At 60.8% G+C, this 461,373-nt stretch carries 414 protein-coding genes, 1 other RNA gene and 6 pseudogenes (2 of these 421 running past the window's edge); 190 read left to right on the top strand and 231 right to left on the bottom strand.

Features of this window, described 5'->3' with window-relative positions:
• The 5 genes from BLU76_RS02385 to BLU76_RS02365 all read left to right on the top strand — a co-directional run.
• Window positions 1–368, top strand: partial view of a type III secretion system chaperone gene (locus BLU76_RS02385; RefSeq protein WP_092149057.1) — the 3' portion only. The gene continues 70 nt to the left of window position 1, outside the view; 368 of the gene's 438 nt are visible here — the last part of the coding sequence; the start codon falls outside the window, past its left edge; its stop codon occupies window positions 366–368.
• A complete protein-coding gene (gene sctC / locus BLU76_RS02380; protein ID WP_092149060.1) occupies window positions 361–2,511 on the top strand; it encodes a type III secretion system outer membrane ring subunit SctC in 2,151 nt (716 codons plus the stop codon). The genes BLU76_RS02385 and sctC overlap by 8 nt, the downstream gene beginning before the upstream one ends.
• A complete protein-coding gene (gene hrpT, locus BLU76_RS02375; RefSeq protein WP_063323923.1) occupies window positions 2,508–2,717 on the top strand; it encodes an HrpT family type III secretion system protein in 210 nt (69 codons plus the stop codon). The genes sctC and hrpT overlap by 4 nt, the downstream gene beginning before the upstream one ends.
• Window positions 2,718–2,723: 6 nt before the next feature.
• Window positions 2,724–3,101, top strand: coding sequence for a hypothetical protein (locus BLU76_RS02370; protein WP_063323922.1), 378 nt, complete (start codon window positions 2,724–2,726; stop codon window positions 3,099–3,101).
• A 206-nt stretch (window positions 3,102–3,307) separates the two neighbouring features.
• Window positions 3,308–3,757 carry a type III secretion system chaperone gene (locus BLU76_RS02365; protein WP_092149063.1) on the top strand — a complete coding sequence of 150 codons (450 nt, stop codon included), beginning with the start codon at window positions 3,308–3,310 and terminating at the stop codon, window positions 3,755–3,757.
• Between the two features lie 124 nt (window positions 3,758–3,881).
• Here the strand turns inward: BLU76_RS02365 and BLU76_RS31425 are convergent, their stop codons facing one another.
• The 12 genes from BLU76_RS31425 to BLU76_RS02305 form a co-directional block, all read right to left on the bottom strand.
• The gene (locus BLU76_RS31425) at window positions 3,882–4,400 is read right to left on the bottom strand and encodes a type III effector (protein WP_170846014.1); all 519 of its coding nucleotides are present in this window, start codon (window positions 4,398–4,400) and stop codon (window positions 3,882–3,884) included.
• A 117-nt stretch (window positions 4,401–4,517) separates the two neighbouring features.
• Entirely contained in the window at window positions 4,518–5,618 is a 1,101-nt protein-coding gene (gene sctU, locus BLU76_RS02355) for a type III secretion system export apparatus subunit SctU (RefSeq protein WP_063323920.1), read from the bottom strand.
• Between the two features lie 15 nt (window positions 5,619–5,633).
• Window positions 5,634–6,431 (bottom strand): type III secretion system export apparatus subunit SctT, encoded by a 798-nt coding sequence (gene sctT / locus BLU76_RS02350; protein ID WP_063323919.1) that lies wholly within the window; start codon window positions 6,429–6,431, stop codon window positions 5,634–5,636.
• The gene (gene sctS, locus BLU76_RS02345; protein ID WP_003206603.1) at window positions 6,431–6,685 is read right to left on the bottom strand and encodes a type III secretion system export apparatus subunit SctS; all 255 of its coding nucleotides are present in this window, start codon (window positions 6,683–6,685) and stop codon (window positions 6,431–6,433) included. The genes sctT and sctS overlap by 1 nt, the downstream gene beginning before the upstream one ends.
• 9 nt (window positions 6,686–6,694) lie before the next feature.
• Window positions 6,695–7,348: a type III secretion system export apparatus subunit SctR gene (gene sctR / locus BLU76_RS02340; protein WP_063323918.1), complete on the bottom strand. Its 654-nt coding sequence runs from the start codon at window positions 7,346–7,348 to the stop codon at window positions 6,695–6,697.
• Window positions 7,345–8,448, bottom strand: a complete 1,104-nt coding sequence (sctQ, locus tag BLU76_RS02335; RefSeq protein WP_092221368.1) for a type III secretion system cytoplasmic ring protein SctQ — start codon at window positions 8,446–8,448, stop codon at window positions 7,345–7,347. Before sctQ ends, sctR begins: the two co-directional genes overlap by 4 nt.
• Window positions 8,445–9,014, bottom strand: a complete 570-nt coding sequence (locus tag BLU76_RS02330) for a type III secretion protein (protein WP_256572625.1) — start codon at window positions 9,012–9,014, stop codon at window positions 8,445–8,447. Before BLU76_RS02330 ends, sctQ begins: the two co-directional genes overlap by 4 nt.
• Window positions 9,007–9,426 carry a YscO family type III secretion system apparatus protein gene (locus tag BLU76_RS02325; protein WP_092221366.1) on the bottom strand — a complete coding sequence of 140 codons (420 nt, stop codon included), beginning with the start codon at window positions 9,424–9,426 and terminating at the stop codon, window positions 9,007–9,009. Before BLU76_RS02325 ends, BLU76_RS02330 begins: the two co-directional genes overlap by 8 nt.
• On the bottom strand, window positions 9,413–10,771 hold the full coding sequence (locus BLU76_RS02320) for a FliI/YscN family ATPase (protein WP_092221364.1): 1,359 nt from the start codon (window positions 10,769–10,771) through the stop codon (window positions 9,413–9,415). The genes BLU76_RS02325 and BLU76_RS02320 overlap by 14 nt, the downstream gene beginning before the upstream one ends.
• A complete protein-coding gene (locus BLU76_RS02315) occupies window positions 10,771–11,664 on the bottom strand; it encodes an FHA domain-containing protein (protein WP_092149078.1) in 894 nt (297 codons plus the stop codon). The genes BLU76_RS02320 and BLU76_RS02315 overlap by 1 nt, the downstream gene beginning before the upstream one ends.
• Window positions 11,665–11,821: 157 nt before the next feature.
• Window positions 11,822–13,909, bottom strand: a complete 2,088-nt coding sequence (gene sctV / locus BLU76_RS02310; protein ID WP_063323913.1) for a type III secretion system export apparatus subunit SctV — start codon at window positions 13,907–13,909, stop codon at window positions 11,822–11,824.
• The gene (locus BLU76_RS02305) at window positions 13,906–15,033 is read right to left on the bottom strand and encodes a TyeA family type III secretion system gatekeeper subunit (protein WP_092149081.1); all 1,128 of its coding nucleotides are present in this window, start codon (window positions 15,031–15,033) and stop codon (window positions 13,906–13,908) included. The genes sctV and BLU76_RS02305 overlap by 4 nt, the downstream gene beginning before the upstream one ends.
• Window positions 15,034–15,343: 310 nt before the next feature.
• On the opposite strand from BLU76_RS02305, the gene BLU76_RS02300 reads away from it, so the two are divergent.
• A complete protein-coding gene (locus BLU76_RS02300; protein ID WP_092221362.1) occupies window positions 15,344–15,895 on the top strand; it encodes an RNA polymerase sigma factor in 552 nt (183 codons plus the stop codon).
• Window positions 15,892–16,488: a GNAT family N-acetyltransferase gene (locus tag BLU76_RS02295; RefSeq protein WP_063323910.1), complete on the top strand. Its 597-nt coding sequence runs from the start codon at window positions 15,892–15,894 to the stop codon at window positions 16,486–16,488. Before BLU76_RS02300 ends, BLU76_RS02295 begins: the two co-directional genes overlap by 4 nt.
• 187 nt (window positions 16,489–16,675) lie before the next feature.
• Here BLU76_RS02295 and BLU76_RS02290 read toward each other — a convergent pair whose 3' ends face one another.
• The gene (locus BLU76_RS02290) at window positions 16,676–17,893 is read right to left on the bottom strand and encodes a cytochrome P450 family protein (protein WP_092221360.1); all 1,218 of its coding nucleotides are present in this window, start codon (window positions 17,891–17,893) and stop codon (window positions 16,676–16,678) included.
• 140 nt (window positions 17,894–18,033) lie between these two features.
• Between BLU76_RS02290 and BLU76_RS02285 the strand changes: the two genes are divergently transcribed.
• Complete coding sequence (locus tag BLU76_RS02285) at window positions 18,034–19,191, top strand: serine hydrolase domain-containing protein (protein ID WP_063323908.1); 1,158 nt, start codon at window positions 18,034–18,036, stop codon at window positions 19,189–19,191.
• Between the two features lie 126 nt (window positions 19,192–19,317).
• Here the strand turns inward: BLU76_RS02285 and BLU76_RS02280 are convergent, their stop codons facing one another.
• Complete coding sequence (locus BLU76_RS02280; protein ID WP_083569205.1) at window positions 19,318–20,442, bottom strand: transglycosylase SLT domain-containing protein; 1,125 nt, start codon at window positions 20,440–20,442, stop codon at window positions 19,318–19,320.
• Between the two features lie 185 nt (window positions 20,443–20,627).
• Here BLU76_RS02280 and BLU76_RS02275 point away from each other — a divergent pair, with 185 nt between their 5' ends.
• Window positions 20,628–21,116, top strand: a complete 489-nt coding sequence (locus BLU76_RS02275; RefSeq protein ID WP_063323906.1) for a type III secretion system chaperone family protein — start codon at window positions 20,628–20,630, stop codon at window positions 21,114–21,116.
• Window positions 21,117–21,127: 11 nt separating this feature from the next.
• Window positions 21,128–23,251, top strand: a complete 2,124-nt coding sequence (locus BLU76_RS02270; protein ID WP_092221358.1) for a type III effector — start codon at window positions 21,128–21,130, stop codon at window positions 23,249–23,251.
• Between the two features lie 238 nt (window positions 23,252–23,489).
• Here BLU76_RS02270 and BLU76_RS02265 read toward each other — a convergent pair whose 3' ends face one another.
• From BLU76_RS02265 to BLU76_RS30360, 3 genes are read right to left on the bottom strand one after another with little or no spacing between them, the layout of a single operon-like run.
• Window positions 23,490–24,524, bottom strand: a complete 1,035-nt coding sequence (locus BLU76_RS02265) for an AEC family transporter (RefSeq protein ID WP_139211579.1) — start codon at window positions 24,522–24,524, stop codon at window positions 23,490–23,492.
• A gap of 12 nt (window positions 24,525–24,536) precedes the next feature.
• Window positions 24,537–25,526 (bottom strand): KpsF/GutQ family sugar-phosphate isomerase, encoded by a 990-nt coding sequence (locus BLU76_RS02260; RefSeq protein WP_092221354.1) that lies wholly within the window; start codon window positions 25,524–25,526, stop codon window positions 24,537–24,539.
• The gene (locus tag BLU76_RS30360; RefSeq protein WP_139211578.1) at window positions 25,519–26,235 is read right to left on the bottom strand and encodes a hypothetical protein; all 717 of its coding nucleotides are present in this window, start codon (window positions 26,233–26,235) and stop codon (window positions 25,519–25,521) included. The genes BLU76_RS02260 and BLU76_RS30360 overlap by 8 nt, the downstream gene beginning before the upstream one ends.
• Before the next feature lie 254 nt (window positions 26,236–26,489).
• Between BLU76_RS30360 and BLU76_RS02255 the strand changes: the two genes are divergently transcribed.
• Window positions 26,490–28,898, top strand: coding sequence for a penicillin acylase family protein (locus BLU76_RS02255; protein WP_092221352.1), 2,409 nt, complete (start codon window positions 26,490–26,492; stop codon window positions 28,896–28,898).
• A 100-nt stretch (window positions 28,899–28,998) separates the two neighbouring features.
• Window positions 28,999–29,340, top strand: coding sequence for a carboxymuconolactone decarboxylase family protein (locus tag BLU76_RS02250; RefSeq protein WP_014340738.1), 342 nt, complete (start codon window positions 28,999–29,001; stop codon window positions 29,338–29,340).
• A gap of 11 nt (window positions 29,341–29,351) precedes the next feature.
• Here BLU76_RS02250 and BLU76_RS02245 read toward each other — a convergent pair whose 3' ends face one another.
• The gene (locus BLU76_RS02245; RefSeq protein WP_092221350.1) at window positions 29,352–30,317 is read right to left on the bottom strand and encodes a GlxA family transcriptional regulator; all 966 of its coding nucleotides are present in this window, start codon (window positions 30,315–30,317) and stop codon (window positions 29,352–29,354) included.
• A 187-nt stretch (window positions 30,318–30,504) separates the two neighbouring features.
• On the opposite strand from BLU76_RS02245, the gene BLU76_RS02240 reads away from it, so the two are divergent.
• Complete coding sequence (locus BLU76_RS02240; RefSeq protein WP_092221348.1) at window positions 30,505–31,143, top strand: HD domain-containing protein; 639 nt, start codon at window positions 30,505–30,507, stop codon at window positions 31,141–31,143.
• A gap of 212 nt (window positions 31,144–31,355) precedes the next feature.
• Here BLU76_RS02240 and BLU76_RS02235 read toward each other — a convergent pair whose 3' ends face one another.
• From BLU76_RS02235 to BLU76_RS02200, 8 genes are all read right to left on the bottom strand, one after another.
• On the bottom strand, window positions 31,356–32,243 hold the full coding sequence (locus BLU76_RS02235; RefSeq protein WP_092221346.1) for an ABC transporter permease subunit: 888 nt from the start codon (window positions 32,241–32,243) through the stop codon (window positions 31,356–31,358).
• Entirely contained in the window at window positions 32,240–33,160 is a 921-nt protein-coding gene (locus tag BLU76_RS02230) for an ABC transporter permease subunit (protein WP_063323902.1), read from the bottom strand. The genes BLU76_RS02235 and BLU76_RS02230 overlap by 4 nt, the downstream gene beginning before the upstream one ends.
• Window positions 33,157–34,299, bottom strand: a complete 1,143-nt coding sequence (locus tag BLU76_RS02225; protein ID WP_063323901.1) for an ABC transporter ATP-binding protein — start codon at window positions 34,297–34,299, stop codon at window positions 33,157–33,159. The genes BLU76_RS02230 and BLU76_RS02225 overlap by 4 nt, the downstream gene beginning before the upstream one ends.
• Window positions 34,300–34,361: 62 nt before the next feature.
• The gene (locus tag BLU76_RS02220; protein ID WP_092221344.1) at window positions 34,362–35,459 is read right to left on the bottom strand and encodes a polyamine ABC transporter substrate-binding protein; all 1,098 of its coding nucleotides are present in this window, start codon (window positions 35,457–35,459) and stop codon (window positions 34,362–34,364) included.
• Window positions 35,460–35,643: 184 nt separating this feature from the next.
• Complete coding sequence (locus BLU76_RS02215; RefSeq protein ID WP_024617271.1) at window positions 35,644–36,741, bottom strand: polyamine ABC transporter substrate-binding protein; 1,098 nt, start codon at window positions 36,739–36,741, stop codon at window positions 35,644–35,646.
• A 196-nt stretch (window positions 36,742–36,937) separates the two neighbouring features.
• The gene (locus tag BLU76_RS02210; protein ID WP_092149105.1) at window positions 36,938–38,302 is read right to left on the bottom strand and encodes an aspartate aminotransferase family protein; all 1,365 of its coding nucleotides are present in this window, start codon (window positions 38,300–38,302) and stop codon (window positions 36,938–36,940) included.
• Window positions 38,303–38,360: 58 nt separating this feature from the next.
• A complete protein-coding gene (locus BLU76_RS02205; protein ID WP_018610575.1) occupies window positions 38,361–39,719 on the bottom strand; it encodes a glutamine synthetase family protein in 1,359 nt (452 codons plus the stop codon).
• 40 nt (window positions 39,720–39,759) lie between these two features.
• The gene (locus tag BLU76_RS02200) at window positions 39,760–40,536 is read right to left on the bottom strand and encodes a gamma-glutamyl-gamma-aminobutyrate hydrolase family protein (RefSeq protein ID WP_092149108.1); all 777 of its coding nucleotides are present in this window, start codon (window positions 40,534–40,536) and stop codon (window positions 39,760–39,762) included.
• A gap of 278 nt (window positions 40,537–40,814) precedes the next feature.
• Between BLU76_RS02200 and BLU76_RS02195 the strand changes: the two genes are divergently transcribed.
• Entirely contained in the window at window positions 40,815–42,191 is a 1,377-nt protein-coding gene (locus BLU76_RS02195; RefSeq protein ID WP_014340747.1) for a glutamine synthetase family protein, read from the top strand.
• A gap of 284 nt (window positions 42,192–42,475) precedes the next feature.
• Window positions 42,476–43,108 (top strand): TetR/AcrR family transcriptional regulator, encoded by a 633-nt coding sequence (locus BLU76_RS02190; protein WP_063323896.1) that lies wholly within the window; start codon window positions 42,476–42,478, stop codon window positions 43,106–43,108.
• A 28-nt stretch (window positions 43,109–43,136) separates the two neighbouring features.
• Here the strand turns inward: BLU76_RS02190 and BLU76_RS30355 are convergent.
• Window positions 43,137–43,220 (bottom strand): annotated as a pseudogene (locus BLU76_RS30355) (transporter); the annotation flags it as partial.
• Window positions 43,221–43,778: 558 nt separating this feature from the next.
• On the opposite strand from BLU76_RS30355, the gene BLU76_RS02180 reads away from it, so the two are divergent.
• The 3 genes from BLU76_RS02180 (at window position 43,779) to BLU76_RS02170 (ending at window position 45,796) form a co-directional block, all read left to right on the top strand.
• The gene (locus BLU76_RS02180; protein ID WP_092149111.1) at window positions 43,779–44,492 is read left to right on the top strand and encodes an MgtC/SapB family protein; all 714 of its coding nucleotides are present in this window, start codon (window positions 43,779–43,781) and stop codon (window positions 44,490–44,492) included.
• Window positions 44,493–44,601: 109 nt separating this feature from the next.
• Complete coding sequence (locus tag BLU76_RS02175; protein ID WP_092149114.1) at window positions 44,602–44,784, top strand: hypothetical protein; 183 nt, start codon at window positions 44,602–44,604, stop codon at window positions 44,782–44,784.
• Between the two features lie 40 nt (window positions 44,785–44,824).
• Window positions 44,825–45,796 (top strand): CorA family divalent cation transporter, encoded by a 972-nt coding sequence (locus BLU76_RS02170; protein ID WP_092221340.1) that lies wholly within the window; start codon window positions 44,825–44,827, stop codon window positions 45,794–45,796.
• Window positions 45,797–45,974: 178 nt separating this feature from the next.
• On the opposite strand, the gene BLU76_RS02165 is transcribed toward BLU76_RS02170, so the two are convergent.
• The 9 genes from BLU76_RS02165 to BLU76_RS02125 form a co-directional block, all read right to left on the bottom strand.
• Entirely contained in the window at window positions 45,975–46,190 is a 216-nt protein-coding gene (locus BLU76_RS02165; protein ID WP_003177394.1) for a TOBE domain-containing protein, read from the bottom strand.
• An 88-nt stretch (window positions 46,191–46,278) separates the two neighbouring features.
• A complete protein-coding gene (ssuB, locus tag BLU76_RS02160) occupies window positions 46,279–47,085 on the bottom strand; it encodes an aliphatic sulfonates ABC transporter ATP-binding protein (protein ID WP_092221338.1) in 807 nt (268 codons plus the stop codon).
• Window positions 47,082–47,864, bottom strand: a complete 783-nt coding sequence (gene ssuC, locus BLU76_RS02155; RefSeq protein WP_092149124.1) for an aliphatic sulfonate ABC transporter permease SsuC — start codon at window positions 47,862–47,864, stop codon at window positions 47,082–47,084. The genes ssuB and ssuC overlap by 4 nt, the downstream gene beginning before the upstream one ends.
• Window positions 47,865–47,871: 7 nt before the next feature.
• Window positions 47,872–49,020 (bottom strand): FMNH2-dependent alkanesulfonate monooxygenase, encoded by a 1,149-nt coding sequence (gene ssuD, locus BLU76_RS02150; protein ID WP_092149127.1) that lies wholly within the window; start codon window positions 49,018–49,020, stop codon window positions 47,872–47,874.
• A 24-nt stretch (window positions 49,021–49,044) separates the two neighbouring features.
• Complete coding sequence (locus tag BLU76_RS02145) at window positions 49,045–50,010, bottom strand: sulfonate ABC transporter substrate-binding protein (RefSeq protein ID WP_063323892.1); 966 nt, start codon at window positions 50,008–50,010, stop codon at window positions 49,045–49,047.
• 90 nt (window positions 50,011–50,100) lie between these two features.
• Window positions 50,101–50,694, bottom strand: a complete 594-nt coding sequence (gene ssuE / locus BLU76_RS02140; protein WP_063323891.1) for an NADPH-dependent FMN reductase — start codon at window positions 50,692–50,694, stop codon at window positions 50,101–50,103.
• A 327-nt stretch (window positions 50,695–51,021) separates the two neighbouring features.
• Window positions 51,022–51,660: a peroxiredoxin gene (locus BLU76_RS02135; RefSeq protein ID WP_024617266.1), complete on the bottom strand. Its 639-nt coding sequence runs from the start codon at window positions 51,658–51,660 to the stop codon at window positions 51,022–51,024.
• Between the two features lie 335 nt (window positions 51,661–51,995).
• Window positions 51,996–53,531, bottom strand: coding sequence for an MFS transporter (locus tag BLU76_RS02130; protein ID WP_092221336.1), 1,536 nt, complete (start codon window positions 53,529–53,531; stop codon window positions 51,996–51,998).
• Window positions 53,531–53,839: an FAD-dependent oxidoreductase gene (locus BLU76_RS02125; protein ID WP_256571625.1), complete on the bottom strand. Its 309-nt coding sequence runs from the start codon at window positions 53,837–53,839 to the stop codon at window positions 53,531–53,533. The genes BLU76_RS02130 and BLU76_RS02125 overlap by 1 nt, the downstream gene beginning before the upstream one ends.
• A gap of 697 nt (window positions 53,840–54,536) precedes the next feature.
• Here BLU76_RS02125 and BLU76_RS02120 point away from each other — a divergent pair.
• Window positions 54,537–54,932 carry a type VII toxin-antitoxin system MntA family adenylyltransferase antitoxin gene (locus BLU76_RS02120; RefSeq protein ID WP_092221333.1) on the top strand — a complete coding sequence of 132 codons (396 nt, stop codon included), beginning with the start codon at window positions 54,537–54,539 and terminating at the stop codon, window positions 54,930–54,932.
• Window positions 54,922–55,350 (top strand): type VII toxin-antitoxin system HepT family RNase toxin, encoded by a 429-nt coding sequence (locus BLU76_RS02115; protein ID WP_092221331.1) that lies wholly within the window; start codon window positions 54,922–54,924, stop codon window positions 55,348–55,350. The genes BLU76_RS02120 and BLU76_RS02115 overlap by 11 nt, the downstream gene beginning before the upstream one ends.
• Window positions 55,351–55,447: 97 nt before the next feature.
• Here BLU76_RS02115 and BLU76_RS02110 read toward each other — a convergent pair whose 3' ends face one another.
• The 3 genes from BLU76_RS02110 to argE all read right to left on the bottom strand — a co-directional run bounded on the left by BLU76_RS02110 (window position 55,448) and on the right by argE (window position 59,838).
• Window positions 55,448–56,776 carry an OprD family outer membrane porin gene (locus tag BLU76_RS02110; RefSeq protein ID WP_092221326.1) on the bottom strand — a complete coding sequence of 443 codons (1,329 nt, stop codon included), beginning with the start codon at window positions 56,774–56,776 and terminating at the stop codon, window positions 55,448–55,450.
• Window positions 56,777–57,249: 473 nt separating this feature from the next.
• Entirely contained in the window at window positions 57,250–58,548 is a 1,299-nt protein-coding gene (gene argA, locus BLU76_RS02105) for an amino-acid N-acetyltransferase (protein ID WP_063323887.1), read from the bottom strand.
• 132 nt (window positions 58,549–58,680) lie between these two features.
• Window positions 58,681–59,838: an acetylornithine deacetylase gene (gene argE, locus BLU76_RS02100; RefSeq protein WP_092221324.1), complete on the bottom strand. Its 1,158-nt coding sequence runs from the start codon at window positions 59,836–59,838 to the stop codon at window positions 58,681–58,683.
• Window positions 59,839–59,996: 158 nt separating this feature from the next.
• Here argE and BLU76_RS02095 point away from each other — a divergent pair, with 158 nt between their 5' ends.
• Window positions 59,997–61,364: a CYTH domain-containing protein gene (locus tag BLU76_RS02095; RefSeq protein WP_063325205.1), complete on the top strand. Its 1,368-nt coding sequence runs from the start codon at window positions 59,997–59,999 to the stop codon at window positions 61,362–61,364.
• A 125-nt stretch (window positions 61,365–61,489) separates the two neighbouring features.
• Here the strand turns inward: BLU76_RS02095 and BLU76_RS02090 are convergent, their stop codons facing one another.
• Window positions 61,490–61,960, bottom strand: coding sequence for an Lrp/AsnC family transcriptional regulator (locus BLU76_RS02090; protein WP_063323885.1), 471 nt, complete (start codon window positions 61,958–61,960; stop codon window positions 61,490–61,492).
• A 126-nt stretch (window positions 61,961–62,086) separates the two neighbouring features.
• On the opposite strand from BLU76_RS02090, the gene BLU76_RS02085 reads away from it, so the two are divergent.
• From BLU76_RS02085 to BLU76_RS02065, 5 genes are all read left to right on the top strand, one after another.
• The gene (locus BLU76_RS02085; protein WP_092149141.1) at window positions 62,087–62,425 is read left to right on the top strand and encodes a hypothetical protein; all 339 of its coding nucleotides are present in this window, start codon (window positions 62,087–62,089) and stop codon (window positions 62,423–62,425) included.
• 144 nt (window positions 62,426–62,569) lie between these two features.
• Window positions 62,570–64,354 carry a type IV pilus assembly ATPase TfpB gene (locus BLU76_RS02080; protein ID WP_092149144.1) on the top strand — a complete coding sequence of 595 codons (1,785 nt, stop codon included), beginning with the start codon at window positions 62,570–62,572 and terminating at the stop codon, window positions 64,352–64,354.
• A 125-nt stretch (window positions 64,355–64,479) separates the two neighbouring features.
• Window positions 64,480–65,400, top strand: a complete 921-nt coding sequence (locus BLU76_RS02075) for an SPFH domain-containing protein (RefSeq protein ID WP_063323882.1) — start codon at window positions 64,480–64,482, stop codon at window positions 65,398–65,400.
• A gap of 9 nt (window positions 65,401–65,409) precedes the next feature.
• Entirely contained in the window at window positions 65,410–65,859 is a 450-nt protein-coding gene (locus BLU76_RS02070) for an NfeD family protein (protein ID WP_063323881.1), read from the top strand.
• Between the two features lie 65 nt (window positions 65,860–65,924).
• Window positions 65,925–66,245 carry a DUF2388 domain-containing protein gene (locus tag BLU76_RS02065; protein WP_170867266.1) on the top strand — a complete coding sequence of 107 codons (321 nt, stop codon included), beginning with the start codon at window positions 65,925–65,927 and terminating at the stop codon, window positions 66,243–66,245.
• 268 nt (window positions 66,246–66,513) lie between these two features.
• Here the strand turns inward: BLU76_RS02065 and gcvH are convergent, their stop codons facing one another.
• The 8 genes from gcvH to BLU76_RS02025 all read right to left on the bottom strand — a co-directional run bounded on the left by gcvH (window position 66,514) and on the right by BLU76_RS02025 (window position 75,645).
• On the bottom strand, window positions 66,514–66,897 hold the full coding sequence (gene gcvH, locus BLU76_RS02060; protein ID WP_092221323.1) for a glycine cleavage system protein GcvH: 384 nt from the start codon (window positions 66,895–66,897) through the stop codon (window positions 66,514–66,516).
• Between the two features lie 53 nt (window positions 66,898–66,950).
• Entirely contained in the window at window positions 66,951–68,033 is a 1,083-nt protein-coding gene (gene gcvT, locus BLU76_RS02055) for a glycine cleavage system aminomethyltransferase GcvT (RefSeq protein WP_092221321.1), read from the bottom strand.
• 155 nt (window positions 68,034–68,188) lie between these two features.
• On the bottom strand, window positions 68,189–69,805 hold the full coding sequence (locus BLU76_RS02050) for an ABC transporter permease (RefSeq protein WP_063323877.1): 1,617 nt from the start codon (window positions 69,803–69,805) through the stop codon (window positions 68,189–68,191).
• Window positions 69,806–70,029: 224 nt separating this feature from the next.
• Window positions 70,030–71,034: an extracellular solute-binding protein gene (locus BLU76_RS02045; RefSeq protein WP_092221319.1), complete on the bottom strand. Its 1,005-nt coding sequence runs from the start codon at window positions 71,032–71,034 to the stop codon at window positions 70,030–70,032.
• 227 nt (window positions 71,035–71,261) lie between these two features.
• The gene (locus BLU76_RS02040; RefSeq protein ID WP_170862060.1) at window positions 71,262–72,479 is read right to left on the bottom strand and encodes a 2-octaprenyl-3-methyl-6-methoxy-1,4-benzoquinol hydroxylase; all 1,218 of its coding nucleotides are present in this window, start codon (window positions 72,477–72,479) and stop codon (window positions 71,262–71,264) included.
• Window positions 72,480–72,546: 67 nt separating this feature from the next.
• Window positions 72,547–73,734 carry a 2-octaprenyl-6-methoxyphenyl hydroxylase gene (gene ubiH / locus BLU76_RS02035; RefSeq protein WP_063323874.1) on the bottom strand — a complete coding sequence of 396 codons (1,188 nt, stop codon included), beginning with the start codon at window positions 73,732–73,734 and terminating at the stop codon, window positions 72,547–72,549.
• Window positions 73,731–75,065, bottom strand: a complete 1,335-nt coding sequence (gene pepP / locus BLU76_RS02030) for a Xaa-Pro aminopeptidase (RefSeq protein ID WP_092221315.1) — start codon at window positions 75,063–75,065, stop codon at window positions 73,731–73,733. Before pepP ends, ubiH begins: the two co-directional genes overlap by 4 nt.
• A 25-nt stretch (window positions 75,066–75,090) precedes the next feature.
• Window positions 75,091–75,645, bottom strand: a complete 555-nt coding sequence (locus BLU76_RS02025; protein WP_072342955.1) for a YecA/YgfB family protein — start codon at window positions 75,643–75,645, stop codon at window positions 75,091–75,093.
• Window positions 75,646–75,774: 129 nt separating this feature from the next.
• On the opposite strand from BLU76_RS02025, the gene BLU76_RS02020 reads away from it, so the two are divergent.
• The 4 genes from BLU76_RS02020 to BLU76_RS02005 all read left to right on the top strand — a co-directional run bounded on the left by BLU76_RS02020 (window position 75,775) and on the right by BLU76_RS02005 (window position 77,228).
• On the top strand, window positions 75,775–75,984 hold the full coding sequence (locus BLU76_RS02020; protein ID WP_003177365.1) for a TIGR02449 family protein: 210 nt from the start codon (window positions 75,775–75,777) through the stop codon (window positions 75,982–75,984).
• The gene (locus tag BLU76_RS02015; protein WP_003177364.1) at window positions 75,981–76,298 is read left to right on the top strand and encodes a cell division protein ZapA; all 318 of its coding nucleotides are present in this window, start codon (window positions 75,981–75,983) and stop codon (window positions 76,296–76,298) included. The genes BLU76_RS02020 and BLU76_RS02015 overlap by 4 nt, the downstream gene beginning before the upstream one ends.
• A 30-nt stretch (window positions 76,299–76,328) precedes the next feature.
• A non-coding RNA gene (gene ssrS, locus BLU76_RS02010) (6S RNA) lies at window positions 76,329–76,508 on the top strand.
• A 114-nt stretch (window positions 76,509–76,622) separates the two neighbouring features.
• Window positions 76,623–77,228, top strand: coding sequence for a 5-formyltetrahydrofolate cyclo-ligase (locus BLU76_RS02005; protein WP_063323871.1), 606 nt, complete (start codon window positions 76,623–76,625; stop codon window positions 77,226–77,228).
• A gap of 35 nt (window positions 77,229–77,263) precedes the next feature.
• On the opposite strand, the gene BLU76_RS31420 is transcribed toward BLU76_RS02005, so the two are convergent.
• Complete coding sequence (locus BLU76_RS31420) at window positions 77,264–77,410, bottom strand: hypothetical protein (protein ID WP_092149156.1); 147 nt, start codon at window positions 77,408–77,410, stop codon at window positions 77,264–77,266.
• A gap of 194 nt (window positions 77,411–77,604) precedes the next feature.
• On the opposite strand from BLU76_RS31420, the gene BLU76_RS01995 reads away from it, so the two are divergent.
• The 4 genes from BLU76_RS01995 (at window position 77,605) to BLU76_RS01980 (ending at window position 82,939) form a co-directional block, all read left to right on the top strand.
• The gene (locus BLU76_RS01995; RefSeq protein ID WP_092221313.1) at window positions 77,605–78,054 is read left to right on the top strand and encodes an EVE domain-containing protein; all 450 of its coding nucleotides are present in this window, start codon (window positions 77,605–77,607) and stop codon (window positions 78,052–78,054) included.
• An 81-nt stretch (window positions 78,055–78,135) separates the two neighbouring features.
• Window positions 78,136–79,101 carry an HlyD family secretion protein gene (locus tag BLU76_RS01990; protein ID WP_092149160.1) on the top strand — a complete coding sequence of 322 codons (966 nt, stop codon included), beginning with the start codon at window positions 78,136–78,138 and terminating at the stop codon, window positions 79,099–79,101.
• Complete coding sequence (rbbA, locus tag BLU76_RS01985; protein ID WP_092221311.1) at window positions 79,098–81,821, top strand: ribosome-associated ATPase/putative transporter RbbA; 2,724 nt, start codon at window positions 79,098–79,100, stop codon at window positions 81,819–81,821. The genes BLU76_RS01990 and rbbA overlap by 4 nt, the downstream gene beginning before the upstream one ends.
• Complete coding sequence (locus BLU76_RS01980; protein WP_063323867.1) at window positions 81,821–82,939, top strand: ABC transporter permease; 1,119 nt, start codon at window positions 81,821–81,823, stop codon at window positions 82,937–82,939. Before rbbA ends, BLU76_RS01980 begins: the two co-directional genes overlap by 1 nt.
• Window positions 82,940–83,006: 67 nt before the next feature.
• Here BLU76_RS01980 and BLU76_RS01975 read toward each other — a convergent pair whose 3' ends face one another.
• Window positions 83,007–83,423 carry a flagellar basal body-associated protein FliL gene (locus tag BLU76_RS01975; protein ID WP_063325204.1) on the bottom strand — a complete coding sequence of 139 codons (417 nt, stop codon included), beginning with the start codon at window positions 83,421–83,423 and terminating at the stop codon, window positions 83,007–83,009.
• A gap of 150 nt (window positions 83,424–83,573) precedes the next feature.
• Here BLU76_RS01975 and BLU76_RS01970 point away from each other — a divergent pair, with 150 nt between their 5' ends.
• Window positions 83,574–84,551, top strand: a complete 978-nt coding sequence (locus tag BLU76_RS01970) for an NADPH:quinone oxidoreductase family protein (RefSeq protein ID WP_063323866.1) — start codon at window positions 83,574–83,576, stop codon at window positions 84,549–84,551.
• Window positions 84,552–84,601: 50 nt separating this feature from the next.
• Here BLU76_RS01970 and BLU76_RS01965 read toward each other — a convergent pair whose 3' ends face one another.
• On the bottom strand, window positions 84,602–85,189 hold the full coding sequence (locus BLU76_RS01965) for an energy transducer TonB (protein WP_256571680.1): 588 nt from the start codon (window positions 85,187–85,189) through the stop codon (window positions 84,602–84,604).
• 340 nt (window positions 85,190–85,529) lie between these two features.
• Here BLU76_RS01965 and glpT point away from each other — a divergent pair, with 340 nt between their 5' ends.
• Complete coding sequence (gene glpT / locus BLU76_RS01960) at window positions 85,530–86,879, top strand: glycerol-3-phosphate transporter (protein WP_092221309.1); 1,350 nt, start codon at window positions 85,530–85,532, stop codon at window positions 86,877–86,879.
• On the opposite strand, the gene BLU76_RS01955 is transcribed toward glpT, so the two are convergent.
• The 7 genes from BLU76_RS01955 to BLU76_RS01925 all read right to left on the bottom strand — a co-directional run bounded on the left by BLU76_RS01955 (window position 86,855) and on the right by BLU76_RS01925 (window position 95,080).
• Window positions 86,855–87,523 carry a gamma-glutamylcyclotransferase gene (locus BLU76_RS01955; RefSeq protein ID WP_092221307.1) on the bottom strand — a complete coding sequence of 223 codons (669 nt, stop codon included), beginning with the start codon at window positions 87,521–87,523 and terminating at the stop codon, window positions 86,855–86,857. The genes glpT and BLU76_RS01955 overlap by 25 nt on opposite strands.
• A 291-nt stretch (window positions 87,524–87,814) precedes the next feature.
• Window positions 87,815–88,783, bottom strand: a complete 969-nt coding sequence (locus BLU76_RS01950) for a CDP-6-deoxy-delta-3,4-glucoseen reductase (RefSeq protein WP_092149175.1) — start codon at window positions 88,781–88,783, stop codon at window positions 87,815–87,817.
• Entirely contained in the window at window positions 88,783–90,249 is a 1,467-nt protein-coding gene (gene ubiD, locus BLU76_RS01945) for a 4-hydroxy-3-polyprenylbenzoate decarboxylase (protein ID WP_063325203.1), read from the bottom strand. Before ubiD ends, BLU76_RS01950 begins: the two co-directional genes overlap by 1 nt.
• 79 nt (window positions 90,250–90,328) lie before the next feature.
• Window positions 90,329–92,284, bottom strand: coding sequence for an acyltransferase family protein (locus BLU76_RS01940; RefSeq protein ID WP_092221305.1), 1,956 nt, complete (start codon window positions 92,282–92,284; stop codon window positions 90,329–90,331).
• Window positions 92,285–92,420: 136 nt separating this feature from the next.
• A complete protein-coding gene (gene rho, locus BLU76_RS01935) occupies window positions 92,421–93,680 on the bottom strand; it encodes a transcription termination factor Rho (protein ID WP_003206716.1) in 1,260 nt (419 codons plus the stop codon).
• A 241-nt stretch (window positions 93,681–93,921) separates the two neighbouring features.
• The gene (gene trxA / locus BLU76_RS01930) at window positions 93,922–94,251 is read right to left on the bottom strand and encodes a thioredoxin TrxA (protein ID WP_092221303.1); all 330 of its coding nucleotides are present in this window, start codon (window positions 94,249–94,251) and stop codon (window positions 93,922–93,924) included.
• 121 nt (window positions 94,252–94,372) lie between these two features.
• Window positions 94,373–95,080: a FadR/GntR family transcriptional regulator gene (locus tag BLU76_RS01925; protein ID WP_092149182.1), complete on the bottom strand. Its 708-nt coding sequence runs from the start codon at window positions 95,078–95,080 to the stop codon at window positions 94,373–94,375.
• A 254-nt stretch (window positions 95,081–95,334) separates the two neighbouring features.
• Here BLU76_RS01925 and BLU76_RS01920 point away from each other — a divergent pair, with 254 nt between their 5' ends.
• The 5 genes from BLU76_RS01920 to ppx all read left to right on the top strand — a co-directional run bounded on the left by BLU76_RS01920 (window position 95,335) and on the right by ppx (window position 99,943).
• On the top strand, window positions 95,335–96,120 hold the full coding sequence (locus tag BLU76_RS01920; RefSeq protein ID WP_014340791.1) for a transporter substrate-binding domain-containing protein: 786 nt from the start codon (window positions 95,335–95,337) through the stop codon (window positions 96,118–96,120).
• Between the two features lie 21 nt (window positions 96,121–96,141).
• Window positions 96,142–96,822 carry an amino acid ABC transporter permease gene (locus tag BLU76_RS01915; protein WP_003206733.1) on the top strand — a complete coding sequence of 227 codons (681 nt, stop codon included), beginning with the start codon at window positions 96,142–96,144 and terminating at the stop codon, window positions 96,820–96,822.
• A complete protein-coding gene (locus tag BLU76_RS01910; protein WP_003206735.1) occupies window positions 96,819–97,469 on the top strand; it encodes an amino acid ABC transporter permease in 651 nt (216 codons plus the stop codon). The genes BLU76_RS01915 and BLU76_RS01910 overlap by 4 nt, the downstream gene beginning before the upstream one ends.
• Window positions 97,456–98,190, top strand: coding sequence for an amino acid ABC transporter ATP-binding protein (locus BLU76_RS01905; protein ID WP_092221301.1), 735 nt, complete (start codon window positions 97,456–97,458; stop codon window positions 98,188–98,190). The genes BLU76_RS01910 and BLU76_RS01905 overlap by 14 nt, the downstream gene beginning before the upstream one ends.
• 250 nt (window positions 98,191–98,440) lie before the next feature.
• Complete coding sequence (gene ppx / locus BLU76_RS01900) at window positions 98,441–99,943, top strand: exopolyphosphatase (protein WP_092221298.1); 1,503 nt, start codon at window positions 98,441–98,443, stop codon at window positions 99,941–99,943.
• Window positions 99,944–100,136: 193 nt separating this feature from the next.
• Here the strand turns inward: ppx and ppk1 are convergent, their stop codons facing one another.
• Entirely contained in the window at window positions 100,137–102,353 is a 2,217-nt protein-coding gene (ppk1, locus tag BLU76_RS01895; RefSeq protein ID WP_063323856.1) for a polyphosphate kinase 1, read from the bottom strand.
• A gap of 17 nt (window positions 102,354–102,370) precedes the next feature.
• Window positions 102,371–103,384: a porphobilinogen synthase gene (gene hemB / locus BLU76_RS01890; RefSeq protein WP_092221296.1), complete on the bottom strand. Its 1,014-nt coding sequence runs from the start codon at window positions 103,382–103,384 to the stop codon at window positions 102,371–102,373.
• 205 nt (window positions 103,385–103,589) lie between these two features.
• Between hemB and BLU76_RS01885 the strand changes: the two genes are divergently transcribed.
• The gene (locus tag BLU76_RS01885; protein WP_003206742.1) at window positions 103,590–104,213 is read left to right on the top strand and encodes a DedA family protein; all 624 of its coding nucleotides are present in this window, start codon (window positions 103,590–103,592) and stop codon (window positions 104,211–104,213) included.
• Here BLU76_RS01885 and BLU76_RS01880 read toward each other — a convergent pair.
• Window positions 104,194–105,429: a sterol desaturase family protein gene (locus BLU76_RS01880; RefSeq protein WP_092221294.1), complete on the bottom strand. Its 1,236-nt coding sequence runs from the start codon at window positions 105,427–105,429 to the stop codon at window positions 104,194–104,196. The genes BLU76_RS01885 and BLU76_RS01880 overlap by 20 nt on opposite strands.
• A gap of 123 nt (window positions 105,430–105,552) precedes the next feature.
• Between BLU76_RS01880 and elbB the strand changes: the two genes are divergently transcribed.
• Window positions 105,553–106,221 carry an isoprenoid biosynthesis glyoxalase ElbB gene (elbB, locus tag BLU76_RS01875; RefSeq protein ID WP_063323853.1) on the top strand — a complete coding sequence of 223 codons (669 nt, stop codon included), beginning with the start codon at window positions 105,553–105,555 and terminating at the stop codon, window positions 106,219–106,221.
• 54 nt (window positions 106,222–106,275) lie between these two features.
• Here elbB and BLU76_RS01870 read toward each other — a convergent pair whose 3' ends face one another.
• Window positions 106,276–106,731 (bottom strand): YaiI/YqxD family protein, encoded by a 456-nt coding sequence (locus BLU76_RS01870; RefSeq protein ID WP_063323852.1) that lies wholly within the window; start codon window positions 106,729–106,731, stop codon window positions 106,276–106,278.
• 109 nt (window positions 106,732–106,840) lie between these two features.
• A complete protein-coding gene (locus BLU76_RS01865) occupies window positions 106,841–108,739 on the bottom strand; it encodes a cytochrome c/FTR1 family iron permease (protein ID WP_092221291.1) in 1,899 nt (632 codons plus the stop codon).
• A 315-nt stretch (window positions 108,740–109,054) separates the two neighbouring features.
• Here BLU76_RS01865 and BLU76_RS01860 point away from each other — a divergent pair, with 315 nt between their 5' ends.
• The 4 genes from BLU76_RS01860 (at window position 109,055) to BLU76_RS01845 (ending at window position 112,380) form a co-directional block, all read left to right on the top strand.
• The gene (locus BLU76_RS01860; RefSeq protein ID WP_092149204.1) at window positions 109,055–110,449 is read left to right on the top strand and encodes a COG3014 family protein; all 1,395 of its coding nucleotides are present in this window, start codon (window positions 109,055–109,057) and stop codon (window positions 110,447–110,449) included.
• Between the two features lie 18 nt (window positions 110,450–110,467).
• On the top strand, window positions 110,468–110,839 hold the full coding sequence (locus BLU76_RS01855) for a YcfL family putative periplasmic lipoprotein (protein ID WP_092221289.1): 372 nt from the start codon (window positions 110,468–110,470) through the stop codon (window positions 110,837–110,839).
• A gap of 206 nt (window positions 110,840–111,045) precedes the next feature.
• Entirely contained in the window at window positions 111,046–111,633 is a 588-nt protein-coding gene (lpoB, locus tag BLU76_RS01850) for a penicillin-binding protein activator LpoB (protein ID WP_072343012.1), read from the top strand.
• A 3-nt stretch (window positions 111,634–111,636) separates the two neighbouring features.
• The gene (locus BLU76_RS01845; protein WP_092151245.1) at window positions 111,637–112,380 is read left to right on the top strand and encodes a penicillin-binding protein activator LpoB; all 744 of its coding nucleotides are present in this window, start codon (window positions 111,637–111,639) and stop codon (window positions 112,378–112,380) included.
• A gap of 143 nt (window positions 112,381–112,523) precedes the next feature.
• On the opposite strand, the gene rhtB is transcribed toward BLU76_RS01845, so the two are convergent.
• From rhtB to BLU76_RS01830, 3 genes are all read right to left on the bottom strand, one after another.
• Window positions 112,524–113,156 (bottom strand): homoserine/homoserine lactone efflux protein, encoded by a 633-nt coding sequence (gene rhtB, locus BLU76_RS01840; RefSeq protein ID WP_092221287.1) that lies wholly within the window; start codon window positions 113,154–113,156, stop codon window positions 112,524–112,526.
• Between the two features lie 102 nt (window positions 113,157–113,258).
• The gene (locus BLU76_RS01835) at window positions 113,259–113,840 is read right to left on the bottom strand and encodes a mechanosensitive ion channel family protein (RefSeq protein ID WP_092148214.1); all 582 of its coding nucleotides are present in this window, start codon (window positions 113,838–113,840) and stop codon (window positions 113,259–113,261) included.
• Complete coding sequence (locus BLU76_RS01830) at window positions 113,840–115,750, bottom strand: ATP-binding cassette domain-containing protein (RefSeq protein ID WP_092148217.1); 1,911 nt, start codon at window positions 115,748–115,750, stop codon at window positions 113,840–113,842. The genes BLU76_RS01835 and BLU76_RS01830 overlap by 1 nt, the downstream gene beginning before the upstream one ends.
• Window positions 115,751–115,800: 50 nt before the next feature.
• Here BLU76_RS01830 and BLU76_RS01825 point away from each other — a divergent pair, with 50 nt between their 5' ends.
• Window positions 115,801–116,265, top strand: coding sequence for a TIGR02444 family protein (locus tag BLU76_RS01825; protein WP_072343028.1), 465 nt, complete (start codon window positions 115,801–115,803; stop codon window positions 116,263–116,265).
• Here the strand turns inward: BLU76_RS01825 and BLU76_RS01820 are convergent.
• Entirely contained in the window at window positions 116,262–117,437 is a 1,176-nt protein-coding gene (locus BLU76_RS01820) for an AlgP family protein (RefSeq protein WP_092221285.1), read from the bottom strand. The two genes, BLU76_RS01825 and BLU76_RS01820, sit on opposite strands and share 4 nt — an antisense overlap.
• 191 nt (window positions 117,438–117,628) lie before the next feature.
• On the opposite strand from BLU76_RS01820, the gene BLU76_RS01810 reads away from it, so the two are divergent.
• The gene (locus tag BLU76_RS01810; protein WP_092148223.1) at window positions 117,629–118,294 is read left to right on the top strand and encodes an FKBP-type peptidyl-prolyl cis-trans isomerase; all 666 of its coding nucleotides are present in this window, start codon (window positions 117,629–117,631) and stop codon (window positions 118,292–118,294) included.
• 59 nt (window positions 118,295–118,353) lie between these two features.
• Here BLU76_RS01810 and BLU76_RS01805 read toward each other — a convergent pair whose 3' ends face one another.
• From BLU76_RS01805 to BLU76_RS32120, 8 genes and pseudogenes are all read right to left on the bottom strand, one after another.
• Window positions 118,354–118,812 (bottom strand): Rsd/AlgQ family anti-sigma factor, encoded by a 459-nt coding sequence (locus BLU76_RS01805; RefSeq protein ID WP_003206770.1) that lies wholly within the window; start codon window positions 118,810–118,812, stop codon window positions 118,354–118,356.
• 174 nt (window positions 118,813–118,986) lie between these two features.
• Window positions 118,987–119,529, bottom strand: coding sequence for a disulfide bond formation protein B (locus BLU76_RS01800; protein ID WP_092148226.1), 543 nt, complete (start codon window positions 119,527–119,529; stop codon window positions 118,987–118,989).
• 396 nt (window positions 119,530–119,925) lie between these two features.
• A complete protein-coding gene (locus BLU76_RS01795) occupies window positions 119,926–121,173 on the bottom strand; it encodes a heme biosynthesis protein HemY (protein WP_072343040.1) in 1,248 nt (415 codons plus the stop codon).
• Entirely contained in the window at window positions 121,170–122,303 is a 1,134-nt protein-coding gene (locus BLU76_RS31755) for a uroporphyrinogen-III C-methyltransferase (RefSeq protein WP_256571678.1), read from the bottom strand. The genes BLU76_RS01795 and BLU76_RS31755 overlap by 4 nt, the downstream gene beginning before the upstream one ends.
• A 36-nt stretch (window positions 122,304–122,339) precedes the next feature.
• A pseudogene (locus BLU76_RS31750) lies at window positions 122,340–123,086 on the bottom strand (uroporphyrinogen-III synthase); the annotation flags it as partial.
• Window positions 123,083–124,024 (bottom strand): hydroxymethylbilane synthase, encoded by a 942-nt coding sequence (gene hemC, locus BLU76_RS01785; RefSeq protein ID WP_063323841.1) that lies wholly within the window; start codon window positions 124,022–124,024, stop codon window positions 123,083–123,085. The pseudogene BLU76_RS31750 and the gene hemC, both read right to left, overlap by 4 nt.
• Window positions 124,025–124,161: 137 nt before the next feature.
• On the bottom strand, window positions 124,162–124,908 hold the full coding sequence (locus BLU76_RS01780) for a LytR/AlgR family response regulator transcription factor (RefSeq protein WP_003206780.1): 747 nt from the start codon (window positions 124,906–124,908) through the stop codon (window positions 124,162–124,164).
• Window positions 124,905–125,054 (bottom strand): annotated as a pseudogene (locus tag BLU76_RS32120) (sensor histidine kinase); the annotation flags it as partial. The gene BLU76_RS01780 and the pseudogene BLU76_RS32120, both read right to left, overlap by 4 nt.
• A 316-nt stretch (window positions 125,055–125,370) precedes the next feature.
• Between BLU76_RS32120 and argH the strand changes: the two are divergent.
• Window positions 125,371–126,765, top strand: coding sequence for an argininosuccinate lyase (gene argH, locus BLU76_RS01770; RefSeq protein WP_063323839.1), 1,395 nt, complete (start codon window positions 125,371–125,373; stop codon window positions 126,763–126,765).
• 132 nt (window positions 126,766–126,897) lie between these two features.
• On the opposite strand, the gene BLU76_RS01765 is transcribed toward argH, so the two are convergent.
• Window positions 126,898–127,557 (bottom strand): glutathione S-transferase family protein, encoded by a 660-nt coding sequence (locus BLU76_RS01765; protein WP_092148232.1) that lies wholly within the window; start codon window positions 127,555–127,557, stop codon window positions 126,898–126,900.
• Between the two features lie 124 nt (window positions 127,558–127,681).
• Between BLU76_RS01765 and BLU76_RS01760 the strand changes: the two genes are divergently transcribed.
• From BLU76_RS01760 to BLU76_RS01750, 3 genes are all read left to right on the top strand, one after another.
• Window positions 127,682–127,966, top strand: a complete 285-nt coding sequence (locus BLU76_RS01760; protein WP_092148235.1) for a hypothetical protein — start codon at window positions 127,682–127,684, stop codon at window positions 127,964–127,966.
• Between the two features lie 226 nt (window positions 127,967–128,192).
• On the top strand, window positions 128,193–128,438 hold the full coding sequence (locus BLU76_RS01755; RefSeq protein ID WP_003206789.1) for a TIGR02647 family protein: 246 nt from the start codon (window positions 128,193–128,195) through the stop codon (window positions 128,436–128,438).
• A 167-nt stretch (window positions 128,439–128,605) separates the two neighbouring features.
• On the top strand, window positions 128,606–131,449 hold the full coding sequence (locus BLU76_RS01750) for a class I adenylate cyclase (RefSeq protein WP_092221281.1): 2,844 nt from the start codon (window positions 128,606–128,608) through the stop codon (window positions 131,447–131,449).
• A 7-nt stretch (window positions 131,450–131,456) separates the two neighbouring features.
• On the opposite strand, the gene rnk is transcribed toward BLU76_RS01750, so the two are convergent.
• The 3 genes from rnk to cyaY all read right to left on the bottom strand — a co-directional run bounded on the left by rnk (window position 131,457) and on the right by cyaY (window position 132,723).
• Window positions 131,457–131,867, bottom strand: a complete 411-nt coding sequence (gene rnk / locus BLU76_RS01745; RefSeq protein WP_014340819.1) for a nucleoside diphosphate kinase regulator — start codon at window positions 131,865–131,867, stop codon at window positions 131,457–131,459.
• 300 nt (window positions 131,868–132,167) lie between these two features.
• Window positions 132,168–132,386: a DUF1289 domain-containing protein gene (locus tag BLU76_RS01740; RefSeq protein ID WP_092148241.1), complete on the bottom strand. Its 219-nt coding sequence runs from the start codon at window positions 132,384–132,386 to the stop codon at window positions 132,168–132,170.
• Between the two features lie 4 nt (window positions 132,387–132,390).
• Complete coding sequence (gene cyaY, locus BLU76_RS01735) at window positions 132,391–132,723, bottom strand: iron donor protein CyaY (RefSeq protein WP_003206795.1); 333 nt, start codon at window positions 132,721–132,723, stop codon at window positions 132,391–132,393.
• Window positions 132,724–132,908: 185 nt separating this feature from the next.
• On the opposite strand from cyaY, the gene BLU76_RS01730 reads away from it, so the two are divergent.
• From BLU76_RS01730 to BLU76_RS01705, 6 genes are read left to right on the top strand one after another with little or no spacing between them, the layout of a single operon-like run.
• Entirely contained in the window at window positions 132,909–133,079 is a 171-nt protein-coding gene (locus BLU76_RS01730; RefSeq protein ID WP_041024539.1) for an LPS translocon maturation chaperone LptM, read from the top strand.
• Window positions 133,080–133,088: 9 nt separating this feature from the next.
• Entirely contained in the window at window positions 133,089–134,336 is a 1,248-nt protein-coding gene (lysA, locus tag BLU76_RS01725; protein ID WP_063323835.1) for a diaminopimelate decarboxylase, read from the top strand.
• Between the two features lie 4 nt (window positions 134,337–134,340).
• Window positions 134,341–135,171, top strand: coding sequence for a diaminopimelate epimerase (gene dapF, locus BLU76_RS01720; RefSeq protein ID WP_003206804.1), 831 nt, complete (start codon window positions 134,341–134,343; stop codon window positions 135,169–135,171).
• 13 nt (window positions 135,172–135,184) lie between these two features.
• On the top strand, window positions 135,185–135,907 hold the full coding sequence (locus tag BLU76_RS01715; RefSeq protein WP_063323833.1) for a DUF484 family protein: 723 nt from the start codon (window positions 135,185–135,187) through the stop codon (window positions 135,905–135,907).
• Window positions 135,908–135,909: 2 nt separating this feature from the next.
• Complete coding sequence (gene xerC, locus BLU76_RS01710) at window positions 135,910–136,809, top strand: tyrosine recombinase XerC (RefSeq protein ID WP_003206809.1); 900 nt, start codon at window positions 135,910–135,912, stop codon at window positions 136,807–136,809.
• Complete coding sequence (locus tag BLU76_RS01705; protein ID WP_063323831.1) at window positions 136,806–137,510, top strand: HAD family hydrolase; 705 nt, start codon at window positions 136,806–136,808, stop codon at window positions 137,508–137,510. The genes xerC and BLU76_RS01705 overlap by 4 nt, the downstream gene beginning before the upstream one ends.
• A 207-nt stretch (window positions 137,511–137,717) precedes the next feature.
• Here the strand turns inward: BLU76_RS01705 and sutA are convergent, their stop codons facing one another.
• The 4 genes from sutA to glnK form a co-directional block, all read right to left on the bottom strand.
• On the bottom strand, window positions 137,718–138,041 hold the full coding sequence (gene sutA / locus BLU76_RS01700) for a transcriptional regulator SutA (protein WP_003206813.1): 324 nt from the start codon (window positions 138,039–138,041) through the stop codon (window positions 137,718–137,720).
• 102 nt (window positions 138,042–138,143) lie between these two features.
• Entirely contained in the window at window positions 138,144–138,569 is a 426-nt protein-coding gene (locus tag BLU76_RS01695; RefSeq protein ID WP_092148355.1) for a secondary thiamine-phosphate synthase enzyme YjbQ, read from the bottom strand.
• A gap of 218 nt (window positions 138,570–138,787) precedes the next feature.
• Entirely contained in the window at window positions 138,788–140,122 is a 1,335-nt protein-coding gene (locus BLU76_RS01690; RefSeq protein ID WP_063323830.1) for an ammonium transporter, read from the bottom strand.
• A 33-nt stretch (window positions 140,123–140,155) separates the two neighbouring features.
• Entirely contained in the window at window positions 140,156–140,494 is a 339-nt protein-coding gene (gene glnK, locus BLU76_RS01685) for a P-II family nitrogen regulator (protein ID WP_002555808.1), read from the bottom strand.
• A gap of 413 nt (window positions 140,495–140,907) precedes the next feature.
• On the opposite strand from glnK, the gene BLU76_RS01680 reads away from it, so the two are divergent.
• A complete protein-coding gene (locus BLU76_RS01680) occupies window positions 140,908–141,168 on the top strand; it encodes an accessory factor UbiK family protein (RefSeq protein WP_063323829.1) in 261 nt (86 codons plus the stop codon).
• Window positions 141,169–141,186: 18 nt separating this feature from the next.
• Here BLU76_RS01680 and BLU76_RS01675 read toward each other — a convergent pair whose 3' ends face one another.
• Entirely contained in the window at window positions 141,187–142,464 is a 1,278-nt protein-coding gene (locus BLU76_RS01675; RefSeq protein ID WP_092148252.1) for a sensor histidine kinase, read from the bottom strand.
• 265 nt (window positions 142,465–142,729) lie between these two features.
• On the opposite strand from BLU76_RS01675, the gene BLU76_RS01670 reads away from it, so the two are divergent.
• The gene (locus tag BLU76_RS01670; protein ID WP_092221279.1) at window positions 142,730–144,223 is read left to right on the top strand and encodes a YifB family Mg chelatase-like AAA ATPase; all 1,494 of its coding nucleotides are present in this window, start codon (window positions 142,730–142,732) and stop codon (window positions 144,221–144,223) included.
• Here BLU76_RS01670 and BLU76_RS01665 read toward each other — a convergent pair whose 3' ends face one another.
• From BLU76_RS01665 to BLU76_RS01655, 4 genes and pseudogenes are all read right to left on the bottom strand, one after another.
• A complete protein-coding gene (locus BLU76_RS01665) occupies window positions 144,224–145,438 on the bottom strand; it encodes an aldose 1-epimerase family protein (RefSeq protein ID WP_092221277.1) in 1,215 nt (404 codons plus the stop codon).
• Window positions 145,439–145,675: 237 nt separating this feature from the next.
• Window positions 145,676–146,398, bottom strand: coding sequence for a methyl-accepting chemotaxis protein (locus BLU76_RS32115; protein ID WP_371856170.1), 723 nt, complete (start codon window positions 146,396–146,398; stop codon window positions 145,676–145,678).
• 180 nt (window positions 146,399–146,578) lie between these two features.
• A pseudogene (locus BLU76_RS32110) lies at window positions 146,579–147,493 on the bottom strand (Cache 3/Cache 2 fusion domain-containing protein); the annotation flags it as partial.
• Between the two features lie 346 nt (window positions 147,494–147,839).
• Window positions 147,840–148,760: a LysR substrate-binding domain-containing protein gene (locus tag BLU76_RS01655; RefSeq protein WP_063323822.1), complete on the bottom strand. Its 921-nt coding sequence runs from the start codon at window positions 148,758–148,760 to the stop codon at window positions 147,840–147,842.
• Between the two features lie 158 nt (window positions 148,761–148,918).
• Between BLU76_RS01655 and BLU76_RS01650 the strand changes: the two genes are divergently transcribed.
• Complete coding sequence (locus tag BLU76_RS01650; RefSeq protein WP_063325198.1) at window positions 148,919–150,313, top strand: NorM family multidrug efflux MATE transporter; 1,395 nt, start codon at window positions 148,919–148,921, stop codon at window positions 150,311–150,313.
• Between the two features lie 50 nt (window positions 150,314–150,363).
• Here BLU76_RS01650 and BLU76_RS01645 read toward each other — a convergent pair whose 3' ends face one another.
• Window positions 150,364–152,034: a putative bifunctional diguanylate cyclase/phosphodiesterase gene (locus BLU76_RS01645; RefSeq protein ID WP_092221275.1), complete on the bottom strand. Its 1,671-nt coding sequence runs from the start codon at window positions 152,032–152,034 to the stop codon at window positions 150,364–150,366.
• Window positions 152,035–152,307: 273 nt separating this feature from the next.
• On the opposite strand from BLU76_RS01645, the gene rep reads away from it, so the two are divergent.
• Both rep and BLU76_RS01635 read left to right on the top strand, forming a co-directional pair.
• Window positions 152,308–154,317, top strand: a complete 2,010-nt coding sequence (gene rep, locus BLU76_RS01640; RefSeq protein WP_092148264.1) for a DNA helicase Rep — start codon at window positions 152,308–152,310, stop codon at window positions 154,315–154,317.
• A gap of 57 nt (window positions 154,318–154,374) precedes the next feature.
• Window positions 154,375–154,947 (top strand): xanthine phosphoribosyltransferase, encoded by a 573-nt coding sequence (locus BLU76_RS01635; protein WP_092148267.1) that lies wholly within the window; start codon window positions 154,375–154,377, stop codon window positions 154,945–154,947.
• 54 nt (window positions 154,948–155,001) lie between these two features.
• Here BLU76_RS01635 and BLU76_RS01630 read toward each other — a convergent pair whose 3' ends face one another.
• The 6 genes from BLU76_RS01630 to dadA form a co-directional block, all read right to left on the bottom strand.
• On the bottom strand, window positions 155,002–156,924 hold the full coding sequence (locus tag BLU76_RS01630; protein ID WP_092221273.1) for an acetyl-CoA hydrolase/transferase C-terminal domain-containing protein: 1,923 nt from the start codon (window positions 156,922–156,924) through the stop codon (window positions 155,002–155,004).
• A 136-nt stretch (window positions 156,925–157,060) separates the two neighbouring features.
• A complete protein-coding gene (locus tag BLU76_RS01625) occupies window positions 157,061–157,471 on the bottom strand; it encodes a c-type cytochrome (protein WP_092221271.1) in 411 nt (136 codons plus the stop codon).
• Between the two features lie 182 nt (window positions 157,472–157,653).
• Window positions 157,654–158,202 carry a cupin domain-containing protein gene (locus BLU76_RS01620; RefSeq protein WP_003206841.1) on the bottom strand — a complete coding sequence of 183 codons (549 nt, stop codon included), beginning with the start codon at window positions 158,200–158,202 and terminating at the stop codon, window positions 157,654–157,656.
• 128 nt (window positions 158,203–158,330) lie between these two features.
• Entirely contained in the window at window positions 158,331–159,404 is a 1,074-nt protein-coding gene (gene alr, locus BLU76_RS01615; RefSeq protein WP_092148273.1) for an alanine racemase, read from the bottom strand.
• Window positions 159,405–159,501: 97 nt separating this feature from the next.
• Window positions 159,502–159,855: a RidA family protein gene (locus BLU76_RS01610; RefSeq protein WP_003206844.1), complete on the bottom strand. Its 354-nt coding sequence runs from the start codon at window positions 159,853–159,855 to the stop codon at window positions 159,502–159,504.
• The gene (dadA, locus tag BLU76_RS01605) at window positions 159,827–161,131 is read right to left on the bottom strand and encodes a D-amino acid dehydrogenase (RefSeq protein WP_092148276.1); all 1,305 of its coding nucleotides are present in this window, start codon (window positions 161,129–161,131) and stop codon (window positions 159,827–159,829) included. Before dadA ends, BLU76_RS01610 begins: the two co-directional genes overlap by 29 nt.
• A 155-nt stretch (window positions 161,132–161,286) precedes the next feature.
• Between dadA and BLU76_RS01600 the strand changes: the two genes are divergently transcribed.
• Entirely contained in the window at window positions 161,287–161,775 is a 489-nt protein-coding gene (locus BLU76_RS01600) for an Lrp/AsnC ligand binding domain-containing protein (protein ID WP_003206849.1), read from the top strand.
• Window positions 161,776–161,839: 64 nt separating this feature from the next.
• On the opposite strand, the gene BLU76_RS01595 is transcribed toward BLU76_RS01600, so the two are convergent.
• Window positions 161,840–162,193, bottom strand: a complete 354-nt coding sequence (locus BLU76_RS01595) for a YkgJ family cysteine cluster protein (protein ID WP_063323814.1) — start codon at window positions 162,191–162,193, stop codon at window positions 161,840–161,842.
• 145 nt (window positions 162,194–162,338) lie between these two features.
• Here BLU76_RS01595 and BLU76_RS01590 point away from each other — a divergent pair, with 145 nt between their 5' ends.
• Complete coding sequence (locus BLU76_RS01590) at window positions 162,339–163,652, top strand: NAD(P)/FAD-dependent oxidoreductase (protein WP_092221269.1); 1,314 nt, start codon at window positions 162,339–162,341, stop codon at window positions 163,650–163,652.
• 117 nt (window positions 163,653–163,769) lie between these two features.
• Here the strand turns inward: BLU76_RS01590 and BLU76_RS01585 are convergent, their stop codons facing one another.
• Window positions 163,770–164,015, bottom strand: a complete 246-nt coding sequence (locus BLU76_RS01585; protein WP_092221266.1) for a DUF1127 domain-containing protein — start codon at window positions 164,013–164,015, stop codon at window positions 163,770–163,772.
• 180 nt (window positions 164,016–164,195) lie between these two features.
• Here BLU76_RS01585 and BLU76_RS01580 point away from each other — a divergent pair, with 180 nt between their 5' ends.
• Together BLU76_RS01580 and BLU76_RS01575 are read left to right on the top strand one after the other, a co-directional pair.
• A complete protein-coding gene (locus BLU76_RS01580) occupies window positions 164,196–165,629 on the top strand; it encodes an aminotransferase-like domain-containing protein (protein WP_072343125.1) in 1,434 nt (477 codons plus the stop codon).
• Window positions 165,630–165,690: 61 nt separating this feature from the next.
• On the top strand, window positions 165,691–167,256 hold the full coding sequence (locus tag BLU76_RS01575; RefSeq protein ID WP_092221264.1) for a phospholipase D family protein: 1,566 nt from the start codon (window positions 165,691–165,693) through the stop codon (window positions 167,254–167,256).
• A 121-nt stretch (window positions 167,257–167,377) separates the two neighbouring features.
• Here the strand turns inward: BLU76_RS01575 and BLU76_RS01570 are convergent, their stop codons facing one another.
• Both BLU76_RS01570 and BLU76_RS01565 read right to left on the bottom strand, forming a co-directional pair.
• A complete protein-coding gene (locus BLU76_RS01570; protein WP_092148288.1) occupies window positions 167,378–168,520 on the bottom strand; it encodes an MFS transporter in 1,143 nt (380 codons plus the stop codon).
• A gap of 183 nt (window positions 168,521–168,703) precedes the next feature.
• A complete protein-coding gene (locus BLU76_RS01565; RefSeq protein ID WP_092221262.1) occupies window positions 168,704–170,197 on the bottom strand; it encodes an aldehyde dehydrogenase in 1,494 nt (497 codons plus the stop codon).
• Window positions 170,198–170,431: 234 nt separating this feature from the next.
• On the opposite strand from BLU76_RS01565, the gene BLU76_RS01560 reads away from it, so the two are divergent.
• Together BLU76_RS01560 and BLU76_RS01555 are read left to right on the top strand one after the other, a co-directional pair.
• On the top strand, window positions 170,432–170,794 hold the full coding sequence (locus BLU76_RS01560; RefSeq protein WP_072343141.1) for a cupin domain-containing protein: 363 nt from the start codon (window positions 170,432–170,434) through the stop codon (window positions 170,792–170,794).
• A 165-nt stretch (window positions 170,795–170,959) separates the two neighbouring features.
• Window positions 170,960–171,178 (top strand): peptidase inhibitor, encoded by a 219-nt coding sequence (locus BLU76_RS01555; RefSeq protein ID WP_063323806.1) that lies wholly within the window; start codon window positions 170,960–170,962, stop codon window positions 171,176–171,178.
• Window positions 171,179–171,268: 90 nt separating this feature from the next.
• Here the strand turns inward: BLU76_RS01555 and rpmG are convergent, their stop codons facing one another.
• Window positions 171,269–171,424 carry a 50S ribosomal protein L33 gene (gene rpmG, locus BLU76_RS01550; protein ID WP_003177274.1) on the bottom strand — a complete coding sequence of 52 codons (156 nt, stop codon included), beginning with the start codon at window positions 171,422–171,424 and terminating at the stop codon, window positions 171,269–171,271.
• Window positions 171,425–171,435: 11 nt separating this feature from the next.
• Window positions 171,436–171,669 carry a 50S ribosomal protein L28 gene (gene rpmB / locus BLU76_RS01545; protein WP_003177273.1) on the bottom strand — a complete coding sequence of 78 codons (234 nt, stop codon included), beginning with the start codon at window positions 171,667–171,669 and terminating at the stop codon, window positions 171,436–171,438.
• Window positions 171,670–172,106: 437 nt separating this feature from the next.
• Between rpmB and BLU76_RS01540 the strand changes: the two genes are divergently transcribed.
• A complete protein-coding gene (locus BLU76_RS01540; RefSeq protein ID WP_092148291.1) occupies window positions 172,107–173,696 on the top strand; it encodes an ABC transporter substrate-binding protein in 1,590 nt (529 codons plus the stop codon).
• A gap of 119 nt (window positions 173,697–173,815) precedes the next feature.
• Here BLU76_RS01540 and radC read toward each other — a convergent pair whose 3' ends face one another.
• Entirely contained in the window at window positions 173,816–174,490 is a 675-nt protein-coding gene (radC, locus tag BLU76_RS01535) for a RadC family protein (protein WP_092221260.1), read from the bottom strand.
• A 144-nt stretch (window positions 174,491–174,634) separates the two neighbouring features.
• On the opposite strand from radC, the gene coaBC reads away from it, so the two are divergent.
• The 6 genes and pseudogenes from coaBC (at window position 174,635) to BLU76_RS01505 (ending at window position 181,047) form a co-directional block, all read left to right on the top strand.
• Window positions 174,635–175,843 (top strand): bifunctional phosphopantothenoylcysteine decarboxylase/phosphopantothenate--cysteine ligase CoaBC, encoded by a 1,209-nt coding sequence (gene coaBC / locus BLU76_RS01530; protein WP_003206865.1) that lies wholly within the window; start codon window positions 174,635–174,637, stop codon window positions 175,841–175,843.
• A 5-nt stretch (window positions 175,844–175,848) separates the two neighbouring features.
• On the top strand, window positions 175,849–176,304 hold the full coding sequence (gene dut, locus BLU76_RS01525; protein WP_003206867.1) for a dUTP diphosphatase: 456 nt from the start codon (window positions 175,849–175,851) through the stop codon (window positions 176,302–176,304).
• A 251-nt stretch (window positions 176,305–176,555) separates the two neighbouring features.
• Window positions 176,556–177,959 (top strand): annotated as a pseudogene (locus BLU76_RS01520) (phosphomannomutase/phosphoglucomutase); the annotation flags it as partial.
• Between the two features lie 27 nt (window positions 177,960–177,986).
• On the top strand, window positions 177,987–178,892 hold the full coding sequence (gene argB / locus BLU76_RS01515) for an acetylglutamate kinase (protein ID WP_025216133.1): 906 nt from the start codon (window positions 177,987–177,989) through the stop codon (window positions 178,890–178,892).
• Window positions 178,893–178,945: 53 nt separating this feature from the next.
• Window positions 178,946–180,190, top strand: a complete 1,245-nt coding sequence (locus BLU76_RS01510) for a type IV toxin-antitoxin system AbiEi family antitoxin (RefSeq protein WP_256572624.1) — start codon at window positions 178,946–178,948, stop codon at window positions 180,188–180,190.
• Entirely contained in the window at window positions 180,178–181,047 is an 870-nt protein-coding gene (locus BLU76_RS01505) for a hypothetical protein (RefSeq protein ID WP_092221256.1), read from the top strand. The genes BLU76_RS01510 and BLU76_RS01505 overlap by 13 nt, the downstream gene beginning before the upstream one ends.
• A 44-nt stretch (window positions 181,048–181,091) precedes the next feature.
• On the opposite strand, the gene pyrE is transcribed toward BLU76_RS01505, so the two are convergent.
• Window positions 181,092–181,736, bottom strand: coding sequence for an orotate phosphoribosyltransferase (gene pyrE, locus BLU76_RS01500; protein WP_092221254.1), 645 nt, complete (start codon window positions 181,734–181,736; stop codon window positions 181,092–181,094).
• A gap of 83 nt (window positions 181,737–181,819) precedes the next feature.
• Between pyrE and BLU76_RS01495 the strand changes: the two genes are divergently transcribed.
• Entirely contained in the window at window positions 181,820–182,599 is a 780-nt protein-coding gene (locus tag BLU76_RS01495) for an exodeoxyribonuclease III (protein WP_013694557.1), read from the top strand.
• 93 nt (window positions 182,600–182,692) lie between these two features.
• Here the strand turns inward: BLU76_RS01495 and gltS are convergent, their stop codons facing one another.
• From gltS to rph, 3 genes are all read right to left on the bottom strand, one after another.
• Window positions 182,693–183,901 (bottom strand): sodium/glutamate symporter, encoded by a 1,209-nt coding sequence (gene gltS / locus BLU76_RS01490; RefSeq protein WP_063323799.1) that lies wholly within the window; start codon window positions 183,899–183,901, stop codon window positions 182,693–182,695.
• Window positions 183,902–184,263: 362 nt separating this feature from the next.
• Window positions 184,264–184,632 carry a DUF4870 domain-containing protein gene (locus BLU76_RS01485; protein ID WP_013694558.1) on the bottom strand — a complete coding sequence of 123 codons (369 nt, stop codon included), beginning with the start codon at window positions 184,630–184,632 and terminating at the stop codon, window positions 184,264–184,266.
• 31 nt (window positions 184,633–184,663) lie between these two features.
• A complete protein-coding gene (rph, locus tag BLU76_RS01480; RefSeq protein ID WP_003177262.1) occupies window positions 184,664–185,386 on the bottom strand; it encodes a ribonuclease PH in 723 nt (240 codons plus the stop codon).
• A 274-nt stretch (window positions 185,387–185,660) separates the two neighbouring features.
• Here rph and BLU76_RS01475 point away from each other — a divergent pair, with 274 nt between their 5' ends.
• The 6 genes from BLU76_RS01475 (at window position 185,661) to BLU76_RS01450 (ending at window position 190,953) form a co-directional block, all read left to right on the top strand.
• Entirely contained in the window at window positions 185,661–186,524 is an 864-nt protein-coding gene (locus BLU76_RS01475) for a YicC/YloC family endoribonuclease (protein WP_063323798.1), read from the top strand.
• Between the two features lie 10 nt (window positions 186,525–186,534).
• The gene (gene gmk / locus BLU76_RS01470; RefSeq protein ID WP_003206877.1) at window positions 186,535–187,155 is read left to right on the top strand and encodes a guanylate kinase; all 621 of its coding nucleotides are present in this window, start codon (window positions 186,535–186,537) and stop codon (window positions 187,153–187,155) included.
• Between the two features lie 167 nt (window positions 187,156–187,322).
• Window positions 187,323–187,586 carry a DNA-directed RNA polymerase subunit omega gene (gene rpoZ / locus BLU76_RS01465; protein WP_003177259.1) on the top strand — a complete coding sequence of 88 codons (264 nt, stop codon included), beginning with the start codon at window positions 187,323–187,325 and terminating at the stop codon, window positions 187,584–187,586.
• A gap of 60 nt (window positions 187,587–187,646) precedes the next feature.
• Window positions 187,647–189,752 carry a bifunctional GTP diphosphokinase/guanosine-3',5'-bis pyrophosphate 3'-pyrophosphohydrolase gene (gene spoT / locus BLU76_RS01460; protein WP_063323797.1) on the top strand — a complete coding sequence of 702 codons (2,106 nt, stop codon included), beginning with the start codon at window positions 187,647–187,649 and terminating at the stop codon, window positions 189,750–189,752.
• Between the two features lie 24 nt (window positions 189,753–189,776).
• Window positions 189,777–190,157 carry a RidA family protein gene (locus tag BLU76_RS01455; protein ID WP_003206880.1) on the top strand — a complete coding sequence of 127 codons (381 nt, stop codon included), beginning with the start codon at window positions 189,777–189,779 and terminating at the stop codon, window positions 190,155–190,157.
• A gap of 55 nt (window positions 190,158–190,212) precedes the next feature.
• Window positions 190,213–190,953, top strand: coding sequence for a hypothetical protein (locus tag BLU76_RS01450; protein ID WP_092148302.1), 741 nt, complete (start codon window positions 190,213–190,215; stop codon window positions 190,951–190,953).
• A gap of 51 nt (window positions 190,954–191,004) precedes the next feature.
• Here the strand turns inward: BLU76_RS01450 and BLU76_RS01445 are convergent, their stop codons facing one another.
• Complete coding sequence (locus tag BLU76_RS01445) at window positions 191,005–191,904, bottom strand: DMT family transporter (RefSeq protein ID WP_063323795.1); 900 nt, start codon at window positions 191,902–191,904, stop codon at window positions 191,005–191,007.
• A gap of 248 nt (window positions 191,905–192,152) precedes the next feature.
• Window positions 192,153–193,010, bottom strand: coding sequence for an SDR family oxidoreductase (locus BLU76_RS01440; RefSeq protein WP_092221252.1), 858 nt, complete (start codon window positions 193,008–193,010; stop codon window positions 192,153–192,155).
• Between the two features lie 188 nt (window positions 193,011–193,198).
• Here BLU76_RS01440 and exbB point away from each other — a divergent pair, with 188 nt between their 5' ends.
• The 6 genes from exbB (at window position 193,199) to BLU76_RS01410 (ending at window position 200,167) form a co-directional block, all read left to right on the top strand.
• Window positions 193,199–194,170 (top strand): tonB-system energizer ExbB, encoded by a 972-nt coding sequence (gene exbB, locus BLU76_RS01435; protein ID WP_092148307.1) that lies wholly within the window; start codon window positions 193,199–193,201, stop codon window positions 194,168–194,170.
• 6 nt (window positions 194,171–194,176) lie between these two features.
• Window positions 194,177–194,605 (top strand): TonB system transport protein ExbD, encoded by a 429-nt coding sequence (gene exbD / locus BLU76_RS01430; protein WP_063323792.1) that lies wholly within the window; start codon window positions 194,177–194,179, stop codon window positions 194,603–194,605.
• Window positions 194,602–195,357 (top strand): energy transducer TonB, encoded by a 756-nt coding sequence (locus BLU76_RS01425; RefSeq protein WP_063323791.1) that lies wholly within the window; start codon window positions 194,602–194,604, stop codon window positions 195,355–195,357. The genes exbD and BLU76_RS01425 overlap by 4 nt, the downstream gene beginning before the upstream one ends.
• A gap of 324 nt (window positions 195,358–195,681) precedes the next feature.
• Entirely contained in the window at window positions 195,682–196,602 is a 921-nt protein-coding gene (locus tag BLU76_RS01420; RefSeq protein WP_063323790.1) for a hydrogen peroxide-inducible genes activator, read from the top strand.
• A gap of 9 nt (window positions 196,603–196,611) precedes the next feature.
• A complete protein-coding gene (gene recG, locus BLU76_RS01415) occupies window positions 196,612–198,687 on the top strand; it encodes an ATP-dependent DNA helicase RecG (protein ID WP_063323789.1) in 2,076 nt (691 codons plus the stop codon).
• Between the two features lie 79 nt (window positions 198,688–198,766).
• Window positions 198,767–200,167, top strand: coding sequence for an aminoacyl-tRNA deacylase and HDOD domain-containing protein (locus BLU76_RS01410; RefSeq protein WP_063323788.1), 1,401 nt, complete (start codon window positions 198,767–198,769; stop codon window positions 200,165–200,167).
• Window positions 200,168–200,346: 179 nt separating this feature from the next.
• Here the strand turns inward: BLU76_RS01410 and BLU76_RS01405 are convergent, their stop codons facing one another.
• Window positions 200,347–200,724: a helicase gene (locus BLU76_RS01405; RefSeq protein WP_092148313.1), complete on the bottom strand. Its 378-nt coding sequence runs from the start codon at window positions 200,722–200,724 to the stop codon at window positions 200,347–200,349.
• A 531-nt stretch (window positions 200,725–201,255) separates the two neighbouring features.
• Between BLU76_RS01405 and BLU76_RS01400 the strand changes: the two genes are divergently transcribed.
• The gene (locus BLU76_RS01400; RefSeq protein ID WP_092221250.1) at window positions 201,256–201,636 is read left to right on the top strand and encodes a DUF6124 family protein; all 381 of its coding nucleotides are present in this window, start codon (window positions 201,256–201,258) and stop codon (window positions 201,634–201,636) included.
• A gap of 403 nt (window positions 201,637–202,039) precedes the next feature.
• Here the strand turns inward: BLU76_RS01400 and tagQ are convergent, their stop codons facing one another.
• The 12 genes from tagQ to tagH all read right to left on the bottom strand — a co-directional run bounded on the left by tagQ (window position 202,040) and on the right by tagH (window position 219,424).
• Window positions 202,040–202,981 carry a type VI secretion system-associated lipoprotein TagQ gene (gene tagQ, locus BLU76_RS01390; protein ID WP_092148319.1) on the bottom strand — a complete coding sequence of 314 codons (942 nt, stop codon included), beginning with the start codon at window positions 202,979–202,981 and terminating at the stop codon, window positions 202,040–202,042.
• Between the two features lie 86 nt (window positions 202,982–203,067).
• Window positions 203,068–204,795, bottom strand: a complete 1,728-nt coding sequence (locus BLU76_RS01385) for a formylglycine-generating enzyme family protein (RefSeq protein ID WP_092148322.1) — start codon at window positions 204,793–204,795, stop codon at window positions 203,068–203,070.
• On the bottom strand, window positions 204,788–205,984 hold the full coding sequence (locus BLU76_RS01380; RefSeq protein WP_092148325.1) for an ABC transporter permease: 1,197 nt from the start codon (window positions 205,982–205,984) through the stop codon (window positions 204,788–204,790). The genes BLU76_RS01385 and BLU76_RS01380 overlap by 8 nt, the downstream gene beginning before the upstream one ends.
• Complete coding sequence (locus BLU76_RS01375) at window positions 205,984–206,700, bottom strand: ABC transporter ATP-binding protein (protein ID WP_092221248.1); 717 nt, start codon at window positions 206,698–206,700, stop codon at window positions 205,984–205,986. The genes BLU76_RS01380 and BLU76_RS01375 overlap by 1 nt, the downstream gene beginning before the upstream one ends.
• Window positions 206,700–209,798, bottom strand: coding sequence for a serine/threonine-protein kinase (locus tag BLU76_RS01370; RefSeq protein ID WP_092221246.1), 3,099 nt, complete (start codon window positions 209,796–209,798; stop codon window positions 206,700–206,702). The genes BLU76_RS01375 and BLU76_RS01370 overlap by 1 nt, the downstream gene beginning before the upstream one ends.
• A complete protein-coding gene (locus BLU76_RS01365; protein ID WP_092221243.1) occupies window positions 209,795–210,526 on the bottom strand; it encodes a PP2C family protein-serine/threonine phosphatase in 732 nt (243 codons plus the stop codon). Before BLU76_RS01365 ends, BLU76_RS01370 begins: the two co-directional genes overlap by 4 nt.
• Window positions 210,527–211,180, bottom strand: a complete 654-nt coding sequence (tagF, locus tag BLU76_RS01360; protein WP_092221242.1) for a type VI secretion system-associated protein TagF — start codon at window positions 211,178–211,180, stop codon at window positions 210,527–210,529.
• Window positions 211,177–214,677 carry a type VI secretion system membrane subunit TssM gene (gene tssM, locus BLU76_RS01355; protein WP_092221241.1) on the bottom strand — a complete coding sequence of 1,167 codons (3,501 nt, stop codon included), beginning with the start codon at window positions 214,675–214,677 and terminating at the stop codon, window positions 211,177–211,179. The genes tagF and tssM overlap by 4 nt, the downstream gene beginning before the upstream one ends.
• On the bottom strand, window positions 214,674–215,984 hold the full coding sequence (locus BLU76_RS01350; protein WP_063323777.1) for a DotU family type VI secretion system protein: 1,311 nt from the start codon (window positions 215,982–215,984) through the stop codon (window positions 214,674–214,676). Before BLU76_RS01350 ends, tssM begins: the two co-directional genes overlap by 4 nt.
• A gap of 6 nt (window positions 215,985–215,990) precedes the next feature.
• A complete protein-coding gene (gene tssK, locus BLU76_RS01345; RefSeq protein WP_092221239.1) occupies window positions 215,991–217,325 on the bottom strand; it encodes a type VI secretion system baseplate subunit TssK in 1,335 nt (444 codons plus the stop codon).
• A gap of 15 nt (window positions 217,326–217,340) precedes the next feature.
• Window positions 217,341–217,847 (bottom strand): type VI secretion system lipoprotein TssJ, encoded by a 507-nt coding sequence (gene tssJ, locus BLU76_RS01340; protein ID WP_092221237.1) that lies wholly within the window; start codon window positions 217,845–217,847, stop codon window positions 217,341–217,343.
• A gap of 68 nt (window positions 217,848–217,915) precedes the next feature.
• Window positions 217,916–219,424 (bottom strand): type VI secretion system-associated FHA domain protein TagH, encoded by a 1,509-nt coding sequence (gene tagH / locus BLU76_RS01335; RefSeq protein ID WP_092221235.1) that lies wholly within the window; start codon window positions 219,422–219,424, stop codon window positions 217,916–217,918.
• A gap of 415 nt (window positions 219,425–219,839) precedes the next feature.
• Between tagH and tssA the strand changes: the two genes are divergently transcribed.
• From tssA to BLU76_RS01280, 11 genes are all read left to right on the top strand, one after another.
• A complete protein-coding gene (gene tssA / locus BLU76_RS01330; protein ID WP_092148340.1) occupies window positions 219,840–220,883 on the top strand; it encodes a type VI secretion system protein TssA in 1,044 nt (347 codons plus the stop codon).
• Window positions 220,884–220,964: 81 nt separating this feature from the next.
• A complete protein-coding gene (gene tssB / locus BLU76_RS01325) occupies window positions 220,965–221,471 on the top strand; it encodes a type VI secretion system contractile sheath small subunit (RefSeq protein WP_003177230.1) in 507 nt (168 codons plus the stop codon).
• A 2-nt stretch (window positions 221,472–221,473) separates the two neighbouring features.
• On the top strand, window positions 221,474–222,970 hold the full coding sequence (tssC, locus tag BLU76_RS01320) for a type VI secretion system contractile sheath large subunit (RefSeq protein ID WP_063323773.1): 1,497 nt from the start codon (window positions 221,474–221,476) through the stop codon (window positions 222,968–222,970).
• Between the two features lie 220 nt (window positions 222,971–223,190).
• Complete coding sequence (locus tag BLU76_RS01315) at window positions 223,191–223,679, top strand: Hcp family type VI secretion system effector (protein WP_003206927.1); 489 nt, start codon at window positions 223,191–223,193, stop codon at window positions 223,677–223,679.
• Between the two features lie 79 nt (window positions 223,680–223,758).
• Window positions 223,759–224,214 carry a T6SS effector amidase Tae4 family protein gene (locus BLU76_RS01310; RefSeq protein ID WP_063323772.1) on the top strand — a complete coding sequence of 152 codons (456 nt, stop codon included), beginning with the start codon at window positions 223,759–223,761 and terminating at the stop codon, window positions 224,212–224,214.
• Complete coding sequence (locus tag BLU76_RS01305) at window positions 224,211–224,660, top strand: hypothetical protein (RefSeq protein WP_092221233.1); 450 nt, start codon at window positions 224,211–224,213, stop codon at window positions 224,658–224,660. Before BLU76_RS01310 ends, BLU76_RS01305 begins: the two co-directional genes overlap by 4 nt.
• The gene (tssE, locus tag BLU76_RS01300; protein WP_003206934.1) at window positions 224,654–225,166 is read left to right on the top strand and encodes a type VI secretion system baseplate subunit TssE; all 513 of its coding nucleotides are present in this window, start codon (window positions 224,654–224,656) and stop codon (window positions 225,164–225,166) included. The genes BLU76_RS01305 and tssE overlap by 7 nt, the downstream gene beginning before the upstream one ends.
• Window positions 225,163–227,022, top strand: coding sequence for a type VI secretion system baseplate subunit TssF (tssF, locus tag BLU76_RS01295; protein WP_063323770.1), 1,860 nt, complete (start codon window positions 225,163–225,165; stop codon window positions 227,020–227,022). The genes tssE and tssF overlap by 4 nt, the downstream gene beginning before the upstream one ends.
• Window positions 226,986–228,038 carry a type VI secretion system baseplate subunit TssG gene (tssG, locus tag BLU76_RS01290; protein WP_092148349.1) on the top strand — a complete coding sequence of 351 codons (1,053 nt, stop codon included), beginning with the start codon at window positions 226,986–226,988 and terminating at the stop codon, window positions 228,036–228,038. The genes tssF and tssG overlap by 37 nt, the downstream gene beginning before the upstream one ends.
• Window positions 228,031–230,721 carry a type VI secretion system ATPase TssH gene (tssH, locus tag BLU76_RS01285; RefSeq protein WP_092148352.1) on the top strand — a complete coding sequence of 897 codons (2,691 nt, stop codon included), beginning with the start codon at window positions 228,031–228,033 and terminating at the stop codon, window positions 230,719–230,721. The genes tssG and tssH overlap by 8 nt, the downstream gene beginning before the upstream one ends.
• Window positions 230,722–230,879: 158 nt before the next feature.
• Window positions 230,880–232,796 carry a type VI secretion system Vgr family protein gene (locus tag BLU76_RS01280; protein WP_092221231.1) on the top strand — a complete coding sequence of 639 codons (1,917 nt, stop codon included), beginning with the start codon at window positions 230,880–230,882 and terminating at the stop codon, window positions 232,794–232,796.
• A 171-nt stretch (window positions 232,797–232,967) separates the two neighbouring features.
• Here BLU76_RS01280 and BLU76_RS01275 read toward each other — a convergent pair whose 3' ends face one another.
• From BLU76_RS01275 to BLU76_RS01240, 8 genes are all read right to left on the bottom strand, one after another.
• On the bottom strand, window positions 232,968–233,300 hold the full coding sequence (locus BLU76_RS01275) for a hypothetical protein (protein WP_092151225.1): 333 nt from the start codon (window positions 233,298–233,300) through the stop codon (window positions 232,968–232,970).
• Window positions 233,301–233,834: a hypothetical protein gene (locus BLU76_RS01270; RefSeq protein ID WP_063323765.1), complete on the bottom strand. Its 534-nt coding sequence runs from the start codon at window positions 233,832–233,834 to the stop codon at window positions 233,301–233,303.
• Window positions 233,831–235,126 carry a PAAR domain-containing protein gene (locus BLU76_RS01265; protein WP_092221228.1) on the bottom strand — a complete coding sequence of 432 codons (1,296 nt, stop codon included), beginning with the start codon at window positions 235,124–235,126 and terminating at the stop codon, window positions 233,831–233,833. The genes BLU76_RS01270 and BLU76_RS01265 overlap by 4 nt, the downstream gene beginning before the upstream one ends.
• Window positions 235,127–235,263: 137 nt before the next feature.
• Window positions 235,264–235,686 carry a GTP pyrophosphokinase gene (locus BLU76_RS01260; RefSeq protein WP_092151240.1) on the bottom strand — a complete coding sequence of 141 codons (423 nt, stop codon included), beginning with the start codon at window positions 235,684–235,686 and terminating at the stop codon, window positions 235,264–235,266.
• Window positions 235,683–235,901: a hypothetical protein gene (locus tag BLU76_RS01255; protein WP_256572623.1), complete on the bottom strand. Its 219-nt coding sequence runs from the start codon at window positions 235,899–235,901 to the stop codon at window positions 235,683–235,685. Before BLU76_RS01255 ends, BLU76_RS01260 begins: the two co-directional genes overlap by 4 nt.
• Window positions 235,902–235,935: 34 nt before the next feature.
• Window positions 235,936–236,199, bottom strand: a complete 264-nt coding sequence (locus tag BLU76_RS01250) for a hypothetical protein (protein ID WP_092151234.1) — start codon at window positions 236,197–236,199, stop codon at window positions 235,936–235,938.
• Window positions 236,200–236,218: 19 nt separating this feature from the next.
• Window positions 236,219–237,484: a PAAR domain-containing protein gene (locus BLU76_RS01245; protein ID WP_063323760.1), complete on the bottom strand. Its 1,266-nt coding sequence runs from the start codon at window positions 237,482–237,484 to the stop codon at window positions 236,219–236,221.
• Window positions 237,485–237,538: 54 nt separating this feature from the next.
• The gene (locus BLU76_RS01240; RefSeq protein ID WP_063323759.1) at window positions 237,539–237,973 is read right to left on the bottom strand and encodes a DcrB-related protein; all 435 of its coding nucleotides are present in this window, start codon (window positions 237,971–237,973) and stop codon (window positions 237,539–237,541) included.
• A 248-nt stretch (window positions 237,974–238,221) separates the two neighbouring features.
• Here BLU76_RS01240 and tssI point away from each other — a divergent pair, with 248 nt between their 5' ends.
• From tssI to BLU76_RS01195, 8 genes are all read left to right on the top strand, one after another.
• A complete protein-coding gene (gene tssI / locus BLU76_RS01235; protein WP_092221226.1) occupies window positions 238,222–240,153 on the top strand; it encodes a type VI secretion system Vgr family protein in 1,932 nt (643 codons plus the stop codon).
• Between the two features lie 18 nt (window positions 240,154–240,171).
• Window positions 240,172–240,606 (top strand): DcrB-related protein, encoded by a 435-nt coding sequence (locus BLU76_RS01230; RefSeq protein WP_092221224.1) that lies wholly within the window; start codon window positions 240,172–240,174, stop codon window positions 240,604–240,606.
• Window positions 240,607–240,669: 63 nt separating this feature from the next.
• The gene (locus BLU76_RS01225) at window positions 240,670–241,020 is read left to right on the top strand and encodes a hypothetical protein (protein WP_256572063.1); all 351 of its coding nucleotides are present in this window, start codon (window positions 240,670–240,672) and stop codon (window positions 241,018–241,020) included.
• Window positions 241,021–241,104: 84 nt separating this feature from the next.
• Entirely contained in the window at window positions 241,105–245,493 is a 4,389-nt protein-coding gene (locus BLU76_RS01220; protein WP_092221222.1) for an RHS repeat-associated core domain-containing protein, read from the top strand.
• A 14-nt stretch (window positions 245,494–245,507) separates the two neighbouring features.
• Window positions 245,508–245,942, top strand: coding sequence for a tetratricopeptide repeat protein (locus BLU76_RS01215; protein WP_092221220.1), 435 nt, complete (start codon window positions 245,508–245,510; stop codon window positions 245,940–245,942).
• A 7-nt stretch (window positions 245,943–245,949) separates the two neighbouring features.
• Window positions 245,950–246,180: a hypothetical protein gene (locus BLU76_RS01210; RefSeq protein WP_177344749.1), complete on the top strand. Its 231-nt coding sequence runs from the start codon at window positions 245,950–245,952 to the stop codon at window positions 246,178–246,180.
• Between the two features lie 6 nt (window positions 246,181–246,186).
• Entirely contained in the window at window positions 246,187–246,558 is a 372-nt protein-coding gene (locus BLU76_RS01205; RefSeq protein ID WP_092221219.1) for a DUF6124 family protein, read from the top strand.
• An 871-nt stretch (window positions 246,559–247,429) separates the two neighbouring features.
• Window positions 247,430–247,789 carry a DUF6124 family protein gene (locus BLU76_RS01195; RefSeq protein WP_092221217.1) on the top strand — a complete coding sequence of 120 codons (360 nt, stop codon included), beginning with the start codon at window positions 247,430–247,432 and terminating at the stop codon, window positions 247,787–247,789.
• 482 nt (window positions 247,790–248,271) lie between these two features.
• On the opposite strand, the gene BLU76_RS01190 is transcribed toward BLU76_RS01195, so the two are convergent.
• Both BLU76_RS01190 and BLU76_RS30325 read right to left on the bottom strand, forming a co-directional pair.
• Entirely contained in the window at window positions 248,272–249,039 is a 768-nt protein-coding gene (locus BLU76_RS01190; protein ID WP_092221215.1) for a hypothetical protein, read from the bottom strand.
• A gap of 437 nt (window positions 249,040–249,476) precedes the next feature.
• A complete protein-coding gene (locus tag BLU76_RS30325; RefSeq protein WP_139211576.1) occupies window positions 249,477–250,079 on the bottom strand; it encodes a hypothetical protein in 603 nt (200 codons plus the stop codon).
• A gap of 233 nt (window positions 250,080–250,312) precedes the next feature.
• Here BLU76_RS30325 and BLU76_RS01185 point away from each other — a divergent pair, with 233 nt between their 5' ends.
• From BLU76_RS01185 to BLU76_RS01165, 5 genes are all read left to right on the top strand, one after another.
• The gene (locus BLU76_RS01185) at window positions 250,313–252,598 is read left to right on the top strand and encodes a KAP family P-loop NTPase fold protein (RefSeq protein ID WP_092221212.1); all 2,286 of its coding nucleotides are present in this window, start codon (window positions 250,313–250,315) and stop codon (window positions 252,596–252,598) included.
• Window positions 252,599–252,766: 168 nt separating this feature from the next.
• Entirely contained in the window at window positions 252,767–253,519 is a 753-nt protein-coding gene (locus tag BLU76_RS01180) for an ATP-binding protein (RefSeq protein ID WP_177344748.1), read from the top strand.
• A 507-nt stretch (window positions 253,520–254,026) separates the two neighbouring features.
• Window positions 254,027–255,058 (top strand): histone deacetylase family protein, encoded by a 1,032-nt coding sequence (locus BLU76_RS01175; RefSeq protein WP_060739983.1) that lies wholly within the window; start codon window positions 254,027–254,029, stop codon window positions 255,056–255,058.
• Window positions 255,059–255,069: 11 nt separating this feature from the next.
• On the top strand, window positions 255,070–256,170 hold the full coding sequence (locus BLU76_RS01170) for a polyamine ABC transporter substrate-binding protein (protein WP_092221210.1): 1,101 nt from the start codon (window positions 255,070–255,072) through the stop codon (window positions 256,168–256,170).
• A gap of 171 nt (window positions 256,171–256,341) precedes the next feature.
• Window positions 256,342–260,943 (top strand): dermonecrotic toxin domain-containing protein, encoded by a 4,602-nt coding sequence (locus BLU76_RS01165; RefSeq protein ID WP_092221209.1) that lies wholly within the window; start codon window positions 256,342–256,344, stop codon window positions 260,941–260,943.
• Between the two features lie 34 nt (window positions 260,944–260,977).
• Here the strand turns inward: BLU76_RS01165 and BLU76_RS01160 are convergent, their stop codons facing one another.
• Window positions 260,978–262,525: a MocR-like pyridoxine biosynthesis transcription factor PdxR gene (locus BLU76_RS01160; protein WP_092221207.1), complete on the bottom strand. Its 1,548-nt coding sequence runs from the start codon at window positions 262,523–262,525 to the stop codon at window positions 260,978–260,980.
• 100 nt (window positions 262,526–262,625) lie between these two features.
• Between BLU76_RS01160 and BLU76_RS01155 the strand changes: the two genes are divergently transcribed.
• From BLU76_RS01155 to BLU76_RS01145, 3 genes are read left to right on the top strand one after another with little or no spacing between them, the layout of a single operon-like run.
• The gene (locus tag BLU76_RS01155) at window positions 262,626–263,267 is read left to right on the top strand and encodes an FMN-binding negative transcriptional regulator (RefSeq protein WP_092221205.1); all 642 of its coding nucleotides are present in this window, start codon (window positions 262,626–262,628) and stop codon (window positions 263,265–263,267) included.
• Window positions 263,268–263,269: 2 nt separating this feature from the next.
• Entirely contained in the window at window positions 263,270–263,716 is a 447-nt protein-coding gene (locus BLU76_RS01150; protein ID WP_092221203.1) for a GNAT family N-acetyltransferase, read from the top strand.
• Between the two features lie 10 nt (window positions 263,717–263,726).
• Complete coding sequence (locus BLU76_RS01145; protein WP_092221201.1) at window positions 263,727–264,413, top strand: GNAT family N-acetyltransferase; 687 nt, start codon at window positions 263,727–263,729, stop codon at window positions 264,411–264,413.
• A gap of 149 nt (window positions 264,414–264,562) precedes the next feature.
• Here the strand turns inward: BLU76_RS01145 and BLU76_RS01140 are convergent, their stop codons facing one another.
• Together BLU76_RS01140 and BLU76_RS01135 are read right to left on the bottom strand one after the other, a co-directional pair.
• Window positions 264,563–269,929 carry an OTU domain-containing protein gene (locus BLU76_RS01140; RefSeq protein WP_092221199.1) on the bottom strand — a complete coding sequence of 1,789 codons (5,367 nt, stop codon included), beginning with the start codon at window positions 269,927–269,929 and terminating at the stop codon, window positions 264,563–264,565.
• Window positions 269,930–270,276: 347 nt separating this feature from the next.
• A complete protein-coding gene (locus BLU76_RS01135) occupies window positions 270,277–271,176 on the bottom strand; it encodes a homocysteine S-methyltransferase family protein (protein ID WP_092221197.1) in 900 nt (299 codons plus the stop codon).
• Window positions 271,177–271,291: 115 nt separating this feature from the next.
• On the opposite strand from BLU76_RS01135, the gene BLU76_RS01130 reads away from it, so the two are divergent.
• The 3 genes from BLU76_RS01130 (at window position 271,292) to BLU76_RS01120 (ending at window position 275,339) form a co-directional block, all read left to right on the top strand.
• On the top strand, window positions 271,292–272,113 hold the full coding sequence (locus BLU76_RS01130; RefSeq protein ID WP_063323723.1) for an ABC transporter substrate-binding protein: 822 nt from the start codon (window positions 271,292–271,294) through the stop codon (window positions 272,111–272,113).
• Window positions 272,110–272,943: an amino acid ABC transporter permease gene (locus BLU76_RS01125; RefSeq protein ID WP_072343546.1), complete on the top strand. Its 834-nt coding sequence runs from the start codon at window positions 272,110–272,112 to the stop codon at window positions 272,941–272,943. The genes BLU76_RS01130 and BLU76_RS01125 overlap by 4 nt, the downstream gene beginning before the upstream one ends.
• 209 nt (window positions 272,944–273,152) lie before the next feature.
• The gene (locus BLU76_RS01120) at window positions 273,153–275,339 is read left to right on the top strand and encodes an autotransporter outer membrane beta-barrel domain-containing protein (RefSeq protein ID WP_092221195.1); all 2,187 of its coding nucleotides are present in this window, start codon (window positions 273,153–273,155) and stop codon (window positions 275,337–275,339) included.
• A gap of 64 nt (window positions 275,340–275,403) precedes the next feature.
• On the opposite strand, the gene oadA is transcribed toward BLU76_RS01120, so the two are convergent.
• Together oadA and BLU76_RS01110 are read right to left on the bottom strand one after the other, a co-directional pair.
• The gene (gene oadA / locus BLU76_RS01115; RefSeq protein ID WP_092147661.1) at window positions 275,404–277,212 is read right to left on the bottom strand and encodes a sodium-extruding oxaloacetate decarboxylase subunit alpha; all 1,809 of its coding nucleotides are present in this window, start codon (window positions 277,210–277,212) and stop codon (window positions 275,404–275,406) included.
• 13 nt (window positions 277,213–277,225) lie between these two features.
• Window positions 277,226–278,641: an acetyl-CoA carboxylase biotin carboxylase subunit gene (locus BLU76_RS01110; protein ID WP_063323719.1), complete on the bottom strand. Its 1,416-nt coding sequence runs from the start codon at window positions 278,639–278,641 to the stop codon at window positions 277,226–277,228.
• Between the two features lie 187 nt (window positions 278,642–278,828).
• Between BLU76_RS01110 and BLU76_RS01105 the strand changes: the two genes are divergently transcribed.
• Window positions 278,829–279,791, top strand: coding sequence for a LysR family transcriptional regulator (locus BLU76_RS01105; RefSeq protein ID WP_013694598.1), 963 nt, complete (start codon window positions 278,829–278,831; stop codon window positions 279,789–279,791).
• On the opposite strand, the gene BLU76_RS01100 is transcribed toward BLU76_RS01105, so the two are convergent.
• Both BLU76_RS01100 and hexR read right to left on the bottom strand, forming a co-directional pair.
• The gene (locus BLU76_RS01100) at window positions 279,733–279,942 is read right to left on the bottom strand and encodes a PA3496 family putative envelope integrity protein (protein ID WP_018613928.1); all 210 of its coding nucleotides are present in this window, start codon (window positions 279,940–279,942) and stop codon (window positions 279,733–279,735) included. The two genes, BLU76_RS01105 and BLU76_RS01100, sit on opposite strands and share 59 nt — an antisense overlap.
• Before the next feature lie 237 nt (window positions 279,943–280,179).
• Window positions 280,180–281,046, bottom strand: a complete 867-nt coding sequence (gene hexR / locus BLU76_RS01095) for a transcriptional regulator HexR (protein WP_003187110.1) — start codon at window positions 281,044–281,046, stop codon at window positions 280,180–280,182.
• A gap of 611 nt (window positions 281,047–281,657) precedes the next feature.
• On the opposite strand from hexR, the gene BLU76_RS01090 reads away from it, so the two are divergent.
• Together BLU76_RS01090 and BLU76_RS01085 are read left to right on the top strand one after the other, a co-directional pair.
• Entirely contained in the window at window positions 281,658–282,092 is a 435-nt protein-coding gene (locus BLU76_RS01090; protein ID WP_092221193.1) for a DUF3757 domain-containing protein, read from the top strand.
• Window positions 282,093–282,400: 308 nt separating this feature from the next.
• Window positions 282,401–282,715, top strand: coding sequence for a hypothetical protein (locus BLU76_RS01085; RefSeq protein ID WP_092147653.1), 315 nt, complete (start codon window positions 282,401–282,403; stop codon window positions 282,713–282,715).
• Window positions 282,716–282,771: 56 nt separating this feature from the next.
• Here the strand turns inward: BLU76_RS01085 and BLU76_RS01080 are convergent, their stop codons facing one another.
• Window positions 282,772–285,642: an EAL domain-containing protein gene (locus BLU76_RS01080; RefSeq protein WP_092221191.1), complete on the bottom strand. Its 2,871-nt coding sequence runs from the start codon at window positions 285,640–285,642 to the stop codon at window positions 282,772–282,774.
• Between the two features lie 261 nt (window positions 285,643–285,903).
• On the opposite strand from BLU76_RS01080, the gene uvrD reads away from it, so the two are divergent.
• The 3 genes from uvrD (at window position 285,904) to BLU76_RS01065 (ending at window position 289,825) form a co-directional block, all read left to right on the top strand.
• On the top strand, window positions 285,904–288,087 hold the full coding sequence (gene uvrD / locus BLU76_RS01075; protein ID WP_063323716.1) for a DNA helicase II: 2,184 nt from the start codon (window positions 285,904–285,906) through the stop codon (window positions 288,085–288,087).
• Window positions 288,088–288,398: 311 nt separating this feature from the next.
• On the top strand, window positions 288,399–289,277 hold the full coding sequence (locus BLU76_RS01070) for a Tim44 domain-containing protein (protein ID WP_092221189.1): 879 nt from the start codon (window positions 288,399–288,401) through the stop codon (window positions 289,275–289,277).
• A gap of 140 nt (window positions 289,278–289,417) precedes the next feature.
• Window positions 289,418–289,825, top strand: coding sequence for an SMI1/KNR4 family protein (locus BLU76_RS01065; RefSeq protein WP_030139083.1), 408 nt, complete (start codon window positions 289,418–289,420; stop codon window positions 289,823–289,825).
• Window positions 289,826–289,838: 13 nt separating this feature from the next.
• On the opposite strand, the gene BLU76_RS01060 is transcribed toward BLU76_RS01065, so the two are convergent.
• Window positions 289,839–291,602, bottom strand: coding sequence for a cation:proton antiporter (locus tag BLU76_RS01060; RefSeq protein ID WP_092147644.1), 1,764 nt, complete (start codon window positions 291,600–291,602; stop codon window positions 289,839–289,841).
• A 277-nt stretch (window positions 291,603–291,879) separates the two neighbouring features.
• Here BLU76_RS01060 and BLU76_RS01055 point away from each other — a divergent pair, with 277 nt between their 5' ends.
• Complete coding sequence (locus BLU76_RS01055) at window positions 291,880–292,365, top strand: acyl-CoA thioesterase (RefSeq protein WP_003206993.1); 486 nt, start codon at window positions 291,880–291,882, stop codon at window positions 292,363–292,365.
• Window positions 292,366–292,466: 101 nt separating this feature from the next.
• Here the strand turns inward: BLU76_RS01055 and pdxY are convergent, their stop codons facing one another.
• On the bottom strand, window positions 292,467–293,339 hold the full coding sequence (gene pdxY / locus BLU76_RS01050; protein WP_092221187.1) for a pyridoxal kinase PdxY: 873 nt from the start codon (window positions 293,337–293,339) through the stop codon (window positions 292,467–292,469).
• Between the two features lie 119 nt (window positions 293,340–293,458).
• Here pdxY and BLU76_RS01045 point away from each other — a divergent pair, with 119 nt between their 5' ends.
• A complete protein-coding gene (locus BLU76_RS01045; protein WP_092221185.1) occupies window positions 293,459–293,881 on the top strand; it encodes a DUF3301 domain-containing protein in 423 nt (140 codons plus the stop codon).
• 12 nt (window positions 293,882–293,893) lie between these two features.
• On the opposite strand, the gene BLU76_RS01040 is transcribed toward BLU76_RS01045, so the two are convergent.
• The gene (locus BLU76_RS01040) at window positions 293,894–294,859 is read right to left on the bottom strand and encodes a CobW family GTP-binding protein (protein WP_092221183.1); all 966 of its coding nucleotides are present in this window, start codon (window positions 294,857–294,859) and stop codon (window positions 293,894–293,896) included.
• A 27-nt stretch (window positions 294,860–294,886) separates the two neighbouring features.
• On the opposite strand from BLU76_RS01040, the gene BLU76_RS01035 reads away from it, so the two are divergent.
• On the top strand, window positions 294,887–295,240 hold the full coding sequence (locus tag BLU76_RS01035) for a hypothetical protein (RefSeq protein ID WP_063323710.1): 354 nt from the start codon (window positions 294,887–294,889) through the stop codon (window positions 295,238–295,240).
• On the opposite strand, the gene BLU76_RS01030 is transcribed toward BLU76_RS01035, so the two are convergent.
• Both BLU76_RS01030 and zigA read right to left on the bottom strand, forming a co-directional pair.
• Window positions 295,237–295,887, bottom strand: a complete 651-nt coding sequence (locus tag BLU76_RS01030; protein ID WP_092221181.1) for a DUF1826 domain-containing protein — start codon at window positions 295,885–295,887, stop codon at window positions 295,237–295,239. The genes BLU76_RS01035 and BLU76_RS01030 overlap by 4 nt on opposite strands.
• A complete protein-coding gene (gene zigA, locus BLU76_RS01025) occupies window positions 295,887–297,095 on the bottom strand; it encodes a zinc metallochaperone GTPase ZigA (protein WP_092221177.1) in 1,209 nt (402 codons plus the stop codon). The genes BLU76_RS01030 and zigA overlap by 1 nt, the downstream gene beginning before the upstream one ends.
• A 138-nt stretch (window positions 297,096–297,233) precedes the next feature.
• On the opposite strand from zigA, the gene BLU76_RS01020 reads away from it, so the two are divergent.
• The 5 genes from BLU76_RS01020 (at window position 297,234) to BLU76_RS01000 (ending at window position 301,057) form a co-directional block, all read left to right on the top strand.
• Window positions 297,234–297,626 carry a glutamine synthetase gene (locus BLU76_RS01020; RefSeq protein ID WP_092221175.1) on the top strand — a complete coding sequence of 131 codons (393 nt, stop codon included), beginning with the start codon at window positions 297,234–297,236 and terminating at the stop codon, window positions 297,624–297,626.
• Between the two features lie 116 nt (window positions 297,627–297,742).
• Window positions 297,743–298,639: a GTP cyclohydrolase FolE2 gene (folE2, locus tag BLU76_RS01015; RefSeq protein ID WP_092221174.1), complete on the top strand. Its 897-nt coding sequence runs from the start codon at window positions 297,743–297,745 to the stop codon at window positions 298,637–298,639.
• Window positions 298,636–299,304, top strand: coding sequence for a metal ABC transporter ATP-binding protein (locus BLU76_RS01010; protein WP_092221172.1), 669 nt, complete (start codon window positions 298,636–298,638; stop codon window positions 299,302–299,304). Before folE2 ends, BLU76_RS01010 begins: the two co-directional genes overlap by 4 nt.
• A complete protein-coding gene (locus BLU76_RS01005; RefSeq protein ID WP_003207012.1) occupies window positions 299,304–300,170 on the top strand; it encodes a metal ABC transporter permease in 867 nt (288 codons plus the stop codon). Before BLU76_RS01010 ends, BLU76_RS01005 begins: the two co-directional genes overlap by 1 nt.
• A gap of 11 nt (window positions 300,171–300,181) precedes the next feature.
• Window positions 300,182–301,057, top strand: a complete 876-nt coding sequence (locus BLU76_RS01000; RefSeq protein WP_092221170.1) for a metal ABC transporter substrate-binding protein — start codon at window positions 300,182–300,184, stop codon at window positions 301,055–301,057.
• A gap of 125 nt (window positions 301,058–301,182) precedes the next feature.
• Here the strand turns inward: BLU76_RS01000 and BLU76_RS00995 are convergent, their stop codons facing one another.
• A complete protein-coding gene (locus tag BLU76_RS00995) occupies window positions 301,183–301,704 on the bottom strand; it encodes a DUF3617 domain-containing protein (protein ID WP_092147614.1) in 522 nt (173 codons plus the stop codon).
• Between the two features lie 141 nt (window positions 301,705–301,845).
• On the opposite strand from BLU76_RS00995, the gene cls reads away from it, so the two are divergent.
• A complete protein-coding gene (gene cls, locus BLU76_RS00990; RefSeq protein WP_092147611.1) occupies window positions 301,846–303,285 on the top strand; it encodes a cardiolipin synthase in 1,440 nt (479 codons plus the stop codon).
• Here cls and cfaB read toward each other — a convergent pair.
• The 5 genes from cfaB to BLU76_RS00965 form a co-directional block, all read right to left on the bottom strand.
• On the bottom strand, window positions 303,282–304,469 hold the full coding sequence (gene cfaB, locus BLU76_RS00985) for a C17 cyclopropane fatty acid synthase CfaB (protein ID WP_092147608.1): 1,188 nt from the start codon (window positions 304,467–304,469) through the stop codon (window positions 303,282–303,284). The genes cls and cfaB overlap by 4 nt on opposite strands.
• Before the next feature lie 184 nt (window positions 304,470–304,653).
• On the bottom strand, window positions 304,654–306,573 hold the full coding sequence (locus BLU76_RS00980; RefSeq protein WP_092147605.1) for a heavy metal translocating P-type ATPase: 1,920 nt from the start codon (window positions 306,571–306,573) through the stop codon (window positions 304,654–304,656).
• Window positions 306,570–307,622, bottom strand: a complete 1,053-nt coding sequence (gene hflK, locus BLU76_RS00975) for a protease modulator HflK (protein ID WP_092147602.1) — start codon at window positions 307,620–307,622, stop codon at window positions 306,570–306,572. Before hflK ends, BLU76_RS00980 begins: the two co-directional genes overlap by 4 nt.
• On the bottom strand, window positions 307,619–308,659 hold the full coding sequence (gene hflC / locus BLU76_RS00970; protein ID WP_092147599.1) for a protease modulator HflC: 1,041 nt from the start codon (window positions 308,657–308,659) through the stop codon (window positions 307,619–307,621). The genes hflK and hflC overlap by 4 nt, the downstream gene beginning before the upstream one ends.
• A complete protein-coding gene (locus BLU76_RS00965) occupies window positions 308,656–310,617 on the bottom strand; it encodes a protease modulator HflK (protein WP_092221168.1) in 1,962 nt (653 codons plus the stop codon). Before BLU76_RS00965 ends, hflC begins: the two co-directional genes overlap by 4 nt.
• A gap of 220 nt (window positions 310,618–310,837) precedes the next feature.
• On the opposite strand from BLU76_RS00965, the gene lpdA reads away from it, so the two are divergent.
• A complete protein-coding gene (gene lpdA, locus BLU76_RS00960; protein WP_092221166.1) occupies window positions 310,838–312,238 on the top strand; it encodes a dihydrolipoyl dehydrogenase in 1,401 nt (466 codons plus the stop codon).
• Window positions 312,239–312,411: 173 nt separating this feature from the next.
• On the opposite strand, the gene BLU76_RS00955 is transcribed toward lpdA, so the two are convergent.
• From BLU76_RS00955 to BLU76_RS00925, 7 genes and pseudogenes are all read right to left on the bottom strand, one after another.
• On the bottom strand, window positions 312,412–314,562 hold the full coding sequence (locus tag BLU76_RS00955) for a hypothetical protein (protein WP_092221163.1): 2,151 nt from the start codon (window positions 314,560–314,562) through the stop codon (window positions 312,412–312,414).
• On the bottom strand, window positions 314,549–315,742 hold the full coding sequence (locus BLU76_RS00950) for a DUF3142 domain-containing protein (protein WP_092221161.1): 1,194 nt from the start codon (window positions 315,740–315,742) through the stop codon (window positions 314,549–314,551). The genes BLU76_RS00955 and BLU76_RS00950 overlap by 14 nt, the downstream gene beginning before the upstream one ends.
• A 153-nt stretch (window positions 315,743–315,895) precedes the next feature.
• Complete coding sequence (locus tag BLU76_RS00940; protein ID WP_092221153.1) at window positions 315,896–316,720, bottom strand: class I SAM-dependent methyltransferase; 825 nt, start codon at window positions 316,718–316,720, stop codon at window positions 315,896–315,898.
• Window positions 316,714–317,868: an acyltransferase family protein gene (locus BLU76_RS00935; protein ID WP_092221150.1), complete on the bottom strand. Its 1,155-nt coding sequence runs from the start codon at window positions 317,866–317,868 to the stop codon at window positions 316,714–316,716. Before BLU76_RS00935 ends, BLU76_RS00940 begins: the two co-directional genes overlap by 7 nt.
• Complete coding sequence (locus tag BLU76_RS31660; RefSeq protein WP_371914663.1) at window positions 317,865–318,692, bottom strand: class I SAM-dependent methyltransferase; 828 nt, start codon at window positions 318,690–318,692, stop codon at window positions 317,865–317,867. Before BLU76_RS31660 ends, BLU76_RS00935 begins: the two co-directional genes overlap by 4 nt.
• A 24-nt stretch (window positions 318,693–318,716) precedes the next feature.
• Window positions 318,717–320,006 (bottom strand): annotated as a pseudogene (locus BLU76_RS00930) (glycosyltransferase); the annotation flags it as partial.
• Window positions 320,000–321,640, bottom strand: a complete 1,641-nt coding sequence (locus BLU76_RS00925; protein ID WP_092221148.1) for a glycosyltransferase — start codon at window positions 321,638–321,640, stop codon at window positions 320,000–320,002. The gene BLU76_RS00925 and the pseudogene BLU76_RS00930, both read right to left, overlap by 7 nt.
• 425 nt (window positions 321,641–322,065) lie before the next feature.
• Between BLU76_RS00925 and BLU76_RS00920 the strand changes: the two genes are divergently transcribed.
• From BLU76_RS00920 to BLU76_RS00885, 8 genes are read left to right on the top strand one after another with little or no spacing between them, the layout of a single operon-like run.
• Window positions 322,066–322,980 carry a GDP-mannose 4,6-dehydratase gene (locus tag BLU76_RS00920; protein WP_092221145.1) on the top strand — a complete coding sequence of 305 codons (915 nt, stop codon included), beginning with the start codon at window positions 322,066–322,068 and terminating at the stop codon, window positions 322,978–322,980.
• A complete protein-coding gene (gmd, locus tag BLU76_RS00915; protein ID WP_092221143.1) occupies window positions 322,977–323,945 on the top strand; it encodes a GDP-mannose 4,6-dehydratase in 969 nt (322 codons plus the stop codon). Before BLU76_RS00920 ends, gmd begins: the two co-directional genes overlap by 4 nt.
• Window positions 323,946–323,948: 3 nt before the next feature.
• Window positions 323,949–325,400 (top strand): mannose-1-phosphate guanylyltransferase/mannose-6-phosphate isomerase, encoded by a 1,452-nt coding sequence (locus tag BLU76_RS00910; protein ID WP_092221139.1) that lies wholly within the window; start codon window positions 323,949–323,951, stop codon window positions 325,398–325,400.
• The gene (locus tag BLU76_RS00905) at window positions 325,391–326,188 is read left to right on the top strand and encodes an ABC transporter permease (RefSeq protein ID WP_063323685.1); all 798 of its coding nucleotides are present in this window, start codon (window positions 325,391–325,393) and stop codon (window positions 326,186–326,188) included. The genes BLU76_RS00910 and BLU76_RS00905 overlap by 10 nt, the downstream gene beginning before the upstream one ends.
• Window positions 326,188–327,453: an ABC transporter ATP-binding protein gene (locus tag BLU76_RS00900; RefSeq protein WP_092221136.1), complete on the top strand. Its 1,266-nt coding sequence runs from the start codon at window positions 326,188–326,190 to the stop codon at window positions 327,451–327,453. Before BLU76_RS00905 ends, BLU76_RS00900 begins: the two co-directional genes overlap by 1 nt.
• On the top strand, window positions 327,450–328,817 hold the full coding sequence (locus BLU76_RS00895) for a glycosyltransferase family 4 protein (protein ID WP_063323683.1): 1,368 nt from the start codon (window positions 327,450–327,452) through the stop codon (window positions 328,815–328,817). Before BLU76_RS00900 ends, BLU76_RS00895 begins: the two co-directional genes overlap by 4 nt.
• Window positions 328,808–329,938: a glycosyltransferase family 4 protein gene (locus BLU76_RS00890; protein WP_092221133.1), complete on the top strand. Its 1,131-nt coding sequence runs from the start codon at window positions 328,808–328,810 to the stop codon at window positions 329,936–329,938. Before BLU76_RS00895 ends, BLU76_RS00890 begins: the two co-directional genes overlap by 10 nt.
• The gene (locus tag BLU76_RS00885; protein ID WP_092221130.1) at window positions 329,939–331,069 is read left to right on the top strand and encodes a glycosyltransferase family 4 protein; all 1,131 of its coding nucleotides are present in this window, start codon (window positions 329,939–329,941) and stop codon (window positions 331,067–331,069) included.
• A 45-nt stretch (window positions 331,070–331,114) separates the two neighbouring features.
• On the opposite strand, the gene BLU76_RS00880 is transcribed toward BLU76_RS00885, so the two are convergent.
• Together BLU76_RS00880 and BLU76_RS00875 are read right to left on the bottom strand one after the other, a co-directional pair.
• Window positions 331,115–331,741, bottom strand: coding sequence for a glutathione S-transferase family protein (locus BLU76_RS00880; RefSeq protein WP_092221576.1), 627 nt, complete (start codon window positions 331,739–331,741; stop codon window positions 331,115–331,117).
• A 125-nt stretch (window positions 331,742–331,866) separates the two neighbouring features.
• Window positions 331,867–332,769, bottom strand: a complete 903-nt coding sequence (locus BLU76_RS00875) for a LysR family transcriptional regulator (RefSeq protein WP_092221127.1) — start codon at window positions 332,767–332,769, stop codon at window positions 331,867–331,869.
• Window positions 332,770–333,103: 334 nt separating this feature from the next.
• On the opposite strand from BLU76_RS00875, the gene BLU76_RS00870 reads away from it, so the two are divergent.
• A complete protein-coding gene (locus tag BLU76_RS00870; protein WP_092221123.1) occupies window positions 333,104–335,317 on the top strand; it encodes an LTA synthase family protein in 2,214 nt (737 codons plus the stop codon).
• A gap of 52 nt (window positions 335,318–335,369) precedes the next feature.
• Here the strand turns inward: BLU76_RS00870 and BLU76_RS00865 are convergent, their stop codons facing one another.
• Both BLU76_RS00865 and rarD read right to left on the bottom strand, forming a co-directional pair.
• A complete protein-coding gene (locus BLU76_RS00865) occupies window positions 335,370–336,359 on the bottom strand; it encodes an aspartate-semialdehyde dehydrogenase (RefSeq protein ID WP_092221120.1) in 990 nt (329 codons plus the stop codon).
• A gap of 60 nt (window positions 336,360–336,419) precedes the next feature.
• On the bottom strand, window positions 336,420–337,349 hold the full coding sequence (gene rarD / locus BLU76_RS00860) for an EamA family transporter RarD (RefSeq protein WP_092221117.1): 930 nt from the start codon (window positions 337,347–337,349) through the stop codon (window positions 336,420–336,422).
• A gap of 265 nt (window positions 337,350–337,614) precedes the next feature.
• Between rarD and ftrA the strand changes: the two genes are divergently transcribed.
• A complete protein-coding gene (gene ftrA / locus BLU76_RS00855; RefSeq protein WP_092147568.1) occupies window positions 337,615–338,643 on the top strand; it encodes a transcriptional regulator FtrA in 1,029 nt (342 codons plus the stop codon).
• On the opposite strand, the gene nudK is transcribed toward ftrA, so the two are convergent.
• Genes nudK through BLU76_RS00835 form a run of 4 tightly spaced genes read right to left on the bottom strand, consistent with a single transcriptional unit; the run spans window position 338,600 to window position 341,960 of the window.
• Entirely contained in the window at window positions 338,600–339,196 is a 597-nt protein-coding gene (gene nudK, locus BLU76_RS00850; RefSeq protein ID WP_092147565.1) for a GDP-mannose pyrophosphatase NudK, read from the bottom strand. The two genes, ftrA and nudK, sit on opposite strands and share 44 nt — an antisense overlap.
• Window positions 339,197–339,238: 42 nt before the next feature.
• Window positions 339,239–340,072 carry an ammonia-dependent NAD(+) synthetase gene (nadE, locus tag BLU76_RS00845; RefSeq protein ID WP_092221113.1) on the bottom strand — a complete coding sequence of 278 codons (834 nt, stop codon included), beginning with the start codon at window positions 340,070–340,072 and terminating at the stop codon, window positions 339,239–339,241.
• Between the two features lies 1 nt (window position 340,073).
• A complete protein-coding gene (gene pncB / locus BLU76_RS00840; RefSeq protein ID WP_092147557.1) occupies window positions 340,074–341,303 on the bottom strand; it encodes a nicotinate phosphoribosyltransferase in 1,230 nt (409 codons plus the stop codon).
• A 9-nt stretch (window positions 341,304–341,312) separates the two neighbouring features.
• Entirely contained in the window at window positions 341,313–341,960 is a 648-nt protein-coding gene (locus tag BLU76_RS00835; protein ID WP_092221110.1) for a nicotinamidase, read from the bottom strand.
• Between the two features lie 181 nt (window positions 341,961–342,141).
• Here BLU76_RS00835 and BLU76_RS00830 point away from each other — a divergent pair, with 181 nt between their 5' ends.
• Entirely contained in the window at window positions 342,142–342,699 is a 558-nt protein-coding gene (locus tag BLU76_RS00830; protein WP_092221107.1) for an adenylyltransferase/cytidyltransferase family protein, read from the top strand.
• Entirely contained in the window at window positions 342,689–343,396 is a 708-nt protein-coding gene (locus tag BLU76_RS00825) for an NUDIX hydrolase (RefSeq protein WP_092221104.1), read from the top strand. Before BLU76_RS00830 ends, BLU76_RS00825 begins: the two co-directional genes overlap by 11 nt.
• 47 nt (window positions 343,397–343,443) lie before the next feature.
• Here the strand turns inward: BLU76_RS00825 and BLU76_RS00820 are convergent, their stop codons facing one another.
• The 6 genes from BLU76_RS00820 to BLU76_RS00795 all read right to left on the bottom strand — a co-directional run bounded on the left by BLU76_RS00820 (window position 343,444) and on the right by BLU76_RS00795 (window position 351,145).
• Window positions 343,444–344,877: an FAD-binding oxidoreductase gene (locus tag BLU76_RS00820; RefSeq protein WP_092147545.1), complete on the bottom strand. Its 1,434-nt coding sequence runs from the start codon at window positions 344,875–344,877 to the stop codon at window positions 343,444–343,446.
• Window positions 344,878–344,894: 17 nt separating this feature from the next.
• A complete protein-coding gene (locus tag BLU76_RS00815; protein ID WP_092147542.1) occupies window positions 344,895–346,052 on the bottom strand; it encodes an L-talarate/galactarate dehydratase in 1,158 nt (385 codons plus the stop codon).
• Between the two features lie 80 nt (window positions 346,053–346,132).
• Window positions 346,133–347,653: a tripartite tricarboxylate transporter permease gene (locus BLU76_RS00810; protein WP_092147539.1), complete on the bottom strand. Its 1,521-nt coding sequence runs from the start codon at window positions 347,651–347,653 to the stop codon at window positions 346,133–346,135.
• 9 nt (window positions 347,654–347,662) lie between these two features.
• Window positions 347,663–348,109, bottom strand: coding sequence for a tripartite tricarboxylate transporter TctB family protein (locus BLU76_RS00805; RefSeq protein ID WP_371856965.1), 447 nt, complete (start codon window positions 348,107–348,109; stop codon window positions 347,663–347,665).
• Window positions 348,110–348,212: 103 nt separating this feature from the next.
• The gene (locus tag BLU76_RS00800; RefSeq protein WP_092147533.1) at window positions 348,213–349,184 is read right to left on the bottom strand and encodes a tripartite tricarboxylate transporter substrate binding protein; all 972 of its coding nucleotides are present in this window, start codon (window positions 349,182–349,184) and stop codon (window positions 348,213–348,215) included.
• A 944-nt stretch (window positions 349,185–350,128) separates the two neighbouring features.
• A complete protein-coding gene (locus BLU76_RS00795) occupies window positions 350,129–351,145 on the bottom strand; it encodes an AraC family transcriptional regulator (RefSeq protein WP_092221101.1) in 1,017 nt (338 codons plus the stop codon).
• A gap of 133 nt (window positions 351,146–351,278) precedes the next feature.
• On the opposite strand from BLU76_RS00795, the gene BLU76_RS00790 reads away from it, so the two are divergent.
• The 4 genes from BLU76_RS00790 to BLU76_RS00775 all read left to right on the top strand — a co-directional run bounded on the left by BLU76_RS00790 (window position 351,279) and on the right by BLU76_RS00775 (window position 355,551).
• Window positions 351,279–352,199: an alpha/beta hydrolase gene (locus BLU76_RS00790; RefSeq protein ID WP_170862062.1), complete on the top strand. Its 921-nt coding sequence runs from the start codon at window positions 351,279–351,281 to the stop codon at window positions 352,197–352,199.
• A gap of 4 nt (window positions 352,200–352,203) precedes the next feature.
• Window positions 352,204–353,067: an SDR family NAD(P)-dependent oxidoreductase gene (locus tag BLU76_RS00785; RefSeq protein ID WP_092147524.1), complete on the top strand. Its 864-nt coding sequence runs from the start codon at window positions 352,204–352,206 to the stop codon at window positions 353,065–353,067.
• 28 nt (window positions 353,068–353,095) lie between these two features.
• Window positions 353,096–353,932, top strand: coding sequence for an SDR family NAD(P)-dependent oxidoreductase (locus tag BLU76_RS00780; protein WP_057396519.1), 837 nt, complete (start codon window positions 353,096–353,098; stop codon window positions 353,930–353,932).
• Between the two features lie 299 nt (window positions 353,933–354,231).
• A complete protein-coding gene (locus BLU76_RS00775; RefSeq protein WP_092221098.1) occupies window positions 354,232–355,551 on the top strand; it encodes an outer membrane protein transport protein in 1,320 nt (439 codons plus the stop codon).
• A gap of 467 nt (window positions 355,552–356,018) precedes the next feature.
• Here the strand turns inward: BLU76_RS00775 and glmS are convergent, their stop codons facing one another.
• The 21 genes from glmS to rpmH form a co-directional block, all read right to left on the bottom strand.
• The gene (gene glmS, locus BLU76_RS00765) at window positions 356,019–357,851 is read right to left on the bottom strand and encodes a glutamine--fructose-6-phosphate transaminase (isomerizing) (RefSeq protein ID WP_063323662.1); all 1,833 of its coding nucleotides are present in this window, start codon (window positions 357,849–357,851) and stop codon (window positions 356,019–356,021) included.
• 1 nt (window position 357,852) lies between these two features.
• The gene (locus tag BLU76_RS00760; RefSeq protein ID WP_060739917.1) at window positions 357,853–358,629 is read right to left on the bottom strand and encodes a DeoR/GlpR family DNA-binding transcription regulator; all 777 of its coding nucleotides are present in this window, start codon (window positions 358,627–358,629) and stop codon (window positions 357,853–357,855) included.
• A 208-nt stretch (window positions 358,630–358,837) separates the two neighbouring features.
• On the bottom strand, window positions 358,838–360,205 hold the full coding sequence (glmU, locus tag BLU76_RS00755; RefSeq protein ID WP_092221092.1) for a bifunctional UDP-N-acetylglucosamine diphosphorylase/glucosamine-1-phosphate N-acetyltransferase GlmU: 1,368 nt from the start codon (window positions 360,203–360,205) through the stop codon (window positions 358,838–358,840).
• Between the two features lie 115 nt (window positions 360,206–360,320).
• Window positions 360,321–360,746, bottom strand: coding sequence for a F0F1 ATP synthase subunit epsilon (locus BLU76_RS00750; protein WP_003207087.1), 426 nt, complete (start codon window positions 360,744–360,746; stop codon window positions 360,321–360,323).
• A gap of 45 nt (window positions 360,747–360,791) precedes the next feature.
• On the bottom strand, window positions 360,792–362,168 hold the full coding sequence (gene atpD, locus BLU76_RS00745; protein ID WP_014340987.1) for a F0F1 ATP synthase subunit beta: 1,377 nt from the start codon (window positions 362,166–362,168) through the stop codon (window positions 360,792–360,794).
• A 27-nt stretch (window positions 362,169–362,195) separates the two neighbouring features.
• A complete protein-coding gene (gene atpG, locus BLU76_RS00740) occupies window positions 362,196–363,056 on the bottom strand; it encodes a F0F1 ATP synthase subunit gamma (RefSeq protein WP_063323660.1) in 861 nt (286 codons plus the stop codon).
• Window positions 363,057–363,106: 50 nt separating this feature from the next.
• Window positions 363,107–364,651, bottom strand: coding sequence for a F0F1 ATP synthase subunit alpha (atpA, locus tag BLU76_RS00735; protein ID WP_017129296.1), 1,545 nt, complete (start codon window positions 364,649–364,651; stop codon window positions 363,107–363,109).
• Window positions 364,652–364,672: 21 nt separating this feature from the next.
• Entirely contained in the window at window positions 364,673–365,209 is a 537-nt protein-coding gene (locus BLU76_RS00730) for a F0F1 ATP synthase subunit delta (RefSeq protein WP_003207094.1), read from the bottom strand.
• Window positions 365,210–365,221: 12 nt separating this feature from the next.
• Window positions 365,222–365,692 carry a F0F1 ATP synthase subunit B gene (locus tag BLU76_RS00725; RefSeq protein ID WP_003187193.1) on the bottom strand — a complete coding sequence of 157 codons (471 nt, stop codon included), beginning with the start codon at window positions 365,690–365,692 and terminating at the stop codon, window positions 365,222–365,224.
• Window positions 365,693–365,750: 58 nt separating this feature from the next.
• A complete protein-coding gene (gene atpE, locus BLU76_RS00720; RefSeq protein WP_003097235.1) occupies window positions 365,751–366,008 on the bottom strand; it encodes a F0F1 ATP synthase subunit C in 258 nt (85 codons plus the stop codon).
• A 131-nt stretch (window positions 366,009–366,139) separates the two neighbouring features.
• Complete coding sequence (atpB, locus tag BLU76_RS00715) at window positions 366,140–367,009, bottom strand: F0F1 ATP synthase subunit A (RefSeq protein WP_063323659.1); 870 nt, start codon at window positions 367,007–367,009, stop codon at window positions 366,140–366,142.
• Between the two features lie 16 nt (window positions 367,010–367,025).
• On the bottom strand, window positions 367,026–367,433 hold the full coding sequence (locus BLU76_RS00710) for a F0F1 ATP synthase subunit I (protein WP_063323658.1): 408 nt from the start codon (window positions 367,431–367,433) through the stop codon (window positions 367,026–367,028).
• Between the two features lie 148 nt (window positions 367,434–367,581).
• A complete protein-coding gene (locus BLU76_RS00705) occupies window positions 367,582–368,454 on the bottom strand; it encodes a ParB/RepB/Spo0J family partition protein (protein WP_003207098.1) in 873 nt (290 codons plus the stop codon).
• A gap of 9 nt (window positions 368,455–368,463) precedes the next feature.
• Window positions 368,464–369,261: a ParA family protein gene (locus tag BLU76_RS00700; protein WP_003207100.1), complete on the bottom strand. Its 798-nt coding sequence runs from the start codon at window positions 369,259–369,261 to the stop codon at window positions 368,464–368,466.
• An 18-nt stretch (window positions 369,262–369,279) separates the two neighbouring features.
• Window positions 369,280–369,915: a 16S rRNA (guanine(527)-N(7))-methyltransferase RsmG gene (gene rsmG, locus BLU76_RS00695; protein WP_170845928.1), complete on the bottom strand. Its 636-nt coding sequence runs from the start codon at window positions 369,913–369,915 to the stop codon at window positions 369,280–369,282.
• 5 nt (window positions 369,916–369,920) lie between these two features.
• Window positions 369,921–371,819, bottom strand: a complete 1,899-nt coding sequence (gene mnmG / locus BLU76_RS00690; RefSeq protein ID WP_092221089.1) for a tRNA uridine-5-carboxymethylaminomethyl(34) synthesis enzyme MnmG — start codon at window positions 371,817–371,819, stop codon at window positions 369,921–369,923.
• Between the two features lie 564 nt (window positions 371,820–372,383).
• Window positions 372,384–373,754: a tRNA uridine-5-carboxymethylaminomethyl(34) synthesis GTPase MnmE gene (gene mnmE / locus BLU76_RS00680; RefSeq protein WP_092147509.1), complete on the bottom strand. Its 1,371-nt coding sequence runs from the start codon at window positions 373,752–373,754 to the stop codon at window positions 372,384–372,386.
• Window positions 373,755–373,833: 79 nt separating this feature from the next.
• A complete protein-coding gene (yidC, locus tag BLU76_RS00675; RefSeq protein WP_063323654.1) occupies window positions 373,834–375,516 on the bottom strand; it encodes a membrane protein insertase YidC in 1,683 nt (560 codons plus the stop codon).
• Window positions 375,517–375,518: 2 nt separating this feature from the next.
• Window positions 375,519–375,764, bottom strand: a complete 246-nt coding sequence (gene yidD, locus BLU76_RS00670; RefSeq protein ID WP_010465488.1) for a membrane protein insertion efficiency factor YidD — start codon at window positions 375,762–375,764, stop codon at window positions 375,519–375,521.
• Window positions 375,757–376,158, bottom strand: coding sequence for a ribonuclease P protein component (gene rnpA, locus BLU76_RS00665; RefSeq protein ID WP_003207107.1), 402 nt, complete (start codon window positions 376,156–376,158; stop codon window positions 375,757–375,759). Before rnpA ends, yidD begins: the two co-directional genes overlap by 8 nt.
• 16 nt (window positions 376,159–376,174) lie before the next feature.
• Entirely contained in the window at window positions 376,175–376,309 is a 135-nt protein-coding gene (gene rpmH, locus BLU76_RS00660) for a 50S ribosomal protein L34 (RefSeq protein ID WP_003213577.1), read from the bottom strand.
• 566 nt (window positions 376,310–376,875) lie between these two features.
• Between rpmH and dnaA the strand changes: the two genes are divergently transcribed.
• The 5 genes from dnaA to gabP all read left to right on the top strand — a co-directional run bounded on the left by dnaA (window position 376,876) and on the right by gabP (window position 384,788).
• Window positions 376,876–378,402, top strand: a complete 1,527-nt coding sequence (gene dnaA, locus BLU76_RS00655) for a chromosomal replication initiator protein DnaA (protein WP_092147503.1) — start codon at window positions 376,876–376,878, stop codon at window positions 378,400–378,402.
• Window positions 378,403–378,441: 39 nt separating this feature from the next.
• A complete protein-coding gene (gene dnaN / locus BLU76_RS00650; RefSeq protein ID WP_003196145.1) occupies window positions 378,442–379,545 on the top strand; it encodes a DNA polymerase III subunit beta in 1,104 nt (367 codons plus the stop codon).
• Between the two features lie 20 nt (window positions 379,546–379,565).
• Window positions 379,566–380,669: a DNA replication/repair protein RecF gene (recF, locus tag BLU76_RS00645; RefSeq protein WP_063323653.1), complete on the top strand. Its 1,104-nt coding sequence runs from the start codon at window positions 379,566–379,568 to the stop codon at window positions 380,667–380,669.
• A gap of 5 nt (window positions 380,670–380,674) precedes the next feature.
• Window positions 380,675–383,092, top strand: a complete 2,418-nt coding sequence (gene gyrB / locus BLU76_RS00640) for a DNA topoisomerase (ATP-hydrolyzing) subunit B (protein ID WP_063323652.1) — start codon at window positions 380,675–380,677, stop codon at window positions 383,090–383,092.
• Between the two features lie 301 nt (window positions 383,093–383,393).
• The gene (gene gabP / locus BLU76_RS00635; protein WP_092221087.1) at window positions 383,394–384,788 is read left to right on the top strand and encodes a GABA permease; all 1,395 of its coding nucleotides are present in this window, start codon (window positions 383,394–383,396) and stop codon (window positions 384,786–384,788) included.
• A gap of 151 nt (window positions 384,789–384,939) precedes the next feature.
• Here the strand turns inward: gabP and BLU76_RS00630 are convergent, their stop codons facing one another.
• Entirely contained in the window at window positions 384,940–385,674 is a 735-nt protein-coding gene (locus BLU76_RS00630) for a response regulator transcription factor (protein ID WP_072343733.1), read from the bottom strand.
• Between the two features lie 222 nt (window positions 385,675–385,896).
• On the opposite strand from BLU76_RS00630, the gene BLU76_RS00625 reads away from it, so the two are divergent.
• On the top strand, window positions 385,897–387,414 hold the full coding sequence (locus BLU76_RS00625) for a PAS domain-containing sensor histidine kinase (RefSeq protein ID WP_092221084.1): 1,518 nt from the start codon (window positions 385,897–385,899) through the stop codon (window positions 387,412–387,414).
• A 177-nt stretch (window positions 387,415–387,591) separates the two neighbouring features.
• On the opposite strand, the gene BLU76_RS00620 is transcribed toward BLU76_RS00625, so the two are convergent.
• From BLU76_RS00620 to glyQ, 4 genes are all read right to left on the bottom strand, one after another.
• On the bottom strand, window positions 387,592–388,371 hold the full coding sequence (locus BLU76_RS00620; protein ID WP_063323648.1) for a lysophospholipid acyltransferase family protein: 780 nt from the start codon (window positions 388,369–388,371) through the stop codon (window positions 387,592–387,594).
• Between the two features lie 80 nt (window positions 388,372–388,451).
• On the bottom strand, window positions 388,452–388,991 hold the full coding sequence (gene gmhB, locus BLU76_RS00615; protein WP_170845929.1) for a D-glycero-beta-D-manno-heptose 1,7-bisphosphate 7-phosphatase: 540 nt from the start codon (window positions 388,989–388,991) through the stop codon (window positions 388,452–388,454).
• A 4-nt stretch (window positions 388,992–388,995) separates the two neighbouring features.
• The gene (gene glyS, locus BLU76_RS00610) at window positions 388,996–391,047 is read right to left on the bottom strand and encodes a glycine--tRNA ligase subunit beta (RefSeq protein WP_063323646.1); all 2,052 of its coding nucleotides are present in this window, start codon (window positions 391,045–391,047) and stop codon (window positions 388,996–388,998) included.
• Complete coding sequence (gene glyQ / locus BLU76_RS00605; protein ID WP_022641565.1) at window positions 391,044–391,997, bottom strand: glycine--tRNA ligase subunit alpha; 954 nt, start codon at window positions 391,995–391,997, stop codon at window positions 391,044–391,046. The genes glyS and glyQ overlap by 4 nt, the downstream gene beginning before the upstream one ends.
• Before the next feature lie 81 nt (window positions 391,998–392,078).
• On the opposite strand from glyQ, the gene BLU76_RS00600 reads away from it, so the two are divergent.
• From BLU76_RS00600 to BLU76_RS00580, 5 genes are all read left to right on the top strand, one after another.
• The gene (locus tag BLU76_RS00600; RefSeq protein ID WP_063323645.1) at window positions 392,079–392,636 is read left to right on the top strand and encodes a DNA-3-methyladenine glycosylase I; all 558 of its coding nucleotides are present in this window, start codon (window positions 392,079–392,081) and stop codon (window positions 392,634–392,636) included.
• Between the two features lie 43 nt (window positions 392,637–392,679).
• Complete coding sequence (locus BLU76_RS00595; protein ID WP_092221081.1) at window positions 392,680–393,567, top strand: lysophospholipid acyltransferase; 888 nt, start codon at window positions 392,680–392,682, stop codon at window positions 393,565–393,567.
• Window positions 393,568–393,730: 163 nt separating this feature from the next.
• Complete coding sequence (locus BLU76_RS00590) at window positions 393,731–394,774, top strand: NAD(P)/FAD-dependent oxidoreductase (protein WP_092221078.1); 1,044 nt, start codon at window positions 393,731–393,733, stop codon at window positions 394,772–394,774.
• A gap of 51 nt (window positions 394,775–394,825) precedes the next feature.
• Window positions 394,826–395,179 (top strand): VOC family protein, encoded by a 354-nt coding sequence (locus BLU76_RS00585; protein ID WP_092221075.1) that lies wholly within the window; start codon window positions 394,826–394,828, stop codon window positions 395,177–395,179.
• Between the two features lie 165 nt (window positions 395,180–395,344).
• Window positions 395,345–396,133, top strand: a complete 789-nt coding sequence (locus BLU76_RS00580; protein ID WP_092147485.1) for an SDR family NAD(P)-dependent oxidoreductase — start codon at window positions 395,345–395,347, stop codon at window positions 396,131–396,133.
• A gap of 115 nt (window positions 396,134–396,248) precedes the next feature.
• On the opposite strand, the gene BLU76_RS00575 is transcribed toward BLU76_RS00580, so the two are convergent.
• The 4 genes from BLU76_RS00575 to BLU76_RS00560 form a co-directional block, all read right to left on the bottom strand.
• Window positions 396,249–396,539 (bottom strand): hypothetical protein, encoded by a 291-nt coding sequence (locus BLU76_RS00575; protein ID WP_092221072.1) that lies wholly within the window; start codon window positions 396,537–396,539, stop codon window positions 396,249–396,251.
• A gap of 41 nt (window positions 396,540–396,580) precedes the next feature.
• On the bottom strand, window positions 396,581–397,000 hold the full coding sequence (locus BLU76_RS00570; RefSeq protein ID WP_003196182.1) for an organic hydroperoxide resistance protein: 420 nt from the start codon (window positions 396,998–397,000) through the stop codon (window positions 396,581–396,583).
• A 489-nt stretch (window positions 397,001–397,489) separates the two neighbouring features.
• On the bottom strand, window positions 397,490–398,614 hold the full coding sequence (locus BLU76_RS00565) for a GGDEF domain-containing protein (protein WP_092221069.1): 1,125 nt from the start codon (window positions 398,612–398,614) through the stop codon (window positions 397,490–397,492).
• A 210-nt stretch (window positions 398,615–398,824) separates the two neighbouring features.
• The gene (locus tag BLU76_RS00560) at window positions 398,825–399,388 is read right to left on the bottom strand and encodes a TetR/AcrR family transcriptional regulator (protein WP_092221066.1); all 564 of its coding nucleotides are present in this window, start codon (window positions 399,386–399,388) and stop codon (window positions 398,825–398,827) included.
• A 151-nt stretch (window positions 399,389–399,539) separates the two neighbouring features.
• Here BLU76_RS00560 and BLU76_RS00555 point away from each other — a divergent pair, with 151 nt between their 5' ends.
• Window positions 399,540–400,235 carry a glutathione S-transferase gene (locus tag BLU76_RS00555; protein ID WP_092148944.1) on the top strand — a complete coding sequence of 232 codons (696 nt, stop codon included), beginning with the start codon at window positions 399,540–399,542 and terminating at the stop codon, window positions 400,233–400,235.
• A gap of 149 nt (window positions 400,236–400,384) precedes the next feature.
• Here BLU76_RS00555 and BLU76_RS00550 read toward each other — a convergent pair whose 3' ends face one another.
• Window positions 400,385–400,759 (bottom strand): lysozyme inhibitor LprI family protein, encoded by a 375-nt coding sequence (locus BLU76_RS00550; protein ID WP_083569132.1) that lies wholly within the window; start codon window positions 400,757–400,759, stop codon window positions 400,385–400,387.
• Window positions 400,760–401,450: 691 nt separating this feature from the next.
• On the opposite strand from BLU76_RS00550, the gene BLU76_RS00545 reads away from it, so the two are divergent.
• On the top strand, window positions 401,451–401,810 hold the full coding sequence (locus BLU76_RS00545; RefSeq protein ID WP_072343771.1) for a DUF6124 family protein: 360 nt from the start codon (window positions 401,451–401,453) through the stop codon (window positions 401,808–401,810).
• Between the two features lie 146 nt (window positions 401,811–401,956).
• Here BLU76_RS00545 and BLU76_RS00540 read toward each other — a convergent pair whose 3' ends face one another.
• From BLU76_RS00540 to BLU76_RS00525, 4 genes are all read right to left on the bottom strand, one after another.
• Complete coding sequence (locus BLU76_RS00540) at window positions 401,957–403,693, bottom strand: ATP-dependent nuclease (protein WP_092221063.1); 1,737 nt, start codon at window positions 403,691–403,693, stop codon at window positions 401,957–401,959.
• Between the two features lie 373 nt (window positions 403,694–404,066).
• Window positions 404,067–404,840, bottom strand: coding sequence for a MetQ/NlpA family ABC transporter substrate-binding protein (locus tag BLU76_RS00535; RefSeq protein ID WP_092221060.1), 774 nt, complete (start codon window positions 404,838–404,840; stop codon window positions 404,067–404,069).
• Between the two features lie 79 nt (window positions 404,841–404,919).
• Window positions 404,920–405,594 (bottom strand): methionine ABC transporter permease, encoded by a 675-nt coding sequence (locus BLU76_RS00530; RefSeq protein WP_003196204.1) that lies wholly within the window; start codon window positions 405,592–405,594, stop codon window positions 404,920–404,922.
• Window positions 405,594–406,601, bottom strand: a complete 1,008-nt coding sequence (locus BLU76_RS00525; protein WP_063323627.1) for a methionine ABC transporter ATP-binding protein — start codon at window positions 406,599–406,601, stop codon at window positions 405,594–405,596. The genes BLU76_RS00530 and BLU76_RS00525 overlap by 1 nt, the downstream gene beginning before the upstream one ends.
• A gap of 264 nt (window positions 406,602–406,865) precedes the next feature.
• Between BLU76_RS00525 and katE the strand changes: the two genes are divergently transcribed.
• Window positions 406,866–409,004, top strand: a complete 2,139-nt coding sequence (gene katE / locus BLU76_RS00520; protein WP_092148936.1) for a catalase HPII — start codon at window positions 406,866–406,868, stop codon at window positions 409,002–409,004.
• Window positions 409,005–409,105: 101 nt separating this feature from the next.
• Here katE and BLU76_RS00515 read toward each other — a convergent pair whose 3' ends face one another.
• From BLU76_RS00515 to zur, 4 genes are read right to left on the bottom strand one after another with little or no spacing between them, the layout of a single operon-like run.
• On the bottom strand, window positions 409,106–409,819 hold the full coding sequence (locus tag BLU76_RS00515) for a PA5502 family lipoprotein (RefSeq protein WP_092221057.1): 714 nt from the start codon (window positions 409,817–409,819) through the stop codon (window positions 409,106–409,108).
• 37 nt (window positions 409,820–409,856) lie between these two features.
• Window positions 409,857–410,645 (bottom strand): zinc ABC transporter permease subunit ZnuB, encoded by a 789-nt coding sequence (gene znuB / locus BLU76_RS00510; protein WP_003196213.1) that lies wholly within the window; start codon window positions 410,643–410,645, stop codon window positions 409,857–409,859.
• A complete protein-coding gene (gene znuC / locus BLU76_RS00505) occupies window positions 410,638–411,420 on the bottom strand; it encodes a zinc ABC transporter ATP-binding protein ZnuC (protein WP_063323624.1) in 783 nt (260 codons plus the stop codon). Before znuC ends, znuB begins: the two co-directional genes overlap by 8 nt.
• Window positions 411,420–411,902, bottom strand: coding sequence for a zinc uptake transcriptional repressor Zur (zur, locus tag BLU76_RS00500; RefSeq protein WP_063323623.1), 483 nt, complete (start codon window positions 411,900–411,902; stop codon window positions 411,420–411,422). The genes znuC and zur overlap by 1 nt, the downstream gene beginning before the upstream one ends.
• A 66-nt stretch (window positions 411,903–411,968) precedes the next feature.
• Here zur and znuA point away from each other — a divergent pair, with 66 nt between their 5' ends.
• Entirely contained in the window at window positions 411,969–412,898 is a 930-nt protein-coding gene (gene znuA, locus BLU76_RS00495) for a zinc ABC transporter substrate-binding protein ZnuA (RefSeq protein WP_092221055.1), read from the top strand.
• Window positions 412,899–413,063: 165 nt separating this feature from the next.
• On the opposite strand, the gene BLU76_RS00490 is transcribed toward znuA, so the two are convergent.
• Complete coding sequence (locus BLU76_RS00490; protein WP_092148926.1) at window positions 413,064–414,014, bottom strand: homoserine kinase; 951 nt, start codon at window positions 414,012–414,014, stop codon at window positions 413,064–413,066.
• 59 nt (window positions 414,015–414,073) lie between these two features.
• Window positions 414,074–414,361 carry a DUF2782 domain-containing protein gene (locus BLU76_RS00485; protein ID WP_025211087.1) on the bottom strand — a complete coding sequence of 96 codons (288 nt, stop codon included), beginning with the start codon at window positions 414,359–414,361 and terminating at the stop codon, window positions 414,074–414,076.
• Window positions 414,362–414,435: 74 nt separating this feature from the next.
• Between BLU76_RS00485 and polA the strand changes: the two genes are divergently transcribed.
• Window positions 414,436–417,204: a DNA polymerase I gene (gene polA, locus BLU76_RS00480; protein ID WP_092221052.1), complete on the top strand. Its 2,769-nt coding sequence runs from the start codon at window positions 414,436–414,438 to the stop codon at window positions 417,202–417,204.
• Window positions 417,205–417,578: 374 nt separating this feature from the next.
• On the opposite strand, the gene yihA is transcribed toward polA, so the two are convergent.
• Window positions 417,579–418,220 (bottom strand): ribosome biogenesis GTP-binding protein YihA/YsxC, encoded by a 642-nt coding sequence (yihA, locus tag BLU76_RS00475; protein ID WP_003196227.1) that lies wholly within the window; start codon window positions 418,218–418,220, stop codon window positions 417,579–417,581.
• Window positions 418,221–418,411: 191 nt separating this feature from the next.
• Here yihA and BLU76_RS00470 point away from each other — a divergent pair, with 191 nt between their 5' ends.
• The 7 genes from BLU76_RS00470 to BLU76_RS00440 all read left to right on the top strand — a co-directional run bounded on the left by BLU76_RS00470 (window position 418,412) and on the right by BLU76_RS00440 (window position 425,718).
• Window positions 418,412–418,702 (top strand): c-type cytochrome, encoded by a 291-nt coding sequence (locus BLU76_RS00470; RefSeq protein WP_003196231.1) that lies wholly within the window; start codon window positions 418,412–418,414, stop codon window positions 418,700–418,702.
• A gap of 46 nt (window positions 418,703–418,748) precedes the next feature.
• Complete coding sequence (locus tag BLU76_RS00465; RefSeq protein ID WP_092221049.1) at window positions 418,749–419,360, top strand: c-type cytochrome; 612 nt, start codon at window positions 418,749–418,751, stop codon at window positions 419,358–419,360.
• 198 nt (window positions 419,361–419,558) lie between these two features.
• Window positions 419,559–420,200: a thiol:disulfide interchange protein DsbA/DsbL gene (locus BLU76_RS00460; RefSeq protein ID WP_092148922.1), complete on the top strand. Its 642-nt coding sequence runs from the start codon at window positions 419,559–419,561 to the stop codon at window positions 420,198–420,200.
• A 15-nt stretch (window positions 420,201–420,215) separates the two neighbouring features.
• Entirely contained in the window at window positions 420,216–421,094 is an 879-nt protein-coding gene (locus tag BLU76_RS00455; protein WP_092221046.1) for an endonuclease/exonuclease/phosphatase family protein, read from the top strand.
• Window positions 421,091–423,145, top strand: coding sequence for a GGDEF domain-containing protein (locus tag BLU76_RS00450; protein ID WP_092221043.1), 2,055 nt, complete (start codon window positions 421,091–421,093; stop codon window positions 423,143–423,145). Before BLU76_RS00455 ends, BLU76_RS00450 begins: the two co-directional genes overlap by 4 nt.
• A 104-nt stretch (window positions 423,146–423,249) precedes the next feature.
• The gene (locus BLU76_RS00445; RefSeq protein ID WP_063323614.1) at window positions 423,250–424,029 is read left to right on the top strand and encodes an N-acetylmuramoyl-L-alanine amidase; all 780 of its coding nucleotides are present in this window, start codon (window positions 423,250–423,252) and stop codon (window positions 424,027–424,029) included.
• Between the two features lie 75 nt (window positions 424,030–424,104).
• Window positions 424,105–425,718, top strand: a complete 1,614-nt coding sequence (locus BLU76_RS00440) for an EAL domain-containing protein (protein WP_170862087.1) — start codon at window positions 424,105–424,107, stop codon at window positions 425,716–425,718.
• A gap of 3 nt (window positions 425,719–425,721) precedes the next feature.
• Here BLU76_RS00440 and BLU76_RS00435 read toward each other — a convergent pair whose 3' ends face one another.
• Complete coding sequence (locus BLU76_RS00435) at window positions 425,722–427,512, bottom strand: ATP-binding protein (protein WP_092148910.1); 1,791 nt, start codon at window positions 427,510–427,512, stop codon at window positions 425,722–425,724.
• A 10-nt stretch (window positions 427,513–427,522) separates the two neighbouring features.
• Window positions 427,523–428,869, bottom strand: coding sequence for a sigma-54-dependent response regulator transcription factor AlgB (gene algB, locus BLU76_RS00430; RefSeq protein WP_063323612.1), 1,347 nt, complete (start codon window positions 428,867–428,869; stop codon window positions 427,523–427,525).
• Between the two features lie 437 nt (window positions 428,870–429,306).
• On the opposite strand from algB, the gene BLU76_RS00425 reads away from it, so the two are divergent.
• The 5 genes from BLU76_RS00425 (at window position 429,307) to BLU76_RS00405 (ending at window position 433,804) form a co-directional block, all read left to right on the top strand.
• Window positions 429,307–429,627 (top strand): hypothetical protein, encoded by a 321-nt coding sequence (locus BLU76_RS00425; protein WP_092148907.1) that lies wholly within the window; start codon window positions 429,307–429,309, stop codon window positions 429,625–429,627.
• Between the two features lie 80 nt (window positions 429,628–429,707).
• The gene (locus BLU76_RS00420) at window positions 429,708–429,872 is read left to right on the top strand and encodes a DUF1328 domain-containing protein (protein WP_003177151.1); all 165 of its coding nucleotides are present in this window, start codon (window positions 429,708–429,710) and stop codon (window positions 429,870–429,872) included.
• Window positions 429,873–429,874: 2 nt separating this feature from the next.
• Window positions 429,875–430,339 (top strand): inhibitor of vertebrate lysozyme family protein, encoded by a 465-nt coding sequence (locus BLU76_RS00415; RefSeq protein WP_092148904.1) that lies wholly within the window; start codon window positions 429,875–429,877, stop codon window positions 430,337–430,339.
• Between the two features lie 703 nt (window positions 430,340–431,042).
• Window positions 431,043–432,374: a glutamate/aspartate:proton symporter GltP gene (gene gltP / locus BLU76_RS00410; RefSeq protein WP_092221040.1), complete on the top strand. Its 1,332-nt coding sequence runs from the start codon at window positions 431,043–431,045 to the stop codon at window positions 432,372–432,374.
• Window positions 432,375–432,574: 200 nt separating this feature from the next.
• On the top strand, window positions 432,575–433,804 hold the full coding sequence (locus tag BLU76_RS00405; RefSeq protein WP_092148898.1) for a nucleoside recognition domain-containing protein: 1,230 nt from the start codon (window positions 432,575–432,577) through the stop codon (window positions 433,802–433,804).
• 20 nt (window positions 433,805–433,824) lie between these two features.
• Here the strand turns inward: BLU76_RS00405 and BLU76_RS00400 are convergent, their stop codons facing one another.
• From BLU76_RS00400 to BLU76_RS00355, 10 genes are all read right to left on the bottom strand, one after another.
• The gene (locus BLU76_RS00400) at window positions 433,825–434,460 is read right to left on the bottom strand and encodes an ABC-type transport auxiliary lipoprotein family protein (protein ID WP_092148895.1); all 636 of its coding nucleotides are present in this window, start codon (window positions 434,458–434,460) and stop codon (window positions 433,825–433,827) included.
• Entirely contained in the window at window positions 434,457–435,395 is a 939-nt protein-coding gene (locus BLU76_RS00395; protein WP_063323606.1) for an MlaD family protein, read from the bottom strand. Before BLU76_RS00395 ends, BLU76_RS00400 begins: the two co-directional genes overlap by 4 nt.
• A gap of 1 nt (window position 435,396) precedes the next feature.
• The gene (locus BLU76_RS00390; protein WP_092148889.1) at window positions 435,397–436,200 is read right to left on the bottom strand and encodes an ABC transporter ATP-binding protein; all 804 of its coding nucleotides are present in this window, start codon (window positions 436,198–436,200) and stop codon (window positions 435,397–435,399) included.
• Window positions 436,197–437,345 carry an ABC transporter permease gene (locus BLU76_RS00385; RefSeq protein ID WP_092221037.1) on the bottom strand — a complete coding sequence of 383 codons (1,149 nt, stop codon included), beginning with the start codon at window positions 437,343–437,345 and terminating at the stop codon, window positions 436,197–436,199. The genes BLU76_RS00390 and BLU76_RS00385 overlap by 4 nt, the downstream gene beginning before the upstream one ends.
• A 52-nt stretch (window positions 437,346–437,397) precedes the next feature.
• Complete coding sequence (locus BLU76_RS00380) at window positions 437,398–438,423, bottom strand: DUF5924 family protein (RefSeq protein ID WP_092221033.1); 1,026 nt, start codon at window positions 438,421–438,423, stop codon at window positions 437,398–437,400.
• Between the two features lie 272 nt (window positions 438,424–438,695).
• Window positions 438,696–440,087: a M16 family metallopeptidase gene (locus BLU76_RS00375; protein ID WP_092148880.1), complete on the bottom strand. Its 1,392-nt coding sequence runs from the start codon at window positions 440,085–440,087 to the stop codon at window positions 438,696–438,698.
• Window positions 440,088–440,273: 186 nt separating this feature from the next.
• Entirely contained in the window at window positions 440,274–441,932 is a 1,659-nt protein-coding gene (locus tag BLU76_RS00370; protein WP_092148877.1) for a Na/Pi cotransporter family protein, read from the bottom strand.
• A gap of 268 nt (window positions 441,933–442,200) precedes the next feature.
• Entirely contained in the window at window positions 442,201–442,968 is a 768-nt protein-coding gene (locus tag BLU76_RS00365; protein WP_092221031.1) for a TerC family protein, read from the bottom strand.
• A 59-nt stretch (window positions 442,969–443,027) separates the two neighbouring features.
• Window positions 443,028–444,335 (bottom strand): CitMHS family transporter, encoded by a 1,308-nt coding sequence (locus BLU76_RS00360; RefSeq protein WP_092148871.1) that lies wholly within the window; start codon window positions 444,333–444,335, stop codon window positions 443,028–443,030.
• Between the two features lie 449 nt (window positions 444,336–444,784).
• Window positions 444,785–445,123: a DOPA 4,5-dioxygenase family protein gene (locus tag BLU76_RS00355; protein WP_092221028.1), complete on the bottom strand. Its 339-nt coding sequence runs from the start codon at window positions 445,121–445,123 to the stop codon at window positions 444,785–444,787.
• 85 nt (window positions 445,124–445,208) lie between these two features.
• Between BLU76_RS00355 and BLU76_RS00350 the strand changes: the two genes are divergently transcribed.
• Entirely contained in the window at window positions 445,209–445,868 is a 660-nt protein-coding gene (locus tag BLU76_RS00350; RefSeq protein ID WP_063323598.1) for an NAD(P)-dependent oxidoreductase, read from the top strand.
• An 84-nt stretch (window positions 445,869–445,952) separates the two neighbouring features.
• Here the strand turns inward: BLU76_RS00350 and BLU76_RS00345 are convergent, their stop codons facing one another.
• On the bottom strand, window positions 445,953–446,903 hold the full coding sequence (locus BLU76_RS00345) for a choline sulfate utilization transcriptional regulator (RefSeq protein ID WP_092221025.1): 951 nt from the start codon (window positions 446,901–446,903) through the stop codon (window positions 445,953–445,955).
• Between the two features lie 114 nt (window positions 446,904–447,017).
• On the opposite strand from BLU76_RS00345, the gene betC reads away from it, so the two are divergent.
• The 3 genes from betC to BLU76_RS00330 all read left to right on the top strand — a co-directional run bounded on the left by betC (window position 447,018) and on the right by BLU76_RS00330 (window position 451,227).
• On the top strand, window positions 447,018–448,532 hold the full coding sequence (betC, locus tag BLU76_RS00340; RefSeq protein ID WP_092221022.1) for a choline-sulfatase: 1,515 nt from the start codon (window positions 447,018–447,020) through the stop codon (window positions 448,530–448,532).
• Window positions 448,533–448,547: 15 nt separating this feature from the next.
• Window positions 448,548–449,468, top strand: a complete 921-nt coding sequence (gene choX, locus BLU76_RS00335; RefSeq protein WP_092148856.1) for a choline ABC transporter substrate-binding protein — start codon at window positions 448,548–448,550, stop codon at window positions 449,466–449,468.
• Window positions 449,469–449,658: 190 nt separating this feature from the next.
• A complete protein-coding gene (locus tag BLU76_RS00330) occupies window positions 449,659–451,227 on the top strand; it encodes a SulP family inorganic anion transporter (protein ID WP_092221019.1) in 1,569 nt (522 codons plus the stop codon).
• A gap of 115 nt (window positions 451,228–451,342) precedes the next feature.
• Here the strand turns inward: BLU76_RS00330 and aroE are convergent, their stop codons facing one another.
• Together aroE and hemF are read right to left on the bottom strand one after the other, a co-directional pair.
• The gene (gene aroE / locus BLU76_RS00325) at window positions 451,343–452,164 is read right to left on the bottom strand and encodes a shikimate dehydrogenase (RefSeq protein ID WP_092221017.1); all 822 of its coding nucleotides are present in this window, start codon (window positions 452,162–452,164) and stop codon (window positions 451,343–451,345) included.
• 13 nt (window positions 452,165–452,177) lie between these two features.
• The gene (hemF, locus tag BLU76_RS00320) at window positions 452,178–453,092 is read right to left on the bottom strand and encodes an oxygen-dependent coproporphyrinogen oxidase (RefSeq protein ID WP_063323592.1); all 915 of its coding nucleotides are present in this window, start codon (window positions 453,090–453,092) and stop codon (window positions 452,178–452,180) included.
• A 329-nt stretch (window positions 453,093–453,421) separates the two neighbouring features.
• On the opposite strand from hemF, the gene BLU76_RS00315 reads away from it, so the two are divergent.
• Window positions 453,422–454,399, top strand: a complete 978-nt coding sequence (locus BLU76_RS00315; RefSeq protein ID WP_063323591.1) for an NADPH:quinone reductase — start codon at window positions 453,422–453,424, stop codon at window positions 454,397–454,399.
• A gap of 189 nt (window positions 454,400–454,588) precedes the next feature.
• Here BLU76_RS00315 and BLU76_RS00310 read toward each other — a convergent pair whose 3' ends face one another.
• The 3 genes from BLU76_RS00310 to BLU76_RS00300 form a co-directional block, all read right to left on the bottom strand.
• Window positions 454,589–455,146 (bottom strand): L-threonylcarbamoyladenylate synthase type 1 TsaC, encoded by a 558-nt coding sequence (locus BLU76_RS00310; RefSeq protein WP_014335849.1) that lies wholly within the window; start codon window positions 455,144–455,146, stop codon window positions 454,589–454,591.
• A 61-nt stretch (window positions 455,147–455,207) separates the two neighbouring features.
• Window positions 455,208–456,302: a DNA-processing protein DprA gene (gene dprA / locus BLU76_RS00305; RefSeq protein ID WP_092148842.1), complete on the bottom strand. Its 1,095-nt coding sequence runs from the start codon at window positions 456,300–456,302 to the stop codon at window positions 455,208–455,210.
• 80 nt (window positions 456,303–456,382) lie between these two features.
• Window positions 456,383–457,408 carry a LysM peptidoglycan-binding domain-containing protein gene (locus BLU76_RS00300; protein WP_092148840.1) on the bottom strand — a complete coding sequence of 342 codons (1,026 nt, stop codon included), beginning with the start codon at window positions 457,406–457,408 and terminating at the stop codon, window positions 456,383–456,385.
• A 169-nt stretch (window positions 457,409–457,577) separates the two neighbouring features.
• Between BLU76_RS00300 and def the strand changes: the two genes are divergently transcribed.
• The 4 genes from def to trkA form a co-directional block, all read left to right on the top strand.
• The gene (gene def, locus BLU76_RS00295; protein ID WP_003196300.1) at window positions 457,578–458,084 is read left to right on the top strand and encodes a peptide deformylase; all 507 of its coding nucleotides are present in this window, start codon (window positions 457,578–457,580) and stop codon (window positions 458,082–458,084) included.
• Window positions 458,085–458,154: 70 nt separating this feature from the next.
• Window positions 458,155–459,114 (top strand): methionyl-tRNA formyltransferase, encoded by a 960-nt coding sequence (gene fmt / locus BLU76_RS00290; protein ID WP_092221014.1) that lies wholly within the window; start codon window positions 458,155–458,157, stop codon window positions 459,112–459,114.
• Window positions 459,111–460,421: a 16S rRNA (cytosine(967)-C(5))-methyltransferase RsmB gene (gene rsmB / locus BLU76_RS00285; RefSeq protein ID WP_092221011.1), complete on the top strand. Its 1,311-nt coding sequence runs from the start codon at window positions 459,111–459,113 to the stop codon at window positions 460,419–460,421. Before fmt ends, rsmB begins: the two co-directional genes overlap by 4 nt.
• 24 nt (window positions 460,422–460,445) lie before the next feature.
• On the top strand, window positions 460,446–461,373 hold the 5' portion of the coding sequence (gene trkA, locus BLU76_RS00280) for a Trk system potassium transporter TrkA (protein ID WP_063323586.1). 446 nt of this gene lie beyond the right edge of the window; 928 of the gene's 1,374 nt are visible here — the first part of the coding sequence; the start codon lies at window positions 460,446–460,448; its stop codon lies off the right edge, out of view.

Genomic DNA, 461,373 nt, shown 5'->3' with positions numbered 1-461,373 from the left:
CCGTTGTCATCGACGATGGCGAAGCAACGTTCAGCAAGCTCGACGAAGGCCTGCTGGCATCGGTCGAACTGACCGTCCCGGTGACCCATGAGGTGGTTCTGGAAGACCTGCTTCGGCTGGCGCACCCAAGCCTCTCGCGATTTCCCGGCGCGCTGGCTCGTTCGCCGCAAGACGGTCGGTTGTGGCTGCTGGCGCAAGTGCCGCTGGACGGGCACATCGACGACTTGATCGAGGTACTCGAAGCACTGCTCAACCAGCGTGACACCTGGCAATCCATTCTCAATAAAGACCAACGTGCCGTTGCCGCGCCTGTGGCGCGACGCCTCTCGCACTCTCACTTGCTCGGAACAGGAATCCGCCATGCCTAACAGGTGGCTTGCACCGTACCGCTTGATGACCGCAGGCAAGGTACACCTTCGCCAGTCGATCGCACGCCGCTGGGCGAAACCTTCGCTGATCGCACTGGTATTGGCCGGCGCGCTTGGCGCTGGCATGCCGGCAGAGGCGGCCATACCGACCGACTGGAAGAACACGCCTTACGCCTACGACGCCCAGAACACACCGCTGGCCAAGGTACTCGGCGACTTCGCCAATACCTTCGCCGTGCAACTGGTAATCGACGGCACGGTGAAAGGCACCGTCGACGGGCGGATGCGCGCCGAAAGTCCCCAGGCGTTCCTCGACAGGCTCGGCCTGGAAAATCGCTTCCAGTGGTTCATGTATGGCAACACGCTGTACGTCAGCCCCTTGCAGAACCAGGACTCCACGCGCCTGGAAGTGTCCGCCGATGCCGTGCCGGACATGAAGCAAGCCTTGACCGACATCGGCCTGCTGGATCCGCGCTTCGGCTGGGGTGAGTTACCCGACGAAGGCGTGGTCCTGGTCTCCGGCCCGGAACGCTATGTGCGCTTGGTGGCGCAGTTTGCCGAAGCGCGCAAGACCCCCGAGGAAAAGCAGGAAGTGATCAGTTTTCCGCTGCGCTATGCCACCGCCGCCGACCGCAACGTCAAGTACCGCGGCGAAACGCTGGTCATCCCCGGGGTCGCCAGCATCCTGAAAGGCTTGCTGGAAAGTCGCAGCGCCGTGTCGGGGGGCATGCAGACGGCCTCGCCCCAAGCATCGTTCCAGAACATGCAGACCCAGCAGTCCATGACCATGGGCAATATCGAACAGTTGGCGTTGAACGGCATGGGTCGGCCGAACACCAGCCGTGTACCGTCCGGCGCGAACAGCGGTGCAGGCGCTCGGGGCAAGATCCGCGTCGAAGCCGACGTGCGCAACAACGCGGTGCTCATCTACGACGCACCCAAGCGACGGGAAATCTACACGCCGCTGATTCGCGATGTGGACGTGCCGCGCAAGCTGGTGGAAATCGATGCGATCATCCTCGACATCGACCGCACGCAACTGGCTGAGCTGGCCTCGAACTGGAACGTCGAGAGCGGCGATCTGATCGGCGGCGCCTCGATGATTCGCCCTGGTGCCAGCTCGACGGTGTTCATTCAGGACTACGGCGATTTTTCCGCGCAACTGCGGGCCTTGGAGGGCCGTGGCCTGGCCTCGGTGGTGGCAAACCCTTCGGTACTGACCCTGGAGAACCAGCCGGCGGTCATCGACTTCAGCCGGACCGAGTACATCTCGGCCATCGGCGAGCGCGTAGCCACCGTCGAGCCCATCACGGCAGGCACCAGCTTGCAGGTCGTGCCCCATGCCATCGAGACCGGGGGCCGCAATCAGATCCAGATGTCCCTGGACATCGAGGACGGCCGCATCGAACCCTCGGAAGTCGGCCAGCAGACGCCCAGCGTGCGCCGGGGCGTGGTCAGCACCCAGGCTGTCATGGGGGAAAGCCGGTCATTGGTGGTAGGCGGTTTTCATACCGAAGAGACCGGCGACAACCTCGAACGAGTGCCATGGCTGGGTCGCATCCCGCTGATCGGGCCGCTGCTGTTTTCCTCGACCACGCGCGAGACCAGTCGCCGCGAACGGGTGTTCATCCTGACGCCTCGCCTGATCGGTGACCAGGTCGACCCGGCCCGCTACATCTCCGCCCTTGACCGCGAACAGGTCGACAGCGCCATGGCCCGCCTGGAAGAGCGTCGCAACGGCACCCGCCCCGTCGGTCGTATCGAGGTCAGCGATGTGCTCGCCCAACTCGCCGACGGCAACATTCCGGCCACGTTCAAGCAAGCGGCGTCGATTCCTTATTCGCCCGACACATTGTGCGCGTTGCAACCCGGGCTATCGCTGGACGCTGCCCGGGCCCAATGGTTCGCCGGCCCCGATTACGGCATCGCCGTCGGCGTGGTACGCAACGATGGCCAGCAAAGGTTGCGCTTCGACGAAGCGAGTTGCGGTAGCCGCTGGGCCCTGGCCACCTCCGCCTGGCCGAAGGTATGGCTTGAGCCCGGTGAGGAAACGGAAGTGTTCGTGGTCATGAAACAACCCACACGCACGCCAGGCGGCGAGCGCCCTTCTCTTCTGCAAACCAGCGCGAGGACCCTGCCATGAGTCGCACGCCACTGCTGCTCGTTTTATTGCTGAGCCTGCCGGTGTTCGCCGGCTGCGCGTACCGCTCAGGCTGCCAGGGCGATGCCTGCAGCCGCGCCGAACCGGACAACGGTCGGCTGGTGATCTGGTGGTCACCCGGCATGCGCGGCGGCCTTGGCTCCCCCGAACACCCACTGGACCATACGGTCGTCCCATTGGAGAACTGAAACGCTATGTCTTTTTCGGTACACAGCGTAAGCACTCGCCAGGCCTTCCAGAAGAACATCATCGCCGGCATCGCGACGTATTGGGAAATAGCCCCAGGCATTGAGTTCTGTCTGCGACGCGAGCCACACAGCGTGGGGCTCGCCTTACAAATACAAAGCCAGGCGCTGCGTGCAAACCAGATCCAGCATGCCCTCGAACGGCGTTTCGCCCAGCCGGCCGACTACGCGCAGCTGTTCGTATTTCTCGATCCGCAGCGGGCACTCGTGGTCTGGCAGGCGCTGCCCGACGCGCCGCTATCCACTGAGCTGCTTGATGAAATCCAGTCCCGTCAGCTGTCGCTGCTGGGCCTGGAAGACCTCGATGATTACTCGGCCACGTATTGAGGGCAATGCTGTTCACCCAGGAGCAACACTGAACCCGTGGCGAGGGAGCTTGCTCCCGCTCGGCTGCGCAGCAGTCGTAAAAACTACCGCAAACGGTATCTCCCGGTGCACCGCGTTGAATGGTTTTGGGGCCGCTGCGCAGCCCAGCGGGAGCAAGCTCCCTCGCCACAGTGATTCATCCAGAGACTTTATGAGAGAGGTTTTCCATGACCGTCGCACCGCTTGCCCAGCGCTTGATCTCGGCCCTCGCGGAACATTTGCATGCGCACTTGCAGTTGGAAGGTGGCGTGTGCGCGCTGTATGACGCGAGCAACCGCGAAGCCGTGGTCATCGAATTGCCCGATCACGGCGATGTCGCCATCCTCCATAGCTCCATCGATGTACCTGCCCACGCGCCCGGATTGCACAAGCGGCTGCTGGAACTCAATTTTCGATTGGATCTGCTCGGCGGCAGCTGGCTGGCCCTGGACGATAAGGGCAGCGTTCGCTTGTGTGCCCATTGTCCGCTGGCGATGCTCGACGAGGCGCGGTTCTGCCATTGGATCGTCGGTTTCGTCGCCCAGGTCGGCGACATTCGGGCGCGCTTGGCGGTGCCTGCACCGCCGGGCAGCCCTCGTCCGGCCTCGCTCAACACCAACCGCACCCGACTGGGCTAACCCTGTAGAAGCTGGCGAAGCCTGCGATCTCTTGATCTTTCGCTTGAAATTCAAGTGTCATTGAAAAGATCGCAGCCTCGTTGCACTCGACAGCTCCTGCGCCGCTTTATGTGGGCTCATCGCTTTATCGAAGCTTCATCGCTTCGCCCCCCTCCTGCATGACTTTCCTTGCACTGTCCATGAAGCCCTTGGTGACCTCCGTCACCGTATCGCTCATCAACTTGGCCATGTCGGCGGAGCTTTTAATGAGCATCATGGTGCTCTGGCGCTCTTCCATCCCCATCTGCATCTCGAACTGCTTTTCCATCAACTGCTTTTGACGGGTTTCCATCTCGCGCATGAAAGAGTCCGGCGTGCGAGATTCCGAAGCGGGACTGGACGTTTGCGTGTCATTCAGCGGTTGCGTGTCATTCGACGGCGCCGCGTGATTGGCGTCCCGCGCTCGGGGGCGGCCACGCTGATGCATTGCCGGTGGCGTCGAGGAGGAACGTCCCCGGCCATGCAGGCTTTGGGTGCCTTCGCGCTGCTGCGCCTCACGAGGTCGCTGGCTCAGCGAAGGGGAGCGCGATGGCGATAAGCTGTCGGTGCCGTGCAGGGCACCTGTGCCCCTTAAGGGGCTCGTCAGGGAACTGGGTTCGGGCATGGGAATCCTCCACGAGTCGATGGTCTGTGTGGTGGGCACTGTCGGCAGGCCGCATCCTGCGGACGAGCCTGGCTCACTCCCTGAGTGGCAACCGCGTATGCATCGGTTCCATCGACCTCAACGCTGGTTCAATTCCGGAATCTCGATGACCTCGCCCTTGGCCTCGTCATCCAGTTCGCGCAACACCCGATAAATGTGGGCGACCGCCTGGAGCGTTTCCCGGGGGATGTAGCCGCCGACATCTTCACGGTAGATCGTGCGCGCCAGCCAGATGCACTGGATGACCGGAACCCGGGCCGCCTTGGCCCGCTCGATCAGCGCCCGGGCCTCGGCATCGACGCCTTTGACGATCAACTGCGGCAGCGGCGTTTCCTCGGGACGATACAACAGCGCGACGGCAAAGTGGGTGGGGTTGACCACCAGCATGTCGGCGTCTTCCACCGGCTTGGTCTCTTTGTTGACGGGCTGGTCGACCAATTGCCGGGCCAGGCTGCGGCGATGCATTTTTACGTGGGGGTCGCCTTCCATTTCCTTGAACTCCTTGCGCACTTCCTCCTCGCTCATGCGCAGGCGCTTGGCGAAGAAATATTTCTGCAGGCCGAAGTCGAGGATCGCCAGCACCAGCAATACACCCAGGCAAATGTGCATGATGTGCCGAAACAGGCTGGCCAGCCCGCGCCAATAGCTGTGCAGGTCGCCGTTGACCAGGCTGATCAACGACCCGAGTGCCGGCAGGGTCACCAGATAAATCACGGTGCCGATAAACACGGCCTTGACCAGCCCCATGAACAGGTTGATCAGCGCCTGGCCGGAGAACATCTGTTTGGCCTGGTTCATCGGGTTCAAGCGGTTCGGGTCCGGCTGAAGGGCCTCGGGGGCGAACAGGAAACCGAACTGTATCCAACCAGCCACCAGGCGCGTGACGATCGCCAACCCTACGGTCATCAAGGTGAAGTTGAGCAGCACGCCACCGGCGTGGGCCAAGGTTTCCTCGAAGGCACGCACGAAGTCGACATCCAGCCGATGCAGCGGGAATGCCACCATGTCCCCCAAGGCCTGCATGCTGTCGTCGGCCTGGGTCAATGCCACTTCGGTGATCGCCGCAAGCACCAGCAGGCTGCTCAAGTCCTGGCTTTGGCCGACCTGGCCTTTGTTGCGCGCGTCGCGAATTTTCTTCGGCGTCGCCCGCTTGGTCTTTTCGCCACTGTCTTCGCTCATGGGCGAAGCCCTCCTTCAGGGCGCCTGCAACAACAGGTGAAGCAGATGCCGGATTTCGCCATAGCGACCAAGACGGCCAGTCATCGCGTCCCACAGCGTGGGCAGGTAGAACAGCAGGAAGCCCAGGCCAATCAGGCTCTTGGCCGGCATGGCGAGGACGAACACCTGCAATTGCGGGCTATACAGACTGAGCAGCGCCAGGCTGAACTCCACCAGCAACAGCAAGCCGATAAAGGGCGCCGCGTAGAGCATCATGTGCATGAACATTTCGGCGAGCAGCCCGAGAAACACGCCGAAGCCATCCGCGCCAGGCAATGGAAACCAAACGGTGGGCGACCACACCAGGTAGCTGTCCCAGATCACCTGGGTCAACGTGCCAATGCCCAGGGTGGTGACCAGCAGCAAGATCGTCATCTCCTTGAACAAGAGGCCCAGGGGCGTGGTGTCGGTGCCGAGCGCCGGATTCAACTGGCCACCGATGAGCGCACCGCGCTGGTTGTCCAACAAGGCGCCCACCGACTCATACAACCAGAACGGCATCGCCAACAGCACCCCGAGCAAGAAGCCCAGCACCAGCTCCTTGAACATCAACCCGGCCAGCGACAACCAATTGACCTGGGCATCGATCAGCGCCTGGCGAATACCGGGCGCCGGCAACATGCCCAGGGCAAACACAACGGCATGGCGCGGCAAGCCTCGCAGGTGCTGGAAGCAAAACACCGGGACCAGGTAAGCGACCGGGTAAATCCGCGCCATGCCGAGCGCGATCGACAGCAGCAAGTCGAAATACGGGACGAAAGCCTGGGCCGTCATCAGGTATTGGCCATCATTTCGAATGCCCGACGCAACAGTCCAAGCAGCTCCACACCGATCCAGCGGCCCGTCACCAGCAAGGTCAGCCCGACCGCCACCAGCTTGATGCCGAAGGGCAAGGTCTGGTCCTGGATCTGCATCAAGGCCTGCACCAGGGACGTCAGTACACCGACGATCACCGCAACGATCAAGGGCGGTGCGGAGAGCAGGACCACCAGCAGCATGCCTTCCTTAAACAACGTCAGCGCGTCCATCGCACGTCCTCAAAGATAGGAATAGAAGAGGCTGTCGAGCAATTGCGTCCAGCCCTGCACGAGGACAAAAATCAGCAGCTTGAGCGGCAACGAAATGGTCATGGGCGCGACCATCTGCATGCCGAGTGCCAGCAGCAGGTTGGACACGATCAGGTCGATGACAATGAACGGGATATAGATCAGGAATCCCATCTGGAAACCGGCCTCGAGCTCCGACAGCATGAAGGCCGGAATGAGCAGCATCAGATCGTCGCGGCTGGCCTGCTCGGCGCGTTCCTTGGGCCACATCCGCTGGGTGTTTTCCAGCAGGTGGGCGAGGATGTCCGGGTTGGTGTTGCGCGACATGAAAGCCTGCAACGGTTTTACCGCGTTCAGCGCAGAACCTTGCAACGCCTCGGTGCTGCTGAAATCCAGCGGCTGTTCCTTCAGCTGTTCGGCGATGTTGTGGCCCACCGGCGCCATGATGAACAGCGTCGCGGCCAGGGCAATGGCATACAGGGCCATATTGGGTGGCACCTGCTGCACACCGATGGCGTTACGGGTGATCGTCAACACGATGGCTATCTTGAGAAAGGCGCTGCAGATAATCAGCAGCAGGGGGACCAACGAAATCCCACCAATGAACAGCGCCAGCAGAAAGGGGTCGACCCCCTGGAAGCTCATCCAGCCACATCCACGCGGGCGATTTGCAGACCCAATCGGCCATCGACCTCGACCAGCTCGCCCTGGGCCAGAGCTCGTTCGCCATAAAACAGCGCCGCCGTCCCCGGTGCCACACCTGGCACTTGCAGCACCGCGCCGGGCGCCAGATTGCGCAGCTCGCCCAAGGTCAGGTGCAAATGACCGCAACGTATCGTCAGCGCCAGCGGCAGGTCGTCGAAACGCTCGGGGAGATCGGCAGCGACCGGCTCCGTCATCGGTGCCACCTCGGTTTCAGCGGCATAGGCCGACAGCGGGTGCTCAGTCGCCTCGCCAGTTTGCTCGTCAGGTTCATAGCCGGTGCTATCGTCCCAGTCCGGCGTCAGGATGTCGGTGTCGGCGGTGGTGCTCATAACGGTCTCCTCCAGAGCGAGCAAGGTCAGGCGCAACGGCGCGGCACGGCTGTGTACCCGCACCTGCAAACAATGCCGGCCCAGGCGAATCAGCCCTTGGCCGGATGAATCGAACAAAGGGGTTTGCGGCACCAACACATCACCGGGGCGCAACGTCGCCACCTGCCCGGCGGCCAGCGCCAGGTGTCCCAGTTCCAACGGGACACGCAGCGCAAAGCCCTCGATCCTTGGCGCGGCTCGCCGTTGCCAGGGATCGGTGCGAAGCAGCCCCAGCAAGGTCGCACTGGTCATTTCCAGATGGCTCGTGACGCGGGCCGTGCCCACCCTCACGTCGAGCCGGCAGGCAATGCCCTGCACCGCGGGTCCGGCCGCTGGTTTGATAAAACCGAAGGCCTGGCGCAGGGGCTCGCTCAGGGTTTGCTGGAACAGCGACCAGAACCACGTGTCATCCGGCCCGGGTTCGGCAGGCAGGACCACCGGGCATTCACCGAACAGGCTGAGCACCGCGCCGGCCTCGTCCAAGGTAAAGACACCATGGGCACACGCCAGCACACACGGCGTGCTCCCAGCCGCAACGCCGCCCGGAGTCAGTTCCAGCAGGCCCGTCTCGCCCGCCACCTCGAAGGGCAACCGGACGCCAATTCCCAATAGCCGCCGGGCGGTGGCGTCCTCGCTGCCCACCGTCGGCAGCACCAATGCATGGACTGTCATGTCGCGCCAACCTCTTCTTCCTGCGCTACGCGCACGCTGACCGGCTGGCCCAGGCTTTGGGTCAGCGCCTCTTCGAGACGACCGGATCGACTCGACAGCCGCGTCTGTACGTCTGCACTTTCGCTGCTCAGGCCGATGTCCCACCCGCACGCCCCGCCTGGCCGCCGGGCGGAGACCTTGATGCGGCCCAGATTGGGCAGATGCAGTAGCAGGTCCAATTGCTGGTCGAGGGTGGCGCGCAAGCGCGGCGTGAGCTGGTCGACAAACGCCTCCTCTTCGCCGCTCGAAAGGTTCACCAGGCCCGACAGCGAACCGGTGCCGGCGCTGTCATCCTGCGCACCGCCCCGTGGCGCATCGACCCACTGACGAAACCAGTAACCGTCACTGCTGCCTGCCGTCAGGTCCGGGTCGCGTCCGCTGGCAGGGGCGGACTCACGCTCCACCGGACGGCTTGCCCGACTCACCTGGGCAGGCGGTTGCTCGTACGCTCGAGGCGGATGCCGAACGGGGGCCGCCGGGGGATTGCCGTGCGGTGTCGGCCCACCGCGTACGCTGTGCTCATTCATCGCTGGGGGGCTCCACCAGGTACTCCATCATTGCGCTGAGCTTTTCCAGATCTCGCCGGCGCCCTTGTAGCCGCTGCTGGGCAGCGGCCGTGTGCCGGGCCTGCTGCGCCTGTTCATCGTCCAGCGCCTGCACGGCCCGCGCTTGCTCAGCCAGTTCGCCAATCAAGCGACGTTCCTGGGTATTCCAGGCATTCAGTTCGCACACACTCAACGCTCGGCCACGGTGCTCGCCGTACAACGCCTCGCGCTGCACCGCCTGTTGCTCACGGGTCGCCTGCATCTGCGCGCGCGCGGCGGCAACCGCGGCTTCGCGTTCACGCAAACGCTCACGCTGCTGGCGCCACGCCCGCTCGGCTTGCGCTTCGCGGTGGCGGCGTATCGGCGCCAGGGCGTCCAGATCAACCCGGGACATAGGCGGTCAACTGCTGCAGGTGGGCGAGCGTGGAAGCAAACTGCTCCGGCTCACGCAGGTCCTGGCGCAGGAAGGCGTCCAGGGCGCCACGCGACTCCACCGCCAGATCGGTCAAGGGGTCGGCGCCAGCCTGGTATTCGCCCAGGCGCAACATCAGTTCGATTTGTTCATAGGCCGACAACAACCGACGCAGATTGATGCCCGCCCGCAGGTGCTCCGCCTCGGCCACATTGGCCAAGATTCGCGACAGGCTGGCCAGCACATCGATTGCCGGATAGTGGCCGCGCTCCGCGAGCTTGCGTGACAGCACGATGTGACCGTCGAGCAGCGAACGTACTTCATCCGCCACGGGATCGTTCATGGAATCCTGCTCGATGAGCACCGTATAAAACGCGGTGATAGCGCCCTCGTGGGTCAGCCCGGCCCGTTCGACCAGGCGCGGCAGCAGGCTGTAGACCGACGGCGGCAGGCCGCCACGCCCCAACGGCTCGCCGGCGGCCAGGCCGATCTCACGCTGGGCCCGGGCGAAGCGGGTCAGCGAGTCGATGAGCAGCAGCACGCGTTGGCCCCGGGCACGAAAACCCTCGGCCAATGCCGTCGCGGTGAACGCTGCGCGGGCGCGTTCCATGCTGGAGCGATCGGAGGTGGCGCACACCAGCACCGCACGGGCACGCAGTTCATCATCCAGCTCATGGTCGAGGAATTCACGCAGTTCGCGCCCACGCTCGCCGATCAGGCCGAACACGATGACATCGCAATCAACGTTCCGGGCAATCTCCGCCAACAGTGTGGTCTTGCCACAACCGGCGCCGGCGAACAGCCCCACACGCTGGCCTTCGCCGAGCGTCAGCGGGCCGTCGATGGCCCGTACGCCGGTCATCAAGGGCCGTTGGATGCGCGGTCGCGCGGTGGGCGCCGGGGCCTCGCCAATCACCGGCGACGCATTCGGCACATGCGCACCGGCGAAGGCTCCCGCGCCGCCATCCACCAGCGGCCGGCCGAATCCATCCAGCACCTGGCCCAGCAACTGCGGCCCCACGCACACCCGATGCGGCATGCCCAGCGGCTCCACCGCCGCACCGACCCGGACGCCCTCCAGCCCGCCCAAGGCGCTGAGCAAGGCATCGTGCTGGTCGAAGCCGACAATTTCGGCGAGCAGCGGCTCGCGGGCGTCGCGCTCGACCCGGCAGAGGTCGCCGATCTGCGCCCCCGGCAGCCGGCACTGCAGCAAGATGCCGCTGACCCGCTGCACCCGTCCGCGCACCATGACCGGCGCGAAGCGACGCAAGTGCGCCAATTGCCCGGCCTCCCAGGCCTCCAGTCGCGCGATGGCCGCCTGCGTCATCACCAGGTGACCTCGTAGCGTTGGTCACCCTCGAAGGTGACTTTGCCGCTGTCGATGGCAGTCAAGCGCAGGCCATCGATCTGGTCGCCCAGGAACAACCGACGGCCATCGGCGGTGACCACGTGACCATGCTTACCGCCCACGATCTGGGCGATCTGGAACGGCAGCTTCGTCAGCCGTTCCTTGACGTTGGCCGTGATCCCGATCGGCGTTTCGTAGCGGTCGTGGAAGCGCTCGATCAGTCGTTCGACCATCGCCAGGCGCGGGCGCGGCAACTCACCCACCAGGACCAGCCGGTCGTCCTGGCTCTCGACCCGTACACCGGCGTCCAAATCGCGCTCCTGCAACATGCGATCCAGCTCCAGGCGGACCGCCTCGACATTGTCCAGGGCCACCTTGGTCTGCTTGAGCTGCTGGGCCGGGCTGCGTGCCACAGTCTGCGCCGGCTGGCTGGTAAAGGCCCAGGCGCTGGAGGCGACGGTGATCACCGCCGCGGCAATGGCCAGGCGCTTGGGCCACGACGGCCGCACGGCGGGCTTCGGGGTTTCCCGGTCCAGCGCAAGATGCGCAGCGTCGTCCAGCGCCGCCTCTTCGGGCCAGGGCTGATCGGCCGGGGCCAGGCACAGCCAGACGCCTGCCACGGCAAACGGAGCATTGCTCTGCAAGGGCTCGGTCGCGGCCCAAGGCTGGCCTTGTCCATCGCAAACCGTGCCCTCCAGCCGTTCCAGCAGCCACTGGCCCTGCACCTGCCGCAGGCCCACGTGACGCCCACAGATGCCCGGATCGTATAGCGCCAGATCGGCCTCCTCCGCCGCCCCGACCACCCATTGCTCGCCAACCAGCGGCAACGCCGCACCTCGGTGCAGACCACTCAAGACTCGCAGTTCGAACATGGTCAATTCCTCAAGGGGCGACAGACGCTCGCCCACGATCCGGTTGTACGACGGGGCACCGGCGGCCCCCGTCCTCTGTCACAGCCAGGCCATCGAACGCACCTGGATTTGCATCGTTACGTGAAGGCACCGCTGCTGGCGTGCCAAGACAAGCCCGTCACGCGGCATCCTCCATCCGTAGCTTTTCCTGCTCGAGGTCAAAGCGCCCCAGCACGGTGACCTGGGCGTTGCTGTGCAACTCGCTGAAGGCGAGCACGGGCACGTGATTGAATTCGTCGCGCAACAAATCGCGTAGCGGGGCCCGCAGGTCTTGCGCCACCAACAGCACGGCCACGCGCTTGGCGCGCAACGGGAAGCCTTCGCGCAACTGCATGACCAAGGCGCGGGTATGCAGGCTTTCCAGGGCAAAAAAGGTTTCCGTCTGGGTCTGGCGCAGCGCATCGCGCAACAGGCCTTCGGTTTCCGGCGTCAACAGCCACACGTGCAGGCCGTCTTCGTCGCGGTACTGGTGATAGATCTGCGACTTCAGGGCGATGCGCGCGTAGTCGGTCAGCGCACCGACGTCGCGCTCGTGCTGCCCGTGCTCGATCAAGGACTCGGCGATCAGCCGCACCGCGCGCAGCGGGACACCTTCCCCGGCCAGGCGCTGGAGCACGGCGGCGAAACGGGCCAATGGCATGGTCCGCTGCAGTTCCTGCACCAACTCTGGCTGGCCCGCTTCGAGCCAACTGAGAATCGACTTGCTCTCCTGAAGCCCCAAGAATTGTGGGCCCGTGGCAAACATCGCGCGGCTCATGCGCTCCACCAGCAACTCGGCGGCCGACACCGCCTCCACGCGTTCATCCGCCAGCAGCGGATCGTCAGGCGTCAGCCAGAGCCACTGCTGCTCGTCACGCACCTCGCTGCCGACCTGCCCGTCGCGCGGTTCCAACGGCAGCGGCCCGCGCGCCACGGCCACGCGCTCTCCGAAAGTTGCCCGCAACATCGGCACCTCGTGCACGCAGAAGCGGAACTCGTCGTCTTCCAGCAGCGCGCTGTATTCGATCTCGAAGGGCGGCAGGGTCAGGCCAAAGCCGGCCACCAGCGCGTTACGCTTTTTGCGGATCGCCTGGATGGCTTCCTCGGCGGCCGCGTTGCCTTCCATGGCTTTGGAAAACTGCAGAAGATAGGCACGGGTCGGGTCGAAGCTGCGCAGGTCTTCGGCGCCGTTCTGTGCCGGGGCCACGACCTCCGCTGGCTGGTCGCCCTGGCGGGCCAGCCGGGCGCGCGAGTAGAGCTGGACGATGCCGGCGGTGCCGGTGATCAAGGCGATGACAATGAACACCAGCGTGGGCATGCCGGGCAAGGCCGCGAAGCCGAGCATTCCCACCGAAGCGATCACCCAGGCCTTGGGTTCGGCGGTCAACTGCTGGGCGATTTCCTTGCCGACGCTACTGCCTGCCGGCTCCCCTTGCGGCGATACGCGGGTGATGATCATGCCCGCAGTAAGAGAAATCAGCAGGGCCGGAATCTGCGCGATCAGACCGTCACCGATGGTCAACACGGCGTACAAGTGCATCGATTCGGATGCGCCCATGTCATGCTGCATCATGCCGACCGAAAAGCCGCCGATGAGGTTGATCACCACGATCACCAAACCCGCGATGGCATCGCCCTTGACGAACTTCATCGCCCCGTCCATCGCACCGAACAGCTGGCTTTCCTTGTTCAATTCCTCGCGACGCCGCCGGGCTTCGCTGACATCGATCAGGTTGGCGCGCAGGTCGCTGTCGATGGACATCTGCTTGCCCGGCAGCGCGTCCAGGGTGAACCGCGCCGCCACTTCGGCGACCCGCTCCGAGCCCTTGGTGATCACCAGGAAGTTGACCACCGTCAGGATGAGGAAGATGACCAACCCGACCGCCAGGTTGCCCCCCACTACAAAATCGCCGAACGCCTGGACGATATGGCCGGCGTCGCCCTGGAGCAGGATCAACCGGGTGGTCGCCACCGACAACGCCAGCCGGAACAGCGTGGTCAGCAGCAGCACCGCCGGAAACGAGGAAAACGCCAACGGTCGCGGCAGGTACAGCGAGAGCACGATCAGCAGGCAGGAGATGCAGATGTTGATCGCGATCAGCGCATCGACCACCGAGGTCGGCAAGGGCAGGATCAGCATGAACACGATGCCCAGCACCACGAACGCCCCGACCACCTCGATGCGTCGCACCGCTTCGTTGGCGACTTTGTTCAACAGGGCGATCATGAGCGTGCTCCAATCACCGGGGCAGCGGTCTGGCTTCGGGGCTCGCCACGGGAACGCTCATCGAGCAGCACCAACAGGTTCTTCAGCGCGGTCTGTCGGCTTTTGCTATCCCGCCAGAGAGGTAGCGGCAAACGCTTGAGCAAAGGGTACAGGCCGTTCAGGGAGACCAGTTGGTCCCGCTCCTCTTCTCCACCCAGTTCACGCCCGATACGCCGTACTTCCGCCGCCGACAGGCCACTGCTGACAAACCCCAGCATGCGTTGGAGCAACAGCACCGCCGTGAGCTGGCTGGCCGGGCAACTGCAGGCCAGTTGCTCGAGCAAACGGCGGCAGCTGTGCAGGACACTGCCCAGTTGCGTCGAGGCGGCCAGGCCGATCAACAACGTGCGCAACAGGGCGGTAGGACGTGACGGTGTGTGCGCCGCGATATCGTCAGCCAGTGCCCGGCGCATCATGTCCAGCCCCGGCACGAAGGCCGCCTCGCCGAACAAGCCAAGCAACGCCTGCATCATGGTGGGCAACGATTGCTTGAGCACCACGGTGTCGTAATAGAGCCGCCGTACCGCCTGGCGCAGTTCGGGATCGCCGCCCGCAGCGCGCAAGGCCTCGGCGATGTTCATGCCCGCCTGGATCTGCGCGCCATAACGCTCGCGCAATAGTTGCAGGTAGTCGCGAGCGCGCTGGGCTTCGACGAGACGACCTTGAACTTCGGCCTCGCGCAAGGCTTGCTGCAGGATCAGGTCGGTACGGGCCGGGTCACCACCGGTGGACTGCACCACCTCTTCAAGCACCGGCTCGCCACATAACAACAAACCCGCCTGGGCGGCCATCGCCCCCAGGCTTTGCTTGCCTGGGTGGCCGAGTTGGTCGTACCACTCTTCCAACTGCTCCCGCGTCTCGACGCGCACCTGGCCCACCTCACTGCGGGCATTGCGGATGCGCCGCTGGCTCAGCGCCTTGGTATTACGCTCCACATGATGGCTGAAGGTCATGCCGACCTCCTCCATCGAATTGGACTGCACGGCCTGAAACGATTCGACAGGCTTGCCAATGCCCACGACGGCCGAAACGGCCTGGGCAAGGTTGGCGGCAATATGCGCATTTGTCGGGGCTTCTACTTTCATGATGGCCGTGAGCGTGGTTTCGGACGCTCAGTGGGTGGCGGCTATCCAGCATTCAGTTCCATCAGCGGCCATGGCCCTTTCTGACCGGTTCGCAAGGGTTTCCTGCCCGAGCGTTCGCTCGGTGCAATTTCATGCAGTGGCGCTTGGGACGGCTGTGCATGCCCTTGCACAAATAGAGCAAAAGCACTAGTAAAAAACACTTAATTATCAGACAGATAACTCACAAATCCGGCTTGGCACAGGTCCTGCTGACGGGGGAAACGTCGACATTTTGATCGGCGCTATGGAACCTACTCAGAGGGATTTATTAATGAACAGCCTGAATCTCATGACCCCCCCGCAAACCTCCCCGGCCCCCACAGGTGCGCCAGACATCTGCTTCGGCGAGGAACGCAAGCTGCGTCTGTTTGTGCAAAAACGTGTACTCAATCAAGACGACGCCGACGACATCATCCAGCTCACGTACCTGGAAGCCTGGCGCAACCAGCAGAAGTTCAAAGGGCTGGCAAAGCAGGACACTTGGTTGTGCGGCATCGCCCTCAACCTGATCCGCAACCACTTCCGTCGCTTCTATGCGCAGCCACCGCTGAGCACGTTCGATGAGAGCGAGTTCAGCGAGTCCAGTGACGACATTGACCTGAGTGAACTGTGCGACAACCGTCGGCTGTTGGACCGCACGCTGTTAGCCATGGACGAGTTGCCCAAGGACATGCGCGATACCCTGTGGACCGCCGTGGACACCGAGAGCAGCTACCGCGATGCCGCCGAGCGACTGGGCGTCCCCATTGGTACCGTGCGTTCAAGGTTGTTTCGCGCGCGTGAACAACTCAAACGAAGCGTCTATGGAGAAGCCCGGCCATGACCCACAATCGTTTGAACAGCCGGCCCGACCTGCCACGCGGCGTGCGCCGCTACACCCCCGACGACTTGCCGGTGATGACAGATATCTTCAACGAAAGCGCTCTGGGAGGTACCAGCTCCCCCGTGCTCAGAGCGTTTTCCCTGAAGGAAATGACGTTTTTCGTCGACTGTTTCGTCAAGGAGGGTGATCCGATCTACGTGCTCGAACGCGCTGGCGAAGTCGTCGCCTGGTTGATCGTCAACCGCTTCTGTTGGGGAGCCCAGGCCTGCCGATTGACCGGTGAAGTGTCGATCTACGTACGCAGCGACCACATCGGCAGCGGCGTCGGCATCCGCCTTGGCCAAGCTGCGGTGGTGTTGGCCAGGCAGTATGGTTTCGAGACGCTGGTGGCCTGGATCATCGAGCACAACGAGGCCAGCAAACGCGGCGTACAAGGGCTCGGCGCGACCCAATGGGGACGCTTCCCAGGGATTGCCCGGTTCGCTGATAACCGTGCGGACGTCGTGCTCTATGGACTGCACCTGACGCCAGGCGACACGGCATCCATCTCCCTTTCAGCGCCAGCGCAAAACGAGGAGGCCAGCCTGGCGTGAGTCCACGGCTCGTCCGGCTGGACGTCGGGCGAGCCGCCTCTTTCCAAGGCATGGGCCTGCGCTCATTCGAGCCGATGCCATTTTTTGCACAGCCCCCGCAGCCCCTGCTGTTCAGTCGATAAACCCGTGGCGAGGGAGCTTGCTCCCGCTGGGCTGCGCAGCAGCCCCTTTTTCATCAAGACCTCGGTCATCCATCCACCGACCAACACACCGGCAACGCCTCCGGCCCCCTGAAGTTGGGCACGTAGCGCCAGCGTACGGCGCCGGGATCGACCGCCAATTGCAGCCCAGGGCAGCACCGAAGAAGTGTGTTCAAGGCGATTTCCAATTCCTGCCGGGCCAACGAGGCGCCCAGGCAATAGTGCGTGCCTTTGCCGAACGACATGTGCGGGCAGGCCGGGCGAGTGATGTCGAGCGTGTCAGGATTTGCACACAGCGTTTCGTCACGATTGGCCGAGCCCACCACCGCAATCAGCAGTTGCCCGCGTAGCAAGCGTTGTCCGGCCAGTTCGGTGTCCCGGGTAACGAAGCGGACCATGGCCCGCTCCACCGAAGAGTCATAGCGCAGAAGCTCCTCGACCGCGCCAGGCATTAACGCCGGCTCGTCACGCAATTGCGCCAGCACCTTCGGGTGCTGCACGAGCATGTGCACCGCATTGCCGATCATCGATGCCGACGTTTCGTGCCCAGCGATGATCAGCAGCGCGATCATGCTGCACAGCTCACTCTGGCTGAGCATGCTGCCCTCTTCCTCGACCTGCGCCAGCGCCGAAACCAGGTCATCGCCCGGCTGTGCTCGACGCTGGTCGATCAACGCGAGCATGTAGCCCGCGAATTCCTTGTAGCAATGCTGCAACTCGCTCAGGTCATGCCCCACCTGCTGGACGATCATGTGGGACCAGCGGCGGAAGTCGTCACGATCTTGTGCAGGGACGCCAAGCAATTCGGCGATGACAGTGATCGATAACGGGAATGCATATTGGCTCACCACGTCCATTTGGCCGCTCGACCACACGGGTTCCAGCAACGTCTCGGCGATCTGTTCGATACGCGGCCGCAGGGCATTCACCGCCTTCAACGTGAAGGCCTTGTTGACCAGGCGACGCAAGCGGCGATGACTGTCGCCATCGCGGTTGAGCATGTGGTCGTTAAGAAACGCGATGGATTGTTCGCCGCCGAGCATCGCGGCGAACTGCGCATCGATCCGCGACGGGTCACGGGCGAAGCGCTCGTTGTCCAGCAGCACCTCCTCGACTTCCCGCGCACCGGTGACGTACCACATCGGCAACTGCCCTTCGGCCTGGCTGAGGAACACCGGGGACGCCTGGCGCAGCGCCGCATAATGCCGATAAGCCTCGCCACGAAAGGCGTCGCTATTCAAATCAAGGGTACGCTCGTAAGCCATGAACACTCTCCAGGGGCATGAATCGTTGCTCCTGAGTGGCCGGGCGCGCCAAAAAAGATCCATGTGGGTTACCTGCCGGTGAACCGTTTGCACGGCCACGGTCACTCAAGGGAAAACACCAACCCTTGCGTGGAGCTGACATGACGCGTGCACTTGCAATCCATGGCCAATGCGACACTCGTTTCGAACCGGTCAAAGAGGCGTTTATCCGGCTGATGCAAAGCCCCTTCGAACGCGGCGCCGCCCTTTGCATCCAGATTGACGGCGAAACCGTTATAGACCTGTGGGCCGGCACTGCCGGGCCGGAGCCGGACAGCCATTGGCAGCGCGACACGCTGCTCAATCTGTTTTCCTGCACCAAGCCCTTCACGGCGGTGGCGATCATGCAGCTGGTCGGCGAAGGACGCCTGGACCTGGACGCGCCGGTCTGCCACTACTGGCCGGCCTTCGCCAACGCCGGCAAAGCGTCGATCACCCTGCGCCAGGTGCTTTGCCACCGTGCCGGGTTGCCTGCGCTGCGCACGCCCCTGGCACCGGAAACCCTCTACGACTGGGACACCATGACCGACCTGATCGCCGAGGAAACTCCCTGGGCCGCGGCTGGGGAACAGCAGACCTATTCACCCTTGCTGTTCGGCTGGATCCTCGGCGAATTGCTACGCCGGGTGGATGGCCTGACGCCGGCGCAAAGCATTCACCAACGCGTGGCGGTGCCGCTCGGGCTGGACTTCCACCTCGGCCTGGACGACGCGACCATCGCCCGCTGTGCCTACATGGCGCGCACCAAAGACGAGATCGACGACGAAGCGTTTGGCCGGGTGTTGAAGGACGTGCTCAACGAGCCGACCGCCATGAGCGCGCTGGCCTTCGCCAACCCGCCCATGGTGCTGGGACGCAGTAACGAGACGGGCTGGAAACGCATGACCCAACCAGCGGCCAACGGACACGGCAATGCCCGCAGCCTGGCGGCGTTCTACGCAGGCCTGCTCGACGGGCAACTGCTGGAGTCACCGCTGCTCAACGAAATGTTGCGCGAGCACAGCGCCGAATACGACCCGACCATCCAGACCCCAACGCGTTTCGGCCTGGGCATCATGCTCAACCAGCCGGACGTGGCGAACGGCAGTTATGGCATGGGCAACGAGGCGTTCGGCCACATGGGCGCCGGTGGCACCATCGGGTTTGCCGACCCTGAACGCGGCGTGGCGTTCGGCTTCGCCTGCAACACCATTGGTTCCTACGTCTTGATGGACCCACGCGCGCGCGGCCTGGCCAATGTCGCGATGGGCTGCCTGTAAACCCTGGATGACCGGCTCGATGCTATTCACTTAAGCGAAAGATCAGGCTGCGGAAGGTCGTTCCCCACGCTCCGCGTGGGAATGCCGCCAGGGACGCTCCGCGTTCCGCTTCTGGAAGCAACCGGCTCACACCCCTGGCGGCACTACCACCTCCGCCACCTGCGGCTCGGCCGTGCCGGTATCGGGTGAGGCAACCACTTGTTCTTCGCTACCGGCCACGCGGGGCAGCGCGGCCTTGGCGATCATGTCCGGTTGGGCCAGCAACCTGCGCGATGCGTCCAGGGGCATCAGCAGGCGCCCCCTGGCCCTGCCGCGCGCGGCAGGGTTAAGCATGCGCAATTCTCGTTCATGAACACCGGACAACTGCGCCAGGTGCGCCAGGTCCACCGGCTGCGCCAAGGCGACCATCTGGAAATACGGCTGGTCGGCGATGGGCGCCAGGCTCACGCCATAGTCGGCGGGCGCATTCACCAGTTGCGACAGCGCCAGCAGCCGCGGCACATAGTTCTGGGTCTCGCCGGGCAACGACAGGTTCCAATAGTTGGTCGCCAGGCCGCGGGCGCGATTGCGCGTGATGGCGTCGCGTACGCGCCCTTCCCCGGCGTTGTAGGCGGCCAGCGCCAGCAGCCAGTCGCCGTCGAAGTAATCGTGCAGGTAGGACAGATAATCCAGGGCGGCCCGCGTCGATGACGGAATGTCCCGGCGCTCGTCATAGTCGCCCCGCTGCTGCAATTGATAGCGGCGCCCCGTGGCGGGAATGAATTGCCAAAGGCCCAGGGCCTGGGCCGGCGATTGGGCGTTCGGATTGAACCCGCTCTCGATGGCTGGCAGCAGCGCCAGTTCCAGCGGCATGTTGCGCTTGTTCAGTTCACCCACGATGAAATGCAAGTAACGGCTGCCGGCACGCCCGGTCTGGGTGAGAAAAGCCGGGCGATCCATCAGCCAGCGGCGTTGCTCATCGATACGCGCCACACCCTGGGTCTTGGCCTGCAAGGAAAACCCCTGGCGCATGCGCGTCCACAGGCTGCCGCCGCTTTGCGGGGATGACTCGCCGATCTGGATGATCGTGTCCGTAGGCGCCGGCTCAAGCCAGCGCAGTTGCGAGCGGTAAGGCTCGTTGGCGAACGGATCACCAATGGTCAACTGCGGTTCGAGGTGCTGGCAGCCATACAGCAAGGTCCCCATGGCCAGCATGGACAACCCTTTGGGGACGAAGCGAAGGGCCGGCAAAAGTGCAATTGATCGAGGCATGGGCGGTCAACCTTGAGTGAGGTGGCGCCATTGGGTGGCAGATCGCAAGGCAGCGGTTCCACGCGGCTCGTCCGGCACGCTGTCATCGGGCGGCAGGGGCTCGGTTGGAACCGAAATGCCGCAGCTGTCACTCACCATGGGCAGCAGGCGCTCGTCGGCGCCTGGATGACAATGCGAGGTCACTCATGGCGTCACCCATCTATTGCAAGCTGATCGATCAGCTCTGCGAACTCACAATGATTCCTACCCCGGCAGCGTTCTACGAGCAGGCGAACCTGTCGGTCAAGGATGTGGACTTTTCCCTGAAGCACACCCCAGGCGTGGGTGAGGGAGACGTCTTTATCTACTGCAGCTTCGGGCCATTGCCGGTGGCGAATCGGGAAGCGGTCCTGCAACGGCTGCTGGAAACCAACCTGTACCTGCTGAGCGGCGCGTTCTGCCCTTCCCTGTCTTACAACCGCGACAGCGAACAGGTGATCCTGATCGGCCACGTCCCCCTGGAAACCCTCACGGCCGAGCGTCTGCTCGGGCTGATGGGCGGTGCTGCCGACATGGCGCTGATTTGGCGCGATGGCTACTTCTTCGACGGTGCCAGCCCAAACGACACCGCCAAGACCACCCAGCACAAACCCACCCCCCGTAGCACCGGGCTCAACAGCGCCCTGTCAATCTAGGAGAACACGACATGCCAGATTTATCAGTAGGACGAAGCACCAGCTCGGCGGCGTTGCACCAGCAGGACGATCGGATCACGCCAGTGGGAACCAGCCTGTCCGGGCAGGTTCGTCCCTCCACCAATCCCCTGGTGCCTTATCACTTCGAAGGACAGGCGACCGACAAGACCCAGCAAACACTCCGAACCAGGCAACAGCGCCTGACAGGACTGGTCACCAGCCTCGGCAAGAAAAACCCTGAGAGCGACCCCATTGGCTATGCACGTGAGCACATGAGCCTGGAAGGCAAGGTATTGGGCTACGCGCCAGGCACAAGTTATCAAGATGTACAGAAGCATCTCGCCGCACTCGGCGGCACGCCACACCCGATGCTGTCGGGCCACGAAGAAACCGAGGCATTCGTCAAGGACTTCAACGAGTACCTGGCCAAGAATGAGGGCGACCGGAAAGAGGACGGCGGTTTCAAGGCGGTCTGGGACAAACACTGCGAGCGCATGGGTAATACCCTTGGCGCCTATCATTCGTTGTGCCAGGAAGTCATTGATAAAACCCCGGAAGGGAACGATCGCCAACTGCTGAAAAATAGCCATGAAGCCTTCCGCGGTTATGCCAAGGGTGTCATGCAAGCCATGACGCAAGACATGCCCACGCGCTTGAATACCTTCATGGAAAGCCGAATCGAGCACGCGCAGAGTGCCGCGACCAACGAGAGCCTTTCCCAACCCGAACGCGACCTGGCGAAAGATCAACTGGATCAGTTGCTCGAGGTCCAGGGGGAGCTTGGCGAGTTGCTCAAGACCGATGACGACAAGCCGAACACGCCAAGCGAACTGGCAACGGCGACGAAGAAAAACGAGGTGCTGGACACCGCACTGAAGAACGTCGCACGCCAGGACTATGTCGCCGACCTCAAGACCAAAAGCGGCTTTGTAACCGGCCTGGCGGTGTTCGCCGGGGCGGGGATCCCGCAGGGCGTGGCGTCTGCGGGCCACTTTGGCGCGATCACAGCGTCGATTGATGAAAAAATGGCGGACGCCTCCTACGGCAAGCATGTCGCGGCGACCTCGACTGTCCTAGGCGCCGCCCACAAGGTGATCAGCGACGGCATCCGCCCATTCGTCCAGGTCGTCGTCGACAAGACCATCGGCGCCGGCCTGGAAAAAGTCGATCCAATGTCGGTCTATCCCAAGGCCCTGCAAGTCGTCACCCAGGACGGACGTCGGGTCGAGAACGCTGGACGCGATGCCCTCGACCTCACACAGGAGCAAAAGCGCAACGACTTCAAGCTCAAACAGAACGCGAACAACTTTGGCACCATGAGCGGTGACTTCACCGGCTACCTCGCCTTCGGTGCCGCCCATGCCGTGCGCGATACCATTGATCAATTCACCTCGGTAAACGCCGGCGGCATCATCGCCCGCACGACGGCCTCAGCAGTGGGCGGCACCTTCATGGCGGGGGGCCAGGCAGTGGCGAAATATGCACAAACCCACGGTGATGAGGAGATTCCCACCTACCGGGTGACCAAGGAAAACCGCAACTGGGGCGAACTGTTACCCAAGGCCTTTTCCGAAGCGACAGGAAAGCTCAACCCGATCAGCATGGCCAACGTCAGCGACCTCGCCAACCGGATCGTTGGCGTAGGCGAAGGGGTCGCCATGCGTACAGCCGTGGGCGACGCAGCCGCGGTGGGTGAAAACCCGGAAGTGCGGGAAAAAATGGAGCAGATTGTCACAACCTTCTTCTCCTCCGGCCTGACGCTGCTTCCGTTCTTCGCCAACAGTGTGGCGGCACCGCTCGAAAACAAGGCGCTGAGCGGCAAAGACGACCTGACCAAGCGAGCAAACGTACCGCTGCAGAACGTGACAAATCCAAACCGAGACGGCCTGCCCCACACCCAGCCGGAAGGCTGGCGGCGCGACCTGGAAAATACCTACCACGTGACCCGCGGCCTTACCCAGGTCGTTCCGCAAACCGCTATCGCAGGGCTTAACCTGGGTACCGAATGGGCCCAAAGCCTGGCACCGCGGCCCAAAAAAGCCTCTGGCGATAACATTCAACTGGCAGAGCGAGGCGAAGCGCGACCCCAGGGCGGGCCGTCCAACGAACCTGCACCCACTACCCGGCCAAGCTGATGAATTCGCCGGGCCATCCTTCGCTGGTCCGGCGATCACCTGTTGCAGAATTCCCTTCACCCCGCTCGCATGACTGCTGATCTACGACCAAACTCATCTTTCAGCCAAGAGCGAACTGAACGCACGTCCGCTAATAGATGGGTTTGTCTTCGCTTAGACTGATGCTTTGCGCGTGCTGGAAGTTGAGGAAATTTCGTCAAAGTCGAGGTAACGCTTCAGCGCTTCAGGCATTTTCACCTCAGACCACATCAGGAAGAAAAAAATAGCCAGCCACATTGACCACAAAAAAAGAAACCCCCGTGGTAGCCAAAAGTATTAAATTAAACTTCTGCACCGACACACCATAGGTTTGCGCAAAGATAAACGTATTTTTTGGAGAAGGCATTGCCGATATCAGTATCAGTGCGAACAACAGCAAGCCAGACAGTCCCAAAAAATACTGTCCCACCACGAAAGAAATCGCGGGATGCAAAAAATTCTTTATCAACACACCCAGCACTATTTCATTACAGTCGTTTTTCATGGTGGACGCTACACGACCAGCATAGAACGAAGCACCTAATGCTATTAGAGCAATAGGCGCCGCAGTATCCGCAATCATCTCCATACTCTCGATGATAAAAAAATCTGTATCGATCATGTGCGAGAGCTTAATTTGCGAAATGAGAGACCCCGTCAGCGCGGAAATTATCAATGGATTTTTGAAAACTACCAACAGGGCTCTCTTTAAGAAAGCACCCGAAGATCCAGCTTTCGAAAAAGAAGAAGTTTCCATGACAAATATCGCAACGCTCGTAAGGACAACAGACTGAAAAATAATTATTGGTACAACCAAAGCCGAATCACCCAACAGCAATATGAAGACTGGCACTGCCAAAAAAGCAGTATTTGTTTGCCCTATCGCAATAAAGTTCAAACCAACCTCCACCAGACTTTTCTTCAGATAAATTCTGTAGATGATAAAAATCAGGACCCACAATATAAAAATGCCCAAACCATACGCCTGAACGTAAGCATTTATATCGACGCCCGGCGTGTAATCGGACTTCAGCGTCGTTAAAAAAATTTCTACGGGGAGCGCAACATAAAAAACATAGTCGCTCAATATCTCATCAGCACCGCGACGCATGAGGCCTGCAAACGAAAGCAAACAACCCAACAGTATCAAAATAAATATAGACAACGTGGAATTCAAAGATAACATCAACATAACCAGTCCACCCTGCCAATCAGCAGCAACCAAACGAACGTATACTCGCAATAAAAAACTCACTCTTCCTGCAAATCACACAGCAACAGAAGCTAGAAGGTCATTTTTGTGCGAAACGCCTAGAAGTTTTCCCTTGTGGTCAACAACCAAGATTGCAGACACACCAACACCTATACAGTCTGCAATCAGTTCGCTTTCATACACGCATCTTAAATTGACTTCCATAACATCCGAAATCTTAAGATAAGCAATATCGTCATTTCCCCTGAGCACTCGAGCCATATCGCCATCCGTAAACACCCCCAAAGGCCTGGAGAATGTATCTACCACAACGACAAACCCAAGACGCTTATTCGCCATATAACTAACCGCATCCAGGAATAATGTATCAGGCGGTAGTGCAGGGACTTTATCCCCTCTCACCATTACGTCACGAATTTTCGCCGTCAACACCTTGCCTAGATTTCCGGCGGGATGATTTTTTGAGAACTCTTCCTTCGTGAAGCGCTTAATTCTCATCAGAGCCATAGCAATCGCATCTCCAACGCCTAATGTGGCACTAGAGCTTACGGTTGGCGCCAGATTATATGGACAGGCTTCCCTATCCACTTTCAACGCCACATGCGCATTTGTTTTACATGCCAATTCAGAGCTTGAAAAATTTGTCAACGCTACGGTATTCACACCCAGATCATGAAGATAGGGAAGCAGAGACAAAATCTCTTCACTTCTACCGCTATAGGATATTAGTACTGCGAGGTCACGCGCCGTAATCATGCCCAAGTCCCCGTGCTTAGCCTCGGACGGGTGTATAAAAAAGCTGGGCGTCCCCGTAGAGGCTAGACTTGCGGCAATTTTCTTACCGACATGGCCACTTTTCCCAACTCCTAGAATCACTACGTGCCCCTTGCAGGCCAATATAAGTCGAACGACATCGACAAACCCATTACCCTCCAACTCATTGGACAGCTTTATCAATGCCTGCCCCTCGCTGATCAACACCTCTCTTCCCAAAGTGAGTAGATGCCTGTCGGACCCTATCTCTGACAAGAATTTATCATTCATGAATTCTTATCTCCTTACGGTCGACATTTGGATCATTTACGAACAGAGCTCCATCCCTGTAATGACTTTTTAGATAAAACGTCACAAACAAACTATTTCTCTCATAGGAAACACTGGAATGATGTTTAGCACCATGCCAGCTATCGCTTGATCTCAGAAAAGCAAACGCTACATTTGGCTCATAAGGAATCCTCCTAAACTCTTCAAAACCACCTTTACTTCTCACAAACAACCCAAGCCCTGAATCTTTACATTCTGCATTTTCTGGCAGATACCATCCAAATGTCATTGCTTTTTCAACAATATCCGTATGCGGAGGCAAATCAAATCCGGCAAAATCTTTATACAAATGCGGATAAGGAGTCACCTCAAGATCAGAACCAAACTTGCCTAGCAAAAGACACTTGAATCGTTCACCACAAAGAAGCTCAACAATATCAATAGCAACTTTAGACCCCGAAAAAACGTTACCAAGATCAACCGAAACGCCTTCAAGAGACAAAGGCAACTCAAATCGCGTCGAACCCCCATTTCTCAAGGTGCTTTTATGCATCAAAGGCTTGTATAAATCCAATACTGGCAAGTTGGAAATAAATTCCCTGTAAACTCCTGCCGGAACAAAGTCCTTTACTTCAAAAAATTTGAACGGCTCATTCACCAACTCAGCGTCTGTTATTTTTTGAGAAACATACTCCATGAGTCCGAACATACCCACCTCCTTACGGCTTTCTCAAGATCCACCTCACACAAATGAAACACATGTAACCACTCGTATCTTTTATAGGCCTCGCCCACGCCCCCAGCAATGAGATCCTTGTAGTTCAATTCCCAAAAAATCGAAGGAAACCTCTTACACCCAACTTCTTTTAGTAGGAATCAAGCTATTGACCGGGTTATTATTTTTTCAAGATCAATGCCCTACGCTGTTTATCGATAGCCATCGGTATTAGGAAAAGGACTTTTATGAAACGCACCCTCATCGCCTTCCTGTCATTGATCGTCACCGCGATCATCGTCGCGGGTGGCTACCTCTACAGCAAGCAGCCCACCCGCCAAGGCACGGTGCAGTTGCAAGGGCTGCATGGCTCGGTGACGGTGCGCTACGACGAACGCGGTGTGCCGCATATCCGCGCCGAGAACGAAACCGACCTGTACCGCGCCCTCGGTTATGTCCATGCCCAGGATCGGCTGTTTCAGATGGAGATCATGCGCCGCCTCGCCCGTGGTGAGCTGGCCGAGGTGCTGGGGCCGAAACTGCTCGACACCGACAAGCTGATGCGCAGCCTGCGCATTCGCGAACGTGCCGCGGCCTACGTGACCGAGCAGGACCCACAATCCCCCGCCTGGCTCGCCATGCAAGCCTATCTGGATGGGATCAACGCCTACCAGGACAGCCACACCCGTCCCGTGGAATTCGACGTGCTGGGCATTCCCAAGCGCCCCTTCACCGCCGAAGACACCGTGAGCATTACCGGCTACATGGCCTACAGCTTCGCCGCCGCCTTTCGCACCGACCCCCTGCTGACCTACGTGCGCGATGTGCTGGGTGCCAACTACCTGAACATTTTCGACCTCGACTGGCAGCCTCAGGGCGTGCTGGCCGAAGGTCGCAAGGGCAGCCTGCCGCTGGCTGCCGCCGACTGGAAAGACCTCGACGCCCTGGCCCGCCTGAGCGAGCAGGCCCTGGCTGATAACGGCCTGCCACAGTTCGAGGGCAGCAATGCCTGGGCGGTCTCCGGCAGCCGCACCCACAGCGGCAAGCCGTTGCTGGCGGGTGACCCGCACATCCGCTTTTCCACGCCTTCGGTGTGGTACGAGGCGCACTTGTCGGCCCCGGGGTTCGAACTCTACGGGCAATACCAGGCACTGCTGCCCTTCGCGACGCTGGGTATGAACCGGGATTTTGGCTGGAGCATCACCATGTTCCAGAACGACGACCTGGACCTGATCGCCGAGAAGGTCAACCCGGACAATCCCGAGCAGGTCTGGTATCGCGACAAATGGGTGGACATGACCCGCAGCGAGCAGCAGATCGCGGTCAAGGGCCAGGCGCCGGTGACGCTGGTGCTGCGCCAGTCGCCCCATGGCCCGATCGTCAACGATGCCCTCGGCGCGAACGCCGGCAAGACCCCGGTCGCGATGTGGTGGGGGTTCCTGGAAAGCCGCAACCCGATCCTCGAGGCCTTTTACCAGCTCAACCGCGCCGACACCCTCACCAAGGCTCGCGGCGCTTCGGCCAAGATCCACGCGCCGGGGCTGAACGTGGTATGGGCCAACGCCAAGGGGGACATCGGCTGGTGGGCCGCCGCGCAACTGCCCAAGCGGCCAGTCGGCGTGAAGCCCGGCTTCATTCTCGATGGCAGCAGCCCGGAGGCGGAAAAGGAAGGCTTCTATCCGTTCAGCAACAACCCGCAGGAGGAGAACCCGGCGCGGGGCTACATCGTCTCGGCCAATTTCCAGCCAGTGCCGGCCAGCGGCATCGAGATCCCCGGTTATTACAACCTCGCCGACCGTGGCCAGCAACTCAACCACCAGCTCAGCGACAAGCAGGCGAAGTGGGACATCGAAACCACCCAGAAACTGCAACTGGGCACCACCACCGCCTACGGCCCGCGCCTGCTCGCGCCTTTGTTGCCGGTGTTGCGCGAGGTGGTCAGCGATCCGCAGGAGCGCAAATGGGTGGAGCAACTGGCCCAATGGCAAGGCGATTACCCGCTGGAATCCATCAGCGCCACGCTGTTCAACCAGTTCCTGTTCAACCTGGCCGACGCCGCCCTGCACGATGAACTGGGCGATGGGTTCTTCGAGACCGCGCTGTCGACTCGGGTGATCGATGCAGCCCTGCCACGCCTGGCGGCCTCGAAGGATTCACCGTGGTGGGATGACCGCGCGACGCTGGGCGTGGAAACCCGTGCCGACACCGTGAACATCGCCTGGAAGAAAAGCCTGGCGCACCTGCGGGCCACTCTGGGTGACGATGCCGGCCAATGGCAGTGGGGCAAAGCTCATACCCTCACCCACGGTCATCCGCTGGGCCTGCAAAAGCCGCTGGACCGGGTCTTCAACGTCGGCCCGTTCGCGGCACCCGGTACCCATGAGGTGCCCAACAATCTCTCGGCTAAAATTGGTCCAGCCCCTTGGCCGGTGACCTATGGTCCTTCGACCCGGCGCATCATCGACTTCGCCGACCCGGCCCATAGTGTCACCGTCAATCCGGTCGGCCAGGGCGGCGTGCCGTTCGACAAGCATTACGAGGATCAGGCCGAGGCGTACATCGAAGGGGTCTATTACCAGGCGCACCTGGCCGAGGAAGAAGTGATGGCCAATACTCGCGCGACCTTGAAACTGCTACCGGCCAGGGCTACGCCCTGAGCTTGCCGAGGGTATTTTTCATCGCCAACAGGCCCAATCGTCATTAAGGGTCAATGACTACACCGGCTCAATCCCCAGTCCTTTCATAGGAGTCAACGCAATGTTCAATAACTGGTCCGAACTGCTGCCTACCATCAAGAGTGCCTTTGGCGCCCTGGGCAAGAGCAACCCGAAAATGGTCAAGGCCTACATGGCCCTGGATGAAGCCGCAGCTGAAAACAACGTGCTCGATGCCAAGACCCGTGAACTGATCTCCATCGCCGTGGCCATCACCACCCGTTGCGACGGCTGCATCGGCGTACACACCGACGCCGCCATCAAGGCCGGCGCCACCCGCGAAGAAATCGCCGCCACCCTGGCCACCGCGGTGTCGCTGAATGCCGGCGCGGCGTACATCTATTCCCTGCGTGCCCTGGAGGCCCACGACGCGCTGAAGAAGTGAACGGCTGACACCTACACCAGCGCACCGAAGTGCAACCGGAATTGCTGCGGCGTAACCCCCAACCTGCGATTGAAAACGCTGCGCATGTGTTGGGCATCTCGAAAGCCGCACTGCCAGGCCACGGTCTTGAGCGGGGCGCGGGTGCTTTCCAGCATCACCCGCGCCGCGTCCACCCGGGCCTGCTCGACAAACTCTGCCGGTGTGACCTTCGCCTCTCGGGTGAACACCCGGGAGAAATTTCGCGGGCTCATGTTCGCGGCGTTGGCCAGGTCGGCGATGGTCAGGTCACCGTTCAGGTGCGCCAGTACATGCGCCTGGACCTGGGCTACCGTGGACATCGGCTCTGCGTGGGGCGCAAGAAAGGGGCTGAACTGTGACTGCCCGCCCGAGCGCTGCGTAAACACCACCAGCCGTTTGGCGACACTCAGCGCCACGTCTGGCCCATGGTCCTGGGCCAGCAGGAACAACGACAGGTCGATCCCTGCGCTAACCCCGGCAGAAGTGTAGAGCTCGCGATCTTGGACGTACAAACGGTCCGCTTCAACCCGGGTCGAGGGACACAGCTGCGCCAGCGCCGCGGCGTCGCCCCAATGGGTGGTGACGGCTCGCCCCTCCAGCAATCCGGCCCGGGCCAGCATGAAAGCGCCGTTGCAGATCGAACCAAAGCGCCGCGCTCGCCCGCAGGCTTCCCGCAGCCAGGCATCGAATACCGTGCCAAATTGCATCAGCGGTAACTGCGGCCCGCCCGCCACCAATAGCAGGTCGTACGCCTGCAAAGCCTCGCTGAAATGCCGATGGGCATTCACGGACAAGCCGTTGGAACAGGGCATCGCGCCCGGTTCGACGCCAATCACTTCAAGCCGATAGTGGTCCTCGGCGGCCAGGAACCGATTAGCTTCGCTGAACACATCCATGGGCCCGGAAACGTCCAGCGACTGGACACCTGGGAATACCACGACGGCGACGATTTTCTGCATGGTTCATGGGTGCCTTCGAGTTGGACGACCCCGCCACCCTAGCCAATCCGCGCCCAGGAAGCCATCTGGCACGAAACCCAGGCTTATTGGCAAGGATCGCAGCCATGGGAAGATTGTTGCGCGACCTCCCGGCGAACAGACTGAAACCCTCGGCGCCGCACTGGCCCATCGTCAAAAGGAGAACCCCATGAGCAGCATCGCCGGCATCAAAATCCCCGACAGCGCCCTCGCCCGCGCCACCACCGAATATATCCGCGATATCGAGTCCGACCTGCTGTACCACCACTCTCGCCGGGTATTTCTGTTCGGCGCCTTGAGTGGCCAGCGTCGACAGTTGGCCTACAATCCGGAGTTGCTATATGTCGGAGCGATGTTCCACGACCTGGGCCTGGTGGAGGGTTACCGCAGCGACGACGAACGTTTCGAGGTGGACGGCGCAAACGCCGCCACGGCATTTCTCAAACCCTACGGGTTGAGCGATGACGATATCGAGCAGGTATGGTTGTCCATCGCCTTGCACACCACGCCAGGCGTGCCCAAACACCTGCGCCCCACCGTCGCCCTGGTGACCGCCGGGGTGGAGATGGACGTACTGGGCATGGATTACGCCGCGTTCCCGGCCGCGCAGCGAGACGCCGTGGTGCATGCTCATCCGCGCGGGGAAGGGTTCAAGGAATGCATCATCTGCGCCTTCGCCGACGGCTTGCGGCATCGCCCGCAAACGACCTTCGGCAATGTGAAGACGGATGTGCTGGTGGATCAGGAGCCGGGGTTCAAGCCGACGAACTTTGTCAAAGTCATTCGTACATCGCCCTGGAATTCGTGATTCTCCGTCAAGCAGCTTCAGTGACTGTCCCACCGCTATCGCGAGCAAGCTCGCTCCCACATTGGACTTGGGCCTGTCCCGGGATTTGTGGGCAGCAAAAAAACCTGTGGGAGCGAGCTTGCTCGCGAAGGCGGACTGACATTCAACCTTTTCGTCGACTGTCTCACCGCTATCGCGAGCAAGCTCGCTCCCACAGGTAGAGCTGCTTCGGGTTAGACCGGTGCGGTCTCGGCCCGGCGTATATCCGGCTGTTTCCAGGAGTCGGCAGCGCTTTCTTCGATGGCTTGCTGGATCGCCCGCTTACGGCTTTCTTCGGCGCGGCGGCTGAAGAACCAAACCAGGAAAGTCACCAGCGACACCGCCAGCAGGATCAGGCTCGCCACGGCGTTGATTTCCGGTTTCACACCCAGGCGCACCGCCGAGAACACTTCCATCGGCAAGGTCGTCGAACCCGGGCCGGAGACGAAGCTCGCCAGCACCAGGTCGTCCAGGGACAGCGCGAACGACATCATGCCCCCCGCTGCCAGTGACGGTGCGATCATCGGGATGGTGATCAAAAAGAACACCTTCCACGGCCGCGCACCGAGGTCCATGGCCGCTTCCTCGATGGACAGGTCCAGCTCACGCAAGCGCGCCGAGACCACCACCGCCACATACGCCGCGCAGAACGTGGTGTGGGCAATCCAGATCGTGACGATGCCACGCTCCTGGGGCCAGCCGATCATCTGGGCCATAGCTACGAACAGCAGCAACAGCGACAGGCCGGTGATCACTTCCGGCATCACCAGCGGCGCGGTGACCAGGCCGCCGAACAGCGTGCGGCCCTTGAAGTGGGTGATGCGGGTCAGCACGAAAGCCGCCAGCGTACCCAGGGCCACCGCGGCAATCGCCGTGTAGCAGGCGATCTCCAGCGAGCGCACCACCGAGCCCATCAACTGGCTGTTGTCCAACAGGCCGACGTACCACTTGATCGACCAACCGCCCCACACCGTCACCAGTTTCGAGGCGTTGAACGAGTAGATCACCAGGATCAGCATGGGCGCGTAGATGAACAGCAAACCCAGCACCAGCATCAGGCTTGAAAAACTGAAGCGCTTCATTCCTTGCCCTCCATTTCTTTGGCCTGACTGCGGTTGAAGAGGATGATGGGCACGATCAGGATCGCCAGCATCACCACCGCCAGGGCGGATGCCACCGGCCAGTCACGGTTGTTGAAGAATTCCTGCCACAGCACTTTGCCGATCATCAGGGTTTCCGGGCCACCCAGCAGTTCCGGGATCACGAACTCGCCCACCACGGGGATGAACACCAGCATGCAACCGGCGACGATGCCGTTCTTGGACAGTGGCACGGTGATTTTCCAGAAACTGTTGAAGGTGCTCGAACCCAGGTCCGACGCGGCTTCCAGCAGGCTGGGGTCATGTTTCACCAGGTTGGCGTACAGCGGCAGGATCATGAACGGCAGGTAGGAGTAGACGACCCCGATATACACCGCCAGGTTGGTGTTGAGGATCTGCAGCGGTTCGTTGATAAAACCCATGCTCAGCAAAAAGCCGTTGAGCAAGCCGTTGTTGCTGAGGATGCCCATCCACGCGTAGACGCGGATCAGGATCGCGGTCCAGGTCGGCATCATGATCAGCAGCACCAGCACCGTCTGCATCTCTTTGCGGGCATTGGCGATGCCATAGGCCATCGGGTAGCCGATCAGCAGGCACAAGACCGTGCTGATCAGGGCCATTTTCAGCGAGCCGAGGTAGGCGGCGATGTACAACTCGTCCTCGCTCAGCATCGCGTAGTTGGCGAGGTTGAGCAGCACCTGCAGCTTCTGGTCGACGTAGCTGTAGATCTCGGTGTACGGCGGGATGGCTACGTCGGCTTCGGCGAAGCTGATCTTCAGGACAATGAAGAACGGCAGCATGAAGAACAGGAACAGCCAGATGAAGGGCACCCCGATGACCAGTTGGCGGCCACCGGGCGTTATTCGGTCGAGTCGGCGTTTGAGTTTGCGCATGTTCATGAGCGAAGTACCACGCCGCTGTCGTCTTCCCACCAGACGAACACCTGGTCGCCCCAGGTCGGACGCTGGCCGCGGCGTTCGGCGTTGGCGACGAAGGACTGCACCAGCTTGCCGCTCGGCAACTCGACGTAGAACACCGAGTGGCCGCCCAGGTAGGCGATGTCATGGACCTTGCCGCTGGACCAGTTGTTCTCGCAGGTCGGTTGTTCGGCGGTGACCAGCAGTTTTTCCGGGCGAATGGCATAGGTCACGGACTTGTCCTGCACCGAGGTGCTGATGCCGTGGCCCACGTAGATGTTGCGGTCCAGGTCCTTGCAGGTCAGCACCGCGTGGCCTTCGGCGTCGTCCACCACTTCGGTCTCGAAGATGTTGACGTTGCCGATGAACTCGCAGACCAGCCGGCTGGTCGGGGTTTCGTAGATGTCGATCGGGCTGCCGATCTGGGCGATCCAGCCCAGGTGCATGATCGCGATGCGCTCGGCCATGGTCATGGCCTCTTCCTGGTCATGGGTCACCATGACGCAGGTCACGCCAACCCGCTCGATGATCTCCACCAGTTCCAGCTGCATCTGCGAGCGCAGTTTTTTATCCAGCGCGCCCATCGGCTCGTCGAGCAACAACAGCTTCGGCCGCTTGGCCAGGGAACGGGCCAAGGCCACGCGCTGGCGCTGGCCGCCGGAGAGCTGGTGCGGCTTGCGCTTGGCGTATTGGCTCATCTGCACCAGCTTGAGCATTTCAGCCACGCGGGCATCGATCTCGGCTTTCGGGATCTTGTCCTGCTGCAAGCCGAAGGCGATGTTCTGCGCCACGGTCATGTGGGGGAACAAGGCGTAGGACTGGAACATCATGTTGATCGGCCGCTCGTAGGGCGGCATGTCGGTGATGTCCACACCGTCGAGGTAAATCCGCCCTTCGGTAGGGCGCTCGAAACCGGCCAGCATGCGCAGCAAGGTGGATTTGCCTGATCCCGAACCGCCGAGCAAGGCGAAGATCTCGCCTTTCTTGATTTCCAGGGACACATCGTCCACGGCAATCGTCTCGTCGAACTTCTTCGTGACCCGGTCGATTTTGACCAACACCTGCTTGGGTGTCTGGTCGCCCTCGAGGGCTTTCTTATAGGCGCCGGAGGCAACTGCCATTTACGAAACTCCCACAGAATTTGCAGTTCGCCCCACGCGGACGAACCTTAAGAGTGTTGACGTTATTTACCCGACTTGACCTTGGTCCAGCTGCGGGTCATGAGTCGTTGGATCTTGGGCGGCAACTCGGAGTTGACGTAGAGCTTGTCGACGACCGCTTGCGGTGGGTAAACCGCTTCGTCGGTGCGTACTTTCTGGTCCATCAGCTCGCCAGCCTTCGGGTTCGGGTTGGCATAACCGACGGTGTCGCTGACCTGGGCGATGACTTCAGGCTTGAGCACATAGTTGATGAAGGCATGCGCCTGCTTGACGTTGGTGGCGTCGCGCGGGATCGCCAGCATGTCGAACCAGAGGTTGCCACCTTCCTTGGGGATCACGTAGGCGATTTCGACGCCCTTGCCGGCTTCGCTGGCACGTTCGCGGGCCTGGAAGATGTCGCCGGAGAAACCGGCGGCCACGCAGATCTCGCCGTTGGCCAGATCGGAGATGTACTTGGAGGAATTGAAGTAGGTCACGTAAGGCCGGATCTTGAGGAGCTGGGCCTCGGCCTTCTTGTAGTCTTCAGGGTCTTCGCTGTTGGGGTTCAGGCCCAGGTAATTGAGCATCGCCGGGATCATCTCATCGCCGGAGTCGAGGAACGAGACGCCGCAGCTGGAGAGCTTCTTGATGTTTTCCGGCTCGAACAGCATGGCCCACGAGTCGATCTTGTCGACGCCCAGGACCGCCTTGATCTTCTCGACGTTGTAGCCGATGCCATTGGTGCCCCACAGGTAAGGTACGGCGTACTGGTTGCCCGGGTCGTTCTTTTCCAGGCGCTTGAGCAGCACAGGGTCGAGGTTGGCGTAGTTGGGCAACTGCGCCTTGTCGAGCTTCTGGAACGCCCCGGCCTTGATCTGCTTGCCGAGGAAGTGGTTGGACGGCACCACCACGTCATAACCGGTACGCCCGGCCAGCAACTTGCCTTCCAGGGTTTCGTTGGAATCGAACACGTCATACACCGGCTTGATGCCCGTGGCTTTTTCGAAATCCGCCAGGGTGGTCTCGCCGATGTAGTCCGACCAATTATAAATATGCACGGTGGAGGCGGCCTGGACGCTGACGGCGAGCGTCAGGCCGGCACCGACCAGCAAGGCGTTGCGTAACAAAGAAAAGACTGGCACGTGGAGGTCCTCTTAAATAGTTGGGCCCAAGTTGCCCCCGTTACTTGACCATGAGAGGCCCTGCAACAAAACCGGCGCGCAACTTACCTTCGATAAACCGATCCAGCAAAACTTTTAGTTATTTAATGGCTCCTGTTGCCGCCGCCGCGATGGCAGCGACAACAGGAAGATGCTTCAGGCCGGCTTATTTACCGGATTTGATCTTGGTCCAGCTGCGAGTCATGATCCGCTGGGTCGCGGCTGGCAGGTCGGCAATCGCGTAAAGCTTGGCTTGCACGTCTGCCGGCGGGTAGATGCCCGGGTCGCTGGTGATTTCCTTGCTGACCAGCGGCGTAGAGGCCGCGTTGCCGTTCGGGAAGCTCACGGTGTCGGTGATTTCAGCCATGATTTCCGGCTTTTGCAGGAAGGTCATGAACTTGTAGGCACCCTCGACGTTCTCGGCATCCTTGGGGATGGCGACCATGTCGAAGAAGCTGCCAGCACCTTCCTTCGGAATGTTGTAGCTGACTTTAACCTTGCCGCCGGCTTCGGCCGCACGGGACTTGGCCTGGTAGATGTCGCCCGAGTAGCCGACCGCTACGCAGATGTTGCCGTTGGCCAGGTCGGAGATGTACTTGGAGGAGTGGAAGTAGCCGATCGAAGGACGGATCTTGAGGAACAGCGCCTCGGCTTCAGCCAGTTGCTTCTTGTCCTGGCTGTCGGTCGGATAGCCCAGGTAATGCAGCGCCACCGGGATCATTTCGGTCGGCGAGTCGAGGAAGCTGATGCCGCAGGCTTTCAGCTTGGCGGCGTTTTCCGGCTTGAACAGCAAGTCCCACGAGTTGGTTGGAGCGTCGGCACCGAGGGCAGCCTTGACCTTCTCGGCGTTGAAGCCGATGCCGATCGAACCCCACATGTACGGGAAGGCATGTTCGTTGCCCGGGTCGCTCACCGAAACGGCCTTGAGCAGGTCGGTATTCAGGTTTTTCCAGTTGGGCAACTTGGACTTGTCGAGTTTCTGGTAGACCCCGGCCTTGATCTGCTTGGCCAGGAAGTTGTTCGACGGCACCACGATGTCATAACCGGACTTGCCGGCCAGCAACTTGGCTTCCAGGGTTTCGTTGCTGTCGAATACGTCGTAGACGACTTTGATCCCCGATTCTTTCTCGAACTTGGCGACGGTGTCCGGCGCAATGTAGTCGGACCAGTTATAGACGTGCAGCACTTTATCGTCCGCCTGAACCGCGCCCGCCATCACGCCCATCAGGGACATGGCCAGGAGGGTCTTGCCAGCTATCTTCATACCTAATGTCTTCATGCCTAATGCCTTCATGAAAAAGTGCTCCAGTTATTCTTCTTAGCCACGTTCAGTAGCCGGCTCGCGGACAACTTGAACGGTCGGTAGTCTGGCAAGTTACAGGCCAGGCTTTCAACACAAGCCCAGCCTTTTATTCTCGCTGGGCGAGGCCCTTGCAGGCACCTCGCTCAGAGCCTAGCACTTAGCCTTGCAACGCACTGAGCGTCAGGTCCAGGCACTGCCGCGCCTTGGCCACTAACTCATCGATCTCGGCCTTGCTGATCACCAGCGGCGGCGCAATGATCATGGTGTCGCCCACCGCGCGCATGATCAGCCCGTTATCGAAGCAGAACTGCCGGCAGATCATGCCCACGCCCTTGCCTTCGTAGCGCTTGCGCGTGGCCTTGTCCTGGACCAGTTCGATCGCTCCCAGCAAACCGACACCGCGCACTTCACCCACCAGAGGATGATCGTTCAGTTCCCGCAAACGCTTCTGCAAATAGGGTGCCGTTTCGCTGTGGACACGCTCGATGATCTTTTCGTCGCGCAGGATGCGGATGTTTTCCAGGGCCACCGCTGCGGCCACCGGGTGACCGGAGTAGGTAAACCCGTGGTTGAAGTCTCCGCCTTCGTTGAGCACCGCGACCACGTCGTCACGCACGATCAGCCCGCCCATGGGGATGTAGCCGGAGGTCAGGCCCTTGGCGATGGTCATCATGTGCGGTTTCAACCCGTAGTGATCGGTACCGAACCACTCACCGGTACGACCGAAACCACAGATCACCTCGTCGGCCACGAACAGGATGTCGTACTTGGCGAGGATTTCCTTCATGCGCGGCCAGTAGCTGTCCGGCGGTACGATCACGCCACCGGCGCCCTGGATCGGCTCGGCGATGAAGGCGCCAACGTTGTCCACGCCGAGCTCCAGGATCTTTTCTTCCAACTGGTTGGCCGCCCACACGCCGAACTCTTCGGGGCTCATGTCGCCGCCTTCGCCGAACCAATAAGGTTGGGCGATGTGGACAATGCCCGGGATCGGCAGGTCGCCCTGCTCGTGCATATAGGTCATGCCACCCAGGCTCGCGCCGGCCACGGTCGAACCGTGGTAACCGTTCTTGCGGCTGATGATGACTTTCTTGTTCGGCTGGCCCTTGATCGCCCAATAGTGGCGGACCATCCGCAGCATGGTGTCGTTGCCTTCGGAGCCGGAACCGGTGAAGAACACGTGGTTCATGCCTTCTGGGGCGATGTCGGCGATGGCTTTGGACAACTCCAGCACTGGCGGGTGGGCCGTCTGGAAGAACAGGTTGTAGTACGGCAGCTCGCGCATCTGTTGGCTGGCGGCGTCGGCCAGTTCCTCGCGGCCATAACCGACGGCCACGCACCAGAGGCCGGCCATGCCGTCGAGGATCTTGTTGCCTTCACTGTCCCAGAGGTAGACACCCTTGGCGTGGGTGATGATGCGCGGGCCTTTCTCTTTGAGCTGTTTGAAGTCGCTGAACGGCGCCAGGTGGTGATCGTTGCTCAGGGCCTGCCATTCACGGGTTTGCGGGTTGTTGCGGGTCATGCCAATTCTCCTTTTATCGGTGAGGGCGAAGCTGCCTGAAGCAGCCTCGCCCGGCGCTTCAGACGGCGAAGAGCAGGAATTCCCGCTCCCACGAACTGATGACGCGCTTGAAGTTTTCATGCTCGGCCCGCTTGACCGCGACGTAGCCTGTGATGAATTTCTTGCCCAGGTATTTCTCGATGGTGGTGCTGTTTTCCATGCGTTCCAGGGCGTCTTCGATGGTCAGCGGCAAACGCAGGTTGCGGCGTTCGTAGCCTCGGCCCACCACCGGCGCGCTCGGGTTGATGCCTTCGACCATGCCGATGAAGCCACACAGCAGGCTGGCGGCAATCGCCAGGTACGGGTTGGCATCGGCGCCCGGCAAGCGGTTTTCCACCCGACGGTTCTGCGGCCCGGCATCCGGCACGCGCAGGCCCACGGTGCGGTTCTCTTCGCCCCACTCCACGTTCACCGGCGCCGACGTGTCCGGAAGGAAGCGACGGAACGAATTGACGTTGGGGGCGAACAGCGGCAATAGCTCGGGGATGAATTTCTGCAGGCCACCGATGTGGTGCAGGAACAGATCGCTCATGGTCCCGTCTTCATTGGAGAAGACGTTCTTGCCGGTTTCCTTGTCGATGATGCTCTGGTGCAGGTGCATCGCACTGCCTGGCTCACCGGTCATGGGCTTGGCCATGAAGGTGGCAGCCACGTCGTGCTTGAGTGCCGCCTCGCGCATGGTGCGCTTGAACACCAGGATCTGGTCGGCCAGGGACAGGGCATCGCCATGACGGAAATTGATTTCCATCTGCGCCGTGCCGTCCTCGTGGATCAGGGTGTCGAGGTCCAGTTCCTGCAGTTCGCACCAGTCGTAGACGTCTTCGAACAGCGGGTCGAATTCGTTGGCCGCTTCGATCGAAAAGGACTGCCGGCCGGTTTCCGGACGGCCGGAGCGGCCAACGGGCGGTTGCAGCGGAAAGTCCGGGTCGTCGCTGCGCTTGGTCAGGTAGAACTCCATTTCCGGCGCGACGATCGGCTGCCAACCCTTGTCGGCGTAGAGCTTGAGTACTTTCTTGAGCACGTTGCGCGGCGACAGCTCGATGGGGTTGCCCTGCTTGTCGTAAGCGTCGTGGATGACCTGGGCTGTGGGCTCGATGGCCCAGGGCACAAGGAATACTGCGTTCTCGTCCGGGCGACAGATCATGTCGATGTCGGCAGGGTCGAGCAGTTCGTAATAGATGTCGTCTTCGACATAGTCGCCCGTAACGGTCTGGAGCAGAACGCTCTCGGGCAGGCGCATGCCTTTCTCGGCGATGAACTTGTTGGTCGGCGAGATCTTGCCCCGGGTGATGCCGGTGAGGTCGCCAATCATGCATTCGACTTCTGTGATCTTGTGGTCTTTCAACCAATCGGTGAGCTGGTCGAGGTTGTTACTCATAAATGCCTCTAGGCGTGAGTTTCCTGACGGCTATTAGTCGTCAGGCGTTGTTTGACGCATCGGCGTCGCGTTGTGCTGCCCTTGCTCGGCAGGCATCGCCAAATGCCTGGAAAATCGCAAGGTAGTGCGGGTTAGAGCTTACCTCCCATTCGGGGTGCCATTGCACACCTAAAGCAAAAGCCTTGCCTCCTGGCACCGAAACAGCCTCGATCAGGCCGTCGGGGGCCACCGCTTCGGCCCGCAACCCAGGTGCCAGGCGCTCGATGCCTTGGCTGTGGATCGAGTTGACTTCTATTAGCTGGGGCAACCCCAACCCTGCAAGTACACCACCAGGCTGGATATGTACGGCATGGGCAGGACCGTATTGGACATCCACCGCTTGAGTATCGTCTTCACGATGATCGATGAACGTTCCGACTTCATGAACTTTCTGATGCAGGCTGCCGCCAAAGGCTACGTTCATCTCCTGGAAACCTCGGCAAATGCCCAGCACCGGGATACCCGCATCGACAGCGGCGCGGATCAGCGGCAAGGTGGTGGCGTCCCGTGCAGGATCATGAGCAGTGCCTGGCGCACTGGCCGGGCCCTGGTAATGAAAAGGTTCTACATTGGAAGGAGAGCCAGTCAGAAGAATGCCGTCCAGGGCGTCCAGAATATCGGACGGCGGGAACAGCTCCGCCAGGGACGGGATCAGCACTGGCATGCCCTTGGCGGCTGTTGCGACAGCCCGGGAATATTTTTCGCCACTGATGTGATAAGCATGCAGACCAATCTGCCTGGAGCAGGTGGTGACGCCGATTAACGGCAGGCGAGACATGAAGCACCCCGGTATTATTGCTGTTATGGGTTTGAATCGAGCTTAGCCTTGTTCATTTTTTTACACAACACCCCCGTAAAAAATACAACACGGCCCGCTCAAGCCTGCGGGCGCCAAGCCCTCTAAAGGGAAAAAAACGCCCCAAATTGCCTCAAAAAAGCCCTTGAGGTGCTTTTTTAGGGCAAAAAAGGCCCTGCTTGACTTCGGCATGCCGTTCGGGTTGACTGGCTTTCGAAGAGATCAATGATTGATATTTTTAACAACAAAGGTGTTGCATCATGTCGGTACCCCCGCGTGCCGTTCAGCTTAACGAAGCGAACGCGTTCCTTAAGGAACATCCTGAGGTTCTGTACGTTGACCTTCTGATTGCGGATATGAATGGTGTGGTGCGCGGCAAGCGCATAGAACGCACCAGCCTCCACAAGGTTTACGAGAAAGGCATCAACCTGCCGGCCTCTTTATTTGCCCTGGATATCAACGGCTCTACGGTGGAAAGCACCGGCCTGGGCCTGGACATCGGCGACGCTGACCGGATCTGTTATCCAATCCCTGACACCCTGTGCAATGAACCCTGGCAGAAGCGCCCTACTGCGCAACTGTTGATGACCATGCACGAACTCGAAGGCGAGCCTTTCTTCGCCGACCCGCGTGAAGTCCTGCGCCAAGTCGTGACCAAGTTCGATGAACTGGGCCTGACCATCTGCGCCGCATTCGAGCTGGAGTTCTACCTGATCGACCAGGAGAACGTGAATGGACGCCCACAACCGCCGCGCTCGCCGATCTCCGGCAAACGCCCGCACTCGACCCAGGTCTACCTGATCGATGACCTCGACGAATACGTCGATTGCCTCCAGGACATTCTGGAAGGGGCCAAGGAGCAAGGCATTCCCGCCGACGCCATCGTCAAGGAAAGTGCCCCGGCGCAGTTCGAAGTGAACCTGCACCACGTGGCCGACCCGATCAAGGCCTGCGACTATGCGGTCCTGCTCAAGCGTCTGATCAAGAACATCGCCTACGACCATGAAATGGACACCACCTTCATGGCCAAGCCGTATCCGGGCCAGGCGGGTAATGGTCTGCACGTCCACATCTCGATTCTTGATAAAGATGGCAAGAATATTTTTGCCAGCGAGGATCCCGAGCAGAACGCCGCACTGCGTCACGCGATCGGCGGTGTGCTCGAGACCCTGCCCGCGCAGATGGCTTTCCTCTGCCCGAACGTCAACTCCTACCGTCGTTTCGGCGCACAGTTCTACGTGCCGAACTCGCCGACCTGGGGCCTGGACAACCGCACCGTGGCTTTGCGCGTCCCTACCGGTTCGGCCGATGCCGTGCGCCTGGAACACCGCGTTGCCGGTGCCGATGCCAACCCGTACCTGCTGATGGCCTCCGTGTTGGCAGGCGTGCACCACGGCCTGGTCAACAAGATCGAGCCCGGTGCGCCGGTGGAAGGCAACAGCTACGAGCAGAACGAGCAAAGCCTGCCGAACAACTTGCGCGATGCCCTGCGCGAACTGGACGACAGCGAAGTCATGGCCAAGTACATCGATCCGAAATACATCGATATCTTCGTGGCCTGCAAGGAAAGTGAGCTGGAAGAGTTCGAACACTCCATCTCCGACCTCGAGTACAACTGGTACCTGCATACCGTGTAAGGGGTTGCTGTAAAGAAAAACGCCGCGGCCCTAAAGGCTGCGGCGTTTTTTTAGCTGTTCACAACACCCATGTGGCGAGGGAGCTTGCTCCCGCTGGGCTGCGCAGCAGCCCCAAAAAGGCTTAATCGGTCAACCTGAAGCACCGCAGTGGCTGACTTCGGGGCTGCTTCGCAGCCCAGCGGGAGCAAGCTCCCTCGCCACAGGGATGCCTTTCTTCCCAAGCGCCGCTATGGACCCTCCCCTCGCTCTGCGTACAATGCCCGCCAGCCCCGCAGGAGACAGCCATGACGCGCATCGCCACCCCTCGCAAACCCCGCGCACGCAGCCAGGCCCGGATCGACACCATTCTCGATGCCGCCCGGACGCTGCTTGCCGCCGAAGGCGTGGCCAGCTTGTCGATCTACAGCGTCGCCGAGCGCGCCGGGATCCCGCCCTCCTCCGTGTACCATTTTTTCGCCAGCGTCCCGGCCCTGCTCGAAGCCCTGACCGCCGACGTCCACGCCGCTTTTCGCGCGGGCCTGCAAGCACCGATCGATCATGCAGCGCTGAACCATTGGCACGACCTGTCACGGCTGGTGGAACAGCGCATGCTCGCCATCTACAACCAGGACGCCGCCGCTCGCCAGCTGATCCTGGCCCAGCACGGCCTGACCGAAGTCACCCAGGCCGACCGCCAACACGATCTCGAGCTGAGTGACTTGATGCACAAGGTGTTCGACCACCATTTCGCCCTGCCGCCCCTGCCCGGCGACGTCGACGTGTTCGCCCTGGCCATGGAACTGGGCGACCGCGTCTACGCCCGCTCGATACAACAGCACGGCCACATCACACCGCGCATGGCCGAAGAAGGCATGCGGGTATTCGATGCCTACCTGGGGTTGTACCTGCCGCCGTATTTGCCCAAGCGTTCTGATTGATCGTTACCACGCTCGGGTGAACCATTGCTCACAACTTGGCGATCGACACCTCGGTGGATTTGACGAAGGCAAGCACTTCGCTGCCGATGGCCAATTCCAACTCCTTGACGCCGGTCGATGGGCAGGTCGAAGCAGATCTGGCCGTCTCGATCTTGCCCAACGACGTCGACGTGTTCGCCCTGGCCATGGAGCCAATTGTCATAGAACCAACCTGAACGAACACAACTCCGTGCAAGGGTCCCCGCCTCGGTCTTGCGCACGGTTTGCTTTGATCAAGGGGCTGGTGATAGCGACCGGGGGACAATGTCTGACGCGAACTGAAACAAATCCCCCCCGGCTGTTTCTTGATTTCTGCATTTAAAGAATTTACTTTCGCCCCCGCTTTTTAGTCCACACAGGAGTCCAGTCTTGGACAGTTACCCCAGTCGATCACGACAGGCTAAAACGGCAAGCTAGTCCAGCAGAACCCCTCTCTGCCACTGTCTTGCCGTCTTACGGCGGATAGTGGTATTTCGGTCCCGGCTCGGGATTCAAAGCCTCCTTCCCCATGAACTCGCCCAGTGCCAGCACGCAAGTGCTTAGCGCATCTGTGGGCCTTCGCTCAGCCTTCGCGATCCATTCCCAAAACTCTGTTCGCTCTGCGAACAAATCGTCGGTATGGAAGTGAATAATGGATTGGACAATCTTTTTTCTGCGCGTGACCGTCGCGCTCACTCTAGGCGCCCTGGTAGGTGCCGAACGTCAACTACGCCAGCGTCTGGCTGGATTGCGTACCAATGCCCTGGTTTCGACCGGCGCGGCCTTGTTCGTCATGGTTTCACTACTTACCGCCACCGGTGACAGCTCGGGGGCCGCGCGGATAGCCGCTCAAGTCGTATCAGGCATTGGCTTTCTGGGTGCCGGCGTGATTATGCGCGAAGGCCTGAATGTGCGGGGTCTCAATACTGCCGCGACGCTTTGGTGCTCCGCTGCAATAGGCATTTTGTCAGGCATGGGACATATGCTGGAGGCCGCCATCGGAACGCTGGTGGTGCTCTGCGCCAACATCCTCCTACGCGAGGCCGCCCAGCGTATCAATCGCCAGGGCGCAGCCGCCGCCGTTGAAGTTGATCAGCGCTTTACTTTCAACATTGTCTGCCGGGCGGAGGATGAAGTGCATGTGCGCACCCTCGTCCTGCATGGCTTGAGCGGAAGCGCGCTGCGCTTGCAATCACTGCACAGTGAAGACTTGGCCAACCCGGACAAACTCGAAGTACGCGCTGAACTTATCGGCACACCCGCAAGCCCGGCACAACTGGAACAGTTGGCCAGCCGGGTGAGCCTGGAAAAAGGGGTGAGTTCTGTACGTTGGCAACTGCTCAACAGCAATCTGCAAGACGAGTAAACACCCTGCCGATATACGCCGCACCGTCGGCGTCAGCACACACCGGAGACACCAGCAACTCGTCCTCCGGTTTTATTCCCCTCCGTAAAGACGAACCCAGGAGCTTGCCATGAAAAAGAAGCCGCCAAACCGCACCAGCCTTGAGAACGAAGTGATCGTTGCGGTGATCGTGTTGTATCTGGTGCTCGCAATAGTCATGACGGCGGTGCACTACATGCAGCCACCGGACCAGGAAACCACGACATCATCAACCTCGCCTTCCCACAGCGAGCTCAATCCAACGTCCAAGTAGGGCATTGCTCATACAATGCCCCATCTACGAGTAATCAGACATGATCCGCAGCATTATCAACAATCACGCAACACTTTCCATCGCTCAGGGGCTACCTCAGCCGGAGCATGATCATGAGGTCGTTTGGCTTGAGGTAAACGCACCAACGGTCGAAGAAAGCGCGAATCTACAACAGCGTTTTGGCATCGAAACCGCCCCAAAAAACAGTAGCGTCATAGAGGATGGTCATTTTCTGTACATGCGCTCGAAACTGCTTGCATTGGATGCAAGCGGGACCCCGCATTTTGGCGGCGTGACCTTTGTCTTGGGTGAGCAGGTGGTAGCGATTCTCTGCGATGACGCGCACTTCCGCCCTTTTGATGTCGCCCTTCAGCGCTTGCGCCGAAAGCCGGCCAATACCCAAAGTCCGAAGGCAATACTTCTAGTGTTACTACAGATGGCCAACGACGGCGCTGACGCTGTCATCGACCGTATTGCCGACGAGTTGGAGAGGAGTACCGAGGAGATCTCCGAAATCTCCGATGGCTACAACTCGAATGGTAAGGAGTTGGGCGTACCGGACCTGATCGAAACGATGCGCGCACTCAACGACAAGGAAGAGCTGATCTCTCTCTGTATTGAGGCACAACTCTCGCTTGCACGCACAGTGCGATACCTGAGCAGCGAGGTGGACAACACCACCGAAGCTGATTTGCAGGGCCTTGTGAATGAACTCACAGCCGACGTTGCGGGCGTCAAGGAGCATGCCTACTTCGAACACGAAAAAGTACGGTACCTGCAAAATGCCGTGACGAACATTCTCAACATAAAACAGAACCAAATCGTCAAGGTGTTCACCATCATCACCGCCGTTTTCCTGCCGCCCACCCTGGTTGGCACGTTCTACGGCATGAACTTCGCGGTAATGCCCGAGCTTTCGTGGGAGCACGGTTTCATCTATTCAATGGGGCTGACACTTTCGGCTGCGGTTCTCCCGCTTGTTTATATCAAGCGCAAGGGTTGGCTGCGCTAGTTGAAAGTGCTTACTGGCTCGTCGACGAACGTGATCTTTCTCGACGCACCAGTTGCCTTGAAGATTGGCTGCAAAAAGGTGCAGGAAGCTCTCATTGGACACGCCAGAACTGATGCAGCCTGAGCAAATAAAAACCCCGAAAGGCTCACGCCGTCCGGGGCTGCGGGTGAACCATCGCTCACAACTTGGCGATCGACACCTCGGTGGATTTGACGAAGGCAATCACTTCGCTGCCAATCGCCAGCTCCAGCTCCTTGACCGAGCGGGTGGTGATGACCGAAGTGACGATGCCCGACGCGGTCTGCACGTCGATTTCCGACAGCACGTCGCCTTCGACGATTTCCTTGATGGTGCCTTTGAACTGGTTGCGTACGTTGATGGCTTTGATAGTCATACGATTTCTCCTGGGGGTTGAAATGAGCGGCAAGTAAAAAGCCGATTTGCTTTGACTTGTCGCTTATAGCTTGAAGCTTGCAACTGCCTCACTGCGCCCACCGCAATTGCGTGGGCAAGGGTGAAACGGGTTCCGGTTCCGGCGGTTGGCCGGGCAAGGACAGCACGCGGTTGAGGACTTCGGTTTCCAGGCTCGCCAGGCGATGAGAGCCGCGAACCCGTGGGCGTGGCAGGTCGATGGGCAGGTCGAGGCCGATCTGGCCGGCCTCGATCAGGATCACCCGATCGGCAATCGCTACCGCCTCGCTAACATCGTGGGTCACCAGCAACACCGTGAAGCCGTGCTGCTGCCAGAGGTTTTCGATCAGTTGCTGCATCTCGATGCGGGTCAGTGCGTCCAGCGCCCCCAAGGGTTCATCGAGCAGCAACAGGCGTGGCTGATGAATCAGCGCGCGGGCCAGGGCCACTCGTTGTTTCTGCCCGCCGGACAGCGCCGCCGGCCACTCATGGGCACGGTCGGCCAAACCGACGGCTTCCAGTGCTTGCAGCGCCTGCGAGCGCCAGTTGCCCTTTAGTCCAAGGCCGACGTTGTCGATGACTTTTTTCCAAGGCAGCAAACGCGCTTCCTGGAACATCAACCGCGTGTCCTGTTGCGCGGCACTCAACGCTGCCGAGCCCGCCGACAGTTGGCCGTCGGTGGGTTGATCGAGACCGGCCAGCAACCGCAGCAAGGTACTTTTGCCACAGCCACTGCGACCGACCACGGCCACGAACTGTCCGGCCGGGATATGCAGGTCGATGTCACGCAACACCTGGCGTGTACCGAAGGTTTTTTGCAGCTTGCGCACTGCCAGCGGGATGCCACGCCGCAGGCGCGGAGGTTGTTGGGCGGTCATGCGGCACCTCCCTTGTCCACCTGGTAGGCCGGGTGCCAACGCAGCCAGACCCGCTCAAGCCCACGGGCGGCAAGGTCGGCCAATTTGCCCAGCACGGCGTAGAGAAGAATCGCCAACACCACCACATCGGTCTGCAGGAACTCCCGGGCATTCATCGCCAGATAGCCGATGCCGGCGCTGGCCGAGATGGTTTCCGCCACGATCAGCGTCAGCCACATGAAACCCAGGGCAAAGCGCACGCCCACCAGGATCGAAGGCAGGGCGCCAGGCAGGATCACTTGACGAAACAGGCGCAAGCCAGACAAACCGTAGCTGCGGGACATTTCCACCAGTGCCGGGTCGACGTTGCGAATGCCGTGGTAGGTGTTGAGGTAGATCGGGAACAACGTACCCAGCGCCACCAGGAAAATCTTCGCCGACTCATCAATGCCAAACCACAGGATCACCAACGGAATCAGCGCCAGGTGCGGGATGTTCCGGAGCATTTGCACGGAACTGTCCAGCAGACGCTCGCCCCATTTCGACAAACCAGTGATGAAGCCCAGGGCCAGGCCGATGCCGCCGCCGATCAGGAATCCGACTGCTGCCCGCCAGCCGCTGATCGCCAGGTGCGTCCAGATCTCGCCGCTGCGCACCAGATTGACCCCGGCCTCGATCACGGCCACGGGTGCCGGCAGGATCCGCGTGGATAACCAACCGGTCGACACCGACAGTTGCCATACCGCCAGCAATAGCAGCGGCACCGCCCAGGGCGCGAGGTTGTGGATGATTTTCTTCATGGCCGCCTCAGCTCTGGGACGCGGCTTTGGGAAGAATATCGTTGGCGACCATTTCACCGAACGGGCTCACATAACCTTGGCTTTTCGGCAGTTCCGGGCGCTCCACGTCCAGGTGGGGGAACAGCAGTTCCGCCACGCGATAGGACTCTTCCAGGTGCGGATAACCGGAGAAGATGAAGGTGTCGATGCCAAGCCCGGCGTATTCCTTGACCCGCGCCGCCACGGTCGGGCCATCGCCCACCAGCGCCGTACCGGCCCCGCCGCGAACCAGGCCCACGCCGGCCCAGAGGTTGGGGCTGACTTCCAGCTTGTCGCGACGGCCACCGTGCAGGGCGGCCATGCGTTGCTGGCCCACTGAGTCGAAGCGCGCCAGGGAAGCCTGGGCCCGAGCGATGGTCTCGTCGTCCAGGTGGGAGATCAGCCGGTCGGCCGCTTGCCAGGCTTCGGCGTTGGTCTCGCGCACGATCACATGCAAGCGGATGCCGAAGCGTACGGTGCGACCGAGCTTCGCGGCCTTGGCCCGCACCTGTTGGATTTTTTCCGCGACGGCTGCTGGCGGCTCGCCCCAGGTCAGCACCATTTCCACCTGCTCGGCTGCCAAGTCCTGGGCTGCTTCCGACGAGCCGCCGAAATACAGCGGCGGACGCGGTTGCTGGATCGGTGGGTAGAGCAGCTTGGCGCCCTTCACACTGATGTGTTCGCCGTCGTAATCCACGGTTTCGCCTTCCAAGACCCGACGCCAGATACGGGTGAATTCCACCGACGCCTGGTAGCGTTGCTCGTGGTCAAGGAACAGGCCGTCGCCGGCCAACTCATCCGGGTCGCCGCCGGTCACCAGGTTGAACAGCGCCCGCCCGCCGGACAACCGGTCGAGGGTCGCAGCCTGACGCGCGGCCACCGTCGGGGAAATGATCCCGGGGCGCAGGGCGACGAGGAATTTCAGGCGCTGGGTCACGGGAATCAACGAAGCGGCCACCAGCCAGGAGTCCTCGCAGGAACGCCCGGTGGGGATCAGCACGCCACCGAAACCCAGTCGATCCGCTGCCTGGGCGATCTGTTGCAAGTAGCCGTGATCGACGGCGCGGGCGCCTTCGGCGGTGCCAAGGTAGTGGCCGTCACCGTGGGTAGGCAGGAACCAGAAAATATTGAGGCTCATGGAGTGGTCTCCTAAGGGATCGAATTACTGCGCTTTCGCAACGGCCGCCGGCGGCGTCCAGATCACGTCCTTGATGCTCAAGGGCTTGGGAATCAATTTGAGCTGATAGAAGCTGTCGGCGATTTTCTGCTGCGCCGCCACCACCTCCGGCGTAAGGAACAACGCCCCGTAGCCTTGGCGTTTCACCGACGTCAGGGTGATGTCGGCAGGCAGGCCCAGCAGCGGCGAGACCTGCTTGGTCACGTCGTCAGGATTGGCCTTGGACCACTCCCCCACTGCGCGCACCTCTTCCACCAGCGTCGTGATGACCTGAGGATTCTTTTGCGCATAGGGTTTGGTGGCGAGGTAGAACTGGTGGTTATCGACGATGCCCTTGCCGTCACGCAGGGTGCGTGCCTGCAATTGCTGTTCGGCGGCAGCCTGGTACGGGTCCCAGATCACCCAGGCGTCGACGCTGCCACGCTCGAAAGCGGCGCGGGCGTCGGCCGGAGGCAGGAACACGGTCTGGATGTCGGAATATTCCAGGCCGGCATCTTCCAGCGCCCGCACCAGCAGGTAGTGGACGTTGGAGCCTTTGTTCAGCGCGACTTTCTTGCCCTTCAGCTCTTGCACCGACTGGATGGCCGACCCCTTGGGCACGAGGATGGCCTCGCTGGTGGGTGCCGGTGGCTCATAAGCGACATAGAGCAGATCGGCGCCCGCGGCCTGGGCAAACACCGGCGGGGTTTCACCGGTCACGCCGAAGTCGATGGAGCCGACGTTCAAGCCTTCCAGCAACTGCGGGCCGCCGGGAAACTCGGTCCATTGCACGTCCACGCCTTGGGCGGCGAGGCGTTTCTCCAACGAGCCCTTGGCCTTGAGCAGCACCAGGGTGCCGTATTTCTGGTAACCGATCCGCAAGGTCTCGGCTTGAGCTTGAGTAATGACGCCGAGGGACACAGCCGCAGCAAACAGAGCGACCAGCCCGCGACGCAAAATGACAGTGCGCATGGCGCCTCTCCTTTTTGCTGTGGGGTTTTGGCTGCACCTGCTGGGCCGTTGGCGGCTGAGTAAGGTGAGTTGAATCAGAGTGTCAGGGGTTCAAATGCTCCAGCGAGCACTCAACAAACGTTCGTTCAATACACTGGGGTCCAGCGGCCTGGGCCGGCGGGCCATGGCGCTGAAAAACTGTTCCAGCGCCTCGTCCAGGCGCTGCTGCAGGGCCGGCGCCAATTGCGCCTGGGCGCTGCCTTCGCCGTAAGCGATCTGGCTGTCTTCGGCAAAGATCCCATGGAGCATTTCCTGGGCCTTGAGCGCCGACAACACCGGCTTGAGGGCGTAATCCACCGCCAGCATATGGGCGATGCTGCCGCCGGTTGCCATCGGCAACACCACCTTATGGGCCAGGGCCCGTTCAGGCAGCAAGTCCAGTACGGTCTTCAGCGCACCGGAAAAAGACGCCTTGTACACCGGCGTGGCAATCAACAGGCCGTCGGCATTTTCGATCTGCTGGAGCAGGTCGACGACCTTAGGGCTGTCGAAACGGGCATGGAGCAGATCTTCGGCCGGGAAGTCGCGCACCTGATAGCTCACCACTTCCACACCTTGCTGCTGCAACCAGCGTTGCGACCGCTCCAGCAGTACCCCGGAGCGGGAGCGTTGACTGGGACTGCCACCGAGTGAGACGACCAACATGCCTGCTATTCCTTAACTGTCACGTGCGATTCGCGGTGGGCGATCTCGCTGTATGGGGCAAACCATAACAGGGGATTTATATATCTTTAAATCATATTTATTCATTTGTTTATGCAATTAAGAGATATGCAACTCGCTCTCTTTTTAAGCAATAAAAAAGGCCGTCGAAACGGCTAAACCCTTGGTGCACAGGTACTGATCGTTACCACGCTCTGCGTGGGAATGCAGCCAGGGACGCTCTGCGTCCCAAAGCCGAACGCGGAGCGTCCGTTGAGGCGTTCCCACGCAAGCGTGGGAACGATCATCAGATCAGGTTCAGGTGTTGCCTCAGCGATTGGGCTGTGGGGTCAGGCGCAGGTAAGGTTTCACGGCGCGGTAACCCTTGGGGAAGCGCTGCTTGAGTTCCTCTTCATCCTTGAGCGACGGCACGATCACCACTTCATCACCATCCTGCCAGTTGGCCGGAGTGGCGACTTTGTAGTTGTCGGTCAATTGGAGCGAGTCGATCACCCGCAGGATCTCATTGAAATTGCGCCCGGTGCTGGCCGGGTAGGTAATGGTCAGGCGGATCTTCTTGTTCGGGTCGATCACGAACAAGGAACGCACAGTCAACGTGTCGCTGGCGTTGGGATGGATCAGGTCGTACAGGTCCGACACCTTGCGATCGGCATCGGCCAGGATCGGAAAATTGACCACGGCGTTCTGGGTCTCGTTGATGTCCTCGATCCATTTGTGGTGCGAGTCCACCGGGTCAACCGAGAGGGCAATGGCCTTGACCCCGCGCTGGGCGAATTCATCCTTGAGCTTGGCGGTCAGGCCCAACTCGGTGGTGCACACCGGGGTGAAATCCGCCGGGTGGGAAAACAGCACGCCCCAGCTGTCACCGAGCCATTCGTGGAAACGGATCTTGCCGGCGCTGGAATCCTGTTCGAAGTCGGGGGCGATGTCGCCGAGTCTGAGGCTCATGGTGGGGCTCCTGGATGGTTGTTGTGGGACCAACTGTGCACCGGTTTTCATTGCTTTAAAAAGAATGAATACCCATTTATTTAGATCATTAGTGAATATAAAAAACTGTTCACTGGCGCCCTGGCGCATAGCGGCCCAAGATCATTTCCGAGGTTCGAGAAGGCCTCGAGTTGCTGAAAAGAGGAGAAGGTTCGGGGAAGGCTACAGGGGTGGGCCAGACCCGAAACGCAAGAGCCCCGCCCGGCGTGCTGCCGGGCGGGGCTTTTTTTGCCGAGGTATTACCCTAGGAAAGCAAGTTTGCTCGCGATGAGTGGCTTAGGCTCCATCGTCTGATTCTATGGGTGTCGATTTTCAACTGGATCCGGGGAACTTCGCACTTGCAGATAACGGTATGTAACCAACGCAAACAGCACAATCAGACCAGCCATAAGAGCGCTTGTCATCATGACCCCCTCCCTGAACGCGCCATCGGCCATTTCCAGAATCCGCGTTGCCACAAGGGAAGACTGAGTTTGACTGACGGCGTGCGCCCCTCCCAGGGTTGCTGCTGCAGCCACTACTTCTTCGGCCACTCCCTCGGGTATCGCCAACGACAACCGATACAAAGCCGCTACGCCCCCACCAATCAATGTGGTACCCAACACCACGCCAACCTCATAAGCCGTCTCACTGACGGACGAGGCACTACCGGCGCGGTCGGCCGGAACCGCGCCTAACACAAGGTCATTGGACACTGTAGTGATTGCAGCAATGCTGACATTGAGCAACACGAAAGCCAGCCCTACCGTCAGAGCAGTGGCGGCAAACAGCGCCATCACCGAAAAGGCTGCCGCGGCAATTAGTAAACACCCGGTAATGACCTTGTTCGGTGCGATTTTTTGCGCCACAGGCACGATAGCGAGGCCGGCGATGATCGCCAGTATTTGCCCCGGCACCAGTATCAAGCTAGCCAGCAACGGGGAAAGTCCAAATACCAGTTGCAACAATTGAGTGGCAAAGAAAATGAACCCGATCAACAAGCCCAGGCTTACAAGGTTCGTCACAATGGAGACACTGAAGGCAGAAGAAGCGAATAGCTTAAGATCCAGCAGTGGCTGTTCCAACCGTAACTGGCGACGGACAAAAACCACGCCCAGAAAGACTCCAGAGAGCGCCCAGAATAACACCCGGCCATCGAAGCCAACCGTAGCCAGATGCTTGAGGCCCAGCATCACGCCCGTCATGGCTCCCAAGCTCAATACGATACTTAGGTAATCAGTCGATCTGCCGGACTGCCGTGGCGATTCGGTGATCATCGGCACCAAGAGCAGCACCGGCAGCAGGAACGGTAGAGCAACCAGGAAAACCGATTGCCAATCGAAATACTGCAACAGCACGCCGCCCAGCAACGGCCCCAATGCCGACCCGATGGTCAGGCAGGTTGCCCAGATAGCCACCGCCAAGCGTCGTTCTTCACGATCCTCGAATGCGGTGCGAATCAGCGCAAGGGTCGCTGGCAGAATCATTGCGCCGAAACACCCCAACAGCGCCCGTCCCGCAATCAAGTGCCAAGCTTGCTGTGAAAAAACTATACAAACCGACACTAAAGCGAACCCGGCACAGCCTAGGCAAAGCATGCGCCGATGACCAAAACGATCTCCAGAACTGCCCATGGTGACCAGTAACCCCGCTAGCACCAAAGAGTAGGCATCAATCATCCACAGCTGCTCGGCAGCAGACGGATTCAGTGCAGCAGCGATTTGAGGCAAGGCGAAATTGAGGATCGTGTTATCGATAGTCACCAACAGAACCGGAAGCATGATCACCAGCAAAGCTGCGCCCTTCGAGCGGTCCTTGATAATGAAGGCAAGAGAGGTTGCCGCTCCGTGCATCAGTTGTTTCTCCTTGGAGAGCTCAGTATGTTGAAGAGCCCCGAGGCCTGTGCAAGCCTCTGCGCCCATTGTGGCCACATACCTTTGGCCTGGATATCCATAGCCAGTTTCAAACGTCCGTGTCCACTAGCAAGCAGCCCGCTGGTGACTTCGCCGAAACAACCGTTCATCGCACCCGCTGCTTTGGATGCGGCATTAGTCCTATCCGTCTCACCAACCCTACAAACTTTTAATCCTCGACTCGCTAACTCAAAAGCAATCGAACCGCCTATAGCACCGCTACCGACTACAACAACGTCATAGATCATTTTCAACTCCAAACTTCATACCTAAGAACAGGAACATTCAAATTTACGAAACCGACAGAAGAAAAACCTAGGCTCAAGCGCAATTTCATGGAATAGACACGATGCAATAGGTGCATTTCTTTGCGACACACGCACGCATAGATTTTATAACTCGGATAACCTCACCTTGGTTCCGTTCAGGTTTGCCGGTATATTCGGCATCAGAGGAAATATCTGCCTTATCGGCCCTAACCGTTCACTTCGTCTGTCACAGCACGGGAGCCTTTTCGGCACTTCCTTAGAAAGCCATCCTTCTCAAGTCATTAATTTACCCAGTAGAACCTCATCGTCTACCACCAAAACTCGACTCTTCCAACGATAAAAAAACATCCTACGCTTGCAACATAATAGCCCGCAGGAAATTTCCCACGACCAACCACAGACCCACTGAGTAATATGCCTTGCGCGGCCCCACAACAAAAAAACCAATTAAACTCACAATTAAGTAAAACAGAAGCATCACAATCAACAAGCCTATGGCGTGAAAACTTCTGATCGTAGCTAGAAACTCCTTAAAGAGTCGATCTTTACAAGCTCGACTTCCCATTGAGGCGGCCACCCATACAGATCAGTCTTTATAGGCCGTTCTTTGTCGGGTTACTTGCATCCTAAGCCGTAAATTATTGATCCGATCTCAAGATAAGCCAGGATAGGCAGCATGAACACTCAAGCCTTGTTGATCCATCTGCAAAATCACTTGCCCGATTTACTCGCGGTATACCTGTTCGGTAGCCATGCACAGGGAACCGCCGGAGCTGACAGTGATGTCGATATGGCTGTGCTCTTGTCCGGCGAGGTTGACCCTGTGTCGTTATGGCAGCTTTCAGGGGATTTGGCAGATATCGCTGGCAGTCCGGTGGATCTGATTGACCTACGTGCGACAACCACCGTCATGCAATATCAGATCGTGACCCGAGGCCAGAGACTCTGGGCCCGCGACGTACAGGCGGGGTTGTTCGAGTGTTTTGTTCTCAGCGAAAAGACCGCTCTCGACGAGGCTCGGGCAGGCTTGCTCAAGGATATTCAGGAAGAAGGCAGCGTGTATGGCCGATGACGTACTGATCAACAAGGCAGCGAGTATCGAGCGTTGTATCGCCCGGGTGCGGGAGGAATACGAGAAGGATCCCGCTACATTTGCCACCGATTTCACTCGCCAGGATTCGGCTGTTCTGAATATCCAGCGTGCATGTAAAGCGGCGCTGGATATAGGGCAGCATTTGATTCGACGTGAGCGGTTGGGTGTCCCGCAAAGCTCCCGGGATGTGTTCGAGTTGCTTTTCCAAAGTGGCTGGGTGGAAGAAGGTTTGGTGAAAAACCTGAAGAACATGGTGGGCTTCAGGAACATCGCCGTGCATGACTATCAAGCTCTGCAACTGCCGATCATGGTTGCGATCATTACCCAGCACTTGGGGGATTTCCTGGCGTTCAGCGCGTTCATCCTGCGTAAGGACGCGTCGGAATCCACGCGATAACGGTGGGAGCACGGGGCGAAACCTGCTACGTGCCCCAAAAACGCAAAAGCCCCGCCCGGCGTACTGCCGGGCGGGGCTTTTTTTACTTCGCTACGTCTTACATGAAGTTGTAAGTGTAGTTGAAGATCAGGCGGGTCTGATCCCGGTCAGCGCCGGAACCACTACCGGTGCCGCGGTAAGAACCGTGACGCAGGGTGGTGCCGAAACCTTTCAGAGCACCTTGCTGGACGACGTAATCCAAGCGCATGTCGCGTTCCCACTCGGACGAATCGCTTCCACCGGTCGTGGACTTGATGTTTTCACCATGCAAGTAGGCGACAGCGGCTTTCAGGCCAGGAACGCCCAGACCGGTGAAGTCATAGGAGTATTGACCGAAGGTGGTGTTTTCACCGGCGCGGACGAATCCGTTGATCATGCTATCGGTGAACAGGTAGAAGCTCGAACCACCGGCACCTTCATTGTTGCCGTTGCCGTCAAGCACGCTGCCCTGGTTCAGGTAAACAAAACCACCGTCATCACCGACTTGCTGGTGCCCCAACATGAAGGCACTGCCACCCAGGGAGTAGGTGAACATGGCGCTCCAGGTTTTGTTATCGACCACACCCTGTTCTTTGGCATAGCCACCGTTGTTATCGAAATCATAACCCGCATCGCCGTTGCGGCCATCCGAGCTGCTGTCGAAGTAACGCAGGTCTGTCTTGAACGACTGGCCTTCGCTGATCGGGAAAACATGTACAGCACCCAGGAAGTGCTGCTTGTAGTAATCCTGCAGGTTGGCGTAGTAGTACTGCAGGGTCAGGTCTTTGGTGACCTTCCAATCAGCACCGGCGTAGCGGAATTGATTGCTTTCCTCGGTACCACCAGAGACTGCCAAGCCGGTACGGTTGCTCGATGCACGACCAACAGCATGTTCCAGTTGGCCGGCGTTGAACGTTACGTTGTCCAGGTCCTTGGAGGTGATGGTGCCACCTTCGAAGGTTTGCGGCAGCAGACGACCGTCGCTGGCGACCAGGATCGGCAGGTTAGGCGCCAGGGCACCACCCAGGTGGGCTTCGGTCTTGGAGAACAGCGCCTTCACGTTGCCCGACAGACGGCTCCAGTTGTGCACGGCGGAGCCATCGGTGTCGCTTGGGACGAAGGTGTTGCTGTTGGGGTGTTGGCCTTTACCACCATCGAGATGGATCCCCACCAATGCCTGGGCATCAATACCAAAACCCACGACGCCTTGAGTGAAGCCGGACTTGTAGTCGAACTTCAGGCCAGTAGCGGTTTCACGCTGGTCGGCACCGCCTTCGCGGTTATCGTTATCAAAGTACAACGTACGGGAACTGACAGACGCCTTGCTGTCCTCGATAAAACCAGCGGCGCCTGCCTGCTGCGCCAGAACCCCAACGGCCACTGCCAGGGCCAAGGTGGACTTGTTCATGCTTCGCTCCTCTCGTTTTCTAATTCTTGTGTATCTTTGGCTCCGGATCGAACGCCCGGATTCCGCGGATGCGCGATTAGCGCCAGACCGTGACTGACAAGTCAATCGTAAGCATTTATGACTACGACTATGGTCTAACCCCTCTACACCGGCCCGCAGGATAATGGATTTTTTATAATCCCAAAAAGAATTGTTTCAACAGTTTTCAGCTCGTTTGGAAATATAGCCGCCATCAAAGCTTCGTCAACCGTGACCCGGCGTATCGGCCAGCCTGCTGATTACTGAATGGTTTTCTGTCGGGACCTCCCAGAAAGGAAATCCCCGGCGTAGAGGCCTGCTCTTGATACTCATTGGCTACGCGCCGGGAACTGCGAAGGTTGCGATCTTGATCGCTATGCGTCTGACGATTCATTGTTTGAAATCAAAAAGACGCAACCTGCGACAGTCCCCCGCAGGTAGGAATGACCAGGGGGTTACAAGGCCTTTTCGAAGATTTTCGAATTACGCTGATAGTTGTAGAGCGACGCCCGCGCCGCCGGCAGGCGCTCGACGCTGCTGGGCTCGAAACCACGTTCGCGGAACCAGTGGGCGGTGCGGGTCGTCAGCACGAACAGCGTCTTGAGCCCCTGGGCGCGGGCCCGGGTTTCGATTCGCTCCAGCAGTTCATCGCCCCGGCCACCATGGCGGTATTCCGGGTTCACCGCCAGGCAGGCCAGTTCCCCGGCATCCGAATCGGCGATCTGGTACAACGCCGCGCAGGCGATGATCATGCCTTCGCGCTCGACCACGCTGAATTGTTCGATCTCGCGTTCCAGCACTTCGCGGGAGCGTCGCACCAGGATTCCCTGCTCTTCCAGCGGGCTGATCAGGTCCAGCAGGCCGCCGACATCTTCGATGGCCGCTTCGCGCACCACCTCGAATTGCTCCTGGGCCACCAGCGTCCCGCTGCCATCGCGGGTGAACAGCTCGGCCAGCAGCGCACCGTTTTCGACGTAACTGACGATATGGCTACGGGCCACGCCGCCACGGCAGGCCTGGGCCGCCGCATCCAGCAGTTCGGCCTGGTAGTCACTGCCCAGGCGCTGTATATGAGCCGGCACCTGCTGCGGACGCAGCTCGCGCACCAACCTGCCATCTTCGCCGATCAACCCCTGCTCGCTGCCGAACAACAGCAGCTTGTCGGCCGCCAGGTCGATGGCCGCCCGGGTGGCAACGTCTTCACAGGCCAGGTTGAAGATCTCTCCGGTGGGGGAATAACCCAACGGCGACAGCAACACGATGGAGCGCTCGTCCAGCAGGCGATTGATGCCCTTGCGATCGACCCGGCGCACTTCACCGGTGTGGTGATAGTCCACGCCTTCGAGCACACCGATGGGACGCGCAGTGACCAGGTTGCCGCTGGCGACCCGCAGCCGCGAGCCCTGCATGGGCGAGGACGCCATGTCCATGGACAGGCGGGCCTCGATGGCAATGCGCAGCTGGCCGACCGCGTCGATCACGCACTCCAGGGTCGCGGCATCGGTGATGCGCATGCCGTGGTGATAATGCGGCGTGAGGCCCCGCGCAGCGAGGCGGGTTTCGATCTGCGGGCGCGAACCATGGACCAGCACCAGGCGCACGCCGAGGCTGTGCAACAACACCAGGTCATGGACGATGTTGCCGAAATTAGGGTGTTCCACCCCATCGCCGGGCAGCATGACGATGAAGGTGCAATCGCGGTGGGCGTTGATGTAGGGCGAAGCGTGACGAAGCCAATTGACGTATTCGGGCATGAACCTGGGCCTGTAATAAATAACAGCCGAAAAAAGACGAAACGGAACGCACAGCGGGCTGGTGGTTATCGTCGGAACAGGCTTGGCGACACGCGCGTTCTCCTCATGAATACGGGCCCGGATACGGGCAATTTAGCCGGCGGTGACCGGCGTCAGGCAGTAATGTCCGATCAACTGACGCAACAGCTGTACGGTAGGTTGCAAACGTGACATTTCAAGGTACTCACCCGGCTGGTGGGCACAGGCGATATCGCCAGGACCAAGCACCAGGGTTTCGCAGCCAAGGCGCTGAAGATAAGGCGCTTCGGTGCCGAACGCCACTGCTTCGGCACGATGGCCGGTGAGTCGCTCGGCCACCCGTACCAGTTCGCAGTCTTCGGCCTGCTCGAATGGTGGCACTTCGGGGAACAGCGGTGCGTAGTCGATCTTGACTTTATGGCGTTCGGCGATGGGGTCGAGCTTCTGTTGGATCGCCGCCCGCAGCACTTGCGGGTCCATGCCCGGCAGGGGGCGCAGGTCGAATTCCATGGAACATTGGCCGCAGATGCGGTTGGGATTGTCGCCGCCATGGATGCAGCCGAAGTTCAGGGTCGGTTGTGGCACGGTGAACTGCGGGTTACGGAACTCACGTTGCCATTGCAGGCGCAGCCCGCGCAGTTCGCCCATGGCATCGTGCATGGCTTCCAGCGCGCTGTGGCCCAGGCTCGGATCGGAGGAATGGCCGCTGCGCCCGAGAATGTCGATGCGCTCCATCATCACGCCTTTGTGCAAGCGAATCGGCCGCAGGCCGGTCGGCTCACCGATCACCGCCGCGCGCCCCAGTGGTCGCCCGGCATCGGCCAGGGCCCGGGCGCCGGCCATGGAGCTTTCTTCGTCGCAGGTCGCGAGGATCAGCAGCGGTTGCTTGAACGGTTGGTCCAGCAGCGGCTTGACCGCTTCGATGACCAAGGCGAAAAAACCCTTCATGTCACAACTGCCCAGGCCCACCCAGCGGCCATCGACCTCGGTGAGCTTCAGCGGATCGGTCTGCCACAACGCGCCGTCGAACGGCACCGTGTCGCTGTGGCCAGCCAGTACCAGGCCTCCGGGGCCGCTGCCGAAACTGGCCAGCAGGTTGAATTTGCCGGGGCTGACCTGCTGGATGTCGCAGGAGAACCCAAGGTCGCCGAGCCAACCCGCCAGCAGTTCGATCACGGCACTGTTGGACTGGTCCAGCCCAGGCTGGGTACAACTGACCGAAGGGGCGGCGATCAGGGCAGCGAATTGATCTTTCATGGACGGCAAAGGCATCGCTGACTCCGGGCTTACAGATTGATGTCCATCATAGAACCATCTGGCGCAAGGAATAAACCGCCGCGGCGCGTAGGATGAGCGAGTCCTGTACACTGCACGACCTTGGCAGCCACACCTTCCCCTGGCTGCACACCCGATCCCTGGATTTTCCGGCCATGCAGAAAGAAACCGAAATCAAACTCCGCGTCAGCCGCGAGACCCTGGCAGCCCTGCGCGAGCACCCGCTGCTGAAAAAACGCAACAAGAGTGGCTGGGAACGCCACGAACTGATGAACCAGTATTTCGACACGCCGGAGCGTGACCTGGCCCGGGCCAAGGTCGCCCTGCGCCTGCGTCGCGATGGCGAAGAAGTGATCCAGACCCTCAAGACCCGCGGCCAAAGCGTCGCCGGCCTGTCCGAGCGCAACGAGTACGATTGGCACCTGCCCAAGGCCAAGCTCGACCTGAAGAAGCTCGACGGCGAATGCTGGCCAGAGGCCTTGGCCGAACTGGACAAGAAAACCCTCAAGGCCATCTTCACCACCGATTTCGTTCGCGAACGCGCTGAAATTGCCTGGGGCCGTGGCAAAAGCAAGGTGGTCATCGAAGCCGCCCTGGACCTGGGCCATGTGGTGGTCGGCAAGCAGAAGGAAGAAATCTGCGAACTGGAGCTGGAACTGCGCGAAGGCGAACCCGCCGCCCTGCTGGAACTGGCCGCCGAGCTGGCCGCGACCCTGCCCCTGATGCCCTGCGACATCAGCAAGGCCGAGCGTGGCTATCGCCTGTACGACGCAGGCAGCTACGCCCTGAGCCTGCCAGCGCCACAACTGACCGCCGAAACGCCGCTGGATGACGCCTTCGCCGCGCTGAGCTGGCATCTGCTCGGCAGCAGCCAGCGCCTGGCCGAACAATACCGTTTCAACGGCCATTGGCGCCTGCTGCAGGACTGGGTGGAAAACCTCGCCGAACTGCGTGCCCTGCTCAGCAGCCTCGGCCAGGCCGCGCCGCGCCAATCGACCCACGATTTGCGCCTGGCCCTGGACGCGTTGCTGGAAGACTGGCGCCCACTGGTCCAGGCCGGCCTGGATGACGAAGACGTGCGCAAGGCGGCACCGGAACAGTTCCTTGAAGAGCTGCAAGACCCGCGTTGGGGCCTGTTTTCCCTCAACACTTCACGCTGGCTGCTGGCTCGCAGCTGGGCCGCCGAGCGCAACACCCGTGGCAATCGCCAGGGCGCGGCGCAACTGGGCAGCTGGCTGCCGCGCCTGCTCGGCGAAGAGTCGTCGTCCCTGCAACTGCAACGCTACCAGCAGCAGCCGGAAGACCTCGCCGAGCAACTGCCGCGCATCGAACGCATCCAGGCCTGGCTGCACCACGCCCGCCATGTGCTGGAGATCCCGGAAATGGATCGCCTCTACGGTGAACTGAACAAACTGGCGCAATTGGCCAACCAACCGATCACCGACGAAACGCTGGATGCGCGCAAGCAACAGGCGATTGCGGTGTACCAGAATCGGGCTTGGAAGACTTTGCTGCGCCTGTGACGCCGCCATCGCGAGCAAGCTCGTTCCCACAGGGGGTCAGCGTTGTAACCACATCTAGTGGCCGCCGATGATCAACTGTGGGAGCGAGCTTGCTCGCGATGGGGCCAGCACATCCTCCACAGAACTCAGCGCACCACCGGCAAACTCGTCGTCGACTTGATCTCCGACAGCGCCACGATCGAGTTCACTTCCTGGATCCCCGGCACCATCGACAGCTTTTCGAAAAAGAATCGCTCATACGCCTCGATGTCCGCCGTGACGATGCGCAACAGAAAATCCACCGACCCCATCAGCACGTAACACTCCAGTACTTCGGGGAAGCCGCGGATCGCCTCGGTGAACTCGGTGAAGTTCGAACGGCCGTGGGCGTTGAGTTTGATTTCGGCGAAGATCTGCGTGTTAAGGCCGATTTTCTTGCGATCCAGCAGGGTCACCTGGCCACGAATGATGCCCTCGTCCTTCATCCGCTGGATCCGCCGCCAGCATGGCGATTGAGACAAGCCGACCTGTTCGGCGATCTGTGCACTGGACAGCGAGGCATCCTCCTGCAGCAACGCCAGTATCCTGCGGTCGTAGCCATCCAATTCGCTGTGCATAATCAACCCCAAAATGACTGATTTAGAGAATCAAGCGATTCAAAATATCGCCAGAATCACTCATCTTAGATAAGAAATACCCCGACTCGCATGTAAATATTTCTCCCGCCACCAAGGAGACCGAACATGCCCCCACTCGAAGCCGTTGCCATAGCCCCGACCCGCGCCGACGTCTGGCACGCCGCCAATACCCATTGTCGGGTGCAGTACCGGATATTGGCCGAAGCCGAGCCGGATTTACTGTGTCGGGCGTTGAACCTGTTTGCCTTGCAGGGCCTGACGCCGCAGCAGGTTCATGTCGAACGCCCAGGCGATGTGCTATCGCTGGACATCGTCATGGACGGGCTGAGCTGGCACCGTGCCCAGGTCATCGCTGAAAAATTACGTAACCTGATCAGCGTCTGTTCGGTGGACCTGCAAGACGCTGATATTGCGCACGTTGGGCCGGCCCAAGCCGTCTGCTGAACGCCCACGGGCAAGAATTGGTAACGCATTGGTCGGGTAGTGGCCCAACGGTCTACGGGGTCGGGACTATTCTTTTGCAGACCGAGCGAGGACGCCGAAGCGTCTGTATCGCGGCTTTGCTGCAATTGTCCAATAGGAACCCGCATGTCCACCAAACACGCCACTCAGGACCGCTGGCTGGACCTCAACGATCTGCTGCGCCAACTGGTCACCCAGGGCCTCATCAGCCAGGATTCAGCCGAAACCGCGCTGAACGCCCGCCGACGCCACAGCGCCAATAGCCAGTTGCATCCGCTGGAGTTCATCGCCAACCAGCACCTGGACGACCTCAGCCGGCCCGGCAAGCGCCTGGACCTGGAGAACCTGACCTTGTGGTTGTCCCAGCAGGCCGACCAGCCCTACATGCGCATCGACCCGTTGAAAATCAACGTCGCGGCCGTGACCCCCTTGATGTCCTATGCCTTTGCCCAGCGTCACAAGATCCTTGCAGTGGCGGTCGATCGTGACGCCGTCACCGTCGCCAGCGCACAGCCCTACGTCAACAGTTGGGAAGCTGACCTGACCCACGTGCTCAAGCTGCCGATCAAGCGGGTGGTCGCCAACCCTGTGGACATCCAGCGCTTGAGCGTGGAGTTCTATCGCCTGGCCAAATCGGTCAGCGGCGCCACCACGGTCGATCAGCAACCGAGCAACCTGAGCAATTTCGAACAGTTGCTCAACCTGGGCGCCAGCGACCAGGAGCCGGACGCCAACGACGCCCACATCGTCAATATTGTCGACTGGCTGTTCCAGTACGCCTTCCAGCAGCGCGCCAGTGATATCCACATCGAACCGCGCCGCGAGCAGGGCACCGTGCGGTTTCGCATCGACGGGGTGCTGCACACCGTCTATCAGTTCCCGCCGCAGGTCACGATGGCAATCGTCAGCCGTCTCAAGAGCCTGGGGCGGATGAACGTCGCGGAAAAACGCAAACCCCAGGACGGCCGGGTCAAGACCAAGACCCCGGATGGCGGCGAAGTGGAATTGCGTTTGTCGACCTTGCCCACGGCGTTCGGCGAAAAAATGGTCATGCGGATTTTCGACCCGGAAGTGTTGCTCAAGGATTTCGACCAACTCGGCTTCTCCGCCGACGACCTGCGTCGCTGGCAGGACATGACCCGCCAGCCCAACGGCATCATCCTGGTGACCGGGCCTACCGGTTCCGGCAAGACCACCACCCTCTACACCACGCTCAAGAAACTGGCGACGCCGGAAGTGAACCTCTGCACCATCGAGGACCCGATTGAAATGGTAGAGGCCTCCTTCAACCAGATGCAGGTCCAGCACAACATCGACCTGTCCTTCGCCGCCGGGGTGCGGGCACTGATGCGACAAGACCCGGACATCATCATGATCGGTGAGATCCGCGACCTGGAGACCGCCGAGATGGCGATCCAGGCGGCGCTCACCGGGCACCTTGTGCTGTCGACGCTGCACACCAACGACGCGCCGAGCGCCATCAGTCGCCTGCTGGAGCTGGGTGTGCCCCATTACCTGATCAAGGCCACCGTGCTCGGGGTCATGGCCCAGCGGCTGGTACGCACCCTGTGCCCTCAATGCAAGGCCCCCCTGACCCTGGATGAAGACGACTGGCAAACCCTGACGAGGCCCTGGCAGGCGCCGCTGCCGAGCAATGCCCAACAGGCCGTCGGTTGCCTGGAATGCCGTGACACCGGTTACCGCGGCCGCGCCGGCGTCTACGAAATCATGCAACTGACCGACAGCGTCAAGGCCTTGATCCACCCCGACACCGACCTGCTGGCGGTACGCCGCCAGGCATTCAAGGAAGGCATGCGCAGCCTGCGCCTGTCGGGGGCGCAAAAGGTGGCGGCGGGCTTGACCACGGTCGAGGAAGTGCTGCGGGTGACGCCGCAAAGCGAGCAGAAGTAGGAACTGTCTGGCTCAGGGGCAGAAAGATCCCACAAACAAAGCGGAACGGACCATAGCGAAGATACTGGCCGCGTGCCCTACACTCAGGGCTCGCAGGTCCATCTCAATTCGCACAGGGAACCGTCATGCAGATCGGTAGCGTACTTTTACTTTTCATCGGCCTCGTGGTCGCCATCCTGTTCATGGGGTTCAAGGTCGTGCCCCAAGGCTACCAATGGACCGTCGAGCGGTTCGGGCGCTACACCAACACGCTCAAGCCCGGCCTGAACATCATCATCCCGGTGATGGATCGCATCGGGCGCAAGATCAATGTCATGGAAAGCGTACTGGACATCCCGCCCCAGGAGGTCATTACCGCCGACAACGCCACGGTGCAGATCGACGCCGTGTGCTTCTTCCAAGTGGTCAATACGGCCCAGGCGGCCTACGAAGTGAACAACCTCGAGCACGCCATCCGCAACCTGCTGCAAACCAATATCCGTACCGTGCTGGGGTCCATGGAGCTGGACGCGATGCTGAGCCAGCGCGACGGTATCAATGAAAAACTGCTGCGCACCGTCGATGAAGCCACAGCGCCGTGGGGCATCAAGATCACCCGGATCGAGATCAAGGACATCAGCCCGCCGGCCGACCTGATGGCCGCCATGTCGGGGCAGATGAAAGCCGAACGTATCAAGCGTGCCCAGATCCTCGAAGCCGAGGGCCTGCGAGCGTCGGCGATTCTCACCGCCGAAGGCAAGAAGCAGGCGCAGATCCTCGAGGCCGAGGGCAGCCGTCAAGCCGCGTTCCTGGAGTCCGAAGCCCGCGAGCGCCAGGCGCAAGCCGAAGCGCTGGCCACCCAAGTGGTGTCCCAGGCGATTGCCGACGGCAACGTCCAGGCCGTGAACTACTTCGTCGCGCAGAAATACATCGATGCGCTGGGCAAACTGGCTTCGGCCAACAACAGCAAGGTGATCCTGATGCCACTGGAAGCCAGCCAGGTCATCGGTGCGGTCGGCGGCATTGGCGAGATCGTCAAGGCCACCTTCGATAGCAAGAAAACCTGAGGCACGCCTATGTGGATGTTCCTGCAACACCTGTCGTACTGGGACTGGCTGGCGCTGGGCGTCATCCTGCTGATCCTCGAAGTGTTCGGTGCCGGCGGCTACTTGCTGTGGATCGGCATGGCCGCCGCGGCAGTTGGCGTGCTCACGTTCATCCTGCCGCAGATGCCGTGGGAGCTGCAGTTCCTGTTGTTCGGCCTGTTCGCCATCGCAACGGCACTGTACTGGTGGCAGCGCCAGCGCAGCGCGGTGCGCCAAAGCGATCAACCGCACCTGAACCTGCGCGGGCAAGAGCTGATCGGCAAGGTCTTCCAGGTTCATGAAGCGATTGTCGATGGCCGTGGCAAGATCAAGGTGGCCGACAGCGTCTGGCTGGCCAAGGGGCCCGAGTCATCCGTGGGCACGCGAGTCAGGGTGGTGGCGCAGGAAGGGGCGGTGCTGCAGGTGGAACGGGCTGACTGAGAAGTCATGGAACTGAATAGAGGCGCGGGTAATCCAACGTCATAGTTAACCCAGTGGAGTCACCTATCATGCGTCTCAAACTTGCTGTCGCTACCCTAGCCTTGCTGTCTCTTCCTGTTGGCTCGGCAATGGCCGACACGTTTTGGCGTAACGTCATCTCATCCGGTGCAACCACCGGTTCCACCTACCTGACTTTCAAGGATCACAAGCTGATCGTCGCCGCCCAGGATGATGCCGGCAGCTTCGTCGCCAGTGACGGCGGTATTCGTGGCCCTTACCTGGAAGCGGCGATGCAGAAAGTGCGTGCTGACAACCCAGGCCTGCAAGCCACCGACATGGAACTGGCCAACGCTATCCTGGCGAAAAACGCCGTCGCCCAGGAGTGATTCCCGGCCAATAAAAAATGCCGCTCCATTGAGCGGCATTTTTTTGTCCGGCGAACATCCCGAGGCCGCCCCCCTTGTGGAAGCGAGCTTGCTCGCGAAGGCGTCAGCCCAGACAACCCATGGATTGGCTTGAAGCTGATCGTCCCCACGCTCTGCGTCACCTTCCAGAAGCGGAACGCGGAGCGTCCCTGGCGACATTCCCACGCAGGAGCGTGGAACGATCGATCCAGCGCTATCGCGAGCTCGCTCGCACAGGTGCAGTCGTCCCTTATTCGCCGATAGTGGACTTGTAGCCTGCCGCATCAAGCAACTTGCCCACCTCGGCCTTGTCGCTTGGCTTGAGCTTGAAGATCCAGGCGCCGTACGGATCGGAGTTCAGCAGCTCAGGCGAGGCGCTCAACTCTTCGTTGATCGCGATCACTTCACCCGCAATCGGGGAATAGATGTCGGAAGCAGCCTTGACCGACTCAACCACACCGGCCTGGTCACCTGCGCCAAAGACCTTACCGACTTCAGTCAGCTCGACAAAGACCACATCGCCCAGGGCCTCCTGCGCATGATCGCTGATGCCCACGGTGACGGTACCGTCAGCTTCCAGGCGTGCCCACTCATGGCTTTCGGCAAAACGCAGTTCGGCAGGGATATCACTCATATTCTGTGTCCTCAATAGAAAGTGTCAGCGGCCAGCGGCCCGCCGCAAAAAGGTTAGATCAGGGTTTTGCCATGGCGGACGAAGGTCGGCTTGACCACCCGTACCGGGTACCACTTACCACGAATTTCTACCTCGGCACGGTCGGCGGTTGCCATCGGAACACGTGCCAGGGCGATCGACTTGCTAAGCGTAGGAGAAAAACTACCACTGGTGATCTCCCCTTCGCCAACATTGGCGATGCGAACCACCTGATGGGCGCGCAAAACACCCCGCTCTTCCAGCACCAGCCCGACCAGTTTGTGCTGTACACCGCTGGCAAGCTCGGCTTCCAGCGCACTGCGCCCGATGAACGGACGGCTCGCCGGTTCCCAGGCAATGCTCCAGGCCATGTTCGAGACCAGGGGCGAAACGTCTTGATTGATGTCCTGGCCGTAGAGGTTCATGCCGGCCTCCAGGCGCAAGGTGTCGCGGGCGCCGAGGCCAATTGGCGAAATGCCGGCCCCTACCAGGTCGTTGAAAAAACTCGGGGCCTCCTGGGCAGGCAAGACGATTTCCAGGCCATCTTCGCCGGTGTAGCCGGTCCGGGCGATGAACCATTCGCCGTCGGCGCGCCCTTCGAAAGGCTTGAGTTGCTGGATGATTTGCCCACGCGGTTGCGTCACCAGTTCGGCAATCTTCTGCCGGGCCTGGGGGCCTTGGATCGCCAGCATCGCCAGTTCGGGGCGCTCATGCAGCTGCACGTCGTAGCCACCGAGCTGTGCCTGCATCCAGGCCAGATCCTGATCACGAGTCGAGGCGTTGAAGACCAATCGATAACCGTCCTCGACACGGTAGATAATCATGTCGTCGACGATGCCGCCGCGCTCATTGAGCATCGCGCTGTACAGGGCACTGCCTGTGTCCTGCAAGCGATCGACGTCATTGGCCAGCAAACGCTGCAGCCAAACCTTGGCCTGGGGGCCGTCGACATCGATCACGGTCATGTGGGATACATCGAACACTCCGCAGTCGCGACGCACCTGATGGTGTTCTTCGACTTGCGAGCCGTAATGCAAAGGCATATCCCAACCGCCAAAATCGACCATCTTCGCGCCGAGGGCGAGATGAAGGTCATACAGAGGCGTACGCTGTCCCATGGGTTTCTCCTTCCGGGCTTGGCGAAGGTGCGGACGGGCACTGCATAGCGCGAACATCTGAAAAAAGGAGTTTTCTGACGTTCTCAGTTGCCCGGTCCGACAGACGGACCGCACCGAATGCCGCGCATTGTAGCCGCATGAGGTGGGACTGGCACCTAGCTGTTTCGATGGGCCGAACGTCGTATCAATCCGATGACTGGCAACAACCCCACCAGTACCAACGTCAGCGCCGGCAGCGCGGCCCGGGCCCACTCCCCTTCGCTGGTCATCTCGAAGATCCGCACCGCCAGCGTGTCCCAGCCGAACGGACGCATCAGCAGCGTCGCGGGCATTTCCTTGAGCACGTCGACGAACACCAGCAACGCCGCGCTCAAAGTGCCGGGCAACAGCAAGGGCAGATACACTTTGAAAAACAGTCGTGGCCCACTGACCCCAAGGCTGCGTGCAGCCTCGGGCAAAGACGGACGAATGCGCGCCAGGCTGCTCTCCAACGGACCGTAGGCCACCGCCAAAAAGCGCACCAGATACGCCAGCAACAGCGCCGACAGGCTACCCAGCAACAACGGTTTGCCTGCCCCTCCGAGCCAGGTCGACAGCGGGATGACCAGCTCACGGTCCAGGTAGCTGAATGCAAGCATGATCGACACCGCGAGCACCGAACCGGGCAAGGCATAGCCCAGGTTCGCCAGGCCGACGCCGGCACGAATCGGACGGGTTGGCGCCAGCCGTCGGGCGAACGCCAGCAGCAAGGCCACGCAAACGGTGATCAGCGCGGCCAGGCCGCCCAGGTAGAGGGTGTGGACGATCAACCCGGCATAACGTTCGTCCAGGTCGAAACGACCGCGTTGCCAGAACCACACCACCAATTGCAGCACCGGAATGACAAAGGCACAGGCGAACACCAGGAAACACCAACTGCTGGCTGCCGCGGCCTTCAGACCGCGCAACGTATACAAAGCCTTGGCTCGGGGACGTTCGTTACTGGCTCGGTGGGCACCACGAGCCCGGCGTTCGCCGTAGACCACCAGCATCACCGCCAGCAACAGCAGGCTGGCCAGTTGGGCAGCACTGGAGAGACTGAAGAAGCCATACCAGGTCTTGTAGATCGCGGTGGTAAAGGTGTCGAAGTTGAACACCGACACCGCGCCAAAATCCGCCAGGGTTTCCATCAGCGCCAACGCCACTCCCGCACCGATGGCCGGCCGGGCCATCGGCAGCGCCACGCGCCAGAAAGCCTGCCACGGCGACTGCCCGAGCACCCGCGCCGCTTCCATCAAGCCCTTGCCCTGGGCCAGGAATGCACTGCGCGCCAGCAGATAGACGTAAGGGTAAAAAACCAGCACCAGCACCAGGATCACCCCACCGGTGGAACGGACCCGGGGCAGGCGCAGGCCGCTGCCGAACCATTCGCGCATGAGCGTCTGTACGGGGCCGGCAAAGTCCAGCAGGCCAACGAAGACAAACGCCAACACGTAGGCCGGTATCGCAAACGGCAGCATCAACGCCCAGTCGAGCCAGCGTCGCCCGGGGAACTCACACAGGCTGGTGAGCCAGGCGAGACTGACACCCAGCAACGTCACCCCGACACCCACGCCAAGGATCAACGTGAGGGTGTTGCCCAGCAAGCGCGGCATTTGCGTATCCCACAGGTGGGACCATATCTGTTGGTCGATGCTCTGCCAGGACAACAGCAAGACGCTAAGGGGCAGCAGGACCAGCGCGGCGATGGCGAAGACCAGGGGATACCAGCGGCGTTGGACGGGGTGGGCCAAGGGGAGCTCTCGTTTAAATGATTGTGCCGCGCAATGTGTGCCCAAATATCATCGCTGACAAATTGCCCCTGTGGCGAGGGAGCTTGCTCCCGCTGGGCTACGAAGTAGCCCCAGGCCCTGGATCATGGCCCTTGAGATAGATCCCAGCAGATCTTCTGGGAGGGCTTCGCCCTCCAGCGGGAGCAAGCTCCCTCGCCACATACCATCAGGAGCACAAGCTCGTCTTAGTTCCAGCCAGCGCGATCCATCATGCGGATGGCTTCGGCCTGGCGTTTACCCGCCACTTCCACGGGCAGGGTATCGGCCTTGAACTTGCCCCAGGCCGCTACTTCCTTGGACGGCTCGACTTTCGGGTTGGCCGGGAATTCCTGGTTCACGTCGGCGAAGATGCTTTGCGCTTGCGGCGTGGTCATCCACTCCACCAGCTTCTTCGCGGCGTCCGGATGCGGTGCATGCTTGGTCAAGCCAATCCCCGAGAGGTTGATGTGCACCCCACGGTCGGCCTGGTTCGGCCAGAACAGCTTCACCTTCAGGTCCGGCTTCTGCTGGTGCAGGCGGCCATAGTAATAGGTATTGACGATGCCGACGTCGCATTGCCCGGCGTTGATTGCCTCAAGCAGCGCGGTGTCATCGGAGAATACGTCGGTGGACAGGTTCCGGACCCAGCCCTTGAGGATCTCCTCGGTTTTTTCCGCACCGTGGGTTTCGATCAGCGTGGCGGTCAGCGACTGGTTGTAGACCTTCTTCGAGGTCCGCAGGCACAGGCGGCCTTCCCACTCTTTGCCAGCCAGCGCTTCGTAGGTGGTCAATTCGCTGGGTTTGACCCGCTCGGTGGAGTAGACAATGGTTCGCGCCCGCAGGCTCAAGCCGGTCCAGGCGTGGGAAGAGGCGCGATATTGGGACGGGATGTTGGCGTCGATCACCGGCGACGCGAACGGCTGGAGAATGCCCATTTGCTCGGCCTGCCAGAGGTTGCCGGCATCGACGGTAAGCAGCAGGTCGGCAGTGGCGTTCTCGCCTTCGGCCTTGATCCGCTGCATCAGCGGCGCTTCCTTGTCGGTAATGAACTTCACCGACACGCCAGTTTCCTTGGTGTAGGTATCGAAGACCGGTTTGATCAGTTCGTCGATACGCGAGGAGTAGACCACCACCTCATCGGCGGCCTGTACGGCAGTGGAGCCGATCAGGGTCAAGGCGAGGGCGGACAGCAGGCGCTTGGTTGCCAACATGGTAGCGGTCTCTGGATTGTGAACGAAGCGCAAATGATAAGGACTCACATTTGGCAACTCAATCGAACAGTGGGTGGACACATTTCCAAATGTTGCAACTTTGAGATGCGCAGTGTTTTTGCGTCCGTCATCGCGGGCAAGCCTTGCTCCCACAAAGCTCGTCCCAAGTTGCACACCTGTGGGAGCAAGGCTTGCCCGCGACAGGGCCATGAGCCCCAACCCACATCTCAGGCCTTGGCTAGATCCGGCAAATCCCCAATCAACCCCAGCGCCTCGCGCACGAACAACGCCTTGGCCTCAGGCATGCGGTCTACCAGTTTCAGCCCGGTGTTACGCAACCAGCGCACTGGCAATGGATCGGCCTGGAACAACCGCTCGAAACCTTCCATCGCCGCCATCAACGCCAGGTTATGGGGCATGCGTCGCCGCTCGTAGCGGCTCAGCACCTTCACGTCCGCCAGTCGCTCGCCACGCCCGGCCGCCTGCAACAGCACTTCGGCCAGCACGGCGGCGTCGAGGAAGCCCAGGTTCACGCCCTGCCCGGCCAACGGATGAATGGTATGGGCCGCGTCGCCGATCAGCGCCAGCCCTTCGGCCACATAGCGCTTGGCATGTCGTTGGCGCAGCGGCACGCACAGGCGTGGGTCGGCACTCAGTACCGTACCGAGCTGGCCTTCGAAGGCTCGTTCCAGTTCGCTGCAGAATTCAGTTTCATCGAGCGCCATCAAGCGCTGCGCTTCACCGGGGGTGGTGGACCAGACAATCGAGCACCAATCGTGCTGACCGTCACGCTCAAGTGGCAGGAACGCCAGCGGACCGTTGTCGGTGAAACGCTGCCAGGCCGTCATTCGATGCGACCGGGCGCTGCGCACGCTGGTGACGATGGCGTGGTGCAGGTAATCCCATTCGCGCGTGGCAACGCCAGTCAGGCGGCGCACAGCGGAATTCGCGCCGTCAGCCGCGATGACCAGGGGCGCGCGCAACGTGCGGCCATCGGCCAAGGTCAGCAGCCAGTCGTCACCGGAACGACGCATCTGCTCCAGCCGGGCATTGGCCAGCAGGCCCAGGTCGCAGTCATGCAGTCGATCCAGCAAGGCGTCCTGCACAACGCGGTTTTCAACGATGTGCCCAAGCGCCTCGGCGTGCAGGCTGGCGGCCGAGAAATGGATCTGCCCGGTGCCGCTGCCGTCCCAGACGTGCATGTCGGTATAGGGGCTGGCGCGTCGGGCGGTGATGCCGTCCCAGACGCCCAGGCGATCGAGGATCCGCTGGCTGGCCGTCGACAAGGCACTGACTCGGGGCTCGAACGCGGCCTGGGGATCGAAGGGTTTGACGCTCATCGGGCTGCCGTCGAGCAACAGCACTTGCAGGCCACTGTCCTGCAACGCCAGCGCCAGGGCGCTGCCGACCATACCGGCGCCGACAATCAGCAGATCTGCACGCAATTCCATGCTCTAAGCCTGTTTTGCTGGCGACATCGGTCGCCCTTGAAAAGAAATGACAGCCCCGGCCTCAAGCATCGGGACGCGTCCCCAGCCCCATGGCCTGACGGGCGAACCAACGCTTGGCCGGCGGCAGCAAGTCGAGGCCCAACAGGCCGAGGTTACGGCCCAGGGACACCAACGGCAGGTTGCTGGCGAACAGCCGCGTGACTTGGTCGGAGAAGCCCACGGTCAGGACCTGATCCATTCGCTGGCGCTCGCGATAGGCTTGCAACACGGCAAAATCCCCTGGCTCGCTTTCACTGTCGAGCAGGGCATCGGCAAGGGCCTGGGCATCGCGCAGGGACAGGTTGAACCCCTGCCCGGCAATCGGGTGCAGGCTGTGGGCGGCGTTGCCCAGGATCGCCAGGTGCGGACGGACCTGTTCTTCGGCCTCCACCAGCGCCAGCGGGTACAGATGTCGCACGCCCACCTGTTTCAGGGTGCCCAGGCGATAGCCGAACACGCCCTGCAATTCGCTGAGGAAACTGCGCTCGTCGAGGGCCGCCAGCCGTTGTGCGTCCATGCCCTGGCGGGTCCAGACCAGCGCGCAACGATTCTCCGGCAGCGGCAACAAGGCCATCGGGCCGTCATCGGTGAAACGTTCGAAGGCCATGCCATTGTGGGCTTCGCTGGGGGTGATGTTGGCGATCAAGGCACTCTGGTCGTAGGGTCGGCTGCGCACGCCGATACCCAACTGTTCACGCAGGCCGGAGCGGCCGCCATCGGCCAGTACGGCAAGGTCGCATTCCAGGGTGGTTTCGTCGTCGAGGGTCAGGCGATAACCGCCGACCAGCGGCTCCATGCCGGTGACCTGCGCCGGGCAGCGCCAACTGACCACCTCAGGGTCCAGGCCTTGCCACAGGCACTGGCCGAGCCAGGCGTTTTCCACCACGTAGCCCAGCGCCGGCACGCCCTCCTCCATAGCCGACAGACGCGCGGTGGAAAACCGCCCGCGGTCGGATACATGGATCTGTTTGATCGGTTCGGCGCGGCGGGAAATCTCCTGCCAGACACCCAAGCGTTGATAAATCTGCCGGGCACCGTAGGACAATGCCGAGGACCGGGCGTCGTAGCTCGGTTGCCAGGCGTTGCCGGGAGCGAAGGGCTCGATCAGCATGATCTTCCAGCCCCGGGCCTTGGCACCGGCCTGCAGGGCCAGCGCCAGGCTCGCGCCGACCAGGCCGCCGCCGACGATCGCCAGATTGACCCGGCTCATGCCGCTTGCGTCCGGGCAGCGGCCATCAGGGCCTCGATGTCGGCGACCGTCTTCGGTACGCCGTGGCTCAGGATTTCACAACCGGTTCTGGTCACTACCACGTCATCCTCGATGCGCACGCCAATGCCGCGCCATTTTTTCGCTACGCTGCGGTTGTTCGGGCTGATGTAGATGCCCGGCTCCACCGTCAGCGTCATGCCGACCTCAAGCACCCGCCACTCGCCACCAACGCGGTATTCACCCACGTCATGCACGTCCATGCCCAGCCAGTGGCCAGCGCGATGCATGTAGAACGTCCGGTAGGCTTCGCTGGCGATCAACGCATCCACCTCACCCTCCAGCAGCCCAAGGCGCACCAGCCCCTCTGTAATCACCCGCACCGTCGCTTCGTGGGCCTGGTTCCAGTGTTTGTCCGGCGCGATCTGGGCAAACGCGGCTTCCTGGGCAGCCAGCACCACTTCGTAGATCGCCTTCTGCTCGGGTGAAAACTTGCCACTGACCGGCCAGGTACGGGTGATATCGCTGGCGTAGCAGTCGATTTCACAGCCGGCGTCGATCAGCACCAGGTCGCCGTCCTTGAGCAGCGCGTCGTTCTGCTGGTAGTGCAGGATGCAGCTGTTGCGCCCCGCCGCGACGATCGAGCCATAGGCCGGCATTTTTGCCCCGCCCTTGCGAAACTCATAGTCCAGCTCGGCTTCCAGGCTGAACTCATGCAGCCCCGGACGCGCCGCCTGCATCGCCCGAATGTGCGCCTGGGCGGAAATCCGCGCCGCTTCGCGCATCACTTTCACTTCTGCCGCCGATTTATACAGGCGCATGTCATGCAGCAAGTGATCCAGGGCAACGAATTCGTTCGGCGGCTGGGCGCCGAGGTGGGCCTTGGAGCGAATCACGTTGATCCACTCCATCAGGTGCCGGTCGAATTCCGGGTTGCTGCCCATGGCCGAATACACCCGGTCGCGCCCTTCGATCAGGCCCGGCAGGATGTCGTCGATATCGGTGATGGGAAACGCGTCGTCGGCACCGTAGTCACGGATCGCCCCTTCCTGGCCGGCGCGCAGGCCATCCCACAACTCACGTTCGGCGTTGCGCTCGCGGCAAAAGAGGATGTATTCGCCATGGGCGCGGCCCGGCATCAGCACCAGCACCGCTTGCGGCTCGGGAAAGCCGCTGAGGTACTGGAAGTCGCTGTCCTGGCGGTAGACGTGCTCGACGTCGCGGTTGCGGATCGCAACAGCGGCGGCGGGCAGGATTGCGATGCTGTTGGGTTCCATCTGCGCCATCAGGGCCTTGCGGCGACGGCTGTATTCCGATTTCGGGATATGAATCATGGGCAGACGGTGTTCCCTCTAAAAATTAATGCAAGGACGGCTTGGCGGCCGCTGCATCGGTTTTCTTGGTCTCGGTGAACAGCAGCAATGGCGCGACCCGCAGGTACTCCATCACTTCCATGTAGTCGCTTTCGCCGTCATCGGATTCTTCCAGGGCATCCTGGACCTGGGAGATCGCGGCCAAGTCCTGCAACACTTCCTTCGCCTCTTCGCTCAAGGCGTATTCGCGGCGGGTCAGGCCGAAGCCGGCGAGGAAGCCCTGGCACCACTGGCCCAGAGCAGCGGCGCGTTCAGCCAAGGGCGCGTCGTCAGTGGGCAGCAGCAGGACGACGGTCATGTCGTCACTGGTCAGCTCGCCCTTGACCATTTCCTGCAGGCCGATAAGCGCGTTGCGGACGTTGTCCGCCGGCTCGCCTTCCAGCAGTTCTGCGGCGTCGGCCAACCAGCCGTCGGCATCGAACCCGGCGCCGGCGCAACTGCGACCGAGCAGCAGGCCATGCAGTTCGGCAGGCGAGACAGGATGACCGCTGGTGCTCAGCAGGGTGGCGAATGCTTGATACGGGGAATTCTGAATGGGCATGGGCAGCTAGGCGCCAGACGGCGCTATGTCTAGAATGGAGGCCTTGTATCCTACATCGACAGACTCGCCAAGACTATCAGAGGCTGTGCGACTCATACCCTCCATCAGACACAATCTTCAGTGGACACAATGGAAGACACCGACCTGCAAGCGCTGATGGCCAGACTCGAACTGCTAATTGACCGGGTCGAGCAACTTAAGAGCCAAAACGGACTCCTATTAGCTCAGGAAAAAACCTGGCGCGAGGAACGCGCGCACCTCATTGAAAAAAACGAAATCGCCCGGCGTAAGGTCGAATCGATGATTTCGCGCCTCAAGGCCCTGGAGCAAGACTCATGAGTTCAAGCAATAGCGTTACCGTGCAGATCCTCGACAAAGAATATTCAATCATCTGCCCCCAGGAAGAGCGTAGCAACCTGGTGAGCGCCGCCCGTTACCTGGATGGCAAGATGCGCGAGATCCGCAGCAGCGGCAAAGTCATCGGCGCCGACCGCATCGCCGTAATGGCCGCCTTGAACATCACCCACGACCTGCTGCATCGCCAGGATACGCCGGACCTGCAGGTCAGCGGCTCGACCCGTGAACAGGTGCGCGACCTGCTCGATCGGGTGGATCTGGTGCTCGCCACCGATCCAGACGTCAGCAAGGGCTGATTCGCGAGGCTGCCTGGGGTATACTCGCCTCACTCCCTGGGGTGCTTGCCAGTTGGTGATGTCCCTGAGCCGATACGCACAACCACGGGGGTTGCACGTTGGGGCCGGTGTGCATGTCCGCTTGACGGAAAGCCTTAACGCCCCCTGCAACTTCCACCTTGAACTTTCGGGTTCAAGGGCTAAGCCGACAGCGGTTCATCCGGGGAGCCTGACTCCAGGCAATGCCAGTCCATATGGACTGGCATTGTCGTTTCTGGCGCAGGCATTTCTGAGCAGCCTGTTTTGCGGTTACGCTGTGGCATCGCCACTGCGTGAAGCATTGATATGACCGAACCTGCGCTGCTGCCCCGCCCGCAACTTCGACGCCTGCTGCGCCAGGCCCGTCGCGCCCTGACGCCCGCCCAGCAACGGCAAGCCGCCCACGGGCTGTTCAAGCAACTGGCCCAGCATCCGCTGTTTCGCCGTGCGCAGCACATCGCCCTCTACCTGCCCAACGACGGCGAGATCGATCCGCGCCTGCTGCTGCGCGAAGCCCAACGCCGGGGCAAGGCCACTTACCTGCCTGTGCTCAGCCCATGGCCGCAGACCAAGATGGTGTTCCAGCGCATCCACCCCGGCGAAAAAATGCAGCCCAACCGGTTTCGTATTCCTGAGCCGCGCAAGAACATCGCCCGGCAACGCAAGGTCTGGACGCTGGACCTGGTGTTGTTGCCATTGGTGGGGTTTGACGATGCGGGGGGTCGACTGGGCATGGGCGGCGGCTTTTATGACCGCAGCCTGGCGTATCTGGCGCGACGCAAGCAGTGGCGCAAGCCAACGCTGCTGGGGCTGGCCCATGAATGCCAGAAAGTCGAACGATTGGCGCAGGCAAGCTGGGACGTACCGCTGCAGGGAACGGTCAGCGACAGGCATTGGTATATCGCGGGGTAGACGCCGCGATCATCAGCGGCGCCAGGAAAGCGGGTTCAGCGTTTGAACGATGCCGCGGGTTGGGTGATTTCCACCGGCGCGTCTGTCTTGTTGGCCCACAGGCTTTGGGCGTAACCCGTGGTCACGACACCCAGACCGAACAGAATGACCAGGATCCACAACAAATCCGGTTTGCGTTTCATCGATTGCCCCCCTCAAGGCATATCACACACGATGACAGCAGCGGTTTTCTTATTGGCCGTGCAGCAGCGTCAAGCTTGGAAGGCCGGCATTTTGCGGCAACCGGCCCCGACACGCAAACTCTGGCGTCAACCGACTGTCGGTTTGTCATAAAATCGCTGAACTATTTTTTCAACACCGCCAAGGAGTAGCAATCATGGCCTATTGGCTGATGAAATCCGAGCCCGACGAATTATCCATCCAAGGTTTGGAAAAGCTCGGCCAGGCACGCTGGGACGGGGTTCGCAACTACCAGGCGCGTAACTTTCTGCGAACCATGGCGGTGGGCGACATGTTCTTTTTCTATCACTCCAGTTGCCCCGAGCCAGGCATTGCCGGGATCGGCCGGATTGTCCGTGCCGCCTACCCTGACCCAACGGCGCTGGAACCCGACAGCCATTACTTCGACCCCAAGGCCGGTCCGGAAAAAAACCCCTGGACCGCGATCGACGTGGCCCACGTCGAAACGTTTCCCCACGTGCTGAAGCTCGACTACCTCAAGCAACAGGCCGCCCTGGCTGAAATGCCACTGGTGCAAAGAGGCTCGCGACTGTCGGTGATGCCCGTCACACCCGAACAATGGGCAGCGGTCATGGCGCTGCGCTGATCGCCAATGAGTTGATGGATATCAAGCGGGGTCGTTCGCTGATCAGGCAGACTTCAATGCTATAGCCGCAGGATGCCGGACATGTCGACAAACCATCGTACTTCTCGCTTTTTTGCCCTCGCCTTGATGACTGTTTTGCTGGCCGCCGGCGGTTTCGGCTATTGGAAATCGCGCCACGATCGCCTGCCGGAAGGCTTGAGCATGGGCAACGGTCGCCTTGAGGCCACCGAGGTCCAGATCGCCAGCAAGACCCCCGGACGCCTGGCCGAAGTTCAGGTCGACGAAGGCGACAACGTCATCAAGGGCCAGGTGCTGGCGCGCATGGACACCCGCACCCTGGAGGCCCAGCGCAACCAGGCCGAGGCCGAAGTCGCGCGGGCCCGGCAGAACCTTGCCGCCACCGAAGCCAACGTGCAGTTGCGCCAGAGCGAACAATTGCTCGCTCACCAGGAGCTGAAGCGGACCCAGGAACTGTTCAAGCGCGGTTACGCCAGCGGCCAGGTCATCGACCAGCAGCAAGCCCGCGTCGACACCGCCAACGCCGCGGTCAACGCCGCCCGGGCCCAGGTATCGGCGGCGAATGCGGCCATCGGCGCGACCCTGGCCCAAGTGGCCCAACTCACCAGTGAAATAGATGACAGCACGTTGCGGGCACCGCTCGACGGCGTGATCCAGTTGCGCCTGGCCGAGCCAGGTGAAGTGCTGGGCGCCGGCGGTCGAGTGTTGCTGATGATCGATCCGAACGACCAATACATGAACCTCTACCTGCCGGCGTCGGTGGCGGGGAAACTGGCGGTGGGCGATGAAGCGCGACTGTTGCTCGACGCCCTGCCCGAGCGACCTCTACCCGCCAAGGTCAGTTTCGTCGCGGCCAAATCCCAGTTCACCCCGAAAGAAGTCGAAACCCGTGATGAGCGCCAGAAACTGGTGTTCCGCGTCAAAGTACGCCTGACCCGCCCCGGCGAAGTGCCCCAGGCCAAACCCGGCATGCCAGGCGCCGGCTATGTACGCACCGCCCCCATCGACTGGCCGGCCAACTTGCAATGAGCGCCCCCGCCGGCGAGGCATTGCGCGCCTCGGGCCTGGAACACCGCTACGGCCAGCAGGTGGCGCTGAGCGATATCGCCTTCAGCCTGCCCGCCGGCACTCGCTGCGGCCTGATCGGCCCGGACGGTGCCGGCAAGTCGAGCCTGCTGGGGCTGATTGCCGGGGTGAAGAAACTCCAGCACGGCCAACTGGACGTACTCGGCGCCTCGATCGACGACCGACGCCATCGCAACACCCTCTACCGACGCATTGCCTTCATGCCCCAAGGGTTGGGGGGCAACCTTTACCCGGACCTGTCGATACGCGAGAACATTCGCTTCTTCGGCACGCTGTTCGGGTTATCCCGGACAGATTGCGAACAACGCATGGGCACTTTGCTGCTGGCCACCGATCTGCAGCGTTTTGCCGATCGCCCGGCGGGCAAACTGTCCGGCGGCATGAAACAGAAGCTCGGCCTGTGTTGCGCACTGATCCATGAACCGGACCTGCTGATTCTCGACGAACCCACCACCGGCGTGGACCCGCTGTCCCGGCGTCGCTTCTGGGAACTGATAGAAGACGTGCGTCGGCAACGCCCGCAACTGACCCTCCTGGTCGCCACCGCGTACATGGAAGAGGCCGAACAATTCGAGCATTGCCTGATGCTCGACAACGGTCGCTTGATCGCCAAGGGTTTGAGTGCCGAGCTGGCTACAGTCACGCCAGACGGCAAGCTCGACTCGGCCTTCACCCATTTCCAGGGCGACAGCGGCCGCGATGTCGAGCCGCTGGTGATCCCCCCCAGGAGCGCCAACACCGCCGACATTGCCATCGAAGCCCACGACCTCACCTTGCGCTTCGGTGATTTCACCGCCGTCGACAAGGTCAGTTTCGCGATTGGTCGCGGTGAGATCTTCGGGTTCCTGGGTTCCAACGGCTGCGGCAAGACCACCACCATGAAGGTGCTGACCGGGCTGATCCCCGCCAGCGAAGGCAGTGCCCGGCTACTGGGCAACCCGGTCAACGCCAAGGATCTCGCCACCCGCAAGCGGGTGGGTTTCATGTCCCAGAGCTTTTCGCTGTACGGCGAACTGAGTGCGCGCCAGAACCTGGAACTGCACGCCAAACTCTTCGACCTGCCCACGACGGACAGTCGCCAGCGCATCGACGAACTGATTCAGCGCTTCAATCTCCAAGCGCTGGCGGACCAGCCTTCCGGCGCCCTGCCACTGGGCCTGCGCCAGCGTTTGTCCCTGGCGGTGGCGGTGTTGCATCGCCCGGAAGTGCTGATCCTCGATGAACCGACCTCGGGTGTCGACCCGGCTGCGCGGGATGATTTCTGGCGACTGCTGATCGAGCTGTCTCGCGAACAGGACGTGACGATTTTTCTTTCCACGCACTTCATGAACGAGGCCCAGCGCTGCGATCGTATTTCGCTGATGCACGCCGGCAAGGTCCTGGCTTGTGACACGCCGGCAGCCTTGCAGGCGCAGTTCAACGGCCAGACGCTGGAAGCCGCGTTCGTCACCTGCCTGGAGAAAGCCCAGGGCGAGACGCAGCAAGACGCCGCCCCCGTGCCCCTCGACAGTGCCGACGCCCCCCGGGACCGGCGCGGCCTGAGCCTCGGTCGCCTGTGGGCCGTCGCCAGCCGGGAAGGCAAGGAGCTGCTGCGCGACAAGGTGCGGATGGCATTCGCCTTGCTGGGCGCCTTGTTCATGATGGTGGTCTTCGGCTTCGGTATTTCCCTCGATGTGGAGAAACTGGCCTTCGCCGCGTATGACCAGGATCAGAGCCCGCAAAGCCGTGCCTACCTGGAAGCGTTCCGTAGCTCGCGCTACTTCGAAGAGCAACCGATCATCAGCGACGCGAAGGAGCTGCATCGACGCTTGCAGCGCTCGGAGATCAAGCTGGCCCTGGAAATCCCCCCCGGTTTCGGGCGTGACCTTTACGCCGGCCGCCAACCGACGGTGGGCGCCTGGCTGGATGGCGGCATACCGTTTCGAGCCGAGACCAGTCGCAACTACGTCCAGGCGGTGCACCAGGCCAACCTTGAGCAACTGGCTGAACTCAGCAGCCGTGCGCCCAATCGACAACCCGGCGCAACGCTGGAAACGCGCTTTCGTTACAACCAGGACGTGGTCAGCGTCAACGCCATCGGTCCTGGGGTCATGGCGCTGATCCTGGCGTTCATTCCGGCCATGTTGACGGCGCTGGGCATCGTGCGGGAGAAGGAGCTGGGCTCGATCACCAACTTCTACGCCACGCCGCTGACCCGACTGGAGTTCCTGCTCGGCAAACAAGTGCCCTACCTGGCGGTCAGCCTGATCAACCTCGCCCTGCTGACAGCGATGAACCGCTGGCTGTTCGGTGTGCCGTTCAAGGGCAGCGGCCTGACGCTAGCGGTCGGCGGCCTGCTCTATGTACTGGCGACCACCAGCATGGGGCTGCTGATCTCGGCGTTCACCCGCACCCAGATCGCGGCGATCCTCGGCACCATGATTATCACCAGCCTGCCGACCATCCAGTTTTCGGGGTTGATCGTGCCGCGTTCGTCCCTGGAGGGTGCCGCTGCGGTGATGGGCCAGTTGTTTCCCGCCGGTTACTTCCTGGATATCGCCGTCGGCACCTTCACCAAGGCCCTGGATCTGCGCCAGCTATGGCCGCAATGCCTGGCGCTGGGCGGTTTTTTCCTGGGTTTCACCGGGCTCAGCCTGATCATGCTGAAAAAGCAGGAGGCCTGATGCACACGCTTTCACATATCTGGCGTCTGGGGCTCAAGGAACTGACCAGCCTGCGGTACGACTCCGTTCTGCTGCTGTTTTTGGGCTACGCCTTCACCGTGGCGATCTACATGCCGGCCGCAGGTTCGGTAATCGGCGTCCACAACGCCAGTGTTGCAATAGTGGACGAAGACCAGAGCCATCTTTCGCGCCAATTGGCCCAGCTCCTGCAACCGCCGGAGTTCCAGAACCCAGTGGCCTTGCCCTATGCCGAACTGGACAAGGTCATGGACAGTGGCCGCTACACCTTTGTCATCAACGTGCCCGCCAACTTCCAGGCCGACCTGCTCGCAGGGCGCGAACCGACGCTGCAACTCAACGTCGACGCCACGGCCATGAGCCAGGCGTTCATGGGCGCCGGCTACATCGGACGGATTTTCCAACAGGAACTGACCACCTACGCCGGCCAGGCACAAACGAGCGAAGCAACGCCCGTGAGGCTGACCACGCGTTCGCTGTTCAATACCAATCTGGAAGGTGGCTGGTTCCTGGCGGTGATCCAGATCGTCAACAACATCACGATCCTGGCCATCATCCTGACGGGGACCGCGCTGCTGCGCGAGCGCGAGCACGGCACCCTCGACCACTTGCTGGTGCTGCCGCTGACGGCATTGGAAATCATGCTGGCGAAAATCTGGAGCAACCTGCTGGTGGTGGTGCTGTGCACCTGGGCATCGCTGGAAATCATCGTCAAGTTCGCCTTGGGGGTTCCACTCGCCGGCTCCATGGTGCTCTTCCTGCTGGTGACCGCACTCTACCTGTTCGCCAGCACCTCACTGGGCATCTTCCTCGCCACCCTCGCCCGTTCGACGCCGCAATTCGGCCTGCTGGCGATCCCGGTTATCATTCCGATGCTGCTGTTGTCGGGCGGCAGTACACCGCTGGACAGCATGCCGCAATGGTTGCAATGGGTGATGCAAGGCTCGCCCTCGACGCATTACGTCAGCCTCAGCGCGGCGATCCTGTTCCGAGATGCCGGCCCTGGGGTGATCTGGCCGGACCTGCTGGCACTGGCGGCCATCGGACTTTTGTTCTTTGCAATCGCCCTGGCCCGGTTTCGGAAGAGCCTGGCGTCTTGACGAAAAAAAGCAGCCTTGGGCAGCGCCAGGAGATCCGGGCACTGCCAAAGGCTGCGATCGAGCCGGTTTACTGAATGATCAGGTTGTTGAACAACAGGTCATCGACCATCGGCTTGCCGGTTTCGTCGTTCATCACCTGCTGGGTCTGCTTCAACGCTTCCTGACGCAGCTTTTCCTTGGCCTCAAGGTTGTTCATGGTCTCGGTGGTCTGCTGGGCGAACAGCGCCACCAACTGGTTGCGAATCAACGGCTCATTGGCCTTGACCGCCGCTGCTGCGGCATCTCCTGTCACGCGCAGGGCCACATCGGCCTTGTAGACCCTCAACTTCGCCGAACCGTCGAGCCCATAGTTGCCGACAAAGGGCGGGCTGAGGGTGATGTAGCTGACCTTCGGCGCCTCACCCTCCTTCGCTTCCTTGCCCTCTTCGGCCATCGCTGCCACAGGCAACGACAGGGCCAGCATCAACATGATCCACGCTTTCACAATTGATTCCTCATCCGGTTTGCGGCCCAGCATACCGCCCCGCCGTTCAAGCACAAGCTTATGGCCGGCTATCAGGGCAGGGCATGCTCGTTGACCCGTTGTCTCTCACACCTACACTTATCGGCCATCACTCCCAAAGGAATAGCCCTGATGAAAGCCGTGCTGTGCAAAGAATTCGGCCCCGCCGAATCGCTGGTGCTGGAAGACGTCGCCAGCCCCATCGCCAAGAAGAACGAAGTGCTGCTGGACGTGCATGCCGCCGGGGTGAACTTCCCTGACACGCTGATCATCGAGGGCAAATACCAATTCAAGCCACCCTTCCCGTTCTCCCCCGGCGGCGAAGCGGCGGGCGTCGTCAGCGACGTGGGAGAGAAAGTCAGCCACTTGAAGGTCGGCGACCGGGTGATGGCGCTGACTGGCTGGGGCAGCTTTGCCGAACAGGTGGCGGTACCTGGCTACAACGTGTTGCCGATCCCTGCGTCCATGGACTTCAACACCGCGGCCGCCTTCAGCATGACGTATGGCACCTCAATGCATGCCCTCAAGCAACGGGCCAACCTGCAAGCCGGCGAAACCCTGCTGGTGCTCGGCGCATCCGGTGGTGTCGGCCTGGCGGCGGTGGAGATCGGCAAGGCCATGGGCGCCCGGGTAATCGCGGCTGCCAGCAGCGCCGAAAAACTCGCCGTGGCGAAGGCGGCCGGCGCCGACGAATTGATCAACTACAACGAAACCAGCCTGAAGGATGAAATCAAGCGCCTCACCGACGGCCAGGGCGCCGATGTGATCTACGATCCGGTGGGTGGCGACCTGTTCGACCAGGCCATCCGCGCCATCGCCTGGAACGGCCGGTTGCTGGTGGTGGGCTTTGCCAGCGGACGCATCCCCGAGTTACCGGTGAACCTGGCCCTGCTCAAGGGCGCCGCCGTGGTGGGCGTGTTCTGGGGCTCCTTCGCCCAGCGCCAGCCCCAGGACAACGCCGCCAACTTCCAGCAATTGTTCGGTTGGTTCGCCGAAGGCAAGCTCAAGCCGCTGGTGTCGCAGGTGTACCCGCTGAGCAATGCGGCGCAGGCGATCAATGACCTGGGGCAGCGCAAGGCGGTGGGGAAGGTGGTTGTGCAGGTGCGTTGAATGCGTCAAAGCGGTCAAGACCTCAAGCGCCGGACCGCTATTGAGCCGCACTAAAGCAACTCGCGAATCTCCTGCGGCAGCATCCGCACATACCGTGCCGCAGGAAAACTCCCGCAACGCTGCACGATCGTAGGCAGGAGCCTGTTGAACCGGGCGATCAAGGCCAAACGCTCCACATCCGGCAGCTGTTTCACAAAAAACACATTGGACAAGTAACTGCGGGTGTAACGGAACGGGAGTAAATCCTCTACCCACGGCTGTCCCCTGGCATGCGAATTGATGACCGAGCATTTCCAGGTCTTGATCCACTTGTTGGCATCCAGTGGCAAGCCATCCAGGCGGAACTCGAAGGGCGCTACGACGTGCGTCTGCGCCGGATGCTCGTGGTCCACCGTCCACGGCCTGAAGCGCCATTGCCTCACGGCCTTCCGTGCGGCCTCGGCGAAATCCGGATGATCGCTGCGCAGGATTGCGACTTCATCGACACGACCATCGGCATGCACCGTGAAGCCGACCCGGACCACACCCATGACGCCCTTCCGGTGCAGGGCCGTCGGGTAGTCCGGTTTGGGATTGTGCTCGGGCACCAACAACACATCCGTCGCCCCGCTCGTAGCGGACAAGCACAACAACAGCATCACGACACACCACCTCATGCCCTCACCCCTCACCTGAATGCCAGACCTGGCAAAGGCATAGAGGGTAGAGGCCGCGGCCCTGGGGCTAAATAGCGAGACTTCCCATTTGGGTGAAGGACCTTTCCCACTGTCCTGCCCCCTAGCCACCGATGCACCGCATGAAAAAAGCCTGTGGCGACATTTCCTACAACAGCTTTCGCCAATACCTGAGCGACATGTTCGTTTAAGAACATTCGATCAGAAAAATTTCGCTGTTTAAACGATAAGAACCAATGATATTTTCGGTAACGAAACTGTAACATTCGCATCCGCAGTCATAACAAGAACCTGGAGCCCTTGAATGTTTGCTTTCTTTCGCCCTGCCGCTCATCAGGCGTCCCTGCCTGAAGAAAAAATAGACAGCACCTACCGACGCCTGCGCTGGCAGATCTTCGCCGGGATCTTCATTGGCTACGCCGGCTATTACCTGTTGCGCAAGAACTTCTCCCTGGCCGTGCCGTACCTGATCGACGAAGGTTACACCCGTGGTCAGTTGGGCCTGGCCATGTCGGCCATCGCCATCGCCTATGGGCTGTCGAAGTTCCTGATGGGCCTGGTGTCCGACCGGTCCAACCCACGTTACTTCCTGCCCTTCGGCTTGCTGGTCTCGGCGGGGGTGATGTTCGTGTTCGGTTTCGCGCCTTGGGCAACGTCAAGCGTGACCATGATGTTCATCCTGCTGTTCATCAACGGCTGGGCCCAGGGCATGGGCTGGCCACCCAGCGGACGGACCATGGTGCATTGGTGGTCGCAGAAAGAACGCGGCGGCGTGGTGTCGGTGTGGAACGTGGCGCACAACGTCGGCGGCGGCCTGATCGGCCCGTTGTTCCTGCTGGGGATGGGCTGGTTCAATGACTGGCACGCGGCATTCTATGTGCCGGCTGCAGTAGCGCTTGCCGTTGCAGTGTTCGCCTTCGTGACCATGCGCGATACCCCACAATCGGTGGGCCTGCCGCCGATCGAGAAATACAAGAACGACTACCCGGAAGGCTACGACGCCAGTCACGAGAACGAATTCAGCGCCAAGGAAATCTTCGTCAAATACGTGCTGCGCAACAAAATGCTCTGGTACATCGCCATGGCCAACGTGTTTGTCTACCTGCTGCGCTACGGCGTGCTGGACTGGGCGCCGACCTACCTCAAGGAAGCCAAGGGCTTCACTGTGGACAAGAGCTCCTGGGCCTATTTCTTCTACGAGTGGGCGGGCATTCCCGGCACGCTGCTGTGCGGCTGGATGTCGGACAAGATCTTCCGTGGCAACCGTGGCCTGACCGGCATGGTGTTCATGGCCCTGGTGACCGTAGCGACGCTGGTGTACTGGCTGAACCCGGCCGGCAACCCGACCGTCGACATGATCGCCCTGGTTTCCATCGGTTTCCTGATCTACGGCCCGGTGATGCTGATCGGTTTGCAGGCACTGGAACTGGCCCCGAAAAAAGCCGCCGGTACCGCCGCAGGCTTCACCGGCTTGTTTGGTTACCTGGGTGGTTCGGTCGCGGCCAGTGCCGCCATGGGTTATACCGTGGACCATTTTGGCTGGGACGGCGGTTTTGTGTTGTTGATCGGTGCTTGCCTGCTGGCGATGGCCTTCCTCGCGCCAACCCTGTGGCACAAGCAAATCGCCAGTCAGAGCCGCGAAGCGGTCGCCTGATCCAGCGCTGATTTACAGCGCTTGAGCCGCGCCTCCAGATTCCGGTCTGGCATGGCGTGGCTGCGCAGGGCGTGGATGGTCTGCTCGACATAATCGCGAGTGGTGCCATAACGCCCACAGGCGCTTTCAAATACCTGGCTCAGCACATGGTCCGGCAGGTTGCCGGCATAGCTGGGCAGGTGTCGCTCCAGTACAAACCCCAAGGCTTGCACCCGGCTGCCATCCTCGAGACGGCAACTGAGCCAATGCGGGCGATAGGACGGGACCGGCATCTCGCGTTGCCACAGGGCAAACAGCGAATCCTCGAGATTCTCCTCCGGCAATCGGTAGGCGAAACCGCTGCACGAGCCGCCGTGATCCAGCCCGAACACCAGCCCCGGCAACTCCGGTGTACCGCGATGCTCGTGGGACCACAGGTACAAACCGCGATGGTAACCATGGACCCGGCCGCGCATCCGCTCCACCGCCGTGCATTCGGGCCGCCAGATCAATGAACCGTATGCGAACAGCCAGACCGGACCGCCCTGGTGGAGACTCATGGTCAATTGCATCGAGGCGAGCAATTGCTCACGGGTCAGTTGCGGGCCCAGGTCGAGCCTTGGCGGGTACAAGGCACAGGTAATGGCGGATTCGATAGCGGTCATGGCCGATAGCGTAGGGCTCCTCGCAATTCATCAAGCTGGATGGTGCGCCGTCATGACACTGACGCTTGGCAGAACCAAGGCAAATTAGATGCCATGAATGCTCGGGGCGCTGGCATATACCATAGCGGCATCTGGCTCATGGGTTAAATATCGAATAGGTATATCGGGCGATATATGACCCGTGGCGAGGGAGCTTGCTCCCGCTGGGCTGCGAAGCAGCCCTAAAAAACTTGCGGTCGCTGCGCAACCGAGCGGGAGCAAGCTCCCTCGCCACGGGATTCGGGTGAGTTTTTAAGTACGCGGCGCATAGGCGAAGACATCCGCACGCATTTGATGGGCGTCCATTCCGGCTTCGACCAGTGCATCGAGCGTGGCGTAGATCATGGCCGGCGAGCCGCTGGCGTAGACGTGCACGCCGGATAGATCGCTGATGTCCTCGCATACCGCTTCATGGAGCATGCCGCAGCGCCCTTCCCAGCCGCACAAGTCGCTGACGACTTTGTGCAGGAACAGGTTCGGCAGTTTTTTCCATTCGTCCCAGTGCTCGATTTCATAGAAATCTTCCGGCCGCCGCACGCCCCAATACAGGTGCACCGGGTGCTTGAAACCCGCCGCCCGGCAATGCTCGATCAGGCTGTGCATCTGCGCCATGCCGGTTCCGGCGGCGATCAGTACCAACGGGCCGTCGGGCAGTTCGGACAAATGCGTGTCGCCAAAAGGCATCTCGATACGCACGCTGGGGTTGCGCCGCAGTTGCTCCAGCAGGGCTTGTGCACTGCTTTCGCGCACCAACACGTGCAATTGCAGCTCGCGCCCCGAATGCGGCGCCGAGGCCAGGGAGAAGGCCGATTTTTCGCCGTTTTCCCGTTCGATCATCAGGTACTGCCCGGCGTGATAGCGCGGCGGCTTGCCGGCCGGCGCACGCAGGCGCACTCGCCAGACATCGCCCCCCACGTCGGCGCACTCGACCACCTGGCACGCCAGGTTGCGTACCGGTAGCTCACCCGGCGACAGCACGCCATCCCACAACACCACGCAGTCCTCCAGCGGCTCGGCGATGCAGGTGAAGATCTCACCGTGATCGCGCACCTCGCCCGCCTGTTCCACACGGCCCTCCACCAACAACGCGCCGCAGACATGGCAGTTGCCGTTGCGGCAACTTTGCGGGCATTCATAGCCCAGGCGCCGCGCGCCATCGAGAATCCGCTCGGCGGGCCGGATCTCCAGCACCGCCCCGGAAGGCTGCAAGGTTACACGCATCAATCTATTCCTAACTGATTCCAGATGGCATCGATCCGTTGGGTAACGGCTTCATCCTTGACGATAACCCGGCCCCACTCACGAGTGGTTTCACCGGGCCATTTATGCGTGGCATCGAGCCCCATTTTCGACCCCAGGCCGGACACTGGCGAGGCGAAGTCGAGGTAGTCGATCGGCGTATTCTCGATCATCACCGTGTCGCGCTTGGGGTCCATGCGCGTGGTAATGGCCCAGATCACGTCGTTCCAGTCCCGTGCGTTGATATCGTCGTCGGTGACGATAACGAACTTGGTGTACATGAACTGTCGCAAAAACGACCAGACACCGAGCATCACCCGCTTGGCGTGCCCCGGATACGACTTCTTCATGGTCACCACGGCCATGCGATACGAACAGCCTTCCGGGGGCAAATAGAAATCGGTGATTTCCGGAAACTGCTTTTGCAGGATAGGCACGAACACTTCGTTCAGCGCCACGCCGAGAATGGCCGGCTCATCGGGCGGACGGCCGGTATAGGTGCTGTGGTAAATCGGCTTGATCCGATGGGTGATGCGCTCGACGGTAAACACCGGAAAGCTGTCGACTTCGTTGTAGTAACCGGTGTGGTCGCCGTACGGCCCTTCATCGGCCATTTCGCCAGGATGGATCACCCCTTCAAGGATGATCTCGGCGGTGGCTGGCACTTGCAGGTCGTTGCCACGGCACTTCACCAGCTCGGTGCGGTTACCGCGCAACAGGCCGGCGAACGCATATTCGGAAAGGCTGTCGGGCACGGGCGTGACTGCGCCGAGGATGGTCGCCGGGTCCGCACCCAGGGCCACCGACACCGGGAATGGCTGGCCGGGGTGTTTTTCACACCACTCACGGTAGTCCAGTGCTCCGCCCCGATGGCTCAGCCAGCGCATGATGACCTTGTTGCGACCAATTACCTGCTGACGATAGATGCCCAGGTTCTGGCGATCCTTGTTCGGGCCCTTGGTGACGGTCAGGCCCCAGGTGATCAGTGGCCCTACGTCGCCCGGCCAGCAGGTCTGCACAGGGAGCATGGCCAGGTCGACATCGTCGCCCTCGATCACCACTTCCTGACAGATAGCGTCCTTGACGACTTTCGGCGCCATGGAAATGATCTTGCGGAAAATCGGCAGCTTGGACCAAGCGTCCTTCAGGCCTTTCGGCGGCTCGGGTTCCTTGAGGAACGCCAGCAGCTTGCCGATTTCGCGCAGTTCGCTGACCGCTTCGGCGCCCATGCCCAGAGCCACGCGCTCCGGCGTGCCGAACAGGTTGCCCAGCACCGGAATGTCGTAGCCCGTGGGGTTTTCGAACAACAACGCCGGGCCTTTGGCCCGAAGCGTGCGGTCGCAGACCTCCGTCATCTCCAGCACTGGAGAGATGGGAATCTGGATGCGTTTCAACTCGCCGCGCTGCTCCAGTTGCTGCACGAAATCCCGAAGATCCTTGAATTTCATTGAGATGCCACCCCGAAAATAGGCGTACATCCTACCTGCTCTAACGCCCAAACAGCAGCCCGTGCGTGCGCAGCAGCGATCAATTGTCGGTTGTACCCACCAGCACCGGCGCAAACAATGGGCTCAGCCGGGCACTGCCGATGTCAGACAGATGATCCTCGTCCTTGTATTGCATATACCCACCAACCACGATGCTGCAGACTTGGCCCGCACACATCAGCGGGGTAGGGTCGATGACATGCACGCCGGGGTCGGCGGCGCTCATCGAGTCGAACAACCCACTCAGGAAACGCTGGCGGGACAAGTGCTCCTGAAGCGGGCGCCCCAAGCCCTCGGTCGAACGCCCGACCCGGGCCAGGCTCACCAACCGGCTGACAACGCCCTTGTGCTGCAACGGTACCTCCTTGAACAACCAGACTTGCGCGCCTGCTGCCCTTATCGCTGCCACTCGCGCCTTGAGCGCCGCGGCCAGACGTGTTTCGGCCTCGGCGGTATTGTCGCGAGGGTTGAGCAACAACTCTTTATCACCGTTCTCACGACCGTAGACGTAAAGACTCCAGTTGGACGCGAGCACCACGTCGCTGATCTGCAGGCGACGAACCTGATCCATGGTCCGTTCGTTAAAGTCCTTGCATCGCTGTCGGGGGGCGTCGCTCAGGATCGGCGGGCAACCGCTCAAGCTGTAGAGCCATACCGGGCGCCCTTCGGGGGCAGCACCGGTTTCAATCGCCGGCAACAATGCGGCGGCATGGCTGTCGCCCCAAAACAGTTGAGTCGCCGGCGCCTCTTTGTTCCTGCCGATCAAGCACGCCTTGTCCAGGTTCTTGTCCGAATTCGCTGACATGCATTTCATTTGCCCGGCCCGCCACTCTCGCGCCTGAGCATATTCCAGGGCCTTGCCCGTAAGGCGCTGGGGAAAACCATCGGCCGAGCGCACCACTGACCCCGTCACCGCCAGGGCAACCATCGCCAGCAAACCGGCGGCCAGCATCGGCTTGCGTGCGGCCAGTACACGCTTTTCACGAAACGGAAGCTCGACGAAACGCCAGCTCAACCAGGCCAGGCCCAGTGCCAGCAGAATCCAGCCCGCCGCCTCCCAAGCCTGGATACCGTCGATCGAAATGGCATTGGCATAGACGTAGACCGGCCAATGCCACAGATAAAAGGAATAGGACAGCAGGCCAACCCAGACGAGTGCCCTGGCACTGAGTGCCTGAGCCACCCAGGTCGAACCCTGGGCACCGGACCAGATCAGCGCAGTGGTGCCAAGCACCGGCAGCAAGGCGGCCCAACCCGGAAATCGAGTGGCCTTGTCAAAAGTGAAAACCGCCACCAGGACAGCAGCCAGCCCGGCCACACCCGCGAGCTGACAGAGCCATGGCCTCACCGGCTGTTTCGATGCAGGCCACACCGCGAGCATTGCGCCGCATAACAATTCCCAGGCCCGAGTCGGCAGCGAAAAGAAGACGAAGTCAGGCTTGCGGTCGATAGAGGCGACATTCAGTCCGAAAGAAACCAGCAGCACGGCAAACAGCATCCAGCGCCAATGGCGAACGTGGCGCATCAACAACACCATCAACAGCGGAAAGAAGATGTAGTACTGCTCTTCAACCGCCAGGGACCAGGTGTGGAGCAAGGGCTTGAGGTCCGACGCGGGCTCGAAGTAACCGTCCTCACGCATGAACAAGATATTGGAAATGAACAGCGCCTGATAACGAACCGCCCTACCCAGCTCCGAAAAATCCTTGGCCGTCAGCAGCAACCAGCCCAGGGCCAGCGTTGCCACCAGCACCACGCTCAAGGCCGGAATGATTCGCCGGGCACGGCGCGCCCAAAAATCGACGAAGCTGAAACGCTGCGCACTGATCTCGCGAAACAGGATGCTGGTTATCAAGAAACCGGAAATGACGAAAAAAACGTCAACACCGACAAAGCCACCACTGAATGTGCTGAAGCCGAAGTGAAACAGCACCACAGGAATAACGGCCAGGGCCCTCAAACCGTCGATGTCACGGCGGCTGCCGAACGTGCGCATAACGATCCTTGTCGCTTTACAAGATGATGCAAGCACGGACACTACCGGCTTGGGAAAGTTGTCTTTTTTGATACAAAGCCACGAAAAAAAAAGGGCGCCCCTGTTCGGGGCGTCCTTTTTTGAAACGTGCTGGGTGTTACTTGCGTTTCATCGACAGGAAGAACTCGTCGTTGGTCTTGGTCGTCTTCAGCTTGTCGACCAGGAACTCGATGGCGGCGACTTCATCCATCGGATGCAGCAGCTTGCGCAGGATCCACATGCGCTGCAATTCGTCATCGGCGGTCAGCAACTCTTCGCGGCGTGTGCCGGAACGGTTGATGTTGATGGCCGGGAAGACACGTTTCTCGGCGATACGACGATCCAGAGGCAGCTCCATGTTGCCGGTGCCCTTGAATTCCTCGTAGATCACTTCGTCCATCTTCGAGCCGGTTTCAACCAGCGCGGTGGCGATGATGGTCAGCGAACCGCCTTCCTCGATGTTTCGCGCGGCGCCGAAGAAACGCTTCGGTTTTTCCAGCGCGTGGGCATCGACACCACCGGTCAGCACCTTGCCAGAGCTCGGGATGACGGTGTTGTAGGCACGGGCCAGACGAGTGATGGAGTCCAGCAGGATCACCACGTCCTTCTTGTGTTCGACCAGGCGCTTGGCCTTCTCGATCACCATTTCGGCAACCTGCACGTGGCGGGTCGGCGGCTCGTCGAACGTCGAGGCGACCACTTCGCCGCGCACGGTGCGCTGCATCTCGGTCACTTCTTCCGGACGCTCGTCGATCAGCAGCACGATCAGATGAACTTCAGGGTTGTTACGGGCGATGTTGGCCGCGATGTTCTGCAGCATGATCGTCTTGCCCGCTTTCGGCGGCGCCACGATCAAGCCACGCTGGCCTTTGCCAATGGGTGCGCACAGGTCGATGACTCGACCGGTGAGGTCTTCGGTGGAACCGTTGCCGGCTTCCATCTTCATGCGCACGGTCGGGAATAGCGGGGTCAGGTTCTCGAAGAGAATCTTGTTCTTCGCGTTTTCCGGACGGTCGAAGTTGATCGTGTCGACCTTGAGCAGGGCGAAGTAACGCTCGCCTTCCTTCGGAGGGCGGATCTTGCCAACGATGGTGTCACCGGTGCGCAAGTTGAAGCGACGGATCTGGCTCGGCGAGACGTAGATATCGTCCGGGCCGGCGAGATAGGAAGCGTCTGCGGAGCGAAGGAAGCCGAAGCCGTCCTGGAGAATCTCCAGCACGCCATCACCGGAGATTTCCTCGCCGCTTTTCGCGTGCTTCTTGAGCAGGGAGAAAATCACGTCCTGCTTGCGCGAACGGGCCATATTTTCTATGCCCATCTGTTCGGCCAATTCGAGCAGTTCGGTAATCGGCTTTTGCTTGAGTTCAGTCAGATTCATATAGGAATGACGTAATCATTTATGGAGGGGGGAAATTAAGCTTTTGGCTTAATGAGGCCGCGCCGCGGAGAAGGCGACAGGATCGCGTACTTATTCGAAAGGAGAGCGTCGGCGACGGCTTGCAGGGGGCAATGGAGAAACCAGTGCGGGGCCGAATGTACCACCTGGGTTTGCAAGCGTCTAGCCCCGAATAACGAAAAAGCCCCGCGATTTGCGGGGCTTTTTCAGTGGCATTCGGCGCTTAGATGTTGGCGTCGAGGAAAGCAGCCAGTTGCGACTTCGACAGCGCACCCACTTTGGTGGCTTCGACGTTGCCGTTCTTGAACAGCATCAGGGTCGGGATACCGCGTACGCCGTGCTTGGCCGGAGTCTCCTGGTTTTCGTCGATGTTCAGCTTGGCAACGGTCAGCTTGCCTTCATAAGTGGTAGCGATTTCGTCCAGGACCGGGGCGATCATTTTGCACGGACCGCACCACTCTGCCCAATAGTCGACCAGTACCGGGCCTTCGGCCTTGAGTACTTCTTCGTCGAAGTTATCGTCGGTAACGTGTTTGATCAGATCGCTGCTCATGGAAATCTCCGGGGTTGTCAGCAAAAAAACGTGGCCCATGATAGCGGCCCTTCCGGGGTTCAGGAAGCCGCAGTTGATTGAGTCTCGCTATGACGAAAGACGTATTTGGGTATGGCTCAACTCACGAAGCGACGGGGGCGACGAAGGCAATCCCGGTACGCAACGCCGCGTTACGTACATGTTCCTGCATGGCTTTTTGCGCAGCGCCCGAAGCGCGGCGAGCCAAGGCGCGGAGGATCTTGCGATGCTCCTGCCACGTTTCCATCGCCCGCTCCGCCCTGATGAACGGTAGTTTCTGGCTTTCCAGGAAGATCTCGGCGCTGGCGGTGAGAATGCTCAGCATCGCCTGATTACCGCTGGCCAGCAGGATGCGCCGATGAAATTCGAAATCCAGCCGCGCGGCGGCGTCGAAGTCGCCGATCTTCAATTCCCGTCGCATGGCTTCGACATTGTCTTGCAGCATGTCCAGCTCATCGGCGCTGAGCGTCACCGCCGCCAACCCCGCCGCGAAACCCTCCAGGGCGTAGCGCAACTGGAAGATATCCACTGGCGAGGCCTGGGCCGCGAACGGCCAGCCCGGCGCCGATTCGCTGCGTGGAGCTTCTACCGGTGCCTGCACGAAGACCCCTTTGCCCGGCTGCACGCTGATCATCCCCAAGGCGCTCAACGATGACAGCGCCTCGCGCAACGACGCCCGACTCACCCCCAGTTGCAGCGCCAGGTCCCGTTGCGACGGCAGCGCATCGCCCGGGCCGAAGCCTTCATCGACGATCAGTTTGCGAATGGCTTGCAGAGCCACTTCAGGAACGGCGCGAGCGATGGAATTCATGATTTTTTAGACGAACCGGGCCAGTGAGCGGCTAGTTGTAAAGCTATTCGCCGCGCCCGGCAAGTCGTGCCCCAGCAGGGTTCGGCGACAAATACCGACGCCCGATAACGGTGCGAAAAACGCCGCGACTGTTCAGACCAGTAAGACCGCCCTCCGCCAGCAAAACCGCGGCTTGGGCCGCTTAAAAGTCGCCTTGGCATGGCCTGTGCTCTGTCCGAACGCAGAAATCACATCACCGATTGCGGAGATTCGCCATGATTCAGCGTTGCAGCGCCCTGCTCACAGCTCTGTTTGCCAGCCTGATGCTCTGTCAGCTACCCGCCCACGCCGATGGCCTGGAAGACGTGGTCAAGCGTGGCACCCTCAAGGTCGCCGTGCCCCAGGACTTCCCGCCATTCGGTTCGGTAGGCCCGGACATGAAACCCCGCGGCCTGGACATCGACACCGCAAAACTGCTGGCCGACCAGCTCAAGGTCAAGCTTGAACTGACACCGGTCAACAGCACCAACCGTATCCCCTTCCTGACCACCGGCAAGGTCGACCTGGTGATTTCCAGCCTGGGCAAGAATCCGGAGCGGGAAAAGGTCATCGACTTCTCCAGCGCCTACGCGCCGTTCTACCTGGCCGTGTTCGGTCCGCCTGACGCCGCCATCAACAACCTGGACGACCTCAAGGGCAAGACCATCAGCGTCACCCGTGGCGCCATCGAAGACATCGAGCTGACCAAGGTCGCCCCCGAAGGCACCACCATCAAGCGCTTCGAAGACAACAACTCGACCATCGCCGCCTACCTGGCCGGTCAGGTGGACCTGATCGCCAGTGGCAACGTGGTGATGGTCGCCATCAGCGAACGCAACCCCAAGCGTGTTCCGGCCCTGAAGGTGAAACTCAAGGACTCGCCGGTGTACGTGGGCGTGAACAAGAACGAGCCGGCGCTGCTGGACAAGGTCAACCAGATCCTCGCGACCGCCAAGACCGATGGCAGCCTGGAGAAAAATTCCCAGACCTGGCTCAAGCAGCCGCTGCCGGCCGATCTCTGACCGTCGCTTGAGAGGCTGAGCATGGCTTATCAGTTCGATTTTCTGCCGGTGGTGCAAAACACCGAGCTGCTGTTGCGCGGCGCGCTGTTCACCCTGGAACTGACGGCCATCGGTACGTTGCTCGGGGTCAGCCTAGGCATCGTCGGGGCCGTGGTGCGGGCGTGGAACATTCGCCCGTTCGCGGCGATCTTCGGCGTCTACGTGGAGTTGATCCGCAACACGCCGTTCCTGGTGCAGCTGTTTTTCATCTTCTTCGGTTTGCCGTCCCTGGGCCTGCAGATTTCCGAATGGCAGGCGGCGGTGCTGGCGATGGTGATCAACCTCGGCGCCTATTCCACCGAGATCATCCGCGCCGGCATCCAGGCGATCCCGCGGGGGCAACTGGAAGCGGCCGCGGCCCTGGCGATGAGCCGCTTCGAGGCCTTCCGCCACGTTGTGCTGCTGCCGGCATTGGGCAAGGTCTGGCCGGCGTTGAGCAGCCAGATCATCATTGTGATGCTCGGCTCGGCGGTGTGTTCGCAGATCGCCACCGAAGAGTTGAGCTTTGCCGCCAACTTCATCCAGTCACGTAACTTCCGCGCCTTCGAAACCTATGCGCTGACCACGCTCATCTACTTGTGCATGGCGCTGTTGATCCGCCAGTTCCTCAACTGGGTGGGCCGCCGCTGCCTGTACAAGAGCAGCAACGGGAGCGGCCGATGAGCGATTTCACTTTCTGGGACGTGGTGCGCAACCTGCTCACCGGCCTGCAATGGACCCTGGCGTTGTCGCTGGTGGCGTTTATCGGTGGCGGCGTGATCGGTTTGCTGATCATGGTGTTGCGCATCTCCAAGAGCGCCCTGCCCCGCAACATCGCCCGGACCTACATTGAGCTGTTCCAAGGCACACCGCTGTTGATGCAGCTGTTCCTGGTGTTCTTCGGCGTGGCCCTGGCCGGGGTGGAGATTTCGCCGTGGATGGCGGCGGCGATTGCCTTGACGCTGTTTACCAGCGCCTACCTGGCGGAGATCTGGCGCGGTTGTGTCGACTCGATTTCCCACGGCCAGTGGGAAGCCTCGGCGAGCCTGGCCCTCAACCCGCTGGAGCAGTTGCGCTACGTCATCCTGCCCCAGGCCCTGCGCATCGCCGTGGCGCCGACCGTGGGCTTTTCGGTGCAAGTGGTCAAGGGCACGGCCGTGACGTCGATCATTGGCTTTACCGAACTGACCAAGACCGGCGGCATGCTCGCCAATGCCACGTTCGAGCCGTTCATGGTCTACGGCCTGGTCGCCCTCGGTTATTTCCTGCTCTGCTACCCCTTGTCCCTCAGTGCGCGCTACCTGGAAAGGAGACTGCATGCCTCTGCTTAGAATTACCGCCCTGCATAAATACTACGGCGATCACCACGTGCTCAAGGGCATCGACCTGAGTGTCGAGGAAGGCCAGGTGGTGGCGATCATCGGCCGCAGCGGCTCGGGCAAATCCACCTTGCTGCGCACTCTCAATGGCCTGGAATCGATCAATGATGGCGTGATCGAAGTCGACGGCGAATACCTCGATGCGGCCCGCGCCGACCTGCGCAGCCTGCGCCAGAAAGTCGGGATGGTGTTCCAGCAGTTCAACCTGTTCCCGCACCTGACGGTCGGCGAGAACGTCATGCTGGCGCCACAGGTAGTGCAAAAAGTGCCCAAGGCCAAGGCGGCCGTGCTGGCGCGGCAGATGCTGGAACGGGTCGGGCTTGGCGAGAAATTCGATGCCTTCCCCGACCGCTTGTCCGGTGGTCAGCAACAGCGGGTGGCGATCGCCCGGGCGCTGGCGATGTCGCCGAAAGTGCTGCTGTGCGACGAAATCACCTCGGCCCTGGACCCCGAGCTGGTCAATGAAGTGCTCAGCGTGGTGCGGCAGTTGGCCAAGGAAGGCATGACGCTGATCATGGTCACCCATGAAATGCGTTTTGCCCGGGAGGTCGGCGACAAACTGGTGTTCATGCACCAGGGCAAGGTGCATGAGGTGGGGGATCCCAAGATATTGTTTGCCAATCCGCAGACGGCGGAGCTGGCGAACTTTATCGGGACCGTCGAGCCGGCCTGATTTTCTCAGCCAAAAAGCTCTTGTGGCGAGGGAGCTTGCTCCCGCTCGGCTGCGCAGCAGTCGTAAAACCGGCCAGCCGAGTTTTCCTGATGGACCGCGTTGAATGGCTTTGGGGCCGCTTCGCAGCCCAGCGGGAGCAAGCTCCCTCGCCACAGGGAACTGCTCTGGCTCAAGGGTTTGGTTCAGGTGCGTTGGCGTAGGCGGTCGATCGTGGCAGGATGGTAAGGTTATCGACCGAGACTTTTTGACCATGCCGCCATCCCAAGCCAAGAATCTGTCCCTGATCGCCGCCATAGACCTGGGCTCCAACAGTTTCCACATGGTCGTTGCCAAGGCCCAGAACGGGGAAATCCGCATTCTTGAGCGGCTCGGCGAGAAAGTCCAACTGGCCGCCGGTATCGACGAAGAACGCCAGCTGAGCGAAGAATCCATCCAGCGCGGGCTTGACTGCCTCAAGCGGTTTGCCCAACTGATCAATGGTATGCCCTTGGGCGCGGTGCGGATCGTGGGCACCAACGCCCTGCGCGAGGCGCGCAACCGTGGCGAGTTCATCCGCCGTGCTGAAGAAATCCTCGGGCATCCGGTAGAAGTCATTTCCGGCCGTGAAGAGGCTCGCCTGATCTATCTGGGCGTTTCCCATACCTTGGCCGACACCCCAGGCAAGCGCCTGGTGGCGGACATCGGTGGCGGCAGTACCGAATTCATCATCGGCCAGCGCTTCGAACCGCTGCTGCGCGAAAGCCTGCAGATGGGCTGCGTGAGCTACACCCAGCGTTATTTCCGCGACGGCAAGATCACCCCGGCCCGCTATGCCCAGGCCTATACGGCGGCGCGCCTGGAGATCATGAGCATCGAGCACGCCCTGCACCGCCTGACGTGGGATGAAGCCATTGGCTCCTCGGGCACCATTCGCGCCATTGGCCTGGCCCTCAAGGCCGGCGGGCATGGCACCGGCGAGGTCAATGCCGAGGGCTTGGCCTGGCTCAAGCGACGGGTGTTCAAGCTCGGCGATGCCGACAAGATCGACTTCGAAGGCATCAAGCCCGACCGCCGGGCGATTTTCCCCGCGGGTCTGGCGATCCTCGAGGCGATTTTCGACGCCCTCGAACTGCACCGCATGGACCACTGTGAAGGCGCCCTGCGCGAAGGCGTGTTGTATGACCTACTGGGGCGTCATCATCACGAAGACGTGCGCGAGCGCACCCTGGGCTCGCTCATGGAGCGTTATCACGTCGACCTGGAGCAGGCCGCACGGGTCGAACGCAAGGCACTGCATGCCTTCGACCAGGTGGCCGACGATTGGGACCTTAACGACGGAGTCTGGCGCGAATTGCTGGGCTGGGCCGCCAAGGTCCATGAAGTGGGCCTGGACATCGCCCACTATCACTACCACAAGCATGGCGCCTACCTGATCGAGCATTCGGACCTGGCGGGGTTTTCCCGGGAAGACCAGCAAATGCTCGCGCTATTGGTGCGCGGCCACCGACGCAATATTCCCAAGGATAAGTTTGCCGAGTTCGGCGATGACGGCATCAAGCTGATTCGCCTGTGCGTGCTGCTGCGCTTCGCGATCCTGTTCCATCACATCCGTGGCACCCAGGAAATGCCCCAGGTGGCCCTGCATGCCGACGGCGATCAACTGGATGTGATGTTCCCCGAGGGCTGGCTGGAAGAAAACCAGCTGACCCAGGCCGACTTCGCCCAGGAGGCCGAATGGCTCACCCGGGTCGGGATTGTGCTGAACATTCACTGAGCCCCGCCACAACCCAGATCTATTGTGGTGAGGGGATTTATCCCCGTTGGGCCGCGAAGCGGCCCCAAAGAGTTGGAAGGTAATCAACCTGACACAACTGGCCCGCAGGTTTCAGGGCTGCTTCGCAGCCCAGCGGGGATAAATCCCCTCGCCACAGATATCCTTAAACCATCAGAACTGCATCACCCCAACCTTAACGAACCGCCAACACCGGACTGCTCAAGCGCTCCAGCAACGTCGCCTGGGCGCTGCGCGGGTTCTGGTTGCCGGTCGGGGTGTTGCGGATGTAGCGACCATCCGACTGCAGGCTCCAGCTGTGGGTGTTGTCGGTGAGGTAGCTTTCCAGCTCCTTCTTGACCCGCAGGATCAGCTTCTTGCCTTCCACCGGGAAGCAGGTCTCGACCCGTTTGTCGAGGTTGCGCTCCATCCAGTCGGCACTGGACAGGAACATCTGCTCCTCACCGCCGTTGAGGAAGTAGAACACCCGCGTATGCTCCAGGAAGCGCCCGATGATCGAGCGTACATGGATGTTGTGGGACACCCCCGCAATGCCCGGCCGCAGGCAGCACATGCCACGCACCACCAGGTCGATGCGCACGCCCGACTGGCTGGCCTTGTACAACGCACGAATGATCTTCGGGTCGGTTAGCGAGTTGAACTTGGCAATGATGTGGGCCGGTTTGCCGTCCAAGGCGAACTGCGTTTCCCGGGCGATCATGTCGAGCATGCCCTTTTTCAGGGTGAACGGCGCATGCAGCAGTTTCTTCATGCGCAGGGTCTTGCCCATGCCGATCAACTGGCTGAACAGCTTGCCGACGTCTTCGCACAAGGCATCGTCAGAGGTCAGCAGGCTGTAGTCGGTGTACAGGCGGGCGTTGGCAGCGTGGTAGTTGCCGGTGCCCAAGTGGGCGTAACGCACGATCTCACCGGCTTCACGGCGCAGGATGAGCATCATCTTGGCGTGGGTCTTGAAGCCGACTACGCCATAGATCACCACCGCACCCGCCGCCTGCAGGCGGCTGGCCAGTTGCAGGTTGGATTCCTCGTCGAAGCGCGCGCGCAATTCGATCACTGCCGTGACTTCCTTGCCGTTTCGCGCCGCGTCCACCAGGGCATCGACGATTTCCGAGTTGGCGCCGCTGCGGTACAGGGTCTGGCGCACCGCCAGGACGTGGGGATCCTTGGCGGCCTGGCGCAGCAGGTCGACCACCGGTGTGAACGACTCGAACGGGTGCAGCAGCAGGATGTCCTGCTTGCTGATCACGCTGAAAATGTTCTCGCTGTTTTGCAGCAGTTTCGGGATCTGCGGCGTGAACGGCAGATATTGCAGCTCCGGATGGCTGTCCAGGCCGGTGATGCTGAACAGTCGGGTCAGGTTGACCGGGCCGTTGACCTGGTACAACTCGGTCTCATGCAGGTTGAACTGCTTGAGCAGGTAATCGGACAGGTGTTTCGGGCAGGTATCGGCCACCTCCAGGCGCACCGCATCACCGTAGCGACGGGAGAACAGCTCGCCGCGCAGGGCGCGGGCCAGGTCTTCGACGTCCTCGGTGTCCACCGACAGGTCGGCGTTACGCGTCAAGCGGAACTGGTAGCAACCTTTCACCTTCATGCCCTGGAACAAGTCATCGGCATGGGCATGGATCATCGACGACAGGAACACATAATTGTCGCCAGGGCCGCCGACGTCTTCCGGCACGCGGATAATCCGCGGCAGCAGGCGTGGCGCCGGAATGATCGCCAGGCCGGAATCGCGACCGAAGGCGTCGATGCCCTCCAGCTCGACGATGAAGTTCAGGCTCTTGTTGACCAGCAGCGGGAACGGGTGCGTCGGATCGAGACCGATCGGCGTGATGATCGGTGCGATCTCGTCGCGGAAATAGCGGCGCACCCAGGTCTTGATCTTGGTGTTCCAGTAGCGCCGGCGGATGAAGCGCACCTGGTGCTTTTCCAGCTCCGGCAACAGGATATCGTTGAGGATCGCGTATTGCCGGTCCACATGGCCGTGGACCAGCTCGCTGATGCGCGCCAGGGCCTGGTGCGGTTGCAGGCCGTCGGCACCGGCCTGTTCACGGGCGAAGGTGATCTGCTTCTTCAGCCCGGCGACGCGGATTTCGAAAAACTCATCCAGGTTGCTGGAAAAGATCAGCAGGAACTTCAACCGCTCCAGCAGCGGGTAGGACTCGTCCAGCGCCTGCTCCAGCACGCGGATGTTGAACTGCAGTTGCGACAGCTCCCGATGGATGTACAGGCTGCTGTCATCCAGGTTGGGAATCACAATCGCCGGAGCCGGTGCGGGCTCGACGACAGCTGGGGCAGCAGGCTCCAGCGTCGGCGGTGTCTCGGCAATCTGCTCGACCACGGGTTGAGCGTCTTTTACGGCAACTTCGGAGAGTCCTTCGGTATTCATCGCAAGTTCCTGGGAGGCTATTTCTGCTCTCGTAACAATTGGGCGGCGCGCACGGCAAAGTAAGTCAGGATGCCATCAGCCCCTGCGCGCTTGAAAGCGGTCAAGGACTCCAGGATCACCCCTTCGCCCAACCAGCCGTTCTGGATCGCGGCCATGTGCATCGCGTATTCGCCGCTGACCTGATAAACAAAGGTCGGCACTTTGAATTCGTCTTTGACCCGGCAAAGAATGTCGAGGTAGGGCATGCCAGGCTTGACCATGACCATGTCTGCCCCTTCTGACAAGTCAGCCGCCACTTCGTGCAAGGCTTCCTGACTGTTGGCCGGGTCCATCTGATAAGAGGCCTTGTTGGCCTTGCCCAGGTTCAGGGCCGAGCCGACCGCGTCGCGGAACGGACCGTAATAGGCGCTGGCGTACTTGGCCGAGTAGGCCATGATCCGCACGTTGACGTGACCGGCCACCTCGAGGGCTTCGCGGATCGCCTGGATGCGCCCGTCCATCATGTCCGACGGCGCCACGACCTGGGCGCCGGCCTCGGCGTGGGACAGGGCCTGCCTGACCAGTGCATCGACGGTAATGTCGTTCTGCACGTAGCCTTCTTCATCGAGGATACCGTCCTGCCCGTGGGTGGTGAACGGGTCCAGCGCCACGTCGGTGATCACCCCCAGCTCCGGGAAGCGCGCGCGCAAGGCGCGGGTCGCGCGCTGGGCGATGCCTTCCGGGTTCCAGGCTTCGGCGGCGTCCAGGGACTTGAGTGTCGGCGGCGTGACCGGGAACAGCGCCAGCGCCGGAATGCCCAGTTCGACCCAGTGGGCGGCCTCTTCGAGCAGCAGGTCGATGGTCAGGCGTTCCACCCCGGGCATCGACGCCACCGCTTCGCGACGTTTCTCACCGTCCAGCACGAATACCGGCAGGATCAGGTCATTGGTGGTCAGCACGTTTTCACGTACCAGCCGACGAGAGAACTCATCACGACGGTTGCGACGCAGGCGGGTAGCAGGGAACAGACGATTGGCGGGGGTAAAGCTCACGGCAGACTCCTGAGCCCGTGCTGACGGGCGAGCGTGACAGTTATAAGCGTCCATTATGACGAAGACATTACAGTTATGTGCACCTGCGTCCTGTCGTCGCAGTTATTGTCATTGTAGGAATTGTTCACGTCGAGACACATTTCGATACTTTCCTGAATGTGCCTGAAGGGTTAGGCTGCGCGTTCATTTCGCCAGCACCCAGACAATGCTCCAACAATTTCTGCATGACTTCGGCTACTTGGCCCTGTTTATCGGCACGTTCTTCGAAGGCGAAACTATCCTCGTGCTCGCAGGTTTCCTGGCGTTCCGTGGCTACATGGACATCAACCTGGTGGTCGTCGTGGCGTTCTGCGGCAGCTACGCGGGCGATCAGCTGTGGTATTTCCTGGGACGCAAGCACGGGCGCAAGCTGCTGGCCCGCAAGCCACGCTGGCAGTTGATGGGGGATCGGGCGCTGGAGCACATCCGCCGGCATCCGGACATCTGGGTCCTGAGCTTCCGTTTCGTCTATGGCCTGCGCACGGTGATGCCGGTGGCGATCGGTCTGTCAGGCTATCCGCCGGGTCGCTACCTGCTGCTCAACGGCATCGGTGCGGCGATCTGGGCCACGGCGTTGGCTGCGGCCGCGTACCACTTTGGCGCAGTGCTCGAAGGCATGCTGGGCAGCATCAAGAAGTATGAATTGTGGGTACTCGGCGCACTGCTGGTGCTGGGCCTGGTCTTGTGGCTGCGCCGACGCATCAAGAATGCGCGCCTGGCCAGGAAAGTCCTCGAAGCCGAGCGCCTGGAGCAAGCCAGGTCCGGCGAACCTACGACGCCAACCGAGTAAACCGGGTACGGCAGCAATATAGCCCGATGCCGCTGAGCAGGCTGTAGCTGAGCAGCCCGGCCCAGGCCACAGGGTTGGCCGGCCACAACCCGGCCAGTGGCGCCAGCCATACCAGCGGCAGGTTCGAGGCCAGCCGCAACAGCTCCAGCCGCAACGCCCACGGGCGATTCTCCAGGGCCACGCCCAACACGAACAGACCGAACGCCACCGCGCCCCAACCCAGCATCAGGGCGACGACCGGCAGGCTGGCTTCAAGGTTCATCAGATAACTGCCCAAGGCGATGTAGGCGCAGAACTGCAGCCCCACGTACCACTGCTGGCGAACATCCAACGGCACGTCGAATTTGCGGAACTGGCTCAAGTCCGACTTGTTCAGCGGGTACCTGGCCGCGACGTCCGCCGGACGCCAACCGGTGGGCATGAACCAGATCCGCAGCTTGTCCCACCAACGCCCGGCCCGCCTGGCATCGGCCCACAGCTGCGCATAAAACTGCAGGTTGGCCCACAACGGATTCCAGCTCTCCAGCGGCGTGGTCACGCCGAAAATCACCGGTTCGTTGACGTCTTCTTCCTGGAAGGTGCCAAACAGACGGTCCCAAATAATGAACACCCCGCCGTAGTTGCGATCCATGTAGAGAGGGTTCTGTGCATGGTGGGCACGATGATTGGACGGCGTCACGAAGCACCACTCCAGCCAGCCGAGCTTGGGAATGTGCTGGGTGTGGACCCAAAACTGGTACAGCAGATTCAACGCCGCAACGCTGACGAAGACCACCAGTGGCACACCCAGTACGGCGAGCGGGACGTAGAAGATCCAGCTCAACAGGAACCCGGTACTGGTCTGGCGCAACGCCGTGGAAAGGTTGTAGTCCTCACTCTGGTGGTGCACCGAATGAGCGGCCCAGAGGATGTTGCGTTCATGGCCCATGCGGTGCAGCCAGTAGTAGCAGAAGTCGTAGAGCACAAAGGCAACCACCCAGGTCCAGGCCCGGTCGGCAGGCAGCTCGATGATAGCCAGGTGTTTCAACGCAAAGGCATAGGTCACCAGCCCCACGCCTTTGGTCAAAAGGCCCGTTGTGGTCGACAGCACGCCGGTGCTCAAGCTGTTGATCGCGTCGGCCACTCGGTAGTGGCTCACGCCCCGCCAGCGATCGGCCAGCAACTCGACGGCGATCAGCACGAAGAAGAACGGCACGGCATACAGGATGAAGTTCATGACGCAACCCGGGCATGCGAGGCAGGGAGATAGTCGGCAGATTAGGTGTAGCTGGCCGATCCCCCTATGGCAACGAGTGACAAATTAGTAGACATTTAACGCCATGAATCTGGAGAAAAGCCCATGAGCAAAAAAATTGCAGTGATCCTTTCCGGCTGTGGCGTCTATGACGGCGCCGAGATCCACGAAAGCGTGATCACCTTGCTGCGTCTCGATCAGCGTGGGGCTCACGTCCAGTGCTTCGCCCCCAACATTGCCCAGTTGCATGTGATCAATCATCTGACCGGCGAGGAAATGCCCGAAAGCCGCAACGTGTTGGTGGAATCGGCGCGGATCGCGCGGGGCAACGTGAAGGACTTGCGTGAAGCCAGGGCCGAGGATTTCGACGCCCTGATCGTACCTGGTGGTTTTGGCTCGGCGAAAAACCTCTCCAACTTTGCCGTCGAAGGCGCGGCTTGCACGGTCCAGCCAGAGGTCCTCGCGCTGACCGAGGCCTTTGCCGAGGCCGGCAAACCGGTCGGGCTGATCTGCATCTCCCCGGCCCTGGCGGCGAAAATCTACGGCCCGGGCGTGGTCTGCACCATCGGCAACGACGTCGACACTGCCGCCGCTGTGACCAAAATGGGGGGTACTCACGAAGCGTGCACCGTCACCGACATCGTTGAAGACCGAGCGCGCAAACTGGTCAGCACCCCGGCCTACATGCTGGCGCAGAACATCAGCGAAGCGGCTTCCGGCATCAACAAACTGGTGGATCGGGTGTTGGAATTGACGCACGAGAACGACGCCTGACCCCACCACCACTAACCCTGTGGGAGCTCGCTCCCACAGAGGTTTGGGCATGATTCAAGGCAATCGGGTCAGGCGCGTCAGGATCCGATCCAGGGCATTGGCAAACCCCTGCTTGTCTCGCTCGCTGTAGGCCGCCGGGCCGCCGCCCATGTGGCCCTGTTCACGCAGATCAGTGAACAGGTTGCGCACCGCCAGCCGCTCGCCCATGTTCTGGGCATCGAACTCCTTGCCGCGCGGGTCCAGGGCCGCGACGCCCTTCTTCACCAACCGGTCGGCCAAGGGCACGTCGCTGCAGATCACCAGTTCACCCGGCTCGGCGTGCTCCACCAGGTAATCGTCCGCCGCATCAGGGCCACTGGGTACCACGATCAGCTTCACACAAGCCAGGGCCGGCTTGATCTGCGGCTGACCGGCCACCAGCACCACCTCGAACCGGCGCTTCAGGGCGAACTTGACCACCAGTTCTTTCGCCGCCTTGGGACAGGCATCGGCGTCGATCCATACGCGCATTGGGGTTGCTCCTCTTTAAAATGCATCGCGAGCAAGCTCGCTCCCACAAGGACAGCCTACATCCTGTGGGAGCGAGCTTGCTCGCGATAATGAGCGCAGCGAACGCTTTTCAGGAAACCTGGACCCGACGCTTCTCCACCACCCAACTGCGCCCATACAGCACCATGATCGCCAGGATCGCCACCACTTGAGCGGCCAGCGAATAGGCATCGGCATGAATGCCCAGCCAGTCGAATTCGAAGAACGGCACCGGATGGGTGCCGAAGATCCCGGCTTCCTGCAACGCCTTCACGCCGTGACCGGCGAATACCACCGACAGCGCGCACAACAACCCGGCGTTGATACTGAAAAACAGCGCCAGGGGCAGTTTCGCCGAGCCGCGCAGGATCACCCAGGCCAACCCCACCAACAACACCAGCGCCGTCGCGCCGCCGGCCAGCACCGCGTTGTGCCCGGTGGGGCCCGCTTGCAACCACAGGGTTTCGTAGAACAGGATCACTTCGAACAGTTCGCGATAGACCGAGAAGAACGCCAGGATCGCAAAACCAAACCGACCACCGCCGCCCACCAGGCTGCTCTTGATGTAGTCCTGCCAGGCCGCTGCGTGGCGACGGTCATGCATCCACACACCCAGCCACAGCACCATCACACTGGCGAACAACGCCGTCGCGCCTTCAAGCAGCTCACGCTGGGCACCGCTGACGTCAATCACATACGCCGCCAGGCCCCAGGTCGCCAGGCCGGCCACCAGCGCCAGCCCCCAACCGACGTTGACACTGCGCACCGCCGACTGCTGGCCGGTGTTGCGCAGGAACGCCAGGATCGCCGCCAGCACCAGGATCGCTTCCAATCCTTCACGCAGCAGGATCAGCAACCCGGAGATATAGCTCAGCGACCAGCTCAAGCCATCGCCACCCAGCAGGCCGGCGGACTCCTTCAACTTGGCCTTGGCCGCGTCCAGACGCTGTATCGCCTGCTCCACCGGCAAACCGTCCTGCAACGACTGACGGTAGGCCATCAGGGACTTTTCGGTGTCCTTGCGCACGTTGGCATCGACGTTGTCCAGCGAGCTTTCCACCAGCTCGAAACCTTCCAGGTAAGCCGCTACCGACAAGTCATAGGCCTGGTCGTGATCACCGGCACGGTACGCCGCGATGCTTTTATCCAGGGTGGCCGCCGTGTAGTCGAGCAACTGCGCCGGGCCACGTTGCACTTGCGGCGGCTGGGCACGCTGGGCACGGAACGTCGCCGCCGCTGCCGGGCCTTGTGCGGCGAGGACTTCGGCCGGGGTCTGGCGCGCCAGGTCAGCGAGGTTGAAGACCTGTTCACTTTTGGCGGCGGCCGGGTCCGCGCTGAAGCTGGCGATGTAGGTCGCCAGGTCCCAGCGCTGACGGTCGTCGAGCTGATCGGCGAAGGCCGGCATATCCGTGCCTTCGATGCCCATGCCGACGGTGTTGTAGATCGCATAGAGACTCAGGCGATCCAGGCGCTGGGCGTCCCGCATGTTGGCGGGCGGCGGTTCCAAGCCGACACCGGCAGGACCGTCGCCGGCACCGTTGGCTCCGTGGCACACCGAGCAATTTTGCGCATACAGCGGCGCGCCGCGGGTGGGGTCGGGCGTGATGACCGGTGCCTGGCTGACTTCATATGCCACCGCCAGCTTGGCCCCCAGTTGCCGCGCCAGGCGCGCAACATCGCCGCCGTCCTGGCGCTGGGTGATCGCCGTGCGCAGGGTGCCGATGCCTTGGACCAGCTCAGTCTTTTCTGGCTTGGCCGGCCACCCGGCGACCAACCCTTCCAGCGCTTGGGTAAATTCCAGCTGCTCGCGGTACTCCGCCTCGTCGATGACCTTGCCCGCCTCGACCGTCGCCGGGTAATCCGCCCCGATGTAATCCAACAAATGCAGCGCCTGGGGGGCACTCTCGAGGGGGTCGGCCTGCAGCGCAGTGCTGCACAAAGCGAGCAATGGCAGTAGAAGCCAGGCCAGGAAACGGAACGGCACAGTCATGAATGACTCTCAGTTGGTAATAAGAAGTAACACATTGTTCACTTCCAATGGCTTCGGCTCAAGGGCGGATATGACTTGGGAGCCGATTTTCATCGGATTTTCATGCTTTGGAGGTGATGTCACAAAAACGGCATTTAGACACTGAAAAGCCATTACATAGCCAAGAGCCATGTTTATAATCCCGCCGCCTTCTTATCATTCGATGGCATAAAAGCTCCTCTTTTTATGAGGAACCGACAGCGTACCAACGCTTGTCCGTGGGATCGCCCCAGCCCGACCCGCACACCCCGGCTGTTTCTCAGGGAAGAAATGTTCATGGCATCCCGTGCCGTTTTTTCGATCGCCCTCGGTGCGATCACCTTGTTGTCCGGCTGTTCGGCCTTTCGCAACTACGACAGCGAATTGGCCCAGACCAACCAGCAACTGGCTTCCGGCAACGTCGACGCCGCATTGACGCTGCTGGAAAAGAACAACACCAGCCAGGACAAGGACCTGCTGTATTACTTCGAGAAAGGTGAGCTGCTGCGCGCCAAGGGCGACCTGTCCGGTAGCCAGACCGCCTGGAACAGCGCCGACCAACAAGTTGCCCAGTGGGAAGATGCGGTCAAGCTCGACACGGCCAAGTACCTGGCCCAGTTCGGCAGTTTCCTGGTCAACGATAAAGTCCGCCGCTACGAAGGCTACGACTACGAAAAGGTCATGCTGACCACGCAGATGGCCCTGAACCTGCTGGCGGTGAATGACTTCGACGGCGCACGGACCCAGATCAAGAAGACCCACGAACGCGAAGCGGTGATCGCCGACCTGCGGGACAAGGAATACCTCAAGCGCGAGGAAGAAGCCGAGAAACAAGGGGTCAAGACCGAATACAAGGACCTTCAGGGTTACCCGGTGGCCAGCCTCGATGCCCCGGAAGTGGTCAGCCTCAAGAACAGTTACCAGAGCGCGTTCAGCCATTACCTGGCCGGTTTCGTCTACGAAGCCCTGGGTGAAAAGGACCTGGCCGCACCGGGTTATCGCAAGGCCGCCGAACTGCGCCCCAACACACCGCTGCTGGAGCAGGCCCTGCGTGACCTCGACAAGCCCGCCGCCAAGAGCGACGACAGCGACATCCTGATCGTGGTGCAGAGTGGCCTGGCGCCGTCCCGGGACTCGATCCGCATTCCCTTGCCTTTGCCAATCAGCGGCAACCTGGTCATCACGCCGTTGTCGTTCCCACTGATCAAGCCCGACACTTCCACGGCCACCTTCGGCCAGATCGGTGTCGACGGCCGCCAGCTGGACCTGACCCAACTCAACAGCACCACCGCCATGTCCCGTCGGGCCCTGCGCGACGACATGCCGGGCATCATCCTGCGCACCACCGTGCGCGCCGTCACCCGTGGCGTGGCGCAAAAGCAGATCAACGACACCAATCCGCTGGCCGGCCTGGCCGTCGGCCTCACCTCGGCCGTACTCGAAGGTGCCGATACCCGAACCTGGCGCACCCTGCCCGACTACACCCAGGTGGTGCGCCTGCGCCTGAAGAAAGGCGAGCACCAGGTCACCTTGCCAAGCGCGGTGGGCGGCTCGGTGGTCAAGGTCACCGTCGACCAGCGCTACCAGGTCATCAGCCTGCGTGCGGTGGGTAACCAGGTGTTCGCCGGTGGCCTGGCGGCCCAGGTGATGCCAAGCGCCAACCCGACCGCCATTGCCCTCAAGCAACCTTAAGAACGGAGTCTTGTTCACATGCGTTTAAAACTGATCGCCGTTGGCGCCCTGGTCTTGCTGGCCGGTTGCGCCACCCCGCCACCACCGGAGCCGGGCAGCGCCGCCAGCAAGGTCGTGGCGATGGGCAAGACCAAGAACATCGTGGTCGGCGCCATGCGCGTGGCCCGGGAAAACGGCTACATGACCGTCAATGTCCAGTTGAGCAATACCAGCTACAACAACAAGACGATGTATTACCGCTTTGCCTGGCTCGGGCCGGAAGGCTTTCCGATCGCCGAGGAAGAAACCTGGAAAAGCCTGACGCTGTATGGCGAACAGACCAGCTTCCTGCCGGCCATCGCACCGACCCCCAAGGCGGTGGATTTCCGTTTGGAAATCAATACCCCTTGAGCCTGATCCCGGTCGGTCAAGCCAACACCAGACCTGTGGCGAGGGAGCTTGCTCCCGCTCGGTTGCGCAGCGACCGCAAGATCTTGGGGCCGCTTCGCGACCCAGCGGGAGCAAGCTCCCTCGCCACGGGGATCGCCGGCACAAGTTCCTTTACTGATCGGCATCAAGCCTTAGCCCCATTTCATTCAGCTTTCGAGAGCATCCCCATGTTCGTACGCATTTCCTCCATCGCCCTCGCCGCCCTGCTGGTCAGCGGTTGCGCCAACAACTCGCCGGTCCTGGGCAACAAGAACATCAGCTACGGCGACACCAAGGCCGTGGAAACCGTGACCAACGAGTTCGGTTCCACCGACCTGCAAATGATCGCCGAGTCCATGACCCGCTCCCTGGCCCAGTCCGGCATCCTGCAGGGTCGCCCGGTGGTCCAGGTCTATGACGTGAAGAACAAGACCAGCGAATACATCGACACCCGTGAAATCACCACCAGCATCAAGACCCAGCTGATGAAGACCGGCGCTGCTCGCTTCGCCAGCGACAACACCGCCATGGACAGCCAGGTCGATCAGCTCAAGCTGCAGAACCAGAGTGGCCTGTACAAGAAAAGCACCGTGGCCAAGACCGGCAACATGATCGCTGCCAAGTACCGCCTCGAAGGCTCCATCAGCTCGATCGTCAAGCGCAGCAGCGACTACAAGGACGTCTTCTACAAATTCAGCCTGCAATTGATCGACGTCGAAAGCGGTCTGGCCGAGTGGATGGACGAAAAAGAAATCCGCAAGACCACGGAGCGTTAAGCCATGCGCACATGGATAGGCATCATGGCCCTGGCCTGCGCATTTGGCGCGCAGGCGGCCCCGAAAGTCGCAGTGACCGACCTTGCATACCAGGAGCGGGTGGAGGAATACATCCACACCGTCTCAGCGCAGAGCAACTTCCAGGCGAACCCTTACAGCGCCAGCGCTTCCTCGAGCTACGACGAGATGGAAGCCACCAGCAGCTATATCGAGCAGGGCGAACTGCGCAAGTTCACTGGCGACATCAAGGGCGAGATCCTGCGCAGCGGGATGTTCCAGCTGGTGCAGGGCACCCCGCACACCGCGTCGTCCAAGGGCGACGTCTATGACGTGATCAAGCGCATCAAGGCCGGGAACTTCAAGGGTGCCGACTATGTGCTGTTCGGCACGGTGTCGGACATCGACTTCACCCGCGACATCAACGAGCTGGCCAATACCGACAGCTATTCGGCCGTACTGGCGCTGACCTTGGTGGCAGACTTCAGCCTGATCAACACCAAGACCTACGAAATCACCTCGGCCTTTACGGCCATGGGCGAAGGCCAGGACACCAAGTTGTTGAACCACCGGGACGTGCGCATCAGCCTCAACCGGCCGCGGGTGGTGCGCGATGTGTCCAAGGCCCTGGGGGAAGACGTAGCGCGGCAACTGAGCGAACAGCTCGGCGGCCCGAGCTATCAACAGCCCGGCGAGCCGATGCAGCGCAATAACCTGCCACGGGATACCGCGCCGGTGATCTTGCGCTGAGCCACACCGCTGGATAGTAGAGACGCTTTTTGTGGCGAGGGAGCTTGCTCCCGCTGGGTCGCGAAGCGGCCCCAAGATCTTGCGGTCGCTGCGCAACCGAGCGGGAGCAAGCTCCCTCGCCACAGGTGTTGTGTATAAGCCGGTTACACCGCAGCCTTGCGAATCGTCGCGAGCAAGCCCGCCGCCCCGATGAACAGGCCAGCAAACGTGCGGTTCATCCGCCGTTGCTGCTTCGGTGTACGCAACAGCCGCAGGACTTTGGACGCCAACCCGGTGTACCCGGCCATGACGATGAGGTCGACGACGATCATGGTGACGCCCAGGATCAGGTATTGCTGGATCAATGGTGCATGGGGATTGATGAACTGTGGCAACACCGCCAGCATGAACACCAGCGCCTTGGGGTTGCTGATGTTGACCAGGAAGCCACGAAACACCAGCGCCAAAGGGTTACCGATGGGCCGCACGACGGAGTCATCGCTGATATCGCCAGGGATGGCTCGCCACTGTTTGATACCCAGGTGAACCAGATAGGCCACGCCGAACCACTTGATCGCATAGAACGCGGTGGCCGAGGCCGTGAGGATAGCGCCAACACCGGCGGCGACGATCACGATTTGCAGCGCCAGGCCCAGTTGCAGGCCCAGGGCATTCCAGTAACCGCGCCAAAACCCGTAGCGCAAGCCACTGGACATCGATGCAATGGCACCGGCGCCCGGGGAAAGACTGATCACCCAACAGGCGGCGAAAAACGCCAGCCATGTTTCCAGCACCATTGCACACCTCGGCTCGAATTCGTCGAAAACGACTAAGCTAATGCGCCGCTGAAGGATTGACCATCGCTTTTTTGCAAAAAAAAGCCAATCGGCGAGGCCGGATTATTCGACGAACCCACCCACCGGAAACGCTTCGCTGCCACGCCAGCGCCGTACCGAACGCTGGAAGAACAGGCTGTTGGGTACTTGCACCATGGCACTGCCGGTGCCGAGTTCCTCGGGTTCGATCAGCGTGGTGTACAGCAGATTGATCGCCACCACGCGTCCTTTGATGCCAGGCTTGTCGGTGGTGTCCACCAGCTCGACCACATCGCCCAGGCGAAACGGTCCGACGGTGTAGATCAACACGGCGCAGAACAGGTTGGACAGCACGCTCCAGATGGCGAAGAACGCCACCGCCGCCACCGCCACGAAACCCGAGATCGCCGTCCAGAGTACCGTGGCCGAGACACCCAGGCGCTCCAGCGCCACCAGTACGGCGCTGCCCATGATCAGCCAGCGCAGCACACCGCGCAGGATGATCACCAATTGCGTCGGCAGTGGGTAGCGCTCGCCGAGGCCCGTGAGCGCACGCGCAACGAACCGCTGGGCGACATATCCCACCAACAGGATCAGCAGGATTTGCACACCCAGCCAGATCGGCTCGATCCACATGACGGGTATAGGCAACGCCAACGCTTCCATCAGGACAACGCCTCCAGCTCCGCTTGCAGGTTTTCCAGCAGTTCCAGCGCTTGCATCCAAGCCTCCTCGAGTTCCGCTTCCCGAATTTTCAGCTTGGCCTGCTCGGCCAGCAGGTCGCGCAACTCATCTTTGCGCGCCGCCTCGTAGAGACCACTGTCGCCAAGGCTGGTTTCGATCTTTTGCAGTTTTTCATGCAGCTTGCCCAACTCGGCTTCGAGTTTGTCGGCCTCACGCTTGTGCGGCGCCAGTTGCTGGCGCAATGCGGCGGCGGCCTGGCGCTGGGCTTTCTTGTCGGTCTTGTCCGGGTTGACCGGCGTGCTGCTGACCGGCGCGTTGCGCTGGCGGTATTCCACCAGCCAACGGGCGTAGTCTTCCAGGTCGCCGTCGAACTCCTCGACCTTGCCGTCGGCCACCAGGAAGAAATTATCCGTAGTGCTCTTGAGCAAATGCCGATCGTGGGACACCACCAGCACCGCGCCACTGAATTCCTGCAAGGCCATGGTCAAGGCCAGGCGCATTTCCAGGTCCAGGTGGTTGGTCGGTTCGTCGAGCAGCAACAGGTTCGGCCGGCCCCAGGCGATCAGTGCCAACGCCAGGCGTGCCTTTTCGCCACCGGAGAAATTCAGCACCGGCTCGTCGATGCGCGCCCCGCGGAAATCGAAACCGCCGAGGAAATCCCGCAGGGTCTGCTCGCGCTCGGTCGGTGCCAGGCGTTGCAGGTGCAACAGCGGGCTGGCCTTGGAGTCCAGGGAATCGAGCTGATGCTGGGCGAAGTAGCCGACCACCGTGTTCTCGCCCCGGGTCAGGCGCCCGGCCAGAGGCTCGAGTTCGCCGGAAAGGTTCTTGATCAGGGTCGACTTACCGGCACCGTTGGGGCCCAGCAGACCAATCCGCGCACCCGGGGTCAGTTGCAGCTTGACCTTCTCCAGCACGGTCTTGTCGCCATACCCCAGGCGCGCGTCGGACAGGTCGATCAACGGGCTGGAAATCTTGGTCGATTCGCGGAAGACAAAATCGAACGGTGAATCGACGTGGGCCGCCGACAACTCTTCCATCCGCTCCAATGCCTTGATCCGGCTCTGGGCCTGGCGGGCCTTGGTGGCCTGGGCCTTGAAGCGGGCGATGTAGCTTTCCATGTGCGCACGTTGCGCCTGCTGCTTCTCGTAGGCCTGCTGTTGCTGGGCCAGGCGTTCGGCACGCGCGCGTTCGAAGGCGCTGTAGCCGCCACGGTACAAGGTGAGCTTGCGCTGATCGACATGGGCCACGTGATCCACCACCGCGTCGAGGAAATCACGGTCGTGGGAAATCAGCAGCAGCGTGCCCGGGTAACTCTTGAGCCAGTCTTCGAGCCAGATGATGGCGTCGAGGTCCAAGTGGTTGGTCGGCTCATCGAGCAACAGCAGATCCGAAGGACACATCAAGGCCTGGGCCAAGTTCAGGCGCATCCGCCAGCCACCGGAGAAGTCCCCGACCTGACGATCCATCTGCTCATTGGTAAAGCCCAGGCCGGCGAGCAATTTGCGCGCACGGGCATCGGCGGTGTAGCCGTCGGCACTGTCGAGTTCCGCGTGCAGACGGGCCTGTGCGGCACCGTCGTGGGCCGCTTCGGCCGCCGCCAGGTCGCGTTGCACCTGGCGTAGGCGCAGGTCGCCATCGAGCACGTAGTCCACCGCCAGACGCTCGAGGGTGTCGACCTCCTGGCGCATGTGGGCGATGCGCCAATCAGCCGGCAACAGGCAATCACCCGAGTCCGGGTGCAGCTCGCCTCGCAGCAAGGCGAACAGGCTCGATTTGCCGGCGCCGTTGGCACCGATGAGGCCGGCTTTGTGGCCGGCGTGCAGGGTCAGCTCGGCGTCTTCTAGCAGACGTTGCGGGCCACGCTGTAAAGTCAGGTTCTGAAGTCGGATCATAATGGCGGCGGAGTCTACCAGCTTCGCTCGCAACTGGCGCGAGTAGCACGATGTCCCCAGACCTGTGGAGCTTTTCCCTCGACCTCTATGCCAAGCCTGGCGTAGAGCCTGCGTGCCTGGCATCACAAGACGCCGGCGCCAACGTCTGCCTGCTGCTGTGTGGCCTGTGGCTGGCGCAGCGTGGCGTGGCCTGCAATGAACACAGGCTGCGGCAGCTTCGACTATTGGCCGAGCCCTGGGATGCCGAGGTGGTGCGGCCACTGCGCACGCTTCGCAGCCAATGGAAAACCAGCGCCCTCCAGGACACGGCACTCAATGGCCTGCGCGAGCAGGTCAAGCAGCTGGAGCTGGCGGCCGAACGGCAATTGCTGGAGCGATTGGAAGCGCTGGCCAAGGATTGGCCTGGGACACAACAGAACGATTCAGCGCAATGGCTGCAAGGGCTGGCGGCGAATGCCGGGCCAGCGAGCCGCGACGCGCTGCATCAGCTGCGCGTCGCGGTGTCCGGCACTTAGGAAGCGCTGGTTGGGGTGCTGCTGATGCTCGGCGCAACGGCGGCGGATGGGCTGGTCGCCGCGGCCGGAGTGCTGGCGGCTGGAGCCGGTGCCGTGGTCGGAGCCGGTGTCGCTGGCTTGGCGGCTGGCGCAGTCGCAGGTTTTGCAGCGGCTGGCTTTTTCACGGCCGGTTTCGCTGCCGGCTTGGCGGCTGGTTTGGCGGCAGCGGGCTTCGCGACGGCTGGTTTGGCAGCCGTTGGCTTCGCAGCAGCAGGCTTGGCCGCAGCCGGTTTGGCAGCGGGTTTAGCCGCCGCTTTGGCGGGGGCTTTGGCAGCGACAGGCTTGGCAGCCGTTTTCGCAGCGGGCTTGGCCGCAGCCGTTTTGGTTGCCGCAGGCTTCGCTGCTGGTTTGGCAGCAGGCTTAACGGCAGCAGGTTTTGCGGTGGCTTTTACCGCAGCTTTGGCAGCAGGTTTTGCGGCGGCGGTTTTAGCGGCAGGTTTGGCTGCAGCTTTTGCCGCAGGTTTAGCGGCCGGTTTAGCAGCAGCTTTTACAGCAGGCTTGGCGGCAGCAGGTTTTGCAACTGCCGTTTTTGTGGCGGGCTTGGCCGCAGCTTTGACAACTGGTTTTTTTGCCGCAGGTTTTGCAGCACTGGCAGCGACCGATTTGGCAGCTGGCTTGCTGGCAGCTTTGGCCGGTGCTTTCGCCGCAGGCTTGGCAGCGACTTTGGCCGGAGCTTTTGCCGCGACGGGTTTAGCCGCCGGCTTCTTGGCCGATACAGCGGCAGGCTTGGCAGCACGAAGCGTCAGCGCCTTGCCTGCGGCTTCTTGCACGCGACCGACACCCTGGGCCAGTTTCAGGCTTTCCTGGGCATCACGCTTGAGTTGCAGAATGTAGGCGCGGGTCTCGGACTGACGATCCTTCAAGGCATCAAGCAGGTCTTCGAGTTCTTTCACGACATCTTTGGCCTTGGCTTGCGCCTTGGCCTTGCCAGCGGTGGCTGCGTCTTGCAATTTGGTGCGCGACTTGTGCAGTTTTTCCTGCGCTTTGCCGCGTTGTTTTTCAAGTTTGGCGAGCAGTTTTTCAGCATCAGCCAGGGCTTGGGAGCAGGCATTTTCCAGATGTTCGAGCAGGCTGCCCGAGAGTTGTTGGAGCAAGTGCAACGGAGTGTTTACAGGCTTCTTGGTGGCCGACATGGTTTACCTCCTGACTGACGTGAGTGCGGCTCATACTAGACCTCTGCTTCAACCGCCGCTAGGGCATGTTGACAGTACACAAGACGTTGCGTTGCAAGGGACGAAAAATCTTCTGCGCCAGTGCCTTGGCAATCCACCTCTATCGATATCGGCACTGGCATAATTCCTCGATTCGAGGCCGGAGAGCACACATGTCGCGTCACCTGTTTTTATTCCTGTGCATGGTTTGCTCCACGGTCCAGGCCGTTGAAAAAACCAGCGCAAACGATGCCCACGATTTGGCTTACAGCCTGGGCGCAAGCCTCGGCGAACGCCTGCGCCAGGACGTGCCGGACCTGCAGATCAAAGCCTTGGTCGAAGGCTTGCAACAGGCCTACTTGGGCAAGCCGCTGGCCCTCAAGGATGAACGCATCGAACAGATCCTGGCCGAGCACCAGGCACGACTGAATTCGCAATCGACAACGCCACAGATCGAAGCCGCGTTGAAAACGGAGCAGAAATTTCTCAATGAAGAAAAGAACCGTCCAGGCGTCCAGCAACTCGCAGACGGCATCCTGCTGACCGAGATCAAGCCAGGCCACGGCGCGAAAGCCGGCCCTCACGGCAAGGTCCAGGTGCTGTATACCGGTCGATTGCCGGACGGCACCGTATTCGATTCCAACCACCAGGCACAATGGTTCAACCTCGACAGCGTGATTGACGGCTGGCGCAGTGCATTGCCGCAAATGCCGGTAGGCGCAAAATGGCGGTTGGTGATTCCGTCGACCCTGGCCTATGGCGCCGAAGGGGCGGGAGATGTGATCCCGCCGTTCACACCACTGGTGTTTGAAATCGAATTGCTGGGCGCGACGACCTGACGCCGACTCAATAAAAAACGGTGCGCACTGCGCACCGTTTTTTCATGACCGCGAAACCCTCAGGCCTGGACCGCGGCTTCTTCCTTGTGAGCGTTGTGCAGCACTTCGATCAGGCAGTCTTCCAGTTCGAAACGTTCGTGCAGCAAGCCGCCCAGCTCCTTGAATTTTTCCGCTACGCACTTGCCTTCATCGCACAGGTCGTTGAACGCCAGCAGCTTTTCGGTGATGACGTCGATACGCGGGTAGATCTGCTCGGCCAGTTCCAGGCCGCGCTTGTCGTTGAAGGCCTTGGCCTCGCCCGTCAGTTGTTCGTATATCTCGAAATGACCGGCAGACACATAGTCGACCAGCACACCGCAGAACTCCTGCAAGGGTTTGCGGCTTTCGCTCAGCGCTTCAGGCTTATCGCCGAGGGCATCGTAGGCCCGAACCAGTTCGTGACGCTCCTGCAACCAGCGATCGATCAGCAGATGCACCCCACCCCAGCGTTCCTGAGCATTCTGACAACTTTCGAGCATGGTGATTTCTTCCCTTGTGGGTCATGCCACTCGCAGCCTGTGCACGCCTGATGATCAGGGACAAGCCAGACACAACATGATCGAGCGGCACAATTCCAATAACACGTGCGGGCCAGATTATGCCCGCACGACAATGGCTTCAAGGTACGCAGGAGATAAAGTTCATACAAGTGTTTAATCCACGGCCCGGAGCATCTGCGACGTATCGCCGCTGAGCGGTCGTACCAGAGCACTCCAGGCAAGGCGCAGCAGTAGATAGGCCATCGCGCTGGACACCGCGAGAAAAAACAACAGGCTCCATTCGGGGATACTCAGGTCGAACAGCGTCCAGGTGATATTCGCGCAATCGACCGCGCCGTCGAGGACGCGATGCAACGCGCACCACCACGAATCCATCAGCTTGGGCTGGGCAACACAATCAGGAAACGGCTCGAACGAATGGCTTTGCATCAAGACCTGACGCCATGCCAGGGTCATTCCCCCCGTCGCAAAAACCAACCCTGCCGCACCATAGAAGAGACTGCCTCTTTGGCCTGGACCGTGTACGCATGCCACAAGACTGTTCACCAGGAACAGCGTCAGGCACAACCGCTGCAAGACACACAGGCTGCAAGGCGTCAGGCCGACCGAATACTCCAGATAAGTGGCAATGCCCAAAGCCAGGGCTGCGGCGATGGAAGCCATGAAAAACAAGAAGCGTGAGCTGGCCAAAGACATGGCGGTTCCGTAACAGAAGAGACAAGCAGTTACGGTAGAGGAAAGCCCTCGGGCCTTTCAAGGCAGGCCCGCGCAGACACTTCACCAGGGATGTAGGGAATTCCCGACAGGCCAAAGAGGATACAGCGCGATGGGCTGTAGGACTTTACTGACGGCATGACCAAAGCCCCAAAACCAGGGTGGTATTCGCAACCCTTCGCTCGTGGACGGCACTGAACCTGTGGCGAGGGGATTTATCCCCGCTGGGCTGCGAGGCAGCCCTAAAGCCTGGCGCCGTGCGTGCTGTATCAGATTTTCATCGAGCCCAAGCTTCAAAGGGCCGCTTCGCAGCCCAACGGGGATAAATCCCCTCGCCACAAGGGTTCATACCATTTTCAAGAATGAGTCATGCCCCTCTCAAGTGGACAACACCTGAGCCGGAACCGGCAACGGTGCGGCCAGCAGGCGCTCGTCCAGCAGCCCCAATCCCTCCTGGAACAACTGGTTGCTGCGCTCGGCATCGCCCAGTTGCGCCAGCAATCGCGCCAGTTCAGCACAGGCTTCGGGGTTGCGTTGGACGCGCAAGCTGCTTTCCAGATAGTCCCGCGCCTTGCCCCACAAACTGTTCTGCAGGCATAGGCGCCCCAGGGTCAGCAGCAGGCTTGGATCCGCCGGATGATCCTTGAGCCAGCCTTCGGCCGTTTGCAACTGGCGGATCGGATCATTGCCTCGAACCAACCCGTACAGGCGCGCCAGATGGCTGTCATAGTGACGCTTGAGCGCACTTCGCAGTACCTCTTCAGCCTCGACCTGGGCTCCCAACTGACGCAACTGCTCGGCATAGGCCAGCACCAGCGCGGACTCCTGGCGCTGCGCGGAGGTCAGTTGTTGCCAGGCGCGATTGAGCGACTGCAAACCGACGCTGCCGTCCTCCTCACGGTGGGCTGCCAGGGTGAGGTTTTCACCCCAGGCACGACGTTCCAGTTCCGCCAGTTCAGCGGGTGGCAGGACCTTGTCCTTGCGCAGCTCCGGCAACAGCCGGATCAATGCCGACCAGTCGCCGCGCTGCTGATGCAGTCGTTGCAGTTGGCGCAGGACCTGGACGTTATGGGGATGCCGCTCATGCATGGCCTGGAGCGTGGTCAACGCGCCGTCGGTGTCGCCTCGGTCCGTCTGCAGTTGCGCGTGCGTAAGGGCAATGGCCAGTTCCGCCTGGGGCTGACGCTCCAGGGCGCGCTCGAGCAAACTGTCGCTCTGTTCGTAGAGACCTTGTTCGTTGGCCGCACGGGCGGCACCAAGGTAATACAGCAGCGGCTGGCGCTCGGCTTCGGCAGCACGATGCAGGTGTCGTTGGGCACTGGCCCAGCGACCTTCGGCCAGGTCCAACTGGCCGTGCTCGATCGCCACTTGCACCCGCCGGCTGCGGTTGCGCCGCGACCACGGGTTGACCACGCCGCTCGACGTAGTCACCAGCCCGATCAGCGCCCTCAGGCCTCGCCACACCAGCCAGAGCACCGCCACCAGCGCCAGGGTGACCCAAAGGCCAGCTTCATAACGGAAGTTCTTGTACGCCACCAGCACGTAACCCGAATGCTCGGCAATCGCCACGCCCAGCAAGGCAGCGGCAGCGATGACCACGAACAGAATCACGTAGAGACGCTTCATGGCGTGGCCTCCTGCGCGCCAGGCGCGGGCAACGGCTTGACCGATTCCTGGGCATTGAGGTTGCGGCGCTCAAGGTAAGCCTGGACGCTGCTCAGCGTGCCCGTCAGGTCCGGGGTGACCACCGTCACCGGCTGCTTGGACAGCTCGACCACGCGCTCGAGCATGATCTTGCTTTGCGGGTTGTCCTGGTTGAAGTTGTTCTTCAACACGTCCCGAGCCTCGGTCAGCGCCTGGGTGTAGACCGGCGCCTGACCATTGAGGGCGGCCCATTGCGCCTGCTCCAGCGCCAGGCTCAAGGCCAGGCGCACTTGCACGAGGCTTTGCCCGGCCAGCAGCGGACGAACATTTTCATCGGCGTTGAAGTCGATACGGATATAGCGCGAGATCTGGTCCCACCACTGCGCCCAACGACTGGCGCCATCGCCGTCGGCGGTCAGGCCCAGCAAGGATTCACCGCGGTCCTTGTACTCGGGCGCCAGTTCGGTCAGTTCCAGGACCTGGTCACGCAAGGCGCCCAGTTGCAGGAACAGCCCGGTGCGATCCGGTTGCTCGGTGCTGCGCAACGCGGCGAGGGTCTTGGCCAGTTGCTCGCGGGCGGCGAACGAACCGGGGTCGTTCTGCTCGCGCAGGATTTCGTCAGCCCCCTGGACCAGCGCCTGGGCACTGTTGATGTCCTGCAGGGCGGAAAGACGCAGGCTGGCCAGGCGCAACAAGTGCTCGGCCTCCGCCAGGCGCCAATCCTTGCGGCTGGCACCGAGCACGGTTTCCAGGCGCTGGTTCAGGTGCTGCTGGTCACTTTGCAACTGGGCCACCAGGCGCCGCCGCCCCTCCAGCTCTTCGGCCGGAGGCAATTGCGCCAGGCGCTCGCTCAGGCGTTGCTCGTTGAGCTTGAGGCTCTGGGCCTGGTCATTCAGTGCCTGGACCTGGGCGGACTGCTGCTGGTTATTGGTTTGCAGGTGACGCACCTGCCACACGCCCCAACCGCCCACGGCCACGCCAGCGGCCCCGAGCAGCAATGCAACTATGGCCAACCCGTTGCCGCGACGCGGCGCCACCGGGGGCGGAGTTTCAACCGGCGCATCGATCGCTGGCTGGTCTAGATCTTCTTTTGGCAAGGCTGTTTCGCTCACGTATCCATCCTTTGCATTAGAAAACGGCACGGAGTGTTCCCGTAACGCCGCCAGCAAAGCCGCGGCATTGGCGCCACGACAATCCACAACTGTTCGGGCCCCGGCGGCACGCGCCATCTCGGCAACCCTTGGGCTTGGAACAAACAACGGTAACCGCGCCAAGGCCGGCCACGCATCGCCGGCCAGCCGCTGCAGATGCTCGAAGCCCTGCCCACTGCTGACCACCAGTGCGTTCAAGTGTTCCGCTTCGACTTTCGCCGGCAACGCCCCTTCGCCGTAATCGGGCAAGTGGCGGCGGTACAATTCCAGATAATCGACACTAGCACCTTGCTCGCGCAAACGCTCTGCCAGCAAGCCACGCCCGCCTTCACCGCGCACGATCAAAACCTTGGGGTCGGGCCGCGCAACAGCCTGGCGCAAGACCAGGTGTTCCAGCAAGGCTTCGCTGTCATCGCCGTTATCGGGATAAAACACCGTGAGGCCGGCATCGACGAGAATCTGTCCGGTGGCCGCCCCCACGCTGAACCATGGTTGGTCTGGAGGCTGGGGCCAGTATTGGCGCAGCAACTCGACGCACAGGCGTGCGGCCGGTTTGCTGACGACGATCACGGCAGAGTATTGGTCCAGCACCTGGAGTATCGCCCGCCCGGCATCGGACAGCGGGAGCGGCTCGATATCCAGCAAGGGCAGGCTGCTGCTGTAGACCCCCGCTTCGGCCAGGACAGCCGCCAGCGCCGACGACTCGTCCGCCGGCCGGGTGAGCAGCAGCCGCCAACCCGTCACGTGTGGCCGGCCTCGCCATAGACGGCCTTGAGGATGTCGGCGGCGCCCTGGCTCAACAGATCCTCGGCCACCCGCACGCCCAACGCCTCGGCATCGTGGCGCGGCGCCCGGGCGTCGGCGCTGAGCAGCCGGCCACCGTTGGGATCCCCCACCAGGCCACGCAACCAGACCTGTTCGCCTTCCAGCACGGCGTAACAGGCGATCGGCACTTGGCAACCGCCATTGAGGTGTTTGTTAAGGGCGCGCTCGGCGAATACCCGCGTAGCGGTGTCTTCATGGTGCAGCGGCGCCAGCAAGGCATGGATGTCGCTGTCGGCGCTACGGCACTCGATGCCCACCGCCCCTTGTCCACCGGCCGGCAGGCTGTCGTCGACGCTGATGGCCGAGGTGATGCGATCTTCAAAGCCCAGGCGGATCAGGCCGGCGGCGGCGAGAATGATCGCGTCGTACTCACCGGCATCGAGCTTGGCCAGGCGCGTATTGACGTTACCGCGCAGGAAACGGATTTGCAGGTCCGGGCGGCGAGTCAGCAACTGTGCCTGGCGACGCAGGCTGGAAGTACCCACCACGCTCCCGGCGGGCAGTGCGTCAAGACTGGAGAACGTGTTGGAGACGAACGCATCGCGGGGGTCTTCCCGCTCGCAGATGCAAAACAGGCCCAGGCCTTCGGGGAAGTCCATGGGCACGTCTTTCATCGAATGCACGGCGATGTCGGCTTCGTTGTCCAGCAACGCGGTTTCCAGTTCCTTGACGAACAGGCCCTTGCCGCCGATCTTCGACAGCGGCGAATCCAGCAGCTTGTCACCGCGACTGACCATGGGCACCAGGGTCACGATCAGGCCGGGATGGGCCGCTTCCAGGCGGGCTTTGACGTATTCGGCCTGCCAGAGGGCCAAGGCACTTTTACGGGTGGCGATGCGGATCTCGCGAGGGGACATGGATCAATCCGTACTTAAAAGATACGGCAGATAATAACAGCTCAGCCAAAACCGCTTTGATTTGAATCACGACCCTAAGGCCTCCCTGGCCGCCAAATCCTCGAATTGAAACGCATCGAACGCCTTGGACCGCCACATTAAAGCTGCTGCATCATCTTGCGCACGCCGGCCACGTGTCGCCGGCTGACAATCAGCGCGTCGCCATTGAGGCCCTTGAGGAACAGTTGGAAATGCCCAAGGGGGGTGCGTTGCAAACGCTCGATCCGCTCGCGAGCCACGAGGGCGTTGCGGTGGATGCGTACGAAACGTTCGCCGAACTCGTCTTCGAGGGCCTTGAGAGGCTCATCCAACAACACCTCGCCACTCTCATGGCGCAAGGTCACGTATTTGTGGTCGGCAATGAAATAGACCACCTGGTTCAACGGGATCAGCTCGATGCCTTTGCGGGTGCGCGCACTGATATGGCTGCGCGGGCCGCTGCCGCTTTCGGCGGCCGGACGGGTCAGCGCTGCCAGCTGCACGCGGTTGGGCCGCTCGGCCTTGCGCAAGGCTTCGAGCAACGCCTCGGCCGCCACGGGCTTGACCAGGTAGCCTACGGCGCCGGCCTGCAACACCTCGGGAGGGAAGTCGTCCCGGGTGGTACAGAACACCACGGCGGGCGGCGACTCTCGTTCGCACAGCTTCGCCGCGACCTGTAGACCGTCCAGGCCAGGCATGCGAATGTCGAGCAGCACGATATCCGGCTTGTGGCTGTCAATAAGGGCCAATGCCTCTTCGCCATTGGTGGCGCTCGGCTCCAGGACACTGTAACCCTCGAGCTCGCCAACCATTCGGCTCAGGCGCTCGCGGGCCAGTGGTTCGTCATCAACGATCAGGACATTCATATTGCGCTGGATTCCTGCGTGAGTCTCGCACAAGGATAGCGTAGACAGGGGAAGTGACATCCGTCACGGCGATCCACGCTAAGACTCGTTCGAGGGCCAAAAAGTGCCGCGAGGCGGTTGCCTATCTTTACCAGCGCTTGCCGACCGATGCCCGAGGCCCGTTGTCGCACGGCGTCGCCGTAGGGATTGTTAACTGTCGATCTGACCAATATGAGCCCCCCCTTCTTATCTATATCCGCTGCGCCATGGGTGGAAAAAGCAAAAGTCCTACAGTCCACTGTAGACGGTTGCCACGACGATATTGCTCAATCGAAAAATATCGTTGCGGGAAAACCCGGTTGGATCCCAGGCTTGCATCGAAAAAACCTGCCGACCAGTGCCAGCGCCAGTCCCGGCAACCCTGCTATCATCCGCCGCAGCCTTTAACCGCTACTTTCTCCACAGCCGATCACGAGCGAATTCATGAGCACTGACAAGACCAATCAGTCCTGGGGCGGCCGCTTCAGTGAACCCGTCGACGCCTTCGTCGCCCGCTTCACCGCCTCCGTCAACTTTGACCAGCGCCTGTATCGCCACGACATCATGGGCTCGATCGCCCACGCCACCATGCTGGCCAAGGTCGGCGTGCTGACCGATGCCGAGCGCGACAGCATCATCGACGGCCTGAAGACCATCCAGGCTGAAATCGAGGCCGGCCAGTTCGACTGGCGCGTCGACCTTGAAGACGTACACATGAACATCGAAGCGCGCCTGACCGACCGCATCGGCGTGACGGGCAAGAAACTGCACACCGGCCGCAGCCGCAACGACCAGGTCGCCACCGACATCCGCCTGTGGCTGCGCGATGAGATCGACCTGATCCTGGCCGAAATCACTCGCCTGCAAAAAGGCCTGCTGGAGCAAGCCGGGCGCGAAGCCGAGAGCATCATGCCGGGCTTCACGCACCTGCAAACCGCCCAACCTGTAACGTTTGGGCATCACATGCTGGCCTGGTTCGAAATGCTCAGCCGCGACTACGAGCGCCTGGTGGACTGCCGCAAGCGCACCAACCGCATGCCCCTGGGCAGCGCCGCGCTGGCCGGCACCACGTACCCGATCGACCGTGAATACACCGCGCAGTTGCTGGGCTTTGACGCCGTGGGCGGCAACTCGCTGGATAACGTCTCGGACCGCGATTTCGCCATCGAATTCTGCGCCGCCGCAAGCATCGCGATGATGCACCTGTCGCGCTTCTCCGAAGAGCTGGTGCTGTGGACCAGTGCGCAATTCCAGTTCATTGACCTGCCGGACCGCTTCTGCACCGGCAGCTCGATCATGCCGCAAAAGAAAAACCCTGACGTGCCGGAGCTGGTACGGGGCAAGAGCGGCCGGGTGTTCGGCGCATTGATGGGCCTGCTGACCCTGATGAAAGGCCAGCCGCTGGCCTACAACAAGGACAACCAGGAAGACAAGGAACCGCTGTTCGACGCCGCCGATACCTTGCGCGACTCGCTGCGGGCCTTCGCCGACATGATCCCGGCCATCAAGCCCAAGCACGCGGTGATGCGCGAAGCGGCCCTGCGCGGCTTCTCCACCGCCACGGACCTGGCCGATTACCTGGTGCGCCGTGGCCTGCCGTTCCGTGACTGCCACGAAATCGTCGGTCACGCCGTGAAGTACGGCGTGGACAGCGGCAAGGACCTGGCCGAGATGAGCCTGGACGAACTGCGCCAGTTCAGCGACCAGATCGAACAGGACGTGTTTGCCGTGCTGACCCTCGAAGGCTCGGTCAATGCCCGTGACCACATCGGCGGCACCGCGCCGGCGCAGGTCAAGGCAGCTGTGGTACGTGGCCAGGCGTTGCTCGCCAGCCGCTAAAAGCTGAAAAGCTTCGCGAGCAAGCCCGCTCCCACATTGGATCCCTGTGTGTTCACAAGAATTGTGTTCGCTGGAGATCTACTGTGGGAGCGGGCTTGTTCGCGAAGGCGATCCAGAGATCACCACAAAAATTTACTTCTTGGCAGCGATCATCGCCAAAAACGCCGGCATCGCCGCCTCTCTGTCCGCCGCAATCCGCTGCACATTTGGATTCTGTTCCAAGCGCTCCATCAGCGCCTTGGCCGCTGGCATGCCTGCCAGCAAGTCGATATCGAACAGCTTCCTGCCCACCTGCAAGGCCAGGGATAAGCTGTAGAAGAAATACAGATCGGCCAGGCTCATGCGCTCGCCCGCCACATAGGGCGAGAATTTGCCGTGCCTGCCAAGCGAGGCAAACCCCAGCAGCAATTCGGCCTTGGTCTTTTGCTTGATGGCATCGGGCACCGGCGTGCCGAAAAATGCCTCGCCATAACAGGCTCGCCCCGGCAACTCGATGTACAACTCGATTTCCCTGCACAAGGCCAGCACCTGGGCACGCTCGAACGGGTCACCGGGCAGCAGGGCTTTCCCGGGCTGGGTTTGCTCGATGTACTCAAGGATCACGCTGGTCTCGTTGATAAACCCTTGTTCGGTCTTCAACACCGGGACCTTGCCGCGTGGGCTGACAGCGAGCGCTTCAGGGGTCTGGCTTGGGTAAAACGGCACTTCCTCGAAAGGCAGGCCCTTCTCCAGCAGCGCCAGCTTGACCATGTTGTAGTAGTTACTGACAGAAAAACCGTAAAGCTTGAGCATCACAAAGCCTCCAGGCCGTGCGGGGTTGGCAGCCAAGCGTTATAGACCGCCAGGGCATTTCTTGCCAGGCGCATCACGCCGCTGAATGCAGGTAAACTGGCGACCTTTCTCCCAGGAGCCTGCCATGAGCGAGCCAACCGACATCGACAACGACGAAGAAGAATTCGTCGAGAACACGCTGATCCAGGCCATCGAAAACCAGATCGAAAGTGACAATCCGCCTGCGGCCAAGGCCACTTTCAACAAGTTGACCCTGGTCGGTTATGAGCGCGAAGAAATCCTCAACCTGATGGCCCATGTGCTGGCGGTGGAAATCGACGCGATCCTGGAAGAGGACCGCGCGTTCGATACCCAATGGTACGAAGCGGCGCTGCGCGCCCTCCCCGAGTTGCCGCCGGAAAAGAACTGAACCGACAGGCAAAAGTTGCTTCTGTGGCGAGGGAGCTTGCTCCCACTGGGGCGCGAAGCGGCCCCAATAGCTTGACGACTGCTGCGCAGCCGAGCGGGAGCAAGCTCCCTCGCCACAAAGAATTGCTTTAAACAAAAAAACCATGACACTGAGACTGGACAGCTCGGCCGAGTGCGCTCACCTTAGTGACGCTGTCGACCAAATTCCTAGAAAGTCTGGAGTCCTTATGTCGCTTACCCCTGAGCTGGTTGCCGAACTGGAAATCCTTGCACTCTTCAACCTGGACAGTTCCCAGGAAGGCCTGAAAATTCATCAGACCGCTGCCCCTAAAGCGATTGCCGCTGCCCAACGCCTGTTCGAAAAAGAACTGATCACCCAGCCCGATGGTGGTTACCTGACAAGCCTGGGCCGAGATGCCGCCCAAAACGTACAAACCGTCCTGACAATACTCAGCGTGCAAGAAGCCGCCTGATCCCCCTGTCGCCCACGGAAATCTCCCTTACGGGATTTCCGCAGGCGCACGGGTGCCCTGCGTAAAAAACCGGCATCCGAATTCTGTTTTCAGCTTAAGTATTCCCAAGATCGGGCGCTAACCTGCCATCACCCCACGTTCGACGCCGCGAGCCGGTTTGAGCTGACATGACCCGCAATCACGAAATACGCCCTGATCTGGACGAGGGAATCGACCGCAAGGTCTTGAACCAGTTGCGCGCACGTTTTCTCAAGCTCAACACCGTGCGGATGGAGCGCGCCCTCGAAGGACTGTCGCCGCGCCAGCAAGGCGTGCTGACGTTGCTGCCGCTGTTCTTCCACGTCAACCATCCGCTGCTGCCCGGCTACGTTTCCGGCAGCACGCCTGCCGGGCTGTCGAACTACGAGCCTGACGCCAATATCCTTGCCGAAGCCCAGCGGCTGACCCGTTCGTTTTCCTACAAGCCCCGGCATGGCAGCAACCCGCCACGGCCGATCCTTGGCCTGTTCCTGATGGGCAGCCTCGGCACCCTGGCCCAGGCCGACCAGAGCGACATGGACGTGTGGGTGTGCCACGGGCCGGACCTGAGCGACGATGAACTGGCCGAACTGCGCAAGAAATGCCAGTTGCTGGAGATCTGGGCGGCGACCCAGGGCGCCGAAGCCCACTTTTTCCTGATCGACCCAGCGCGTTTCGTAAGGGGTGACCGTGACAACCAGCTCAGTTCCGACGATTGCGGCACCACCCAGCATTACCTGCTGCTGGACGAGTTCTACCGCACCGCGATCTGGCTGGCCGGGCGCACGCCGATCTGGTGGCTGGTACCGGTCTATGAAGAAGAGAACTATGAGCAATACACCCATACGCTGATGTCCAAGCGTTTCATTCGCGCCGATGAAACCCTGGACCTGGGACACCTGGCCTACATTCCGCCAGGCGAATTCGTCGGTGCCGGGCTCTGGCAGCTGTTCAAGGGTATCGAATCGCCCTACAAATCCGTGCTCAAGCTGCTGCTGACCGAGGTCTATGCCAGTGAACACCCGAATGTTCGCTGCCTGAGCCTGCGCTTCAAACAGGCCGTATTTGCCAATCGCCTGGACCTCGAAGAGCTGGATCCGTACATGCTGGTCTATCGCCGCATCGAGGAATACCTCAATGCCCGCGGCGAATCCGAACGCCTGGAGTTGATCCGCCGCGCGCTGTACCTGAAGGTCAATCGCAAGCTCACCGGCCAGATGCGTAGCAACGGCTGGCAACGGGTGCTGCTCGAACGACTGGCTCGGGAATGGGGCTGGGACCAGCGTCAACTGGCGCTGCTGGACGCCCGCAGCCAATGGAAAGTCCGCCAGGTCAGCCACGAGCGACGGGCCCTGGTCAACGAACTCACCCACAGCTACCGCTTCCTGACCCAGTTCGCCCGCACCGAGAAAACCGTCAGCCTGATCAACAAGCGCGATCTCAACGTGCTTGGCCGGCGGCTGTATGCCGCCTTCGAACGCAAGGCCGACAAGGTCGAGTTCATCAACCCCGGCATTGCGCCGGACCTGGCCGAAGACACCCTGACGCTGGTCCAGTCACCCAACAAGAAAGAACCGGGGCAGAACCAGTGGGCGCTGTACAACGGCAGCCTCAACGCCCTGGAGTGGGAGAATTTCGCGCCGATCAAGCGCTGCCGCGAGCTACTGGAACTGCTGACCTGGTGCCATCGCAACGGCGTAATCGACAGCAGCACGCGCCTGGCGCTGCACCCAGGCGACAGCGACCTGAGCGAGTTCGAACTGTTCAACCTGCTGGGCAGCCTGCAACAGTCCATCGCCCTGCCCTTGACCACCGTGGATGAAGCACAGTTGCTGCGCGCCAGCGTGCCCAGCGAAGTGTTGATCCTGGTGAACGTCGGCGTCGACCCGCTCAAGCACCACCGCGACCTGAATATCCTGATGACCACCGAGCGCACCGACTCCCTGAGCTATGCCGGGGTCCGGGAGAACCTGGTGCTGACCCTCGACCAGGTCACGCTCAACAGCTGGAACGAGGTGCTGGTCAACCGTTTTGACGGCGAACACGCCCTGCTCGACTGCCTGCGCGATTACCTCAACGACCTGCCCGTCACCCAGCACCAGCCACGCTTGCAGGTGCGCTGCTTCTGCCACAACCGCGCCCAATTCATTGCGCGGCGCGTGGAAGAAGTCATCGACACGGCGCAGACCCTGCTGCTGAGCCGGCTCAATCACCGCTATCTGCTTCAGGTCCAACAGCACTATCACGTGTTGGAGCTGGTGCCCGGCCAGGTCAATCACGTGGCGCTGGGCAGCCTGTCGGCGCTGATGGATTACCTGGGCGAGGAACTGACAGCCTACAGCCCCTTGCACCTGGACCCGATGGCCCTGGACGACCATGACCTGGCGCTGATCCTGCCCATGGGCCAGCCCGAGTGCATCCAGGTGTTCTACCGCGTCGACGAAGACGAGGCCGATCTGTACGTGCTCGACGAGTTCAACGCACTGTGGCAACAACACGTGCCTTACCACGACGAACAAAGCCTGCTGGTGCCGCTGCAACGCTTTTTGCAGTCGGTGCTTTATCGTCGCGATGCCCTGCTGCCGCTGGATGCCGCCCAGCCGCTGACCCTGGAAACCCTGTACTACCAGTTATTGCCCTCAGGCAGTGGCCGGGCGCGACGGATCGAAGCGCGGCAAGCCCCGCAGACGCTGGTCAACAAGCCGTTCTATGACGTGCAGGCGATCATCGGCAAAGCGGCGCACGGGCAGGTGCACGTCACCCTGTACTGCGATCAGCAGGAGTTTTCCGAACTGGAACATGGCGACCAACTGTTCCGCGTGGTCGCCAGGGAGATCGTCGAACAGCGCCGCGAAGCCCAGCGCTATCGCTGCTACATCACCGACCTGGACCTCTCGGGCCTGGTGGGCGACGGCGCCTGTTCAAGCAATTTGTACCTGCGCTACAAGGCCGACCTGGAACGCGCCCTGAACGAGGCACTGAACCAGGTCTGAGACGGGTTCAGAACGCACAGTCGCCGCCGTTGACCGGCTGCGACTCGACCTCCAGCAACGTCAGCTTTAGCGTCTTGCCACCCGGGGCGGGCCAGTCGATGTGCTGGCCGACCTTCAGGCCCAGCAACGCACTGCCCACCGGCGCCAGGATCGAGATCCGGCCTTCGTCGGCGTTCGCGTCCTGCGGATAAACCAGCGTGAGGTGATAGTCCTTGCCGCTGCTTTCTTCGCGACAATGCACGCGCGAGTTCATGGTCACGACATCGGCAGGCACTTCTTCGTGGCCCACCACGTTCTCGGCGCGATCCAGTTCGGTTTGCAGCGCAATCACACCCGGCAGCGTTTCATCAAGGCTGTCGATCAGGCGTTCCAGACGCTGTACGTCCAGACGGGTAAGGGTGATGGAAGGTGCGGTCATGATCCTGGCAGACTCCTTTCTTCTGCACAAAAAAAGCAAAACCCCGCCACAAAAAGGCGGGGTTTTCACGGGCCTCGATGGATTGAGGCGTAACTGGACACTATCACAGCTCAATAAATAAACAAGTCAGGCGGGACCTGCCCTATCTATGGACAGTGAACCATGTCCCCGGACCAAACAAATCCCTGTGGCGAGGGAGCTTGCTCCCGCTGGGTTGCGAAGCGACCCCAAAATCCTGCGACTGCTGCGCAGCCGAGCGGGAGCAAGCTCCCTCGCCACAAAAGCTTCCAAGGCCAATGGTTACCTCAGGGATTGGCGCTTAGCCGCCTCGGCGCAGATGACCCGGCGGCGCTCATCGTCGGCCGAGCGCCATTCGCGGATGTGCTCCACATGGCGGAAACAGCCGAGACAGACCTTCTGTTCATCCAGCTTGCACACGCTGGTGCAGGGCGACGGGACGGCGGGGCTGACGTTGCTGTAGAGCGGCTTGGGTGGCCGCGCCGGGGCTGTCTGGTTCACGCGGTTACAGCCCTTCGAAATCGAGTTCCACGCCCGCCTGCTGCTTGACGATGCGCTCGAGCATTTCGCCCAACTGCTCTTCGCTCTTGTCGCACATCCAGCGCTCGCTTTCTTCGTCGTAGTCGAAGTGAAAGCCACCGGAGACCGCCGCCAGCCATAATTGCCGCAACGGCTCCTGGCGACTGAAAATCAACTGACTGCCGTTTTCGAACTTGACGGTGAGTACACCGGCAGAGACTTCCAGGTCAATGTCCAGGCCACTGTCATCGAACACATCCTCCAGCGTTTGCTGGGTCGCATCGACCAGATCGTGGAAACGGGCTTCAGTCAAACTCATTGCGGCAACCTCGAAAATGTCTGCTCATGCTCAAGCGCCGCAAGATACGGACGCTTCCCGGCGATTGCAAAGGATATACCCACTGACGATCACCAGCGCCGCCAGACGGGCACCCCGTTGCATAGGCAAGCTGACGGGTGGCCGGTATACTCCGGCGCAATTAAAGCATTTTCAAGGATTTCGCCATGAAGCGCCTGATCTCTTCCCTTGCTGCGCTCGTCGCGGTTGCCTGCCTCGTGACAGCCTGTGGTCAAAAAGGTCCGCTGTACCTGCCTGATGACAGCAAGTCCCCTGAAGAACAGGCCAAGTCGTCGCAATCCAAGTCACACTCGCACGACACCCACACCACCTACTAAGGGAACGCCATGGACGCTTTTAACTACCGTGGCGGGGAGCTGTTCGCGGAAGGGGTTGCCCTGTCCGCGATCGCCGAACGTTTCGGCACGCCGACCTATGTCTATTCCCGCGCTCACATTGAAGCCCAGTACCGGACATTCGCCGATGCCCTCGTGGGCATGCCGCACCTGGTGTGTTTCGCTGTAAAAGCCAACTCCAACCTGGGTGTGCTCAATGTCCTGGCGCGCCTGGGGGCCGGTTTCGACATCGTCTCCGGTGGCGAGCTCGAACGTGTGCTGGCCGCTGGCGGCAGCGCCGACAAGATCGTCTTCTCCGGCGTCGGCAAGACCCGTGAAGACATGCGCCGCGCCCTGGAAGTCGGCGTGCACTGCTTCAACATCGAATCCACCGACGAGCTGGAGCGCCTGCAGGTTGTCGCCGCCGAGCTGGGCGTTCGCGCACCGGTCTCCCTGCGCGTGAACCCGGACGTCGACGCCGGCACCCACCCGTACATTTCCACCGGTCTGAAGGAAAACAAGTTCGGCATCGCCATTGCCGACGCCGAAGACGTGTACGTACGCGCTGCCCAACTGCCGAACCTGGAAGTGCTGGGCGTCGACTGCCACATCGGCTCGCAACTGACCACCCTCGAACCGTTCATCGATGCCCTCGACCGCCTGCTGGCGCTGGTCGACCGCCTCGGCGACTGCGGCATCTACCTGCGCCACATCGACCTCGGTGGCGGTGTCGGCGTGCGCTATCGCGATGAAGAGCCGCCGCTGGTGGCCGACTACATCAAGGCCGTGCGTGAGCGCCTCGACGGGCGTGACCTGGCGCTGATGTTCGAACCGGGCCGCTACATCGTCGCCAACGCCGGCGTGCTGCTGACCCAGGTCGAGTACCTCAAGCACACTGAGCACAAGGATTTCGCCATCGTCGACGCGGCGATGAACGACCTGATCCGCCCGGCGCTGTACCAGGCCTGGATGGACGTCACTGCCGTGCGCCCTCGCGACACTGCGGCCCGCCCCTACGACATCGTCGGGCCGATCTGCGAAACCGGCGACTTCCTGGCCAAGGGTCGGGAGCTGGCACTGGAAGAAGGCGATCTGCTGGCCGTGCATTCGGCTGGAGCCTATGGGTTTGTCATGAGTTCCAACTACAACACCCGCGGCCGTTGCGCCGAGGTGCTGGTGGACGGTGATCAGGCATTCGAAGTGCGTCGCCGCGAGACGGTAGCCGAGTTGTTTGCCGGCGAAAGCCTGCTGCCGGAGTAAAACCATGCTGCTGCGTTTTACCAAGATGCACGGCCTGGGCAATGACTTCATGGTCCTCGACCTGGTCAGCCAGCACGCGCACATCCTGCCCAAGCACGCCAAGCAATGGGGGGACCGGCACACCGGTATCGGTTTCGACCAGTTGTTGATCGTCGAGGCACCCAATAACCCGGACGTGGATTTCCGTTATCGGATCTTCAACGCCGACGGTTCGGAAGTGGAGCAATGCGGCAATGGCGCGCGCTGCTTCGCCCGCTTCGTGCTGGACAAGCGCCTGACCGCCAAGCGGCAGATCCGCGTCGAGACCAAAAGCGGCATCATCGAACTGGATGTGCGCAGCGACGGCCAGATCGGCGTCAACATGGGCGCTCCGCGCCTGGTACCGGCGGACATTCCATTCCAGGCACCGGCCCAGGCCTTGAGCTATCAGGTGGACGTCGACGGCGCCACGGTGGAACTGGCAGCGGTTTCCATGGGCAACCCCCATGCCGTGCTGCGAGTGGCCGATATCAACAGTGCTCCGGTGCATGAGCTGGGGCCGAAAATCGAGCATCATCCGCGCTTCCCCGCGCGAGTGAACGTCGGTTTCCTGCAAGTCATCGACCGTCACCGCGCACAATTGCGCGTCTGGGAGCGCGGTGCCGGGGAAACCCAGGCCTGCGGTACCGGCGCCTGTGCCGCTGCCGTCGCTGCGATCAGCCAGGGGTGGATGGATTCGCCATTGTTGATCGACCTGCCCGGCGGGCGCCTGTCCATCGAATGGGCAGGCCCTGGCCAACCGGTGATGATGACCGGCCCGGCAGTGCGCGTATACGAAGGACAAGTTCGTCTTTGAGTGAGCCAAACCCATGACCGACCAGCCACAGGTTCCAGCCCCACAGCCCGACGAATCCCCCAGTCTGCCAGAAACCGCGGCCGTAGCGGCTTATCTGGAGGCTAACCCGGACTTCTTCGTCGCGCATGAAGAACTGCTCGCGACGATGCGCATCCCCCACCGGCGCGGCGATACCGTGTCGCTGGTGGAGCACCAGATGAAAATCCTGCGCGAGCGCAACATCGAAATGCGCCATCGTCTTTCGCACCTGATGGATGTAGCCCGGGACAACGACCGACTGTTCGACAAGACCCGTCGGCTGATCCTCGCCCTGATGGACGCCAGCACCCTCGAAGACCTGGTCATGAGCGTCGAAGACAGCCTGCGCCAGGATTTCCAAGTGCCCTTTGTCAGCCTGATCCTGTTCGGCGACAACGCCATGCCGGTGGGCCGCTGGGTGACCCATGCCGAAGCGCAGACGGCCATCGGCGGCCTGCTGACGGAAAACAAAAGCGTCAGCGGCAGCCTGCGCGAGCATGAGCTGGACTTCCTGTTCGGCGAAGAACAACGCAAGCAGATCGGCTCCACTGCCGTCGTCGCCATCGCCCATCAGGGCGTGCACGGCGTGCTGGCCATCGCCAGCCGCGATCCGCAGCACTACAAAAGCTCGGTGGGCACGCTGTTTTTGAGCTACATCGCCGAAGTCACCGGCCGGGTGCTGCCGCGGGTCGCCGGTTCGCTGCGCTCGGTACGCTGAGGATGGAACGGCAACTGGACGCCTACTGCGAACACCTGCGCAGTGAGCGCCAGGTGTCGCCCCACACGTTGTCGGCCTATCGCCGCGACCTGGAAAAAGTGCTGGGCTGGTGCCAGAAGCAGAACATCGGCAGCTGGGCGGCCCTGGACATCCAGCGCTTGCGCAGCCTGATCGCCCGCCTGCATCAACAGGGGCAGTCCTCTCGCAGCCTGGCACGCCTGTTGTCAGCGGTACGCGGCCTGTATCACTACCTCAATCGCGAAGGCCTGTGCGACCACGACCCGGCCACCGGGCTGGCACCGCCCAAAGGCGAGCGCCGGCTGCCAAAGACCCTCGACACCGACCGCGCCCTGCAACTGCTCGAAGGTGCCGTCGAGGATGACTTCCTGGCACGGCGCGACCAGGCGATTCTCGAGCTGTTCTATTCTTCCGGCCTGCGACTTTCAGAGCTGACAGGGCTTAACCTGGATCAACTGGACCTGGCCGATGGCATGGTCCAAGTGCTCGGCAAAGGCAGCAAGACCCGCCTGCTGCCCGTCGGCCGCAAGGCCCGTGAAGCCCTGGAGCAATGGCTGCCGCTGCGGGCGCTGACCAACCCCGCCGACGACGCGGTCTTCGTCAGCCAACAGGGACGGCGCCTTGGCCCGCGGGCCATTCAGTTGCGGGTCAAGGCTGCCGGCGAACGGGAGCTGGGACAGAACCTGCACCCGCACATGCTCCGGCACTCCTTCGCCAGCCATTTGCTGGAGTCCTCCCAGGACCTGCGCGCCGTTCAAGAGCTATTGGGGCACTCGGACATCAAGACCACCCAGATCTACACCCACCTGGATTTCCAGCACCTGGCGACGGTCTATGACAGTGCCCACCCCAGGGCCAAACGCATCAAGGGCGACGAATCATGACCATCGAGCTCATCACTTTCGACCTGGACGACACCCTGTGGGACACCGCGCCGGTGATCGCCAGCGCCGAAGCCATACTCCGCCAATGGCTGACCGACAACGCGCCGAACCTGGGCGGCGTGCCGGTGGAGCATCTTTTTTCGATTCGCGAACAAGTGCTGCGCGAGGAGCCTGGGCTGAAGCACCGCATCAGCGCCCTGCGCCGACGGGTGCTGTTTCGCGCCCTGCAGGAAGCCGGCTACGACCAGTGGCAAGCCTCTGAGCTGGCAGACCAGGCCTTCGAGACGTTCTTGCACGCCCGTCATCAGTTGGAGATTTTCCCCGAGGTGCAGCCCACCCTGGAGATCCTGGCCAATCATTTCGCCCTCGGTGTGGTCACCAATGGCAACGCCGATGTGCGCCGCCTGGGGCTGGCGGACTATTTCAAGTTCGCCTTGTGTGCTGAAGACATCGGCATCGCCAAGCCGGACGCGCGGCTATTCCACGAGGCCTTGCTGCGCGGCGGCGCGACGGCGCAGACCGCCGTGCACATTGGCGATCACCCCGGCGATGACATCGCCGGCGCCCAGCAAGCCGGCCTGCGCGCGGTGTGGTTCAACCCGACGGGCAAGGCCTGGGAGGCCGACCATGCACCGGATGCGGAGATTCGTAGCCTGACCGAACTGCCAGGGTTATTGGCAGGGTGGCATCGCCAGCGCTGAACCCTGCTTCACAGCCGCCAAAGCCCTCTGTGGGAGCGAGCTTGCTCGCGATGACGGCAGCACATCCAACATCAATGCCAACAGACCCGCCGCTATCGCGAGCAAGCTCGCTCCCACAGGGATTGTGCCTGGCCTGGGAATGGAATCGCGCCCATGAAAAAGCCCGCAGCGACGGCGGGCTTTTTCAGCAAGCAATGAAGCCGATACTCAGATAGGGCGGCTGCCGTACTTGTTGTCAGGCTTCTTGGGCGGATCAGCGACCACGTTGGCCTCCACTTCCTGCACCTTACCGCCCCTGGCCAGGAATTCCTCCATGGCCTTGGCGAGCGCATCACGCTCCTTGTTCTTGGCCTCTACGCTCGGCAACTCGTCGACCGAAACGGCCGCCTTGGCCTTGCCTTTGGCGGTAGGAACCGGAACATCGGCCCCATCGTCGTCGGCAACGTCTTCCGCCGCCGCTTCAAGGCCTTCTTCGGTCTCGTCTTCGTCACCTACTTCGAGGTCGTCGTTTTCCAGATCATCGTCGCTCATGTTCTACCTCATGACTTGCGAAAAGCAGATTAGTTATAGCCCAGCTTCGCCATCTGTTCGAAGGCTGCCAGAAAAAATTCAACATCCGCCGGCAATCAGCGGTTATGCCCCTTCACCGTACAAGGTGGCGAGGACTTTACGAGCACCGCCGTGATCACGGTGCTCGCCCAGATAAACACCTTGCCAGGTACCCAATGCCAGCCGCCCTGCCGTGACCGGCAGACTGAGTTGACAACCGAGCACACTGGCCTTGAAGTGCGCCGGGAGGTCGTCCAGGCCTTCGTCGTTGTGCTCATAATCGGCGGCTCCTTGTGGGATCAGCCGATTGAAAAATCGTTCGAAGTCTCGACGTACCGCCGGATCGGCGTTCTCGTTGATGGTCAACGAAGCCGAGGTATGCTGCAGCCACAGATGCAACAGACCGACACGACACGCCTGGAGTTCAGGCAGGCCGGCAAGCAACTCGTCCGTCACCAGATGAAAGCCCCGAGGCCTTGCCCGCAGGGTTATCAGCGTCTGTTGCCACATACAGATCTCCGCACGTTCGGCGCGCATTCTAGCGCGCTCTGGGAAAAAACAAAGGGCCTAATATTCTTGCTTCGGTGTAAGCCTTTAGCGGTATAAAAACCCATGTCGCATCCACAACAAAAGGCGTCGGAAAAACCGGGGCGCCCTCTGAGCAATGACAAATCCCAGGCAAAAAAATGCCCGGCGAACCGGGCATTTTTTATTGCGTGTGCGTGTGCTTACAGATTGTAGCCACGTTCGTTGTGCTGGGCCAGGTCCAGGCCCACCGCTTCTTCTTCCTCGGTGACACGCAGACCCATGACGGCGTCCAGGACCTTGAGGATGATGAAGGTGACGATCGCGGTGTAGACCACCGTGAAACCCACACCCTTGAATTGAATCCACACTTGCGCACCGATATCGGTCACGGTGCCGAAGCCACCCAGGGCCGGTGCTGCGAACACACCGGTCAGGATCGCGCCGAGGATACCGCCGATGCCGTGTACGCCGAAGGCGTCCAGGGAATCGTCGTAGCCGAGTTTGCGCTTGAGGGTCGTGGCGCAGAAGAAGCACACCACGCCCGCTGCCAGGCCGATGACCAGGGCGCCCATCGGGCCCACGGTGCCGGCAGCCGGAGTGATGGCAACCAGGCCTGCCACAACGCCCGAGGCGATGCCCAGTGCGCTTGGCTTGCCGTGGGTGATCCACTCGGCAAACATCCAGCCCAGCGCCGCCGCAGCGGTCGCGATCTGGGTCACCAGCATCGCCATGCCGGCAGTGCCGTTGGCGGCGACAGCGGAACCGGCGTTGAAGCCGAACCAGCCGACCCACAGCATGGCCGCGCCCATCAAGGTGTAACCCAAGTTGTGCGGTGCCATTGGCGTGGTCGGGAAGCCTTTGCGCTTGCCCAATACCAGGCACGCCACCAGGCCTGCGATACCGGCGTTGATATGCACTACGGTGCCGCCAGCGAAGTCCAGTACGCCCCAGTCCCACAGCAGGCCGCCGTTACCGGACCAGACCATGTGGGCAATCGGTGCATACACCAGGGTGAACCACACGCCCATGAAGATCAGCATGGCGGAGAACTTCATCCGCTCGGCAAATGCGCCGACGATCAGGGCCGGGGTGATGATGGCGAAGGTCATCTGGAAGGTGATGAACACCGCTTCAGGGAACAGCGCCGCCGGGCCGGTCAGGCTGGCGGGTGTGACGCCCGCCAAGAAGGCTTTGCCGAAACCGCCGATGAAGGAATTGAAGTTGACGACGCCCTGCTCCATGCCGGTGGTGTCGAACGCAATGCTGTAGCCGTAGATGACCCACAGGATGCTGATCAGACCGGTAATGGCAAAGCACTGCATCATCACGGAAAGAAGGTTTTTCGACCGAACCATGCCGCCGTAGAACAGCGCCAGGCCGGGAATGGTCATGAACAGTACAAGAATCGTTGCCGTGAGCATCCAGGCGGTGTCGCCGGAGTTCAGGACTGGGGCTGCCGCTTCTTCTGCCATGGCCAGGCCAGGCATTGCGAAGGACAACAGGGCTCCTAGCCCTGCGAATTTACGCAGAGTCATATTGTTTTCTCCTGGGGCGTTGGGTTTGGCGGCTTAGATAGCGTCGGTATCGGTTTCGCCGGTACGGATGCGGATAGCCTGTTCCAGATTGACCACAAAGATCTTCCCGTCACCGATCTTGCCGGTGTTGGCGGCCTTGGTGATTGCCTCGATCACCCGGTCCAGATCCTTGTCGTCAATGGCGACATCGATCTTCACCTTGGGCAGGAAATCGACCACGTACTCCGCGCCGCGATACAGCTCGGTGTGACCCTTCTGCCGACCGAAGCCTTTGACCTCAGTAACGGTAATGCCCTGCACGCCGATCTCGGACAACGACTCGCGCACGTCGTCCAACTTGAACGGCTTGATGATGGCAGTGACTAGCTTCATGAAACTTTCTCCCGAATTGGTGGACTTGCCCCAGGAAAACAAACCCGACTCAAGTCTAAGCGCAGTGCCTGGCTTTGTAACGCGTCGTCGGCCCAAGTTGCCCGACAGGTGCCAGTTAACCGATCCTGACGAAACTCCCCGTTTCGCCTGCTGCACTGCATTCGTCACAGCGACTGCATCAGTGCATGGGTCATCAGCCTCTAAGCAGAAACCTTGCCATCTGCATCAAACCCTCTGATTTCAGTCTCTTGGCCACCTGCTCGACGTGCGTTGCGCCATGAACCGCAGCGATACGCACAACAACAGTGCAACGATGCCCAGGTCCATGCGCGAAAAGCGTGCATCCCTGGCTTGCGAATTGACTATAGACACTGCGTGATACACTGCCCGCCATTGTTTTCAGGACACCTGCCATGCTTGCGCCCAAAGACCTCCTCGACGCCCTGAGCGGCCACGCCTCCCGCCTCTTGAGTGGTGACACCCCCCTGCCAAAAAGCGAAATCGAAAGCCAGTTCAAAGCCCTGCTGCAAAGCGGCTTCAGCAAGCTGGACCTGGTAAGCCGGGAAGAATTCGACAGCCAGATGGTCGTGCTGGCCCGGACCCGAGCGCGGCTCGAAAGCCTGGAGGCCAAGGTCGCAGAGCTGGAAGCGCGACTGGTTCCGGCCCAGGAATAAGCAGCCCCTGCGGGCCACTCAACCACTCGCAGCGTGTTGAAACGGCTCCGGGGTCAGTGCCAGCGGCAGCTCCAGGATAAAGAGCGCGCCCTGGCCCGGCCCCGCGCTCTGCGCCGTCAGATCGCCGCCCATCTCGTGCGCCGCCAGAATGCAGCTGTGCAAACCAAAGCCGTGACCGTCGACACGCGTGGTGAAGCCGTGCTCGAACACCCGCGCAAGATTATCCTGCGCAATCCCCTCGCCATTGTCCTGGACCTCGACCCACACGCGCCTATCGTCAACGACCTTCAGGCGCAGGATGATCTGCGGTGGCCGGTTCACACCGGCGTCCAGCGCCTGCTTGGCGTTGTTGATCAGATTCACCAGGATCTGCAGCACGCGGTGCTTGTCCAGTGGCATTTGCGGTATATCGCTGAACTCCTTGATCAGCGTGATGTGGTGGCGGGCCAGGGACACATCGCAAATGCGCACGACATCCTCGACCAGCTCACGCAACGAGCCCGGCTCCAGCACGCTGGCGTTGCCGGCGTAGGATTGCTGGGTGGCGACGATTTCCTTGATGTGGTCGATGCGGCGGGTCAACTGCGCCAACTCGGCGATCATGCCCTGCTGCTCGACGGCCAGCGCGTCGGCCAGCTTGTCGAGATAGTCCGGTAGCGCGCGACCTTTCGGGTCGCTGCTGATGAAGTCACCGAGGTCATCGGGATGCTCCTTCATCAGCTGGGCAACCTTGGCCACCCCTGGCCCCTTGGAGGTGTGCACCTTCTCGTACAGGACCTGGGCTGACACATTGACGCTGTTGAGCACATTGCCAACGTTGTGCAGCACATTGGTGGCGATCTCCGCCATGCCGGCGCGGCGGGCGGTGGTGACCAGTTCGGCCTGGGCCTCGCGCAACTCGTCGTTGACCTTGGCCAATTGCTGCGGGCTGGGGATCTTCAGGGCCGCCGGTACCAGCCGGACCAGCAGGATGGCGGTAATCACCGAGGCAATCGCAGTGATGACCTTGACCAGCGCCATCAACCAGTAATAAGGCTGCCAGATGGTCAGGATCTCCATCACATGGCTGGTCCCGCAGGCCAGGATGAACACGCCAAAGGCCGCGAGCATCCAGTCGAACGGCACGTCCTTGCGCTTGTGGATAAAGTACAGGAGCGTGAAGGGGATGGTGACGTAGGACAGGGCGATCAAGCTATCGGCGATCACATTCGTCCACAGCAGATCCGGACGCCACATGTAGCAATGCCCGTGGGGCATGAAGCGCTTGTCGGTTAACAGAGCCAGCAAATCGTTCATGGCCACTTCCTCGTTGTGCCGTTGATACCGCCAAGTGCCGACTGGGCAAATCGGAGTCTAGCAGAGGGCCCTTCCCGGGCATTTTGCGTGGACAGGCGAGACGGTGATATGCGCTACCGCACCTCGCTTGTCGCCCTCGGCCGTCACTCGCTGTCGAAACATCCTGCCAAATTTTCCCCCTTCAATTGCCGCGCCCAAGCTCATCCCCACGACTAACCTTCCAGAGCCGCAGGACGCGGCGCCCTATTCACTCAAGGAATGATTCATGTCGCTTGCCATCGTCCACAGCCGCGCCCAAGTAGGGGTCGAGGCGCCTGCCGTTACCGTTGAAGTCCACCTGGCCAATGGCTTGCCGTCACTGACGATGGTTGGCCTGCCGGAGGCGGCGGTGAAGGAAAGCAAGGACCGGGTGCGCAGCGCGATCATCAATTCGGGCCTGAGCTTCCCAGCGCGGCGCATCACCCTGAACCTGGCGCCGGCGGATCTGCCCAAGGACGGCGGGCGGTTCGACCTGGCGATTGCCCTGGGCATCCTGTCGGCCAGTGTGCAGGTGCCAACCCTGACGCTGGACGACGTCGAGTGTCTCGGTGAGTTGGCCTTGTCCGGCGCGGTGCGCCCGGTGCGCGGGGTACTGCCAGCGGCGCTGGCGGCTCGCAAGGCCGGACGCATGCTGGTGGTGCCACGGGCCAACGCCGAGGAAGCCTGCCTCGCGTCGGGCCTGAAGGTGATCGCCGTGGATCATCTGCTCGAAGCAGTGGCCCACTTCAATGGGCACACACCGGTCGAGCCTTTCGTTTCCAATGGGCTGCTCTCGGCCAGCAAGCCCTACCCCGACCTGAATGAAGTACAAGGCCAGGCCGGGGCCAAGCGTGCCCTGCTGATCGCTGCCGCGGGGGCCCATAACCTGTTGTTCAGCGGACCACCAGGCACTGGCAAGACCTTGCTGGCGAGCCGTCTGCCTGGGCTGCTGCCGCCCCTGGCCGAGAGCGAGGCCCTTGAGGTGGCGGCGATTCAGTCGGTTGCCAGTTGCGTGCCGCTGAGCCATTGGCCGCAGCGGCCGTTTCGCCAGCCCCATCACTCGGCTTCCGGCCCAGCACTGGTGGGTGGCGGCTCGAAACCGCAACCCGGGGAAATAACCCTCGCCCACCATGGCGTGCTGTTTCTCGACGAGCTGCCGGAGTTCGACCGCAAGGTGCTGGAAGTCTTGAGAGAACCGCTGGAGTCAGGGCACATCGTGGTGTCCCGCGCCCGTGATCGAGTACGGTTCCCGGCACGCTTCCAACTGGTGGCGGCGATGAACCCCTGCCCCTGTGGATATCTTGGCGAACCCAGCGGTCGTTGCTCCTGCACACCGGACATGGTGCAGCGCTACCGCAACAAGTTGTCCGGTCCGTTGCTGGACCGTATCGACCTGCACTTGACCGTGGCCCGGGAAGCCACCGCACTTAACCCGAAGAGCACAACGGGCGAGGACACGGCCACTGTCGCCGAACGAGTGGCCGAGGCCCGGGAACGCCAACAACGACGCCAGGGCTGCGCCAATGCCTTCCTGGATCTGCCGGGCCTGCGTCGGCATTGCAAGTTATCCACAGCCGACGAAACCTGGCTGGAAACCGCCTGCGAGCGGCTGACCTTGTCGCTGCGTGCCGCCCACCGCCTGCTCAAGGTCGCCCGGACATTGGCCGACCTGGAACAAGCGGCAAGCATCCGCCGCGAGCATCTGGCCGAAGCGTTGCAGTATCGGCCTGCTACACCCTGATCACGGCTTGGTCAGGTCCACCAGCGGCGTATCGCGCACTTCGGTCTTTTGACCGTTCTGGATCGCATCGATGCGCTTGAGCGCCTTATCCACAGCGCCCTTGTCCGCCAACAGGCTGTAGTGGATCTGGAACTGCTTGTGCTCTTTCGGCCCGATCGTGGGCACCAGGCCCAGTGGCCGCTGATACCGGCGGTTATAGGAAAAACTGGTGCCCGGTTCCAACCCGGTCACGTAGCCCTGGCCTTGGGTATCGGTATTTTTCCACAGGGAGAACACGGGCAGCGTACCGGTGTTGAAGCCTACCGACACACCGAGGCTGCCGGCCTTGTTGTGCAGCACGGTGAGGGTGTCGCCCTTGGCGTCAGCGTAGGGCACGACGTTATAGACGGTTTCGTCATAATCCTTGGTCGGGGCTCGGTAGGTTTGCCAATCCGGCAAATCGCCCTTGGCCTTGTCGTTGAACGGCGAGACCTGCTTGACCGGTGCCGCGAAACGAGCGCCCTGCTCCAGGAAAGGCGTGCTGAAATTGCTGTGGTAGAGCGCTTGGTATTCCTTCGGGTAATCGCCGTTGTTGGTCAGTGTGTCGCTGAGCGCGAACGTCACGCTGCCGGGTTCGGTGACCAGTTCGGTCTGTACCGAAAAGTCGACCTTCTTGAACGCCTGCTCCTTCAACTCGCCCCGCAGGGTGATGGCGTAAGGCGGTTTTTCATCAATGTGCAACGTGACTTTGTTGGCAGGAATATTAGCGGCGCGACCATGCAGGGTCAGCAGCTCACCATTGTCCATGCCGGGATGGCCGACCCACTCGTAGCCGCAACGGGTGACCAACTCGTTGAATCCTTCGAGCCAGCCCAGCCCGCCTCGACCGTTGAGTTCGATGAACGCCGGGTTGACCACTTCCTTGACGGGCGAATCCCAACCCATGCGCACATTCCCGACCGAAGCCTGCAGCACGTTCATGCCACGGGTCGGGACGACTGAAAGCTTCAGGGTGCCATTGTCGATGTCGACGATGCTGACGCCTTCCTGCCGGCCGCCGTGCAGGGTGCGCATCGTCACGGAAAAGGGCTTGCCGGTTTTCACACCGAGTTGCTGGCTGGTGATTTGCCAGGGTTGAGCGGCTTTATCCGTATCCAGCAGGACGTAGTCCCAAGCCATCGCATGGGAGGCAGCGCCCAAGGCGCCAAGGGTGATGAGGAGTTTGAGCGGAGTCATGGTCACGACCTTTTATTGGAGTTGTGCGGTTTTTATAGACTTGAAGAAACGTTTCAGCAAGCTTAAAAACAGCAATATTCCTAAAAAAGGCACGACCACCAGATGGCAGCTTTTGTGGGAGCGAGCCTGCTCGCGAAGGCGCTGGGTCAGATTGAGATGATGTTGGCCGGACAGCCGTCATCGCGAGCAAGCTCGCTCCCACAGGGATATGGGTGAGCTTGCTCATGACGGGAGGCTTCAGCGGAACCGATCAACCTCTTGGCGCAGGTCCTGGGCCAGTTTCTCCAGTTCCTTGGCGGTGAGTGCCAGGTTCGAGACCACTTCGCGCTGTTCGCTGTTGGCCATGGCGATGCTTTGCAGGTTACTGCTGAGCAGGGTCGCAGTGCTGCTTTGTTCCTGGGTGGCGGTGGTGATCGCCGCAAACTGCTGGCCCGCCGAACGGCTCTGCTCATCGATTCGGGCCAGGGCCGTGGCCACGTTGGCGTTGCGCGACAGGCCTTCCTGCATCAACAGGTTGCCCTGCTCCATCGTGCTGATGGCATTGCCGGTTTCCTGCTGGATGCTATTGATCATGCTGGAAATTTCGTCAGTAGCCTGGCGAGTACGGGAAGCCAGGCTGCGGACTTCATCGGCCACCACGGCGAAACCACGGCCCTGCTCGCCTGCGCGGGCGGCTTCGATGGCGGCGTTCAAGGCCAGCAGGTTGGTCTGCTCGGCGATCGAGGTGATCACACCCACGATGCCGCCGATTTCCTGGGAACGCTGGCCCAAGGTATTGATGACCGTGGCCGTGCTGTTCAGCGCACCGGCAATTTGCTCCAGGGACGACGACGCTTCGTCCATCGAGGTTCGGCCAATGCGGGTTTGCTGGGCGTTTTCCTGGGCCAGGCGCTCGGTGTTGCCCATGTTGTCGGCAATGTTCAATGAGGTCGCACTGAACTCTTCCACCGCGCCGGCCATGCTGGTGATTTCGCCGGATTGCTGCTCCATGCCTTCATACGCCCCGCTGGACAACCCGGACAGCGCCTGGGCACGGCTGTTGACCTCCTGGGAGGCCTTGCGGATGTGCTCGACCATGGTCGACAAGGCCTGGCTCATCTGGTTGAAGGCACGGGCCAACTGCCCGATCTCATCATGGCTCGACACGTTCAGGCGCACGCTCAGGTCACCGGCGCCCAAGGCTTCGGCCTGGCGCACCAGGTCCCCCAGCGGCGCCAGTTTGCTGCGCAGCAACCACATCGCCGAGCCGACCGCCAACAACATCGCCAGCAGGCTGCCAATGGCCAGTTGCGTACCGACGCTCCAGGTCACGGCACGAATCTCGGTTTTGGGCATGCTCGCCACCACCGCCCACGGCCCACCTTCGAACGGTACGGCAACGCTGTAGAAATCTTCGGCGGTATCGGTCCAGAACGCGCCTTTGCCCGGCTTTTTGATCAGGCCCGTGATGATTGCGGTGGCGTTGTCCAGCGCCTGCACGCCGGCCGGCGGTACCAGCCATTTGTTTTGTTCGTCCAGCAGCGCCAGGGAACCGGTCTGGCCGATACGGAAGCGCTTGAGGTTCTCGAACTGCGCGTTCTGCGCATCGGTGTAGTCGAAGCCTACGTACAACACGGCAATGATCTTGCCGCTGCTGTCGCGTACCGGCGTGTACTGCGACATGTAGAAGCGCCCGAAAAGCAGGGCCCGACCAATGTAGCTCTGCCCGCTGATCACCGGGCCGTAGGCGGGACCGGCGCGGTCGAGCACAGTGCCGATGGCCCGCGTACCGTCCTGTTTGCTGACGGAAGTACTGACGCGGATGAAATCGTCGCCGCTGCGCACGAATACCGTGGCGACCCCGGCTGTCATCGCTTTGAAGTCGTCCACTTCCTTGAAGTTGTTGTTCAACACTTCGCTACCCAAGTTCAAGCCTGGGGTTTGCACGCCCGCCACTGTCACCGGCTGGTCTGGATGCACGCTCAGGCCCGCGCTGAAGCGCTTTTCGAACAGGCCGGCCAAGCGCTGGGTACTCTCGCGCAAGGTACCGTGGAACGTATTGAGCTGATCGGCCATCAGGCGCGCTTCGCTGGCCAGGTGTTCTTCACGGGTGGCGAGGTTGGCAGCGTCCAGCGAACGCAGGGCAAAGACGGTACTGCCGGAGATCACGACCGCCAATATCACAGCGAGGGCAAGGCCTAGCTGTGAGGCGATCCGGGCACGGGGTTGAGACATGACGGCTCCTGGCCGAGAGACCGGATCATCCTGATCACGCTCGCACGCTCGGCATTTTATTCGGGGTGAGGTGTAAGTTGGCCTTTCTGAACGAAGGTTCCATCTTCACGGATTCGGCGGCAAAGCCAAATACTTGAGCGGCTTGGAAGGATTAATATCAAGTGGCTAGCACGCCAACTGCAACGTTTCAGCCCAGACGCTGCACATCAGGTAATTGCATGGCCTTCACCTCACCTTGGAGGAAGTCGCTGAGCCGGCGCAAACGTTCACCTCCCGGCCGGGTTTTCGGCCAGACCAGGTAATAGTGTTCACCGCTGGCGACAGCCGTCGGCCATGGCAGGCTCAGGCGCCCCTGGGCGACGTCTTCAGCCACCATCAGCAGATCGCCCATGGAGACCCCATAGCCGCGTGCTGCCGCGATCATGCCCAGCTCCAGGGTATCGAACACCTGCCCCCCTTTGAGCGAGACCTTGTCGGACAGCCCCATGCGTTGCAGCCAATTGCGCCAGTCCCGGCGATCCGGCGTGGGGTGCAGCAATTCAGCGCTGGCCAACCGCGCCACATCCCAGGGCTGGTCGTTCAACAGGTTCGGCGCGCCCACCGGGATCAATTCCTCGGGAAACAGCAAACTGGCCTCCCAGTCTGCCGGAAAATGCCCGTTGCCCAGTAGTACGGCGCAATCGAAGGGCTCGACGTTGAAGTCCACCGAGTCGACGTCCATCCAGGCACTGGTCAGTTGCACCTCGTTGCCGGGCTGCAAGTGCCGGAAGCGACTCAAGCGCGCCAACAACCAGCGCATGGTCAGCGTGGAAGGCGCCTTCATGCGCAGGATGCCATCCTCACCATGCAAGGTATGGCAAGCCCGCTCCAGCGCCATGAAACCCTCACGTACGCCCGGCAACAGTAACCGTGCGGCCTCGGTCAATTGCAGGTTACGGCCGCTGCGCAGGAACAGCCGACAGGCAAAGTGATCTTCCAGCGTGCGAATGTGCCGGCTGACGGCGCTCTGGGTGATCGACAGCTCTTCAGCGGCGCGAGTGAACGAGCTGTAGCGCGCTGCGGCTTCGAATGCCCGCAGCGCATAAAGAGGAGGAAGACGACGAGACATCGCAAAAGCTCCATGGCGTTGTTTGCAAACCCTACCAGAAACGCGTCCAGCATGAGTTTTAATCATGCCAGCGATCTTTTTTATCCCTTTGTGCAATCCGCCGAGAGCGCCGAGAATCGTTGCTTTACTGCCTTGTTTGAACATGGAGCGTGATGATCATGCGGCATCCGGTGCGTACCGAACTCTGGGCCCTCCTGCGGCTGGCGGGGCCGTTGATTGCCTCGCAGTTGGCGCACATGCTGATGGTGCTCACCGACACCGTGATGATGGCGCGCCTGAGCCCCGAAGCCTTGGCCGGCGGTGGGCTTGGGGCGGCCACCTATTCGTTCGTGTCGATCTTCTGCATCGGCGTGATCGCTGCGGTGGGCACGCTGGTCGCGATCCGCCAGGGCGCAGGCGATGTCGAAGGCGCCACCCGGTTGACCCAGGCCGGGTTATGGCTGGCCTGGCTGATGGCGCTGATGGCCGGGTTGCTGTTGTGGAATCTCAAGCCAGTGCTGCTGATGTTCGGCCAGACCGAAACCAACGTGCTGTCCGCCGGACAGTTCCTGCTGGCGCTGCCGTTCGCCCTGCCCGGCTACTTGAGCTTCATGGCCCTGCGCGGTTTCACCAGCGCCATTGGCCGGGCCACACCGGTCATGGTGATCAGCCTCGGCGGCACCGTGGCCAACTTCCTGCTCAACTACGCGCTCATCACCGGAATGTTCGGTCTGCCGAAACTCGGCCTGATGGGGATCGGCCTGGTCACGGCCATCGTTGCCAACTGCATGGCCCTGGCGCTGGCCTGGCATATCCATCGGCACCCGGCCTACCGCGCCTATCCGTTGCTCGAAGGCCTGTCGCGGCCCAATCGCCAGTACCTCAAGGAACTGTGGCGCCTGGGCCTGCCGATTGGCGGCACCTACGCGGTGGAGGTCGGGCTGTTTGCGTTCGCCGCGCTGTGCATGGGCACCATGGGCAGCACGTCGTTGGCAGCCCACCAGATCGCGCTGCAAATCGTCTCGGTGGCGTTCATGGTGCCGGCCGGGATGTCCTACGCCATCACCATGCGCATCGGCCAGCACTACGGTGCCGGGCAACTGCTGATGGCACGCCTGGCCGGTCGGGTCGGGATTGGCTTTGGCGCGGCCGCCATGCTGGCGTTCGCCATGGTGTTCTGGCTGCTGCCCCATCAATTGGTCGGCTTGTTCCTGGACCACGACGACCCGGCGTTCCGCGATGTGATCAACCTGGCTGTGAGCCTGCTGGCGGTGGCGGCGTGGTTCGAGCTGTTCGATGGCACGCAAACCATCGCCATGGGCTGCATTCGCGGGCTCAAGGACGCCAAGACCACCTTCCTGGTGGGCCTGGGTTGCTATTGGCTGATCGGCGCGCCGGCGGCGTGGTGGATGGCGTTCCACCTGAACTGGGGGCCGACTGGCGTCTGGTGGGGCCTGGCCCTGGGGCTGGCCTGCGCGGCCGTGAGCCTGACAGCGGCGTTTGAATGGAAGATGAAGCGGATGATTCGCAGTGAGCCCGGACGGCAGCGTTTCGAGGCCATCCAGGCCAAGTGAAATCCATCCCTTTGTGGGAGCGAGCAAGCCCGCACACACATGGGTTTGTGTCAGCTGATTTCCAGCATCGACTGCTGATCACCCTCGAACATCAAGTACTCAACCAACTCCGGCAACGGCAACGGCTTGCTGATCAGGAAACCCTGCACCTGGTCGCAACCGAAGCCGCGTAGCAGGTCCAGTTGTTCCTGGGTTTCCACCCCTTCGGCCACCACTTCCAGATTGAGGTTGTGCGCCAGGTTGATCATCGCGTGCACCAGTTTGCGGTTCTCTTCGCGCTGCTCCATGCCACCGACGAAGCTCTTGTCGATCTTGAGCAAGGCGATCGGCAGGCTGTTGAGGTGCACGAACGAGGAGAAGCCGGTGCCGAAGTCGTCCAGGGAGAAGCGCACCCCCAGGCGGCCCAGGGCATCCATGGTCTGCTTGACCAGTTCGCTGCGGCGCATGACGGCGGTTTCGGTGAGTTCGAACTCCAGCCATTGCGCCTCGACACCCCGCTCGGCAATCAGCCGGCTCAGGGTCGGCAGCAACTGGCTGTCCTGGAACTGTCGGAACGACAGGTTGACCGCCATGTGCAACGGCGCCAGCCCACGCTCGCGCAGGGCCTGCATGTCCCGCAGCGCCCGGGAAATCACCCAGTAGCCCAGCGGCACGATCAGGCCGCTCTGTTCGGCCAGCGGCACGAACTCACTCGGTGGCAGCAAGCCACGTTCGCCGTGACGCCAGCGTACCAACGCTTCGAGGCCGACAATGTGGCCGCCATCGAGGTTCAGCCGTGGCTGGTAATGCAGTTCCAACTCGTCACGGCGCAGTGCCCGGCGCAGTTCGCTTTCCAGGTCGGCGAGGCTGCGGGCGTTGCGATTGATGCGCTCGTTGAAGATATGAAAGGTGCAGCCCTGGGTGCTCTTGGCCTGCTGCATGGCGATGTGGGCGTGCCACATCAGCGGATCGGCGCCGGCCTGGGCGCGAGCATGGGCAACGCCCAGGCTGCAGCCGATCAGCAGGCTTTCACCGTCCACCCAATAGGGTTCGGCCAAGGCTTCGGTAATACGCTCGGCCATCCACTCGGCCCGCTGTGGTGCGCGGCGGGTGTCGATCAGCAGGGCAAATTCATCACTGCCCAACCGCGCCAATTGATCGCCGGCCTCGAGCGAGCTCTTGAGCCGCGACACCACTTGCAGGATCAAGCGGTCACCGGCCTGGTGACCGAGGGCGTCGTTGGCGTGACGAAAGTTGTCCAGGTCCAGGTGACCGAGCGCCAGGCCGCGGCCGTCGTTTTCCGCCAGGCGCGCCGCCAGCAGCGTCTGGAAACCCTGGCGATTGGCGATGCCCGTCAATGGGTCCTGTTCGGCGAGGCGCTGCAAGGTGTTTTCCAGCACGCCGCGTTCGCGCACATGGCGCAGGCAACGACGCAGGGTCGCGCTGTCGAGGACATCACGCACCAACCAGTCGCTGACACCGTCGGGGGCAACCGCCGGCTCATGCTCAAGCAACAGGATCGTCGGCAGGCTGCAACGGCCCGGCGCCGGCTGCAACGCCGTAACGGTCAACAACACCGCGTTGCGATTATCTTCGAACAGGCTGCTGACCGATTCCCAGCTCGGGGCGCTGATCAACACGACCGAGGGCCCCAAGGGCGCCAGGCACTCGCGCAATATTGCTGACCACTCAGGCTCTTGGGCCAATAACAGCAAACGCAAGGGTTCGACAGGCGTTGACAAGCTGACTCCCTAGACTCTGCAAGGTGGTAGGCGCCGGGCATTATGACGCGCCGATGGGCAATGACCAATGCCAATGGTTCTCAAACACGCGGTTTTGGTGGTTTTTTTCCACTCAAAACCCTGCGCTGGACGCAATTGGCCCCACATCCTGCGTGAAAGTAGCAGAAGCGGCAAATGACAATGCGCTATGCGTCACAAGTCGGACAGAGCAGCACAATTCGCTGAGCCTGTTAAAATGCCGGCCCATTTCGCAAACGACTCCCTGACTCTGTCATGTCCCGACTCAATCCCCGGCAGCAAGAAGCCGTGAACTATGTCGGCGGCCCTCTTTTGGTGCTCGCCGGTGCAGGCTCCGGCAAGACCAGCGTAATCACCCGCAAGATCGCGCACCTGATCCAGAACTGTGGCATCCGCGCCCAGTACATCGTCGCCATGACCTTCACCAACAAGGCCGCCCGGGAAATGAAGGAACGGGTCGGCGGCCTGCTGCGCGCCGGCGAAGGCCGTGGCCTGACGGTCTGCACGTTCCACAACCTGGGCCTGAACATCATCCGCAAGGAACACGCGCGGCTGGGCTACAAGCCGGGCTTCTCGATTTTCGACGAGACCGACGTCAAGGCCCTGATGACCGACATCATGCAGAAGGAATACTCGGGCGACGACGGCGTGGACGAAATCAAGAACATGATCGGCTCGTGGAAAAACGACCTGATCCTGCCGCCACAAGCCCTGGAAAACGCCCGTAATCCCAAGGAACAGACCGCCGCCATCGTCTACACCCACTACCAGCGCACCCTCAAGGCGTTCAACGCGGTGGACTTCGACGACCTGATCCTGTTGCCGGTCAAGCTGTTCCAGGACCACGCCGACATCCTCGAAAAATGGCAGAACAAGGTCCGCTACCTGCTGGTGGACGAGTACCAGGACACCAACGCCAGCCAATATCTGCTGGTGAAGCTGCTGATCGGCAAACGCAACCAGTTCACCGTGGTGGGCGACGACGACCAGTCGATCTATGCCTGGCGCGGCGCGCGGCCGGAAAACCTGATGCTGCTCAAGGATGACTATCCGTCGCTCAAAGTGGTGATGCTGGAGCAGAACTACCGCTCCACCAGCCGCATCCTGCGCTGTGCCAACGTGCTGATTTCCAACAACCCCCACGAGTTCGAAAAACAACTGTGGAGCGAGATGGGCCACGGCGACGAGATCCGTGTGATCCGTTGCCGCAACGAAGACGCCGAAGCCGAGCGCGTGGCCATGGAAATCCTCAGCCTGCACCTGCGCACCGACCGGCCGTACAGCGACTTCGCGATCCTGTACCGCGGCAACTACCAGGCCAAGCTGATCGAGCTGAAACTGCAGCACCACCAGATTCCTTATCGCCTGTCGGGGGGCAACAGCTTTTTCGGACGCCAGGAAGTAAAGGACTTGATGGCCTACTTCCGCCTGATCGTGAACCCGGACGACGACAACGCCTTCCTGCGGGTGATCAACGTGCCGCGCCGGGAAATCGGTTCGACCACCTTGGAAAAACTCGGTAACTACGCCACCGAGCGCAAGATCTCGATGTACGCCGCCACGGACGAAATCGGCCTGGGCGAGCATCTGGACAGCCGCTTCACCGACCGCCTGGCGCGCTTCAAGCGCTTCATGGACAAGGTTCGCGAACAGTGCGCCGGGGAAGATCCGATTTCAGCACTGCGCAGCATGGTCATGGACATCGACTACGAAAACTGGCTGCGTACCAACAGCTCCAGCGACAAGGCTGCCGACTACCGCATGAGCAACGTCTGGTTCCTGATCGAGGCGTTGAAGAACACCTTGGAAAAAGACGAAGACGGCGACATGACCGTCGAGGACGCCATCGGCAAACTCGTGCTGCGGGACATGCTGGAACGCCAGCAGGAAGAGGAAGACGGCGCCGAAGGTGTGCAGATGATGACGCTGCACGCCTCCAAGGGCTTGGAATTTCCTTACGTGTTCATCATGGGCATGGAAGAAGAAATCCTGCCGCACCGCTCCAGCATCGAGGCCGACACCATCGAGGAAGAACGGCGCCTGGCCTATGTCGGGATTACCCGGGCCCGCCAGACGCTGGCCTTCACCTTTGCCGCCAAGCGCAAGCAATACGGCGAAGTGATCGACTGCGCCCCCAGCCGCTTTCTCGATGAGCTGCCGCCGGACGACCTGGCCTGGGAAGGCAACGACGACACGCCGACGGAAGTCAAAGTCGTTCGCGGCAACAGCGCCCTGGCGGATATACGCGCGATGCTAAAGCGCTAGAATCGACTACTTTTTTCAACGACTTCAGGCGCTCAAGGCGTCATCAGAGGAGGCTTCATGGAAGCCCTGCAGCAGAAAATTCGTGAACAAGGCATCGTGCTTTCCGATCAGGTCCTGAAAGTCGACGCGTTCCTGAACCATCAGATCGACCCACAGTTGATGAAGCTGATCGGCGACGAATTTGCCGCGTTGTTCAAGGACTCGGGCATCACCAAGATCGTCACCATCGAAGCCTCGGGCATTGCCCCGGCGATCATGACCGGGCTGAACCTGGGCGTACCGGTGATCTTCGCCCGCAAGCAACAGTCCCTGACCCTGACGGAAAACCTGCTGTCGGCCACCGTGTATTCGTTCACCAAGAAAACCGAAAGCACCGTCGCCATCAGCCCACGTCACCTGACGAGCAGCGACCGGGTACTGATCATTGATGACTTCCTGGCCAACGGCAAAGCGTCCCAGGCGCTGATCTCCATCATCAAGCAGGCTGGCGCGACCGTCGCCGGGCTGGGGATCGTGATCGAGAAGTCGTTCCAGGGCGGCCGTGCGGAATTGGATGCCCAGGGCTATCGGGTTGAATCGTTGGCGCGGGTGAAGTCGTTGGCCGGTGGGGTTGTGACCTTCATCGAATAACCCTGTGCCTCCTGTGGGAGCAAGCTCGCTCCCACAAGGGTCTTAGGTGGGTCGCTAAGGCGCAGTAGCCTTGAGCCCCGCCAGCAACAACCGCTGGAACAACTCCTCCTTCAGCCCTTCGGGGCTGGTCAGCTGCATCCGCCCCAAATGCCCGGCAAACTCCCAGGGCTCCGGCGCATCGAGGGCGGCCTTGCCCAGCTCCAGGATCTCGGTGAGCTTGAACTTGCTCTTGAGCCAGTTCAGCGCCCGCAACAGGTCTCGCTCTACGTCGTCAAAATCGCAGCCCAGCGGATACTCTGGAAACAGGTTTGGATGCCGCGCCTGGATCGCCTGCAAACGCTCCGAAGTGTTGTCGGCGAATCGCGGATCGAGACGAAAATCCTTCGGCAACTTACCGGCTTTTTGCGCCTGCTCGATCAGCCCCGGCTGGAAGCGTGAGTCGCTGATGTTCAGCAACGCCTCGATCACCGCGGCGTCGGTCTTGCCGCGCAGGTCGGCGATGCCGTATTCGGTCACCACGATGTCGCGCAAGTGCCGGGGAATCGTGCAATGTCCGTAGTCCCAGACGATATTCGAGCTGATCTCGCCCCCGGCCTCACGCCAACTGCGCAGCAGCAGGATCGAACGCCCACCCTCCAGCGCATGGCCCTGGGCAACGAAGTTGTACTGCCCGCCCACGCCGCTGAGTACCCGCCCGTCCTCCAGCTGATCGGCCACCCCGGCACCCATCAGGGTCATGATGAAGACCGTGTTGATGAAGCGGGCGTCGAGGCGCTGCAGGCGCTTGAGCTGTTCCTGGCCGAACAGCTCGTTGATGTAACTGATGCGCGTCATGTTGAATTCGAGCAGACGGCTTTTCGGCAACTCGCGCAGGCGCTCATAAAAACTGCGCGGCCCGAGGAAAAATCCGCCGTGTATGCAAATGCCGTCAGGTTGCGCCGCCTCATCGAGGGTGCCGGCGTTGGCCCGTTCCTGGGTCGGAACATCGGGATAGACCTTGCGCCGGACGATTCCGGCCTCGGCCAGCACCAGCAAACCGTTGACGAACATTTCACTGCAGCCATAAAGCCCTTTGGCAAACGGCTCGACCCCACCCTCGCGCTCGATCAGTTGCGCCCACTGGCTAAGGTTCAGGTCCGCCAGCAACGCCTGGTAACCGGCGTTATCGGCCTGGCGCGCCAACAGCGCCGCCGTCAATGCATCGCCCATGGCGCCGATGCCGATCTGCAGCGTCCCGCCGTCGCGCACCAGGGTACTGGCGTGCAGGCCGATCAGATGGTCCTGGAAGCCCACCGGCATGTTCGGCGTGGAAAACAACGTGTGGCTGTCCTTCTCGTCGATCAACAGGTCGAAGGCGTCGATGCCGACTTCCGCGTCGCCCGGCATGTAGGGCAAATCGTTGTGCACCTGGCCGACCAGGAGGATGGTCTCCCCGGCCGCCCGCCGCTTGGCGATCATCGGCAGCAGGTCGAGGGTGATGTCCGGATTGCAGCTCAGGCTCAGGCGATCCGGATGCTCAGGATCGCTCGCCACCAACTGCGCCACCAGGTTCAAGCCGGCAGCGTTGATGTCCCGGGCAGCATGGCTGTAGTTGCTGCTGACGTAGCTCTGCTGGGCCGAGGCGCTGTGCAGCAGGCTGCCCGGCTGCATGAAGAACTGCTCGACTCGTATGTTGGGTGGGAGGCTGTCCTGATGCAGGTCGGCCAGGTAATCCAGTTCGGGATAGTCGCCGAAGACCCGTTCGACAAAGGGCTCGAGGAAGCGCTTCTGCAGACCATCGCCCAATTTCGGTCGGCCCAGGCTCAGGGCCGTGTAGATGGTCAACTGCCGCTCGGGCAGTTGTGCAATGCGCCGGTACAGCGCGTTGGCGAACAGGTTGGGTTTGCCTAGCCCCAGGGGCATGCCGAGATGAATATGCGCGGGCAGGCGCTCGAGCACGTCATCCACCGCCTGTTCGATTGAACACAACTGCACCATCGGACCCTCCTGGACACTCCATGAATGTGGGTTGGACCGAGCTTGCCGGGTCTTGGTTGCGATGAACAGCCCTGGAAAACCCCGGGGCACAAAAAAGCCGCTCGTAAGCGGCTTTTTTGCGCAAGATATCGGCGTATTACAGGCCGGACATCTCTTTGATGGCGCCCTTGAGGTCGTCATCCGAGCAATCGGCGCAGGTGCCCTTAGGCGGCATGGCATTGACGCCGGTAATGGCCTTGGCCAGGATACCGTCGAGGCCGCCCTGGTGATCGGCGCGCTCTTTCCAGGCCGCCTTGTCACCGATTTTCGGCGCGCCCAGCAAGCCTGTACCGTGGCAAGCGTTGCAATGCTTTGCAATCACGTCTTTCGGTTCTTTCTTGCCACCGCCACCAGCGGTAGCGACAACTTCCATACCCTTGCATTCCTTGCCCTGAACGCAGACCTGGCCAACCGGTTCGAGGCGCTTGGCGATTTCGTCGGTGGTCGCCGCTTGGGCACTGACTGCCCATAGGGCCAATACGGTTGCTGGTGCAGCCAGCATTTTCATAATTAGGTTCACGCGTACACCCTCAATGGTGGCTAGTCACGCCTGCGGCCACGGTTTGCAGGCGGGCGCAAGTATAGCGGTAAGGCCGTCACACTGAAACAACCCCAAAGTCGCAAGGGTCTTGTTTGCAATGACGGTTACTTCCCTGGGCGCCTTTGCCGCAGGGGCCGGCGCCGCTTTTTCTAGAAATTGGCCGGCGTGGCTGCGCTGATCAGTCGCGCCGGCACGTCGAACGGATTACGAAAACGGTGGGGCTTGGTGCTTTCGAAATAGTAGCTGTCGCCCGCTTCAAGCACGAAGGTTTCGACACCAACCACCAGTTCCAGCCGCCCCTCCACCAGGATCCCGGTTTCCTCGCCCTCATGGGTGAGCATTTCTTCACCGGTGTCGGCGCCAGGCGGATAGATTTCGTTGAGGAAGGCGATCGCCCGGCTTGGGTGTGCCCTGCCCACCAGCTTCATGGTCACGGCGCCGTCGGAGATGTCGATCAGTTCGTTGGCTTTATAAACGATCTGAGTCGGTTTCTCCTGAAGGATTTCTTCGGAGAAAAACTCGACCATGGACATGGGAATCCCGCCAAGGACCTTACGCAGCGAGCTGATCGAGGGGCTGACGCTGTTCTTCTCGATCATTGAAATAGTGCTGTTGGTGACGCCCGCACGCTTGGCGAGCTCACGCTGGGAAAGGCCTTTGAGTTTACGAATGGATTGCAGTCGTTCACCGACGTCCAATGCTGGAGCCTCCAGGGAATCAGGTTGTGAGGAAAGTGAGCGTTATCATGGCGACAGCGTTCAGTATTTACAACACTTGGACCCGAATCCTGTGCGGTGAAGCGACTTTCGGTAGCCGACGCCGTACGTCAATGCCCGGAATAGAGCCGTGGCACCCGCCGCAGGTTGCAGAAAATCTGATAGGGGATCGTGTCGGCGGCCTTGGCAACGTCGCTGGCAAGGATGTTCTTGCCCCACAACTCCACGGTCGAGCCGAGCCCGGCCTGGGGGACATCGGTCAAGTCGACACACAGCATGTCCATCGACACCCGCCCGACCAGTTGGCTGCGCTGCCCATCCACCAGCACCGGCGTACCGTTCGGCGCCTGGCGCGGGTAGCCGTCGGCATACCCCATGGCGACCACCCCGACCCGGGTCGGTTGCGTGGTCACAAAACGGGCACCGTAGCCCACCGGTTCGCCAGCGGGCAATTCGCGCACGCAGATGATCTTCGACTCCAGCGTCATCACCGGTTGCAGGCGCGAGGCGACGGCGTTGGGCTCGTCGAAGGGCGTGGCCCCGTAGAGCATGATGCCCGGGCGCACCCAGTCGCTGGGTACCTGCGGCCAGCCCAGCACGGCCGGTGAGTTGCGCAGGCTGATCTGCGCCACCAGGCCCTGGCGGGCTTTGTCGAATATCGCCAGTTGCTCAGTGCTGCTGGGATCGTGCAGTTCATCGGCACGGGCGAAGTGACTCATCAAGACAATCTTCGCCACCTTGCCGCTGGCGAGCAGGCGACGGTAGGCCGCTTGGTAATCCGCCGGATGCAGGCCGACCCGGTGCATACCGGAATCGAGCTTGAGCCAGACCGTGATCGGCTGGCTCAGCGCGGCTTTTTCAATCGCTTCGAGCTGCCACAACGAATGCACCACGCACCAGAAATCGTGCTCGACGATCAACGGCAGCTCACTGGCCTCGAAAAAACCCTCCAGCAGCAGGATCGGTCCGCGGATCCCACCGGCCCGCAGTTCCAGGGCTTCTTCGATGCAGGCCACGGCAAACCCGTCTGCCGTGTCCTGCAGCGCCTCGGCGCAACGCACCGCGCCGTGCCCGTAGGCGTCGGCCTTGATCACCGCAAGGGCCTTGGCCCCCGTGACTTCGCGGGCCAATTGGTAATTGTGACGCAGGGCTTGGAGATCGATCAGGGCACGGGCAGGACGCATGGCGGCAGGCTTCTAGGCGGTCATGAATAAAAAACCGGTGCTGGCTGACAGCATGAACCACCAACAGCACCGGGAGAGGGATCGTTTGGGCCGGTATTTAAGGCAACGCGGCCACGACGGACAGCTCTACCAGGATCTCCGGTTCGCACAGCTTGGCTTCCACCGTGGCGCGGGCCGGGGCGACGCCCTTGGGCAACCATTTGTCCCAGACCGCGTTCATGCCTTCGAAGTGAGCCTCGATGTCCTTCAAGTAGATCGTCACCGATAGCAAACGATTCTTGTCGGTTCCGGCCAGGTCCAGCAAGCGCTCGATATTGGCCAGGCTTTCGCGGGTCTGCTGTTCAATACCGGCGTTCATGTCGTCGCCGACCTGTCCGGCCAGGTAAACGGTGCCGTTGTGCACGACAACCTGGCTCATGCGGTCATTGGTGAGCTGGCGCTGGATTGACATGTTTTGCAGACTCCTGGTGTTTGCTGCCATAACGGGAAATATCGAGGCCTTCGGCGCTGATCTGCGGCTTTTTCTTCGCCATCAGGTCGGCCAACAGGCGACCGGAACCACAGGCCATGGTCCATCCAAGGGTGCCATGGCCGGTGTTCAGGAACAGATTCTTGAAGGGCGTGGCGCCCACGATTGGCGTTCCGTCCGGAGTGGTCGGGCGCAAGCCGGTCCAGAAACTCGCCTCGGCCAGATTGCCGCCCTGAGGATAAAGGTCGTTGACGATCATCTCCAGGGTTTCGCGCCGACGTGGGTTGAGAGACAGGTCAAAACCGGCGATTTCCGCCATGCCGCCCACCCGAATACGGTTGTCGAAGCGGGTGATCGCGACCTTATAGGTTTCGTCGAGAATGGTCGAAGTCGGCGCCATCGCCGGGTTGGTGATCGGCACGGTCAGGGAGTAGCCCTTGAGCGGATACACCGGTGCACGGATCCCGAGAGGCTTGAGCAGTTGCGGCGAGTAGCTGCCCAGGGCGAGGACGTAGCGGTCGGCGGTTTCCAGCTTGCCGTCGATCCAGACACCGTTGATGCGGTCACCGGCGAAGTCCAGGCGCTGGATATCCTGGCCGAAGCGGAATTGCACTCCGAGCTTCTCGGCCATTTCCGCCAAGCGCGTGGTAAACATCTGGCAGTCGCCGGTCTGGTCGTTGGGCAGGCGCAAGGCACCGGCCAGAATGTCGGTGACATTGGCCAGGGCCGGCTCGACCCGGGCGATGCCTTCGCGGTCGAGTACTTCGAACGGCACACCCGACTCTTTCAGCACGGCGATGTCTTTTGCCGCGCCGTCGAGCTGGGCCTGGGTGCGGAACAGCTGGGTGGTCCCCAGGCTACGGCCCTCGTAGGCAATGCCGGTTTCGGCGCGCAGCTCGTCGAGGCAGTCACGGCTGTACTCGGACAGGCGCACCATACGCTCCTTGTTGATCGCATAGCGGCTGGCGGTGCAGTTGCGCAGCATCTGTGCCATCCACAGGTATTGGTCAATATCGGCCGTGGCCTTGATCGCCAGCGGCGCGTGGCGCTGCAGCAGCCACTTGATGGCCTTGAGCGGCACGCCCGGCGCGGCCCACGGCGAGGCATAACCCGGCGACACCTGGCCGGCGTTGGCGAAACTGGTTTCCATGGCAGGCGCCGGCTGACGGTCGACCACCACCACTTCAAACCCGGCACGGGCCAGATAATAAGCACTGACGGTACCGATGACGCCGCTACCCAAGACCAGAACGCGCATGTTGATGCCCTCATCGCGGATAACCGCTGACGTTTGTTGTACATAGCTTTGATGGTCGCAGTGTAAAAAAGATCAGCCAGTGCTTTTCACTATATAAACGCCTATATTTGGCGAGAATTCTCGGCAAAAACCCTTTTCACGGAGGCGCATCACCTGTGCGTACCAACACCCAGACCAAACGTGAGCTGGACAAGATCGACCGCAATATCCTGCGCATTCTCCAGGCGGACGGGCGCATCTCCTTCACCGAGCTGGGGGAAAAGGTCGGCCTCTCCACCACGCCCTGCACCGAGCGGGTACGGCGCCTGGAGCGTGAGGGCATCATCATGGGCTACAACGCCCGGCTCAATCCGCAGCACTTGAAGGGTAGCCTGCTGGTGTTTGTCGAGATCAGCCTCGACTACAAATCCGGCGACACGTTCGAAGAGTTCCGACGCGCCGTGCTGAAACTGCCTCACGTGTTGGAATGTCACTTGGTGTCAGGGGATTTCGACTATCTGGTGAAAGCACGGATTTCCGAGATGGCTTCGTACCGCAAGCTGCTGGGGGACATCCTGCTCAAGCTGCCCCATGTGCGTGAATCCAAGAGCTACATCGTGATGGAAGAGGTGAAGGAGAGCTTGAACCTGCCGATTCCGGATTGAGCCTGGCTCCGGACCGCTTTCGCGAGCGGGCAGCATTCCCACGCGAAACATGGGAACGATCTCACTAGACTAGAACCTGCCGATTAGCAGCCATGTATTCATGAATCTGCTTCTCGACCCGCGGATGAATCAATTCCACCGGCCGCCGTCCATTGGGACACGGCAAGGTCGCCGTGGTGCCGAACAGCCGGCAGATCAGCGGGCGCTCGTCGTAGACGGTGCAACCGTCGGGCCCCAAGTGCACGCAGTCGAGTGCGTCCATGGCCGCGTCCTGTTCGGCCCGGGTCTTGCGGGGCAAGCGGGCCATTTCCTCGGGCGAGGTGGTCACCGGACCACAGCAGTCATGGCAGCCCGGTACGCACTCGAACGAGGGAATCTGCTGGCGTAGCGTGCGGATTTTTTGACTGTTGCAGCTCATCGAGGCGGTTACCGAAGGAGACGGTCCAGGATTCTGCCTTAAAAGCCGCGCACCAGACAGCGCCAGCCGACCGGTGTTGCCCAGTAAGGAATCGCCAGCTTATGCTCCGTAAAATTTCTCAAACACAAAAATCAGGATTACGCACATGAACGCCCGTGTTCAGCAACCTGTCCCGAGCCACGCGCACGCCGCCTCTTATTACGCCGCCAGCAGCCTGCCGCAACCGGACCATCCGCTGCTGCAGGGTGAACTGCTGGCGGATGTCTGCGTGGTCGGCGGCGGGTTCTCCGGGTTGAACACGGCCATCGAACTGGCCGAGCGCGGCATGAGCGTGGTGCTGCTGGAAGCGCACCGGATCGGCTGGGGCGCCAGCGGGCGCAACGGCGGCCAATTGATTCGTGGCGTCGGCCATGGCCTCGATCAGTTTGCGCCGATCATCGGCGTCGACGGCGTGCGCCAGATGAAGCTCATGGGCCTTGAGGCCGTGGAAATCGTCCGACAGCGCGTCGAGCGTTTCCAGATCCCGTGCGACCTCACCTGGGGTTACTGCGACCTCGCCAACAAGCCCAGCGACCTGGAGGGCTTCGCCGAAGACGCCGAAGAACTGCGCAGCCTGGGTTATCGCCATCCGACCCGACTGCTTCAAGCCAACGAAATGCACAGCGTCGTGGGTTCGGATCGCTACGTCGGTGGGTTGATCGACATGGGCTCGGGGCATCTGCATCCGCTGAACCTGGCCCTGGGCGAAGCCGCCGCCGCGCAACAGCTGGGGGTCAGGCTGTTCGAGCAATCGGCGGTCACACACATCGACTACGGTCCTGAAGTGAAGGTGCACACCCAACAGGGCTCGGTCCGCGCCAAAACGCTGGTGCTGGGCTGCAACGCTTACCTCAATGGACTCAATCCGCAACTGGGCGGCAAGGTGCTGCCCGCTGGCAGCTACATCATCGCCACCGAACCCTTGAGCCAGGCCCAGGCGCAGGCGTTGTTGCCACAGAACATGGCGGTCTGCGATCAACGCGTGGCCCTGGATTACTATCGGCTTTCGGCGGATCGCCGCTTGCTGTTCGGCGGGGCCTGTCACTATTCCGGTCGCGACCCGCAGGATATTGGCGCCTACATGCGTCCGAAGATGCTCAAGGTGTTCCCGCAATTGGCGGATGTGAAAATCGATTATCAATGGGGCGGGATGATTGGTATCGGCGCCAACCGTTTGCCACAGATCGGTCGGCTCAAGGACCAACCCAATGTGTATTACGCCCAGGCCTATTCCGGCCATGGGGTGAATGCCACGCACCTGGCTGGCAAATTGTTGGCCGAAGCCATCAGCGGGCAACACAGCAGCGGTTTCGATCTGTTCGCCCAGGTCCCGCACATGACCTTCCCGGGAGGCAAGCATTTGCGCTCACCGCTGTTGGCGCTGGGGATGTTGTGGCATCGGTTGAAAGAGCTGGTTTAGTCCCGGATCCGGTGGCGAGGGAGCTTGCTCCCGCTCGGTTGCGCAGCAACCGCAAAAAGAAGGTCTGCTACGCAGCCCAGCGGGAGCAAGCTCCCTCGCCACCGGGTTCCTATTGCTTCAAAGCCGCCAGAACGGTTTGAGCCCCTCCTCCCGTGCCTGCTCCCGACTCAGCCCGATGTCACGCAACTGTTCGGGTGTAAGTTCCAACAAGGCCTTGCGTGTATGCAGACGATGCCAGAACAGGGCCCAGCGGTTCAGGCCGGACGGCGCATTGCGCAATGTCGCGCTGCGCAGCCCTTTCTCTCGCCCTGCCGCCAATTCCTGACTGTGTAACGTCAGCCGCACATCGCTCAAGCCGTTCATTTTGATCGCTCCTGTTTACTTGGGTAGCCAGAGGTTTCATGATGCGCGGACGGCTTGAAGCGATACAGATTCAACTGATTTCTTTTATAAGCATACAGATTCAGCATTAACGGCACTGAATTGCCATTTTCCACCCCAACTGTATTGGTTGCAGTTACCTCATCTCATCGGGAGCGCACCATGACCCTCTACGTGAACCTCGCCGAATTGCTCGGTACCCGCATCGAACAGGGCTTCTACCGCCCCGGCGACCGGCTGCCATCAGTGCGGGCATTGAGCACGGAACATGGGGTCAGCTTGAGTACGGTGCAGCAGGCCTATCGCGTGCTGGAAGACAGCGGGCTGGCGATGCCGAGGCCCAAGTCCGGCTATTTCGTACCCGTGGGCCGCGAACTGCCGGACCTGCCGGTGGTAGGCCGTCCGGCCCAGCGCCCAGTGGATATTTCCCAGTGGGACCAGGTGCTGGAACTGATCCGCGCCGTACCGCGCCCGGACGTGGTGCAACTGGGACGCGGCATGCCGGATATCCATTCGCCGACCATGAAACCGCTGCTGCGCAGCCTGGCGCAGATCAGCCGCCGACAAGACATGCCCGGCCTGTATTACGACAACATCTACGGCAACCTCGCGCTACGTGAACAGATCGCCCGGCTGTCGCTGGACTCCGGCTGCCAGCTGGGGCCCAACGACTTGATCGTCACCACTGGCTGTCATGAGGCCCTGTCGGTCAGCATCCGTGCCACCTGCGAACAAGGCGATATCGTCGCAGTGGATTCACCCAGCTTTCACGGGGCCATGCAAACCCTCAAGGGCCTGGGCATGAAGGCTTTGGAAATCCCCACCGACCCGCTCACCGGCATCAGCCTCGATGCCCTGGAACTGGCGTTGGAGCAATGGCCGATCAAGGCCATACAGTTGACTCCCAGCTGCAATAACCCGCTGGGCTACATCATGCCCGACGCTAATAAACGCGCGCTGCTGACCCTGGCACAGCGCTTCGACGTGGCGATCATCGAAGATGATGTGTATGGCGAACTGGCCTACACCTACCCTCGCCCGCGCACCATCAAGTCCTTCGATGAAGACGGCCGCGTCCTGCTCTGCAGTTCTTTTTCCAAGACCCTGGCGCCAGGACTGCGCATTGGCTGGGTCGCGCCGGGCCGGTATCTGGAGCGGGTACTGCACATGAAATACATCAGCACCGGCTCCACCGCGCCACAACCGCAGATCGCCATTGCCGAATTTCTCAAGGGTGGGCATTTCGAACCCCATTTACGCCGGATGCGTACGCAATACCAGCGCAATCGCGACGTGATGATCGATTGGGTCAGCCGCTATTTCCCACCGGGCACCCGGGCCAGTCGCCCGCGGGGCAGCTTCATGCTGTGGGTCGAATTGCCGGAAGGCTTCGACACGCTGAAGCTCAATCGGGTCCTGCTCGACCAAGGCGTGCAGGTCGCTGTCGGCAGCATCTTTTCGGCATCGGGCAAGTACCGCAACTGCCTGCGGATGAACTACGCTGCCAAGCCAACGGCCCAGATCGAAGAGGCCGTACGCAAGGTGGGAACCGCCGCTATCGCGTTGTTGAACGAAACCCAGCGCGACGTCGTCTGAACTTTACCCAGGGAAGCAGCACCCAACAGCCGATCAACGTGAACAAGCGGAACGATCCTACGTGAGATCCAGACCGATCCTGCCTGCGCTGCTGTTAGTCGCCTCACTGCTGAGCGGCTGCGCCGGTCTTGATGTCACCCGCGAGCCCTCCCAGGCCTTACCGGCCGCCGAATCTTCGTTCGGCCGCTCGGTCCAGGCCCAGGCTGCCGCCCATGAAGGACGCTCGGGCTTTCGGCTGCTATCGGACAGCACCGACGCGTTCATTGCCCGGGCCGAGTTGATTCGCCACGCCCAAGGCAGCCTGGATTTGCAGTACTACATCGTCCATGACGGCATCAGCACGCGGATGCTGGTAGATGAATTGCTCAAGGCCGCCGACCGGGGCGTGCGCATACGGATATTGCTGGACGACACCACCAGCGATGGCCAGGATCAGATCATCGCCACCCTCGCCGCTCATCCGCAGATCCAGATCCGCCTGTTCAACCCGCTGCACCTGGGACGTGCCACCGGCGTGACTCGCAGCCTCGGCCGCCTGCTCAACCTTTCGCAGCAACACCGCCGGATGCACAACAAGCTGTGGCTGGCGGATAACAGCATGGCCATCGTCGGCGGTCGCAACCTGGGCGATGAGTATTTCGACGCCGAACCCAACCTGAACTTCACCGACATCGACCTGCTCAGTGTCGGCCCGGTGGCCGAACAACTGGGTCACAGCTTCGACCAGTACTGGAACAGCGCCCTGAGCAAACCCATCGAGCAGTTCCTGTCCCATCGCCCCACGCCCAAGGACCTGGCCAACAGCCGCCTGCGCCTGCAAGAATCCATGGAGCAGACCCAAAAGGAAAATCACGCGCTCTACCAACAGCTGACCGCCTACAAAACCCAACCGCGCCTGGACACTTGGCGCGATCAGCTGATCTGGGCCTGGAACCAGGCACTGTGGGACGCGCCCAGCAAAGTGCTGGCCAAGGACGAACCGGACCCTCAACTGTTGTTGACCACCCAACTGGCCCCCGAGCTGACGGGTGTCAGCAAAGAACTGATCATGATTTCCGCCTACTTCGTCCCCGGCCAGCCAGGCTTGGTGTACCTGACCAGTCGCGCCGATGCCGGCGTGTCGGTGAGCCTGCTGACCAACTCCCTGGAAGCCACCGACGTGCCCGCCGTGCACGGCGGCTATGCACCGTACCGCAAGGCCCTGTTGCAACATGGCGTACGCCTGTTCGAACTGCGACGACAACCGGGCGACACCGGCAGCAGCCCGCACCTGTTCTACAGCAAATCCTACGGCGAATCGGACTCCAGCCTGCACAGCAAGGCGATCATCTTCGACCAGCAGAAATCGTTCATCGGCTCGTTCAATTTCGACCCGCGCTCGGTGCTGTGGAACACCGAAGTCGGCGTGCTGGTGGACAGCCCTGAACTCGCCAGCCAAGTGCGCGAACTGGCCTTGCAGGGCATGGCGCCAGCCCTGAGCTATCAGGCCAGGCTGGAGGATGGAACGCTCGTCTGGACCACCGAAGACAATGGCCAGACGCACGACCTGAACCGCGAACCGGGCAGTTGGTGGCGCCGATTCAATGCCTGGTTCAGCACGACGATCGGGTTGGAGCGGATGCTGTAGGGGCACCCCGCTGTTGTGGCGAGGGAGCTTGCTCCCGCTGGACTGCGAAGCAGTCCCGGCTTTTGCGGTTGCTGCGCAACCGAGCGGGAGCAAGCTCCCTCACCACAGGGGTTTGGTGTGCTCAGGCCGCTTGGGTCGCCCCGAACGCCCCCTGGCGCAACAGCAGGATCACCAGGCCAAACGCCCCTGCGGCCATGAACAAAGGCAGCGCATGCCCGCTGATCCACTGACTGCCCGCCCCCGCCACCAGTGGCCCGATCAGGCAACCAAGGCCCCACAGTTGCGCGACGTGGGCGTTGGCCCGCACCAGCGCATCGTCACGGTAACGCTCGCCGATCAGGATCAGCGACAACGTGAACAAACCGCCGGCACTGGCGCCGAACAGCACCCACAGCGGCCAGATCAACAGGGTATCGATCAAAAGCGGAACCGCCAGGCTCGATAACGTCAGCGCCACTGCACAGCCCGTCAACAGCGCCCGACGAGACACGCGATCAGCCAGGGCACCAATGGGCAACTGCAACAGGGCATCACCGACCACCACGGTGCTGACCATGGCCAGCGCTACGTCGGCGGTGAAGCCCTGGCGCAGGCAATACACCGGCAGCAACGTGAGGATCATGGCCTCGAACGCAGCGAACAACGAGACCGCCCAGGCAATCGCCGGCAAGCCTCGGCAAAACGTCCACAAGTCGCCAAACGTAACGCTGCCGGCCTCGCTGCTCGGCGCACCGCTACGGCCCAGCAACAGTAAGGGTGCGATCAGCAGCAAACCGACACCCACCCAGAACCCGTAGTCATGAGCGGTCCCCAGCGCGCCCAGCAGCAGTGGGCCGGACAACTGGCTCAAGGCGTAGCTGCTGCCGTACAGCGCCACCAGTCGCCCACGCCATTTCTCAATGACCAGTTGGTTGATCCAACTCTCACCCAGAATGAACACCAAGGTCAGGACCACGCCAATCAACAGGCGCAGCAGCAGCCAGACCGGATAGCTGGGCAGCAACGCCAGCAACCCGATGGACACCGCGCCGCCCCACAGGCACAGACGCATCAACGCTGCCGTGCCAAACCGCGCCGCCAGCCGGCTGGACACCTTGGCCCCGAGCAACACCCCCACGGCCGGCATGGCGGCCATCACGCCAATGGCGAACGAGCCATAACCCCAGCCCTCCAGGCGCAGCGACACCAGCGGCATGCTCACGCCCAAGGCCAGGCCGACACTCAGGACAGACGCCAACACGGCGAAATAGGTCGCCCAACGCATTTCCACGCTCCTGTGGACAGTTATCAATCCCAAGCGCCACCCAAAACATTGTGGGAGCGAGCTTGCTCGCGATAGCGGCGCAACATTCAACAAAGTCGTCGACTGTCATACCGCGATCGCGAGCAAGCGCGCTCCCACAGGGGATGTGTGTCTACCGCAAATCTTCCGCTCCCACAAAAGGGATCAGAGTTTGATCCAGGTCGACTTCAGCTCGGTGTACTTGTCGAACGCATGCAGCGACTTGTCGCGACCATTACCCGATTGCTTGAAACCACCGAACGGCGCGGTCATGTCGCCGCCGTCGTACTGGTTGACCCAGACGCTGCCGGCACGCAGGGCCTTGGCGGTCAGGTGGGCCTTGGAGATGTCCTTGGTCCATACCGCCGCGGCCAGGCCGTACGGCGTGTCGTTGGCGATCTCGATGGCCTGCTCAGCGGTGTCGAAGGCAATGACCGACAAGACCGGGCCGAAAATCTCTTCCTGGGCGATTTTCATCGCGTTGCTCACGCCGTCGAAAATCGTCGGCTCGACGTACGTACCGCCCGTTTCCTCAAGGATGCGCTTGCCGCCGGCCACCAGTTTGGCGCCGTCGCTGTGACCGGCCTCGATGTAGGACAGCACGGTGTTCATCTGCTGGGTATCGACCAGGGCGCCGACATTGGTGGCCGGGTCCAGAGGGTTACCAGGCTTCCAGCCCTTGAGGGCTTCGATCACCAGTGGCAGGAACGTGTCCTTGATGGAACGCTCCACCAACAGCCGCGAGCCGGCAGTGCAAACTTCGCCCTGGTTGAAGGCGATGGCGCTGGCGGCGGATTCGGCGGCGGCTTGCAGGTCCGGGGCATCGGCGAACACGATGTTCGGGCTCTTGCCGCCGGCTTCCAGCCAGATACGCTTCATGTTGGATTCGCCGGAGTAGATCATCAGTTGCTTGGCGATCTTGGTAGAGCCGGTGAACACCAGCGTATCGACGTCCATATGCAGGGCCAGGGCCTTGCCGACGGTGTGGCCATAGCCTGGCAGCACGTTCAGCACGCCCTTCGGAATGCCGGCCTCGATCGCCAGTGCGGCGATGCGGAGAGCGGTCAGCGGGGATTTTTCCGACGGTTTGAGCACCACCGAGTTACCGGTGGACAGCGCCGGGCCGAGCTTCCAGCAGGCCATCATCAACGGGAAGTTCCAGGGCACGATAGCGCCCACGACACCCACCGGCTCACGGGTTACCAGGCCCAACTGATCGTGCGGCGTAGCCGCCACTTCGTCATAGAGCTTGTCGATGGCTTCACCGCTCCAGCTCAAGGCTTGCGCCGCGCCGGGAACGTCGATGTTCAGGGAATCACTGATCGGCTTGCCCATGTCCAGGGTTTCGAGCAGGGCCAGTTCTTCGGCATGCTGCTTGAGCAGGCCGGCAAAACGAATCATGGTGGCTTTGCGCTTGCTGGGTGCCAGGCGCGACCAGACGCCGGAACTGAATGTGGCGCGGGCGTTTTCGACCGCACGCTGGGCGTCGGCGACGTCACAGCTGGCGATCTTGCCCAGCAGGCGGCCATCGACCGGGCTGAGGCAATCGAAGGTTTCGCCGGACACCGCATCAGTGTACTCGCCGTTGATGAAGGCGCGGCCCTCGATCTTCAGGTTGCGGGCGCGTTGTTCCCAGTCGGCACGAGTCAGGGTGGTCATGCGTGTGTCCTCCTCTTATTGAGTACGAACGCCGCGCGGTGCGCAGCGCTCAAAAGTATTCTGCCCAACCAGCCTGGTTTCGGCGCCGTTTTCGGCATAGGGCACCCGCCACCCTAAACCAGCGGCTGGTCATGTTTCAATATATTTGACACAACGCGGGCAAACGACCTTGCGATGTTCGTTTTAATAAACATAGACTCGAAGCCTTCCAAGCGATCACTGGGGATCACCCGCATGAGCATTCAGGACATCGTCGATTTCAGCCAGGCCAATACCACCGCCGAACGTTATCGCCCGGACCCGGCCAAGGTGTTCAAGGGCGACCCCGAGCAAACCGTGTTCAACCATTACAGCAGCCCCTGCGGGCAGATGAACGCGGGCGTATGGGAAGGCGCCGTCGGCCAGTGGACGGTCAATTACACCGAGCATGAGTATTGCGAGATCGTCCAGGGTGTTTCCGTGCTGCGGGACGACAATGGCAATGCCAAGACCCTGCGGGCTGGCGACCGCTTTGTGATCCCAGCGGGTTTCCAGGGCACTTGGGAAGTGCTGGAGCCGTGCCGCAAGATTTACGTGGTGTTCGAGCAGAAGGCTTGAGCCCCGCCGAAAAAGAAGCTGACACTCTATCGCTGGTAAAGACCAGCGCAGCAGATAAGACTGCTCACGGGCATCACGTATTTTATCGTCGCAACGGCACGCACAGAACGTGCGGCCAACCGACAGGTGAGCGCCCTGACCCTATCACTATTGCAAGGAGGCAATATGCCCGTCGTACCCGATCAATGCGATCTCGCCATCGCCCAATACACCATCGGCCAAAAATGCACCCCTCAATTGCTTGAAGAGGTTCGCGCCTTGGCCAATGGAGCCCCCGTCCGCGCCACAGGCCCGAAATATCCGTCGAGCTGGGACCTGCGTCCGCGCCGGATCAACCTGCACACCGACGCCGACAGGATCATTGTCAGCATCAACTGCGGCTGACCCCCTCGTCGCTGACCACACAATCCGAGCGCAACAAAAAAGGCCCGTATCTCGCGATACGGGCCTTTTTCGTAAGAAGGGAAAAATCAATTACTTGATTTTGCCTTCCTTGTAGATCACGTGCTTGCGAACAACCGGATCATATTTCTTGATCTCGATTTTGTCCGGGGTAGTACGCTTGTTCTTGTCGGTAGTGTAGAAGTGACCAGTACCGGCGCTCGAGATCAAACGAATCAATTCACGCATGATTAGCTCCCTTAAACCTTGCCATCGCGACGAAGTTCGGCCAGCACGACACTGATGCCACGCTTGTCGATGATACGCATGCCCTTGGCAGATACGCGCAGACGCACAAAACGTTTCTCTTCTTCAACCCAGAAGCGGTGATGCTGCAGGTTCGGCAGGAAACGACGACGGGTTTTGTTGTTTGCGTGGGAAATGTTATTCCCAGTCACCGGACCCTTACCGGTAACTTGACAGACTCTCGACATGCCTCAGCCCTCTAAAACCACATGCCCAACCCGGCATGGGTTGGCCGCTTAATCTCTCAGTCATTTGGCGCCAGGCGCCGCGTTTCTTTAAGGGTCTTACCGGCTACACCTACAGTGAAGGAACCGGGCCCCTAGAAAAGAGCGCTGCTTTATACCAGAAAGACCACAGCGCAACAACAGCCGATGTGATTTGTCTTCATGGCGAATCATCGACCAACCGCCCCGGGCGGCGGGGGCAGAGGCTGGCACAGCACCTTACCGCTCGTCGCTGCATGCAGGTTTTTTTCACCTGTGGCGATTTTTAGTCCATCCACGCGTTGGCGCAGAGTGCCGGAAAATGCAAAAAGGGGATAGTCATTTAGCGGCGAGCCCACTAGGGTAGGCCTTTTCCAGACTGCACTCGCAGATGGGCCTTCGACTTGCACAGGAAACCGACCATGCGCCTCGCTGCCCTACCATTGTTGCTCGCCCCTCTGCTGATCACCCCACAGGCCTTGGCCGCCGCCCTGAGCGTCTGTACCGAAGCCAGCCCGGAAGGGTTCGATGTCGTCCAGTACAACTCCCTGACGACCACCAACGCCTCCGCCGACGTGCTGATGAACCGCCTGGTGGACTTCGATACCGCCGGCGGCAAAGTGGTCCCCAGCCTGGCCGAGCGCTGGGAAGTCTCCACCGATGGCCTGACCTACGTGTTCAAGCTGCGGCCACAGGTCAAGTTCCACCACACCGACTACTTCACGCCGCGCCGCGACCTGACCGCCGAGGACGTGAAGTTCAGCTTCGAGCGCATGCTCGACCCGGCGAACCCCTGGCACAAGGTGGCGCAAAGCGGTTTCCCCCACGCCCAGTCCATGCAACTGCCAGCGCTGATCAAGAAAGTCGATGCGCTGGACCCGTTGATCGTGCGCTTCACCCTCGATCACGCCGACTCGACCTTCCTGGCGACGTTGAGCATGGGTTTTGCCTCCATTTACTCGGCCGAATACGCCGATCAGTTGATGAAGGCCGGTACGCCGGAAAAGCTCAATAGCCTGCCGATCGGCACCGGCCCGTTCATTTTCAGCCGGTTCCAGAAGGACGCCTCGATTCGCTACAAGGCCAACGACGCCTATTTCGGCGGCAAGCCCCAAGTGGACCCGCTGGTCTTCGCCATCACGCCGGATGCCAATGTGCGCCTGCAGAAACTGCGTCGCAACGAATGCCAGATCGCCCTGTCGCCCAAGCCGCTGGACGTACAAGCCGCCAAGCAAGAACCTACGCTGAAGGTCGAGCAGACCGACGCCTTCATGACCGCGTTCGTGGCCATCAACAGCCAGCATCCGCCGCTGGACAAGCCTGAGGTGCGCCAAGCCATCAACCTGGCCTTCGACAAGGCCAGCTACCTGAAGAGCGTCTTCGAAGGCACCGCCGAAGCCGCCAATGGCCCCTACCCGCCCAACACCTGGAGCTACGCCAAAAGCCTGCCCGGCTACGCCCATGATCTGGCCAAGGCCCGCGACCTGTTGGCCAAGGCCGGCTTGAAGGAAGGCTTCCAGACCACCATCTGGACCCGCCCTTCCGGCAGCCTGCTGAACCCCAACCCCAGCGTCGGCGCGCAACTGCTGCAGTCCGACCTGGCGCAGATCGGCATCCAGGCCGAGATCCGGGTGATCGAATGGGGCGAACTGATCCGTCGCGCCAAGGCCGGCGAACATGATTTGCTGTTCATGGGTTGGGCCGGCGACAACGGCGACCCGGACAACTTCCTCACGCCACAGTTTTCCTGCGCGGCGGTCAAGTCCGGCACCAACTTCGCCCGCTACTGCAATCCCGACCTGGACAAACTGATCAGCGCCGGCAAGACCACCGGCGAACAAGGCGTGCGGGCCAAGCTCTACGAGCAGGCCCAGGCCCAGATCCAGCAACAGGCCCTGTGGCTGCCCCTGGCGCACCCGACCGCGTTCGCCCTGGCCCGCAAGGATGTGCAGGGTTACTCGGTCAGCCCGTTTGGGCGGCAGGATTACTCGAAGGTCAGGCTCAAGCCGTAAGCTGCAAGCTGCAAGCTGCAAGCTGCAAGCTGCAAGCTGCAAGCTGCAAGCTGCAAGCTCAAGAGCAGATCACACCCGGCTCTGAACTTGCGGCTTGAAGCTGACAGCTTGCCGCTGCCTCACATCCACCCATGCTCCGCCATCGACAGCGGCTCCCCATCGCCAACAATGAAGTGGTCGAGCACCCGCACATCGATCAGTTCCAACGCCTCCTGAAGCCGCTCAGTGAGCACCCGGTCGGCCTGGCTGGGCTCGGTGTTGCCGGAGGGGTGGTTGTGGCACAGGATCAACGCAGCGGCGTTGTGGGCCAGGGCGCGCTTGACGACCTGCCGGGGATGGACACTGGCGCTGTCGATAGAGCCGCGGAACAGCGCCTCGAAGGTCAGCACCTGGTGCTTGGCATTGAGAAACAGGCACCCGAACACCTCGTGGGGTTCGTGACGCAACATCGATTTCAGGTACTCACGCACCGCGAACGGGCTTTCCAGCGTGGTCTTTTCCCGTGCCCGTTCAGCCAAATGCCGACGACTCATTTCCTGAGCCGCTTGCAGTTGGGCAAACTTCGCCGGTCCGAGCCCCATATGATTACTGAATGTGATCTGATCGGCTTCAAGCAGCGCGCGCAGGCTGCCAAATTGAATCAATAGTTGTCGCGCCAGATCCACCGCGCTTTTGCCCGACACGCCGGTGCGCAAAAAAATCGCCAGCAGCTCGGCGTCCGATAGACTCCCCGCCCCTAGCGCCAATAACCGCTCCCCTGGCCGCTCGGCCACGGGCCAATCGCGAATACTCATGGCATCTCCCTGATTGTGGGCGCCGCTGTTCCATAGCGGTCGCTGTGATATCGTAGCCCATCTTTTTTGCAGGCGATTTGCACCCTGGCAGCTGCTGCCAAGGGGTTCGTCTTGCACTGACCACTGAAATCGAAAGGCAGGCCTATGCAGCGGCTGTATCGGAAACGCATCGTTCTGGGCGTCGGCGGCGGCATTGCCGCCTACAAGAGCGCCGAGCTGGTTCGCAGGCTTATCGACCAGGGCGCGGAAGTACGGGTCGTCATGACCCGCGGTGGCAGCGAGTTCATTACCCCGCTGACCATGCAAGCCCTATCCGGGCACCCGGTCCACCTGGATTTGCTCGACCCGGCGGCCGAAGCCGCCATGGGTCATATCGAACTGGCCAAGTGGGCCGACCTGGTGCTGATCGCCCCGGCCACGGCCGACCTGATCGCCCGTTTGGCCCAGGGCATCGCCGACGACCTGCTGACCACCCTGGTGCTCGCCACCGACGCGGTGGTCGCCGTGGCGCCGGCCATGAACCAGGCCATGTGGCGCGACCCGGCCACCCAGGCCAACCTGCAATTGCTCGAAAGCCGCGCCCTGAAAGTCTTCGGCCCGGCCTCCGGCAGCCAGGCCTGCGGCGATGTCGGCATGGGCCGCATGCTTGAAGCCACCGACCTGGCCCAGTGCGCCGCCGACTGCTTCCAGCGCCAGGCCCTGACCGGCAAGCACGTGCTGATCACCGCCGGACCGACCCAGGAAAACATCGACCCGGTGCGCTACATCACCAACCACAGCTCCGGGAAAATGGGCTTCGCCCTGGCCGAAGCCGCGGTAGAAGCCGGCGCCCGGGTAACACTGATCACCGGCCCCGTGCACCTGCCGACTCCGGACCGGGTCACGCGCATCGATGTGGTCAGCGCCCGGGACATGCTCGCAGCCTGCGAGGCCGCCATCCCCTGCGACCTGTTCATCGCCTCGGCGGCGGTGGCGGACTACCGCCCCGAAGTCGTCGCCCCGCAAAAATTGAAGAAAGACCCTACAAGCGGCGACGGCCTGCTCCTGCAAATGGTGCGCAACCCGGACATCCTGGCCAGCATCGCCACCCGCCCCGACCGCCCGTTCAGTGTCGGCTTTGCCGCCGAGACCGAACACCTGCTCGATTACGCCGCACGCAAGCTCAAGGACAAGAATCTCGACTTGATCGTCGCCAACGACGTGGCCAACCCGAGCATCGGCTTCAACAGCGAAGAAAACGCCTGCAGCGTGATCGACCGCCAGTTGCACGCCACACTTTTCGCCCAGACCAGCAAGAGCAAGATTGCCCGCCAGCTGATCACTTTCATCGCCGAACGTCTGAACCAGGTTTAAATGTCATGCACGCCCTACAAGCCAAGATCCTCGACCCACGCATCGGCAACGAATTCCCGCTGCCGCAATACGCCACACCGGGCTCCGCCGGCCTCGACCTGCGGGCGATGCTCAAGCAGGACACGATCCTGGAGCCGGGCCAGACCCTGCTGATTCCTACCGGCCTGTCGGTGTACATCGGCGATCCTGGCCTGGCCGCGCTGATCCTGCCGCGCTCGGGCCTGGGCCATAAGCACGGCATCGTGCTGGGCAACCTGGTGGGCCTGATCGACTCCGACTATCAAGGCGAACTGATGGTGTCGTGCTGGAACCGCGGCCAAACAGCCTTCAACATTGCCGTGGGCGAACGCATCGCGCAGCTGGTGCTGGTGCCGGTGGTCCAGGCCCACTTCGAACTGGTCGAAGAATTCGACGAAAGCCAGCGTGGCGCGGGTGGTTTTGGGCATTCCGGCAGCCATTGACCGGTGTTTTCAAGCCGGGCGTCCTGCCCGGCCCGTTTGTGAAGCTTGTGTTTCAGGACAAAAAATGCGCAGTGGCTTTCTGCTAGGTTTCCCATCCGGAATCAACGTATTAGGCGAGCGAGGCCGGGGTAACGCTGTCTCATGGCATTTTCCCACCACGAACTCTCTGTCAAAAACGCCGTCATACCCTTCAGCTTGAGCCTGCCGACGCGACCCGTCGGCCTGTCCAGTCACTTTCCTGATAGAGCGCCCCGCCCATGAACACCCCAGCCGCAATCGCCCCGATCTTCCCTGACAGCATCTTCCGCGCCTACGACATCCGTGGCGTGGTACCGGAAACCCTTACCGCCGAAACCGCCTACTGGATCGGCCGGGCCATTGGCTCCCAGAGCCTGGCCCAGGGCGAACCGAACGTGTGTGTCGGCCGTGATGGCCGCTTGTCGGGGCCTGAGCTGGTCGAACAACTGATAAAAGGCGTCGCCGACAGTGGCTGCCACGTCAGCGACGTGGGCCTGGTGCCGACCCCGGCGCTGTACTACGCCGCCAACGTGCTGGCCGGCAAATCCGGGGTGATGCTCACCGGCAGCCACAACCCATCGAACTACAACGGCTTCAAGATCGTCATCGCTGGCGACACCCTTGCCAACGAGCAGATCCAGGCCCTGCACACCCGCCTCAAGACCAACGACCTGAGCAGCGGCCAGGGCAGCATCACCAAGGTCGATATCCTCGAACGCTACAACGACGAAATCGTCAAGGACGTGAAACTCGCTCGTCGCCTGAAAGTGGTGGTCGACTGCGGCAACGGCGCGGCTGGCGTGATCGCCCCGCAACTGATCGAAGCCCTGAACTGCGAAGTCATCCCGCTGTTCTGCGACGTGGATGGCAACTTCCCTAACCACCACCCGGATCCGGGCAAGCTGGAAAACCTTGAAGACCTGATCGCCAAGGTCAAGGAAACGAACGCCGACCTGGGCCTGGCCTTCGACGGCGACGGCGACCGCGTGGGCGTGGTGACCAATACCGGCAGCGTGGTGTTCCCCGACCGCCTGCTGATGCTGTTTGCCAAGGACGTGGTAGCGCGCAATCCGAACGCCGAAATCATCTTTGACGTTAAATGCACCCGTCGCCTGGTGCCGTTGATCAAGGAGTACGGCGGTCGTCCACTGATGTGGAAAACCGGCCATTCGCTGATCAAGAAGAAAATGAAACAAAGCGGCGCCCTGCTGGCCGGCGAAATGAGCGGCCACATCTTCTTCAAGGAGCGCTGGTTCGGTTTTGACGACGGCATCTACAGCGCCGCGCGCCTGCTGGAAATCCTCAGCAAGGAGAAATCCAGCGCCGAAGAGCTGTTCGCGACCTTCCCGAACGATATTTCTACGCCAGAAATCAATATCCATGTGACCGAAGAGAGCAAATTCAGCATCATTGATGCACTGCACGACGCTCAATGGGGCGAAGGCGCCGAACTGACCACCATCGATGGTGTGCGGGTCGACTATCCCCACGGCTGGGGCCTGGTTCGCGCATCCAACACCACACCGGTGCTGGTACTGCGTTTCGAGGCCGACAACGAGGCCGAACTGCAGCGCATCAAGGATGTGTTCCACACCCAACTCAAACGTGTTGCACCTGATCTCCAACTACCGTTTTGATTTTTTGAAGCACTACCGGAGCCCTGAATGACCCTCGAACGCGAAGCCGCCGCCAACACCGCCAAGGTCCTGTCCGAAGCGTTGCCTTATATCCGACGCTACGTCGGCAAGACCCTGGTGATCAAATACGGCGGCAACGCGATGGAAAGCGAGGAGCTCAAGACCGGCTTCGCCCGCGACATCGTGCTGATGAAGGCCGTGGGCATCAACCCGGTGGTGGTCCACGGCGGCGGCCCGCAAATCGGCGACCTGCTCAAGCGCCTGTCGATCGAAAGCCACTTCATCGATGGCATGCGCGTGACCGACGCGCAGACCATGGATGTGGTGGAAATGGTCCTGGGCGGTCAGGTCAACAAAGACATTGTCAACCTGATCAACCGTCATGGCGGCAGCGCCATCGGCCTGACAGGCAAGGACGCCGAGCTGATCCGGGCGAAGAAACTCACCGTCACCCGCCAGACGCCGGAGATGACCCAACCGGAAATCATCGACATCGGCCATGTGGGCGAAGTGGTCGGCATCAACACCGACCTGCTCAACCTGCTGGTCAAGGGCGATTTCATCCCGGTGATCGCGCCCATCGGCGTGGGTGCCAACGGCGAGTCGTACAACATCAACGCCGATCTGGTGGCGGGCAAGGTTGCCGAAGCACTGAAAGCTGAAAAGCTGATGCTGCTGACCAACATCGCCGGCCTGATGGACAAGACCGGCAAAGTCCTGACCGGGCTGTCGACCCAGCAGGTCGATGACCTGATCGCCGACGGCACCATCTACGGCGGCATGCTGCCGAAGATTCGTTGCGCGCTGGAAGCGGTGCAGGGCGGCGTCGGCAGCTCGCTGATCATCGACGGCCGGGTACCGAATGCGATTCTGCTGGAGATCTTCACCGATACTGGCGTGGGTACGTTGATCAGCAATCGCAAGCGGCCTTAATACCGGAAACGCAACAGATCGCGACCTTTACAGCTCCAATTGGATTTTCGAGTTTGCGAAAATCCGTTAGGGCTGGCGAGGCTCGCGATTTTTTTTGCGCTCGAGAATGTCGAGAGAAGCTGGATTTTCATCAAATACGCGCATTTCAACAAACGCTGAAACTGCCATATTTATTGAAAATACTGGAAGAATTTCACCAGTTGACCTATTTTCAACATTCGTTGAAAAGGGCTCCATCAATGAAAGATTTCGAAAAAAGCTCAAAAGAGGCGTTGTGCGATCTCCTGCGCAAAGTGCCAATCATCGAAATAAAAAGCCTGGAAGCCGCGCCGCAGACAAAATACTGGGCCCCCGATTTCATCGTTGAAATAGCCACATCGGGTAAATCTCGCTCTCTGGTCTGCGAGGTTAAAGCCAGTGGGCAGCCCAGATTTGTAAACGCAGCCATCCTTCAGCTTCGTGACTACGTAACTGCGTGGGACATTGACGTCACAGCTATCGTAATCGCCCCCTATCTCTCGCCCGCTGCCAGGCAGGCATGTCGGGAAAAAGGTGTCGGCTACTTGGACCTTGAGGGTAATGCCTGGATTTCATTCGATGGCGTATTCATCGACCGTCAAGTTGCGGATAAGCCGCCAGCAGAACATAGAGAGCTGAAGTCACTCTTCAAGCCGAAGTCAGCACAGATCCTTCGTGCAATGCTGCGCGAACCGGCCCATGCATGGCGGGTAATTGAGCTCTCCGAAGCGGCCAGCACAAGCTTGGGTCAAGTCAGCAATGTGCGTACCGCCCTGCTTGATCGGGAATGGGGGCAGGTAACAAGCAATGGATTCTTCCTATGCGATCCTCAGGCCCTGCTGGATGCATGGGTCGAGGCCTACGAACCTCCATCGGGGGAGCGTAAAAAGTTCTATACCACCTTACATGGCAGCGCCCTGGAAAATGCAGCGCGGAGCGTTATTGGCGAACAGAGCTGCGGGCGCACGCTTTTCTCCTCGTTTTCCGCCGCGCAATGGCTCGCGCCCTATGCCCGTGTGGGCACGCATTACTTTTATGCCGACAGTGAAGGGTTGGATAAACTGATCGAAGCTCTACAGCTTGTCCCTGCGGCCAAGGGCGAAAATGTGGTGATCACCGTTCCCAGGGACGAAGGACTTTTACTGGACACCGTCGAAGCAGCACCCGGCGTGCTGTGCACCAGCCCGGTTCAGACCTATCTGGATTTGACGGTGGCCGGAGAACGCGCAAAAGAAGCTGCTGAGTATTTACGCCAGGAAAAATTGACATGGCCCCGTTAGTGCCGCAAGAGCCTCAATCTGCCTCGGATTATGAGGATAGGACTACGGCCGCAGTGAAGGCCGTGCTCGTCGAAATGGGCCAGATTCTGGGAAGTTTCAAAGGCAAGTTCGCAGTGATCGGAGGAGCGGTGCCATGGCTGCTCCTTGCCCATAATGACATGCCGCATGTGGGTACGCTCGACGTCGACTTGAGCCTAGATGCAGAAGCACTTGGCGATGGCGAGTACGCAACACTGGTCGAGGCCCTGATGGGCAATGGGTATGAGCAAAGAGGAGAGCTACGACGCTTCCAGCTCGTTCGCCAGGTTCCCGTGAACGATGGGGGCGCCCCGATAGATGTGATCGTGGATTTCTTGATGCCTCGCGATGCCGAGATCATCCAGAATAAACCGCCTATCCTGAATGACTTTGCGGTTCAACGTGCCGATGGCGCCGATTTGGCAATGCGGTTCTATCAGATGGTCGCGATTGAAGGCCCCATGCCAACTGGCGGCAAAAATCGCGTCGAGGTTGCCGTTTGCTCTATCCCGGCACTGCTCGCGATGAAGGGCTATGCCCTTAATGGGCGACATAAGCAAAAAGACGCCTACGACATCTACTATTGCGTCCGTAATTATCCAGGTGGCATAGCGGCACTCGCTGAAGAATGCCGCCCCGTCATTGAAACCGGAAGTGGCGAACAAGGCTTCCTGCACATCTGCCAAAAATTTGATGTAGCCGACGGCTATGGCCCGACCTCTGTAAGGCGTTTCGTCGAAGACAGCCAAATCCTTGAGGATCGGACCCCGGACCAGTGGCAACAGGACGCGTTTGGACAAGTGGATGCTTTACTGCGCGCCCTTTGCCTTCGCAAGTGAGCGCCACTGAATAAAAGGCCCTGTCTCACAGGGCCTTTGGTTTTTCAGACACCAAACTGCGCCCGATAAGCCTCAACCGCCGGCAAATGCTGCTTGAGCTGCGGATCGTCGGCCAAAAACTCCAGCACCTGGGTCAGCGACACAATGCTGATCACCGGGATGCCGAAGTCGCGTTCCACTTCCTGGATCGCCGACAGCTCACCGTTGCCGCGCTCCTGGCGGTTCAGGGCGATCAGCACGCCAGCGGCCTTGGCGCCTTCCTGGGCAGCGATGATCTGCATCACTTCGCGAATGGCAGTGCCGGCAGTGATGACGTCGTCGATGATCAACACGTCGCCGGTCAGCGGGGCACCCACCAGGCTGCCGCCTTCGCCATGGGCCTTGGCTTCCTTGCGGTTGAAGCACCAAGGCAAGTCGCGGTCGTGATGTTCAGCCAGGGCGACGGCAGTGGAGGCGGCCAGCGGGATGCCTTTGTAGGCTGGGCCGAACAGCACGTCGAACGGGATGCCGCTCTCGACGATGGCCGCCGCATAGAAACGACCCAGTTGCGCCAAGGCAGAACCGCTGTTGAACAGGCCGGCATTGAAGAAGTACGGGCTGGTGCGCCCGGACTTGAGGGTGAACTCACCGAAGCGCAAAACGCCGCGATCGATGGCAAAGCGAATGAAATCGCGCTGATACGCCTGCATGAAAAAAAGCCTCAAATACCGCGGATTTAGCTAAATAGGTACACGGCGTGTATCATACACGCACGTGATTTTTGGGGCCATTTATGCGGATCATCAGTGTGAACGTCAATGGTATTCAGGCTGCAGTCGAGCGTGGTTTGCTCAGTTGGCTGCAAGCACAGAATGCCGACGTCATCTGCCTGCAGGACACCCGCGCCTCCGCCTTTGAACTGGACGATGCAGCCTTCCAACTGGATGGTTACTTCCTTTATGCCTGCGATGCCGAAGTCCCCGCCCAGGGTGGCGTGGCTTTGTACTCGCGGCTGCAACCGAAGGCTGTCATCAACGGTCTCGGTTTCGAGACGGCGGACCGCTACGGGCGCTACCTGCAAGCCGATTTCGACAAGGTCAGCATCGCGACCTTACTGCTCCCTTCGGGGCAGAACGGCGATGAAGATTTGAATCAGAAATTCAAGTTGATGGACGACTTCGCCCGTTATCTGGATAAACAGCGGCGCAAACGTCGCGAGTACATCTATTGTGGCTCGCTGTACGTGGCGCAACAGAAGCTGGATATCAAGAACTGGCGCGACAGCCAGCAATCTCCTGGTTTCCTGGCGCCGGAACGGGCCTGGATGGACGAGATCATTGGCAACATGGGTTATGTCGACGCCCTGCGCGAAGTCAGCCGTGAAGGCGACCAGTACAGCTGGTGGCCGGACAACGAACAGGCCGAGATGCTCAACCTTGGCTGGCGCTTCGACTACCAGTTGCTGACGCCTGGCCTGCGCCGCTTCGTACGCAGCGCCCGCCTGCCGCGCCAGCCACGGTTCTCGCAGCATGCGCCGCTGATCGTGGATTACGACTGGACGCTGACCATCTAGCGTACCGGCGACATTCCCAGGTCGACCGAAAAAGAAAATGCCCGTATCGCAAGATACGGGCATTTTTTATGGCGAACGCTACCGCGCAGAACCTCAAGCCACGGCAAACAACGGCAGGGCAAGGTACAACTTGATGACGATGACGTTAATGATATCGATGAAGAACGCTCCCACCATCGGTACCACCAGAAACGCTATCTGTGAAGGCCCGTAGCGCTGAGTCACTGCCTGCATGTTGGCGATGGCCGTCGGCGTGGCGCCCAACCCAAAACCGCAATGCCCTGCCGCCAAGACGGCTGCATCGTAATGACTGCCCATGATTCTGAACGTCACGAAAATCGCAAACAGCGCCATGACCAATGTCTGGGCCGCCAGGATAATGAATATCGGCAATGCCAGTGACGCCAGGTCCCACAACTTGAGTGACATCAAGGCGATAGCCAGAAACAGTGACAGGCTGACATTGCCAAGTACGGATACTTCTCGCTCAAAGACCTGATACAAGCCAAGTGCCGAAAGTCCATTGCGCAAGACCACCCCCACGAACAAGACACAAACGAACGTCGGCAACTCGAATGCGGTGTCGTGGAGCTGCCCATTCAAGAGCGTACCGGCCAGAAGGCTGACTGCAATCAGGGCGAGCGTCTCAATAAACGAAAACGGCGTAATCGAGCGCTCTTTGTTCGGCTGTTCGAAACCCTTGGGTATCCGGGGCTTTTCTGATTCAAGACCGCCGGGTGACTGAACACGCTTGATGAGCAGGCGCGCAACCGGCCCACCGATCAAGCCACCTAACACCAAGCCAAACGTCGCAGAAGCCATCGCAAGTTCGGAGGCAGAAGCCAGGCCGAACTTCTCGCTGAACACCGTCCCCCACGCCGCGCCAGTACCGTGACCGCCCGCCAAGGTGATCGAGCCAGTCAGCAACCCCATCAACGGATCGAGCCCCAGCACTGTTGCGAGCCCGACGCCCATGGCGTTCTGGACCACCAACAGGCCGACGACCGCCAGCAGGAAAATCCCAACCACGCGCCCGCCTTTCTTCAGGCTCGCGAAGTCCGCGCTCAGGCCAATCGTGGCAAAAAATGCCAGCATCAACGGTGTCTGCAATGAAGTATCAAATCGAACTTCAACTTCAAGCCCCCGCAAAGCCAGGAGCACCAGGGCAACTACCAGCCCGCCCGCTACAGGCTCAGGGATATTGTAGGCGCGAAGAAAACCAACACGCGTAACAAGTCCGCGCCCCAGCAAAAGCACCAGAGAGGCGGCGACAAGTGTTCCATAGAAATCGAGCTGAAACATGAGTGTTTATTCTTTGAACATATATTCAGGGGCGAACTTTTTACCTGGACACGCCTCTTGAACAGGTTGATTGCCTCAACACTGATTGGCTTTGAATTCAAGGACCTTCAATGGTCTGAATATATCGAAATATTTCTGAAGGAATATAACTTGGCGCAACTCTATCAATCGAAGCGTCTTATTGCCAAGCATAGAGACCGCACTAAAACCGTGCAGTTGTGACTAGAAGTGTAAGAGCGGAATATGCGCACAATAACTCGCTACGCAGTGGGAAACTGCACATAAAAAGAAACATTTATGACTTCAAAAAAGACAATGCCCCGATAGGCCGGGGCATTGTCCTTGGATCGCAGGGCTGATCGTTATTTGACCAGGCGCCAGGTAAACGGATACCGATACGGCTGCCCTTCATTGGCCTTCACGCCACCAATGATCGTCAGCACAAGCGCACCGATAGCCACCAGGCCGAACAGGAAGAAGCCGATCACCACGACCATCAGCAGCAGGCTGATCGCCGAGGCAATCGCCACGGTGATCTGGAAGTTCAGCGCTTCCTTGCCCTGGGCATCGATGAACGGGTCGGACTCACGCTTGAGCTGCCAGAGCACCAGCGGCCCGATCAGCGTGCCGAACGGAATCCAGATCCCCAACAAGGCGGACAGGTGACAAAACATTGCCCATTGACGCGCCTCTTTGCTCGGCTGGGGCAGTAGGATTTGCTCATCACTCATGACACTCTCCTTGTCTTGAAGCGGGAATCGATCAGTCAGCCAAGGCGGCCTTTTGCAGTTCGAAGATCTCGTTCATGCCTTTCTTCGCCAATTCCAGCATAGCGTTCAATTCTTCTGGCTGGAACGGCGCGCCCTCGGCAGTGCCCTGGACTTCGATGAAACCGCCGGCACTGGTCATGACCACGTTCAGGTCAGTCTCGGCAGCGGAGTCTTCCAGGTAATCCAGGTCCAGCACCGGCTCGCCCTGGTACATGCCCACGGACACAGCGGCAATCATTTGCTTGAGCGGGTCGCCGCCCTTGAGGCCGCCGCGCTTCTTGATCACTTTCAAGGCATCGACCAGGGCGACCATGGCCCCGGTGATGGAGGCAGTACGGGTACCGCCATCGGCCTGGATCACGTCGCAATCGACATACAGCGTCACGTCGCCCAACTTGGACATGTCCAGAGCGGCACGCAGCGAACGGCCGATCAAGCGTTGGATTTCCAGGGTACGACCGCCCTGCTTGCCACGGCTGGCCTCACGCTGGTTCCGCTCACCCGTGGCGCGCGGCAGCATGCCGTATTCGGCCGTCAGCCAGCCCTGGCCCTGCCCCTTGAGGAAGCGTGGCACGCCGTTTTCGACACTGACAGTGCAGATGACTTTGGTATCACCGAATTCGACCAGTACAGATCCCTCGGCGTGTTTGGTGTAGTTGCGGGTAATGCGGATCGAGCGAAGCTGATCGGCAGCGCGACCACTTGGACGTTTCATAGGGAATACCTGTACGGAGGACGGAAAACTGCCGAGCATTATAGAGCCGTGAATCGTCATAGGGCAGTCAAACGTCACTCGGCTCCAAAAAGCCGGCGCGAGCGAAGCCGCGCAAAGGCCTGCCCGACGGGTTGCAGCGCTTTGTCACATGCGCGTTTGGGGCATGCGCTTCACTGCGCTACAATCCTGCGCCTTTGCTGCCCTTCGGCTTTTATTCACAGATTCCAGGCCCCACCACCACCCGTTGTGGCCGCCTGCATTGCGAGGACCCTCCATGGTGCACAGCATGACCGCTTTCGCCCGCGTCGAAAAAGCCGGGGCCCAAGGCACGCTGAGCTGGGAACTGCGTTCGGTCAACAGCCGCTACCTGGAGCCGCACTTGCGCCTGCCCGAGTCTTTCCGCGACCTCGAAGGCGGCGTGCGCGAGGCGCTGCGCCAGGGCCTGTCCCGGGGCAAGCTGGAATGCACCCTGCGCTTCACCGAAGAAAGCACTGGCAAAGCCTTGCAGGTGGACCGTGAGCGCGCCGCGCAACTGGTCGCCGCGGCCGAAACCGTCGCCAGCCTGATCAAGCATCCTGCCGCCTTGAACCCACTGGAAGTCCTGGCCTGGCCCGGCGTGCTGGTGGGCGATGCGAGCGACCCCCAAGCGCTGAACGCCGAGGCGATGACGCTGTTCAATGAAGGCCTCAAGGAACTCAAGGCCGGCCGCGAGCGCGAAGGCGCGGAGCTGGCCCGACTGATCAACGAGCGCCTGACCTCCATCGAAGAAGACGTCAGCACCCTGCGCGAACTGGTCCCACAGATGCTCGCCACCCAGCGCCAGAAAGTCCTCGACCGCTTCACCGACATGAAGGCCGAACTGGACCCGCAACGCCTGGAACAGGAAATGGTCATGCTCGCGCAAAAAAGCGACGTGGCCGAAGAACTGGATCGCCTGAGCACCCACATCATCGAAGTTCGCCGGGTGCTCAAGTCCGGCGGCGCGGCCGGTCGCCGCCTCGACTTCCTGATGCAGGAGCTCAACCGCGAAGCCAATACACTGGGCTCCAAAGCCTTCGACCCGCGCAGCACCCAGGCGGCGGTCAACCTCAAGGTGTTGATCGAACAAATGCGCGAACAAGTGCAGAACATTGAGTAAGGCTAACGACATGACCCACAGCACCGGCACCCTCTACATCATTTCCGCGCCCTCGGGCGCCGGCAAGACCAGCCTGGTCAAGGCACTGATCGATGCCGAACCGCAGATCCGCGTCTCGGTCTCGCACACTACCCGCGCCATGCGTCCGGGCGAAGTGAATGGTGTGAACTATCACTTCGTCGACCGCGAAGAGTTCGTGAAGATGGCCGAACACGGCGACTTCCTGGAGCGCGCCGAAGTTTTCGGCAACCTTTATGGTACTTCGCAAAGTTACTTGCAGCAGACCCTGGACGAAGGTCACGACCTGATCCTGGAAATCGACTGGCAAGGCGCCGAGCAGGTGCGCAAGCTGATGCCCCAGGCTCGTTCGATCTTTATCCTGCCGCCAAGCCAGCAAGCCTTGCGCCAGCGCCTGACCAACCGTGGCCAGGACAGCGACGACATCATCGAGGGCCGGATGCGCGAAGCGGTCAGCGAGATGAGTCACTACGTCGACTATGATTACCTGATCATCAACGACGATTTCGCCCACGCGCTGGACGACCTGAAGGCGATTTTCCGCGCCAGCCAGCTGCAGCAGAAACGCCAACAGCAACGTTTCGGCAAATTATTGGCCGAATTGTTGGGCTGAACAGCCCTTCCCAAAACCGCTGCGACGGCTTTACATTGGTAGTCGCAGCGCGCCGAGGGGTTTGGTTAAAAAATCAGCGCTTCCCTAAACGCTGGTGTTTTTTTAAACTGTCGAGTCCGCTCGCCCAACCGGGCAGCGCGCATATTGCATTCGCTCCGAGGAATACCATGGCCCGCGTAACCGTTGAAGACTGCCTAGAACACGTGGAAAACCGCTTTGAGCTGGTCATGCTCTCTACCAAGCGTGCCCGTCAACTGGCCACCGGCGGCAAAGAGCCATTGGTCCAGTGGGAAAACGACAAGCCTACAGTAGTAGCGCTGCGTGAAATCGCCGAGGGCCTGATGAGCTACGAGTTCATCGCCAACGCTGAAATCGTCGAAGACGAACCGCTGTTCGCAGCGTTCGAGGACGAGTCCAACGAGGCGGTCTAAGCCTATGCCTGGTCGACGTAGCACGGCGCGGGGTCACAGCAGACGGCAGGAGTCATCATCATGCCGAGCATAGACGCCCTCGCCGATCGCTTATCGGCCTATCTCGGCACGGACCAGGTCAACCTGGTCCGCCGAGCCTATTTCTACGCTGAACAAGCCCACGACGGCCAACGCCGCCGCAGTGGCGAGGCGTACGTCACGCATCCTCTTGCGGTGGCGAATATTCTTGCCGACATGCACATGGACCATCAGAGCCTGATGGCGGCGATGCTGCATGACGTGATCGAAGACACCGGCATTGCCAAGGAAGCGCTGCAAGCGCAGTTCGGCGAAACCGTGGCCGAACTGGTCGACGGGGTCAGCAAGCTGACCCAGATGAACTTCGAGACCAAGGCCGAGGCCCAGGCCGAGAACTTCCAGAAAATGGCCATGGCCATGGCACGCGACATTCGCGTGATCCTGGTCAAGCTCGCCGACCGCCTGCACAACATGCGCACCCTGGAAGTGCTGTCCGGCGAAAAACGCCGGCGCATCGCCAAGGAAACCCTGGAAATCTACGCACCCATCGCCAATCGCCTGGGCATGCACGCGATCCGCATCGAGTTCGAAGACCTCGGCTTCAAGGCCATGCACCCGATGCGTTCGGCGCGGATCAACCAGGCCGTCAAGCGCGCCCGGGGCAACCGCAAGGAAATCGTCAACAAGATCGAAGAATCCCTGAGCCACTGCCTGGCCATCGACGGCATCGAAGGCGAAGTCAGCGGGCGGCAGAAACACCTCTACGGCATCTACAAGAAAATGCGCGGCAAGCGTCGGGCCTTCAACGAGATCATGGACGTCTACGCGTTCCGGATCATCGTCGACAAGGTCGACACCTGCTATCGCGTGCTGGGAGCTGTACATAATTTGTACAAACCGTTGCCGGGGCGCTTCAAGGATTACATCGCGATTCCCAAGGCCAACGGCTATCAGTCGCTGCACACCACGCTGTTCGGCATGCACGGCGTACCCATCGAAATCCAGATCCGCACCCGCGAAATGGAAGAGATGGCCAACAACGGCATCGCCGCCCATTGGCTGTACAAATCCAGCGGCGACGAACAACCCAAGAGCACCCATGCCCGCGCCCGGCAGTGGGTCAAGGGTGTGCTGGAAATGCAGCAGCGCGCCGGCAACTCCCTGGAGTTCATCGAGAGCGTGAAGATCGACCTGTTCCCGGACGAGGTCTACGTCTTTACGCCCAAGGGCCGGATCATGGAGCTGCCCAAAGGCTCCACGGCCGTGGACTTTGCCTATGCGGTACACACCGACGTCGGCAACAGTTGCATCGCGTGCCGGATCAACCGCCGCCTGGCACCGTTGTCCGAACCGCTGCAAAGCGGCTCCACGGTGGAAATTGTCAGCGCCCCGGGCGCACGACCCAACCCGGCATGGCTCAATTTCGTGGTCACCGGCAAGGCCCGCACCCATATCCGTCATGCCCTGAAACTGCAACGCCGCTCCGAATCCATCAGCCTCGGTGAACGCCTGCTGAACAAGGTATTGAACGGTTTCGACAGCTCCCTGGACAAGATCCCGGCCGAGCGTGTGCAACTGATGCTCAATGAATACCGCCTCGAACTGATCGAAGACCTGCTCGAAGACATCGGCCTGGGCAATCGCATGGCCTACGTCGTTGCCCGTCGGCTGCTCGGTGAAGGCGAACAGTTGCCAAGCCCCGAAGGTCCGCTGGCGATTCGCGGCACCGAGGGCCTGGTGCTCAGTTATGCCAAGTGCTGTACACCGATCCCGGGCGACCCGATTGTCGGCCATTTGTCCGCCGGCAAAGGGATGGTGGTGCACCTGGACAACTGCCGCAACATCAGCGAAATCCGTCATAACCCGGAAAAATGCATCCAGCTCTCCTGGGCCAAGGATGTCACCGGCGAATTCAACGTCGAGCTGCGGGTCGAGCTGGAGCACCAGCGCGGCCTGATCGCGCTGCTGGCCAGCAGCGTCAATGCCGCCGACGGCAATATCGAAAAAATCAGCATGGACGAACGCGATGGCCGCATCAGCGTCGTTCAATTGGTAGTCAGCGTACACGACCGTGTGCACCTGGCCCGCGTGATCAAGAAACTGCGCGCCCTGACCGGCGTTATCCGCATCACCCGGATGCGCGCGTAGCCCATTCGTTATCAGGAGTCATTCATGACCAAGACTGTTATCACCAGCGACAAGGCCCCGGCCGCCATCGGTACTTATTCCCAGGCGATCAAGGCCGGCAACACCGTGTACATGTCGGGCCAGATTCCACTGGACCCCAAGACCATGGAGCTGGTGGAAGGCTTCGAAGCCCAGACCGTGCAGGTGTTCGAAAACCTCAAGGCCGTGGCTGAGGCCGCAGGTGGTTCGTTCAAGGACATCGTCAAGCTGAACATCTTCCTCACCGACCTGAGCCACTTCGCCAAGGTCAACGAGGTGATGGGCAAGTACTTCGACCAGCCTTACCCTGCCCGCGCCGCCATCGGCGTGGCCGCCCTGCCCAAGGGCGCTCAGGTTGAGATGGATGCCATCCTGGTCATCGAGTAATAAGGCCGGCGCAGCCTCCCCTGCTGCGCCGTTTTCGTTCTGAAAGGATTCCACCATGCGCAAAGCGCTTGCTCTCTCGCTGGCTGCCCTGCTTCTGGGCGGTTGCGCCAGCGACCCTGCCGACCGTGACATCAGCGGCACCTGGATCAACCAAGCAGCCATCGACGCTGCCGCCAAGGGCGGCCCGCTTCGCGAAGCGCTGCAGGGCTACGGCCCGAACCTGGAATGGGACGTCAACACCCGGGCCGGTCAGGCGCGCTACACCAACGGCTTTGAAAACGTCGAAGGCAAGTTGCTGGGCGAAGAAGACGGCGCCTGGAAAGTCGATTTCTACGGCAGCTCCGCCAGCGAACTCAAGCGCGATGGCGACCAGTTAAGCCAGGCCGCCACCGAGAACGAACCGCAGCAGGTGTTCGACCGGGCGTCAGTCCAGGTACCCGCAGGTGCGCCGATCGGCGCCAGTTTCGAGCGAGCGCTGTATACCGCCTACCTGGGTGGCACCTGGAGCATCGTCAACGGCCCCGGCCAGGGCGCCAGCGTGCAATTCCAGCCCGACGGCCAGGTCAGCGGGCTGCCGGGCGCCGATCGTTACGCCTTGTGCCTGGCCGGCGATTGCGCCTCCATGAGCGGTGGCAACGACAACATCTGGTTGCAGCAGAACGGCCAGGGCAACACCTGGATCTTTGCCCGCGACGGCAAGCGGCTGGAGATTTTCCAGACCGTCAACGCCGCGCTGGCCGATGAAATGCCGTCGTTCACGCCGGGGACTCGGCAATGGGTGCTGGAAAAGCAGTAAGGGATAGGGCGCCTCGAAATAAATGTACGGGCGCCCCACGCCGGTAAAGGTTCACACGCGAGAGGGGACAGGCTTTCTTCTGCCCAGGCGGATCAGCTCATTGGAGAAACACAGCCCAATGATGATCAGCAGTGCGCCCGGGTACAGGCTTTCGCGTGGCACCTCATTGAGCACAACAAATGCCAGCAGTGCGGCGAACAGCGGCTCGGTCAGCTCCAAGGCTTGCACCTGGGATGGCTTGAGGTACTCGATTGCCTTGGTGGTGCAAAAAAAGCCGAGGATGGTCGGCAGCGCGGCCAGCGCCAGCAGTGCGGCAATCGCCCAGGGCGACAGCTCACCGATCACGAAGCCGTCGGCCGAAGCCGGCATCAGCAAGTACAGGCTGCCGAAGAACAGCAACTGACGAGTGAAGTGCAGCCCACCGGACACGCCCATCCGTTTCATGGCTACCGAAAACGCCCCATAGCCGCAGCCCGCCATGGACGCGAGCGCAACGCCTTGGAGCGTGAAGCCCTGCCGCAGATCGGCGCCAAAGATCACCGCGATTCCGGCGATCGCCAAGGCGGCGCCCACAGTGGCGTTCGCGGTGATCGCATCCTTGAGGATTATGCGTCCGAGCACAATCGAGGAAATGGAAGCACTGGCCATCAGCATCACGACTACACCCGCCGCAGCGTAATGCCGATAGGCAGCCGTTTCGAAGTGGAACAGCACAAAGATACCGAGAAACGCGCAGATCGCCGCCTGGGTCCATTTGGCCGTCGTCGCCGGACGCTTGATAAACAGCAGCAAGGCCGAGAGCAGTAGACAACCCAGGACGGTCTTTATGACGGCGACACTGCTGGCGGTGAAGCCATTGCTCATGAGCACTTTGCTGAGCACGCCTATCGTGGCGTTAAGTGCGGCGGCGGAGAGTGCAAAGATAACGCCTTTGCTGAAACTGGCTTGCATTGATGACGGTCCTTGTCGCGGTTAGATCGTTCGATCGGATGTTGGCCCACATCGACGACGCAAAAGATGATTGAAACGGTTGCGAGTGGCCTTCGGATCACTCCTGGTTTCGGCAAGCAACGGATAATGCTCGGCGAGCTTGATGAACCAAGTCAAGACGTGGAAGGTACTCAGGACGGTAAGAGCCCATAGAGATCTAGCCCTTGGCGCCGAACAATATCATCGAGCACACGCCGAGCAAGCCCGTGTCAGCTGCGCCCTTCCAGAATCGCCGCATACCCCTGGCGAAAACTCGGATACCGCGGCGTCCAGCCCAAGGCCTTCGCCCGGGCATTGCTGCAGCGCTTGCTGCCGGCACGACGCACGCTGGCGTCTTCGGCCCACTGGGTGACGCCCATGTATTCACGCAACCAGCCCACCACCTCGGCCAGCGGCGCAGGGGCGTCGTCGACGCCGATGTAGCAATCGTCCAGCATCTGGCCCTGGCGATCGGCCTCCAGCAGGAACGCCAGCAAGCCGGCCGCATCGTCGGCGTGGATGCGATTGGCGTACAGCGGCGGGTCGATCACGACGCGATACCCTTGGCGCACCTGGCTCAGCAACCATTCCCGACCCGGCCCATAGATGCCGGTCAGGCGCACGCGGCTGGCCGGGATGCCACTGCCCAAGGCCACTTGCTCGGCTTCGAGCATCAGGCGACCGGAATAGCCGCTGGCCACGGTTGGCGAGGTTTCATCCACCCATTCGCCCAGCTGTTGCCCATAAACACTGCTGCTGGACACAAACAGCAGACGCTTGGGCTGCTGCCCATGCTGCTTCAACCAGCCCAACACATGCTGCAACCCTTCGACATAAGCCGAGCGATAGCCCGCTTCGTCATGGTCGGTGGCCGCGGCGCTGTACACCAGGTAATCCAACGAACCGGTGGGCCAATCGGCCGGGCATTGCTCGCTGAACAAATCCCCCGCCACGCCGATGACGCCGGCCGGCAGGCTCGAAACCGTACGCCGCAGGCCATGGACTTGCCAATGTGCGGCCAATAACTGACGGGCCAGGCGGCCACCGATATCACCGCAGCCGGCGATCAAAACAGAAGGCGCGGACATCAAGAATTCCTCTGGCAAAGCCGCAGACTAGCCTCCGAGGGGGACGGGCGGCTAGCCATCGCACAAAAAAAGTAACTGTATTACTTTTGTTAACAAGAATTACTTGCAATAATGCCCGCCAGTTTTGTTCTCGGCCCCCGAGGCCTGGAAGAACATCAACCTTCTTTTTTCTCTCAGGTCCGGCCAGCATGAAACGCTCTCTATCCCCCGCTTCGCCAACCAATCGACCTCGTGCCTGGGGCACGGTAGCCGCCCTGCTATTCAGCCTGCTGCTGGCACCTGCCGCCGCGTTCGCCGATGCACAGGCGCCCGCCACGACCCCGGCCACCGCACCGGCTGCTGCCCAGGCACCGGCCGACCCGGCCGCTCCCGTTGCAACGCCGGTCGCCACCGACCCGGCCCAAGCCGTCGAAGCCGACGCACCTCAAGTGCTCGAAGCCGACAACTCCCTGGGCATGGCCCACGACCTGTCGCCATGGGGCATGTACAAGAACGCCGACATCATCGTGAAAATCGTGATGATCGGCCTGGCCATCGCCTCGATCATCACTTGGACTATCTGGATTGCCAAAGGCTTCGAGCTGCTGGGTGCCAAGCGTCGCTTGCGTGGTGAAATCGCCGCCCTGAAAAAAGCCACCACCCTCAAGGAAGCCAGCGCCACCGCCGCGAAGGCAGGCACTCTTGCCAACCTGCTCGTGCATGACGCACTCGAAGAGATGCGCCTGTCGGCCAACAGCCGCGAGAAAGAAGGCATCAAGGAACGCGTGAGCTTCCGCCTCGAACGCCTGGTCGCCGCCTGCGGTCGCAACATGAGCAGCGGCACCGGCGTGCTTGCCACCATCGGCTCTACCGCGCCATTCGTCGGTCTGTTCGGCACCGTGTGGGGCATCATGAACAGCTTCATCGGCATCGCCAAGACCCAGACCACCAACCTCGCCGTCGTCGCACCCGGCATCGCCGAAGCCTTGCTGGCAACGGCCTTGGGCCTGGTCGCAGCGATCCCGGCCGTCGTGATCTACAACGTCTTCGCCCGTTCCATTGCCGGCTACAAGGCCCAGGTCTCCGACGCCTCGGCTGAAGTCCTGTTGCTGGTCAGCCGCGACCTCGACCACCTGCCGCCCGAGCGCAGCTCGCAACCGCACATGGTGAAAGTGGGGTAATCGGCCATGGGCCTGCATTTGAAAGAAGGCGCAGACGACGATCTGGCCGAGAACCACGAAATCAACGTCACGCCGTTCATCGACGTGATGCTGGTGCTGTTGATCATCTTCATGGTGGCCGCCCCGCTTGCCACCGTGGACATCAAGGTTGACCTGCCGGCGTCGACGGCCAAGCCTTCGCCACGGCCGGAAAAACCGGTGTTCCTCAGCGTCAAGGCCGACCAGCGCCTGTTCCTGGGCGAAGAAGAGGTCAAGGCCGAAACCCTTGGCGCGACCCTCGACGCCAAGACCCAAGGCAAGAAAGACACGACGATCTTCTTCCAGGCCGACAAAGGCGTGGACTACGGCGACCTGATGAGCGTGATGGACGCGCTGCGGGGCGCTGGCTACCTGAAGGTCGGCCTGGTCGGACTCGAGACGGCGCGGCAGAAATGATCACGACGCGCCAAAAGCTGACGCGTTACAGCGGTAGCCTGGCAGTGGTGCTGGGCGTGCATGCGCTCGCCATCGCCCTGGCGTTGAACTGGACATCGCGCCCGCCCATCGAATTGCCTCCCCAGGCGATGATGGTCGAGCTGGCGCCGGTACCAGCCCCGCCGCCGCCGGCACCGCCAAAAGTCGTCACACCGCCGCAACCTCCCGAGCCGGTCGAAGAATTGCCTCTGCCCAAGCTTGCCGAAGCGCCGAAGCCGGAGATTTCCGTGCCCAAGCCGGTCAAGCCCAAGCCAAAGCCGCAACCGCCCAAACCCAAACCGGTGGAGAAAAAGCCCGAGCCGCCGAAGGAACAGCCGTCGGAGCAGAAGCCCAGCGACACCCCGCCAACCCAGTCAGTGGCCGAGAAGTCCGCGCAACCGGCTCCTGGCCCGTCACCTGCACAATCGGCTGCCAAGGCCAACTGGCAGGGCACGCTGCTGGCGCACCTGGGCAAGTACAAGAAGTACCCGCCCAGGGCCCAGCAGATGAACAAGGAAGGCATGAACCGCCTGCGCTTCGTGGTGGATGCCGAAGGTAACGTGCTGTCATTCGAACTGGTGGGCAGCTCCGGCACGGACTCCCTGGACCGGGCCACCCTGGAAATGATCCGCCGCGCCCAACCGCTGCCCAAGCCGCCGGCGGAGCTGCTGACCAACGGCACCATCGAACTGACGGCACCGTTTGTGTACTCCATCGACAAGCGCCGGCGCTGACTGAACCTGGCAACCCGGTAGCAGGTGAATCCTGTGGCGAGGGAGCTTGCTCCCGCTGGACTGCGCAGCAGGCCGTGGCCCGATCAACACGATCTGCCTGATACGGCGCATTCGCTGGTTTTGGGGCTGCTTCGCGGCCCAGCGGGAGCAAGCTCCCTCGCCACAATTAGTACAACCGGCAGGAAGGCATCGAAAGATGCCTTTTTCATATTCAGCAACGCCCCAACAGACATTGGACAGTGTCACACCGCCCCCCCAGTCTGATAACGTGCGTCTATCGATTGCAGCCGGTATGCTTGGCTCGCAACTTCACGGACGCTCGCCATGACCCTCACAGAATTACGCTACATCGTGACCCTCGCCCAAGAGCAGCATTTCGGCCATGCGGCCGAGCGTTGCCACGTCAGCCAGCCGACGCTGTCGGTGGGCGTGAAAAAGCTTGAAGACGAACTCGGTGTGCTGATTTTCGAGCGCAGCAAAAGCGCCGTGCGCCTGACTCCAGTGGGCGAAGGCATCGTGGCCCAGGCGCAAAAGGTCCTGGAGCAGGCCCAGGGTATTCGCGAACTGGCCCAGGCCGGCAAGAACCAACTGACCGCCCCGCTGAAAGTCGGCGCGATCTACACCGTCGGCCCGTACCTGTTCCCGCACCTGATTCCGCAACTGCACCGGGTCGCCCCGCAGATGCCGTTGTACATCGAAGAAAACTTCACCCATGTGCTGCGCGACAAGCTGCGCAACGGCGAGCTGGACGCGATCATCATCGCCCTGCCATTCAACGAAGCCGACGTCCTGACCCTGCCGCTCTACGACGAACCGTTCTACGTCCTGATGCCGGCCCAGCACCCCTGGACCCAGAAAAAGACCATCGACGCCGCCCAGCTCAACGACAAGAGCCTGCTGTTGCTTGGCGAAGGCCACTGCTTCCGCGACCAGGTGCTCGAAGCCTGCCCGACCCTGACCAAGGGCAACGAAGGCGCCAAGCACACCACGGTGGAGTCCAGCTCCCTGGAAACCATCCGCCACATGGTCGCGTCGGGCCTGGGTATTTCGATCCTGCCGCTGTCGGCGGTGGACAGCCATCATTACTCCCCGGGCGTGATCGAAGTCCGCCCGCTGACGCCGCCCGTGCCGTTCCGCACCGTGGCCATCGCCTGGCGCGCCAGTTTCCCGCGGCCCAAGGCCATCGAGATCCTCGCTGACTCGATCCGCCTGTGCTCCGTGGCCAAGCCGCCCGCTGGCAAGTAAGCCACGCCCATGACGGAGCTGTCGAAAGTGCCGGTCACCACACTCAAGGGTGTCGGTGAAGCCATGGCCGAGAAACTGGCCAAGGTCGGCCTGGAAACCCTCCAGGACCTGCTGTTCCACCTGCCGCTGCGTTACCAGGACCGCACCCGCGTGGTGCCCATCGGCCATCTGCGCCCGGGACAGGATGCGGTGATCGAAGGCACCGTCAGCGGCGCCGACGTGGTCATGGGCCGCCGTCGCAGCCTGGTGGTGCGCTTGCAGGATGGCACCGGCGGGCTCAGCCTGCGCTTCTATCATTTCAGCAATGCGCAAAAGGAGGGCCTCAAGCGCGGCACCCGTGTGCGCTGCTACGGCGAGGCGCGGCCCGGGGCTTCGGGGCTGGAGATCTATCACCCGGAATACCGCGCCATCACCGGTGACGAACCGCCGCCGGTGGACGAAACCCTGACCCCGGTCTACCCCCTCACCGAAGGCCTGACCCAACAACGCCTGCGCCAGCTCTGCCAGCAAACCCTGACCCTGCTCGGCCCCAGCAGCCTGCCCGACTGGCTGCCCACGGAACTGGCCCGGGATTACCACTTGGCCCCCCTGGCCGATGCGATCCGCTACTTGCACCATCCGCCCGCCGATGCCGACGTGGACGAACTCGCCGTCGGCCATCACTGGGCCCAGCATCGTCTGGCGTTCGAAGAGCTGCTGACCCATCAACTGTCCCAACAACGCCTGCGCGAAAGCCTGCGTTCCCTGCGCGCCCCAGCCATGCCCAAGGCCAGGGATCTGCCGGCCCGCTACCTGGCCAACCTCGGGTTCACCCCCACAGGCGCCCAGCAACGGGTCGGCAACGAAATCGCCTACGACCTGAGCCAGCCCGAGCCGATGCTGCGGTTGATCCAGGGCGATGTCGGCGCCGGCAAGACCGTGGTCGCCGCCCTCGCCGCGCTCCAGGCCCTGGAAGCGGGGTATCAGGTAGCGCTGATGGCGCCCACCGAGATCCTCGCCGAACAACATTTCATCACCTTCCAGCGCTGGCTCGAACCGCTGGGCATCGAAGTCGCCTGGCTGGCCGGCAAGCTCAAGGGCAAGAACCGCGCCGCCGCCCTGGCGCAGATCGCCGAAGGGGCACCGATGGTGGTCGGCACCCACGCGTTGTTCCAGGACGAGGTGCAATTCAAGAACCTGGCCCTGGTGATCATCGATGAACAGCACCGCTTCGGCGTGCAGCAGCGCCTGGCCCTGCGGCAGAAAGGCGTGGGCGGGCGGATGTGCCCTCATCAACTGATCATGACCGCGACGCCGATCCCGCGAACCCTGGCGATGAGCGCCTACGCCGACCTCGACACCTCGATCCTCGACGAACTGCCGCCCGGCCGTACGCCGGTCAACACCGTGCTGGTGACCGATACCCGACGAGTGGAGGTGATCGAGCGCGTGCGCAGCGCCTGCGCAGAAGGGCGGCAGGCTTATTGGGTGTGCACGCTGATCGAAGAGTCGGAAGAACTGACCTGCCAGGCGGCCGAGACCACCTTTGAGGACCTCACCGCCGCCCTCGGCGAGTTGAAGGTCGGGCTGATCCACGGACGCATGAAGCCCGCCGAGAAAGCCGCCGTCATGGCTGAGTTCAAGGCCGGCGCCCTGCAACTTTTGGTTGCCACCACGGTGATCGAGGTGGGCGTCGACGTGCCCAACGCCAGCTTGATGATCATCGAAAACCCCGAGCGCCTGGGCCTGGCACAGTTGCACCAGTTGCGCGGACGCGTGGGTCGAGGCAGCGCCGCCAGCCATTGCGTCCTGCTGTATCACCCGCCACTGTCGCAGATCGGTCGCCAGCGGCTGGGGATCATGCGCGAAACCAACGACGGTTTCGTCATCGCCGAAAAAGACCTCGAATTGCGCGGCCCCGGTGAAATGCTCGGCACGCGCCAGACCGGTCTGCTTCAATTCAAGGTAGCCGACCTGATGCGCGACGCCGACCTGCTCCCCGCCGTACGCGATGCCGCCCAGGCGCTGCTGGAACGCTGGCCCGACCACGTCAGCCCGCTGCTGGATCGCTGGCTGCGTCACGGGCAGCAATACGGCCAAGTGTGAGCACGCGCTCAGTTTTCCGGACGCGCGTACCGGACAAGCTGGTTATACTGACCAACTTGTAGGAAAACGGATACAGACCATGACAGAAGCTGCCCTCGTTCCCGAATCCCCGCACGCTCCGTCTGTTATTCGGCTGTTGCTCGAGAAATTGGGCATCGGCTTTGACGAAGTGCTCGAACGCCCCGGCCTGAACCCAGCCCGCAAAGTACAGGCAGTGTTGCTGCACGATGCCGTTGGCGCGCTGATGGTGCTGTTTCCGCAAAGCCAACTGCTGGACCTCAACCGCCTGGCCGAACTCACCGGCCGCAAACTCACGGCAGTGCCTACCGACCGCCTGGAGCGCATGCTCGGTAAACACAGCCTGAGCCTGCTGCCCGGTCTGCCGGCGCTGACCAGTTCACCCTGCCTGTACGAAGAAAGCCTGCTGCGTGAGCCAAAGCTGCTGATCAACTCGGGCGAGCCGGGACTGCTGCTGGAAGTCACCAGCGAAGCGTTCAAGACCATGCTCACCAAGGCCAGCGCCGCGACGTTCGGCGAAGCCGTGAGCAACATCACCCCCAACCTGGACCGCCCACACGACGACCGCGCGGAAATCACCCAGGCCGTACAGGCGTTCACCGCCCGGCGTATCCAGCAACGGCTGGAAGAAACCATCGAGATCCCGCCGCTGGCCGAAACCGCTCAGAAAATCATCAAGCTGCGGGTCGACCCGGACGCGACCATCGATGACATCACCGGCGTCGTCGAAACCGACCCGGCCCTGGCCGCGCAAGTGGTGAGCTGGGCCGCATCGCCCTACTACGCCTCGCCGGGCAAGATTCGTTCAGTGGAAGACGCCATCGTCCGGGTACTGGGCTTCGACCTGGTGATCAACCTGGCACTGGGCCTGGCCTTGGGCAAGACCCTGAGCCTGCCCAAGGACCACCCGCAACACACCACGCCCTACTGGCACCAGTCGATCTACACCGCCGCCGTCATCGAAGGCCTGACCCGCGCCATGCCCCGTGCCCAGCGACCCGAAGGCGGCCTGACCTACCTATCGGGCCTGCTGCATAACTTCGGCTACCTGTTGCTGGCCCACGTGTTCCCGCCGCACTTCTCGCTGATCTGCCGGCACCTGGAGGTCAACCCGCACCTGTGCCACAGCTACGTGGAACAGCACCTGCTGGGCATCAGTCGCGAGCAGATCGGCGCCTGGCTGATGCGCTACTGGGACATGCCCGACGAACTGGCCACCGCCCTGCGCTTCCAGCACGACCCGCACTACGACGGCGAATACGCCGCCTACCCGAACCTGGTGTGCCTGGCCGTACGCCTGCTGCGCTCGCGAGGGATCGGCTCCGGCCCGGACGAGGAAATTCCCGATGCTTTGCTGGAGCGTGTAGGACTGTCTCGAGACAAGGTCAATGACGTGGTCAGCAAAGTGCTTGAAGCCGAAGTGCTGCTGCGCGAACTGGCTTCGCAGTTCAGCCACGGCTGAATAGATTCACCTGGCTTGTGCAAGTGAGTGAAGCTCTTGTGGCGAGGGAGCTTGCTCCCGCTCGGCTGCGCAGCAGTCGCAAAACCGCCTGACGCGATCTGCCTGGAGGGTTGCGTTAACCCATTTAGGGCCGCTTCGCGGCCCAGCGGGAGCAAGCTCCCTCGCCACGGGGTTCTTGGCTAGGCCTTGGCCTTCTTCGGTTTCAAGTACTTGGTCAGGCCCTGAAACCAGATCACCAGCGCCGGGTTGCCCTTGATCTGGATCGACTTGTCCTGAATCCCCGTCATGAATGCCAGTTGCTTGTTCTTGGCCTGCATCGTGGCGAAGCCATAGGCGGCGTCCTTGAAGGCGATGGCGAAGGCCGGGGTCGGATAAACGCCGGACTGGCTGGTGATGCGCTGGTTCTTCACGGTGAAATGCCGGGCGACCTTGCCGTCCAGGGTTTGCAATTGGAACACCAATTCCTTATCGCCCAACTGCTGTTGGAACGCCGGATTGGTCCGGCTGGCCTTGCCCATCAACCACCCCAGCATCCACAGCAGAAAACGAAATTTCATGGGCACCGCCTCGTGAAGAAAGATGAATGGCTGGCAGTTTAGCGATTCTTCAGCGGAACGCTATCATCGGTTCGCTTTGTCGGAAGATAAGCTGGTTTTCGCGAAAGATGACTGCCAAGTCACAAAACACAAAGTCAAAAAATCGCAGCCTTCGCCAGCTCCTACACCCATTTCCGTAGGAGCTGCCGAAGGCTGCGATCTTTTGACCTTTTTGCTCTCTTGCTCCTCGGATATTTCCTTCAAAACGCCGGGCTGTTCATGAACTAGGCAGGGCTCTGGTGCGCCGCTAACCTTTGTTCGTCATCGCAAAAAACGGTGACACGGACGTGCAAGTCCGGCGGAGGACACAATTGTCGATGGCAATTCATCGGGCATTTTTTTATGCTCGCGAATCGTTATGGCAGCTGTGTATGGGAGATCTTCGGGTCTGCCGGGTACTCCGACCGGTCTTGCACACCTATGCATAGCTGCCACCTCTCTCGACTGTGCAAGCGAAGCGGTGTTGGCTCCTGAAAACTTCGGAGTACAACTATGGTCAAGCCATCACCTAATCCGCCGCAAAACGGCCACAAATCCCGCGTCCAAGCGCAGGAAGAAAAAAAGCTCGAAGACGCCGCCACCCGCGCCCTCGACTACTACCTCAACCCCCAACCCTCCCCGCCCGAACCCGACAAAAACCAGCTCTTCATCGTCTCCCCCCACATCGACACCGAAACCCTGCTGGCCAACGCTTCCGAAGACCTGCTCTCCATCAGCACCATCGCCGCCGACCTGGCTGACGACGTCGACGACTCACGCCGCTGCATAGCCCTGGCGATCAGTCGCATGGCCGATGGGGTTCAGTTGTTGGTCGAGAGGGCGTTGGATGATCTGGAAACCAAGGGGATGGCGGCGCCTGACGCCAAGGTGTAGCGCTGGCATTGATGCAGGCTGAGCCGACGCCATCGCGAGCGGGCTCGCTCCCACAATTGGATCGGAGTACGACAGAGAGAGCCAGGCCGGCTATCAGGCCGCCTCGCGGTGGACGTTGATCTCGGCGCCCCGTTAACCACGATGGCCGAACGTAGGTATTGCGCAGTGGGCATCCCGGCATGGATGCCGGGATAGCCGCGCTGGGCCATGGATGGCCCTTCGCGGCGGCCCACGGAGCAATGCCTACGTTCGGGCATGCCGAGCCCTAGCGAGGCACCGAGTGGTGGGGCACAAGCGCTTTGGTTACTTTCGCGCTTTTCGAAAGTGACCCGCTGTAAGAGCGGAACCCTAAGCAGCCGTTACCGCAGCAACGGATATGTACCCCCCCACAAAACAACCTCAATCAAACATTCGGGCAAGGAACCGGTGCCCAGTCACCCAGGTCCGGGTTCTTGCACATGCTATTGACCTGAGTGGTACCCGCGCTGGCGACCTGCTTGCTCTCATCCTGCTTGGCCTTGGCGGTCTGCAGGGTTTTCTCGGTGGTCACCGCTTCTTTCGGCACGGTTGGCAACACCGGTGGTTTTTTCGCCGGCTTCACAATCTTCTTGGTCTTGCTGGTGGTCTGAGCCACGACCGGCGTGGTATCAGCAGTGGCCACAGTCACCACGTCAGTACGCTGCACACCCACCTGCTGCAGGTCTTTCTCATAGGCCTGGGTGTAGTTGTTCAGATCTTCCGAGGCCTTGCCGTTGACCGCGACAATCAGGTCGTTCGACTCTTTCAGGCCAGCGACGATTTCCGCCAGGCGCTTGCGGCCTTCGGTGTCGTTGACGGTCTTGGCCTTGCGGTCGGCAACCAGTTTGCTGAACGCGTTCTGGTAGCACTGCTGCGACGTCTTGGCGTAAGCGGTGCTGCGGTCGATGTCGGAGACGCTTTTGTTGACGTCGGCGGCGTAGGAGGCGATGCGCTGGTTGTCATCGGCGATCTGCTTCTGGCGCTCGGTGTAGTAACCGGCTGCACCACCGGCCAGGGCGCCGCCCGCGGCACCGATGGCCGCGTTGCGACCACGGTCTTCCTTGTCGGCGGTCAGGGCGCCCAGCAGCGCACCACCCACTGCACCAACGGCCGCGCCGGTAACCACCGACTTGGTCATGCTGCCCTCAGTGGAGCGCAGGTGCTGCACCGGCTCGTAGCAGTTCGGGTAGTACTCGACCTTGGTGCTCGAGGCGACTTTGGAAGTCGGCGACGTGGCGCAGCCGGTCAGTACGGTGCTGAAGCCGACAGCGACCATCAGCAAGTGACGCTTGGAAACCGAAGCAAAAGGTTTACGGGAGAAAAGCATAGTTGTGTTCTCGTTTTAAGTTTTGACCAGCTCAGCACAGCCCCATTGCCGCCTGAGTCCCTTCCAAGCTCGCTGACAACGAACACTCAAGACCGCTGAGCGTTCGATGCGAGCAATTCCTTCAATATCGCCGCCGGGTCGGCTCGTTTTTGCTGACGATAATCCCCGACATGACGAACGAATAACGTTGCACGCGCCACCAGGCTCTTGCCTAGGACCGGCTTGCGCTCCAATTCTTCCTTGATGCGCTGGAACTGCGCCTGGATCACCGCATCGGTGTAACGCGTGCCGGTGGCCAGGTTGTCGATGTAAATCGCCACCGCGCCGTCCAAGGCGCTGCGGCCATTGTCGATGGCTGTGGCAAACAGCTGGGCGCTGGCCTCGTCCTTGGCGTCCAGGGCGGCTTGCCGGCTGTTCTGCAGATTGGTCAGGCGAATGTTGTAGTTGTTGACGGTCTCGGCCACCAAGGCTGACGACTGGATCAGGTTGCCCGCCGCTTCCTCGCGCTGCTGGGCGATGAGCGAGACGTTGCGCTTGAGTTCTTCGTTGACCAGGCCCAGTTCGGCTTGCAGGCGCGGATCGACGCTGGCGGCGATGATGCTGTCCAGGCGCTTGGTCGGGTCATCGGCGTCGTCGATGGCATCGGTCAGCGACGCGAGGCGGCCTTCTTTTTGCCACTGGGCAAACAATTCCTTGTAGCGCGAACGTGGCGCCGACAAGGCACCGACGGCCACGCGAAAACCGGTGGTTTCGTTGCTTTGCTCAGTGCCGTCGGCGGCGAACAACGGGTACTCGCGGCGCATGCCGGTGAACAGCGTGCCCTCGCCTTCCAGGTAGTTGCCGCCCTTGACCACGAAGCCGCCATAGGCGCCCTGGCGGCGACCGGCGTGCACTAATTGGAAAGATTCCTGGACCATCTCGGCGGCGTTGCCGACCACGTCGAACAGGCCAATCGGGTTCGGCAGCTTGGTGCCGATGGGCATCAGCCGCGCCGCCTGCCCGGTGCCACCGGCGACCTGGTTGAACACCGCCCAATCGGCCAGCGGCCCGTCGCTTTCACTGCCTTCCAGGCGCCGTGGGAACAGGCGTCCTTCCAAGTCCTGACGGCTCACGGCCTGGCCGCCGCGGGCGGCGAATTCCCATTCGACTTCCGTCGGCAAGCGCACGAAACCCAGCCCGCCATCTTCGGCAGAAGTGCCGCGACCGCTCACCGGCAGCAGGTCTTTGTGGTACTTCATCAGCCAGGCGCTGTACACCGCCGAGAAACGCTCAGCCTCGAACTTCGACAGTTTCACCTTGGGCAAGCGCCCGGCCACGCCTTGGGGCAAATCGGCTTGCAAGGTTTCGCAGGCCGGGGCCGGTTCGCCGCTGGCCAGCGATTGCGCCTGGGCCATGACCTGGGCGTACTGGCGCGCGGTGACTTCGTACTTGCCGATGAAGTACAGCATCGGTTTGAGCGGCGTCTTGGCGTCGGTCTTGGGCATCAACGGCGTGATGGTGGTGTTCCAGTCCTTGGGCAGGTCCTTGAGGGTGAACTGACCGTTGATGAAGTCGCGCCGGTAGCCGGAAATGAACGACTGCTGATAACCCGCCTCGCCTTCGCTGAACGGGTAACCGAGGCTGATCTCGCGGTCGTCCAGGGTGCCCTGGGCGAGAATGTAGACGTAACGAAACACCATCTGCCCTTCGCACGGCAGCGGCAGGCTGACGTCATCGGGCAACGGCTTGGGGTTGTCCAACTTGTCGGTGCCTTCATCGGCCCAGGCCAAACTGGCCAGGCTCAACGCCACGGCGGCGCCCAATAACTTATACATCGCGAATTCCTTCACACGCCTGGATGCGCGCCACCCGCCAGCCACCACAAGCCGCCGCGACAGCGCTGACGCCGAGCACGGCCACCAGGGCCAAGGTGTAGTGACGCACCAACAGATGACTGGCGTATTCGCCGGGCATCTGTGCAAATAAATAATTCAGGCCCGACTGCGCCAGGCCATACAAGCCGGCACTCAGCAGGGCCGCAAAGGTGGCGCTGTAGAGCGCCTGCAACACCACGAACAGCAACAGCGCCGCTGTGGAAACCCCCAGCAGGCGCAAGACTGACAGCTCCCGACGCTTACGCTCCACCGCCGCCAGGGCGCCGGCAAAGATCGCCGCGAACGCGCCGGCCAAGGCCAACCCGGCGATGATCCAGAACACGATCGACAGATTGCGGCTCAGCGATTGCACTTGTGCGATGGTCTGGGCCTGGGTCGAGACCAATAGGTTCTGCCCGGCGAAATACTGACGCAGCGGCTCGACGTCGCCGAGGCTGCGGGCATACAAACGAAACGCCGGGTAGACCCGTTGCCCGGCCACACTCACCGCATCGCCCGGCCAGCCGAACGCGGGCACGGCGCGGCCATCGCGGTAATCCTCGGCGGCCTCCAGCAAGGCCAGGGGTGCAAACAGACCGTCGCGGGCGAAGGCTTGCAGGGGCAGCACGTGCAATACCTGCACGCGAGTGCGCTGCGCCTCGCTGCGACCGGCCACCTGCCGACCGAAACTGGCCTGCACCCAATCGCCGGCCTTGGCGCCGAGCTTTTCGGCGGCGGTCTGGCTGAGCACCACTTGATCCAGGCCTTGCGGCACCGGCAAATGCTCGAACAAGGGATCGTTGGCCGCGGTGGGAATCATCTCGACCGTGACGACCGAAGCATCGCCGCTCAAGTCCGCCGTGGCGGCGATCTGCCGAGTGCGCGGCAAGGCAAAAGCCACGTCGCTGCGCTGGCTCAATTGCTCGACGAACTCGGCACTGAAGCGACCGCCGCCCAAGGGGATGATTTCCCGGGTGGCCGGGTCGTTCTGCAGGCGTTCGGTGAGGCTGCTGACCAAGCCGAACTTCAGGCCGAACAACACCAGCAACGGCGCCACCACCGCCACCAACGCCAGCACCGAGCAGGCCGACAGCCAGGCATCGTTGCGGTAATCCTGCCAGGCCAGGGAGGCCACCAGCGCGCCACGCATCAGCAAGCCTCCCCGAGGGTGGCGGTGACACCGCCGTCGACATCGCGACGGCAACTGATGCGCCGCACCTGCAAACCGCTGGCACGGGCCAGGGCCTCGTCGTGAGTGGCGACCACACAGCACACGCCGTGCTCGCGCGCCTGGGCCACCAGCAACTGCATGACGCGCTCGGCGTTCAGCGGGTCGAGGGCGGCGGTCGGTTCATCCGCCAGCAGCAGGCGCGGGCCATGGGCCAGGGCGCGGGCGCAACTGACCCGCTGGCGCTGGCCGACGGACAAGTCCGCCGGTTTTTTGTCCAGTTGATCGGCAATATCCAACTGCCCAGCCAGGCGCGTCACGCTGCCGTCATCCTTCAAGCCCAACAGTTTTCGCGACAACTCGATGTTGCCGCGCACGTCCAGGAAGCCCAACAGGCCGCCGGTTTGCAGAACATAACCCAGGTGACGACTGCGCAGCTCGGCCAAGGTGCCTTGTTGCGACCCACGCCACAATTTGGCGATGTCCAGCGGCGCATTGGCAGGCGTGAAGTCGAACCGCCCGGCCTGATCCGGCGCCAGCACCAGCGCGAGCAAGTCGAGCAAGGTGCTTTTGCCGCAGCCGCTGGGGCCGACCACCGCCAGTTGCTCACCGCCGCGCAATTGCAGCCGTGGAATCACCAGGCTGTAGCGCTGGCTGCCGGCGCCCCGGCTTTTGTGCACCGCGCTCATGTTCAACATTACGGCAGCGTCGACAACGGAACGCGGTACAAGGCATCACCCGGCTCGGCGTCGCCGAAGCGCACCCAGTTCGCCAGGTCGTTGTGGAAGGTTTCGTAGAGACGGATTTTCGAATCCAGCTCGTCGATGAAGTCTTCCTGCTCGGCCACGCTCAACGACAGCCACAGATCCTGGGTCATGTTCAGCGACTTGCTGCGGTACGGCAGCCCTTCCAGGTACTCGCCCAGAATGCCGCCGTCGGCCAGGTTGCCGCCCTTGCGCAGGGCCGACGGGTCGCGGCTCATGTAGGCGCTGGCGCTGGCGATTTCCTGGAAGAAGTCCTTGGGCGAACTCTGGGTCTTGCGGGCCGCGTCGACGATCAGCTTCAGCGACTGCTGCAAGTCGTTGAGTTGCAGCTTGGTCAGCATCACGCACACCTGGAACGCCGGCAGCGCCGGGTTGGTCAGGTCGCGGTCGGCGGTCCAGGCGCTGACCAGTTGCGGCGCCTGGCTGGCGGATTTACGCCCCAAAAAGTCCATGTGCATCGCGTAGCCGACCGCCGCCGATTTATCCGCCAGGCTCGGCGCGGCACTCAACAGCGGCACGGCTTGCGGTTTGTTGCTGCGCACCTGATGCACCAGGTCGGCAAACACCGAACCGATCTCGTCGACGCGCTCGCCGAACTTGCGCACATCGGCGCCCGGCACCGGAATGTACAGATCGCCGATCTGCGGGTTGGCGTCGGCGGTCAGGGTGCGGTACTGGCTCTGGGCGCCGGCGTGGGTTTTCTTGCCAGCGTCGCTGAGCAGGTGCAAGGCGTAGATCTTGATCTGCTTGCCCAGTGCGGCCTGGCGCACTTCGGCCTCGTTCATTTGCGTGGCGGCAAATGGATCGTTCTTGCGCAGGGCCCCGGCGTCGGTGACCAACAGGATCAAACGCCCGCCATAACCGGACCAGTCCATGCCTTCGACGGCTTCCATGACCCCGGCAAACGCATCTTCGTTGAACGAATGGCTCGACACCGTCGATGCCTTGACCTGGCGCGCCAGCTCCATGAAGCGTTGCGGGTCGCGGCCCTGCTCCAGGGTGATCAAGGTCTTGGCGACGTATTCCAGGCCCGGGGTTTTCTTGATGCTGCTGCGGAACCCCACCATGCCGAAGCTGACGCTGTCCAACTCGCCGCGCTCGGCAATGCGGGTTTGCAGCTCGTGGACCACGTCGCGCACCTGGTCGATGTAAGGCTGCATCGACACCGTAGTGTCCACTACCAGCACCACGGCGGTGCGGAACGCGTCGGCGTTGGCGGTGGTGATCGGCGTGTTGCTCGACGCCTTGGGGGTGTTGCCCGGATCGATCGACGCCACATTCAGCAACTGCACCGGCTGGCCGTTCTCATCGAGGCTCTCGCGGGAATCGAAGATCGGCAACAGGTAGAACTGGCTTTGCGGCACGGCGCTGGCGGCCGGCTCCAGGGCCAGCACTTGCTGGTCGTCCTGCGGGCTCTGCTGGGCCTTGAGCAACACGTTCTTGGCGGCCGATGGGTTAGCCAGGAGCTTTTCCACTTCGCCTGGCTGACGCAGGAACATCACTGGCGCACGGCCAGAACGTTCGGTGAACTTGAGCACCAGGCTCTGCTTCCAGTCGCTGACCTGGGCGGCGGGCAACCAGCCGTCGCTGCGCCCGTCAGTGGCCGCACCGACTCGTACCCACGAACCGCCGTCGACGTCCTTGCGCTGATACACGTAAAGCACGGAAAACGCCGGCAGTGCCTTGCCCGGTGCCGCGCCCGGCGCGTCGGCGAGCTTCGCCCCCGGTTTGCTGAGCACGCGCTGGAACAGGGTTTTCTTGCCCGCCATCAACAGCGGACGCTGGCCGCCATCAGCCTCGGTCGCCACGGGTGGCTGAGCCGCAGGGACAACAGGTGGTTTGACCGCTGGTACTTCCGGGGCCTGCGGCGGCTTCACTTCCGGTGGCTTGACCGAGGTGGTCGTGGCCACTGGCGTCTTCACTGCTTTGCCGTCATCACCGGACAACCACCAATAACCCGCACCACCCAACGCCAGCGCCACGGCGACCGCAACGGCGGCCAGGGCGAACACCGGGCCCTTGCGTTGCTCCGACACCGAGGATTGAACCGTCGGTTTTAGCGGCGGCGCAACGGGCTTGGGCTGCGATTGTGGCGGCGGTGGTGAGTGAGCCGGGCCGCTGGGAATGTCGATGGACATGGGCGTCAAACCCGCCAAGTCGTCCACCGCAGGCGGCGTGGTCGGCAGTTGCAACGACAATGGCCGGATCAGCGTCGCTTCCGACGACTCTTCAGGCAGGTTATCCAGCGCCCGCAGCAACGCCGCCGCGTCCGGGAAACGCTCCGCCGGGTCCTTCGCCAACAGTTTGCGCAGCACGTCCTGATAACGGCCGTGGTGCACCGGCAGCTCCGGCAACGGTTCGGTCAGGTGCGCCAGGGCCGTGGACAATGCGTCGTTGCCGGTATACGGCAGCTTGCCGACAAGGATTTCGTAGAGCACCACGCCCAGGGCGTACAGGTCGGCGCGGCCATCGATGTCCTGCCCACGGGCCTGTTCTGGGCTCATGTAGCTGGGCGTGCCGACCGCGAAACCGGCCTGGGTAAATTGAGTGCGGTCGTCCAGGGACTTGGCGATGCCGAAGTCCGAAAGCACCGCCGTGCCATCGGCGCGGAACAGGATGTTGGCCGGCTTGACGTCGCGGTGCACCAGGCCCAAGCCGTGGGCATAGCCCAGGGCCGAGGCGATCTGGCGGATGTAGGTCAGGCCCTGCTCCGGCGTCAGGCCCGCGGCGATGCGTTCCTTGAGCGTGCCGTTGGGCAGGTACTCCATCGCCATGTAATACAGCTCACCGACATTGCCAATGTCATGGATGGTGACGGTGTGCGGGTGCGACAGGCGCGCCAGGGTCTTGCCTTCGCGCAGGAAACGCTCGCAGAAGGTCGGGTCGGCGGCCAGCGCGGCGGCCATCACTTTCAACGCCACCTTGCGTTCCAGCGAACGCTGGGTCGCCAGGTACACGCTGGCCATCGCGCCTTCGCCGATCGGCCCTTCGATGTCGTAGCCGGGGATGACAATGTTCAGGGTCAAGCTCATGACGGCACCTTCACGACCACCACGGTGATGTTGTCCGGCGCGCCGCGCATCAGGCCCAGGGACACCAGGCTGCTGACGATTTCGCCGGGCTCGTCGTGGCTCAAGACTTCGCGGATTTCCTCGTCCTCGACGGTCTTGGTCAGCCCGTCGCTGCACAACAGGTAGCTGTCGCCAGGCACCAGCAGCAGTTCGGTCAGCGCCAGGTTCAGTTGCGCCTCGACGCCAATAGCCCGGGTGACGATGTTGGCCCGCGGGTGCACCCGCGCCTCGGCTTCGCTGAGCAGGCCGCTGTCCTGCAGATCCTGGACGTAGCTGTGGTCCCGCGAGATGCCTTCGAGCACGCCGTCGCGCAAGCGGTACAAACGGCTGTCGCCGGCCCACAGGCACATGCCGCGCAGATCGCGGGCGACCAACACCACCACGGTGCTGCCCATCATCGTCACGCCACGGTTGGCGGTTTCTTCCCGCACGGCGGCGTTGACCCGCAGCAGGTCGCTTTGCAGCGCCGCGACGTATTCGTCCAGCGAACGCCCGACGGCAATGCCGCGCAGGCTGTCGACGATCAGGCTGCTGACGTAGTCGCCCGCCGCGTGCCCGCCCATGCCGTCGGCCACCACCCAGAGGCCGTTTTCCGGCAGGTCCAGGCAGGCGTCTTCGTTGACCTGGCGGACCATCCCGACATGGCTCTTGCTTGCAGACTTGATTGCTTTTCCGGCACTTGGACGCATCTACACAACACCTTCTTGGCCGAGCAAAAATTGCGCAAAATCAGCCGCCGCCGGCAATCCCTGGCAGCGCATCAAACCCGGGGCGATGCGCTCCGATCCCTGGCCCCACCACAGGCTCGCGCCTTCGCAGGCCGCCTCGGCCAGGGCACTCGTGCGCCGCTGCGGGTCGGTGGCATCGAAGCGATGCAGGCTGGCGAAACGGCTGCTCGGCGTGCGCGGCAGGTGCATCGGGCTACCGAGGGTTTCCAGCTGTTCGTTGAACGCCTCGAAACTGGCCTCCACGCTCAACGTGCTCAGCAACAGGTTCTCGACCCGCTCAAACCACTCGTCCGCACCGCCCACCACGGACGCCGGGTCCGCGTCGGGCTCCAGCAGCACCGCGACGGTCAGCGGGAAATAACGGCCGACCCGGTCGATGCTCGGCATCACTACCCCGACGGCGGCGTCCGGGCCACACACACCCGGCGCGACCATGAAGCGCCACAGCGGGCTGACCAGATAAGCATCCAGCCAGCGCTCGCCGAGGCTGGTCTGGCTGGCGAGCAAACCCGCCGCCAACCACGAATCCCACGGGCCGATAAAACTCTGGGGCAAGCCACGGCTGACGAAATCCCCGCGGCTGGCCAACTTTCCATAGAAGCCCGGTGTGCTCATAGCCGCTCCGGCAGGCTGAAGCCGCTGAGCACCCGGCTCTTGAATGGATTGAAGGCGCTGTTGGCCCGCAGCTCATAAGAGGCGCTGGCGCCATCGACCCGCAACCGCAGGTTGAAGCGATCCGGCGAGTTACCGGCGGTCAGGTCCGATTGTTCCAGCAGTCGGAACCAGGCCCACGGCCCGTCCAGGGTGATGCCGGAGCGACCATTGGACGACGGCGGCATGATCGAGATCCGCACCACACCGATGCTCCCCGGGTTCGGCCACTGCATGGCGGTCGGGCGGCTTGGGCCGTGGTCGTAGCTCAACTGTTGGCCGTCGAGGTCGAGCAGGAACTGGGTGATGGCCGAGTCCATCGCCACCGGTTTGAGCTCGAAACGCACCATCGGCTGCGTGCCACCGGAACGGAAGAACGCATCGCGGATGGTCGCCGCGCGCTGGAAGGTCTGCAGCACGCCGGGGGCTATGCCGAGCTTCTGCGCCGCGCCCGGCTGCCAGCGCCAGGTCGGCGTCGAAGTGTCGACGTAGGGTTGCAGGTATTTGCGGAAGTAGTTGTCCATCACCCCGCCGACGCCGAAGAACTGGCCGAAATCATCCAGGGTCGCGTCCCGCGCACTGCCTGGCGACATCGGATAACGCCCGGCCAGGGACTGGCGATAGATGTTCACCACTTCGCTGGTCCAGGCGGCGTTCAGTTGGTTGCGCACCCCGCCCATCATGCTGTTGGTGGTGGAGTTGACCACCGACTTGACCAAACCCTGCACCAGCGGCGGCTGGCGTTCGGCGTTGAGGCTGACGCGCGTAGCGGCGGCCGAGGCCTGGTTCTTGGCTTCGCCGAGCAAGGCGTCGCCGCTGGCCCCGACCATGGCGCTGACCTGCACGTACAAAGCGTTCATGTCGGCCAGCAAACCATCGATGGCCGCCGGCTCGCCTTCGCTTTTACTGACGATGCTGTTGAGCTCGGCGAAGTGCGCGGTGATCGGGTCATCGCTTTGCGCCGGTGCGTTTTGCGTCGACTGCTCCTGGCCGAGCAAGCTGCCCAGGCGCTCCTTGAGTTTGTCCACGCCGCCTTCTACCGGCGCACCTTGGGCGGCCAGCAGGCGTTCATCCTGTTGCAGGTCGGTTTCCTTCGCCACCGCCACCAACAGCTTTTTCAACGGCGAGGTCGGACCGGAAATCACCCGCAGCACATCGGCGGCCTGGGCCACGCTGGTGATCGGCACAAAGTCGATGTCGGCCAGCAAGGCGTCCCATTGGCGCAGGTAATCCTGGAAGTACAGGCGACGTACATCGGCGGCTAGGCTGGCGACGTTCTGCTGATCGGCCTGCTCAAAGCCCAGCACCCACTGCTCTTCGGCCAGGGTGCCGGTCTGGCTCAGGCTGGTGAGCAAGAAGCCCTGGCGGTAGCCCTTGACGGTGAAGAACCCGCTCAGCGGCTCGCCCAACGGCTTGCCGCTCTTGCGGCTGAACACCAGCGCCGCGTCACGCCCGGCGGCTTCATTGATGCGGAAGTCCGGGATGCCGTCGGGCAGTTTCTGGCGCTTGATCCGGTCATAGACCCGCTGGGCCACCGGCAATTGCTGCAACTGGCGACGCAGGTCTTCGACCAGGCGCTGGTCCAGGCGCGCGAGGGGCGGACGTCGCTCGAACAGTGCCTGCAAATGCCCGGCCAGGGCCTGGCGCTGCTCGGCCGGCAAGTCCCGCGGCAGGCTGCGGTCCCAATCCAGGGCGATCCAGGCCTTGATGAAGTCGGCATCGTAATGCTCGGTGTCGGCGAGCATCAGGTAGGCCTTCAAGCCTTCGTAGAGGAAATCCGAATTGCCGCCGCTGTGCAGTTGCTCTTCGATACGCGTCAGCAGGCGTGGCGCGAACACCGCGATCAGCAGCTTGCGGTAGACGCTGCCGGACTCGGCTTCGAGCATGTCGCCCTGGTACAAGCCCAGGCCTTCGGCCCAGCTCGGGGCGTCGTCGGCCAGGTGTTTCACGGCGTTGAGCAATGGCAACACCGCGAGCACATCCCGTTGCGCCGGGCTGAGGTTCTGCACGGTTTGTCCCAACGGCGCGACCTTCTGATCGACCTGGGCAATGTAGGCCTGGTTGGCGCGGTAGCTGACCCACCACAACGTGCTGACCACCAGCACCAACACCACGGTGGAGGCCAGGACGCCGCGGGCGATCCACTTGCGCCGCCGCTCGACTTTCGGATCGACGCCCACCAGCCCGCGCTCGGCGAAAGCCACGGCGGTGAAGAGTTTTTCGATGAAGTAGCTGCGCCCGGTGCCGGTCTGGCGCGCCAGGTGCTGACGGTCCAGGTTCATGCTCTGGGCCATGGAGCCGATCAGGCGATCGATCGGGCTGCCTTCCTGGGTGCCGCTGGTGAAATACACGCCACGCAGCAACACGCGCTCTTCGAAGGCGTTGGGTTTGAACACGCCTTCGAGGAAGCTCTGCAGGCAATCTTTCAAGGCGCCGAACTGCTGCGGGAAGCCGTAGATCAGATCGCGCCGCGCCGGGTCGCGCTCTTGTTGCAGGCGTTCCACCAAGCGGTCGTTGAGGCGCTGCTCAAGGCCGGTGAATTCGCTTTGCAGGTGCGCCAGCGGGCTGTCGCTGCTCTTGCCATCGTCCAGGGCGAAGGTCATGCCCCAGACCTGGGCGCGCTCTTCCTTGCTCAGGGTGTCGAAATACTCCATGAACCCGGGCACGAGGTCGAGCTTGGTCAGCATCAGGTAGATCGGGAAGCGCACGCCCAGTTGGGTGTAGAGCTCTTGGATCCGCAGGCGGATTGCGGCGGCATGGGCGGCGCGCTCGGCGTCGCTGCCCAACAGCAGGTCGGACAGGCTGATGGCGATGAACGCGCCGTCAATCGGGCGCCGGGCCCGTTGTTTTTTCAACAGGCCCAGGAAGCCCAGCCAGGCGGCCTTGTCGATGGTCGCGTCGCTGTCCTGGGTGGTGTAGCGCCCGGCGGTGTCGAGCAGGACCGCCTGGTCGGTGAACCACCAATCGCAATTGCGCGTACCGCCGACACCGCGCACGGCACCGGCGCCCAGTTGCGCGGCCAGTGGGAAATGCAATCCGGAGTTGACCAGCGCGGTGGTCTTGCCCGAACCCGGCGGGCCGATGATCACGTACCACGGCAGTTCATAGAGGTTGCGCCGTTCGTCACCGCCCAGCTTGGCTTTCTTGAGCAGGGCCAAGGCTTCGTCCATGCGCTGGCGCAGGGTTTCGAGCTCTTCGGCAGTGGCGATGCTGGTCGGGTCCGGTGGGGTTTGCGCGGCCAGGCTGCGCATCACTTCGGCGGCCTGACGGCGCGCCTGGATGATGCGGAACACCCGGTAGGCGATCCATACCGCGAACACCAGGACGATCAAGGCCCAGCGGCGGCCTTCGGGCACCAGCCAATCGAGCAGCGGGCCAACGAACCAGATGATCAGGCTCAGGGCGATCAGCCCCAGCAATGGGATGACCCAGCGGGTCATAAAACTGAAAAACGCCTTCACTCGACCCCCTCCGCCAATACTGTGATTTCAACCCGACGGTTGCGCGCACGCCCCTCTGGGGTGGCGTTGGATGCCAACGGCTCGGTGTCGCTGCGGCCTTCGGCGCTGAAGCGCTCGGGCTGGCCGGTCTTGGCCGAAAGAATTTGCAGCACCGATTGGGCCCGCGCTTCGGACAACGCCCAGTTGGACGGGAACCGGAGGGTGGCGATCGGCCGATTGTCGCTGTGCCCGGTGACCAGGACCTGGCCCTTGACCTTGCGCACCGCATCGGCGATGCGCAGCATCAGCGGCTGGAAGTCGTCCTTGATGCTGGCGCTGCCCGAGGCGAACAGTTCATCGCCGCGGATGGTCACCACCGAGCGGTCGACGGCGTCTTCCACGGCAATCCGGTTGGCGCGGATTTCATCAGCCAAAAAGCCTGCCAGGCGTGGGCGCTCGACCACTTTCGGCTGCACCACGGGGCGGTCGATGGTCTGTACCGGGATTTCGCCCAGAAAGTGAATGTTCTTGAACACCGGCTCGGCATCGGAGGCCAGTTTCATGCGCAGGCCGAACAGCAGCGCCAGCAGCAAGGCCGCGCCGATGGCCACGGCGATCCACGGCGGCATGAATTGCGCCAGTCGATCACGGGCCACAGTGACACCGCGCCAGTGCGGCGACAGCTCGCGCTCGTAATCGCCACGGGCACTGCGGATGACGGCGGCGGTGCGCTCACGCAACGCTTCCAGTTGACTGCGGCCGTCGTTCATCACCCGGTAGCGCCCCTCGAAACCCAGGCACATGCACAGGTACAAAAGCTCCAGCAGATACAGGCGCTCGCGCGGGCTTTGCAGGCAATGCTCCAGCAACTGGAACACCTTCTCGCCGCCCCAGGCTTCGTTGTGCACGGTGATCAACAGGCTTTGCTTGCCCCAATCGCTGGTGCCGCCCCACGGCGTGCTCAACACCGCTTCGTCCAGCGCGGTGCACAAGGCGTAGCGGGCCAGCAACACATCGTTGCGCACCACACCGGCGGCCTCGGCGCGCTCTTCGAACTGGCGCAGGTAAGCCAGCAGTTGTGCGCGCAAACTGGCCGGCGCCGGGTGAGCAATGGTGTTGCGCAGGCGCGTCAGCAGCGCCAACAGCGGGCCGGCGGCGCTTTCCAACGGGTTGAGGCCCTCGGCCTTGCCGGTGAGCACCGGCGCGGCTGGCATCGACAGCGGTGCAGGCGCAGGCGTCGGCTGTGGCCGGCCAGCGTCCGGGCGGAAGGGATCTCCACCACGGCCACCGGGCGTCGGCATGAACTGGGTACGATCGTCGTTACTCATCGCGATTTATCCTCGGATCGCCCAGAAGGCCAGGTTCAGCCCTGGGAACTGGCCGGCGATGTGGAATGCGAAGCCGCCAGAGTTGCTCAGCTGCTGCCAGTGATCGCTGCCGCGGTCGAGCTCGTAGTAAGTGGAGCCGGCGTGGTACGGCAGCTGCCTTGGCGCCACCGGCAACGGCAGCAGGCCGATGCCCGGCAGTTGCAGGTTGACCAGATCGCGGATGTGCTCCACCGAACCGACCTTGCTCTGCTGGCCGAAGCGGCCGCGCAGGGTCTCGGCCGGCACGTCGGCGCGCACCACCAGGATGAAGCTGGCACTGTCGAGCAGGGTCTTGTCGGCCAGCATCGCCACGTGGATGCCATAGGCTTTCTCGACAATCGGAATCGGCGTCGCCTTGCTGTCGATCAGCATCGACAGGGCTTCACGCAGGGCCTGCATCACCGGCGCGTAGCTGAGCGCCAGGTCATCGTGCTGGTATGGCGGGTATGGCTGCGGTCGTCGCCCGGACGCGGTGAACGTGGAGAACTCCCCGGCCAGGCTTACCAGCTCGCTGTAGAAACGCTCGGGATGCAGTGGGCTCAACTGGCTCAGGTGCTGGATCAGCGGTTGGGCGCGGTTGACCAGTTGCAACAGCATGAAATCGGCAATTTCCGAGGCGCCACCGGCGCCGGACGCTACCACCCGCCCGGCCAGGGCTTCGCCGCGTTGATGCAGCAGGCCCAGCAGTTCACTGCGAAACGCCGCCAGCGGTTTGGAGGCGATGACATCCAGCAGTGGCGGGATGTAGGTGTCGTCGAGCACCAGGGCACGGTCGGCGCGTTTTTCCTTGATGCGCACCACACCGATGGCGGCGTAGTCGCCGACGCCATCCTGTTCGGTCAGCAGCCGCAGCGCCCGCGAGCCAAGGGCCACCGGTGCGCGGTTTTCGAACGGTGCGTTGTCGTCGCGCACTTCGCACACCTGGCTCACATAACGCGCAGCGCCGAGGTCTTCGCCTTCGTCCACGGTGTCCCGGGCGCCGGCGCGCTTGAGCGGCAGGGCCAGGTACACCAGGCCATCGCGCAGGTTGTCATCGACGTTCAGCGGGGTGGGCGCCAGGTCATCCTGGGGAATGTTGAAGGGCGTACCGTCCGGCAACAGGCCGCGCGCCGAGATGATCGCCAGCTTGCCCTGGGCCAACAGGCCCTGGTCGATCAGCAATTCGGAAAAACCCCAGGCGCCGGCCGACAACGGGCGGCTGCGTGCGTCGATGAGGTTTTCCAGGTAACGGTCATGCTGTTGGAAGTGCTGCGTTCCAATGAACATGCCTTCCGACCAGACCACGCGATTGTTCCAGGACATGGGGGCTCCGATTGCTTATTGGGCAGGGCTGGATGGGGGGACGACGACGGCGCTGCGCACGGCGCGCACATCGAGGCTGATCTGGTATTCGGTGTATTCGCGCGCCGGGACATTCATCACCGTGCGCCACAGCGACTGGTCCAGTTCGCGATAGCCCACCAGTATTCCGATATGCCGCGTGGCCGGATCGAGGTCGCGTTGCAGGCTCAATTGCTGGCCGGGCTGGATCAGCACCTCGTCCTGGTCGATCAGGTCGGCGCCCAGCGTTGCCTGGGCCCGTTCGGCGAGGGCGAAATAATCGGCACGACCGAAGGTCGCGGCATTTTTCAGTTCGAAAATGCGCACCCGGACCGGGGCCGGCTGGCCGGTGGCGCCGGGGTTGAGGCCGGCAATGGCGTGAAAGTGCAGCTCGATGGCGGCGGTGTCGGCCTCAGCTTCTTCGGGCTGGAGGTTGGCCGCATCCTTGGCGCACGCCGTCAGCAGAAGCGCGGTGGCGACTGCGAGTAAAAACCTGGGAATCATCCTGCGTCCTCAATGACGTTTGAGCTATCCGTTGTGTGCCGATCAATCTTGTTATGGGACGGCGCCGCTTAGCGGCGTCGCTGTCGCGTACTGTGTTCTTCGTAGGCGCGGCTGAACTCGCGACCGAACAGGTCCTGGAAATCCTCTTGGGCTTCCCGGGAAATGTTGCTGTAGAGTTCGGTGAACTGCTGCCAGTACTGGGCCTGTCGCGAGCCACTGAAAATACCCGAGAGCCCACCGGGCTTGGCCATGCGTTCTTCCAGTTGCGCCGGCTCAAAGCGCCCCAGCAAATGCTTGATGGCCGCTTCCACACCGGCCATCACCGCCAGTTGGTGGGCCCGCAAATCATCGAAACTGTCACGCACCGCCACGTCCGGGGCCATGAACGCCTGATTGCCGTGGCGCAACAGCAACAACAGGGCCTCATCGACGTTGGGGGCGAATTTCAGCGGGTTGTTTTCCACCGGCTGGATCATCGTCTGCTGGATGCGGAACTCACCCTTGAGGCTGCTGCGGGCGCGCAATACATCGATCAGGCCTTCGACCATCAACCGGTAACTGCGCCCGATGCTTTCCATCTGTGCTTCGGCGTTGGCCTTGTCCAGGCGCAACTGGTCCAGCCCGGCACCGCGCAGGAAGGCTTGCAGCAAGTCGGGTTGGGCGGCCTCGGCCGGGACAGCCGGAGCAACCGGAGCAACCGGAGCAACCGGAGGTGCGACCGGGGGCTCGACGCGGGTGACCGACGCTTCAGGCACGGGGGCCGGCGGCGGTGCGCTGATTTCAGCAAAGATGTCGGCGAGCGGAGCCTGCGGGGCAGGCGTCGCGACCGGCTCAACCACGGGCGGCAGCGGCACAGGCGGCGGGGTCACGGGCGGCGGGGCCACCGCCACCGGCTTGTCGCTAAAGGGGTCCCAGTCGTCCGGAATCATTGAGGCAGACGGCGGTATCACCGGCGCCACCACGGGCGGCGGGCTCGGCCGGGGAATTGGCGTCGGCGGGCGGAAGTTGTGCTGCTCGGCCGGCACATGGTCAGGCTGGGTGGCCGGCGGGACACTGCTCGGGCTCAAGAAATCGAACAGGTCCGGCAGGGTGTCCATGGCCGACCCGCCCTGGAAATGCGCAGGCGCAGCCACTGGAATCGGCGATGGCGTATGAAGCGGCGATGGCGCATGCACCGCGGCGCCCTGGCGCCCCATCAAGGCCTCGAAAGTGCTGGGCGATTCGGCGAACGGGTTGCTGTCGGTGACTGGCAGGCTGAAATCGACGCGCGCCTGGATTTCATAATCACCGATGCGGATCACTTCGCCGTCTTGCAGGGGTTCGCTGTTGCCCTTGCGCAGGCGAACACCGGCCTTGACCAATTCCACACCATTAGTGCTGTTATCGGTTAAGTAATAACGCCCATCTTTGTATTGGATAACGCAATGTTTGCCGGAAACCAGACGCTCAGGGTCCGGCAATACCCAGTCATTATCGGAATTACGGCCAATTGCCATCACCCCCTGATCCATGGACTTTTCAGAACACTGGCCCGGGGTAATCTTGTGATAACTAGTGATAGTCAAACACAGCGGCATCTTGCCTCCTTGCTGAATACTTCGCGCGCGGGCGGGTGAAGTGAGGATTGAAGCCCTGACTACCCACCAACAACCTTGCCAACCACCGCGAAACGGCTTTTTGCCAGCATGATTGCTGATCATAACCGGCTTGCGTGACAAAAACCCCACGTCAGTTGCCGCTTCGACCGATGGGTCGAGCAGGCTGTTAAGCGCATCACAACTGTTACAGAGGGGCTACACTGGTGAAATAGCTTACCTTGACAAGCGATAAGTACTACACCAAAAATGCACAACTTCTTGAATATAGATGATGGCACTTTAAAATCACCTAGGATTTAAAAGGCCATTACCGTCAAGGAACATGTGAGTTTCATCCGAAACTTGCGTGTGAACTGCCCGACTTCTTCAGCGGGTGATAGGGAGATCGATCCAAGTGGATGTGCCTTTGTTGCTCGCCGCCGTTTCCGCGACTTCGCCGTGCGGTGAAGATCTGGAATATGACGCGGATTTCTTGCGCCTGGAACGCGACTCCCGGGGCCAGCCCGAGCGCAGCATGGGCGATTCGATCTTGCCTGCCGAGCCTCCTGAATGGCGCAGCATCCAGCAGCAGAGCCTGGACTTGCTGCAACGCAGCAAAGACCTGCGCATCACCCATTTCCTGTTGCAAAGCTCCCTGGCCCTCGAAGGCCTGCCGGGCATGGCCCGTGTGCTGACGCTGATCAGCGAACTGCTCAAGCAATACTGGGCCGAGTTACATCCGCGCCTGGACGCCGATGACGACAACGACCCCACTGTGCGCATCAATGCCCTCGCCGGCCTGACGTCCGATGTCACCATTCGCTTGCTGCGCGAAAGCATCCTGGTCCGCTCGCGGACCTTCGGCGCCGTCAGCCTGCGCGCCGCCGCCAACGCCAGCGGCCTGCAAAGTTTCCCGGATGAGAACCTCGGTGCCGAACAGCTCGCCGGGGCCTTGCTCGACAGCGACCCCGAACAGTTGGAAATCATCCGTGCCGCCCTGCAGGAAGCCCGCAGCGCCGCCGAAACCATCGAACAGCAGGTCAGCGACCAGGTCGGTTCCGCCCAAGGTGTGGACCTCGGCCCGTTGAAGCAACCGTTGAAGATGGCCCTGCAGATTCTCGGCCAGTTCGCCCCGCAGAGTGGCGACAGCGCCCAGGCCGATTCCGTCAGCGACAACAGCCCAGCGCCCACTGAGCATGCAAATGTCACAAGCTCACCGCGCAACACCAATAACAGCACCAGCACCGTCAGCGGCGACATCAACAACCGCGACGACGTGCTGCGCAGCCTGGACCGGATTCTCGCTTACTACACCCGTCATGAGCCCTCCAGCCCGCTGCCGGTGCTGTTGAACCGGGCCAAGAATCTGGTGCACGCCGACTTCGCGGCCATCGTGCGCAACCTGATTCCCGACGGCATGAGTCAATTTGAAAACCTGCGCGGCCCAGACAGCGAATAAAAAGCGAGCGGATCACGCAGTCACGTCACCGGCACCCCCGATGACGCCAACACCGTCGCTCAAGCGACCAGGAGCAGCAACGTGGCGAAGCAAAGTTCTCAGAAATTCATCGCGCGCAACCGCGCGCCTCGAGTGCAGATCGAGTACGACGTCGAGCTCTACGGCGCCGAGAAAAAGGTCCAGTTGCCCTTCGTCATGGGGGTAATGGCCGACCTCGCCGGCAAGCCCGCCGAGCCTCTGGCCCCTGTGGCTGATCGCAAGTTCCTCGAGATCGACGTCGACAACTTCGACTCGCGCCTCAAGGCCATGCAGCCGCGCGTGGCGTTTCATGTGCCTAACGAACTGACCGGCGAAGGCAACCTGAGCCTGGACCTGACGTTCGAAAGCATGGACGACTTCAGCCCGGCGGCCGTGGCCCGCAAGGTCGATTCGCTGAACAAATTGCTCGAAGCGCGTACCCAGTTGGCCAACCTGCTGACCTACATGGACGGCAAGACCGGCGCCGAAGAAATCATCATGAAGGCGATCAAGGACCCAGCGCTGTTGCAGGCCCTGGCGAGCGCGCCGAAGCCAGCACAGGACCAATGATCATGACTGACAATACAGCCCGCGAAGGCGTGCAGAACCTGGGCGCAACCGAAGAAACCAGCGAGTTCGCGTCCCTGCTGCTGCAAGAATTCAAACCCAAGACCGAGCGCGCCCGCGAAGCCGTCGAGACCGCCGTGCGTACCCTGGCCGAACAGGCCCTGGCGCAGACCGACCTGGTGTCCAACGACGCCATCAAGTCGATCGAATCGATCATCGCCGCCATCGACGCCAAGCTCACCGCCCAGGTCAACCAGGTCATCCACCATCCCGACTTCCAGCAACTGGAAAGCGCCTGGCGTGGCCTGCACTACCTGGTCAACAACACCGAGACCGATGAGCAGCTCAAGATCCGCGTGCTCAACATCTCCAAGACCGACCTGCACAAGACCCTGAAGAAATTCAAGGGCACCGCGTGGGACCAGAGCCCGATCTTCAAGAAGATGTACGAAGAAGAATACGGCCAGTTCGGCGGCGAACCTTACGGCTGCCTGGTAGGCGACTACTACTTCGACCAGTCGCCACCGGATGTCGAGCTGCTGGGCGAACTGTCGAAAGTCTGCGCGGCCATGCACTCCCCGTTCATCGCTGCGGCATCGCCGACCGTGATGGGCATGGGCTCGTGGCAGGAACTGTCGAACCCACGCGACCTGACCAAGATCTTCACCACCCCGGAATACGCCGGCTGGCGCTCGCTGCGTGAATCGGAAGACTCGCGCTACATCGGCCTGACCATGCCACGCTTCCTGGCACGCCTGCCGTACGGCGCCAAGACCGACCCGGTGGAAGCCTTCGCCTTCGAAGAAAACACCGACGGTGCCGACAGCTCCAAGTACACCTGGGCCAACGCCGCTTACGCGATGGCGGTGAACATCAACCGTTCGTTCAAACACTTCGGCTGGTGCTCGCGCATCCGTGGCGTGGAGTCCGGCGGTGAAGTGGAAAACCTGCCAGCCCACACGTTCCCGACCGACGACGGTGGCGTGGACATGAAGTGCCCGACCGAAATCGCCATCTCGGACCGCCGTGAAGCGGAGCTGGCGAAGAACGGTTTCATGCCGCTGCTGCACAAGAAAAACACCGACTTCGCCGCGTTCATCGGCGCTCAGTCGTTGCAGAAACCGGCCGAATACGACGACCCGGACGCCACCGCCAACGCCAACCTGGCGGCGCGCCTGCCGTACCTGTTCGCCACTTGCCGTTTCGCCCATTACCTCAAGTGCATCGTGCGCGACAAAATCGGTTCCTTCAAAGAGAAGGACGAGATGCAGCGCTGGTTGCAGGACTGGATCCTCAACTACGTCGACGGTGACCCGGCGCACTCCACCGAGACCACCAAGGCCCAGCACCCGCTGGCTGCCGCCGAAGTGATCGTCGAAGAAGTCGAAGGCAACCCGGGGTACTACAACTCCAAGTTCTACCTGCGTCCGCACTACCAGCTCGAAGGGCTGACCGTGTCGCTGCGCCTGGTATCGAAACTGCCGTCGGCCAAGGGCGCATAAACAACCGTTGAAATGGGCTTTCCTGTGGAGGCCCTTTGTGGCGAGGGAGCTTGCTCCCGCTGGGTCGCGTAGCGGCCCCTTCTTGTGGGCGCTACGCACCCAAGCGGGAGCAAGCTCCCTCGCCACAGAGTGGTCCACAGGAGATCTTCATTGAGTTCACAGATTTCGCAAGGTCAGCGTCAACCAAACAATGTGGTTAGAAACCACACAGGGAGAAAACATGGCTGTTGATATTTTCATCAAGATCGGCGACATCAAGGGCGAGTCCATGGACAAGGCCCACAAGGACGAGATCGATGTCCTGAACTGGAGCTGGGGCATGTCCCAGTCCGGCAACATGCACGTGGGCAGCGGCGGTGGTGCGGGCAAGGTCAACGTCCAGGACCTGTCCCTGACCAAGTACGTCGACAAGGCGTCGCCGAACCTGATGATGCACTGCGCCAGCGGCAAGCACATCGACAAGGTCAAGCTGACCGTGCGCAAGGCCGGCGGTGAAAGCCAGGTCGAGTACATGATCATCAACCTGGAAGAAGTGCTGGTTACGTCCCTGAGCACCGGCGGCTCGGGCGGCGATGATCGCCTGACCGAAAACGTCACCCTGAACTTCGCCAAGGTGCTGGTAGATTACCAGCCACAGAAAGCCGACGGCACCAAGGAAGGCGGCCCGGTCAAGTTCGGCTGGAACATCCGTCAGAACGTCAAGGTGTAATCGAACACGCCCCCGGTGCCACGCGCCGGGGGTGTTTGGTGCTTGCTCGAATCCAATCCTTTACAGCGCGGTGTGAGTCATGGCCAAGCCTTCGTTTATCAATCTGTGGAAAGCCTATTCCGATCTGCTGGTGACCTACCCAGACGCGAAACCCTGTGATGGTCCGTGGGCAAACCAGTGCGCTATCCGCATGAGCATCACGCTCAATACAGAGCTGACCATCAAGGTCAACAAGTCCACCTACACCGAACCCAAGTGTGCACATGAGCACGCCAGGGGGGCCGAATCGCTGGCGAACTGGTTGTGGAAACATCACCTGGGCCGCCCGTTGATCCTCGGCGGAACTGCCGCGGACCGACGCAAGCTGCAAGACAAGACCGGCCTGATTTTCTTCAAGGATTGCTTCCAGCAATTGGGAGAGTCTTCGGACGGTCGCACCGGCGACCATATCGACCTCTGGAACCGTGGCCTGACCCTCGGGTATGACGATCCGGCCTATCGATCCAGGGCGATCTGGTTCTGGGAGCTTTTATGAACAAGGCTCGTTGCGCTGTATTGATTGGCTGCCTGTTTTCGAGCCTGACAGCCTGTGCCGGGCAGCAAGCCTCATCGGCAACTTCAACCGCAGCGGTGAATCAAGTCGTCGTGATGGGCGGGCAACAGTTGACGCTGGTCGATGACCAACAACGCTGCGCGCTACGCAAACCAGACCAGACGCTAATGCCACTCGACCTGCCATGGCCCTGCCAGTTCACGGTAGACAGACAAGGCAAATCTCATGTCGAGACCTTTGGCAAGGTGCCTATTGTCATTGTTCTTCATTTCTCGACCGCGGCTCAGAACAGTCCGCAATGTCACTCCGAGTACCGCGCCATACGCCTGATCAATGGGCAACTCGAACCCTCGATAATCGCTCGCCGCGCCAGCTGCATGGGCGGCACAGGTGACCAGAAGAATTACACGGGCCTTTTCACTTGGTAACCGAAATCGCCACCCGCGATCGCCTCCAGCCATCCCTATTGGACCGGTTGACCGACGACGATCCGACCAATCCCAAGGAAAGCGCCGACAAACGCGTGCTGTCCCTGACCCAATTGAAAGCCTCCGTGCTGCGTGACCTGGCGTGGCTGCTCAACACCACCTCATTGCTCAGCGCCGATGCCACGTTGCACACCCCGGCGGGCACCTCGGTGGTGAATTTCGGCCTGCCGGCACTGGCCGGCAACAGCGCGTCGAACGTCGATGTCTCGGCCCTGGAAACGCTGATCCACCAGGCCATCGCCACGTTCGAGCCGCGAATCCTGCGCCACACCCTGCGCGTGCGCGCCCGGGCGACGGCGGAGATGAACCACAACGCCTTGAGTTTCGAGATCGAAGGCGATCTCTGGGCCCAGCCGGTGCCGCTGCGCCTGATGCTGCAAACCGACCTGGACCTGGAAACCGGCCATGTGCGCGTGGTCAACGCCGACCAGCGGAGACGCTCATGAACCCACGCCTGCTGGAGCTGTACAACCAGGAACTGCACCACGTGCGCGAAAGCGCGGCGGAGTTCGCCAAGGAATACCCGAAGATCGCCAGTCGGCTGACCTTGTCCGGCATGGACTGCGCCGACCCCTATGTCGAGCGCCTGCTGGAAGGCTTCGCCTACCTGACGGCGCGGGTGCAGCTCAAGCTCGACGCCGAGTACCCGACCTTCACCCACAACCTGCTGGAAATCGCCTACCCGCATTACCTGGCGCCGACACCGTCGATGACCGTGGTGCAATTGCAGGCCGACCCGGACGAAGGCTCGCTGAGCAGTGGCTTCCCGCTGCCGCGCGATACGGTCCTGCGTGCCGCCCTGGGGCGTGAAACCCAGACCTGCTGCGAGTACCGCACCGCCCACGCGGTGACGTTGTGGCCGTTGCAGGTCAGCCAGGCCGAGTACTTCGGCAACCCCTCCGCCGTGCTCGGACGCCTGGCCGCCAGCGAGCCGAAAGCCAAGGCCGGCCTGCGCCTCACACTGCGCACCGGCGCCGAACTGCCGTTCAACAGCCTGGCCCTGGACAACCTGCCGCTGTACTTGAGCGGTGCCGACGAACAGCCTTTCCGCCTCTACGAACAACTGCTCGGCAACGCCTGCGCGGTGTTCGCCCGCAAGCCCGGCGGCGACTGGGTGGAACGCCTGCCGCAGGATGCATTGCGCTCGCGCGGCTTCGACGATGCCGACGCCGCGCTGCCGGTGGTGCCGCGAGCCTTCCAGGGCTATCGCCTGTTGCAGGAATACTTCGCCCTGCCCCACCGTTTCCTGTTTGTCGACTTCACCCAGTTGAGCCGCGCGGTCAAGCGTTGCGACGGCCAGGAACTGGAGCTGATCGTGCTGTTCGACCGGCACGATCCGAGCCTGGAAGGCAGCGTCGGCGCTTCGCAGTTCCTGCCGTTCTGCACCCCGGCCATCAACCTGTTCCCCAAGCGCCTGGATCGCATTCACTTGTCGGATCGGGTCAACGAACACCACGTGATCGCCGACCGTACCCGGCCGATGGATTTCGAAGTGCATTCGCTCAGCGGCCTCACTGGCCACGGCACCGGGCCGGAGCAGCCGTTCCTGCCGTTCTACGCCGTACGCGATCCGTCCCGTTATGGCCGCGACCAGGCCTATTACACGGTGCGGCGCGAACCCCGTGTGCTGTCCAGCGACCAGCGGCGCAACGGCCCACGCTCGACCTACATCGGCAGCGAAACCTTCGTCAGCCTGGTGGACAGCCAGCAAGCGCCTTATCGCCACGACCTGCGCCAACTGGGCGTGACCGCGCTGTGCACCAACCGCGACCTGCCGCTGTTCATGAGCGTGGGCAACGGCAAGACCGACTTCACCCTCGCCGACAGTGCGCCGGTTGGCGCCGTGCGTTGCGTGGCAGGTCCCAGTCGCCCACGGGCCAGCCATGCCCACGATGCCAAGGCCTGGCGCCTGATCAGCCAGCTCTCGCTGAATTACCTGTCCCTCAGCGAACAAGGCCAAGGCGCCGCCGCCCTGCGCGAACTGCTGCGCCTGTACGGCGACAGCAACGACGCGGCGCTGCAATTGCAGATCGAAGGCCTGCGCGAAGTCAGCAGCAAGGCTTGCACCCGGCGCTTGCCGATGCCCGGCCCGATCGTGTTCGGGCGTGGTCTGGAGATCACCCTGGAATTCGATGAAAACGCGTTTCGCGGCACCGGAGTGTTCCTGCTCGGCGCCGTGTTCGAGCGCTTCCTGGCACGCTACGTGTCGATCAACAGTTTTACCGAGACGGTGATCCGTACCACCGAACGCGGCGAGATCATGCGATGGAAAGCCAAGCCCGGACGTCGTCCGACCCTGTGAGTACCCTGGAGGCGATGCACCAGGAGCCCTGGGAATACGACTTCTTCCAGGCGCTACGGCGCATCGAGTGCGAATCCCCCGAGCTGCCGCGCCTGGGCCATTCTCTGCGCCTGGCCGATGACCCGCTGCGCCTCGGCCAGCAGGCCGACTGCACCTTCGCCCCGGCGACCCTGGCCTCGGTGCAACCGGGCAGCGACGGCACCCCGGCACGCCTGGAGCAGTTCTTCTTCGGCCTCGGCGGCCCCAACGGCCCGATGCCGCTGCACATCACCGAATACGTGCGCGAACGCCAGCGCAACAATGGCGACAGCACCAGCAAGCGCTTTCTCGATGTGTTTCACCACCGCTTGCTCAGCCTGTTTTACCGGGCCTGGGCCGAAGCGCGGCCGACGGTCAGCCACGATCGCCCGGACGATGACTATTGGTCGGCGCGCCTGGCCGCCCTCAGCGGCCGGGGCATGCCGAGCCTGCTCAAACAAGGGCTGATCCCCGACACGGCGAAGCTGCACTACAGCGGCCACCTGTCGGCGCAAACCCGCTACCCGGACGGCTTGAAGGCAATCCTCAGCGAGTACTTCGGCCTGCCGGTGGAGATCGAAGAATACGTCGGCCAATGGCTGGAATTGCCCGAACGCAGCCGCGTCGGGGTCAGCGCTCATCAATTGGGCGTGGACTTCTGCCTGGGCCGCTTCGTGTGGGATCGCCAACACAAATTCCGCATTCGCCTGGGGCCACTCAAGCTCGTTGACTACATGGGCATGCTGCCCGGCAGCCAACCGTTCAACGAGCTGGTGGCCTGGGTCGCCGAATACCTAGGGCATGAATTGGACTGGGACCTGAACCTGGTCCTGGCACAACCCGAAGTCCCGGCACTGCAACTCAATGGTCGCTTCCGCCTGGGCTTCAATACCTGGCTGGGTCGCCCCGAAACCGATGCCAACGATCTAATACTGGCCCGGCATTACGCCGAACAGGCCAACACCTCACAGACCTCAAGGAGCCATGAGCATGGGTGAAATCAGTCGCGCCGCGTTGTTCGGCAAACTCAACAGCGTGGCCTACAAAGCCATCGAAGCCGCCACCGTGTTCTGCAAGTTGCGCGGTAACCCTTATGTGGAATTGGCCCACTGGTTTCACCAGTTGTTGCAACTGCAGGACTCGGACCTGCACCGCATCATCCGCCAGTTCAACATCGAGCCGGCGCGCCTGGCCCGTGACCTCACCGAAGCCCTCGACCGTCTGCCACGGGGGTCGACGTCCATCACCGACCTGTCGTCCCACGTGGAAGAAGCCGTGGAACGCGGCTGGGTCTACGGCAGCCTGATGTTCGGCGAAAGCCAGGTGCGCACCGGTTACCTGGTGCTGGGCATCCTCAAGACCCCGAGCCTGCGCCACGCGCTGCTGGGTTTGTCGTCGGAGTTCGACAAGGTCAAGGTCGAAGCCCTGAGCGAGCGCTTTGACGAATACGTCGGCGACTCGCCGGAAAACGCCCTGACCGCCAGCGACGGTTTCAATGCCGGTGCCGTGCCGGGCGAAGCCAGCGGCGCCATGGCCCCAAGCGCCATGGGCAAACAGGAAGCCCTCAAGCGCTTCACCGTCGACCTCACCGAGCAGGCCCGCAGCGGCAAGCTCGACCCGATCGTCGGCCGTGACGAAGAGATCCGCCAACTGGTGGACATCCTCATGCGCCGCCGGCAGAACAACCCGATCCTCACCGGTGAAGCCGGCGTGGGCAAGACCGCCGTGGTCGAAGGCTTTGCCCTGCGCATCGTCGCCGGCGACGTACCGCCGGCCCTCAAGGACGTGGAACTGCGCAGCCTCGACGTCGGCCTGTTGCAGGCCGGCGCGAGCATGAAAGGCGAATTCGAACAGCGCCTGCGCCAGGTCATCGAAGACGTCCAGGCCTCGCCCAAGCCGATCATCCTGTTCATCGACGAAGCCCACACCCTGGTGGGTGCCGGTGGCGCCGCCGGCACGGGCGACGCAGCCAACCTGCTCAAGCCGGCGTTGGCCCGTGGCACCTTGCGTACCGTGGCGGCCACGACCTGGGCCGAGTACAAGAAGCACATCGAGAAAGACCCGGCCCTGACCCGTCGTTTCCAAGTGGTGCAAGTGGCCGAGCCGTCGGAAGACAAGGCCCTGCTGATGATGCGCGGCGTGGCCTCGACCATGGAAAAACACCACCAGGTGCAGATCCTCGACGAAGCCCTGGAAGCCTCGGTCAAGCTGTCCCACCGCTACATTCCCGCGCGCCAGCTGCCGGACAAATCCGTGAGCCTGCTGGACACCGCTTGCGCCCGCGTCGCCATCAGCCTGCACGCCGTGCCGGCCGAGGTGGACGACAGCCGCCGGCGCATCGAAGCACTGGAAACCGAGCTGCAAATCATCGCCCGTGAACACGCCATCGGCGTGGTCATCGGCACTCGCCAGACCCAGACCGAAAGCCTGCTGAGCGCCGAGCGCGAACGCCTGGCCGAGCTGGAAAGCCGCTGGGCCGAAGAGAAAACCCTGGTGGACGAACTGCTCGCCACCCGCGCCACCTTACGCGAGCGCGTCGGCGTGGTAGACAGCGAAGACGCCAGCGAAGCTGCCGACAACGAAAGCCACGCCCTGCGCGAGAAACTGGTGGACCTGCAACAGCGCCTGACCGCCCTGCAAGGCGAAACCCCGCTGATCCTGCCGACCGTGGATTACCAGGCCGTGGCTTCGGTGGTCGCCGACTGGACCGGTATCCCGGTGGGCCGCATGGCCCGCAACGAATTGGAAACCGTGCTCAACCTCGACCAGCACCTGAAGAAACGCATCATCGGCCAGGACCATGCCCTGCAGATGATCGCCAAGCGCATCCAGACCTCACGTGCCGGCCTCGACAACCCGAGCAAGCCGATTGGCGTGTTCATGCTCGCCGGCACCTCCGGCGTGGGCAAGACCGAAACCGCCCTGGCCCTGGCCGAAGCCATGTATGGCGGCGAGCAGAACGTCATCACCATCAACATGAGCGAGTTCCAGGAAGCCCACACCGTGTCCACCCTCAAGGGTGCGCCACCGGGTTACATCGGCTACGGCGAAGGCGGCGTGTTGACCGAAGCCGTGCGGCGCAAACCGTACAGCGTGGTGCTGCTGGACGAGGTGGAAAAAGCCCACCCCGACGTGCATGAAATCTTCTTCCAGGTGTTCGACAAAGGCGTGATGGAGGACGGCGAAGGCCGGGTGATCGACTTCAAGAACACCTTGATCCTGCTGACCACCAACGCCGGCACCGAGCTGATTGCCGACGTCTGCAAAGACCCGCAGAACGTGCCGGAGCCGGAAGAAATCGCCAAGGCCCTGCGCCAACCGCTGCTGGAGATTTTCCCGCCAGCCTTGCTGGGCCGCCTGGTGACGATCCCGTACTACCCGCTCAGCGACGAAATGCTCAAGGCCATCACCCGCCTGCAACTCAACCGCATCAAGAAGCGCGTGGAGAGCACCCACAAAGTCGCCTTCGACTACGACGACGCGGTGATCGATTTGATCGTCTCGCGCTGCACCGAAACCGAAAGCGGCGGGCGCATGATCGACACCATCCTGACCAACAGCCTGCTGCCGGACATGAGCCGCGAGTTCCTGACCCGCATGCTCGAAGGCAAGGCCTTGGCCGGCGTGCGGATCAGCGCCGTGGATAACGAATTGCAGTACGATTTCAGCGACGCGGCCTGACGGTAAGGAACACTGCAAAACCCTGTGGGAGCGAGCTTGCTCGCGATAGCGCAGTCACATTCAACATCCATGTTGACTGACATACCGCCATCGCGAGCAAGCTCGCTCCCACAGTTGTTCCAATCAGCGCCGCAGCCATTACAACGATGAGATAACCGATGTTATTCAACCAAGCCTCACGCCTGGCCAAGGTCACCAGCCCCCTCGGACCTGAGGTGCTGTTGCTCAAGGACATGGGCGGCGGTGAAGAATTGGGGCGGCTGTTCAACTACGAGTTGCAGCTGCATTCGCTGGACAATGCCATCGATCTCAACCAGCTGCTTGGCAAGCCCATGTGCGTCAGCCTGCAGCTCGATGGCGGTGGTGAGCGCTATTTCCATGGCATCGTCGCCCGTTGCAGCCAGAACGTCGACCAGGGCCAGTTCGCCAGTTACCAGGCGACGTTGCGGCCGTGGTTGTGGCTGCTGACCCGCACTTCCGATTGCCGGATTTTCCAGAACCTGACCATCCCGCAGATCATCAAGCAGGTGTTCCGCGATTTGGGCTTTTCCGATTTTGAAGACGCCTTGAGCCAAACGTATCGCGAGTGGGAATACTGCGTGCAGTATCGCGAAACCAGTTTCGACTTCGTCAGCCGGCTGATGGAGCAAGAAGGGATCTACTACTTCTTCCGCCACGAGCAGGGCCGGCATGTGCTGGTGCTGGCCGACGCCTACGGAGCCCACACCAAGGCACCCGGCTACGGCTCGGTGCCCTACTACCCAAAGAACGAGCAGCAGCGCGAGCGGGATCATATTCACGACTGGCACCTGGCCCAGGAAGTCCAGCCGGGCTCGCTGGAACTCAACGACTACGATTTCCAGCGCCCGAGTGCGCGCATCGACGTGCGTGCGGCCATGCCTCGCCCCCACGCGGCCGGCGACTATCCGCTCTACGATTACCCCGGCATCTACGTGCAAAGTGCCGACGGAGAACACTACGCCCGTACCCGCATCGAAGCCTTGCAGACCCAGCACGAACAGGTCGAGTTATCGGGTAACGCCCGGGGCCTGGGCTCGGGGCACCTGTTCAGCCTCACCGGCTTCAGCCGCCAGGACCAGAACCGCGAATACTTGATCGTCGGTGCCCGCTATTACATTTCCCAGGAAAGCGGCGAGACCGGCGGCGGCGCGCCGTCGGCCCAGTTCGAAAGCAGCCTGACCTGCATCGACGCCCAGCAAAGTTACCGTCCGCTACCGATCACCCATCGACCCATCGTCAAAGGCCCGCAGACCGCGTTGGTCGTGGGCCCCAAGGGCGAGGAAATCTGGACCGATCAGTTTGGCCGGGTGAAGGTGCATTTCTACTGGGACCGACACGACCAGTCCAACGAAAACAGCTCGTGCTGGATTCGTGTGTCGCAGGCCTGGGCCGGCAAGAATTGGGGCTCGGTGCAGATCCCGCGCATCGGCCAGGAAGTGATCGTCAGCTTCCTCGAAGGCGACCCGGACCGGCCGATCGTCACCGGTCGCGTGTATAACGCCGAACAGACCGTGCCCTATGCGTTGCCTGCCAATGCCACTCAGAGCGGCACCAAAAGCCGTTCGAGCAAAGGCGGCACGCCAGCGAATTTCAACGAAATCCGCATGGAAGACAAGAAAGGCGCCGAGCAGCTGTACATCCATGCGCGTGGGTGTGAAAGCCATTCGGTGGGCCATGACCGCAACAAAAGCATCGGCCACAACGAAACCATACGGATTGGCCAAGACCGACTGCGGGCCGTGCAGCGCAACGACGCATTGCTTGTCGGGGGAGCCAAGAGCGACAGCATCAGTACCCAGTACCTCGTGGAGGCGGGTTCGCAGATCCGACTGGTCTGTGGCAAAAGCGTGTTGGAGTTCAATGCCAGTGGCGAGATCAATATCTCGGGCACCGCGTTCAATATCTACGCCAGCGGCAATGGCAACATCGACACCGGCGGCCGTTTGGACCTCAACTCCGGTGGCGCAAGCGAAGTGGATGCCAAGGGCAAAGGCATCAAGGGTGTGATCGATGCGGCGGTGAAAGCTTTTTTCCCGGCAAAGGCCAAGCACTGAGGTTCATGGCCGGAATAACCGTGGCGAGGGAGCTTGCTCCCGCTGGGCTGCGTAGCCGCCCCTTTTTGTGAGCGCTTCGCACTCAAGCGGGAGCAAGCTCCCTCGCCACGGGTTCATCGTTACCACCCACGCAGAACCTGTGTGCCCGGTGGACCCAGGCATCTTGAAATTTCACTCGTTCGTAAGCCGGTATTGACCGGGCTGCGTCCACGCGACTCGCAAGTACTTGCCGCTCAGCAATTGCTCGTCACGAAGATATTCAAAAACTTCGGAGGGACACCATTCCTTGCCCGCCGAAAAGGCCACGCCCAATGAACGGAGTGCATCGAATACCTTTGCCTTCTGCGTGTTGTGCGCGACCTGCAAAACGTAGATATCTTTCTCTGCCGCATTCGAAAACCCGATAACGCGCAGGGGTGAGTCCAGCGCTTTATCGATGATTCGAACATGGATCAAATCACCGTCCGCTGTTGCCACATAGGCCCTCAGCACATCATTAACCACTCAGAGATTAGCCGGTACGAAGTCAGGGCCGCCCAGCTTATCCCGAACGACAAGGGCGGTCCGCATCAACGGCCCCCACAGGCCGTTCTGGCTGTTCCAGCTGCCACCCGCCCACCGCGTATCCTGGACAAGCTCAGCCTTGTTGAGCTCAAGCTGCCGCTGGAGGGCCAGCGCCACGGCGCCCATATCAACCTCGAACAAGTCGGCATAAAGCCCCTCGGGTTGTGCCTGTTTTTTGCTCAGGCAAAACCGGTAGTACCAGACCCACGACGCCGCAACATAAATTGCCCGATTACGATCAGGGTAGGTCGCGAGAATCTTGAGCAAAGCCGTCACCCAGCGCACAGGGAACTGGGGATCGCGAGTCTGTTGCCAATAACGCAGCACCAGCAAATCGAAAGCCGCAACGATGTTCTGCGGCTCCTCATAATCATTCTTGGCTTCTTGAAAGTAGAACGGCTCGCCTACGAGGAATTTATCCAGCTCATCATTGGCCAGGGCCAGCAGCAATACATTATCTAGGTTGGCACTCATTGGATTCTCACTACATCCGGGTTCGCGAGCAGGAAATTGATGTCGTTATTGTGTGGGATGGCCACCTTATCCAATACCGCTTCACGCATACCGCCGGGATGGGTCAGGCCGCCAGGGCGCCATAACGGGTTCGCTCCGCGCTCGTTACCGGAGGGCATGACAACCTTGGGATTGTCCAGGTTCATCATGTAAATCTCCTTGCCGGTGAAGCTGCCCGGTTCATAACCCAAAGCGGTCTCCAGAATCGAAAGATCACCGGTTTTCTTAAACTCGGCGACCACACCGTGCAGGTCTGACTTGGCCATGACGTACTTAGTGTCGCTAAAGGTGCCATACATGGGGTTGGCAATGTCATCGGGGGTAAACAGAAACGCACCGCCTTCATCCTGAAAGACTTTGAGGTGCTTGTCGATATAGGAGGCCTCAAGGTAATCGGCAGGGTTGGGCCGGCTTGACTTGGGTATCGCAGCGATATCCTCTGACGTGTAGCCCGGTTTGAAGCTCACCGAGCGCGGCTTGGGCGCCGTACCGATTTTCGCCATTTTCGGGCCCAGGCCCAGAAGCGCCATTCCCGCGACGCCCTGCAGCAGATCCCGGTAACCCGGCCCCAAGCGATCCCCCAGATCCCCCAGCAACGCCATGCCAGCCATCATCGTGCCGCCGATCACCACGAAACCGACCAGAGCGGCCACGCCAGCCATGGCCGCGAGAATCGCTGCGCCCCCCATGGCCAACATTCCCAACGCTTCCAGCCCGGTATGCATCCAGCCTTCAAGATCCAGGACAAACGCCACCGACACCGTCGGCCCACCGATGAACGTATTCGGGCTGCCGGTCTTGATGTGCGCGCCACACACCATTTTGCTGTGCAAGCGTGCGGCGGGTTTGCCGTTGATGAACACCGTGGCGCTGCCTTCGGCGATCAGCACCGGGAAGGGCCAGATCGGATGGTTCATCGGCAGCCCGGTGCAGGAAGATGAAGTGTCTTCACCCGCCCGCATGGCATTGCGGCTGTTGATGTAGACGTTGAAGCTGCCCATTATCAACGCCCCCGTGGTGGGCTCGGGCAGGTTGAAGATGGTCGACAGGCCTTTGACGATCTGGAACATCGACAAGCCGCCGGCGGCAATCGAGCCGGCCATGATCGCCAGCGCCACGCCGCCCGTGGCAACCGTCGCGGCAACGACCGCAGCGCCGATCAAGGCACCGGCCACGGCACCGGCGACCATCGCGGCCAACCCGAAGCCATGGGCTATTTCATCACCCAGACGTGCTGCAGCCTGTGCATCCATTGCGAAAATCCAACTTACTGGTTGTATGACTGCACAGGAGAGTTATCGATGACCAGAGATCGCTGGGCACGGTCAGAGCGAACGCAGCGCCGGTCTTGCCGCGTTGTCCTCCAACGAGCAGACGGCGGCGACATGATTCATTGCTCTTGCAGGTAACGCAATGCCCGATGATATTTCGCGGCGCGTTCCAGGTCCTTGTCTCGCACGACGGGCAGCCGAGTGAGGTCAAGATTGTCGTGGATGTCCGCTATTTTCACTTTGGTCGCCAGTGGATTGGGACGAATCCGGGCGATGAATTGTTCATAGGACTCGCCCTTGCGCTTGGTCAAGCAGTCGATAGCCGTCACCACAACCTCGGGAATGCCAAGCCCGCGCAGCTCATCCAGCGTGACATCGCCGTCTTCGACCACATCATGCAACAGGCTGACCAGTTGCTCTTCAAGCCCGTCGAACTTCATCATCAGGCGCAACGGGTGGAGGATGTAGGGCTTGCCGGCCTTATCCACCTGGCCCGCGTGGACCCTTGAAGCCAGGGCGATTGCAGCGTCCAGAATGCTCATTGGCGATCAAAGCCCTTCGCGTATTGTTCTTTGGAAATCTCGCGACCATACAAGACGGCGTCGTTGTACAGCCTATTGTCCGCGGGAACCGATTGTTCGCTTTCGGCAGCACCGTAAAACTTCCTGAATACGGTCCCGGTGCGAGGGTCCCAACGGAAGGTGACCGCTTCGTAGGCGTAGTCCAGGAACACATCCCGACTGGCGAAGGCACTCAATTCAATTCCCACCGTTCCCCCTGCCCTTCGACGATCAGATGGCGGTGCCGCGGTTCGTTCCCGGTTGGACAATCAATAGCTCGTCCAGCTCACGCTTCCTGCAACGCGCCACAAAAGGCAGCGCCGCATCCGGGTCACGCTTGAACAGCTCGAAGGTCGCCTGATTGATTTCATAATATTCCTCGTAGTCGGCCATGCCGTTGCTGACCGGTATGGAGACATAGAATCGACCCGAATCCTGTTCGATACCCACGCAGAACATGTGTTCGCGACTGACCAGAACATCTTGAAATTTCATGATTTGCCTACCTCTACCGTCATAATGGCGTCCAACTGAAGTCTTTGGGCAAAATGCCCCCGGCATCGATGACCGCCTCGCTGGCACCGGTCGGCAGCTTGCCGCCAGGGATCCAGAATTCGTTGGCGCCGGCCTCGTTACCTGAAGGAATCCGCAGGTTCATGTCTTTAGGCGCGGGGATGTCGACCCGCACCAGAGTACTACTTTCCAGGGTATTTTCTGGTAGCCCAAGGGCCTTCTCCAATGCGCGCTTGTCGCCCTTGGCATTGGCAATCAATTGATCGGCTTCAGCCTTGGGCATCAGGAACGTCGTGCCGTCGCGCTGGGCGATGCCGTACTTGTCCAGGTTGGCCTTGGTGGTGAAGCGCGAGGCACCGTTCTCGAACTGGGCCAAGTGTTCTTTCACATACTGCGGTGACAGGTACGTGTCGGCGTCGGGTCGCGACCCTTTCGGCATGGCCAGGATATCGGCCTCGGTCACGCCAGGCTTGTACTTGGGCGGCGGCAGTTCGGCAGGCTTGGCCGCCTTCGCCATCTTCGGACTCAGCCCCAGCATGGCCATGCCGGCGACCCCTTGCAGCAGGTCCCGATAGCCAGGCCCCAGGCGGTCACCTAAATCACCGAGAAGCTCCATACCCCCTACGATCAGCCCGCCCACCACCACGAACTCGACGAGCACGGCGATACCCGCCATGGCGGCCATGACCAGCGCAGCACCTGCCGCCAACAACCCCAACACTTCCAGCCCAGTGTGCATCCACCCTTCAAGATCCAGGACAAACGCCACCGACACCGTCGGCCCACCGATGAACGTATTCGGGCTGCCGCTCTTGATGTGGGCTCCGCAGACCATTTTGCTGTGCAAGCGCGCCGCCGGCTTGCCGTTGATAAAGACCGTGGCGCTGCCTTCGGCGATCAGCACCGGGAAGGGCCAGATCGGATGGTTCATCGGCAGCCCGGTGCAGGAAGATGAAGTGTCTTCACCCGCCCGCATGGCATTGCGGCTGTTGATGTAGACGTTGAAGCTGCCCATTATCAACGCCCCCGTAGTGGGCTCGGGCAGGTTGAATATGGTCGAGAGGCCCTTGACGATCTGGAACATCGACAAGCCGCCGGCCGCGATCGAGCCGGCCATGATCGCCAGGGCCACGCCGCCCGTGGCAACCGTCGCGGCAACGACCGCAGCGCCGATCAAGGCACCGGCCACGGCTCCGGCGACCATCGCGGCCAACCCGAACCCGTGGGCTATTTCGTCACCCAGACGTGCTGCAGCCTGTGCATCCATTGCGCGCATCTACCTGACTGATGTGTATGACTGCTCAGTGGGACGTATGGATGCTCAGATGATCGGAGGCTGTGGCTTGAACGAATGCATCGCCACCTTCCAGGCCGGCTCGTGATAGGCGAAATCGTTCGGTGTGGTGGTCAAAGTGGTGATCACCACGGATGGTTTACGCTCGATGAACACCTGGCGCAGCATCAGGTCGCGCCCCTCGCGTTGCCAGGTGTAGTCCAGCAATGTAGCGGTGTGCCCATGCAGTACGGTGTCCCAGCGCTGCACCAGCTTGAAGCCCGGCAACTGCTGCTCCGCGCTTTTGAGTTGGCGGTCCACGTACTCGGCAAAAGGAGCATCGCCCTGAGTGGTATCGCGGCTGATGACGAAACTGGCTTCTTTAGCAGGACCGACTGCCGGCAGCTTGAAAATATTGATGCTCTGGTCCTGCCAGGTATCGGGGATTTCGAGATCGGCTTCTTGAATGCGGTAAGAGGTCACAGTAATCGCTTTCCATGGACGTGAGGTGACGCGCGAAGGAGCAGATATTCAAGTAATGCCTGGTAACAATCAAGAACCGGGTTCCTCTGCCTCAAGCAACGAACTACATTATGCGATCAGCGTCACTACTCTGGCGATTTCATGCCTGTGCACGAGCTATCAAAGGGCGCGATCGCTTGATCTTCAACGTCAAAAGCCGGCAATCTTGCGCAGCGTCAAATGGACTGCGGCAGCGATAAGGACAACCGATGCTATTCAACCAAGCCTCACGCCTGGCCAAAGTCACCAGCCCCCTGGGACCTGAGGTGCTGTTGCTCAAGGACATGGGCGGCGGTGAAGAATTAGGGCGGCTGTTCAACTACGAGTTGCAGCTGCATTCGCTGGACAATGCCATCGACCTCAACCAGCTGCTCGGCAAGCCCATGTGCGTGAGCCTGCAGCTCGATGGCGGTGGCGAGCGCTACTTCCATGGCATCGTCGCCCGTTGCAGCCAGAACGTCGACCAGGGCCAGTTCGCCAGTTACCAGGCGACGTTGCGGCCGTGGTTGTGGCTGCTGACCCGCACTTCCGATTGCCGGATTTTCCAGAACCTGACCATCCCGCAGATCATCAAGCAGGTGTTCCGCGACCTGGGCTTTTCCGATTTCGAAGACGCCTTGAGCCAAACCTATCGCGAGTGGGAATACTGCGTGCAGTATCGCGAGACCAGTTTCGACTTTGTCAGCCGCTTGATGGAACAGGAAGGCATCTACTACTTCTTCCGCCATGAGCAGGGCCGCCATGTGCTGGTGCTGGCTGACGCCTATGGCGCCCACACCACGGCCCCCGGCTACGGTTCGGTGCCGTACTACCCGAAGAACGAGCAGCAGCGCGAGCGCGACCACATCCACGACTGGCACCTGGCCCAGGAAGTCCAGCCCGGTTCGCTTGAGCTCAACGATTACGACTTCCAACGCCCCAGCGCACGTATCGACGTGCGCTCGGCCATGCCGCGCCCACACACGGCTGGCGACTATCCGCTGTACGACTACCCCGGCACTTACGTGCAAAGCACCGATGGCGAACACTACGCCCGCACCCGCATCGAAGCCTTGCAGAGCCTGCACGAACAGGTGGAACTGGCCGGCAACGCCCGGGGCCTGGGCTCGGGGCATCTGTTCAGCCTCACCGGCTTCAGCCGCCAGGACCAGAACCGCGAATACCTGATCGTCGGTGCCCGCTATTACCTTTCCCAGGAAAGCGGCGAGACCGGCGGCGGCGCGCCGTCGGCCCAGTTCGAAAGCAGCTTGACCTGCATCGACGCCCAGCAGAGTTATCGCCCACTGGCGACTACCCACCGCCCCATCGTCAAGGGCCCGCAAACCGCGTTGGTCGTGGGCCCCAAGGGCGAGGAAATCTGGACCGATCAGTTCGGCCGGGTGAAGGTGCATTTCTACTGGGACCGACACGACCAATCCAACGAAAACAGCTCATGCTGGATTCGGGTGTCGCAATCCTGGGCCGGGAAAAACTGGGGCTCGATGCAGATCCCGCGCATCGGGCAGGAAGTGATCGTGAGCTTTCTCGAGGGCGACCCGGACCGGCCGATCATCACCGGTCGCGTTTACAACGCGGAACAGACCGTACCCTACGACTTGCCTGCCAATGCGACTCAGAGCGGCATGAAAAGCCGTTCGAGCAAGGGTGGCACGCCAGCGAATTTCAACGAAATCCGCATGGAAGACAAGAAAGGCGCCGAGCAGCTGTACATCCATGCCGAGCGCAACCAGGACATCGTGGTCGAGGTGGACGAAAGCCACTCGGTGGGCCATGACCGCAACAAGAGCATCGGCCACAACGAAACAGTGACCATCGGCAACAACCGCCTGCGCATCGTCAAGCAGGAGGACATCCTCTCCGTTGGCCAGCGCAAGACCGACAGCATCAGCCAGAGCTACGTCATCGAAGTGGGCGAGAACCTGCGCCTGGTGTGCGGTGAAAGCATCCTGGAGCTCAACGCCAGCGGCCAGATCAACCTGAGCGGCGTGCAGATCAGCTTCTACGCCAGCGGCGATGCCGAGTTCAACACTGGTGGCGTGCTGCACCTGAACAACGGCGGCGGCCCCGGTGCCACGCCGGACGGCCAGGGCGTCAAGGGCAGCATCGACGCCAACATCAGCGCCGCGTTCCCCAAGGGCTAACTTCGAGATTTTTGCGCCATGACTTATCGCCTCAATGAATTCCAGCTCCAGCTGCCGCCCAGCGAGTTGCTGGACGCGACGATCAACATCCTCAAGTTCCCCGAACTGGGCACCTCCTTGATCGTCAGCCGCAGCCTGCTGGCCGACGGCGAGACCCTGCAAAGCAACCTCGACGACCAGCTCAAGCGCCTGGAAAAACAGGTCCAGCAACTGCGCTGCCAACCGGGCGCCACCGTGCGCGTGGGCGCCAACCAGGAAGTCGAAGCCATTGAATTGCGCAGCCAGTTCAACAAGGGCAACGAAAAGGTCTTCCAATATCAGCTCGCACTGGTACTGCCCGGCACTCGCAAGATGCTTGCCTTGAGCTACGTGAAAGCCGAGAAGCTGGGTGATGCCGAGGCGGCGCATTGGGCGACGATCAAGGGGTCGCTGGTGTTCGACACCCAACCCTGACCCTTGTGGGAGCGAGCTTGCTCGCGATAGCGGTGGGTCAGCTTGCATGGATGCCGGATAACGATGATGCAGCCCCGGCTGCTGTCAACGTACAACCCTACCGGCAACACACTGATTCCTTTGGCAGGTTTCAACATGGGACTGGAAGACGAATACGTGGGCGATGACGGTTGGCGAAGTTTTGTACGCTTGTATGAAGAGGATTATCTCGATGACAACGCGCGTACGTTGGCCAAGGCCATGGATGAGCACCTTGATTTGGCCGTCGTGCTTTATGGTAAAAGAGGGCTCGAAGAAGGGTTGTGGTGGATGGAGCAAAAAGTGCCCGCGCTAGGTGATCTACGCCCCACCGATTGTCTCAAGAAACCAAAGCTGATCAAGCGCCTGAAAATGGCATTAATGGGCATGCCGTAACCCACAAGGACACCGGCGCAATGGAAGGCACCAAATTGCTTGAACCCACGATCATCCGCCACCCTACCCGCCTGAGCAACGTGCATGTCTGACGCGCTCTGGGCCGCCCGCCTGGGCGATGCACTCAACCACACCTCAATGATGGCCGACATCCTCGGCGGCGTGCTGGAGGTGGCGGCCAATATCGCGATCACCGCCCTGGCGACCGCCGCAGTGGTCGCGGCCACGGGCATCACCGTCGCCACCGGCGGCCTGGGCTGCTTCGTCCTGGGCCTGGTGGTGGGCACCGTCGTCGGCCTGGCCATGAGCAAGACCGGGGCCGACAAAGGCCTGAGCAATTTATGCGAGGGCATCGGCAACGCCCTCTTTCCGCCCACGGTGCAGGCCAACATCCTCACCGGTTCCAAGGACACCTTCACCAACAACATCCCCTCGGCCCGCGCCGCCGGCGCTGTGGTTTCCCATGTGGCGCCGGCCGGCACCGAACTGGAAATGCCCGAGCCGGAAGAAGAAGCCGAAGCCAGTTACCTGGACATGGCCGGGAATTTCTTCTCGCAGATGTGGCGCCCCACTGTCGCCTCGCCCGCCCCCGGTACGGAGACCCGACCAGAAGACCTGGTGATCTGCACCAAGCACCCACCCATGCCACCGCAGTTCATGGCCGAAGGCTCGGAGAAGGTCACCATCAACGGCCAGCCCGCCGTGCGCAGCGGCGACCGCAGCACCTGCGATGCGACGGTGGTGTCGGCTGGACTGATCTCGCCCAACGTAACCATTGGCGGCGGCTCGGTGGTGGTGCGCGAGATCCGCAGCGGCAAGACCCCGGGCGTGGGCCTGGCGGTCACCGCGCTGCTGATGCTCAAGGGTGGCAAGGGCAAGTTCTTCAGTAAACTGCCGTGCATGCTGGTGGGCGGCGCGGTGTCCATGGCCGCCAGCAGCGCGGCGAACGCGGCCGCCAACGCCGCCATGGGTTCGTCGAACCCGGTGCATGCCGCCACCGGGGCCAAGGTGCTGGGCGCTGACGAGGATCTGGATTTCGTCTTGCCCGGCATCCTGCCGATTGACTGGCAGCGCGTCTACAACAGCCGTGACGAACGTCGCGACAGTTTGTTCGGCGCCGGCTGGAGCGTCGCCTACGAAGTCCAGGTGGAAATCCAGCCTCATCCCGAGGGCGGCGAAACCCTGATCTACACCGACGAACAGGGCCGGCCCATCGACATGGGTTCCATCCCCTTGGGCGGCGCGGTGTTCAGCGCTGGCGAAGGCCTGGCCGTGCGCCGCCATGTGAACGGGCAATTGCTGATCGAAAGCGAAGACGGCCTGTACCGCTTGTTCGAACCTTCGCCAGCCAACCCCTCACACTTGCGCCTGAGCCAACTGGGCGACCGCAACGACAACCGCATCCACCTCGACTACGACGACGCCGGACGCCTGGTGCGGCTGCGCGACACCTTCGACCTGGTGCACGTCGAGCTGATCCGCGCAGGCGAATGCGTCACCCACATCGAGCGCCTCTACCCCGACCAATCGCGGGAAGTGCTGGTCAGCTATGCCTACGACGCAGCCAACACCCTCGCCGAAGTGCGCGACGCCAGCGGTCAGGTGCAACGGCGCTTTTGCTACGACGCCGGGCAACGGATGGTCGAGCACCAGTTGCCCAGCGGCCTGCATTGCTTCTACGAATGGGCCCTGATCGAAGACCAGGAATGGCGCGTGGTCCGGCACTGGACCGACGAAGGCGACGCCTACCAGTTCGACTATGACCTCAAGGCCGGCATCACCCGCATCAGCGACAGCCTGCAACGCGTCAGCACCCGGCACTGGAACAGCCAGCACCAGATCACCCAATACACCGACAACCTCGGCCAGACCTGGCTGTTCGAATGGAACGATGAGCGCCAGATGCTCAGCGCCACCGATCCACAGGGCGGCCAGTACCAATTCAACTACGACGACGCGGGTAACCTGATCGGCGAAACCGACCCATTGGGCCGCAGCGAATCCACCCTCTGGCTCGAACACTGGGCCCTGCCGCTGGTGGACACCAACGCCGCCGGCCACAGCTGGAAGTACCGTTACGATCAACGCGGCAACTGCACGACGGAAATCGACCCGCTGGGCCACGTCACCCGCTACCGCTACGACACCCACGGCCAGGTCGTGGAGATCATCGACGCCACCGGCAAAAGCAAAAAACTGCGCTGGAACCCGTTCGGCCAATTGGTGGAACACGTCGATTGCTCGGGTTACCCGACGCGCTTCAGCTACGACGCCCGCGGTTACCTGCACACCATCACCGATGCCCTCGGCGAGCGCACCCAATTCAGCTACGACGCCCAAGGGCGGCTGCTCGGCAGCCAATTACCGGACGGCCGCACCGAACACTACCAGCGCGACACCGCCGGCCACCTCATCGGCTACACCGACCCGGCCGGGCACACCACGCTTTACCAACACAACCGCCGCGGCCAGGTCCGCCAACGCACCGACGCCCAGGGCCGGCAAGTGCAGTTCACCTACGACAGCTTCGGCCGGCTGCAAGCGCTGACCAACGAGAATGGTGAAAGCTACCGGTTTGCCTGGGATGCAGGGGATCGGTTGGCCGAACAACAGGACCTGGACGGCAGCGCCAAGCGCTACGACTACGACCGCCTCGACAACGTCGCGGCAGTGACGGCGATGCCCGCGCCCTACGGCACAGGCCTGGCGCTCGTTCCCGAAACACCACCGGCACCCATCGTCCATCGCCTGGAACGCGACGCCGTAGGCCGGCTGATCGCCAAAGTCACCGACGATGGCCGCACCGAATACAGTTACGACCCGCTGGACCAACTCACCGCCGTCACCTTCACCGACCTGCAGGGCAACGCGCAAACCCTGAGCTTCGCCTACGACGCCCTCGGCCAGTTGATCGCCGAAAACAGCGCCGCCGGCAGCCTGCAGCACCACTACGACGAACTCGGCAACCTGATCCAGACCCAACTGCCCGATGGCCGCTGGGTCAACCGCCTGTACTACGGCAGCGGCCATCTGCACCAGATCAACCTCGACGGCCAGGTCATCAGCGACTTCGAACGCGACCGCCTGCACCGCGAAGTGCTGCGCACCCAAGGGCAGATCAGCACCCGCAGCGAATACGACCGCAGCGGCCGCCTGCGCACGCGCCAACGCCGCCACAGCAGCCAACCCTCGCTGCTGCCGGCGGCGGTGCAAAAACACTTCGAGTACGACCCCGCCGACAACCTGATCGGCAAACTCGACCAGCAACCCGCCGCACAACAGCGCCAGCTACTGCACTACGACGCCACCGGCCGCATCATCGCCAGCCAGGACAGCCTGCACGGCCAACGCGAGACCTTCACCTACGACGCCGCCGCCAACCTGCTGGACGGCCCGGCCCCCGGCGCCGGGCTGGTGGTGCACAACAAACTGCTGACCTACCAGGACAAGCGCTACCGCTACGACGCCTTCGGCCGGATGATCGAAAAACGCAGCGCCAAACGTGGCGTGCAACACTTCGCCTATGACGCCGAAAGCCGCTTGATCGAGGTGCGCAACGACGACGGCAGCGTGGTCAACATGGCCTACGACCCGCTGGGCCGGCGCATCGCAAAAACCGAGCACGACAACCACGGCTACCCGCTGGGCGAAACCCGCTTCACCTGGGACGGCCTGCGCCTGTTGCAGGAACACCGCCACCAGCAAACCAGCCTGTACCTCTACGAAGACGACGGCTACGAACCCCTGGCCCGCGTCGATGGAAGCGGCCCGCTGCAAAAGATCCGCTACTACCACAACGACCTCAACGGCCTGCCGGAACAACTCACCGAAGCCGACGGGCACAACGTTTGGCAGGCCACGTATCGGGTGTGGGGCAATACGCTGGAGGAAGTGCGCGAGCCGTATTACATCGAAGAGCAGAATTTGCGGTTCCAAGGGCAGTACCTGGATCGGGAAACCGGGCTGCATTTCAATACGTTCAGGTTTTATGATCCGGATGTGGGGCGGTTTACTACGCCGGATCCGATTGGGCTGAACGGTGGTCTGAATTTCTACGCCTACAGTCCCAACCCCTTTGGATGGATCGATCCACTGGGTCTATCTTGTCGCCTGAACTCTGTAGGCAGAACCCCTGGGAAGAGCAGCCGTACCGGCAAAGCGGTGATCGCGCGGATGAGAGCCGAAGGAAAAATAATCGGTACCGGGAAAAACATGAGATTCCAGAGCACCGACAAGAAATGGTATTCGATTAAAGACGCTGACATGGCTCATAAAACGGATGCCGTTAAATACTGGAACTCCAAAGGCGGTTTCCATGGGGCTAAAACCAAAGAAGTGAGGGGATGGATGCGCGACCCTGACAATTATGAGCTGGAATATTATTCCCATAACCGGTCCAAAGGCGCGCTCCTGACGGATCGATATAGGGACCCCGGCGATTTTATTGGTCCCGCAGAAAAGCCCATTTACTAGTAAAGGAACGTCATATGAAAGACTTGGCAGATGAAAGCCCGACGCTGGCAGACGAAATAATGCGCATCATGGCGTCGGGTAATGAGCTCGATGAGCAAAGCAAAAAAAATGAAGCTCAAGCCCTGTACCAAAAAGCTTGGGACCTGCTTCCTGAACCGAAGCTGGAGTGGACACCTTTGTCAGCCTGGGTCACAGGTTCTTTTTTCAACCTGCATTTCGACAATGGGGATTTCGCGGCGGCTAAAGACTGGGCACAAAAGACCTTGGATGGCCGGGAGTCGGACATCGATACAGGGCCGCTGATTAACTTGGGAATGGTCTATTTTGAGCTGGGAGACCACGCGCAGGCTTATAGGTACTTTGATGACGCCTACAGCTTCGGCAAGGCTCGAGCCTTTCAAGAAAGACCCAAAAAATATCTGAAGTTTTATTTGGAAAAAAAGGCCTGACCAAAGCATGGCTCTAGAGCCCTCACGGCCATTCGGCGAAACCTCAAGCCAGTGGGGCAAGGTCGAGCAGGATTTAAAGAAGCGCGACTATGCGTTGTACTTCGAGGTGTGCGAGGGCGAAGAGAGTTTCTACAACATCACGCGGGTCCCGTCGGACAACCGTGTGCTTGCAAGATATCTGCTGGATAATCCTTGGGGCGGAGGAAAGGGCAAGGCATTGCTCGAGGGGTTTCATTAACGAATCATCTCTCCCGCAGCATGGGCTAGCCGATCCAGTCGGTACTCCCAGGGTCGCACCTCTGCGTCCACTCAATCCAAAACGAAGAAACAAAACGAAGCAGAAAAGCACGCCCTGGATTACTACCTGCTACCGAAGCCGGAAAAATCCGAAAATGCATCCAAACCGGGCCAGCTATTCACCGTGGCAAAAAACACCGACAACGAATGCCTGCTCGCCAACCTCAGCGAAAACCTGGCATCCGCCGACGCGATGATCAGCAACTTGGCTTTCGACCTGGAAGGCCCCCGCCGCCACATCGCCCTCGGCATCCAGCAACTGATTGAACTGAGTTCATTGCTGGCGAACCGAGTACTGGACAACGTCGATCCACGCTGACGCCAAGGGCCATTCATCAGATTTAATTGCCGGTCCACTCAAAGGCGAATAGCCTTGTTCCTGAGCGCGAAACCAGTTGCTTCCCAGCGGCTATAACTGGCGTAGGAACCCCGTCGATGGTTGGGACATCAGCGTAGGGTGAGACCTCCACACCCCTGCTTGAGGGTGTGTATATGAATATCAAGCTAAAAATTCGAGGGCTACTGTCACCAGTAGCCCTTTTCTTTGCCTGTCACAAAAGCGTCTAGCGCTTGTGCAGCAGTTCGCCATGGAGAAAGTTGTTCACAACAGTCCGGCTCAACCGATAAGACCAGATAGGCCGGGTAGGTGATGCCCCGCCCACGCTGAGAGGAAACGCAAAACTGTCGCAACCTACGCAGCTCATCGTCACATCGCTATTCGGGGCTGCGATCTTTCTCCAGACACTTGAGTCTCAAGCGAAAGATCAAAAGATCGCAGGCTTCGCCAGCACCTACAGAGCCGAGCGGAAGCAAGCTCCCTCGCCACGGATCCTGGGGCATTACGAAGGCTTGTTTATTCTTCCTCTGCAACGCTTCCACCAAGCTACGAATCCTTGCGCCATTGCCTACAACTACGCCAGAATCCGCCCGCTTGTGCGCCTTGCTCATGGGTTCTATCGTTTCTCTGCCACTGCCCATCAGTGGTCGGGTTTAGTAGCCCGGTAGTAGTAGTAACGGTTGCATGAGTCTCATCAGTCAGGCATTGCCTGCACTCGATGGTGGCTGTGCGCATGGCGCCTTCGGGCGCGCCGGGATCCGTTACCTCTACCGGTCTACTAACTTGCGCACAGCTGCCTCCTTTCGTTTAGTAGCGAGATGGTTGCGGCCTACTCATTAGAGGTAACGCAACGATGTTCAAAATTACTCCAAATCCTCCTGAAACTGACTCAACGTCTACCCATTCCGGTCGCAAAAACAAAAAGCACGACGAAGCCGCCAATCGCGCCTTGGATTACTACCTGCTACCGAAACCGGAAAAGTCCGAAGATGCATCCAAACCGGGCCAGCTATTCACCGTGGTGAAAAACACCGACAACGAATGCCTGCTCGCCAACCTCAGCGAAAACCTGGCATCCGCCGACGCGATGATCAGCAACCTGGCCTTCGACCTGGAAGGCCCCCGCCGCCACATCGCCCTCGGCATCCAGCAACTGATTGAACTGAGTTCATTGCTGGCAAACCGAGTGCTAGATAACGTCGACCCACGCTAGCCGCTACAGCATCAATCCCGTGGTGAGGGAGCTTGTTCCCTCGCCACGGATTGTCTACACCTCAAAAGCAGGCATCTAACCCGCTGCCGCCTTCGCGAGCAGGCTCGCTCCCACAGAAAATTGGTGGAGGCCGTCTGTTCGGTGGAACTCTGCTTTACTATTTTTCAGGTGCGCTGCGAGTTAAGAAAAAATCAGAAAAACCGCCTCAACTGAAAATTTTCTTGGCCCACTTAAGAAAATCCTGATCAAGGGCAGAGAATTAAGGATTCGCCACGGACACGCGGCTGGACGCGTGTGGACTACAGGAATCGTGAAGGCATCGACGATGCGGTCAAATGAACCTCAAATCACTTTCGCGACATCCCGACTGAAATAACGTCTTTTTCTTTCTCTCCCCATGATGAATCTCCCTCTAGCCACAGACAGCAACCGGCCAAAAGCAGTCATCGGCTTTTATGCAAAGTCCGGAGCGATTCAGCTTATTATTTCTCTGAATTAACTTCGGTGGGCAGCTGAGATTTAAAGGAATCGTAAATATACGAAGCTGTTAAGGATCCTGCAACACCTAATGAAATAGCAAATACGCTCGATATTGCTAGTGCTGCTAGGGGCTTCGTCTTTACGAAATCGAACGCCCTGTAATAAAGGTGCTTTCGAATGTTTTTAATTTCTTTTTGTACCGTTTTAATCATTTTCGTTGAAATTCTTTCATTTTTTAGTCGTTCCTCGCACTCTCCGCATACAATAGGTTTGTCACAGGATTCGACGAGATCAGACTTAATGCCATTCATATCAAAAAGACAGCCGCGTGTTTCGTCGTGGGTGAAGCTTGGTGCTACTCCAAAACCAGGGATTTTATTTCCGGAGCGTCTGTAGAGCAACGTGTAGCTATATAGAACCCGGAGAACAACATTTTCAAGTGGTATGTTTTCCCAGTTCAGGAATTCTCGAATTTGGCAGAATGTTAGAACAATTTTATTATCTCCGAGGCGCCGAGAGTACCAGTTATCTTCAATTGGAACGTTAACTAATGCAATTGAGAAGTCAGCGCCAGCATTCGGAGGAAACTGAGTCTTCAGTAGCATATCGGAATAAGCCCAGTTAGCCTCGTCTGAGTCACATCGCAATGAAAGATTGTCAATATCACCAATCAATTCAAATACTTCAGATTTCCAGCTTGACACCTCTTGGAGGTTGAGGTGCAGAGGAATATGGCCAATGGTTACGAGTTTTATTCTTACTTTTTCCATGCGCTAAAACGCTCTATTTAGATAGCTGTAAAAGTGCAGAAAATTACCGTTTTTAGTGCGCGCCGGGTAATTTTTTTGCATAACTGACCCTATCATAATTGATTTTTAGATAAAATCTAAACTTATTTGGTCGCCCTGTCAGCCTGTTATGGCCTTGAGAAAAAGGGGGCGAATTTATCTCCAGCAAATAAATCTGTCGCCTTTTCACTGAGGTTGGATTCAAAACTTGTGACGTATTCCTGCAGCACTTGAATACAACGATGACTAGATTACCCATATAAAATTACTGTTTTTTTATTGTTCTGTTCATCTCGGTTGTGAGTGGAGTTCTGACTTCCATCTGCTGATTTCTCCATTAGTCCACGCAATGCGGAAAATGACGATATACCCCAACCCCAAAAAATTTAAACCATGCAGTTGGGCGTCTTGATTGTTATTTACATAAATCCGGAGCCTCTTACTGGAGCCCCGAGAGCGACACCGTCCCATAGAGGGTGATGAAACTCAGGCCCGCTGGTTCCAAGATCTGAAATATCATGACATATTTGATATCGTGCGCCGTCAGCCGAAATCAACTCAATGCTAACTAGTTCATAGGCATTGAAGGCATAGTCAAAATCACTTGGTAACTTAAATTCAACGGGATGATTTATATTAATTGGCAGAATCTGCCCCGGATCGAGTAGGCAGGATTTTATCTCAGTGTCGTATAAAATCGTGAACGAATGACTTGACCGCATATGCCCACGCTTGTCAGGTCCTCTGAGAATCTCAACAGATTTTACATATAGTGCCTGTTTGCCGGTATTGCTTAAGGTGTACCTGAGGTGCCGTGTCGCGGGACTAACAAGACGATCCTTAGGTGTATCGTAAATATTGTCTCCAAATTGCAATAAAATTGACTCAGGTGTAAACGTTCTTTCGAGAAGGATCAACATCGCGCTGGAAGGTTTGTGTAGTTGAGAAAAATACAACGCTGCGAAGGAAACGAGCAATGCCCCGCCTGAAAGAGCCAACGTCATTAAGTCTTTCGCTTCCATCTATCAGCTCCATCTGCCCCCGCCATCACACCCGATTCCAAACCAAATTGCCAGCATGATCACGGAGGTCGGCGCCTGACTGGAGAAATCCTTGTTGTCGACCCACCAAATATGAGAGAAAACGTACATTCATGAGGTGGGTAGTTCGTATCTCGCTCTAGCTCAGCAGGCTTGTACAAAGCGAAGCAAGGGCATCAGCCCGTAAGAGTTACAGAGACATCAAGGAGAGAGTCGTGAAATGGATTCGCAAGCTTTTTGGTATGGGCGCTCAAGGCTCAAAAGCCTCGTCGGATGCTCCGGCAGAGGAACTGGTTGGTCACGATCGAGAAAGCGACGAGGATGGCGATCAGTACTTCTCGGACGAGCCCATCACCTCAAAACATCAAGATAGGTTCGGGCGAGCGCCTTACGCAGCGCGTATCGCTGAGACAATCGCTAGGCGCCGCGATCCCTCAAGCATCGTCATCGGTCTGTTTGGCCCGTGGGGAGATGGAAAAACTTCAGTTCTCAAGATGATGGAGGAGTCGCTAGATCAGCACGGACAGGTCGTTACAATACGATTCAATCCTTGGCACTTTCCTTCAGAAGACGCGCTTTTGCGCGGTTTTTTTGCGACCCTGGCTGAGGCCTTGGGCAAAGAGCCAGCATTCAAAGAAAAAGCGGCTGCGCTGCTTGAGTCCTACGGAGGGATCCTGTCTGTCATCTCAGTCGCTCTGCCGGGTGTAGAGATCAATCCAGGGGAAGCTGCCAAGCAGATCGGAGAGTCATTATCCAAAGTCAGTCTCGATAAGCTTAAGGATCAAATTGACGCTCTTCTGGGCCAAAGCGGGAAAAGATTGGTCATCCTTATCGATGATATTGACCGGTTGGACAGACAAGAAACCCATGCCATTTTCAAGCTGGTAAAGCTCTCGGCAAGCTTCAAGTACACCTGCTACGTTCTGGCTTTCGATGACGAGGTAGTCGCTGCTGCATTGGGTGAGCGTTACGGCGCCGGTGGACAAGAAGCAGGGCGCGCGTTTCTCGAAAAAATCATTCAGGTACCTTTGCATTTACCACCTGCTGATCAAATGAGTCTGCGAGAGATCGCTTTCGAGGGCGTCGAACATGCTCTCAATCAAGCAGGGATTGTTCTTGACCAGCGTCAGGTCGACGTATTCTGTCGCCATTTTGTAGACGGGCTTGAGCCGAAGCTTGAAACTCCACGAGTTGCCAAGCTGTACACAAACGCACTGATGTTTGCACTTCCACTCGTCAAGGGGGAGGTCAACATTGCTGAGTTCATGCTTGTTGAAGGGCTCAGGGTGTTGTACCCGAAGCTTCATACAGCAATTCGCGACAACGCAGATTTGTTTTTAAAAGGGGAGCCCCGTGAAGCTTTGCGAGGTTTGGAAAAACCTCCGTCCGCCGTTGATCGACTCCTCGAAACCGCAATGCCGGGTTCTTCCTCAGAAGAGCGAGGCCAGGTGCGAGAGCGATTTTTGAAACCTCTTTTTCCGCGAATCAGCAACATGACGTACGGGGGCGATTGGGAGGAGAGGTGGGCTAGAGAGCGAAGAGTCTGTTCGAATCGGTATTTCAAACGCTACTTCGTTTACGGAGTGCCTGAAGGAGACATATCGGATAATCGTTTAACAGACTTGATAGACGCCCTCGTCGCAGCAGATGCCGATTCGCAGCGCAGTCTGCTGAGCACGTATTCCAAGCGCGTCATGCCGCAATTGATCCAAGCACTTCGAGATCGTGCGAACTCTCTGGATGAAGTAACGGCGTTAGCGATAGCAATCGCTGTTGCGAGGAACGGAGATCTTCTTCCGCGCGAACGCGGAGCGTTCGTAATGGGCGGCACGATGATGTACGCCGGTATGCTGATTTCTCAACTTATCAGGCGTATTCCCTTATCAGACAGGCAGTCAGCCGCTGAGGCAGTACTTGGAGCGGCGCATCCAATGGCTATGGGTATGGAGTGCGTTCGTTGGCTCACACACTCAAAGGACACACCAGAGGAGCGACGAGTTCTTCCTGATGGAGCGGACGACGTTCTTTACCAACAGTTCGCTGTTCGCATCCGTGACGCGAACGAAGTTGAACCGTTGTTCATGCAGGCAGGAAGAGACGCACCAAATCTTTACTGGTACTGGCAGCACGGAAGAAATCGAGAAGAGATCGAAGAGGGCTTGCGTGAGCTTTTTGATAAAGACCCTGCGAAGCTGGATGACTTTCTCGACACCTACATTGGAGAAGGATGGGAGGTAGAAAGCGGCCTGCCGGTTAGGTCTGACCTAAGGCGCGAGACCTACAACAGTGTCGCGTCAATAATTTCACCGGACTACGTTTTTGATAACCTCCGTACCCGTTACGGTGCCGAGCTGGACGACCCTCAGTACTATCAGGATGGAAAGCCAGCGAGGATAACGGCCCACCAGTTCGCATCTATACATCTTACGGTTCTCGCTGAACAGCTTCCCCAGCCCGCGGATGCCGACGGTTCAGGCAGTGACCTTGAGCAATGTGAGTGATGGCGATCAGGACGTGCCTCTAAAGAGAAACTGGCTCGACGCTTTTCACGGTTTGAATCGTCCCTAGTTTGTTAGACAGGCTGAATGACCGCTCTTGGCCGACTCTGTTGAAAAAGTCGGACGTGGTTCTCAGGGCAGAAAAGTAAGTGCATGAGATTGAAATCTTAAATGGCCGCACAGCCCTTCGGACACATATTTCACGTAGCCGCGCGAAAAACTGGCTCCTTCACCGCTCAGCTTCCGGGCAATTCGAGAGAACCGACTTTTTCAACAGAATCGGCCGTTAGCGGTCAGATTGTTTGTCCAACCGGGCGACTTTCTCTGGTCGACACCATCACCCAACACGCCGCCTGCGAAGTGGCCCTCGAGCATAAACATGGCCTGCCGGACCGCCCGGCCTTACTGGCCCAACTCATCCAGACCGGTGATCACTTCATGGTCCCCAGCTACATTCCCGCTTGCTGGGCCACTTTGCGCCGCTGGCAGGAAGCGCAAATCGAGGGAAGCACATTGGCGACAAAACGCGAATATGAGTGGATCGATCATGCGCTGACGCGGATTACCCAACAGTTGCGCGATGAAGAGCGCTACCTGGCAGGACGGCGCGCGCCTAATGGGCGTAGCGAAAGCGCCATCAACATTGCGCTCATCCGTGAGGTCGACAAGCTGCACAACACCCGCGCGCGCCTGGCTACGCTGCGCACCGCGTCGGTCAGCGAAAAAGACGTTTACGGAAGCCTGGTGGAACAACCCGAGCAACTGGCACACAACCTGGCCCGCTGGCAGGCACACCCGGAGAACAGAGTGGCAGAGCAGCTGGCGATGGCACCGACCCTGGATGACGATAGTGATTTGATCCGCGGTGCCCATGGGTATGCGATCGGTAAACCCTATACGCTGGATCTCGATTCCATCATCTGAGCGACAGCTGCTCCGCCGAGTGGGAGCAAGCTTCCTTGTCATGGACTGCGTACGCTTCAGGCCGGGGATGTATGTGATGCCGCCATCGCGAGCGAGCTCGCTCCCACAGGAGGTTGGCGGTGGGTGTCCATGATTGAAACGATGCACTGAATGGCCGATCTCAGGGGGGACCGGTCATTTATTTACTCTCCCACCCTTGCCCTGAGCAGTCTGATCGCTGCTACGTTTTCCAAACGTCCTAAGCCAGCCTCTTCCGGGCACACCGCATTCACCGACCTGCGACGGCTACGCCGCCGAGCGGGAGCAAGCTCCCTCGCCACAAAATCACCGCCTCGCCATTGAAGCAGCCCATGCCCCAACCCTGCGCACACCCGCGCCAACAAGGGGCGATTTACGGTCAAACTTATTGGCCATTTCGATCCCCTTTTGGCCTCTCCTGCCGTTCTCTGAAACGTCGCGCGCCGCAAGACTGTGAGCAACCGAATCAGCCTAGCGGAGAACAAAAACATGCTGACGATCTACTCAGACGATCACCACCTTCACCACGGGCGCTGCGAGTTGATGGACGGGCAATTGATGCCCTGCTTCGAGATGCCGTCCCGGGCCGATCATGTGTTGGAGCGGGTCAAGGCGCGGGGGCTGGGGCCGGTGGAGGCGCCGCAGGATTTTGGCCTGGGGCCGATCCAGCGCATCCACAGCGCGGCGTACCTGGAGTTTTTCAAAGGCGCCTGGGACCGTTGGGCCAAGTACAACCGCGACGGTGATTTGTTGCCCTTCACCTGGCCGGCGCGAACGCTGCGCTCGGTCATTCCCACGAGCCTGCACGGCCAGTTGGGTTATTACAGTTTCGACGGCGGTGCGCCGATTACCGCCGGTACTTGGCAGGCGGCCTACAGCGCCGCGCAAGTGGCCCTCACCGCTCAGGCGGACATCCAGCGCGGCGCGCGCAGTGCCTTTGCGTTGTGCCGCCCACCGGGGCACCACGCCGCTGGCGATTTGATGGGCGGTTATTGCTACCTCAACAACGCCGCCATCGCCGCCCAGGCCTTTCTCGACCAGGGCCATCAGAAGGTCGCGATCCTGGATGTGGATTACCACCACGGCAACGGCACCCAATCGATTTTCTATGAGCGCAGCGACGTGTTGTTCGCCTCGATCCACGGTCACCCCGAGGCGGAGTTTCCGTTCTTCCTCGGGTATGCCGACGAGCATGGCGAGGGCGACGGCGAGGGCTTCAATTTCAACTACCCTTTGCCGGCCGGCTCCGGCTGGGACACCTGGAGCGCGGCGCTGGAGCAGGCCTGCGGGCAAATCCGGGGTTACGACGCCGATGTCATCGTCGTGTCCCTGGGTGTAGACACGTTCAAGGACGACCCCATCTCGCAATTCAAGCTCGACAGCCCGGATTACCTGGCGATGGGCAAGCGCATCGCGGCGCTCGGCAAGCCGACGCTGTTCGTGATGGAAGGCGGCTACGCGGTGGCAGAAATCGGCATCAATGCCGTGAACGTTCTTGAAGGTTTCCAAAGCGCCCCATGAGGAACAACAGCATGAATAGACTCAAGCGTTTTATGGCTCCAGCCGTGTGCGCCGCGCTGCTTTGCGGCGCTGTCCAGGCCGAGGAGCGCACCCTGCGCGTCTACAACTGGTTCGACTACATCACGCCCAAGGCCCTGGACGATTTCAAGGCCCAGAACAGCCAGGTCAAGCTGGTCTACGACATCTTCGACACCAACGAGGCCCTGGAGGCCAAGCTGCTGACGGGTAACTCCGGCTATGACGTGGTGGTGCCGTCCAACGTGTTCCTGGCCAAGCAGATCGAAGCCGGGGTGTTCCAGCCCCTGGACCGCAGCAAGCTGCCGAACTGGAACCACCTCGATCCCAAGCTGATGAAGCTGATCGAAGCCAACGACCCAGGCAACAAGTTCGCCGTGCCCTACATGTACGGCACCATCCTGATCGGCTTCAACCCGGACAAGATCAAGGCCGCCCTGGGCGACAACGCGCCGGTGGACAGTTGGGACCTGATCTTCAAGGAAGAGAACATCAGCAAGCTCAAGCAGTGCGGCGTGGCGCTGCTCGACTCACCGTCGGAGATCCTGCCCCTGGCCTTGCAGCACCTGGGCCTGGACCCCAACAGCAAGAAGCCGGCGGACTACGCCAAGGCCGAAGCGCTGATGATGAAGATTCGCCCGCACATCACCTATTTCCACTCGTCCAAGTACATGGCCGACATCGCCAACGGCGACATTTGCGTGGCGGTGGGTTACTCCGGCAGCTTTTCCCAGGCGGCCAACCGCGCCAAGGAGGCCAAGAACGGTGTGACGGTCGATATGCGCCTGCCCAAGGAAGGCGCGCCGATCTGGTTCGACATGCTCGCCATTCCCAAGGGCGCCGCCAACCCAGGCGACGCCTACGCCTTCATCAACTATTTGCTGCAACCGCAGGTGATCGCGCCGGTCAGTGATTTTGTCGGCTATCCGAACCCGAACAAGGACGCGACCGACATGGTCGACCCGGCGATCCGCAACAACCCCAACCTGTACCCGACCGAGGCGGCGATGACCACGCTCTATACCTTGCAGCCGTTGCCAAGGGACGCCGAACGGGCGCGGACGCGGGCCTGGACGCGGATCAAGTCCGGCCAGTAGCTCTGCCTGCAGCAAGGTTTGTCTGGCCCGGGGATAGGGTGGCCTCTTACCCGGGCTGACACTGCGCCCTATACATAGTTACCACCCTCCCTGTTTTGCCGCGCCCTAGCATGGCGTTCCCGAAGCGTTCGGCTTTGGGCATGCCATGTATCGCGAGACAGGGAGACTCAGATGACCCAATCCTTAACCCCTACACCCGCCGCACCCGACGCCAGCGTTGGCGACGCGGTGCTCAACCAGTTGCTCGCCGGCCCGACCTCGCCGGAGGTAGCCGCCGCCCTTCTGCGCAGTGCGCTCAAGAAGCTCTATCCCCATTTGCATCTGGACCCGAACAATACTGTGATCGGTGAACCGGACTGGGAAATCGTCGACGGCCAGATCGTTGAGCGGCCCACGCGTTACCAGACACTCAGCAACATGCTGGCGGCACGGATGAATGAGGACTATGCGACGCTGCTGATCGAGGGCTTTCACTTTCTGACCCACCTGCCACTGACGACCCCCGAGGTGCACCTGCCGGTGCGCATCGCTCAGATCGGCAGCCTGATCAATGAACTCGCGCCCGTCATGGTGTCCGCCTGCCAAGAACAGCAACTGGCGTACTGGAACGCCACGATCGGCACCGCGCCGCCGCGCTGGCATGAGCTCTCCAGCCTGCTGCACAGACTCTGGGACGTTAAGCAGGTCAAGGGCTGGACGGACTCCGACTGTGCCATGGCCAGGCAACTGTTCCTGTACCCCGACCTGCAGGACCGCAAGGCCAACGACCCTTATGACACCCATGCGTACCTGATCGACATCGATGAGGTGGATGGCGACAAGTTGACACGCATGGTCGACAACTCCCTGGTGGTGCTGATCGGAACCGTCGACAAAAAACAGACCATCCTCGCCTACTCGCTGCGTCGCAGCTACGAGAAGTTCGATTCGCTGCAAGCATTCGGGCAGACCCTGCCTGATCATCTGGGCAACGTGGAGGGCAAGAGGATCCAGTGGCGCTTCTTTGAGCCCGAAGGCAACATTTTCGATCACAAGGCCTGCGGCTTGATTGCCACCCAGGTACAGATCCTGGGCTCTCCCGAGATCCTGAAAGGGTTCATGGCCGACGACAGCGAGCAGCCCGCGCTCAGAGGCACACAGACCGACACCGGTCCTGATGCGGCCTGGTACGAGAAGCAGATGCCTGACTGGCTCCAGCAAGCATCGACGTCCGACCAGATCCTGTTCGCCCAACACATGAAGAACCTGTCCGCGCTGAGCAGCTCCCATGCCGGCAAGACCTACCTGGACGATATTCCCCCCATCAAACACTATGCGCTGAGCGCGTTGAAACAGCAGATGCAATCGGAGCATGCCGACGCCGCGACGCTCGACCCGCAACGGATCGAACTGCAAATCCGCAGCCCCGTCGTCTGGGGCACCTTCGTTGTTCCCGGCAAAATCGAGATCACGCGGCTCAACCTCGTCGACCTGGCGCTACAGAACCTGATTGCGCTGCCCCTTGGCGACAAGGTGGTCCGGTCTCTCGACGGCGACAAGCTGCCCGGATGGATGACGGTCGATTACGTCGAAAATCTGGTGACCAAGGTCGATATCGGTCGCGTTTATCCCGAACTGGTCAAGAGCAAGCTACTGGGCGATACCGTCGAATCGACCCGCCGGGAAAATCTCTACACGGCTCAGCTACGCATCCAGTTACCCATGCTGGCTCTGGAGAGCAAGATTCGCGGCGATTGCAACATCGACGAGCGTGGCTACCGTTACATCGCCGCCGTGATGGAGACCGACGAAGCCGAGCGCAAGGTCGACGGGCAGACGATCGTCATGCGCGAGCTGGCTTTCGTCTCCGGCCAGTCCCAGGGCACTGCGGGGGACGTCGTGACCAACATGTTCGTGATCGGTCCGCAGGATTTCGATGCAGGTCCCTGCGTGCTCTATCGCCCGCTGCTGGAACCGCAGCTGTGCCAGTATCCGACGCCGAGCAATCTGATCTACGCCATCCGGCAGACACCCTCCTTGCGTCAATCGGTGCTGGCCTGGCTGCCCGACGGAGTACGCGAGAACTACAGCCGATACCTCTTTTCCGGGCCGATCCCCTCGCCCTGGATGATCGTCGAATTCGCCACCGACCCCTTCTCTTCGTGGACCAACAGCGCCCCCGTCAGCTTGAGCAACCAGACTCTGGGGGCGGATTTCCTGCCGCGGTTGTTCAGGTCCAATGCCGAGGCCTTGACCGCCCTCGCTGATCGTCAGTCTGTGTCCAATAGCGAGAACCGCTGGGAAACCTTCAAACAGGCCAGTTGGTTGATTTTCAACCTGGCCCTGCCCTACCTCGGGGCTGCAGCAGGCACCGCCATCTGGCTTTGGCAAATCCTCGACGACGTTGAAACGATGACACAAGGCGATGAAGAAACCGACAGCCAGGCCACGTGGGAAGCGTTTGTCGACTTGTTGCTGAACATGGCCATGGCAATTACCGCACATGCCATCGAGCGCGCCCGGGAGAATACTGGCAGCCGCGTGACAGAAGCCCCCCAGGTCGTGCCCGAGCTGGAAAAACTGGCCAAGCCTGCGCCCATCATCGAGCAATTCATACCGCCCAAGGACACCAGGCTGCCCGCCGAGCACTACGACACCATTCATTCCAGTGGCGCCTTGGCGGGCAAGTCCGGCGAGCATGCCAAGCTGCTCAGGCCCTTGAGCGTCAACAAGCCCGAGCACGCCGAACAGCTCAAGAGCGAAGGCCCGCTCAAGGGCCTCTACCAACAGGGCGATGATTGGTTCGCCAAAATGGCCGACAAGTGGTTCAAGGTAAAAGTGGAAGGGGACCATGTGTCCATCGTCGACGAAAAAGACCCCTCCCACCCAGGGCCGGCACTGATGCGCCATGCCCACGGCGAATGGCATGTCGACACGCGCCTGCGTCTGCGCGGTAGTGGATCGAAAGGTGCCCGGCAGGAGGTCATCGCCGATGCCAGGCGCCGTGGCACTCAGCTGCTGGCCCAGTTGACTCGCTTCGAAGAAAAGAAAATCGAAGGCCAGAAGTTGCTGACCATGGATGCCAAGGAGCTGGGTAAGGCGTCCGGCTCTGCCAAGGAGCTCAAACGCATCATCTATTTGAGTACGTTGAAGACCCAACGGGAAAGCTACGAAGAAGCGTTGAAGATCCTGACCGAATGGCCGGTCTTTCAATCAAGGCCCGACGCGCCTCAAGTCCGACTCGGCTACTTGAACGCGCAGATCAATTTTACGTTCGAGGAAATAGACGCGCTGAAGGCTCGCTTCACCCCCGCCCTGAGAGAAGCCCTGGACATGGCCACTTCGACAATCGAGGAAATCGAGCAGCAACACGTCGATGCTGCCGATGCCATGATCCGGGTCGGTGACGACATGATCGAGCGCCTGGATTACATGGAAACCCGCTTCTACCGACTCAAGAAGCAGGGGCGCGAAGGCTTTGAATTCCTGCGCCAGCACCGCGGGAAAATGCCGGCCTACAAAAGCGATGCGATCCGCCTGATCCAGTTGGACATGTATCGCCACCTCTGCCTGTCGCTCGACAGCATCCACACCGTGCCTGAGGGGTGGGCAGATCTCAACCAAGTGGTCGATAACATCACGGTTGCATTCCAAAGCCTGCACGACGCCATCGAGGAGCGAAGTGTGATCAGGCTGGACGAACAGATCGATGCATTTGGCAGCCTGACGGAACAGTTCACCGCCATCGAAGAACATCTCGAATACCTGGGCGATGAATATAAGGCCAGTGTGCGCCCGGCAGAACTCAATCGACTGATAAAGCAGATTGGCCAGACCAAGAAACGCGCAGTCCGTCACCTGGCCTGGGCCCTCGATGAGCGAAGCAACCGCCGCAGCCTCGGCAACCCGTACGAGCAGCGCCCCCGGCCTCGGAAAAAGTTCATCAGGGCACGTTTCTGGGGTCTGGTCAGTGGCGAACCCCGGCTCTCGAAAACCAAGGAAGAGACGGGCTGGGTCGATGTGAAAAACCCGCTTTCAGAAAAAATCATTGCCACGTTTCATCGCAAGGAAACTGGTGAGTGGGTACCTCACGTCATCGCCGAAGCGCCGGCGCCCGTTCCTGCGCTGGCAACCAGCATCACCAAGGGCAAGGCCCTGATTGACGGGCTGGCAGCGTTCAAGACGCAAATCCAGGAATACGCCAACAAACCCAGTCGATCACCCACCGGCATCGGGATGATTCTGAATGCACACGCAGGCCGCATGGAGAAAGTCGCCGTGGCGATCACCAAGGCGCTGGACAATGCCTCTAACGAAACGGTGGGTGTGTCGGCCCAAGAGCGGCAGTTGGCCGAGTCCACCCGCAAAACACTCAAGCAGGCGTCCAAGGCCCTTTATGAGGAAGGGTTCGAAGGCATCCTCAAGGTCATCAAACAACGGCCACCGACCATGAGTGGCTTGATATGGCTTAAAAGCCGGAACCAGATTTCCATCACTCGGCAAAAGAACCGGCAACGCCTCCGAGGTCCTGTTTATGGCTATCTGGACCGGTACGAGATCAAGGACCTGAAAGAGAACAAAACGCTGTGGTTCGCCGACTTCCGTTATTCCACTGACTGGGCGCCTGCCCATGCTTATCTGTCGGCGCGTTTGAAAACACCGGAACAAGTCAGCCTGGGCCGGGCCGCCGACTCGACCAAGGAATTGACCCAGCGGCAACTGATCGATCTTTACCGCAGCGAAATCGCCGTGGACCAGGCCAAGGAGGTGTTCTTTCCAAAACGACTGTCGTGACGGACAAAGCCAGGCGTCTGTCGACGCCCGGCACTCATGTCGGCCAGGCCTTCGCCAGACGCGCCAGCGCGGCATCGATCGTCGCTGGCGGGACCGCCGCGAACCCCAGCACCAGCCCCGCCCGTACCTGCGTCGGGGCAGTGGCAGGCAACCAGTAGCTGCTCAAGCCATTGACCTCGACGCCGGCTTCGGTGGCCCGGGCGATCAGCTCGCGCTCGCGCTCGATGTTGTCCACCGGCACCGTGACGTGCAATCCGGCGACGACCGTGGGCATGGCGCCGACGCCGTTCAACGACTTCGGCCAACCGGCCAACAGCGCATCACGCCGGGCCAGCGCAGCGCGGCGCATGCGCCGGATGTGCCGCTGGAAATGTCCGGCGGCCATGAACTCGGCCATCACCGCTTGGGTGCTGACTTCCGAATGGCGCACATCCACCGCGCGGCGGCGGGCGAACGCATTGACCAGGCCCGGCGGCAACACCAGGTAGCCCAGGCGCAAGGCCGGGAACGCCACTTTGCCGAACGTGCCGACGTACAGCACGCGCCCCTGGCGATCCAGCGCCGCCAAGGGTGCCAGCGGCGCACCGCTGTAGCGATATTCACCGTCATAGTCGTCCTCGACGATCCAACCATCGTTGCGTTCAGCCCAGGCCAGCAGCTCCAACCGCCGTGCGAGGCTCATGACCACCCCGGTCGGGTATTGATGGGACGGCGTGACGTAGGCCAACCGACAATGGCTCAACGTATCGAGCGCCGAGCAATCGAGGCCTTCGCTGTCGACCGGCACGCCTTTCACCTCGGCACCGGCCACGGCGAACGCATGCCCGGCCGCGCGGTAGCCCGGGTTTTCCACAGCCACGACGTCGCCGGGGTCCACCAACAGCTGTGCACAAAGGCTGATGCCCTGCTGCGCGCCGCTGGTGATCACAATTTGTTCAGCGGTGCAGTGCAGGCCACGGGAGCTGCGCAGGTAGGCCGCGATCAGGCCGCGCAAGCGTGCGTCACCTTGCGCGTCGCCATAACACAGTTGCTGCAGATCCGGCTTGCGCCAGAAAGCCGCATTCAGCTTGGCCCAGACGTCGAATGGGAACAAATCGAACGCCGGAACGCCGACCCTGAACGCCTTGGGTGGGCCACTGGGCGGCTGGGGCAAATGGTGTTTTTCGACGCGGTTCAAGGCATCGCTGTGGATAACTTTACTGGATGGGCCCACAGGCAAATCGAGCCAATCTGTGGATAAGGCTGTGGGTAAGCCTGTTGAAAACCCTGTGGATATTTTTGTGGATATGTTTTTCAGCGGCAGTGTCGTCGAAGACAGTTTCGCCACATAAGTCCCATCGCCCACGCGCCCTTCGATGAAGCCCTCGGCATAGAGCTGGTCGTAAGCCCGCACCACGCTGTTGCGGGAAATCGCCAAGGCCGCCGCCAGGTCACGGCTGGCGGGCAGACGCGTGCCACTGGCCAGGCGCCCGTCCAATACTCGCGCGCGTAACGCCTGATACAGCTGACGACTGAGCCCCTGACGGCGGTCCAGCTCGATTCCGGCGGGGTTGAACGACAGGGGTGGTACGGCGGTGTTCATGATGATCCTCGCAAATGGACCTATCGAATTGGTCATAAGTGGCTCTTACAACAGACCAATAGCCTGCCTAGGATGCTCCCATTCGCCAAGGAAAATCGTCATGTACAACCCAAAAGCCTTTGCCGTCGAAGACCTGCCCCAACTGCATGGCATGATGAATGATTGCCGTCTGGCCGTATTGATCACGCACGGTGAACACGGCTTGCAGGCCAGCCACTTGCCGCTGTTGCTAGACACGCAACAGGGCCCCAATGGCAGCCTTTACGGGCACATGGCCCGGGCCAATCCACAATGGCGCGACCTGCAAGCCGGCGCCGAAGCCTTGGTGATCTTCGCCGGGGCCGATGCCTATGTGAGCCCGGGTTTCTACCCCAGCAAGGCCGAACACGGCAAAGTCGTGCCGACCTGGAACTACGTGGCGGTACACGCCTACGGCGCGGCCGAGGTGTTCAGCGACCCTCATCGTCTGCGCAACCTGGTCGGCGCCCTCACCGATCGCCACGAAAGCGGTCGCGCCCAGCCGTGGAGAATCGACGATGCACCGGCCGAGTACATCGACAGCATGCTCAAGGCCATCGTCGGCTTCGCCCTGCCGATCCAGCGCCTGGAAGGCAAGCGCAAGCTCAGCCAGAACCGCAGCCCGGCGGATGTCGCCGGCGTGCGCAACGGCCTCGCCGCCAGCCCCGACCCGCAGGACCAGACGCTCGCGCGGCTGATGCCTGATCCATCGTCCAAGGAGTGAATATGAGCCAGACCGAAATCCGCCTCGTCAGCGCTGACGATCACGCCGCCTGGCTGCCGTTGTGGCAAGCCTACTTGCGTTTCTACAACACCGAATTGCCGGACGCGGTCAGCCAAAGCACCTGGAAACGTTTACTCGACGACCGCGAGCCAACCCACGGCGCCCTGGCCTGGAATGGCGACACGGCGGTGGGCCTGGTGCATTTCATCTACCATCGCTCGAACTGGAGCATCGAAAACTCCTGCTACCTGCAAGATTTGCTGGTGACGCAACAGAGCCGCGGCACCGGTATTGGCCGCCAGCTCATCGAGTTCGTCTACCGCACGGCCAAGGCCGATGGTTGCTGCAAGGTGCACTGGTTGACCCACGAAACCAACGCCACCGCGATCCAGCTCTACGAGCGCATCGCCGAGCGTCCAGGCTACATCCAATTTCGCAAAGCCCTTTAAGGAGCGCAGCATGTCGACTTCACTCGCCGATTGGAAAGGTGTCCCGGCGCCGTCTACGCAACTGATCGAAGGGCGTTTCATCCGCCTGGAAAAACTCGACCCGGCCCGCCATGCCGACGGCCTGTGGCAAGCCCTTGAAGGTCCCGGGGCCGACCCGAAGCTCTGGGATTACTTGCCTTACGGCCCGTTCAAGGACCGCGGCGCTTTCGATGCCTGGCTGGACAATCATGCGGCCAATACCGACCCGTACTTCTTCAGCGTGATCAATCGCGCCAGTGGCGACGTGCAGGGCATTCTCAGCCTGATGTCCATCGTCCCGGCCCAGGGTCGCATCGAGATCGGCCACGTGACCTTCGGCGCGCCGATGCAGCGTTCGCCGAAGAGCACCGAGGCGGTGTACTTGTTGGCCAAGGAGTCTTTCGCCCTGGGTTATCGCCGCCTGGAATGGAAGTGCAACAACGGCAACGCCCGCTCCAAATACGCCGCCGAACGGTTGGGGTTCACCTTTGAAGGTGTTTTCCGCCAGCACATGGTGGTCAAGGGGCAGAACCGCGACACCGCGTGGTACTCGATGCTCGACTCGGAATGGCCGGCGATTGGGGCGGGATTCGAGCGGTGGCTGAGTGAGGAGAACCAGCGCGAGGGTGGGCAGGTGCTGGGGTTGGTGGAGTGTCGGTCGTCGGTTGTGGGGGACTGAGGGTCCGCTATCGCGAGCAAGCTCGCTCCCACAAGGGATCTGCGGTGAACGCTGGATCTGTGGACACTGAAGCCCCCCCTGTGGGAGCTTGCTCGCGATGGCGGCGGCACAATCAACATCACCGCCCGACCATCACGAGCACCTCACCGTCACTCAGGTTTAGGCTTCACCTCACCAATCTTCTTGAGTGACTCTGGGGTCACGCCCCGCCTTGCGTACTGCCAGGCCCAGTCCGGAATGGCCAGGTGGCTTTCCACGTACACGGCAAAATCCAGGCGGCTATGGCCCAGGCGATCGGTCGGGAAATCGAAGTTGTACAGATACTGCTGGGCCCGCCGTTGGCCGATGGACAGCAGCCGCTGGATAATCTGGTTCGCGCGGAACTCTTCCGGTGCAAGGCTGCCTCTCAAGGCCAAGGCAAGATGCAACTCGGAATTCAGCGCCCGGGGTTCGGCCAGTGTCTTTCGGATGGTGGCGTCGCTGAAGTGCGGCCCAACCAGGTCGGCCCAGATCTGGCTGGCGTAATCCTTTCGGAGTTTCTGCAGAGAGCTCCACAGATTCGGGCTCTCGAATAACAGGGCAACCCTGGCGTTGGACGGCGGCTGCCCCGCAAAGCTGAACAGTTTTGCGACCGCGGGGATGTCGTTGTCCATGATGTTGCCCCACGCGCCACCCAGAAACACCAGGAAATCCGCCAGTTCTTCCTGACGCGTGACGATGCTCTCCAGGTTCCGGTCGTCAAACAACTGCATCCAGTCGACATCGATGCTTTCGGTGCGCTGCAATTCGCTGTAGCGGGTGCTCGCATACTCCGCAAGAAGCTGGAAACGCCTATCGGACAAGGCCGGGTTACGTAGCCACCGGGCCACTTCGCCGACCCGCAACAAACCGCCCAGGTTATGCGCGATGATCGGCGACCTGAACAGAAAATTCGCCCGTCTCAGCAAGACGGGAAAACGCCCGAGAGCGGTCTTGAACAAGTCGACAGTCCTATCGGCCCTGTCCGTGTAAATGAAATGATCGAACAGCTCCGAAGTATCACTGATGTACTTGCCAGAATCGGCATTCAACAGACTCTTGGCATCAGCCAGATCGTCGCTATCGACCAGGTAGGCCCCATCGAGCAGGGCTTTAAGCTGGTCTTCGTCCAGATGACCGTGCAGCGCTTCGTCATACAGGACATAAGCCGAACTGTTATTGGGATGGTGATTGACCAGTTGCCTTGCAGTCACGCCGTACTCCAGCAGGATATGGGCCACGTCAGGGGTGATCAGCAGGAACTGGTCATCAAGCAGCTTCTGGATCAGTTCAGGCTCAACGGGCCCCACCAAGAGATCCTCGAACAGTTGCTGCATGGTTTGTCGCTCTTCCTCGGAATAAGGCGCATAAACGCTGGGCGCCAATTTCGCCGGCGGCCGCTGCGACAATAGGCGTCCGACTTGTTGGAGGATTTCGGTTGGCAACCTGGAGGCCGGATTGGCCGTGATTGTCATACCCACCGCACTGTTCGCATGCAACTCCAGGTAGCGCAAGGTGGGTTGGAACAGGCGATGCGGGTTGGGCGCGCCATAGACGATCCGGGTGAGATCGAGCACCGCCGCCGAACCCAACAGGTTGTCCAGCGAAGACGCATTCTCGAAGAGCGCCTCTTGTGTCCCAGTGGGTGGCGGTGCCACGTATTGTTCGACCTGTGGATGCTGGTCGATGTAGTCGGCCACTTCATTTCGCAAGCCTTGCATCGAGAACGTTTCCTGGGCCTGTCCTTCATTCAGCCCGCGGGTGACGGCATTGAAGAAACAATCGCCGTCGGCAGGGATCTCCACGACCTCCTCCCCCAACACCAGGCTGTAATGGTCCTGGGTCGGTCGGCTCAGGACCACATCGGTGTCAGTCCTGTCCGGATGGTTGCTCGCCGGATAGATGGTTTCGTCTTGCCCGGGGGTAAAGCGCACCGACCAGACATGCTCAGGTGTCTGTTCGTTGAGAATCAGCAAACTGCGGTTTTGTGGCCAACTTCGTAGACGCGTCATGATTGACGGAACCAGGTCCATGAGCTGGTTGTTCCAACGGCCTGGCGTACGCACCAACGAGGAAAGCGCGGTAGACGAGATGGCCGCTTTCTTGGGTTTCGAAGGGCCTGGCTGGGGGTTCAAATCCCCCGGCCGTTTTCCACCGCCCCGGCCAAATCCTACGGCACGCCATTCGCCATCGGACGTCCGCGCCACGGTACTTCTCATCACCCCACTGGAGCGCAGGCTCAATCCCGTTAACGGGTCGACCAGAATGGCATCGGTCGCGTTCAGTTTCGTCGCGTCGTGCACGCGGAACACCGTGCCATCGGGTTGGCGTACGTACACGGGGCGGGCTATCACGCGACCTGTCGCCACGTCGCTGACCGTCGCACGATAGAAGCCCCGGGCGTCCGCTGCCAGACCTCGTATCACCGAGGTATCCGCCACGGCATAACGGCCGTAGATCGCGCTATCCAACGGCAATCCGGTCAGCGCCTCCTCCGGACTCTGGCGTGCCGTCACCGCGCGGAAAAACGACTGGCTTCGCGTGGGCACCGCCACGCCTGCGGACAGGCGCCATCCGCCGTGGTTCGCTATGGTGTGCACCAGCGCCAGGGTTCTCAAGTTCAGCGGAATGGCCCCGGTCCTGAATATCAGCAAACCGGTCTTGATGGCGCTCTTGAGCATGTGGATACCGGGCGCCAGGAACAGCCCGGCCAGCTCCAGGACAATCTCGATCACCATCTGTCCGAACCGGCCATAGGTTTGATGGCGAACATCCCGGTTGCTGTTGGAGCGGTGATCGGCATGGGCGCTGTGAAAGTACACGTGCGCTCGATGCAGCGCCTCGAACAGGTCGTCGGTGATCAACGCGCCGCGAATCAACGGACGACCACCCTGCTGCCCCAGTGTCCGCTTGATTTCCGCCGGGTTGCTGGTGGAAATGCGTGCCCGGAAATATTCTTGCCAGTCCTCACGGGGCAACAGCTGCGCAATGCCATCGCTCAGATCGGCAAACTCATGGAAGTCTTCCCCCTCGGGCGCATCCGGGAAATAAACGCCAACGGTGCCCTTGATATCCGGCCCCGCCTGATCGGAAAAGATCAGCGCGCCATCGATGCTGGTCGCATTGCTCTGCCTGGCCTGCTGCCCGCCCGCCGCCATGCTGCCACCCAGCAAAAGACCGTAGACATGAACCGCGCGCCCCATGACCGACGCGCGGTGCCTGGCTGATGGCGAGCGCAGGACGGCGTCGAGCCAGAGGGCGAGCTTCTTTGCCGGTTTCGGAGGATTGAAAGCCTTATCGATCAGGCTGGCCTTGAACACCTCGTCGCCCTTGAGCGAGGCCTCGTAGCCTTTGAATTTCAAATTGGCGAGGTACGCGGTCTGCCAAGTCTTTTTATAGTCCGGTTTATTCATCTCCTCCTTGAGCATGGCTTGATAACTGCCACCGGCATCGATGCTCGTCACCATCCGCGCGAGTTCGCGCCCGGTCAACGTGATGAAATAGCCGTTGGCCGGATTCCGGATGCGTTGGCCGTCCCCATCGACCAGGTAAACGCTCAACACTTCGCGCATGCCGTTCGGGTATTGAGCCGGGCGCAGGTTGTCGAGCAACAGTTGGGTCAGGCTGGTGCTGCGCGACTGCCTTGGATTGGCGCGTTGGCCATAGAAAAACGTGACCAGGCTCTGGTCAGGGTCGGGATCGATGCCGGGGTGCACGTTTTTTTGCAGGTACTCCTTGACCTTCTGGCGGGTGAACTGCAACAAGGTCTGGATATCGCTACTGCCCAACTGATAGGCCGCCTCCAAGACCTGGGTTTCCAGGCTGCGATAGGTCGATTTCTCCGTACGCGTGGCGGTCTTGTAGAAATCGCCACGGCTGTTTTCAACCAGGATTTCCTGACGGACCGCCAGCGGCCCGGCCAGCGACAACATGGGCAAGTCCAGCGCATCCTCAACGTTCAGGGCAAAAGCGGTCAAAGCGACCGTCTCGTTTCCCGGAGCATTCAAATACCTTTCCAGGGCGGTGCTTTGAATCTGCAACAGGTCATCTGCCGCCACTTCAAACACAGACCCGGACAATTCAGAGGCAATATCCCGGATCGCACGTTTCTGCCCTTCGTAGATGGGGCTCACTTTATTGATCAGGTCTTGGACAGAACTGAATCGCCGTATTCCGCCTTCCAGGGAGTACAGGAACAGATAGGGTTGATCGGTCCGCTTGATCACCATCGCCGCCGGCCATTTTTTCGGCGCTGCGGTGCCCATATCGAGCATGACGGCGTACACATGGGGAATCGGGGCCCGCAGCAAGCGGTTTCTGTCGGCCATGGAAGGATGGGTGGTGATGAGGTCCAACAGGCGATCTTCCTCAGCCTGCCGGGTTCGTGCGTCCGGGCTCGATTGGGTGCCTGGATCGCGATCGATTTTGTACAGGTCGAAGAGATGCAAGAAACGTCGTGAAAGCAGATGAGCGAGTGCCGCGTGCGTGGTGGACGCCGGGGTTGGCGTATCGAGAACGTCTGCGCCGCTGCTGTTACGGAAGCGCGTGAGATCGTCGCGCCATTGCTGTTTCAATTCTTCATTGCCGGTGGGCTGGGCGATATAGAACACGGCCTCCAGGGTCGCTGCCGTTTTCGTGTCCAATGGGCTGGCGAAGACGCTGTCGGCCTCTTCCACCGAGTCTGGGCGGCTGAAGAACCCTACGGCGCCGACCGTATAAGTGGGCGGTGTATCCGACACCAGGCAGTCCAGCATCACGTCGGAAAAACGCTGCGACGAGGTCAATGAACGGCTGCCCGTCGCGTCAACAGTAAAGTGGTTCACGTACCAATGATCCGGGTCGATGTCTTGAAGCAGCGATCCACGGAATTTTTTCTGCGGGATCTTCGCCTTGATCCGGCTGGCCAGCAGATTCTTGAGCACCGAGTCGAACGTTGGAAGAGCGGCAAACAAGCGCGCCAGTTTCACCTGATTGGTGTCCAGCAACGCCAATTGCCTGGCCTGTTCCTTTTCACGGGCACCGAGCAGATTGCCCTGGGCATCCACCTCAGTCATGACGGGCTGGCCGATGCCCTGGTAGCCGGGTGCAATGCCGGCGCGCAATTGCTGCAAAACGTCTGGCGCGAGGGCCTTGCCGTTGACCCGCAGCGCCGAGAAGTCCAGGGACATGTGACTGATATGGGGATAAATCCAGCCCTCGCGCGGGGAATGGCCAGAGGAGGACCCACGGCTTTGATGGGCGATCAGAAAGCCTTGGGTCACGGCGTCACGCAAAGGCACCGAGGTGCTCTGGGTGGCGGCGGCCGAGTCGATGGTTTCGACTTCTTGATACGTGACGTTGACCTGCGTATCGCCGGTCAGGCCCCATTGACCTAGCCATTGATCGGCGAATACATGCGGTTGAAAGCGAGCGCCGTTGGCTAACAGGGTGATGGGTTTCAAGCGTGCGGCAGGAAGAGGCGACGGCGCGCCAGGTTCATGTTCAGAAAAGACAGACATTGAGGTGTCCCGGTTGTGATAAGGACTGGGACCCTATCGCGCCGTTCGACCGGAAATGACATACATATGTATAGGGGTGGCTGGCGGGCTCGGAGAAAAGCGTAAGGCGGGATGTCCTCGCCACAAAGGCAGTCCAGTGCGTCTCAATGGATGCAGGCGGCAGCTTCTACTTTTGTGGCGAGGGGATTCATCCCCGCTGGGCTGCGCAGCAGCCCCAAAGACGCTGAATGCAAGCAACCTGACACACCTCAGCGGCAGGTTTCAGGGCTGCTGCGCAGCCCAACGGGGATGAATCCCCTCGCCACAGGGGTACCGTGTCCCCGGCCCAAACAGGTGATTCCATCGGTTCAGGGTAGCTGTTGCGCCAACACCGCAATATGCTCCGGCCCGATCCCGCAGCAGCCGCCCAAATGGCTGGCCCCGCGCTTCTGCCAGTCAGCCGCCCACTGCAGGTACCCCGGTGGATCGAGGTCTTCGCGCAACGGATCCAGCCCGTCGTTAGCCGTCGCTTCCTTCGGTTGCGGCGGGAAGGCGTTAGCGTACGCACCGATGTGGATCTTCACGCCCAGGCGCTCGAAGGTGTCTCGCGCCGCATCAATGGCCGCGCCGATCACTTCCGGCTGGCTGCAGTTGAACAGCAGCGTCTCGACGCCCAGCTCGGCCGCGACCGCCGCCGCGTCCGCCACCGGTTCGCCGGAGCGCAGGCGCGGCACTTCGTCGGTGTCTTCATCTTTCAGCGTGAACGAGAGCCAGAACGGCTTGCCGTCCTGCGGCAGCCCGGCGTGAATCGCCCGCGCTTCGACGGTAGAGCTTTGAGTCTCGGCCAACCACAAGTCGACATGGGGCGCCAGGCCGGTCACCAGGGGGGCCAACAGTTCACTGGCGCGGGAAGCATCGAAAAGATCGGGGCGATAGGAACCGAACAACGGCGGCAGCGACCCGGCCACCCGTACCGTCTTGCCCGAAGCCTGCACCGCCCGCCGCGCCAGCTCTCCAGCCAGGGCGGCCAGCGCCTGGCCTTCCGCGGCGAAACGCGCCTCGCCAATATGGAACGGCACCACGGCATAACTGTTGCTGGTGATCACGCTGGCGCCGCTGGCGATGTAAGCCGCGTGCACCGCCTCTACCGCCTGGGGCGCTTCGCTCAAGGCCAGGGCCGACCACTCGGGTTGCCGGAACGGCGCGCCACGGCGTTGCAGTTCGCGGCCCATGCCGCCATCGAGAATGACTGTCGTTGCTGCGCCCATATGCGATTCACTCATAAGCTTATGAAAAATACTCACTACCGGAGTTGTTCTTATAACTATTTAATACGCACCATTCAGTTCACTACAACTTATTTTTCTACCCCAGGGATCTCACGTGAAATTACAACCATTGCTGGCCCTGGGCCTGACTCTACTGGCCGCCTCGTCGCAGGCGTTCGCCGGCGCCACGCTCGATCGCATCGAACAGAAAAAAGAACTGGTCGGCGTGTTGATGGAAAGCTATCCGCCCTTCTCGTTCCTCAACGATCAGAACCAGCTCGACGGTTTCGACGTCGACGTGGCCAAGGCCGTGGCGCAGAAACTGGGCGTGAAGCTGCGCCTGGAAACCCCTTCCTGGGACGTCATCGCGGCCGGGCACTGGAGCGGGCGCTATGACATCTGCATCTGCTCCATGACCCCGAGCAAGGCCCGCGCCGAAGTCTTCGATTTCCCGGTGCAGTACTACGCCTCCCCAGCCGTCATCGTGGTCAACGCCAAGGATGACCGTATCCACGGCGCCAAGGACTTGAGCGGCAAGAAAGTCGGCCTCACCAGCGCCTCCAGCTATGAAAGTTACCTGAACAAGAACCTGGTGATCGAAGGCGCCGAGGATACCCAACTGAGCTATCCCTTCGAGGACGTGCAGGTCGCCCCGTACGATACCGATAACGTGGCGTTCCAAGACCTCGGCCTGGGCGCCGGGGTGCGCCTGGACGCGGTGTTGACCAACCTGGTGACCGCACAGCCGCGCCTGACCGAAGACAAGCGCTTCAAGCTGGCCGGCGAACCGCTCTATTCCGAACCGAACTCGGTGGCCATCGAAAAAGGCGATGCCCAGTGGGACAACAAGGTGCGTGAAGTCTTCGCCCAGTTGAAACAAGACGGCACCTTGAGCAAACTCTCGCAAAAATGGATCGGCGCCGACATCACCCAATGACTTCTTTTCCACCCCCTCAGCCACCGCCAACGGTGGCTGAGTCTCGCCTGCAAAAAATCTTCGGTTTTCGCACCCGGTTGTACCTGACCTGGGCGACGATGCTGGTGCTGTTCGCGAGTTTCTTCCTGAGCTTCGACCTGAAGTTCTCCATCATCCTCGACAAACTGCCGAACCTGCTGGGCGTGCACCTGGCGCCCAATGGCTTTTTGCAGGGCGCGGTGCTGACGTTGTTCCTGTGCCTGTGCTCGATCGTCGCGTCGTCACTGCTGGGCTTCATCACCGCCCTGGCGCGGCTGTCCAGCAGCGCGGTGGCGTTCGGCATTGCCAGTTTCTATGCGTCATTCTTTCGCGGCACGCCGCTGCTGATCCAGATCCTGCTGATCTACCTGGGCCTGCCCCAACTGGGCGTGGTCCCGGGCGCCATCGCCGCCGGGATCATCGCGCTGTCGCTGAACTATGGCGCCTACCTGAGCGAAATTTTCCGCGCCGGCATCCTCGGCGTCCCCCACGGCCAACGCGAAGCCTCCCTCGCCCTGGGCCTGAGCGAAACCGTGATCTTCTGGCGCGTCACCCTGCCCCAGGCCATGCGCACCATCATCCCGCCGACCACCAACCAGTTCATCTCCATGCTCAAGGACTCCTCCCTGATCTCGGTGATGGGGGTCTGGGAAGTGATGTTCCTGGCGCAGTCCTATGGTCGCTCCAGCTATCGCTATATCGAGATGCTGACGACGGCGGCGATCATTTACTGGTTGATGTCCATTGCGTTGGAGCTGATCCAAGCGCGGATGGAGCGGCATTATGGGAAGGCGTATCTCAAGCGCAGCTGAGAAACCACGGCTGGTCAAATCGACATTTCCGAGGATGCTGTAGGGCAAAGCTCTCTGTCATGGAAGCCAGCACGACGATACGCTGCCCCCCCGACCCACAGCCTACAGATTCGATCTGTCGTGTCTTGCCGACGGCCAGGAGATGGCTGGCATCGCCCTCCCGGCTGAATTTTTAAAGTGCGGACTCCTTTAATGAGAGGCCGCATTCGATGTCTATCCAACACCTATACCCACCCCAACGCCTGGCCCTGACAATTGCCCTGGTGCTCGGTTGCGCCGACGTTTCGATGGCAGGGCAACCTGCTGATCCGCCCGTCGTCCCCAAGACAACAGCCGACTTGCAAGCTCAACTCAAAACGTTCGCCGAAGCAGTGGATACCACATCGCCCAAAGTCACCAAGCCCCACAAAGGCGTAGAGAAACTGGATGACACCAACGATCTGGCCCTCGTCGGCGGACGCGGGAAGTTCAACGGCGCTGTTGATGGTGGCGGAGGAACCAACATGCTGCGATTGGAAGCCAGCAAAGGTGGAAAATTGGAAGGAGCCCATAACTTTGAGGCTTTGCATGTTGCAAAAAGCGAATGGGAACACACCGGGAATTTCACTGGCTGGGGAGTGATCGAGCCGGAAACCACGTTGATCAACACCGGCCATATCGACGGACAAATCGGGGTTCTCGGTACATTCGATAACAAGGGCGTTGTCGCCAACAACGTGATCGTCGAGCAAGACGCAGGCATGAGCAACTCAGGTGCCGTGAATGGCGCAGTCCATGTACTTGAGAAGGCCAGCTTCAGCGGCAACGGATCTGTAGGGTTCCTGAGCGTGGCAGGCCAGCTGAAGGTCGGTCCTGAAGTCGGTGCACCCTCGATCAGCGGAAACCTTGAACTGTTTAAAGGCGCTGAATTGATCTACGGCATCGATGCTGCGGGCGCCAGCGCCACGGTCAATGTCGCAGGCACTGCGACGCTGAACGATGCGACCCTGAGAATCGACGCCGTACAGGTTGAGGACATGGGCACAAGCGAGCACACCGTGATCCGTGCGAAGCAGATCGAGGGGGCGTTCGGCACGATCATCAACAATCTCCCCTTCATGACCGCGACCCCGCACTACAGCGGGACGGAGGTTGGCCTGACGTATGCGCGCAATGGCGTTCCACTCAACGCTGCAGCAAAGAACGAAAATGCAGAAAGACTCGCCGGCAGTATCAAAGAACCGCAAACGGCCACGCCACTACCGCCCAAGACTGTCGACAATGTAGCGGCTGCTGAGGCATCTACAACTCAAGCAAAAGTCGATGATCCGGCACAACGTCCCCGCCAAGCGTCGCCAGTCGTCAGCATTGAACCGAAACCCACCAGCCTGCCGCACAACATCCCCGTCGCGAAACCCAACGCCGCCATCAACGCCCTGCTCGGCAGCAACCTGGTCACCGCCGCCGATGGCCTCGACCAGTTGAGCGGCTACGACACCGCCGACCTGGGCAACGCTACCCTGAGCAGTGTCACGCCCATCAGCACCGGCATGCTCGCGGCCATGGGCCAGAACACTCCGCAGGGCGCCCACGGCAATGGGCAGGTCTGGGTCCAGGCCATCGGCAACAGTGGCCGCATCGGTAAGCACCTGGACGACTACGCGCTAAAGCATTCGACAACAGGTTTGCTGTTGGGAACCGACTGGGCGATCAACCCGACTTGGCGGCTGGGGATCATCGGCGCCAAGAGCGAGACGCGGCTGGACGGTCATCGATTCGAGGGCCGGCTCGACAGTTGGCATGTCGGCGCCTATGCCTTGCGTCAGGATGGACCGCTGGCGCTACGCCTGGGCGCGGTGTATGGCGATCACGACGGCAGCACCAAGCGCCACGTGGCTTTCAACGGTTTCAGCGATCGACTCAAAGGTCGTTACGACGCCAACACGCAGCAGGTCTTCGGGCAAGTCGGCTACAACCTGGACATCGGGCATTTCGATATCGAGCCCTACGTCCAAGTGGGCTACCAGCGCTACCAACGCGATCACTTCACGGAGAAAGGTGGCGACGCCGCGTTGCGGTACAACAGCCAGGCACAGGAAAACTACACCAGCGAGCTGGGCCTGCACCTCGCCCGCCCCTTCGTTCTGGACCAGGGAGCGCGGTTGACGCCGCGCCTGAATGTCGGCTGGAAACACCTCTATGGCGACGTCCGAGGCAGCTCCCGGCAACGTCTGGTCGACGGCGGCATGACCTATACCGTCGAGGGCATCGAGCTGGACCGGGACAGCTTGCTGCTGGAAGCCGGACTGGACCTGGCCGTTTCGCCACGACACACATTGGGGGTGAGCTACAAGGGTGAAACCGGCCAGGACAACCGCAACGGTGCGCTGATGGGGCAGTGGCGGATGATGTTCTGACAGGCAAAAAAAAAGGGGAGCACATGCCCCCCCGAGGTTAAAACGGTGTATCGAGACTGTTAAATCAGCCTTCGATCTCGATCAGGATCTCGCCCGGATTGACCCGGTCGCCCTTGACCACATGAATCGCGGTGACCTTGCCGGCGATGGCCGCCTGCACTTCGGTTTCCATCTTCATGGCTTCGGTGATCAGGACGGCTTGGCCGGCCTTCACCACATCGCCCTCCTTGACCAGCACATCGACGATGTTGCCGGGCATGGTGGTGCTGACGTGGCCCGGCGCAGTGGCTTGCTTGCGCTTGCTGCTGCCGCCGCCGACAAATTCATTGAGCGGTTCGAACACGACCTCTTCGGGCATGCCATCGATGGACAGGTAGAAGTGACGCTTGCCTTCGGCCTTGACGCCCACCCCGGTGATGTCGACGCGGTAGGTTTCGCCGTGAACGTCGATGACGAACTCGGTCGGCACGCCTTCACCGCCCACCGAGCTCACGCTACCCGCCTCAGGGATCGGCAAGAGCACTTCCGGAGTCAAGGTGCCGGCTTCGCGCTCTTCCAGGAACTTGCGACCGATGTCCGGGAACATGGCGTAGGTCAGTACGTCCTCCTCGGACTTGGCCAGCGCACCGATTTCACCGCGCAGCTTGGTCATTTCCGGCTTGAGCAAATCGGCCGGACGCACATCGATCACGTCTTCGCTGCCGATGGCCTGGCGACGCAATTTCTCGTTCACCGAACCTGGCGCCTTGCCGTAGCCGCCCTGCAGATAGAGCTTCACTTCGTTGGTGATGGTCTTGTAGCGCTCACCGGCCAACACGTTGAAGAACGCCTGGGTACCGACGATCTGCGAGGTCGGGGTCACCAGCGGCGGGAAGCCGAGGTCTTCGCGCACCCGCGGGATTTCCGCCAGCACTTCATTCATCCGGTTCAGCGCGCCCTGCTCTTTCAACTGGTTGGCGAGGTTGGAGATCATCCCGCCCGGTACCTGGTTGACCTGGACGCGGGTGTCCACCGCGGTGAACTCGCTTTCGAACTGGTGGTATTTCTTGCGCACCGCGTAGAAGTACAGGCCGATTTCCTGCAACAGTTCCAGGTCCAGGCCGGTGTCGAACTCACTGCCTTTAAGGGCCGCAACCATCGACTCGGTACCGGGATGGCTGGTGCCCCAGGCGAAACTGGAGATCGCGGTGTCGATGTGATCGGCACCGTTTTCGATCGCCTTGAGCTGGCACATCGCAGCCAGGCCGGCGGTGTCGTGGGAGTGGATAAAGACTGGCAGCGACTGCTCGCTCTTCAGCGCCTTGACCAGCTCGCCAGTGGCATACGGGGTCAGCAGGCCGGCCATGTCCTTGATCGCCACCGAGTCGCAACCCATGGCTTCCATTTGTTTGGCCTGGGCCACGAACGCATCGATGGTGTGCACCGGGCTGGTGGTGTAGGCGATGGTGCCCTGGGCATGCTTGCCGGCAGCCTTCACCGCTTCGATGGCGACTTTCAGGTTACGCACGTCGTTCATCGCATCGAAAATACGGAACACGTCGATGCCGTTGACCGCCGCTTTTGCCACGAACGCCCTGACCACGTCATCGCTGTAGTGGCGATAGCCCAGCAGGTTCTGGCCGCGCAGCAGCATTTGCAGACGGGTGTTGGGCAGCGCCGCGCGCAGTTGGCGCAGGCGTTCCCACGGGTCTTCCTTCAGGAAGCGTACGCAGGCATCGAATGTCGCGCCGCCCCAGACTTCCAGCGACCAATAGCCGACTTTGTCGAGCTTGTCGCAGATCGGCAGCATGTCTTCGGTGCGCATGCGGGTGGCAAGCAGCGATTGGTGGGCGTCGCGCAGGATTGTGTCGGTAACAAAGATCTTCTTGGACATGGTCATACTTTCCTTACAGGCCTGCGTGGGCGGCAATGGCGGCGGCGATGGCCAGGGCCAGCTCTTCGGGTTTGCGCTTGATCGAGTAGTTGGTCAGTTCCGGATGGCTTTCCACGAAGCTGGTATTGAACTGGCCGCTACGGAATTCCGGGTTGCGCAGGATCTCCTGGTAATACGCGGCGGTGGTCTTGACCCCCTGCAGGCGCATGTCATCCAGGGCTCGCAGGCCACGGTCCATCGCCTCTTCCCAGGTCAATGCCCAGACCACCAGTTTCAGGCACATCGAATCGTAGAACGGCGGAATGGTGTAGCCGGTGTAGATCGCCGTGTCGGTGCGCACACCCGGGCCGCCAGGGGCGTAGTAGCGGGTGATCTTGCCGAAGCTGGGCAGGAAGTTGTTTTTCGGGTCTTCGGCGTTGATCCGGAACTGCAACGCAAAACCCCGGTGCACGATGTCTTCCTGCTTGACCGACAGTGGCAGCCCGGACGCGATACGGATCTGTTCGCGAACGATGTCGATACCGGTGATTTCTTCGGTGATGGTGTGTTCCACCTGCACCCGGGTGTTCATCTCCATGAAGTACACCTCGCCTTCGGCGAGCAGGAACTCCACGGTGCCGGCATTCTCGTAGCCCACGGCCTTGGCCGCGCGCACCGACAGGTCGCCGATGTAGGCGCGCTGCTCGGGCGTCAGTTGCGGGCTGGGCGCGATCTCGATCAGTTTCTGGTTGCGGCGCTGGATCGAGCAATCACGCTCGAACAGGTGCACCACGTTGCCGAAACTGTCCCCCAGGATCTGCGCTTCGATATGCTTGGGGTTGACGATGCATTTTTCCAGGAACACTTCCGCCGAACCAAACGCCTTGGTGGCTTCGGAAATGACCCGCGGGAAGGCCTGTTCGAGTTCTTCGCGGCTGTTGCAGCGACGGATACCACGACCGCCGCCGCCGGACGTGGCCTTGAGCATCACCGGGTAACCGATCCGATCACCTTCGGTCAGCGCTTCTTCAATGCCCGATACGTTGCCTTCGGTGCCGGGCGTGACCGGTACACCGGCCTTGATCATGCTGCGGCGCGCTTCGGTCTTGTCGCCCATGCGGCGAATCACTTCCGCCGACGGACCAATGAATTTGATTCCGCGTTCAGCGCAGATGTCTGCCAGTTCGGCGTTTTCCGAGAGAAAACCGTAGCCAGGGTGCAAGGCATCACAGCCGGTTTCCACTGCCAGGTTCACCAGTTTGCGCGGGTTCAGATAGCCGGCCAGCGGATCGGCGCCGATGCTGTGGGCCTCGTCCGCACGCTTGACATGCAACGCATGGCGGTCCGCGTCGGAGTAGACCGCGACCGAGCGAATGCCCATCTCGGCGCAGGCGCGCACGATTCGAACGGCAATTTCACCACGGTTGGCGATCAGGATCTTTGTTATCAATTGGAGGTTCCCTTGAGCCGGTGATACCACGGCCTGGGGTCCAGGCCGGCGCGTGACCAGATGTAACAATTGGTCGCAGCCCCACACTAGTCCTGGCTGTTGATTAACAAAAATGAATATTTATTGGGTCATGCATAAGCAAAGACTTATAGTTGTGCTAATCGTCCCGGTCGAGAGTGCTTAGAAAATGCGTAAGTCATTGATGCGTATGACATTGCGTCAATTGCAGATTTTCAACGAGGTGTGCGACCTGAGGTCCTACAGCCGTGCAGCTGATGAAATGTCTCTCACTCAACCGGCCGTTAGCCTACAGATTCGATCCCTTGAAGAGCTGATTGGCCAGCCACTGTTTGAGTATGTAGGCAAAAAACTCTACATGACCGAGGCCGCCGAAGCGCTGCAACGCGCCAGCCGGGACATCTTCGGGCGCCTGGAAAACCTCGATATGCAGCTCTCGGACATGCAGGGCTCACTGCAAGGCCAATTGAAGCTGGCGGTGGAGTCCAGTGCCAAGTACTTCGTCCCGCACCTGTTCGCCGCGTTCAAGCGCCAGCATCCGGAGGTCAACCTGAACCTCACGGTGGTCAATCGCGGACAGGTCATCCGGCGACTCTCCGACAACCGTGATGACTTGGTGATCATGTCCATGGTGCCTCAGGACATGGGGTTGGAATTCCTACCGTTCCTCAACAATCCGATCGTGGCCGTGGCACCGCCGGATCATCCGCTGTGCCACATGGGCCCGCTGCGCTTGCAAGACCTGGAGCCCTATACGCTGCTGTTGCGCGAACCGGGGTCCGGCACGCGACTGGCCTGCGAGGAGTACTTCAAGGAGAAACGGGTGCATTTCACCCAGACACTGGAAGTGGCGTCGGCGGAGGCCCAGCGCGAGTGCGTGGTGGCCGGGCTGGGCGTGGCACTGTTGACGCGCCACGCCGTGAGCCGGGAATTGTCGTCCGGCGCACTCATCGAGCTGCCGGTGGAGGAGTTGCCGCTGTATCGCAGTTGGTGCCTGGTGCAGGCCCGGGCCAAACGCCTGTCACCGGTGGCTCACGCCTTCCTGGCGTTCGTTCGCGGTGAGCGCGCTCAGATCATCGGCCTGGTTGAGCGTTTCGACGGGAAGCCGCCGGCGTTGCCTGCCAGTAATTGAACTCTGCCGCGTCAGGAAATTCGCTGATTTCGGCCAGGAGCTGGCGCTGTTCATAGCGGTCTTCGATGGCACGACGGAACGCCATGCGGCGCTGGTCTTCCTGCTGACGACGGGTTTTGACGGCGCTGCGTTCTTCGTAGGACTGGGTCATGTCGAGACTCCCAAGACGTATACGGGAGCTTTACGATGACGGCGCGGGATGACGGTTTGGCGGCGCGTGCGTTACAGAACGATGAATTCGGGTCGGATGACACCCTGTGGCGAGGGAGCTTGCTCCCGCTGGGTTGCGAAGCGACCCCGAACGATTATCCAGACACAGCAGGTTTGCGACTGCTGCGCAGCCGAGCGGGAGCAAGCTCCCTCGCCACAGAAGCCCCAGGACCAGGGCTCAGTCATCCAACGCCTTCACCGACTTGGGCGACAGCCGCAAGCTGCGCAGGCTGCGCTTCACACTCTTGAGGTGGTTGACCAGGCTTGGACCACGAGCCATGGCGACGCCCATCGCCAATACGTCAATCACCACCAGGTGGGCAATGCGCGAGGTCAGCGGCGTGTAGATCTCGGTGTCTTCATGCACGTCGATGGCCAGGTTCACCGTGGACAGTTCCGCCAATGGCGTCTGGCTCGGGCACAAGGTGATCAGTGAAGCGCCGCTTTCGCGCACCAGGTTCGCGGTGATCAGCAAGTCCTTGGAACGCCCCGACTGGGAAATGCAAATCGCCACATCGGTGGGTTTCAAGGTCACCGCTGACATGGCCTGCATGTGCGGGTCGGAATAGGCTGCAGCCGTCAGTAGCAACCGGAAGAACTTGTGCTGGGCATCGGCTGCTACCGCGCCCGACGCGCCGAAGCCATAAAACTCGACACGCTGGGCCTGGGACATGGCCGTGACGGCTTTTTGCAACGCCACCGGGTCGAGCTTCTCGCGAACCTCCATCAGCGTATGCAGGGTCGTGTCGAAGATTTTCAGGCTGTAGTCCGCCACTGAATCGTCTTCGTGGATCGCAAACTGACCGAAGCTCGCACCGGCGGCGAGGCTTTGCGCCAGCTTGAGTTTCAGGTCCTGGAAACCCGAGCAACCGATGGCCCGGCAGAAACGCACGATGGTCGGTTCGCTGATGCCGACGCTGTGGGCAAGATCGGCCATGGAGCTATGCATCACGGCCGCCGGATCAAGCAGTACGTGATCGGCGACTTTCAGCTCCGACTTGCGCAGCAAATGGCGTGACTGGGCGATGTGTTGCAACAGGTTCAAGGGGCTGGACTCTTGTTATGGGCAGGTGCTGGGATGTAGCAAGCTTGTAGTTATACTACAAGAATTGGCTTTTTGCCTGCCCCAATACGTAACCGGGTTAGCCTGCTACCCCTTGTTTTCGCGGAGAACGAGCCATGTAGCCACCCAGGAAGGCTCTGATGCGCGAGAAACCTCACTCATCCCTGAACCAGAGGCCTCCGAAAGTGGCTGACTGGTTAGGGAAACGCTGGAAAGACTTCCAAATTGGGTGAAGCACTTGTCTCACACGCACCGAACGGTTGAATTGCGATGAACCAGAGGGTGGTGCGCAAACGGCAATTGAGCCCAGTCGAGGCGCGTCTCACTTGCTCGACCAACTTAAAATGCTGCCCGCCGCCTATCAATCACACAAAACCCACCTCCCAAATAATATTATTTCCGCTGATTTTTTCCGTTTATCAAACGCATTAAACCCACCTGCCTCGTTCACAAAACAGCTGCGTTTACTTAAACCTCAGATTCTGTTACACAAACTCACCCTCGCATTGATAGTGCTTTTCATTTTGTCTTGCTAGCATAAAAATTCCTTACCTTACTCAAAAATTTAATAAACACCAAACAGAAGACTGATAATGGAATACAAACACATATACCTTGCAGGGCTTTTTTTTCTCAACACTCAAGCTTTTGCTGTGTCTCAAGAATTTTGCCCGGAAGCACAAAATATTCATCTTACAGGCGCATACTATTCGGCCGAGGGTGGATGGTTAGGCCAAGCACAAACAGGTGACAATAGTCCATTGCAGCGCTTTGTCGGCGGTATCTACCAGCCCAAGGATGGCTCTTCCAGCCCAACGGGTGGACATATAGCGAGGTGTACCTACACGACCCAAAACGGCAACGAGGTCAATCTACTATACCCACTGAACGCACAGGGAAAAACTGCAGTGGTAAAGCTTGAAAAACTGGAAAACTGGAAAACCGCAGAAGGTTATTTCGGAACAACTATCTATGAGTGCACAACCCAAGCGAAAGGAGCCTGTGCGTTCTCCCGACTCAAAGAATAAACCGCTAACCAAGGGGCTTACCTGCGGTGAGATGCAACTGCCTTGCACCTCACCGCAGGTACACGTTTAAAATTACTGGGAGCTCTTTCACAAGTCTAATTCGGGCGAAACCAACTTATTAGCAGCAGAGAACCACGGACCATTTAGTTCCGCTCAAGCAACAATATTCAAACAGTAGAAACAAGCCCCCTCCTGACAACCAACTTTCGCTTACAATATCAACCACAACAACCCTCACCACTCTCAGTCAAATCCGATATATTGGCCTCGCAGGACGCAATCAACTTAACGTACAGGAGTTACCCACTATGAGCATTACTACTAAAGATTGGACCGCACAAATTGACCGTATGCCCGGCGCCGCTTCGTTCCGCGTCTATGGATCGGTAGAGGTATCGAACAGTGGTATCACACCAAAGTTGGTACTGAGTGAAACACAAGACAAATCCTTCGATCTACGCCTGGATTTGCAACTGGAACAAAGTGATGAAGTTGCACTGCAAGTTATCACGCACAAACAGGTCGAATACAAAGTGCTTGGCGACTCGAACGTAACCGGAGTCAGCATCTTCTTCAACAATCAACTCGTTCATCACATTGATGAAGTCATGATTACCCATTAATACCTCATCATGTTCCCGTCGGAGCGACACCGTGCGTGCCACTCCGACGGGACGTTTCACTCCTGGCGTTGCTCCCGCAGCAGTTGGGCCAGGCCCTCGGCCTCGACCGGCCGGCTGATGAGATAGCCCTGGACCTCGTCGCATCGCTCGGCTTCCAGGAACTCAAGCTGCCCCTGCCGCTCCACGCCTTCAGCCACTACCTTGAGCGACAAGCCATGAGCCATTGCAATGATTGCCCGGGTAATTGCCGCATCCACGCTGCCCTCACCCAGCCCGCGAATGAACGCCTGGTCGATCTTCACGTAATCCACCGGGATGCGCTTGAGATAACTCAGGGATGAGTAGCCAGTGCCGAAATCGTCGATCGCCAGCTTGACCCCAAGGTCACGCAATTGCTGGAACGTAGCGATGATGTGTTCAACGCTGTCGAGCAACTGGCTCTCGGTCAACTCCAGTTCCAGGTATTGAGGGGCCAGACCGGTTTCCTCCAGTACCTGTCGCACCAGGCTGACCAGCTTGCCTTGGCGCAGTTGATGTACCGACAGATTGACCGACACCCTGATCGGCGCGAGCCCCTGGCGCTGCCATTCGCATGCCTGCCAACAAGCCTGGCGCAATACGAATTCGCCGATCGGCCCGATCAACCCGGTCTCTTCGGCCAGGCCAATGAAATCCCCCGGCGGTACCCGACCCATGGCCGGATGATCCCAACGCACCAACGCCTCGGCGGCGTTCAGGCGTCCGGTCGCCAGGCACAGTTTTGGCTGATAAAAAACCTTCAGTTGCTGCTCTTCCAAGGCCTTGCGCAGCTGATTCTCCAGTTGCAGGCGCTCCAGCGTGCTGGCCTGGAGGCTGTCGGTGTAGAACTGGAAATTGTTGCCGCCCAAATGCTTGGCATGTTGCATGGCCATGTTCGCCTGGCTGACCAGCATGGCAACTTCTCGCGTGTTGTCGGGCAACAGGCTGATGCCGATCGAGGCACTAAGCACCAGTTCATGGCCCTCTATGGTCAGTGGCACACGCAGCTTGGCGGCCAGCCGAGTCGCCACCCGCGCCAGGCTCGAAAGGTTGCCATAGGCATCGAACAACACCGCAAACTCATCGCCCGATAGCCGCGCGATGGTATCCGCCTCGGGCAGCGCATTGATCAGGCGTCGTGCCATTTTCTGCAGCAACTGGTCGGCGATGTCATGGCCGAGGCTGTCGTTGAGCAACTTGAAACGGTCCAGGTTGATATGCAGCAACGCCAGGCTGCGCCGTCCGCCCTGGCGCACACGCTGATGAGCTTCGTGCAGGCGCTCACGAAACAGCGAGCGATTGGCCAGCCCGGTCAATTCGTCGTAATGGGTCAGGTAGCGCATCCGCTCTTCGGATTCGCGTCGCGCCGAAAGATCGGCGAAGAAGCCCACGATATGACTGACATTTCCCCGCGCATTGCGCACAACGTTCAGTTGCAGCCATTGCGGATACAACTCGCCGTTGGCCCGCGCCTCCACCAACTCACCCTGCCAAGTGCCGTGCTGCTTGAGCGCTTGGCGAATGATCGGGTAATGCCGGCGCGCGTCGCGACTGCACGGCAGGTCCACCACGTTGCGCCCGAGCATGTCATCGATATTGAAACCGGTGACCCGCGTGAACGCCTGATTGGCAGCGAGTAGCACGTAGTGGGGGTCGAAAATCACGATACCTTCGCTGGCGGCTTCGAACACTGTGGCCGCCAGTTGCCGTTGCTGCTCGAGTTCCTTGCTGGTGCTGATGTCTCGCCGGGTACCGACCATACGCAGCACCCGTCCGCTGACGCTGCGCTCCACAGCCCGACCGCGGTCTTCGATCCAGACCCAGTGGCCATCGCCGTGGCGCACACGGTATTCGATCTGGTAATCCTCGCTGCGGCCCTTGAGGTGTTCGACCAAGGCCCGCTTGAGCGCCGGCAGGTCCTGAGGGTGCAGGCGCGGAGTGAGGTGAGTGAGCATCGCCGTGATGTATTCGGGCTCCAGGCCGAAGAGCTCCTTGAGCTGAGTGTGATGGACTTCGTCAGTCTGCAGGTTCCAATCCCACAACCCCAGCTCACTGGCCTTGAGCGCCAGGGCCAGACGCGCCTCACTCTTGCTCAGGGCCTGGCTGGCGACTTCCAGTTCAAGACTGCGCTGCGCGACCCGCGCCTCCAGGCCAACCTGGGCCGCTCGCAGTTTTTCCTCCGCAGAACGGCGTTGCTCGACCTCCCGGGCCAGCGCGTCGTTGAGCTGGGCACTGCGGGTTTGTGCTTGCTGCAGATGCTCGATCAGCGCCTGGTTCTGGAAGCGCCGTAACAGGCCGCTTTGGATCAAGCGGTTGACTTGCCAGGCGACCACGCTCAGCGAGACCAGCACGATCAGCCCAAGCCAGCCCCACCCGCGTTGCTGCTCGTCGCCGCCCCAGAAGAGGTAGCCGATGGCCGGTAATAGGCAGGGCAAGGTAAAGGACAGGAATGCGGGAAGGCTCACCGCGTAGGCCACGCTGGCCGACAGGGCGGCCGCGCCAATCAGGCCGAACACCCAGGCCTGCTGCTGGAAACTGTCAGCCGGGACCAGCGCGATACCGGCCCCAGCCAGCGTCAGGCCGGTCATCGCCGAGCCCAGCAAAAACATACGCAACCAGATCGGGTGTGCCTGGCGGCTCGGCATCGCCGAATCGAAAGCCGCCACCTGGATCACCCGTAAGGCCACCAGCGACAACAACCAGACGAGCCAGACGCTGACCAGAAAATAGCGCCGCGGCTCCCATAACAGCGCGGCGCAGACCAGACCATTGAGCAGCATGAACAGCGTAGGCAGCAGCGAGCCTTGATACAACAGACGTGTGCGCTCGACCGCCATCTCCATGGCGTACTGCTTGCAGATGACCCGCGGCTCCACACAGGGGCCCGCCGGATCGGAATTGAGGGTCATTGGCACTGTTTTTGTTCTTATTCAGTGGAGCGTGGAGAACCCGAAACAAGCACCGAGCATACACAAGCCACGGGGCATCCCACACTGCCCCAGCTCATAAAAAAACGGAAAAAAGTCGCTGTTTCATTGGGTGGCGACCCTTTCGAGCGAGTCCCGCCAACGCCTGTAGCCCATGACCCACCGGTCATCATCAAGCGGTCTTTTATCGGCTGATGCAAAGCTCGGTTTGCCCGGGATGACGCCGCCCCCTAGAATGCCCCGATGCGCGATGATCTCTCCCTTCTGCTGAACTCCCTCAACGATGCCCAACGTCAGGCCGTAGCTGCCTCCGTGGGTCGTCAGTTGGTCCTGGCCGGTGCCGGCTCCGGTAAAACCCGAGTGCTGGTGCACCGTATCGCCTGGTTGATCCAGGTCGAGAACGCCTCGCCCCATTCGATCCTGTCGGTGACGTTCACCAACAAGGCCGCGGCCGAGATGCGCCATCGCATCGAACAACTGATGGGCATCAACCCTGCCGGCATGTGGGTCGGCACCTTTCACGGCCTGGCACACCGCTTGTTGCGGGCGCATTGGCAGGAGGCCGGGCTGAGCCAGACCTTCCAGATCCTGGACAGCGACGACCAGCAACGTCTGGTCAAGCGGGTAATCCGCGAACTGGGCCTGGACGAGCAGCGCTGGCCGGCCCGCCAGGCCCAGTGGTTCATCAACGGCCAGAAAGACGAAGGCCTGCGCCCGCAGCACATCCAGGCCAGCGGCGACTTGTTCCTGGCGACCATGCGCAGCATCTATGAGGCCTACGAGGCGGCGTGCCAGCGTGCCGGGGTGATCGACTTTTCCGAGCTGCTGCTACGGGCGCTGGACCTGTGGCGCGACCACCCAGGCCTGCTAGCCCACTACCAGAAGCGCTTCCGGCATGTACTGGTGGACGAATTCCAGGACACCAATGCCGTGCAATACGCCTGGTTGCGCCTGCTCGCCAAGGGCGGCGACAGCCTGATGGTGGTGGGTGACGATGACCAGTCGATCTACGGCTGGCGCGGTGCCAAGATCGAAAACATTCACCAGTACTCGGCGGACTTCCCGGACGCCGAAGTCATCCGTCTGGAACAGAATTACCGCTCCACCGCCGGCATCCTCAAGGCCGCCAACGCCCTGATCGCCAACAACACAGGGCGTCTGGGCAAGGAATTGTGGACCGATGGCGGCGAAGGCGAAGCGATCAATCTCTACGCCGCCTTCAACGAACACGATGAAGCCCGCTACGTGGTGGAAACCATCGAAAGCGCGCTGAAAACCGGCCTGGCCCGCAGCGACATCGCCATCCTGTACCGTTCCAACGCCCAGTCGCGGGTATTGGAAGAAGCCTTGTTGCGCGAACGGATCCCGTACCGCATCTACGGCGGCCAGCGCTTCTTCGAGCGTGCTGAAATCAAGAACGCCATGGCCTACCTGCGCCTGATCGAAGGACGCGGCAACGACGCGGCCCTGGAACGGGTGATCAACGTGCCAACACGGGGCATCGGTGAAAAAACCGTTGAAGCGATTCGCGATCACGCGCGCCACAGCCACGTGTCCATGTGGGAAGCCATGCACCAACTGGTCGTCAACAAAGGCATGACCGGTCGCGCCGCTGGCGCCCTGAAGGCCTTCATGGACCTGATCGAGGACCTGGCCGCCAAGTGCGGGGAAATGCCGCTGCACTTGATGACCCAGACCGTCATTGAGCAGTCCGGCCTGATCGCCTACCACGAAGCGGAAAAAGGCGAGAAAGGCCAGGCCCGGGTGGAAAACCTTGAGGAACTGGTCAGCGCCGCGCGCAACTTCGAAAGTACCGAAGAAGACAAAGACCTGACACCGCTGTCGGCCTTCCTGGGTCACGCCTCCCTGGAAGCCGGCGACACCCAGGCCGACGAACATGAAGACAGCATCCAGCTGATGACCCTGCACAGCGCCAAAGGCCTGGAATTCCCCTACGTGTTCCTCGTGGGTATGGAAGAAGGCCTGTTCCCCCACAAGATGAGCCTGGAAGAACCGGGACGCCTGGAAGAGGAACGGCGCCTGGCCTACGTCGGTATCACCCGCGCCATGCAGAATCTGGTACTGACCTACGCCGAAACCCGACGTTTGTATGGCAGCGAGACCTACAACAAGGTGTCGCGCTTCGTACGTGAAGTACCGAAGGGCCTGATCCAGGAAGTGCGGCTGTCCAACAGTGTCAGCCGTCCGTTCGGTGGCGGCCAGCAGCAAAGCACCAGCAGCCTGTTCGGCGGCAGCGACATCCCGGAAACCGGCTTCAGCCTCGGCCAGACCGTACGGCATTCGGTATTCGGCGACGGCGTGATCCTCAACTTCGAGGGTGCCGGCGCCCAGGCGCGGGTGCAGGTGAACTTCAGCGAAGGCAGCAAGTGGCTGATGCTGGGGTATGCCAAGCTGGAAGCGATCTAAAGATTTCGTAAGAAGCACCTTGCTGTGGGAGCAAGGCTTGCCCACGAGGCGGTGGCACATTCAACACAGGTGCGTCAGACCGATCGCTATCGCGGGCAAGCCTTGCTCCCACAAGTATTTCTCCCATCCCACATTAGTTTCCGACCGAACTTATTTACTTTTCCTACAGCCCAAATCGAACAAGCCCTCTTGCGCGGTTGAAGCTGAACCTAACCTGTCACGCAAAAGCCCGAAACACTCTGCCGCTAGCCAGCAACACTTCACCTGTGCAACATGGCCCGCGTGCTATCCACAAATGGGAATGCCTTTATATGAAACGTTTTCTTAGCATCGCCATGGCGCTGTGCATTGGCCTGACGATGGCCATCGACGCCAATGCCGCCAAGCGCTTTGGCGGTGGTAAAAGCTCGGGGGCAGCCCCGACTCACCAGACCAGCCAGATGGCGCCGTCCTCTGCCGCCGGCTCTACCGCTGCCACCGCAGGCGCTGCCGGTGCCGCGGGCGCTGCCACCAAGGCAAGCGGTGCTTCGCGCTGGCTCGGCCCCCTGGCCGGCATCGCCGCCGGTGGCCTGCTCGCCTCCATGTTCATGGGCGACGGCTTCCAGGGCATGCAGATCTTCGACATCCTGATCATGGCGGTCATCGCCTTCCTGGTCTTCCGCTTCATTGCCGCTCGTCGTCGCAAGCAGCAGGAGCAATTCGCTACAGCCGGCCATGCGCCGATGCAGCGTGAGGTGTTCAACCAGCAGCCTGCTGCCAGTGGTTCGATCTTCGGCGGTTCGGCAGCGCCTGCGGCCGCTCGTCCGGTCATCAATGCGCCGGCCTGGTTCAACGAGCAACGCTTCATCGAAGCCGCGCGCAACCACTTCATGGCCCTGCAGCAGCATTGGGACGCGAACGAAATGGACAAGATCTCCGAGTTCGTGACTCCGCAACTACTGGAGTTCCTCAAGCGCGAGCGGACCGAGCTGGGTGATGGCTTCCAGTCCACCTACATCGACAATCTGCACGTGCAGCTGGACGGCGTCGACGATCGCGCCGACAAGACCATCGCCACCCTGACCTTCAGCGGTGTGTCGAAGGATTCTCGCTTCGACAAGGGCGAAGCGTTCAGCGAAAGCTGGAACATGGAACGTGCCCAGGGCGATGACCAGCCTTGGCTGGTGGCCGGTATCCGCCAGAACGGTTGAACCTTTGCCCGTTTTGCATGTTGAAATAAAAGAACCCCGGCTCAGGCCGGGGTTTTCTATTTCGCGGTTGCATCTATAGCGAGCTACTGTATAAACCGCTCCATATAAAACCGCGCCATCGAGAAAGAGGATCCCCGGACGTGGAAGAAATCATCGAACAATTGCGTGAAGCCAACGAGCCCGTACCGGTCCCGCTGGAGTTGCCCGACGAAGACTTGCTGGTAGAGATCGAAGAGCAGCTGTTCATCGATATTCCATTCGTCTTCAGGGAGTTTTTGCTGACCGTCAGCGATGTCGTCTATGGCAGCCTGGAGCCGGTGACCGTCACCGATCCACAATCCCACACCTACCTGCCGGATGTGGCCGCCAATGCCTGGGATGCCGGTGTCGACCGCAGCCTGATCCCGATATGCCAGGACGGCGACGATTACTATTGCGTCGAAGAAGACGGCACTGTGGTGCTGTGGCAGGCCGACGAAGAGCTGATCGCCGAAGAAACCTGGGAATCGGTCTGGCACTGGGCGCGGGACGTCTGGCTGGAAAGCTGAGCCCCATGGCCGGTCAATGCCCGGACGACTCCTTGTGGTTGTCCAGGGTTTCAAGCAAGGCCACCTGCATCCGCGTATGCAGGCGGATGAACCAGCGCCAGAGCAGTGCCGCCACGGCAGTCGCCACCACGGCGATCAGTACGAGCAACTTGTTGGTCGGCAAAATGCTGGCCGACAAGGCTGCCAACAGCAGGAAAATCACCAGCAACGAGAGAATCGGGATCACTTCGGCGATCACCCGACGCACGCGCTGGGTGTGGCGGCCAGCCATCTCCGTCTTCACGCCCATCTCCGCCAGCAGCATCGATAGCGCCTTGAGCTTGCGATAGGCGGCGATCAGGAACGGTAGCGACACCAGCAATGCCCCGCCCCAGATCAATGCCTTGTGCCAGCTCGGGTCGCTGATCCACGCTTGCAGGTAAGCCGATATTCGCTCGGCGAAATAGCCGCTCGAGACAAAAATCGCGATGACCAGCGCCAGGTTGACTCCAACCTGCAGCAAAATCCGCCTGATCATCGACGCCATCATCGCTCCTTCGCCGTGGGGCTGGATGCTGCGCAGCCATTCGCCATACATCCCCAGCACACGCGTCAACCGTTGCGGCATGACCGTCGCCAACTTGACGGACAGCGGGTCGGCGGCCCGGATCAGGTACGGCGTCAGCAGTGTGGTCAACACCGAGACGGCGACCGCAACCGGATAGAGGAAATCGCTGGTGACCTGCAGGGTCATCCCCAGCGACGCGATGATGAAGGAGAATTCGCCGATCTGCGAAAGGCCCATCCCAACGCGCAGCGAGGTGCGTCCGTCGTTGCCGGCGATAAAGGCACCGAGGCCGCAGGACAACATCTTGCCGAGCACCACTGCACCCGTGATCACCGCAATCGGCCAGGCGTATTGCAGCAAGATCGCCGGGTCGAGCATCAGCCCGATGGCGACGAAGAAGATCGCGCTGAACAGATCGCGCACCGGCTCCACCAGCCGCTCGATTTTCAGCAGTTGCCGGGACTCAGCCATGATCGCACCGATCAGGAACGCCCCGAGCACCATGCTGTATTCCAGCTTCACCACCAGCAGGCAGAAGCCGAAACACAGGCCCAGCACGGTAATCAGCAACATTTCGTTGCTGTCGAACTTCGCCACGTAGGCCAGCACCCTCGGCACCAGCAGAATGCCGATGACCAACGCGACGATCATGAACAACGACAACTTGCCAACGGTGGAAAACACCTCGCCGGAACTCACGGTGCCGCTGACGGCAATGCTCGACAGCAAGGCGATGATGCCAATGCCCAGGATGTCCTCGACGATCAACACCCCGAAAATCAGCTGCGCGAAGCGCTCGTTCTTCATTTTCAGGTCGTTGAGGGCCTTGACGATGATGGTGGTGGAGGAAATGGCCAGGATCGCGCCGAGGAACAGCGAGTCCATGGTGCTCCACTCGAACCAGCGGCCGATTTCATAACCGATCCAGATCATCAGCACGATTTCGAGGAACGCCGCGATGAAGGCGGTGGCCCCGACCTTGAACAGTTTGCGCAGACTGAACTCCAGGCCCAGGCAAAACATCAGGAAGATCACCCCGAGCTCGGCCAGGGTCTTGATCGTGTCTGCGTCGTGGATAAAACCGAACGGCGGCGTATGCGGGCCGATGATGAAGCCGGCCACGATGTAGCCCAGTACCACCGGTTGCTTGAAACGATGAAAGAGTACGGTCACCAGTCCCGCAGCCATCATGATGATCGCCAAGTCTTGAATGAAACTGATGGCATGCATGTCGAGGCTCCCTGTTCAAATGACGCACTGCAGAGCTGGAGAAATCCGGTTCCCCTGTAGGAATTGCCCTCACAACGGGCTTTTGAAGGGTAACACCGCGACTTCCGACAAAAAGACAGTGCAATATATGGAAACAGATCCATCGGTGCGTGACGGCAACCACAAGCGCAGCGTCCCGATATCGGTGGTTTTTAAAACCTGGTGACCTGTTGCAGGCCACCCACCAGCACCCGCAGAGGTGCACTCCCGAATTGCTGCCTTGAACCGTGAGTACGTTATGGAACCCGGAAACGCCCAGCTGTCGATGACGGTGTTGATGACCCCCGATATGGCCAACTTCTCTGGCAATGTCCATGGCGGCACCTTGCTCAAATACCTCGACGAAGTCGCTTACGCCTGCGCCAGCCGCTATGCCGGGCGCTACGTGGTGACCCTGTCGGTTGACCAGGTCATCTTTCGTGAGCCGATTCATGTCGGCGAACTGGTGACCTTCCTGGCGTCGGTGAACTACACCGGCAACACGTCTATGGAAGTGGGCATCAAAGTCGTGACCGAAAATATTCGCGAACGCTCGGTGCGCCACACCAACAGTTGCTTCTTCACCATGGTTGCGGTGGATGACCTGCGTAAACCCGCAGCCGTGCCGCCCTTGCAGCCGCAAAACAGCGAAGAAAAACGCCGCTACGAACAAGCCCAGCAACGCCGGCAGATTCGCCAGGAGCTGGAAAAGCGTTATCAGGACATCAAGGCAGACGGGCCTTAACCGACATGTGGGAGCTTGCTCGCGATGGCGATGTCACGGCCAACCTCTATGTTGATGCCCTCATCGCGAGCAAGCTCGCTCCCACAAGGGGCTTGCATTGATCAGAGACTGATTGGCACAGCCTCGAACCGCACCCGTGGATGGGCGATCCGGTCCTGGGCACGGACCAGTTCCAGCTCATAGCTGGTGCAGGCCTGGGTTTCCAGCAGCACTTCATGCACCGCCGCCGCGGTGAATTCGAGTGCCGCCACCAGGCTGTCCCCCAATAATATCCGCGCCAGGAACAACCCCGAGGTCAGGTCACCCACACCCACCGGCTGGCGCGGGAAAGCCAGCAGCGGACGGCGCAGGTGCCAATTGCCATCGGCGGTCACCAACAGCATCTCGAAGCTGTTATCCGGCTTGCCAGGGTAGGCCAGGTGCTTGACCAGCACCGCCTTCGGCCCACGGGCCAGCAACGCCCGGGCCATGGCCAGGCAGTCGAGCAAAGACTGCGCCTTGCGTCCCGAAAAACTGTCCAGCTCCAGTTGGTTCGGGCACATGAGGTCCGCCACGGCAGCGGCTTCTTCCAGGAGAAATTCACTCACCTCGGGCGCCACGATACAGCCCTTCTCTGGATGCCCCATAACCGGGTCACACAGGTACAGCGCCTTCGGATTGGCGGCCTTGATCCGCGCCACGCCCGTCAGAATCGCCCGCCCCTGAGCCGCGCTGCCCAGGTAACCGGACAACACCGCATCGCAATGCCCCAGCTCACCGATAGCGGCAATGCCTTCTACCAATGCCGGTATCTGCTCCGGCGCCAGCACCTCACCGGTCCATTGGCCGTACTGGGTGTGATTGGAAAACTGCACGGTATTGAGCGGCCAGACGTTCACGCCGACCCGCTGCATCGGAAACACCGCGGCGCTATTGCCAGCGTGACCGAACACCACGTGGGACTGAATGGCAAGCAGATGAGGCGTACGTTTCATGCGGGAAGTTTCCGTAAAACGATTGAAATTCAAGCCGCGCAGTATGCGACTAAACGCAGCCTGTACGACAGACCGGCGAGGCAGTTAAGCTGACAGCAACTTGTTGGAGCACTTCGTTCATGCTGACCCTTGGAAACATTTTCGTGCTGATGCTGCTGGCTACCGGCGGCGCCTGGCTGTGGCACAACCATGGCTTGCGCGAACGGGCGTTGGCGAGGGTCATGCAGCATTGCACCAACCTCAAGATCGAACTGCTGGACGGCAACGTGGCGCTGAAAAAAATCGGCTTCATGAAGGACGCCAATGGTCGGCGACGCCTGGCTCGCGTCTACACCTTCGAGTTCACCGTCACCGGAGAAAGCCGCCATTCGGGCACCATCACCCAATTTGGTGCCCACAGCGCACACATAGAGCTGGCACCCTACCCGATGCCCTTTGAAGAAACACCGCCAGCGCCCATCGAACCGGTCCAGACCAGGCCCAGGGCTGAAGTTATCGAATTGAGCCAGTGGCGCCAGGAACACAACAAGTGGAAGCCTTGAAACAGCGTTGACTCAGCGACACCGACAGTTCGCCAGCTCGGCCTGCAGGCGATCGACGTCTTGCACCTGATCGAAAATCAGCTCGATCCGAGAATCCTGGCGCCACTCGCTGGTTTGCCAACCCAACACCGCCCCTTCCAGCGCATTGGCTGAAATCCAACCGTCGACGCTGTGGATAACCATTTTCGCCCGTTTCCAGTCTTGGCCTTGTAGCCATCGCGTCAATGCCGCTGCGTCGAATTGCTGGCTGGGATGCCAGCGCCAACCAATACTCCAACCACCGTCCTGCTGCTGATACAAGCAGATCGGCAGCGTCGGGTCGGACCAAATGGCCGGCATCTGGCCCAAGCGCTTTGGTAGATTCAAGTTATCCACAGCCCCACTGCCCCGAGCCGCAAGGCCTGGCAATCGATCGATCGGCAACGCAGCCTGTTGCGTCCAGTACAACGCACGCCCTGGCAGCTGCGCCGTCAGCCATTCACGATCGGCTTGTGTGAGGGACTCGGACTTGTTCAGCACCAGCAGTCCGGCAGCCGTCAGGGTTTGTTGCTGCGCGTCGGGCAAAGGCTTGCCGTCCGCCATCGCCCGGGCATCCAGCACCAGCACACAGGGTTGCACCGCGAGCACACCGAGCCATGGCGCTTCACTCAGTTGTCGCATCAACTGTGCCGGATGCCCCAGGCCCGAGGGTTCGATGAATAGCCGATCCGGCCGGGCCTTGCGCAGCAAACGCCCAAGACCGATCTGAAACGGCGCACCGTTGACACAGCACAAGCAGCCGCCGGCCACTTCGCCCAGTGCGATACCATCGCCAGCCTGGGTCAGCAACGCGGCATCCAGGCCGATCTGGCCAAACTCATTGATCAGCACCGCCCAGCGCTCATTGGCCGGGCGCTGCGCCAGCAGATGCCTGATCAGGCTGGTCTTGCCGGCGCCCAAGGGACCGGCGATGACATGGGTGGGAATGTGCTGCAACATAATCGACGACTTTCGATGGAGGTGAATATGCGAATGATCGGCTGGTTGTTACTGGCACTGACTTCCAACCAGGCACTGGCCCAGGCCTGTGTGGTGCACAGTCAGGCGGAACGGCTGGATGTGAAGGTCTGCCAGCAGAACCGCAACATCCCGCAGAAGCTGTTTGCCGATGGTTTCTGCCAGCCAAACCTTGCCGGCCAGAAAGTCGAGGTGCAATACGTCGATCAATGCCCTGGCGGCGCGTTCGGCATCTGCAGCAACGCCCAGGTCGCCAATATGCCTTACCGCCAGGATATTCACTATTACGGCGTGGCGACCGATGCCGCGTACCTGCAGCCATTTTGCGAAGGGCAAAGCCAAGGCACCTGGCTCAAGCCTTAAGCCAGCCAATCCAGCGTTAGAATCAATCGACGCTCTCCCGGCGCCGGCTCCGGTGATCGATGAATCAGGCCAAGGCCTTCGTTACCGCGCCATTTTTCGCCTTTAAGCAAACCCACATCACCGCAACGAAACTGCTGGATCACGCGTGGGTCACTGGGCTCAGCCTCAGGCTCGGCAAGTCGTCGACGGTCCATGACACCTTCCTCGAGCCACTGGCTGCCGACACCCGCATAGGTGGTCAGCAGCCGCACCGGTACGTGGTCAACGTGGAAGCGTGGGCACATCGCCTTGTCCAACGTGCGCAGGCGCAGGCCGACACGTTGGGCACCCAATAGGCAGGCAAATGCACTGACGAGCCAGGAGACATCGGCGATAAAGCCTTCATAGCCTTGCAGGTCGCTGAAACCTGCAGCCAGGCCCTGCAACGCCGGCTGCGAGTCTTCCTCCGGCAACTCAAGCACGCGTGATTCGGCCAAGGACTGGTCCATCGCCAACACCATGACCGCAAAATCGCTGATGTGCGCAGGAAGCTGACGCTGCCAGACCGCCAGGTTGGTGCCGTCGTCCAGGATCTGCGTGAATACCCCTGGCGTATCACCTTGGACCTGTCGTGCCTGCGTAGCCTTTTTCAGACTGGGCGCCAGCATCACGCCGCGACCTCGTCATGCCACGGGCCGAACGGATCCGGCAACAGCCGCCAGTTTTCGACCCCGAGGGCCATTTCCGCATCGGTGAGCAGGCAAGCGTCCAGTTCAGCGGCGAGTTGGCCAAAATCAATGTCCTGACCAATGAAGACCAGCTCCTGACGGCAATCGCCTGTGGCGGCCAGCCAGTTCTTCATGATCACCGCTGTGCTCTCTTCATCCTGCGGCCATTGGTTTTTCGGCACGAACCGCCACCAACGCCCGGCGAAGCCATGTCGCATCAAGCCGCCAGCCTGGGACCAGCTGCCCGCTTCTTCAGGTTTGCTGGCCAGCCAGAAGAACCCCTTGGAGCGCAGGAGTTTACCATTGGGCCACGGACGGTCGATAAAATTGAAGAACCGCTCGGGATGAAATGGCCGGCGTGCTCGGTAGGCGGTCGAGGCGATGCCATATTCCTCGGTTTCTGGCACGTGCTCGCCACGCAGTTCCTGTAGCCAGCCAGGTGCCTGGGCGGCGCGTTCGAAGTCGAACAGGCCTGTGTCGAGGATTCTGCCCAATGGCACCTGCCCCATGACTATCGGAATGATCTGCGCCTGGGCGTTGAGACGCTGCAGAATCGCAGTCAACTCTTCCCGCTCATGCTGACTGATCAGGTCGATCTTGCTGATCAGAATCACGTCGGCGAACTCGATTTGTTCGATCAGCAGGTCTGTGATTGAGCGCTCATCCTCCTCACCCAGGGTTTCGCCCCGTGACGCCAGGCTTTCGGCAGCCTGGTAATCCAACAGGAAATTCACCCCATCGACCACCGTCACCAGGGTGTCGAGTCGCGCCACATCGGCCAGGCTTCGGCCTTCTTCATCACGAAACGTGAAGGTTTCCGCCACTGGCAACGGTTCGGAAATACCGGTGGATTCGATCAGCAGGTAATCGAAACGCCCTTCCCTGGCGAGTTGCCCGACTTCTTTGAGCAAGTCCTCGCGCAACGTGCAGCAGATGCAGCCGTTGCTCATTTCCACCAGTTTTTCTTCGGAACGACTCAGGGTGACATCTCGCTGGACTTCGCTGCCATCGATGTTGATCTCGCTCATATCGTTGACGATCACCGCAACTCGTAGATTGTCGCGATTACGCAAAACGTGGTTGAGCAGTGTGCTTTTACCGGCACCGAGGAATCCGGAAAGCACGGTTACGGGAAGACGATTGGGCATCAGGTATATCCTCATCGGGCGGCCGCTTCGACTACGGCTCGTTTCCAGGTCTGACCAGGTTCAGGGGTCGCGCTTATGTTATAGTATAACAACACAATTCAACCACCCCGCCGTCCCGCATTGGTTGGAGATCATTCCATGCGCAGTCATCTGAAATTCGTATTGGCAAGCCCGTTGTTGCTGTGGATGTTAAGCGCTTCGGCACAAACCCCGCTCCTGGCGAACTGCACCCGCAGTGCGAATCTGCTGGCGTGCGTGGACATTCAGGGCAATGCCTACAGCGTCGCAACGGCGGGAAGCACCATTTATTTGCGGGGATTTGAAGCCGCCAGTCGTCGTTATTGGGCGCAAACAAACAGCCGTTACGGTCAGCTCACCTTCTTTACTGGTTTGGCATCGGATGGAGAAAGTTGGGTCGGATACAGCCGGCGTGTGGGCTGGACGACGCTCAATCGTTTCTCGAGCTCTGGTGGTAGTGCGGGTGCATTTGTATGCGGACGTATGAACGGCTGCCAGGATTCATCGCGCTGATGTTTCACGTGGAACGTGAACGTTTGGGGAAATGAAAATCCCTTCATGGAAAAGGCTTTTTTAAATTAGACGTTATACTATAACATCTAATTTTGAACCTTCGATGGACCTTGACCATGAACGCGTTAACCCTGCCCGACATCGCTGCGCAGGCTTCACGTCAAGCCCTACCCCTTGATTGGGTGGGTATGTGTGGCATCGCAACACCGGTGTTGATTGACGGCCAGCGGCTGAGCGCAATGGCCGACGCAGGTGTCAGCCTTGACGACGGTGAGGCGCGCGGCATTCACATGTCACGCTTATACCTGGCGCTGGAACTGCTCGAAGAGACTGCGCTTTCGCCAGCGTTATTGCGCCGAATCCTTCAGCAATTTCTCGACAGCCACGAAGGCTTGTCCCACGCGGCGTCGCTCAGTGTGCATACCGATCTGCTGCTCAAGCGTCCGGCACTCATCAGCCCGCTGATGGGTTGGAAACGTTACCCCGTGAGCATCGAAGCCCACTTGAAAAACGCAATGTTCCACGTGGAACTGAATATCCAGATTCCCTATTCCTCCACCTGCCCTTGTTCGGCCGCACTTGCCCGGCAATTGATCCAACAGCAATTCGTCGACGACTTCGCTAACAAGAAGCTTGAACACGCCGAGATCCTGGCCTGGCTAGGTTCATCGAACGGCATTGTTGCCACCCCTCATAGCCAACGCAGTACGGCGTTCCTGAGTTTGCGCCTGAACGCCGATGCAGACGATTTGCCGCTGCAGTCTTTCATCAACGAAGCCGAAGCAGCCCTCGGCACCGCTGTGCAAACCGCCGTCAAGCGCGCCGATGAACAGGCCTTCGCCCTGGCCAACGGCCAAAACCTGATGTTCTGCGAAGACGCCGCGCGGCGATTAAGCATCGCCCTGAGCCGGTCACCCGACATTGTTGCGCTGAATGTACGCGTCGTTCACGCCGAAAGCCTGCACGCCCATGACGCCGTGGCGCAAAGCCGCTGGACCCGGGAGGCATCATGATCAACTGCCAAGCGCTGCGCTGGGGCGCCCCCGGACAACCTCTCACACCGCCGCTCACGATACAGCGACCGGCAGGCAGTCTTACCGCCATCATCGGAGCCAACGGCTCGGGCAAAAGCAGCCTGTTGAAAGTGCTCGCGGGGATGCAAAAACCGCTCTCCGGCAAAGTCACCTTGGATGTTCCACGCCGTGGTGGAGTTTCGTTCATGCCGCAGCAGCAACATCTGGATCGGCAATTTCCCATCAGTTTGCAAGCGTTGGTGGCGGCCGGTTCCTGGGGTAATCGACACACGCCAGCGAAGCGAAGGCAATTGCTCCAGACCGTGCTGGCCGACTGGGCGCTGTCCGGACTCGAACATCGTCCGCTAATGGCGCTGTCTGGAGGCGAGTTGCAACGCGCCCTGCTCGCTCGCCTCAGCCTGGCCGAAGCGCCACTGCTATTGCTCGACGAACCCCACGCCGCCCTCGACGAACAGGGCCAGGCGCTGCTGTGGAAACACCTTCATCACTGGCATGCCCAGGGCCGAACCGTCGTGGTGGTGTGCCATGACCTGGCAGCGGTCCGCCAACATATCCCCCATACGCTGCTGATCAGCAACACCGGCTGCGTGCTGGGCCGCAGCGTCGACTTGATCGCTCAACAACCCCACACGTGGGTGGCCTGATGCTTGCGGCCACACATCTCTGGCAACCGTTTCAAGAGTTTGTCTTCATGCGCCGGGCCTTGCTTGGCGGCCTGGTGCTGGCATGCAGCACGGCGCCGTTGGGTGTGTTCCTGATTCTTCGACGCATGAGCTTGATTGGTGATGCCGTAGCGCACGGCATTCTGCCTGGCGCCGCCCTGGGTTTCTGGTTCGCCGGGCTGAGCCTGCCAGCCTTGACCATCGGCGGCCTGGGCGCGGGCCTGAGCATGGCCGGGCTCGCCGCCTGGATTACCCGGCGTACCGGCCTAAGGGAAGACGCCAGCCTCGCGGCGATTTATCCCATTTCCCTGGCGGCCGGCGTGTTAATCCTCGGCATGGCCGGTAAACGCCTGGACTTGCTTCACTTGCTGTTCGGCTCGGCATTGGCGGTAGATGGCCCGACACTCACCGGCATGCTGTGGGTTTCTGGAGCCAGCCTGTTGGCGATGGCGTTGATTTATCGACCGTTGCTGCTCGATACGCTGGACCCACTGTTCCTGCAAACCGTCAGTCGTCTCGGCCCGTTGGCCCATGGCGTGTTCCTGACCCTGGTGGTGTTGAACCTGGTGATCGGCTTCCAGGCCATCGGTGCGCTGATGGTGGTAGGCCTTATGATGCTGCCGGCCGCCGCGTCGAGATTCTGGAGCCGTCGCCTGCCACTGCTGATGCTGATCGCGGCGCTGCTCGGTTGCCTCTCGGTGTGGCTTGGCCTGTTGTTGTCCTTCTACTACTCACTGCCCAGCGGGCCGTCCATCGTACTGGTGGCGGGCGCGTTATATCTGCTGTCGGTGGTATTCGGGCCGGTGCACGGTTTGCTGCGCCGCCCGCCTTTGCTCACATCCCAATGAGGTGTTTCCCGATGCGCGTTCTGCTCGTGCTATTCAGTCTGATGCTGTCCATGTCCCTGTCCGCCGCCGAAAAGCTTCAGGTGGTGACGAGCTTCAGCATCCTCGCCGACATGACCCGACAGGTCGGCGGCGAGCATATCAACATCACCAACATGGTCGGGCCGGACGCTGATGCACACACCTACGAACCCACGCCAGACGACGCCAAGGCATTGCTCAAGGCAAAACTGATCATCAAGAACGGACTGGGCTTCGAGCCATGGTTGGATCGCCTGGTGACCAGCACTGAAACCACAGCCCCGGTGATCAGCGCCAGTCGCGGCGTCATCCCGCGCTCACTGGATGAGGATGGCGAGACCATCCCCGACCCGCACGCGTGGCACAACCTGGCGAATGCCGAGTTGTATGTCAGCAACATCACCAAGGCATTGGAAGCAGCCGACCCGGCCAACAAGGCCGACTACGAACGCAACAGCCAGGCGTACCTGAAGAAAATCTACGCCCTGCTCGCCGAAGCCAAGGCCAAGCTCGGTGCATTGCCTGCCGGCAATCGCAAGATCGTGACCTCCCACGACGCATTCGGTTACCTGGGCCAGGCCTATGGCATCGAGTTCATGGCGCCCCAGGGTTTATCCACAGAGCGTGAACCGTCGGCGGCAGAAGTCGCGGCACTGATTACCCAGATCCGTCAGGCGAAGGTCAAAGCGGTGTTCATGGAAAACATCAAGGACGCACGCCTGCTCAAGCAGATCGCCGACGAGAGCGGCGCGCACATCGGTGGTACGCTGTACTCCGATGCACTCGCGACCAGTGGACCGGCCAGCACCTTTACTGGTCTTTTCGAATACAACCTCAATACGTTGTATGAGGCGCTGAGTCGGCCTTGAGAGCATTCGTGGGAGCAAGGCTTTGCCGCGATGAACGGTGACGCGCTTGGCGACTCACCGAAATTGCCTGCATCGCGAGCAAGCTTGGCTCCCACGGGCTCACCAAACGATCCCTTTAAATAGCTTCAAGCCCTCGGCTTGACCGTCCCGCAATCCTGCCCCAGCCACACTGCACGCGTGTCGAGGCTACCGTTCTGCTGGATGCCGGTGGCATTGAACGTGCCGTTGACCTTGGTGGTGAATTCACGATCGCTCTGGAACGTCGCGACGCCGTTCCCCTGGGCTTTCGGGCAACTGAAGCGAAACTTCCACTGATTGCCGGTACGCTCGGTGATCTGCTGCTTGCAACCCGATTGCGGGTCTTGCAGCGGAATGTCATTGGTTTGCACCTGCGCCGGGGTCAGGCAGACGCGGATGCCTTTACCGCCCATGGTAATGCCCTGCTTTTCCAGCATCGCCCGTTGCTCCGGAGTCATCTGGTTCTGCACCTGGCCCAGGATCAGTTGCAAGTCCGGAAGGTTCTGGTTATCGACCTTCATGTTACTGGTAGTCAGCTCCCATAACCCCGGCTGGAGCATCTGCGCCTGAGCCGCCATCGGAACCGACAACCCCATCACCAAGGCCACACCCAGCAGACGAACATTCATTGCATAAACTCCAGAGGACAAGTGGCCGTTAGACGCCGCCCTCAGCCTTCGGTTCAGGCCCGGGACGAGTGAATTAAATAGCGACATTCGCCATGGAACATGGTCTGTTAAGCATTGAAACTTCCGGAGCAAGAATGCCCCATGGATTATTTCGGCCCGCATGTTTTCGGTTACCTGATCGCGCTGCTCCACACCCTGGGCTTCATTGCCGCCGTCCACGCCGTATTGACGGTGCGCACGGCCCAAGGCTCGATTGCCTGGGCCCTGTCGCTGCTGTTTATTCCCTACCTGACGTTGATCCCTTACCTGGTTTTCGGGCGCAGCACTTTTGATGGCTACATCAAGGCGCGCCGACAAGCCAACGAAGAGATGCGCAAGGCGATCTCCGAGCTGAACTGGCGGCCGTGGGTTGAAGAGGCTTTGACCGCCCGTGCCTCCCAGGCCTACGATTCGTTACGGGCCATGCCCAAGCTGGGGCGCACACCGTGCCTGGCGAACAATCAGGTGCGTTTGCTCGTCAATGGGCAGGCCACGTTCGAGGCAATCTTCCAGGCCATCGATAACGCGCGGCAGGCCGTGCTGATTCAATTTTTCATCATCCACGACGACCACCTCGGCCTGCGCCTGCAGACACTGCTTCTGAAAAAAGCCGCCGAAGGCGTGGCGGTGTATCTGCTTTATGACCGCATTGGCAGCCACTCCCTGCCCCACCGCTACGTCCAGGCGTTGCGCGACGGTGGCGTCCACGTGAAAGCCTTCGCCACCCGCAGCGGCTGGCTCAATCGGTTCCAGGTCAACTTTCGCAACCACCGCAAGATCGTGGCGGTGGATGGCGTTCTAGGCTTCGTTGGCGGGCACAACGTGGGCGATGAATACATGGGCGAAAAGCCGCCCCTGGCGCCTTGGCGCGACACCCATGTCGAAGTCTGCGGCCCGGTGGTGGGGAGTATGCAAGAGTCGTTTGCCGAGGACTGGTTCTGGGCGGCCCGTTCGCTGCCACCGCTGATCCTGCCAGACACCTACCCGGACGACGGAGTGCTCTGCCAGTTGCTGACCAGCGGCCCGGCCGATGCCTACGAAACCTGTTCGCTGTTTTTCGTCGAGGCTATCCATGCGGCCAGCGAGCGAGTCTGGATCACAACGCCTTACTTCATCCCCGACGAAGCGGTGTTCGCGGCCTTGCGCCTGGCGGTGCTGCGTGGGGTGGACGTGCGCATCCTGCTACCCTCGCGGCCAGACCACAAGATCGTCTACGCCGCGTCCAGCCTGTATGCGTTTGAGGCGGTTCGGGCCGGTGTACGGATGTTCCGTTACGCGCCGGGCTTCCTGCATCAGAAAGTGGTGCTGATCGACCGTGAAATCAGCGCCATCGGCAGTGCGAACCTGGACAACCGTTCGTTCCGCTTGAATTTCGAAGTCATGCTGCTCACGGTGGATATTCCGTTCGCCACCGAGGTCGAGCAGATGCTTGAGCAGGACTTCGCCCAAGCCGTGGAAATCGACAAACAGGAAAGCCGGGAGACCCACCGCCTGCAAAAGATCGGCATGCGGATCGCCCGGCTTATTTCCCCGATTCTCTAAGGGGTGTAGATGTCGTCGCGGGTCCAGGGCAACTCATGGCTACCGTCGGCGTGGGCCTTCACCGCCAGGATCTGGTGCAGATTGATCCAACCCTTGGCGAATGCGTAGGCGCAGCCGGCCAGGTACAGACGCCAGATCCGCAACGCCTGTTCCGGCACTTCCTTCGCGGCGGCCTCGAGATTGTCCTCCAGGCGTTCACTCCAATGATCGAGGGTGCGCGCGTAATGCAGGCGCAGGCTTTCCACGTCGACGATCTCCAGCCCCGCTTCGCTGATCTCGGCAGAGATCATCGACAGGTGCGGCAACTCGCCGTTGGGGAATACATACTTCTCGATGAATTCACCGGCACCACGACCGACCGGACGACCGTCGGTGTGCTTGGCGGTGATGCCATGGTTCATCACCAACCCACCCTCACGCACCGCGCCGAACAGCGTTTTGCAGTACTGCTCGAGGTTAGCGTGGCCAACATGCTCGAACATACCGACGCTGACCACTTTGTCGAAACGACCGTCCTGAGGCAGGTCGCGGTAATCCAGCAATTGCAACTCGACCGAATCCTCCAGGCCTTCTGCCTTGACCCGCTCCCGCGCCAGTGCCAGCTGCGCCTTGCTCAGGGTAATCCCGAAGACTTTGGCACCGAACTCGCGTGCCGCGTAACGGGCCAGGCCGCCCCACCCACAACCGACATCCAGCAGGTAGTCACCCGGCTGTAATCGCAGCTTGCGGCACAAGTGGCGGAATTTGGCTTGCTGGGCCTGTTCGAGGCTTTCACTGCCCGTCTCGAAATAGGCACAGGAATAGGCCATGTCACTGTCGAGCCATAGCTGATAGAACGCGTTGGAAAGATCGTAGTGATAGGAGATCGCCTTGGCGTCGGTTTCCTTGTCGTGGAGCGATCGCACCGGCGGATTGTCGACGTCATCCTCGACCAAGGCCTGGCTCAATTCATCGCAGACACGAATGACTTCGTGAATCGAACCTTCGAGCTCCAGTTTGCCTTCGACGAATGCCGCTCCTAGCGCATCCAGGCTCGGATGGGTGAATTGCGCGACCATTTGTGGGTCCTTGACCACGATCGTGACACTGGGGTCGTCGCCCAGTGAAAACTCATGGCCATCCCAGAGCCGCAACCGAAGCGGTAGATGTAGATTCTGTAAGGCCGGTGGAAGTTGCGCGAGCATGAATAATCCCCCCTTGTTTCAGACGTCTGAAATGAGGGTAGACCATCATAGAAAAATAGCAGGCTATCGAATTTATAGCCTTTCTCTATCACTGTCCCAAATTCACTCCTTGTGCCGGGTAACGCCAGTATGGGTACGCCCTCTCCAACAGAGACTGCAAGGGTGACGCACAGTTCGCCAAGGGTTATCCAACGGCTCCCTTCGCTTGGATTTTCAGGAGCGGCTCCTGGAATCGCAGCAATCGCCCCGCATTACCTAACACTAGCAGGGTACTGAGATTATGCAGCAGCGCGGCGATCATCGCCCCCGCCGCACCGAGCCAGCCGAAGGCGGCAAAGGCGACGATTGCCAGTGTCCAGCCCAAGCCAATGATCACGTTGACCTGCAACGTGCGCCTGCATTGGCGGCTCAATCGCACGCAGGTGCCGAGGCGGCGCAAGTCGCTGCCGATCAGCACGATGTCTGCCGACGCCAGTGCGATGTCTGCACCGCCTGCGCCCATTGCGACACCCACCACTCCGGCCTTGAGCGCCAGGGAATCGTTGATGCCATCGCCCACCACCATGGGGCGGAACCCATGGTCGATTTCGGCCATGACCCGTTTGAGTTTGTCTTCAGGGAGGGCCTGGGCTTGCAGGTCGCCGATGCCGACATCCCGGGCCAGGGTCGTGGCCACGCTCTGGCGGTCGCCGGTCAGTAGCAACTGACGTCCCAGGCCCAGCTCGCGCAGCTCGGCCATGGCAACCCGCGCCTCCGGCTTGACGCTGTCGGCCAGCAACAGCCAGGCGAGGAATTGCCCGTCCAGGGCCAGGCCGGCAATCGGGCCGTCATGCTCCGGGACCGCTGACGTTTGAATGCCCAGTTGTGCAAACAACTCCGGTCGCCCCAGCGCCGCTTCGCCCTGGGCGGTCATCGCGACCACCCCCAACCCCTGGCGCTCATGAATGTCCGTCAGCGCCAGGCAGTCTTCCTGTTCCGCCAGCCCTGCCAACGCCCGACTGACCGGATGACTGCTGGCCGAACCGAGGCTGGCAGCCAAAGACAACAGCAGCGATGAGGGAGCATCCTGGACATGTTCGATAGATTGCAGGCGCAGGACGCCGTAGGTCAAAGTACCGGTCTTATCGACAACCAACGACGTCAGGTCCGCCAGTTCTTCCAGGAAGGCCGAGCTGCGGATCAGGATCCCGTGGCGCGCCGCCACCGCGATCCCGGCAATGGCGGTGGCCGGCGCCGAAAGCACCAACGCACAAGGACAGGCGGCGACCAATACCGCCAGCATCGCCTGGGCATCGTTGGTCACGAACCAGGTCACCGCCGCCAGCAGCAACACCAGCACCAGGTAACTGCCGGCGTAGCGTTCCAGCAAGCGAGTGATGGGCGGCTTGGAGCGTTCGGCGTTTTGCATCAGGGCGATGACTTTGCCCAGGGTTGATTCTTCGCCGGTCCGGGTCACTTCCAGGCGCAGCAGGCCATCCAGATTGATCGCGCCACCAAAGACTTCTGTGCCGACCACAGCCTCCAACGGCACCGACTCACCCGTGATGGGTGCGGTGTCGAGGCTGGCCTGGCCGGATAACACCCGACCATCGGCCGGCACTCGATCGCCAGCGCGCACCTCCACGACATCGCCGGGCTGGAGTGTCGCGTTGTCGACGTCGATGATCGAACCGTCGGCCTGCACCTTGCGACCTTGGCTGCGGGTCAGTTGGCCAAGGGCATGGATCGCCTCCTGAGAGCCAATGACGCTGCGCTCTTCCAGCACATGCCCGAAGATCATGATGATCGGCAACAACGCCGCCGTCAGCAGGTCGCCCGTGGCCCAGGCACCGAGCATCGCCAGGGCGATGAGTTGGTCGGTAATCCCGTGCAGGCTTGGGTAACGCAAGCTGTACCAGGCCGAACGCATCACCGGCACCGCCACCAATAGCGAGGCGAACCCCAATAGCAGTTGGCTGACACCGCTCTGCTCTGGCGACCAGCCGCGCCATACCAGCCCCAATGCGAGCAAGCCGAGGGCAAGCATCGCCAAGGTCAGTTGCCTGGCGGCGATGCGTTGTTCCGTCGAGGACAACATTGGTGCGGCGCTGGTTTGGGCGGTCATTGTCCGGCTCCCTGGATGATCAGACGGGCATCGTCTTTCGGGTCGATCGTCGTCACTGAACCGGCCTGGCGAAGGATGGCAGGCATGCGTTCGCGATACAGGCGCAGCAGCATTTGCGGATCGCTGCCTTGGGTCTTCGCCAAGCCCAGCACCGTGGCCGTGTCGGCCGAAGCCTTGGCGAGTCGTTCGCTGGCCTGGGCGTGGGCAACTTGCACGGCACGGTCGGCGTCTTGGCGAGCGGACTGGGAGAGCTTTTCGGCTTCTGTGCGCGCGTTGGCCACGGCTTTATCGGCCTGCTGGCCGGCCGTCAGCACCGCGTTGAAGGCACTCACCGCCGGCCCCGGCAAACTCGATTGCACATCGACCCGCACCACTTCGATGCCCAACCCCTGCCCCGTCGCCGCCAGGTCAGCCAGGCGCCGGTTAAGCCCCTGCACCAGATCGCCACGCAAGCGTTCGCGGCGTTCGGCCGCCTGGTTGTCGCTGCCCATCAGTTCGGGGCGAGCCACCAGAATGGTGTCCAAGTCCCGGGCTGCGGTCAGGGCCACGGCACTGCGGGTCGCCAATCGGTCCAGTGCCGGCAGGACATGTTCACCTTGCAAGACGAAGGCGTAAGGGTCGGTGACTTTGTAGAACACCCGCACATCGAGTTGCACCACGCCGGCATCACCGGTCAATAAATAACCAGAGCCGGCCAAAGCATCGCTAACCGGCGTGGCGAAACTGGCCACACGATCAGCCTGCAGGGCCGCATCCGAGCGCAGCAGATTCTCCACCCGCCGCTCAAGCACCCGATCCGCAGCGGGCAGCAAGACGACTTGTTCCACAGGACGAGGCCACGCCAACAAAAGACCGGCATTCTGGATGCGATCCAAGGCGCCAAAGTGCAGCACCACCGCGCGATTCTGCGGATCAATCTGCCGCACGTTGGAAAAGAGCCAGGCCAACGCCGCCAACACCGTGACGGCGTAAAGCGCAAGAAATGCCAGGCGTCCGGCCTGGATCCACGGGCTGGATAACTCGTTTGTTCCACGTGGAACCAAACTCATGGTTGTGTTCCACCTTTGCCGTCCACGGAAACCGGACCGTCCACCAGGACACGGAATGGTGCCGCATCGGTGCGCAAAATCAGCTTCGTCCCTGGGCTGACAATGGTGCCCAAGGTGTCCAACGAACGGAGCAGATTGTAGAGCTGCGGGGAGCCGGCGTATGCCCGACCATAGATCTCAGCGGCTTCTACTCGCGACTGCGCTTCGATATCCGCGGCTTTCACCGTGGCATCGGCTTGCAAGACTCGCGCATCACGTTCTGCGGCGGAGCGAATCTGCGCCGCTTCGCGCTTGCCGACGGCGGTGCGTTCGGTGGCGATGGTTTCACGCTCGGCGCGCATGCGATCCACCGTCGCCGTCAGCGTCACCGAGGGCAAGGTCAGGCGCTCAACGCCGACTTGCAATACGCGCACGCCATAAGTGGTGAGCAACTGCTGATCAATCTGCTGACGCAGTTGAGCTTCGAAATCGGCGATGCGCACCTGGCTGGCATCGGTGTTAACCAGGTTCGCCAGGTCAAAACTGGCGGCGGTGGTTTCCAGCGCCGAGCCGACGAAGGTGCGGATCTGCCGTGCGGCTTCGTCCGGTTGGTTCTGCACCGCGCGCATGAAACGCTGCACGTTTTCCGGGTCACCCTGCACCTGCCACGCCACGTAGGCCTGGACGATGATCCGCAGCCCATCACGAGTGCCGACATCCTGTAAACCGCTGGACGTAGTGCGCAACCGCAGGTCCACCGGAATCGCCGCCTCGAACGGTGCCGGCCAGCGCCAACCCAAGCCAGGTTGCAGCAGCACCCGCGCCGGATTGCCGAAACGGGTGATGACCGTGGCCTCCCCCGAGCGCACCTGCACCAGGCTTGCGGCCGCGACGGCAAACGCCACCAGCAACGCTGCCCAACCCATGCGCCGCCACGGGAACGGACCGGCCTGCTGCGGATCGCCATGATGGTGGTGATGATGACCATGTTGGTGACCGGCATGGCCGTGATCGTGACCAGCGTGGTCGTGGTGATCGTGTGAAGAGGACTGGCTCAATGGGCAGCTCCTGGCGGGACAGGGTTACGCGGCGACGCAGGGTCTGCCGGCAGCGTGAAGGTACGCAAGTCGATGGTCGGCGCATTGCCGCTGCCGCCCAGGCGATGATCGAGAATCAGCAACCGGGCATTGGCGAGGCCCTGGCTGAGTTGGCCCAGGTAATGCTCCAGCACAAAAGCGTGTCCCGCGGTGGCGTAGGCTTTGCGGTCGGCACTGAAACGCAGGTCGGCGGCCTGGGCGGTTGCGTTGATTTCCCGGGCGGTGGCCGTGGCCTGGTCATGGGCGACGCTGGCTTGCAACTGTGCCTGGTTGGTCTGTTCGGCCGCCGCGCCGCGCTCTCGGGCGATCAATGCCTGCGCGCCGATCTGCGCCGCCTGCACGCCGTGGTAGGCATTGGCCGCACCAGCCGGTGGATGAATCGCCTCCACAACGGTCGCCAGGATTTCCACACCGCTATCGAGCGATTGCAAATCAGCCTGGACGGCGCGACCGATTTCATCGGCGAGGCTGACACGGTCAGCACCCAGCAAACCATCCAGCGTGCGCGATGCAAACTCATGCACCAGGATGCGGCTGGCGGTGCTGCGGATCAGCGTCGGCACATCGGCGCTGTTGTAGGTCGCCGCCAAGGCCGCGGCGTCCGTCAGGCCGATGCGGTAGACAAAGCGCACGTCCATGTTGACGATCTGGAAGCTCTGCTGGTCGGCACGACGACTGGCAATGACCTGGGACTTGTCATTCACATGGCTGGCGTCCCACAACCGATTGGCGATTGCCGGCGCCGGTCCCTCCGCCGGTTCAGCCTCGACCATTGCTCGATTCTCCGCGACGCTGGTCGCCAGTTCATGCACAACGCCATTCTCGACGTTGAGCACCCTGCCCCACGGCCAAGGCAACGCGACATGCAAGCCCGGGCCGAACACCTCTACCGGTTTGCCAAAGCGCTCATAGATGCCACGCCCCTGCAGCGGCACTTCGTGCACGCCAGTCAACAACCAGCCCACCAGCACCACCAGCGCCACCACCGGCAAAAAAGCCCGGCGCATGTAGCTGAAGGCCCAGATCTGGCGCAAGTCGATGCCAAAACGGTTGTGCAGTTCATGTTGCAAGGCCAGCAACGGTTGCGGCGGCCAGCGCAGCAGATCGGCGATCACACTGCGGCCCAAGAGCGTCGGTTCCAGGGCGTCCCGGCGCGGAATGAATAACGACAGCACAGCCCGCAGCAAAAACTCGGCCGCCACCACGCCCGGCAACAGCCCCATCAGCACGGCCAGGCGCAGCGGCCAGATGGACGTTTCTGCGACGAACAACAAACACAAAGCGCCGAGCACCAGCACGATGATCGCCACCCGCGTCAGTTGCGCCAGCGGCGGCGCTTCCGGCCACTCACCGGGAGATTGCTGGGCCAATTGCCGCTCGAACACTAATAGCCCGAATGCCAACAACAACGACAACACCGCCCCCACACTGGCGGGGACACCGAGGGCGGCAGCCGGCAGTTGCAAATTCCAGGCTTGCTCCAGGCCCAGCAATACCAGCACTGACCAACCGGCCAGCCACAACGCAGGCGCACCGATCTGTTTCAGCAGACCGACCCCGCGTGCGCCAATTCGCTCCAGCAGCCGCTCATACCAACCCAGGTTATCAACCGGTTCGTTTTCCACAGGCAGGTTATCCACGGCTGGCAGCAGCGCCCTGCTACGCCATTGCGTCACCCACCAGGCCGATTGTAAACCCGCTACCAACACCAAGAGTCCCGCACCTTGGCTGACCAGCAGAACCGGCCACAGCGATTGCGGCGAAAACACCCCGATAAAAAATGCCAGTACCAGCCCCAAACCCGCCACGCTTCCCAGGGCGAAGGCGATCTGCTTCAAGCGGCGCCCTTGGAACGACGCTTGCTGAAAACGCGGCCATTCGGCCACCTGTGCCCCTTCGACATCAAGATCGACTTGCATACCACCCCAACACTCGTGGCGATCAAAATCCGGCCCGTGGACAAATGCCACTGAGACTGCGTTATATACCGTTACCTTATAACGATTCCTGTGAAATTTCCGTTTTGAATTCTTCATGACAAGGCCAGCGCAGACCTCTTGACTTAAGCCTTGACCGAAATCCGCGGAAACGCTCATATTACGAACATAATTTTCTATCAGGCCAAGCAGGAGAGCAGCGATGAGCAACTACGACGTGATCATTCTGGGCGGCGGACCGGGCGGGTATAACGCGGCGATTCGGGCCGGGCAGTTGGGGTTGAAAGCCGCCTGTGTCGAAGGCCGAGCCACCCTGGGCGGCACGTGCCTGAATGTCGGCTGCATGCCCTCCAAGGCCTTGCTGCATGCCTCGGAACTGTACGAAGCCGCCACGGGAGCGGAATTCGCCAACCTGGGCATTGAAGTCAGCCCCACCCTCAACCTTGCGCAGATGATGAAGCAGAAGGACGAAAGCGTGGCCGGCCTGACCAAGGGCATCGAGTTTCTGTTTCGCAAGAACAAGGTCGACTGGATCAAAGGCTGGGGCCACATCGACGGGCCCGGCAAGGTGATCGTTACCGGCGACGATGGCGCCAAGACCGAACTCAGCGCCAAGGACATCGTCATCGCCACGGGCTCGGAACCTATGCCGCTGCCAGGCGTGCCAATCGACAACCAGCGCATCCTCGACTCCACCGGCGCCTTGTCCCTGGGTGAGGTGCCCCGGCATCTGGTGGTGATCGGCGCTGGCGTCATTGGCCTCGAGCTGGGCTCGGTCTGGCGGCGCCTGGGTGCCCAGGTGACCGTGGTGGAATACCTCGATCGCATCTGCCCGGGCGTGGACGGCGAGGCCGGCAAGACCTTGCAGCGGGCCTTGGCTAAACAAGGTATCCAGTTCAAGTTGAGTTCGAAGGTCACCGGCGCCACGACCTCGGCCAGCGGCGTGCAATTGCAGATCGAACCGGCAGCGGGCGGCGAAGCACAGCCCCTGGATGCCGATTACGTGCTGGTCGCCATCGGTCGTCGGCCTTACACGCAAGGACTGGGGCTGGAGAACGTCGGGCTGAGCCCTGACCAGCGCGGCATGCTCGCCAACCAGCATCACCGGACCGAAGCGCCCGGCGTCTGGGTCATCGGTGATGTGACGTCCGGACCGATGCTGGCCCACAAGGCCGAAGACGAAGCCATGGCCTGCATCGAACAGATCGCCGGCAAGGCCGCCGAGGTCAACTATGCGCTGATTCCCAGCGTCATCTACACCCGTCCGGAACTGGCCAGCGTCGGCAAGACCGAGGAACAACTCAAGGCCGAAGGCCGTGCCTACAAGGTCGGCAAGTTCCCCTTCACCGCCAACAGCCGAGCCAAGATCAACCATGAGACCGAAGGGTTCGCCAAGGTCCTGGCCGATGAACGCACCGATGAGATCCTTGGCGTGCACCTGGTAGGCCCGAGCGTCAGTGAGATGATCGGTGAATACTGCGTGGCCATGGAGTTCAGCGCCTCAGCCGAGGACATCGCCCTGACCTGCCACCCACACCCTACCCGCTCGGAGGCTTTGCGCCAGGCGGCCATGAATGTGGAGGGGATGGCGACACAGATGTAGGAACAACGCAAAGCGGGAATGAACACCTGTGGCGAGGGAGCTTGCTCCCGCTGGGTGGCGCAGCCGCCCCAAATCGGCTGACGCGATTTTCGGGCAAATCGCATCAGCCGATTCTACGACGGCTTCGCCGCCGAGCGGGAGCAAGCTCCCTCGCCACAATCGGTGTTCGCCCGTTAGCTAGCCGACATCCGCGCCTTGCGCCGGCGCCGACTGATCAATCCCAACGCCACGGCCACCACCAGCACCGCCCCGCCCACTTCCAACCAGGCCTTGTAAGGTCGCAGCGCCGAACGCATCGGGTCCAAGGCCTGGGTCACGTAGCGTTTGTTCGCCTTGCTGAAGTCCGGTTCCTGGCATTGATGACCGAAATCCCCGGCCCAATCCACATACGGACCTTCCTTCACATAGCGTTGATACAGCGCGCTTTGTTCCTCAAGGCTGGAGTTGTACCCCACCGCTTTGCACAGCACCGCCGCAAACGCCTGGCTGGTATGCGGCAAATGATCCGCCGCCTGGCTCGCCAGCGCCGTGGCGACGAACCGGTAGTGATAACGCACATCCGGCTGCGCGGCGCTGGCCTGCTGGCGTTGCACTTCGCCTTCGGCCACCAGCGGCCCGACCTTCAGCTCAACCGGTTCCAGGCTGTAATTGCCTCCCAGGCTGGCGTAATCCGGCGCCATCTCATAGCCAAGCAACTCCATGCCCCATTTGCGCGCCATCCAGGACGCATTGAAATAGGCCTCGGCCCGTCGGGTTGGCCACCATTTGGACTCCGCGTCCTGGCGCAATTGCCCATAGGCGCGGGCCTTGTTCTGCAAGTCTGCGTTATCGAAATAAGCCGGTGCCTCATCAAAGCGCCCCTCCCTCAGCAAGCGACGACCCAGCAGATTGCGCAGGCTCGCAGCCACCGGCAGCGGCACGTAGTTGTCCCGATCCTCCTGACTCAACGCCGGTGGCGCCGGAACTTGGGCGTCGACGTACTGCTTGAGCTCATCCACCGTCAGCACACGCTCGGCAACTGCGGCAGCGTCGTACCAATAGTTGCTCTGGCCGCGATAGAGCTGATCGAAGGCTTGCAGGTAATCGCCGCGCTGCAAGGCCAGGATCGCGCTTTCACCTTCGACCCGGCACTTGGGCTGCACCGACTCGAAGTTCCAATCCGGTGTCCGCCGGCTGCCCCAGGATTCATCGTTCGGGAAAGCCTGGGCAGCCTTGGCATAAGCCGCCGCCGCGGCCACTTTGTCGCCGTCGCGCAAGGCCAGCTTGGCACGCACCCACCAGGCCAGGCCGGTGTCGGCAGCCTTTTGCGCAAAAGCCTGGGCACTGGCGTAATCGCCGTGCTGGTAACTCACCGCCGCCAAACGGTCGGCATCGCCCAGATTGTCCCGGGCGTTGGCTTGCAACAGTTCGAACAGCCTTTTCTCGCCCGAGGGTTCTTCACCGTCCCACCAGCCGACGCGGCTGAGCAGGTAGGCGGTGACCAACCGCTGCACCAACGGGGTCTTGAGCAGTTCGCTCAAGCGCTCATCCGGCTGGACGCTCAAATCACCGGCCAATTGCAGCAACGAGCTGTAGCCGACCGGAGACCCTTGCAGGTTCTGGATCGCATACAGGCCGATGGCACTGTCCCAATCGTCAGCGGTGTAGGCCACCCGGGCTTCTTCGCCAAGGCTGGCGACGCCCAGTTCCAGCGGATCGCTGAAGCCGGCAATGCTCAACTCGCGGGCCAGGCGAAACGCCGCTCGCGCCTGGTCCTGCAAGACCACAGGGTCGCCGCTGCCGGCCTCGGTGCTCACGGCGAACAACGCCCGGCCAAGGGAGTATGCGGCCCAGGTGCTGCGCAACCGACGTTGGTCAGCCGGTAACGCCAGCAATTGCTGGAACGCCTCCACAGCGCGCTGATGCTCACCGATGTTGAAAGCCGCCGCGCCAATCGCATACAAGCGCAGCTCATCAGGCAGGTTGGCCGCTTCGGCTGCCACCTGGTCAACATCGGTCAGGGCTCGCAGGCGCTCCACCACCGCTTGCTGCGGCGGGGTCAGGCCGATCTGCTCGGCCTGGTTGCGCTGTTCAACGTAGAAAGGCGGGTCGTCATAGCTGTAGTCCGGGTTGCGTGTCGCCTCGGTGGCCGGCTTGAGCCCGGCAATCGCCTGGCCGAGACGGCTGACCTCGAAGCGAAAGCTGCCTTCGGGTAATTCGGCCAGCGACTGGGCGCGGTTATCCAGCAGGCGCATCGGGAAATCCGGCCCGCAAGCCAGCGCCGGGCCCAGCGGCAGGCAAAGGCTCAGGCACAGCAGGTGACGAGGCCACTTACGGGTAAACATTGAAACCTCCTTGGTCAATTTTCGTACAGCGCGCCCAACCGATTGCCCGTTGGCTGCCAGCCGCCAAGCGGCCTTCCTGAATGCGGGTGAAGGTAAGCAGTCCGGGGGTTTGTTGCAACGTATAGCCGGCCAAGGCATCGACGCCGTCACACGCGCCGACAGCCAGCGTCAGGCGCTGGGGCCAGGGACTGTCGAGATTGCCCTGGTTAACCAGGCGGATATCGTACAAACCACCCTGCTCCCCCCACTGCAACGCCAAGCGACTGTCCAGGTTATCTCCCCGGGCGACGGCGCCGAGCGTGGTCAGGCTCCACGCACGTCGGTCGCCGGCCAGCGGCAGGCGAAACCAGATCAATCCAGCGAGATGTTTCGGCGGGTCGGCACGCAAAACTGCCGCAAGCCCGGCCACTTGTTGCGGATCGGCCAGCAACTCCCGCCGCTCGCCACCGCGATCGATCGGCACTTCGCTTTCCACCACCGGCGCGCCACTCTCCTGGGTCAGCAGCGCCACGCCGTATGCCGGCAGGGCCAGATAAAACGGCCGTATGGTGATGTCGCTCCAGCGTTGCGCCCAGTGCCGAGCCTGTTTCGGATCGAACAATCCCTGCCTCGGGTCGCTCACCGCGTGGACCTGCAGCACGCTGCTGTCCACCGTTTCCAACAACCCAGGCAATGCTGGGCTGTCGAGCCAGGCCGGTAGCGCGGTAATACTCAGCCGCACGTTGGCCGGCAGGACATGCCGCAGTTGGCCGAGGAACTTTCCATAAGCCGGCAACCGCGCGTTGCCCGCATCGTGGTCGATTTCTACCCCTGCCGGGGTGAGGCCTTGGGCTTGCCAATCGCCCAGCACCTGCTGGATCTGCGCGATCACCTCGTCCTGGTCCAAAGCCTTGAGCTGACCGTCCAGACGAATCACAGCGATCAGCGGACGGCCATCAGCCTTGAGCAAGGCCGAATCGATCCGCGCACGGCTCCAGCCCGCCCCGGGAAAAGCCTGCAACGCCAGCACCCGCAGCGTGGAAAAATCTCCCCGGCTTTGACGCAGCGCCAGCGCGTGGGCCGGGATCCATTGGCGTTGCCAGATGTAGAGCTGTTGATCGAGGGCCGGGGCCGGAGGTTGTTCGCAGGCCCCCAAAAGCAACACGGCAAGGGCAAGGGAGAGCCGGAAAAGAAATGTCATGCAGCCTTCCACCCATAAAGCCAGGCAGATTACGCCACCCGGATCCCGGCGAACACCTGTGGCGAGGGAGCTTGCTCCCGCTGGGTTGCGCAGCGACCCCTTTTTGGTGGGCGCTGCGCACCCAAGCGGGAGCAAGCTCCCTCGCCACAGGCGCTATGAAAGCCCGCCCGGCTTACGCGCAATAATCACCTGACTCTTGGCCACCACCGCGTCCAGCGCCTGCTTGATCTGCGCCCCACGCGGTGAGTTCAGCACCGCTTGCCAGGTGGCGGCCCAATGATTGAGCAACGGGTGGTCGGCGTTGCTGAGATCGACCTTGGCTTCCCAGAACAACAGCATCCACATCGACCAGTAGAAACCGTATTGGCTGTGGCTCAACACCGTAAGCCCGGCCTCGCTGACCATCGCCTTGAACTGCTCTTCGCTGATGATGCGAATGTGGTTGGGCTTGCGGAAGTACTCCGGCGCGGCAATGTCTTTCTGCAGGTCTTCGGAGCTGGGGTGCGGCACGCTCAACAGGTACAGCGCCCCGGGCTGGCCGACCCGTACCAGTTCGGCAAGGAACTGCGCCGGGTCGTCGACATGCTCGATGACTTCGGTGGACACCACCCGCGTGGCCGTGGCATCGGCAATCGGCAGCGGGTTGCAGTCGGTCACGTGGCACTCGACTTCGCGCGCAGGGGTGTCGCTCAAGCGTTGGCGAGTGGCCTCGACCTTGGCCGCGTCGATGTCGGCGATGATGATCTTCGCCCCGCGCATCGCACAAAAATGCACGTTACCGCCATCGCCGCATCCCACGTCCAGCAGCGTGTCTCCAGGGCTCACCGGGAAACCGGTGAACAGCTCGTCAGTTTGCTGGTTGAACCAGCCGCTGAGCACCGCATCGTGCAACCCGAGCATGTAGGGGTCGACCTTGTCGGCGACCGGCTCAGCGGGCGCGGGCGTGCCCATGGTGAGTTTCTTCAAAAGGCTCAGCATGACGGGGCTCCAGAGGCAGGAAGGACGGTTCGGTTGGCGGACAAGCGTTGCACCAGTTGAGCACCACGAGCGCGCAAGGGCATTTCCACCAGACGATAGTTGAGCTCGCTCAGCAGCCCAATCAACGACAACCCGCAGGTCAACGCCAGCCAGGGGTGGCTCGCCATGTCAGGCGATCCCAGCGGTGAGAAACGGAACCACAGCTCACGTAGCAGGAAAAACACCGGAATATGAATTAAATAGATGCCATAGGATCGGCTGCCAACCCAGGTCAACGCTGTTTTCACCGGACTGGGCGGCAGCAGGTAATCTCGGTCGTAGGAAGCCACCCAGACTAGCACGGCACTGAGTAGCGCTATGACCCCTATGCGATAGAACGACAAATTGAAATGCTCAGTCGCGATCACAGCCATTACGCCACCGAGCCCCATTATCAACAGAGCACCCAGGCCCGACCGGCGTAACCATTTTGGTTCGAACCGCTCGTAATCCGACCGCAGGCTCCAGACCGAGAGCAGCACACCAAGGGCCAGGGCGTCGGTACGAAAAACCATCAGCCACAAGCCTCTCATGGTGAACAACTGCAACAGCACCACCGCCAGCAACACCCAGACCAGGTAACGGCGCGAGACGAACACCAGCAAAGGCAAAATCAAATAGAACTGCTCTTCCAGCGACAGCGTCCAGTACACGAAGCTCGCGCCGTATTCATAACGCATGAAGGCATCGCCAAAGCGTACGTTGGCAAATTGCAGGAATCCGGCCAGCGTCGCCTGCAGGTTGGCCTCGACACTGCCAAACGCGCCAGAGCGATTGAAGAAAAACACCGCGAACAACACCAGTAACAACCAGAGCCAGGCCGAGGGCAACAGGCGAAACGCCCGGCGAATCCAGAATTCACGGGTAGTGGCCCAGAATTGTCGAGGCGTGTCGCAGCGGCGTAACTGAGGAATCAGGTTGCGACCAATGACGAATCCGGAAATAGCGAAAAACAAATCCACCCCCCACCACAGCTGAAAAATATCGGCCGTGGCTGCCAGACGTGGCATCCCACCCGGTAGCGGCATGCTTTGTATGTGATGGAACAGCACGCCGATTACCGCAATGGCGCGCAGCAATTCGATATCCATGATTCGCTTGCTGCTCATGATGCGTTCCCACACGAAGGGTTGGGTTTGCGAGCAATGATGACCTGGCTCTTGGGCATGAATTGGTCGAGTATCTGTTTGATAGCCAGGCCGTCGGGTTGCGTCAGCAAGTCCTGCCAGAGGCTGGCCCAACGTTCCATTAGCGGCGGGTACGGCGCCCGGATACGATCATGCACGGCGCCCTTGAGGTCCCGCCCCGCCGCCTTTTCGCTAGCCCAGAAGAAAATCATGCCCATGACCCAGAAGAATCCGCTGGCCTGGCGATGCTCAATGACCAGTCCGGCGTCCTCCACTAAAGCGGCAAACCGGTCGGCACTAAAAATCCGCACATGGTTGGGTGTTTGAAAGTAGCCAGGTGGCGCAATACCTTTCTGCAAATGCTCGCCCACCGACGCGGGCACGCTGAGCAGATACTGCGCCCCGGGTTGACCCATGCGCACAAGTTCAGCCATGAACAATTCCGGGTGGTCGACATGCTCGAGCACTTCCATACACGCAATTTTGTTCGCACAACCATCGGCCAGAGGCAGCGGCAGGCTGTTGCTCACCAGCCCCAGGAAGGGCGCGCTCGTCTGGGTCGCGACCTGACGCGCCAGGTCCCGCACCTTGTCATGCTCACTGTCGGTAAAGATCAGAGATGCCCCCTGGCGCAGTGCGAAGGACGTCGCCCAGCCCTCACCGCAGCCGACATCCAAGAATGTGTCGCCGGCTTTTATGGCAAAGCCTTTAAGCAGTTCACCGGTTTCATTAGCAAACCAGCCATCAAGAATTGCATCGCTGAATCCAACGTTACGGGGCGAAACGCCTCCTTCGGACGGCAACACAGGTTCAGTCGAAGGTCCGGGCCGGGGTTGATCCGCGTTCCGACGTCGCTCGTACATGTCCGCCAAGAACGTGCGCATCTGCCGTTCGGCATTGGCCTGGCTGCAGTACATCTCAAGCTTGCGCACAGCATGGGCCGACATCCGGCGATAACGTTCGGGGTCGTTTTTGGCTACGTCATAGCTAGCACGATAGGCAGAGCACAATGAGTCCCAATCCGTGACATAACGCAAGGTACGGTATGCCGAACGTGGATCGTGTGGCCAGGCCGTCGACTCCTCACAGGAGTCCACCACAAAGGCATTATCGTGGTCGATATAATCGGCCATCGCCGTGTTCAGAGGTGCAATGGCCGGTCGCCCGCAGGACATGAACTCCATCAGCGGCAAGCACTGCCCTTCGCCGTAGGAGCTGTTGACCACATACCGCGTAGCGCCCACCAGTCGCTCGTAATCCGCGTCCGCCAGGTAGCCATGAATCAATACGATGCGACAGCGGTACGGCTGGCTCCGGTAAAGATGGTGCAGCATGTCGGTGAGCGCGCCGGCAATATCATGATGGGTCAGCTTGAGCACCAGGGTCGCGTCGGCAATATCACGGAATGTGGCACAGAACGCGCTGATCATATCCTGCCAGTTCTTGCGCCCATCATAAGGATTGAACACCGACGTATAGATCACACCGTCAAGTACCAACTCGCAGTCCTGGGCCGCAGTTTCAAAAACCACGGGGGCACCGGGCAGATGCTCCGGCGGACCATAGGGCCGCAGGTCGGCGGTGCGACTGTCGATCAACAGACCCCGCAACTGCAGGTGCATTTGATCCACTGTCGGCCTTTGCGCCAACACCGTACCGCGAGCGGCAAAGCGGTCCCACACCGGTGCAGCGATAGCGGCAATCGGAAAATCCGCCCCCATCACGTCACGCACGGCATTGACGGTAAAACTGGAATGGGTAATCGCCATGCCGGTCGCGCCGAGTACCATGCGCCAGTCGTGACGAGGTTCACCTTGCCAGCTTTCAGTGGGAATGGTGCTGAACTCCCAGGCAAACACGGGAACCGTAGGGCAGGCGTAGTGGATCGCGGTGCGATGGGGTGGGGAAAACGAAAAAAATACGCAGTCCTCACCACGAGTGAGGCAATCGGCATACAGCTGATCGACTTCTTCATCCGGCCGGGACACTTCAATGACCCGCCCCAAACGCTCCAACACCGGACGGAATTCCTTGAGTACGAAGTAGTAGCTGTATTCGGGTTTGCCGAGATTTTCCAGGATATTGGTCTGGTTGGTTTCTGAATAAATAATGATCAGCATGATACGGACCCTGGCTGGACTATGAACGCCGGCGTTTCATCGCGACTTGGTCCCGCGAGAAAAGCCGCCAGCCGTTGCTCAGCCGGAGCGAAATCGCAATGGCGACGCATGCGCTCGCTCGCCGCCGACGCCATGGCCTGGTAGGCATTCGGCTGATGCCGGGCCATGGCATAGCTTTGTTGATAGGCCTGCTTCAATGAGCCCCAGTCAGGCCGATAGCTCAGGGTGCGATACAGCAGACGCGTGTCTTGCGGCCAGGGCGTAGGCTCACGGCTGGACTTGACGACAAAAGCCACCTCGGCGTCGATGTAATCACGCATCGCAGTATGATCCGGCGCAATCGCCGGACGTGCGCAAGACATGTATTCCATCAGCGGCAGACACACCCCTTCACAGCGGGACGCATTGACGTAATAAGTCGCCGCACCATACAAACGGATAAGCTGCTCATCCGCCAGGTCGCCGTGCAACACCACCACCCGACAATTGAATGGCGATAGCTGGGATAGCAGAGTCAGCAACTCGACGTAGTAGGCCGACAAGTCCTTCTGCGTGATTTTCAGCAACAACGTGGCATCCTCGACATCACGCAGGGCCCAGCAGAAAGCCGTTATCAGGTGAAGCCAGTTTTTTTGCCCATCCAGCGGGTCGAGTACGCTGACATAGACGACACCGCTGACTTCAGTCTCTGCCGTCTGGCTGGTATCCGGCAAAACGGCCTGGGGATGCTCCGGCGGGACAGGTTCCCGGACAGGTTCTGGCAATGGCTCGACCACCACGGTAACCGGCGGCGCAGGGGTTCCTCGAAGGACTCTACTGAGCAACACGCGCGCAAAAACAGGCATCAGGTCCCGGACCGCTTCGCGATACCAGCACAGCAGGTTGTGCTTGATCAGCCACAACGTCCCCTGCTCACCATCACTGTTGAAGGCTCTGAAAATTTCCCTCAGGTAATGCCGACTAATGAACCCACGACGTCGCCAGGTCGGGACCGGCGGCTCGATGACAGGCTCGATGACCACCTCGGGAGCCGTGAACACCTGCTCCGGCCTCTCTTCAATGAGAGGTGCAATCAAACCATCGGCCGACAACCCAAGAAAGCGACTGTCGATGATGCAGCCCTTGATATGCAGGGCCATGCCCGGATTGACCGGCCTGCTTGGATATTGCTCACGAACCACCGCGAAACGCTCCCACAACGGAGCGGGCAGGACCAACACGGGGAAATCCTCGCCCAACGCACGGCGAATAGCCTCGGCTGCGTGGCCTGACAGCGCAATCACCCGGCCATGGCGGTTCAAAGTACGACGCCAGTCCCGCCCAGGGTCATCGCCAAAATGCTCGGTCGGGATCGAGTCGAACGCCCAGGCGAGCACGCAGACCATCGGGCATAGCAGATCCGTGGGCGTGTTGTGAGGGGGTGAAAATGAGAGAAACAGGCAATCCTGGCCCGCCTCTTGAAATCTCTGGTAAAGCGGATCGACCTCGGCCACTGAGGACACCACGTGCACCCGTCCCAGGCTTTCCAGCATGGGACGATAGGCCGTGAGCAAAAGGTAAGGGCTGTTCTCAACACAGTCGAGGGCCTGGCCGACGGAGAGATCGTTAACATCCGAGTAAAGAATGAAGTTCATGGTACCCCATCATGGAATCGCCATCCCGGCGATCCCAATTCAGGACGGTCAAGTCATGGATCGAACCGGCCCGGGGCCACGCCCACCCATCGTCTTGTTACCCGTCTCGTTCTTGTTTTTAGTCAGTCATTGGCCTGCGGTTCGGCCTGAAAATCAGGTTCGGTGGGCGTCGTGACGAGGGCATTCTAAACACATCCACCAAGGGTTCGTGAACCGCTCGGCGAGAATAAACCCGCTATAAATATGAGAACTGACCGGTCACGGTTTGCGCTGTTGAAATTACTTCGAAATTGGCACAGATTGGCAACCAAACAACTACAACAAACGCTTCTCCAGATCGATCGTTGAGTGATTTTTCCCCGATCTTACGGAAATTTCCCACTCAGTTCGCGCTAGACGAAGCAGCCGTCGAAGGGGGCTGGTGCTTGAAAAAACGTCTGTTCGTTACGGGCCTCAGCGGTTTCGTTGGACGTCACCTCAAATCTCGACTGAACGGTCATGATTCGGCGTGGCAGGTGATGCCTGTCGCTGCCCGCTACGACCTGACGGATGCCAAGACCCTGGAAGGCCTCTGGCCCGAGATTCCCGACGCCGTGATCCACCTGGCGGGACAGACCTTTGTCCCCGAAGCCTTCCGCGATCCGGCACGCACCCTGCACATCAACCTGCTGGGCACCTTGAACCTGCTCCAGGCCCTCAAGGCCCGGGGTTTCACCGGCACATTCCTGTATGTCAGCTCCGGTGATGTCTATGGCCAGATCAGCGAAGACCACCTGCCGATTACCGAACTGCAACTACCCTCCCCGCGCAACCCGTATGCCGTGAGCAAGCTGTCGGCCGAACTGCTGAGCCTGCAATGGGGCATGAGCGAAGGTTGGCCGGTGCTGGTGGCCCGCCCGTTCAATCACATCGGTCCCGGGCAGAAGGACAGCTTCGTCATTGCCAGCGCCGCCCGGCAAATCAGCCGGATCAAGCTGGGCCTGCAACCGGCTCAGCTGCAAGTGGGCGATATCGACGTGACCCGCGATTTCCTCGATGTCGGCGATGTGATTTCGGCCTACCTGGCCCTGCTGGACAAAGGCGCCCCGGGACAGGTCTACAACATCTGCTCGGGCCGCGAGCAGAGCATTCGCAGCCTGATCGAACAACTGGGCGATATCGCCCAGGTCGACGTGCAACTGATCCAGGACCCTGCGCGTCTTCGCCGCGCAGAACAGCGTCGCGTCTGTGGTAGCCCAGCCAAGCTACGACAGGCCACCGGATGGACGCCTGAAACAACAACACAACAATCCTTGCGGGCGATCCTGTCCGACTGGGAGATACGGGTACAACAAGAATGAAAAGTGCATTGATCACAGGGATCACCGGTCAAGACGGCGCGTATCTGGCCAAGTTGCTGCTCGACAAGGGTTACAAGGTTCACGGCCTGGTGGCGCGACGCAGCAGCGACTCGCGCTGGCGACTGCGAGAAATGGGTATCGAACAGGACATCGTTTACCTGGACGGTGACATGGCCGATGCCTGCTCCGTGCAACGGGCCGTGATCAAGTCGGCGCCGGACGAGGTGTACAACCTGGCCGCGCAAAGTTTCGTCGCGGCCTCCTGGGACCAGCCGGTGACCACCGGCATCGTCGACGGGCTGGGGGTCACCCACCTGCTCGAAGCCATTCGCCAGTTCAGCGTGCATACGCGCTTCTACCAGGCGTCCACCAGCGAAATGTTCGGCCTGATCCAGGCCGAACAGCAGGACGAGCACACCCCGTTTTACCCACGCAGCCCCTATGGCGTGGCGAAACTGTACGGCCACTGGATCACCGTCAACTACCGGGAAAGCTTCGGCCTGCATGCCAGCAGCGGCATCCTGTTCAACCACGAATCACCGCTGCGTGGCATCGAGTTCGTCACCCGCAAGGTCACCGACGCCGCTGCACGCATCAAGCAGGGCAAGCAGCAGGAATTGCGCCTGGGCAATATCGACGCAAAGCGCGATTGGGGCTTTGCCGGCGATTACGTCGAGGCCATGTGGCTGATGTTGCAACAGGACACCCCCGACGATTACGTAGTGGCTACCGGCGTCACCACCACTGTGCGCGAGATGTGCAGGATTGCCTTCGAACACGTGGGCCTGGACTACCGTGACTTCGTCAAGATCGACCCGGCGTATTTCCGCCCGGCCGAAGTCGAAGCGCTACTCGGCAACCCAGCCAAGGCACAACGCGTCCTGGGCTGGAAGCCCAGGACCGACCTCGACACCCTGATCCGCATGATGATGGATGCGGACATGAAACGCGTCGCCAAGGAGTAGGCCATGCTCATTCCAGTGATTCTCTCCGGCGGGGCCGGGACGAGGTTGTGGCCGGTGTCCCGCGAAGGCCACCCCAAACCCTTCATGCTCTTACCCGATGGCCAGTCGCTGCTGGGCAAGACCTATCGGCGTGCCGCGGGATTGTTCGACGGCCGGGGCGACATCGTCACCGTCACCAATCGCGAGTACTACTTCCAGAGCCGCGACCACTATCAAAGCGCCCACCTGGAGCGTCATCGCGGTCACTTCGTGCTCGAACCGACAGGTCGCAACACCGCGCCGGCCATTGCTACCGCCGCGCTCGCGGTGCAGGCCCTGCACGGTGACGATCCGATCCTGGTAGTCATGCCTGCCGACCACCTGATCCAGGACGAGGCCGCCTTCCAGACCGCCGTGGCGCACGCCGTGGAACTGGCCAAACACGGCCACCTGGTGACCTTTGGCGTACTGCCCTCGACGCCGGAAACCGGCTTCGGCTATATCGAACGGGGCAAGCCCCTGGACACCAAGGGCGCGGCCAAGGTTGTGCGCTTCGTCGAAAAACCCGACCTGCAGACCGCCACGCAATATCTGGAAAGCGGCCGCTTCCTGTGGAATTCGGGGATGTTCTGCTTTTCGGTCAAGACCCTGCTGGCGGAGCTGCAAGCCCACGCCCCCGAGCTGCTGGAACAGGCACGCGCCTGTGTCACGGCCAGTACGGCGGTGGAAACCTCAGGGTGTGTGCAGCAGGAATTGTCCGCGACACATTTTGCCGAAATGCCAGACATCTCCATCGACTATGCCTTGATGGAACGCTCCGCCAATGTCGTGGTGATTCCCGCGGCATTCGACTGGAGCGATATCGGCTCCTGGAGCGCCGTCGCCGGCCTGGTGCCCGCCGATGCGCAAAACAACCGCGCCACCGGCGAGGCCCTGTTTATCGACAGCCAGAACAACTTTGTCCAGAGCGACGGCCGCCTGGTGGCCACCCTGGGCGTGGAGAACCTGATCATCATCGACACCGCCGATGCCGTACTGGTGGCCCATGCCGACCGCGCCCAGGATGTTCGTCGCGTCGCCCGGCAACTCAAGGACAAGGATCACGAAGCCTATCGCCTGCACCGTACGGTCAGCCGGCCATGGGGCAGCTATACCGTGCTCGAAGAGGGTCCACGCTTCAAGATCAAGCGCATCGTGGTCAAGCCTGGCGCATCGCTGTCGCTGCAAATGCACCATCATCGCAACGAACACTGGGTGGTGGTCGAAGGCATGGCCAAGGTCACCAACAACGGCTCGGGTTCGCATCTGGTCGCCAAGAACGAATCGACTTTTATCCCGGCCGGCCACAAGCATCGCTTGGAGAATCCCGGCGTGATCGATCTGGTGATTATCGAAGTGCAAAGCGGCGAATACCTGGGGGAAGACGACATTGTTCGCTTTGAAGATCACTATGGCAGGGCTGACTCATGTTGCTGAGCTTGCACTACTCATTATGGAGTTACCGCGGTTTTATCCTTGGCAGCGTCAAGCGTGAATTCCAATCGCGCTATCGCAACTCGCTGTTCGGCGCGTTGTGGACAGTGCTCAACCCGCTGTCGATGATTCTCGTCTACACGGTGATTTTTTCCCACATCATGCGTGCCCGCCTGCCCGGGGTGGAAGACGGCATGGCCTACAGCGTCTACCTCTGCGCCGGGCTGCTGACCTGGGGGTTGTTCGCGGAAATCACCACCCGCAGCCAGGGCATGTTCCTGGAAAACGCCAACCTGCTGAAGAAGATCAGCTTCCCCCGGATCTGCCTGCCAGTGATCGTGCTGTTCAACGCCGGGATCAACTTCGCGATCATCCTCGGGCTGTTCCTCGGTTTCCTGTTGATCACCGGGCGCTGGCCGGGCATTACCTTGCTGGCACTGGTGCCACTGCTGGCCCTGCAAGTGATGTTCGCCGCCGGGCTGGGCATGCTGTTGGGGATCCTCAATGTGTTTTTCCGTGATGTCGGGCAGTTGTTCGGCATTTGCCTGCAATTCTGGTTCTGGCTCACGCCGATCGTTTACCCCATGACGATCCTGCCGCCGCCGATCCAGCAACTGCTCGCCTTCAATCCCATGACCGCCCTGATGCAGAGCTACCAGAACCTGTTTCTCTACAACCAATGGCCGGTCTGGAGCTCGCTGGTGCCGTTGCTGGTGGTCGGCCTGCTGTTATGCACCTTGGGCTTGCGCATGTTTCGTCGGCGCGGCGGTGAAATGGTGGACGAACTCTGATGGGACATTTGCGCGTCAGTGGCCTGGGCAAGGCCTACAAACAGTACCCGAACCGCTGGAGCCGGCTGTTCGAATGGTTGATCCCCTTTTCCCGCCAGCGTCATCAATTGCACTGGATCCTGCAAGGCGTGGATTTCGAGATCCAACCCGGGGAAGCCGTCGGCATCGTCGGGGTCAACGGTGCCGGCAAAAGCACGTTGCTCAAGATGATCACCGGTACCACGCAACCCACCTGCGGCCACATCCAGTTGCAAGGTCGTGTCGCCGCGCTGCTGGAACTGGGCATGGGCTTTCATCCGGACTTCACCGGTCGCCAGAACGCGTTCATGGCCGGTCAGTTGCTGGGCATGCAAGTGGAGGAAATCGAAGCCTTGATGCCCGAGATCGAAGGGTTCGCCGAAATCGGCGAGGCCATCGACCAGCCGGTACGCACCTATTCCAGCGGCATGCAGATGCGCCTGGCCTTCAGCGTCGCCACCGCCCGGCGTCCGGACATCCTGATCGTCGACGAAGCGCTGTCGGTGGGCGACGCCTACTTCCAGCACAAGAGCTTCGAGCGCATCCGCAGCTTCCGCAAGGCCGGCACCACGCTGCTGATCGTGTCCCACGATCGCTCGGCGATCCAGTCGATCTGCGACACCGCCATCCTGCTCGAACACGGGCGCATGGCCATGCGCGGCAAGCCGGAAGAAGTGATGGATTACTACAATGCCATGCTGGCCGAGCGCGAGGGGCAGATAGTGCGCCAGGAAATGCTCGCCAGCGGCCAGGTGCGCACCATTTCCGGCACCGGTGAGGCCGCCATCCTTGATGTACAGCTCTTGAACATCAAGGGCCAGGCGGTGGAAGTAACCGAGATCGGCCAGCCTGTTGTGTTGCAGGTCAGGGTCGAAGTGCGCCAGAACATAGATCGGCTGGTGCTGGGCTTCATGATCAAGGACCGACTCGGTCAGCCAATGTATGGCATCAATACTCATCGTCAGGAAAAGGCCCTGACCGATCTCAAGGCGGGTGAACAGATTGTCTACCGCTTCAGCTTCGACATGCGTCTGGGCAAGGGCAATTACTCCGTAGCACTGAGCCTGTCGCGACTGGATTCGCATCTGGACGGCAATTTCGAATGGCGCGACTACGGGTTGGTGTTTCACGTGATCAATAATCGCCAGGAAGATTTCGTCGGCTGTTCCTGGCTCCAGGCCGAGACCTGCATCCAGCGTTCGAGCCAGACTGCCGTCGAGGCGTTACCGCAAAAGGAGTTGCCATGAGCCGCCTGTTGGTGGAATGCACCTACGTATTCGAACACCCGGAAATCAATTCCGGCATTCAGCGCGTCGTGCGCAATGTAATTCGCGAACTGCCGGCCAAGGATGGCGAGCGTGAATGCATTCCCGTGGTCATGCTGCAGGGCAAATTATACGAGGCCAAGAGCCTGGCCCCGCTGTCGATCGATAAACTGGATCTGGTCAGCCTGAGGATACGCTGGGAACAGATGGCCAACCTGTTCTGGTTCTGGCATCGGACGCTCGCACGGCAGTGGCCCTTCAGCCGATCATTGTGGGCCCGTCGCCTCCTGTACATTGGCTGCCGCCTGTTCGCCTTCGGCTTCTTGAGCATACCGATACGTTTGTTCGACCGCGCCCTCAAAGGCCAAGAGCTGCCTAAGCGTTGCGTACCGCTGGAGCATCGGGCCGGCGATCAACTGATCTTGCTCGACTCATCCTGGCACTCGGATATCTTCCCCCTGGCCGAACAGCTCAAGCGCGATGGTGTCGGGATCATCTCGGTGGTCTACGACCTGATCCCCCTGTCTCATCCACAATTCTGCGATGCCGGGCTGGTCAAGGTGTTCAACCATTGGTTCGACTGGATTGCCCGCACCGCCGACGGCTACATCGCCATCTCCGCCACTATCCGTGACCAGCTGCGCCAGGAAATGGTCCGGCGCATTGGCGAGCAGCAGGTACAAGAACGCTGGTTCGACTATTTCCACCTGGGCAGCGAACTGGACCAGATTAACGCCGCCCACGCCGTCGACCCGAAGTTGCTGCGGTTGTTCAAGCGCCCCGAGCCGGTGTTCCTGATGGTCAGCACCATCGAGCCGCGCAAAAACCACGCCTATCTGCTCAATGCATTCGAGCGGGCCTGGGCTGCCGGTTCCCAGGCGCGGCTGTGCATCGTCGGGAAGATCGGCTGGAAGTGCGAGGCGCTGATCGAACGTATCGAGCGTCATGCACAATTCAATAGCCGCCTATTCATGTTCAATAACCTCTCGGACCAAAGCCTGGAACACGCCTATCGACACGCCACTGCGCTGGTGTTCCCGTCCTATGTGGAAGGTTTCGGCCTGCCACTGGTGGAGGCCATGCAGCGCGGCTTGCCGGCAATGGGCAGCGACATTGAAGTGTTTCGGGAAATCGGCGGTGATTTCATGGCCTATTTCGATCTCGACGAACCCCAAAGCCTGGCGGACCTGGTCACCGATATGGAACATACCGGGGTATTCCCGGCCAGGCGCAACCTGGATCACTGGCAATGGCTGAGCTGGCGCCAAGCCAGTGCGCAACTGGTAGAACGGATCGAGAGCCACGTTAGCGAAGTCATCGTCGACCGGGAAACAGCATGCGGATAGCCCTCAACGCACGCATCCTCCAGGCGCCACGCACCGGCATCGGCCAATACGTGTCGGAACTGGCCACCGCCCTGGCCCGTGAGCCTGATGTGCAGTTATCGCTGTTCCACGGCTGGGGCTGGAACTCGCAGCTGCCACAAGCGCCCACGCCTGGCTATTCGAGATTCAGTCCCTTGTTGCGGCGGGTGCCGGGCGCCTATCAGGCGCGACGCTGGCTGGAACAGAAGCGCTTCGACCAGGGCCGTCCCCAGGCCATCGACCTGTATCACGACCCCAGCCTGTGGCCGCTGGCCTTTGACGGCCCGACGGTGATGACCCTGCATGATCTGACGCATGTGCGTTATCCCGAGACGCAACCACCCGCGCGCCTGAAAGAAATCGAGCGACGGCTGGCCCGGGCGGTGGAACAGACGCAGTTGATCATGACTGTTTCGCAGTTCATCGCCGATGAAGCGCAACAGCATTTCGGCCTCCCCGCCGAGCGCCTGCGGGTCGCGCCGCTGGGCGTGTCGGCGCGTTTCCATCCGCGCGAACCCGCAGCCATCGACACCGTACTCAAGGCCCATGGCCTGGAGCACGGCCGTTACTTTCTATGTGTCGGCACCCTGGAACCGCGCAAGAACCTGTCACTGGCCCTGCGTGCCCACGCCGGGCTTCCTGAATCCGTACGTCAGACCTTTCCTTTGTTCATCGTAGGAATGAGCGGATGGCAACAGGCACAGCTCAATGATGAGTTGAAAGACGCCCTGGCTGGCGGTCATGTTTGTCTGGCGGGTTACCTGCCTGACGAACAGGTCGCCCAGCTATTGGCGGGGGCACGGGCATTGATTTTCCCGTCCTACTACGAAGGCTTTGGCCTGCCGGTGCTTGAAGCCATGGCCAGTGGCACACCGGTGATTACCACCCGCTGCTCGGCGATGCCCGAGGTGGCGGGGCCAGCCGGCAATTACTGCGAGCCGGACGATCCGCAAGGCATGCGCGATGCCATGGGCCGGTTGATGGAAGACCCCCAGCACTGGCAAGCGTGTCGCGAAGCGGGGCTGCAACAAGCGGCGCTTTTTTCCTGGGAACGCTGTGCGAAGGTCACCGCCCAAGCGTATCGCCAGGTCTTGGGAGGTTGAATGCGAGTCCTGCACTTTTACAAAACCTATTTGCCCGACTCCATGGGCGGCATCGAACAGGTCATTTTCCAGCTGTGCGACAGCACTGACCGGTTGGGTGTCGATAACACCGTGCTGGCCCTGAGCGGGCAGCCGGCGCCCGAGCCAATCAAGATCCGACAGCATGTCGTTCATCAGGCGCGATTGGACTTCCTACTGGCGTCCACCGGCTTCTCCTACAGCGTGTTCAAGAAATTCCGTGAGCTGGCCGCCGAAGCGGACGTGATCAACTACCACTTCCCTTGGCCGTTCATGGACCTGGTGCATTTTTTCACCGCCGTGAAGAAACCCTACGTCGTGACCTACCACTCGGACATCGTTCGCCAGCGGCACCTGCTCAAGCTCTATCGCCCCTTGATGCGGCGCTTTCTGAACGGCGCCCAGCGCATCGTCGCGGCGTCGCCGAACTATGTTCATACCAGCGACGTGCTCAAGGAATATCCCGCCAAGACCCGGATCATCACCTACGGCCTGAACAAGACCAGTTATCCACAGCCTGATGCCGAGCGCATGGCGGGGTGGAAGGCAAAACTGGGCGAGCGTTTCTTTTTGTTCGTGGGGGTGATGCGTTACTACAAAGGCCTGCACATTCTGCTCGACGCCCTCAAAGGCGTGGATTACCCCGTGGTCATCGTGGGCGCCGGCCCGCTGGAAAAACAACTGCATGCCCAGGCGGCGGCATTGGGCCTGCGCAACCTGCATTTCCTCGGACGCCTGGGGGACGAGGACAAGGTAGCGCTGCTGGAATTGAGTTATGCCATCGTGTTCCCTTCGCACTTGCGCTCCGAAGCCTTTGGCATCTCGCTGCTCGAAGGCGCGATGTTCGGCAAGCCGATGATCTCCAGCGAAATTGGCACCGGCACCAGCTACATCAATGTCCACGAAGAAACCGGCCTGGTAGTGCCACCGAGCAATCCCGAAGCTTTTCGCGAGGCGATGCGCACCCTGTGGGAAACCCCGGCACAAGCCCAGGCCATGGGCGCCCGAGCCGAAGCCCGCTACCGACAGTTGTTCACGTCTGAAGAGATGGGCCGCAAGTGGGTGCGGCTATACGAGGAACTGCTGGAGGAAAAGGCGCTTTCCTACGCCTGATCCTCCAATGGATTCCCTGTTTGGGCGGGTTGCCTATTCAACGGCTCATGAATGCTTTTGCAACCCGACAACCGTACGCGGCATGCCCACGAACCCGGGCAAGGCTTCGATCCGCGCCAACCAGGCCCGCACATGGGCATAGTCCTCCAACGACACATTGCCTTCCGGTGCGTGGGCGATGTAGCTGTAGCCGGCGATGTCCGCGACAGTCGCAGCGTCACCCGCCAGATAAGCACGGTTGCTCAATTCTTGATCAATGACTTTCAGCACGTTGTGGGAACGGGCGATCACGTCCTCAGCGTTGTAGGCTGCGCCAAACACCGTGATCAGTCGCGCCGTGGCCGGGCCCGCATGGATCGGCCCAGCCGCCGCCGACAACCAGCGCTGCACCCGGGCGGCGCCAACAGGATCGGTCGGCAGCCAGCGGCCCTTGCCATATTTGTGCGCCAGGTACACCAGGATCGCGTTGGAGTCCGCCAGCACCACGCCGTCATCGTCAATGACCGGTACCTGGCCAAACGCATTGAGCGCCAGGAAGTCCGCCTGTTTGTGCGCGCCCTTGGCCAAGTCGACGAAGACCTCTTCGACCGGTAGCCCGAGCAACGAAAGCATCAATTGAACACGATGGGAATGGCCGGACAGCGGGAAGTGATAGTGCTTGATAGGGTTCATGGTCAACTCCGCAGGAAGTGACGCCATCAGCACAACGGCGTCGATGGGGTCATCTTCCGCTCCAGGCAAAACCAAGAGAATCACCCAGAAATGCAATCCATTGTTTCAGCCAGCGAAACAATGCTTCAACCGCTCAAGGCCGGATGTTCGCGCAGTGCACCGACGACGAAATCGACAAAACTGCGGACCCGCGCCGGCGCATTTCGCCCGCCCTGGTACACCACATGGATCGGCAGAGGCGGCAATTCAAAATCGGCCAGGACGATTTCCAGTTCCCCCGCCGCCACGTTGCCTGCCACTTGGTAAGACAGGACCCGCGTCATCCCCAACCCCTGGCAGGCGGCGGTGATCGCGGCCTGGTTGGCCGTCACCACCAGCCGAGGCACGGGCCGGACGGCCAACGGTTGGCCTGAATCGATGAAGGTCCAGCTTTTGACCTGGCCAATGGCCGATGATGCCACCACGGGCATTTGCTCCAAATCCTCCGGATGCCGGGGCCGCCCGTGGCGTGCGAAGAAATCCGGGGCGCCGCACACCACTCGCCGTACTTCACCGACCCGCACGGCGTGCAGGTTGCTGTCCGGCAGTTCGCCGATGCGCAGGGCAACGTCGATGCCCTCCTCCACCAGGCTGACCGTGCGGTCCAACAGCAAAGCGTTGATGCTGACCTCAGGGAACCGATGCAAGTAATCCACCAGCAGCGGCGTGACGAACGACTGACCGAACAGCACGGGCGCGGTAATCGTCAACTGCCCCCGGGGTTGGACGTGGCTGCCGGCCGCTGAATCCTCGGCTTCCTGCAAGTCGCTCAGGATCCGGCGACTGTCCTCGAGAAAGCGCTGGCCGGCTTCGCTCAAGTACACGTTGCGGGTGGTGCGCACCAGCAATGGCGTGCCGATGCGTTGCTCCAACGCCGCCACCGCCCGCGTGACGCTGGCCGCCGACAGCCCCAAGCGCCGCGCTGCCGCCGAAAATCCCGACGCCTGGGCCACGGCGAGGAAAACCTGCATTTCCTGGAACCTGTCCATCCATCCCCCGATGAGAAATCCTGATACAAGTTTTCTGCGCGTCTCGAAGCAGCGCTACGCGGCCATTGTAGAGGCCTGGACCAGTGAACCACAGCGTAGCGCAGCCAGACACCGGGACATTGGCTCGGCCAAGGGCAATTGCCCTTGGTACCATTCCTCTGCATGACAATTTCATGACCAAAGGAAGAAACCTTCTGTGGGAGCGAGCTTGCTCGCGATGGCGTCAGTCAGTCACACACCCTATGGACTGGCACACCGCTATCGCGAGCAAGCTCGCTCCCACAGGGTGAGTGTGTTGTTCAATGGATTGGCTTCAACGAAAGGCCTGTTTCTTGTGAATATTCTCTACCGCGCTTTAAACCACCCCCGCGCCGCCCTCATCGCCCTGATTGGCTGCGTACTACTCGTCCCCATGGGCCTGCGTCTCGCCCTGGGCTGGTCCGACCCGCTAGGTTATCTCTCGGATCTGGGTATCGGCGGGTTGCTGATCGTGCTGCTCCATCGCCGTCCTGGGTGGCTGGCGTTCCCGGTATTGCTGGCTTGGAGCGCGTTGACCCTGGCCAGCATCGAGCTGGTCAGCGCGGTCGGGCGGATGCCCAATCCTTCGGACATTCATTACCTGATCGACCCCCAGTTCGTTGAGAACTCCAGCAGCGGTGGCTTCGCCCATCCCTGGCTGGCCGCGCTCCAGCTGTCCGCGCTGGTGTCCTGGCTGGTTACTCAATGGACCAGCCGCCCACGCCAGGCGCCACGCTTGCCTCGCCACGCCTGGGCCGTGCCCGTGTTGCTCCTGTTGGGCCACGGCGCGCTGCAAGCCTGGCGCCCCAGCGAGGCGGACCAATGGAACGTGTTCAACCTGCCTCACCAACTCATCACCGCAGGTATCGCCGCCGGGCAGGACCAGGCCTGGCAATGGCTCGACGGCGATGCGGTGGACCCGGCCCCACCGATGGAGGGGCTGACCCGCCTGGACCTCGATGGCAACAGACTGTTGGCCGAACCGGGCCGTGCGCGCAACGTCCTGGTCATCGCCCTGGAGGGCATTCCCGGTGCCTACGTTGGGGCCAACCGCCAGGCCTTGAAAAGCAGCTATCAGGAGAACCTGATGCCGCACCTCAGTGCCTGGGCCGAGCGCGGCATGAGCACACCCGATTACGTCCTGCACAGCCACCAGACCATTCGCGGCCTCTACGCGATGCTGTGTGGCGACTACGACAAGCTCGATAACGGCACGCCCAAAGGCGTCGAAATGCTCAACCAGACCCAGCGCAACCAGGCGTGCCTGCCGGCCCAGTTGCGCCAGAACGGCTTTTCCACGCATTTCCTCCAGGGCGCGGGCCTGCGGTTCATGGCCAAGGACCGGATCATGCCGCACATCGGCTTCGACACGACCTTGGGCATGGAGTGGTTCACTCGCCCCGCCTACCTGGAATTCCCTTGGGGCATGGACGACAAGACCTTCTTTGAAGGCGCGTTGGACTACGTCGGGCAACTGCAACAAGCGGACAAGCCCTGGATGTTGACCCTGCTGACCGTGGGCACGCACCAGCCCTACTCGGCACCGGATGACTACCTGCAACGCTACGACACCGCCAAGCAGGCAGCGGTAGGTTACCTGGACGATGCCCTGGAAAGCTTCCTCGCGGGCCTGGAGCGCCAGGGCATCCTGGACAACACCCTGGTGGTCATCACCTCGGACGAATCCCATGGCATCGACGACGTGCGGCTGGCCTCGTCCTGGGGATTCAACCTGACGCTGGCGCCGGAGCCGTTGCCCCGGATCAAGTCAGGCACCTACGGCCACGTCGACTTGACCGCCTCGATCCTCGATTACTTCGGCTTTACGGTGCCCACGTCGTTATCCGGTCGCTCGATGTTCAGGGACTACCCAACGGGTCGGGAAATCATGTCGTTCACCAACGGCAAGCTGCGCTACCACGACGGCAAGGGTACGTTCACCGAGTGCGATTTCCTCCAGCATTGCCGTTACTACACCAGCGAAGGCTTCATCGCCGACCGTGCCACCTATGGCGGGCAATACAGCGGCCAGCGCGCCAGGCTGATCGGCGCCCGGGCCACGGCCCTGGACCAGACGCTGTTGCGCACGCCCTTGAACCAGCATTATCAATTCGGCAGTACGGATAAAATCCCGCTGCCGGCCCAGGTCACCAACGACTGGACCGACAACCTGATCGGTGCCCAATACCTGGAAATGCCCAAGGGTTCGCAGACCCGCGTCAGCCTGACCATCCGCGCCGTGGACGCTGATCACACCGCCTACATTTCCCTCAAGGCCAAGGAGTTCGAGCAGGATGTGTCGATGGACCTGCCGACAGACGTGGCGGTGACACCCGAGCAGCCGCTGGTGATGAACCTCCGTTTCGACAACCCGCAGCAGCGCAAGGCGTTTTCCTTCCATCTGCTCGGTCATGGCGTCGGCGCCATCGAGATCAGCGACTTCAGCGTCGTGACCGAACTGCCGGACCAGACCGACCAGCCGCAATACCTGGACGATATGCAGGAAGACCGCGAGGCCCAATCCAGTTGAACAAAAAACGCGCAGCCATGGCTGCGCGTTCTAATGTCCGGCTCGTGCTTGATCAAGACTTGATCAATTGCATGATTTCGAATGCGTTCAATGCCGCACCCCGCAGTAACTGATCACCACTGATAAACAGGTCCAGCCCGTGCTCGCCGTAGATCAGGTTGTAGCGAATCCGCCCGACTTCCACCGCATGCTTGTAGGTGGAGGTCATGGGCATCGGATAAGCGCCGAACTCGGGCTCATCCACCACTTCAACCCCCGGTGCCGCGCGCAACAACTCACGCACCTGCGTCAATGACTCGATGGGCTTTTTGAAGCGCAGGCTCAGGCTCTCGGCATGGGAACGCAGGGTCGGCACCCGCACAGCCGTGGTGCTGATAGCCAACCCCGGTTCGTCCAGGACCTTGCGCAGCTCCCAGACCACTTTCATTTCTTCACGGGTGTAACCATTGGCTTCGAACGAATCGACCTGGGGAATCACGTTGAAAGCCAGGTTATGGGCGAAGTGCTCGCTGTCATCACGGTCGCCATAATCACTGAAGGACTTGGCCTTCTCTCGCAGTTCCAGCATTGCCGGCTGCCCCGCACCGCTGGCGGCCTGATAAGTGGAAATGATCGCACTCTCCAACCCGAAGGCCTGATGCAGCGGCCCCAGCACCATCAGCGCAATAGCCGAGGAGCAATTGGGGTTGGCGATCAGTTTTTCGCCCATGTAACGCTGACCGTTGATGGGCGGCACCAGGAGCGGAACCGCCGGGTGATAACGGAAGGCCGAGGAGTTATCGATGACGTAGGCATTTTCAGCCAGACGCTCGCCATACTCCAGGGCGAAGGCCCCGGAGACACACAGGAAGACGATATCGCACGAGGCGCACCCCTCGACCGAAAAGGCTTCGATCAGGTGCTCGACCTGACCCACCTTCAGGCGCTTGCCCGCCGAACGGCCAGAGGCCATGCACACCACTTCATAATCGGTATTTTCAAGCAATTGCAGCATAGTCATGCCCACTGCACCGGTGCAGCCCACCACGGCGACTTTCTTCATTTCGATTCCTTATCCTGAAAAACCTGCGCCATTCCCGGAAAGTGACAGCGCTGCGGTATGTCATGCCGTACGCAACTGCGCGGACACGTTGGCGGCTGCCGCTGCACGCTGGGCCCGGATGGAGTTCCAGGTAAACAACGCAAGCGCCAGCCAGATGAACGAAAATGCCGCCAGTTTCAATGCTGAAACCGGCTCGCCATAAACGAACGCAGCCAACAGGAAGTTGCAAATGGGCGGCACAAATTGCAGGAAGCCCAGCGCGATCAGCGACAGCTGCTTGGCGGCCAGGCTGTACCACCACAGGGGCAGTACCGTGATCAGCCCCGTGGCGACCAGCAACAGGTCGCGAGTGCCTGACTGCAGGAATTGATGGCCCACGCCGTGGGCCTGTGCCAGCAGCAGGAATACCGCTGCAAACGGAAGCAGGACTGCGATCTCGAGCGTCTGGATAACCACCGGGTCGCCCGGGACCTTCTTCTTGAAGAGGCCGTAGAAGGAATAGCAAAAACCGATGACCAGGGCGATCCAGGGGAAGGAGTGCAGGTTCAGCAACTCGAACGCCATCAGCGTCACGCCCGCCACGGCCAGGAAAATGGCCCAGGTCTGCAAGACGCTGAGGCGTTCCTTGAAGACCAGGCGTGACACCAACATGCTCATGATCGGGCTGAGGAAATAGCCGAAGGCAACCTCCAGCACTCGCCCCGTCATGATTGCGTAGATGTACATCAGCCACCACAGCCCTAATACCGCAGAGACCGTCAGCACGTTGACCGGGCGAACCGTCTTAAGCGTGGAACGCAAGGTTGAGACTCGTGCGGTCAGCAAGACCAGTGCAACGAGAAACAGCTCGGCAAACACCACCCGCCAAGACAGCAGATGGTACGCGTCGAGCCCGGCCAGCGGTTTGTACCAAAGCGGGTAGGATCCCCAAAGCAGCGTAGCGCCGAGCCCGAAAGCCACGCCTTGTCCGGATTCATTTCTGGCTGTCATGGGCCACCTCGGTGTTGAAAGCGCGCATAGCGTTATCCACAACTATTGGGGAGAAGAATGCGCGTGATTGTCGGTTGTTCGGCAGCCGAGGAACGACGGAAACTGACAAGGCGTGCCTTGGCAGCCACCCGTTCCGGGCCGACATCGGTCATGCTGCTGTCACCGTCACAAGGCGCAGCCAGCCTGGGTGTTGCCAGCGATTGTAGGAGGGCGGGACAGTCCGCTACAGTGCGGCAGACGACAATAAACGGTAGCTTTACGCCAAATGCTGACACCTCCAGGAACAGTGGCCATCCTCGCCTACGAAGGCCTTTGCGTATTCGAATTCGGTATCGCCCTGGAGATATTCGGCCTGCCGCGTCCGGAACTGGACATTCCCTGGTACACCCATCAAGTCGTGGCCGTCGATCAGGGGCCGATGCGTGCGTTCGGCGGCCTGCAGATTGGCGTCGACGCCGGGCTCGAGGCACTCGAAACCGCACGCACCATCATCGTTCCCGGTTGGCGCAGCCGTCAGGAGCCGCCTCCCGAAGCCCTGTTGCAGGCCTTGCGCAAAGCCCATGCCCGCGGCGCACGCTTGCTATCGATCTGTTCGGGAGTATTCGTCCTCGCAGCCACCGGCCTGCTCGACGGCGAAACCGCAACCACCCATTGGCAATTTGCCCAAGAGCTTGCCGAACACTACCCGCTGATCAACGTCGACCCGAACGTGTTGTATGTGGACGCCGGGCAATTGATCACTTCAGCCGGAAGCGCGGCGGGCATCGACGCCTGCCTGCATCTGATTGCCCGCGACTGCGGCACCCACGTCGCCAACTCGGTGGCCCGGCGCCTGGTCATGGCCCCACAACGCACCGGCGGCCAGGCCCAATTCATCGTCGCGCCCGTGAGCAAGTCGCCACGCAATGAACTAAGCGGTGTTTTGCAATGGATTCGCGAAAACCTGGATCAATCCCCCAGCGTGGGCGACATGGCCGCCCGCGTCGCCATGAGCGAGCGCACCTTCCTGCGACGCTTCATCGAGACGACAGGCCTTGCACCCAAGGCCTGGCTGCAACAGGAGCGCCTCAACCGGGCACGGGAACTGCTGGAAAGCACCGACCAGCACACAGCCAGCATTGCCCAGGCTTGTGGGTATCGCTCGGTGGAAAGTTTCCGCGCAGCCTTCCGCAACGCTGTGGGTTTGCCACCCTCCGCCTACCGTGAACGGTTTGGCAGACGTGAAGCCAGTCCCCAGGCAGCCCTGAAGGCTAATCCAGCAACCGATGCAACTTGGCGTACTGCAACAGCATGATGGTCTTGCCGTCGCAAATCTCACCGCGCTCGATCATGTCCAGGGCCTGATCGAGCGACATTTCCAGCACTTCGATCTCTTCACCCTCGGCTTCCAGGCCGCCGCCTTCGTGCTGCTTGTCTTCGTCGAAATATTCGCCGACGAAAAAATGCACCCGCTCAGTCACCGAACCCGGACTCATGAAAGCGTCGAACACTTTGCGCACGTCCTGGATGATATAGCCGGTTTCTTCCTGGGTTTCCTTGCGGATGCAGGTGTGCGGGTCGTCGTTATCCAGCAGGCCGGCGCAAGTTTCTATCAACAAGTCGTCGTGCCCGTTGACGAAGGCCGGGAAGCGGAATTGCCGGGTCAACACCACGGTCTGCTTGGCCTTGCTGTACAGCAGGATGGTGGCGCCGTTGCCACGGTCGTAGGTCTCGCGCGTCAGCTCGCGCCATTGGCCGTTGCGGCCGAGGTAGTCGTAGGTGGTCTTGCGCAGCACGTACCAATCGTCCGAGAGGACTTCGACGTGCTTGATGCGTACGCGATCCTTGATGCCGATTGCCTGTGTCATTTACCCACTCCGTTCAACGCCAAAGGTCCCATTAGAACCCTACTACAACGATGCAGGGACGCGTGGCAATGCGCGTTTGTGAGCCGTCTTGAAGTAGGCGCGTTCAATGATCTGTCGCGCCTGCGGCGACACCTCTTCGCCCATCAGGTACCCATCGATTTCCTCGTAGCTGCAGCCATACGCCACTTCATCGAGCTTACCGGGTGCCAGGTCTTCCAAATCGGCGGTCGGTGCCTTGCGCACCAGGTTGGCGGGGGCGCCCAGCGTATCGGCCAACAATCTCACCTGAGTCTTCGTCAACCCGGACAACGGGGCCAGGTCGCACGCGCCGTCGCCAAACTTGGTGAAAAACCCCATCACCGCCTCTGCCCCATGATCGGTGCCTACCACCAACCCATTGCTCAGATTGGCAATGGCGTATTGCGCCAGCATCCGTGCCCGGGCCTTGGCGTTGCCTTTGGCAAAGTCGGTGAGTTCAGCCGAAGGCTGCAAGCCATCGATGGCGATACTGCCCATCAACCCGTCAACGCAAGCGGCGATATTGCTGGTGGTGATCACGTCCGGCCGGATGAAGTCCAGGCACGCCTGGGCGTCTTGCTCATCTGCCTGGGCCTTGTAGGGCAACCGGACTGCGATAAAACGCGCCTCGTAGTCTTCCTCTCGCAATTGCTCCACGGCCAACTGGCAGAGGCGGCCGGCGGTGAGGGAGTCGACGCCGCCACTGATCCCCAGGACCAGGGACTGGCAACCCGACTCGCGCAATATCTGCTTGATGAACTCGACGCGGCGGGCAATCTCGGTTGCTTCGCCACCCAGTGTGAGTTGACGGTCGATGCCCAGTTCCCGGGCAATGCGTTCTTGCACAAGCGTAGTCATATCAGGCTCCCAGCTGTGGATTGATCAGGGCGACGTTGAACACTTGGGCGGCGTACCGCAGAAACGAGGCATCCTCGCAGACGTTCTTGATCGGGTCGTCGGAGAACTTCACGACCGGCTCGCCGTGGACCCGCACCAGCTTCATGACGATGCTCAGCGGTTCTACACCGTCGACATCGCAGGCCAGGCTGGTGCCCATGCCAAAACCGAATCTGGCCTTGCCACGAACATGCCGCAGGATCGGCAGGCATTTTTCGAAATTGAGGCCGTCGGAAAACATCAGGTCCTTGGTGCGCGGATCGACGCCCAGTTCCTGGTAACGCTTGAGCACCTTGTCCGCCCAGACGATCGGGTCACCGGAATCCTGGCGCAGGCCGTCATAGAGCTTGGCGAAGTACAGGTCGAAATCCTTGAGGAAGAAGTCGGTGCTGATGCAGTCCGTCAGGGCGATACCGAGGCGGCCGCGATACTCGCGCACCCAGTTTTCCAACGCCGCGTTCTGGCTCTCGCGCAAGCGCCCGAGTTGCTGGTGCACCATCAGCCATTGGTGAGCCATTGTGCCAATCAGCGGGAGATCGAACTCGTAGGCCAAGTGAGCGTTACTGGTGCCGACAAAGACCCCAGGAAAATCGCTGCGCATAATATTCACCACTTCACGCTGGGCCCTGAACGACAGCCGCCGCCGGGTGGAGAAGTCTGAAACGCGAAACTCGGCGAGTTCTTCACGGCTGGCGTTTTTCTCCAGCCATTCGAACTTCTGATACAGCTTGCGGGTGACGTCGGCCAACTCGACCTCGGGGTATTTCTCGCGGTTGCGCAGTTCGCTGACCATCGCCAATACCGGTTGCTCGAACATGATGCAGTGCAACATCGGGCCACGGACGCGGATGTGCAGTTGGCCGTCGACTTCCGAAACGTGTATGTAGCGCAGATTGAAGCGAAACAGGCCGAGAAACTGTTCGAAGTCCGGTGTCAGGTACTCACGAAAACGCTTGTTGAACAGAAACCGCTGCTCTCCCTCACGCAGCTGCAGCCCGGCAAGCTTCTCCAACTCCACGCGAATGTCCGGGATCAGGTGACCGAGGCGCTCCTTGGAGCGGACGATGAATTGGTATTCCACCTCGACATTCGGGTGCTGGTGCAAGACCGCCTGCATCATGGTGAAGGTGTAGTAGTCGGTATCCAGAAGACTCTGGATGGTGCCGCTGCTTGAATCGAATGCGCTGTCCATGGCTCTTCCTTATGCGTTTGCCAGGCGGATGGTTTCTTCGCGGGTCAAGGCCACCGAAATCCCCGCTTGCTGCATGTCTTGGATGGCCTGGATGGCCCCCTCCTCACTGATGGCCCGGCAGGCCGGGAGGTGAATGATCACCTCGAAGCCAGCGGCGGCCAGTTGCAGAGCGGTGGTCTTGACGCAGAAATCCAGCGCCAGCCCGCCAACAATCACCTGCCGCACACCCAGGCCGTTCAGGTACTCGATCACCCCGGTGGACAGCTTGCCGTGCAGGTCGTGGTAGCACGCGCCGTAGGGGTGCAGATCCGGCTCGACGCCCTTCCAGACGAAATAGTCGTAGTCATAGGGGGTCGGCAATTGATCCAGCAGGGCGAAACCTTCGGTACCAGGAACGCAGTGGCTGACCCAGGTGATGTCGGCGTGTTCGAGCCCGGTCGGCACGAACATCTGTGCGTGATCGGCGACCACCCACGGAGCCAGGGGCGAATGGGCGTCCTTGCTGCCGATGCGGAGGCTGGCCAGGGATGCGATGAAGTTCAGCTCACCGGCAATCTCGTCACCACCCGGCACCGGAAGCTCATCGGGGCATAGCGGCGTAAAGCTCTTTTGCGCATCGACATCGAAGGAAGCGGTTTTCCGGGTCAGGCTGTTCATGCTGGGTTTCTCCTCTTCATGGCGACGAGAGTACATAAGGTGTACTTTCATGACAAGCCACTCACAGAAAATTTTTTTGACGAACTCTCCTTAACAATGGCTATTGCTCAGCACAAATCATGTTTTCACTAAAAAGATTTTGCTGATAGAGTACATGTCGTGTACCAAAAGAGGATGTGCCATGTTCGAGATTGCCCTTTATGGCGGCGCCTTCAATCCTCCGCACGCCGGTCACGCCCAGGTGATGATCGAGGCCTCACGCCTGGCCAGACGCGTGCTGGTGGTCCCCAGCTTCCGGCATCCTTACGGCAAACAAATGGTCGACTATGACGTTCGCCTGAACTGGCTGGAATCGATCGTCGAAAAGGTGCAGCCACTGTGCTGCGCCGAAGTGCGTGCAAGCCGGGTGGAACAGGTCGTGGCCCGTGGCGTTGAAGGCGCGATCTACAGCTACACCCTGCTCGCCCACCTTGCCGACAGCCTGGCCCTGGACGGTAAGCGGATCGCGTTGGTGGTGGGCCGGGATGTCGCGGATCGGCTGCCGACCTTCTATCGCGGCCAGGAATTGCTGGAGCGTTTTTCCATCCTTCGCGTGGAGGAAACGATCCACGTGCGCAGCACGGTGGTTCGCGAACGACTGGCGTTGGGCAAGCCGCTTCCCTCCGACTGGATGGCTCCCGGCATGAACCCGTTAAACTATGACCTTTATGCGACCCACGGAAATCGACATGCCCACTAGCACAGCCCCCGCGCGCGACTATCTGCACACCATCGACCTCTGTGTGCTGCGCTTCTGCCGGGAGACCCAGGCGCTGGAAATCCTCTTGAACCGCCGGGAAGCCGAGCCGTTCGCCGGTCACTGGGCGCTGCCCGGGATCGTGGTCAATGGTGACGTCGAAGATCTCACGCTGAACGACGCCGTGGAGCGCCTGCGCAGCTCAAGCAAAGTGGGCATGCCGCTGGCCTGGATCGAACAGGTCGGCACCGTCGGTGACGCGTTCCGCGATCCGCGCTGCTGGTCATCGTCGACTTTCTATCTTGCGATTGTCAGCGAGGCGGTCCAGCTCGCCGAACACCAGGGTTTTTTCCCCCTTAAGGACGTCGCTGACGCCTCGATCAAACTCCCTTTCGACCACAACAGCCTGGTGGCCGCCGTCCAGGAGCGGTTGTTGTCCAAAGCCCTCTACAGCAGCCTGCCGCTGATGTTCCTGGGCCCGGAGTTCAGCGCGCCGGAAGCGGTGGGCATTTTCTCCGTGGTGCTCGATCGCCCGGTGCTCAAGACCAGCATGCGTCAGCGTCTATTGAAGATGACCGAGGCGGGCTACTTGCAGGAAACCGGCCGCAAGAAAAGCGGCGACGGCGGTCGCCCGCAACGCACGGTGGAAAACCTCAAGCCGGCCAGCGTTTACCTTTTTGATCGTTGTTTTCTGGAGTAGGGCTTAGCGACAAACGCAAATGCTGGCGCCATCCGCGCTATATCTGATTATTCGAGCCCGGCAGTGAAGACCTTGCCAGGGTTCATTAACCCCGCCGGGTCCAGCGTGCGTTTAATGGCACGCATCAATTCGATCTCCAGCGGATCCTTGAAGCGAACGGCCGCGTCAGGCTTGGCTTGTCCCAGTCCGTGCTCAGCGCTGATGCTGCCGTTGAAGGCGCTTGTCATCCGGTAGATGACCTCCATGATCGCGTGTTCCCGGGCCCTGAACGAGGCGTCCGTCTCGCCGAGCGGTTTGCTGATGTTGTAATGCAGGTTGCCGTCGCCCATGTGGCCGTAAGAAACGATGCGCACCCCCGCAAAGTCCTGTTGTAAGACACTGTCGGTGCGCTCGATGAATTCCGGTATGCGACTCACGGGTACGCTGATGTCATGCTTGAGGCTCGGGCCTTCATGATTCTGCGCCTCGGAAATACCTTCGCGCAGCGCCCACAGTGCCGCGGCTTGCGTCTGGTTGCTGGCCAACACCGCATCGCTGACCCAACCGCGCTCGAAGGCGTGGGCCAGGCCGTTTTCAAGCAACAGCGTCAATGGCGCGTCGGGCACCGTGTCGCGCAGTTCAATGAGGGCGTACCAAGGATGCTTCGTTTCCAGCGGGTCACTGCAACCGGCCACATGGTCCAGGACAAAATCCAGACTTTGGCGCGACATCATCTCGAAGCCCGTCAGGCGGTCGGCGCACAGGCTGCGCACATGGCCAATCAACTCCACCGCCGCCTGCGGCGAAGGCAGCGCGACCCAGGCTGTCGCCGTGCTATGGGTCGCCGGGAACAATTTGAGCACCGCCGCCGTGATGATCCCGAGCGTGCCCTCCGAGCCAATAAATAAATGCTTGAGGTCGTAACCGGTGTTGTCCTTACGCAAGCCCCGCAATCCGTTCCAGACGCGGCCGTCAGGCAGCACCACTTCCAGGCCAAGGGTCAGCTCACGCATGTTGCCGTAACGCAGCACTGCAGTTCCGCCGGCATTGGTCGCAAGATTGCCACCCACCGTGCAACTGCCCTCCGCCCCCAGTGACAGCGGAAACAGGCGCCCAACCTGGCTGGCGGCATCCTGTAAATGTTGCAGAATCACCCCGGCCTCTACCGTGATGGTTTCGTTGGCCAGGTCGATTTCCCGGATGCGCTTCATCCGGTTCAAGGACAGCACCAATTGGCTGCCAGAAGCATCGGGGATCGATCCGCCATTCAAGCCGGTGTTGCCGCCTTGGGGCACCAAGGCCACTTGGGCGTCATGACAGATGCGTACAACCTCGGCCACTTCCTCGGTCGTCGCCGGGCGTACCACCAACGCAGCCTGGCCTTGATAGGCGTTACGCCAGTCCGTCAGATAGCTCTGCATCAACGCCGGGTCACGTACCAACCCTGCCTGCCCTACCACCTGCTCGATGCGTTGGAGCACTTCATCGCTCAACGAAGGCATCCCTCTCTCCTTAGCACTTACGGACGCTGCCCGAACGCTGCCTGATTCGCCGTCCAGCCAGCCACGCGCTCACTCAAGGACAGCCCAAGGCCAGGCCGGGTGGGCACCAACATCCGCCCATCACGGGTTTGCATACGCTCATTGAACAGCGGCTCCAGCCATTCGAAATGTTCCACCCAAGGCTCGCGACTGTACGTGGCAGCCAGATGGATATGCAGCTCCATGGCAAAGTGCGGCGCAATCATCAGCCCCGCTTGCTCGGCCAACGCCTGGACTTTGAGATAAGGGGTGATGCCACCGACACGAGGGGCATCAGGCATCAGGTAATCGGTCGCGCGCAGTTTGATGAACTCCCAGTGTTCGGCAACGCTGGTGAGCATTTCACCGGTGGCGATTGGCGTATCGAATTCCCGAGCCAATGCGGCGTGACCTTCGGCGTCGTAGCAATCGAGCGGTTCCTCGATCCAGATCAGGTTGAACTGCTCGAGACGGCGGCACATGCGCTGCGCAGTGGGCCGATCCCATTGCTGGTTGGCGTCGACCATCAATGGAAAGTCATCGCCCAGATGTTTGCGGATGGTGCTGACCCGGTGCAGATCCAGTGCCTGGTCAGGCTGACCCACCTTGAGCTTGATACCACCAATGCCCTTTTCCCGAGACAGCTCGGTATTGATCATTAATTGATCAAGCGGCGTATGCAGGAATCCACCCGATGTGTTGTAGCACTGGACCGAATCGCGATGGGCGCCGAGCAAGCGAGCCAACGAAAGATTGGCTCGCTTGGCTTTCAGATCCCACAGGGCGACATCGAACGCGCCAATGGCCTGTGTGGCCAAGCCGCTGCGCCCCACCGAGGCACCCGCCCAGCAGAGCTTGTCCCATAGTTTGGAAATATCGCTTGGATTCTCGCCGATCAGGCTGGGGGCGATTTCCTGGGCGTGGGCAAATTGCCCGGGGCCACCGGCGCGCTTGGAATAGCTGAACCCCAGGCCACGGTGGCCGTCCCTGGTTTCGATTTCCACGAACAGAATGGCGATTTCTGTCATTGGCTTTTGCCGGCCGGTCAGCACCTTGGCATCGCTGATGGGATTGGCCAACGGCAGGAAAACCGAGGCCACGCGCACCCAGGCAATGCGGTCGTCGTCGGCGGAAGGCATTTGAGGCGTGTCTTGCATGGCTTTGCTCCGAACGTTTGGGTTTGGCTGCTGCAACACCTGTTCGGGTTGCAGCAGCGAACGCGGACAAATGCAGCGAGCTAGCTGCGCATCAATTCAATAGCCGCGCTTTTCCTGTTGCGAATAACCGTCACCAGGTGCCAGGAGATGGAGGCGGCAGCCAGGATGAGAAAGCCCGCTGAGATGGGGTTGGTGAGGAAGCCGACGAAGTTGCCGTCGGACAGCATCAAGCCACGGCGTAAGTTGGTTTCCGCCATGGGGCCCAGGATGAAGCCGATGATGAACGGTGCAATCGGCAAACCGGCTTTGACGAACCCGTACCCCAGCAAGCCAAACAGCAGCACCGCCCAGACATCGAAGATCCGGCTGTTCAAACCGAAGGCCCCAACCACGCACAAGACCAGGATGATCGGCAGCAGGATGTGCTTGGGCACCGCCAGCAACTTGATGAACATGCGCAGGCCGTAGAACTCCAGCACCAGCATCAGCACGGAAGCGAGGATAAGCGCGGCGAAGATCGTATAGACCAACGGTGCCTGGCTGATGAACAGCAGGGGCCCTGGCTGGATGCCGTGGATCATGAAACCGCCGAGCATGACCGCCGTGGTGGTATCGCCGGGAATGCCCAGCGTCAGCAGTGGAATCATCGCGCCACCGATGCCGGCATTGTTTGCCGTCTCGCTGGCCACCACGCCGTCAATCTTGCCTTTACCGAACTCCTCAGGCGTCTTGGAGCGTTTCTTTGCAACGATGTAAGAAACGATATTCGACGTACCGGCACCGATACCGGGCAGGATGCCGATACCGAGGCCGATCAGGGATGAACGAGTGGCGTTGGGCAGTTGACCGACAAATTCCTTTATCGAAAAACCGAAACCTTTCACGCCTTTCATACTGACGTGCTGTGGTTTGGCCCGGTGGCTCAGGCGCGCACTCTCAGCAAACTTCAGCACCTCGGCGACGGCAAACATGCCGATCATGACAGTCAGCATGGCGAAGCCGCCATTGAGGCTCGGCAGGTCAAAGGTAAAGCGGCGAATGGCCTCGACCGGTGCAATCCCCACGGTGGAAAAGGCAAAACCCAGGGCACCGGCAAACAAGCCTTTGACCAGCGAGCCGGTCGACAGCGTGGCGATCAACGTCAGCGAGAAAATAGCGATGGAAAAATATTCGTGCGGGCCAAAGCTCAGGGCCAGTTCCGCCAGGATCGGGGCGATGAACATCAGCGCGGCGATACTGAAAATCGTGCCAAGAAACGAGAACACCACGCCAATCCCAAGGGCCTTGACGCCATGGCCTTGTTTCATCAGCGGCCAACCATCGAATGTCGTGGCGATGGAGGCCGGCGTTCCCGGTATGTTGAGCAATATCGCCGATATCAGCCCTCCCGAAGTGGCACCGACGAACAACGCGACCAGCAGCGCCAAGCCAGGGCCTGGCCCCATCGAGTAAGTCAGCGGCAAGCACAGCGCGATGGCCATGGTGGCCGAGAGCCCGGGCACCGCACCAAAAACGATCCCCACCGCAACGCCGAGGGTGATCAGGAGAAAAACGTAGGGTGTCAGTACGGCCGCGAAGCCTGTTTGCATGAGTTCGATCATGGCCGTCCCCTAGAAATCCAATAAACCGACCGGCAGGAGCAAGTCGAAGCCATGGCGAAAAATGAAGAAAATCAGCACCGCCGAAACGACCGCTATCAGCGCGTATTGGAGGTGCTTGACCTTTTGTTCCGCAGGGGTCAGCACGATGAACTGGGCATAGAGATAAAGCACCGTCATGATCACAAAGCCTACGGTCTGCAGCAGCGCTGTAAAAATCAGCACCAAAGCCAGGGATTTGAAGACTGTTGGATAGTCGATCGACTCAGGTTTTTCTGTGGGTTCGGCACTTTTGTCCGGCAGCTTTCGCCACGCCCATAATTGCAACGCACCCAACAGGCATAACGCGACAGCAAGCACCCAAGGTACAAACGCGGCATCGACCAACCCGCGACGCGGCAGGTTCAAGGTCAATACCAGATAAGCCACGCCGGCACCGAGCATGGCCAGGCCGGCCAATAGCTCGTTTCTTTTATAGGAATCCATACAGGCTCCTCTTGCTGGAAAGGACTGATGATCGGGTGGTTGCCAACGCGGCGCACACCCGAGCCGCTACGCAGAATTACTTGGCTTTACGCATCTCGTCCTTGAACTGCATGAAGCTGTCGCGGGTTTTGTTCAGGGTGGCAACAGCTTCCTCGGTGCCCTGGAAACTGACCGGCTGCTTGAAGGATTTCTTCAGCTCTTCGGCGTATTCCGGCTCTTCGGTAATCTTCTTCATGGTGTCGGCCATTTTCTTGACGATGGCCGGGTCAGTGCCTTTCGGGAAAGCGACGACATAAGGCTTGTCCAGGATCAGGTCCACGCCTTGTTCCTTGAAGGTCTTGACGTCGCCCAGCAATGCGTTGCGCTCAGCGTTGGGCTGGCCCAAGGCAGTCATCTTGCCGCTGGTGATGTAATCCTGGACCGACCCATAACTGATGGCGCCAAGGTCAATGCGCTTGCCCAGCAAGGCGACGATTTTTTCCGACACCGTGCCGCTGTCGACCATTTTCAGTTTCACACCGGCGAGCTTCTCGAACATCAGCCCTTGCAGGTGAGAGAAGTTGCCCATTTCGGTACCGTAGGTAATGGTGCCGGGCTTGGCCTTGGCTTTTTCAATCAGTTGGTCGAGGCTGTCGATGCCCGAGCTTTTCGCCGAGACGAACACCGCACCTTTGTCGACGCCGGCGATGCAGGAGATATCAAACGCATCAAAGCGATCCTCCGAGAGTCCCGCCACTTCGTTAACGATCAACTGGCCGGTGTGGGTGAACAGGATGGTATTGCCGTCTGGCTCTGCACTCTTGACCGCATCGGCGGCAATCGTCCCGCCCCCGCCGGCCATATTGGTCACCACCATGGATTTGCCGGTGAGCTTGGTAAAGTACTTGGCCATCATTCGTGCGTTGAAATCAGTGTCACCGCCGGCGTTGGCAATCACCACCACCTGCACCGGACGACTTGGCCAGTCGCTGGCATCGGCGGCCATTGCCGTGCCGGCAGTCAGGCTCAGGAAAGAGGCGATCAAAGAGGCGCAGAGTGTTTTCTTCATTATTGTTCTCCAGGTGCTGCCATTGATTGTGGGTTTGAAGTTACGCACGAAGCGAGCACGCCCAGCGCTAACGCCTGACGAGGCAAGCGCACAGGCCTTAACGTTGGGATCGAGGAATTGGATAGCCGTTGCGAGCCCGCAGGGGGCTTCTCGCAAAGAGAGGAAGGTCGCTGGCGCCCTGCGATAACGCGTGGGACCGGTGACTTGCAAAATCGCAGGGCGGTAGATGTGGAAGACATGACTGCGCCTTTCGTTTTTATTATTTTTCTATGTCATACGTTGTCGTATGACTTGATATCATCATCTAAGTCCCGTGTTGTCAATGCAGTCGTTCGGCAGCTTGCCTTGAATACGACGAACAGGGCTGGCCGACCAGAGCGCGATTGAGCTCGGTTCCCAGCCTGAACCAGCACGAAGTCTAGTCGCCCCTAAAAAAAACCCCCTGAATCAGGGGGTTGGTTTCTATCAGCGTTTCGGGGCTGAGCTGTGGATTAAGAGAATTAAAACTGTCGCAAAAGACGCCCAGTTTCCGTGGCCTTCAGCCCGATTCGGAGGAAATGCAAAACTGTCGCGAGCCCCAAAAACCGTGACTCGGACAAATACGCTAGAGAATAAAAACTGTCTAGCCCAGGAACGGCGGGCCTTACAGCCACTTCTGAGATTCCAAGAGTGGATGTCCTGCCCGCTATTCGGGATGAACCCAGCAGCCCGGGCTCTCACTGTCGAAGAAATCGACCTCTACTGGACCTCATATCTCTGATGGTTGCATCGAGTCTTCGGGGGCCGCCAACGTGTCTTCGCAACACGCTAGCGCAGATTCAAGCCCTGATAACGAAACGCTCAGCGGCCACTCAATGGACCACTCAAAAAGGGCCTGATATCCCGAGGCCGAACAGAGACTGAGCCTGCTCCCGAAGCCTTCCCTAATTCCATGGACTCCCCGCTCAGTAACTCTCCGAGTTGAGTTGTCTCGCCTCATGGGGCGACCTTCCACTCCACTCCTTGAAGGCGCGAGTGAAGGCGCTGTGCTCCGAATAGCCCAGCAGCATGGCGATATCCACGATTTGCAGGCGTGGATCGCGCAGGTACGACAACGCTAGTTCGTGGCGAACCAAGTTCAGCTCATAGCGAAAGCTGGTGCCGGCCTCTTTTAGACGGCGCTGTAGCGTGCGTGACGAGGTGCCCAGTTGGGGGCTTATCCGCTCTATGCTCGGCTCACCTTCGCGCAAGGCATGGGTGATGGTCTTGCGCAGCTGTTCCACGAATTCATCCTGCTGTGGCAACTGGGCCAGCAGGCGATCCGCATGTTGTTCCAACAGGGAGACCAGCGCCGGGTCGGGGCTCTTAAAGGGCAGTTCGAGCAGTTGCGCGGAGAAACGCAGGACCGCCTCGGCCTGACCGAAGCGTACCGGGCAGCCGAAGAAGGCTTCGTACGGGCTGGTGTCGAGAGGGCTGGGATGATTGAAATCGATTCGCAACGGGTTGGCCGTGCCGCGCACTAGGGCACGGCAGAACTGCATTATGGCAACCATACCGGTTTCGTTCACCAAGGGTCCGGGCTGGTACTGGCTGACATCCCAGACCAGTTCGAACCAGCCGTCGCCGTCGCGGCGAGTCATGGGAATGACGTCGTACACCAGGCGAATGTAGCGCTCCAGGCGTTGCAGAGCCGTACCGAGATTACCACAGGCCAGCAGCACCGAGCCGAGCACACCGATATGCCGGGCGCTGATGGTTTGGCCGACGTGTAGGCCCAGCAGCGGGTCGTCCAGTGCCTGCGCCGCCGTCACCAGCAGGCGATCCCAGCATTCCACGTCAACGCCGCCGACACCCTCCTGGGCAGGTGTGGGCCAGGGCTGGCCAAGTACCGACTCGGGCTCATGACCGAGCGCCTCCAGGTATTCATAGAGCAGTTGCACGTAGGTCTCTGGCACCACGCGCCGATATAAAGGCTGGCTCATCGGACCTCTTTAGGCTGGTTGGCCTTTTGTTGTTTGGCGCAAAGTGTCAAGCGGGGCGTCGGATACCGTCAAGCCTTCCTAACGGCAGCGGCCGAGAATGACGGCACTCCAGCCATTCCAGCAGATGCCGTTCATGAACACGATCACCGATCTTCTGGCACCAGCGACAATCCAGTTCTTCTCCAACGGCTCGCGTTGCGTTGCCGACTTTTACCGCCCACTGGGTGCAGGACCTTTCCCGGTGGTGGTGATGGCGCATGGGCTTGGCGGGACGCGCAAGATGCGCTTGCCGGCCTTTGCCGCCCGCTTCGCCGCCGCCGGCTACGCGTGCCTGGTGTTCGACTATCGCCACTTCGGCGACAGCGAAGGCGAGCCGCGCCAACTGCTGGATATCAACCGCCAGCTCGAAGACTGGACAGCCGCGATAGATCACGCCCGCCGCCTCGCGGATGTGGACCCGCAGCGTATCGTTATCTGGGGCACCTCGTTCGGTGGCGGGCATGTGCTGGCCACCGCCGCCGACGATGCCAGGGTGGCCGCTGTCATTTCCCAATGTCCCTTCACCGACGGCCTGAGCTCCAGTCTTGCCACCGAACTCCTGGTGTCACTTCGCCTCACCTTGCTGGCCCTGGCCGACCGTATCGGCTCGTGGTTCGGCGCCAAACCCATTCTGGTTCCGCTCGCCGGTCAACCTGGCGATACGGCATTCATGACTTCGCCGGATGCCTGGGGTGGCTATAACGGCCTGATCCCGTCAGGTGCGCGTATCCGCAAAGAGGCCGCCGCGCGTTTTGCCCTGGACATCATTCGCTACTACCCCGGGCGCAGTACACCTCGTATCCAGGCCCCTGTGCTGTTTTGCGTGTGCGATCCCGACAGCGTGGCACCGGCGAAGCGGACGCTGCGTCACGCCCGGCGCGCGCCACGTCATGAGATCAAGCGCTATGCCCATGGGCATTTCGATATTTATGTGGGCGAAGCCTTCGAGCAGGTGGTGGGTGATCAACTCGACTTCCTCAAGCGCAACGTGCCAAGCACGCCAACGAAGAGATAAGAATATGTACGACCTTCAAGGCAAAGTGGTTCTGATCACCGGCGCGGCTGGCGGCATCGGCGCCGCCAGTGCACGCGAACTGTATGTGCAGGGCGCCAGCCTAGTGCTGACCGATACCTCGCAGGAGGCGGTGGACAAGCTGGCCCAGGAGTTCAACAGCCAACGTGTGTTGCCGCTGGCGTTCGACGTCACCGACGCCGAGGCGGCAAAGGCAGTGATATGCCAAGCAGTCGAGCGTTTCGGCCGTCTCGATGTGGCCTTCGCCAATGCCGGCATCTCCTGGCGAGGCGTACCGGCGACCCTACGCACCTGCGACGAAGCGGAGTTCCGTCGCATCATTGAGGTGGATCTGTTCGGGGTGTGGCACGCGATGCGCGCCGCACTGCCGGAGGTCGTGCGCAATCGGGGCCAAGTGCTGGTCACGTCGTCGACCTATGCCTACTTGAACGGCATGGCCAACGCGCCCTATGCCGCGAGCAAGGCGGCGGTGGAGTCGCTGGCCCGCTCGCTGCGCGCCGAGTTAAGTGCAACCGGGGCCAGCGCCAGCGTGCTCTATCCCGGCTGGACGGCGACCGCCATCGCCAAGGTCGCCTTCGGTGGCAACGCCATCGCCACCCAGATGAACGAGACCCTATTGCCGGCCTTCCTGCATCAGGCGATTGCACCGGAACAGGTGGCACGTGGCGTGGTGCGCGGTCTACAAAAGCGCCAGCCGCGCATCGTTGTACCGGCTCGCTGGGCGCCCATCTCACTGTTGCGCGGCCTGTTCAACGTTTTCACGGACTGGCATCTGACACGCGATGCCCGCCTGCAACGGTTGCTCCACCAATTGGAAGAAGAAACCGTTCGCACCCAGAGCCCTAGTTGATGCCCCACTACTTGCTTAAGGTTCACCCATGAAAAGCTACTCGTTGAACGACCGCGTCATCGCCATCACTGGTGCCACGGGTGGTCTCGGCAGGGCCGCCGCGCAGGCCCTGCGCGACAAAGGCGCGAAGCTGGTCTTGCTGGATCTCGATCTGGATAGCCTGAATGCAATGGCTGTCACCCTGGGCGGGCCTAATGTCGCTGTCGGTTGGGTGGCCAACGTGCGCTCAATTGAGAGTCTGGAAACGGCGCTGAAAGAGGCCGCGCAGCATTTCGGCGGAATTGATGTGGTGGTCGCCGGCGCTGGCGTCAGCTCGGTGGTAGCCCTGGAGTATATCGATCCCGCCACGTTTGACCGGGTCATCGATATCAACCTCAACGGTGTGGCGCGCACCTTCCGCGCCTCACTGCCCCATGTGAAGGCACGCCAGGGCTATCTACTGGCCATCTCGTCTATGGCGGCTTTCGTTCATTCGCCGTTGAACACGGCCTACACCGCCAGCAAGGCCGGAGTCTGGGCCCTGTGTGACAGCTTACGCCTGGAGCTTCGTCAGCACGGCGTGAGTGTCGGCTCATTCCACCCGACCTTCTTCCAAACGCCGATGATGGAGGCGATCGTTGATGGGCCGTCCTCCACCCTGGTCTGGAATAACCATCAGGGGGTCTGGCAGTTCGTCGCGTTGGAGCAGGTGGTGGCCGCCCTGGTGGACTGCATCGAGCAGCGGCATGACTTGGTGACGGTGCCACGCAGCCAAGTGCTGGTGGCGAAAGCGCCAGGCTTGCTGCGTCGGCTTATCGAGTGGATCGGTTTCGACGCTGGAAAAGTCGCCGAAGCGGTAAGGCTCAGCGATGAAGACAAGGCTTGATTAGGTCAGGGTCGCAGCCTGAACAAATGACCGCTTCTGGCCGTGGGCATGTCGCCCGCATCCGGGCCGGAACTAACCAGGAAATCCTGGCGCCGCTCTTGGGGCGCTATAGCTTCCAAGTCGAATGGCTTAATTGAGTCCCTGACTCGCATTTGTAAGTCCAGCAGTCGTGCCCTGGTGGTGTTCCTTCAGGTTCTTTTACACAACTTCGATCAACTCCAACCGGCACTCAAAAGTGCACAGGAAGGCGAAGCCTTGCCTGCGTGCAATCAACAAAAACAATAAACGAGAGGTGGAAAATGAAACTCAATAGCCGTGCGATCCCGTGTCTCTCCGCTCAGCGAAAGAGTGCTGCGTGGATTAAGTACACCAGTGTCATGGCACTGCTCAGTGCCTCTACAATTGCAGGCGCTAATGGCATTGCTCTTAACGAACAAAGTGCCAGCAGTGCGGGAACTGCTTATGCGGGAAGGTCGTCTTCCGCACTGGACGTCAGCACCATCTACGGAAATCCTGCTGGCTTGACCAAGTTGAAACGTACCGAGATTTCCGGCGGGGCCGCGATCATCTCGGGGAGCGACGACATTAGTGATGCGCAGAGCAGTGTCGCAGGAACGAATAAGGGGGACTCGGTACCTTTGGCGGTCGTGCCCTTCGCCTATATGTCGACGCCGCTTGATGATCGTTTTTCGATTGGTCTGGGTCTCTATGCTCCGAGTGGTCTGATCAACGAATACGAGAGCACTTTTCAGGGCCGCTACCAGGGTTCCTATAGCTCGACCAAGGAGGTAACCCTGCAGCCCACCATTGCCTATCGGATCAATGATTACGTGTCCATTGGTGGCGGACCGACCATAAATCATTTCGATGCAAAACTTCAGAATTACCTGGCCACCGGCGCTCTGAACAACGGCCAGGACACACGGGTCACCATCAAAGGCGATGACACGGCAATTGGCTACAACGTCGGCCTCTTGGTTGACTTGAGTGATGCAACGAGTTGGGGGATTAACTACCACTCGAAGGTGAGCTATCACCTCAAAGGGCATACCGAGTTTTCCGGCTCCCCGAGCGTTATCCCGCTGGACGGAAAGTATGACAACAAGATAGACATCACAATGCCCGAATCCGTGAACACCTCTATCACCCATCATTTCAATAGTCGCTGGACGGGATACCTGGGGACCACCTGGAAACGTTGGAGTCGACTGAAAAAGATCGAGGCAATCAACAGCGATGTTTCCGCCCTTGGCCAGAGTGCGGGTCTGGAGCGTGTGGGCGAACCATTGAACTGGCACGACACGTGGTCCACCGCCGTTGGCGTATCCTTTCAATTGAACCAACAATGGCTGCTGCGTGCAGGCTACGCCTACGATCCGTCGCCGATCAGCAATGCCGATCGTAGCGTGCGCGTTCCGGTTGGTAACCGCCAAGTCGTGACCCTGGGTGGCGCTTATTTGCCGAATCCCGATCTAACGATAGACTTTGCTTATGGTTATCTCTGGGAATCCAAAGCCTCGGTAAACCAACCGAACAACTCCGGCCTTCAACCTGAATACAGTGCTAATTACGAAAACAGTGCGAATATATTTTCAGTGCAGGCAACCTATCGATACTAATCCTCACCCTCATAAGCCCGATGAAGGTCAGTTAAGCAATTTCAGCCGCGACGCACTCTTTGCTGTAGCAGCCTCGTGAACTGGGCAGTTGCTACAGATCGCATTACGGCTTAACTAATTGGCGTTGCTGAATCAGCCGATTGAAGCCGTTGCATCCTTGCCAACCCATCGCCGCTGAGAGTCTTTTCAACTCGATATTCTTCAACACGTGACGTGTCGCGAGCTGATCAAAGATTGGTGCGACATCTACGTTCCAGTTAAGGAATAGGTTCCACCGCACATAAGAGGCGAGTGATTCGTCGAGGTGAATTTTCAAAGGCATGGGCGAGGGTCAAAGCGGGGTTGCAGCCATCGCAACAGAAGGAAGGGAGCCTGTGTCGATGAAGGGAGCTGGGACAGCTCCCTCCCTCTGCGACAGTTTTTATTGTCTAGCGACAAAACAGGAGCCTGGGCTCTCGGTGGACAACTCACTCCACCGTCACAGACTTCGCCAAATTACGCGGCTGGTCCACATCAGTCCCCTTGAGCACCGCGACGTAGTACGACAGCAGTTGCAGCGGGATGGTGTAGAGGATCGGCGACAGGATGTCGTGGATATGCGGCATGTGCACCACGTGGGTGCCTTCGCCATTGGTCATGCCAGCCTTCTCGTCAGCGAAGACGATCAACTGGCCGCCACGGGCGCGCACTTCCTGCAGGTTGGACTTGAGCTTTTCCAGCAGCTCGTTGTTCGGCGCCACGGTGACCACCGGCATGTCGTTATCCACAAGCGCCAGCGGGCCGTGCTTGAGTTCACCGGCCGGGTAGGCCTCGGCGTGGATGTAGGAGATTTCCTTGAGCTTCAAGGCCCCTTCCATCGCCACCGGGAATTGCGCGCCACGCCCGAGGAACAGGGTGTGGTTCTTCTCGGCGAACAGTTCGGCGATTTTTTCCACCGTGCTGTCCATCGCCAAGGCTTCGCCCAGGCGGGCTGGCAGGCGGCGCAGCTCCTCCACCAAGGTTGCCTCGACCCCTTTGCCCAGAGTACCGCGCACCTGGCCCAGGGACAGGGTCAGTAACAGCAGGCCCACCAGTTGCGTGGTGAACGCCTTGGTCGACGCCACACCAATTTCGCGACCGGCCTGGGTCAGCAGGGTCAGGTCGGATTCGCGTACCAGCGAGCTGATGCCGACGTTGCAGATCGCCAGGCTGGCGAGAAAACCCAGTTCCTTGGCGTTACGCAGGGCGGCCAGGGTGTCGGCGGTTTCGCCGGACTGGGAGATGGTGACGAACAGCGAATCGGGCTGCACCACCACTTTGCGATAGCGGAACTCGCTGGCCACTTCGACCTGGCACGGAATACCGGCCAGTTCCTCCAGCCAGTAACGGGCGACCATGCCGGCGTGATAACTGGTGCCGCAGGCCACGATCTGCACGTTGCGGACCTTGGCGAACAACTCGGCCGCCTGTGGACCGAACGCCTGGACCAGTACCTGGTTCTGGCTCATGCGGCCTTCCAGGGTGCGTTGGACCACGGCCGGTTGTTCGTGGATTTCCTTGAGCATGAAGTGGCGGAACTCGCCCTTGTCGGCGACATCGGCACCGTCGCGGTACTGGACGGTTTCCCGTACCACGTCATTGCCGTCGAGGTCCCAGATCTGCACGCTGTCGCGGCGAATTTCGGCAATATCGCCTTCTTCCAGGTACATGAAGCGGTCGGTGACCTGGCGCAGCGCCAACTGATCGGACGCCAGGAAGTTTTCCCCCAGGCCCAGGCCGATAACCAATGGGCTGCCGCTGCGGGCCGCCACCAGGCGGTCAGGTTGTTTTGTGCTGATGACCGCCAGGCCATAGGCACCGTGCAGTTCCTTGACGGTGGCCTTGAGGGCGACGGTCAGGTCCACCAGGTCCTTGAGCTTGTGGTTGAGCAGATGGGCGATGACTTCGGTGTCGGTGTCCGAGGTGAACACATAGCCGAGTGCCTTGAGCTGTTCACGCAGGGCTTCGTGGTTTTCGATGATGCCGTTGTGCACCACCGCCAACTCGCCGGAAAAATGCGGGTGAGCGTTACGCTCGCACGGCGCGCCATGGGTGGCCCAACGCGTGTGGGCGATGCCCAGGCGACCGAGCAGCGGTTCGGCTTCCAGCGCCTGTTCCAGCTCGCTGACCTTGCCCGGACGACGCATGCGTTCGAGCTTCTCGTCGTTGGTAAACACCGCCACACCGGCGCTGTCATAACCGCGGTACTCCAGGCGCTTGAGGCCCTCGAGCAAGATTGCTGTGATGTTGCGTTCAGCAACGGCGCCGACAATTCCACACATGCTATTTCTCCTGGCTGACAGGCGCGCAGATCACAGTAATGCCGCGCGCCTGAATCTGATCGCGGGCCTCTACGGGCAGGCGATCATCGGTAATGAGGGTATGGACGCTGCTCCACGGCAGTTCCAGGTTGGGGATTTTCCGGCCGATCTTGTCGGCCTCCACCATGACGATCACTTCCCGGGCAACCTCAGCCATCACGCGGCTCAAGCCCAGCAGTTCGTTGAAGGTGGTGGTACCTCGAACCAGATCGATGCCGTCGGCGCCGATGAACAGTTGGTCGAAGTCATAGGAACGCAGGACCTGCTCGGCCACCTGGCCCTGGAACGACTCGGAGTGAGGATCCCAGGTACCGCCGGTCATCAACAGCACCGGCTCGTGCTCCAGTTCGCTCAGGGCGTTGGCGACGTGCAGGGAATTGGTCATCACCACCAGGCCCGGCTGTTGGCCGAGTTGCGGAATCATGGCCGCCGTGGTGCTGCCGCTGTCGATGATGATGCGCGCATGTTCACGGATCCGCTTCACGGCGGCCCGGGCAATGGCCAGTTTGTACTTGGAGACGGTTTGCCCGTTATCGGCCACCAACTCCTGCGGCATCGGCACCGCGCCACCGTAGCGACGCAGCAGCAGGCCATTGGTTTCCAGGGCAGCGAGATCCTTGCGAATCGTAACTTCCGAGGTTTCGAAGCGCTTGGCCAACTCATCCACACTGACCTCACCCTGCTCCTGGAGCAAGGCAAGAATATTGTGACGGCGTTGTGGTGTGTTGCGCTTTGACATGGCGAGGTAAGTTTCGATTCGAAAGATAACGTAACTAATCAAAACCTATTGCAGGGCTATCGTCAAGGCGGGAGAAGAAAAATTCAGAAATCATGAAATCAATGTGGGAGCGGGCTTGCTCGCGAAGGGGTCGAATCAGACAGTACAACGTGAACTGAAACAACGCTTTCGCGAGCAAACCCGCTCCCACACGGGGGCTGTGGATAACTTAGCTCTTCTTGATTTTTACCGGGCGCTTCCAGCCGTCGATATTGCGTTGCCGGGCGCGCGCCACCGCGAGCTGAGCGTTATCCACATCCTGATTGATGGTCGAACCTGCGGCCGTGCTTGAACCATCACCGAGGGTCACAGGCGCCACCAGCGAGTTGTTGGAGCCGATGAACACGTCCTCACCCAACACGGTTTTCCACTTGTTGGCACCGTCGTAGTTACAGGTGATGGTCCCGGCGCCAATGTTGGTGCGGGCGCCGACTTCAGCGTCACCGAGGTAGGTCAGGTGCCCGGCCTTGGCGCCTTCGCCCAGGTGAGCATTCTTCAGTTCAACAAAGTTACCCACATGGGCACGGGCTTCCAGCACAGAGCCTGGGCGCAGGCGGGCAAACGGGCCAGCATCGCTGCCCTCCCCCATGACCGCACCGTCGAGATGGCTGTTGGCCTTGATCACCACGCCTTTGCGCAGGGTGCTATCCTTGATCACGCAGTTCGGGCCAATGACCACGTCGTCTTCGATGACAACCTTGCCTTCGAGGATGACGTTGATATCGATGACCACATCGCGACCCACGCTGACTTCACCGCGCACGTCGAAACGGGCCGGATCGCGCAGCGTCACGCCTTGGGCCATCAGGCGGCGGGCGGCGCGCAATTGATAGTGGCGCTCCAGTTCGGCCAATTGCCGGCGATCATTGGCGCCCTGCACTTCCATGGCGTCCAACGGCTGCTCGGTGGCGACCACCAGTCCATCGCTGACCGCCATGGCGATCACGTCTGTCAGGTAGTACTCACCCTGGGCGTTGTTGTTCGACAGACGACTCATCCAGTCACCCAGGCGCTCAGCCGGCACGGCCAGAATCCCAGTGTTGCCTTCAGTGATCGCGCGCTGGGCTTCGTTGGCGTCCTTCTGTTCGACGATGGCGGTCACTTGGCCGTCGACGTCACGCACGATGCGGCCATAACCGGTGGGGTCGTCCAGCTCGACGGTCAACAGGCCCAACTGTTGTGGCGCGACATGCTTGAGCAGGCGTTGCAAGGTGTCGACTTCGATCAGCGGCACATCGCCGTAGAGAATCAGCACCGTATCCGCCGTGATGAATGGCACTGCCTGGGCCACCGCATGGCCAGTGCCCAGTTGTTTGTCCTGCAAGACGAAATTCAGGTCATCGGCGGCCAGGCGTTCGCGCACAGCATCGGCACCGTGGCCGATCACCACGTGAATGCGCTGTGGATCAAGTTGCCGGGCGCTGTGGATAACATGGCCGAGCATGGAATTGCCGGCTACCGGGTGCAAGACCTTGGGCAGCGCCGAACGCATGCGGGTGCCTTGACCGGCCGCGAGGATAACGATTTCGAGAGACATGACTGGCTACCAATCCTGGGTGGTCAGCGGCTGCGACCAGATGATGAGTGTCGGGAAAAGAAAAAAGGGTAGCCGAGGCTACCCTTTTTAATCAATCGCACAGAAAGCAGACGGCTTAGCCGCCGAACTTCTTGCGGATCTGCTGGACGGTGCGCAGCTGGGCTGCGGCCTCGGCCAGACGTGCAGCAGCAGAACCGTAATCGAACTCCGCGCCTCGCTCGTGCAGGGCCTTCTCGGCAGCCTTGACGGCTTCCTGAGCGGAGGCTTCGTCCAGGTCGGCAGCACGTTGCACAGTGTCGGCAAGGACCTTGACCATGTTCGGCTGAACCTCGAGGAAACCACCGGAGATGTAATACACCTCGGCTTCCCCGCCCTGCTTGATCAAGCGGATCGGACCCGGTTTCAGATTAGTGATCAGCGGTGCGTGACCCAGAGCGATACCAAGATCACCCAGCTCACCATGCGCAATCACCATCTCGACCAGACCGGAGAAGATTTCCCCTTCCGCACTGACGATATCGCAATGGACTGTCATAGCCATCTGATTGCCTCAACCTAAATTAGCGCCCGTTGCCGGGCGCCGGGATTACAGTTTCTTGGCTTTCTCGATCGCTTCTTCGATGCCGCCGACCATGTAGAACGCTTGTTCTGGCAGGTGGTCGTAGTCACCGTTGAGGATGCCTTTGAAGCCAGCAATGGTGTCTTTCAGGGAAACGTATTTACCCGAGGCACCGGTGAAGACTTCAGCCACGAAGAACGGCTGCGACAAGAAGCGCTGGATCTTACGAGCGCGGGATACCAACTGCTTGTCGGCTTCCGACAGCTCGTCCATACCCAGGATCGCAATGATGTCCTTCAGCTCTTTGTAGCGCTGCAGCACGTACTGGACGCCGCGAGCGGTGTCGTAGTGCTCCTGGCCGATCACGTTCGGGTCCAGCTGGCGCGAAGTCGAGTCCAGTGGGTCAACCGCTGGGTAGATACCCAGGGAAGCGATATCACGGGACAGAACGACGGTGGCGTCCAAGTGGGCGAAGGTGGTCGCTGGCGACGGGTCGGTCAAGTCATCCGCAGGTACGTATACCGCTTGGATCGAAGTGATCGAACCTTCCTTGGTCGAAGTGATACGTTCTTGCAGAACGCCCATCTCTTCAGCCAGGGTCGGCTGGTAACCTACTGCCGAAGGCATACGGCCCAGCAGTGCGGATACTTCGGTACCGGCGAGGGTGTAACGGTAGATGTTGTCGACGAACAGCAGAACGTCGTTACCTTCGTCACGGAACTTCTCGGCCATGGTCAGGCCGGTCAGGGCTACGCGCAGACGGTTTCCCGGCGGCTCGTTCATCTGGCCGTAGACCAGTGCCACTTTGTCCAGAACGTTGGAATCCTTCATCTCGTGGTAGAAGTCGTTACCCTCACGAGTACGCTCACCCACACCGGCGAACACGGAATAACCGCTGTGCTCGATGGCGATGTTACGGATCAGTTCCATCATGTTTACGGTCTTGCCCACACCGGCACCACCGAACAGACCGACTTTACCGCCCTTGGCGAACGGGCAAACCAGGTCGATAACCTTGATGCCGGTTTCCAGCAGGTCGTTGCCGCCTGCCTGTTCAGCGAAGGATGGCGCAGGACGGTGAATGCCCCAGCGCTCTTCGGTGTCGATCGGACCGGCTTCGTCGATCGGGTTGCCCAGTACGTCCATGATCCGGCCCAGGGTCGCTTTACCGACCGGTACGGAGATGGCAGCGCCAGAGTCGACAACGTCCAGACCGCGCTTCAAGCCCTCGGTGGAACCCATCGCAATGGTACGAACGATGCCGTCGCCCAGCTGCTGCTGAACTTCCAGGGTAGTTTCCGCGCCTTGTACTTTCAGCGCGTTGTAGATGCTCGGTACGCTGTCGCGTGGAAATTCCACGTCGATAACGGCGCCGATGATTTGAACGATACGTCCGCTACTCATAGCTGGATCCTCTGAATATTTGAACCGTTAAACCGCGGCAGCGCCGCCGACGATTTCCGAGATCTCTTGGGTGATCGCAGCCTGACGCGCCTTGTTGTAGATCAGCTGCAAATCGCTGATCAAATCACCGGCGTTGTCGGTAGCGTTCTTCATCGCGATCATCCGCGCTGCTTGTTCAGCTGCGTTGTTCTCGACCACCGCCTGGTAGACCTGCGACTCCACGTAGCGGACCATCAAGCCGTCGAGCAGCTCCTTGGCATCCGGTTCGTAGAGGTAGTCCCAGTGGTGCTTGAGTTCCTGTTCCGGGGTCGCCACCAGTGGGACCAATTGCTCCACGGTTGGCAGCTGCGTCATGGTGTTGATGAACTTGTTGGATACCACGGACAGACGGTCAATCCGGCCTTCCAGGTACGCATCCAGCATCACCTTGACACTGCCGATCAGGTCATTGATCGACGGCTCTTCACCCAGGTGGCTGATAGCAGCGACGACGTTGCCGCCGAAGTTACGGAAGAAAGCCGCACCCTTGCTACCAATCACGCACAGATCGATCTCGACGCCTTGTTCGCGGTTTACAGCCATGTCCTTGACCAGGGCCTTGAACAGGTTGGTGTTCAAGCCACCGCACAGACCACGGTCACTGCTCACCACGACGTAACCGACGCGCTTGATGGCGCGTTCGATCATGAACGGGTGGCGATATTCCGGGTTGGCGTTGGCCAGATGACCAATCACCTGGCGGATGCGCTCCGCATAAGGGCGGCTAGCAGCCATGCGCATTTGTGCCTTGCGCATTTTGCTGACCGCCACTTTTTCCATGGCGCTGGTAATTTTTTGCGTGCTTTTGATGCTCGCAATCTTACTGCGAATCTCTTTTGCGCCTGCCATGTAACACCTATCAGGTTAGCAAGCGGGAGCCTTGCGACTCCCGCTGCGGCTTACCAGGTTTGGGTGGCCTTGAACTTCTCGATACCGGCTTTCATGCCCGCGTCGATTTCGTCATTGAAGTCACCCTTCACGTTGATCTTGGCCAACAAGTCGGCGTGATCGCGGTTGAAGTAAGCAATCAGCGCTTGTTCAAAGCTGCCGACCTTGGCGATTTCAACGTCAGTCAGGAACCCACGCTCAGCGGCATACAGCGACAGCGCCATGTCAGCGATCGACATCGGTGCGTATTGCTTCTGCTTCATCAGCTCGGTAACGCGCTGACCATGCTCAAGTTGCTTACGGGTCGCTTCGTCCAGGTCAGAAGCGAACTGGGCGAATGCCGCCAGTTCACGGTACTGGGCCAGGGCGGTACGAATACCACCGGACAGCTTCTTGATGATCTTGGTCTGAGCGGCACCACCCACACGGGATACCGAAACACCGGCGTTCACAGCAGGACGGATCCCGGAGTTGAACATGGCCGATTCCAGGAAGATCTGACCGTCGGTGATGGAAATCACGTTGGTCGGAACGAACGCGGAAACGTCGCCAGCCTGGGTTTCGATGATCGGCAGAGCGGTCAGGGAGCCGGTCTTGCCGGTCACTGCGCCGTTGGTGAACTTCTCTACGTACTCTTCCGAAACGCGGGATGCGCGCTCCAGCAGACGGGAGTGGAGATAGAACACGTCGCCTGGGTAGGCTTCACGGCCTGGTGGACGGCGCAGCAGCAGGGAGATCTGGCGATAAGCCACTGCCTGCTTGGACAGATCATCATAAACGATCAGCGCGTCTTCACCGCGGTCGCGGAAGAATTCACCCATGGTGCAACCGGAGTACGGTGCCAGGAATTGCAGCGCTGGAGATTCCGAAGCACTGGCAGCCACGATGATCGTGTTGGCCAGGGCGCCGTTTTCTTCCAGCTTGCGAACCACGTTGGCGATGGTCGATTGCTTCTGACCAATGGCTACGTAGACGCAGAAAATGCCGCTGTTCTTCTGGTTGATGATCGCGTCGATCGCCAGAGCGGTCTTACCGATCTGACGGTCACCGATGATCAGCTCACGCTGGCCACGGCCGACAGGGATCATGGCATCGACAGCCTTGTAGCCAGTCTGTACAGGCTGGTCTACCGACTTACGCCAGATCACGCCAGGAGCAACTTTCTCGACCGCGTCGGTCTCGGTGTTGTTCAGCGGACCTTTGCCGTCAACAGGGTTACCCAGTGCGTCGACGACGCGACCCAGCAGTTCCTTACCAACCGGAACTTCGAGGATGCGGCCGGTGCACTTGGCGCTCATGCCTTCAGCCAGAGAGGTGTACGCGCCCAATACCACGGCACCTACAGAGTCTTGCTCCAGGTTGAGGGCCATACCGTAGACGCCGCCCGGAAACTCGATCATCTCGCCGTACATGACGTCGGCCAGACCGTGAATCCGCACGATGCCGTCAGATACGCTGACGACAGTGCCTTCGTTACGGGCTTGGGAGGTCACATCGAGCTTGTCGATGCGGCCCTTGATAATTTCACTTATTTCGGAAGGATTGAGTTGCTGCATTGCTCTGCTGCCCCTTCAAACTCAAGATTTCAATGCTTCGGCAAGTTTCGCGATTTTGCCGCGAATCGAGCCATCGATAACCAGGTCGCCGGCGCGGATTACAACGCCCCCTATCAGGGACTTGTCTTCCTCGACTTGCAGGCGCACTTCCCGGTTGAGTCGTGCACTGAGAACCTTGGCGAGTTTGTCTTGCTGTTCTTGGTTCAATGCGAAAGCACTGGTCACTTCCACGTCTACCGACTTCTCTTGCTCGGCCTTGTACAGGTCAAAAAGAGTGGCGATCTCCGGCAGAAGCAGGAGACGGTCGTTTTCGGCAACGACGTGAATGAAATTCTGTGCCTTGGCATCGAACTTGTCGCCGCACACGTCAATGAACGTGGCGGCCTTTTCTGCGCTCGTCAGTCGCGGGGCCTTGAGCACGCGCTGCATGGTGTCGTCTTGCGACACCGCTGCAGCCAGGCCGAGCATGGCTGACCAATTGGCCAGTTGCTGGTGGGCCTGAGCGTGCTCGAAGGCCGCCTTAGCGTAAGGTCGGGCCAACGTGGTCAGTTCTGCCATGATCGCCCTCGCTTAGATTTCAGCAGCCAGTTGGTTAACCAGCTCTGCGTGCGCGTTTTGATCGATTGTGGCACCCAGGATCTTCGAAGCACCGCCAACGGCCAGAGCACCCACTTGGGCACGCAGCGCGTCTTTGACACTGTTGAGTTCCTGTTCGATCTCGGCTTGAGCCTGAGCCTTCACACGGTCAGCTTCGACGCGAGCCTGTTCACGGGCTTCGTCGACAATCTGGGTACCGCGTTTCTTGGCTTGCTCGATGATTTCAGCTGCCTGAGCTTTCGCTTCGCGCAGTTGCTGACCCACTTTCTCATGGGCCAACTCCAGGTCGCGAGCTGCACGGCTGGCAGCGTCCAGACCATCAGCGATCTTCTTTTGACGTTCGTGCAATGCCGCAATGACCGGAGGCCATACGAACTTCATGCAGAACAGTACAAAAATCAGGAACGCAACGGACTGGCCAATCAGGGTCGCATTAATGTTCACGCCAACACCTCGCAGTTACGTTGTCCATCACACCAATCTACTCGAGACATCCGAGTAATTAGCCAGCGATTTGACCAACGAACGGGTTCGCAAAGGTGAAGAACAGAGCGATACCAACACCGATCATGGTCACGGCGTCGAGCAGACCGGCCACGATGAACATTTTGACTTGCAGCATTGGAACCATTTCTGGCTGACGCGCTGCGCCTTCCAGGAACTTGCCGCCCAACAGGCCGAAACCAATTGCGGTACCCAGTGCGCCCAGGCCGATCAACAGTGCAACAGCGATAGCGGTTAGACCAACTACAGTTTCCATCTTTCCTCCCGACTTTTACGTCGTATGGTTTAGGTTTTTTAGATTAAAGCGGTAAAACAAATCGTTTCTCAGCCCGGTTCGGGCTCCTTCCCGTTTGACCGGGAAGGACATCAGACTAGTCGAGACTGGCCTTAATGGTTTTCTTCGTGCGCCATCGACAGGTAGACGATGGTCAACATCATGAAGATGAACGCCTGCAGGGTGATGATCAGGATGTGGAACACAGCCCACGCCCATTGCAGGACCACACCCAGGCCGCTGAGCCACAGCAGGCCGCTGCCGAACATCACAGCGATCAGGATGAACACCAGTTCGCCGGCATACATGTTGCCGAACAGACGCAGTGCCAGAGAAATCGGTTTGGCGATCAGGGTCACGAATTCGAGCAGGAAGTTCACCGGGATCAGCAGGGCTTGGACCAGGATGTTCTTGCTGCCGAACGGGTGCAGGGTCAGTTCGCCGATGAAGCCGCCGATGCCCTTGACCTTGATGCTATAGAAAATGATCAGTGCGAAAACCGAGAAGGCCATGCCCAGGGTCGCATTCGGGTCGGTGGTCGACACGGCGCGGAAGGGGATGTGTGCATCGCCGGAGATAAGGATGGCCAGCTGAGGAATCCAGTCGACCGGTACCAGGTCGACGGCGTTCATCAGGAACACCCAGACGAAGATGGTCAGTGCCAACGGTGCGATCACCGGGCTACGGCCATGGAAGCTGTCTTTCACGCTGCCATCGACGAATTCGACCAGTACTTCAACGAAGTTCTGCAGTGCACCAGGCTGACCGGAAGTCGCCTTCTTTGCCGCCATGCGGAAAAGAAAAACGAAGATCAGACCCAATGCGACCGACCAGCCGAGGGTATCGACGTGGAAAGCCCAGAAGCCCATTTCCTTGGCTTCTGCTGCGGTGTGGGCAAAGCCCCAGCCGCCGTTGGGTAGCTGACCGAAGGTCAGGTTCTGCAAGTGGTGCTGGATATAGCCCGAAGCGGTTGTCTCTGCCATGGTTGCCTCAAACGCCCTAAGGTCTCGAAAGTCTTGTTCTCATTAGCAGGGGAGCGAACCAGCTAACCAGTTGGGTCAGCACGAAGACGCTGAATACAGCCAGCGGCGCCAGTGGCTTCACACCTGCGAACGTCAATGCAAACAGCACTGCCGTCAAAATCAGTTTCCCCGCCTCGCCGGCATAAAAAGACCGGACGATAGCCTGGGCTGCTCGGGCGCCGGAAAACCGAAAGGCCCTGTGAGCGAAGTAAATATTGGGAAGCAAGGCTATCAGGCCTCCGCAAAGCCCTGAGTATCCGGCGACGACTCCTTTCCATTGCCAGAGCGCCAGTGCGGCGATCAATACAACGGCGAATTGGGCCATCAAAACCGGGAAAACTGCCAGACGATGGAACGGCAAGCGGTTTGGCGTGCGGGTTTCCATCGCTTTTGCTCTCCAATAGTCGGCCGCCATAATTCAATAACTTGGCATAATTTGTGCCGACAAAATGCGCGCAGAGTATAGGGGCGGTTCTGCCCCTATTCAACTGCCAGGTAGTGATTTCCGACTGCGCGCTACAAGAGCAATTGTTTCAGCGAATGTGTGCAAGGACGCCTTGCAGCTCATCGAGGGAGTTGTAGCCAATCACCAGTTGCCCTTTGCCCTTCTTGCCGTGGCGGATCTGCACCGCAGAGCCCAGGCGCTCGGCCAGGCGCTGTTCCAGGCGAGCGATATCAGGATCGGTTTTGGGTGCCTCGACAGGGGCCGGTTTGCCACTCAGCCACTGACGAACCAGTGCTTCAGTTTGGCGCACAGTCAGACCGCGTGCGACAACATGTCGCGCCCCTTCAACCTGTTGATTTTCCGGCAAACCGAGCAATGCACGGGCATGGCCCATTTCCAGGTCGCCATGGGACAGCATGGTCTTGATGACTTCCGGCAACGCAATCAGGCGCAACAAATTGGCCACGGTCACGCGGGACTTGCCCACCGCCTCGGCAACTTGTTGCTGGGTCAGCTGGAACTCCTGCTGCAAACGTTGCAGGGCCACGGCTTCTTCAATCGGATTGAGGTCTTCGCGCTGGATGTTCTCGATCAGCGCCATGGCGATGGCGGTTTCATCCGGCACATCGCGGACCATCGCCGGAATGGTTTCCTGGCCGGCCTGCTGGCTGGCGCGCCAGCGACGTTCGCCGGCAATGATCTCGAAGCGCCCGTTGGCGATCGGCCGGACCACGATCGGTTGCATCACGCCCTGGCTCTTGATCGACTGGGCCAGTTCTTCCAGCGCCTGGGGATCCATGTCCCGGCGCGGCTGGTATTTGCCGCGCTGGATCAGGTCCAGCGGCAAGTGCTGCAACTCGCGTTGATCGACCTGTACGGCCTGCTCTTCCAGCGAACTGACAGTGGGACCACTGAGCAGTGCATCCAGTCCACGTCCGAGACCTCGTTTCTTGACGGCCATGGGGTTTCCTTAAGTTGGCTGGGCTGCAGCGGTGCGTGGATTACGGCGCTGACGGCGAACCATCTCGCCCGCCAGGGCCAGGTAGGCCAGCGCACCACGGGATTGTTTGTCGTAGGCCAGGGCCGGCATGCCGTAGCTGGGCGCTTCGGCCAGGCGGATGTTCCGCGGGATGACCGTGTCGTAGAGCTGCTCGCCGAAGTGTTCCTTGAGCTGGGCCGACACATCGTTCATCAGGCTCAGGCGCGGGTCGTACATGGTCCGCAGCAGGCCTTCGACCTTCAGGTCCGGGTTCAGCAGTTCGGCGATGCGCTTGATGTTATCCACAAGGTCGCTCAAGCCTTCCAATGCGAAATATTCGCACTGCATGGGGATAATCACCCCATCGGCCGCCACCAGGGCGTTGAGGGTCAGCATCGACAGCGACGGCGGGCAGTCGATCAGGATGTAATCGTAGTTTTCCCGGATCGGCGCCAAGGCGCTGCGCAGGCGGCTTTCCTTCATCTGCATTTCCAGCAGCACCACTTCGGCCGCCGTCAGGTCACGGTTGGCCGGCAGCAGTTGATAACCGCCGTGTTCGGAGAAGTGCATGGCCTGGCCCAGATCGCATTCGCCGATCAGGACGTCGTAGATGGAGTTTTCCAAGCCATGCTTATCCACACCGCTACCCATGGTGGCGTTGCCCTGTGGATCGAGATCGATCAACAGCACCCGGCGCTTGGTCGCGACCAGGGATGCTGCGAGGTTGATACAGGTGGTGGTCTTGCCCACACCACCCTTCTGGTTCGCTATCGCGAATACCTTAGCCATTCTTGCTTGTGTTCCCAATCATGCCGTGCGGCGCAGTATCAGCAGATGGCGTTGGCCTTGGCAACCGGGTACGGCCAAGGCGTGTTCGCTATCGAGGTGGAAGTCTGCCGGCAATGCTACCAGCTCATCGGCCGGATGAACGCCCTTCATTGCCAGCCAGCGCGTATCGGCGTCGCCCAGGTGGCGCGTCCAGTTGCTGAAGTTCTCCATGCTGCTGAACGCCCGGGAGATGATCCCGTTGAAAGGCTGTGCAGGCTGGAACGCTTCGACACGGCTGTGGATAACTTGCAGGTTATCCAGTTTGAGTTCGAGTTTGACCTGGGTCAGGAAGCGGGTTTTCTTGCCGTTGCTGTCCAGGCAGGTCACTTGCGAGTCGGGAAACAGGATCGCCAGCGGGATGCCCGGCATGCCACCGCCACTGCCAACATCCAGCCAGCGACCGTTTTCGATGAAGGACATGACGCTGAGGCTGTCGAGCAAATGGCGCGAGACCATTTCGTCCGGATCGCGCACGGCGGTCAGGTTGTAGGCCTTGTTCCATTTGATCAACAACGCCAGATAACCCAGCAATTGCGCGTGCTGGGCTTCGGTCAAGTTGACACCAAGCTGACGGGCACCTGTGGATAACTCTTCAGCGTGTTGCGAGGTGACCATCGAACTCAAGCGCTTTGCTCCAACTGGCGGCCCGCGCCGCGTTTTTTCAAATGAATCATCAACAGGGAAATCGCCGCTGGCGTGACGCCGGGAATGCGCGAGGCCTGGCCCAGGGTCTCTGGACGGGTCGCACCGAGCTTGCTCTGGATTTCCTTCGATAACCCGGAAATGCCGGTGTAATCGATATCCACAGGCAGCTTGGTGTCCTCACTGGCGCGCAGACGGGCGATTTCGTCTTGCTGACGGTCGATGTAACCGGCGTACTTGGTCTTGATTTCGACCTGCTCGGCCACTTGTGGATCTTCCGCCCCTTGGCCGGTCACTTCCACCAACCCGGCATAATCGATTTCCGGGCGGCTCAAGAGGTTGAGCAGGTTGTATTCGTGGGTCAGCGGCGTGCCAAATTTCGCGGCAATGGCATCGCCCTGCTCGGTACCAGGGCGAACCCAGGTGCTTTTCAGGCGCTGCTCTTCCAGTTCGATGCTCTCACGTTTCTTGCAGAACGCGGCCCAACGCACATCATCCACCAGCCCCAGCTCACGACCTTTCTCGGTCAGGCGCAAGTCGGCGTTGTCTTCGCGAAGGATCAGGCGATATTCGGCGCGGGACGTGAACATCCGATACGGTTCCTGGGTGCCCAAGGTAATCAGGTCATCCACCAGTACGCCGATGTAGGCCTCATCGCGGCGTGGGCACCAGCTGTCCTTGCCCTGGGCGCGCAGTGCCGCGTTGGCACCGGCCAACAACCCTTGGGCGCCGGCCTCTTCGTAACCGGTGGTGCCGTTGATCTGCCCGGCGAAGAACAGGCCGCCAATGACCTTGGTTTCCAGGCTGTACTTCAGGTCACGCGGATCGAAGTAGTCGTACTCGATGGCGTAGCCCGGGCGAACGATGTGGGCGTTTTCCATACCGCGAATCGACTGCACGATCTGCAATTGCACATCGAACGGCAGGGAGGTTGAGATCCCGTTCGGGTACAGCTCGTGGGTCGTCAGGCCTTCCGGCTCGATGAAGACCTGGTGGCTTTCCTTGTCGGCGAAGCGATGGATCTTGTCTTCGATCGACGGGCAATAACGCGGGCCGATGCCTTCGATTTCACCGGCAGCGGAATACATCGGCGAACGGTCGAGGTTCGCCGCAATAATTTCATGGGTGCGGGCATTTGTGTGGGTGATCCAGCAACTGACTTGCCGTGGATGCTGTTCCTTGTTGCCCATGAACGACATGACCGGGATCGGCGTATCGCCAGGCTGCTCGGTCATCACCGAGAAATCCACAGACCGACCGTCGATACGCGGTGGCGTACCGGTTTTCAAGCGCCCGACACGCAACGGCAGCTCACGCAAACGATGAGCCAGAGCGATCGACGGCGGATCACCCGCGCGACCACCGGAAAAGTTCTGCAAACCAATGTGGATAAGTCCACCGAGGAATGTCCCGGTGGTCAGCACTACGGAATCGGCGAGGAAACGCAGGCCCATTTGTGTGACGACACCGCGTACCTGGTCCTGCTCGACAATCAGGTCATCCGCTGCTTGTTGAAATATCCACAGGTTCGGCTGGTTTTCCAGGATTTCGCGGACAGCGGCCTTGTACAGGATTCGGTCGGCCTGGGCGCGAGTAGCGCGCACGGCTGGGCCTTTGCGGCTGTTCAATACGCGAAACTGAATACCACCTTTATCGGTGGCCATGGCCATCGCGCCGCCTAGGGCATCGATTTCCTTGACCAGGTGGCTCTTGCCAATCCCACCAATGGCAGGGTTGCAACTCATGGCACCGAGGGTTTCCACGTTATGCGTCAGCAACAGGGTTCTTGCCCCCATGCGTGCTGATGCAAGTGCTGCCTCGGTACCGGCATGACCGCCGCCGATGACGATCACTTCAAAACGGGAAGGGAAATCCACCACGCACCTCGTGCCTGCTTAATTCAGGTAATTCGGAAATAGGTCTTGAGCCTGGCCAGAGCGTTTTTCGAGCCAGGTCGGCAAGTATAGGGACTTCCCCTTTCCTAAAGAACCCTTTGCACAAAATTTAACCAGCTGTGGAAAACTCGCGGTTAAAAAAATTAAAAAGAAAGAAATTTATAAAACCTTTATTTTTATGTTTATTCTTACTGAGCCTACTATCTGTGGATAACATTACACAGGCCTTTATTTTCAATGTGTACAGAGATTCAAAACCCTGTGGTCAGGTGGCAATGAGGGGGTTGGATAACCGGTGTAAGCCTGTGGATGAATGGGCCTTTTATCCACAGAGGCGGTTATCTTCAGATTTGAGGGGGGTTTATCAACCGACCTCAGTGGCAGTTATTCACAGGGCTTAATCCACAGAAAACCGCCGCGATGGATCACCGCAGCGTCCACAGGCAAGCCGCCATCAATGGCAATCGTTTCAAAAATAGAGAGGAGGAACCGGGTTTGCGTTGGACTCGAGAGGCTTCGAGGACAAACCCGGTTTGAAAAGCGGGGTTATTTACCGATGCAGAAGCTGGAAAAGATCCGCCCCAACAGGTCATCGGAGCTGAAGGCGCCGGTAATTTCCCCAAGGGAATGTTGGGCCTGGCGAAGGTCTTCGGCCAACAACTCACCCGCCCCCGCCAAGGTCAACTGCGCGCGACCGTGTTCCAGGGCGGCGCTGGCATGGCGCAAGGCTTCAAGATGCCGCCGGCGGGCGCTGAAGCTGCTTTCCGAGGTCTGCTCATAGCCCATGCAGGCCTTGAGGTGTTCACGCAGCAGTTCCAGGCCTTCACCCGCCGCCTTTGCGCTCAGGCTGATCGTCACATGGCCGTCGTTGCTGACCTCAAGGACAATCGCTTCCCCGGTCAGGTCGGCCTTGTTACGGATCAAGGTGACTTTCGCGGGATCCGGGCGGACTTCGAGGAATTCAGGCCACAAGGCAAATGGATCGTCCGCTTCCGGTGCGGTGGCATCCACCACCAGCAGGACCCGGTCGGCTTCACCGATGGCCTTGAGCGCCCGCTCAACGCCGATTTTTTCCACCCGGTCATCAGTGTCGCGCAAACCTGCGGTATCCACGACGTGCAGTGGCATGCCATCGATGTGGATATGTTCACGCAGGATGTCCCGAGTGGTGCCGGCGATCTCGGTGACAATCGCCGCCTCGCGCCCGGCCAGGGCATTCAACAGGCTGGACTTGCCGGCATTCGGCCGCCCAGCGATCACCACGGTCATCCCATCGCGCAACAAGGCACCCTGCCCGGCTTCGCGCAGTACGGTGGATAACTCATCGCGCACTTTATCCAGCATGCTCAGCACGTGGCCATCGGCTAGGAAGTCGATTTCCTCTTCCGGGAAATCAATCGCGGCCTCGACGTAAATCCGCAGGCCGATCAATTGTTCGGTGAGGTTATGCACACGCTGGGAAAACGCACCCTGCAAGGATCGCAATGCGTTGCGGGCCGCCTGTGCAGAACTGGCTTCGATCAAATCGGCGATCGCCTCGGCCTGGGCCAGGTCGAGCTTGTCGTTGAGGAATGCCCGTTCACTGAACTCGCCCGGCCGGGCCAGGCGACAGCCCAGCTCCAGGCAACGCTTGAGCAGCATGTCCAGCACGATGGGGCCGCCGTGCCCTTGCAGTTCCAGCACGTCTTCGCCGGTGAACGAATTCGGCCCCGGGAAATACAAGGCCAGCCCCTCGTCGAGGACCTGCTGGTCATCACTGAAAAACGGACCGTAATGAGCAAACCGCGGTTTGAGTTCACGACCGCTGATTGCCCTGGCCGCGACACTGGCCAAGGGCCCCGAAATACGGACGATGCCGACCCCTCCACGACCTTGGGCGGTGGCAACGGCGGCAATGGTTTCACGCGGTGCGCTCATAAACCGATATCCAGACAAAAGTGGCAGATAGCAAAACGCCCCACTAGGGGGCGTTTTGTGTGGTTATCCACAGAGCAAGTTACGCCTCGGCTTTTTTCGCAGCCGCTTCGATCTTACGCGTGATGTACCACTGCTGGGTAATGGACAACACGTTGTTCACAACCCAGTACAGCACCAGACCCGCCGGGAACCACAGGAAGAAGAAGGTGAAGATGATTGGCATCATTTTCATCACCTTCGCCTGCATCGGGTCCGGAGGCGTCGGGTTCAGCTGCTGCTGGATGAACATGGTCGCGCCCATGATGATCGGCAGGATGAAGAACGGATCCTTGATCGACAGGTCGGTAATCCACAGCATGAACGGTGCCTGGCGCATCTCCACGCTTTCCAGCAGCACCCAGTACAGCGCCAGGAACACAGGCATTTGTACAAGAATCGGCAAGCAACCACCCAACGGGTTGATCTTCTCTTTCTTGTACAGCTCCATCATGGCCTGGGACATTTTCTGCCGGTCATCGCCATGTTGTTCTTTCAGGGCCGCCAGTTTCGGGGCCACTGCGCGCATGCGAGCCATGGATTTGTAGCTGGCGGCCGACAACGGGAAGAAAATCCCCTTGATCAGCATGGTCAGGAAAATGATCGACCAACCCCAGTTACCGACGATGCTGTGGATATGTTGCAGCAGCCAGAAGATCGGCTGGGCAATGAACCACAGGAAACCGTAGTCCACGGTCAATTCCAGACCTGGGGACAACTCTTTCAGTACCGCCTGGCTTTTAGGACCGGCGTACAGAATGGCACTGGTTTCGACTTTTGCACCTGGCGCGGCGGTCAATGCCGGGCCGGTGTAGCCGACGATGTAGTTGCCTTTGCCGTCTTTACGCGTCTGGACGACGTTGTTTTCGCCCTTCTGCGGGATCCAGGCAGTTACAAAATAGTGCTGCAGCCAGGCAACCCAGCCACCTTGAACGGTTTCCTTGATCTGGCCCTTGTCCATGTCCTTCATGGACACTTTCTTGTACGGCTCCGAACTTGTCCACAGGGCGGCGCCCAGGTAAGTCGCGGTGCCGGTGGCCGTGCTGGAGGAAGGATCGTCGCTGGCGTCACGCTTGAGTTGCGCAAACATCGCGCCGGACCAAGGCTGGGCGCTCTGGTTGTCGATCAGGTAAGAGACGGTTACGTCATACAGGCCACGTTTCAAGGTGAAACGCTTGATGTAGTTGACGCCATCCTTGCTGAACTTCAGGTCGACAACCAGTTGGTCCTGACCGTCAGCCAGTTGATAAGTCTTCTTCTCGGCGGAGTAGACCGGGCGACCGGCCGGGCTCGAATCCGGGCCGTTGGTACCGATCAGGCCACTTTGGGCCAGATAGGTGCGCTCGTTACCGTTGTCGAACAACTGGAACGGGATTTCCGGATGATCCTGGCGACGTGGATACAGCGGCAGCTTCAGCTGGGCGACGTCACCACCTTGTGGATCGATTGCCAGCTCGAGCACGTCCGTCTTGATCTGGATGAGATCTTTGCTTACGGCCACCGGGGCTTCGGCGGGAGCGCTGGTATCGCTTGCCGCGCGCGGGATGTCGTCATTGCTGGCAGCATTGTTGCCAACTGGGGCATCCGGCAGGCTCGGTGCGGTATTGCTGGCTGCAACATTCTGAGTCGGCAGGGCAGCCTGGCCATAGTCCTGGTTCCATTTAAGGACCATGACGTAGGACACGATTGCCAGGGCGACGATCAGGATCGTGCGTTTGATATCCATGATTACTCGGCCATCGAAGAAGAACGGGAGGTAGGGATAGGCGGAACCGGGTCATAACCGCCGGGATTCCACGGATGACAGCGACCTAAACGACGAAAGGTCAGCCAGCCACCGCGCAGTAGGCCATGATTTTCTATGGCTTCGTACGCGTAGCAGGAACAACTGGGGTAGAAACGACAGTGACTGGCCATCAAAGGACTAATGGCATAGCGGTAAAACTGGATCGGAACGAGTGCCAGTTTACGCATCGGGACTGTCTACCCCTACAGTTTCGGTGTTGACTGCTGGTACTGGCTTGTTGCGGGCCAGACGTTTCCAGAGCTTGCCGAAATGCTGAATCAATTCGGGGTTTTCTACGTCACCCAAACCTTTGCGCGCGACGATAACAATGTCCCATCCAACCAGTGAATCCTGGTTCAGGCGAAACGATTCGCGCATCAGACGTTTGAGGCGATTGCGCTGAACAGAGAGCTTGACGCTCTTTTTCCCGATAACCAGCCCTAGTCGGGGGTGATCGAGATCGTTACTGCGCGCAAGGAGCAGGAGATTTTTCCCCGGAACCTTGCCGGTAGGGGAGTCAAAGACTGCCTTGAAATGCCGGGGTGTAAGCAGACGCTTTTCCCGACTGAAGTCCTGACTCACCTCCAGTGCCGGATTATCAAACTGCCAGACGCGCACGACCTTTGGCGCGACGACGCGACAGGACGGCACGACCGTTCTTGGTAGCCATGCGAGCACGGAAACCGTGGGTACGAGCGCGTTTGATAGTGCTTGGTTGGAAAGTACGTTTCATGTCGTGTTACCTGGTTCGTCCACAACGGGCCGGAATGGCCCCCGTTTTAAGAGACCGAGGATTCTAGAGAAAGCAAGCCTCTAGGTCAATTTCCAACCAGCGTTTCCTTTAAATAGATATCCGGACGCTTGGGCGGATTCATCACACGACGCTAGATATAGAAATAAAGAAGGGAATTATTTAAAGCTTTTCTGTAAAGCTTATAAAAGCAAGGCCGCCACCTGTCTGTGGATAACCATGCTCAGGCCTTGTAGCACGCCATGTACAGAGAATGACAACTACAGGGGAAAGCAGTGGCCAGCCTGTGCTGCGCTGTCGGATAAGCTGTGTGTGGAAAGCCATGTTATCCACAGGCCGGTTATCCACCGACTTTCGCCCCCACTTGTGCAACGACCTCAGGCCCGGTTATCCACAGAGCTTATCCACTGACCGCCCGTCGTCTTTCTCGCGGTTAACGCATTGATAAATCATGGGCGATCAGCAAGCTGCATGTGGATAAGTGGGCGTCTGCTCGCTACAATGGCCGCTTGTTTTTGCCTCACCGGCTTTCAACTTAGGGGATATCCGTGTCAGTGGAACTTTGGCAGCAGTGCGTGGAGCTTTTGCGCGATGAGCTGCCTGCCCAACAATTCAACACTTGGATCCGTCCACTACAGGTCGAAGCCGAAGGCGACGAGTTGCGTGTCTATGCACCGAACCGTTTCGTTCTCGACTGGGTCAACGAAAAGTACCTGGGCCGGGTCATGGAACTGCTCGACGAGCATGGCAATGGCATGGCGCCTGCGTTGTCCTTATTAATAGGCAGCAAGCGCAGCTCGGCACCGCGCGCCGCACCCAATGCGCCGCTGGCCGCCGCAGCGTCACAGGCCCAGCAGGCTGCAACGGCACCGGTTAACAACCATGCCGCCCCGGCACCCGCGCCTGCCCCGAGCAAACGCAGCGCACAAAAGGTCGCCGAGGTCAGCGAAGAGCCCTCGCGGGACAGCTTCGACCCCATGGCCGGTGCCAGCTCCCAGCAGGCGCCGGTGCGTGCCGAACAGCGCACCGTCCAGGTCGAAGGTGCGCTCAAGCACACCAGCTACCTGAATCGGACCTTTACCTTCGAGAATTTCGTCGAAGGTAAATCCAACCAACTGGCTCGCGCTGCGGCCTGGCAGGTCGCGGATAACCCCAAGCATGGCTACAACCCGCTGTTCCTTTATGGTGGCGTAGGCTTGGGTAAGACCCACTTGATGCATGCGGTGGGCAACCACCTATTAAAGAAGAACCCGAATGCCAAGGTCGTGTACCTGCATTCCGAGCGTTTCGTGGCCGACATGGTCAAGGCGCTGCAGCTGAACGCGATCAACGAGTTCAAGCGTTTCTACCGTTCGGTGGACGCTCTGCTGATCGACGATATTCAGTTCTTCGCCCGCAAGGAACGTTCCCAGGAAGAGTTTTTCCACACCTTCAACGCATTGCTTGAAGGCGGGCAGCAGGTCATTCTCACCAGTGACCGCTACCCGAAAGAAATCGAAGGCCTTGAAGAACGTCTCAAGTCGCGTTTCGGCTGGGGCCTGACGGTGGCCGTCGAGCCGCCCGAGCTGGAAACCCGGGTCGCGATCCTGATGAAGAAAGCCGACCAGGCCAAGGTCGAGCTGCCTCACGACGCCGCGTTCTTCATCGCCCAGCGTATCCGCTCCAACGTGCGAGAGCTCGAAGGTGCCCTCAAGCGGGTGATCGCTCACTCGCACTTCATGGGCCGCGACATCACCATCGAGTTGATTCGCGAATCCTTGAAGGACTTGTTGGCGCTTCAGGACAAATTGGTTTCTGTGGATAACATTCAGCGAACCGTTGCGGAATACTACAAAATCAAGATTTCCGACCTGCTGTCCAAACGCCGTTCGCGTTCGGTAGCACGTCCGCGTCAGGTGGCCATGGCCCTGTCCAAGGAACTGACCAACCACAGCCTGCCGGAAATCGGCGATGTGTTTGGCGGACGCGACCACACCACCGTGCTGCACGCCTGCCGCAAGATCAACGAACTTAAGGAATCCGACGCGGACATCCGCGAGGACTACAAGAACCTGCTGCGTACACTGACCACTTGATGACCACCAGCGCAGCTTATTAAGGCAAGGGACTAGACCATGCATTTCACCATTCAACGCGAAGCCCTGTTGAAACCCCTGCAACTGGTCGCAGGCGTCGTCGAACGCCGCCAGACCTTGCCGGTACTTTCCAACGTGCTGCTGGTTGTCGAAGGCCAGCAATTGTCGCTGACCGGTACCGACCTGGAAGTCGAGCTGGTCGGTCGTGTGCAACTTGAAGAACCGGCTGATCCGGGTTCCATCACCGTGCCGGCGCGCAAGCTGATGGACATCTGCAAGAGCCTGCCCAACGACGCGCTGATCGACATCAAGGTCGATGAGCAGAAGCTCGTGGTCAAGGCCGGTCGCAGTCGCTTCACCTTGTCGACCCTGCCGGCCAACGATTTCCCGACCGTGGAAGAAGGCCCAGGTTCGCTGACCTGCAGCCTGGACCAGAGCAAATTGCGTCGCCTGATCGAACGCACCAGTTTCGCCATGGCCCAGCAGGACGTGCGTTATTACCTCAACGGCATGCTCCTGGAGGTTTCCGCCGGCGTCATCCGCGCCGTTGCCACCGACGGGCATCGCCTGGCCATGTGCTCGATGCAGGCTGATATCGGTCAGCCTGATCGCCACCAGGTGATCGTGCCGCGTAAAGGTATCCTGGAACTGGCTCGCCTGCTGACCGAGCCGGACGGCAACGTCAGCATCGTGTTGGGCCAGCACCACATCCGCGCCACCACCGGTGAGTTCACCTTCACCTCGAAGCTGGTCGACGGCAAGTTCCCTGACTACGAGCGCGTGCTGCCAAAAGGCGGTGACAAGCTGGTGTTGGGCGATCGCCAGGCCCTGCGCGAAGCCTTCAGCCGTACCGCGATCCTGTCTAACGAGAAGTACCGTGGCATCCGTCTGCAACTGGCCAATGGTCAGCTGAAGATCCAGGCGAACAACCCGGAGCAGGAAGAAGCGGAAGAAGAAGTAGGCGTTGAGTACAACGGCGGCTCCCTGGAAATCGGCTTCAACGTCAGCTACCTGCTCGACGTGCTGGGCGTGATGACCACCGAGCAAGTGCGTCTGATCCTGTCCGACTCCAACAGCAGTGCACTGGTGCAAGAGTCTGATAACGACGATTCGGCTTACGTTGTCATGCCGATGCGTCTGTAATCATGCCCAGCAGAAGCTAGATGTCCTTAAGTCGCGTCTCGGTCACCGCGGTGCGCAATCTGCACCCGGTGACCTTCTCCCCCTCCCCCCGCATCAATATCCTTTACGGCGCCAACGGCAGCGGCAAAACCAGCGTCCTGGAAGCCGTGCACCTGCTGGGGCTTGCCCGTTCGTTTCGCAGCACCCGCCTGTTACCGGTCATCCAGTACGATCAACTGGCATGCACCGTGTTCGGGCAGGTGGAGCTGGCAGAAGGCGGTCATAGCGCCCTGGGGATCTCGCGGGACCGGCAGGGCGAGTTCCAGATCCGCATCGATGGGCAGAACGCTCGCAGCGCCGCTCAGCTGGCCGAGATCCTGCCATTGCAGTTGATCAACCCGGACAGCTTCCGTCTGTTGGAGGGCGCACCGAAGATTCGTCGGCAATTTCTCGACTGGGGCGTGTTCCACGTGGAACCGCGGTTCATGGCGACTTGGCAACGCCTGCAGAAGGCGTTGCGCCAGCGAAACTCTTGGCTGCGACATGGTACACTTGACGCCGTTTCGCAAGCGGTTTGGGACAGGGAACTGTGCCAGGCCAGCGCTGAAATCGATGAATACCGCCGCGCTTACATCAAAGCCTTGAAACCGGTCTTCGAGCAGACCTTGAGCGAACTGGTTGAGCTTGAGGGCCTGACGCTCAGCTATTACCGAGGCTGGGACAAGGACCGGGAATTGAGCACCGTGTTGGCTGGCTCGTTGCAGCGGGACCAGCAGATGGGCCATACCCAGGCTGGACCGCAACGCGCTGACTTGCGCCTCAGATTGGGCGCGCATAATGCCGCGGACATCTTGTCCCGGGGGCAACAGAAGTTAGTGGTGTGTGCCTTGCGTATTGCCCAAGGACACCTGGTCAGCCAGGCCCGGCGTGGTCAGTGTATTTATCTGGTGGATGACTTGCCGTCCGAGTTGGACGAAGCCCACCGTCGCGCGCTTTGCCGCTTGTTGGAAGACTTACGCTGCCAGGTGTTCATCACCTGTGTAGACCACGAATTATTGAGGGAAGGCTGGCAGACGGAAACGCCAGTCGCCCTGTTCCACGTGGAACAGGGCCGTATCACCCAGACCCACGACCATCGGGAGTGAAGGCATTGAGCGAAGAAAATACGTACGACTCAACGAGCATTAAAGTGCTGAAAGGCCTGGATGCCGTACGCAAACGTCCCGGTATGTACATTGGTGACACCGACGATGGCAGCGGTCTGCACCACATGGTGTTCGAGGTGGTCGACAACTCCATCGACGAAGCCCTCGCCGGCCATTGCGACGACATCAGCATCATCATCCACCCGGATGAGTCCATCACCGTTCGCGATAACGGCCGTGGCATCCCGGTAGATGTGCATAAAGAGGAAGGCGTTTCCGCCGCCGAGGTCATCATGACCGTCCTCCACGCTGGCGGTAAGTTCGACGACAACTCCTACAAGGTCTCCGGCGGTCTGCACGGCGTAGGTGTTTCGGTGGTGAACGCGCTGTCGGAAGAACTGGTCCTGACCGTTCGCCGCAGCGGCAAGATCTGGGAGCAGACCTATATCCACGGCGTGCCCCAGGCACCCATGGCGATCGTTGGCGACAGCGAAACCACAGGCACCCAGATCCACTTCAAGGCTTCGAGCGAAACCTTCAAGAACATCCACTTCAGCTGGGACATCCTGGCCAAGCGGATTCGTGAACTGTCCTTCCTCAACTCCGGTGTCGGCATCGTCCTCAAGGACGAGCGCAGCGGCAAGGAAGAGCTATTCAAGTATGAAGGTGGCTTGCGGGCGTTCGTTGAGTACCTGAACACCAACAAGACCCCGGTCAACCAGGTGTTCCACTTCAACGTTCAGCGTGAAGACGGCATCGGCGTGGAAATCGCCCTTCAGTGGAACGACAGCTTCAACGAGAACCTGTTGTGCTTCACCAACAACATCCCGCAGCGCGATGGCGGTACTCACCTGGTGGGCTTCCGTTCGGCACTGACTCGCAACCTGAACAACTACATCGAACAAGAAGGCCTGGCGAAGAAGCATAAAGTCGCCACCACCGGTGACGATGCCCGTGAAGGCCTTACCGCGATCATCTCGGTGAAGGTGCCGGATCCGAAGTTCAGCTCCCAGACCAAGGACAAGTTGGTGTCTTCCGAAGTGAAGACCGCCGTTGAACAGGAGATGGGCAAGTACTTCTCCGACTTCCTGCTGGAAAACCCGAACGAAGCCAAGCTGGTGGTTGGCAAGATGATCGACGCCGCCCGTGCCCGTGAAGCGGCGCGCAAGGCCCGTGAGATGACCCGCCGCAAAGGCGCGCTGGACATCGCCGGCCTGCCGGGCAAACTGGCTGACTGCCAGGAAAAGGACCCAGCCCTGTCCGAGCTGTACCTGGTGGAAGGTGACTCCGCTGGCGGTTCCGCCAAGCAGGGTCGCAACCGCCGCACCCAGGCCATCCTGCCGCTCAAGGGCAAGATCCTGAACGTCGAGAAGGCGCGCTTCGACAAGATGATTTCCTCCCAGGAAGTCGGCACCTTGATCACGGCGTTGGGCTGCGGCATTGGCCGCGAAGAGTACAACATCGACAAGTTGCGCTATCACAACATCATCATCATGACCGATGCTGACGTCGACGGTTCGCACATCCGTACCCTGCTGCTGACGTTCTTCTTCCGTCAGTTGCCGGAGCTGATCGAGCGCGGCTACATCTACATCGCCCAGCCGCCGCTGTACAAGGTCAAGAAAGGCAAGCAAGAGCAATACATCAAAGACGACGACGCCATGGAAGAGTACATGACGCAGTCGGCCCTGGAAGACGCGAGCCTGCACCTGAATGAAGATGCCCCAGGCATTTCCGGTGAAGCCCTCGAGCGCCTGGTGAACGACTTCCGCCTGGTGATGAAGACCCTCAAGCGTCTGTCGCGCCTGTACCCACAGGAACTGACCGAGCACTTCATCTACCTGCCCGCCGTGAGCCTGGAGCAACTGTCCGATCACGCAGCGATGCAAGATTGGCTGGCCCAGTACGAAGTACGCCTGCGCACCGTCGAGAAATCCGGCCTGGTCTACAAAGCCAGCCTGCGTGAAGACCGTGAACGTAACGTCTGGCTCCCGGAGGTCGAGCTGATCTCCCACGGCCTGTCGAACTACGTCACCTTCAACCGCGACTTCTTCGGCAGCAACGACTACAAGACCGTCGTATCCCTGGGTGCGCAACTCAGCACGTTGCTGGACGAAGGTGCGTACATCCAACGCGGTGAGCGCAAGAAGTCCGTGACCGAGTTCAAGGAAGCCCTTGAATGGCTGATGGCCGAAAGCACCAAGCGCCACACCATCCAGCGATACAAAGGTCTGGGTGAAATGAACCCGGATCAGCTGTGGGAAACCACCATGGACCCAGGCTCGCGCCGGATGCTGAAAGTCACCATCGAAGACGCCATTGGCGCGGACCAGATCTTCAACACCCTGATGGGTGATGCAGTCGAGCCTCGTCGTGACTTTATCGAGAGCAATGCGCTGGCGGTGTCCAACCTGGATTTCTGATCCCTTCAGTTGCACCGCTCCAAAAAAAGCCAACGCTTATGCGTTGGCTTTTTTTTACATTTGAAAAACCTGCACCGTTTTCAGGCCTGTGGATAAAAAACCGGGTAACTCGGTAACACCTTGGCACAAAGCCTTCACGCTCAATAGGTTAGGAATTGAGTGAGAGCCCCGGATAACGGGGCCTAAGGTTTTTTGGCGCAGAACTTGCGTGTTAAATAAATTACACATCGTTTCTTTAAATTGACAGGGAAGCGGTGGGTACGAGGTGACACGAATAAATCCAACACCAAGGGTAGTCTCAATGAGCGGTACGCAAACTTCCAATCATCTGGAGCAAGGGCTCAAACCCCGGCATGTAACGATGCTATCTATCGCCGGCGTCATCGGCGCTGGCCTTTTCGTGGGCTCCGGCCACGCTATCGCAGCGGCCGGTCCAGCCGTGCTGCTGGCTTACGCTGCGGCGGGTGCCCTTGTGGTGCTGGTGATGCGGATGCTGGGTGAAATGGCAGTGGCATCGCCGGACACCGGTTCCTTCTCCACCTATGCTGACCGTGCGATTGGTCATTGGGCCGGTTTCACCATCGGCTGGCTCTACTGGTGGTTCTGGGTCCTGGTGATTCCGCTGGAAGCCAACGCCGCCGCAACGATCCTGCATGCCTGGTTTCCGAACGTGGCGATCTGGGCCTTCACCTTGGTCATCACCCTGCTGCTGACGGTCACCAACCTGTTCAGCGTGAAAAATTACGGGGAGTTCGAATTCTGGTTCGCCTTGGTCAAGGTGGTGGCGATCATCGGCTTCATTGGCTTGGGTGTGATGGCGATCTTCGGCGTGCTGCCCACCAGCCAGGTCAGCGGTGTTTCGCACCTGTTCGACACCCAGGGCTTCCTGCCCAACGGCATGGGCGCGGTGTTGGGGGCCATCCTGACCACCATGTTTTCGTTCATGGGCACCGAGATCGTGACCATCGCGGCGGCCGAATCGAAGAACCCTGGCCAGCAGATTTCCAAGGCGACCAACTCGGTCATCTGGCGGATTGGCTTGTTCTATCTCGTCTCCATCTTCATCGTCGTTGCCTTGGTGCCGTGGAACGATCCGCTCCTGGCCAGCGTCGGTTCCTACCAGACGGTGCTGGAACGCATGGGCATCCCCAATGCCAAACTGATCGTCGATATCGTCGTCCTGGTGGCAGTCACGAGCTGCCTTAACTCGGCGCTGTATACGGCTTCGCGGATGATGTTCTCGTTGGGCAAGCGTGGTGATGCGCCGGCCGTTTCCCAGCGCACAAACAAGAGCGGTACACCTTACTGGGCGGTGATGCTGTCGACCGGGGCGGCCTTCCTGGCGGTATTCGCCAACTATGTGGCACCGGCTGCTGTGTTTGATTTCCTGCTGGCCAGCTCCGGCGCCATTGCATTGCTGGTGTATCTGGTCATCGCGGTTTCGCAGCTGCGCATGCGCAAACAACGCATGGCGCGTGGTGAAAAAGTCGCTTTCAGCATGTGGCTGTTCCCTGGCCTGACCTACACGGTGATTGTCTTCATCGTCGGGGCCTTGACCATCATGCTGTTCCAGGAAGCCCATCGCGTGGAAATCCTCGCGACCGGTCTGCTGAGTGTCTTGGTGGTGATATCCGGCGTGCTGGTACAGCGCCGTCGGATCGCAAAAACAGGACGCTGGGTACCGACGATCGGTTGATCCTGTTGTGGCGAGGGGATTTATCCCCGTTGGGCTGCTCAGCAGCCCTAAAGCAGTGAATTCAATCTTCCAGGCACACCGAGTTGCCTGGTTGGGGGCTGCTGTGCAGCCCAGCGGGGATAAATCCCCTCACCACAGATGTATCCAATACCTAACTCGCGACAGACGCTTCGCTCCCCGCCGCCACACTCTCCAATCGATACCCGTACCCATAAATCGTCAGCAATTGCCAACCCCGGTCTGCCGTCAGGCCGAGCTTGTTGCGCAGGCGATAGATATGGGTGTCGAGCGGGCGGGACGAGGTCATTTCCTCGTGGGTCCAGAAGCGTTCGTAGAAATACTCCCGAGACAGCGGCCGGCCCAGGTTGGCGAACAGGCACCGGGCCAGGCGGTATTCCCGCTCGGTCAGGCTGATGGGAATGCCGGCGCGGGTGATGGTCAGCTCGGCGTCGTCGAACGCCAGGTCATTGAACACCAGCACGTCGTTGGCGGGCGCGCGTTGCAGGTTGTGGCGGCGCAGCACAGCGGTGACCCGGGCCTTGAGCTCGTTGGGCCGGAAGGGTTTGCTCACATAGTCGTCAGCACCGGCGTTGAGGGCCTGGACGATGTCGTGCTCGCCGTCGCGACTGGTCAGCATGATGGCGGCCGGTGGTGAATCCATGTGCTCGCGGGTCCAGCGCAGCAATGAAAGCCCGCTGATGTCCGGCAGTTGCCAGTCGAGGATCAACAGGTCGAAGGTTTCCCGGCGCAGTTGCCGCAACAAGTCCTCGCCTCGTTCAAAGCTGTGCAGGGTCCAGGCCTGCTCGCCCCTGCCGGGGATTTGTTGCAGGGTCTGTTCTACCCGGCGCAGCTCGGCCGGTTCATCGTCCAGTATGGCGACACGCATGGAATGCGATTCCTTGATCTCGAGAGTAACGGACATCTTCAGGTGGCAATGAAACGCAGCCGGTGGCGGATTCGTTGTCATTGACCTGTCGCTGGCTGCGACAATACCGGCTCGCGGCACAGAGGGAAAGGCAGCAGCGCGCCACCTATCGAGTCCCGTTATAGTCATGGGCTTTGCAGGCCCGTAAAGAAATCCCCATTCTTGAGGTTGGCCAGGAGGCCTATGAGTAACCAGCGTCGCCGTGAAAGTCGTGAGCCAACCCAGGTCCAGCGGTTGTTTCGTCAGTTGGTGCGGGAGTGGTTGTGGATAAGTTTGTTGCTGTTGCCGCTGACGGCCTTGCTGTCATTGAGCAGCCAAGCGACGGGTAACCATCCAGGCGCTGTGTTGTTATCGGTATGTTTGGTGGCCTGTGTATTGGGCTTGTTACTGCTGCGCCCGCACCTGGCCTTGTGGACAACAGTGGGTGGCATGAGCCTGGCTCTGTTGATCAGTGCCGTGCTGGGCGCGCGAGGCTGGTGGTGGTCGCCCATGGCAAGTGTGCTGGGCATCCTGTTCGGCTACCTGATCTGGAATTGGCGCCGCCTGAGCGTGGTACTGGCCTATTTCGGCTGGGAGCTGGCACGCCTGGACGCGGAACCCAAGGTCTTCCCGGAACGTCGCCGCGCCTCCTACACCGGCAGCGACCGCTTGCAGGGGCAGATCATGGCCCTGGAGCAGGCCATGAGTCGAACCCGCGACACCCGACGCTTCATTGCCGACGGCCTGGAATATTTGCCGGTGGCGACCATGATCTGTGACCCTAAAGGCAAGCTGTTGCTCGGCAATCGCAAGGCGCGCGAGTTGTTCGGCCATGGCCTGGCGGGTGGCGACGTGCTGGAGCATCTCGGGCAATTGGGTTACCCAGGGTTGGAGCAGGGGACGCATCACCGGTTATCCACATTGCCCTTGGTGGAGTTTCGCGACATTCGCGAGCGCAGCTTGCGCCTGGAACGGGCGGCGTTGTTGCCGGTTGATGGCGATGCGCCGATTGGCTGGTTGTTGAGCCTCACGGACCTGAGTGCCGAACGTGAGGCTGAAGAACAGCGCAGCGTCATGCTGCGTTTCCTTTCCCATGATTTGCGTGCCCCGCACTCGGCGATCCTTGCATTGCTCGATGTGCAGCGGCATCAGGTCGGTGGGGATAATCCGCTGTTCGACCAGATCGAGCGCCAGGTACGTCGCGCCCTGGACCTGACCGAGGGCTTCGTGCAATTGGCCAAGGCCGAATCCGAGGCGTATCAATTCCAGCCGACGCTGTTCGCCATGCTGGTTCTGGATGTGCTCGACCAGGCGCTGCCCATCGCCCAGGCAAAACGCATCCAGTTGATTCATGAAATAGAGGATGAAGAGGCAATGGTGAGGGCGGATCAGCCGTTGCTGACTCGTGCCCTGTTCAATCTGCTGGAAAATGCCATCAAGTACAGTGTGCCCGACGCCTGCATTTCGCTGCAGGTTCATTGCACCCCGGGCTGGTTGATCTGCAATGTCGCCGACCAGGGCAAAGGCATCAGCGCCGAAGAACTACCAGACCTGTTTAGTCAGTACCGACGGTTTTCCTCGGCTCACGGGGTCGATGGAATTGGCTTGGGGTTGTCGATGGTCAAGGCTGTGGTTGACCATCACGAGGGGAAAATCGAGTGCCATAGCGTGGTGGGTAAAGGCACGACGTTTAGCCTGCGTTTCCCGTTATTGGAAGATTGAAAAGATCGCAGCCTTCGTCTGCATGAGTTGCCGAAGGCTGCGATCTTTGGGTGCTATAAAAAACTTATGCACCTGAAGGTGGGTTTTATGTGTTTAGGAAATATGTATTAAAAACATAGACCTACAGCATAAAAGCACCGGATTTAGAAAAAACGGTACACAGGTTATCCACAGATCTCAAACAGCGAGCTGGTCGGTGGTGGCCGGTGTTGTCGGGGTCGGGGGCAGCGAGCCCATTTCCCGTTGTGTCTGTTCATTCCAGGCTTGGACACGGTCATTGAGGTCGGCGATGGCGCGGGGCCCAGTGCCTTCGGCATACATCGGCGCGCCGATCACCACAGTGATGACGCCTGGTGTTCTGATCCAGCCAGCCTTGGGCCAGAATTTGCCGGCATTGTGTGCAATCGGCAGCACGGGTAGATCGGCGTTCACGGCCAATGCCGAACCGCTACGGGAGAATTTGCCGACGGTTCCATAAGGAACACGGGTGCCCTCGGGGAAGATCAGCACCCAAACGTTATCCTTGAGCAGTTCGTCGCCCTTCTTCGCGACCTGCTTGAGGGCTGCCTTGGGGTTGTCGCGATCGATAGCGATCGGGCGCAGCATCGCCATGGCCCAGCCGAAGAACGGCACGAACAACAGTTCACGCTTGAGTACTTGGCTCAACGGTTCGAAATAGGCCGAGAGAAAGAACGTTTCCCAGGTGCTCTGGTGGTTGGACTGGATCACGCAGGGCCGGTCAGGCACGTTCTCGGCCCCTTTGACCTCATAGCGGATGCCCAGGAACACTTTGCTCAACCACAGTGCGCAGCGGCACCAGTACACATTGATGAAACGGTAGCGCGCCTTGAACGGCAAGAAAGGCGCGATAAAAAAACTCAAGGAGCACCACAGCAAGGAGCTGGTGCCCAACAGCAGGTAAAAGAGAAAGGCTCTGATGGCCTGCAATATAGACATAGCGGCATTTACCGTTGCGGGCAATGCCCGCCTGTTCAAGCGCTTCCCGAACAATCCTTGATCAGGTTGTCTTGGGAGCTCTAATTGTGGATAAGTTCAGCGGCAATCGCCGCCAAGTCGTCAAAAATCAAGGTGCCCACCGGTAGGGTCTTGCCCAGAGTCTTCTCGCCTTTCCCGGTCTTTACCAAAACTGGCTGACAATCGACGGCCTTGGCCGCCTCCAGGTCACCGAGGCTGTCGCCGACGAACCACACACCCGCCAGTGTCACGCCGTAATGCGCGGCAATGGTTTTCAACATGCCCGGCTTGGGTTTGCGGCAATCGCAACCTTCGTCCGGCCCATGCGGGCAATAAACGATCAGCCCGACTTCCCCGCCCTGCTCCGCCACCAATGCACGCAGGTGCTCGTGCATGGCTTCGAGCACGGCGAGGTCATAATAACCGCGGGCAATGCCCGACTGGTTGGTGGCAACCGCCACCGTCCAGCCGGCCTTGCTCAACTGCGCGATGGCTTCGATCGAACCGGGTAGCGGCAACCACTCCTCCACCGATTTGATGTAAGCGTCGGAGTCGTGATTGATCACCCCGTCCCGATCGAGAATCAGCAGTTTCAACAGCAGCTCCTCAACCCAGCACGGAAATATCGGCAATATTGAGGAACAGGCTGCGCAGGCGTGCCAGCAATGCATAACGATTCTTGCGAACGTCTTCGTTGTCCGCATTCACCATCACGGCTTCAAAGAACGCATCGACCGGCTCGCGCAGTGCCGCCAGGCGCGCCAGTGCCTCGGCATAATCGCGTTTTTCCATGAGCGGTTGTACCGACGCATACGCCTGTTGAATCGCCGAGTTGAGCGAAAACTCGGCGGCATTATCAAAGTAACGTGCTTCAACGGCTTTGACGGAAGGCTCGGCCTTGCTCAGCAGGTTCGACACACGCTTGTTCACCGATGCCAGCGCTGCCGCTTCCGGCAATTTGCGGAACGCCTGCACCGCTTGTACACGCTGGTCGAAGTCCAGGGCCGAACCTGGTTTCAGGGCACGCACCGACAGATAGGTAGCAACATCGACGCCTTCGTCTTCATAACGCGCACGCAGGCGGTCGAAGATGAACTCCAGCACCGCATCGGCCAGGCCGGCAGACTTGACCTTGCTGCCGAACGCATTGACGGCGAATGCCACGGCGTCGTTCAGGTCCAGGTCCAGCTGCTTGTCGATCAGGATCCGCAACACACCCAGCGCCGCACGACGCAAGGCATAAGGGTCTTTGCTGCCGGTGGGCAGCATGCCGATACCGAAGATGCCGACCAGGGTGTCGAGCTTGTCAGCGATCGCCACGGCCGCACCGGTCAGGGTGGTCGGCAGCTCGGCGCCGGCACCGCGGGGCATGTACTGCTCGTTCAGTGCCAGGGCCACGTCCTGCGGCTCGCCATCGTTGAGGGCGTAGTAGTAACCGGCGACGCCTTGCATCTCTGGGAACTCACCGACCATCTCGGTGGACAGGTCGCACTTGGACAGGATGCCGGCACGGGCTGCGCGCTGGGCGTCGCCGCCGATGCGTGGGGCGATGAACGCGGCCAGTTTCGATACGCGTTCGGCCTTGTCATAGACGCTGCCGAGTTTTTCCTGGAACACCACGTTGCGCAGACGCTCGTTGAAGCTTTCCAGCGGCTGCTTCTTGTCTTGCTTGAAGAAGAACTCGGCATCGGTCAGGCGCGGGCGGACGACTTTTTCGTTACCGGCGATGATCTGCTGCGGGTCCTTGCTTTCGATGTTGGCGACCGTGATGAAGCGCGGCAGCAACTTGCCTTCGGCGTCCAGCAGGCAGAAGTACTTCTGGTTGTCCTGCATGGTGGTGATCAGCGCTTCCTGCGGCACTTCAAGGAAACGTTCCTCGAACGAGCACACCAGCGGCACTGGCCATTCCACCAACGCTGTCACTTCGTCCAGCAGGTTGGCCGGCACGATGGCGGTGCCTTCCTGCAGGGTGGCCAGCTCTTCGGTGCGCTTGCTGATCAGTGCGCGGCGCTCGTTGGCGTCGGCCAGCACGTAGGCGGCACGCAGGTCGGCCAGGTAGTTGGCCGGCGAGGTGATGCGCACGCTCTGTGGATGATGGAAGCGGTGACCGCGGGAATCGCGACCGGCCTTCTGGGCCAGGATCGTGCAATCGATGACCTGGTCACCGAGCAACATCACCAGCCACTGGGTTGGACGTACGAATTCTTCCTTGCGCGCGGCCCAGCGCATGCGCTTGGGGATCGGCAAGTCATTGAGGGAGTCTTCGACGATGGTCGGCAACAGGCTGGCGGTCGGCTTGCCCTTGATGCTCTGGCTATAGCGCAGCTTCGGGCCGCTCTGGTCGATTTCGCTCAGGTCCACGCCGCACTTCTTGGCGAAGCCCAGGGCGGCTTGGGTCGGGTTGCCGTCGGCATCGAACGCGGCCTGGCGTGGCGGGCCGTCGAGGTTGATGCTGCGGTCTGGCTGCTGGGTCGCCAGGGCGGTGATCAGCACGGCCAGGCGGCGCGGCGCGGCGTACACCTGTTTGGCTTCGTAGCTCAGGCCGGCAGCTTGCAGGCCTTTGTCGATACCGGCCAGGAACGCATCGGCCAGGGTGTTCAGGGCTTTGGGTGGCAGTTCTTCGGTGCCCAGTTCAACCAGAAAATCTTGAGCACTCATTGTGCAGCCTCCAGCTTAGCCAACACTTCATCACGCAGGTCCGGGGTCGCCATCGGGAAGCCCAGCTTGGCACGGGCCAGCAGGTAGGCTTGCGCAACGGAACGCGCCAGGGTGCGCACACGCAGGATGTATTGCTGGCGCGCGGTCACGGAAATCGCCCGGCGCGCATCCAGCAGGTTGAAGGTATGGGACGCCTTCAACACCATTTCATAGCTCGGCAACGGCAGCGGCTGGTCCAGCTCGATCAGGCGCTTGGCTTCGCTTTCATAGAAATCGAACAGCTCGAACAGCTTGTCGACGTTGGCGTGTTCGAAGTTGTAGGTCGACTGTTCCACTTCGTTCTGGTGGAACACGTCGCCGTAGGTCACTTTGCCGAACGGACCGTCGGCCCACACCAGGTCGTAGACCGAATCCACACCCTGCAGGTACATGGCCAGGCGTTCGAGGCCGTAGGTGATTTCGCCGGTGACCGGGTAGCACTCGATGCCGCCCGCCTGCTGGAAGTAGGTGAACTGGGTCACTTCCATGCCGTTGAGCCAGACTTCCCAGCCCAGGCCCCAGGCGCCCAGGGTTGGCGACTCCCAGTTGTCTTCGACGAAACGGATGTCGTGCACCAGTGGGTCGAGGCCCACGTGCTTGAGGGAGCCCAGGTACAGTTCCTGGAAGTTTTCCGGGTTCGGCTTCAGCACGACCTGGAACTGGTAGTAGTGCTGCAGGCGGTTCGGGTTTTCGCCGTAGCGGCCGTCAGTCGGGCGGCGGCTGGGCTGCACATAAGCGGCGTTCCAGGTTTCCGGGCCGATGGCACGCAGAAACGTGGCAGTGTGGAAAGTGCCGGCGCCTACTTCCATATCGTAGGGCTGAAGTACCACGCAACCTTGCTCGGCCCAGTATTGCTGGAGGGCGAGGATCAAGTCTTGGAAGGTACGCACGGCTGGCGTAGGCTGGCTCACGAAATTCACCTGTTTCTTGGGCTGCGATTTAAAGAGCGGGAGTATACCCGATTCGTTCGTGCGCACGCCCCCTGGAGCCTTATGCCACGCTGCTTTTGGTGTTCTGACGATCCTTTGTACATGGCTTATCACGATCAGGAGTGGGGCACGCCGCTGCGCGATGCGCAGGGTTTGTTCGAGTTGCTTTTGCTCGAAGGGTTCCAGGCCGGGCTGTCCTGGATCACCGTTTTGCGCAAACGCGAGCGCTACCGGGAAGTGTTGTACGGCTTCGATGTGCAGCGCGTGGCGCAGATGAGCGACGCGGAAATCGATGAGCTGATGCTCGACCCCGGCATCATCCGCAACCGCCTCAAACTCAAGGCCGCCCGCCGCAACGCCCAGGCCTGGCTGGCCCTGGAGGATCCGGTGGCGTTCCTCTGGTCGTTCGTCGGCGATAAACCCATCATCAACCATTTCAAGGACCGCAGCGAAGTGCCGGCCATCACGCCCGAGGCTCTGGCAATGAGCAAAGGTCTGAAAAAGGCCGGGTTCACCTTCGTCGGGCCGACCATTTGCTACGCCTTGATGCAGGCCTCGGGCATGGTCATGGACCACACTCAGGATTGTGACCGCTACGCCGAGCTGGCAAACGGCGGTTAGAATAGCTGGCTCGCAACACGGCCCATACATTCAGGAGTGACCTGTGGATAAGTTGAAAGGCGCCTTGCTGGTCGGCGCTCTGCGGTTGTTTGCGCTGCTGCCCTGGCGAGCGGTGCAGGCAGTGGGCTCGGCGATTGGCTGGCTCATGTGGAAATTTCCCAACCGTTCCCGCGACGTGGTGCGGATCAACCTCGCCAAATGTTTTCCCGAGATGGACCCGGCCGAGCGCGAACGCCTGGTGGGCCAGAGCCTCAAGGACATTGGCAAATCCCTGACCGAAAGCGCCTGCGCCTGGATCTGGCCGGCCCAGCGCTCCATCGACCTGGTGCGTGAAGTCGAGGGCCTGGACGTATTGAAAGAGGCCCTGGCGTCCGGCAAAGGCGTAGTCGGCATCACCAGCCACCTGGGCAACTGGGAAGTGCTCAACCACTTCTATTGCAGCCAGTGCAAGCCGATCATTTTCTACCGTCCGCCCAAGCTCAAGGCGGTGGATGAATTGCTGCGCAAGCAGCGGGTGCAGTTGGGCAATAAAGTCGCGGCATCGACCAAGGAAGGCATCCTCAGCGTCATCAAGGAAGTGCGCAAGGGCGGCCAGGTGGGCATCCCCGCCGACCCGGAACCGGCCGAATCCGCCGGTATCTTCGTGCCCTTCTTCGCCACCCAGGCCCTGACCAGCAAGTTCGTGCCGAACATGCTCGCCGGCGGCAAAGCGGTCGGCGTCTTCCTCCACGCCCTGCGCCTGCCGGACGGCTCCGGCTACAAAGTCATCCTCGAAGCCGCGCCCGAGGCCATGTACAGCACCGACACCGAAACCGCCTGCGCCGCCATGAGCCAAGTGGTGGAGCGCTACGTGCGGGCCTACCCCAGCCAGTACATGTGGAGCATGAAACGCTTCAAGAAACGCCCGCCTGGCGAGGCGCGGTGGTACTGAAGCACACCACCGATCCTTGTGGGAACGAACTTGCTCGCGATAGCGGCCTAACAGCCGCCGCATAAACAACTGACTCCATCCTTCCCCCGTGGCGAGGGAGCTTGCTCCCGCTGGGCTGCGAAGCAGCCCCAACCGACCAGGCGCACAATCCAACGGAGGCGAAATGGATAACGCTCCAGGCAAACGCGTCATCGGTGCGGGCATCGTAGGCGCATCCCTGGCCTACCACCTGGCGACCAAAGGCGCGAAAGTCACTGTGGTCGAGGCCGAAGGTATCGCGTCAGGCGTGACCGGCAGCTCATTCGCCTGGATCAACACCTCCCATGGCGAACCCGACCCCATTGCGCCATTGCGCGGTGCTGCCATCCAGGAATACCGCCGACTCGAAACGCAACTGCCTGGCCTGAAGATCCGCTGGACTGGCGCCCTCTCTTACGGCTCGAGTTCAACAGCGTCGGCTAGCCGGATATCCCAATCACAGATCCGTGAACTTGAGCCGAACCTCAAGAACCCTCCTCAGCAAGCTTCGTATGCGGCGGAAGAAGGAGCGCTGGACGCCGTAGCAGCAACCCATGCGCTGATCGCCGGTGCTCAAGCGAATGGCGCGAAAGTGCTCACTCAAACGTCGGTTCTCGGCTTTAAAACCCAGGGTTCCACCGTGTGGGGCGTTGAAACCGCCACGGGCGTCATTGAAGCCGATATCGTCGTATTGGCAGCCGGCACAGGCATCACGAAGCTGGCCGACCTGCTTGAAGTCTGCCTGCCCATAGACGCCTCCCCGGCAATTTTCATCCGCTACACCTCGCCACCCAACCTGGTACGCAGCCTCATTTCCAGCCCTGAAATGGAAGTGAGGCAAACCCCGGAGGGTGCGTTGCTGGCGGCCGAAGACTACCTGGACGACGCCTTGGAAAACCAACCATCGGAGATCGCGCTGCGCACCGCCAACGCCATCAAAAGCGAACTCCACGGCGTCGTCTCCCTGGACCTACAATCGGCTCGCGTCGGATACAGACCCATGCCTGCTGATGACATCCCCATCATTGGTTATCTTCCGCAGGTTGGCGGCGTATACGTGTGCGTCATGCACCCCGGCGTAACCCTGGCCGCGATCGTGGGTCGTCTTGCCAGTGAGGATATCGTCGGCGACAAGGCTTGCTCGGCCCTCAACCCCTGTCGTCCGGATCGATTTTTCCAAGCTCGGTGAGGGGGAAATGGCCTAAGCTCGCTTACTCCCAAATCAGCCAAGGAAGCGACAATGGGCATTCAAGGTAAAGACAGTCAGATCGATAACATCGAGTTCAATGTCAGCGACATCGCCCGCAGCAAAGCCTTCTATGCAAGCGTGTTCGGCTGGAGTTTCGTCGACTACGGCCCGACCTATACCGAATTCAGCGACGGTCGCCTGACCGGTGGTTTCACGACCGGTGAACCGGTGCGGCCGGGTGGTCCGTTGATCATCTTGTACGCGGATGACCTTGAGGCTACCCAACTCCGGCTCAAGGCCGCGGGGGCGCTCATCAGCCGTGAAGTGTTCGCGTTCCCGGGTGGAAGGCGTTTCCACTTCATCGACCCGGATGGCTATGAGCTGGCGGTGTGGTCGGCTTCCTGATGGTTGATTGATCACGAGGAGGCGCAAAGCCTCAATCGTGTCCATGATTAAGGGCCTGCGATATCGGCGACGTTGGGATGGCAAAGCCATCCCTCGATCCGTCGGATTACCGTCCAGTCAGAAATATCGCACTTCCTCTGGCTCATTAATCAAGGAGTCCCCCTCATGAACATCGACTTCACCGGCCGTCACGTCCTCGTCACCGGCTCCACCAGCGGTATCGGTTTTGCCACAGCCAAAGGCTTCCTCGAAGCCGGCGCCCACGTGGTTATCAACGGTCGCAGCGGGAGCAGCGTGGAGGACGCGTTGCAGCGCTTGGGCGCCCTCGCTTCAAGGGCCGATGGCTTTGTTGGCGATCTGAGCAACGCGCCGGGCTGCGAGGCACTGATCGCCAAATACCCACGCTTCGATATCGTCATCAACAATCTGGGCATTTTCAAACTGGAAGACTTTTTCGAAACGCCGGACAGCGAATGGCAGCGCTTCTTCGAAACCAACGTAATGTCCGGCGTGCGGGTTTCTAGGGCCTACGCGCCGGGCATGGTCGAGCGGGGTTGGGGGCGGATTGTGTTTGTTTCGTCGGAGTCGGGCGTGAACATTCCTGCCGACATGATTCACTACGGCTTCACCAAGACCGCCCAACTGTCCATCGCTCGTGGCCTGGCCAAGCGCCTGGCTGGCACAGGCGTTACGGTGAACTCGGTGCTGCCTGGGCCGACGCTGTCCGAAGGGGTTGCCCAGATGCTCCAGGCAGACGTCGAGCGCACCGGGGACAGCCTGGAAAAGGTCGCGGCGGATTTCGTCAATGAGCACCGCAGCACCTCGATCATCCAGCGCGCGGCGCGCGTCGAGGAAGTCGCCAACATGATCATCTATGCCAGCTCGGAACAGGCCTCGGCCACCACTGGCGCCGCGTTGCGGGTTGATGGGGGTGTGGTGGATAGCATCGTTTAGGATCCCGCGACACGTTGCAAAAAAACGCCGCTTCCTCATGAGAGATAAGCGGCGTTTTTTGTTTTGGAGACAACATGGGTTGATTCGACCGGCTTTGGCGTGGTGAAGGGCTTGTTCAGCTCACTCTGTTTTCGATCAGTCGATCCGAGCCACCTTCGGCTACGCGGTTTTCGATCAGTCGATCCGAGCCACCTTCGGCTACACGGTTTTCGATCAGTCGATCCGAGCCACCTTCGGCTACACGGTTTTCGATCAGTCGATCCGAGCCGCCTTCGGCTACGCGTTTTTCGATCAGGCGATCCGAACCACCCTCAGCGAACATAGGTTGAACAGAAGAAGTCGCGAACGCATTGCCGAGCGACAGTGCCAGAAGCGAGCCAACGAGAGTTTTGCCGAGAGTGTTCATGTCCTGATCCTTTTTATTCGTAGATAAAGTGAGTTAGTGAGTTAGACGGTGACGTGCAAACGGACATCGACGTTGCCGCGTGTCGCGTTGGAGTACGGGCAAACCTGGTGAGCCGCGTCGACCAGCGCTTGAGCATCGGCTTGATCCAGACCTGGCAGGTTGATGTGCAGGTCGATGTCCAGGCCGAAACCGCCAGGGATCTGGCCGATGCCGACATGTGCCGTGATCGATGCATCAGCAGGAATGCTGCGTTTGCTTTGGCTGGCGACAAACTTCAATGCGCCAATGAAGCAGGCGGAGTAGCCGGCAGCGAACAACTGCTCAGGGTTGGTGGCTTCACCACCAGCGCCGCCCAAGGCTTTTGGAGTGGCCAGTTTCACGTCGAGAATCTTGTCGCTGGAAACAGCACGGCCATCACGGCCACCGGTGGAGGTTGCGACTGCGGTGTAGAGAACGTTCATGGTGTTTCCTCTATTGCTGATGGGTGGATCGAAATTGTTTACGCTAAATGTTTGTGCGCTAACCAGTTGAGATAAACTTAACGAGTTAATATTTGGCGCGCAAGATAAATTTTGAGAAATTTATCGATTTTGAGTTAACAGGTTGATCTAAAAGGGAATTTATTTTTTGGTTTTGCAATGTCGCCAGCCCGGGTGAGCTGGGAGGTGAGCCACGGGAAGGAGGTTGCTAGGGGATCAGCAGGGCCAGCGCAATTGCAGGCCTTCAAAGAGAGGGAAATTCATAAGCAGAATGATGGGTTTCGATCGCTCCCACGCTCTGCGTGGGAACGCCGCCAGGGACGCTCCGCGTTCCGCTTTTGGAAAGTGACGCAGAGCGTCACGGGATGCATACCCACGCAGAGCGGGCACGATCAAACGCGGGATCAGGGAAAAGTAAAAAACCGCCGAATTGGCGGTTTTTTGGTTTCGCGCTGGGCAAATCCAACCCGACTAAGCAACAGCCACCCGATTACGCCCCAACGCCTTCGCCCGATACAGGGCTTTATCCGCATCGTTCATCAAGCTGTGAAGATCCTTATTACAGGCCTCCGTCGACGCGACGCCGAGGCTGGCTGATATGCAGAGGACAGGCTCGACCATCAAGCCCGCAATCGTATCGATGAGCCGTTCTGCAATCTGGGTGGCAACCTCAATGGAAGTGTTCGGGAGCAGAATGGCGAACTCTTCGCCCCCGAGCCTACCGTGGATATCCGTTACCCGAAATGACGAACTGATGACCGCCCCCATCTGGCGCAAAACCTGATCGCCGACCTGGTGGCCGTAGGTGTCGTTGATGTGCTTGAAGTGATCCATGTCCAACATGACCGCGCACAACCCTTGCCGCTTGGCCTTACATTCATTGTAAAGCTGCTGGGCATGCTCGAAAAACGCCCTTCGACTCTTCAGGCCGGTCAGTTCATCGGTTTGAGCGGCGCGGGTTGAAATGCTGTTCGCCTGTTCCATTTCACGGGTGAGTCGAAAGGCGATCTCCAGTGCCTGGGACATTTTGTGCGTGGCGCGGGCCGCAAATGCCGCGAACACCAGAATCGAAAGGGCCATGCCGAGTTGAATCGGGGACGGTTGAAACAGCAGCCAGATCGTGCACGGCAACAGCACCACGCCAATGGAGACCAGTGTCATATCGCGATAGGCCGAGTAGCAGGACACCGCACTGACGGACATGCCGACTGTAAAGAGCATGACCAACGCCTGTGACAACAGATCGTCCGCCGGCATGAGAACGAACGCCCCGCCGCCCCAGATACTGGCGGATAGCACCAGTGTGACCCAGTATTTGCGCTCCCAATGTCGAGGCGTGCGCTGACTTTCGTCGCTGCGGAAATAGGCAACGAACATCGCGATACGCAACAGCGTCGATGCGGTCAGAATGGCCATCCACCAAAAAATAGCGCCGTGCTCAAAACGATCCCAACACAGCCAACTCAGCATGATGGCAGCGAGGTAACTACCAAAAACCGCAGAAACGGATTGGCGAAACAGCTGCTGCAATCGGTCGGTGCGCACCTGCTCGGCTATTACAAAATCCTGGCCATTGCGCAATCTTGGGCCATACATTTGAACCACCTGGTTATGACGCAACAAAAAAACGATTGTGGCACCCTGCCATTACCGTAAACAACTGAATTACTGTGACGACGGGATTTATCCCCAAACGCTATGCAGGAACGCAAACCTCCGTGGCGAGGGAGCTTGCTCCCGCTGGGCTGCAAAGCAGCCCCAAGCATTCCAACAGACCAACCGTGTCATAGCCTAAGAAACGAGCAATCAGGCTGGAATCAACCCCGCTTCCCGGTAGCTCAGTATCAAATCATCGAACAGACCGACATCCGCTCGAGTCCGCGCAATTAACTGAGCACCCGCAACAGCGGTATAAATGGCCCGCGCTCGGCGTTCACATTCTTCTGCGCTACCTGTTCCAGCATCTGCCAGTACCTGGGCGAGCCACGCCACGTTAACGTCCGCAAAAGCCCTGATCTCTCGCGATACTTCATCGGGAAGGTCTTCGTATTCGGCTGCCATGAAGCTGGACAGACAAAGCCTGTTGCCGTCCTCAAGCGACTTTCGAAAAATGGATGCGTACAGCTGCAGGCACTTCTTTGGATCGACATTGGCAGCGCGTATCCCTTCAAGCACTCGCAACGCGTCCTGCCAGTAGCGCTCAGCGACCGCCGCAGCCAGGCCTGCCTTGCTCGGAAAGTGGTAGTAAATGCTGGCGTTCTTGATACCCACCTGGACGGCAATGCTACGGAAATTGATACCGCTGTAACCGTGCAGTTGGGCAGCGGATTTCGCTGCCGCCAAGATGGCTTCTCGAGCATTTTCGTTCACGTTGCAGCCTCATTTCGAGATTTCTATTCACTTAGGTAACCGCGATTCTACGCCCGGAGCCGTTTACCTGCCAATTGACAGGTAGGGGATTGACAGCACCTGAGTGTCGGCTCAATCTTTGCCTACCAATTGACAGGCAGGTGATTGAATCATGACTTCTTCACAGCAGCGCGTTGACGTTTCCACTGTTCCTACGATGAAAATCTACGATTGGTTCAACGGCCCCTACCCCGCCCGCGTCCGCATTGCGCTGGCGGAAAAAGGATTGCTGCCCAACATCGAATTCGTACCGGTGAATCTCTGGAACGGCGAGCACAAGCAACCCGAGTTCCTGGCCATCAATTACTCCGGGACACTGCCCGTGCTGGAGCTGAACGATGGGACGCGGATCGCCGAGTGCACGGCGATCACCCAGTACCTGGATAGCCTGGACGGTCATCCGACGTTGACGGGCCAAACGGCTGTTGAGAAAGGCATCATCCATATGATGACCAAACGTGCCGAGATCGAGTTTCTCGATGCCGTCAGCGCGTACTTCCACCATGCCACGCCGGGCCTCGGGCCCGATGTCGAGCTGTACCAGAATGCCGAGTGGGGCGCCCGGATGCGCGATAAGGCGATCAGGGGCATGCACTATTTCGACAACCTTCTCAAAGACCGGCCCTTTGTGGCGGGCGACAAGTTTTCGATGGCCGACATTGCGGTACTGGGCGGCATGATCTTCGCCTCGTTGGTGCAACTCGCCGTGCCTGAAGAGTGCGTGGCGCTTCGAGCATGGCATGCCAGGATGGAGGAACGCTCCAGCGTCCAGGCATGGCGTGCCATGGTCGAGCGCGGTGCTGCGTAGCACTGATCATGACCAGCCTGCGTCAGCCATGAAAGAAGGAGCAAGGGCGAGTTGAACCGCGATAGCAGGTGAACCCACCAAAGAAAAACCCGACGCTTTACGTCGGGTTTTTCGTGGGATACGACTGCAAGCCCAACGTTGTCTACGGGTTACTCGACTTGCGACAGCTTGGCGTCGTCGCAACCGGCAGCACGGCACTCACGCTCGACAGCCTTGAGTATGACGATACGCGCCTCGGTCTTCTCATTGGCACAGTCCAGGTAGAGCAGGCCATCGTTGGAACAGGCGCTGTCACGATTTTTGATCCACTGGATCTGAGCAGCTTTCACTTTTTTCTTTTGATCCGGGTTCAGGGCACTCATGGTCTTCTTGTACTGCTCGTTGATTTCCTGATCCGACTGAACCATTTTCAGCGACGCGCAATAGGTCCTGTCATAGGCGTTTCTAGGATTATCGCAACTCATCGCAGATGCCGATGCTGATGCCATTGCCAGCAATGTCCCAACCAACAAAGACTTGATCACTTACTTCTCTCCCTGAATGCCCTCTATTGATTAGAGGTCGCGGCGGGGAATTTATCATGGGGGTTGTAGAACAATGAAGCAGATCCTAGGGTTCATTCGGCCCGAACAAGGGGCAAATGCTGATAGGGGGGCGGGAGCAAGTGATTGCTGAAAAAGGCTGCATCGCTCCCGCGGATGCGACTGCCCCTACTTCCTCTACCCCCCAATCCCCGTGGCGAGGGAGCTTGCTCCCGCTGGGCTGCGCAGCAGCCCCAAACCAGCCAAACACATTCCTACAGACCAACCCCGCCAGCCACTCCGCCCATTCGCAAGCACCCCTCTATCCCCGAACTACAGGTAATAAACGCCACCTGTTTATCCTCCAACCACAACCCTTCCACCCGGCTACCCAACCTTGCGCCTTTGCCTACAACTACGCCAGAATCCGCCCGCTTGTGCGCCTTGTCCCCGGGTTCTATCGTTTCCCTGCCACTGCCCATCAGTGGTCGGGTTTAGTAGCCCGAGGTTTTCCGCAAGATGCATGAGCTCTCCACTCAGGCAGGTGTTCCAATTCCTGTCCTTGATGGTGGCTGTGCGCAGGGCGCTTCGGCGCGCCGGCAATGCTGGAATCCCCGGTCTACTAACCTGCGTACAGCCGCCACCCTTCTTTTAGTAGGGAAGAGGTCGCGGCCTAACTCGAGGATTCCAGCTTATGTTCAAAATAACTCCAAACCCTCCGGAAACGGACCAAGCCCCACCGCACATCAAATCCAAAGCCAAAAAGCACGACGAAGCCACCAAACGCGTCTTGGATCACTACCTGCTACCAAAACCGGAAAAATCCGAAGATGCGTCCCAACCGGGCCAACTCTTCACTGTCGCAAAAAACGCCGACAACGAATCCCTTCTCGCCAACCTCAGCGAAACCCTGGCGGCAGCCGACGCGATGGTCAGTAACCTGGCCTTCGACCTGGAAGGCCCTCGCCGTCATATTGCTCTCGGTATACAGCAATTGATCGAATTGAGTTCATTGCTGGCGAATCGGGTGTTGGATAACGTTGATCCGCGTTAGCAGGTAAGCATTCTAAATAAGCAAACTCGGCATCTTGTGTCGAGTTTGCTTTTCCATATTCGCTACTTCTACGCTCATCCAAAGGACAGTGATTTACGAGGAGTGTGGAATGCCGGGGAGTAATTGCCTAAAGCGTTATTCATTGATTATCTTCCGAGGTAAGAGTGTACAGAAGATAAGAACGACCATGGCCCTCCTTTCAAATCGGGCTCAAGCTCAGGCATGAGTTCAAGTGCATCAACAATCCATTTAGATTTATTTGATGTGTGAGCTAGACCGTAATCCGTTAGCCAGCCTTCCAACTCGCCAACAGGAACGATAAAAAGACCTCTACTCGCACAGATTTGGCAGAGCTCATCAAAAACTAGTTGTATTTTTTCCTCTAAGGCCGCTCGCCCAGACTTCTTGTATGGCTTCCAAGCTGAACCACTTTCTCGGACTCTTTTTAAAGTGCCCAACAAACTGCTCAATTTTAAATCATCGTCGCGTGAGTCGGACTCAATAGCGTCAATTTCATTCTTGAGCAAACCTATAACGCTAGTTAGTAGCTCGCCCGAGGGGACGCGCTCAATGTGATTGACGATCAAGGCTCTTAACTCTTCCAATTTGTTTTTTTGGATAGTGTCGAAATTGAACTGCTTTATAAGTGCGTTGAATTCAGCCCTAACACGAATTACATCGAAGTCGACTATGGCGGCGTATTGGACGCCAAGAGATCGATACGGGCTAAGAACTTTTGCAACAGTTTGTTTGTTGTGAGCGTGGGCTACGTGGAAGCTGTCAGCGTCGACCAACCGTCTTCCTATGCGTTGATAAAAAACAGAGTCGGCGTCTGCCTCGACAATGATTGCGCCCTTATAGAAAAGTCCGTCGAGTATTCGTGTTGAAGACAGCAAAGGGTCACTAGAAAAAGAAGCGACTCCTTCACTAGATAATATTTTAATTTCACTTCTATCGCCTACCCTATTTACTCGAATGATGGATACGTCGCGACGTTGGCTCAGAATTCCTCGCAGTAGTTCTGAGCTATGTGTTGCTACAATGACCTGCCGATCGGCATCTGCTTGCTTGGCAATTACCTCGCCAAGGCGGAAAGCTTGGGGAGGATGGAGGAATGCTTCAGGTTCATCGAGTAACAGTACGGGGCGTTTCCCCACCAGCAAGGTCAAAATGGTAGCAACGAAGCTACGTATGCCGTCGCCTTGATCATCGAGCTTGTCAACATGCTCGTAGTATCCCAATGCTTCTCTGGCGTCTACCGGAGCGGAAGATAGATCATCGCCAATACGCAGGAGAATTTTTCGGAGCGAGGAGAAGTCAAGACGTATGTCCTTCTTAAACGCCTCGCGTACGATTGTTCTTACGCGCTCTTCAGCTGCGATACCTTCTGTATAAAAGGCTTGGAGCAGGTTCTCAGTATATCCTCGTTCTGCACTGTCCGACTCCTTGACAAGCTTCAGGCGATCTTCCGTTGAGAACATTGATACGAACATATTCCCAAACCAAGACGCGAACATTTTTTCCCCGTCCTCAGTCCGTGTCGAAAGGGCGTACTCGAGGTTTTTTTCCCAATCGGGACCAACATGTATGTTGTGTTGTGTTGTCAAAGTCGACGATAAGCTACGGAAAAAGACGTTACTGTGCACATCAGTGTGTGTTTGGATGTTGTATGCGTCTCTAAATTCTTGAACATTGTGAGGGGTTGAGTGTTTCAGACCGGTGACAACCACCTGCGACCTTGTTCCCCCTGTTACAAGGTTTTCGATATCACGTAAAGCCCGACTTTTCCCGGAGTTGTTCGGTCCTACGATCACTGTTAGCGAGCCAGGGGTGATGCTGGTTCCATCCGAAAAGCAAACTTCTTCAATACTGTACTTGTACATATTGTCCTTGTCGTCTGCGCGTAATTTGGCGTTGTTTTTAATAATGAAAATAGGGCAAAGAGATCGAGTTTATTTTTATTAATGTCTTTTCCTCTCTCGATTTGCCATTACGGTGTCTACCTTCTTTTTGGTCAATACTTTGAGTCGTGAGCTGCCTTTCATGGAAGGTATCTATAGCCGAAGTTTGTCTAGATGTAGCCCTCAGATCTTGGCCGATTGCCGGCCCTAGTGGGACATAGAAACTAAATACCACGACTGATTAATCTCTTCTTTCGAACGAGTAGAAGCATTCGCCACGGGGTCGTTGATTTTTTAGGCACAAAAAACGGGCCTGCATTCCCACGCAGCCCCGTTTTTTCACCACCTAATCAGCTCAAAACGCCGGCAAAACCGCGCCTTTGTACTTCTCAAGAATAAAAGCCTTCACTTCCGGCGTGTGCAGCGCCGCAACCAGCTTCTTCATCGCCTCACTGTCCTTGTCATCCTCACGAGCCACCAGAATATTCACATACGGCGAGTCGTTACCTTCGATAACCAGTGCATCCTTGGAAGGGTCAAGCTTCGCCTCCAACGCATAGTTGGTATTGATCAACGCCAGGTCCACCTGGGTCAGCACTCGCGGAATGGTCGCCGCTTCCAGTTCACGGAATTTCAGGTCCTTCGGGTTCTCAACGATGTCCTTGGTGGTCGACAGGATGTTGTTCGAATCCTTCAACTTGATCACCCCAGCCTTCGCCAGCAGCAACAGCGCACGGCCGCCGTTGGTGGCGTCGTTCGGGATCACCACGTTGGCGCCGCCTGGCAATTCTGTCAGTGCCTTGTACTTGCTGGAGTACGCGCCCAGGGGTTCCAGGTGCACACCGGCCACGCTCACCAGGTGGGTGCCCTTGGCCTTGTTGAATTCATCCAGGTACGGCTGGTGCTGGAAGAAGTTGGCGTCCAGGCGCTTTTCCGCAACTTGTACGTTCGGCTGGATGTAGTCGGTGAAGACCTTGACCTTCAGGTCGACGCCTTCTTTGGCCAATGCCGGTTTGACGAATTCGAGGATTTCCGCGTGCGGTACCGGTGTGGCCGCGACGGTCAGGGTGTCGGCGGCGTGGGCGGAAAACGCTGCGGCGGCAGCGAAGGCAACCAGTAGTTTTTTCATTCAGCTAACTCCTTTTGAGGCGCCTGCTCTTGGCGCCTGCCAGCGAATGGCCGGCTCATGGTTTATTGGCCGCGAGGCCTTATTTTCTAGAAAAATGTACAACCAGTTTGTCGCCCACGGTTTGCAGCACCTGGACCAGCACCAGCAGCAACACCACCGTGACCACCATGACGTCGGTCTGGAAACGCTGGTAGCCGAAGCGGATCGCCAGGTCACCCAAACCACCGGCGCCGACCACACCGGCCATGGCCGTGTAGGACACCAGCGTAATCGCTGTCACCGTAATCGCTGCAAAAATGCCTGGACGGGCTTCCGGCAGCAAGGCATTGACGATGATCTGCCGCGTGGTGGCGCCCATGGCCTGGGTCGCTTCGATGATGCCGCGGTCGACTTCGCGCAGGGCCGTTTCCACCAGGCGGGCGAAGAACGGTGTGGCGCCGACCACCAGTGGTGGGATCGCGCCGGCCACGCCCAGGGAGGTGCCGGTGATCAATACCGTGAACGGGATCATCACGATCAACAGGATGATGAACGGCAGCGAACGCAGGATGTTCACGATCAGCGACAGCAGCGCATACACGCCGCGGGCTTCGAGCAACTGGCGCGGGCTGCAGAGGAACAGCAACACGCCCAGGGGCAGGCCGAGCAGCACGGTGAACAGCAGCGAACCGAACAGCATCAGGAAGGTGTCGCCGGTGGCCAGCCAGATTTCCAGCCAGTCGATGTTGGAGAAGAACGAACTCAACAGTTCCATTAGCGCAGCACCTCCATGTGGACATCGGCCGCGGTGAAGCGGGCGAACGCCGCCTCCATGTCACCGCCGGTGATGGCGAGGGTCAGTTGCCCGTAGGGGGTGTCTTTGATGCGGTCGATACGACCGGCCAGGATGCTGTAGTCCACGCCGGTTTCCCGGGCGACGGTGCCGAGCAATGGCGCGTAGGTCGCGTCGCCCTGGAACGTCAGACGCACGATGCGCCCGGGCACGTGGGCGAAGTCGTCGCGCTGTTCGCTTTCGTCGATCTGCTCGTCTTCCTGGACGAAACGCTTGGTGGTCGGGTGCTTGGGATGCAGGAACACCTCGGCCACCGGGCCTTGCTCGACGATCACGCCGGCATCCATCACCGCCACTTGATCGCAAACCCGGCGGATCACGTCCATTTCATGGGTAATCAGCACGATGGTCAGTTTCAGCTCGCGGTTGATTTCCGCCAGCAGTTGCAGCACCGAGGCGGTGGTCTGCGGGTCGAGGGCGCTGGTGGCCTCGTCGCACAGCAAAATCTTGGGTTTGGTCGCCAGGGCGCGGGCGATGCCGACGCGCTGCTTCTGGCCGCCGGACAGTTGCGCCGGGTATTTCCTGGCGTGGTCGGACAGGCCCACCCGCGCCAGCAACTCGGCGACGCGCTGGTCGATTTCGCTGCGGGACAATTCGCCGGCCAGCGTCAGTGGCAGCGCCACGTTGTCGGCCACGGTCTTGGACGCCAGCAGGTTGAAGTGCTGGAAAATCATCCCGACTTGCTGGCGGAAGCGGCGCAGGCCGCTGGCGTCCAGGGCGGTGACTTCCTCGCCGTCGACGATGATCTTGCCGCCTGTGGAATCTTCCAGGCGATTGATCAGGCGCAGCAAGGTACTTTTTCCCGCACCGGAATGGCCAATCAGGCCGAAGACCTGACCGTTCTCAATCGTCAGACTGGTCGGATGCAGGGCGGGGATATCCCTACCGGCGACTCGGTAGGTTTTATGGACGTCTTGAAACTCGATCACGTAGCGAACCTTGTGGGGCGCGTTGGAAAAGGATCAGCGGTTAGCCGGGCGCGCATTTTAGCCTGTCCGTATAGAGGTTCTTAGCATTTATTTGCGATCAGACCTGTCATTTGGCAATAACGCGATCAAAGGCCATAAAAAAAGGAACACGGCCAAACGGCATCGGTCACTCATTAAGCCACTCGAAATGCCGGGGTCATGCACCTGCGGTATCGAACTCAGATTCCTGGCCCCGGCGAGGAACGCAAAGAGGAGTCATGCCTGATGAGTATCAAAAAGCCCACGGTCAACAAGAGCCAACTGGCCGGGACCGACACGCTGGATCGCGGCAACACCAACGCCAAGCTCGAGAGCCTGGAACAGTTTCGCTCCGACGCTACCGAACAGGCGTTGCGCACCAACCAGGGCGTGAAGATCGCCGATAACCAGAACACCCTGCGCGCCGGCCCCCGCGGACCTTCGCTGCTGGAAGATTTCATCATGCGTGAAAAAATCACGCACTTTGACCATGAACGCATTCCGGAACGCATCGTCCACGCCCGCGGGACCGGCGCCCATGGTTATTTTCAGAGCTACGATGCGCATTCGGCATTGACCAAGGCCGGTTTCCTACAAGACCCGAGCAAGAAAACCCCTGTGTTCGTGCGTTTTTCCACTGTGCAAGGCCCACGCGGCTCCGGCGACACCGTGCGGGACGTGCGCGGCTTCGCGGTGAAGTTCTTCACCGACGAAGGCAACTTCGACCTGGTGGGCAACAACATGCCGGTGTTTTTCATTCAGGACGCGGTAAAGTTTCCGGATTTTGTCCACGCGGTAAAACCCGAGCCCCATAACGAAATTCCTACAGGCGGCTCGGCCCACGACACGTTCTGGGATTTTGTCTCGCTGGTGCCGGAATCGGCTCATATGGTGATCTGGGCGATGTCTGACCGGGCCATTCCAAAAAGCCTACGCACCATGCAGGGTTTTGGGGTGCATACCTTCCGCATGATCAACGCCGAAGGCAAAAGCAGCTTCGTCAAATTCCACTGGCGCCCTACGGTTGGCACCTGCTCGTTGGTATGGGACGAAGCCCAGAAACTGGCGGGCAAAGATACGGACTATCACCGTCGCGATCTCTGGGAGTCGATCGAGATGGGCGACTACCCGGAATGGGAATTCGGCGTGCAGATCGTCGCCGAGGAGGACGAGCATAAGTTTGACTTCGACCTGCTCGACCCGACCAAAATCATCCCTGAAGAGCTGGTGCCCATCACGCCCCTGGGCAAGATGGTGCTCAACCGTAACCCGGACAACTTCTTTGCCGAGGTCGAGCAAATCGCCTTCTGCCCCGGGCATATCGTGCCGGGTATCGACTTTTCCAACGACCCGTTGCTGCAAGGGCGGCTGTTTTCCTACACCGATACGCAGATCAGCCGACTCGGTGGGCCGAATTTTCATGAGCTGCCGATCAACCGGGCGATCACCCCGGTACACAACGGCCAACGGGATGCTATGCACCGCACCACCATCGACAAGGGACGTGCATCCTACGAGCCGAACTCCATCGACGGTGGCTGGCCGAAGGAAACCCCGCCTGGCCCGGAAGACGGTGGCTTCGAGAGTTATCCGGAGCGCATCGATGCCTACAAGATCCGCCAACGCAGCGATTCGTTCGCCGACCATTTCTCCCAGGCGCGGCTGTTCTACAGAAGCATGAGCGCCCATGAAAAAGAGCACATCATCGCGGCTTATAGTTTCGAGCTGGGCAAGGTGGAGCGTGAGTTCATCCGGGCGCGGCAGGTCAATGAGATCCTCGCCAATATCGATCTGGAACTGGCCGGGCGAGTGGCGAAGAACCTCGGGTTGCCGGCGCCTACCGCGGGCACCGTCGATGTGCCAACGCCGTCGCTGGAGCAGTCTCCGGCCTTGAGCCAGGCGAACCTGCTGTCTGGGGACATCAAGACGCGAAAAGTGGCGGTGCTGGTGGCTAACGGTGTCGATGCAGCGATCATCGATGCCCTCAAGAAGGCGCTGAAGGCCGAGGGCGCCCACGCCAAAGTGCTGGGGCCGACTTCCGCACCAGTGACCACGGCCGATGGGAAAACGCTGGCGGTGGATGCGTCCATGGAGGGGTTGCCGTCGATTGCCTTTGACGCGGTGTTCGTGCCGGGTGGGGCGGAGTCGATCAAGGCTTTGAGTCGCGACGGCGTGGCGTTGCATTACGTGCTGGAGGCCTACAAGCATCTGAAAGCCATTGGGCTTCATGGTGAGGCCCGGCAGTTGTTGGTGGAGTTGAAGCTGGAGGTGGATGCGGGGTTGATCGAAGATGCGGATACGAGCGGTTTTTCGCGGTTTTTCGCGGCGATTGCTCAGCATCGGGTCTGGGCGCGGGAGGCTAAGGCTAAGGCGGTTCCAGCCTAAAGAGATTTGCTGTCTGGTAGGGCGCTATCGCGAGCAAGCTCGCTCCACATGGGGTCCCTGTGGGAGCGAGCTTGCTCCGGGCGGCGTTCCGACGATGCTTTTTAGGGCTTATGCGGTGTCAGCACCATCTGTGCCGGCACACTGCGCAAAATCTGCTTTTGCAGCTTCAAATCAAACCCCGGGTCCAGTTTCTTGACCCGCTTGGTCAGCAACGTCGCCAACCACGGATAATCATCGGTGCGCGGCGCCTGGATGGTGACGTCACACTGATAATTCACCACGTCGGCGGCGATGGCATCCAGTTGCCGACGCATTTGCTGTATATCGGCTAGGTTGAGCGCAACTGTGGTACTGGGGGCGCTCGGGTCGATCACTTTGGCGACCGGTTTGGCTTCGGCGGCCTTGAGGTCGGCCTCGGCTTTATCCAGGTCGGCCTTGCGGGCTTCGGCAATGGCGCTGTTGACCTCGCCAGTGAGCGCTGGGGCCTTGGGCATCAAGGCTCGGGCACGGCTCAGGGCGGTGGCGGCGGCGTTGACATCGCCTTTTTGCAGATCGATCTGGCTGCGGCGCAAATACGCCTCGGCCAGTTGCCGCTGATAGGGTTCCAGCGACCGGTCTTCGGGTGACTGGGCTTGCAAGGCGGCCAACTGGTCTTCGGCGGTGGCCAGCTCATTGCTGGCAAGGCTTTGCTCGAGCTGCGCGATGGCCGGGCCCCGGGTATCGGGAGCCTCGGTGACCGGCGGCGTACTCTGGCACGCGCCCAGCAGCAGGGAAAACGCGACAAGGAGCAGATAACGGGAGGCGAACGGCTTCATTCCTGCGACTCTCTATTTGCGCAAAAAGCGAGCAAGTCTACACCCCTCGACGAGGTAGGACAAAACTCAGCAGAAACAGCGCGGCGGCGCTGACCACGATCGATGGGCCGGCCGGAGTGTCCTTGAACCAGGAAAGTGCCAGGCCGCCACACACCGCGAGCATTCCCAGCAGGCTCGCGCCCAGGGCCATTTGCTCGGGTGAGCGGGCGTGACGCTGTGCCGCAGCCGCCGGGATGATCAGCAATGACGTAATCAGCAACACCCCGACGATTTTCATCGCCACCGCGATGACCACCGCAATCAGCAGCATTAGTGCCAGTCGCAACCCCAGCACAGGCAGGCCTTCTACCCGGGCCAGTTCCTCGTGCACGGTGACGGCCAGCAAGGGACGCCAGAGTGCCACCAGCAACAGCAGCACCGCGGCGCTACCGCCGAGGATCCACGACAGGTCCGTCGGACTGATCGCCAACAGGTCGCCGAACAGATAGGCCATCAGGTCAATCCGCACGTCATGCATGAAGCTTAGTACCACCAGCCCGAGGGACAGGGTGCTCGGCGCCAAAATACCCAGCAGCGTGTCGGACGCCAGCGGTTGGCGGTGTTGCAAGGTCACCAGTACCACCGCCAGCAACAGGCAGCCAACGGTCACCGCCACCGCCGGGCTGACGTCCAGCAGAAACCCCAAGGCCACGCCGAGCAACGCCGCGTGGGACAAGGTGTCGCCGAAATAGGCCATGCGCCGCCAGACCACGAACGAACCCAAGGGGCCGGCTACCAGGGCGAGTGCCAAGCCTGCGAGCAGGGCGTACAACAGAAAATCAGCCATGCTTGCAGCCATCTCCATGAACATGATTGGAAGCGGAAGGGGCGCTGACCACCGAGCCATGCAGGTCATGGGCGTGGTCATGGTGATGGTGATAAATCGCCAGGCTTTGTGCGTTTTTTCCGAATAACTCGACGAAAGCCGGATCGCCACTGACTTGCTCGGGATGCCCGGAACAGCATACGTGGCGATTGAGGCAGACCACCTGGTCGGTGGTGCTCATCACCAAGTGCAGGTCGTGGGAGACCATCAGCACGCCGCAGCCGTGGCGGTCGCGCAGGCGCGTGATCAGGCTGTACAGCTCGGCCTGCCCCGCCACATCGACGCCTTGCACCGGCTCGTCGAGCACCAGCAGCTCAGGCTCGCGCAGCAGGGCGCGAGCCAGCAATACGCGCTGCATCTCGCCGCCGGAGACGCTTTGCACCGGGCTGTCGATCACCTGTTCGGCGCCGACTTCGTTGAGCGCGGCCAAGGCCCGGGCGCGGTCCACGCCCGGCACCAGGCGCAGGAAGCGCAGCACGGACAGCGGCAGCGTCGGATCGACGTGAAGTTTTTGCGGCATATAGCCGACGCGCAACCTGGGCTTGCGCCAGACGCTGCCGCTGTCGGGCTTGAGCAAGCCCAGCACGGCGCGCACCAGGGTGGTCTTGCCGGCGCCGTTGGGGCCGATCAAGGTCACGATCTGCCCCGGCTCGACGCTCAGGTGGATGTTGTCCAGCACGCTCTGCCCGGCGAACGTCACGGCCACCTGTTCGAGGCGGATCAACGCATTGCTCATCAGGCCCCCTGGCAGCCGGAGCAGAGACCGACCACCTCGACGGTCTGGGTGTCGACCACGAAGCCGACGTCCTTGGCGCTGGCGATGATGGCATCGCTGATGGACTTCTGTTCCAGCTCGATGGCGGCGTGGCATTGCCGGCAGATCAGGAACTGGCCTTGGTGGGCGTGCTCCGGGTGGTTGCAGCCGACGAAGGCGTTCAGCGACGAAATGCGATGCACCAGGCCGTTTTCCAAGAGGAAATCCAGCGCCCGGTAGACCGTCGGCGGTGCGGCGCGGCGGCCGTCCTGCTCGCTGAGCACGGCGAGGATGTCGTAGGCGCCCAGTGGCTTGTGGCTTTGCCAGACCAATTCCAGCACGCGCCGACGCAGGGCGGTCAGGCGCAACCCTTGGCGCGCGCAGATGGCGTCGGCCTCGGACAGCGCGCTGTGCACGCAGTGGGAGTGATCGTGGGGGCGACTGGCAAGGGGTGTAATAGGCATGGGCAGCGACGAGTTTAGTGAGAGACGTTATTATGTTACCCGTTCTCGCCTCTACGAGTGGTCATCGTGTCCCGATTTTTTTCGCTCTTTGTCGCTTTTGTCGCAAGTTTTCTACTGATTGGCCCGGCCCAGGCCGAGGTCAAGGTGCTCACCAGCATCAAGCCGTTGCAACTGATTGCCGCCGCTGTGCAGGATGGCGTAGCCGTTCCAGAGGTGTTGCTGCCGCCAGGGGCTTCGCCGCATCACTATGCGTTGCGGCCATCGGATGTTCGCAAGGTGCAGTCGGTGGACCTGCTTTATTGGATCGGCCCCGATATGGAAGGCTTTCTCCCGCGGGTGCTCAACGGTCGCACGCTGCCCTCCGTCGCCATCCAGGATTTGCCGGGGCTCAAGTTGCGTCACTTCGCCCAGGACAGCGCGTCCCACGAGGACGATGACCATGACGGCGACGAACACGATCACGACCATCGCCCCGGCACCGTGGATGCCCACTTGTGGCTCTCGCCGCTCAATGCGCGGGTGATCGCCGCCAAAATGACGGCCGACCTGAGCGCGGCGGATCCGGCCAACGCGGCCCGTTATCAAAGCAACCTCAAGGGCTTCAACCAGCGTCTCGATGCTTTGGACACACGTCTCAAGGCGCGCCTGGCCGGGGTCGCGGGCAAGCCGTATTTCGTCTTCCACGAGGCGTTCGACTATTTCGAAGACAACTACGGCCTCAAGCACGCTGGGGTGTTCGCCGTGGCCGCCGAAGTCCAGCCTGGTGCCCAGCATGTGGCGGCAATGCGCACGCGCTTGCAGGCCGTGGGCAAGACCTGTGTGTTCAGCGAACCGCCCCTGCGCCCGCGCCTGGCCGAAACCCTGGTGGCCGGGTTGCCGGTGAAGCTGGCGGAGCTCGATGCACTGGGCGGCTATACCCCGGCGACGGCGCAGGGATATGAGCAGTTGTTGGAGAAGTTGGGCAATGATCTGGCGGGGTGCCTGGAGTCGCTATAACCCCAGCCCCGCTCTCTCCTGCCGAACATGGATCCTATGTGGCGAGGGAGCTTGCTCCCGCTGGGGTGCGCAGCAGCCCCAAGATCTTGCGGTCGCTGCGCAACCGAGCGGGAGCAAGCTCCCTCGCCACAAAAGCAGCGTTCGGCGAAGACCTTCCATGGGTACTTAGAGGGCGAACGGCAGCAACGCGTGAACCGTCTGCCGCTGCGCCAAGCGCTGCTGGAATTCCATCGGATCGTGAATCAACACATCCTGCCCGGCAAAGGATTCAGCAGCGATCAACCGCGACAGCCAGAACCGCACGCACGCCACGCGCAGCATGGTCGGCCACAGTTGCGCCTCAGCGGCGGTAAACGGTCGCAGCGTCGCATAGGCGCCCAGCAGCGCTCGCGCCCTGGGTCCGTCGAGCGCGCCGTTGTCGTCCGAGCACCAGTCGTTCAAGGCAATGGCGACGTCATACAGCATTGGCCCCGAGCAGGCGTTGTAGAAGTCGATCAGCCCGGTCAGGTGCGTGCCTTCGAACATCGCGTTGTCGCGGAACAGATCGGCGTGGATGTTGGCGCGCGGCAGCGCCAGGATGCCGACTTTCTGCAACGAGATTTCATCCAGCGCCGCTTCGAGCAGCCGACGCGGCTCGGCGTCGAGGTGCGAGAGCAGCTTGGCGCCCTCCTCCTGCATCCAGTCCAGGCCACGATCGGTCTTGCGCTTGATCATGTTGTCGCGGGTTGCCAGGTGCAGGTGCGCGAGCAGCTCGCCGACCTGGGCGCAGTGCTGGGTGTTGGCCTGCTTGATGTGCTTGCCGGCCAGGCGCGGTTGCAGCAGCGCCGGCTTGCCCGCCAGTTCCCGCAGCGCGACGCCGTCGGTGGTGCGCAAGGCGTAAGGCACCGGCAGGTCGGCGTCATGCAGCACGTCCAGCAGTTCGATGAAGAACGGCATTTCCTGCACCGGACCGCGTTCGACCAGGGTCAGGACGAATTCGCCCTGCTCCAGGCTGATAAAGAAATTGGTGTTTTCGCTGCCGGCGGCGATCCCCTGGAAATCAAGCAGGCGGCCAAGCCCATAAGGGGCAAGAAAGGTTTCCAGCTCGGGCCGAGCCAGGGGCGTGAACACAGACATGGTTAAAACTGCCAGTACGGGCGCCCTTCAGCGGGCGCCGGTTGAAGTGCAGAGCGGTATTACCACTCAAAGATTTTCCACGACGGAATCAGCATATCCGGCTGATCCGAACGGATGAAGTTTGCATCGCTGCCGTCGGCCCGCACCAGGAAATAAGGCTTGCCGTTCTTGGGCGTGACCTTGATCGCGTACAAAAAGCCGTTTTGCCGGTACTCCTGAATGGTTTTATCGCCTTCGGTGCGGATGGTGACATCCGGGTCCGCCGAGGGTGCGTCGTCCGCCGCCATGACGGCCAACGGGGTGATTGCAAACAAGCCAGCCAGTAACAGGCGATTTAGTGTACGCATGATAACCTTGTCCCTTTGTCGTCAACGGTCCCGCTATTCTAGCCCCGGACCCGCCGAAAAGGTTGATCCTGCTCATGAGCCAAGCCCCCCTCGTCCTGGTGGACGGTTCTTCTTATCTGTACCGCGCCTTTCATGCGCTGCCACCGCTGACCACGTCCAAAGGCCTGCCGACCGGTGCGGTCAAGGGCGTGCTGAACATGCTCAAGAGCCTGCGCAAGCAGTATCCGGACAGTTCGTTTGCCGTCGTATTCGACGCCAAGGGTGGGACGTTTCGCGATGCGTTGTACGCCGAATACAAGGCCAACCGCCCGAGCATGCCCGACGACATGCGTGTGCAGATCGAGCCGCTGCATGCCAGCGTCAAGGCCCTGGGCTTCCCGCTGTTGTGCGTGGACAACGTCGAGGCCGATGACGTGATCGGCACCCTGGCCCGCAGTAGCGCGGCGGCCGACCGTCCGGTGGTGATCTCCACCGGCGACAAAGACATGGCGCAATTGGTCGATGGGCACATTACCTTGGTCAATACCATGACCGGTAGCGCCCTGGACGTGGCTGGCGTGAAGGAGAAGTTTGGCGTCGCTCCCGAGCAGATCATCGATTACCTGGCGTTGATGGGCGATTCTTCCGACAACATCCCGGGCGTTCCGGGTATCGGGCCGAAGACCGCTTCCGGCCTGCTGGTGGGCGTCAATGGCGGCCTGACCGAGCTGTACGCGCAACTGGACATCGTCGCCACCTTGCCGATCCGTGGCGCCAAGACCCTGGCTGCCAAGCTCGAAGAGCACAAGGAAATGGCGTTGCTTTCCTACGAGTTGGCAACCATCAAGACCGACGTACCGTTGGATGTCGGCCTCGACGACCTGCAAATGGGCCAACCGGATCACGAGAAACTCGCCGAGCTGTACACGTTGTTGGAATTCAAGAGCTGGTTCGAAGAAAACCAGCGGGACGCCAAGCGTGCCGGCCAGGAGATCGTTGAAGTGGCCGAAGAACAGCCCGGCGCGGCCGAGGCCAAGTACGAGGTCATCCTCGATCAGGCGCGCTTCGACGCGTGGCTGGCCAAACTGGACAAAGCGCCGCTGTTTGCCTTCGTCACCGAAACCAACGGCGGCGATGCCCAGCATTCGCAACTCGTCGGCTTGTCGTTCGCCGTGGCCCCTTTCGAGGCAGCCTACATCCCGCTGACCCATTCCTACATGGGTGTGCCGGAGCAACTGGACCGCGACACGGTGCTCAAGGCCCTCAAGCCGCTGCTGGAAAACCCGAACAAGCTCAAGGTCGGCCAGCACGCCAAGTTCGAAACCAACATCCTGGCCAACTGCGCCATCGATGGCGATCAGAATAACGGCATCCTGGTCCAGGGCATCGCCTTCGACACCATGCTCGAATCCTACGTGCTGGACTCCACCGCGACCCGCCACGACATGGACAGCCTGGCGCTCAAGTACCTGGGCCAGAGCAAGACCGATTTCCAGGACATCGCGGGCAAAGGGGTCAAGCAACTGACCTTCGACCAGATCTCCCTGGAACTGGCCGGCCCTTACGCCGCCGAAGACGCAGACGTGACCTTCCGCCTGCACCAGGCCCTGCAGGAAAAACTGGCGGCCACGCCAAGCCTGGGCACCGTGCTCAATGACATCGAAATGCCGCTGATGCCGGTCCTGGCGCGCATCGAGCGCCAGGGGGCGCTGGTCGATGCCAACCTGCTGGGTGTGCAAAGTGTCGAGCTGGGGGAAAAACTGGTGGCGCTGGAGCGTGAGGCGTTTGCCATCGCCGGCGAGGAGTTCAACCTGGGCTCACCGAAGCAATTGGGCGTGATCCTGTACGAAAAACTTGGCTTGCCGGTGCTCAGCAAAACCGCCAAGGGCCAGGCGTCCACCGCCGAAGCGGTGCTCGCCGAGCTGGCGGAGCAGGATTACCCGCTGCCCAAGGTGCTGATGCAGTATCGCTCGCTGAGCAAGCTCAAGAGCACTTACACCGATCGTTTGCCGGAGCAGATCAATAGCCGCACCGGCCGTGTCCATACCAATTATCAACAGGCCGTCGCCGCGACCGGGCGCCTGTCGTCCATCGACCCGAACCTGCAGAACATTCCGATCCGCACGGCCGAAGGTCGACGTATTCGCCAGGCCTTCATCGCGCCGAAAGGTTACAAGCTGCTGGCGGCGGACTACTCGCAGATCGAACTGCGGATCATGGCGCACCTGGCCAAGGATGAAGGTCTGCTCCATGCGTTTCGCAATGATCTGGACGTGCACCGGGCCACGGCCGCCGAGGTGTTCGGCGTCGACTTGGACGCGGTCACCCATGACCAGCGCCGTAGCGCCAAGGCGATCAACTTCGGCTTGATCTACGGCATGAGTGCGTTCGGCCTGGCCAAGCAGATCGGCGTCGATCGCAAGCAGTCCCAGGCTTATATCGACCGCTACTTCGCCCGCTACCCGGGTGTGCTGGCGTACATGGAACGCACCCGCGCCCAGGCGGCCGAGCAAGGTTTTGTCGAAACCATTTTCGGTCGCCGGTTGTACCTGCCGGACATCAACGCGAAAAACCCGGCCCTGCGCAAAGGCGCCGAGCGCACGGCCATCAACGCGCCGATGCAGGGCACGGCGGCTGACATCATCAAGAAAGCCATGGTCGCCGTGGATCGCTGGCTGACGGCGTCCGGGCTGGATGCGAAGGTCATCCTGCAGGTACACGACGAACTGGTGCTGGAAGTGCGTGAAGACCTGGTCGACCAGGTGCGCGAGGAAATCCGCCAGCACATGAGCGCCGCCGCCACGCTGGACGTGCCGCTGCTGGTGGAAGTGGGCGTGGGTAATAACTGGGATGAGGCGCATTGAGTCGTAGGCTCTGAAGCTGGCGCAGGTCCCGTGGCGAGGGAGCTTGCTCCCGCTGGGTGGCGCAGCCGCCCCAATCATTTTGTGAGCGCTTCGCACTCAAGCGGGAGCAAGCTCCCTCGCCACATTGGCTCACTGAAACCCCGGGACGATGTCTTTAGTTCGGAAAATTCCTAAGGCTATTTCCAAAAATAATCTGAACTAAACCCGTCAAATGCCACTCAGAGATTCTGAATGGCTGGTGAAGCCCTTCAATGCTCCTATGTTGTGTTAAGTGTTGGCAGATATCTGGACCCCGCCCTAGCGGTCCGGAACTTGGACCCCGAACTTCCCCCTCCCCATAAGAAGTCCGGGGTTTTTTTTGCCTGCGATCCGGCTTATTCGGCCTCTTCGCTGCCCTTGTCCGCCAATTCCATCCAGTCGGCCAGCACCGTGTAGGCTTCTTCCAGGCCCATGCGCTTGGGCGCCGAGAACAGCTGGATGGTGATCGCGTCACCCCAGCCTTTGCGAATTTCCGACTGCACTTTGAGCAGGGTATTTTTGGCCGCGCCGTAGGTGAGCTTGTCGGCCTTGGTCAACAGGATGTGCATCGGCATGCCACTGGCGACCGCCCAATCGAGCATCAACAGGTCGAAGTCGGTCATCGGATGGCGAATGTCCATCATCAGGATCAGGCCTTTCAAACTCTCGCGGCTGCCCAGGTAGGCTTCCAGATGGCGCTGCCAGTGTTGCTTGAGCGGGATCGGTACCTTGGCGTAGCCGTAGCCGGGCAGGTCGACCAAACGCCGTTCATCGTCTAGCTTGAAGAAGTTCAAGAGTTGCGTGCGACCCGGGGTTTTCGAGGTGCGTGCCAGGCTTGCATGGGTCAAGGTGTTCAGCGCGCTGGATTTGCCGGCATTGGAACGCCCGGCAAAAGCCACTTCGAAGCCTTCGTCGTCTGGGCATTGATCGACTTTGGCGGCGCTGAGCATGAAGGTGGACTGTTGGCACAGGCCGAGGATGGGGTTCTTCAGTTGCATGGGATTTCCGATGTGGGCGGCGTCGGGAATGGACGCGGCAAGCTGTGTCGTTTCCGTTTCAGTGACGCCAGTATATAATGCCGCAGATTTTGTGTGCGCTTTGTCCCAGCGTAGGATGAAGCTCACGGGAGCGACCGACCGAAATTGCGCGTTAGAACGCAGCTCGTTCCCAACCCTGAAAAGGTCGTTTTATGACGAAATGGCTGCTAGCTGCCGGTGTCTTGATGCCGCTTTACAGCGCTCAGGCTACACAGGATCCGGAAGCTGTGTACAACCGTGTTTGTGGTGCCTGTCATTCCGGCCAACTCCCCATGGCGCCCCGCAAGGGCGATCAGGAAGCTTGGACGCCGAGGTTGGCGAAAGGTATGGAGACGCTGGTGCAACACGTGACCCAGGGTTTCAAGGCGATGCCGCCGCGTGGTTTGTGCATGGACTGCAGTGCCGAGGATTACCGAGCCATCATCCAGTGGATGAGCGAGTGAACCCGGTCCATAACTCTTTAACCCTTAGCCGTAGTTGGATTAGCTGATGAACAAACTGATCGTGAGTCTGCTGTTGACCTTGGGGATATCCGGCGTAGCCCACGCCGCTGGCGATGCCGCTGCCGGTCAGGCGAAGGCGGCCGTATGCGGAGCCTGCCACGGCCCGGATGGCAATAGCATGGCGCCCAACTTTCCGAAACTGGCGGGCCAGGGCGAACGTTACCTGAACAAGCAACTGCACGACATCAAGTCCGGCAAGCGCACGGTGCTGGAAATGACCGGCCTGCTGACCAACCTGAGCGATCAGGACCTGGCGGACATCGCGGCGTATTTCGCCAGCCAGAAGGGCAGCGTCGGCGCTGCCGATCCGAAACTCGTGGCCCGTGGTGAAGCGCTGTTTCGTGGGGGGGACTTGAACAAGGGGCTTCCAGCCTGCACCGGCTGCCACTCGCCTGACGGCAAGGGCAACGCGGCAGCCGGCTTCCCACACTTGGGCGGCCAGCATGCCCAGTACGTAGGCAAGCAGTTGACCGACTTCCGCAAAGAAGAGGGTGGCCGGACCAACGACGGCGATACCAAGCCGATGCAGAGCATTGCGAAAAAGCTGAGCGACGAAGATATCGCTGCGGTATCCAGCTACATCCAGGGCCTGCACTGAGGCCTTTGGCTGGCGTTGCAAGGGGCGTACATCCCTTGCAACGTTAACGCTCGATTAATCTGTCGATGCGAACATCAAAAGGGTGGCTTTGGCCGCCCTTTTTTGTGGCCGCTGCCGTTACACTAGAGAACTTGAACCCGCCACGGTCTGTCTTAGAAGCAGGCCTCGCGAGGCCCCCTCATTGTCCAGGAGTAAAGCATGCGTAATCTGATCATCAGCGCCGCGCTCGTCGCCGCCAGCCTGTTCGGCGTAACTGCCCAAGCGGCTGAAAAGCCCGCCGCACCTTATGTCGAATTGACCAACCCCGTTCCGGTGGCGGCGCCTGGCAAGATCGAAGTCGTGGAGCTGTTCTGGTACGGCTGCCCGCATTGCTACGCTTTTGAACCGGTTATCAACCCATGGGTCGAGAAACTGCCTTCGGACGTTAACTTCGTGCGTATCCCCGCCATGTTCGGCGGCCCGTGGGATGCCCACGGCCAGATGTTCCTGACACTCGAGGCCATGGGCGTCGAGCACAAGGTCCACGCCGCGGTATTCAACGCGATCCAGAAAGAAGGCAAGAAGCTGGTCAAGAAAGAAGAGATGGCCGATTTCCTCGCCACCCAGGGCGTCGACAAAGACAAGTTCCTCGCCACGTTCGACTCCTTTGCCATCCAGGGCCAGATCAAGAAGGCCCGCGAGCTGGCGAAGAAATACGAGATCACTGGCGTACCGACCATGGTCGTCAACGGCAAATACCGCTTTGACATCGGCTCCGCCGGTGGCGCAAATGAAGCCCTGCAACTGGCCGACCAGCTGATCGCCAAAGAGCGAGCGGCCACCAAGGCTGCTGCCAACTAAGCGCGGCCCACGCCCATGGCCCGCTGGAGCACCGAACGCATCGTTGGCCTGCATGAACCGCAGGTCAACGAGCATCATGTCATGTCCACGGGCCTGCCTGGCGACAGTCGTTTGCGGCTGCTCAGCTTCAATATCCAGGTGGGCATCAGCACCGAGCGCTACCGGCATTACCTGACTCGCGGCTGGCAACATTTGCTGCCGCACACCGGGCGTGCCGGGAACTTGCAGAAAATCGGCGACCTGCTCAAGGACTTCGACCTGGTGGCCCTGCAAGAGGCCGACGGCGGAAGCTTGCGCTCAGGCTACGTCAATCAGGTGGAACACCTGGCCCAATTGGGCGCCTTTCCCTACTGGTACCAGCAACTCAATCGCAACCTCGGGCGTCTCGGCCAGCACAGCAATGGCGTGTTGAGTCGCTTGCGCCCCTGGGCGATCGAAGATCATCCGTTGCCGGGACCCAAGGGCCGCGGGGCAATCCTCGCGCGTTTCGGCGAAGGTCCCGAGGCGCTGGTCGTGGTCATGATGCACCTGGCCCTCGGGGCGCGTACCCGGACGATGCAGCTGGCGTACATTCGCGAATTGATCGGCGGCTACAAGCATCAGGTGTTGATGGGCGACATGAACACCCATGCCACCGATTTGCTGCAGACTTCGCCCCTGCGCGATCTCGGCCTGCTCGCTCCACAACTGGAAGCGACATTCCCCAGCTGGCGCCCCCAGCGCTGCTTGGATCATATCCTGTTGAGCCCGACCCTGACCCTGGAACGTGTCGAGGTGCTGGCCCAACCCATTTCCGATCACCTGCCGGTCGCGGTCGAAATTCGTTTGCCGGGTTCGCTCACGGCCGATGCGTTTCCCGCGCTGAGTCCTGCCCCTCGCGGATCCGATGAATGAGCGACGACGCCGAACGCTGGAGAGAGAAGTACCTCAAGAGTATCGAACAGCAGGAAAAGCTTGAGCGCCGTTGGGAGGCTCGGCTCGACTTGCTGCGTCGTGGCCTGGTGCGCAGCACCCTGGCCGCCGAGGGCACTGACAGGGCTGTCGATCAATGCATGAAAGAGATGCGCGAGGTGGTGCGCACCAATGACATGGATGCCGGCCTCGCTGCCCTGCTGCCGCGCCTGGAGAAAGCCGTACTCGATTCCGAGCAGCGCCGCGAGACCCGGGTCGAGCAGACGAGCGCCGCGTTGACCGCCCTGGTTGCCCAGTTGCAGAGCCTGCCGCTGCCCAAGGAAGTCAGGCGGCCGCTGAAGAAGTTTGCCAAGCAACTGGAGGATCGGGCCGGCCAGGCTCGGGAGATTCCGCTGTTGCTCAGCGAATTGAGCAGCTTGCAAGGCAAGGCACTCAGTGCCCTGGATGCCCCTGTCGAACCGAGTCGCCCCGGCCTGCTGCAACGGCTGTTTGGTGGCCAAGGCCATGAGGACGCGACACCCCAGCCCCAGCCCCACGACCCTGCCCAGGCCCGCGTGGCACCTGCGTCAGAAATGGCCCTGCCCGTAGCCGTGGCGCCGGCAACGGCCGCAGAATCCGTCGCACCGGCACCGCAGCCCTCGGTGGCGGAGCAAGCGCCCGCCTTGGAGACAACGCCCGAACCGGTTGCCCTGACTGCGCCGCAGATCGAGATCGCTACAGCGCCCGCTCCAGCACCGGCAGCCGAAGTGGTTCAGTCCGCCAGTGAGTCGGACGACCAGGCAACCGAGCCCGCGCCGCTGCTGACGCCGCTCGCCGAAGTACCCCCGGTTGTGGTGCCCGCACTCGAGAATCCCGACGAGCTGATGCCCGAGGAGCCTGCCCAGGCCCTGCCCGCCCCTTCGCTACCGCCTGCGGAGCTCGACGAGCCCCTGGAAGGCGCCGATGTGGCTGACGCCCAGTACGCCCTGCCCGACTCGCCGGAGCCATCCTACAGTTCGGTCGCCAAGCATATCGAAGACACGCTGTTGGGCCTTTTGGGCGACCTGACCTTGCCCGAGCGTCATCGACCACAAGCCGAAGCCATGTGTGAGCGTCTGCGCAATGGCTTGAACTGGTACGAGTTGCTGCCGATCCTCGATGATCTGGCCGTACTGATGCTGGCCATCACGGACACCGGCCAGCATGAATTCGAGGCGTACTTGCAGCGCCTCAACGATCGGCTCGAGTCATTCCAGAGCAGCCTGCAGGCCGCCAGTGAAGACCACGCCGAAAACCTGTCGGCCTCCAGGGAAATGGACACCCAGATTCGCGAGCAGGTGGACGGCCTGCAAAGCAGCGTGAAGGAAGCCGATGACCTGGAAGGCCTCAAGCAGGTGCTCGAGAATCACCTCGAAGGCTTGCTCGGTACGATGGACCACCACCGCCAGCAACGTGATCAACGTGAGCAGGAGGTCTCGGCTCGCCTGAAAAGCCTGGCCGATCGCGTTGCGCTGATGGAGCAGGATGCCCAGGTCGTGCGGGAGAATCTCGAGGAACAGCGGCAAAAAGCCCTGATTGATCCGCTCACCGGGCTACCCAACCGCGCCGCCTGGTCCGAGCGTCTGGAACATGAAGTCGCCCAGTGGCAACAACACGGCAACAGCTTGCTGCTGGCCATGCTCGATCTCGATCATTTCAAGCGCATCAATGACAACTATGGCCATCTGGCCGGTGACCGGGTGTTGAAACTCATCGCCTCGGTCCTGCGTAAACGCCTGCGTAGCGGCGATTTCATTGCGCGTTTTGGGGGCGAGGAGTTTGTGCTGCTGGTGCCCAATACCTCCCTGGCTGCTGGCGCCAAGCTGGCCGAGGCGCTGCGCCTGGCCATCGAAGGCTGTCCGTTTCATTTCAAGGGCGAGCCGGTGACGGTGACGGTATCCATCGGCCTGACCGCCTTCAAACCCGGCGAACACAGCGACTTGGTGCTTAAAAGAGCCGATCAGGCGCTTTATCGGGCGAAAAGTTCCGGGCGCAACCATGTGGAATTGGGCTAGGGGGCTAATTGTTCCAATTTGTTTAATATCGCCGCGCGCACCGGATCATCGCGAGGCGATACGTTACACTGTTGCATTACTCCCAGTGCGTATTGCCTTCCGCCATGAAATTTTTCTCGCTCATTGTTTCTTTATTTATCCTGGCCGGCTGCGCCAGTGGCCCGCGACTCGACACCCGTCATCCTTCCGTCAACCATGACAACCGTATCCAATTCGTGGTGGTGCATTACACCTCGGCTTCCCTGGAGCGCTCGCTGGCCCTGCTGACCCATGGCGAAGTCAGTGCCCATTACCTGATTGGCGACGATAAAGGCGCGACCATTTACAAATTGGTGGATGAAAGCCAACGCGCCTGGCATGCCGGGGAAAGTGAATGGGAAGGCCGGACCTGGCTCAATTCCAGTTCCATCGGCATCGAAATCGTCAATCCGGGTTTTGTCGACACGCCTACCGGGCGCCTCTGGTATCCCTACAGCGAAGCCCAGGTCCAGGCCTTGATCGTATTGCTCAAGGACATCATCCAGCGCAACGGCATCAACCCGCGCAGCATCATCGGTCACAGCGACATCGCGCCCCTGCGCAAACTCGATCCGGGCCCGCTGTTCCCTTGGAAGCGCCTGGCGCAAGCTGGTTTAGGAGTCTGGCCAGACGAACAGGCCGTCGCCCGCCAGCAGGCCGTCTTCACGCCGCAGCTGCCGCCTGCCGGTTGGTTCCAGGCCGAGCTGGCCCGCCTGGGCTACCCGACGCCGCAGACCGGCGAGTGGGACGTGGCCACCCACCATGTGCTGGCCGCCTTCCAGATGCACTACCGTCCGACCCGCTTCGATGGCACGCCGGATGCGCAAAGCGCGGCGATTCTGCAGGTGCTCAACCAGACAAAATAATGACGCCCGTCTGACGAATCGGGCCAAATCCAAATCAGAAGCTATAACTCATTGGTAACTTTCGGATTACCCATGATGACGGCCACCCGCGAAACCCTACACAGCTGGCTCCATCGCCCCGTTTTCCTGGCGATGGTGGCAACTGCCCTAAGTACCGTCCTGCTGCTGGCGGGGAGTCTGTTCGTGGTCGTGCAGCAGATCCAGCAGCGCGAAAGCGACCAGATGAATGCCCAGGGCGAGCGCTTTCTGCAGCGCCTGGAACAGCTTTTCGGGCAATTGCGTGAAAGCCTCGACGACTTGCAAAACCAGCCGTTGCGCGGATGCAACGACGACATGATCGCCACATTGCGACAGGTCAGCTTCAACTACCGTTTTGTCTACGAGGCGGCGTATATCGATGGCAGCGGCGTCTGCTCCAATCGTCCACGCCAGGGCGGCTTGTCAGTGACCCGCCCGCCCGACATCCGCGGGCCGACCTACAATTACTGGCTCAACACCACCACCGAGCCTGACGAAGACCGCGCCGCATTGATGCTGGGCCGCGGCAACTTTCGGGTGGCCACGTCCCGCGGGCATTTGACCGATGTGGTCGATTTACCACCGGGCAGCAGCCTGCTGGTTGTCCTGGATAACGGTAAACGGGCCATTCCCGTGCTCGGGACGGACCAACACTGGCCGCCGGTCGAACCTTGGCCACCGAAAAGCCACAATGCCTTGCAAGTGACGCAGAACCGGTTGATCTATCGGATGCCGACCGAAAGCCCGGTCTATCAACTGGTGCTTATCGCCCAGCGCAACGGTTTTAAGGTTCCGGCCAATGCCTGGTGGATGCTGCCCATCAGCCTGATGCTGGGCCTGGGGATTGGTTTCCAGGTGTTTCTGCTGGCGCGTCAGCGCCAGTCCATGGACGCCGAACTGCATGGGGCTATCCGGCGTGGTGAATTGCAGGTGCTTTACCAGCCTATTTTCGACCTGAGCAGCCGTAACTGTGTCGGGGCGGAGGCCTTGCTGCGCTGGCGACGACCGGACGGCACCCTGACCAGCCCGGACCTGTTTATCCCGATGGCCGAGAACACGGGGCAGATCCGCCAGATCACCGATTTCGTGCTGCAGCGGCTGTTCGATCAATTGGGCCAGCTGTTGCGGGCCAATCCGCAGCTGTATATCTCGGTGAATCTGGCGGCCTGCGATGTGATGGTGCCGCGTATTGGCGAAGTGATCGCGCGCCTGCTGGCGCTGCATCGCGTGTCGGCGCACCAGATTGCCTTCGAAGTGACCGAGCGTGGGCTGGTCGATGTGTTGGTCGCCCGGGATAACCTGCAATCGCTGCGCGACGTCGGGCATCAGGTGTTGATCGACGATTTCGGCACCGGTTATTGCAGCCTGGCCTACTTGCAAACCCTGCCGGTGGACTGCCTGAAAATCGACAAGGCCTTCATCGACGCCTTGGGCCACGATGCCGCCAGCAGCGGCGTGGCCCCGCATATCATTCGCATGGCCCATGCGCTGCAACTCAAGGTGATAGCCGAAGGCATCGAGCATGAAGCCCAGGCTTCCTATTTGAGCAGCGAAGGGGTGAGGTTCGGCCAGGGCTGGCTGTTTGCCCATGCCCTCAGCGCGGTTCAGCTCATTGAACTGATTACCCGTGGCCGGCGCCTGCGTGGTCGGCGCCTCGATGACGAAGCCTGAGTCTCAGACTGCCAGCGCCATGTAGAACTGTGTGCCCTGCCCCGGCCTTGAATAAACACCCATGCGCCCGCCGTGGAGCTGGACGATCTCCTTGCACAGCGCCAGGCCGAGGCCCGCACCCCCCTTCTTGCGTCCGACCTGGACGAAAGGTTCGAAGATCCGTCCCTGCTGGCCGTAGGCAATGCCTTCACCGTTGTCTTCGACGCTGATGATCACCCGCTCGCCATGCCGTCGGGCCTGCAAGCGGATCTGGCCGTTTTCGGCGGTGTGGCGCATGGCGTTATCGATCAGGTTATCGAGCACGCGATCCAATTGCGCAGCGTCGGCATGCAGGCGCGGGAGCGGGCCCTGGATCGCCACCAGCAGCTCGATACCCTTGGTTTGGGCCTGCTCGGCAAACCGCAACCGGGCCGCTTCCAGTAGATCGTCGATGGAGCAAGGCGCCAGGGTCAACTTCTGCAGGCCGTTCTGGTAGCGAGAGAAGTTCAGCAGGTCATTGATGAGCTGCATCAGTCGCTGCATTTCTTCTGTGACGGTGTTGAGCAGGTCGGCCTCGCGCGACTCTTCTGAAAAATGCAGGCGCTCCTGTAACAGGCCGAAGGCCATGTGCATGCCCGTCACGGGCGTGCGCAGCTCATGGGAGGCACGCAAGACGAACTCGCTGCGCACCCGTTCGAAGGCGCGCTGCTCGGTGACGTCATGCAGCACCATGACCGCGCCGAGAATGTGGCCCTGGGTATGGCTGACCGGGGTGAGGCTGTAGGTGAGCACCCGCGACTCGCCATCCACTTCGACGCTCAGGTCTTCCGGCGCGCGCTCCAGGCTTCCACCGCGCAGCACCAGGTGCAATTCTTCATCCAGTTCAAGGCGTCCCAGCGCCTCGCCCAGTCCTTGGCCGAGGCGTTCCTCATCCCAGCCCAATTGACGCTGGGCCACCGGGTTGAGGTGCTCCAGCTGACCTTTGCGGTCGATCATCAGCAAGCCGTCGTCGATGCTGTCGAGCACGGCTTGCAAACGTTGCTGACCGGCGAGCAGCTCATCGACGTTGGTGGCCTGATGCTCACGCAAGGCCTCGGCCATGACCCCGAAGCGACGGGTCAGGAGATTCAACTCAGCGGCCGAGGACACGGGTAGCGTGACCTCGAAATTGCCTTGGCCGATGTCGTCCGCCGCCGCGGCCAGTACCTCGATCGGCGCGCCGAAACGCCGGGCAATGCCATGGGCCGTGATAAACCCGATGATCAGCACCGCAAACCCCACCAACCCCAGCAGTCCGGAAATCCACATTGCGCGCTCACGGGCGCGATCCTGGGTTTCACTGATGTTGGTCAGGGCCCGGCGATAGCCCTCGATCAGTCCATTGCGCAGCACATTGAATTTTTCGGTGAGGTCCTTGATGTTCGCGAGCTGGCTCGGCTGCTGGCGAGACGCGGTGAAGGCTTCAAAAAACTCAATGTAGTCGGCCTTGGCCCTGCTGAAGCTGACTGCCGCTTCATCCAGCCCCTGTTCGTGGGCGATGCCTTCGTCGATCAGCGCCAGGTATTGCTGCTTGGAGGCCTCCAGCACAGCCAGGTCGGGCTTGTCGTCGAGCATGATCATCAACTGATCGCCGAGCGTCTGGCGCAGCTTGAGGCCCAGGTCCAGCAGGATGAAGTTGTCGCGTACCGATTGTTCCTGGGTATTGGCCATCTGCATCACACTGACCAGGCCAAGCACCAATCCCAGCAGGGCCACGGTGATCAGGGCCGAGATACTGAGAAACAGTCGTGTGCGCAGCTTCATCGCCAGTTTCATAAGGTGTCGCTCACAGGTTGTACTGCTTGCGTTTGCGGTACAGCGTGGAGGCATCGATACCCAAGGTCTTGGCCGCCTGGTCGAGGGTGTCGGCCGTGGCCAGCACCGCGCCGATGTGGGCTTTTTCCAATTCGTCGAGGCTCAGCGCGGCGCCGATGCGCGGCGCATTGTTGACCGGTTGCTCGGCCATGCCCAAGTGACTGATTTCGACTTTTTCCTGAGGGCAGATGATGCTGGCGCGCTCGACCACATTGCGCAGTTCCCGGATGTTGCCCGGCCAGCGATAGCCTAGCAGCGCTTCGCGCGCTTCGTCGCTGAAACCCCGGGCCGGGCGCGCGTATTCCTTGACGAAGCGGGCCAGGAAGCGGTCGGCCAGGGTCAGGATGTCTTCGGCGCGCTCTCGCAATGGCGGCAGGTGCAGGGTGATGACGTTCAGGCGATACAGCAGGTCTTCGCGAAAACGTCCGTCGCGCACCATGTCTTCGAGGTTGAGGTTGGTCGCTGCGAGAATCCGTACGTCGGCGCGACGGGTGACTGGATCCCCTACCCGCTCATATTCCTTGTCCTGGATGAAACGCAATAACTTGGGTTGCAATGTCAGAGGAAAATCGCCGATCTCGTCGAGAAACAGCGTGCCGCCGTCGGCCTGGTTGACCCGACCCAACGTACTCTCGCTGGCCCCGGTGAAAGCCCCACGGCTATGGCCGAACAATTCGCTTTCCATCAGTTCAGCGGTCAGCGACGGGCAATTGATGGTGACGCAGGACTTCTTCGCCCGCTTGCTCCAGCCATGGATCGCCTGGGCCAGCTCGCCCTTGCCGGTGCCGGACTCGCCGAGGATCAGGATGTTGGCGTCGGTGCTGGCGACCTGGCGCGCGGTTTCCAGGACGACTTTCATCGCTGGGCTGTGGGAGTCCAGGCCATCCTTGGGTTTGCGCACTTCCCCTTCAAGGGCTTCGAGCCTTGCCGACAGCTGGCGTACTTCCAGTTGCTTGGCGGTCGCCAGGCGCAATTGATCGGGGCTGCACGGCTTGACCAGATAATCGGCCGCCCCGGCCTGGATCGCATCGACCGCGGTATCGACTGCCGAGTGAGCGGTGACGATGACCACGCGCATCCAGGGCGCCTGGATACGCATTTGTGCCAGGACATCCAGGCCGTTGTCCTCCCCCAGGCGCAGGTCGAGGAAACACAGGTCGAACACCTGGCGTTGCAGCAGTGCGTCGGCCTGGGCGGCGCTGTTGGCGGTGGCGACGCTGTAGCCTTCGTCTTCCAGGCAGTATCGGAATGTACGCAGGATGGCGGACTCGTCGTCTACCAGCAGAATGCGGCCTTGGTGCTCAGTGGCGGATTCCATTTTTCCTACGCTCCTTTAATGAATGATGTTGGTTAGTGTCAGAAAAATCGGGCAAGTTGCATGGTCGATTCTGAGGGGATATTACTCATCAAGAATGGCCCTGTGGACGTCTGACTCCTAAAAGCCTGATTTGAGTTCCTTTTTTTACGAATCGTCCGGTTCGGACGGTTCGCATCGCTCATTCCGACAGCTGTGTCTGACAGCCAATTCAAAAACAATCTAACGACTTTTCCTGCTGATTCGTGCAATACGCACGACCGACGCCTGCGCCATCGTGCAGGATGCGCTCCCGACATGTTGCACTTATTTATTAAATTATTGATTTTAAAGGTTTTTATCTGACAAAAAATCCTGGCACGGCGACTGCAATGCTCTGATCAACGTGGCGTAGCGCGCCTCAACCAGATCACCGCACTCGGGTGGGGAGGAATTCCAGGATGAATCGTCAAAGTGTCACTCAATTTGGCTTCGCCCACTTCAAAAGTGCCGCCCCATTGCGCCTCTCTTCCCTGCACGTCCAGCAGGGCGCATGGGCTGCCTTGGCGCTGCTGGTCACCCTCGTAACGGGCCAGCAATGGTTGCTCTGGTATCAGAGCCAACAGCCCCAAGCGCCGCAGGTTTCGATTCATCGTGCCCCACAGACCCATTTCAGTGCCGTCAGCAGCCTTGAAGAAGCGTCCGCTTCAATGCGCATGATGGATGTCGACCAGGCCCAGCCATTGAGCGCCATGCCGCGTGAAGAGCGCTGGGTGTTTTAACCCGATGAACCGGTCGTCCATTGCGCCGGAACCATCACCGCAAGACCTTCACTAAATAGAAAAGCGTAAGGAGAATCACCATGTTGAGCTGGGCAATTACCTTCCTGATCATTGCCATCATCGCCGCCGTACTGGGCTTCGGTGGTATCGCAGGCACCGCCACGGGCATCGCCAAGATTCTCTTTGTTGTGTTCCTGGTGATGTTCATCGCTTCCTTCTTCTTTGGCCGTCGTGGCCGAGGCTGACCATGAACGTTTCATTCAAAGGACTGGCTGCCGCCCTGTTGCTGGGCGGCAGTGCCATGGCAATGGCTGCCAATGACGGGCAGATGCGCGTCAACCAGTTGCTGCAGGCCGACGCGCAATATCGCGAGACCTGGCAGCACGTCGTGAAAAAAGAAGAACGTCTACCCGAATGGGTGATGAACCTGACGGGCGATTCGGACCAGATGAATGCTGTCGAAGAAGATGGCGACAAGTATTTGGTGGGGCCGCTGTGTGAAACCCAGGCAACGTGTCGCAGCAAGCGTCTGATCGTCGCCTTCAGTTTCGACAAGGACGAAGCCTATGCCATGTTGGTGGAAGTCCCTGCGGGGCTGCCAGCCGACAAGTCCCCGACGCGGCATGCCGACTACCGATTCCTCGGCAAGCCCGATGAAGGTATGCAGAAACTGTTAATGGAACAACTCAAGAAAGATCCGAACTGGTACTGATTCTGAAAATGGGAAAAGCAGCCCTGCTTTTCTCTGCTGCACAGCCCGAGGAGGGCCGGTGCATGACCAAGGGGCTGGGACGTTCTGACTGATGAGAGTCGGAGTGACCTACGGGCACAAGGGGTGCCTGCGAAAGGGCCGGGTCAGGTAAAAGCTGCGACGCAAGTTCGCAAAGCCATCGCGGCTTGGCGAACTTGCGTAGAGCTTCTTGTTCGCAAAATGCGTGCGCCAGAGCGGTGGGTGGATTGGCCGCGGCAAGTCCCTCGGCGATGCGGCATTTTGTCTCCTTCCGCCGATTTATCCCCCTTTGCCCAACCGTATATCGGAGAATGCCGAGGTAATTTCTCCCATGGGCCGCGTCTTGAGTCGCTGCCGTTTCATCGGTTCCCCACACTTGCGAGAGAAAGCCCAGCTACGCTGAAACGGCCGGTTCACGGCACTTATGCCTGCATAAATGTCGCATTCGAACCGCTTGGAAGGCGGGTTTCGTTTGAAAAATCTCATGCCGATTCGGCATGGGGTAGGCGTTTATGGCATTAGACGAGCCCCCCTTGCATCGCAATAGTTGCGCCTTTTTTCGCCTGCCAGTAAGCCGCTAACGCGCTCGGGGTGACCTTATACGGGGGCAGGGGCATGAGTGTTTTTCGTCATCGACGATCCATTCGCGCCACTGTCCGAGTCCAACTGAAGTAAGGGTAACAATATGAAGAAGGCACGACTAAGCCTCGCCTGGCAGATCCTCATCGGTCTGGTGCTCGGGATTGCATTGGGCGCGCTGCTCAACCATTTCAGTGCCGAGAAGGCCTGGTGGATCAGCAATGTGCTGCAACCGGCGGGCGATATCTTTATCCGTCTGATCAAGATGATCGTGATCCCGATCGTGATTTCCTCGCTGATCGTCGGCATCGCCGGGGTCGGTGATGCCAAGAAGCTCGGGCGCATCGGTCTCAAGACCATCCTTTACTTCGAAGTCGTCACCACCATCGCCATCGTCGTCGGCCTGCTGCTGGCCAACTTCTTCCAGCCGGGCAGCGGCATCGACATGAGCACCCTGGGTACAGTGGATATCTCCAAGTACCAGGCCACGGCCGCGGAAGTCCAGCATGAACATGCGTTCATCCAGACCATCCTCAACCTGATCCCGTCGAACATCTTCGCCGCCGTTGCGCGTGGCGAGATGCTGCCGATCATTTTCTTCTCCGTATTGTTTGGCCTGGGCCTGTCCAGCCTGCAATCGGACCTGCGCGATCCGCTGGTGAAAATGTTCCAGGGCGTGTCGGAAAGCATGTTCAAGGTCACCCACATGATCATGCAATATGCCCCCATCGGTGTGTTCGCCCTGATCGCGGTGACCGTCGCCAACTTCGGTTTCGCCTCGCTGCTGCCGCTGGCGAAGCTGGTGATCCTGGTTTACGTCGCCATCGCCTTCTTTGCCTTCGTGGTGCTGGGCCTGATCGCCCGCCTGTTCGGCTTCTCGGTGCTCAAGCTGATGCGCATCTTCAAGGATGAGCTGGTGCTGGCCTATTCCACCGCCAGTTCCGAAACCGTGCTGCCACGCGTGATCGAGAAGATGGAAGCCTACGGCGCGCCGAAAGCCATCTGCAGCTTCGTGGTGCCCACCGGTTATTCGTTCAACCTCGACGGTTCGACTCTGTACCAGAGCATCGCGGCGATTTTCATCGCCCAGTTGTACGGCATCGACCTGTCCATCAGCCAGCAATTGCTGCTGGTGCTGACCTTGATGGTCACCTCCAAAGGCATCGCCGGTGTGCCGGGCGTGTCGTTCGTGGTGCTGCTGGCGACCTTGGGCAGCGTGGGCATTCCGCTGGAAGGCCTGGCCTTCATTGCCGGTGTGGACCGCATCATGGACATGGCCCGTACCGCGCTGAACGTCATCGGCAACGCCCTGGCCGTGCTGGTCATCGCTCGCTGGGAAGGCATGTACGACGATGCCAAGGGCCAGCGCTACTGGAACTCCCTGCCGCACTGGCGCAGCAAGGAGCCGCTGCCGGTGGGGGAACCCTCCAGCCATTGATGCGCCTATCCCCCTATGGGAGCGAGCTTGCTCGCGATTGCGGTGTGTCAGCAAACATCAATACTGACTGAGCCGACGCCATCGCGAGCAAGCTCGCTCCCACAGGGGGCTGCAGTGACTATTAAACCCCGGAGCAATCCGGGGTTTGTCGTTTCTGCCAGCCCCGCTATCATTCGCGGCATCTTCGGGGGATTTAACTGATGCTCAATGGCCTGTGGCTTGGCTTCTTTATCGTGGCTGCCGTGTCGGCGCTGGCGCAGTGGTTGATCGGCGGCAACGCCGGGATCTTCGCGGCCATGGTGGAAAGCATTTTCGCCATGGCCAAGCTGTCGGTGGAGGTCATGGTCCTGCTGTTCGGCACCTTGACCCTGTGGCTGGGCTTCCTGCGCATCGCCGAAAAGGCCGGCATCGTCGACTGGCTGGCCAAGGCCCTCGGGCCGCTGTTCTTGCGCTTGATGCCGCAAGTGCCTGCCGGCCACCCGGCGATCGGCCTGATCACCCTCAACTTCGCCGCCAACGGCCTGGGACTGGACAACGCAGCCACCCCCATCGGCCTCAAGGCCATGCGCGCCCTGCAAGATCTCAACCCCAGCCCGACCATCGCCAGCAATGCGCAGATCCTGTTCCTGGTGCTCAACGCCTCGTCGCTGACGCTGCTGCCGGTGACGATCTTCATGTACCGCGCACAGCAAGGCGCGCCGGACCCGACCCTGGTGTTCCTGCCGATCCTGCTCGCCACCAGCGCCTCGACCCTGATGGGGCTGCTGTCGGTGGCGTTCATGCAGCGCCTGCGGTTGTGGGACCCGGTGGTGCTGGCTTATCTGATCCCGGGTGCGCTGGTGCTGGGTGGTTTCATGGCGCTGCTGGCAACGCTTTCGGCCACGGCGCTGGCGGGGTTGTCATCGATCCTGGGCAACCTGACTCTGTTTGGCCTGATCATCCTGTTCCTGGTGGTGGGCGCGCTGCGCAAGGTCAAGGTGTACGAAACCTTCATCGAGGGCGCCAAAGAGGGCTTCGACGTCGCCAAGACCTTGCTGCCGTACCTGGTGGCAATGCTTTGTGCCGTGGGTGTACTGCGCGCCTCGGGGGCGCTGGATTTCGGCCTCGACGGCATTCGCCACCTGGTGGAGTGGGCCGGCTGGGATACGCGTTTCGTCGATGCCTTGCCGACCGCCATGGTCAAGCCGTTTTCCGGCAGCGCCGCCCGGGCGATGTTGATCGAGACCATGAAGACCTCCGGCGTCGACAGCTTCCCGGCCCTGGTGGCGGCGACCATCCAGGGCAGCACCGAGACCACGTTCTACGTGCTGGCGGTCTATTTCGGCGCCGTGGGCATCCAGCGGGCACGCCATGCCGTGGGGTGCGCGCTGCTGGCGGAGTTGGCCGGGGTCGTGGCGGCGATTGGCGTTTGCTACTGGTTCTTCGGTTGACCTGAGTCTTCCCGCCGCCTCTAGGGTTGAGTCGGCGTTGCGAAACGCTGGCCTTGCTCCAATGTCCAGGCCACCACTTCGGCCGTCAGCCGGTCGCCGGCCCGGCCAAAGCCGTCCACCACCGCCGGTACTTTCACATCGCTCAACGGCTGGCGCACTTCAAAACGGCGACTGGCCAGGATGCGCTGGTCGAAGCCGCGCACCAGCAGCGCGTCCAGGCGAATCACCACGCTGGCCGCAGTGCCCTGGTATTCGGTCTGGAACGCCTGCAATTGCCCGCCCAGTTCCAGATCCGCTTGCAGGTTGCTGTCGGCGACGCTCAACAACCTGACGCGTCCATCCTGGGCGAAGCCATCGAGCAGGCGGTTGCGCAACAGCACGGGGGCAGGGTCGCTCCAGCGCGAGGCGGCGTAGCTGCTGAACAGATTGCCTTGGGGGATCACCGCGATTTTCGGGCTGTTGAGCACCTCGCTGGCCTGGGGGCTGGCCAGGCGCAGCGACCAGCTCACCGCCGGGCCCGCAGACGCGGGGGCCTGGGTGACGGGCAAGCGATACACATCCGAGGGTTCGGCCTTGGGCAAAATCGAGCAACCGCCCACCAGGAGCAATCCTGCCAGTAAGAGAATAGGGCGGATAAACCGGTTGCACGGCTTCATGGCGTGAACTCCTTGTCTTTGTCGTTGCCCAGCAAATAGCCGCTGGGGTTGGCATCCAGGCGCCGGGAGATTCCCCGCAGGGCGCTCAGGGTTTCGCGCAGTTCACGCACGGCTGGCGCCAGGGCATTGAGGCCCTGCATGCCGTTATTCAACGAATCGCGATTGTCGTTCAGCAGTTTGTCCAGGGTTGCCGTGCTGCGGGCCAGGGATTGCATGGCCTGGCCGGCACTACCGAACGCCTGTTTGCCCTGGTCGTTGAGCAAACCATTGGCGTTGCGCATCAACGCCGTGGTCTGTTCCAGCGTGGCGCTGGCCTGTTTGCCGATGGACGCCAGTTGCTGCATGGCCTGGCGAATATCGCCGCGCTGCTCGGCAATGACCCCGGTGGTTTGTTCCAGGTGCTCGAGCGTCTTGCCCAGGCTTTGGACGTTGTCCGAGGAAAACACCTCATTGGCGTTGTGCAGCAGCAGGTTGATGCTGGTCATCAAGTCATCGCTGTTGTTGAGCAAGCGGGCAATAGGCGAGGGCGCGGCGATGATCACTGGCGGTTCCCCGTCGTGCCCGGTCAGTGCCGGGCTCTGGGGCGTACCGCCACTGAGCTGGATAATCGAGGTGCCGGTGATGCCGGTCAGTGCCAGCTTGGCCTGGGTGTCTTGCTTGATTGGCGTTTCCCCACTCAAGCGCACCCGCGCCAGAACCCGGCGCGGGTCGTTCGGGTCCAGGCGCAGGTTGACGACGTCGCCGACCTTGATCCCGCTGTATTCCACCGAGCTGCCCCTGGACAAGCCGCTGACGGCCTCGTTGAACACCACTTCGTAATCCTTGAACTCGCTGTCCACGCTGGACTTGGCCAGCCACAGGCCAAACAACAGGGCGCCAGCCACCACAATGACGGTGAACAGGCCGATCAGCACATGATGGGCTCGGGTTTCCATGTCAAACCTCGTTCGATTGTGTAGCGGCCGATAACGCCGCGCGGCCGCGAGGGCCATGGAAGTATTCGTGAATCCAGGCGTCGTCGGTTTCCGACACCTTGTCGATGACATCGGCCACCAGTACTTTTTTCTGCGCCAGTACCGCCACCCGGTCGGTGATGGTGTAGAGGGTGTCCAGGTCGTGGGTGACCAGGAACACGCTCAGGCCCAGGGCATCGCGCAGTGTCAGGATCAATTGGTCGAACGCCGCCGCCCCGATGGGATCGAGGCCGGCGGTGGGTTCGTCGAGAAACAGAATGTCCGGGTCCAGGGCCAGCGCACGGGCCAGGGCGGCGCGCTTGATCATGCCGCCGGACAGCGAGGCGGGGTACTTGTCGGCGGCCGATAACGGCAGGCCGGCCAAGGCCAGCTTCACAGCCGCCAAATGCTCGGCGTCGGCCCGGCTGAGCCCGGCGTGTTCGATCAGCGGCAGGGCGACGTTTTCTGTCACGGTCAATGATGAGAACAGCGCGCCTTTCTGGAACAACACGCCAAAGCGCCGTTCCACCCGCGAACGTTGTTCCGGGGGCAGGCTCGGCAAGTCCTCGCCGAACACCCGCACAGAACCTTCGCTGGGCCGGTTCAGGCCGACGATGCTGCGCAGCAGCACCGATTTGCCGCTGCCGGAGCCGCCGACCACGGCAAGGATCTCGCCCTTGTACACGTCCAGGTCGAGGTTTTCATGCACGCTCTGGCGGCCAAAGCGATTGCACAGGCCGCGCACTTGAATCACCGTCTCGGTGGGCGGTCGCAAGGGTTGGCTCACCAATTCATCTCCATGAAAAACAGCGCGGCCACGGCATCGAGCACAATCACCACGAAAATCGACTGCACCACGCTGGACGTGGTGTGAGCCCCGACCGATTCGGCACTGCCACTGACCTTGAAACCTTCCAGGCAACCCACGGCAGCGATCAGGAAGGCAAAGATCGGCGCCTTGACCATCCCCACCAGGAAATGCTGCACGCCAATGTCCGACTGCAACAGCGTGAGGAACATGGCCGGTGAAATACCCAGCGACAAAGCGCAGACCACGCCGCCACCGATAATGCCCGAGAGCATGGCCAGGAAGGTCAGCATCGGCAGCGCCACCAACAGCGCCAGTACCCGTGGAATCACCAGCAACTCGACCGGATCAAGGCCCAGGGTGCGGATCGCGTCGATTTCTTCGTTGGCCTTCATCGAGCCAATCTGCGCGGTGAACGCGCTGGCGGTGCGGCCCGCCATGAGGATCGCCGTCAGCAACACGCCGAATTCACGCAGGAACGAGAACGCCACCAGGTCCACGGTAAAGATGCTGGCGCCGAAATCGGCCAGCACCGTTGCGCCGAGAAAGGCCACCACTGCGCCCACCAGGAACGTCAGCAGGGCGACGATGGGGGCTGCGTCCAGGCCGGTCTGTTCGATGTGAACGACCATCGCTGTCATGCGCCAGCGCCTGGGGCGAAACAGGTTGCGGGCCAGGGTTTCCAGAATCAGGCCGACAAAACCCAGCAGTTGCAGGGTGTCTTGCCAGACTTTTTCCACGGCGCGGCCGATACGGGTCAGCAGTTGTGTCAGCACGCTGACCTGCGGCTCTTTCACCGGCACACAGAAGTCCGTCAGCGAGCAATAGACCGTCTGCAACAGCGCCCGCTCGGCGGCCGGCAAGCTGCAATCGGGGTGCTCGGTGGTCTTGCCCAGCCGTTCGGAGCCCAGCAGTTCCACCAGCAACGAAGCCCCGGCAGTGTCGAGGGCGCCGAGGCCGTTGAGATCGATCAGGGTGTGCTCGTCGTAGTGGCCGCTCAAGGATTCGCTCAAGCGCTTGAGCTGCGCGTAATGGGCCAGCGTCCAGTCGCCGCCGACCCAGAGTCGGGCCGGAGAGCGAGACGTGTCCAGCCGGGCTGTGCCAGTGTGGGATCCGAGGGTCATAAGCTCCATGCTCGTTCGACTTGAACAGCGCTACCTAATAGCACGACCGCCGTTATTTTGCCTCGGGTGCGTCAGCGCTCACGTTGAAACGCAACACGCCGATCATCTGACCATTTTCCGTCAGCACCCGCACCTGCCATTTGCCCGTCGGGTCTTGCGGGAAGTTCTGCTTGTGGGTCCAGGCGCGATAGCCTTCCTTGCGTCCGCCGTGGATGTCCAGGGCGATGCGGTCGACTTCTTTACCGTTGAACTGCCAGACGTGATAGATCCGCTCGTCGAGCCCTCGCGGTGCGTTGATGGCGGTGTAGGCGTACAGGCCGTTGCCGCGAATCTGGACCGCGCTGACTTCCTTGAGGCTGGCGCCCGGCGTGCGATCTTCCAGTTGGGTGCTGATCGCCACTTCGGTCATCCACAGCGTGGCCGGTGGCACCCAGGAGCGCAGCACCCAGCCGGCGGCGCCAATCCCGACGGTGATACACAAAATGGCGAGGGCGTTGCGCACGGTGCGGATCGGGAAGATCGAGGCCAGGCTGGGAAACGACAGCAGCATCGCAATGCCCAGCGCCAGCTTGAAGCTTTGGTCGGTGGTCAGGTGCAGGATCACCGGCAGCGCGGTGAGCAGGGCGGCGAATAGCGTCAGCGTGTGCAAGGCCAGGAACGCCCAGCGCCGAGGCGCCAGCCATTTGTAGTACAGCGGGTCGGTGATCGAGATCAGCGCCGCGATCGTCAGCAGGCCGGTGAAAAGCAGTTGGCTGCTGTTCCAGGTGGTGGTGATGAAGAAAAACGGCAGGACGAAAAACAGGCTTTCCTGGTGAATCATCTGCGTGGCGTAGCGCAACAGCGGCTGGGGGATTTCCCGTTTGAAAATCCGCGCGAACAGCCGGGTCATGCTGTTCTCGACCATCAGCCAGAGCCAGCTCACCAGCATCATGATGGCGATCCAGGTCGCCAGGCCCTGCTGGCGATCCACCAGCATGAAGCTGCCGACCCCGGAAATGAAGCCACCGAGCGCAATGACCCCTGGATAGCGCTTCATCAATTCAAGGAGGCGCTGGATATAGACCGTCAGGTTTTGCATTCGGTAGTTTCGCAGTAAGTCGTAGGAAATATCCCTGACAGAGTATCGTCAGGGCGGTGACATGGCGAGGATCGCGACGCGTGCCGTGATGCTCTTTTGTGGCGAGGGAGCTTGCTCCCGCTGGCCTGCGAAGCAGGCCCCAGCATTTATCCAGGTAAATCGCATCGCCCGGTTTGCGCCTGCTGCGCAGCCGAGCGGGAGCAAGCTCCCTCGCCACGGGATTTGAGTTGCCCTGGGCTGGAGTCATCGCGAGCAAGCTCCCCCAGGGCGGATCAACCAGATTCTGGTCGGGCCCGCCGACGCACTTGCCACACCACCAACCCAAGCAACAGCACCCCCAGCAGACCGCCCAGCCCCCAGACGAGCTCATCGTCACTGAGCAACGGCTTTTCGATGCGCAGGTAACCCGGGTCCTTGAGCAGTTCGCGCAGGGCCACGTTGGCCTGTTCCAGGCTCACCTCCTGCAGGCGCAGGGCCGGGTTGGCGAAACGGCCGTCTTCATAATCGCCCAGGGCGCCCCAGTAGTAATCGGCCAGTGCGCTGTTGCCTTGAACCGCCCAGGACTGATGGGCAATGGCCGCACGTTTGATGCGCACGAAATCGGCGGGGTCCAGGCCATCCTTGAGCAATCTCTTGCGCAGTTCTTCCAGCGCCTGTTCGGCTTCGGGCAAGTCTTCGCGGGACAGGTCCGCGTTCAGGCTGAAGAAGCCGACGCCGCCGAACACCTCGCGTTCGGTCCACGGCCCGTAGGACAAGCCACGGGCCAGGCGCAATTGGCGATAGAGCGCCCAGTCCAGGTAATCCTTGAGCAGGTCGAAGGTTTCGTCATGCTGCTCATCCAGCACCGGCTCCGGGAACAGCCAATGAAGCTTGGCGCTATTGCCGACCAGGCCATGGATCAGGTTGCGCTTGGTGACCGCCTTGTAGCGGATCTGCGGCAGCGCCTCGTGTGGGCTGGGCTCCACCGGCTCGAGTTCGCCAAAGGCGCGCTCCAGGTAGGCCGGCAACAGTCGGTCGAGGTCGCCGACCACGATCAGGGTCATGTTGTTCGGTGCATACCAGGCCTTGCGCACTTGTTCGAGTCGGGCAAGGGTATGGCGCCCGACCTCGGCCCGTTCCGCGCAGCGCAGGCCCAGCTCAACCGCCAACTGGTTGCTGGCCTTGTGGCCCAGGTCCTGGTGATCGAGCCAGCGTTGCAGGTGGGTGTAGTGGCCGCCGTCCTCGCGTTCAACCACCCGCTTGGCCGCCTCCAGGGCTTTTTCATCGATGCGGGTGCGGGTCAACAGCGCCAGCAGCAGGTCCAGGATCTTGCGTTGATTGCGTGCCGGCGCCTCGATCACGAACGTGGTGTCGGCGTTGCTCGTGAAGGCATTCCACTCGCCACCCAAGGCCTGCATGCGCTCTTCCAGGCCGCCTTCACCACTCTCATCGACGCCGCTGAACAGCAGGTGTTCGAGCAGATGCGGCAGTTCCTTGTCGGCGCAACTGAAGTCGTCCAGGCCCACGCCGACCACCAAGCGGATCGCCACATGCCCGCGCTCGCTGCCCGGCTTGAGCATCAGCTGCATGCCGTTGGGCAACGTATAGCCTTCGACCTGGAACCGGTCCAGGGCGACCACGGGCAGTGAGCCGAGTAAAAGAAAGGCGAACAACAGACAACGCATAAGGGCTTCCTGGCGGCTGAGTGGAGGTCCATGGTGCCGGGCAGGCCGTCATCGGCGGATCGTCGCCCGGAGTCGGCTCGCTCCCCCTATCGAATCTATGCGGTATTCATGACAACGGGAGCAGGCGGGCCGGTGAACGGTTTCAGGCCCGAGCCAATGTTACTGACTGACCAATGCGCCAGTCGTTCACGGCGAATGGGTAATGTCGCTAATTTCATCCGCCGCCAGTGCGCCTATCTCGGCGGTCTCCAGGACCACATAGGCACTGCCGCAAAACAGCGAATTGAGGCGCCTCATGTCGGCAATCAGCTCCAAGTGAAGGGAGCTGGTCTCCAGGCTTTGCACGACCTTGCGCTGCAAGCGGCTGACGTGGGCATGGGCCATGCGCCGTTCCTGCGCCCGAAAGCGACGTTTCTCACGCAGCAACTGGCGGGCGCTTTCCCGGTCGGCACTGAGGAATACCGACAGCCCCAGCCGCAAGTTGGCGATCAAGTGACTGTGCAGCCCCGCCAACTCCTCAAGGCCCACGTCGGAAAAGGAGCGACGTTGCGAGGTCTTCTGTTGCTGGACCTTGCGCAACATGCGCTCGATCAGGTCGCTGGCGAGTTTGAGGTTGATCGCCAGTTCGATGATCTCCGCCCAGCGGCGGCTGTCCTGTTCGCTGAGGTCTTCACGGGGCATTTGCGCCATGTACAACTTGATTGCACTGCACAGCGCCTCGACGTCATCGCTCATGCGCCGCACGTCCTGGGTCACCGCGGTCTGCTGGCCGCGCAGCACGTCCAGCATGGCTTCGAGCATGTTTTCGATCAGGTCGCCGATACGCAGGGTTTCCCGGGCCGCGTTCGCCAGCGCCAGGCTCGGAGTGGCGAGGGCGGTAGGGTCCAGATGTCGCGGCTTGGCCGTGCCGTTGGTGTCCGGACGTTCTGGCAGCAGCCAGGCACAGAGCCGCGCCATGGGGCCGACGCTGGGCAGCAGCACCAGGCAACGCACGGTGTTATAGAGCAGATGGAAACCAATGACGGTTTCCTGGGGGCTGAAATCCAGGCTGTCCAGCCAGCCCACCAGCGGATCGAGTACCGGAATGATCAGCAACAGGCCGATCAGCTTGTACAACAGGCTGCCCAACGCCACCTGGCGCCCGGCGGCGTTCTGCATGCTGGTGCTGAGAAAGGCCAGGACGCCGCTGCCAATGTTGGCGCCAATCACCAGGCCGATGGCCACCGGCAGGCTGATCACCGCAGCGCCGGCCAGTGTGGCGGTCAGCAGCACGGCCGCCAGGCTGGAGTAGGAGATCATCGCGAACATCGCGCCGACCAACGCATCGAGCAGGATGTCGCCCGTCAGCGAGGCGAAGATCACTTTCACGCCCTGGGCATGGGTGATGGGCGTCGCGGCTTCGACGATCAATTGCAGGGCCAGGATGATCAGGCCCAGGCCGATGCCGACCCGACCCATTTGCCCGACGCGGGTCTGTTTGCGCGACAGGAAAAAAATCACCCCGAGGAAAATCAGCAGCGGCGACAGCCACGACAGGTCGAGGGTCAGCACCCGTGCCATCAGCGCGGTGCCGACATCGGCGCCGAGCATGGTCGCCAGGGCCGGGGTCAGCGCCATCAGGCCCTGGCCGACGAACGAGGTGACGAGCATGGCCGTGGCGTTGCTGCTCTGGACCATGGCCGTGACCATGATCCCCGCGACAAAGGCCAGCCAGCGCCGGGACATGTTCTGGCCGATGACATGGCGCAGGTTCGAGCCATAGACCCGCAAGATGCCGGTACGCACGATATGCGTGCCCCAGATCAGCAGGGCGACGGCGGAGAGCAAATTCAGCAGGGTCAGCATGAGGAGCCCCCTGTTAGCGTCCCAAAGGGACAAATTGACGATGCCACATTCTTCTTTCTTGTACTTAAGCTGTAGTTGGCGAACGGTTCGGGCGCCAGCATTGCACAGCTAAAGAATCGTTTGAAACAAAACTGTCATAGAAATACGCCGACGATCTTGAAGCCTCCTATATCGATCAGGCGAGCGCGGGCCTGTGGGAGCGGGCCACTTTCATACCGGCATGAAAAAGGGGCTCCAAAGAGCCCCTTCATTCAAATGCCCCACGCCATTACTGACCCGGCATATCCTTGCGCAGTTTCACCGGGTCCTGCTGCTTGCGCTTGCGTGCAATCGCAGTGCGCATCTTGATGTTGATGGCTTCCACCGCCAGGGAGAACGCCATGGCGAAGTAGACGTAGCCTTTTGGCACATGCACGTCGAACGACTCGGCGATCAGCACGGTACCGACCACCAGCAGGAACGACAGCGCCAGCATCTTCAGCGACGGGTGCTTGTCGATGAACTCACTGATGGTCGCCGAGGCCAGCATCATCACCAGCACGGCGACGATGATCGCCGCCACCATCACCGGCACATGGGAAACCATGCCGACGGCGGTGATGACCGAGTCCAGGGAGAACACGATGTCGATGATCGCGATCTGGATGATGGTGTAGATGAAATTGCCGCCCTTGCCCGAAGGCGCCTCGTTGGTTTCATCTTCGCCTTCCAGCGCGTGGTACATCTCCTGGGAGCTTTTCCACAGCAGGAACAGGCCGCCGAAGAACAGGATCAGGTCACGTCCGGAGATGCCCTGGCCGAACACTTCGAACAGATCGGCGGTCAGGCGCATGACCCAGGTGATGGACAACAGCAACAGGATCCGCGTGATCATGGCCAGGGCCAGGCCGAAAATCCGGGTGCGCGCCTGCATGTGCTTGGGCATGCGGCTGACCAGGATCGAAATCATGATGATGTTGTCGATGCCCAGGACGATTTCCAGGGCGGTCAAGGTGAAGAAGGCAACCCAGATTTCCGGGTTGGTCAGCCATTCCATGTGAGTTCCTTTGAGCGAGTGTTAAGCCGCGCCGACGAGCGACGCAGCAGGCATTGCTTTTATAGAGTGCTGAACAGCGGAAAAATCCCCATCAGCAACGCGGCGAACATTATGCACAGGCAAACCAATACTGCCCACTTCAGGGTGAAGCGTTGGTGATCGCCGAACTCGATCCCGGCCAGCGCCACCAGCAGGTAAGTCGACGGAACCAGCGGGCTTAACAGGTGGACGGGCTGGCCGACGATCGAGGCACGGGCCATTTCGACAGCGGTGATGCCGTAGTGGCTGGCGGCTTCGGCGAGAACCGGTAACACCCCGTAATAAAATGCGTCGTTAGACATGAAGAAAGTGAACGGCATGCTTACCAGTGCAGTGATGACCGCAAGGTAAGGACCCAGGAATTCCGGGATGACCGCCAGCAGGCTCTTGGACATGGCGTCGACCATGCCGGTGCCGGACAGGATGCCGGTGAAGATACCGGCCGCGAAAATCAGCCCGACCACCGCCAGTACACTGCCGGCGTGGGCCGCAACGCGATCCTTCTGCTGTTGCAGGCACGGGTAGTTGACGATCATCGCGATACTGAAGGCCACCATGAACAGCACCGGCAGCGGCAACAGGCCGGCGATCAGGGTGCACATCAGGCCCAGGGTCAACGCGCCGTTGAACCAGATCAGCTTCGGACGACGGGCGTCCGGGAACTGGGAAACGCTGATTTCGCTGTGGTCGATTTCATCACCCACCAGATGCAATTCACCCAGGCGAGCGCGTTCGCGTTTACCGTACATGTAGGCAATCGCCAGGATCGCCACCACACCGGCCAGCATCGCCGGAATCATCGGCACGAAGATGTCGGACGGATCGACATGCAACGCACTGGCCGCCCGGGCAGTAGGACCGCCCCACGGGGTCATGTTCATCACGCCGCCGGCGAGGATGATCAGGCCAGCCATGATGCGTGGGCTCATGCCGATACGGCTGTAGAGCGGCAGCATCGCCGCCACGCAGATCATGTAAGTGGTCGCGCCGTCACCATCAAGGGAAACGACGAGCGCCAGAACGGCGGTACCGACCGAAACTTTCAACGGGTCGCCCTTGACCAGCTTGAGAATCTTGCGCACGGCCGGGTCGAACAGGCCGGAGTCGATCATCAGGGCAAAATACAGAATCGCGAACATCAGCATCACCCCGGTCGGGGCGAGCTTGGTGATGCCTTCGAGCATCATCGGACCGATTTTCGGTGCAAAACCACCGAACAGGGCGAACAGGATCGGGATGATGATCAAGGCGATCAGCGCGGAGAGGCGCTTGGTCATGATCAGGAACATGAACGTGATGACCATGGCGAAGCCAAGGAAAGTCAGCATGGGAAATACTCCAGGCGTGGCGCGGCGGGCAAAGGCGAACTGGACAGGTCAGCGCAGGATGCGAAGCTCGGGACGGGCGGATGGAGTGGGTGCAGCGGGACGGGTAGCAGCGGACATCAGAATCACCATTGTTGTTGTTAAAAGGGCCAAACGAGCCTTGAAGACTCGCTTTTGGCCGACCGGTCTTTTGCCGGAAGTGCGGTGATCCTAATCGCGCTAGCTTTCAGCAAGCTTTCGCAGGGTAAATGGGTGACGAGCCGCAGATGATGACCTATTAAGCAGCATTCCTGTGGCGAGGGGATTTATCCCCGCTGGGGCGCGAAGCGGCCCTGAAACCCGTCATTCTGCAATATCTGGAGAGTGCATTCTGTCCTTTTGGGCCTGCTGCGCAGTCCAGCGGGGATAAATCCCCTCGCCACAGAATCATGTCTCTGGTCTAAACAAAGCAATCAGGTGCTTGCCTTAAACACCGAAAGATCCAACGGCCGCACCGCCCCCATCCAGATCGCATGCTCGGTGTGGTCGATCAGCTCATCGCCGGTCTCTGGGTGCATGAAAATCACCAGCCCTTTGCGATTGAGCGCCAGCCACGGCAAGACCACGCCAATGTACTGCGGATCGAACGCCAACTGACAACTCCAGTCCGGGTGCGGGCCGACCGGGCGTTGATGGACGCGGCCCATTTTCAGCGCAAACAGTTGCGCCGCTTCCTCGCACAGGGCCCGCGCCTGGTCGAGGGTGTTGGCATCGAAATACACGTGGGCGTGGTAGCCCTTGATCCGCTGCATCTGTCACTCCTTGAAAAGAGGCCGAACCCTCGCCGTTTACCGCGGGTCAGAGCCTTTACAGGCGGGATTAAAGAGGAAAACAGCCATGAAAAACGCCGAAACCCCGGTCATCAAAGTGGTGCTCTATGGTGCCATGAGCAGCCTCGGCAGTGCGTTGATGGCTGAAATGCTGCGGCGCCAGCACGAAGTCATCGCCATTCTCGACGATCTTACTGCCCTGGCTCCACGCCCGGGCCTGCGGACCAAGACCGGTGATCTTTTCGATCCCGAGCGGGTCAAGCAAAGTGTTGCCGGTGCCAGCGCCGTGGTGTGTTTGCTGAACGCGCCGGGGTTGCCGATGAACAGCGAACAAGTGGAGCGCACACTGATTCCCGGCCCGGTGGAGCAAGTATTGGCCGTCGATGCACTGATTGCTGGCATGCAGGCGGTGAATATTCCCCGGCTGTTCCTGGTGGGCGACTTTGCGATGCTCGACGAGGAGCCGACGGACGACGATTTGCAGCGCCACGCCGCCGAAGAAGTGCTCGATGCCCTGAAGAACAGCACCTTGCAGTGGACCTTGATCAACGCCCCCTATGCCGCGCCAGGCTTGGGCATCGAGCATTTCAGCCAGGTCAGTACCAGCCTAGAACCCGGCATGGCCGAATCCCTGGAGCGGCTCAACCGGGTGGCGGTCGGCATCGCCGATGAGCTGCGCCTGAACCTGCATGTGGGCGAGCATGTCAGCTTTGTGGCCGCCCACTAGCTGTCGACATCCACATCCGTGGCGAGGGAGCTTGCTCCCGCTGGGCTGCGAAGCAGCCCCAAAAACATGGCTTTCGCCACGGCCTCAAACCGCAATCGAAGGCAACGGCAACCCCGTGAGCGATTCAGCACTGTTGGCCTGTTCTTCCATCAGCCAATCGACGAATTGTCTGATCAACACACCGCGCCGTTTACGCTGAGGCAAGACCACGTAATACCCCAGCCGCGACAGCACCGTTTCAGCGATCGGACGACACAGCAGCCCCTGGGCCAATAAGTTATCCACAAGGTGCCGCCAGCCGATGGCGACGCCTTGACCGCCAATCGCCGCCTGGATGAGTAGTGTGTAGTTGTCGAAGCGCAGTTGCCCGGGCGCCGGTGGTGACGTGATGCCCAGCTCGCGGAATACCCCACTCCAGTCGAACCAGCTGTTGCTGTTGCCCGCGCGCAGGTGCAGCAATGGAAACTCCGCCAAGGCCAGCGCGGACAAGGGCTGGGGACGATCCTTGAGCAACAGCGGGCTGCACACCGGAAAGACTTCTTCGCTGAATAGCCAACGACTTTCACCTTGTTTGAAGCGACCGTCGCCGAACAGCACGGCAACGTCGATATCGGTGCGCAACATGTTGTGGTTGCGCTCGCTGGTCACCAGGCTCACATCCACCTGGGGGTTGGCGGCGTGAAAGCGATGCAGGCGCGGCATCAGCCAATAGGCGGCGAATGCGAAGTCCGTGGCGACTTGCAGCACCTCATGCTGATGCTGGGCGGTGATTGCACTCAGCCCGGCATCGATGCTCTGCAAGCCGGCCTGGACCTGCTCGAACAGGATGGTCCCGGCCTCGGTCAGTTCGATCCCGCGATAGATGCGGTCGAACAACCGCGTACCCAGTTGCTCTTCCAGGCGCTTGATCTGCTGGCTGATGGCCGGTTGTGTGGTGCCCAGCTCGATCGCCGCCGCGGTAAAGCTTTGTTGGCGTGCTGCGGCTTCAAAGGCACGGAACAGTTCCAGGGACAGGTTACCCAGGGCGTCATACATAAGCTGTGCTTATCCTAGTCATTATCCTGCATGGGCTTTACCCCAAAACCCGGGGGCTACATGCTCAATCGCAGCAATGTCGCATAACTGCCTACTATGGAATGCCGCGAATACATGAAGCGCAAGAACATTCTTTTCATCATGGCCGATCAAATGGCCGCGCCAATGTTGCCGATCTACGGTCCTTCGCCGATCAAGCTGCCGAACCTCTCGCGCCTGGCCGCCGAGGGCGTGGTGTTCGATGCCGCCTACTGCAACAGCCCGCTGTGCGCACCGTCGCGTTTCACCCTGGTGAGCGGCCAGTTGCCGAGCAAGATCGGTGCGTACGACAACGCGGCGGATTTCCCGGCGGACGTGCCGACCTATGCCCATTACCTGCGTCGCCTCGGCTACCGCACGGCGCTGTCCGGCAAGATGCACTTCTGCGGGCCGGACCAACTGCACGGCTACGAAGAACGCCTGACCAGCGACATTTACCCGGCCGATTACGGCTGGGCGGTGAACTGGGACGAGCCGGACGTGCGGCCGAGTTGGTATCACAACATGTCGTCGGTGTTGCAGGCCGGGCCGTGCGTGCGTACCAACCAGCTGGATTTCGATGAAGAAGTGGTGTTCAAGGCCCAGCAGTACCTGTTCGACCACATCCGCGAAGACGGTGACCAGCCGTTTTGCCTCACCGTATCGATGACCCACCCACACGACCCGTACACGATTCCCAAGGCGTTCTGGGATTTGTATGACGACAACGACATCCCTTTGCCGCAGACCCCGGCGCAAACGACGCTCGACCCCCATTCCCAGCGGCTGCTGAAGGTCTATGACCTGTGGGACAAGCCGCTGCCTGTGGATAAGATCCGGGATGCCCGCCGCGCCTATTTCGGCGCATGCAGCTACATTGACAGCAATGTCGGCAAGCTGCTGCAGACCTTGGAAGACACCGGTCTACTGGACGACACGATCATCGTGTTCTCTGGCGATCACGGGGACATGCTCGGCGAAAAGGGCCTCTGGTACAAAATGCACTGGTTCGAAATGGCCGCCCGCGTGCCGTTGCTGATCAGCGCTCCGGGGCAGTTCGCCAGTGGCCGGGTGGGCGCGGCCGTGTCCACCGCCGACTTGCTGCCGACCCTGGTGGAGCTGGCCGGCGGCACGCTGGAACCGGGCTTGCCGCTGGATGGCCGTTCGCTGGTGCCCCATCTGCAAGGGCAGGGCGGGCATGATGAAGTCTTCGGTGAATACATGGCCGAAGGCACCATCAGCCCCCTGATGATGATCCGTCGCGGCCCGTGGAAATTCATCTACAGCGAAGATGACCCGTGCCTGCTGTTTGACGTGCGCAACGACCCCAAAGAACTGGAGAACCTCAGCCAATCCCCTGAGCATCAGGCTCTGTTCGCCGATTTTCTCGCCGAAGCGCGCGCCAAGTGGGACATTTCGACCATTCATCAACAGGTGCTCGCCAGCCAGCGCCGCCGCCGTTTCGTCGCCCAGGCGCTGACCCTGGGCAAACTCAAGAGCTGGGATCACCAGCCGCTGGTGGACGCCAGCCAGCAGTACATGCGTAACCACATCGACCTCGACGATCTGGAGCGCAAGGCCCGTTATCCACAACCCTGCCAAAACCAATAACGTAAGGGGCAAGCCATGCAAAAGTTATCCACAGTACTGACCGCTGGACTGTTGGCATTGAGCAGTGTTTCGGCCTGGGCCGAGCAAAGCTGCGAAACGGTGAAGATGGCCGACCCGGGCTGGAGCGATATCGCCGCCACCAATGCCATCACCGGTTTCCTGCTGGAGGGGATGGGCTACAAGGCCAAGGTCGACACCCTCGCGGTGCCGATCACCTTCGGTGGCCTCAAGGATGGCCAGGTGGATGTGTTCTTGGGTAACTGGATGCCGGCGCAGCAGGGCTTTTATGACAAGTTCGTGGCCAATGGCGACGTCACGCAGTTGGCCAAGAACCTGGACGGCACCGAGTTCACCCTGGCGGTCCCGGACTACGTCTGGGACGCTGGCGTGCATAACTTTGCCGACCTGAACAAATTCGCCGACAAGTTCGACAAGAAGATCTACGGCATCGGCTCCGGCGCCCCGGCCAACCTCTCCCTGAAAGAAATCATCAAGACCAATGATTTCGGCATGGGCGAGTGGAAACTGGTGGAATCCAGTGAGCAGGCGATGCTGGCGGAAGTCTCCCGGGCGGTGAAGAAACAGAAGTTCGTGACCTTCCTCGGCTGGACCCCGCACCCGATGAACGTGCAATTGAAAATGCACTACCTCAAAGGCGGCGAGAAATACTTCGGCGACACGGGCAGTGTCTACACCCTGACCCGCAAAGGTTATGCACAGGCCTGCCCGAATGTGGGCAAGCTGCTGACCAACCTGAGCTTCACCCAGGAAATGGAAAACAGCATCATGGCCGAGGTGGTGAACAACAAGGTCAGCAACGCCGACGCGGCCAAGGCCTGGATCAAGGCCAACCCGGCGGTCCTGGATAAATGGCTGGACGGTGTGAAGACCCTGGATGGCAAGGATGCGCTGGCGGTGGTGAAGGCCAAGCTCTAGGCATAATGGCGAGTGGCTTTTGTGGCGAGGGAGCTTGCTCCCGCTGGAGGGCGAAGCCCTCCCAAAACCGATACGGTGTCGTGCCGTCTCAGATTTTGGGGCTGCTTCGCAGCCCAGCGGGAGCAAGCTCCCTCGCCACGGGTGATCACTCGCCTGATACTCTTGCGCCAAACCCAGTCTTTGAGGCCCCATGGCAATCCCCACTCGCCATTCACTCTTTCCGTTCCTGAGCTGGCTGCCCCGGCAGACCCGAGCCAGTGTCGGCCGCGATCTTGTTGTCGGCCTGAGTGGTGCGATTCTCGCGTTGCCGCAGTCCATTGCCTACGCCCTGATTGCCGGTTTGCCACCGGAATACGGCTTGTATGCGGCGATCGTGCCGGTACTGATCGCCTGCCTGTGGGGCTCGTCGTGGCACCTGATCTGCGGGCCCACGGCGGCGATTTCCATCGTCTTGTACGCCACCGTCAGTCCGCTGGCCGTCCCCGCCAGCCAGGACTACATCACCTTGATCCTGCTGTTGACGGTGTTGGCGGGTATTTTCCAATGGTTGCTGGGGCTGCTGCGTTTCGGTGCACTGGTGAACTTCGTCTCGCACTCGGTGGTACTGGGTTTCACCCTGGGCGCGGCGGTGGTCATCGCCCTGGGGCAGTTGCCGAACCTGCTGGGCCTCGACCTGCCGAACGAAGCCACGGCGTTGAGGGGGCTGCTGATGCTGGTCAGCCACATCGGGGCTGTGGATAAGCCATCGCTGCTGCTGGGCTTGGGGACCCTGGTCCTGGGCGTGGTGCTCAAGCGCTTGCTGCCGCGTTGGCCGAGCCTGTTGATAACTTTGGTCATCAGCAGCCTGGTGGTCTGGTTGTGGCCGGCGATGTTCGGGCATGTGGCGCTGGTCAGCGCTTTCGCCGGGCGCCTGCCGCCGTTCACGCCGCTGCCGCTGGACCTGGAGTTGATCCTGCGCCTGCTGCCCGGTGCCGTCGCGGTGGGCATGCTCGGGCTGGTCACCAGCCTGTCCATCGCCCGTTCGTTGTCGGTGCGTTCCGGGCAATTGCTCGACGCGAATCAGGAGGTGAGGGCGCAGGGGCTTTCCAACATTGTTGGAGGATTTTTCTCTGGGTCGTTGTCGGCCGGTTCCTTCACCCGCTCCGGCCTCAGCTATGAAGCCGGGGCCTGTTCGCCCCTGGCCGGGGTGTTCTCGGCCTTGTGGGTGGCGTTGTTCGCGGTGGCTGGCGCGAAATTGATCGCGCACATCCCGATCCCGGCCATGGCCGGCAGCATTCTGCTGATCGCCTGGGGGCTGGTGGACCACCGCGGCATCCGGGCGTTGTACCGCGTGAGCCGCGCCGAATTCGTGGTAATGGGCTTGACCTGCCTGGCCACACTGTTGCTGGAGCTGCAAACCGCCATCTATGCCGGTGTGCTGGCTTCGTTGTTCTTTTACCTCAAACGCACTTCACAGCCGCGGGTGCACCATTCCCACGAGGGGGGGGCAGACATCCTACGGGTGGGTGGCTCGATCTTTTTTGGTGCCAGCCATTACTTGCAAGTCCGGTTGCAACGGCTGCAAGCGCCGCGGGTGGTGATTGATGCCCAGCAGATCAACTTCATCGATTATTCCGGGGTGGAAATGCTCCACCAAGAAGCCCGGCGCCTGCGCGGCCAGGGGCGTAGCCTGACGTTGCGCAAGGCCAGGCCGCATGTGGTGGAGGAGTTGAAGAAGCTGGAAGGGGCGCAGAATTGCCCGATTCTCTTCGAGGATTAACCGTGGCGAGGGAGCTTGCTCCCGCTCGGGTGCGAAGCGCCCGCAAACCTGTCATGTCGAGTATTTTAGGGCTGCTTCGCAGCCCAGCGGGAGCAAGCTCCCTCGCCACAGGGGATCAGAGCGCCAACTGGCGGCGCAACTCCGCCAGCACTGGCGCGGTGTCCGGACGAACTCCACGCCACAAGAAGAAGGCTTCGCCCGCCTGCTCGGCCAACATGCCCAGGCCATCCATCGACACCGCCGCCCCATGCTCACTGGCCCAGCGGCAGAACGAGGTCGGTTCCTTGCCATACATCATGTCGTAGCAAACCGTCTTGCCGGGCTCGATCAGGCTGGCGGCAATCGGCGGCACATCCCCCGACAGGCTCGCGGAGGTGGCGTTGATGATCAGGTCCACCGGCTCTTGCAGCCAGTCGAACCCACTGGCGGAGACCGGGCCCAGGTCGGCGAACAACTCGGCCAGCAATTCGGCCTTTTCCACCGTGCGATTGGCGATGATCACCGAGGCCGGCGCTTCGGCCAGCAGCGGTTCCAGGGCACCGCGCACCGCGCCGCCGGCCCCGAGCAACAGGATGCGCTTGCCCTTGAGACTGAAGCCGGCATTGACGGTCAGGTCCCGGACCAGCCCGGCGCCGTCGGTGTTGTCACCCAACAGGCGACCGTCGGCCAGTTTGCTCAACGTATTGACCGCCCCGGCCCGCTGGGCCCGCTCGGTCAGGGTGTCGGCCAGGCGGAAGGCCTCTTCCTTGAACGGCACCGTGACGTTTGCCCCACGTCCCTCGTGGAAAAATTCTCGGGCGCAACCGGCGAAATCCTCCAAGGGCGCCAGCAGCGTGCTGTAGTCCAGGGTTTGCCCGGTCTGCTCGGCAAACAGGCGATGGATCAACGGCGACTTGCTGTGGCCGATCGGGTTACCCATTACAACGTAGCGGTCCATGGACAATCCTCGTTCAGGCCGTCGCCAGCCAATCGCGATCCTGCAGGAAGTACTCCGTCAGCCGCGCTTCTTCGCTGCCCGGCTCGGCTTTCCAGTCGTAGCCCCAGCGCACTTGCGGTGGCAGGGACATCAGGATCGATTCGGTACGCCCGCCCGATTGCAGCCCGAACAGGGTGCCGCGGTCGTAGACCAGGTTGAATTCCACGTAGCGCCCACGGCGAAACTCCTGGAATTCCCGCTGTTTGGCGGTGAACGCATCGTGCTTGCGGCGGCGTACGATCGGCAGGTAGGCATCGATGTAGGCGTCACCGATGGCGCGGATGAAGGCGAAGCAGGTGTCGAAATCCCACGTGTTCAGGTCGTCGAAAAACAGGCCGCCAATGCCCCGGGGCTCGTTGCGATGCTTGAGGTGGAAATAGCTGTCACACCAGGCTTTGTAGCGCGGGTACACCTCGGGGCCGAACGGCGCGCAGGCCTGCTCGGCGACACGGTGCCAATGGACGCAGTCTTCCTCGACGCCGTAGTAAGGCGTCAGGTCGAAGCCGCCGCCAAACCACCAGACCGGCTCTTCGCCTTCCTTTTCGGCGATAAAGAAGCGCACGTTGGCGTGGGAGGTCGGCACGTGCGGGTTGTGCGGGTGAATGACCAGCGACACGCCCAAGGCTTCGAAGCCGCGCCCGGCCAGTTCTGGCCGATGGGCGCTGGCGGAGGGTGGCAGGCCGCTGCCGAAGACGTGGGAAAAGTTGACGCCGCCCTTTTCGATCACCGTGCCGTTCTCGATCACCCTCGTGCGACCGCCACCACCGGCCGGCCGGGTCCAGGCATCTTCGACGAAGCGAGTGCCGCCGTCTTCGGTTTCCAGGGCGGTGCAGATACGGTCTTGCAGGTCGAGCAGGTAGGCTTTCACGGCCTCGGTGCGAGTGGACATGACATCACCTTGATCAGGGCTACGCTACGCGGCGTATGGCGGGCCGGTGGCAAATGGGCGCACAGGATACCACCGCACTTGCCCACGCCACAGTTGACGACGGTCAAGCTTAGGAGTCCGATAGCAGGCTTGGTAAAAAGTCTTGTGGCGAGGGAGCTTGCTCCCGCTGGGTCGCGAAGCGGCCCCAAAACTTGCCGAATGCGCCGCATCAGGCACACCGCGCCGACGAATCACGATTGCTTCGCAGCCGAGCGGGAGCAAGCTCCCTCGCCATGGGTTTGTCGGTGGCCTTAAGTCAATAGCATCACTGCGACAAGGAGAAAGTGAAGATGGCCAAACGTATCCAGTTCAGTTCCCATGGCGGTCCCGAAGTGCTCGAGTACGTCGATTACTCGCCTGCCGAGCCCGGCCCGCAGCAGGTGCGCGTCAGCAACAAGGCGATCGGCCTGAATTTCATCGACACCTACTACCGCAGCGGCCTTTATCCGCCACCGGCGTTGCCATCGGGCCTGGGTGCCGAAGGCGCGGGCGTGGTCGAGGCGGTCGGCTCGGACGTCACGCGGTTCAAGGTCGGCGACCGGGTGGCGTACGGCAGCGGCCCACTGGGGGCCTACAGCGATGTGCATGTGTTACCCGAGGCCAACCTGGTTCATCTGCCCGAATCCATCAGTTTCGAACAGGCGGCCGGCGTGATGCTCAAGGGCCTGACCGTGCAGTATCTGCTGCGCCAGACCTATGAACTCAAGGGTGGCGAAACCATCCTGTTCCACGCTGCCGCCGGTGGCGTGGGTTCCCTGGCCTGCCAGTGGGCCAAGGCCTTGGGCGTGAAGCTGATCGGCACCGTCAGCTCGCCGGAAAAGGCCGCCATCGCCAAATCCCACGGCGCTTGGGAAACCATCGACTACAGCAAGGAAAACGTCGCACAGCGAGTGCTTGAATTGACCGGCGGCAAGAAGGTGCCCGTGGTGTACGACGGGGTTGGCAAGGATACTTGGTTGACGTCGCTGGATAGCGTCGCCCCCCGTGGCCTGGTGGTGAGCTTCGGCAATGCCTCGGGTGCGGTGGAAGGGGTGAACCTGGGAATTCTCGCGGCCAAGGGCTCGCTGTACGTCACCCGCCCGACCCTGGCGACTTACGCCAACAACGCCGAAAACCTGCAACGCATGGCCGACGAGTTGTTCGGGATGATCAGCAGCGGCAAGATCAAGGTGGACATCAACCAGCGTTATCCCCTGGCGGAAGCGGCCAAGGCCCAGGCCGAGTTGTCGGCACGGCGCACGACCGGGTCGACCATTCTCTTGCCATAAGCAAACAGCGCTAGGGTGAGGAAGTGCCCTGTGGCGAGGGGATTTATCCCCGTTGGGCTGCGCAGCAGCCCCCAAAACAGACAACTCAATGTGTCAGGAGGATTGAGTTTGCTGCTTTAGGGCTGCTTCGCAGCCCAGCGGGGATAAATCCCCTCGCCACAGGGGGCTCCCTCAGCTCACCACAAAGACCTAGTCCGGGCGCACGACCTTACCGGTCGCCAGGTCGCGAATCACGCTGGGGTTCTTGCGTCCACCGAGGTTGCCGCCAAGCACCAGGTCGATCTGCCCACGAAAGTACTGCTCGACCCGAATCCGCGTACGCGCCGCCGGGCGACCCTGGGGGTTGGCCGAGGTGGACACCAGCGGGCCGACCAACGAGCACAAGTCGCGCACGGTGGGATGGTCGCTGACCCGCAGGGCGACGGTGTCGTGTACCCCGGTGATCCATTCCGGCAGCAGGTTCTGGTGCGGCACCAGCCAGGTATTGGGCCCCGGCCAGGTGCTGGCCATGCGGTCCATCCAGGTTTCGGGGAAGTCTTCGAACAGGAAGTCGAACTGGTGGATGTTGTCAGCCACCAGGATCAGGCCTTTATCGGGCAGCCGCGACTTGATCGCCAGCAGGCGTTCCACCGCCTCTTCGTTCCATGGGTCACAACCCAGGCCCCAGACCGCTTCGGTTGGATAGGCAATCACCGCCCCGGCGCGAATTTCTCGCGCGGCTTGTTGCACACGCCAACTGTTGACCATGAAAGATTCTCCCGCAACGCAAATAAGGCTGTGGGCAGTTTACCGATCTTCCCCATAAAACCTAGCGCGCAAACCAGCGTCCGTTGTCACAGATGGCGCGTCCGTCCATCTCCAGTTCGGTCAACGCCGCCAGCACTTTGGGCAAGCCCCAGCCACTGGCCTCGGCCAGCGCCTCACTGCTCAGCGGCGCGGCATGCAGCAGGCGCAGCAGCGGATGGGTCACGGGCACGGGCTCCGAGGCCGGCGGCAACCGCTGCCAACCGCGCAGCGCTTCGAGGATGTGCTCGACGGTTTCCACCAGCGCCGCACCGTCGCGGATCAGTTGATGGCAGCCCCGGGCCCCGGGGTGGTGGATCGATCCAGGAATGGCGTACACCTCGCGGCCCTGTTCCGCCGCCAGTCGCGCGGTGATCAGTGAACCGCTGGCGACACTGGCCTCCACCACCAGCACGCCCAGGGACAAGCCGCTGATGATCCGGTTACGGCGCGGAAAGTTGCTGGCGTGGGGCGGTGCGTCCAACGGGAACTCCGACAACACCGCGCTGCCCTGGGCAATCATCGCGTCCGCCAGCCGACGATTGCGCTGTGGATAAAAATTTTCCAGACCGGTGCCCAACACGCCGACGGTGCGCCCGCCAACATCCAACGCCGCCTGATGGGCCGCCGCATCGATGCCCAGGGCCAGGCCGCTGGTGATGACAAAACCGGCCCCGGCCAGGCTTCGGGAAAACGCCGCCGCGGTGTCCATGCCGGGGCGTGATGCCCGCCGACTGCCGACCATCCCCAGTTGGGGTTTTTCCAGGATCGAGGTGTCGCCCGCGACGAACAGCAGCGGCGGCGCGTCGCTGATCTGCGCCAACAGCGCCGGGTAGTCGGGTTGGTCCCACATCAGTAAATGCTGGCCCGCACGCTCCAGCCAGGCCAGTGCATGGGCGGCGCCGTCACGCACATCCGGGTTGCGCCGCGCCTCGACACAGGCCAGCGGCAAGCCCAGCGCGCGCCAGGCGCTGGCTGGCGCACTGATGGCCTTGGAGGCCGAGCCGAAGGCCTCCATCAGCGTCATGAAACGTTTGGGTCCCAGCTCCGGCAAGCGGTGAAGGCGTAGCCGGGCCTCCAGTTCCGCAGGGGAAACCGGCGTAGATTCAGGTAATGACATGCGATCATCCTTGACCGTTATAAGTCCCGTACAAACCGGAACAAGCTGTGGATAACTCTGTTGGTAACTTGTGAGACCCGTTACGGATTACGGACCTTGTCGAGCACCGCCAACGAGCGCGATGCGTACAGCACCAGGCCATAGCTGAGTTTGTCGTAGGTGCGGAAAACCATTAGCAGGCCGGCCCGCTCATCGGGGATCTTCACCCGTTCGCCCGTGATGCGGTCGCGTACGGTTTCACCCGTCTTCATCACCGCCAGCACATTGCCTTCGGTCAGCCCGTCGCGCCGGCCCTTGTTCAGGGTGACCACGTCCAGCGCGCCGATCTGGGTCACGCCTCGCGGCACGTCCAGGATCAACCCGTGGATGTCCGATGTCGGCGCGCTGGGCATGAAGGTCGAATTGATCGAGCGCTCTTCGCCGCTGAACAGACGATCACCCAGGCGCACTTCCTGGGTGGTGCGTTGCAGGGCCAGGGTGGTGACATCGCCTTCGCTGGCCACCACTTCGCCGCCGCCGATGTCGTCGGCGTTGATCCCCAGGAACTCCTTGGTCTCGGGATCGGTGTAGACCTTGCCCTGGCGAAAGATGCCGTACGCCGTCTGGTTCGCATCGAACGAGCCACGGGCGAAGACCCTATCCCCCATGCCACTGAGCACCCGTTCGGCATTGCCGGCGACGATATAGGGGGCCTTGTTGAAATCCTCAGGCGTGTCGACGATGCGGTTGCTCAGCAGGAAACTGTTGATGGCTTGTAGCGGAATGCTCGGGATGGCGTCGGCCACTGGCGAGCTGCGAATGCGCGGCGACAGCTTGATGGTGCCCCGCGAAGTGCCGCGATTGAGGGTCAGGCGCGGCTGGCCGTTGACGTAGACCAGCGACAGGGTGTCGCCCGGATAAATCAGGTTGGGGTTTTCGATCTGCGGGTTGGCCTGCCAGAGTTCCGGCCATTTCCACGGCTCGCGCAGGTACTTGCCGGAAATGTCCCACAGTGTGTCCCCCGTCACCACCGTGTATTGCTGGGGAAAACCTTCCCGAAGTTGCACTTGCCCGTGCGCGATACCGGCCGAGGCCAGGAGCAGCAGGGCGAGTAGTGATTTCCTCATGCGGTGAATCCCTTTATTATGTGCGTTCGCGTAAAACGCCGGAGCCCCCGTGGCTCGCTGCTTAAGGAGCTATTCTCCACAAGAGCAACGTTTTACAACGGTAGCCTGCATCCCAAGACACGCCAGGCCAGCCACCCGACTTTACCTCACACGTGCATTTATCAAGCTTATGGCCATTTTGAACATTCTCGAATTTCCGGACCCGCGCCTGCGCACTATCGCCAAACCCGTGGCCGTAGTGGACGACGAAGTGCGTCAGTTGGTCGATGACATGTTTGAAACAATGTATGAAGCGCCAGGCATCGGCCTCGCCGCGACCCAGGTCAACGTGCACAAGCGTATCGTCGTGATGGACCTCTCCGAAGACCGCAGCGAGCCGCGGGTGTTCATCAACCCCGAGTTCGAAACCCTGACCGACGAGATGGACCAGTACCAGGAAGGCTGCCTCTCGGTGCCGGGCTTCTACGAAAACGTCGACCGCCCACAGAAGGTCAAGATCAAGGCCCTGGACCGTGACGGCCAGCCTTACGAACTGATCGCCGAAGGCTTGTTGGCCGTGTGCATCCAGCACGAGTGTGACCACCTCAACGGCAAGTTGTTCGTCGATTACCTGTCTACCCTCAAGCGTGACCGGATCAAGAAAAAACTGGAAAAACTTCATCGCCAGAATGCTTGATGCCCCCTTCAAAGGCTTGCCGCGGCAAGCCTTTTTCTTTTTGCGACTGCTTTGTAATTGAGAGCTACCCATGACTGAGCCACTGCGCATCGTCTTTGCCGGCACTCCCGAATTTGCCGCCGAACACCTCAAGGCCCTGCTGACCAGCCCCCACGAAATCGTCGCGGTCTACACCCAGCCGGACCGGCCGGCCGGTCGCGGACAAAAACTGATGCCCAGCCCGGTCAAGCAACTTGCGTTGGAAAACGGCCTCCAGGTGTTGCAGCCGCCGACCCTGCGCGATGCGCATGCCCAGGCCGAGCTGGCGGCACTGAAGCCGGACTTGATGGTGGTGGTCGCCTACGGCCTGATCCTGCCCCAAGTGGTGCTGGATATCCCGCGCCTGGGTTGCATCAACAGCCACGCCTCGCTGCTGCCGCGCTGGCGCGGTGCCGCGCCGATCCAGCGCGCCGTGGAAGCGGGCGATGCCGAGAGCGGCGTGACTGTGATGCGCATGGAAGCCGGCCTGGACACCGGGCCGATGCTGCTCAAGGTCAGTACCCCCATCAGTGCCGAAGACACCGGCGGCAGCCTGCACGACCGCCTCGCGCTCATTGGCCCGCCGGCGGTGGTCGAGGCCATCGCCGGCCTGGCTGCCGGCACGTTGGAAGGTAAAGTGCAGAACGACAGCCTCGCCACCTACGCGCACAAACTGAACAAGGACGAAGCTCGCATCGACTGGAGCCGCCCAGCTGTTGAGCTGGAGCGCCTGGTGCGGGCTTTCAACCCTTGGCCGATCTGCCACAGCACCTTGAACGGCGAAGCCCTGAAAGTGCTGGCGGCCAGTTACGCCGAAGGGCAGGGCACACCCGGTGAAATCCTCGGTGCCAGCAAGGACGGCCTCGTCGTCGCCTGCGGTGAACAAGCGCTGTGCCTGACGCGTCTGCAACTGCCCGGTGGCAAGGCGCTGAACTTCAGCGACCTGTTCAACAGTCGCCGTGAGAAATTTGCCGTCGGCACTGTGCTCGGCCAAGCGACGGACGCCTCATGAACCCGCGTCTGGCCGCCGCCAAGGCACTTGCCGCCGTCCTCAGCGGCAAAGCCTCCCTCAACAGTTCCCTGCCGACCCAACTGGACAAGGTGGAAGACCGTGATCGCGGTTTCACCCAAGACCTGGCGTTCGGCACCGCCCGTTGGCAGCCACGGTTGTCGGCCCTGGCGGCCAAGCTGTTGCAGAAGCCCTTCAAAGCGGCCGATGCCGACGTCGAAGCGCTGCTGTTGGTGGGGCTTTATCAGTTGCTCTACACCCGCGTTCCCGCTCACGCCGCCATCGGCGAAACCGTGGGCTGCGCCGACAAGCTGAAAAAGCCCTGGGCCAAGGCCCTGCTCAATGCCGTGCTGCGCCGCGCCCAGCGGGAAAGCGAAGCCCTGCTGGCCGAGCTGGAACACGACCCGGTGGTGCGCACCGCCCACCCGCGCTGGTTGCAGAAATCCCTGAAGGCCTTCTGGCCCGAGCAGTGGGAAGCCATTTGCGCCGCCAACAATGCCCATCCGCCGATGATCCTGCGGGTCAATCGTCGCCACCATACCCGCGATGCCTACCTGGCGTTGCTGGGCGAGGCGGGTATCCCGGCCATCCCGTGCCAGTACAGCCGCGACGGTATCGTGCTGGAAACCCCGGGCGATGTGCGTGCCCTGCCAGGCTTCGCCGAAGGCTGGATCAGCGTCCAGGACGAAGCCGCGCAACTGGCCGCCGACCTGCTGGAACTGGCGCCCGGCCAACGGGTGCTGGACGCCTGCTGCGCGCCGGGTGGCAAGACCTGTCACATCCTCGAAGCCGAGCCGAAGCTGGCCGGCGTGGTGGCGGTGGACCTGGAAGCCAAGCGCCTGGTGCGCGTGAAGGAAAACCTCGAACGCCTGGGCCTGGAGGCCGAGCTGATCGCCGCCGACGGCCGCGACACCGCGACCTGGTGGGACGGCAAGCCGTTCCAGCGCATCCTGCTGGACGCGCCGTGTTCGGCCACCGGAGTGATCCGTCGCCACCCGGACATCAAGCTCACCCGCCAGCCGGACGACATTGCGGCGCTGGCCATGTTGCAGGGTGAACTGCTCGATGCCCTGTGGCCAACCCTGGAAGTCGGCGGCATGTTGCTCTACGCAACTTGCTCGACCTTGCCGACCGAGAACACCGAAGTGATCGAGGCCTTCCTCGCCCGCACCCCGGGTGCCCGGGAACTGGACATCGCCAGCCAGGCCGGCCTCAAACAGCCCCATGGCCGCCAGTTGCTGGCCCAGGAAGGTGGGCACGACGGGTTCTACTACGCCAAGCTGATCAAGATCGCCGCCGCGCGCGGTTAAGACCGATTCGATAGGAGTGACTGGATGAAAATCATCATCCTCGGCGCAGGACAAGTCGGCGGTTCGCTGGCGGAACATCTGGCCAGCGAGGCCAACGACATCACCGTGGTCGACACCAACGGTGAACGCCTGCGCGACTTGGGCGACCGACTCGACATCCGCACCGTGCAAGGCCGCGGGTCGCTCCCGACAGTGCTGCGCCAGGCCGGCGCCGACGATGCCGACATGCTCGTGGCCGTGACCAACAGCGACGAAACCAACATGGTCGCCTGCCAGGTTGCCCACACCCTGTTCCACACCCCGACCAAGATCGCCCGGGTGCGCGAAGCGGCCTACCTGACCCGCGCCGACCTGTTCGACAACGAAGCGATCCCGGTGGATGTGCTGATCAGCCCCGAGCAGGTGGTGACCAACTATATCAAGCGTTTGATCGAGCACCCCGGCGCCCTGCAGGTGATCGACTTTGCCGAAGGCAAGGCCCAACTGGTGGCGGTCAAGGCCTACTACGGCGGGCCGCTGGTGGGCCAGCAACTGCGCCAGTTGCGCGAGCACATGCCGAATGTGGATACGCGGGTCGCGGCGATTTTCCGCCGGGACCGGCCGATCCTGCCCCAGGGCGATACGGTGATCGAAGCCGACGACGAAGTGTTTTTCATCGCCGCCAAAGCGAATATTCGCGCCGTGATGAGCGAAATGCGCCGTCTCGATGAGAACTACAAGCGCATCGTCATCGCTGGCGGCGGACAGATCGGCGAGCGCCTGGCCGAAGCCATCGAAAGCCGCTACCAGGTCAAGATCATCGAGATGAACCCGGCGCGCTGCCGCTACCTCTCCGACACCCTCGACAGCACCGTGGTGTTGCAGGGCAGTGCCTCGGACCGCGACCTGCTGCTGGAAGAAAACATCGCCGACGCCGACATCTTCCTGGCCCTGACCAACGACGACGAAGCCA

The organism is Pseudomonas sp. NFACC08-1 (assembly GCF_900106735.1).
In the GTDB taxonomy this organism is placed as follows: Bacteria; Pseudomonadota; Gammaproteobacteria; order Pseudomonadales; family Pseudomonadaceae; genus Aquipseudomonas; species Aquipseudomonas fluorescens_Q.
This window is presented reverse-complemented; position numbering and strand designations above follow the sequence as displayed.

Coding starts and splice junctions, on each gene's coding strand:
- BLU76_RS00450 (WP_092221043.1), top strand. CDS start 421,091: ATGAGCGACGACGCCGAACGCTGGAGAGAGAAGTACCTCAAGAGTATC.
- radC (WP_092221260.1), bottom strand. CDS start 174,490: ATGAGTATTCGCGATTGGCCCGTGGCCGAGCGGCCAGGGGAGCGGTTA.
- BLU76_RS32115 (WP_371856170.1), bottom strand. CDS start 146,398: ATGGCCGGCGCGGTGGAAGAGTTCAGTGCGACCTCATTGAACATTGCC.
- BLU76_RS02275 (WP_063323906.1), top strand. CDS start 20,628: ATGGCGTCACCCATCTATTGCAAGCTGATCGATCAGCTCTGCGAACTC.
- tagQ (WP_092148319.1), bottom strand. CDS start 202,981: ATGCTTTTCTCCCGTAAACCTTTTGCTTCGGTTTCCAAGCGTCACTTG.
- BLU76_RS01045 (WP_092221185.1), top strand. CDS start 293,459: ATGCTGACCCTTGGAAACATTTTCGTGCTGATGCTGCTGGCTACCGGC.
- yihA (WP_003196227.1), bottom strand. CDS start 418,220: ATGCAACTGAAGAACCCCATCCTCGGCCTGTGCCAACAGTCCACCTTC.
- BLU76_RS01175 (WP_060739983.1), top strand. CDS start 254,027: ATGCTGACGATCTACTCAGACGATCACCACCTTCACCACGGGCGCTGC.
- BLU76_RS00790 (WP_170862062.1), top strand. CDS start 351,279: ATGAACACGATCACCGATCTTCTGGCACCAGCGACAATCCAGTTCTTC.
- BLU76_RS01595 (WP_063323814.1), bottom strand. CDS start 162,193: ATGAGCTGCAACAGTCAAAAAATCCGCACGCTACGCCAGCAGATTCCC.
- BLU76_RS01475 (WP_063323798.1), top strand. CDS start 185,661: ATGGTGCACAGCATGACCGCTTTCGCCCGCGTCGAAAAAGCCGGGGCC.
- BLU76_RS01805 (WP_003206770.1), bottom strand. CDS start 118,812: ATGCTCGAAAGTTGTCAGAATGCTCAGGAACGCTGGGGTGGGGTGCAT.
- BLU76_RS01000 (WP_092221170.1), top strand. CDS start 300,182: ATGCGCGTTCTGCTCGTGCTATTCAGTCTGATGCTGTCCATGTCCCTG.
- BLU76_RS00630 (WP_072343733.1), bottom strand. CDS start 385,674: ATGCGTGTCGCCATACTGGACGATGAACCGGCCGAGCTGCGCCGGGTA.
- BLU76_RS00865 (WP_092221120.1), bottom strand. CDS start 336,359: ATGAAGAAAGTCGCCGTGGTGGGCTGCACCGGTGCAGTGGGCATGACT.
- BLU76_RS01625 (WP_092221271.1), bottom strand. CDS start 157,471: ATGAAAATGCTGGCTGCACCAGCAACCGTATTGGCCCTATGGGCAGTC.
- folE2 (WP_092221174.1), top strand. CDS start 297,743: ATGAACGCGTTAACCCTGCCCGACATCGCTGCGCAGGCTTCACGTCAA.
- BLU76_RS01350 (WP_063323777.1), bottom strand. CDS start 215,984: ATGAGTAACGACGATCGTACCCAGTTCATGCCGACGCCCGGTGGCCGT.
- BLU76_RS01195 (WP_092221217.1), top strand. CDS start 247,430: ATGTTCAAAATTACTCCAAATCCTCCTGAAACTGACTCAACGTCTACC.
- rph (WP_003177262.1), bottom strand. CDS start 185,386: ATGAAACGTCCAAGTGGTCGCGCTGCCGATCAGCTTCGCTCGATCCGC.
- BLU76_RS02280 (WP_083569205.1), bottom strand. CDS start 20,442: ATGCCTCGATCAATTGCACTTTTGCCGGCCCTTCGCTTCGTCCCCAAA.
- BLU76_RS02255 (WP_092221352.1), top strand. CDS start 26,490: ATGAAACGCACCCTCATCGCCTTCCTGTCATTGATCGTCACCGCGATC.
- sctU (WP_063323920.1), bottom strand. CDS start 5,618: ATGAGCGAAGACAGTGGCGAAAAGACCAAGCGGGCGACGCCGAAGAAA.
- BLU76_RS02320 (WP_092221364.1), bottom strand. CDS start 10,771: ATGACGCAGGCGGCCATCGCGCGACTGGAGGCCTGGGAGGCCGGGCAA.
- glnK (WP_002555808.1), bottom strand. CDS start 140,494: ATGAAGCTAGTCACTGCCATCATCAAGCCGTTCAAGTTGGACGACGTG.
- BLU76_RS01670 (WP_092221279.1), top strand. CDS start 142,730: ATGTCGCTTGCCATCGTCCACAGCCGCGCCCAAGTAGGGGTCGAGGCG.
- cfaB (WP_092147608.1), bottom strand. CDS start 304,469: ATGCTCGCGCAACTTCCACCGGCCTTACAGAATCTACATCTACCGCTT.
- tssF (WP_063323770.1), top strand. CDS start 225,163: ATGAACCCACGCCTGCTGGAGCTGTACAACCAGGAACTGCACCACGTG.
- BLU76_RS01705 (WP_063323831.1), top strand. CDS start 136,806: ATGACCATCGAGCTCATCACTTTCGACCTGGACGACACCCTGTGGGAC.
- BLU76_RS02115 (WP_092221331.1), top strand. CDS start 54,922: ATGGCCGATGACGTACTGATCAACAAGGCAGCGAGTATCGAGCGTTGT.
- mnmE (WP_092147509.1), bottom strand. CDS start 373,754: ATGAGCGCACCGCGTGAAACCATTGCCGCCGTTGCCACCGCCCAAGGT.
- BLU76_RS02145 (WP_063323892.1), bottom strand. CDS start 50,010: ATGCGCACTGTCATTTTGCGTCGCGGGCTGGTCGCTCTGTTTGCTGCG.
- rpmH (WP_003213577.1), bottom strand. CDS start 376,309: ATGAAACGTACTTTCCAACCAAGCACTATCAAACGCGCTCGTACCCAC.
- atpA (WP_017129296.1), bottom strand. CDS start 364,651: ATGCAGCAACTCAATCCTTCCGAAATAAGTGAAATTATCAAGGGCCGC.
- BLU76_RS01835 (WP_092148214.1), bottom strand. CDS start 113,840: ATGGAAGCGTTGGCGTTGCCTATACCCGTCATGTGGATCGAGCCGATC.
- cyaY (WP_003206795.1), bottom strand. CDS start 132,723: ATGAGTTTGACTGAAGCCCGTTTCCACGATCTGGTCGATGCGACCCAG.
- BLU76_RS00815 (WP_092147542.1), bottom strand. CDS start 346,052: ATGCAAGACACGCCTCAAATGCCTTCCGCCGACGACGACCGCATTGCC.
- BLU76_RS01880 (WP_092221294.1), bottom strand. CDS start 105,429: ATGAACTTCATCCTGTATGCCGTGCCGTTCTTCTTCGTGCTGATCGCC.
- BLU76_RS01820 (WP_092221285.1), bottom strand. CDS start 117,437: ATGTCGGCCACCAAGAAGCCTGTAAACACTCCGTTGCACTTGCTCCAA.
- BLU76_RS00375 (WP_092148880.1), bottom strand. CDS start 440,087: ATGCGTTGTCTGTTGTTCGCCTTTCTTTTACTCGGCTCACTGCCCGTG.
- BLU76_RS01305 (WP_092221233.1), top strand. CDS start 224,211: ATGAACAAGGCTCGTTGCGCTGTATTGATTGGCTGCCTGTTTTCGAGC.
- lpdA (WP_092221166.1), top strand. CDS start 310,838: ATGAGCAACTACGACGTGATCATTCTGGGCGGCGGACCGGGCGGGTAT.
- BLU76_RS00440 (WP_170862087.1), top strand. CDS start 424,105: ATGACGGCCACCCGCGAAACCCTACACAGCTGGCTCCATCGCCCCGTT.
- BLU76_RS00355 (WP_092221028.1), bottom strand. CDS start 445,123: ATGCAGCGGATCAAGGGCTACCACGCCCACGTGTATTTCGATGCCAAC.
- BLU76_RS01440 (WP_092221252.1), bottom strand. CDS start 193,010: ATGTCCGCGCCTTCTGTTTTGATCGCCGGCTGCGGTGATATCGGTGGC.
- katE (WP_092148936.1), top strand. CDS start 406,866: ATGAGTATCAAAAAGCCCACGGTCAACAAGAGCCAACTGGCCGGGACC.
- ubiD (WP_063325203.1), bottom strand. CDS start 90,249: ATGAAATTCAAGGATCTTCGGGATTTCGTGCAGCAACTGGAGCAGCGC.
- rho (WP_003206716.1), bottom strand. CDS start 93,680: ATGAATCTGACTGAACTCAAGCAAAAGCCGATTACCGAACTGCTCGAA.
- glmU (WP_092221092.1), bottom strand. CDS start 360,205: ATGTCTCTCGAAATCGTTATCCTCGCGGCCGGTCAAGGCACCCGCATG.
- BLU76_RS01800 (WP_092148226.1), bottom strand. CDS start 119,529: ATGTCTTTGGCCAGCTCACGCTTCTTGTTTTTCATGGCTTCCATCGCC.
- BLU76_RS01730 (WP_041024539.1), top strand. CDS start 132,909: ATGAAGCGCCTGATCTCTTCCCTTGCTGCGCTCGTCGCGGTTGCCTGC.
- BLU76_RS01120 (WP_092221195.1), top strand. CDS start 273,153: ATGTCTATCCAACACCTATACCCACCCCAACGCCTGGCCCTGACAATT.
- BLU76_RS02020 (WP_003177365.1), top strand. CDS start 75,775: ATGGAAGACACCGACCTGCAAGCGCTGATGGCCAGACTCGAACTGCTA.
- BLU76_RS02270 (WP_092221358.1), top strand. CDS start 21,128: ATGCCAGATTTATCAGTAGGACGAAGCACCAGCTCGGCGGCGTTGCAC.
- BLU76_RS02240 (WP_092221348.1), top strand. CDS start 30,505: ATGAGCAGCATCGCCGGCATCAAAATCCCCGACAGCGCCCTCGCCCGC.
- BLU76_RS02085 (WP_092149141.1), top strand. CDS start 62,087: ATGCCCCCACTCGAAGCCGTTGCCATAGCCCCGACCCGCGCCGACGTC.
- BLU76_RS00485 (WP_025211087.1), bottom strand. CDS start 414,361: ATGCGTACACTAAATCGCCTGTTACTGGCTGGCTTGTTTGCAATCACC.
- argA (WP_063323887.1), bottom strand. CDS start 58,548: ATGCCCGAATACGTCAATTGGCTTCGTCACGCTTCGCCCTACATCAAC.
- BLU76_RS30325 (WP_139211576.1), bottom strand. CDS start 250,079: ATGGAAGCGAAAGACTTAATGACGTTGGCTCTTTCAGGCGGGGCATTG.
- BLU76_RS00530 (WP_003196204.1), bottom strand. CDS start 405,594: ATGGAACTGTTGAGTTCGTTCTTCTCCAACATCGACTGGCTGGAAATC.
- BLU76_RS02080 (WP_092149144.1), top strand. CDS start 62,570: ATGTCCACCAAACACGCCACTCAGGACCGCTGGCTGGACCTCAACGAT.
- BLU76_RS01915 (WP_003206733.1), top strand. CDS start 96,142: ATGGCTTATCAGTTCGATTTTCTGCCGGTGGTGCAAAACACCGAGCTG.
- rpmB (WP_003177273.1), bottom strand. CDS start 171,669: ATGTCGAGAGTCTGTCAAGTTACCGGTAAGGGTCCGGTGACTGGGAAT.
- BLU76_RS02175 (WP_092149114.1), top strand. CDS start 44,602: ATGAAAAAGAAGCCGCCAAACCGCACCAGCCTTGAGAACGAAGTGATC.
- BLU76_RS00940 (WP_092221153.1), bottom strand. CDS start 316,720: ATGCTGAGCCTTTTGAAGAAACTCACCATGGGCACGCCCGCGCCCGCT.
- hemC (WP_063323841.1), bottom strand. CDS start 124,024: ATGTCCCCTCGCGAGATCCGCATCGCCACCCGTAAAAGTGCCTTGGCC.
- BLU76_RS01035 (WP_063323710.1), top strand. CDS start 294,887: ATGCGAATGATCGGCTGGTTGTTACTGGCACTGACTTCCAACCAGGCA.
- polA (WP_092221052.1), top strand. CDS start 414,436: ATGAGCCAAGCCCCCCTCGTCCTGGTGGACGGTTCTTCTTATCTGTAC.
- BLU76_RS01995 (WP_092221313.1), top strand. CDS start 77,605: ATGGCCTATTGGCTGATGAAATCCGAGCCCGACGAATTATCCATCCAA.
- BLU76_RS01450 (WP_092148302.1), top strand. CDS start 190,213: ATGCGCAAAGCGCTTGCTCTCTCGCTGGCTGCCCTGCTTCTGGGCGGT.
- BLU76_RS02325 (WP_092221366.1), bottom strand. CDS start 9,426: ATGTCCCGGGTTGATCTGGACGCCCTGGCGCCGATACGCCGCCACCGC.
- BLU76_RS00385 (WP_092221037.1), bottom strand. CDS start 437,345: ATGACCCTCGGATCCCACACTGGCACAGCCCGGCTGGACACGTCTCGC.
- BLU76_RS01980 (WP_063323867.1), top strand. CDS start 81,821: ATGCACACGCTTTCACATATCTGGCGTCTGGGGCTCAAGGAACTGACC.
- BLU76_RS00405 (WP_092148898.1), top strand. CDS start 432,575: ATGCTCAATGGCCTGTGGCTTGGCTTCTTTATCGTGGCTGCCGTGTCG.
- BLU76_RS01230 (WP_092221224.1), top strand. CDS start 240,172: ATGACTTATCGCCTCAATGAATTCCAGCTCCAGCTGCCGCCCAGCGAG.
- rnk (WP_014340819.1), bottom strand. CDS start 131,867: ATGACCGCACCTTCCATCACCCTTACCCGTCTGGACGTACAGCGTCTG.
- BLU76_RS00575 (WP_092221072.1), bottom strand. CDS start 396,539: ATGAACACTCTCGGCAAAACTCTCGTTGGCTCGCTTCTGGCACTGTCG.
- gabP (WP_092221087.1), top strand. CDS start 383,394: ATGAGCGGTACGCAAACTTCCAATCATCTGGAGCAAGGGCTCAAACCC.
- BLU76_RS00545 (WP_072343771.1), top strand. CDS start 401,451: ATGTTCAAAATAACTCCAAACCCTCCGGAAACGGACCAAGCCCCACCG.
- BLU76_RS02285 (WP_063323908.1), top strand. CDS start 18,034: ATGACGCGTGCACTTGCAATCCATGGCCAATGCGACACTCGTTTCGAA.
- BLU76_RS02200 (WP_092149108.1), bottom strand. CDS start 40,536: ATGTCTCGCCTGCCGTTAATCGGCGTCACCACCTGCTCCAGGCAGATT.
- argH (WP_063323839.1), top strand. CDS start 125,371: ATGAGCACTGACAAGACCAATCAGTCCTGGGGCGGCCGCTTCAGTGAA.
- BLU76_RS01810 (WP_092148223.1), top strand. CDS start 117,629: ATGTCGCGTCACCTGTTTTTATTCCTGTGCATGGTTTGCTCCACGGTC.
- BLU76_RS00760 (WP_060739917.1), bottom strand. CDS start 358,629: ATGTCAAAGCGCAACACACCACAACGCCGTCACAATATTCTTGCCTTG.
- betC (WP_092221022.1), top strand. CDS start 447,018: ATGAAGCGCAAGAACATTCTTTTCATCATGGCCGATCAAATGGCCGCG.
- BLU76_RS01180 (WP_177344748.1), top strand. CDS start 252,767: ATGGCCGCACAGCCCTTCGGACACATATTTCACGTAGCCGCGCGAAAA.
- ppk1 (WP_063323856.1), bottom strand. CDS start 102,353: ATGAATACCGAAGGACTCTCCGAAGTTGCCGTAAAAGACGCTCAACCC.
- BLU76_RS01910 (WP_003206735.1), top strand. CDS start 96,819: ATGAGCGATTTCACTTTCTGGGACGTGGTGCGCAACCTGCTCACCGGC.
- dut (WP_003206867.1), top strand. CDS start 175,849: ATGCACGCCCTACAAGCCAAGATCCTCGACCCACGCATCGGCAACGAA.
- elbB (WP_063323853.1), top strand. CDS start 105,553: ATGAGCAAAAAAATTGCAGTGATCCTTTCCGGCTGTGGCGTCTATGAC.
- BLU76_RS00310 (WP_014335849.1), bottom strand. CDS start 455,146: ATGGTCAACAGTTGGCGTGTGCAACAAGCCGCGCGAGAAATTCGCGCC.
- BLU76_RS01080 (WP_092221191.1), bottom strand. CDS start 285,642: ATGACCCTCAATTCCGATCCGGCGGGCCCCTGTGTGGAGCCGCGGGTC.
- rsmB (WP_092221011.1), top strand. CDS start 459,111: ATGAACCCGCGTCTGGCCGCCGCCAAGGCACTTGCCGCCGTCCTCAGC.
- BLU76_RS01265 (WP_092221228.1), bottom strand. CDS start 235,126: ATGGATGCACAGGCTGCAGCACGTCTGGGTGATGAAATAGCCCATGGC.
- uvrD (WP_063323716.1), top strand. CDS start 285,904: ATGCGCGATGATCTCTCCCTTCTGCTGAACTCCCTCAACGATGCCCAA.
- BLU76_RS01540 (WP_092148291.1), top strand. CDS start 172,107: ATGCGCCTCGCTGCCCTACCATTGTTGCTCGCCCCTCTGCTGATCACC.
- BLU76_RS00620 (WP_063323648.1), bottom strand. CDS start 388,371: ATGTCTATATTGCAGGCCATCAGAGCCTTTCTCTTTTACCTGCTGTTG.
- BLU76_RS01370 (WP_092221246.1), bottom strand. CDS start 209,798: ATGAGCTTGACCCTGAACATTGTCATCCCCGGCTACGACATCGAAGGG.
- BLU76_RS01210 (WP_177344749.1), top strand. CDS start 245,950: ATGGCTCTAGAGCCCTCACGGCCATTCGGCGAAACCTCAAGCCAGTGG.
- BLU76_RS00570 (WP_003196182.1), bottom strand. CDS start 397,000: ATGAACGTTCTCTACACCGCAGTCGCAACCTCCACCGGTGGCCGTGAT.
- BLU76_RS01830 (WP_092148217.1), bottom strand. CDS start 115,750: ATGATCCGACTTCAGAACCTGACTTTACAGCGTGGCCCGCAACGTCTG.
- pncB (WP_092147557.1), bottom strand. CDS start 341,303: ATGGACAGCGCATTCGATTCAAGCAGCGGCACCATCCAGAGTCTTCTG.
- yidC (WP_063323654.1), bottom strand. CDS start 375,516: ATGGATATCAAACGCACGATCCTGATCGTCGCCCTGGCAATCGTGTCC.
- BLU76_RS00910 (WP_092221139.1), top strand. CDS start 323,949: ATGCTCATTCCAGTGATTCTCTCCGGCGGGGCCGGGACGAGGTTGTGG.
- BLU76_RS02235 (WP_092221346.1), bottom strand. CDS start 32,243: ATGAAGCGCTTCAGTTTTTCAAGCCTGATGCTGGTGCTGGGTTTGCTG.
- BLU76_RS00330 (WP_092221019.1), top strand. CDS start 449,659: ATGGCAATCCCCACTCGCCATTCACTCTTTCCGTTCCTGAGCTGGCTG.
- BLU76_RS02210 (WP_092149105.1), bottom strand. CDS start 38,302: ATGACCCGCAACAACCCGCAAACCCGTGAATGGCAGGCCCTGAGCAAC.
- BLU76_RS01630 (WP_092221273.1), bottom strand. CDS start 156,924: ATGGTGCAGTTGTGTTCAATCGAACAGGCGGTGGATGACGTGCTCGAG.
- BLU76_RS01400 (WP_092221250.1), top strand. CDS start 201,256: ATGGTCAAGCCATCACCTAATCCGCCGCAAAACGGCCACAAATCCCGC.
- argE (WP_092221324.1), bottom strand. CDS start 59,838: ATGCCTTTGCCGTCCATGAAAGATCAATTCGCTGCCCTGATCGCCGCC.
- BLU76_RS01655 (WP_063323822.1), bottom strand. CDS start 148,760: ATGTCTCGTCGTCTTCCTCCTCTTTATGCGCTGCGGGCATTCGAAGCC.
- tssI (WP_092221226.1), top strand. CDS start 238,222: ATGCTATTCAACCAAGCCTCACGCCTGGCCAAAGTCACCAGCCCCCTG.
- BLU76_RS01885 (WP_003206742.1), top strand. CDS start 103,590: ATGCTCCAACAATTTCTGCATGACTTCGGCTACTTGGCCCTGTTTATC.
- BLU76_RS01920 (WP_014340791.1), top strand. CDS start 95,335: ATGATTCAGCGTTGCAGCGCCCTGCTCACAGCTCTGTTTGCCAGCCTG.
- rsmG (WP_170845928.1), bottom strand. CDS start 369,915: ATGGTCACCTCGCAACACGCTGAAGAGTTATCCACAGGTGCCCGTCAG.
- atpD (WP_014340987.1), bottom strand. CDS start 362,168: ATGAGTAGCGGACGTATCGTTCAAATCATCGGCGCCGTTATCGACGTG.
- glmS (WP_063323662.1), bottom strand. CDS start 357,851: ATGTGTGGAATTGTCGGCGCCGTTGCTGAACGCAACATCACAGCAATC.
- recG (WP_063323789.1), top strand. CDS start 196,612: ATGACGGAGCTGTCGAAAGTGCCGGTCACCACACTCAAGGGTGTCGGT.
- BLU76_RS01565 (WP_092221262.1), bottom strand. CDS start 170,197: ATGACCACCCTGACTCGTGCCGACTGGGAACAACGCGCCCGCAACCTG.
- BLU76_RS00710 (WP_063323658.1), bottom strand. CDS start 367,433: ATGGAAACCCGCACGCCAAACCGCTTGCCGTTCCATCGTCTGGCAGTT.
- BLU76_RS01070 (WP_092221189.1), top strand. CDS start 288,399: ATGAAACGTTTTCTTAGCATCGCCATGGCGCTGTGCATTGGCCTGACG.
- BLU76_RS00700 (WP_003207100.1), bottom strand. CDS start 369,261: ATGGCTAAGGTATTCGCGATAGCGAACCAGAAGGGTGGTGTGGGCAAG.
- exbB (WP_092148307.1), top strand. CDS start 193,199: ATGAAACGCTCTCTATCCCCCGCTTCGCCAACCAATCGACCTCGTGCC.
- BLU76_RS00535 (WP_092221060.1), bottom strand. CDS start 404,840: ATGAAAAAACTACTGGTTGCCTTCGCTGCCGCCGCAGCGTTTTCCGCC.
- BLU76_RS01040 (WP_092221183.1), bottom strand. CDS start 294,859: ATGTTGCAGCACATTCCCACCCATGTCATCGCCGGTCCCTTGGGCGCC.
- glyS (WP_063323646.1), bottom strand. CDS start 391,047: ATGAGTGCTCAAGATTTTCTGGTTGAACTGGGCACCGAAGAACTGCCA.
- BLU76_RS02230 (WP_063323902.1), bottom strand. CDS start 33,160: ATGAACATGCGCAAACTCAAACGCCGACTCGACCGAATAACGCCCGGT.
- gcvT (WP_092221321.1), bottom strand. CDS start 68,033: ATGGGACAGCGTACGCCTCTGTATGACCTTCATCTCGCCCTCGGCGCG.
- BLU76_RS01970 (WP_063323866.1), top strand. CDS start 83,574: ATGAAAGCCGTGCTGTGCAAAGAATTCGGCCCCGCCGAATCGCTGGTG.
- BLU76_RS00995 (WP_092147614.1), bottom strand. CDS start 301,704: ATGAATGTTCGTCTGCTGGGTGTGGCCTTGGTGATGGGGTTGTCGGTT.
- BLU76_RS01950 (WP_092149175.1), bottom strand. CDS start 88,783: ATGCGTGTAACCTTGCAGCCTTCCGGGGCGGTGCTGGAGATCCGGCCC.
- BLU76_RS01090 (WP_092221193.1), top strand. CDS start 281,658: ATGGAATACAAACACATATACCTTGCAGGGCTTTTTTTTCTCAACACT.
- nudK (WP_092147565.1), bottom strand. CDS start 339,196: ATGACACAGGCAATCGGCATCAAGGATCGCGTACGCATCAAGCACGTC.
- BLU76_RS02295 (WP_063323910.1), top strand. CDS start 15,892: ATGACCCACAATCGTTTGAACAGCCGGCCCGACCTGCCACGCGGCGTG.
- rpoZ (WP_003177259.1), top strand. CDS start 187,323: ATGGCCCGCGTAACCGTTGAAGACTGCCTAGAACACGTGGAAAACCGC.
- algB (WP_063323612.1), bottom strand. CDS start 428,869: ATGGAATCCGCCACTGAGCACCAAGGCCGCATTCTGCTGGTAGACGAC.
- BLU76_RS00835 (WP_092221110.1), bottom strand. CDS start 341,960: ATGAACAGCCTGACCCGGAAAACCGCTTCCTTCGATGTCGATGCGCAA.
- argB (WP_025216133.1), top strand. CDS start 177,987: ATGACCCTCGAACGCGAAGCCGCCGCCAACACCGCCAAGGTCCTGTCC.
- BLU76_RS00880 (WP_092221576.1), bottom strand. CDS start 331,741: ATGAACCCTATCAAGCACTATCACTTCCCGCTGTCCGGCCATTCCCAT.
- zigA (WP_092221177.1), bottom strand. CDS start 297,095: ATGCCCAATCGTCTTCCCGTAACCGTGCTTTCCGGATTCCTCGGTGCC.
- BLU76_RS01225 (WP_256572063.1), top strand. CDS start 240,670: ATGATGCAGCCCCGGCTGCTGTCAACGTACAACCCTACCGGCAACACA.
- BLU76_RS02315 (WP_092149078.1), bottom strand. CDS start 11,664: ATGTTCGAACTGCGAGTCTTGAGTGGTCTGCACCGAGGTGCGGCGTTG.
- BLU76_RS01690 (WP_063323830.1), bottom strand. CDS start 140,122: ATGACTCTGCGTAAATTCGCAGGGCTAGGAGCCCTGTTGTCCTTCGCA.
- BLU76_RS00800 (WP_092147533.1), bottom strand. CDS start 349,184: ATGAAGAAAACACTCTGCGCCTCTTTGATCGCCTCTTTCCTGAGCCTG.
- rep (WP_092148264.1), top strand. CDS start 152,308: ATGTCCCGACTCAATCCCCGGCAGCAAGAAGCCGTGAACTATGTCGGC.
- BLU76_RS00780 (WP_057396519.1), top strand. CDS start 353,096: ATGAAAAGCTACTCGTTGAACGACCGCGTCATCGCCATCACTGGTGCC.
- ssuB (WP_092221338.1), bottom strand. CDS start 47,085: ATGACCGCCCAACAACCTCCGCGCCTGCGGCGTGGCATCCCGCTGGCA.
- trxA (WP_092221303.1), bottom strand. CDS start 94,251: ATGAGCAGCGATCTGATCAAACACGTTACCGACGATAACTTCGACGAA.
- BLU76_RS00905 (WP_063323685.1), top strand. CDS start 325,391: ATGTTGCTGAGCTTGCACTACTCATTATGGAGTTACCGCGGTTTTATC.
- BLU76_RS02250 (WP_014340738.1), top strand. CDS start 28,999: ATGTTCAATAACTGGTCCGAACTGCTGCCTACCATCAAGAGTGCCTTT.
- nadE (WP_092221113.1), bottom strand. CDS start 340,072: ATGACTACGCTTGTGCAAGAACGCATTGCCCGGGAACTGGGCATCGAC.
- hflK (WP_092147602.1), bottom strand. CDS start 307,622: ATGAGTTTGGTTCCACGTGGAACAAACGAGTTATCCAGCCCGTGGATC.
- BLU76_RS01695 (WP_092148355.1), bottom strand. CDS start 138,569: ATGTGGCAACAGACGCTGATAACCCTGCGGGCAAGGCCTCGGGGCTTT.
- BLU76_RS01170 (WP_092221210.1), top strand. CDS start 255,070: ATGAATAGACTCAAGCGTTTTATGGCTCCAGCCGTGTGCGCCGCGCTG.
- dapF (WP_003206804.1), top strand. CDS start 134,341: ATGCTGCTGCGTTTTACCAAGATGCACGGCCTGGGCAATGACTTCATG.
- BLU76_RS01215 (WP_092221220.1), top strand. CDS start 245,508: ATGAAAGACTTGGCAGATGAAAGCCCGACGCTGGCAGACGAAATAATG.
- sctS (WP_003206603.1), bottom strand. CDS start 6,685: ATGGACGCGCTGACGTTGTTTAAGGAAGGCATGCTGCTGGTGGTCCTG.
- ssuC (WP_092149124.1), bottom strand. CDS start 47,864: ATGAAGAAAATCATCCACAACCTCGCGCCCTGGGCGGTGCCGCTGCTA.
- ssuD (WP_092149127.1), bottom strand. CDS start 49,020: ATGAGCCTCAATATTTTCTGGTTCCTGCCTACCCACGGTGACGGCCAC.
- lpoB (WP_072343012.1), top strand. CDS start 111,046: ATGTTCGTACGCATTTCCTCCATCGCCCTCGCCGCCCTGCTGGTCAGC.
- BLU76_RS02180 (WP_092149111.1), top strand. CDS start 43,779: ATGGATTGGACAATCTTTTTTCTGCGCGTGACCGTCGCGCTCACTCTA.
- rarD (WP_092221117.1), bottom strand. CDS start 337,349: ATGACAGCCAGAAATGAATCCGGACAAGGCGTGGCTTTCGGGCTCGGC.
- BLU76_RS02170 (WP_092221340.1), top strand. CDS start 44,825: ATGATCCGCAGCATTATCAACAATCACGCAACACTTTCCATCGCTCAG.
- BLU76_RS02290 (WP_092221360.1), bottom strand. CDS start 17,893: ATGGCTTACGAGCGTACCCTTGATTTGAATAGCGACGCCTTTCGTGGC.
- BLU76_RS00955 (WP_092221163.1), bottom strand. CDS start 314,562: ATGTTTACCCGTAAGTGGCCTCGTCACCTGCTGTGCCTGAGCCTTTGC.
- BLU76_RS01865 (WP_092221291.1), bottom strand. CDS start 108,739: ATGACTGTGCCGTTCCGTTTCCTGGCCTGGCTTCTACTGCCATTGCTC.
- BLU76_RS00455 (WP_092221046.1), top strand. CDS start 420,216: ATGGCCCGCTGGAGCACCGAACGCATCGTTGGCCTGCATGAACCGCAG.
- BLU76_RS00810 (WP_092147539.1), bottom strand. CDS start 347,653: ATGATCGAACTCATGCAAACAGGCTTCGCGGCCGTACTGACACCCTAC.
- BLU76_RS01155 (WP_092221205.1), top strand. CDS start 262,626: ATGTACAACCCAAAAGCCTTTGCCGTCGAAGACCTGCCCCAACTGCAT.
- BLU76_RS01105 (WP_013694598.1), top strand. CDS start 278,829: ATGCGTAAGTCATTGATGCGTATGACATTGCGTCAATTGCAGATTTTC.
- BLU76_RS01385 (WP_092148322.1), bottom strand. CDS start 204,795: ATGTATAAGTTATTGGGCGCCGCCGTGGCGTTGAGCCTGGCCAGTTTG.
- atpB (WP_063323659.1), bottom strand. CDS start 367,009: ATGGCAGAGACAACCGCTTCGGGCTATATCCAGCACCACTTGCAGAAC.
- ftrA (WP_092147568.1), top strand. CDS start 337,615: ATGCTGACACCTCCAGGAACAGTGGCCATCCTCGCCTACGAAGGCCTT.
- gltS (WP_063323799.1), bottom strand. CDS start 183,901: ATGTTTCAGCTCGATTTCTATGGAACACTTGTCGCCGCCTCTCTGGTG.
- BLU76_RS00900 (WP_092221136.1), top strand. CDS start 326,188: ATGGGACATTTGCGCGTCAGTGGCCTGGGCAAGGCCTACAAACAGTAC.
- BLU76_RS01580 (WP_072343125.1), top strand. CDS start 164,196: ATGACCCTCTACGTGAACCTCGCCGAATTGCTCGGTACCCGCATCGAA.
- BLU76_RS00350 (WP_063323598.1), top strand. CDS start 445,209: ATGAAAAACGCCGAAACCCCGGTCATCAAAGTGGTGCTCTATGGTGCC.
- sctR (WP_063323918.1), bottom strand. CDS start 7,348: ATGAGCTTCCAGGGGGTCGACCCCTTTCTGCTGGCGCTGTTCATTGGT.
- BLU76_RS00795 (WP_092221101.1), bottom strand. CDS start 351,145: ATGAGCCAGCCTTTATATCGGCGCGTGGTGCCAGAGACCTACGTGCAA.
- BLU76_RS30360 (WP_139211578.1), bottom strand. CDS start 26,235: ATGTTCGGACTCATGGAGTATGTTTCTCAAAAAATAACAGACGCTGAG.
- pyrE (WP_092221254.1), bottom strand. CDS start 181,736: ATGCAGGCGTATCAGCGCGATTTCATTCGCTTTGCCATCGATCGCGGC.
- BLU76_RS00555 (WP_092148944.1), top strand. CDS start 399,540: ATGACTTCTTCACAGCAGCGCGTTGACGTTTCCACTGTTCCTACGATG.
- ssuE (WP_063323891.1), bottom strand. CDS start 50,694: ATGTTGGTCGTCTCACTCGGTGGCAGTCCCAGTCAACGCTCCCGCTCC.
- rhtB (WP_092221287.1), bottom strand. CDS start 113,156: ATGGTGCTGGAAACATGGCTGGCGTTTTTCGCCGCCTGTTGGGTGATC.
- dadA (WP_092148276.1), bottom strand. CDS start 161,131: ATGCGCGTTCTGGTCTTGGGTAGCGGCGTCATCGGTACCGTCAGTGCT.
- BLU76_RS01765 (WP_092148232.1), bottom strand. CDS start 127,557: ATGCTCAAGCTTTACGGTTTTTCTGTCAGTAACTACTACAACATGGTC.
- BLU76_RS00380 (WP_092221033.1), bottom strand. CDS start 438,423: ATGCAAAACCTGACGGTCTATATCCAGCGCCTCCTTGAATTGATGAAG.
- gcvH (WP_092221323.1), bottom strand. CDS start 66,897: ATGAGTGATATCCCTGCCGAACTGCGTTTTGCCGAAAGCCATGAGTGG.
- BLU76_RS01270 (WP_063323765.1), bottom strand. CDS start 233,834: ATGAGTGCCAACCTAGATAATGTATTGCTGCTGGCCCTGGCCAATGAT.
- BLU76_RS01675 (WP_092148252.1), bottom strand. CDS start 142,464: ATGAACGATTTGCTGGCTCTGTTAACCGACAAGCGCTTCATGCCCCAC.
- BLU76_RS01780 (WP_003206780.1), bottom strand. CDS start 124,908: ATGAATGTCCTGATCGTTGATGACGAACCACTGGCCCGCGAGCGCCTG.
- BLU76_RS00345 (WP_092221025.1), bottom strand. CDS start 446,903: ATGTATGACGCCCTGGGTAACCTGTCCCTGGAACTGTTCCGTGCCTTT.
- BLU76_RS01420 (WP_063323790.1), top strand. CDS start 195,682: ATGACCCTCACAGAATTACGCTACATCGTGACCCTCGCCCAAGAGCAG.
- BLU76_RS00890 (WP_092221133.1), top strand. CDS start 328,808: ATGCGGATAGCCCTCAACGCACGCATCCTCCAGGCGCCACGCACCGGC.
- BLU76_RS01375 (WP_092221248.1), bottom strand. CDS start 206,700: ATGTTGAACATGAGCGCGGTGCACAAAAGCCGGGGCGCCGGCAGCCAG.
- BLU76_RS00445 (WP_063323614.1), top strand. CDS start 423,250: ATGAAATTTTTCTCGCTCATTGTTTCTTTATTTATCCTGGCCGGCTGC.
- BLU76_RS00540 (WP_092221063.1), bottom strand. CDS start 403,693: ATGTACAAGTACAGTATTGAAGAAGTTTGCTTTTCGGATGGAACCAGC.
- BLU76_RS00825 (WP_092221104.1), top strand. CDS start 342,689: ATGCCCACTAGCACAGCCCCCGCGCGCGACTATCTGCACACCATCGAC.
- BLU76_RS00590 (WP_092221078.1), top strand. CDS start 393,731: ATGGATAACGCTCCAGGCAAACGCGTCATCGGTGCGGGCATCGTAGGC.
- BLU76_RS00360 (WP_092148871.1), bottom strand. CDS start 444,335: ATGCTGACTTTCCTTGGCTTCGCCATGGTCATCACGTTCATGTTCCTG.
- BLU76_RS01940 (WP_092221305.1), bottom strand. CDS start 92,284: ATGCGCACGTTCGGCAGCCGCCGTGACATCGACGGTTTGAGGGCCCTG.
- yidD (WP_010465488.1), bottom strand. CDS start 375,764: ATGCGTAAACTGGCACTCGTTCCGATCCAGTTTTACCGCTATGCCATT.
- glpT (WP_092221309.1), top strand. CDS start 85,530: ATGTTTGCTTTCTTTCGCCCTGCCGCTCATCAGGCGTCCCTGCCTGAA.
- lysA (WP_063323835.1), top strand. CDS start 133,089: ATGGACGCTTTTAACTACCGTGGCGGGGAGCTGTTCGCGGAAGGGGTT.
- BLU76_RS01955 (WP_092221307.1), bottom strand. CDS start 87,523: ATGACCGCTATCGAATCCGCCATTACCTGTGCCTTGTACCCGCCAAGG.
- BLU76_RS00950 (WP_092221161.1), bottom strand. CDS start 315,742: ATGACATTTCTTTTCCGGCTCTCCCTTGCCCTTGCCGTGTTGCTTTTG.
- BLU76_RS00565 (WP_092221069.1), bottom strand. CDS start 398,614: ATGTATGGCCCAAGATTGCGCAATGGCCAGGATTTTGTAATAGCCGAG.
- dprA (WP_092148842.1), bottom strand. CDS start 456,302: ATGTCATTACCTGAATCTACGCCGGTTTCCCCTGCGGAACTGGAGGCC.
- BLU76_RS00750 (WP_003207087.1), bottom strand. CDS start 360,746: ATGGCTATGACAGTCCATTGCGATATCGTCAGTGCGGAAGGGGAAATC.
- sctC (WP_092149060.1), top strand. CDS start 361: ATGCCTAACAGGTGGCTTGCACCGTACCGCTTGATGACCGCAGGCAAG.
- BLU76_RS01665 (WP_092221277.1), bottom strand. CDS start 145,438: ATGACTCCGCTCAAACTCCTCATCACCCTTGGCGCCTTGGGCGCTGCC.
- BLU76_RS00435 (WP_092148910.1), bottom strand. CDS start 427,512: ATGAAACTGGCGATGAAGCTGCGCACACGACTGTTTCTCAGTATCTCG.
- BLU76_RS01495 (WP_013694557.1), top strand. CDS start 181,820: ATGCGGATCATCAGTGTGAACGTCAATGGTATTCAGGCTGCAGTCGAG.
- BLU76_RS00395 (WP_063323606.1), bottom strand. CDS start 435,395: ATGGAAACCCGAGCCCATCATGTGCTGATCGGCCTGTTCACCGTCATT.
- BLU76_RS02215 (WP_024617271.1), bottom strand. CDS start 36,741: ATGAAGATAGCTGGCAAGACCCTCCTGGCCATGTCCCTGATGGGCGTG.
- BLU76_RS00580 (WP_092147485.1), top strand. CDS start 395,345: ATGAACATCGACTTCACCGGCCGTCACGTCCTCGTCACCGGCTCCACC.
- ppx (WP_092221298.1), top strand. CDS start 98,441: ATGCCGCCATCCCAAGCCAAGAATCTGTCCCTGATCGCCGCCATAGAC.
- BLU76_RS01250 (WP_092151234.1), bottom strand. CDS start 236,199: ATGAAATTTCAAGATGTTCTGGTCAGTCGCGAACACATGTTCTGCGTG.
- rbbA (WP_092221311.1), top strand. CDS start 79,098: ATGAGCGCCCCCGCCGGCGAGGCATTGCGCGCCTCGGGCCTGGAACAC.
- choX (WP_092148856.1), top strand. CDS start 448,548: ATGCAAAAGTTATCCACAGTACTGACCGCTGGACTGTTGGCATTGAGC.
- BLU76_RS01570 (WP_092148288.1), bottom strand. CDS start 168,520: ATGCGTTGGGCGACCTATTTCGCCGTGTTGGCGTCTGTCCTGAGTGTC.
- BLU76_RS02205 (WP_018610575.1), bottom strand. CDS start 39,719: ATGAGTAACAACCTCGACCAGCTCACCGATTGGTTGAAAGACCACAAG.
- BLU76_RS01990 (WP_092149160.1), top strand. CDS start 78,136: ATGTCGACAAACCATCGTACTTCTCGCTTTTTTGCCCTCGCCTTGATG.
- BLU76_RS01020 (WP_092221175.1), top strand. CDS start 297,234: ATGCGCAGTCATCTGAAATTCGTATTGGCAAGCCCGTTGTTGCTGTGG.
- BLU76_RS02225 (WP_063323901.1), bottom strand. CDS start 34,299: ATGGCAGTTGCCTCCGGCGCCTATAAGAAAGCCCTCGAGGGCGACCAG.
- dnaN (WP_003196145.1), top strand. CDS start 378,442: ATGCATTTCACCATTCAACGCGAAGCCCTGTTGAAACCCCTGCAACTG.
- BLU76_RS01650 (WP_063325198.1), top strand. CDS start 148,919: ATGCGGCATCCGGTGCGTACCGAACTCTGGGCCCTCCTGCGGCTGGCG.
- def (WP_003196300.1), top strand. CDS start 457,578: ATGGCCATTTTGAACATTCTCGAATTTCCGGACCCGCGCCTGCGCACT.
- BLU76_RS00420 (WP_003177151.1), top strand. CDS start 429,708: ATGTTGAGCTGGGCAATTACCTTCCTGATCATTGCCATCATCGCCGCC.
- BLU76_RS02365 (WP_092149063.1), top strand. CDS start 3,308: ATGACCGTCGCACCGCTTGCCCAGCGCTTGATCTCGGCCCTCGCGGAA.
- BLU76_RS00600 (WP_063323645.1), top strand. CDS start 392,079: ATGCCACGCTGCTTTTGGTGTTCTGACGATCCTTTGTACATGGCTTAT.
- BLU76_RS00895 (WP_063323683.1), top strand. CDS start 327,450: ATGAGCCGCCTGTTGGTGGAATGCACCTACGTATTCGAACACCCGGAA.
- BLU76_RS02125 (WP_256571625.1), bottom strand. CDS start 53,839: ATGATCTATGACGTTGTTGTAGTCGGTAGCGGTGCTATAGGCGGTTCG.
- BLU76_RS00885 (WP_092221130.1), top strand. CDS start 329,939: ATGCGAGTCCTGCACTTTTACAAAACCTATTTGCCCGACTCCATGGGC.
- BLU76_RS01715 (WP_063323833.1), top strand. CDS start 135,185: ATGACCGACCAGCCACAGGTTCCAGCCCCACAGCCCGACGAATCCCCC.
- sutA (WP_003206813.1), bottom strand. CDS start 138,041: ATGAGCGACGATGATCTGGAAAACGACGACCTCGAAGTAGGTGACGAA.
- BLU76_RS01260 (WP_092151240.1), bottom strand. CDS start 235,686: ATGAGCATTCTGGACGCTGCAATCGCCCTGGCTTCAAGGGTCCACGCG.
- BLU76_RS01635 (WP_092148267.1), top strand. CDS start 154,375: ATGGAAGCCCTGCAGCAGAAAATTCGTGAACAAGGCATCGTGCTTTCC.
- tagF (WP_092221242.1), bottom strand. CDS start 211,180: ATGAGCACACCGGGCTTCTATGGAAAGTTGGCCAGCCGCGGGGATTTC.
- BLU76_RS00315 (WP_063323591.1), top strand. CDS start 453,422: ATGGCCAAACGTATCCAGTTCAGTTCCCATGGCGGTCCCGAAGTGCTC.
- BLU76_RS00925 (WP_092221148.1), bottom strand. CDS start 321,640: ATGAACTTCATTCTTTACTCGGATGTTAACGATCTCTCCGTCGGCCAG.
- BLU76_RS01555 (WP_063323806.1), top strand. CDS start 170,960: ATGCCCGTCGTACCCGATCAATGCGATCTCGCCATCGCCCAATACACC.
- BLU76_RS01310 (WP_063323772.1), top strand. CDS start 223,759: ATGGCCAAGCCTTCGTTTATCAATCTGTGGAAAGCCTATTCCGATCTG.
- BLU76_RS02045 (WP_092221319.1), bottom strand. CDS start 71,034: ATGTTGGCAACCAAGCGCCTGCTGTCCGCCCTCGCCTTGACCCTGATC.
- BLU76_RS01030 (WP_092221181.1), bottom strand. CDS start 295,887: ATGCTGGCGCCCAGTCTGAAAAAGGCTACGCAGGCACGACAGGTCCAA.
- BLU76_RS01160 (WP_092221207.1), bottom strand. CDS start 262,525: ATGAACACCGCCGTACCACCCCTGTCGTTCAACCCCGCCGGAATCGAG.
- BLU76_RS00820 (WP_092147545.1), bottom strand. CDS start 344,877: ATGCCTTCGTTGAGCGATGAAGTGCTCCAACGCATCGAGCAGGTGGTA.
- aroE (WP_092221017.1), bottom strand. CDS start 452,164: ATGGACCGCTACGTTGTAATGGGTAACCCGATCGGCCACAGCAAGTCG.
- pepP (WP_092221315.1), bottom strand. CDS start 75,065: ATGATTCATATCCCGAAATCGGAATACAGCCGTCGCCGCAAGGCCCTG.
- pdxY (WP_092221187.1), bottom strand. CDS start 293,339: ATGAAACGTACGCCTCATCTGCTTGCCATTCAGTCCCACGTGGTGTTC.
- xerC (WP_003206809.1), top strand. CDS start 135,910: ATGGAACGGCAACTGGACGCCTACTGCGAACACCTGCGCAGTGAGCGC.
- BLU76_RS00460 (WP_092148922.1), top strand. CDS start 419,559: ATGCGTAATCTGATCATCAGCGCCGCGCTCGTCGCCGCCAGCCTGTTC.
- atpG (WP_063323660.1), bottom strand. CDS start 363,056: ATGGCAGGCGCAAAAGAGATTCGCAGTAAGATTGCGAGCATCAAAAGC.
- sctT (WP_063323919.1), bottom strand. CDS start 6,431: ATGACGGCCCAGGCTTTCGTCCCGTATTTCGACTTGCTGCTGTCGATC.
- hrpT (WP_063323923.1), top strand. CDS start 2,508: ATGAGTCGCACGCCACTGCTGCTCGTTTTATTGCTGAGCCTGCCGGTG.
- alr (WP_092148273.1), bottom strand. CDS start 159,404: ATGCGTCCTGCCCGTGCCCTGATCGATCTCCAAGCCCTGCGTCACAAT.
- BLU76_RS31420 (WP_092149156.1), bottom strand. CDS start 77,410: ATGAAACGCAAACCGGATTTGTTGTGGATCCTGGTCATTCTGTTCGGT.
- BLU76_RS02015 (WP_003177364.1), top strand. CDS start 75,981: ATGAGTTCAAGCAATAGCGTTACCGTGCAGATCCTCGACAAAGAATAT.
- BLU76_RS00785 (WP_092147524.1), top strand. CDS start 352,204: ATGTACGACCTTCAAGGCAAAGTGGTTCTGATCACCGGCGCGGCTGGC.
- BLU76_RS02190 (WP_063323896.1), top strand. CDS start 42,476: ATGACGCGCATCGCCACCCCTCGCAAACCCCGCGCACGCAGCCAGGCC.
- gmd (WP_092221143.1), top strand. CDS start 322,977: ATGAAAAGTGCATTGATCACAGGGATCACCGGTCAAGACGGCGCGTAT.
- BLU76_RS00830 (WP_092221107.1), top strand. CDS start 342,142: ATGTTCGAGATTGCCCTTTATGGCGGCGCCTTCAATCCTCCGCACGCC.
- BLU76_RS01005 (WP_003207012.1), top strand. CDS start 299,304: ATGCTTGCGGCCACACATCTCTGGCAACCGTTTCAAGAGTTTGTCTTC.
- BLU76_RS02245 (WP_092221350.1), bottom strand. CDS start 30,317: ATGCAGAAAATCGTCGCCGTCGTGGTATTCCCAGGTGTCCAGTCGCTG.
- BLU76_RS01795 (WP_072343040.1), bottom strand. CDS start 121,173: ATGAAGCGTCTCTACGTGATTCTGTTCGTGGTCATCGCTGCCGCTGCC.
- BLU76_RS01060 (WP_092147644.1), bottom strand. CDS start 291,602: ATGCATGCCATCAGTTTCATTCAAGACTTGGCGATCATCATGATGGCT.
- gmk (WP_003206877.1), top strand. CDS start 186,535: ATGACCCACAGCACCGGCACCCTCTACATCATTTCCGCGCCCTCGGGC.
- BLU76_RS31425 (WP_170846014.1), bottom strand. CDS start 4,400: ATGCCCGAACCCAGTTCCCTGACGAGCCCCTTAAGGGGCACAGGTGCC.
- BLU76_RS01860 (WP_092149204.1), top strand. CDS start 109,055: ATGGCATCCCGTGCCGTTTTTTCGATCGCCCTCGGTGCGATCACCTTG.
- sctV (WP_063323913.1), bottom strand. CDS start 13,909: ATGATCGCCCTGTTGAACAAAGTCGCCAACGAAGCGGTGCGACGCATC.
- BLU76_RS02165 (WP_003177394.1), bottom strand. CDS start 46,190: ATGACTATCAAAGCCATCAACGTACGCAACCAGTTCAAAGGCACCATC.
- BLU76_RS01680 (WP_063323829.1), top strand. CDS start 140,908: ATGCTTGCGCCCAAAGACCTCCTCGACGCCCTGAGCGGCCACGCCTCC.
- BLU76_RS01380 (WP_092148325.1), bottom strand. CDS start 205,984: ATGCGTGGCGCGCTGGTGGCCTCCCTGGCCTGGCAGGATTACCGCAAC.
- hemF (WP_063323592.1), bottom strand. CDS start 453,092: ATGTCCACTCGCACCGAGGCCGTGAAAGCCTACCTGCTCGACCTGCAA.
- BLU76_RS00515 (WP_092221057.1), bottom strand. CDS start 409,819: ATGAAGCCGTTCGCCTCCCGTTATCTGCTCCTTGTCGCGTTTTCCCTG.
- BLU76_RS00775 (WP_092221098.1), top strand. CDS start 354,232: ATGAAACTCAATAGCCGTGCGATCCCGTGTCTCTCCGCTCAGCGAAAG.
- BLU76_RS01905 (WP_092221301.1), top strand. CDS start 97,456: ATGCCTCTGCTTAGAATTACCGCCCTGCATAAATACTACGGCGATCAC.
- tagH (WP_092221235.1), bottom strand. CDS start 219,424: ATGCCGCTGTGTTTGACTATCACTAGTTATCACAAGATTACCCCGGGC.
- tssK (WP_092221239.1), bottom strand. CDS start 217,325: ATGTCCTGGAACAATCGCGTGGTCTGGTCGGAAGGCATGTTCATTGGA.
- BLU76_RS00465 (WP_092221049.1), top strand. CDS start 418,749: ATGAACAAACTGATCGTGAGTCTGCTGTTGACCTTGGGGATATCCGGC.
- BLU76_RS01220 (WP_092221222.1), top strand. CDS start 241,105: ATGTCTGACGCGCTCTGGGCCGCCCGCCTGGGCGATGCACTCAACCAC.
- BLU76_RS01585 (WP_092221266.1), bottom strand. CDS start 164,015: ATGAACGGCTTGAGCGATGTGCGGCTGACGTTACACAGTCAGGAATTG.
- sctQ (WP_092221368.1), bottom strand. CDS start 8,448: ATGACAGTCCATGCATTGGTGCTGCCGACGGTGGGCAGCGAGGACGCC.
- BLU76_RS01055 (WP_003206993.1), top strand. CDS start 291,880: ATGGAACCCGGAAACGCCCAGCTGTCGATGACGGTGTTGATGACCCCC.
- spoT (WP_063323797.1), top strand. CDS start 187,647: ATGCCGAGCATAGACGCCCTCGCCGATCGCTTATCGGCCTATCTCGGC.
- BLU76_RS00400 (WP_092148895.1), bottom strand. CDS start 434,460: ATGAAGCCGTGCAACCGGTTTATCCGCCCTATTCTCTTACTGGCAGGA.
- BLU76_RS02370 (WP_063323922.1), top strand. CDS start 2,724: ATGTCTTTTTCGGTACACAGCGTAAGCACTCGCCAGGCCTTCCAGAAG.
- BLU76_RS01560 (WP_072343141.1), top strand. CDS start 170,432: ATGAGCATTCAGGACATCGTCGATTTCAGCCAGGCCAATACCACCGCC.
- BLU76_RS01965 (WP_256571680.1), bottom strand. CDS start 85,189: ATGCTGTTGTTGTGCTTGTCCGCTACGAGCGGGGCGACGGATGTGTTG.
- BLU76_RS01610 (WP_003206844.1), bottom strand. CDS start 159,855: ATGTCAATCCAGCGCCAGCTCACCAATGACCGCATGAGCCAGGTTGTC.
- BLU76_RS00585 (WP_092221075.1), top strand. CDS start 394,826: ATGGGCATTCAAGGTAAAGACAGTCAGATCGATAACATCGAGTTCAAT.
- BLU76_RS01425 (WP_063323791.1), top strand. CDS start 194,602: ATGATCACGACGCGCCAAAAGCTGACGCGTTACAGCGGTAGCCTGGCA.
- BLU76_RS01150 (WP_092221203.1), top strand. CDS start 263,270: ATGAGCCAGACCGAAATCCGCCTCGTCAGCGCTGACGATCACGCCGCC.
- BLU76_RS00965 (WP_092221168.1), bottom strand. CDS start 310,617: ATGCAAGTCGATCTTGATGTCGAAGGGGCACAGGTGGCCGAATGGCCG.
- tssC (WP_063323773.1), top strand. CDS start 221,474: ATGACTGACAATACAGCCCGCGAAGGCGTGCAGAACCTGGGCGCAACC.
- BLU76_RS02135 (WP_024617266.1), bottom strand. CDS start 51,660: ATGAGCCTCAGACTCGGCGACATCGCCCCCGACTTCGAACAGGATTCC.
- BLU76_RS01760 (WP_092148235.1), top strand. CDS start 127,682: ATGAGCGAGCCAACCGACATCGACAACGACGAAGAAGAATTCGTCGAG.
- BLU76_RS01755 (WP_003206789.1), top strand. CDS start 128,193: ATGTCGCTTACCCCTGAGCTGGTTGCCGAACTGGAAATCCTTGCACTC.
- BLU76_RS02130 (WP_092221336.1), bottom strand. CDS start 53,531: ATGCACGGAGCGGCAACCTCTCTTGCCTTCATTATCAAGGACCGCTCG.
- BLU76_RS01455 (WP_003206880.1), top strand. CDS start 189,777: ATGACCAAGACTGTTATCACCAGCGACAAGGCCCCGGCCGCCATCGGT.
- recF (WP_063323653.1), top strand. CDS start 379,566: ATGTCCTTAAGTCGCGTCTCGGTCACCGCGGTGCGCAATCTGCACCCG.
- BLU76_RS01825 (WP_072343028.1), top strand. CDS start 115,801: ATGTCCCCAGACCTGTGGAGCTTTTCCCTCGACCTCTATGCCAAGCCT.
- tssG (WP_092148349.1), top strand. CDS start 226,986: ATGGAAAGCCAAGCCCGGACGTCGTCCGACCCTGTGAGTACCCTGGAG.
- oadA (WP_092147661.1), bottom strand. CDS start 277,212: ATGTCCAAGAAGATCTTTGTTACCGACACAATCCTGCGCGACGCCCAC.
- BLU76_RS01100 (WP_018613928.1), bottom strand. CDS start 279,942: ATGACCCAGTCCTACGAAGAACGCAGCGCCGTCAAAACCCGTCGTCAG.
- BLU76_RS01590 (WP_092221269.1), top strand. CDS start 162,339: ATGAACGCCCGTGTTCAGCAACCTGTCCCGAGCCACGCGCACGCCGCC.
- BLU76_RS00935 (WP_092221150.1), bottom strand. CDS start 317,868: ATGAGCAGCAAGCGAATCATGGATATCGAATTGCTGCGCGCCATTGCG.
- BLU76_RS00875 (WP_092221127.1), bottom strand. CDS start 332,769: ATGGACAGGTTCCAGGAAATGCAGGTTTTCCTCGCCGTGGCCCAGGCG.
- BLU76_RS00300 (WP_092148840.1), bottom strand. CDS start 457,408: ATGAGGAAATCACTACTCGCCCTGCTGCTCCTGGCCTCGGCCGGTATC.
- BLU76_RS00625 (WP_092221084.1), top strand. CDS start 385,897: ATGAGTAACCAGCGTCGCCGTGAAAGTCGTGAGCCAACCCAGGTCCAG.
- BLU76_RS02075 (WP_063323882.1), top strand. CDS start 64,480: ATGCAGATCGGTAGCGTACTTTTACTTTTCATCGGCCTCGTGGTCGCC.
- BLU76_RS02005 (WP_063323871.1), top strand. CDS start 76,623: ATGACCGAACCTGCGCTGCTGCCCCGCCCGCAACTTCGACGCCTGCTG.
- BLU76_RS02305 (WP_092149081.1), bottom strand. CDS start 15,033: ATGAAAGTAGAAGCCCCGACAAATGCGCATATTGCCGCCAACCTTGCC.
- BLU76_RS01125 (WP_072343546.1), top strand. CDS start 272,110: ATGACTTCTTTTCCACCCCCTCAGCCACCGCCAACGGTGGCTGAGTCT.
- BLU76_RS00370 (WP_092148877.1), bottom strand. CDS start 441,932: ATGCTGACCCTGCTGAATTTGCTCTCCGCCGTCGCCCTGCTGATCTGG.
- zur (WP_063323623.1), bottom strand. CDS start 411,902: ATGCCTATTACACCCCTTGCCAGTCGCCCCCACGATCACTCCCACTGC.
- BLU76_RS01505 (WP_092221256.1), top strand. CDS start 180,178: ATGGCCCCGTTAGTGCCGCAAGAGCCTCAATCTGCCTCGGATTATGAG.
- BLU76_RS01870 (WP_063323852.1), bottom strand. CDS start 106,731: ATGCGCGTATGGATCGACGCCGATGCCTGTCCCAAGGCGGCGAAAGAA.
- atpE (WP_003097235.1), bottom strand. CDS start 366,008: ATGGAAACTGTAGTTGGTCTAACCGCTATCGCTGTTGCACTGTTGATC.
- BLU76_RS01485 (WP_013694558.1), bottom strand. CDS start 184,632: ATGAGTGATGAGCAAATCCTACTGCCCCAGCCGAGCAAAGAGGCGCGT.
- BLU76_RS00980 (WP_092147605.1), bottom strand. CDS start 306,573: ATGACCGCCCAAACCAGCGCCGCACCAATGTTGTCCTCGACGGAACAA.
- znuB (WP_003196213.1), bottom strand. CDS start 410,645: ATGGCTGATTTTCTGTTGTACGCCCTGCTCGCAGGCTTGGCACTCGCC.
- BLU76_RS02110 (WP_092221326.1), bottom strand. CDS start 56,776: ATGAACAAGTCCACCTTGGCCCTGGCAGTGGCCGTTGGGGTTCTGGCG.
- BLU76_RS01145 (WP_092221201.1), top strand. CDS start 263,727: ATGTCGACTTCACTCGCCGATTGGAAAGGTGTCCCGGCGCCGTCTACG.
- tssJ (WP_092221237.1), bottom strand. CDS start 217,847: ATGATTCCCAGGTTTTTACTCGCAGTCGCCACCGCGCTTCTGCTGACG.
- znuC (WP_063323624.1), bottom strand. CDS start 411,420: ATGAGCAATGCGTTGATCCGCCTCGAACAGGTGGCCGTGACGTTCGCC.
- BLU76_RS01855 (WP_092221289.1), top strand. CDS start 110,468: ATGCGTTTAAAACTGATCGCCGTTGGCGCCCTGGTCTTGCTGGCCGGT.
- BLU76_RS01925 (WP_092149182.1), bottom strand. CDS start 95,080: ATGAATTCCATCGCTCGCGCCGTTCCTGAAGTGGCTCTGCAAGCCATT.
- BLU76_RS02195 (WP_014340747.1), top strand. CDS start 40,815: ATGTCGGTACCCCCGCGTGCCGTTCAGCTTAACGAAGCGAACGCGTTC.
- BLU76_RS02260 (WP_092221354.1), bottom strand. CDS start 25,526: ATGAATGATAAATTCTTGTCAGAGATAGGGTCCGACAGGCATCTACTC.
- BLU76_RS01010 (WP_092221172.1), top strand. CDS start 298,636: ATGATCAACTGCCAAGCGCTGCGCTGGGGCGCCCCCGGACAACCTCTC.
- BLU76_RS00730 (WP_003207094.1), bottom strand. CDS start 365,209: ATGGCAGAACTGACCACGTTGGCCCGACCTTACGCTAAGGCGGCCTTC.
- BLU76_RS02025 (WP_072342955.1), bottom strand. CDS start 75,645: ATGCCCATTCAGAATTCCCCGTATCAAGCATTCGCCACCCTGCTGAGC.
- ubiH (WP_063323874.1), bottom strand. CDS start 73,734: ATGAGCCGGGTCAATCTGGCGATCGTCGGCGGCGGCCTGGTCGGCGCG.
- BLU76_RS01085 (WP_092147653.1), top strand. CDS start 282,401: ATGAGCATTACTACTAAAGATTGGACCGCACAAATTGACCGTATGCCC.
- BLU76_RS01280 (WP_092221231.1), top strand. CDS start 230,880: ATGTTATTCAACCAAGCCTCACGCCTGGCCAAGGTCACCAGCCCCCTC.
- BLU76_RS01445 (WP_063323795.1), bottom strand. CDS start 191,904: ATGCAAGCCAGTTTCAGCAAAGGCGTTATCTTTGCACTCTCCGCCGCC.
- BLU76_RS01750 (WP_092221281.1), top strand. CDS start 128,606: ATGACCCGCAATCACGAAATACGCCCTGATCTGGACGAGGGAATCGAC.
- BLU76_RS00365 (WP_092221031.1), bottom strand. CDS start 442,968: ATGGAATGGCTGACCAACCCGGAAATCTGGGTTGCCTTCTTCACCTTG.
- BLU76_RS02330 (WP_256572625.1), bottom strand. CDS start 9,014: ATGAATGAGCACAGCGTACGCGGTGGGCCGACACCGCACGGCAATCCC.
- fmt (WP_092221014.1), top strand. CDS start 458,155: ATGACTGAGCCACTGCGCATCGTCTTTGCCGGCACTCCCGAATTTGCC.
- BLU76_RS02120 (WP_092221333.1), top strand. CDS start 54,537: ATGAACACTCAAGCCTTGTTGATCCATCTGCAAAATCACTTGCCCGAT.
- BLU76_RS01135 (WP_092221197.1), bottom strand. CDS start 271,176: ATGGGCGCAGCAACGACAGTCATTCTCGATGGCGGCATGGGCCGCGAA.
- BLU76_RS02095 (WP_063325205.1), top strand. CDS start 59,997: ATGCAGAAAGAAACCGAAATCAAACTCCGCGTCAGCCGCGAGACCCTG.
- BLU76_RS00425 (WP_092148907.1), top strand. CDS start 429,307: ATGAATCGTCAAAGTGTCACTCAATTTGGCTTCGCCCACTTCAAAAGT.
- BLU76_RS00470 (WP_003196231.1), top strand. CDS start 418,412: ATGACGAAATGGCTGCTAGCTGCCGGTGTCTTGATGCCGCTTTACAGC.
- rpmG (WP_003177274.1), bottom strand. CDS start 171,424: ATGCGTGAATTGATTCGTTTGATCTCGAGCGCCGGTACTGGTCACTTC.
- BLU76_RS01845 (WP_092151245.1), top strand. CDS start 111,637: ATGCGCACATGGATAGGCATCATGGCCCTGGCCTGCGCATTTGGCGCG.
- BLU76_RS01140 (WP_092221199.1), bottom strand. CDS start 269,929: ATGTCTGTCTTTTCTGAACATGAACCTGGCGCGCCGTCGCCTCTTCCT.
- BLU76_RS00490 (WP_092148926.1), bottom strand. CDS start 414,014: ATGTCTGTGTTCACGCCCCTGGCTCGGCCCGAGCTGGAAACCTTTCTT.
- cls (WP_092147611.1), top strand. CDS start 301,846: ATGGATTATTTCGGCCCGCATGTTTTCGGTTACCTGATCGCGCTGCTC.
- exbD (WP_063323792.1), top strand. CDS start 194,177: ATGGGCCTGCATTTGAAAGAAGGCGCAGACGACGATCTGGCCGAGAAC.
- BLU76_RS01365 (WP_092221243.1), bottom strand. CDS start 210,526: ATGCGTCCAAGTGCCGGAAAAGCAATCAAGTCTGCAAGCAAGAGCCAT.
- BLU76_RS02070 (WP_063323881.1), top strand. CDS start 65,410: ATGTGGATGTTCCTGCAACACCTGTCGTACTGGGACTGGCTGGCGCTG.
- BLU76_RS01165 (WP_092221209.1), top strand. CDS start 256,342: ATGACCCAATCCTTAACCCCTACACCCGCCGCACCCGACGCCAGCGTT.
- BLU76_RS01190 (WP_092221215.1), bottom strand. CDS start 249,039: ATGGAAAAAGTAAGAATAAAACTCGTAACCATTGGCCATATTCCTCTG.
- gltP (WP_092221040.1), top strand. CDS start 431,043: ATGAAGAAGGCACGACTAAGCCTCGCCTGGCAGATCCTCATCGGTCTG.
- BLU76_RS01410 (WP_063323788.1), top strand. CDS start 198,767: ATGACAGAAGCTGCCCTCGTTCCCGAATCCCCGCACGCTCCGTCTGTT.
- BLU76_RS02090 (WP_063323885.1), bottom strand. CDS start 61,960: ATGCACAGCGAATTGGATGGCTACGACCGCAGGATACTGGCGTTGCTG.
- BLU76_RS00415 (WP_092148904.1), top strand. CDS start 429,875: ATGAACGTTTCATTCAAAGGACTGGCTGCCGCCCTGTTGCTGGGCGGC.
- BLU76_RS01315 (WP_003206927.1), top strand. CDS start 223,191: ATGGCTGTTGATATTTTCATCAAGATCGGCGACATCAAGGGCGAGTCC.
- BLU76_RS00705 (WP_003207098.1), bottom strand. CDS start 368,454: ATGGCCGTCAAGAAACGAGGTCTCGGACGTGGACTGGATGCACTGCTC.
- BLU76_RS02300 (WP_092221362.1), top strand. CDS start 15,344: ATGAACAGCCTGAATCTCATGACCCCCCCGCAAACCTCCCCGGCCCCC.
- tssH (WP_092148352.1), top strand. CDS start 228,031: ATGGGTGAAATCAGTCGCGCCGCGTTGTTCGGCAAACTCAACAGCGTG.
- coaBC (WP_003206865.1), top strand. CDS start 174,635: ATGCAGCGGCTGTATCGGAAACGCATCGTTCTGGGCGTCGGCGGCGGC.
- BLU76_RS01245 (WP_063323760.1), bottom strand. CDS start 237,484: ATGGATGCACAGGCTGCAGCACGTCTGGGTGACGAAATAGCCCACGGG.
- BLU76_RS01405 (WP_092148313.1), bottom strand. CDS start 200,724: ATGAAATTTCGTTTTCTGCTGTGGATGCTGGGGTGGTTGATGGGCAAG.